This is a genomic window from Novosphingobium sp. BL-52-GroH, assembly GCF_044813085.1.
Taxonomy (GTDB): domain Bacteria; phylum Pseudomonadota; class Alphaproteobacteria; order Sphingomonadales; family Sphingomonadaceae; genus Novosphingobium.
Genome location: NZ_CP171152.1, coordinates 2,190,815 through 2,641,170, shown reverse-complemented (window position 1 = coordinate 2,641,170; position 450,356 = coordinate 2,190,815). Strand labels below are relative to the sequence as shown.

Annotated in this window: 430 protein-coding genes and 4 tRNA genes (2 of these 434 running past the window's edge); 193 read left to right on the top strand and 241 right to left on the bottom strand. The window is 68.2% G+C overall.

All coding sequences use genetic code 11. The features are described 5' to 3' along the window. From ACFFDA_RS25400 to ACFFDA_RS25305, 20 genes are all read right to left on the bottom strand, one after another. On the bottom strand, positions 1-788 hold the beginning of the coding sequence (locus tag ACFFDA_RS25400) for a hypothetical protein (protein WP_404480044.1). The gene continues 1,189 nt to the left of window position 1, outside the view; 788 of the gene's 1,977 nt are visible here — the first part of the coding sequence; it begins with the start codon at positions 786-788; its stop codon lies off the left edge, out of view. Further along, the gene (locus tag ACFFDA_RS25395; RefSeq protein WP_404480043.1) at positions 788-1,243 is read right to left on the bottom strand and encodes a hypothetical protein; all 456 of its coding nucleotides are present in this window, start codon (positions 1,241-1,243) and stop codon (positions 788-790) included. Before ACFFDA_RS25395 ends, ACFFDA_RS25400 begins: the two co-directional genes overlap by 1 nt. Beyond that, a complete protein-coding gene (locus tag ACFFDA_RS25390; RefSeq protein ID WP_404480042.1) occupies positions 1,236-1,763 on the bottom strand; it encodes a hypothetical protein in 528 nt (175 codons plus the stop codon). Before ACFFDA_RS25390 ends, ACFFDA_RS25395 begins: the two co-directional genes overlap by 8 nt. After that, complete coding sequence (locus tag ACFFDA_RS25385; protein WP_404480041.1) at positions 1,756-4,014, bottom strand: hypothetical protein; 2,259 nt, start codon at positions 4,012-4,014, stop codon at positions 1,756-1,758. Before ACFFDA_RS25385 ends, ACFFDA_RS25390 begins: the two co-directional genes overlap by 8 nt. Further along, positions 4,014-4,637 carry a hypothetical protein gene (locus ACFFDA_RS25380; protein ID WP_404480040.1) on the bottom strand — a complete coding sequence of 208 codons (624 nt, stop codon included), beginning with the start codon at positions 4,635-4,637 and terminating at the stop codon, positions 4,014-4,016. Before ACFFDA_RS25380 ends, ACFFDA_RS25385 begins: the two co-directional genes overlap by 1 nt. 19 nt (positions 4,638-4,656) lie before the next feature. After that, on the bottom strand, positions 4,657-4,854 hold the full coding sequence (locus ACFFDA_RS25375) for a hypothetical protein (protein WP_404480039.1): 198 nt from the start codon (positions 4,852-4,854) through the stop codon (positions 4,657-4,659). 106 nt (positions 4,855-4,960) lie between these two features. Beyond that, positions 4,961-5,398, bottom strand: coding sequence for a hypothetical protein (locus tag ACFFDA_RS25370; protein ID WP_404480038.1), 438 nt, complete (start codon positions 5,396-5,398; stop codon positions 4,961-4,963). 56 nt (positions 5,399-5,454) lie between these two features. Further along, positions 5,455-6,372, bottom strand: a complete 918-nt coding sequence (locus tag ACFFDA_RS25365; protein WP_404480037.1) for a phage capsid protein — start codon at positions 6,370-6,372, stop codon at positions 5,455-5,457. A 231-nt stretch (positions 6,373-6,603) separates the two neighbouring features. Next, positions 6,604-7,602 (bottom strand): hypothetical protein, encoded by a 999-nt coding sequence (locus ACFFDA_RS25360; protein WP_404480036.1) that lies wholly within the window; start codon positions 7,600-7,602, stop codon positions 6,604-6,606. Further along, the gene (locus ACFFDA_RS25355) at positions 7,592-7,921 is read right to left on the bottom strand and encodes a hypothetical protein (protein ID WP_404480035.1); all 330 of its coding nucleotides are present in this window, start codon (positions 7,919-7,921) and stop codon (positions 7,592-7,594) included. Before ACFFDA_RS25355 ends, ACFFDA_RS25360 begins: the two co-directional genes overlap by 11 nt. Beyond that, positions 7,922-9,568 (bottom strand): portal protein, encoded by a 1,647-nt coding sequence (locus ACFFDA_RS25350; protein WP_404480034.1) that lies wholly within the window; start codon positions 9,566-9,568, stop codon positions 7,922-7,924. 35 nt (positions 9,569-9,603) lie between these two features. Further along, positions 9,604-10,311 (bottom strand): hypothetical protein, encoded by a 708-nt coding sequence (locus tag ACFFDA_RS25345; protein WP_404480033.1) that lies wholly within the window; start codon positions 10,309-10,311, stop codon positions 9,604-9,606. A 15-nt stretch (positions 10,312-10,326) separates the two neighbouring features. After that, complete coding sequence (locus tag ACFFDA_RS25340; protein WP_404480032.1) at positions 10,327-10,575, bottom strand: hypothetical protein; 249 nt, start codon at positions 10,573-10,575, stop codon at positions 10,327-10,329. Between the two features lie 4 nt (positions 10,576-10,579). Then, positions 10,580-12,121, bottom strand: coding sequence for a hypothetical protein (locus ACFFDA_RS25335; RefSeq protein ID WP_404480031.1), 1,542 nt, complete (start codon positions 12,119-12,121; stop codon positions 10,580-10,582). Continuing rightward, the gene (locus tag ACFFDA_RS25330; protein WP_404480030.1) at positions 12,118-12,678 is read right to left on the bottom strand and encodes a hypothetical protein; all 561 of its coding nucleotides are present in this window, start codon (positions 12,676-12,678) and stop codon (positions 12,118-12,120) included. Before ACFFDA_RS25330 ends, ACFFDA_RS25335 begins: the two co-directional genes overlap by 4 nt. Before the next feature lie 1,376 nt (positions 12,679-14,054). Continuing rightward, positions 14,055-16,061 (bottom strand): hypothetical protein, encoded by a 2,007-nt coding sequence (locus ACFFDA_RS25325; protein ID WP_404480029.1) that lies wholly within the window; start codon positions 16,059-16,061, stop codon positions 14,055-14,057. A gap of 448 nt (positions 16,062-16,509) precedes the next feature. Next, positions 16,510-16,584, bottom strand: a tRNA-Met gene (locus ACFFDA_RS25320). A 171-nt stretch (positions 16,585-16,755) separates the two neighbouring features. Then, the gene (locus ACFFDA_RS25315; protein WP_404482874.1) at positions 16,756-17,874 is read right to left on the bottom strand and encodes a toprim domain-containing protein; all 1,119 of its coding nucleotides are present in this window, start codon (positions 17,872-17,874) and stop codon (positions 16,756-16,758) included. 2 nt (positions 17,875-17,876) lie between these two features. Next, positions 17,877-18,116 carry a hypothetical protein gene (locus tag ACFFDA_RS25310; protein ID WP_404480028.1) on the bottom strand — a complete coding sequence of 80 codons (240 nt, stop codon included), beginning with the start codon at positions 18,114-18,116 and terminating at the stop codon, positions 17,877-17,879. A gap of 139 nt (positions 18,117-18,255) precedes the next feature. Further along, positions 18,256-18,459 (bottom strand): helix-turn-helix transcriptional regulator, encoded by a 204-nt coding sequence (locus ACFFDA_RS25305; RefSeq protein ID WP_404480027.1) that lies wholly within the window; start codon positions 18,457-18,459, stop codon positions 18,256-18,258. Between the two features lie 93 nt (positions 18,460-18,552). Between ACFFDA_RS25305 and ACFFDA_RS25300 the strand changes: the two genes are divergently transcribed. The 22 genes from ACFFDA_RS25300 (at position 18,553) to ACFFDA_RS25195 (ending at position 28,888) form a co-directional block, all read left to right on the top strand. Then, a complete protein-coding gene (locus tag ACFFDA_RS25300; protein WP_404480026.1) occupies positions 18,553-18,930 on the top strand; it encodes a helix-turn-helix transcriptional regulator in 378 nt (125 codons plus the stop codon). A gap of 369 nt (positions 18,931-19,299) precedes the next feature. Continuing rightward, complete coding sequence (locus tag ACFFDA_RS25295; RefSeq protein WP_404480025.1) at positions 19,300-19,668, top strand: hypothetical protein; 369 nt, start codon at positions 19,300-19,302, stop codon at positions 19,666-19,668. After that, positions 19,665-19,964, top strand: a complete 300-nt coding sequence (locus ACFFDA_RS25290; protein WP_404480024.1) for a hypothetical protein — start codon at positions 19,665-19,667, stop codon at positions 19,962-19,964. Before ACFFDA_RS25295 ends, ACFFDA_RS25290 begins: the two co-directional genes overlap by 4 nt. Then, the gene (locus ACFFDA_RS25285; protein ID WP_404480023.1) at positions 19,961-20,296 is read left to right on the top strand and encodes a hypothetical protein; all 336 of its coding nucleotides are present in this window, start codon (positions 19,961-19,963) and stop codon (positions 20,294-20,296) included. The genes ACFFDA_RS25290 and ACFFDA_RS25285 overlap by 4 nt, the downstream gene beginning before the upstream one ends. Beyond that, positions 20,293-20,490: a hypothetical protein gene (locus ACFFDA_RS25280; RefSeq protein WP_404480022.1), complete on the top strand. Its 198-nt coding sequence runs from the start codon at positions 20,293-20,295 to the stop codon at positions 20,488-20,490. The genes ACFFDA_RS25285 and ACFFDA_RS25280 overlap by 4 nt, the downstream gene beginning before the upstream one ends. 310 nt (positions 20,491-20,800) lie before the next feature. Continuing rightward, on the top strand, positions 20,801-21,223 hold the full coding sequence (locus tag ACFFDA_RS25275) for a hypothetical protein (protein WP_404480021.1): 423 nt from the start codon (positions 20,801-20,803) through the stop codon (positions 21,221-21,223). A 128-nt stretch (positions 21,224-21,351) separates the two neighbouring features. Further along, complete coding sequence (locus ACFFDA_RS25270) at positions 21,352-21,588, top strand: DUF2312 domain-containing protein (protein WP_404480020.1); 237 nt, start codon at positions 21,352-21,354, stop codon at positions 21,586-21,588. Then, positions 21,588-22,052 carry a hypothetical protein gene (locus ACFFDA_RS25265; protein ID WP_404480019.1) on the top strand — a complete coding sequence of 155 codons (465 nt, stop codon included), beginning with the start codon at positions 21,588-21,590 and terminating at the stop codon, positions 22,050-22,052. Before ACFFDA_RS25270 ends, ACFFDA_RS25265 begins: the two co-directional genes overlap by 1 nt. Beyond that, a complete protein-coding gene (locus ACFFDA_RS25260) occupies positions 22,052-22,525 on the top strand; it encodes a hypothetical protein (RefSeq protein ID WP_404480018.1) in 474 nt (157 codons plus the stop codon). The genes ACFFDA_RS25265 and ACFFDA_RS25260 overlap by 1 nt, the downstream gene beginning before the upstream one ends. Beyond that, positions 22,518-22,853 carry a hypothetical protein gene (locus tag ACFFDA_RS25255; RefSeq protein ID WP_404480017.1) on the top strand — a complete coding sequence of 112 codons (336 nt, stop codon included), beginning with the start codon at positions 22,518-22,520 and terminating at the stop codon, positions 22,851-22,853. The genes ACFFDA_RS25260 and ACFFDA_RS25255 overlap by 8 nt, the downstream gene beginning before the upstream one ends. Next, positions 22,853-23,950, top strand: coding sequence for a DUF6551 family protein (locus ACFFDA_RS25250; protein ID WP_404480016.1), 1,098 nt, complete (start codon positions 22,853-22,855; stop codon positions 23,948-23,950). Before ACFFDA_RS25255 ends, ACFFDA_RS25250 begins: the two co-directional genes overlap by 1 nt. Beyond that, positions 23,950-24,138 (top strand): hypothetical protein, encoded by a 189-nt coding sequence (locus ACFFDA_RS25245; protein WP_404480015.1) that lies wholly within the window; start codon positions 23,950-23,952, stop codon positions 24,136-24,138. Before ACFFDA_RS25250 ends, ACFFDA_RS25245 begins: the two co-directional genes overlap by 1 nt. Continuing rightward, on the top strand, positions 24,135-24,734 hold the full coding sequence (locus ACFFDA_RS25240; protein ID WP_404480014.1) for a hypothetical protein: 600 nt from the start codon (positions 24,135-24,137) through the stop codon (positions 24,732-24,734). Before ACFFDA_RS25245 ends, ACFFDA_RS25240 begins: the two co-directional genes overlap by 4 nt. Beyond that, complete coding sequence (locus ACFFDA_RS25235) at positions 24,734-24,928, top strand: hypothetical protein (protein WP_404480013.1); 195 nt, start codon at positions 24,734-24,736, stop codon at positions 24,926-24,928. The genes ACFFDA_RS25240 and ACFFDA_RS25235 overlap by 1 nt, the downstream gene beginning before the upstream one ends. Continuing rightward, positions 24,925-25,500, top strand: a complete 576-nt coding sequence (locus ACFFDA_RS25230; RefSeq protein ID WP_404480012.1) for a hypothetical protein — start codon at positions 24,925-24,927, stop codon at positions 25,498-25,500. Before ACFFDA_RS25235 ends, ACFFDA_RS25230 begins: the two co-directional genes overlap by 4 nt. After that, on the top strand, positions 25,497-25,724 hold the full coding sequence (locus ACFFDA_RS25225) for a hypothetical protein (RefSeq protein WP_404480011.1): 228 nt from the start codon (positions 25,497-25,499) through the stop codon (positions 25,722-25,724). The genes ACFFDA_RS25230 and ACFFDA_RS25225 overlap by 4 nt, the downstream gene beginning before the upstream one ends. Further along, the gene (locus tag ACFFDA_RS25220; RefSeq protein ID WP_404480010.1) at positions 25,717-26,166 is read left to right on the top strand and encodes a hypothetical protein; all 450 of its coding nucleotides are present in this window, start codon (positions 25,717-25,719) and stop codon (positions 26,164-26,166) included. Before ACFFDA_RS25225 ends, ACFFDA_RS25220 begins: the two co-directional genes overlap by 8 nt. Then, positions 26,163-26,750, top strand: coding sequence for a hypothetical protein (locus tag ACFFDA_RS25215; RefSeq protein WP_404480009.1), 588 nt, complete (start codon positions 26,163-26,165; stop codon positions 26,748-26,750). Before ACFFDA_RS25220 ends, ACFFDA_RS25215 begins: the two co-directional genes overlap by 4 nt. Next, entirely contained in the window at positions 26,747-26,986 is a 240-nt protein-coding gene (locus ACFFDA_RS25210; protein ID WP_404480008.1) for a hypothetical protein, read from the top strand. Before ACFFDA_RS25215 ends, ACFFDA_RS25210 begins: the two co-directional genes overlap by 4 nt. Before the next feature lie 6 nt (positions 26,987-26,992). Further along, positions 26,993-27,229 (top strand): hypothetical protein, encoded by a 237-nt coding sequence (locus tag ACFFDA_RS25205; protein ID WP_404480007.1) that lies wholly within the window; start codon positions 26,993-26,995, stop codon positions 27,227-27,229. Positions 27,230-27,306: 77 nt separating this feature from the next. Then, the gene (locus tag ACFFDA_RS25200; protein WP_404480006.1) at positions 27,307-27,597 is read left to right on the top strand and encodes a hypothetical protein; all 291 of its coding nucleotides are present in this window, start codon (positions 27,307-27,309) and stop codon (positions 27,595-27,597) included. Position 27,598: 1 nt separating this feature from the next. Further along, on the top strand, positions 27,599-28,888 hold the full coding sequence (locus ACFFDA_RS25195; RefSeq protein ID WP_404480005.1) for a hypothetical protein: 1,290 nt from the start codon (positions 27,599-27,601) through the stop codon (positions 28,886-28,888). A 394-nt stretch (positions 28,889-29,282) separates the two neighbouring features. Here the strand turns inward: ACFFDA_RS25195 and ACFFDA_RS25190 are convergent, their stop codons facing one another. Then, positions 29,283-29,603: an antibiotic biosynthesis monooxygenase family protein gene (locus ACFFDA_RS25190; RefSeq protein ID WP_404480004.1), complete on the bottom strand. Its 321-nt coding sequence runs from the start codon at positions 29,601-29,603 to the stop codon at positions 29,283-29,285. Between the two features lie 193 nt (positions 29,604-29,796). On the opposite strand from ACFFDA_RS25190, the gene aroC reads away from it, so the two are divergent. After that, on the top strand, positions 29,797-30,876 hold the full coding sequence (gene aroC, locus ACFFDA_RS25185; RefSeq protein WP_404480003.1) for a chorismate synthase: 1,080 nt from the start codon (positions 29,797-29,799) through the stop codon (positions 30,874-30,876). 29 nt (positions 30,877-30,905) lie between these two features. Here the strand turns inward: aroC and ACFFDA_RS25180 are convergent, their stop codons facing one another. Continuing rightward, a complete protein-coding gene (locus ACFFDA_RS25180) occupies positions 30,906-31,454 on the bottom strand; it encodes a DUF4274 domain-containing protein (protein WP_404480002.1) in 549 nt (182 codons plus the stop codon). Positions 31,455-31,558: 104 nt separating this feature from the next. Here ACFFDA_RS25180 and ACFFDA_RS25175 point away from each other — a divergent pair, with 104 nt between their 5' ends. The 3 genes from ACFFDA_RS25175 to ahpF all read left to right on the top strand — a co-directional run bounded on the left by ACFFDA_RS25175 (position 31,559) and on the right by ahpF (position 34,569). Further along, a complete protein-coding gene (locus tag ACFFDA_RS25175) occupies positions 31,559-32,023 on the top strand; it encodes a YaiI/YqxD family protein (protein ID WP_404482873.1) in 465 nt (154 codons plus the stop codon). A 191-nt stretch (positions 32,024-32,214) separates the two neighbouring features. After that, positions 32,215-32,781 carry an alkyl hydroperoxide reductase subunit C gene (ahpC, locus tag ACFFDA_RS25170; protein WP_404480001.1) on the top strand — a complete coding sequence of 189 codons (567 nt, stop codon included), beginning with the start codon at positions 32,215-32,217 and terminating at the stop codon, positions 32,779-32,781. Positions 32,782-32,958: 177 nt separating this feature from the next. Beyond that, on the top strand, positions 32,959-34,569 hold the full coding sequence (ahpF, locus tag ACFFDA_RS25165) for an alkyl hydroperoxide reductase subunit F (protein ID WP_404480000.1): 1,611 nt from the start codon (positions 32,959-32,961) through the stop codon (positions 34,567-34,569). A gap of 100 nt (positions 34,570-34,669) precedes the next feature. On the opposite strand, the gene ACFFDA_RS25160 is transcribed toward ahpF, so the two are convergent. The 3 genes from ACFFDA_RS25160 to ACFFDA_RS25150 all read right to left on the bottom strand — a co-directional run bounded on the left by ACFFDA_RS25160 (position 34,670) and on the right by ACFFDA_RS25150 (position 39,853). Further along, a complete protein-coding gene (locus tag ACFFDA_RS25160; RefSeq protein ID WP_404479999.1) occupies positions 34,670-37,825 on the bottom strand; it encodes an autotransporter domain-containing protein in 3,156 nt (1,051 codons plus the stop codon). A gap of 70 nt (positions 37,826-37,895) precedes the next feature. After that, positions 37,896-38,843 (bottom strand): intradiol ring-cleavage dioxygenase, encoded by a 948-nt coding sequence (locus tag ACFFDA_RS25155; RefSeq protein ID WP_404479998.1) that lies wholly within the window; start codon positions 38,841-38,843, stop codon positions 37,896-37,898. A 257-nt stretch (positions 38,844-39,100) separates the two neighbouring features. Continuing rightward, positions 39,101-39,853 (bottom strand): response regulator, encoded by a 753-nt coding sequence (locus ACFFDA_RS25150; RefSeq protein ID WP_404479997.1) that lies wholly within the window; start codon positions 39,851-39,853, stop codon positions 39,101-39,103. Between the two features lie 737 nt (positions 39,854-40,590). On the opposite strand from ACFFDA_RS25150, the gene ACFFDA_RS25145 reads away from it, so the two are divergent. The 3 genes from ACFFDA_RS25145 to ACFFDA_RS25135 all read left to right on the top strand — a co-directional run bounded on the left by ACFFDA_RS25145 (position 40,591) and on the right by ACFFDA_RS25135 (position 44,894). Then, the gene (locus ACFFDA_RS25145) at positions 40,591-42,762 is read left to right on the top strand and encodes an ATP-binding protein (RefSeq protein WP_404479996.1); all 2,172 of its coding nucleotides are present in this window, start codon (positions 40,591-40,593) and stop codon (positions 42,760-42,762) included. A gap of 5 nt (positions 42,763-42,767) precedes the next feature. After that, positions 42,768-43,700, top strand: coding sequence for an autotransporter domain-containing protein (locus tag ACFFDA_RS25140; protein ID WP_404479995.1), 933 nt, complete (start codon positions 42,768-42,770; stop codon positions 43,698-43,700). Positions 43,701-43,886: 186 nt separating this feature from the next. Further along, complete coding sequence (locus ACFFDA_RS25135) at positions 43,887-44,894, top strand: NAD-dependent epimerase/dehydratase family protein (protein ID WP_404479994.1); 1,008 nt, start codon at positions 43,887-43,889, stop codon at positions 44,892-44,894. Between the two features lie 129 nt (positions 44,895-45,023). Here the strand turns inward: ACFFDA_RS25135 and ACFFDA_RS25130 are convergent, their stop codons facing one another. Together ACFFDA_RS25130 and ACFFDA_RS25125 are read right to left on the bottom strand one after the other, a co-directional pair. Next, on the bottom strand, positions 45,024-46,604 hold the full coding sequence (locus ACFFDA_RS25130) for a tannase/feruloyl esterase family alpha/beta hydrolase (protein WP_404479993.1): 1,581 nt from the start codon (positions 46,602-46,604) through the stop codon (positions 45,024-45,026). 196 nt (positions 46,605-46,800) lie between these two features. Continuing rightward, complete coding sequence (locus ACFFDA_RS25125; protein ID WP_404479992.1) at positions 46,801-49,284, bottom strand: TonB-dependent receptor; 2,484 nt, start codon at positions 49,282-49,284, stop codon at positions 46,801-46,803. Between the two features lie 467 nt (positions 49,285-49,751). Here ACFFDA_RS25125 and ACFFDA_RS25120 point away from each other — a divergent pair, with 467 nt between their 5' ends. Genes ACFFDA_RS25120 through ACFFDA_RS25110 form a run of 3 tightly spaced genes read left to right on the top strand, consistent with a single transcriptional unit; the run spans position 49,752 to position 53,418 of the window. Continuing rightward, entirely contained in the window at positions 49,752-51,287 is a 1,536-nt protein-coding gene (locus tag ACFFDA_RS25120) for an aldehyde dehydrogenase family protein (protein WP_404479991.1), read from the top strand. Further along, positions 51,284-52,528 carry an FAD-dependent monooxygenase gene (locus ACFFDA_RS25115; protein WP_404479990.1) on the top strand — a complete coding sequence of 415 codons (1,245 nt, stop codon included), beginning with the start codon at positions 51,284-51,286 and terminating at the stop codon, positions 52,526-52,528. The genes ACFFDA_RS25120 and ACFFDA_RS25115 overlap by 4 nt, the downstream gene beginning before the upstream one ends. Further along, positions 52,525-53,418, top strand: coding sequence for an alpha/beta hydrolase (locus ACFFDA_RS25110; RefSeq protein WP_404479989.1), 894 nt, complete (start codon positions 52,525-52,527; stop codon positions 53,416-53,418). The genes ACFFDA_RS25115 and ACFFDA_RS25110 overlap by 4 nt, the downstream gene beginning before the upstream one ends. A gap of 79 nt (positions 53,419-53,497) precedes the next feature. Here the strand turns inward: ACFFDA_RS25110 and ACFFDA_RS25105 are convergent, their stop codons facing one another. The 3 genes from ACFFDA_RS25105 to ACFFDA_RS25095 are packed head-to-tail and all read right to left on the bottom strand — an operon-like array spanning position 53,498 to position 55,409. Continuing rightward, positions 53,498-54,610 (bottom strand): class I SAM-dependent methyltransferase, encoded by a 1,113-nt coding sequence (locus ACFFDA_RS25105; protein ID WP_404479988.1) that lies wholly within the window; start codon positions 54,608-54,610, stop codon positions 53,498-53,500. 26 nt (positions 54,611-54,636) lie between these two features. Next, positions 54,637-55,062, bottom strand: coding sequence for a heme-binding protein (locus tag ACFFDA_RS25100; RefSeq protein WP_404479987.1), 426 nt, complete (start codon positions 55,060-55,062; stop codon positions 54,637-54,639). Positions 55,063-55,064: 2 nt separating this feature from the next. Continuing rightward, complete coding sequence (locus tag ACFFDA_RS25095; RefSeq protein ID WP_404479986.1) at positions 55,065-55,409, bottom strand: hypothetical protein; 345 nt, start codon at positions 55,407-55,409, stop codon at positions 55,065-55,067. 226 nt (positions 55,410-55,635) lie between these two features. Between ACFFDA_RS25095 and ACFFDA_RS25090 the strand changes: the two genes are divergently transcribed. The 7 genes from ACFFDA_RS25090 to ACFFDA_RS25060 all read left to right on the top strand — a co-directional run bounded on the left by ACFFDA_RS25090 (position 55,636) and on the right by ACFFDA_RS25060 (position 62,554). After that, positions 55,636-57,225: an FAD-binding oxidoreductase gene (locus ACFFDA_RS25090; RefSeq protein ID WP_404479985.1), complete on the top strand. Its 1,590-nt coding sequence runs from the start codon at positions 55,636-55,638 to the stop codon at positions 57,223-57,225. 6 nt (positions 57,226-57,231) lie between these two features. Further along, entirely contained in the window at positions 57,232-58,815 is a 1,584-nt protein-coding gene (locus ACFFDA_RS25085; protein WP_404479984.1) for a GMC family oxidoreductase, read from the top strand. Between the two features lies 1 nt (position 58,816). Then, positions 58,817-59,368: an ureidoglycolate lyase gene (locus ACFFDA_RS25080; protein WP_404479983.1), complete on the top strand. Its 552-nt coding sequence runs from the start codon at positions 58,817-58,819 to the stop codon at positions 59,366-59,368. A 16-nt stretch (positions 59,369-59,384) separates the two neighbouring features. Beyond that, complete coding sequence (locus ACFFDA_RS25075; RefSeq protein ID WP_404479982.1) at positions 59,385-60,242, top strand: alpha/beta hydrolase; 858 nt, start codon at positions 59,385-59,387, stop codon at positions 60,240-60,242. Next, positions 60,239-61,018: a hypothetical protein gene (locus ACFFDA_RS25070; RefSeq protein WP_404479981.1), complete on the top strand. Its 780-nt coding sequence runs from the start codon at positions 60,239-60,241 to the stop codon at positions 61,016-61,018. Before ACFFDA_RS25075 ends, ACFFDA_RS25070 begins: the two co-directional genes overlap by 4 nt. Before the next feature lie 15 nt (positions 61,019-61,033). Then, on the top strand, positions 61,034-61,657 hold the full coding sequence (locus ACFFDA_RS25065; protein ID WP_404479980.1) for a glutathione S-transferase family protein: 624 nt from the start codon (positions 61,034-61,036) through the stop codon (positions 61,655-61,657). Between the two features lie 96 nt (positions 61,658-61,753). Further along, positions 61,754-62,554, top strand: coding sequence for a helix-turn-helix domain-containing protein (locus tag ACFFDA_RS25060; protein ID WP_404479979.1), 801 nt, complete (start codon positions 61,754-61,756; stop codon positions 62,552-62,554). A 94-nt stretch (positions 62,555-62,648) separates the two neighbouring features. Here the strand turns inward: ACFFDA_RS25060 and ACFFDA_RS25055 are convergent, their stop codons facing one another. The 8 genes from ACFFDA_RS25055 to ACFFDA_RS25020 form a co-directional block, all read right to left on the bottom strand. Then, positions 62,649-64,445, bottom strand: a complete 1,797-nt coding sequence (locus ACFFDA_RS25055) for a serine aminopeptidase domain-containing protein (protein ID WP_404479977.1) — start codon at positions 64,443-64,445, stop codon at positions 62,649-62,651. Positions 64,446-64,458: 13 nt separating this feature from the next. Beyond that, positions 64,459-65,874: an MFS transporter gene (locus tag ACFFDA_RS25050; protein ID WP_404479976.1), complete on the bottom strand. Its 1,416-nt coding sequence runs from the start codon at positions 65,872-65,874 to the stop codon at positions 64,459-64,461. Further along, complete coding sequence (locus tag ACFFDA_RS25045; protein ID WP_404479975.1) at positions 65,871-67,532, bottom strand: alpha/beta hydrolase; 1,662 nt, start codon at positions 67,530-67,532, stop codon at positions 65,871-65,873. The genes ACFFDA_RS25050 and ACFFDA_RS25045 overlap by 4 nt, the downstream gene beginning before the upstream one ends. Next, positions 67,529-68,065, bottom strand: coding sequence for a hypothetical protein (locus tag ACFFDA_RS25040; RefSeq protein WP_404479974.1), 537 nt, complete (start codon positions 68,063-68,065; stop codon positions 67,529-67,531). The genes ACFFDA_RS25045 and ACFFDA_RS25040 overlap by 4 nt, the downstream gene beginning before the upstream one ends. A 210-nt stretch (positions 68,066-68,275) precedes the next feature. Then, entirely contained in the window at positions 68,276-69,418 is a 1,143-nt protein-coding gene (locus tag ACFFDA_RS25035; RefSeq protein WP_404479973.1) for a serine hydrolase domain-containing protein, read from the bottom strand. Between the two features lie 5 nt (positions 69,419-69,423). Then, the gene (locus ACFFDA_RS25030; RefSeq protein WP_404479972.1) at positions 69,424-69,729 is read right to left on the bottom strand and encodes a putative quinol monooxygenase; all 306 of its coding nucleotides are present in this window, start codon (positions 69,727-69,729) and stop codon (positions 69,424-69,426) included. Positions 69,730-69,741: 12 nt separating this feature from the next. Next, the gene (locus ACFFDA_RS25025) at positions 69,742-70,431 is read right to left on the bottom strand and encodes a CpcT/CpeT family chromophore lyase (RefSeq protein WP_404479971.1); all 690 of its coding nucleotides are present in this window, start codon (positions 70,429-70,431) and stop codon (positions 69,742-69,744) included. Continuing rightward, positions 70,428-71,378, bottom strand: coding sequence for a formylglycine-generating enzyme family protein (locus tag ACFFDA_RS25020; RefSeq protein WP_404482872.1), 951 nt, complete (start codon positions 71,376-71,378; stop codon positions 70,428-70,430). The genes ACFFDA_RS25025 and ACFFDA_RS25020 overlap by 4 nt, the downstream gene beginning before the upstream one ends. A gap of 193 nt (positions 71,379-71,571) precedes the next feature. On the opposite strand from ACFFDA_RS25020, the gene ACFFDA_RS25015 reads away from it, so the two are divergent. From ACFFDA_RS25015 to ACFFDA_RS24995, 5 genes are all read left to right on the top strand, one after another. Then, entirely contained in the window at positions 71,572-72,735 is a 1,164-nt protein-coding gene (locus ACFFDA_RS25015; RefSeq protein WP_404479970.1) for an acyl-CoA dehydrogenase family protein, read from the top strand. Positions 72,736-72,737: 2 nt separating this feature from the next. After that, complete coding sequence (locus ACFFDA_RS25010) at positions 72,738-73,859, top strand: CaiB/BaiF CoA transferase family protein (protein ID WP_404479969.1); 1,122 nt, start codon at positions 72,738-72,740, stop codon at positions 73,857-73,859. Then, on the top strand, positions 73,856-74,650 hold the full coding sequence (locus ACFFDA_RS25005; RefSeq protein ID WP_404479968.1) for an acyl-CoA dehydrogenase: 795 nt from the start codon (positions 73,856-73,858) through the stop codon (positions 74,648-74,650). The genes ACFFDA_RS25010 and ACFFDA_RS25005 overlap by 4 nt, the downstream gene beginning before the upstream one ends. Further along, positions 74,647-75,525: an HpcH/HpaI aldolase/citrate lyase family protein gene (locus tag ACFFDA_RS25000; protein WP_404479967.1), complete on the top strand. Its 879-nt coding sequence runs from the start codon at positions 74,647-74,649 to the stop codon at positions 75,523-75,525. Before ACFFDA_RS25005 ends, ACFFDA_RS25000 begins: the two co-directional genes overlap by 4 nt. 87 nt (positions 75,526-75,612) lie before the next feature. Then, entirely contained in the window at positions 75,613-77,220 is a 1,608-nt protein-coding gene (locus ACFFDA_RS24995; protein ID WP_404479966.1) for an FAD-binding oxidoreductase, read from the top strand. Positions 77,221-77,258: 38 nt separating this feature from the next. Here the strand turns inward: ACFFDA_RS24995 and ACFFDA_RS24990 are convergent, their stop codons facing one another. Then, positions 77,259-78,560, bottom strand: a complete 1,302-nt coding sequence (locus ACFFDA_RS24990) for an MFS transporter (protein ID WP_404479965.1) — start codon at positions 78,558-78,560, stop codon at positions 77,259-77,261. Between the two features lie 221 nt (positions 78,561-78,781). On the opposite strand from ACFFDA_RS24990, the gene ACFFDA_RS24985 reads away from it, so the two are divergent. Both ACFFDA_RS24985 and ACFFDA_RS24980 read left to right on the top strand, forming a co-directional pair. Next, positions 78,782-79,636, top strand: coding sequence for a helix-turn-helix domain-containing protein (locus ACFFDA_RS24985; RefSeq protein WP_404479964.1), 855 nt, complete (start codon positions 78,782-78,784; stop codon positions 79,634-79,636). Positions 79,637-79,721: 85 nt separating this feature from the next. After that, positions 79,722-80,483, top strand: a complete 762-nt coding sequence (locus ACFFDA_RS24980) for an enoyl-CoA hydratase/isomerase family protein (protein ID WP_404479963.1) — start codon at positions 79,722-79,724, stop codon at positions 80,481-80,483. Between the two features lie 123 nt (positions 80,484-80,606). On the opposite strand, the gene ACFFDA_RS24975 is transcribed toward ACFFDA_RS24980, so the two are convergent. Genes ACFFDA_RS24975 through ACFFDA_RS24965 form a run of 3 tightly spaced genes read right to left on the bottom strand, consistent with a single transcriptional unit; the run spans position 80,607 to position 82,087 of the window. Next, the gene (locus tag ACFFDA_RS24975) at positions 80,607-81,035 is read right to left on the bottom strand and encodes a heme-binding protein (RefSeq protein WP_404479962.1); all 429 of its coding nucleotides are present in this window, start codon (positions 81,033-81,035) and stop codon (positions 80,607-80,609) included. Positions 81,036-81,087: 52 nt separating this feature from the next. Continuing rightward, complete coding sequence (locus ACFFDA_RS24970) at positions 81,088-81,819, bottom strand: hypothetical protein (RefSeq protein ID WP_404479961.1); 732 nt, start codon at positions 81,817-81,819, stop codon at positions 81,088-81,090. Positions 81,820-81,832: 13 nt separating this feature from the next. After that, on the bottom strand, positions 81,833-82,087 hold the full coding sequence (locus ACFFDA_RS24965; RefSeq protein ID WP_404479960.1) for a hypothetical protein: 255 nt from the start codon (positions 82,085-82,087) through the stop codon (positions 81,833-81,835). 203 nt (positions 82,088-82,290) lie between these two features. On the opposite strand from ACFFDA_RS24965, the gene ACFFDA_RS24960 reads away from it, so the two are divergent. From ACFFDA_RS24960 to ACFFDA_RS24950, 3 genes are all read left to right on the top strand, one after another. Next, a complete protein-coding gene (locus tag ACFFDA_RS24960) occupies positions 82,291-82,647 on the top strand; it encodes a hypothetical protein (protein WP_404479959.1) in 357 nt (118 codons plus the stop codon). Continuing rightward, positions 82,644-83,780, top strand: a complete 1,137-nt coding sequence (locus tag ACFFDA_RS24955; protein ID WP_404479958.1) for a class I SAM-dependent methyltransferase — start codon at positions 82,644-82,646, stop codon at positions 83,778-83,780. The genes ACFFDA_RS24960 and ACFFDA_RS24955 overlap by 4 nt, the downstream gene beginning before the upstream one ends. A gap of 122 nt (positions 83,781-83,902) precedes the next feature. Beyond that, the gene (locus tag ACFFDA_RS24950) at positions 83,903-85,204 is read left to right on the top strand and encodes an NtaA/DmoA family FMN-dependent monooxygenase (RefSeq protein WP_404479957.1); all 1,302 of its coding nucleotides are present in this window, start codon (positions 83,903-83,905) and stop codon (positions 85,202-85,204) included. 117 nt (positions 85,205-85,321) lie between these two features. Here the strand turns inward: ACFFDA_RS24950 and ACFFDA_RS24945 are convergent, their stop codons facing one another. From ACFFDA_RS24945 to ACFFDA_RS24930, 4 genes are all read right to left on the bottom strand, one after another. Beyond that, entirely contained in the window at positions 85,322-85,825 is a 504-nt protein-coding gene (locus ACFFDA_RS24945; RefSeq protein ID WP_404479956.1) for a DinB family protein, read from the bottom strand. Beyond that, positions 85,822-87,066, bottom strand: coding sequence for an MFS transporter (locus ACFFDA_RS24940; RefSeq protein ID WP_404479955.1), 1,245 nt, complete (start codon positions 87,064-87,066; stop codon positions 85,822-85,824). Before ACFFDA_RS24940 ends, ACFFDA_RS24945 begins: the two co-directional genes overlap by 4 nt. Then, positions 87,066-88,043, bottom strand: a complete 978-nt coding sequence (locus ACFFDA_RS24935; RefSeq protein WP_404479954.1) for an aldo/keto reductase — start codon at positions 88,041-88,043, stop codon at positions 87,066-87,068. Before ACFFDA_RS24935 ends, ACFFDA_RS24940 begins: the two co-directional genes overlap by 1 nt. A 125-nt stretch (positions 88,044-88,168) precedes the next feature. Further along, positions 88,169-88,675 (bottom strand): cupin domain-containing protein, encoded by a 507-nt coding sequence (locus tag ACFFDA_RS24930; protein ID WP_404479953.1) that lies wholly within the window; start codon positions 88,673-88,675, stop codon positions 88,169-88,171. Between the two features lie 276 nt (positions 88,676-88,951). Here ACFFDA_RS24930 and ACFFDA_RS24925 point away from each other — a divergent pair, with 276 nt between their 5' ends. Continuing rightward, positions 88,952-91,333: a TonB-dependent receptor gene (locus ACFFDA_RS24925; RefSeq protein ID WP_404479952.1), complete on the top strand. Its 2,382-nt coding sequence runs from the start codon at positions 88,952-88,954 to the stop codon at positions 91,331-91,333. Between the two features lie 399 nt (positions 91,334-91,732). Here the strand turns inward: ACFFDA_RS24925 and ACFFDA_RS24920 are convergent, their stop codons facing one another. From ACFFDA_RS24920 to ACFFDA_RS24905, 4 genes are all read right to left on the bottom strand, one after another. Beyond that, on the bottom strand, positions 91,733-93,430 hold the full coding sequence (locus ACFFDA_RS24920; RefSeq protein WP_404479951.1) for a tannase/feruloyl esterase family alpha/beta hydrolase: 1,698 nt from the start codon (positions 93,428-93,430) through the stop codon (positions 91,733-91,735). A 61-nt stretch (positions 93,431-93,491) separates the two neighbouring features. Then, positions 93,492-95,027, bottom strand: coding sequence for a tannase/feruloyl esterase family alpha/beta hydrolase (locus tag ACFFDA_RS24915; protein WP_404479950.1), 1,536 nt, complete (start codon positions 95,025-95,027; stop codon positions 93,492-93,494). After that, entirely contained in the window at positions 95,027-95,611 is a 585-nt protein-coding gene (locus tag ACFFDA_RS24910; protein WP_404479949.1) for a hypothetical protein, read from the bottom strand. Before ACFFDA_RS24910 ends, ACFFDA_RS24915 begins: the two co-directional genes overlap by 1 nt. 175 nt (positions 95,612-95,786) lie before the next feature. Beyond that, entirely contained in the window at positions 95,787-96,704 is a 918-nt protein-coding gene (locus ACFFDA_RS24905; protein WP_404479948.1) for a formylglycine-generating enzyme family protein, read from the bottom strand. 160 nt (positions 96,705-96,864) lie between these two features. Here ACFFDA_RS24905 and ACFFDA_RS24900 point away from each other — a divergent pair, with 160 nt between their 5' ends. The 4 genes from ACFFDA_RS24900 to ACFFDA_RS24885 all read left to right on the top strand — a co-directional run bounded on the left by ACFFDA_RS24900 (position 96,865) and on the right by ACFFDA_RS24885 (position 100,244). Next, positions 96,865-97,836, top strand: a complete 972-nt coding sequence (locus ACFFDA_RS24900) for a formylglycine-generating enzyme family protein (RefSeq protein ID WP_404479947.1) — start codon at positions 96,865-96,867, stop codon at positions 97,834-97,836. 21 nt (positions 97,837-97,857) lie between these two features. Continuing rightward, entirely contained in the window at positions 97,858-98,841 is a 984-nt protein-coding gene (locus ACFFDA_RS24895) for a formylglycine-generating enzyme family protein (protein WP_404479946.1), read from the top strand. A 29-nt stretch (positions 98,842-98,870) separates the two neighbouring features. Next, on the top strand, positions 98,871-99,269 hold the full coding sequence (locus ACFFDA_RS24890) for a c-type cytochrome (RefSeq protein ID WP_404479945.1): 399 nt from the start codon (positions 98,871-98,873) through the stop codon (positions 99,267-99,269). A gap of 75 nt (positions 99,270-99,344) precedes the next feature. Further along, complete coding sequence (locus ACFFDA_RS24885; RefSeq protein ID WP_404479944.1) at positions 99,345-100,244, top strand: hypothetical protein; 900 nt, start codon at positions 99,345-99,347, stop codon at positions 100,242-100,244. Between the two features lie 129 nt (positions 100,245-100,373). Here the strand turns inward: ACFFDA_RS24885 and ACFFDA_RS24880 are convergent, their stop codons facing one another. Genes ACFFDA_RS24880 through leuC form a run of 5 tightly spaced genes read right to left on the bottom strand, consistent with a single transcriptional unit; the run spans position 100,374 to position 105,172 of the window. Beyond that, positions 100,374-101,171, bottom strand: a complete 798-nt coding sequence (locus tag ACFFDA_RS24880; RefSeq protein WP_404479943.1) for an alpha/beta fold hydrolase — start codon at positions 101,169-101,171, stop codon at positions 100,374-100,376. Next, positions 101,168-102,289, bottom strand: a complete 1,122-nt coding sequence (locus ACFFDA_RS24875) for an alcohol dehydrogenase catalytic domain-containing protein (protein ID WP_404479942.1) — start codon at positions 102,287-102,289, stop codon at positions 101,168-101,170. Before ACFFDA_RS24875 ends, ACFFDA_RS24880 begins: the two co-directional genes overlap by 4 nt. Further along, the gene (locus ACFFDA_RS24870) at positions 102,289-103,152 is read right to left on the bottom strand and encodes an oxaloacetate decarboxylase (RefSeq protein ID WP_404479941.1); all 864 of its coding nucleotides are present in this window, start codon (positions 103,150-103,152) and stop codon (positions 102,289-102,291) included. The genes ACFFDA_RS24875 and ACFFDA_RS24870 overlap by 1 nt, the downstream gene beginning before the upstream one ends. Next, positions 103,145-103,786 (bottom strand): 3-isopropylmalate dehydratase small subunit, encoded by a 642-nt coding sequence (gene leuD / locus ACFFDA_RS24865; protein ID WP_404479940.1) that lies wholly within the window; start codon positions 103,784-103,786, stop codon positions 103,145-103,147. The genes ACFFDA_RS24870 and leuD overlap by 8 nt, the downstream gene beginning before the upstream one ends. Before the next feature lie 3 nt (positions 103,787-103,789). Next, complete coding sequence (gene leuC / locus ACFFDA_RS24860; protein ID WP_404479939.1) at positions 103,790-105,172, bottom strand: 3-isopropylmalate dehydratase large subunit; 1,383 nt, start codon at positions 105,170-105,172, stop codon at positions 103,790-103,792. 142 nt (positions 105,173-105,314) lie between these two features. On the opposite strand from leuC, the gene ACFFDA_RS24855 reads away from it, so the two are divergent. The 10 genes from ACFFDA_RS24855 (at position 105,315) to ACFFDA_RS24810 (ending at position 116,291) form a co-directional block, all read left to right on the top strand. Continuing rightward, positions 105,315-106,637: an amidase gene (locus ACFFDA_RS24855; protein WP_404479937.1), complete on the top strand. Its 1,323-nt coding sequence runs from the start codon at positions 105,315-105,317 to the stop codon at positions 106,635-106,637. A gap of 62 nt (positions 106,638-106,699) precedes the next feature. Beyond that, positions 106,700-107,584, top strand: coding sequence for a LysR family transcriptional regulator (locus tag ACFFDA_RS24850; RefSeq protein WP_404479936.1), 885 nt, complete (start codon positions 106,700-106,702; stop codon positions 107,582-107,584). Between the two features lie 298 nt (positions 107,585-107,882). Next, a complete protein-coding gene (locus ACFFDA_RS24845; RefSeq protein WP_404479935.1) occupies positions 107,883-108,896 on the top strand; it encodes an alpha/beta hydrolase in 1,014 nt (337 codons plus the stop codon). A gap of 109 nt (positions 108,897-109,005) precedes the next feature. After that, positions 109,006-109,932 (top strand): hypothetical protein, encoded by a 927-nt coding sequence (locus ACFFDA_RS24840; protein ID WP_404479934.1) that lies wholly within the window; start codon positions 109,006-109,008, stop codon positions 109,930-109,932. Then, positions 109,932-111,308, top strand: a complete 1,377-nt coding sequence (locus tag ACFFDA_RS24835; RefSeq protein ID WP_404479933.1) for an MmgE/PrpD family protein — start codon at positions 109,932-109,934, stop codon at positions 111,306-111,308. Before ACFFDA_RS24840 ends, ACFFDA_RS24835 begins: the two co-directional genes overlap by 1 nt. 5 nt (positions 111,309-111,313) lie before the next feature. Further along, the gene (locus tag ACFFDA_RS24830; RefSeq protein ID WP_404479932.1) at positions 111,314-112,126 is read left to right on the top strand and encodes an alpha/beta fold hydrolase; all 813 of its coding nucleotides are present in this window, start codon (positions 111,314-111,316) and stop codon (positions 112,124-112,126) included. Between the two features lie 263 nt (positions 112,127-112,389). Beyond that, positions 112,390-113,292, top strand: coding sequence for a hypothetical protein (locus ACFFDA_RS24825; RefSeq protein WP_404479931.1), 903 nt, complete (start codon positions 112,390-112,392; stop codon positions 113,290-113,292). Then, positions 113,289-114,122 carry a formylglycine-generating enzyme family protein gene (locus ACFFDA_RS24820; RefSeq protein WP_404479930.1) on the top strand — a complete coding sequence of 278 codons (834 nt, stop codon included), beginning with the start codon at positions 113,289-113,291 and terminating at the stop codon, positions 114,120-114,122. The genes ACFFDA_RS24825 and ACFFDA_RS24820 overlap by 4 nt, the downstream gene beginning before the upstream one ends. Then, entirely contained in the window at positions 114,119-115,483 is a 1,365-nt protein-coding gene (locus ACFFDA_RS24815; protein WP_404479929.1) for a peptide MFS transporter, read from the top strand. The genes ACFFDA_RS24820 and ACFFDA_RS24815 overlap by 4 nt, the downstream gene beginning before the upstream one ends. Next, positions 115,476-116,291 carry a cupin domain-containing protein gene (locus tag ACFFDA_RS24810; protein ID WP_404479928.1) on the top strand — a complete coding sequence of 272 codons (816 nt, stop codon included), beginning with the start codon at positions 115,476-115,478 and terminating at the stop codon, positions 116,289-116,291. The genes ACFFDA_RS24815 and ACFFDA_RS24810 overlap by 8 nt, the downstream gene beginning before the upstream one ends. Before the next feature lie 46 nt (positions 116,292-116,337). Here the strand turns inward: ACFFDA_RS24810 and ACFFDA_RS24805 are convergent, their stop codons facing one another. The 7 genes from ACFFDA_RS24805 to ACFFDA_RS24775 form a co-directional block, all read right to left on the bottom strand. Then, positions 116,338-117,279: an alpha/beta hydrolase gene (locus ACFFDA_RS24805; protein ID WP_404479927.1), complete on the bottom strand. Its 942-nt coding sequence runs from the start codon at positions 117,277-117,279 to the stop codon at positions 116,338-116,340. A gap of 3 nt (positions 117,280-117,282) precedes the next feature. Beyond that, on the bottom strand, positions 117,283-118,746 hold the full coding sequence (locus tag ACFFDA_RS24800; protein ID WP_404479926.1) for a flavin-containing monooxygenase: 1,464 nt from the start codon (positions 118,744-118,746) through the stop codon (positions 117,283-117,285). A 236-nt stretch (positions 118,747-118,982) separates the two neighbouring features. Beyond that, positions 118,983-120,560, bottom strand: coding sequence for an FAD-binding oxidoreductase (locus tag ACFFDA_RS24795; RefSeq protein WP_404479925.1), 1,578 nt, complete (start codon positions 120,558-120,560; stop codon positions 118,983-118,985). Positions 120,561-120,574: 14 nt separating this feature from the next. Then, positions 120,575-121,363: an enoyl-CoA hydratase/isomerase family protein gene (locus tag ACFFDA_RS24790; protein WP_404479924.1), complete on the bottom strand. Its 789-nt coding sequence runs from the start codon at positions 121,361-121,363 to the stop codon at positions 120,575-120,577. A gap of 65 nt (positions 121,364-121,428) precedes the next feature. Next, positions 121,429-122,745 carry a spinster family MFS transporter gene (locus ACFFDA_RS24785; protein ID WP_404479923.1) on the bottom strand — a complete coding sequence of 439 codons (1,317 nt, stop codon included), beginning with the start codon at positions 122,743-122,745 and terminating at the stop codon, positions 121,429-121,431. A 19-nt stretch (positions 122,746-122,764) separates the two neighbouring features. After that, entirely contained in the window at positions 122,765-124,321 is a 1,557-nt protein-coding gene (locus ACFFDA_RS24780) for a class I adenylate-forming enzyme family protein (protein ID WP_404479922.1), read from the bottom strand. A 128-nt stretch (positions 124,322-124,449) separates the two neighbouring features. Then, a complete protein-coding gene (locus ACFFDA_RS24775) occupies positions 124,450-125,313 on the bottom strand; it encodes an amidohydrolase family protein (RefSeq protein ID WP_404479921.1) in 864 nt (287 codons plus the stop codon). Between the two features lie 165 nt (positions 125,314-125,478). On the opposite strand from ACFFDA_RS24775, the gene ACFFDA_RS24770 reads away from it, so the two are divergent. Further along, a complete protein-coding gene (locus tag ACFFDA_RS24770; protein WP_404479920.1) occupies positions 125,479-126,294 on the top strand; it encodes an alpha/beta fold hydrolase in 816 nt (271 codons plus the stop codon). A gap of 32 nt (positions 126,295-126,326) precedes the next feature. On the opposite strand, the gene ACFFDA_RS24765 is transcribed toward ACFFDA_RS24770, so the two are convergent. Together ACFFDA_RS24765 and ACFFDA_RS24760 are read right to left on the bottom strand one after the other, a co-directional pair. Then, positions 126,327-126,842, bottom strand: coding sequence for a DNA-deoxyinosine glycosylase (locus ACFFDA_RS24765; protein WP_404479919.1), 516 nt, complete (start codon positions 126,840-126,842; stop codon positions 126,327-126,329). A 40-nt stretch (positions 126,843-126,882) separates the two neighbouring features. Continuing rightward, positions 126,883-127,788, bottom strand: coding sequence for a LysR family transcriptional regulator (locus ACFFDA_RS24760; RefSeq protein WP_404479918.1), 906 nt, complete (start codon positions 127,786-127,788; stop codon positions 126,883-126,885). A 121-nt stretch (positions 127,789-127,909) separates the two neighbouring features. On the opposite strand from ACFFDA_RS24760, the gene ACFFDA_RS24755 reads away from it, so the two are divergent. Then, on the top strand, positions 127,910-128,827 hold the full coding sequence (locus tag ACFFDA_RS24755) for an alpha/beta fold hydrolase (RefSeq protein ID WP_404479917.1): 918 nt from the start codon (positions 127,910-127,912) through the stop codon (positions 128,825-128,827). A 79-nt stretch (positions 128,828-128,906) separates the two neighbouring features. Here the strand turns inward: ACFFDA_RS24755 and ACFFDA_RS24750 are convergent, their stop codons facing one another. Together ACFFDA_RS24750 and ACFFDA_RS24745 are read right to left on the bottom strand one after the other, a co-directional pair. Continuing rightward, on the bottom strand, positions 128,907-130,070 hold the full coding sequence (locus ACFFDA_RS24750) for an acyltransferase family protein (protein ID WP_404479916.1): 1,164 nt from the start codon (positions 130,068-130,070) through the stop codon (positions 128,907-128,909). A 17-nt stretch (positions 130,071-130,087) separates the two neighbouring features. Further along, positions 130,088-131,185 (bottom strand): glycosyltransferase family 4 protein, encoded by a 1,098-nt coding sequence (locus ACFFDA_RS24745; RefSeq protein WP_404479914.1) that lies wholly within the window; start codon positions 131,183-131,185, stop codon positions 130,088-130,090. Positions 131,186-131,383: 198 nt separating this feature from the next. Here ACFFDA_RS24745 and ACFFDA_RS24740 point away from each other — a divergent pair, with 198 nt between their 5' ends. Both ACFFDA_RS24740 and ACFFDA_RS24735 read left to right on the top strand, forming a co-directional pair. After that, on the top strand, positions 131,384-132,562 hold the full coding sequence (locus ACFFDA_RS24740; RefSeq protein ID WP_404479913.1) for a glycosyltransferase family 4 protein: 1,179 nt from the start codon (positions 131,384-131,386) through the stop codon (positions 132,560-132,562). Beyond that, positions 132,559-133,485, top strand: coding sequence for a glycosyltransferase family 2 protein (locus ACFFDA_RS24735; protein WP_404479912.1), 927 nt, complete (start codon positions 132,559-132,561; stop codon positions 133,483-133,485). Before ACFFDA_RS24740 ends, ACFFDA_RS24735 begins: the two co-directional genes overlap by 4 nt. 88 nt (positions 133,486-133,573) lie before the next feature. Here ACFFDA_RS24735 and ACFFDA_RS24730 read toward each other — a convergent pair whose 3' ends face one another. The 4 genes from ACFFDA_RS24730 to ACFFDA_RS24715 form a co-directional block, all read right to left on the bottom strand. Beyond that, positions 133,574-136,225, bottom strand: a complete 2,652-nt coding sequence (locus ACFFDA_RS24730) for a putative Ig domain-containing protein (protein ID WP_404479911.1) — start codon at positions 136,223-136,225, stop codon at positions 133,574-133,576. A gap of 2 nt (positions 136,226-136,227) precedes the next feature. Then, the gene (locus ACFFDA_RS24725; protein ID WP_404479910.1) at positions 136,228-136,494 is read right to left on the bottom strand and encodes a hypothetical protein; all 267 of its coding nucleotides are present in this window, start codon (positions 136,492-136,494) and stop codon (positions 136,228-136,230) included. A 257-nt stretch (positions 136,495-136,751) separates the two neighbouring features. Beyond that, positions 136,752-137,831: a polysaccharide pyruvyl transferase family protein gene (locus ACFFDA_RS24720; protein WP_404479909.1), complete on the bottom strand. Its 1,080-nt coding sequence runs from the start codon at positions 137,829-137,831 to the stop codon at positions 136,752-136,754. Continuing rightward, entirely contained in the window at positions 137,828-138,694 is an 867-nt protein-coding gene (locus tag ACFFDA_RS24715) for a glycosyltransferase family 2 protein (RefSeq protein WP_404479908.1), read from the bottom strand. Before ACFFDA_RS24715 ends, ACFFDA_RS24720 begins: the two co-directional genes overlap by 4 nt. A gap of 218 nt (positions 138,695-138,912) precedes the next feature. On the opposite strand from ACFFDA_RS24715, the gene ACFFDA_RS24710 reads away from it, so the two are divergent. From ACFFDA_RS24710 to ACFFDA_RS24700, 3 genes are all read left to right on the top strand, one after another. Then, on the top strand, positions 138,913-140,178 hold the full coding sequence (locus ACFFDA_RS24710; RefSeq protein ID WP_404479907.1) for a polysaccharide pyruvyl transferase family protein: 1,266 nt from the start codon (positions 138,913-138,915) through the stop codon (positions 140,176-140,178). Further along, positions 140,175-141,491, top strand: a complete 1,317-nt coding sequence (locus tag ACFFDA_RS24705) for a glycosyltransferase family 4 protein (RefSeq protein ID WP_404479906.1) — start codon at positions 140,175-140,177, stop codon at positions 141,489-141,491. The genes ACFFDA_RS24710 and ACFFDA_RS24705 overlap by 4 nt, the downstream gene beginning before the upstream one ends. Positions 141,492-141,675: 184 nt before the next feature. Beyond that, the gene (locus ACFFDA_RS24700; RefSeq protein WP_404479905.1) at positions 141,676-142,371 is read left to right on the top strand and encodes a sugar transferase; all 696 of its coding nucleotides are present in this window, start codon (positions 141,676-141,678) and stop codon (positions 142,369-142,371) included. A 33-nt stretch (positions 142,372-142,404) separates the two neighbouring features. Here ACFFDA_RS24700 and ACFFDA_RS24695 read toward each other — a convergent pair whose 3' ends face one another. After that, positions 142,405-142,608 (bottom strand): hypothetical protein, encoded by a 204-nt coding sequence (locus ACFFDA_RS24695; protein ID WP_404479904.1) that lies wholly within the window; start codon positions 142,606-142,608, stop codon positions 142,405-142,407. A gap of 203 nt (positions 142,609-142,811) precedes the next feature. Between ACFFDA_RS24695 and ACFFDA_RS24690 the strand changes: the two genes are divergently transcribed. Next, the gene (locus ACFFDA_RS24690; protein WP_404479903.1) at positions 142,812-143,249 is read left to right on the top strand and encodes a hypothetical protein; all 438 of its coding nucleotides are present in this window, start codon (positions 142,812-142,814) and stop codon (positions 143,247-143,249) included. A 56-nt stretch (positions 143,250-143,305) separates the two neighbouring features. Here the strand turns inward: ACFFDA_RS24690 and ACFFDA_RS24685 are convergent, their stop codons facing one another. The 4 genes from ACFFDA_RS24685 to ACFFDA_RS24670 form a co-directional block, all read right to left on the bottom strand. Next, positions 143,306-146,548: an error-prone DNA polymerase gene (locus ACFFDA_RS24685; RefSeq protein WP_404479902.1), complete on the bottom strand. Its 3,243-nt coding sequence runs from the start codon at positions 146,546-146,548 to the stop codon at positions 143,306-143,308. Beyond that, a complete protein-coding gene (locus ACFFDA_RS24680; protein ID WP_404479901.1) occupies positions 146,545-148,095 on the bottom strand; it encodes a Y-family DNA polymerase in 1,551 nt (516 codons plus the stop codon). The genes ACFFDA_RS24685 and ACFFDA_RS24680 overlap by 4 nt, the downstream gene beginning before the upstream one ends. Beyond that, positions 147,977-148,711, bottom strand: a complete 735-nt coding sequence (locus ACFFDA_RS24675; RefSeq protein ID WP_404479900.1) for an ImuA family protein — start codon at positions 148,709-148,711, stop codon at positions 147,977-147,979. Before ACFFDA_RS24675 ends, ACFFDA_RS24680 begins: the two co-directional genes overlap by 119 nt. Before the next feature lie 185 nt (positions 148,712-148,896). After that, a complete protein-coding gene (locus ACFFDA_RS24670) occupies positions 148,897-150,060 on the bottom strand; it encodes a glycosyl transferase (protein WP_404479899.1) in 1,164 nt (387 codons plus the stop codon). Positions 150,061-150,316: 256 nt separating this feature from the next. On the opposite strand from ACFFDA_RS24670, the gene ACFFDA_RS24665 reads away from it, so the two are divergent. Both ACFFDA_RS24665 and ACFFDA_RS24660 read left to right on the top strand, forming a co-directional pair. Continuing rightward, the gene (locus ACFFDA_RS24665) at positions 150,317-150,994 is read left to right on the top strand and encodes a response regulator transcription factor (RefSeq protein WP_404479898.1); all 678 of its coding nucleotides are present in this window, start codon (positions 150,317-150,319) and stop codon (positions 150,992-150,994) included. After that, positions 150,991-152,349, top strand: coding sequence for a sensor histidine kinase (locus ACFFDA_RS24660; RefSeq protein WP_404479897.1), 1,359 nt, complete (start codon positions 150,991-150,993; stop codon positions 152,347-152,349). Before ACFFDA_RS24665 ends, ACFFDA_RS24660 begins: the two co-directional genes overlap by 4 nt. A 54-nt stretch (positions 152,350-152,403) precedes the next feature. On the opposite strand, the gene ACFFDA_RS24655 is transcribed toward ACFFDA_RS24660, so the two are convergent. After that, on the bottom strand, positions 152,404-154,911 hold the full coding sequence (locus tag ACFFDA_RS24655) for a putative bifunctional diguanylate cyclase/phosphodiesterase (RefSeq protein WP_404479896.1): 2,508 nt from the start codon (positions 154,909-154,911) through the stop codon (positions 152,404-152,406). A 297-nt stretch (positions 154,912-155,208) separates the two neighbouring features. Here ACFFDA_RS24655 and ACFFDA_RS24650 point away from each other — a divergent pair, with 297 nt between their 5' ends. Further along, positions 155,209-157,320 (top strand): TonB-dependent siderophore receptor, encoded by a 2,112-nt coding sequence (locus ACFFDA_RS24650; protein ID WP_404479895.1) that lies wholly within the window; start codon positions 155,209-155,211, stop codon positions 157,318-157,320. Positions 157,321-157,529: 209 nt separating this feature from the next. On the opposite strand, the gene ACFFDA_RS24645 is transcribed toward ACFFDA_RS24650, so the two are convergent. Together ACFFDA_RS24645 and ACFFDA_RS24640 are read right to left on the bottom strand one after the other, a co-directional pair. Next, positions 157,530-157,616, bottom strand: a tRNA-Leu gene (locus ACFFDA_RS24645). Positions 157,617-157,710: 94 nt separating this feature from the next. Next, positions 157,711-159,027 carry a DUF3422 domain-containing protein gene (locus ACFFDA_RS24640; RefSeq protein ID WP_404479894.1) on the bottom strand — a complete coding sequence of 439 codons (1,317 nt, stop codon included), beginning with the start codon at positions 159,025-159,027 and terminating at the stop codon, positions 157,711-157,713. 189 nt (positions 159,028-159,216) lie between these two features. Between ACFFDA_RS24640 and ACFFDA_RS24635 the strand changes: the two genes are divergently transcribed. After that, on the top strand, positions 159,217-159,651 hold the full coding sequence (locus ACFFDA_RS24635) for a c-type cytochrome (RefSeq protein WP_404479893.1): 435 nt from the start codon (positions 159,217-159,219) through the stop codon (positions 159,649-159,651). Positions 159,652-159,810: 159 nt separating this feature from the next. Here ACFFDA_RS24635 and ACFFDA_RS24630 read toward each other — a convergent pair whose 3' ends face one another. The 4 genes from ACFFDA_RS24630 to ACFFDA_RS24615 form a co-directional block, all read right to left on the bottom strand. Further along, complete coding sequence (locus ACFFDA_RS24630; RefSeq protein ID WP_404479892.1) at positions 159,811-162,063, bottom strand: TonB-dependent receptor; 2,253 nt, start codon at positions 162,061-162,063, stop codon at positions 159,811-159,813. Positions 162,064-162,295: 232 nt separating this feature from the next. Continuing rightward, positions 162,296-162,814 carry a cytochrome b gene (locus ACFFDA_RS24625; protein ID WP_404479891.1) on the bottom strand — a complete coding sequence of 173 codons (519 nt, stop codon included), beginning with the start codon at positions 162,812-162,814 and terminating at the stop codon, positions 162,296-162,298. A gap of 128 nt (positions 162,815-162,942) precedes the next feature. Beyond that, positions 162,943-164,355, bottom strand: a complete 1,413-nt coding sequence (locus tag ACFFDA_RS24620) for a porin (protein ID WP_404479890.1) — start codon at positions 164,353-164,355, stop codon at positions 162,943-162,945. 125 nt (positions 164,356-164,480) lie between these two features. After that, positions 164,481-165,470 carry a PQQ-dependent catabolism-associated beta-propeller protein gene (locus ACFFDA_RS24615; RefSeq protein WP_404482871.1) on the bottom strand — a complete coding sequence of 330 codons (990 nt, stop codon included), beginning with the start codon at positions 165,468-165,470 and terminating at the stop codon, positions 164,481-164,483. A 191-nt stretch (positions 165,471-165,661) separates the two neighbouring features. Here ACFFDA_RS24615 and pedF point away from each other — a divergent pair, with 191 nt between their 5' ends. From pedF to ACFFDA_RS24590, 5 genes are all read left to right on the top strand, one after another. Next, the gene (pedF, locus tag ACFFDA_RS24610; protein WP_404479889.1) at positions 165,662-166,105 is read left to right on the top strand and encodes a cytochrome c-550 PedF; all 444 of its coding nucleotides are present in this window, start codon (positions 165,662-165,664) and stop codon (positions 166,103-166,105) included. An 8-nt stretch (positions 166,106-166,113) separates the two neighbouring features. Next, complete coding sequence (locus ACFFDA_RS24605) at positions 166,114-166,995, top strand: substrate-binding periplasmic protein (protein WP_404479888.1); 882 nt, start codon at positions 166,114-166,116, stop codon at positions 166,993-166,995. Positions 166,996-167,299: 304 nt separating this feature from the next. After that, positions 167,300-169,072, top strand: coding sequence for a methanol/ethanol family PQQ-dependent dehydrogenase (locus ACFFDA_RS24600; protein WP_404479887.1), 1,773 nt, complete (start codon positions 167,300-167,302; stop codon positions 169,070-169,072). A gap of 94 nt (positions 169,073-169,166) precedes the next feature. Then, positions 169,167-169,826, top strand: coding sequence for a response regulator transcription factor (locus ACFFDA_RS24595; RefSeq protein WP_404479886.1), 660 nt, complete (start codon positions 169,167-169,169; stop codon positions 169,824-169,826). A gap of 69 nt (positions 169,827-169,895) precedes the next feature. Next, positions 169,896-170,327: an acyl-CoA thioesterase gene (locus ACFFDA_RS24590; RefSeq protein WP_404479885.1), complete on the top strand. Its 432-nt coding sequence runs from the start codon at positions 169,896-169,898 to the stop codon at positions 170,325-170,327. Between the two features lie 16 nt (positions 170,328-170,343). Here ACFFDA_RS24590 and ACFFDA_RS24585 read toward each other — a convergent pair whose 3' ends face one another. The 4 genes from ACFFDA_RS24585 to adh all read right to left on the bottom strand — a co-directional run bounded on the left by ACFFDA_RS24585 (position 170,344) and on the right by adh (position 176,215). Further along, positions 170,344-172,524 carry a PAS-domain containing protein gene (locus ACFFDA_RS24585; RefSeq protein WP_404482870.1) on the bottom strand — a complete coding sequence of 727 codons (2,181 nt, stop codon included), beginning with the start codon at positions 172,522-172,524 and terminating at the stop codon, positions 170,344-170,346. A gap of 101 nt (positions 172,525-172,625) precedes the next feature. Then, entirely contained in the window at positions 172,626-173,840 is a 1,215-nt protein-coding gene (locus tag ACFFDA_RS24580) for an FIST N-terminal domain-containing protein (RefSeq protein ID WP_404479884.1), read from the bottom strand. A gap of 88 nt (positions 173,841-173,928) precedes the next feature. After that, on the bottom strand, positions 173,929-174,366 hold the full coding sequence (locus tag ACFFDA_RS24575; RefSeq protein ID WP_404479883.1) for a DUF779 domain-containing protein: 438 nt from the start codon (positions 174,364-174,366) through the stop codon (positions 173,929-173,931). Between the two features lie 328 nt (positions 174,367-174,694). Next, positions 174,695-176,215 carry an aldehyde dehydrogenase gene (adh, locus tag ACFFDA_RS24570; RefSeq protein WP_404479882.1) on the bottom strand — a complete coding sequence of 507 codons (1,521 nt, stop codon included), beginning with the start codon at positions 176,213-176,215 and terminating at the stop codon, positions 174,695-174,697. Between the two features lie 211 nt (positions 176,216-176,426). Between adh and ACFFDA_RS24565 the strand changes: the two genes are divergently transcribed. The 4 genes from ACFFDA_RS24565 to ACFFDA_RS24550 all read left to right on the top strand — a co-directional run bounded on the left by ACFFDA_RS24565 (position 176,427) and on the right by ACFFDA_RS24550 (position 179,763). Next, entirely contained in the window at positions 176,427-177,914 is a 1,488-nt protein-coding gene (locus tag ACFFDA_RS24565; protein WP_404479881.1) for a helicase HerA domain-containing protein, read from the top strand. Between the two features lie 147 nt (positions 177,915-178,061). After that, positions 178,062-179,162 (top strand): acyltransferase family protein, encoded by a 1,101-nt coding sequence (locus ACFFDA_RS24560; RefSeq protein ID WP_404479880.1) that lies wholly within the window; start codon positions 178,062-178,064, stop codon positions 179,160-179,162. 59 nt (positions 179,163-179,221) lie between these two features. After that, entirely contained in the window at positions 179,222-179,560 is a 339-nt protein-coding gene (locus ACFFDA_RS24555) for a DUF4169 family protein (RefSeq protein WP_404479879.1), read from the top strand. After that, entirely contained in the window at positions 179,560-179,763 is a 204-nt protein-coding gene (locus ACFFDA_RS24550) for a hypothetical protein (protein WP_404479878.1), read from the top strand. Before ACFFDA_RS24555 ends, ACFFDA_RS24550 begins: the two co-directional genes overlap by 1 nt. Positions 179,764-179,982: 219 nt before the next feature. Here the strand turns inward: ACFFDA_RS24550 and ACFFDA_RS24545 are convergent, their stop codons facing one another. The 3 genes from ACFFDA_RS24545 to mgtE form a co-directional block, all read right to left on the bottom strand. Further along, the gene (locus ACFFDA_RS24545; protein WP_404479877.1) at positions 179,983-180,555 is read right to left on the bottom strand and encodes an energy transducer TonB; all 573 of its coding nucleotides are present in this window, start codon (positions 180,553-180,555) and stop codon (positions 179,983-179,985) included. A gap of 89 nt (positions 180,556-180,644) precedes the next feature. Continuing rightward, complete coding sequence (locus tag ACFFDA_RS24540; RefSeq protein ID WP_404482869.1) at positions 180,645-181,046, bottom strand: DUF1489 family protein; 402 nt, start codon at positions 181,044-181,046, stop codon at positions 180,645-180,647. Positions 181,047-181,251: 205 nt separating this feature from the next. Continuing rightward, on the bottom strand, positions 181,252-182,685 hold the full coding sequence (mgtE, locus tag ACFFDA_RS24535; RefSeq protein ID WP_404479876.1) for a magnesium transporter: 1,434 nt from the start codon (positions 182,683-182,685) through the stop codon (positions 181,252-181,254). A 315-nt stretch (positions 182,686-183,000) separates the two neighbouring features. On the opposite strand from mgtE, the gene ACFFDA_RS24530 reads away from it, so the two are divergent. From ACFFDA_RS24530 to ACFFDA_RS24520, 3 genes are all read left to right on the top strand, one after another. Next, positions 183,001-183,471 carry a peptidylprolyl isomerase gene (locus ACFFDA_RS24530; RefSeq protein WP_404479875.1) on the top strand — a complete coding sequence of 157 codons (471 nt, stop codon included), beginning with the start codon at positions 183,001-183,003 and terminating at the stop codon, positions 183,469-183,471. A 206-nt stretch (positions 183,472-183,677) separates the two neighbouring features. Beyond that, entirely contained in the window at positions 183,678-184,745 is a 1,068-nt protein-coding gene (locus ACFFDA_RS24525; protein WP_404479874.1) for a L,D-transpeptidase, read from the top strand. A gap of 151 nt (positions 184,746-184,896) precedes the next feature. Continuing rightward, a complete protein-coding gene (locus tag ACFFDA_RS24520; protein WP_404479873.1) occupies positions 184,897-185,376 on the top strand; it encodes a hypothetical protein in 480 nt (159 codons plus the stop codon). Between the two features lie 224 nt (positions 185,377-185,600). Here ACFFDA_RS24520 and nudC read toward each other — a convergent pair whose 3' ends face one another. From nudC to ACFFDA_RS24505, 3 genes are read right to left on the bottom strand one after another with little or no spacing between them, the layout of a single operon-like run. After that, positions 185,601-186,500 (bottom strand): NAD(+) diphosphatase, encoded by a 900-nt coding sequence (nudC, locus tag ACFFDA_RS24515; RefSeq protein WP_404479872.1) that lies wholly within the window; start codon positions 186,498-186,500, stop codon positions 185,601-185,603. A gap of 1 nt (position 186,501) precedes the next feature. Next, a complete protein-coding gene (locus tag ACFFDA_RS24510; RefSeq protein WP_404479871.1) occupies positions 186,502-187,812 on the bottom strand; it encodes a serine hydrolase domain-containing protein in 1,311 nt (436 codons plus the stop codon). After that, positions 187,809-188,906 carry an A/G-specific adenine glycosylase gene (locus tag ACFFDA_RS24505; RefSeq protein WP_404479870.1) on the bottom strand — a complete coding sequence of 366 codons (1,098 nt, stop codon included), beginning with the start codon at positions 188,904-188,906 and terminating at the stop codon, positions 187,809-187,811. Before ACFFDA_RS24505 ends, ACFFDA_RS24510 begins: the two co-directional genes overlap by 4 nt. Positions 188,907-188,935: 29 nt before the next feature. Between ACFFDA_RS24505 and ACFFDA_RS24500 the strand changes: the two genes are divergently transcribed. The 4 genes from ACFFDA_RS24500 (at position 188,936) to ACFFDA_RS24485 (ending at position 194,856) form a co-directional block, all read left to right on the top strand. Continuing rightward, positions 188,936-189,517 (top strand): DUF721 domain-containing protein, encoded by a 582-nt coding sequence (locus tag ACFFDA_RS24500; protein ID WP_404479869.1) that lies wholly within the window; start codon positions 188,936-188,938, stop codon positions 189,515-189,517. Positions 189,518-189,540: 23 nt separating this feature from the next. Continuing rightward, entirely contained in the window at positions 189,541-190,311 is a 771-nt protein-coding gene (locus ACFFDA_RS24495; RefSeq protein WP_404479868.1) for a thioredoxin domain-containing protein, read from the top strand. Positions 190,312-190,638: 327 nt separating this feature from the next. Beyond that, entirely contained in the window at positions 190,639-191,397 is a 759-nt protein-coding gene (locus tag ACFFDA_RS24490) for a thioredoxin domain-containing protein (RefSeq protein WP_404479867.1), read from the top strand. A 21-nt stretch (positions 191,398-191,418) separates the two neighbouring features. Further along, positions 191,419-194,856 (top strand): chromosome segregation SMC family protein, encoded by a 3,438-nt coding sequence (locus tag ACFFDA_RS24485; protein ID WP_404479866.1) that lies wholly within the window; start codon positions 191,419-191,421, stop codon positions 194,854-194,856. 169 nt (positions 194,857-195,025) lie between these two features. Here the strand turns inward: ACFFDA_RS24485 and ubiA are convergent, their stop codons facing one another. Beyond that, on the bottom strand, positions 195,026-195,940 hold the full coding sequence (gene ubiA, locus ACFFDA_RS24480; protein WP_404479865.1) for a 4-hydroxybenzoate octaprenyltransferase: 915 nt from the start codon (positions 195,938-195,940) through the stop codon (positions 195,026-195,028). A gap of 141 nt (positions 195,941-196,081) precedes the next feature. Here ubiA and ACFFDA_RS24475 point away from each other — a divergent pair, with 141 nt between their 5' ends. Beyond that, positions 196,082-196,840: a 16S rRNA (uracil(1498)-N(3))-methyltransferase gene (locus tag ACFFDA_RS24475; protein ID WP_404479864.1), complete on the top strand. Its 759-nt coding sequence runs from the start codon at positions 196,082-196,084 to the stop codon at positions 196,838-196,840. A gap of 57 nt (positions 196,841-196,897) precedes the next feature. Continuing rightward, a complete protein-coding gene (locus ACFFDA_RS24470) occupies positions 196,898-198,286 on the top strand; it encodes a glutamate--cysteine ligase (protein ID WP_404479863.1) in 1,389 nt (462 codons plus the stop codon). Positions 198,287-198,433: 147 nt separating this feature from the next. Here the strand turns inward: ACFFDA_RS24470 and ACFFDA_RS24465 are convergent, their stop codons facing one another. The 5 genes from ACFFDA_RS24465 to ACFFDA_RS24445 form a co-directional block, all read right to left on the bottom strand. Further along, the gene (locus ACFFDA_RS24465) at positions 198,434-199,759 is read right to left on the bottom strand and encodes a methyltransferase family protein (protein ID WP_404479862.1); all 1,326 of its coding nucleotides are present in this window, start codon (positions 199,757-199,759) and stop codon (positions 198,434-198,436) included. Positions 199,760-199,849: 90 nt separating this feature from the next. Further along, positions 199,850-201,223, bottom strand: a complete 1,374-nt coding sequence (locus tag ACFFDA_RS24460; protein WP_404479861.1) for a PQQ-binding-like beta-propeller repeat protein — start codon at positions 201,221-201,223, stop codon at positions 199,850-199,852. A 23-nt stretch (positions 201,224-201,246) separates the two neighbouring features. Next, positions 201,247-202,035, bottom strand: a complete 789-nt coding sequence (locus ACFFDA_RS24455) for a tetratricopeptide repeat protein (protein WP_404479860.1) — start codon at positions 202,033-202,035, stop codon at positions 201,247-201,249. Between the two features lie 122 nt (positions 202,036-202,157). Continuing rightward, positions 202,158-203,285, bottom strand: a complete 1,128-nt coding sequence (locus ACFFDA_RS24450) for a glycosyltransferase (protein ID WP_404479859.1) — start codon at positions 203,283-203,285, stop codon at positions 202,158-202,160. A gap of 2 nt (positions 203,286-203,287) precedes the next feature. Continuing rightward, entirely contained in the window at positions 203,288-204,154 is an 867-nt protein-coding gene (locus ACFFDA_RS24445) for an alpha/beta fold hydrolase (RefSeq protein ID WP_404479858.1), read from the bottom strand. Positions 204,155-204,239: 85 nt separating this feature from the next. Between ACFFDA_RS24445 and ACFFDA_RS24440 the strand changes: the two genes are divergently transcribed. Both ACFFDA_RS24440 and ACFFDA_RS24435 read left to right on the top strand, forming a co-directional pair. Then, on the top strand, positions 204,240-205,625 hold the full coding sequence (locus tag ACFFDA_RS24440) for a protein adenylyltransferase SelO (protein ID WP_404479857.1): 1,386 nt from the start codon (positions 204,240-204,242) through the stop codon (positions 205,623-205,625). A gap of 126 nt (positions 205,626-205,751) precedes the next feature. Continuing rightward, the gene (locus ACFFDA_RS24435) at positions 205,752-207,221 is read left to right on the top strand and encodes a succinylglutamate-semialdehyde dehydrogenase (protein ID WP_404479856.1); all 1,470 of its coding nucleotides are present in this window, start codon (positions 205,752-205,754) and stop codon (positions 207,219-207,221) included. A 58-nt stretch (positions 207,222-207,279) separates the two neighbouring features. Here the strand turns inward: ACFFDA_RS24435 and ACFFDA_RS24430 are convergent, their stop codons facing one another. After that, positions 207,280-208,005 (bottom strand): hypothetical protein, encoded by a 726-nt coding sequence (locus ACFFDA_RS24430; protein WP_404479855.1) that lies wholly within the window; start codon positions 208,003-208,005, stop codon positions 207,280-207,282. A 284-nt stretch (positions 208,006-208,289) separates the two neighbouring features. Next, positions 208,290-208,715: a glycine zipper 2TM domain-containing protein gene (locus ACFFDA_RS24425; RefSeq protein WP_404479854.1), complete on the bottom strand. Its 426-nt coding sequence runs from the start codon at positions 208,713-208,715 to the stop codon at positions 208,290-208,292. Positions 208,716-208,943: 228 nt separating this feature from the next. Here ACFFDA_RS24425 and rarD point away from each other — a divergent pair, with 228 nt between their 5' ends. Further along, positions 208,944-209,843 (top strand): EamA family transporter RarD, encoded by a 900-nt coding sequence (gene rarD, locus ACFFDA_RS24420; protein ID WP_404479853.1) that lies wholly within the window; start codon positions 208,944-208,946, stop codon positions 209,841-209,843. Positions 209,844-209,853: 10 nt separating this feature from the next. Here the strand turns inward: rarD and ACFFDA_RS24415 are convergent, their stop codons facing one another. The 4 genes from ACFFDA_RS24415 to ACFFDA_RS24400 form a co-directional block, all read right to left on the bottom strand. Beyond that, positions 209,854-210,531, bottom strand: coding sequence for an HPP family protein (locus ACFFDA_RS24415; protein WP_404479852.1), 678 nt, complete (start codon positions 210,529-210,531; stop codon positions 209,854-209,856). An 81-nt stretch (positions 210,532-210,612) separates the two neighbouring features. Next, positions 210,613-210,945, bottom strand: a complete 333-nt coding sequence (locus tag ACFFDA_RS24410) for a hypothetical protein (protein WP_404479851.1) — start codon at positions 210,943-210,945, stop codon at positions 210,613-210,615. A gap of 172 nt (positions 210,946-211,117) precedes the next feature. After that, on the bottom strand, positions 211,118-211,696 hold the full coding sequence (locus ACFFDA_RS24405) for a nitroreductase family protein (RefSeq protein ID WP_404479850.1): 579 nt from the start codon (positions 211,694-211,696) through the stop codon (positions 211,118-211,120). Between the two features lie 76 nt (positions 211,697-211,772). Continuing rightward, positions 211,773-212,471 carry a pirin family protein gene (locus ACFFDA_RS24400; RefSeq protein WP_404479849.1) on the bottom strand — a complete coding sequence of 233 codons (699 nt, stop codon included), beginning with the start codon at positions 212,469-212,471 and terminating at the stop codon, positions 211,773-211,775. Between the two features lie 113 nt (positions 212,472-212,584). Between ACFFDA_RS24400 and ACFFDA_RS24395 the strand changes: the two genes are divergently transcribed. Both ACFFDA_RS24395 and ACFFDA_RS24390 read left to right on the top strand, forming a co-directional pair. Beyond that, positions 212,585-213,499, top strand: a complete 915-nt coding sequence (locus ACFFDA_RS24395; RefSeq protein ID WP_404479848.1) for a LysR family transcriptional regulator — start codon at positions 212,585-212,587, stop codon at positions 213,497-213,499. Between the two features lie 31 nt (positions 213,500-213,530). Beyond that, on the top strand, positions 213,531-214,292 hold the full coding sequence (locus ACFFDA_RS24390; RefSeq protein WP_404479847.1) for a YgfZ/GcvT domain-containing protein: 762 nt from the start codon (positions 213,531-213,533) through the stop codon (positions 214,290-214,292). Positions 214,293-214,335: 43 nt separating this feature from the next. Here ACFFDA_RS24390 and ACFFDA_RS24385 read toward each other — a convergent pair whose 3' ends face one another. From ACFFDA_RS24385 to rplU, 4 genes are all read right to left on the bottom strand, one after another. Beyond that, positions 214,336-214,899: a GNAT family N-acetyltransferase gene (locus ACFFDA_RS24385; protein ID WP_404479846.1), complete on the bottom strand. Its 564-nt coding sequence runs from the start codon at positions 214,897-214,899 to the stop codon at positions 214,336-214,338. Positions 214,900-215,069: 170 nt separating this feature from the next. Further along, positions 215,070-215,630, bottom strand: coding sequence for a GNAT family N-acetyltransferase (locus ACFFDA_RS24380; RefSeq protein WP_404479845.1), 561 nt, complete (start codon positions 215,628-215,630; stop codon positions 215,070-215,072). A 221-nt stretch (positions 215,631-215,851) separates the two neighbouring features. After that, a complete protein-coding gene (rpmA, locus tag ACFFDA_RS24375; protein ID WP_404479844.1) occupies positions 215,852-216,124 on the bottom strand; it encodes a 50S ribosomal protein L27 in 273 nt (90 codons plus the stop codon). Between the two features lie 24 nt (positions 216,125-216,148). After that, positions 216,149-216,445, bottom strand: coding sequence for a 50S ribosomal protein L21 (gene rplU, locus ACFFDA_RS24370; RefSeq protein WP_007685436.1), 297 nt, complete (start codon positions 216,443-216,445; stop codon positions 216,149-216,151). 286 nt (positions 216,446-216,731) lie between these two features. Here rplU and ACFFDA_RS24365 point away from each other — a divergent pair, with 286 nt between their 5' ends. Then, positions 216,732-217,259 carry a hypothetical protein gene (locus ACFFDA_RS24365; protein WP_404479843.1) on the top strand — a complete coding sequence of 176 codons (528 nt, stop codon included), beginning with the start codon at positions 216,732-216,734 and terminating at the stop codon, positions 217,257-217,259. A gap of 94 nt (positions 217,260-217,353) precedes the next feature. Here the strand turns inward: ACFFDA_RS24365 and ACFFDA_RS24360 are convergent, their stop codons facing one another. From ACFFDA_RS24360 to coxB, 15 genes are all read right to left on the bottom strand, one after another. Then, complete coding sequence (locus tag ACFFDA_RS24360; RefSeq protein ID WP_404479842.1) at positions 217,354-217,773, bottom strand: hypothetical protein; 420 nt, start codon at positions 217,771-217,773, stop codon at positions 217,354-217,356. Positions 217,774-217,868: 95 nt separating this feature from the next. Beyond that, the gene (locus tag ACFFDA_RS24355) at positions 217,869-218,330 is read right to left on the bottom strand and encodes a molybdenum cofactor biosynthesis protein MoaE (protein ID WP_404479841.1); all 462 of its coding nucleotides are present in this window, start codon (positions 218,328-218,330) and stop codon (positions 217,869-217,871) included. 1 nt (position 218,331) lies between these two features. Beyond that, positions 218,332-218,592 carry a MoaD/ThiS family protein gene (locus tag ACFFDA_RS24350; protein ID WP_404479840.1) on the bottom strand — a complete coding sequence of 87 codons (261 nt, stop codon included), beginning with the start codon at positions 218,590-218,592 and terminating at the stop codon, positions 218,332-218,334. Position 218,593: 1 nt separating this feature from the next. Beyond that, positions 218,594-219,628 (bottom strand): GTP 3',8-cyclase MoaA, encoded by a 1,035-nt coding sequence (gene moaA, locus ACFFDA_RS24345; RefSeq protein WP_404479839.1) that lies wholly within the window; start codon positions 219,626-219,628, stop codon positions 218,594-218,596. Further along, a complete protein-coding gene (locus tag ACFFDA_RS24340; RefSeq protein WP_404479838.1) occupies positions 219,625-219,987 on the bottom strand; it encodes a Rossmann fold domain-containing protein in 363 nt (120 codons plus the stop codon). Before ACFFDA_RS24340 ends, moaA begins: the two co-directional genes overlap by 4 nt. Continuing rightward, the gene (locus tag ACFFDA_RS24335) at positions 219,984-220,355 is read right to left on the bottom strand and encodes a dihydroneopterin aldolase (protein WP_404479837.1); all 372 of its coding nucleotides are present in this window, start codon (positions 220,353-220,355) and stop codon (positions 219,984-219,986) included. The genes ACFFDA_RS24340 and ACFFDA_RS24335 overlap by 4 nt, the downstream gene beginning before the upstream one ends. Positions 220,356-220,507: 152 nt before the next feature. Next, on the bottom strand, positions 220,508-221,413 hold the full coding sequence (locus ACFFDA_RS24330; protein WP_404479836.1) for a class I SAM-dependent methyltransferase: 906 nt from the start codon (positions 221,411-221,413) through the stop codon (positions 220,508-220,510). Beyond that, the gene (gene thrC, locus ACFFDA_RS24325; protein WP_404479835.1) at positions 221,413-222,816 is read right to left on the bottom strand and encodes a threonine synthase; all 1,404 of its coding nucleotides are present in this window, start codon (positions 222,814-222,816) and stop codon (positions 221,413-221,415) included. The genes ACFFDA_RS24330 and thrC overlap by 1 nt, the downstream gene beginning before the upstream one ends. 54 nt (positions 222,817-222,870) lie before the next feature. Next, positions 222,871-223,428 (bottom strand): SURF1 family cytochrome oxidase biogenesis protein, encoded by a 558-nt coding sequence (locus ACFFDA_RS24320; RefSeq protein WP_404479834.1) that lies wholly within the window; start codon positions 223,426-223,428, stop codon positions 222,871-222,873. Positions 223,429-223,511: 83 nt separating this feature from the next. Next, positions 223,512-224,333 carry a cytochrome c oxidase subunit 3 gene (locus tag ACFFDA_RS24315; RefSeq protein ID WP_404482868.1) on the bottom strand — a complete coding sequence of 274 codons (822 nt, stop codon included), beginning with the start codon at positions 224,331-224,333 and terminating at the stop codon, positions 223,512-223,514. An 89-nt stretch (positions 224,334-224,422) separates the two neighbouring features. After that, the gene (locus tag ACFFDA_RS24310) at positions 224,423-225,043 is read right to left on the bottom strand and encodes a cytochrome c oxidase assembly protein (protein ID WP_404479833.1); all 621 of its coding nucleotides are present in this window, start codon (positions 225,041-225,043) and stop codon (positions 224,423-224,425) included. Positions 225,044-225,045: 2 nt separating this feature from the next. Then, entirely contained in the window at positions 225,046-225,171 is a 126-nt protein-coding gene (locus ACFFDA_RS24305; RefSeq protein WP_404479831.1) for a hypothetical protein, read from the bottom strand. Between the two features lie 11 nt (positions 225,172-225,182). Next, complete coding sequence (locus ACFFDA_RS24300; protein ID WP_404479830.1) at positions 225,183-226,109, bottom strand: heme o synthase; 927 nt, start codon at positions 226,107-226,109, stop codon at positions 225,183-225,185. Positions 226,110-226,309: 200 nt separating this feature from the next. Then, the gene (gene ctaD / locus ACFFDA_RS24295; protein ID WP_404479829.1) at positions 226,310-227,998 is read right to left on the bottom strand and encodes a cytochrome c oxidase subunit I; all 1,689 of its coding nucleotides are present in this window, start codon (positions 227,996-227,998) and stop codon (positions 226,310-226,312) included. A gap of 28 nt (positions 227,999-228,026) precedes the next feature. Next, complete coding sequence (gene coxB / locus ACFFDA_RS24290) at positions 228,027-229,109, bottom strand: cytochrome c oxidase subunit II (RefSeq protein ID WP_404479828.1); 1,083 nt, start codon at positions 229,107-229,109, stop codon at positions 228,027-228,029. 205 nt (positions 229,110-229,314) lie between these two features. On the opposite strand from coxB, the gene pyrE reads away from it, so the two are divergent. From pyrE to ruvX, 7 genes are read left to right on the top strand one after another with little or no spacing between them, the layout of a single operon-like run. Beyond that, complete coding sequence (pyrE, locus tag ACFFDA_RS24285) at positions 229,315-229,899, top strand: orotate phosphoribosyltransferase (RefSeq protein WP_404479827.1); 585 nt, start codon at positions 229,315-229,317, stop codon at positions 229,897-229,899. Between the two features lie 4 nt (positions 229,900-229,903). Then, positions 229,904-230,647, top strand: coding sequence for a pyridoxine 5'-phosphate synthase (locus tag ACFFDA_RS24280; protein WP_404479826.1), 744 nt, complete (start codon positions 229,904-229,906; stop codon positions 230,645-230,647). 40 nt (positions 230,648-230,687) lie between these two features. Then, complete coding sequence (gene acpS / locus ACFFDA_RS24275) at positions 230,688-231,110, top strand: holo-ACP synthase (RefSeq protein WP_404479825.1); 423 nt, start codon at positions 230,688-230,690, stop codon at positions 231,108-231,110. 19 nt (positions 231,111-231,129) lie between these two features. Beyond that, entirely contained in the window at positions 231,130-232,089 is a 960-nt protein-coding gene (gene lepB, locus ACFFDA_RS24270) for a signal peptidase I (RefSeq protein WP_404479824.1), read from the top strand. After that, positions 232,089-233,195 (top strand): AI-2E family transporter, encoded by a 1,107-nt coding sequence (locus ACFFDA_RS24265; RefSeq protein ID WP_404479823.1) that lies wholly within the window; start codon positions 232,089-232,091, stop codon positions 233,193-233,195. Before lepB ends, ACFFDA_RS24265 begins: the two co-directional genes overlap by 1 nt. A 4-nt stretch (positions 233,196-233,199) precedes the next feature. Further along, a complete protein-coding gene (locus ACFFDA_RS24260; RefSeq protein WP_404479822.1) occupies positions 233,200-234,330 on the top strand; it encodes a DUF3089 domain-containing protein in 1,131 nt (376 codons plus the stop codon). Further along, entirely contained in the window at positions 234,327-234,794 is a 468-nt protein-coding gene (gene ruvX / locus ACFFDA_RS24255) for a Holliday junction resolvase RuvX (RefSeq protein ID WP_404482867.1), read from the top strand. The genes ACFFDA_RS24260 and ruvX overlap by 4 nt, the downstream gene beginning before the upstream one ends. Before the next feature lie 49 nt (positions 234,795-234,843). Here the strand turns inward: ruvX and ACFFDA_RS24250 are convergent, their stop codons facing one another. From ACFFDA_RS24250 to argH, 7 genes are all read right to left on the bottom strand, one after another. Beyond that, positions 234,844-235,926 (bottom strand): transposase, encoded by a 1,083-nt coding sequence (locus ACFFDA_RS24250; protein ID WP_404479821.1) that lies wholly within the window; start codon positions 235,924-235,926, stop codon positions 234,844-234,846. Next, positions 235,914-236,879, bottom strand: coding sequence for a hypothetical protein (locus ACFFDA_RS24245; RefSeq protein WP_404479820.1), 966 nt, complete (start codon positions 236,877-236,879; stop codon positions 235,914-235,916). The genes ACFFDA_RS24250 and ACFFDA_RS24245 overlap by 13 nt, the downstream gene beginning before the upstream one ends. Before the next feature lie 11 nt (positions 236,880-236,890). Next, positions 236,891-237,082, bottom strand: coding sequence for a hypothetical protein (locus tag ACFFDA_RS24240; RefSeq protein WP_404479819.1), 192 nt, complete (start codon positions 237,080-237,082; stop codon positions 236,891-236,893). 201 nt (positions 237,083-237,283) lie between these two features. After that, the gene (locus tag ACFFDA_RS24235; RefSeq protein ID WP_404479818.1) at positions 237,284-238,072 is read right to left on the bottom strand and encodes an NAD(P)-dependent oxidoreductase; all 789 of its coding nucleotides are present in this window, start codon (positions 238,070-238,072) and stop codon (positions 237,284-237,286) included. 24 nt (positions 238,073-238,096) lie between these two features. Then, complete coding sequence (lysA, locus tag ACFFDA_RS24230) at positions 238,097-239,356, bottom strand: diaminopimelate decarboxylase (protein ID WP_404479817.1); 1,260 nt, start codon at positions 239,354-239,356, stop codon at positions 238,097-238,099. Positions 239,357-239,506: 150 nt separating this feature from the next. Then, positions 239,507-239,773: a hypothetical protein gene (locus tag ACFFDA_RS24225; protein WP_404479816.1), complete on the bottom strand. Its 267-nt coding sequence runs from the start codon at positions 239,771-239,773 to the stop codon at positions 239,507-239,509. 4 nt (positions 239,774-239,777) lie between these two features. Beyond that, positions 239,778-241,151 (bottom strand): argininosuccinate lyase, encoded by a 1,374-nt coding sequence (argH, locus tag ACFFDA_RS24220; protein WP_404482866.1) that lies wholly within the window; start codon positions 241,149-241,151, stop codon positions 239,778-239,780. Positions 241,152-241,185: 34 nt separating this feature from the next. Between argH and ACFFDA_RS24215 the strand changes: the two genes are divergently transcribed. Continuing rightward, positions 241,186-241,788, top strand: a complete 603-nt coding sequence (locus ACFFDA_RS24215; RefSeq protein ID WP_404479815.1) for a TlpA family protein disulfide reductase — start codon at positions 241,186-241,188, stop codon at positions 241,786-241,788. 184 nt (positions 241,789-241,972) lie between these two features. Here ACFFDA_RS24215 and ACFFDA_RS24210 read toward each other — a convergent pair whose 3' ends face one another. From ACFFDA_RS24210 to ACFFDA_RS24185, 6 genes are all read right to left on the bottom strand, one after another. Next, entirely contained in the window at positions 241,973-242,341 is a 369-nt protein-coding gene (locus ACFFDA_RS24210; RefSeq protein ID WP_404479814.1) for a Rap1a/Tai family immunity protein, read from the bottom strand. A 54-nt stretch (positions 242,342-242,395) separates the two neighbouring features. Then, positions 242,396-243,316, bottom strand: coding sequence for a glyoxalase (locus ACFFDA_RS24205; RefSeq protein ID WP_404479813.1), 921 nt, complete (start codon positions 243,314-243,316; stop codon positions 242,396-242,398). A gap of 52 nt (positions 243,317-243,368) precedes the next feature. Continuing rightward, entirely contained in the window at positions 243,369-244,727 is a 1,359-nt protein-coding gene (locus tag ACFFDA_RS24200) for an SRPBCC family protein (RefSeq protein ID WP_404479812.1), read from the bottom strand. 82 nt (positions 244,728-244,809) lie between these two features. Continuing rightward, complete coding sequence (locus tag ACFFDA_RS24195) at positions 244,810-246,057, bottom strand: MFS transporter (RefSeq protein ID WP_404479811.1); 1,248 nt, start codon at positions 246,055-246,057, stop codon at positions 244,810-244,812. Between the two features lie 93 nt (positions 246,058-246,150). Next, positions 246,151-246,564, bottom strand: coding sequence for an EthD domain-containing protein (locus ACFFDA_RS24190; RefSeq protein ID WP_404479810.1), 414 nt, complete (start codon positions 246,562-246,564; stop codon positions 246,151-246,153). 17 nt (positions 246,565-246,581) lie between these two features. Further along, entirely contained in the window at positions 246,582-248,189 is a 1,608-nt protein-coding gene (locus ACFFDA_RS24185; protein ID WP_404479809.1) for a gluconolaconase, read from the bottom strand. 273 nt (positions 248,190-248,462) lie between these two features. Here ACFFDA_RS24185 and ACFFDA_RS24180 point away from each other — a divergent pair, with 273 nt between their 5' ends. Next, complete coding sequence (locus ACFFDA_RS24180) at positions 248,463-249,413, top strand: SDR family NAD(P)-dependent oxidoreductase (RefSeq protein ID WP_404479808.1); 951 nt, start codon at positions 248,463-248,465, stop codon at positions 249,411-249,413. A gap of 78 nt (positions 249,414-249,491) precedes the next feature. Next, on the top strand, positions 249,492-251,336 hold the full coding sequence (locus tag ACFFDA_RS24175) for a flavin-containing monooxygenase (RefSeq protein ID WP_404479807.1): 1,845 nt from the start codon (positions 249,492-249,494) through the stop codon (positions 251,334-251,336). A gap of 41 nt (positions 251,337-251,377) precedes the next feature. Here the strand turns inward: ACFFDA_RS24175 and ACFFDA_RS24170 are convergent, their stop codons facing one another. From ACFFDA_RS24170 to ACFFDA_RS24150, 5 genes are all read right to left on the bottom strand, one after another. Then, entirely contained in the window at positions 251,378-251,650 is a 273-nt protein-coding gene (locus ACFFDA_RS24170; protein ID WP_404479806.1) for a hypothetical protein, read from the bottom strand. 196 nt (positions 251,651-251,846) lie between these two features. Continuing rightward, complete coding sequence (locus tag ACFFDA_RS24165; RefSeq protein ID WP_404479805.1) at positions 251,847-252,614, bottom strand: enoyl-CoA hydratase/isomerase family protein; 768 nt, start codon at positions 252,612-252,614, stop codon at positions 251,847-251,849. Positions 252,615-252,779: 165 nt separating this feature from the next. After that, positions 252,780-254,027, bottom strand: coding sequence for an acetyl-CoA hydrolase/transferase family protein (locus ACFFDA_RS24160; RefSeq protein ID WP_404482865.1), 1,248 nt, complete (start codon positions 254,025-254,027; stop codon positions 252,780-252,782). Position 254,028: 1 nt separating this feature from the next. Continuing rightward, entirely contained in the window at positions 254,029-254,943 is a 915-nt protein-coding gene (locus ACFFDA_RS24155; protein WP_404479804.1) for an HpcH/HpaI aldolase/citrate lyase family protein, read from the bottom strand. A 144-nt stretch (positions 254,944-255,087) separates the two neighbouring features. Next, on the bottom strand, positions 255,088-256,254 hold the full coding sequence (locus ACFFDA_RS24150) for an acyl-CoA dehydrogenase family protein (RefSeq protein WP_404479803.1): 1,167 nt from the start codon (positions 256,252-256,254) through the stop codon (positions 255,088-255,090). Positions 256,255-256,577: 323 nt separating this feature from the next. Between ACFFDA_RS24150 and ACFFDA_RS24145 the strand changes: the two genes are divergently transcribed. From ACFFDA_RS24145 to ACFFDA_RS24135, 3 genes are all read left to right on the top strand, one after another. Further along, positions 256,578-257,765, top strand: a complete 1,188-nt coding sequence (locus ACFFDA_RS24145; protein WP_404479802.1) for a CaiB/BaiF CoA transferase family protein — start codon at positions 256,578-256,580, stop codon at positions 257,763-257,765. Between the two features lie 168 nt (positions 257,766-257,933). Then, entirely contained in the window at positions 257,934-259,724 is a 1,791-nt protein-coding gene (locus ACFFDA_RS24140) for a thiamine pyrophosphate-binding protein (RefSeq protein ID WP_404479801.1), read from the top strand. 146 nt (positions 259,725-259,870) lie between these two features. After that, positions 259,871-261,295 carry an aldehyde dehydrogenase family protein gene (locus ACFFDA_RS24135; protein ID WP_404479800.1) on the top strand — a complete coding sequence of 475 codons (1,425 nt, stop codon included), beginning with the start codon at positions 259,871-259,873 and terminating at the stop codon, positions 261,293-261,295. Between the two features lie 78 nt (positions 261,296-261,373). Here ACFFDA_RS24135 and ACFFDA_RS24130 read toward each other — a convergent pair whose 3' ends face one another. Together ACFFDA_RS24130 and ACFFDA_RS24125 are read right to left on the bottom strand one after the other, a co-directional pair. Further along, positions 261,374-263,029 (bottom strand): NAD+ synthase, encoded by a 1,656-nt coding sequence (locus tag ACFFDA_RS24130; protein WP_404482864.1) that lies wholly within the window; start codon positions 263,027-263,029, stop codon positions 261,374-261,376. 388 nt (positions 263,030-263,417) lie between these two features. Further along, on the bottom strand, positions 263,418-263,588 hold the full coding sequence (locus tag ACFFDA_RS24125) for a hypothetical protein (RefSeq protein WP_404479799.1): 171 nt from the start codon (positions 263,586-263,588) through the stop codon (positions 263,418-263,420). 169 nt (positions 263,589-263,757) lie between these two features. On the opposite strand from ACFFDA_RS24125, the gene ACFFDA_RS24120 reads away from it, so the two are divergent. The 5 genes from ACFFDA_RS24120 to metH all read left to right on the top strand — a co-directional run bounded on the left by ACFFDA_RS24120 (position 263,758) and on the right by metH (position 269,999). Then, the gene (locus ACFFDA_RS24120) at positions 263,758-264,723 is read left to right on the top strand and encodes an ArsR/SmtB family transcription factor (RefSeq protein WP_404479798.1); all 966 of its coding nucleotides are present in this window, start codon (positions 263,758-263,760) and stop codon (positions 264,721-264,723) included. Next, on the top strand, positions 264,723-265,616 hold the full coding sequence (gene metF, locus ACFFDA_RS24115) for a methylenetetrahydrofolate reductase [NAD(P)H] (protein ID WP_404479797.1): 894 nt from the start codon (positions 264,723-264,725) through the stop codon (positions 265,614-265,616). The genes ACFFDA_RS24120 and metF overlap by 1 nt, the downstream gene beginning before the upstream one ends. A gap of 169 nt (positions 265,617-265,785) precedes the next feature. Further along, on the top strand, positions 265,786-266,832 hold the full coding sequence (locus ACFFDA_RS24110) for a homocysteine S-methyltransferase family protein (RefSeq protein WP_404479796.1): 1,047 nt from the start codon (positions 265,786-265,788) through the stop codon (positions 266,830-266,832). 6 nt (positions 266,833-266,838) lie between these two features. After that, complete coding sequence (locus ACFFDA_RS24105; RefSeq protein WP_404479795.1) at positions 266,839-267,375, top strand: GNAT family N-acetyltransferase; 537 nt, start codon at positions 266,839-266,841, stop codon at positions 267,373-267,375. Beyond that, positions 267,372-269,999, top strand: a complete 2,628-nt coding sequence (gene metH / locus ACFFDA_RS24100; protein WP_404479794.1) for a methionine synthase — start codon at positions 267,372-267,374, stop codon at positions 269,997-269,999. The genes ACFFDA_RS24105 and metH overlap by 4 nt, the downstream gene beginning before the upstream one ends. Positions 270,000-270,039: 40 nt before the next feature. Here the strand turns inward: metH and ACFFDA_RS24095 are convergent, their stop codons facing one another. Beyond that, positions 270,040-270,303, bottom strand: coding sequence for a hypothetical protein (locus ACFFDA_RS24095; protein WP_404479793.1), 264 nt, complete (start codon positions 270,301-270,303; stop codon positions 270,040-270,042). Between the two features lie 216 nt (positions 270,304-270,519). Between ACFFDA_RS24095 and recQ the strand changes: the two genes are divergently transcribed. Next, positions 270,520-272,403, top strand: coding sequence for a DNA helicase RecQ (recQ, locus tag ACFFDA_RS24090; protein ID WP_404479792.1), 1,884 nt, complete (start codon positions 270,520-270,522; stop codon positions 272,401-272,403). 75 nt (positions 272,404-272,478) lie between these two features. Here the strand turns inward: recQ and ACFFDA_RS24085 are convergent, their stop codons facing one another. Together ACFFDA_RS24085 and ACFFDA_RS24080 are read right to left on the bottom strand one after the other, a co-directional pair. Then, positions 272,479-272,763, bottom strand: a complete 285-nt coding sequence (locus ACFFDA_RS24085) for a hypothetical protein (RefSeq protein ID WP_404479791.1) — start codon at positions 272,761-272,763, stop codon at positions 272,479-272,481. Between the two features lie 108 nt (positions 272,764-272,871). Further along, the gene (locus ACFFDA_RS24080; RefSeq protein ID WP_404479790.1) at positions 272,872-274,317 is read right to left on the bottom strand and encodes a L,D-transpeptidase family protein; all 1,446 of its coding nucleotides are present in this window, start codon (positions 274,315-274,317) and stop codon (positions 272,872-272,874) included. 280 nt (positions 274,318-274,597) lie between these two features. On the opposite strand from ACFFDA_RS24080, the gene ACFFDA_RS24075 reads away from it, so the two are divergent. Beyond that, a complete protein-coding gene (locus tag ACFFDA_RS24075; RefSeq protein WP_404479789.1) occupies positions 274,598-275,485 on the top strand; it encodes a DMT family transporter in 888 nt (295 codons plus the stop codon). 193 nt (positions 275,486-275,678) lie between these two features. Continuing rightward, on the top strand, positions 275,679-278,351 hold the full coding sequence (gene acnA / locus ACFFDA_RS24070) for an aconitate hydratase AcnA (RefSeq protein ID WP_404479788.1): 2,673 nt from the start codon (positions 275,679-275,681) through the stop codon (positions 278,349-278,351). A gap of 242 nt (positions 278,352-278,593) precedes the next feature. Here acnA and ACFFDA_RS24065 read toward each other — a convergent pair whose 3' ends face one another. The 5 genes from ACFFDA_RS24065 to ACFFDA_RS24045 all read right to left on the bottom strand — a co-directional run bounded on the left by ACFFDA_RS24065 (position 278,594) and on the right by ACFFDA_RS24045 (position 282,995). After that, complete coding sequence (locus tag ACFFDA_RS24065; protein ID WP_404479787.1) at positions 278,594-279,541, bottom strand: PEP-CTERM sorting domain-containing protein; 948 nt, start codon at positions 279,539-279,541, stop codon at positions 278,594-278,596. 254 nt (positions 279,542-279,795) lie between these two features. Further along, positions 279,796-280,824, bottom strand: coding sequence for a Holliday junction branch migration DNA helicase RuvB (gene ruvB / locus ACFFDA_RS24060; protein WP_404479786.1), 1,029 nt, complete (start codon positions 280,822-280,824; stop codon positions 279,796-279,798). Between the two features lie 154 nt (positions 280,825-280,978). Then, positions 280,979-281,587, bottom strand: a complete 609-nt coding sequence (gene ruvA, locus ACFFDA_RS24055) for a Holliday junction branch migration protein RuvA (RefSeq protein WP_404479785.1) — start codon at positions 281,585-281,587, stop codon at positions 280,979-280,981. A 51-nt stretch (positions 281,588-281,638) separates the two neighbouring features. Continuing rightward, entirely contained in the window at positions 281,639-282,115 is a 477-nt protein-coding gene (ruvC, locus tag ACFFDA_RS24050) for a crossover junction endodeoxyribonuclease RuvC (protein WP_404479784.1), read from the bottom strand. A gap of 115 nt (positions 282,116-282,230) precedes the next feature. Beyond that, complete coding sequence (locus ACFFDA_RS24045) at positions 282,231-282,995, bottom strand: YebC/PmpR family DNA-binding transcriptional regulator (protein ID WP_404479783.1); 765 nt, start codon at positions 282,993-282,995, stop codon at positions 282,231-282,233. A gap of 173 nt (positions 282,996-283,168) precedes the next feature. On the opposite strand from ACFFDA_RS24045, the gene ACFFDA_RS24040 reads away from it, so the two are divergent. Continuing rightward, entirely contained in the window at positions 283,169-283,882 is a 714-nt protein-coding gene (locus ACFFDA_RS24040; RefSeq protein ID WP_404479782.1) for a CPBP family intramembrane glutamate endopeptidase, read from the top strand. Positions 283,883-283,965: 83 nt separating this feature from the next. On the opposite strand, the gene ACFFDA_RS24035 is transcribed toward ACFFDA_RS24040, so the two are convergent. Both ACFFDA_RS24035 and ACFFDA_RS24030 read right to left on the bottom strand, forming a co-directional pair. Continuing rightward, complete coding sequence (locus tag ACFFDA_RS24035; protein ID WP_007679276.1) at positions 283,966-284,202, bottom strand: DUF2312 domain-containing protein; 237 nt, start codon at positions 284,200-284,202, stop codon at positions 283,966-283,968. Between the two features lie 158 nt (positions 284,203-284,360). Further along, the gene (locus ACFFDA_RS24030) at positions 284,361-284,672 is read right to left on the bottom strand and encodes a DUF1244 domain-containing protein (protein ID WP_404479781.1); all 312 of its coding nucleotides are present in this window, start codon (positions 284,670-284,672) and stop codon (positions 284,361-284,363) included. Positions 284,673-284,821: 149 nt separating this feature from the next. On the opposite strand from ACFFDA_RS24030, the gene pyk reads away from it, so the two are divergent. Continuing rightward, a complete protein-coding gene (pyk, locus tag ACFFDA_RS24025) occupies positions 284,822-286,255 on the top strand; it encodes a pyruvate kinase (RefSeq protein WP_404482863.1) in 1,434 nt (477 codons plus the stop codon). 60 nt (positions 286,256-286,315) lie between these two features. Here pyk and ACFFDA_RS24020 read toward each other — a convergent pair whose 3' ends face one another. Further along, on the bottom strand, positions 286,316-286,978 hold the full coding sequence (locus tag ACFFDA_RS24020) for a YggS family pyridoxal phosphate-dependent enzyme (RefSeq protein ID WP_404479780.1): 663 nt from the start codon (positions 286,976-286,978) through the stop codon (positions 286,316-286,318). Between ACFFDA_RS24020 and ACFFDA_RS24015 the strand changes: the two genes are divergently transcribed. From ACFFDA_RS24015 to ACFFDA_RS24000, 4 genes are all read left to right on the top strand, one after another. After that, positions 286,977-287,558 (top strand): thiamine phosphate synthase, encoded by a 582-nt coding sequence (locus tag ACFFDA_RS24015; protein WP_404479779.1) that lies wholly within the window; start codon positions 286,977-286,979, stop codon positions 287,556-287,558. The two genes, ACFFDA_RS24020 and ACFFDA_RS24015, sit on opposite strands and share 2 nt — an antisense overlap. A gap of 115 nt (positions 287,559-287,673) precedes the next feature. Further along, positions 287,674-290,061, top strand: a complete 2,388-nt coding sequence (locus tag ACFFDA_RS24010) for a DNA translocase FtsK (RefSeq protein ID WP_404479778.1) — start codon at positions 287,674-287,676, stop codon at positions 290,059-290,061. Then, a complete protein-coding gene (locus tag ACFFDA_RS24005; RefSeq protein ID WP_404479777.1) occupies positions 290,058-290,501 on the top strand; it encodes a hypothetical protein in 444 nt (147 codons plus the stop codon). Before ACFFDA_RS24010 ends, ACFFDA_RS24005 begins: the two co-directional genes overlap by 4 nt. Positions 290,502-290,673: 172 nt before the next feature. Beyond that, on the top strand, positions 290,674-292,434 hold the full coding sequence (locus tag ACFFDA_RS24000) for a cation:proton antiporter (RefSeq protein WP_404479776.1): 1,761 nt from the start codon (positions 290,674-290,676) through the stop codon (positions 292,432-292,434). Between the two features lie 95 nt (positions 292,435-292,529). Here the strand turns inward: ACFFDA_RS24000 and ACFFDA_RS23995 are convergent, their stop codons facing one another. Together ACFFDA_RS23995 and ACFFDA_RS23990 are read right to left on the bottom strand one after the other, a co-directional pair. Then, positions 292,530-292,928: an acyl-CoA thioesterase gene (locus ACFFDA_RS23995; RefSeq protein ID WP_404479775.1), complete on the bottom strand. Its 399-nt coding sequence runs from the start codon at positions 292,926-292,928 to the stop codon at positions 292,530-292,532. Between the two features lie 13 nt (positions 292,929-292,941). Beyond that, entirely contained in the window at positions 292,942-295,023 is a 2,082-nt protein-coding gene (locus ACFFDA_RS23990) for a S9 family peptidase (protein WP_404479774.1), read from the bottom strand. A gap of 330 nt (positions 295,024-295,353) precedes the next feature. Between ACFFDA_RS23990 and ACFFDA_RS23985 the strand changes: the two genes are divergently transcribed. From ACFFDA_RS23985 to ACFFDA_RS23965, 5 genes are all read left to right on the top strand, one after another. Then, positions 295,354-297,174, top strand: a complete 1,821-nt coding sequence (locus ACFFDA_RS23985; protein ID WP_404479773.1) for an aminopeptidase P family protein — start codon at positions 295,354-295,356, stop codon at positions 297,172-297,174. A 1-nt stretch (position 297,175) separates the two neighbouring features. Next, positions 297,176-297,574: a cupin gene (locus ACFFDA_RS23980; protein ID WP_404479772.1), complete on the top strand. Its 399-nt coding sequence runs from the start codon at positions 297,176-297,178 to the stop codon at positions 297,572-297,574. Between the two features lie 291 nt (positions 297,575-297,865). Next, positions 297,866-298,609, top strand: coding sequence for a hypothetical protein (locus ACFFDA_RS23975; RefSeq protein ID WP_404479771.1), 744 nt, complete (start codon positions 297,866-297,868; stop codon positions 298,607-298,609). Positions 298,610-298,638: 29 nt separating this feature from the next. Beyond that, positions 298,639-299,370: a response regulator gene (locus ACFFDA_RS23970; protein ID WP_404479770.1), complete on the top strand. Its 732-nt coding sequence runs from the start codon at positions 298,639-298,641 to the stop codon at positions 299,368-299,370. Positions 299,371-299,465: 95 nt separating this feature from the next. Beyond that, on the top strand, positions 299,466-300,851 hold the full coding sequence (locus ACFFDA_RS23965) for a sensor histidine kinase (RefSeq protein WP_404482862.1): 1,386 nt from the start codon (positions 299,466-299,468) through the stop codon (positions 300,849-300,851). A 19-nt stretch (positions 300,852-300,870) separates the two neighbouring features. Here ACFFDA_RS23965 and ACFFDA_RS23960 read toward each other — a convergent pair whose 3' ends face one another. Both ACFFDA_RS23960 and ACFFDA_RS23955 read right to left on the bottom strand, forming a co-directional pair. Beyond that, a complete protein-coding gene (locus tag ACFFDA_RS23960) occupies positions 300,871-303,507 on the bottom strand; it encodes a M1 family metallopeptidase (protein WP_404479769.1) in 2,637 nt (878 codons plus the stop codon). 101 nt (positions 303,508-303,608) lie between these two features. After that, positions 303,609-305,207 carry a helicase HerA-like domain-containing protein gene (locus ACFFDA_RS23955; protein ID WP_404479768.1) on the bottom strand — a complete coding sequence of 533 codons (1,599 nt, stop codon included), beginning with the start codon at positions 305,205-305,207 and terminating at the stop codon, positions 303,609-303,611. A gap of 164 nt (positions 305,208-305,371) precedes the next feature. Here ACFFDA_RS23955 and pabB point away from each other — a divergent pair, with 164 nt between their 5' ends. The 4 genes from pabB (at position 305,372) to arfB (ending at position 309,715) form a co-directional block, all read left to right on the top strand. Continuing rightward, a complete protein-coding gene (gene pabB / locus ACFFDA_RS23950; RefSeq protein WP_404479767.1) occupies positions 305,372-307,228 on the top strand; it encodes an aminodeoxychorismate synthase component I in 1,857 nt (618 codons plus the stop codon). A 70-nt stretch (positions 307,229-307,298) separates the two neighbouring features. Further along, positions 307,299-308,465 (top strand): pyridoxal phosphate-dependent aminotransferase, encoded by a 1,167-nt coding sequence (locus tag ACFFDA_RS23945; RefSeq protein ID WP_404479766.1) that lies wholly within the window; start codon positions 307,299-307,301, stop codon positions 308,463-308,465. Positions 308,466-308,598: 133 nt separating this feature from the next. Beyond that, positions 308,599-309,315: an RluA family pseudouridine synthase gene (locus tag ACFFDA_RS23940; protein ID WP_404479765.1), complete on the top strand. Its 717-nt coding sequence runs from the start codon at positions 308,599-308,601 to the stop codon at positions 309,313-309,315. Continuing rightward, complete coding sequence (gene arfB, locus ACFFDA_RS23935) at positions 309,308-309,715, top strand: alternative ribosome rescue aminoacyl-tRNA hydrolase ArfB (RefSeq protein ID WP_404479764.1); 408 nt, start codon at positions 309,308-309,310, stop codon at positions 309,713-309,715. The genes ACFFDA_RS23940 and arfB overlap by 8 nt, the downstream gene beginning before the upstream one ends. A gap of 100 nt (positions 309,716-309,815) precedes the next feature. Here arfB and ACFFDA_RS23930 read toward each other — a convergent pair whose 3' ends face one another. From ACFFDA_RS23930 to dksA, 5 genes are all read right to left on the bottom strand, one after another. Then, positions 309,816-310,022 carry a hypothetical protein gene (locus tag ACFFDA_RS23930; protein WP_404479763.1) on the bottom strand — a complete coding sequence of 69 codons (207 nt, stop codon included), beginning with the start codon at positions 310,020-310,022 and terminating at the stop codon, positions 309,816-309,818. A 38-nt stretch (positions 310,023-310,060) separates the two neighbouring features. Beyond that, the gene (locus ACFFDA_RS23925) at positions 310,061-310,450 is read right to left on the bottom strand and encodes a DUF4112 domain-containing protein (RefSeq protein WP_404482861.1); all 390 of its coding nucleotides are present in this window, start codon (positions 310,448-310,450) and stop codon (positions 310,061-310,063) included. 77 nt (positions 310,451-310,527) lie between these two features. Further along, positions 310,528-312,051, bottom strand: coding sequence for an ABC transporter substrate-binding protein (locus ACFFDA_RS23920; protein WP_404482860.1), 1,524 nt, complete (start codon positions 312,049-312,051; stop codon positions 310,528-310,530). Positions 312,052-312,154: 103 nt separating this feature from the next. After that, entirely contained in the window at positions 312,155-312,517 is a 363-nt protein-coding gene (locus ACFFDA_RS23915; RefSeq protein WP_404479762.1) for a PilZ domain-containing protein, read from the bottom strand. Between the two features lie 170 nt (positions 312,518-312,687). Then, on the bottom strand, positions 312,688-313,146 hold the full coding sequence (dksA, locus tag ACFFDA_RS23910) for an RNA polymerase-binding protein DksA (protein ID WP_404479761.1): 459 nt from the start codon (positions 313,144-313,146) through the stop codon (positions 312,688-312,690). 298 nt (positions 313,147-313,444) lie between these two features. Here dksA and ACFFDA_RS23905 point away from each other — a divergent pair, with 298 nt between their 5' ends. Beyond that, positions 313,445-313,783: a hypothetical protein gene (locus ACFFDA_RS23905; protein WP_404482859.1), complete on the top strand. Its 339-nt coding sequence runs from the start codon at positions 313,445-313,447 to the stop codon at positions 313,781-313,783. Between the two features lie 54 nt (positions 313,784-313,837). Here ACFFDA_RS23905 and ACFFDA_RS23900 read toward each other — a convergent pair whose 3' ends face one another. The 5 genes from ACFFDA_RS23900 to ACFFDA_RS23880 are packed head-to-tail and all read right to left on the bottom strand — an operon-like array spanning position 313,838 to position 317,260. Then, a complete protein-coding gene (locus ACFFDA_RS23900; RefSeq protein WP_404479760.1) occupies positions 313,838-314,989 on the bottom strand; it encodes a GNAT family N-acetyltransferase in 1,152 nt (383 codons plus the stop codon). Next, on the bottom strand, positions 314,986-315,780 hold the full coding sequence (locus tag ACFFDA_RS23895; protein WP_404479759.1) for a glycerophosphodiester phosphodiesterase family protein: 795 nt from the start codon (positions 315,778-315,780) through the stop codon (positions 314,986-314,988). Before ACFFDA_RS23895 ends, ACFFDA_RS23900 begins: the two co-directional genes overlap by 4 nt. Beyond that, positions 315,761-316,225: a RidA family protein gene (locus ACFFDA_RS23890; protein WP_404479758.1), complete on the bottom strand. Its 465-nt coding sequence runs from the start codon at positions 316,223-316,225 to the stop codon at positions 315,761-315,763. The genes ACFFDA_RS23895 and ACFFDA_RS23890 overlap by 20 nt, the downstream gene beginning before the upstream one ends. Continuing rightward, positions 316,218-316,877, bottom strand: a complete 660-nt coding sequence (locus ACFFDA_RS23885; RefSeq protein ID WP_404479757.1) for an HAD family hydrolase — start codon at positions 316,875-316,877, stop codon at positions 316,218-316,220. The genes ACFFDA_RS23890 and ACFFDA_RS23885 overlap by 8 nt, the downstream gene beginning before the upstream one ends. Further along, positions 316,874-317,260, bottom strand: coding sequence for a DUF3572 domain-containing protein (locus tag ACFFDA_RS23880; RefSeq protein WP_404479756.1), 387 nt, complete (start codon positions 317,258-317,260; stop codon positions 316,874-316,876). Before ACFFDA_RS23880 ends, ACFFDA_RS23885 begins: the two co-directional genes overlap by 4 nt. Here ACFFDA_RS23880 and ACFFDA_RS23875 point away from each other — a divergent pair. The 3 genes from ACFFDA_RS23875 (at position 317,229) to spt (ending at position 319,334) form a co-directional block, all read left to right on the top strand. Beyond that, a complete protein-coding gene (locus tag ACFFDA_RS23875) occupies positions 317,229-317,591 on the top strand; it encodes a response regulator (protein WP_404479755.1) in 363 nt (120 codons plus the stop codon). The two genes, ACFFDA_RS23880 and ACFFDA_RS23875, sit on opposite strands and share 32 nt — an antisense overlap. A 119-nt stretch (positions 317,592-317,710) precedes the next feature. Continuing rightward, complete coding sequence (locus tag ACFFDA_RS23870) at positions 317,711-317,950, top strand: acyl carrier protein (RefSeq protein WP_404479754.1); 240 nt, start codon at positions 317,711-317,713, stop codon at positions 317,948-317,950. 166 nt (positions 317,951-318,116) lie between these two features. Then, positions 318,117-319,334, top strand: a complete 1,218-nt coding sequence (gene spt, locus ACFFDA_RS23865) for a serine palmitoyltransferase (RefSeq protein WP_404479753.1) — start codon at positions 318,117-318,119, stop codon at positions 319,332-319,334. An 85-nt stretch (positions 319,335-319,419) separates the two neighbouring features. On the opposite strand, the gene ACFFDA_RS23860 is transcribed toward spt, so the two are convergent. The 5 genes from ACFFDA_RS23860 to ACFFDA_RS23840 form a co-directional block, all read right to left on the bottom strand. Then, positions 319,420-319,971 carry an NADPH-dependent FMN reductase gene (locus ACFFDA_RS23860; protein ID WP_404479752.1) on the bottom strand — a complete coding sequence of 184 codons (552 nt, stop codon included), beginning with the start codon at positions 319,969-319,971 and terminating at the stop codon, positions 319,420-319,422. Positions 319,972-320,062: 91 nt separating this feature from the next. Then, positions 320,063-320,371 (bottom strand): usg protein, encoded by a 309-nt coding sequence (locus ACFFDA_RS23855; protein ID WP_404479751.1) that lies wholly within the window; start codon positions 320,369-320,371, stop codon positions 320,063-320,065. 239 nt (positions 320,372-320,610) lie between these two features. Then, the gene (locus ACFFDA_RS23850; protein WP_404479750.1) at positions 320,611-321,612 is read right to left on the bottom strand and encodes an LLM class flavin-dependent oxidoreductase; all 1,002 of its coding nucleotides are present in this window, start codon (positions 321,610-321,612) and stop codon (positions 320,611-320,613) included. Next, the gene (locus ACFFDA_RS23845; RefSeq protein ID WP_404479749.1) at positions 321,609-321,755 is read right to left on the bottom strand and encodes a hypothetical protein; all 147 of its coding nucleotides are present in this window, start codon (positions 321,753-321,755) and stop codon (positions 321,609-321,611) included. The genes ACFFDA_RS23850 and ACFFDA_RS23845 overlap by 4 nt, the downstream gene beginning before the upstream one ends. A gap of 4 nt (positions 321,756-321,759) precedes the next feature. Beyond that, positions 321,760-322,572, bottom strand: a complete 813-nt coding sequence (locus tag ACFFDA_RS23840) for an SDR family NAD(P)-dependent oxidoreductase (RefSeq protein WP_404479748.1) — start codon at positions 322,570-322,572, stop codon at positions 321,760-321,762. A gap of 71 nt (positions 322,573-322,643) precedes the next feature. On the opposite strand from ACFFDA_RS23840, the gene ACFFDA_RS23835 reads away from it, so the two are divergent. Then, positions 322,644-323,099 (top strand): GbsR/MarR family transcriptional regulator, encoded by a 456-nt coding sequence (locus ACFFDA_RS23835; protein ID WP_404479747.1) that lies wholly within the window; start codon positions 322,644-322,646, stop codon positions 323,097-323,099. Between the two features lie 81 nt (positions 323,100-323,180). Here ACFFDA_RS23835 and ACFFDA_RS23830 read toward each other — a convergent pair whose 3' ends face one another. Genes ACFFDA_RS23830 through ACFFDA_RS23815 form a run of 4 tightly spaced genes read right to left on the bottom strand, consistent with a single transcriptional unit; the run spans position 323,181 to position 327,539 of the window. Next, positions 323,181-324,185 carry a DUF2889 domain-containing protein gene (locus ACFFDA_RS23830; RefSeq protein ID WP_404479746.1) on the bottom strand — a complete coding sequence of 335 codons (1,005 nt, stop codon included), beginning with the start codon at positions 324,183-324,185 and terminating at the stop codon, positions 323,181-323,183. Positions 324,186-324,226: 41 nt separating this feature from the next. Then, positions 324,227-325,252: an NADP-dependent oxidoreductase gene (locus tag ACFFDA_RS23825; protein WP_404479745.1), complete on the bottom strand. Its 1,026-nt coding sequence runs from the start codon at positions 325,250-325,252 to the stop codon at positions 324,227-324,229. Positions 325,253-325,254: 2 nt separating this feature from the next. Next, on the bottom strand, positions 325,255-326,055 hold the full coding sequence (locus ACFFDA_RS23820) for an SDR family NAD(P)-dependent oxidoreductase (RefSeq protein WP_404479744.1): 801 nt from the start codon (positions 326,053-326,055) through the stop codon (positions 325,255-325,257). 26 nt (positions 326,056-326,081) lie between these two features. Then, a complete protein-coding gene (locus ACFFDA_RS23815; RefSeq protein ID WP_404479743.1) occupies positions 326,082-327,539 on the bottom strand; it encodes an aldehyde dehydrogenase family protein in 1,458 nt (485 codons plus the stop codon). 210 nt (positions 327,540-327,749) lie between these two features. Between ACFFDA_RS23815 and ACFFDA_RS23810 the strand changes: the two genes are divergently transcribed. Continuing rightward, positions 327,750-329,201 carry an NAD-dependent succinate-semialdehyde dehydrogenase gene (locus tag ACFFDA_RS23810; protein WP_404479742.1) on the top strand — a complete coding sequence of 484 codons (1,452 nt, stop codon included), beginning with the start codon at positions 327,750-327,752 and terminating at the stop codon, positions 329,199-329,201. Between the two features lie 507 nt (positions 329,202-329,708). Here the strand turns inward: ACFFDA_RS23810 and ACFFDA_RS23805 are convergent. The 7 genes from ACFFDA_RS23805 to hisS all read right to left on the bottom strand — a co-directional run bounded on the left by ACFFDA_RS23805 (position 329,709) and on the right by hisS (position 339,196). Further along, positions 329,709-331,595: a M3 family oligoendopeptidase gene (locus tag ACFFDA_RS23805; RefSeq protein ID WP_404479741.1), complete on the bottom strand. Its 1,887-nt coding sequence runs from the start codon at positions 331,593-331,595 to the stop codon at positions 329,709-329,711. Positions 331,596-331,793: 198 nt separating this feature from the next. After that, positions 331,794-333,008: a methionine adenosyltransferase gene (gene metK, locus ACFFDA_RS23800; protein WP_404479740.1), complete on the bottom strand. Its 1,215-nt coding sequence runs from the start codon at positions 333,006-333,008 to the stop codon at positions 331,794-331,796. Between the two features lie 45 nt (positions 333,009-333,053). After that, entirely contained in the window at positions 333,054-334,715 is a 1,662-nt protein-coding gene (gene lnt / locus ACFFDA_RS23795) for an apolipoprotein N-acyltransferase (RefSeq protein WP_404479739.1), read from the bottom strand. A 64-nt stretch (positions 334,716-334,779) separates the two neighbouring features. After that, on the bottom strand, positions 334,780-335,715 hold the full coding sequence (locus ACFFDA_RS23790; RefSeq protein ID WP_404479738.1) for a DUF4167 domain-containing protein: 936 nt from the start codon (positions 335,713-335,715) through the stop codon (positions 334,780-334,782). 236 nt (positions 335,716-335,951) lie between these two features. Next, a complete protein-coding gene (gene prmC, locus ACFFDA_RS23785; RefSeq protein WP_404479737.1) occupies positions 335,952-336,818 on the bottom strand; it encodes a peptide chain release factor N(5)-glutamine methyltransferase in 867 nt (288 codons plus the stop codon). Continuing rightward, the gene (gene prfA, locus ACFFDA_RS23780) at positions 336,811-337,881 is read right to left on the bottom strand and encodes a peptide chain release factor 1 (protein ID WP_404479736.1); all 1,071 of its coding nucleotides are present in this window, start codon (positions 337,879-337,881) and stop codon (positions 336,811-336,813) included. Before prfA ends, prmC begins: the two co-directional genes overlap by 8 nt. 70 nt (positions 337,882-337,951) lie before the next feature. Beyond that, the gene (gene hisS / locus ACFFDA_RS23775) at positions 337,952-339,196 is read right to left on the bottom strand and encodes a histidine--tRNA ligase (RefSeq protein ID WP_404479735.1); all 1,245 of its coding nucleotides are present in this window, start codon (positions 339,194-339,196) and stop codon (positions 337,952-337,954) included. Between the two features lie 104 nt (positions 339,197-339,300). Here hisS and ACFFDA_RS23770 point away from each other — a divergent pair, with 104 nt between their 5' ends. The 4 genes from ACFFDA_RS23770 (at position 339,301) to ACFFDA_RS23755 (ending at position 346,031) form a co-directional block, all read left to right on the top strand. Further along, the gene (locus ACFFDA_RS23770) at positions 339,301-341,241 is read left to right on the top strand and encodes a M61 family metallopeptidase (RefSeq protein WP_404479734.1); all 1,941 of its coding nucleotides are present in this window, start codon (positions 339,301-339,303) and stop codon (positions 341,239-341,241) included. A gap of 112 nt (positions 341,242-341,353) precedes the next feature. Continuing rightward, positions 341,354-341,893 carry an inorganic diphosphatase gene (ppa, locus tag ACFFDA_RS23765; protein ID WP_404479733.1) on the top strand — a complete coding sequence of 180 codons (540 nt, stop codon included), beginning with the start codon at positions 341,354-341,356 and terminating at the stop codon, positions 341,891-341,893. 225 nt (positions 341,894-342,118) lie between these two features. Continuing rightward, on the top strand, positions 342,119-342,970 hold the full coding sequence (locus ACFFDA_RS23760) for a sulfurtransferase (RefSeq protein ID WP_404479732.1): 852 nt from the start codon (positions 342,119-342,121) through the stop codon (positions 342,968-342,970). A gap of 130 nt (positions 342,971-343,100) precedes the next feature. After that, complete coding sequence (locus ACFFDA_RS23755; protein ID WP_404479731.1) at positions 343,101-346,031, top strand: CHAT domain-containing protein; 2,931 nt, start codon at positions 343,101-343,103, stop codon at positions 346,029-346,031. 55 nt (positions 346,032-346,086) lie between these two features. Here ACFFDA_RS23755 and ACFFDA_RS23750 read toward each other — a convergent pair whose 3' ends face one another. The 5 genes from ACFFDA_RS23750 to ACFFDA_RS23730 form a co-directional block, all read right to left on the bottom strand. Beyond that, positions 346,087-346,632, bottom strand: coding sequence for a glutathione peroxidase (locus ACFFDA_RS23750; protein ID WP_404479730.1), 546 nt, complete (start codon positions 346,630-346,632; stop codon positions 346,087-346,089). Positions 346,633-346,695: 63 nt separating this feature from the next. After that, complete coding sequence (locus tag ACFFDA_RS23745) at positions 346,696-347,652, bottom strand: NAD-dependent epimerase/dehydratase family protein (protein ID WP_404479729.1); 957 nt, start codon at positions 347,650-347,652, stop codon at positions 346,696-346,698. Positions 347,653-347,656: 4 nt separating this feature from the next. After that, positions 347,657-348,343: a glutathione S-transferase family protein gene (locus tag ACFFDA_RS23740; RefSeq protein WP_404479728.1), complete on the bottom strand. Its 687-nt coding sequence runs from the start codon at positions 348,341-348,343 to the stop codon at positions 347,657-347,659. A gap of 139 nt (positions 348,344-348,482) precedes the next feature. After that, positions 348,483-349,118, bottom strand: coding sequence for a CoA transferase subunit B (locus ACFFDA_RS23735; RefSeq protein WP_404479727.1), 636 nt, complete (start codon positions 349,116-349,118; stop codon positions 348,483-348,485). Then, on the bottom strand, positions 349,118-349,825 hold the full coding sequence (locus tag ACFFDA_RS23730; RefSeq protein ID WP_404479726.1) for a CoA transferase subunit A: 708 nt from the start codon (positions 349,823-349,825) through the stop codon (positions 349,118-349,120). Before ACFFDA_RS23730 ends, ACFFDA_RS23735 begins: the two co-directional genes overlap by 1 nt. Before the next feature lie 106 nt (positions 349,826-349,931). Between ACFFDA_RS23730 and ACFFDA_RS23725 the strand changes: the two genes are divergently transcribed. The 4 genes from ACFFDA_RS23725 to ACFFDA_RS23710 all read left to right on the top strand — a co-directional run bounded on the left by ACFFDA_RS23725 (position 349,932) and on the right by ACFFDA_RS23710 (position 354,684). Continuing rightward, positions 349,932-350,837 (top strand): LysR family transcriptional regulator, encoded by a 906-nt coding sequence (locus tag ACFFDA_RS23725; protein ID WP_404479725.1) that lies wholly within the window; start codon positions 349,932-349,934, stop codon positions 350,835-350,837. A gap of 175 nt (positions 350,838-351,012) precedes the next feature. Beyond that, on the top strand, positions 351,013-351,795 hold the full coding sequence (locus ACFFDA_RS23720; RefSeq protein ID WP_404479724.1) for a universal stress protein: 783 nt from the start codon (positions 351,013-351,015) through the stop codon (positions 351,793-351,795). Between the two features lie 113 nt (positions 351,796-351,908). Continuing rightward, positions 351,909-352,292: a hypothetical protein gene (locus ACFFDA_RS23715; RefSeq protein ID WP_404479723.1), complete on the top strand. Its 384-nt coding sequence runs from the start codon at positions 351,909-351,911 to the stop codon at positions 352,290-352,292. Between the two features lie 76 nt (positions 352,293-352,368). Continuing rightward, positions 352,369-354,684: a CDC48 family AAA ATPase gene (locus ACFFDA_RS23710; RefSeq protein WP_404479722.1), complete on the top strand. Its 2,316-nt coding sequence runs from the start codon at positions 352,369-352,371 to the stop codon at positions 354,682-354,684. 259 nt (positions 354,685-354,943) lie between these two features. On the opposite strand, the gene ACFFDA_RS23705 is transcribed toward ACFFDA_RS23710, so the two are convergent. From ACFFDA_RS23705 to ACFFDA_RS23690, 4 genes are read right to left on the bottom strand one after another with little or no spacing between them, the layout of a single operon-like run. Beyond that, positions 354,944-355,114: a hypothetical protein gene (locus ACFFDA_RS23705; protein ID WP_404479721.1), complete on the bottom strand. Its 171-nt coding sequence runs from the start codon at positions 355,112-355,114 to the stop codon at positions 354,944-354,946. Between the two features lie 40 nt (positions 355,115-355,154). Continuing rightward, positions 355,155-355,433, bottom strand: coding sequence for a hypothetical protein (locus ACFFDA_RS23700; RefSeq protein WP_404479720.1), 279 nt, complete (start codon positions 355,431-355,433; stop codon positions 355,155-355,157). A gap of 9 nt (positions 355,434-355,442) precedes the next feature. Further along, a complete protein-coding gene (locus tag ACFFDA_RS23695; RefSeq protein WP_404479719.1) occupies positions 355,443-355,748 on the bottom strand; it encodes a hypothetical protein in 306 nt (101 codons plus the stop codon). Continuing rightward, positions 355,748-355,933 (bottom strand): hypothetical protein, encoded by a 186-nt coding sequence (locus ACFFDA_RS23690; protein WP_404479718.1) that lies wholly within the window; start codon positions 355,931-355,933, stop codon positions 355,748-355,750. The genes ACFFDA_RS23695 and ACFFDA_RS23690 overlap by 1 nt, the downstream gene beginning before the upstream one ends. Positions 355,934-356,379: 446 nt before the next feature. Between ACFFDA_RS23690 and infA the strand changes: the two genes are divergently transcribed. The 3 genes from infA (at position 356,380) to ACFFDA_RS23675 (ending at position 357,166) form a co-directional block, all read left to right on the top strand. Continuing rightward, positions 356,380-356,646 (top strand): translation initiation factor IF-1, encoded by a 267-nt coding sequence (infA, locus tag ACFFDA_RS23685; protein WP_007683736.1) that lies wholly within the window; start codon positions 356,380-356,382, stop codon positions 356,644-356,646. 35 nt (positions 356,647-356,681) lie between these two features. Continuing rightward, positions 356,682-356,834 carry a hypothetical protein gene (locus ACFFDA_RS23680; protein WP_404479717.1) on the top strand — a complete coding sequence of 51 codons (153 nt, stop codon included), beginning with the start codon at positions 356,682-356,684 and terminating at the stop codon, positions 356,832-356,834. A 155-nt stretch (positions 356,835-356,989) separates the two neighbouring features. Then, positions 356,990-357,166 (top strand): hypothetical protein, encoded by a 177-nt coding sequence (locus tag ACFFDA_RS23675; RefSeq protein ID WP_404479716.1) that lies wholly within the window; start codon positions 356,990-356,992, stop codon positions 357,164-357,166. 10 nt (positions 357,167-357,176) lie between these two features. On the opposite strand, the gene ACFFDA_RS23670 is transcribed toward ACFFDA_RS23675, so the two are convergent. The 4 genes from ACFFDA_RS23670 to polA all read right to left on the bottom strand — a co-directional run bounded on the left by ACFFDA_RS23670 (position 357,177) and on the right by polA (position 362,126). Next, the gene (locus ACFFDA_RS23670; protein WP_404479715.1) at positions 357,177-357,392 is read right to left on the bottom strand and encodes a hypothetical protein; all 216 of its coding nucleotides are present in this window, start codon (positions 357,390-357,392) and stop codon (positions 357,177-357,179) included. Between the two features lie 66 nt (positions 357,393-357,458). Then, a complete protein-coding gene (locus tag ACFFDA_RS23665) occupies positions 357,459-357,665 on the bottom strand; it encodes a cold-shock protein (protein ID WP_404479714.1) in 207 nt (68 codons plus the stop codon). A 220-nt stretch (positions 357,666-357,885) separates the two neighbouring features. Continuing rightward, on the bottom strand, positions 357,886-359,052 hold the full coding sequence (locus ACFFDA_RS23660; RefSeq protein ID WP_404482858.1) for a mechanosensitive ion channel family protein: 1,167 nt from the start codon (positions 359,050-359,052) through the stop codon (positions 357,886-357,888). A 230-nt stretch (positions 359,053-359,282) separates the two neighbouring features. Then, a complete protein-coding gene (polA, locus tag ACFFDA_RS23655; RefSeq protein ID WP_404479713.1) occupies positions 359,283-362,126 on the bottom strand; it encodes a DNA polymerase I in 2,844 nt (947 codons plus the stop codon). Between the two features lie 216 nt (positions 362,127-362,342). On the opposite strand from polA, the gene ACFFDA_RS23650 reads away from it, so the two are divergent. After that, positions 362,343-362,669: a hypothetical protein gene (locus ACFFDA_RS23650; protein WP_404479712.1), complete on the top strand. Its 327-nt coding sequence runs from the start codon at positions 362,343-362,345 to the stop codon at positions 362,667-362,669. Positions 362,670-362,746: 77 nt separating this feature from the next. On the opposite strand, the gene ACFFDA_RS23645 is transcribed toward ACFFDA_RS23650, so the two are convergent. The 4 genes from ACFFDA_RS23645 to ACFFDA_RS23630 all read right to left on the bottom strand — a co-directional run bounded on the left by ACFFDA_RS23645 (position 362,747) and on the right by ACFFDA_RS23630 (position 367,762). Further along, the gene (locus ACFFDA_RS23645) at positions 362,747-363,805 is read right to left on the bottom strand and encodes a serine hydrolase (protein ID WP_404479711.1); all 1,059 of its coding nucleotides are present in this window, start codon (positions 363,803-363,805) and stop codon (positions 362,747-362,749) included. Between the two features lie 372 nt (positions 363,806-364,177). Then, the gene (gene groL / locus ACFFDA_RS23640) at positions 364,178-365,821 is read right to left on the bottom strand and encodes a chaperonin GroEL (protein WP_404479710.1); all 1,644 of its coding nucleotides are present in this window, start codon (positions 365,819-365,821) and stop codon (positions 364,178-364,180) included. Between the two features lie 46 nt (positions 365,822-365,867). Next, positions 365,868-366,155: a co-chaperone GroES gene (gene groES, locus ACFFDA_RS23635; RefSeq protein ID WP_056768022.1), complete on the bottom strand. Its 288-nt coding sequence runs from the start codon at positions 366,153-366,155 to the stop codon at positions 365,868-365,870. A gap of 182 nt (positions 366,156-366,337) precedes the next feature. Then, complete coding sequence (locus tag ACFFDA_RS23630; RefSeq protein WP_404479709.1) at positions 366,338-367,762, bottom strand: MATE family efflux transporter; 1,425 nt, start codon at positions 367,760-367,762, stop codon at positions 366,338-366,340. 122 nt (positions 367,763-367,884) lie between these two features. On the opposite strand from ACFFDA_RS23630, the gene ACFFDA_RS23625 reads away from it, so the two are divergent. Then, positions 367,885-368,319, top strand: a complete 435-nt coding sequence (locus ACFFDA_RS23625; protein ID WP_404479708.1) for a c-type cytochrome — start codon at positions 367,885-367,887, stop codon at positions 368,317-368,319. Continuing rightward, positions 368,316-368,750 carry a nuclear transport factor 2 family protein gene (locus ACFFDA_RS23620; protein ID WP_404479707.1) on the top strand — a complete coding sequence of 145 codons (435 nt, stop codon included), beginning with the start codon at positions 368,316-368,318 and terminating at the stop codon, positions 368,748-368,750. The genes ACFFDA_RS23625 and ACFFDA_RS23620 overlap by 4 nt, the downstream gene beginning before the upstream one ends. 87 nt (positions 368,751-368,837) lie before the next feature. Here ACFFDA_RS23620 and ACFFDA_RS23615 read toward each other — a convergent pair whose 3' ends face one another. From ACFFDA_RS23615 to ACFFDA_RS23580, 8 genes are all read right to left on the bottom strand, one after another. Then, positions 368,838-369,437: a hypothetical protein gene (locus tag ACFFDA_RS23615; protein WP_404479706.1), complete on the bottom strand. Its 600-nt coding sequence runs from the start codon at positions 369,435-369,437 to the stop codon at positions 368,838-368,840. Positions 369,438-369,615: 178 nt separating this feature from the next. Continuing rightward, the gene (gene rplL, locus ACFFDA_RS23610; RefSeq protein ID WP_404479704.1) at positions 369,616-369,987 is read right to left on the bottom strand and encodes a 50S ribosomal protein L7/L12; all 372 of its coding nucleotides are present in this window, start codon (positions 369,985-369,987) and stop codon (positions 369,616-369,618) included. Positions 369,988-370,072: 85 nt separating this feature from the next. After that, positions 370,073-370,588 carry a 50S ribosomal protein L10 gene (gene rplJ, locus ACFFDA_RS23605; RefSeq protein ID WP_404479703.1) on the bottom strand — a complete coding sequence of 172 codons (516 nt, stop codon included), beginning with the start codon at positions 370,586-370,588 and terminating at the stop codon, positions 370,073-370,075. A 284-nt stretch (positions 370,589-370,872) separates the two neighbouring features. Next, complete coding sequence (locus ACFFDA_RS23600) at positions 370,873-372,051, bottom strand: low temperature requirement protein A (protein ID WP_404479702.1); 1,179 nt, start codon at positions 372,049-372,051, stop codon at positions 370,873-370,875. An 81-nt stretch (positions 372,052-372,132) separates the two neighbouring features. Next, a complete protein-coding gene (locus ACFFDA_RS23595; RefSeq protein ID WP_404479701.1) occupies positions 372,133-372,363 on the bottom strand; it encodes a helix-turn-helix domain-containing protein in 231 nt (76 codons plus the stop codon). Next, positions 372,363-372,887: a DUF2975 domain-containing protein gene (locus tag ACFFDA_RS23590; protein ID WP_404479700.1), complete on the bottom strand. Its 525-nt coding sequence runs from the start codon at positions 372,885-372,887 to the stop codon at positions 372,363-372,365. The genes ACFFDA_RS23595 and ACFFDA_RS23590 overlap by 1 nt, the downstream gene beginning before the upstream one ends. Positions 372,888-372,904: 17 nt before the next feature. After that, on the bottom strand, positions 372,905-373,072 hold the full coding sequence (locus ACFFDA_RS23585; RefSeq protein WP_404479699.1) for a hypothetical protein: 168 nt from the start codon (positions 373,070-373,072) through the stop codon (positions 372,905-372,907). 354 nt (positions 373,073-373,426) lie between these two features. After that, complete coding sequence (locus ACFFDA_RS23580) at positions 373,427-374,494, bottom strand: hypothetical protein (RefSeq protein WP_404479698.1); 1,068 nt, start codon at positions 374,492-374,494, stop codon at positions 373,427-373,429. Positions 374,495-375,018: 524 nt separating this feature from the next. Here ACFFDA_RS23580 and rpoB point away from each other — a divergent pair. Continuing rightward, positions 375,019-379,173, top strand: a complete 4,155-nt coding sequence (gene rpoB / locus ACFFDA_RS23575; protein ID WP_404479697.1) for a DNA-directed RNA polymerase subunit beta — start codon at positions 375,019-375,021, stop codon at positions 379,171-379,173. Positions 379,174-379,252: 79 nt separating this feature from the next. Next, entirely contained in the window at positions 379,253-383,557 is a 4,305-nt protein-coding gene (gene rpoC / locus ACFFDA_RS23570; protein ID WP_404479696.1) for a DNA-directed RNA polymerase subunit beta', read from the top strand. Between the two features lie 207 nt (positions 383,558-383,764). Here the strand turns inward: rpoC and ACFFDA_RS23565 are convergent, their stop codons facing one another. Both ACFFDA_RS23565 and ACFFDA_RS23560 read right to left on the bottom strand, forming a co-directional pair. Then, a complete protein-coding gene (locus tag ACFFDA_RS23565; RefSeq protein WP_404479695.1) occupies positions 383,765-384,979 on the bottom strand; it encodes a M20 family metallopeptidase in 1,215 nt (404 codons plus the stop codon). Positions 384,980-385,048: 69 nt separating this feature from the next. Next, a complete protein-coding gene (locus ACFFDA_RS23560) occupies positions 385,049-386,404 on the bottom strand; it encodes a lipopolysaccharide biosynthesis protein (protein ID WP_404479694.1) in 1,356 nt (451 codons plus the stop codon). 147 nt (positions 386,405-386,551) lie between these two features. Between ACFFDA_RS23560 and ACFFDA_RS23555 the strand changes: the two genes are divergently transcribed. After that, complete coding sequence (locus ACFFDA_RS23555) at positions 386,552-387,310, top strand: sugar phosphate nucleotidyltransferase (RefSeq protein ID WP_404479693.1); 759 nt, start codon at positions 386,552-386,554, stop codon at positions 387,308-387,310. A gap of 83 nt (positions 387,311-387,393) precedes the next feature. Here the strand turns inward: ACFFDA_RS23555 and ACFFDA_RS23550 are convergent, their stop codons facing one another. Both ACFFDA_RS23550 and ACFFDA_RS23545 read right to left on the bottom strand, forming a co-directional pair. Continuing rightward, positions 387,394-387,825: an HIT family protein gene (locus tag ACFFDA_RS23550; protein ID WP_404479692.1), complete on the bottom strand. Its 432-nt coding sequence runs from the start codon at positions 387,823-387,825 to the stop codon at positions 387,394-387,396. Continuing rightward, positions 387,822-388,943: a CDP-alcohol phosphatidyltransferase family protein gene (locus tag ACFFDA_RS23545; RefSeq protein WP_404479691.1), complete on the bottom strand. Its 1,122-nt coding sequence runs from the start codon at positions 388,941-388,943 to the stop codon at positions 387,822-387,824. The genes ACFFDA_RS23550 and ACFFDA_RS23545 overlap by 4 nt, the downstream gene beginning before the upstream one ends. A 170-nt stretch (positions 388,944-389,113) precedes the next feature. Here ACFFDA_RS23545 and ACFFDA_RS23540 point away from each other — a divergent pair, with 170 nt between their 5' ends. Genes ACFFDA_RS23540 through ACFFDA_RS23530 form a run of 3 tightly spaced genes read left to right on the top strand, consistent with a single transcriptional unit; the run spans position 389,114 to position 391,900 of the window. Continuing rightward, complete coding sequence (locus tag ACFFDA_RS23540) at positions 389,114-390,157, top strand: diacylglycerol kinase family protein (protein WP_404479690.1); 1,044 nt, start codon at positions 389,114-389,116, stop codon at positions 390,155-390,157. A gap of 52 nt (positions 390,158-390,209) precedes the next feature. Then, positions 390,210-391,139, top strand: coding sequence for a hypothetical protein (locus tag ACFFDA_RS23535; RefSeq protein WP_404479689.1), 930 nt, complete (start codon positions 390,210-390,212; stop codon positions 391,137-391,139). Further along, positions 391,136-391,900, top strand: coding sequence for an NTP transferase domain-containing protein (locus ACFFDA_RS23530; RefSeq protein WP_404479688.1), 765 nt, complete (start codon positions 391,136-391,138; stop codon positions 391,898-391,900). The genes ACFFDA_RS23535 and ACFFDA_RS23530 overlap by 4 nt, the downstream gene beginning before the upstream one ends. Positions 391,901-391,937: 37 nt before the next feature. Here ACFFDA_RS23530 and ACFFDA_RS23525 read toward each other — a convergent pair whose 3' ends face one another. Next, complete coding sequence (locus ACFFDA_RS23525; protein ID WP_404479687.1) at positions 391,938-392,474, bottom strand: DUF2141 domain-containing protein; 537 nt, start codon at positions 392,472-392,474, stop codon at positions 391,938-391,940. Positions 392,475-392,762: 288 nt separating this feature from the next. Between ACFFDA_RS23525 and rpe the strand changes: the two genes are divergently transcribed. From rpe to ACFFDA_RS23485, 8 genes are all read left to right on the top strand, one after another. After that, a complete protein-coding gene (rpe, locus tag ACFFDA_RS23520) occupies positions 392,763-393,440 on the top strand; it encodes a ribulose-phosphate 3-epimerase (RefSeq protein WP_404479686.1) in 678 nt (225 codons plus the stop codon). A gap of 32 nt (positions 393,441-393,472) precedes the next feature. Then, entirely contained in the window at positions 393,473-395,371 is a 1,899-nt protein-coding gene (locus ACFFDA_RS23515) for a heparinase II/III family protein (RefSeq protein WP_404479685.1), read from the top strand. A gap of 314 nt (positions 395,372-395,685) precedes the next feature. Next, positions 395,686-397,278 carry a bifunctional phosphoribosylaminoimidazolecarboxamide formyltransferase/IMP cyclohydrolase gene (gene purH, locus ACFFDA_RS23510; RefSeq protein ID WP_404479684.1) on the top strand — a complete coding sequence of 531 codons (1,593 nt, stop codon included), beginning with the start codon at positions 395,686-395,688 and terminating at the stop codon, positions 397,276-397,278. 180 nt (positions 397,279-397,458) lie between these two features. Next, entirely contained in the window at positions 397,459-398,058 is a 600-nt protein-coding gene (locus ACFFDA_RS23505) for a hypothetical protein (RefSeq protein ID WP_404479683.1), read from the top strand. A 167-nt stretch (positions 398,059-398,225) separates the two neighbouring features. Next, positions 398,226-398,375, top strand: a complete 150-nt coding sequence (locus ACFFDA_RS23500; protein WP_404479682.1) for a hypothetical protein — start codon at positions 398,226-398,228, stop codon at positions 398,373-398,375. Positions 398,376-398,410: 35 nt separating this feature from the next. Next, positions 398,411-398,872, top strand: a complete 462-nt coding sequence (locus ACFFDA_RS23495; protein ID WP_404482857.1) for a Fur family transcriptional regulator — start codon at positions 398,411-398,413, stop codon at positions 398,870-398,872. A gap of 159 nt (positions 398,873-399,031) precedes the next feature. Next, entirely contained in the window at positions 399,032-400,954 is a 1,923-nt protein-coding gene (dxs, locus tag ACFFDA_RS23490; RefSeq protein ID WP_404479681.1) for a 1-deoxy-D-xylulose-5-phosphate synthase, read from the top strand. Beyond that, positions 400,951-401,274, top strand: coding sequence for a hypothetical protein (locus ACFFDA_RS23485; protein WP_404479680.1), 324 nt, complete (start codon positions 400,951-400,953; stop codon positions 401,272-401,274). The genes dxs and ACFFDA_RS23485 overlap by 4 nt, the downstream gene beginning before the upstream one ends. Before the next feature lie 210 nt (positions 401,275-401,484). Here ACFFDA_RS23485 and ACFFDA_RS23480 read toward each other — a convergent pair whose 3' ends face one another. The 3 genes from ACFFDA_RS23480 to ACFFDA_RS23470 form a co-directional block, all read right to left on the bottom strand. Then, on the bottom strand, positions 401,485-402,726 hold the full coding sequence (locus tag ACFFDA_RS23480) for an amidohydrolase family protein (protein WP_404482856.1): 1,242 nt from the start codon (positions 402,724-402,726) through the stop codon (positions 401,485-401,487). A 59-nt stretch (positions 402,727-402,785) separates the two neighbouring features. Continuing rightward, positions 402,786-404,165: an amidohydrolase gene (locus ACFFDA_RS23475; protein WP_404479679.1), complete on the bottom strand. Its 1,380-nt coding sequence runs from the start codon at positions 404,163-404,165 to the stop codon at positions 402,786-402,788. Between the two features lie 62 nt (positions 404,166-404,227). Next, complete coding sequence (locus ACFFDA_RS23470) at positions 404,228-405,883, bottom strand: peptide MFS transporter (RefSeq protein WP_404479678.1); 1,656 nt, start codon at positions 405,881-405,883, stop codon at positions 404,228-404,230. Positions 405,884-406,190: 307 nt separating this feature from the next. Here ACFFDA_RS23470 and ACFFDA_RS23465 point away from each other — a divergent pair, with 307 nt between their 5' ends. The 4 genes from ACFFDA_RS23465 to ACFFDA_RS23450 all read left to right on the top strand — a co-directional run bounded on the left by ACFFDA_RS23465 (position 406,191) and on the right by ACFFDA_RS23450 (position 407,890). Next, positions 406,191-406,472: an integration host factor subunit beta gene (locus ACFFDA_RS23465; RefSeq protein ID WP_404479677.1), complete on the top strand. Its 282-nt coding sequence runs from the start codon at positions 406,191-406,193 to the stop codon at positions 406,470-406,472. A gap of 138 nt (positions 406,473-406,610) precedes the next feature. Further along, positions 406,611-406,871, top strand: coding sequence for a hypothetical protein (locus tag ACFFDA_RS23460; RefSeq protein WP_404479676.1), 261 nt, complete (start codon positions 406,611-406,613; stop codon positions 406,869-406,871). Positions 406,872-407,008: 137 nt separating this feature from the next. Beyond that, positions 407,009-407,092 (top strand) — tRNA-Leu (locus ACFFDA_RS23455). Positions 407,093-407,278: 186 nt separating this feature from the next. Beyond that, positions 407,279-407,890 (top strand): PilZ domain-containing protein, encoded by a 612-nt coding sequence (locus ACFFDA_RS23450; RefSeq protein WP_404479675.1) that lies wholly within the window; start codon positions 407,279-407,281, stop codon positions 407,888-407,890. Between the two features lie 75 nt (positions 407,891-407,965). Here the strand turns inward: ACFFDA_RS23450 and msrB are convergent, their stop codons facing one another. The 3 genes from msrB to ACFFDA_RS23435 are packed head-to-tail and all read right to left on the bottom strand — an operon-like array spanning position 407,966 to position 410,773. After that, a complete protein-coding gene (msrB, locus tag ACFFDA_RS23445) occupies positions 407,966-408,457 on the bottom strand; it encodes a peptide-methionine (R)-S-oxide reductase MsrB (protein ID WP_404479674.1) in 492 nt (163 codons plus the stop codon). 58 nt (positions 408,458-408,515) lie between these two features. Then, entirely contained in the window at positions 408,516-409,787 is a 1,272-nt protein-coding gene (locus tag ACFFDA_RS23440; protein ID WP_404479673.1) for an ABC transporter permease, read from the bottom strand. Then, entirely contained in the window at positions 409,784-410,773 is a 990-nt protein-coding gene (locus tag ACFFDA_RS23435) for an ABC transporter ATP-binding protein (protein ID WP_404479672.1), read from the bottom strand. Before ACFFDA_RS23435 ends, ACFFDA_RS23440 begins: the two co-directional genes overlap by 4 nt. Before the next feature lie 79 nt (positions 410,774-410,852). Here ACFFDA_RS23435 and queG point away from each other — a divergent pair, with 79 nt between their 5' ends. Next, positions 410,853-411,887, top strand: a complete 1,035-nt coding sequence (gene queG, locus ACFFDA_RS23430; RefSeq protein WP_404479671.1) for a tRNA epoxyqueuosine(34) reductase QueG — start codon at positions 410,853-410,855, stop codon at positions 411,885-411,887. Between the two features lie 42 nt (positions 411,888-411,929). On the opposite strand, the gene ACFFDA_RS23425 is transcribed toward queG, so the two are convergent. The 6 genes from ACFFDA_RS23425 to ACFFDA_RS23400 form a co-directional block, all read right to left on the bottom strand. Further along, entirely contained in the window at positions 411,930-413,156 is a 1,227-nt protein-coding gene (locus ACFFDA_RS23425; RefSeq protein WP_404479670.1) for an NAD(P)/FAD-dependent oxidoreductase, read from the bottom strand. 218 nt (positions 413,157-413,374) lie between these two features. After that, positions 413,375-414,373, bottom strand: coding sequence for an LLM class flavin-dependent oxidoreductase (locus tag ACFFDA_RS23420; RefSeq protein WP_404479669.1), 999 nt, complete (start codon positions 414,371-414,373; stop codon positions 413,375-413,377). Beyond that, positions 414,370-415,272: a tetratricopeptide repeat protein gene (locus ACFFDA_RS23415; protein ID WP_404479668.1), complete on the bottom strand. Its 903-nt coding sequence runs from the start codon at positions 415,270-415,272 to the stop codon at positions 414,370-414,372. The genes ACFFDA_RS23420 and ACFFDA_RS23415 overlap by 4 nt, the downstream gene beginning before the upstream one ends. A gap of 4 nt (positions 415,273-415,276) precedes the next feature. Continuing rightward, positions 415,277-416,044: an alpha/beta hydrolase gene (locus ACFFDA_RS23410; RefSeq protein WP_404479667.1), complete on the bottom strand. Its 768-nt coding sequence runs from the start codon at positions 416,042-416,044 to the stop codon at positions 415,277-415,279. A gap of 143 nt (positions 416,045-416,187) precedes the next feature. Then, complete coding sequence (locus ACFFDA_RS23405) at positions 416,188-417,972, bottom strand: hypothetical protein (protein WP_404479666.1); 1,785 nt, start codon at positions 417,970-417,972, stop codon at positions 416,188-416,190. Continuing rightward, entirely contained in the window at positions 417,969-418,217 is a 249-nt protein-coding gene (locus tag ACFFDA_RS23400; RefSeq protein ID WP_404479665.1) for a hypothetical protein, read from the bottom strand. The genes ACFFDA_RS23405 and ACFFDA_RS23400 overlap by 4 nt, the downstream gene beginning before the upstream one ends. 82 nt (positions 418,218-418,299) lie before the next feature. Here ACFFDA_RS23400 and ACFFDA_RS23395 point away from each other — a divergent pair, with 82 nt between their 5' ends. After that, a complete protein-coding gene (locus ACFFDA_RS23395) occupies positions 418,300-418,752 on the top strand; it encodes a hypothetical protein (protein WP_404479664.1) in 453 nt (150 codons plus the stop codon). A 30-nt stretch (positions 418,753-418,782) separates the two neighbouring features. On the opposite strand, the gene ACFFDA_RS23390 is transcribed toward ACFFDA_RS23395, so the two are convergent. Genes ACFFDA_RS23390 through ACFFDA_RS23380 form a run of 3 tightly spaced genes read right to left on the bottom strand, consistent with a single transcriptional unit; the run spans position 418,783 to position 419,755 of the window. Beyond that, complete coding sequence (locus ACFFDA_RS23390; protein WP_404479663.1) at positions 418,783-418,980, bottom strand: hypothetical protein; 198 nt, start codon at positions 418,978-418,980, stop codon at positions 418,783-418,785. Then, positions 418,977-419,171 (bottom strand): helix-turn-helix transcriptional regulator, encoded by a 195-nt coding sequence (locus ACFFDA_RS23385; protein ID WP_404479662.1) that lies wholly within the window; start codon positions 419,169-419,171, stop codon positions 418,977-418,979. Before ACFFDA_RS23385 ends, ACFFDA_RS23390 begins: the two co-directional genes overlap by 4 nt. Further along, positions 419,168-419,755, bottom strand: a complete 588-nt coding sequence (locus ACFFDA_RS23380) for a hypothetical protein (RefSeq protein ID WP_404479661.1) — start codon at positions 419,753-419,755, stop codon at positions 419,168-419,170. Before ACFFDA_RS23380 ends, ACFFDA_RS23385 begins: the two co-directional genes overlap by 4 nt. A gap of 429 nt (positions 419,756-420,184) precedes the next feature. Here ACFFDA_RS23380 and thrS point away from each other — a divergent pair, with 429 nt between their 5' ends. Beyond that, positions 420,185-422,176 carry a threonine--tRNA ligase gene (gene thrS, locus ACFFDA_RS23375; RefSeq protein ID WP_404479660.1) on the top strand — a complete coding sequence of 664 codons (1,992 nt, stop codon included), beginning with the start codon at positions 420,185-420,187 and terminating at the stop codon, positions 422,174-422,176. 154 nt (positions 422,177-422,330) lie between these two features. Further along, a complete protein-coding gene (locus ACFFDA_RS23370) occupies positions 422,331-423,005 on the top strand; it encodes a spermidine synthase (protein ID WP_404479659.1) in 675 nt (224 codons plus the stop codon). A 36-nt stretch (positions 423,006-423,041) separates the two neighbouring features. On the opposite strand, the gene ACFFDA_RS23365 is transcribed toward ACFFDA_RS23370, so the two are convergent. The 6 genes from ACFFDA_RS23365 to ACFFDA_RS23340 form a co-directional block, all read right to left on the bottom strand. Then, positions 423,042-423,236, bottom strand: a complete 195-nt coding sequence (locus ACFFDA_RS23365; RefSeq protein WP_404479658.1) for a hypothetical protein — start codon at positions 423,234-423,236, stop codon at positions 423,042-423,044. A 35-nt stretch (positions 423,237-423,271) separates the two neighbouring features. Next, positions 423,272-424,159: a bestrophin family protein gene (locus ACFFDA_RS23360; protein ID WP_404479657.1), complete on the bottom strand. Its 888-nt coding sequence runs from the start codon at positions 424,157-424,159 to the stop codon at positions 423,272-423,274. Beyond that, positions 424,156-424,413: a hypothetical protein gene (locus ACFFDA_RS23355; protein WP_404479656.1), complete on the bottom strand. Its 258-nt coding sequence runs from the start codon at positions 424,411-424,413 to the stop codon at positions 424,156-424,158. The genes ACFFDA_RS23360 and ACFFDA_RS23355 overlap by 4 nt, the downstream gene beginning before the upstream one ends. Before the next feature lie 196 nt (positions 424,414-424,609). Beyond that, a complete protein-coding gene (locus ACFFDA_RS23350; protein ID WP_404479655.1) occupies positions 424,610-424,735 on the bottom strand; it encodes a hypothetical protein in 126 nt (41 codons plus the stop codon). 204 nt (positions 424,736-424,939) lie between these two features. Further along, positions 424,940-425,938 (bottom strand): agmatine deiminase family protein, encoded by a 999-nt coding sequence (locus ACFFDA_RS23345; protein ID WP_404479654.1) that lies wholly within the window; start codon positions 425,936-425,938, stop codon positions 424,940-424,942. Beyond that, entirely contained in the window at positions 425,923-427,629 is a 1,707-nt protein-coding gene (locus ACFFDA_RS23340) for a M28 family metallopeptidase (RefSeq protein ID WP_404479653.1), read from the bottom strand. The genes ACFFDA_RS23345 and ACFFDA_RS23340 overlap by 16 nt, the downstream gene beginning before the upstream one ends. Positions 427,630-427,744: 115 nt before the next feature. Here ACFFDA_RS23340 and ACFFDA_RS23335 point away from each other — a divergent pair, with 115 nt between their 5' ends. The 4 genes from ACFFDA_RS23335 (at position 427,745) to ACFFDA_RS23320 (ending at position 432,732) form a co-directional block, all read left to right on the top strand. Next, the gene (locus ACFFDA_RS23335; RefSeq protein WP_404482855.1) at positions 427,745-430,480 is read left to right on the top strand and encodes a bifunctional [glutamine synthetase] adenylyltransferase/[glutamine synthetase]-adenylyl-L-tyrosine phosphorylase; all 2,736 of its coding nucleotides are present in this window, start codon (positions 427,745-427,747) and stop codon (positions 430,478-430,480) included. After that, positions 430,477-430,953: a peroxiredoxin gene (locus ACFFDA_RS23330; RefSeq protein ID WP_404479652.1), complete on the top strand. Its 477-nt coding sequence runs from the start codon at positions 430,477-430,479 to the stop codon at positions 430,951-430,953. Before ACFFDA_RS23335 ends, ACFFDA_RS23330 begins: the two co-directional genes overlap by 4 nt. A gap of 111 nt (positions 430,954-431,064) precedes the next feature. Further along, the gene (locus tag ACFFDA_RS23325) at positions 431,065-431,892 is read left to right on the top strand and encodes a ferritin-like domain-containing protein (protein WP_404479651.1); all 828 of its coding nucleotides are present in this window, start codon (positions 431,065-431,067) and stop codon (positions 431,890-431,892) included. A gap of 132 nt (positions 431,893-432,024) precedes the next feature. Then, positions 432,025-432,732 carry a M23 family metallopeptidase gene (locus ACFFDA_RS23320; RefSeq protein WP_404479650.1) on the top strand — a complete coding sequence of 236 codons (708 nt, stop codon included), beginning with the start codon at positions 432,025-432,027 and terminating at the stop codon, positions 432,730-432,732. Positions 432,733-433,173: 441 nt separating this feature from the next. Here ACFFDA_RS23320 and ACFFDA_RS23315 read toward each other — a convergent pair whose 3' ends face one another. Then, the gene (locus ACFFDA_RS23315; protein WP_404479649.1) at positions 433,174-433,593 is read right to left on the bottom strand and encodes a flagellar basal body protein; all 420 of its coding nucleotides are present in this window, start codon (positions 433,591-433,593) and stop codon (positions 433,174-433,176) included. A 9-nt stretch (positions 433,594-433,602) separates the two neighbouring features. Next, positions 433,603-436,311: a hypothetical protein gene (locus ACFFDA_RS23310; RefSeq protein ID WP_404479648.1), complete on the bottom strand. Its 2,709-nt coding sequence runs from the start codon at positions 436,309-436,311 to the stop codon at positions 433,603-433,605. 104 nt (positions 436,312-436,415) lie between these two features. Here ACFFDA_RS23310 and ACFFDA_RS23305 point away from each other — a divergent pair, with 104 nt between their 5' ends. The 7 genes from ACFFDA_RS23305 to flhA all read left to right on the top strand — a co-directional run bounded on the left by ACFFDA_RS23305 (position 436,416) and on the right by flhA (position 444,351). Further along, the gene (locus ACFFDA_RS23305; protein WP_404482854.1) at positions 436,416-437,444 is read left to right on the top strand and encodes a flagellar motor switch protein FliG; all 1,029 of its coding nucleotides are present in this window, start codon (positions 436,416-436,418) and stop codon (positions 437,442-437,444) included. 153 nt (positions 437,445-437,597) lie between these two features. Further along, positions 437,598-438,308, top strand: a complete 711-nt coding sequence (locus ACFFDA_RS23300; protein WP_404479647.1) for a flagellar biosynthesis protein — start codon at positions 437,598-437,600, stop codon at positions 438,306-438,308. A 127-nt stretch (positions 438,309-438,435) separates the two neighbouring features. After that, positions 438,436-439,752, top strand: coding sequence for a chromate efflux transporter (chrA, locus tag ACFFDA_RS23295; protein WP_404479646.1), 1,317 nt, complete (start codon positions 438,436-438,438; stop codon positions 439,750-439,752). Positions 439,753-439,911: 159 nt separating this feature from the next. Then, positions 439,912-441,456: a flagellar basal-body MS-ring/collar protein FliF gene (fliF, locus tag ACFFDA_RS23290; protein ID WP_404482852.1), complete on the top strand. Its 1,545-nt coding sequence runs from the start codon at positions 439,912-439,914 to the stop codon at positions 441,454-441,456. A gap of 10 nt (positions 441,457-441,466) precedes the next feature. Then, positions 441,467-441,832, top strand: a complete 366-nt coding sequence (gene fliN / locus ACFFDA_RS23285; RefSeq protein WP_404479645.1) for a flagellar motor switch protein FliN — start codon at positions 441,467-441,469, stop codon at positions 441,830-441,832. Beyond that, on the top strand, positions 441,829-442,146 hold the full coding sequence (locus tag ACFFDA_RS23280; RefSeq protein WP_404479644.1) for a helix-turn-helix domain-containing protein: 318 nt from the start codon (positions 441,829-441,831) through the stop codon (positions 442,144-442,146). Before fliN ends, ACFFDA_RS23280 begins: the two co-directional genes overlap by 4 nt. Positions 442,147-442,227: 81 nt before the next feature. Continuing rightward, positions 442,228-444,351, top strand: a complete 2,124-nt coding sequence (flhA, locus tag ACFFDA_RS23275; protein ID WP_404479643.1) for a flagellar biosynthesis protein FlhA — start codon at positions 442,228-442,230, stop codon at positions 444,349-444,351. 76 nt (positions 444,352-444,427) lie between these two features. On the opposite strand, the gene ACFFDA_RS23270 is transcribed toward flhA, so the two are convergent. Beyond that, positions 444,428-445,327, bottom strand: coding sequence for a prephenate dehydratase (locus ACFFDA_RS23270; protein ID WP_404482850.1), 900 nt, complete (start codon positions 445,325-445,327; stop codon positions 444,428-444,430). A 121-nt stretch (positions 445,328-445,448) separates the two neighbouring features. Between ACFFDA_RS23270 and ACFFDA_RS23265 the strand changes: the two genes are divergently transcribed. Continuing rightward, complete coding sequence (locus ACFFDA_RS23265; protein WP_404479642.1) at positions 445,449-446,009, top strand: c-type cytochrome; 561 nt, start codon at positions 445,449-445,451, stop codon at positions 446,007-446,009. Between the two features lie 104 nt (positions 446,010-446,113). On the opposite strand, the gene ACFFDA_RS23260 is transcribed toward ACFFDA_RS23265, so the two are convergent. From ACFFDA_RS23260 to ACFFDA_RS23250, 3 genes are read right to left on the bottom strand one after another with little or no spacing between them, the layout of a single operon-like run. Further along, entirely contained in the window at positions 446,114-446,665 is a 552-nt protein-coding gene (locus ACFFDA_RS23260; protein WP_404479641.1) for an RBBP9/YdeN family alpha/beta hydrolase, read from the bottom strand. A gap of 14 nt (positions 446,666-446,679) precedes the next feature. Continuing rightward, positions 446,680-447,354 carry an RlmE family RNA methyltransferase gene (locus tag ACFFDA_RS23255; protein WP_404479640.1) on the bottom strand — a complete coding sequence of 225 codons (675 nt, stop codon included), beginning with the start codon at positions 447,352-447,354 and terminating at the stop codon, positions 446,680-446,682. Continuing rightward, a complete protein-coding gene (locus ACFFDA_RS23250) occupies positions 447,351-448,706 on the bottom strand; it encodes a Ppx/GppA family phosphatase (protein WP_404479639.1) in 1,356 nt (451 codons plus the stop codon). The genes ACFFDA_RS23255 and ACFFDA_RS23250 overlap by 4 nt, the downstream gene beginning before the upstream one ends. A 155-nt stretch (positions 448,707-448,861) precedes the next feature. Between ACFFDA_RS23250 and ACFFDA_RS23245 the strand changes: the two genes are divergently transcribed. The 3 genes from ACFFDA_RS23245 to ACFFDA_RS23235 form a co-directional block, all read left to right on the top strand. Next, positions 448,862-448,935, top strand: a tRNA-Gln gene (locus ACFFDA_RS23245). 56 nt (positions 448,936-448,991) lie between these two features. Next, positions 448,992-449,375: a TonB-dependent receptor domain-containing protein gene (locus ACFFDA_RS23240; protein WP_404479638.1), complete on the top strand. Its 384-nt coding sequence runs from the start codon at positions 448,992-448,994 to the stop codon at positions 449,373-449,375. Positions 449,376-449,531: 156 nt separating this feature from the next. Next, positions 449,532-450,356 carry the 5' portion of an MFS transporter gene (locus tag ACFFDA_RS23235; RefSeq protein ID WP_404482848.1) on the top strand. The gene runs 426 nt beyond the window's last position, so 825 of the gene's 1,251 nt are visible here — the first part of the coding sequence; its start codon is at positions 449,532-449,534; the stop codon falls past the right edge of the window.

The following is a 450,356-nucleotide window of genomic DNA, read 5'->3' as shown; positions in this document are numbered from 1 at the left end:
GCCTGGTGCTCGACCTGGGCCTGCGCACGGCGAACTTCTACCATCGACCCGTTGCGCAGCTGCTCGATCTGTTGCGGATCGAGCACGCTGCCGAACGTCCCGGCATCGAGCATCGCCAGCGCGGCCGTGGGGTTCGTGTCGTTCAGATGATTGACGAAGGCGACGGTGTAGGTTTGCTCGCCCTGTTGGCGCAGCTTGGCTTTCTGGACTGGCGTCAGCCCCTGCAAGCCGTCGACGTAGCCGTGCCAGTCGGTGATCGCCCCGCCGAGATCCGCCGGCTCTGTGCTGGTCCGGATCCGGTTCGCGTTGATGTCGAGCACGGAACCGGCATCCAGCGTCGTCTTCGCGACGCGCTGAACCTCGGCGAATTCGGCTTCCTGCCCTACCAGGCGCGTGCGCTGCGCGTCGAGCTGCTGCACCGCGCGCCGGCGCACACTGTCTTCCGTGATGCCGGCCAGCATGTTTTCGCGCGCGGCATCGTCCGCTTTCTGGACCAGGTCGACATGCTCGGCGTAGTCGGCCGACGTCGGGTTCGTGCGCAGCTGCCGGACGATCCCGTCCATGTTCTGCTGGTGCAGCGCATTCTTATGCGCGAAATCGCTCGCTTCCTGGTCCGCCCGCTGCGAACGCTGCACCTGGTTGGCGCGGATCTCGCGGCGGTGCATGTCATCGGCGACCTGTCCGACCGTATCTGCCAGTTCGGCGCCATAGGTCCGCGCGCTGGCCATCGGCATCGGCGCGCCCGCCTTTGGCATGACCTGCGCCTCGTATCCGCGTTCCTGTGCCATCAGCTGGCGCCGCCCTGATGTTGGGCGGACGAACCTTGCCCGGCCTGCGCCCAGTCATCCTTCATGCCCGCCACCGAACTGGCGGCGCCCAGCATGCCGGAGGCCAACGAGAAATAGCCCTCGGTCCGCTTCATTTTGGCTTCTGACCGAAGTGCCTTCGCCTTCGTGCCGGCATCGCGGATGATCGTCATCGCGTCGAGCGCAGCATTGGCCTGGCTTTCCGTCAGCGCATCGAGCGCGGATCCGGTACCGCCCATGAAGCCGTTCGAGCTTTGGCCTGCGAGCTGCTCGCCAATCACCTTGCGCGCCTGTTCGCGGATCCGCAGCGACTGCAGCGCGCCGGCGTTCTCCTCCTCGCGCGCCTGGCGCTTCAGCACCTTGGACTGCTGACGGCTCGCAACGAAGCCGCCCACGCCCTTAACGATGTTTGCGCCGATGGACAGGGCTTCAGCCACGCGTCTGTCCCCCGAACCATTCGAACAGCATGTGTGCTTCGCAGTCAGGCCCGTAGCCGTGCATCAGGTGCGCCGGCGTCATGCCCAGCAGCATCGCCCACTTGCACTCCGGTGTGATGCGCTTGGCATCGAGCGCCCAGCGCATGTCGGCCCGGTCGCGCTGCAGGAAGAACGACGTATCGGCAGCGCGGGCAATGAGCTCGATACGGTTGAGCCCGCTATTCCAAATGACGTCCCGCGCCTTGCGGGTGACAGCCAGATGCGCAGTGCCCAGATCGCGGCCGAGCACCGCCCACGCCACCCCGTGCTTGCCGACGTAGTGCTCGCCGATGCCAAGAAGCGCCACAAGGCGCTCGCCCCGCCGCGCGGCCCAGGCAGCCGGCTGAGAGGCCAGCACTTCGGCGGTATCCCAGTTGATGTCATCCGGCTCGGCGCCGAGCACGCGCGCCTGCGATGGCTGGCGCTCGATCTCGAACCAGTCGGCAGGCCGCATCCGGGAAAAGGTGACGGGCTCAGGCATCGTCTTCGTCCACCGTGAGGGCCAGCATTGCCGAATTGATGATCGCCGGCAGCGGATCCGAGGACACGAAGCGCACCCGGCCGTCGCGCGTCATATCGGACGAAACCGTGCCTTGCGTATCGCCGCTGAATAGCGGGATCGGGGCGTCCATTTGCGATGCAGTCGGCCGCTCGAGCACTTCCTCGAGGTCGCCATCGGCGTGATCGCCCACCTTGACCCCAAGTGTCTCGAGCAGATGCATGATCACTTTGCGGACACGCTGTTTCACGCCCTGCGTCGGCCCCTTGCGGGTATAGACGTTGGGGCGCAGCGTCACGGCAAGGGCAGTGTACGCCAGCCCTACGGTCAGAACGTAGTCATCCGTTGGCACCGAGGTTTCTGGCAGGGTGAACGAGCCGTTCGCAGCGACCGTGATCCCGGTGATGACGCCGCCACCGGCGAGGACGGCGATCGGCTGCCCGGCCAGGTGCGTGAAACCGGTGAATGTCGTCTGCCCGCCAGTCGCGGTGAACTGCGTTCCGGCATCGACGAAAAACGCATCGTTCTGCGGATCACCCAGCTCGCGCCATTTGGTCTGGCGCCAGATCTCGCGGCGCGCGACGCCGGCGCGCTGGCGCTCGACCAGTAACCACAATTCATCGGTGCGCCCATCGGCGCCGACAATGACCTGGCCGCATATCGCCCGGGCACCCCCGCCCAGGACGATGCGGGAAAATCCCTTCACCTCGAGCTTGGTGCTCGGGTGCGCGACTACCTGGCCGTCTGCACGCCCGGCATAAAGCACCGCTTGCGGAATTCGCTGCTGCGCCAGCCATGCCAGACCGGACTTCGAGATATGGCGCGCGGCGGCGGTAATGTCCTCGGGGACATACCGGTCCTGGCCGATATCGAAGCCGGCGGCGCGGATCCGGCGGCCGCCGCGCTCGACGAACAGCGTCTGCGTCCCGATCTGCAGCGGCCGCACCGCTTCGCTGCCATAGTAGCTCTGCGGCTCGAGGCTGATGTTGTCGCCGGCGACGGCCTGGGCGGAATTGATCGGACCGATCAGCAATTCCTTGTCGGCGGTGCCGACCAGCAGCTTGCGATCGGCGGCGATCCAGACGGGCGGATTTTCCGTCGACATGGTGCGCCGGAACGCGAGATCCGCCGCCAGCACGCCCGAGCTGGTGTAGCTCTGGAAATTCACACGGCCGCCGCCGTAGTCGCCGACCACGCTGGCGGCGAGCTCGAACAACCGGATATGCAGCTGGCGGCCCTGCCAGACGCCGACCAGCGAGGGCCAACCCTCGACATCCGAGAACAGGCCATGGCTCCACCGGTAGGTGGGCGTGGTGACAACCTGGTCGGGGAGACGGCGCTGGACGTCGGCAGTGCAGGACAGGCCATCTCCGGCAACCGCGGTGATCTTTACCTGCCCGAACCGATCGTGCAGGTAGAGCCAGCGCACGCCGTACGGCCCCTTGTCGTTGATGTCCTTTTTGCCGAGGCCATCCCATTCAGAGCCGGTAGTATGGATCGGCGGGTTCGTACCCGTCTTGTTGCCACCGCCGTTATCGTCGCACTGATAAACCTTGCCGTCCGACCGGACTTTTTCGCCGACCGCAACGCTCTCCATGCCCGCTTCCCACGCCTTGACCGAGGAATAATCCTTGGCCTCGATCTGGAAAAGGCTGCCGACATGACCGGCCTGGAAGATCGCGGCGCTGGCGGTGACAGTGATCCCGGGACCGACTGCGGCGCTTGCAGTCACCGTGGTTGCTTCGACTGTGTTGCGATCCTTGAACGGACCGTTGAGGAAGTCCTGCGCGGCATGCGTGAAGGTGACGGCGCTGGTCCTCAACAGCGATGCCGGACGGTAGCTTCCGTGGTCGATGTAGAGCCGGTCATAGCTCTGAGACGTCGATAGCGCCGGAGCGTCGGCGGCGGCATAGGGGGTAACGACCTCGTAGGCGACACCCCCCGTTTCGATCCGCGCGCCGTTCGTATAGAACCGCGCCTTTTGCTCCCCCCATTCGATTAGGTATTCCTGCGCGATCGAAAACCGAAAGACGCTTAGCCAGGTCGACGTCGGATCCGCATCGCGGATGTATTCGAAGCCGGGACGCTTGACGATTGGCCCTTCGTTCGTCGGCACGAAGTTCTCGCAAGTCGAGAGACCGTACTGATAGTGATCGGTTTCGATGCGCCCGTGCATCATCGGGTCGATCTCGCCGGCAAGGAAGCCGGTCAGGAGCTTGCGCACGTCGACCATCAGTTAATTTCCCAGCCCGGCCGGCCCATGGTCGAATAGCCTCCCGTGCATCGCGCGGTGACCCAGCTGCTCTCTTCCTGCTCGATCGGCGGGTTCTCCATGGCATCGACGCTTTTCGCGTCGCTGGAAGCCTCGCGGATCCGGCGCAGGGTCAGATCGCGATCGAACGCGGATCCGGCAATGCGTTGCCCGCAAGTCAGGGCCAGTTTGCCAGCAAATACCTGCGCTGCGAGCGGGTCCCACTCGGCAATTTCCGGAATATCCATCAGGCATTTCACGTGCAGCGGCGCGCCGTGATTGGTCAGGATGCTACGGCCTTCCTGCTGGTAACCGCTCACTTCGTCGCGGCCGCTGCCGTCGAGCACCGAGATCAGCCGAATGGCGAGGGCCGGAAGTTTGTACGAGAATTCATAGGGCGGCGGCACGGTGATCGCCTCGGCCGCCAAGGCGTGGCGGCGCGTTGCCCAGTTCCAAGAATTTGATCGGATGAACGCCTGGCGCTCGATCGCCCAGATTGATTTCAGGCTGCGCGCGGCATCCTTCTCATCGTCGATCGACAGCAAGCGGGTCTCGCTGCCGATGAACATGAGCGCCAGATTGGCGACGGAAGTCTGGTCTGCCACGGCGGCGCTCCGATCGCGCCTAGAAGACCGGCCACTTCGCCGAGAAGATGGCCGCCTTGATGTTGTCGAGCGCGGTCATGGCCTCGCCCTTGGTCATCTTGTCGGCGTCGATGTTGACGCTGATACGATCGCGGCCGGCCTCGGCGGCGCCGGCGCTGATCACGACGTCGCCGGCTTTCGGCTTGCCGCGCGTAAGAGTGAATTTCGCAGTGAACATCGACCATACCCCTGAAGGGAAAGGAGGGTGGGGAGCGCTGTCGGCGTCGACCTGGCGGCGCTCCCCGAACGGCCCCGAAGAGGGGGCCGCTATCTGCAGGCGGGGATCAGACCCCGCAGAGCTCGATCTTGACGGTGAGCAGCGTGGCCGAGGCGATCGCCGCGACGCCGATCGTCATGAGCATCTCTTCCTCGGCGCCTGGATCGTCGTCGAGCGTCGACGCTTTCGGACCCAGTGCGTTCGGTACGTCGGTGGTGGTGGCCGTCTTCGCGGCGACGTACTTCGAGGTATCGCCCGCGATGCCCACGCTGAGCGTCGAGGTGCCCAGCGAGGTATCGGTGGTGACGGTGATCGACGTGATTTTCTGGCCCTTGGGCTTTTTGCCGAGACGCACGACGTCGCCGATGTTCCAGGTGGTACCCGGCACCTTGCTGAGCAGCATCGAGCGCTTGTGCGCGCCGATCTCGCGGCCATCGGCCTTGCCCGGAGGGACCTTCGTGCCATCGATCACTCCCACCAGCTGCTTGGGATAGAGGTCTGCCATTTTCGTAACTCCCTAAGAGGGACGGGCCGGCGGCGCCGAGGACGCCGCTGGCGGCGTCAGCCCTTCACATTCCGGATGATGCCGCTCATGCCTTCCTGCGTGCGCGAGGCGGCCGCAGTCATGCCGGCGAGCACGCCGGGCATGAACCGCTTCTCCGGGATTTCGCCCACCCGCGAGCGCAGGCGCTGCCAGAAGTTCAGCACCAGCCCGGATTTCACCCAGAAGGGGTTGAGCCGGTACGAGTTGGCATCGGTGGCGAGCGCGGGCACGTTGCCCAGGAGCGGGTTGTCGAGCTCGAGATGCTTGAACCGCCAGCCCAGCAGGCCGGTGATCTTGCCGTTCTCGAACGTGCCGCCGAACGCCTCCTTGAAGTCGGAGCTGGTCGCCGGGATTTCGCCCAGCAGCGCGGTGTTGTCGTCGGCGGTCAGCACCATCCAGCGCTCGGCTTCGTCGGGCACGTAGTTGCGGGTCAGGAAAGCACCGGCGGCGATTAGCTTCGCCGTGTTCATCTTCGTCGCCGCGGCGGCGCCAGTGTCGACGGGGATGTAGTTGTTGGCCGGGAACGGATTGACCACCGTGCCATCCTTGCCGGTGATGCGGTTGCCGTAAAAGCCCTGCAGGATGCGGCGGGTCTTGGAGCGATTGATCACACCCGCGCCGTTCATCACCGCCGTGCCCTTGAGGTCGATCGCGGTCTGCAGCTGGTCGGAATTCTCGATGATCTCGGCATAGTACAGCTCGTTCGGCTTCGGCAGCCAGACGCCGTCGTAGCCCGGCCGCTGCCAGCGCGTATCACCTTCGCGCTCATCGTCTTCCTGCGGCTCGCCGTTGCCGACGATATCCTTGATCTTGATTTTCGACGAACTCGCGTCGTCGGTGATAGTAACGGTTTCCTCGAGCGGCGATGTCTGCAGCTGCAGTTCCATCTCGAGGTTGTTCTTATACTTCAGTTGCTGCGTATTTTCGACGGACATAGCCGTAGCCCTTTATTCGAAACAAAACCGGAGTGTTGCTGCGAAGGGCTTGGGGGCGTTGCCGCCCGGCCTCTCTACCGTTTGAACGCCACGGATCGGCGGTGCTTCCACACAGGGCCCAGGGCGATCGAGGCTTGGCCGGGACTTGATCGTCGCCCGGGACGGCGAACCGTGCCCGGGCTTCGATGAGCGGCGAAAATGAGCGACGCGACTCGCGGTGTCAAGCGGGTTTTAGGCCGCCCGGTCCTGCTGCCTCTGCCATTCTGCCGCCGATTCCTGCAGGCGGTTCCACCGTGCATTCTCCGGCGTGCCGGGGGTCTGCACCTTTTGGCCATACGCCTTGTCGGTGCCGGCCTGCGCCTTCATCGCGTCAAGCTCGCCCTGTGCCTCGCGGCCCGTCACGCCGAAGCGGCCGCGCCCGCCAGTGATGATCGTATCCTCCGCCATGCCCTGGCCGAGCTTGGTGAAGGCATCGAGCGCCTTGGCGACGCCAGCCTCCGGCCCGTTGCTGGCCGCGAGGGCATTGCGGATCGCGACCATGTCCTGCGAGGTGAAGCCCAGCGCGCGCCCGGCCGCATCGATGGCCGCGAGCTTTTCGGTGGACTGCTGGCCTTGCGCGGTAACCCACGCCTGGGCCGCCTTTTTCGCGTCGGCATCGAACTGGGCGACGTCGTCGAGCTGCAGCTGCACGAAATCGGCGACCAGGCCGTTCATGGCGGCCGCCGGGACACCGCGCTCGAGCGCCTTCGGAAGCAGCTTGCCGAGCAAGCTATCGTCGAGCGGGATCGAATTCCCGTCCGCATCCTTCACATCCGGGAGCACATAGCCCTCGATATTTTCCGGGACACCGATCGCCTTGTTGAAGGCGGAGACTTCCTCGGCCGAGGCGCCCTCGCCGGGGACCTTGATCCGGCCGCCATCGCGCAGCGCGCGTTCGGCCTCACGGTAGCTCTTGATCGCGTCGTCGGGCGATTTCCAGCCCTTGGACTTCACGTAGTCGCGGTTCGCCGCCGCTTCACCCTCGGCCTCAGCCGAAAGCGTACCCCACCAGTCAGGATCTGCACCGAGCCCAGCATCGCCGCCACCGGTACCGCCGCCGCCTTCGCCGCCACCCTCACCAGCACCGCCGCCGCCACCGCTGTCCCCGGCTGCCGGAGCGGCTCCGCCGAGCAGATCCGCTGCGCCACCGAAACCACCGCCGCCAGCGCCACCCTCGCTCTCAATACCCATCGTCTATCTCCATGACTTTACGGACGGCGTTTTCGTCCAGGTTAAGAAAATTCTGGATCCGCACGAACACTTCGCGCCGGCCTTCGCGGCGCGCCATCACGAGCGGATCGGTATCAAAAATCGTCGGCTTGTCGGCGTGACAGAACTCGGCCAGGTCGGAGAGCACCAGCTCGCCGCAGCGGCGCATGCCCTCCGGCCCCTCGCCGAAAACCCACCGGTAAAGCCGGCTCTTGGGCACCACGAGCCAGCGGAACAAATCCCGGTAGATCCGCGACACGATAACCCACGCCTCAGAGTGGACGTTTACGACCTGGTCCACTTACGCGGCCTCCGAAAGCTGGTTGGCCTTCGACAGGTTGAGGACGGCCTGCGAACCCTGCTGCAGCTGCTCGGCCTGCAGCATGGCCATCTTCTGCTCTTCCTGTTTCGCCTCGATCGCCGCGACCTCTTCGTCGCTGCGCAGGTAGCTCGGCCGCACACCCATCTCTTTCGCCAGGCCGATGGCGATCGCGCCCGTGTTCACCCGGTTCACGACCTTGGGATCGAACTGGGCTAGGATGGGAAGCGCCTCGACGAAGCGCAGCGTGCTCGACGTGCCTTCCGCGCGCGCCATCTTGGCCAGCATGTTTTCATATTCGACCATCGGCCAGGCGCCAGCCTCGATAACCTCGGCCGGGAATTCCTCGAGCTGCCCGTTGCGGATCGCAAGATCGAGTTCGCGCTGCGACATCGGCCCCTGCTTTTCGGTCGCATATTGGCTGGCGAACGGCCGCACCAGGATCCCCTGTTTCGCCATGACCTCGAGAACCTCAGTCGTCGTCATGCGCGAATTGGGATCGGTCAGGATGCGGTAGAAGTCTTCCAGGAACTCGGTGCGGATGGGTTGGCGCTCCTGCTCGATCATTTCGACAGCGATCGGAATGCCGTTCTCGCCACCGGGCATGCGCGCAACCATCGGGCGGCCCATATCGTCGACCAATCCCGGATTGAGCCCGCTGGCCCGAGTGACAAGCTTGGTCACCCCGGCGTCGTTGTTGAAGAGCAGCGCGGGATCGACTGCCTTGTGCGCGGCTCGCAGCACCGTGTTGCGCATCGCGTTGACGCCGTTGATGGTCGACATCACGTCGATCGCGGGCGAGCGGCCGTAGATCTCGCCGGCGCTGGTGGTATGCCGCGACACCGCGATCGGCATGGTGAAGAACCCGGCGCGGCGGATATAGGTTTTTTCTTCCATCGCCAGATAGCGCGACACGATCGGCATGCGCCGCCAGTCGAGCTTTTCGCGGTCCCAGGCGCGGTTCGGCGCCACGATATGCAGGATCTCGAATTCGGTGTTTTCCTTGCCCGGGGCATTCAGGGCCTCGCGCATCTTGGGCGTGAGTGCGTCCATCCCGAATTCTTGCTCGAGCTGACGTGCAGAGCGCTTGTAGCAACGATGCACCGTGTCCACGAGGCCGGCATAGTCGACATCGATGTAGACCTCCGAGAGATGCAGCGCCCGGTAGCTCATTCCACGCCCGGGCTTGCCGTCGACGAAAACGGGGGACGTTCCGTAGCGGCCGAGCTGGTCCCAGTCTTCGTTCGCCGCGGTGCCGAACCCGGTGCGCGCGGCGTGCCGGATCCCGTACATCCGCCGACTGGCCCGCTCGCACCACAACTGGACGGCCCGGATCGCCATCAGATCATCGTCGAGGAAACGGACGTTGATGTAGTCCTTTTCCTCGGGCGTCGTGATGGCAACGCCGGCGGCCGCAAACCGCTTGTTCGCGGTGATATGCGTGGTGTCGAAGTTGCGCGCGCCCCGCAGCTGGCCTGGCGACGACTTGTTGAAACCGCCGGCGCCGTTGGGGAAGCGCTCGTCGACCTCATGCCACGTGCTTTCCCAAGGACTGCGCAGGCTTTTCAGCCGTTCGTGGTCGCGCAGATCCGCCTTGGCGAGCTCTTCATCCTGGATTTGTTCATTCATCGTGGGTCACTCCCAAGGCGGATTGCGCGTAGGTTTCAGAGCAGGACGTCGCCGGCGAGGTTCCACACCTGGTGGCTACCGATCGTCAGCTGGCCGGCATCGCGCTTGCGATAGGCAGCGAGCTCACCGTCGAGGTAGAGAGCCCAGCCATCGATCACGGCCGGGCCGGTGATCTCCCATCGCTCCACGCCCAGAGCGAGGCCGGCGAAGCCGACGCGCAGGGGGACAGGCACATCGCTTTCGATCGTGAGCGGAGGTACGCCGAGCGCCTCGGTGCCTTCCATGAAGGCCACGACCTCGACCTTGCTGGCGCTGCCGACCAGATCGAGCAGGGAACTGACATCGCCCTTGTCGAGCTCCGGCAGATCCTTGGGCAGCTTGCGGGCCGGTACTTCGTCAGGCTGGCGCTCGAGGGCGGCCGCCAGCTGCTCGGCGGTCTGGGTGTGTTCCGCGCGGGCCTTGGTGGCCTGACCCTTCTGTGCAGCCACCTGCCGCTTGAGACCGGCTACCTCTGCCTGCGCCGTCCGCAGCTCGCCTTCGCGCGCGACGAGATCCGTCTCGAACTTGAGGCGTTCGCTCGACAGCACTTCCATGCGGTCCGCGAGGCCGTTGAGGGCAGCGATCACGGTTTCGCTATCGGTGTTGCCTTCATCCTCGAAAGCAACCCCGAGCCGCAGAAATGCGGCCTTGATCTGGGCATCGGAGCTTTCGCCCCCGCCATTTGTGTCCTGATTATCGGCCATAACCTAAACTCCCTTTCAGCTTCCGGGCACGAATTTGCCCGTAGAACCCAGCGCCGCCTCGGCGCCGGTGGACCCGTTGATGATGTCGGCGGCCGCACCCTTGCGGCGGCGCAGCTCATCCTCGTTTTCGATTTGCATCATGGCATCGTCGCGCGTGGGCGCCCCCAGCGCCGAGGGCGCCTTGCTCTTGCCACCGAGGCCCAGCAGCCCGCCGACGACCCCGCCGACCAAGAATTTCCCGATGCCTTTGAAGATTTTTCCCATAGCTCTAGCTCCCGCTGAAAACGTCGAAATCGCTGTCGTTCACGACAGTGCGGCCCATGTTTCGCGGCCGGCCGCGAATGTCGGAGATCACGTGCTCACCCTCGACCGCCGCGTATTGCTCGCCGTCGCAGACGTGGGTGTAGATCGTGTCCGCCACCTCGAGGTGCCCCCGGGTCTCGGACTTGTTCGAGCCCATCGCGGCATCGCGGTACCGGTAGCCACCGAGATGCCCGCGGATCAGGTGCTTGCACTCGGGATCCACGGCATAGCCGTCATGCTCGGCCTGGGCCTTCCAGATTGCCTCGTTGCGCAACGAGGCCCGGTTCGTCTTGGCCTTGAACGCGCGGTGTCCCAGCGCCTTCTCGAACGAGCGGATCCAGTCGCGCTCGTCATCCTCGTTGTCCTTTGCGCGCCAGGCGGCCGGATCTCCCACAAAGCGGATGCGGTCCGGATCGACGTCGGGGAAGTGCTCGGCCATCATCGCCCGCACCATCTGGCCGAACGCGGTCGGGCCGATCTTGCGCAGCACCTTGCCGTGCTCGAGGAAACTCACGGCTTCGCGCAGCGACCGAAAATGCCCTTCCGCCGTGCGCTGCGTCGCGACGGCCGAAGCGAACAGGCCCTGGTCGAAACCGACGATGAGCATGCGGCGCGGATCGAACTCGATCTTGCGCACGTGGCGCGAGTAATCGAACTGCGGATTGACCGGCTGCCCGTGCTGCATCGGCACGAACTTGTTGTCGAGCATGCGCGCCACGTAGTCCGGCCGATGCTTGTTCAGCGCCGCCTGGATCGCGTAGTAGCCCTTGGGCAGGTTGTGCAGGTTCTCCGCGCCTGGCGAGCGCCCGCCGGGCTGGATGAACACATCCATGAGCGGACGATCGCCCAGGACCTCGATCAACTCGGGATCGAGCAGCTCACCCAGGTTGCGCTCGATCGCCAGCGCATAGATCCAGTTATCCATGTACGGCGCGTTGAGCGACATGATGATTTGCTGGTCGACGACCAGGGCAGGATCGAGGTCGGAGGAGCGGCCGACGCGGCCGGAGAGGAACGCGAGCAGATCCGGCGGCTGCAGATCCGCTTCGTCGATCATCACCGCCACGACTTCCCAGCCACGGCAGGCTTCCTCCACCGACCGATCGCCGATCGCGCGGAATTCTATCTCAAAATCGCAGACATCGTTCGGCTGATTGTGTTCATCAAACCCAAGGATGAGCGTTAACTTGTGAGTGAACGGCGCCTTCCAAGTAAAATGGCCATCCGTTTCAGGATGAATACGGAACCACGAAGGCAAGGTATTCTTTTCGATATTCGGATAGGTCTCGCGGATTACGCCGACGCGCGCTTTGCGGCGGATCACGCCGTTCGCGTCGCGCCGGCCGCCCTGTTTCGTGCCGACGCGGCGCAGAGCGCGCAGCGCGGTCATCGTCTTTGCCGAACCCACCGGACCGATGATAATCTTGAGGAAGGCGCGCGACAGCAGGAACTGGTCCGAGATCGGGCCCGGCGAATTCAGCGTGCGAATGTCGAACTGGGCGCTCAAGCGTCGTCCTCCGGCTTGGCAACGCCGAGGATGTCGCCATCGACGACAACACCGGTCGCCGGTTTGATCTCGCCAATCTGCTCCTGGACGATCACGCCGCGAATGGTCGCATCGACGGCGATCGGTTTCTTGCTGTGGATGAACGGCATGACGCCCTCGGCGCAGCGGATACGCAACGCCTGCGCCTCGGCGTAGGTCATGCGCTCTGTCACCACGTTCGCGGTGCCATCCTTGCGGAAGCTATGGACCTTGGGTTGCTGCGACGCCTCGATTAGCACTTCCGGCGGCGTCGACTGGATTTGCATCATCGTGATCGCCGGGTCCTGGCCGAACCCTAGCAGGTACCGCGCGAAATCCTCCGTCCGCTTGTTTTTCGATCCCTTGGGCCGTCCGCGCCGGCGCTCGCGGGCATGACGGAGCACCGTGAGACGGCCCGCGCCAGCGCCGAGCAGCTCGCGCGCCTCGGCCATCTCCTCCGGCGTGACGGGATCGAGCATCTCGAGCTGGCGCTCTTCCGCCTTGGCAGTCTCGAACAGCGCCTTCGCGCTGTCCATCATGCTCTCAACCTCTTGTTTTCCACCAGTCTCAGTTGACACCGACGCCTCCCGTTCTACCGTGGGCGCGTCGACCTGGTGCCCCCTGGACACCTCCGCCACATCCCCGACCCGCAGCTAATTTGCGGGTTTTGCGCCCGGCGACGCTCCACCCCGACCCGATCGTCCCACCCCAAGCTTCGCGTCCCCCGGCCGCGCCGCGCTCAGGTCCGCGATCACGGAACGCAGGTCCGTTCCAAATCTGGCCACGCTCGTGCGCCGGCATGCTCGGCAGCGACGCCGTCGCGATGGGGGCAAGGGGGGGTGCCGAGGGCCCCGCCGACCCCCCGGGGGCCTCCACCAGGGCGGCGCGCGTAAGCCTGACAGGCAGACGACAAGAGCCGGAAAGCCCTGCAATTGCAGTGCCTTGCGCCCATCGTTCCAACATCATCGTTCCAACATGCGCCCAGCGAGCGCCCGAGATCGGCGGAAATCCGCCATTCTCGCTGCGCCAGGGCGAGCGCGCCTGGTCGACCAGGTCGAGGCCCTCGATCGGCGCGGCCGAGCCGCCGCCGGCGACGCCGAGGCCGAAAGTTTTCGCCGGCCTCCCCCGAATTACGGTGCTGCAGGCCCATTGGCCGAGGTCCGACGAATATCCGACCGATAGAATATTGATAACGCTGAGTTTTCTGCCAGCGAGGCAGTCAGCGGCGACGTTGGTTCCGAACCGGAACTGGGCGGAACCACTTTTGGAACCAATAACCCTTTGTTCTATAACGATATAATTAGTTGGTTCCGGAGTTCCGGAAAATCCCCCTCGCATGTACGCGCGGACGCTCGCATACACACGCCCTCGCACATGTACGCGAGGCTCCGGAGCGGAACTGCGGAACTGCGCAAAAAACGCATAGTTATCAATTGGATGGAAGTTCCGCGCGAGTTCCGGACTGGTTCCGTTTGGAACCGCCCCCCCGGGCCCGTTTTTGCCCCGCGACTGGACATCCAATCTCTTGGACTGCCAACGGGCCGGGGTCAAGGATGAGAGGCTGAGAGGCAGGCGCAGCGCCACGGGCACAGGCTGCAGAGCGGCGACGGGCCGGGGAGAGAGGCGAAGGAAGCGGCCGCTGTTCACGTCGCCTGCGGCGCCGTGGCGGCCGCGCGTCGGCGCCTGGCCGAGCGCTGTCATCCAGGCGCGCAGCGAAGCTCTTTCGGGCCGGGGAAGCGCAGATGATGAGCAATCGCGCACCGCGTCGGCTGCGCCGCCGCTGCGATCGCAAGTAAGTCCGCGATGGCGCGGAGAAGTCATGATCAGCATTCTGTCAATCCCCTGTGGATTACGCAGATTGTGTCCGGTTTATCGGCCATAACTTGAGCGGTCATGCGGGCGCTTGGCACTCGCATCAGCCATGCTCTTTCATCTGCTGCGCGACCCATTCGGCGGCCGTCTCGCGCAGGCTCGCTTTCGGTAGTTCGTCGTCGTCGAACAGCGCCGACAGCGGCACCAGGACCGCACGTGACTTGTAGGAGCCGAAAGACACCTTCTCGCACCCCAGGGCACCCGGGACGCGCGCAAGCGACTGGCGCCACACCCCTGCCTGCCAGACGGTGGTGTCGAACACGCGAGAGAGGCCCTGATGGTTGTTCGCCACTGCCAGGTAGCCCGGATCTTCGCGATCGAACGTCGCGGCGCCCCAACGGGCCGGGGTGACCTTGTTATCCTTCCCCGTGCTCTCCGGCAGGCGCCGTGCGTTGACGAGCTTTAGGCCGATCTGGTGCAGGCGATCATTGGCCTCCTGCGCCTTGTTGCTGGCGATCGCGTCGCCGAACAGCGGCTGCATCGCGAAGTTGAGCGAGCGCTGGATCCACGTCGCGATCTGCTCGCGCTCGTCACCGCCGCGCGACTGCACCAGCGTTGTCATGATGTGCGCTACGCAGGCGTCGTGGTCGGCCGTGGTCTCGGTCACCTCGGCCATCCGCTGCGGGCGGCATTCCTGCAGCCAGGCCTCCATTTCCTCATCAGCCGGCACCGAGTGCACGTCGTCGCTGATGAGGATGTCGGCGCAGGCCAGGAGCGTGCCGAACTGGTCGCATGCGCGCGGACTGTGGCCGAGGCCTGACAGCTTCTCATGAAACTTCTGTTTGGTGGCCGCGAGGCGAGGCCATCCGTCGATCATGCGGCGCATGAGCTTCTGGCCCATCACGCCGAAATCCGTTGTCTGCAAAGCCTCCGGCGGCGGGGTGTCTTCCTTGAGGGGCATCAGCTCGAGGATCGCCAGGCGCGATCTGTCCTGCGGCAACAGCGGCGGGATCAGGATGCTCGAGAACCAGAAGCAGCTCTGCAGCGTGAATTCCACGCCCGAGTGATCGGCACTGCCGCGTGTCGCCGTGTCACCACTCGAGGCGATACGCGCGAGCTCGATGATGGCATCGTTTCCGCGGTTGTCCTTCTCGGCCTCGCGTTCGTCGATCATCACCGGCACCGTCGCGTTGCGCAGGTGCGATCGGATGCCGGCGGCGCTGGTGTTGCTGGTGCGGAACGTGCCGGCGCCCAGCAGCTTGTGCACCAGTTGATCCTTGCCGTTGAGCGTAGACTTGCCAGTGCCGGCGCCGCCGGTGATCCACACGTGCGGGCGCCAGGGCAAGGCTCCGCCGATCATGCTGGCGCCGATCATGCCCAGGCACAACACAGAGTCGAGCAACGACCGCTTCCACTGCCAGGTCTGCAGCAGGTTCAGCAGCGCCTCGCCGACCTCGGCGCCGACCTCCTCGTGCCAGGGCCGGGGCGTGGGTTCAGCCGAGGGATAGACGTAGCGCTCGTACAGGCCGGTATCAGCATAGCGCCAGCCCTTGATGCCGCCCTTGGCGTTGGGGACGCTCACCAGCAGCTTGTCGCCATAGTGGTAGACCAGACCGCCGGCGCCCTTTTCAGGACGATGGGCGCCGCGCCCGCGCATGCGCCCGGCAGGATCGAACACGCCCTTGCGAACAGCCTCGATGATTAATGCCTGGGCAGCGGCGGACTGGTCCATGCCGATGATCTTGGGAGGCTCTACTTCCTCCCATTTCTTGGTTTCTTTATTGTACTCGTTGCGCGGCTTCGACCATTGCGGAAAGTTTGCCTCGAGCCAGTTGAACGAGGGGCCGAATAGTGCCGCGAGGGCATTCTTGCCGTGCCGGTTGCCAGCCTCGAGGCCGGTCAACTGACCATTCCAGTTGAGGTAGTAGCAACTCTGTTTACCCGTCACGTCCTGTTGATTGCCCAGGACCTTGATCGGGCAGTCGGGCGGGAACGGCTTGACGCCGCCATCGCCGTGACGGTCCATTTCAGGGCCCATATCGCCGGCTTGGGCAAACTCCGGCGCCGGCTGCGGATTGTCGAGCGCCGCCTGTATAGCGTTGCTGCTCATGAGTTGGAGCCTTTCAGGCCGCAGTGCGGCTCGATGCAGTCACGGCCGAACCAGTCGGGCACCAGGCCTTCCGGATTGCACCGGCAATAGGCTGTGCCCTGGCGCAGGCATGGAATGGTGATGCGCTCGAGGGGTGTTCCCTCGTACAGTCGTTCCATCCCGCTCGGCGCCGTCGATAAGTTTATGCGCGGCGCCCGGGGCCGGGGTTTGACAGGATCCACCGGAGCGGTGGCGGGGGGTAAGACTGTCACCCGCTCCGGTGGTACCGCCTGTGCCGCAGGGACGACGTGGGCGGCTTTCGAAAGAAGTGCCGTCTCTCCGGCTGTCACGTCCATTATCTCAGACGTTGCAGCTGCAGACCGGCCTGCAGCGGCCCTACTCACCCGCTCCACGCCAGCCCGTTTAAGCCTCGGGGCTGGCGCTTCATCACGCGCTTTCGCATGGATTTTGGTTGCAGGGGCAGGACTCGAACCTGCGACCTTTCGGACATGGACCGAGCGGGCTGCCGCTGCCCTACCCTGCGAGCTTGCAATAATATCGAGCCGGTTGAACAGGCCCGGACCGCCAACGATATCCGGAAAGGCCTTCACCGGGCCCATCGCCGAACTCACCGGCGCCATCGCGGACCGCACAAGCAGGTCCGGGCGCAGCTTGCGGCCCGTCTTGCGGTCAAATCCCCATCGCGTCAGCTGGCTCACGCGGCTCTCCCTTGCTGGCGCCGCAGCGCGATCCACCAGTCGTTGATGTCCTTGTGCTCGGCCGGCGGCCGCACGGTCAGCACCTCGATGCCGCGCGCCTGCTGTTTCGCGATCGAGCGTTCCAGCTTGTCCTGTTCGTCCAGGTTCGGATCATTGTCGGCCACGATGACCAGGCGCTTTGCCGCCGGCGGCAGCAGCACCTCGCCGATGTTGCCCAGGCTGTACGCCGCGATGATCCGCAGGACCGGCCGCATCATGCGAACGACCAGAGCGTCCTCGACGCCTTCCGTGACGTAGATCGCCTCGCCTTCAGGCATGTGGCGCATGGACTTTCCGCTGGATCCCCGGTTGATGGGGATGAAGCCGCCCTTGCATGGGCCCAAGACCTTTTTGGGCTTCACCACCTCGGCCTTGACCCATCCCCGGCGCGGACATTCGTGCAGGAACGTGCGATGCACGCCCACCTGCTCGCCCATGGCGTTGACGATCGTGCCAAGCATCGTCGGCACCTTCACCGACAATTCCTTGCAGTACACCTCGGGGTGGAACTTGAGCGAATTGGGCCACGCGCCCTCGGCATCGGCCTCGAGCGCCGTGCAGACGCCCCGGTTGATCAGATAGAATTCCGCGCCCGTGCCAGCCATGGGCTTGCCCTTCAGGTACAGCGACTTCGCGCCGGCAACCTTGGCCTGGCGCTCTTTTTCGAACTCGGCGTCGCGGATAGCGGCGCGGTCCTGCGCCTCGCGGGCGCGCCGATCGCGCTCTTCAGGGCTCAGCAGCGCCGGCTTACCGGGCTTCCAGTCGTCGACGATGCCCAGGCGGCGCTTGGCCTCCTCGATCGCATCGCGCGGCTCGGCCAGGCAAAGCTTGAGGCGCAGCAGGTCGAGCATGTCGCCCTTTTCCTCGCCCGCCAGCGCGTTACCCATGTCGAACCATTTGCCGATCTTGGGGCCGGACAGGTGGACCCAGGCACTGGCGGAGCGGCCGGTGTCAGCGATGCCGCTGAACATCCACTTGTCTTTGCCCTGGCTATAGGATCCGTTAGGCAACAGCTCCTGGGCCAGCTCGCGGGCCCGGGCGTTGATCCTTTCAGCGATCTCGCCGACGCTGAGCATCGTCACCGCATCTCCCCCGGGGTGGCCAGGGCGTGGACCATCTCGGCCAACGTGCTCAGTTCGATCGACAGCGCCATGGCGTCTTCGACCGACAGGTGGACGATCGCGCCGGCATCGCCGAACAGGCCGACGCGCCATTCCCCGCCCACGCGCATGCCGATCGCGCTCACGCGGCCGCCCGGCGCGCGCGTGGCCTCGAATTCACCCGGCCGCTGGTCGAAGATCGCCGAGGAGTTAACCATCAATTGCAACTGCAAACGGTTGCAGCACAAGGAAAAGGTCCTGATCGACCACATTCATGGTTAACCGGCTTGCCTGTTGATAACTATCACGGCTTATTGGTCGTTCGGCCAATGGCGAGGGGGATTTATGCCGCACAGTTCAGGCCGCTTCGTCGAGAAGGTCGAGGCCGACCTCGCCATCCGTCACACGACGGATCGAAAGCGCAACGCGCATGCCGGGGCGGCGGACACCACGCTCGATGTCGCTGACATATTGCGGGTGCGCGTCGATGGCGCCCGCCAGTTCGGCTTGCGTCATATCGCTGCTTTCCCGCCATTTTTTCAGCGCTTCGCCGTAGCTCAAGACGTCTCGCTCCTTGCCCGCCTCCCGGAATAAGACAATGGGACTTATCGCGTCAATGGACAAGACAACTTTCGCAGTGCACACTAAGTCCGCATGACTTACCTGTTCGCTATGTTTCCGGACAACCGCATCCGCGAGTATCGCAAGAAAGCAGGCCTCTCGCAGGCTGAGCTAGGCGAGCGGGTGGGTTTACATCAAACGCAAATAGGAAATCTCGAGAACGGCGGCCGCAACCTCACGTTCGAATGGGCGCGGCGGATCGCGAAGGCCCTAGAGGTTCGCCTCGCCGATTTGCTTAGCGAGGAAGATAATCCGGACCGCCTCGAACCAGCTGAGCGAGAACTGGTTCACCATTACCGCAAGGCTGATGAGACGCAGAAGCATCTAATTGAGCGCGTGGCGGAACCGGTAGCAGAGTTCAAACCGGCAGAAGAAGTCAAAGCTCTCCGCTCAAGCAAAAAAGTCGCCTAGAAGCGATGAGCTTCGCCGCCGACATGCTTATAGTTGGCGGTTTAGCTGTTATCTGCGGCGCATCTGCAAGCGATAGGATATCAGAGCCATTCAAGGTCGCTGCGATAGTGTCGGCGGTTACCTTTGGCCTATGCTTTCTTGCCTTCCTTGAGGGTAGCATCGCCGTGCGCAACAGCATGGCACTTCTCATCAACTTCGTGATCCCGCCTGGCGTTACCCAGGCATCATTTTTGGCGGGCTATGCAATCGGGAAGGCAGTGAGGCGTAGGCGATCCAGCAACGACGATAATCGCACAGCAAAATAAGACTATTTGACATACTAAGTCAGTTAGACTTACAAGGCCCCCGTTCACACGAACGGAGGCCGCTTTGTCCTTACATTCGATCCTCTCGCCTCAGGCGAGCGCCGACACCACTACGGTCGGCATCCTCTACATCCGACGCCGACTGGGCCAGGATGATTTCAAAGCCCGTCGGCTGACCCAGTACGTCTCGCTGCTGGTGCGCGAGAAGGGTTTCCCGCCGCCGCTGCCCAGCATGACCGGCGGACGTCTTACCGACGACGTCACCATGAAAAGCCAGTGGCTCCGCCACGCGGTCGACGCATGGCTGGGCGATCTCCTCCCCCCCGACAACGCCATGAGCGTCGATCGCGCCGCCATGGCCGACGCCGCCCGCGAAATGGACGAGGCTGCCGGCAACCTCGGCCTGCGCGTGATCGCGGGAGGTCGGGCATGAACCTGCAGCTTTCCGTCGACAATCGCGCCGAGATCTTCGGCGACGCCACCTCGATCGCCGACCTGGCGCAGTTCTCTTTCACCGGTGAAGACAGCCAAAAGCTGGACATCTACCGCGTCGACGAGATCTTGCAGGCCGACTGGAGCGGCGAGATCCGCGACATGGAGATGGAGTACGCCACGGGCGTGACCACCACCTTCAAGGATGGCTCCAGACTCACTGTCGCCGCCTGGGCGGATTGCTGCGATCGCACCGGCTACTGCAGCCACTGCGGGCAGGGAGCGCTGGCAGCATGAAAGCCGTTGTGCGCCGCATGCCGGGATGTACCGATTTCGGCCCCCTAGACGGTATCTCCGCTGAGATCCCGCCGATGTCCGAGATCAGCGGCGTCACCTATTACAGCGCCCAAAGCTGGCAAAACGGCGTCAGCCACTGCGCCAACGGGGGCAAGGCCATCATCTTGTGCATGGCACTTGGTGACACTGGCCTGATGCAAGGGCTAACGGTCGAGGGTGCGCGGCGAATGGCCGCCTCGCTGATGAAGCTCGCCGATAGGCTCGATGCCGAAGCTGCAGGCGAGGTGGCGGCCGCTCTCGACAACATTCGCGCACAGCGGGGCAAGTCGTGATCCGCCGCCCCTCCCGCCGTCTCGCCATCTGGCTGGCCCGCGTCGATGCCGGCCATCCGCGCGCGCTCTCGCAGCTCGACCTGCTGCAATCCGCCCTGGGCGGGGCGATGGGCAGCATCTGCGGCCTCGCGATCGGGCTTATCATCATCCGGCCGCTCCTCGCCCTCGTCGGGTTCGAAGGTGCCTGGCGGTGACGACCTTCGCCCGCCTCTACGCGCTGGCCTTCGCCGCCAGCGTCCTTCTCGGATGGGCGATCGCCCGCATCCACCTCGCCCTGCTGGCGAGCAACTGACCATGTTCGAAGATAGCGTTCCGTCTTCCTGCGCGCCCATTTTTTCGGAGGGTCCTCTCGAGCGGGCGGGACGTGAAGGCCCGGCGGATGGAGCAGCAGTATCCGCCGGGTCGCAATCAAGTCTGGCCCAGGGTGAGCCGGGCCCGTCACAGTTTCCTTTGGGTCGCACCAGGGAAAGCGCGCCGCCGTCAATGTCCCAATCCGGTTCCCCCATGGCCGGGACGGACGGCGCGCCTACTACCCCTCCCGTCGATGCCGCGCATGCCCCCGCGGCGGCGCCGGCGGGAGGGGCCACCTTTGCCGGCGTGCCCGTGCGCGCCATGGAAGACGTGATGGCCGCCCGGCTCGAACAGATCGTGACGTTCGGCCACACGCCCGAGAGGGATCGCGAGATCCCGATCTACCATCACCGCGAATTCACCGCGAACGGCCGGCGCTCGATGATGCGCCAGGTCGAAAAGCAGCTCGCCTCCGCGTCCGAATATGCCGCCTACGGGCACGGCAAGCTCGATGTCACGCGCCGCAAGCTGGTGAAGACCGCCGCCCTCATCCTCGCCGCGATCGACCGCATCGATGCCGAGCTCGAAAACGAGCCGGCCCCCGACGTCGACGAGGACGACCTGCCCGAACTCTGACCATCGCCTGGGAGAGGCACATGGAAAACCGCAATCACCGCGTCCCGGCCGAGGCCTGGATCATAGCCCTGATTATCGTCGCCAGCGCCGCCGGAGCGGCCGCCGCGATCTTCGCCTGAGGAACCGAGATGGCAGAAAATACCGACGCCCGCCTGCGCGGACTTATCGAACGGGTCGAACGCCTCGAGGAGGAGAAAAAGGGCCTCTCGGACGACATCCGCGATGTCATGGGTGAAGCCAAGGCCGTTGGCTACGACGTCAAGATCATGCGCCAGATCCTCCGCCTGCGGAAGATGAAGCCCGACGATCGCCGCGAAATGGAAATGCTCCTGGACACCTACAAGTCCGCGATGGGCATCGACTGATGCGTGACCTGAGCGAACTCACCCACCTGCGGGCGCGCCACCTCGAGCACAGCTTCTACGGCGGCATGAACCACCCAATGATGGAGCGCGTCCACGGGATTTTCCAAGTGCCGATCAAGAGCTCCAAGCGACCGCTGCGCGTCATTGCCAGCGCCGGCGACGCGCCCGGCGGCCACGGTTGGGACCATGTCTCTGTCAGCCTTCCCGGCCGCTGCCCCACATGGGCGGAAATGGACGAGGTGAAGCGCCTTTTCTTCCACCCGCACGAAGTCGCGATGCAGCTGCACCCGGAAGAGAGCGAGCACATCAGCAATCATCCGTACTGCCTGCATATCTGGCGGCCCGTGAATGCCAAGATCCCGATGCCGCCCTCCATTCTGGTCGGCGTCGGTTCGCTCGGCGAGCTGACGAAGCAAAGCAGCGCGGACTTTGTGAACCGCCTCCGCAGCGTGGGAGTGCTCTGATGGCAAGTCACCTTGCAAACCGAGCGGCGCAGATCCGCAGCATCGATCGCGCCAAGGCCGCCTTGAAGGACGGCGATCGCATCGCCTTCACCAGCTGCCCTGGTACAGCTCGGACAGCCACCTTCACCGGATGGGACGGAAACTGGATCTGCTGCAAGACGCGAAACGACATCGCCGCGCGCAGCATCTTTAAACTGAATGGCTTGCCCGTCAGCTTTGCCGACCCGCCTTGGGAGCGATACGACCCCGCCACGGGCAGACCCTTTGGCGATCACGGCACTGCCGCCCAGGCACTCCACTGGGCCCTCAATGTTTACGAGGATCCAAGCGGGGGCCTCGATTTCCTGCAGGAGTGGCAGCAGGGAGGAGCTTGGGAAGAGTGGTTTGAGTTCTACGAATGGCTCGAGCCATGGCCGGCTGAGCGCCCCCGGCGCGGCACCGGCGCGCTAGCAGCGGCCGACATCGATGGCTGACCGCCAGATCCTCCGCCAGCAGCGCAGTTCGCTGATCGCGGCGGCCGCTACCGGCGACGCCGGCGGCGAGCTGCTCCGCTTCCACATGGAGGGCGCCCGCTGCAACTGGCCGTTCGGAGACGAAGAGCCCGTGGCCAAGCTGGCCGAGGCGCTTTTGCGCACCGCCCGGATCGAGAGTGAAATCCTCGAATGCCAGCCAAGCGCGGCCAGCTACCGGTCGGACCTCGGCCAGCTCGCCGCCGCCTGCGCGAAATTCCTCGCGGACCAGAGCGTCGGCATCCCGCTCGATCTCCTCGAGGACATCCACGAAAGCGAGGAACCCTCCTGATGGCAAAGCAGACCACCTCCCACGTCAAGGTCAACCCGCCGCTCGGCCGCATGCTGGTCCTGCAGTTCCTGCCCCCGCAGGAACTCGCCGTGGACGCCACTTACCAGCGCTCCGCCGCCGGCGGCGATAGCCAGGCGTTGATCCGCCGCATCGCGCAACACTGGGACTGGGACTTGTGCCTGCCCCTGGTCGTCGCCCGCCGCCAGGGCGAGGGCGGCGAGGACGCCTATTTCGTGATCGACGGCCAGCACAGGCTGGAGGCTGCGCGCCTGCGCGGCGACATCGCCCAGCTGCCCTGCGCCGTGCGCACTTACGCCAGCGTCGCGGCCGAGGCCGCCAGCTTCGTAAAGCTCAACCAGGAACGCAAGCCGCTCAAGAAGCTGGACCTGTTCAAGGCCGCTGTCGCCAGTGGCGACCGAGAGGCCTGCGCGATCGTCGCCGCCCTGGCCGACGCCGGCCTCGCCCTCGCGCCGCACGGCAATCCCACCGCCTGGAAGCCCGGCATGGTATCGAACGTTGCCGGGATCGAGGTTGCCTGGCGCCGACGCGGCGAACCCGCCACGCGCGCTGCCCTGCAAGCCCTCTCGCAGGCTTTCTCCGGCCAGGTGCTCCAATATGCCGGCACCGTGTTCCCCGGCATCGCTGCGGTCTGCGCCGACGAAATCCATCGCCACGGCCGGTTCACCGAAAAGCGCTTCGAAATCTTCACCAACATGCTCGCCCTGCGCAGCCAGGATAAATGGCGCGAGGACGTGGCGCGCGCCAAGGCGGAGGAACCCAACTTCCAGTTCTCCGCCGCCAGCGAGGAAGCACTGCGCACCGCCTGGTCCCGCGCGATCGGTGAGCCCAAGGGCATCAAGGGCGTCGCCTCAACCCCGCCCCCCCCACCAGCGCCCGCGGCACCGCCCGCCCCAGCGCCTGCCCCAGCGCGTACCCCACCGCCCGCCCCCAGGCCGGTGTCCCGGCCGGGCACCGGCCCTGCGGTATCCATGGCCACCGGCCCGCGCTGGTGCGATCAGTGCGACAGGAAGGTGGACCACCGCGAAGCGGCAGCCTGCCGCGACAAGTTCTGCAAGTCTAGGTCGGCCGCCGCGTAATGCCGGCACCCGTCCCCAAGGATCCGCTGGTGCGCGAAGGCCGCGACGCCGCGATCGATGCTTTCATGCGCGGCACCGAGCCCGCGCGCTGCCCCTACCGCCCGTCGACCAAGCGCGCCCTGTTCTGGAAACACGGCGCCGCGCAGGCCGAGGCCGCCCTCGAGCAACTGATGAGGATCGGAGCATGACCGACGCACAAAACAGCGCCGTGGAGGCGGTGGCGCGCTTCGACGACGCCACTGTAGAGGCTATGGCTAAGGCGCATTGCGATTTCTTCGGCGGAGAGGGCTGGTGGGATACCGGTCTGATCGCAGACACCAAGCCTAAAGCGCTTGAGGCGATGCGCGCCGCCCTCGCCTCCCTGCCCGCCGCGAGAGAGGGGGAGGCGGTGGCGCTTGATACCTTGCGCGATGCCTTCATGACTTCGCAATCCAACGGCCACCCCGATCCATCTGAACGAAGCTACCGGCTGATTTTCAGTTTTTCCAACCTAGGCGCCTTGCAAGCCGCTCATACGGCGATGGTCCATGCCTTCAGAAAGGGTGCACAATGCTCGACTGGTGCCTCCGGTGCTTCCGCCATTGGCGGCGCTGTCACTGCGACGACTGACCCCGCCCCCTCCGATCAGGAGAAACTGTCAGCGTCCCTTGAAAGCGCTCTTCGCATCGAGGCGTGGAATTATATGCGGTCGCTTGGAAAGCCGCAAGATGACGCATTGGCCTATGTTGAGAGCGTCATCTCGCGCGCCCGCCAGACCACCCCCGCCGTATCGGGGGAAGGGTGATGGACCGCGATGACATCATCGAGGCCATGGAAAGCACCGCGCAGTCGCGCAAGCGGACCGAAAGTCTCAAGTCGCCATTCGCCGACAGCGCCGACATGCGCTTGTGGCGCGACCATCTCCTCCGCTTCCTCGAGGAGCTCGACGGCGACATCACCATCAGCGAGGTTGTCGAAGCCCTGGAAGATTACCGGTGACCCCGCACCACGCCTTCCCCGACGTCACCTGGGCGGATCTGCGCGCCGAGCTGCTGCGCGAGATCGCCCACCGGCAGAACACTTTCCCGCGCCTGGTCAGCAAGGGCCAGTTGACGCAGGCCGACGCCGATCGGCAACTGGATCTGTTCGGCGCGCTCCTCGAGGACGTCCGTCGCTTCCAGGCATCGCGTGAGCCGGTCGACCAGGGCAAGCCGGCGATCAATCCCCTGCAGGTCGAACGCCGGGCGAAGTCCACGCTCCACGCCTACACCTGGTCCGAGCGCCGCGCCGCCATCACGCGCGAGCTCTCCTACCGCGAGCAGATCTATCCGCGGTGGATCTCTAAGGGCCAGCTCACCCAGGCCGACGCCGATCGGCAGGTTCGCCGGCTCAAGTGCCTGCGCGCCATCTACGAGCTCGGCCTGGACTGGAAGCCGTCCAACGGCGTGCGCCCCCACTTTTCCGCGATCGAACCGACGCCCCAGGAGCAGGACTCCCGGGACGAATGGCAAGCGATCGAGGCCGACATCGCCGCGCGCGAAGGCGTGGCTCAAGAGGAGATGGCATTGTGACTTTCGACAAAGCGTCGTTCGAGGCCGGCTATCTGATCGCGGTCGCAAACATCATGCACCTGCATGGCGACGAAGTGATCGCCGAAGACGTGCTGCGGGAGGGTGACATCCGCGCGAACGCGGTCCGCCGCCTCGATGTCAACGACTTTGATGCGCGCCCGCTGCGCAAGCTGTTCCGCGAAATGAAGAGAAAGGCGGCCTACGATGCCCTGCGCCATGTGTGACGACACCGGCTACAAGGATCACGGGGGCTTCGCGATGGATCCTTGCCATCACACGCTACCGACGCGTTCAGATCCTATGGAGGCGATCATAGCCGCAGCGCTCACCGCTGCAGGCTTGCAATTCGCCGGTGAGACCGAGAACCCCGCTCGTCTCGACTTCCTCCTTGAGGGCGGGATCTACATCGAGGTGAAGCGCATGCACTCGCCGCGCATAGCGGAGCAGATGAGCCGCGCGCCGAATGTGATCGCCGTGCAGGGCGAAGACGCGGTGCGATGGCTGGCGGCACGGCTCACCGCCCCGACGTCCGAGATCCCCGCCGACGTCGTCGAGCTCGTGTCGGCCGCGCGGGCAGCGCTCTGGTGCAACTGGCCTGGGTTCACCGGTGACGAAAGCGGGATCGATCGCGCCCTGCAGGCCTTCAATGATCGGGTGCCGGCATGAGCGACCCACTGCAGAGCTACGAGAAGTTCGACGGCATCGGCCCCCACGCAGAAACGATCGAGACGCGGGCTAGCATCGGCGAGCGCTTCCTCGAGTGCTATGCGAGCGCGCTGGAAGATCCGCTTTTGAAGGGCTTCGCTCCGGCCGACTGCCCCAGCGAGATTGTGTTCGACTTGGTCGAGCGCCTGCGCCTGGCCAACGACGTGATCGAGACCGCTAAGCGCCTCTCCGACAACATCGCTGAGTTCGGCACGATCACAGATGGAGAATTTGTCGAGGGCCTTGATGCGGCCCTGGACACCTACCGCGCCGGCCGGTCGCCGGCATCACCACAGGAGGTCATGATGGCCGAAACCATACACCCCGCGCCGGAAGGTTTCAGCGCGGAGCAGCTGCAGCAGGATCCGATCCTGCGTTACTTCCACTTCGCCCACCTTCCGGCGAGCCTGCAGGTCACGTCGATCAAGTTCTATGAGCTTGCCTGCTACATGATCGCGGTGCTGCCCCGGAACGCCGAGCGCTCGGTAGCCCTGCGCAAGCTCCTCGAGGCGAAGGACGCGGCCGTCCGCGCGAATGTCCAGTGACGACGCTTCGGAACCACGATGTCGCCGACATGGCACAGCAGGCGGCCGAAGAGATCGAGCGGCTGCGTGCGCAGATCAATCGCCTTGCTCCGCTCGCCGAGGCGTACGAGGCGATCCGCACCATCCTCGGCCTGCTTCCGGGGCAGGCCATCGGATATGGAGAGGATCTCGCGCACCGCCTTCGCAGGCAGGCCGAGGAACTGCGCGCTCAGCCGGTAGCGAAGATCGAGGAGTAATCACTAATGCCGGAAGAATGGTTCGATCTCGCCTACATCAATTTCGACAAGGTCATACTTCACGGCCGGATTACTACCGGACACGATGAATTTCGTGTACGCCGCGAAGCAGAGGTCGAACAGGTTCTCACTGACGAACAGAAGGACGCAGTGCAGGAACTGAAAATAAAGCATAACGACGAACTGAACGCTCTGCTCAGCAGCTTCGTCGACCGCGAGGCTGCCATCGCCGCCTCGAATTGACACCCTACCCGGGGCGGATGCATCATCCGCCCCGATGGGACGCCGGCATCAGGCCGGCTCCCGGGCAGAAAGGCCCCATGATGGCAAACCACATCACCCAACTCGAATTCTTTCAACTCGCCGTCCGCGCGCTGGGCGGATCCCGCTCGGCCGCCGAAGCGATTAGCTGCAGCGAGCGCATGATGACCCGGCTACTGTCCGGCCAGGCCAAGCTGCACGAGGGCTTCCTCGCCGATATCTCGGCCGCGCTACTCAGGCATGCAGAACTCTGCCGCCACCTCGAGCGCCGCCTTTCCCCCGCCTTCGTCTCCAACCTGGTCGATGGCCAGGCGCAGGAAGACGGCCGCCGCAAGCGCCAGGGAGCCTGACATGGCGAAGATCACCATCCCCTGCCTGGTCGGCAAGACGAACAAGGCCGGCGTCACCAGCTGGTACTGGCAGCCGAGCAAGACGCTCGCGGCCGCCGGGTGGCGCCCGGTGTCGCTGGGCAAGAACATGACCGTCGCCATGGCGGCGGCGCAGTCCCGAAACGAGGACGTCGCGAAGTGGAAGGCCGGTGCCATGCGGCCGGGCGGCATCGAGCGCAAGGATCCTGCCGGCACCTTTGGCGCCCTCATCCAGCGCTACCGCCGCGAAGTCGTGAACGGCAAGAAGCCGAACGGGAAGGATCGCCTGGCCGAGAAAACCCGCGAGGCCTACGAGACCGGGCTCAAGCGCCTCGAGATCTGGGCGGGCAAGCATCCTATCGCCTACATCACGCCGGCACGCGTGCAGACCCTGCGCGACGCCAACGCCAAGCCGGTGGACAAGGGCGGCATCGGTCACTCGGCCACCTACAACATGCTCAAGACGCTGCGCCAGGTCATGGCCTTCGCCGAGCGCAGGGACATCATTCCCAAGGGCAGCAACCCGGCCACCAATTTCGAGCTGGGCGCGCCGGCGCCGCGCCGCACGATCTGGGAAGCGGACGACGATGCCGCCTTCACGGCCGCCGCCTACAAGCTGGGCATGCCCAACATGGCGCTCGCCCTCGAGCTCGCCCTCTACACCGCCCAGCGCGAGGGCGACCTCATCAAGATGACCGAGGCGCAGGTGACCGAGCTCAATCTCCATAGCGAAAGCCTGCGCGAGAAGCTCGCCGGGAAAGACGGCAAGGTCATGGGCTGGGTTCTCAGCCAGAAGAAGACGTCGAACGACGACTACAGCGTCGACATGGCGATCCCACTCGAGCCGGAGATCCGCTCGCGCGTGGAAGCCGCGATCCGCACCAACCGCGCGCGCGATCGCGCGGCCGAACCCCAGCGCCTGCTGACCTACGTCCTGGTCGACGACAAGACCGGGCTGCCCTGGGACAAGCGCGGTTTCATCCGCGCCTGGACGAAGATCCTCGAGACGGCCGCCGAGGCGACGAAGCGCCCGCACATGACGGACCTGGTATGGCACGACTTGCGCCGTACCCGGGTCGTCCGCCTGCGCCGGCGCAGCATGCCCAAGGAAATGATCGCCGCGATCACCGGCCACTCGCTGCAGTCGATCAACGCCATGCTCAAGGTCTACGGCCCGATCGACGCCACCATCACCGCCGCCGCGATCGCGGACAGCCTCGATACGCCGGTGAAGGCGAAGCCCGCCGACGATGCCCAGGAGCAGAGCGCGTGACGGAATTTTATCGCATCCAGGTAGGCGGCCGCAGATCGGGCCGAACACACGCGGCTGCCTCAAGGATGTTAAGCAAGTTGGCGGAGCCCACTGAGCATGACCTGAAGCAGTTCATGTCGGATCTCCGCCTGCATGGCATCGCCATCGCAAAGGACGGAAAGCGGATAGATCCTGCCGAATTCCAAGGGGGCCGGGATATCGAGCTTCTGGCCTTTGACGAGTGGCATTCAGACCCTTCCAACAAATCTACAAAATAGAGAACTTGTTGGAACGATTTAGGCGTTGTAACCCGCAGAAACCCGTCAATTACTAGTATTTGTAATCAGGGGGCCACGGGTTCGAATCCTGTAGCCGGCACCATCGCCCCCACCGTTCGGCGAGACCGCACCCGGGCTCAGGCCTGCGTAACCCCGTTCAGTTCGAAGCGATGCACCCGCGGGGAATCGCAGGAATAGAGCGTGTAGCTTTCGTAGTACTCGGCCCGGCCGCGGTGCTGGACGAGGAGATGTTCGGCATGATGCGCCCAGGCCATCGCCGCGTCCTCGTCCTCCCACTCCGACATCGACAGCACTTCGCCGTCGTCGGCGGTGTAGCTGCGGAACAGCAGGAAGCCGGGCTGTCGGTGCGCCAGCGCCTCCATCATGACGGCGTCATGGATATAAGCGTCGGCGTCGATATCGGCGCGCTTGCGGTTGCGGAAGACCACGAGGAACATGGTTCTCCTTTGCTAACGCCGGGCGCCGTCGACAAGGGGGGATGGGTCCATTGCGAGCCCAACGGGCCAGGAAAAGAGATCGATTACACCCATTGCGATGCCAACCGTCCTGAGCTGGGACACAGTCGGGCGCCAGTATCGTCCCAAGCGCTCCACTGGACAAATCGCGCATTTGCCGACAAGGCGCGGAACCATGAGCGTCAACAGCTTCGGCCGCCTTTTCCGTTTCACCACCTGGGGCGAAAGCCACGGGCCCGCGATCGGCGCCGTCGTCGACGGGTGCCCGCCGGGCCTTGCCATCGACGAGGGCGTGATCCAGCCCTTCCTCGACGCGCGCCGCCCGGGGCAGTCGAAGTACACCACGCAGCGCCAGGAACCCGACGCGGTGCGCATCCTCTCGGGCGTGTTCGAGGGCCGGACGACGGGCACCCCGATCAGCCTGATGATCGAGAACGTCGACCAGCGTTCCAAGGACTATTCCGAGGTCGCGCTGGCCTATCGGCCCGGGCATGCCGACTACGCCTACGACGCCAAGTACGGCTTTCGCGACTATCGCGGCGGCGGCCGCTCCTCGGCACGCGAGACGGCGAGCCGGGTGGCCGCGGGCGCGGTGGCGCGCCTCGTCATCCCCGAAGTCAAGATCCTCGCCTATGTCTCCGAGATCGGCGGCGACATGATCGATCCCGGCAAGTTCGACGAGGAGGAGATCGGCAACAACCCCTTCTTCTGCCCCGATGCCGCCGCCGCCGAGCGCTGGGAGGCGATCGTCGACAATGCGCGCAAATCGGGTTCGTCGGTGGGCGCGGTCGTGGAATGCTACGCCAGCGGCGTCCCCGCCGGCTGGGGCGCGCCGCTCTACGGCAAGCTCGACGCCGACCTCGCCGCCGCGATGATGGGCATCAACGCCGTCAAAGGCTTCGAGATCGGCGACGGCTTCGCCGCCGCGCGCCTTACGGGCGAACAGAACGCCGACCCGATGCGGCCTTCGGAAACGGGCCCCGACGGCGCGCCGGAATTCCTTGCGAACCACGCAGGCGGCATCGCCGGCGGCATCTCCACCGGCCAGCCGGTAACGTGCCGCGTCGCCTTCAAGCCGACCTCCTCGATCCTCACCCCGCAACAGACCATCACCCGCGACGGCGAGGCGGCCGAAATGTTCACCAAGGGCCGCCACGACCCGTGCGTCGGCATCCGCGGGGTGCCCGTCGTGGAAGCGATGATGGCGCTGGTGCTGGCCGACCACAAGCTGCTGCACCGCGGGCAGTGCGGGTGAGAGCAGGTCGCTCACCCGCGTAGCCACGCTCACTTCAACGCAAGCAGTGCCCGGAGCCGAGCCAGCAGCGACCTCGTTTCGTCTTGCGGCGCGATCCAGGCATTCGGCATGCCCTCCGTGAAGCGCGAAATATCGACGGCCTCGCCACGCAGTGGAATCGCTACCATAGATGCCGGAACTGGCCAGGGCGCGATTGCCTTCACCATGCCCGGAGGGACCTCCTGCCAGCGAGAAGACGCATCGCCCCACCAAAATCCGGGATGAAAGCGATAGTCTGGAAACGCGCCTTCGCCCCAACGACGGCAGATACCGGCCAGGAACTCGGCTGTCTTCAACTGGGAATACCCCGCCTCCCGCATCGCCTCCAGCGACGGGAAGCGTTCTGCATAGAAATCGGGGTCGCCCAGCAGATACAGTGCGATCGCCGTGCCACGATCGCAATCGGGCTGGTCGAGAAGCCAGTCGAGGATCGTCGTGCCGTTGCCCCAGTTCCAGCTCAGCGCGACCTGATGCCAGGTCTTCGGGCCTTGGCCGGGCAGCCAGGCGCGCAACCGTTCCATCTCGTCATCGTCGTCCATGTCGGCACAATCCGTTTTTTCCGACACGGGTCAATCCGCTCGCTTCGACAAGCGAGCACGGGGGCATTAGAAGGCCTGATGCTTCCCTTATGTGAGTTCCCGTTCTGCGCATCCTGATCGACGCCGACGCCTGCCCGGTGAAAGAGGAGACCTACAAGGTGGCGCTTCGCCACAAGGTCCCGGTGGTGGTGGTCTCCAACAGCCCGATCCGCGTGCCGCAAAGCGCGCTGATAACCCGCAAGGTGGTGAGCGACGCCTTCGACGCCGCCGACGACTGGATCGTCGAGGCGATCGAGACCGACGGGGGCGTCGCCGCCGTGGTCATCACTGCCGACATCCTGCTCGCCGACCGCTGCCTGAAGCTGGGCGCGAGCGTGGTGGCGCCCAACGGCAAGCCGTTCACCACCGCCTCGATCGGCAGCGCCGTCGCCACCCGCGCGATCATGGCGGACTTGCGCGCCGGCGGCGACATCGTCGGCGGACCGCCGCCGTTCGGGAAGCAGGACAGGTCGCGGTTCCTCTCGGCGTTGGACGAGGTGCTGGTGCGGATGCTGCGGGCCGGCCGCTAGGCGCTACGACATTCTTCATTCCCGCGAAGGAGGGGATGGTCGATCGCATCTCATCGACACAGCCGCACAATCCGCCTTGCCGTGATCGCCTCACCCGATGAGGCCAATCGGATCAACGCGCTTAAAATCGTCACACCCCCGGCCTATCTCCGTCTCGTCAGTTTCACCAACCCAACGAGGGAAATACATCCATGGGTATCGTCGGCAGCACCATCAAGCCGTTCACCAACACCGCCTTCCAGCAGGGCAAGGACTTCTTCGACGTCACCGAGGCGGACATCGCCGGCAAGTGGGCCGTGTTCTTCTTCTACCCGGCGGACTTCACCTTCGTGTGCCCGACCGAGCTGGAAGACCTTTCCGAGCAGTACGAAACGCTGCAGGGCCTGGGCGTCGAAGTCTACGGCGTGTCGACCGACACCCACTTCAGCCACAAGGCCTGGCACGACACCTCGGACAAGATCGGCAAGATCAAGTACGCGTTCCTCGGCGACCAGAACCACAAGCTGACCAACAACTTCGGCGTGCTTCGTGAAGAAGCCGGCCTGGCCGACCGCGCGACCTTCGTCGTCGATCCCGACGGCGTGATCCAGCTCGTCGAGATCACCCCCGAGGGCGTGGGCCGCAACGCGGTCGAGCTCGTCCGCAAGATCAAGGCCGCCAAGTACTGGCGCGAGCACCCCGGCCAGGTCTGCCCGGCCAAGTGGGAAGAAGGCGGCGAGACGCTGGCTCCTTCGCTCGACCTCGTCGGCAAGCTCTAAAGACGACCAAATCCTCCCTGTGGCCGCGAGCCACGGGGAGGTGGCAGCCCCGCGAGGGGCTGACGGAGGGGGCGGGCCGCAGGACCGCTTTGCGCACCGCCCCGCCCCCCTCCACCATCCTTTGGATGGTCCCCCTCCCCGCTTCGCTGGGAGGAGTTTAGGAAAAAGGACCCTGACATGCTCGACGCCACCCTGAAGCAACAGCTCTCGCAATATCTCGGCATGCTGCGCGAGCCGATCGAGCTTGTCGCCTCGCTTGGCGACGATGCGAAATCGACCGAGACCCGCGAGCTGCTGACCACCATCGCCTCGCTCTCGGACAAGGTCACCGCCACGTTCGACGGCGACGACAAGCGCCGCCCCAGCTTCATCATCCGCCGCGCGAGCGACGCGAGCGCCTGGGTGCGTTTCGCCGGGCTGCCGCTCGGCCATGAATTCACCTCGCTGGTCCTCGCCCTGCTGTGGGCCGGCGGCCATCCGCCCAAGGTCTCCGACGAGGTGCTGGAACAGGCCCGCGCCATCGAGGGCAGCCACACGTTCGAGATGTACTTCTCGCTCTCGTGCCACAACTGCCCCGACGTGGTGCAGGCGCTGACGCTGATCGGGCTCAACAACCCCCACGCCGACGTCACCCTGATCGAAGGCGGCACGTTCCAGGCCGAAGTCGAGGAGCGCGGCGTCATGGCCGTTCCCGCCGTCTTCCTGAACGGCACGATGTGGGGCTCCGGCAAGATGAGCATCGAGGAGATCCTCGGCAAGCTCGATGTCGGCGCCGACGCCAAGGCCGCCGCCAAGCTGGCGGGCAAGAAGCCCTTCGAGGTGCTCGTCGTCGGCGGTGGTCCCGCAGGCGCCGCAGCCTCGGTCTATACCGCGCGCAAGGGCTTCTCGACCGGCATCGTGGCAGAGCGTTTCGGCGGGCAGGTGCAGGACACCATGGGCATCGAGAACTTCATCTCGGTCCCCTACACCGAAGGTCCCAAGCTGGCCGCCGCGCTGGAGGCGCACGTCGCCGAGTACGACATCGACGTGATGAACCTGCAGCGCGCGGAAAAGCTGATCCCCGCCACCGAAGTCGGCGGCTTCCACGAAGTCGTGTTCGCCAATGGCGCATCGCTCAAGGCGCGCTCGCTGATCCTCACCACCGGCGCCCGCTGGCGGAACCTGGGCGTGCCCGGCGAGGAGCAGTACAAGAACAAGGGCGTGGCCTATTGCCCGCACTGCGACGGCCCGCTGTTCAAGGGCAAGCGCGTGGCGGTGATCGGCGGCGGCAACTCCGGCGTCGAGGCGGCGATCGACCTTGCCAACATCGTCGGCCACGTCACGCTGATCGAGTTCGACAGCAAGCTGCGCGCCGACCAGGTGCTGGTCGACAAGCTGGCCTCGATGAAGAACGTCGACATCCACACCTCCGCCCAGACCACCGAGGTCGAAGGCGATGGCGAGAAGGTCAACGCGCTGGTCTACAAGGACCGTAACACCGGCCAGGAGCACAAGGTCGAGCTGGAAGGCGTGTTCGTCCAGATCGGGCTGGTGCCCAACACCGAATGGCTCAAGGGCTCGGGCCTCGAACTGACGGGCCGCGGCGAGATCGTCATCGACGAGAAGGCCGCCACCAACCTGCCCGGCATCTTCGCGGCGGGCGACGTGACCACGGTGCCCTACAAGCAGATCATCATCGCCATGGGCGAAGGCTCGAAGGCGGCGCTCTCCGCGTTCGACTACCTGATCCGCAACGAGGCGCCTGAGGAAATCGCGCAGGCTGCCCAGAAGGAAACGCAGGCCGCCTGAGCCTTACGCCGGTCAACGAGAGGCGGGCGGGAGTCGGAAGACTCCCGCCCGTCTTGTTATTCGGCATGTCGTCCCGGACTTGATCCGGGACGACGGGTATTCAAAACGCCACGCTCAACGAAGCCCGGATCGACTTGTCGGAGCTGGTGCTGGTCTTTTCCATGCGCGTGGCGATCTTCCAGGTGAAGTCGTAGCCGCCCGCCAGCACGCTGGCCTCGCCGACCCAGGCCCCCTTGAGGCTGTCGCCGACGATGGTGAAGGCCTCGCCCGCATCGTAGCTGTCGCCGCCGTTGAAGTACGCGGTGGTGTTGCCCAGCTTGCCGGTCAGCACTTCGCGCCGCCCGCCCTCGAACGAGAAAGTGAGCGGGCGCCAGTCGGGCGAGATCGCACCCAGTGAGTACGAGGCGGTGACGGTCGGCGTCGCGGTCAAGGCCTTGCTGGTACGACTGGCGACGGAGAGGGCGATGGCGTCGCTGTCGGCGGTCTCGTCGTAGCTGCTCTCCTTCAGCCACATCTGCTCCAGCTCCAGCTTCGGCTTGAGGCTGAAGCGGCGCGACATGTCGAACTTGTAGCTCGCGCCCACGAGCCCCGAGAACAGCCAGCCCTTCCAGCTGCCGTCGGCGTCGTAGGTGAAGTCGGTGTCGTCGATGGTGCCGGTGTAGGTGCGCGTCGAATCGATCGAGATGCGCGAGGCACCCACGCGCGCCCAGGCCATCAGGGGGCCCTTGGCGGTGCGCCAGAAGGCGCCGAAGTCGTGCTGGCCGATGTCGAGGTTTCCGGTGCCGCCGTTGTCCTTCACCGTGCTTTTCAGCCAGGCGTAGGACACGCCGAAGTACCCGAGGTCGGTGTGCCGCTCGAAGCCGGCCGAGAGGCCCCAGCCGCTGGCCTTGTAGCTGGCGGTGCCGGTCGCCTCCTTGCTGGCGCGCCAGTAGACCGGCTCGAGCCAGCCGCCGACGTCGGAAATCTCGAACATCGAGGTGTCCTCGCTGATATGGCGCGCGGCGAGGCGGTCGCCCATCGTCACGGCCTTGAACACGCCGCCCGCGTGATCGGGCAGCAGCGAGGCCGTCTGGGTGCGCAGGGTCGCCGAATCCTCGACCTGAAGCAGGCTGTCGGTCATGTCGTCGTCGTTCTGCGCGGTCGAATAGATCGCGTCCCAGGCGGCGGCCTGCGACTTGGTCAGGCCCAGTTCGTCGGTCGTCTTGCGGGCCAGCGTCAGATAGACGTTGCTGTCGTCGCTGGTGACCGAGCCGTTGTAGAGGAATGGCGTGTCGACCGACGAGGTGAGCGAGCCGTCGATGGTCAGGTCGTCCGAGGTCAGCACGGTGTAGGTGCCTTCCGCCGTGGCGAGGCTGTTCACGGTCGCGCTGACGCTGGCGCCGTTCGCCAGCGTGGCGTGGTTGACCACCAGGGTCGAGCTTTCGTCGCCGTCGACGAAGACGCCGATCGTGCCGGACGAACCGACGGTCAGGGTGTCGAAGGCGACGGTGGTCGCCTCGTCGGGGATCAGCGTGCCGCCGTTGACGGTGACGGCCAGGTTCCCGGCATTGGTGAACTTGCCCGAGTAGGTCGCGGTATCGTTGATGGTGACGGTGCCGGCCTCGCCCGCGAAGTCCATCGTGCCGGAATAGACCGACGTGCCCGACAGGCTGGCAGTGCCGGTGCCGGCGCCGAAGTAGACGTCGCCGGTGTAGGTGGCGTCGTCCGACAGCGACAGGGTGTCGTTGCCGGCGCCGAAGTAGGTGTCGCCCTCGATTTCGCCGGTCGACGAGGTGATCGTGTCGTTGCCCGATCCGGTGAGGATGTCGCCGTAGATCTTGGCGTAGACGGTGGGATCGTCCTCGTCGTTGTCCTCGACGTAGTCGGCGCGGGTCTCGGCGTCGGCGTCGTTGAGGTACTGGGTGATGGTCACGCCGGTGGTGTTGGCCGAGAGGTCGAGCGCGGTACGGCTGTCGGTGCTCGATCCGTTGGCGGTGATGTAGCCGGTGTTGGTGATCGAGGTCAGGGTGCCGGACAGGTCCTGGATGGCCACCGTCGTGCCTTCGCCCGCCGAGCTGAGCGAGGCGGTTATGGTGCCGCTGTTGTAGAGGTTGTTGACCGTGCTGCCCTTGTTGATGAGCAGTGCCGTGGCGGACGTGTCGTAGGAGATCGCCGACAGCGTGCCCGACACGCCGATGCCGTCGGTCAGCGTCACGTTGCCGCCCTGCCCGCCGATGATGACGCCATAGGCATTGGTGTTGCTGTAGTACGAGTTCGCGGTGATCGAGCCCTCGATCGCCAGCGAATACGTACCGACGTTGGCGGCGACCGCGCCGATCGTGGTGTCGGTGGTCCCGCCGATCTGCAGCCCCGCGCCATTGCCGTAGGAAGTGATGACGCCGGTGCCCTCGTCGCTGTCGTCGACGCCGTCGCCGTCGATGTCGTCGGAGTCCGAATCGTCGTCGACCGGAGGCGCGGCGATGTAGATGCCTCCGTCGACACTGCCGGTGACCGAGACCGCCGCGGTGCCCGTGCGCAGCGCCGCGCGCGACAGGACCATCGTGTCGCCGTCCTGGTTGCTATACGAATAGCCCTTGGTCACGCTGCCCTGGATGGTCAGCGCGCCGCTGACGTCGCCGGCCACGCTGATAGCGCTGGCCCCGTAGCCGACCGCCGAGACGTTGCCCTCGACCGTGACGTTGCCGTCCACGGCCTGCGTCGAGATGCCGGTCGCATAGTCGCCGATGACGCTGATCGTGCCGGAGTTGGTGATGTCGCCGGTCCACTTGCCACCGAGCACGATGCCACCCGAGTTCTGGCCTTCGACCGAGATCGCGCCTTCGTTGAGGATCGTGCCCGAAGCGTCGCCCGTCGTGGAGATGGCGGCGCGGTCCGTCGCCGAGGCGATGCCGGTGGTGACGATGGAATCGTCGTCGTCATCGTCGACGCTGTAGTCTTCCAGGACCTTGATGACCGCGTCGTCGCCGACCGTCACGGTGGAGGTGGTGCCCGAAGCGATCGAGATGGCCTTGGCGTTGTCGGCATCGCCCATCTCGATCGTGCCGTTCATCGTCACGGTGGAATCGTTGTCGACGGTGATCGCGGTGCCGCTGTCGAGCGCGATTTCCCCGGCTGCCTTGACGGTGATGGCGCCCGCGGTCGACGTCGACAGCGCGGTGGTGGTGTCGCCCGATATGGTGGTGTCGGCCAGCGCCGGGCCGGAAACGAGGGCGAGCACCAGGGCGCCCAGGCTGGAAGTGGTGTGCAACGATGACATTTTTTGCGTCCCGAAAGGATGTGCGGTTTATCTGGAAGAAGGTCGAAGCGGCCGGGTCAGGGGGCCCGGTTCAGGTTGCGATGCCGATCACCACGGTGCCGGTGTATCCGGCCGACACGCTGCCGCTGAGCGTGGGCGTCATCTGCGCCAACTGGGCCGAGGTATTGTCGCCGAACACGTTGTCCGACGAGAGCGAGATCGCGTTGTAGTTGGCGATGCTGGCGGTGTAGGTGGTGTCGCCGGAGAAGACCGCGGTGTTGGTCGCCGCCGGCATCGCCAGTTGCGAGATCAGCGTCGCGGTACGTCCTGTGCTCGCCGAGGTCAGCCCGCCGGTGAACACCTCGAAATGGATGTGCGGCCAGCGGCCCGAATAGCAGGCGGGGTAGATGGTGGTGAAGGTGACCTTGCCCTCGGCGTCGGTGACCTGAACGCCGCGCAGGTAGCTCTCGGTGGTGACCCCGCTGCTGTAGAGCGAGTAGCGGCCGTAGGCGTCGCAATGCCACACGTAGATCGCCGCGCCGGAAATCGCCGCGCACCCGTTGCTGACGTCGACCAGCTGGAGTTCGATCTCGAGCGGCACGCCCGTCGCCGTGGTGGTCGAGCCGATGAAGCTGGAGCGGATGTCCGAGCGCACGATACCGCTCTGAGTGAGCACGTTCGACGTCGCGCCACTGGCGGTGTTGGTGCCGTCGGCCGGATAGGGCCCGTTGGTCTCGGTGGGATCGGCGATGCAACTGGCGTCGCTCGTCCCGCCCGACGTCGTGGAGGACGAGGTGGACGACGAGCTGGTCGACGAACTCGTGCTGGAGGTCGAGGAGGTCGTGGTGCCGGTTCCCGACGAGGTCGAGGAAGTGCCGCCGTCGTCGCCCCCGCAGGCGGCCAGCGCCGCGGTGGTGCCCGCGCTCGCGAGGAAGGCCAGCGCCCGCCGGCGAGCGAACATTTCGCGGCTTACCGCCCGCAGGTCCTCGGCCAGTCCGTGGCCATGATGGGGCTCCTCCCCACGCTCCCGATTACCCATCTCGTCCTCCTTGCGCCCGACGACGTGCCGGTCCTGTATCGCGAGGACTGTGCGCCGGGGGTTGCCGACGGATTTCAGGTGGATTGCGCGAAGTTTGCGCGTGTTGCGAAATAGCGAAGCGTCACGTCGTCATCCCGGCGCATGCCGGAAACTTCAGGCGACAGGCTCGCGACGGGCGACTGCTGCGATTGCGCCCGGAGGCGACGCGGGCACGACCTTGCCCACGGTCCCGGATCGGGTCCCGGACGACGATGTGCCTACTTCTCGCCGGGCGTCCCGACGGCAGGCACGAAGAGATAGCCTTCGTTGCGCACGGTGCGGATGATGTCGCTGCCGCCCTGTCCTTCGGACAGCTTGCGGCGCAGGCGCGAGAGCTGGACGTCGATGGCCCGGTCGTAGTGGTCCGAATCCTCGCCGCGCGACCAGTCGAGCAACTGGTCGCGGGTCAGCACCCGGCGCGGATGCTCGGCGAAGGCGCGCAGCAGGCGGAACTCGCCGTCGGACAGCGAGATCACCGCGTTGGTCGGATCGAACAACAGCCGCAGGCCCAGGTCCATGCGCCAGCCCGCGAAGTGCAGGCAGTCGCCCGAATCGACTTCCATCGCGCGTGGCCGGGCGATCTCCCCGGCGGCCGGCGGGGCGACCGCGCGGCGGCGCAGCACGGTGCGGATGCGGGCCAGCAGCTCGCGCGGGTTGCAGGGCTTGGCGAGGTAGTCGTCGGCGCCCATTTCCAGCCCGACGATGCGGTCGACGTCGCTGCCCACGGCCGAGAGCATGATGACCGGCGGCGCATCGGCGCCCAGCGCGCGAAGGGCGGTGAGCCCGTCCTCGCGCGGCATCATGACGTCGAGCACGATGAGGTCGAACGCCTCGTTCGCGAGGAGGGCACGCATTTCGAGCGGATCGGCGGCCGTCGCCGTCTCGTAGCCGTGCTTGGCGAGGAACTCACCGATCAGCGAGCGGATGCCCTCGTCATCGTCGACGATGAGGATACGGGTCTGAAGGTCCATTGCATGCGGTTCTAGGATCATTCCTTCCCTATGGATAGAGCATGTTCCCTGAGGATTTCAAAGCCCGATACAGCTTGCGACAGCCCTGAAATGTCCGTGCAAAGCGGTGAAATTCCCGCGCAACCTGCCTCGCCCAGAAAAACGGCCATGGACAGTCGAGCTAGCCACGACACGTATCGGGCAGCCTGTTCCGCGAGCTTGCAAGCGCCCCCCGCGCCCATTCTCGTGGACCGGGAACCGATCGTGTCAACGGCCACCGTCCAGGGCCTCCCCGCCAGGAGGCCCGACGGTGCCGGGATCGTCGTCCGAGCAGGTTCTGTAGTCGCACCCGCCCTGCTCGGCGACGGTCCCGGAACTGCCTCCGGGAATGCCGGCCGCGCAATTTCGGTTAAACCACAAGTATTCGATGGACAAAGTCCGCGAATTGAAACAATTGCGCGCTACTTGCCGCATCGGCGGCGAACAGCCGTCCAGTGGAATGCCCTTGCGGGCAGTCCCGGCGAAAGAAATTCTACCCCGGTCCTTGCCTTTTTCAGGCATGGGCGCGGGATGGTCCGAGGTGACCGTTCCTCCCGTCGACCGTCACGGCCGAAGGGGGGAACGCGGAGCGGGGACAGGAGGGAAGTGTCCCTCTCTCCTGTCCCTGCTCCGCAACTTGCCCGGCCTTACGGCGATTGCCCGCGCCGGCTGCCATGTTCATCTCGAATTTGCCGCCTTCCCGTGGCACAGCATCGGTCATGAACCTTCCCAGCCTTCCGCGCCGGCTCGGCATGCCGCTGGCCATGCAGATGGTCGCCATCCTCGTGTGCGTGCTGCTGGCCGCGCAGGCGGTGACGCTGGCGCTGACCGTGCTGCTGCCGCCGCGCCCGACCGCGCGCTGGAACATGGACGAGGTCGCCGCCGCACTCACCGGCTCCGCCACGCCCGAGCGGCTGGAGCGCAAGGCGATGGGCGGGCCGCCCGACGTGCGCGGACAGGGCTGGCTGGTTTCCGAATCCTCGCGCGATGCGCTGGCCCGGCGCCTCGGCCGCCCCGCGCAGGACGTCGTGCTCGCCTTCTACACCCAGCTTCCCGTCGGCGGCGTCGCCGTCCCCAGCGAAACGCATTCGCCGCTTGCGGTGGAAGTGAAGGGGTCCAGCCGGCTCGCCTCGCTGTTCGTGGAGGAGGCGCAGGCCCAGGCGATCCCCGGCGGACCTCCCGCCGGTGGCGCCCCGGGCCCCGGCGGCATGCCGGGCGGCGGTTTTCCCGGCGGCCGGATGCCGGGCGGCGGGATGCCCGGTGGCGGCGGCATGCCCGGCGGCTCCACCCCGCGCCCGTCCCAGCCCGGTTCGATGCCCGGCTCCTCGATGCCCGGCTCCTCGATGCCCCGGCCGGGTCTCCCCCAGGGCGGCATCGGCGGCGCGGCGAACGGCCAGCCCGGCGGCAACCCGCGCGGCCCGGCGGGCCCGGCGCAAGCTCAACCCGGTGGTACAGGGGCCGGCGGCACGGGGCCCGGCGGAACCGCCACGCAGCCGGGATCGGGCACCGGAACCGCAGCTCGCGGCAATCCCGTAGGGCCCGGCGCCGTCAGCGGGGAATTCGGCCAGGGCGGGATCGGCCGTGGCGGCGCGGGTCCCGGGGGAATGATGGGCCCCGGCATGAACGTCGGCCCTTCCGTCCCGGCGATGACCGCGCCGGTCCAGATCCTGTCCCCGCGCACCGCCGAGCCGGAAATCCCGGCGCGCGGCGCCCCGGTTGCGATCCGCAGCGCCGCCGCGCCGCAACCCGTGGCGAGCGCAGCGCCGCTGTCGCTGCCCGCCGCAGCGGCATCGGCCTCGGTGCCGGCGCCCGCCGCGCCGCGCATCGCCGACGCCGTCCCCCAGGTTACCGCCTCGTCGCAGCCGATCCCGTTCCGCCGGGTGCGCGATTCGCTGTTCGACCTCGCCTCGCCGCCGTTCATCGAGGGCGACTTCGTGGCCGCCGCGCGCCAGCCCGACGGCACCTGGCTGGCGGTCGCGCCCAAGGCCGAGCCGTTCCCCAACGCCTGGCAGAAGCGGGTGATGCTGTGGTTCGCGCTCTCGCTGGCGATCGTCAGCCCGCTCGCCTGGCTGTTCGTGCGCCGCATCGTCCTGCCCCTGCGCGACTTCGCCCAGGCCGCCGAGCAGCTCGGCCGCGACCCTTCGGCGACGATCCTGCCGCTGTCGGGCCCGGCCGAGATCGGCCGCGCTGCCAATGCCTTCAACCAGATGCGCAACCGCCTGCGCGCCTTCGTCGACGACCGCACCGCCATGGTCGGCGCGATCAGCCACGATTTGCGCACCCCCCTCACTCGCCTGCGCTTCCGTATCGAGGACGTGCCCGACGACCAGCGCGAGGGCCTGCTGCGCGAAGTGACCGAGATGGAAGCGATGATCTCGCAAGTCATCGCCTTCATTCGCGACGCCTCCACCCCCGGGCCGCGCGAGCGCATCGACTTCGCCGAGCTGATCGCCGGCAGCGTCGCCGACGCGCAACTGGTGGGCGCCAAGGTGGTGATCGAGCGCAATGCCAATATCCCGGTCGACGTCGACGCGGTCGGCATCCGCCGGCTGCTCGGCAACCTGCTGGAGAACGCGGTTAAGTACGGCGAAAGCGCCAAGGTGCGCGTCTCGCTGAGCGGGGACGAGGCCGTGGCCGAGATCGTCGATGCCGGCCCCGGCATTCCCGAGGACGAGTTCGACCGCGCCTTCGAGCCGTTCTATCGCAGCGAGGCCGCGCGCAAGTCCGGCCGCAAGGGTAGCGGGCTGGGCCTGGCGGTGTGCCGCTCGATCGCCCGCGCCCATGGCGGCGACGTCTCCTTCGCCCATGCCCAGGACGGCTTCGTCGCCCGCGTCGCCGTGCCCGCGGCTTTCGACCCGGCGCTGCGCCCCTCGCTCGGCCGGGCCGCCTGACCTCCATGATCGTCCCCGCAAGGGCGCTCGCCCTGCTGCTCGTGGCCGCACCGCTCCCCGCCTTCGCGCAGGACGGCGAACCCGCGCCATCCGATGCCGTCACCGCCGCCAGCGATGGCGACGCCATCGACGTCGCCACGCCGACGCCGCCCGCCGAACCCCTCTGGACCGTGGCCGTCTCGGGCGGGATCAGTGCCCGCGACGATGGCCCGGACGGCAGCTGGCAATCGCTGAGCCTGAGCCGGCGCATCGGTCGCGGCTACTTGCGCGGCACCCTGATGCGCTATCACGGCACGCTGCTGCAGGCCGACGTGGCGCTGCCCTCGGACTACTACGTGGGCACCGTGGGCGCGGGCGGTAACTTCGACAACTGGGTGGTCGACGGCTGGGCGAGCTACGGCCGCCAGGACTACGGCCGCATCTCCACGACGTCCGGCAGCCGCTCCAGCACCGGCGCCAAGGGCAGCGACTACTACGCGATCGGTGGCGATTTCGGGCGCGTCGTGCCGCTGGGAGGGAACTTCTACCTGACGCCGACCGTCGCCGCCTCCTTCGCCAACGGACGCCTGCTGCGTCCGGCGCCGACCGATTCGGGCCTGACCGACCTCGAGACCGGCGAGCCGACCTGGTCCGCCAATGCCACCATGCGCGTCGACCATGCGTTCGGGCCCTCGGGCATCCACTATGCGGGCCTGTCGATCTCGCGAAACTGGACCAGCAACGGCGTCTCGGCACTGCGCCTGCGCCGGTCGCAGGACGAGAGCGCAGCCTTCAGCCTCGACAGCAAGCACTACGCCGACGGCTGGTTCGAAGCCGGCGCCGCCGCCAGCATGAAGCTGGGCAGCGGCCTCTACCTCGACCTCTTCGCGACCCGCAGCTTCGGGGTCCAGGCCGGCAACGTCACTTCGGCCGGAGCAACGCTGCGCAAGTCTTTCTGACGCGCCGCGAATTATCATCTGGTCCACCTTTTTGCGCTAGGGCTTCGTCCGATTGGATCGGATGACGCCCTAGATGTCTTTTGTTTGCCGCGTTCTGCCAGCCGCCGGCTGTTCCAGCCGGCTCCAGGACGCTCTAGGGCCGCACCCGCAACGAACGTGAAACGCAAGGGCGGCAGGTTGAACGACATGAAGCAAACGACGGTACTGGTGACGGGCGCGGCCGGCTTCATCGGCGCGGCGGTGTCCGAGGCGCTGCTGGCACGCGGCCAGGCGGTGGTGGGGATCGACAGCCTCAACGACTATTACCCGGTCTCGCTGAAGCAGGCGCGGCTGGACCGGCTGGCGGCGAACCACGGCGACCGGTTCGAGTTCCGCCGCCTGGACTTTTCCGATGCCGCCGCGCTGTCCGAAACGCTCGCGCCGTTCCGCTTCGAGACGATCGTGCACCTGGGCGCGCAGGCCGGCGTGCGCTATTCGCTGGAGAACCCGGGCGCCTACGTCGCCTCGAACCTGGCCGGCCACGTCAACATGCTCGAACTGGCCCGCGCTCGCGGCATCGCCCACATGGTCTATGCCAGTTCCAGTTCGGTCTACGGCGGCAATGCCAAGCTGCCCTTCGCCGTGGAAGACCGCGCCGACCACCCCGTCTCGCTCTACGCCGCCACCAAGAAGGCTGACGAACTGATGAGCGAGACATACGCCCACCTGTTCCGCATCCCCTTGACCGGCCTCAGGTTCTTCACCGTCTACGGTCCCTGGGGACGGCCCGACATGGCGATGTGGAAGTTTGCCGAACGCATCCTCACCGACCGCCCGATCGACGTCTACAACCACGGCGAGATGCACCGCGACTTCACCTACGTCGACGACATCGTCGGCGGCGTCCTCGCCTGCCTCGACCGCCCCCCCGCCGACGACGGCGCGGCCAAGGCCGGCGGCAGCGTCAAGCCGCACGCGCTCTACAATATCGGCAACAACCGCTCGGAGCACCTGCTGCGCCTGATCGAAGTGCTGGAGGACGCGCTGGGCCGCAAGGCGACCCGCAACCTGCTGCCGATGCAGCCGGGCGACGTCCCCGCGACTTACGCCGACATCACTGCCCTCACCCGCGACACCGGCTATGCGCCGAGCACGCCCATCGAAACCGGCGTCCCGCGCTTCGCCGACTGGTTCCGCAGCTACACCGGCTTGTGACGGAAGGGGCCTTCGCAACCTCGATTCGTCCTTGCGAGCGCAGCGAAGCATTCGCCGGGCTCGCAAGGACGAGAGTGCGTCTATCGGAAACACCCCACTTTCGCTCGATGCGAACGAAAGTGGAGTACCTCAGCGGCGAAGTTCCTTCGGCGTGAACGGCACGAAGCTGCCCGCCTCGTCGGGAGAGCCCTTCCCCGAGTACCGCGTCGATGCAGGCCAGGGGTAGTAGGGACGACTGAACCCGACCTCTTCCGGCTTGAGCGGCATCAGGTAGATCGGCGTGGGCGACGGCGTCCTGGGGTGATAGCCGATCAGCTTTTCGGGGGCCTGGCCCTGCTCGGCCCATTTCTCCATCGCGTCGATCACGTCGATGGCGTCGGCGCCCGGTCCGCGCCAGCAGTGGAAGGAGCCCGGCACCATGAACAGCCGCGCATAGTCCTTCGCCTTGTCGAGGCCGCCGGCCAGCGTCGCCAGCTTGGCATAGTAGCGGATCATCGGACCGGGCATGACGACGTCGTCCGCCCAGCCCTGGATCAGCAGCAGCTTGCCGCCGCGCCCGGTGAAGTTCGAGATGTCGGGGTTCCACACGCCCAGCAGCGCCTCGGCGTTGCGCACGCGCGGGGGATCGCGGTCCCAGTCGAAATCGGCGATCTTCCAGTCCTTGCCGGGATCGGAGGCGAAGCCGATGCGACGGAACCAGTCGCGCATGAACGCCTCGTAGTGCGGCGGGCCCTGGTCGTTGCCGACGTATTCGCCCTTCCAGCGCAACTCGGTGCCGAACTCGGCCCCTTCCGTCCACTGGCGGCCGGTGCTGTCGCGCGGGCCTTGGTAGATCTTGCGGATCGCGGCGGTCTTCTCGGCGCTCAGGCCCAGCGAGGCGACATCGAAGCGGCAAATGCGCGGGTCGTTGATGACACCGTCGACGAGCCCGTCGATGCCGTCGCAGCTCTTCATCACGGCGGCGGAAAGCAGGTCGATGTCGGCGAAGCTCAGGATTTGCGAGCCGTCGGCGCGGTAGTTCGCGTTCACGCTCCACAGCAATTGCAGGCCTGCGTCCATGCCGCTGGCCGGCGCGTTTGCGATGATGCCGTCGTAGTCCTCGGGAAACTTCTGGAGTTCGGTGAAGGCCTGGCGGCCGCCGGTGGAACAGCCGTTGAAGTAGGCCTTGGCGGGCTTGCCGCCATAGGCGAACGTGGTGATCGCCTTGCCGGCGACGGTGGCGAGGTGCGTCGCGCGCCAGGCGAAGTCGATCAGGGCCTGGGGATTGCCGATGGCCCACTTGGTATCGACCTGGGTGCCCTTGTGGCCCATGTCGGTGACGATGCAGGCATAGCCCTTGCCGACGGCGGCGTTGCAGCCCTCGCCCATGAACACGGTGCCGCACATGCCGCCGCAGCCCTGCTGGAAGAACTTGCCGTTCCAGCCCTGCATCGGCAGGCGCAAGTGGAAGCCGATCTGCGGGGCGATGTAGCCCTCGACGGCGCAGTAGGCGGGAATGCCCGGGCGCGCGGCCGCCACGGTCGCGCTGGTGACTTGCGTGGGGGCGTCGGCAAGGTCGCCGAAATCGGGGAAGAAGCCCGCGTCGTAGTAATCGCGCGCGGCCAGGCCGAGGCAGCCCTTCTGCGTCAGCGAGGTGCGCGGCGGCGCGTCACCCGCGGTCGTCGCCGCAGCGGCCGGCATGGCGAACAGGCTGGCGACCAAGGCCAGCACTATCAATAGCGCGTCCAATGCCCGACGGGGTGCGCTGTCCGGGGAGGGTCTTGATGGGGGCATGCGTGCGGGTCCTCGATGACAGGTCCGGTACGTTCGCGAAGGAACGGCAAAACGGCCATGCGGGACCGTAGCCTCGCATGGCCGCTGGCGGAAGGCGCGGGATGGCTGGGAGCGCCCGCGCCTTCCTTCAGGGTCAGAACTTGTATTCCGCCGTCACCCCGAAGCGCCGCAGGAACGGCAGGGCAGCGTACTGGTAGATGTAGTTCAGGTCGTTGATGTTGCTGCTCAGGCCGACGTTGTCCGGCGTCTTGTTGTTGGTCAGGTTGTCGACATAGGCAGTGACCCGCATGTTGCCGTAGGCGACGCCCAACCGGGCATCGACGCGGTCGAGACCGCCCCACCACACGATGTTCTGGGTGCCGGTGTACTGCTTGGACTGGTGCCGGTAGTTGGCCCCGGCGAACAGCGAGACCTCGTCCGAGACCGGCACGTCGATGTCGCCGCCCAGGCTGACCGTCCACTTCGAGGCGCCGGGGATCTGCAGTCCCTTGAGGCTGTAGGCCGTCCGGTTGCCCTGCGGCGAGGACACCGAGACGACCCGCGACTGGTCGCAGTAGGTCGCCCCGATCGAAACGCAGGTCGCGGCGAACGAGTAGTCGTACGTGCCGCCGTCGAAGCTGGCATCGGCATAGCCCAGCCCGCCGGTGAGCGTGAGCCAGTGCGCCGGACGGACGGTGGCCTCCGCCTCGAAGCCCTTGGAGGTGGCGCCGCCGACATTGGTGGTGATGAGGCCGGCAGTGTCGGCGTAGCTCGACGGACCGTTCTGCTGGATGTCCTTGATCTTGATGTAGTAACCGGCAAGATTGAACTGCAGCATGTTGTTGAGGAACGAGCTCTTGAAGCCGACCTCGTAGGTCATGTTCTTCTCGTTGCCGTAGGCCTGTTCGTCGGAGTGGGTGGCGCGGGCGTTGAAGCCGCCCACCTTCACGCCATTGGCGACGGTGGCGTAGACCATGCGGTCGGCGTCGATCTTGTAGCGGATCGAGCCGCGGCCCGAGAAGTAGTTGAACTCCTTGTGCACCGGGGCGCCGGTCGGATTCAGCGTCGAGACGGCCGGGCGGTAGGTGTAGGTCACGTCGCCGAGCACGTCGTTGATGGTGAAGGCCGAGTTCGACTGGATGGTGTCGAGATCGCGCCGGTCGGACGTGTAGCGCCCGTCGAGCGAGACGGTGAGCCCGGCGAAGGGATCGAACTCGACGCCTGCGAAGCCCGACCAGATAGTCGAGGTGACGCGCCCGATCGTCGCCGCGTCGGACACGCCCACGCCGTCGGTCAGGAACGTGCGGTCGCACACGAAGAGCAGGCAGGTCGTGGCGTTGCCGGTGATCGTGTAGCCGTCGGGGATCGAGCTGCCGTCGATGCCGGCGATCGTTTCCTGGTAGTCACGCAAGTACGCGGCGTAGATGCCCGCGCTGATCCGCACCGGCTTGTCGGCCTTGGACTGGAACCGCACTTCCTGCGCGATATCCATGTCGTTCTGCACGTTGCCGAAGAACACCGGCAGGTTGATGGTCCCGGCGATCGGCGCCTTGCCGGCGAACAGCGGGCTCGCAGAGTTGTTGAACACGTTGTACGTCGCCGCGTCCGCCAGAGTGACGAGACCGAAAGGCAGGCCGTCGCGCCGTCCGACGAAGTCCTGGAAGCGGCTCTGCTTGACGTTGGTGTAGGTGGTCGTCGCCGTCACGTCGCCGAAGCCGGTGTCGATGTTGAGCTTGAAGAAGCTCGACAACATCTTGCGGTGGTTGCCGTAGACCCCGTCGGCCTGGCTTTCGGGCAGGACTTCAAGATCGCGGCCCTGGTACTTGCCGCAGGTGTAGCTCAGGTGCGTGAAGGGCGAAAAGCTGCTGACCATCGAGCCGCAGTTGGGGTCCATGAAGCCCACCGGGTTCATGTCGAACTTGTCGTTCGCGTAGTAGATCCGGCCCGATGCGGTGACCGCGTCGGAGACGTTCCACAGCACGCTGAGCTGGCCGGCACGCTTCTGGAAGCCGCCCTGCTTGAGGCCGTTCTCGCTGTCCTTCCAGCCGCCGTCGTAGTTCTCGATGCCGGCCGAGGCGCGGACCATGAGGACGTCGGGGACGATCGGAATGTTGACGACGCCTTGCGCCTTCCACTGCCCGTCGTTGCCGGCGCCGGCGGTCAGGCGGCCTTCGAACTTGTCGGTGGGGACGGCCGAGATGTAGTTGATCGCACCGGCATAGGCCGAACGACCATAGAGCGAGTTGACCGGGCCCTTGACCACTTCGACGCGGTCCATGTCGAGCAGCATGACGTTGGTGGCCGACGGGTTGTAGAGATAGGCGCCGTCATAGAACGTGGCCACCGTGGGCTCGGTGCCGATCGAGGGCAATCCGCGGATCGAGGGGCGCGTCAGGTATTCGCTGCCGCCGCCGTTGATGATGAGGCCCGGGACCTTGTCGGCGATGTCCTTGAGGTCGCGGATGCCTTCCTTGGCGAGCTGTTCCCCGGTGATGGCCGAGACCGTGAGCGGGACGTCCTGCAGGCGCTCGACGCGGTTGCGGGTGGTGACGACGGTGATTTCGGGCCCCTGCGCCGAAGTGTCCGGTTCCGCCTGCGCCCAGGCAGGCGCTGCGGCGGCAAGCGAAGACCCGACCAACAGACCTGCCAGGCATCTGCGCGCCATCCTTGAAGGATTGTATTCCATGAACCCATTTCCCTTCATACTATGACTTCAATCATTCAATTGATGTTTTGAAGTCATGTCCCTGAACATGTATTTTCAAACCAGATCGACAATACTTTTCCGTCTCGAGAATTAATCTCGAAAATATTATTTCATCGAAATGATGTCTGGATTGTTCCTAAGACATCCAGAACATGGAAGTTTCAAATTTACATTGAGCTATGACTTGAACGCAATTCGAACCGTGATTCGCGTTTAAGGATCGTCCCCGTTGTGGGGATCTCCCTCGGACTTCCTGCAATTCCAAGCTTAAATGCGCGCAACCGCATTGTGGACGATACTCGCGGCGGACGTTCGCATTTCGGTTATCGCCCCACAATGGCCGTCCGACGCCATCGCGCTTCCACTTATTCTGCGGCCCAGAGCATCAAGGGAACGACATGTCTGCCCGATCCAACCTATCGCAACCGGCCCCATCTCAACCCGCACCTTCGCCCGCCGCGCTGCAATTCCTGTCCGCACCGCACCGGCTTCTGATCGGAGACGGCTTTCGCGAAGGGCGCGCCGCACCGATCGCGGTCGAGAACCCTTGCCGGGAGACCACCCTCACCCATGTCGACGCCGCGTCGGCGGATGACGTCGACGATGCCGTGCGGGCGGCCAGGGCCGCGCTCGACGGGCCATGGGGACGCATGAGCGGCGCCGACCGCGCCGCCGTGATGATGCGCTTCGCACAGTTGCTGGAGGACAACGCCCCGCTCATGGCGGAAGTCATGGCGCTGGACGGGGGGCAACCGCTCGACTCGTGCAAGGCGGTCATCACCATGCTCGGCGCTGGGCTCATGCGCTACTATGCCGGCTGGGCGACCAAGATCGCCGGCGAAAGCTTCCTGCCCAGCCCGGGCGGCTCGCGGGCGGCGCTCGACTTCATGGTCTCCACCTTGCGCGAGCCGATCGGCGTGGTCGGCGCCATCGTGCCGTGGAACGCGCCGGCGGGGATGATGGCGCTCAAGCTGGGCCCGGCGCTGGCGGCGGGCTGTACCGTGGTCATGAAGACGGCCGAGCTGGCCCCGCTCACCGGCGAGTTCTTCGCCCGCCTGCTGCTCGAGGCCGGCGCACCTCCCGGGACTTTCAACCTGCTCCACGGGCTGGGCCACGAAACCGGCGCGGCGATCGCCGCCCATCCCGGGATCGACAAGATCACCTTCACCGGCTCCACCGCCGTCGGGCGCCGGATCGTCCAGGCCGCGCTCGGCAATCTCAAGAAAGTGACGCTGGAACTCGGCGGCAAGTCGCCGATCATCGTGTTTCCCGATGCCGACCTCGACCAGCTCGTGCCGGCCAGCGCCATGGCCTGCTTCGTCGGCAGCGGGCAGGCCTGCATGGCCGGCACCCGCCTGTTCATCCACGATGCGGTCTACGACGAAGTGGTCGCCCGGATCGGCACCTTCGCCGACGACCTCGTGCTCGGCGACGCGCTCGCTCCCGGCACCCAGCTCGGCGCGCTGATCTCCGCCCGCCAGCGCGAGCGGGTCGAAGGCTACATCGCGCTCGGCCAGCAGGAAGGCGCACGGATCGCCAATGCGCCGGCCGCATGGTCCGGCCCGGGCCATTTCGTCGCCCCGGTCGTCTTCGCCGAGGCGCGGGCCGACATGCGCATCGCGCAGGAGGAGATCTTCGGCCCGGTCGTCTGCGCCATCCGCTTCACCGACGAGGAGGCGATGCTGCGCGACGTCAACTCGACGAGCTACGGCCTCTCGGGCTCGGTATGGACCCGCGACATCCAGCGCGCCTTGCGCGTGGCGCGCCGGGTGGACAGCGGCCAAGTGGGCATCAACGTCCACGCCGCGGTCAGCCCGGAAACCCCGTTCGGCGGCAATCGCGAATCCGGCTGGGGCCGCGAGTTCGGCCGCGAGGGGCTCGACCCCTACCTCAAGACCAAGGCGATCAGCATCAATCTGGGAGAACGCCGGTGACTTCCACGAAACCCGACCTCAAGCCGACCCCCAAACCTACCCCCAAACCTACCCCCAAACCTACCATCGCCGTGGTCGGCGCCGGGCTCGGCGGCCTGACGGCGGCCATCGCGCTGGCGCAGCGCGGCTTTGCCGTCACCGTCTTCGAACAGGCTGCAAGGCTGGGCGAAGTGGGCGCGGGGCTAACCGTAAGCCGCAGTGCCCAGGCGGTGTTCGAGGAGCTGGGCCTGATGGAGCGGATCAGGGCGACCGCCAGCCTTACCCATTCGATGACCTTCCTGCACTATCGCACCGGCGCCACCCTCGCGGGGAGGCCCGACCTCACCGACGGCCGCTGGAGCGCCGAAAAGCCGGCCGGCGGCATCCACATCCACCGCGCCGACCTGCACGCGCTCCTGGTCCGGCGGCTGCGCGAAGTCGCGCCCGATGCGCTCGTGCTGGGCAAGCGCCTCGCCGGCATGAGCGACACCGGCTCCCCGGTGCAACTGCGCTTCGCGGACGGCGGCGAGGCGCAGGCCGACCTCGTGATCGGCGCCGACGGCGTGCGCTCGGTCGTGCGCGGCCACTTGTGGGGAGAGGAAGCCCCGCGCTTCACCGGGCAGGTCGCCTATCGCTTCATGGTGCCGGGAGCGATCGCCGCGCCCTTCCTCGGCGAGGCCGGGCGCGCCGCCGTGTTTCTCGGCCCGGGCCGGGTGTTCAACCGCTATACCCTGCGCGGCGGCGACCTCGTCAACTGCGTGGGCATCACCCGGAGCGACGGCTGGACGCAGGAGGGCTGGTCGACCCCCGCCGACATCGCGGACCTGGTGGCGCTCTATGAAGGCTGGCATCCCGACGTGACCGGCCTGATGGCCGCCGCGCCGTCCGACCACCTCATCAAGTGGGCACTGTTCGACCGGCCGGAGCTGCCGGGCTGGCGGCGCGGCCGGACCACGCTGCTGGGCGATGCCGCGCATCCGATGCTGCCGTTCCTGGGCCTCGGCGCGGCAATGGCGATCGAGGATTCGATGATCCTCGCCCGTGCGCTCGAAGCCTCGCCCGACGCGGACGGGCTGGACCTCTACGAAGCGATCCGGCGCCCGCGCGTCGCCCGCATCGCCGAGCTGTCGCGCGTGCAGGGCGAACTCTCGCAGGCACGCGATCCCGATACCTACGACCCCGGATCGGCCCCGGCGCAGGACCCCACGATCCAGGCCTACGACCCGGTAACCCTCCCCCTCGAAGCGGAGTTCAGCGCATGAGCCAGGCCCACGATTTCTTCATTCCCGGCCCCAACGGCCCGATCTCCATGCGCACGAAAGGACTGGAAAATGCCCCCCGGCACGTCGTCCTGCTGGTCCACGCCTCCAACATCACCGGGCAACTGGCGTTCGACTTCGGCTATCCGGGCGGCAGCGACTATTCGACGATGGACGCCATCGTCGCCGCCGGCATGGGCGCGGTGACCTTCTCGCTCAGCGGCTACGGCCTGTCGGCGGCGCCCGCGGACCCGCTCGCCTACGACACCGAGGCGGCGATCCGCGACCTCGACGCGGTGGTGGCATGGCTCGGGGACCAGGGCTGGCCGTCCTTCCACCTGCTGGGCTGGTCGTGGGGCGGGCGGATCGCCGGGCACTATGCGGCGCGCCATCCCGAGCAGGTCGCCCGCCTGGTCCTGATGGACCCGGCGCTCGGCGGCAACGCGCCGGTCCTGCCGGTGCCCGGCCCCGAGGACTTGTGGTGGGCCAACCGCACGGCCGACTACCTCAAGCGCCTCGAACCGGAGTACACCGAGCCCGAAGGCCACCGCATCTTCGCCGAAATGGTCGAGAAGGTATCGCCCCGCGCGCCCAACGGCATCCGCATGGAAAATGCGCTGGGGGCGACCGTCGCGGTGGAGCCGGCGCAGATCGCGATGCCGACGCTGCTGCTCTACGGGCATGCCGCCGCCCGCGCGCCCTACATGCGCGGCAAGTACACGCGGCAGGACTTCTTCGAGATGCTGCCTTGCGAGGACAAGCAGTTCGTCATCGTCCCCCGCAGCAGCGACTACGGCCACCTGCAGGGAACCCGCCGCCTGTTCCACCGCGCGATCGTGACGTTCCTCGAACTGGGCGACGTCGAGGTGCCGGCGATCGCCGAAGTGGCCTGAGGGAGGCGGAACCCAAAAAAGAAAGGGGGCGAAGCATCGCCGCTTCGCCCCCTTTCTTTGTGTTCCCTTGCAGGTCGTTTCAGTCCCTGATGGCACCGATGAAGCTGGCCGGCGGCAGGTGGCCCTTGAGGTAAACCGGCTCCTTGCGCCCGGTGAACAGGTTCTCCGCCGGGAACCCGGCATCGATGAGCGCCTCGTTCATGTCGAGGCGGCGAAAGCCTGTGGAGAACGGCTCGTTCGCATTGTCGTTGAACCAGCTGCTCATGACGACCTCGAACGGCGAGGCAGGGGGCGGGTAGCCGCCGTCGTGGATGGTGACCCCGCCCTTCGCCAGTACGCGGTGGCATTCCTTGTACATCGCGCGGATGTGCGGCGCGGGCATCTCGTGGGTCACCAGCAACGAGCAGACGATGTCGAAATAGCCGTCCTCGAAATCCATGGCGGCGGCGTCCTGCTGGCTGAAATGGACCTCGTAGCCCAGCGATTCCGCGCGGCGGTGGGCGTAGCGGACCTGCGGGGCGCCGATGTCGACGCCGTGCACTTCGGCGTCGGGGTAGATGTCCTTCCACGGCAGCGTGGTGAAGCCCGGACCGCAGCCGATATCGAGGATGCGGCGGGGCTTGAGGTCGGGGAAGCGCTCGCTGGCGAAGGCCGCCCCGGTCTGGCCGAGGCCCTCGTTCTGGACGCCGAGGCCGCCGAACGCGAAGACGTAGACGCCGCGGTCGTAGAGCGCGCCGGCGTAGACGTCGTCGGGGCGGATCTCGGTGTGGAAGTTGCCAGGCATGGCGTGGATGTCGACCGCATCGATGTAGCGCGGGATCGCGAGGTCGGGGTTGGTCCTGACGGTGCCCTTGTCGTCCGCGCGGGGGCGGGCGGCCTCGATCATGTCGTCGAGCTGGCGCTCGATGCTTTCGCCCACCTCGTCCCAGATCATTTCCTGCGCGGCGCGGCCGAACAGGTTGGTGCCCCGGAAGTAGAACGTCTCGTTGAGCAGGTCGTAGACCTCGCGCGTGTCCTTGGGTTCGCGCCCGTGCCGGGCCTCGAAGGCGGGGAGCAGCTTCTCGGCGTAGACCTTGCGCGTGCCGGGCCACAGGTCGGTGGTGAAGCGGCGGCGCATGGTGGCGATGAAGGCCTGGCGCGCGAATTCGTCGTGCGAGGCTTCGGGGAGAATTTCGTGGCGATCCTGAAACATGTCCTGGACTCCTGGTAAGCGTGAAATCAGCGCAGGACCTTCAGGCCCACGGCTTCGACGGCGGCGACGATGATTTCCTCGTCGGCTTCGGGTAGCCCGCCCGAGACGCCCGCGGCACCGACGATGTCGTCGTCCTGGTCGAGCACGACGACGGCACCGCCCAGCGGCAGGAACTTGCCGTTCACCGCCCCCTGCAGGCCGGCGACCGCCGCCGCGTTGTCGAACACCTTGGCAAGGTGCAGCGAGGGCCGGTTGAAGCCGAGCGCGGCAGTGCATTTGGCCTGTGCGGTCTCGACGCCGAAGATACCCTGGCGATCGGCCCGCATGGCCAGCCGGATGTGGCCGCCCGCATCGGTCACGACCACCGACATGTTGACCACGCCGCGCTTCTCGCCCTCGGCATAGGCGATCGCGGCGATCTCTGTCGCTACCTTGAGGGGGATCGAGGCCATCGTCACACCGCGGCCTGAAGGGGGTCGTTGGCGCTGTCGCCGTCGCGCTCCTCGACCAGCACGCGCAGCATGCGGTTTAGCATCGCATCGCGGCGGGCCTCGCGCGCGGCCTGACGGTCGCCGTCCAGCTCGAAGCCCTCCACCGCGGCGCGCGTCGCCACCTCGCCATTCTCGGCCAGCGCCTCGTGCGTATCCAGCCGATCGCGCAGGGCCGAGACTTCCGCCATGAGAGACGTCACCATGATGACCACGCGATCGAGATCGGGCGACAGGAACGTCGGTCGCGCCTGTCCCCGCGCCAGCCGGGGCCGGGGCCTTGTCGCCTTGGGGTCTGCCATGTCGGACACGCTCGTCGCTCCTCGTGAAATGCAATGGAACGCAGACTATGCGCCCCCTGCCCGCCGACCAGCGGCGGACGAAGCTGCAACCGAAATGTGGTCGCCCGAAAGCCGCCCCGTTCGGGCACGGCCGGGACCTCACCCGCATTTCGGTTGCCCCCCTGCCGTGAGCTTCCGTCGCCATCCCGCCCGGACCATCCAGACTGGCGAAGCGACAGACAGGACCGGGAACCACATGGCGTCCGCCACGACCGAAAGCATGACCGCCCGACTGGCAAGCATCGTCGGCCCCGAGAACGTGGTCGAGGACCTGGCCGAGCGGACGTTCTATTCGACCGACATCGCCTCGCGCGGGGCCACCGCGCTCGCCGTGGTGCGGCCCGGCTCGACGGACCAGCTCTCGCAGGTCCTGCGCCTGTGCGCCGCGGAGAACCTGGCCGTCGTCCCGCGCGGGGGCGGCTTCTCCTATACCGGCGGCTATACGCCGACGACGCCGGACACGGTCGTCGTCGACATGCGCGGCTTCGACGAGATCGTCGAGATCAACGAGGAGGACATGTACGTCCGCGTCGGCGCCGGCTGCACCTGGCAGGCGCTGTACGAAACGCTCAAGGCGCGGCGCCTTCGCACGCCCTACTTCGGCCCGATGTCGGGCTACCACGCGACGGTGGGCGGCGCGCTGTCGCAGGGCTCGTTCTTCCTCGGCTCGACCGAGCACGGGACGACGGCCGAATCGGTGCTGAGCCTCGAAGTCGTCCTCGCCGATGGCCAGGTGATCCACACCGGGTCGGATGCCGCCAAGGGCCGCACGCCGTTCTATCGCTTCTTCGGCCCGGACCTGACCGGGCTGTTCCTCGCCGATACCGGCGCCATGGGCTTCAAGACCGTCGCCACGCTCAAGCTGATCCAGGCGCCGGCGAGCCAGGCCTACGGCAGCTTCGCCTTCCCCGACGGCCAGGCCACCATCGCCGCGCTGTCCGACATCGCCCGCGCCGGTCTGGCGGGCGAGGCTTATGCCTGGGACCCGCACTTCGTGAAGGTGATGAGCGAGGCGACCACCGGGACGCGCCAGGACCTGCGGTTCCTGTGGGGCGTGTTCCGCGCCAGCGCCGGGCTGGTCGACGGCCTCTCGGCTTGCCTGCGGATCGCGGTCAACGGCAAGAAGGTGTTCCGGCCGGCCACGCACATCGTCCAGGTCATGATGGACGACCTGAGCGCCGCGGGCGCGGCGAACCGCCTCAAGCAGGTCCGCGCCATCGCGATCCGGCATGGTGGCGAGGAACTCGCCCCGTCCGTCCCCAGGGCGACGCGCGGCACGCCGTTCACGCCCTTCAACGTGCCCGAGCGGCGCTCGACGCTGCGCAACCTGCCGGTCAACAGCCTCTATCCCCACAGCCGCGCGCAAGGAGCGCTGCGCGCCATCCGCGCGGTGTTCGAGGAAGAGCGCGAGGCGATGGAGCGGCACGGCGTCACTTCCGGCACCGTGTTCTTCGCGGTGGGCCGCACCGCCCTGTGCATCGAGCCGCTGCTCTACTGGCAGGACGAGGAGCACTACCTGCACAACCGCATCGAACAGCGCAGCGACCTGGAAGCGCTGGCGGACTACGACGAACGCCCCGAAGCGACGCGTTACGTGATGCAGCTTCGCGAGAAGCTCAAGCAGGTGATGAAGGCCAACGGCGCGGTACACGTCCAGATCGGAAAGTCGTACCAGTACCTGCCGGAACTGGAACCGCGCGTCGCCGAACTGGTCCATGCCGTGAAGGCCGCCGTCGATCCCCAGTACCGGGTCAACCCCGGCTCGCTGGGCCTGACGCGGAAGTAGGGGCGCATGGAGACCTTCGACTACATCGTCTGCGGCGCCGGGAGTGCGGGAGCGACGCTGGCCGCCCGGCTCGCCGAGAGCGGCCGGCACCGCGTGCTGCTGCTGGAGGCCGGCGGCCGCGACTGGTCGCCGACGATCCAGATACCGGGCCTGCTCGGCAGCCTGCTGATGGGGACCCGCCGCAACTGGCACTACATGGGCGAGCCCGACCCGACGCTCGGCGGGCGCCGGCTCGACTGGATGGCCGGGCGGGTGACCGGGGGCTCGTCCTCGATCAACGGCATGGTCTACGGGCGCGGCCTCCCGGCCGACTACGAGCGATGGGTCGAGGCCGGCAATCCGGGCTGGGGCTGGGACGACATGCAGCCCTGGTTCCGCCGGATGGAGAGCTGGACCGGCCAGCCCCATCCCCTGCGCGGCGACGATGGTCCCGTGTCGACCCGCCCGTTCGAGGAACGCCACCCGGCCTGCACCGCCGCGATGGAGGCGCTCGTCGCCCATGGCGTGCCTGCGGTCGCCGACTACGGCGTGGGCATCGACGAGGGCGTCGGCCCGACCCAGGCGACCCAGCGCGGCGGCTGGCGCCACAGCACCGCACGCGCCTACCTCGCTCCGGCGCTGCGCAAGGGCGGCGTCACCCTGCGGACCGGAGCGCAGGTATCCCGCCTGATCGTCGCGCAGGGCCGCTGCACGGGCGTGGAATACCGCCATCGCGGACGCCTGGTGCAGGTCGGGGCAGGCCTGGAAGTGATCGTCTCGCTCGGCGCGATCGGATCGCCGGCGCTCCTGCTGCGCTCGGGGATCGGGCCGGCGCGCGACCTCGAAGCGGTCGGCGTGGACGTCGTCCACGACCTGCCCGGCGTCGGCGCCAACCTCAACGAGCACGTCAACGTCAAGGTCTCGGCCGACCTCGCCGTCGCCACCTACAACACCGAGCGCATGGGCCTGGGCAAACTGCGCAACGGCCTGCGCTGGCTGGTCGACCGGAGCGGCCCGGCGGCCAGCCCCGCCAACCACTACCAGGCCTTCGTCAAGACCCGCCCGGGCCTTGCCAGCGCCGACGTGCAGATACAGATCATGGCCTTCGCCTTCCACGACGATCCCGCCGACAACCACGATGGCGTCACCGCCGTGGTCAGCCTCTGCGCGCCCAATGCCCGCGGCAAGGTCTCGCTGGCGAACGCCGACCCTTTCGCCCGGCCGAAGATCGCCATCCCGCTGCTGTCCGACCCGGAGGACCTTGCGGCACTGATCCGCGGCTGCCGCCTCGCCCGTCGCATACTCGAGGACGGCCCCGCCGCCACCTTCGCCGGCCGCATCGCCTACCCCTCGCCGCAGACCGAAAGCGACGAGGACTGGACCGCGTTCATCCGCCGCACGGCCGGGCTCAACTGGCATCCCACCAGCACCTGCCGCATGGGGCCCGGCCCCGACGACGTCGTGGATTCGCAGGTGCGCGTCCACGGCATCGACGGGCTGCGCATATGCGACGCCTCCATCTTCCCCAACGTGACGAGCGGCAACACCAACGCCCCCGTCATCGCCGTGGCCGAGAAGGCGGCGGCGCTCATCCTCGAAAGGGCCGCCTGACATGCGACAGGTCGACATCGTCGTCGAACCGGCGACTCCCGAGGCCGTCGCGCCTTTCGGCCGCTACCTGGGCAGCGGACCCGGCGTCCCCGTCTATGCAAGCTGGCCCGGCGCGCGGATCGAGGGCTCGTTCCCCGTCGAGATCGGCGAAGGCGGCGAGATGCTGCTGTGCACGCTCGATGCCCGCACCTTCCCGGTCCAGTGCCGGCTGATGGAGCGCCATTTCGAGCACACGCAAGTCTTCGTGCCGTTCAACGGCCGGCCCTTCGTGATGGTGCTGGGCCCGGGCGGCGATGGCGCGATGCCCGACCCGGCAACCTTGCGTGCCTTCCTGTTCACCGACGCCGGAATCGTCCTCGACAAAGGCGTCTGGCACGATTTTCCCTACCCCGTCGAGGACGCCACCCGCTTCGCGGTGGTCCTGCGCGAAGAGGCGCACGTCAACCTCGCCTCCGCTCCCGAATACCCGATGGACGCCGACGGGCCCGATCTCCAGCGCCGCGAAATCGCCCCGCGCGCGCAGGTTCACGTCCATCTCTCCACCCCGATCTGAGCGCGAAAGACCAGCCATGATCCAACAAGACTTCTTCATCGACGGCCCCGCCGGCAAGCTCGCCGCCCGGCTCAAGGCCCCCGAAGGCCAGGCGCGCGGCATGGTCGTGCTGGTCCAGGGCGCCAACATCTCGGGACAGTTGGGCTACGACCTCCAGGTACCCGGCCACGTCGGCTACAGCTTCCTCGATGCGCTGGTGGCGCGCGGCTACGCGGCGCTGACCTTCTCGCTGCGCGGGTACTACCGCTCGGAACTCGCCCACGATCCGCTGCTGGTCCAGACCGAGGAGGCCATCGCCGATCTCGAAGCCGTGCTCGGCTGGGTCGCGGCGCAGGGGCACGGACGGCCGCACCTGGTCGGCTGGTCGTGGGGCGGTCGCATCACCGGCCGGTTCGTGGAGCGCAATCCCGGCGCGATCGACCGCCTCGTCCTGCTCGACCCGGCGCTGGGCGGCGGGCAGTTGATCCCCTTCCCCGAGAAGGTGCCCTACTGGCAGAACAGCTACGACTACTTCTACAACCGCCTCGAAGCCGAATTCACCCACGAGGACGTGCGCGTCTCGGTCGCCACGCAAGCCTCGCAGAACGAGCTGGATGCCCCCAACGGCATCCGCGTCGAGAACGAAAACGGCTCGGTCCCCGTCGACCCCGCGCGGATCACCCGGCCGACCCTGATGCTCTACGGCGAGGCTGCCGGGGCGCAGGCCTACATGCACGGCGCCGCCGATCGCGCGCTGTTCTTCGAGCGTATCGCCAACCCCGACAAGGCCCTGGCGATCGTACCGGGCGGCGGCGACTACGCCCACATCCAGAACCCGCGCGCGCAGATCTTCCGCGCCGTCGCCGACTTCCTCGATTGGGGCCAGCACGCATGAACGCACTCGACATCTATCGCCGTACCCTGTGCTCGGCCGAGGACGGCAGCGAGAGCGCCTGGTGGTATCTGGGCACGACCATCGCCACGCCGCAGGACCACCTCGACGTCATCGTCAACCACGTCGAGACGGTCATGGTCTACGGCGCCCGGTCGCTCGACCCGGCCGACCCCGCCGCCGGCTTCCGCGTGCCGTGGTGGGAAATCGGCCTGTTCCGCGACGCCATGACCGGCGAGCTGCCCCAGCGCTGGACCAACCCGCTCACCGGCGCCACCGTCGATGCCGCTCGCCAGTTCGAGGAAGGCCCCTCGGGCTACTCGATCAGGCCTGCGGCGGACGGCGGCATCGAGATGTGCGACGCGGTGCAGGCCTTCGCCCAGCTCAAGTCCTCCAGCCTCGTCGTCACAGACCTCGGCGAAAAGGTGTGCATCACCCAGACCGAACGTAAATTGCGCTCCTTCCCCGATCCCGAGGGCCGCATCCCGGACATCTCCGAGGGCAAAGCGGTCGAATCGAAGACCGTGCTGCAATGGCTGGCGGACAAGGCCGACCTGGAAGGTGATGCCCCTTCGGTGGCGGCGAGCGGTATGTACAGCTTCGAGCTGGCCGCCCCCGCGTGGCTAGGCTTCGGCGACATGCCGGTCCGTTTCGCGGTGCGCGGCCTGATGCACAAGACGCCGATGCAGGACCAGCTCAACCCCAAGGGCTGGGACGACCTGCGCGGACTCTATCCGCAGTATTTCGAGGGCGACCAGATCCGCCCGCGCTGGGCCTGAAGCGAGACCACGGACATGATGACGCTCTACACCGCCGACACCGGCAACGGCCATCGCGCTTCGATCATGCTGGAGGAGGCGGGCCTTCCCTACGACGTCGTCGCGATCGACTTCGCTGCCGGCGAGCATCGTGGCGAGGCGCTGCTGGCGGTCAACCCGATGGGCCAGATCCCCGCCCTCGTCGATCCCGACGGCTTCGGCGGCGAGCCCTTGCACCTGGGCGAATCCGCCGCGATCCTGCGCCATCTCGCGCGCAAGTCCGGCAAGCTGCTGCCCGAGGGCGGCGCCGAGGAATGCGAAGCGGATCGCTGGACCGCGATCCTCGCCGGCGGCCTGCAGTCCGCACCGACGACGATCTTCTTCGCCCGCCTGTCGGGTCTCGGCGACGACGCCGGGATCATCGCCAAGCAGTTCGAGGTGATCGGGCGCTATCTGGCGATCATGGAGGCACGGCTGGCAGCCAGCGCCTATCTCGCCGGCGCGCGGATGACCTACGTGGACATCCTCGGCTTCACGCTGGTCAACGGCTCGCTGCCCCGGTTCGGCGTGGACCTGGGCGCCTATCCCGCGATCCTCGCCTGGCGCGACGGGATCGCGGCGCGTCCGGCCGTGCAGCGCGGCCTTGCCGTCCCCGGCTGACCGATCGGACCCTTCGCCGGGCCCGGATGGATTGCCAGGCCGGCCGCGAGCGGGCAGTCATTGACGAGGAACCCACCCGACATCGGAAGGCAAGACGTGGAACGCACCCAGGAGTTGAAATCATTGAAGCGCGGCCTGCGTGCGGTCGCGCTCATCAACACCATGGGCTCGATCACGATCGCCGAACTGGCACGCCAGTTCCAGGTGCCGCGCACCACCGCCGAACGCGTGCTCATGACCCTGCTGAGCGAAGGCTTCGTCGAGCGCGACCGCACGACCAAGGCCTTCTACCTCACCGCGCAGGTCCATTCGCTGTCGGACGGCTATGCCGAGGAAAACCTGCTGGTGAAGTCGGCCCGGCCGATCCTGTTCGAGACCACGCGCGAAATCGGCTGGCCCTTGTGCCTCGCCCTGCCGCTGGGCGAGTTCATGACGGTCCGCCTGACGACGGATTCGGAAACGACGCTCAACCTCAACCGCCGCTTCATCGGTACCGTGGGCCCGATGGCCATGGTCAGCAGCGGCCTCGCCTTCCTCGGCTTCCTCGACGACCGCCAGCGCACGATCATGATCGAGATGCTCCAGCGCTCCGAAGACCCGCTGCAGGCCGCCGCCAAGGACATGGACCGGATGCGCTACCTGCTCGATAACGTGCGCAGCACCGGCTACAGCTTCGGCCTCGACCTGGGCCGCGAGCGCAGTGTCGCGGTGCCGGTGATGTCGGGCGGGCGCGTGCGCGGTGCGATCTTCATGGCGTTCATGGCGCGGGCCCTGACCAACGAGCAGGTCATCAGCCAGTTCGTCCCCCGCCTCAAGGACATCGCCCGGCGCATCGAAGCCGCCCTCGATGCGACGACGGATCGCGGGGCTGCGGGGCCGGCCGTCCACGACGCCTGATCCAGGGCGTTTTCGCACACCGGCGCGGTGCTACCGCCCGTTTCCCGACGTCCCCGCCTGAGCGGGGACGTCGGGAGTGTCGGGCGAGGCAGTCTCAGGGAAGCGTCCGCGCGATCCAGGCGGCGGCGTCTGCGATCAGCCGGTCCTTGCTCTCGCGGAAGCCATGGCTGCCCTCGGGATAGCGCACCAGCGTCAGCTTGCCACGATAGCCTTTCTGGAAGCGGTCGAGGAACCAGTCCTGCATCAGGGCGTCCTTGCCGCCTGCGAAAGCGATGCCGGGAAGGTCGAACTCGCCGACGCGCTGGCTGTGTACGGTCCGCGCCTTGCTGCCGTAGAGTTCGGAATAGGACACGGCGGTGTTGAGGCCCATGACCTCGTCCAGCCCGCGCCCCTTGGCGATCGCGGCATAGGCCCGCGCGTTGTCGGCCTGATAGACCTTTTCCCCCACGAGACGCTTCTGGAATTCGGCCGCGTCCACCGTCGGCGCGAAGTAGACCATGCCGGCGATGCGCTTGTCGTGGGTGTCGCTCATGTAGTTGGAGATCCAGATGCCGCCGTTGCTGTGCCCGGTCAGGACCACGCGCTTCGCGCCCATCGCCACCGTCGCATCGACCCAGTGCCCGATGTCCTTCTCGACATCGGCCATCGTGCCCGTCTCGATCCCGGTGGCGCCCGAAATGCGCAGCGAGGGAGCGATGGCCTTGTAACCCGCCTGGGCGAAGCGCCAGCCCATCCAGTGGGTCGACGACTGGAGCGTATCGCCGCTGCGGCCATGGATCAGCATGACCACCGGCTTGGCCGGATCGGCGCCGCCTTCCGGTTCGTAGACCATGCCGAACAGCGGCGCGCCGCCGTCGGTCGCGACGTCCGCCGTGGTGATGCGCACTTTCGGACGCACGCCGAGGCCTTCTGCCTTGAGCCAGCCCGCGATGCCATCGGTCACCGCCGCGGGATCGAGCACGCCCGCCATCGCCGCGAACTTCGTGCTCGTGCCGGAAATGCCCGGGACCGCCGAGGCCGGCGTCGTCGGCGCCTTGTCGCCCGCCAGGACGTAGACCGGCACCGGCAGGTCCTTGAGCAGCGCGAGGTTGCGCGCCTGGGCCTCGGGGCTCCAGTATTGTAGCCACGCTTCGGCGGGGGAGACGAAGTTGCCCTGCCGTATCCAGTCGGCCTGGTTGCCCTCGGTGCCGTGGCCCGGCTCGAGGCTCGTCAGATACTTGCCGGTGCCGTCGGCCAGCTCGCGCCGCGCGAGGACGGTCCGCTCGGCATAGCCCTTGCTGTCTCCGAAGGCCGGGAAGCCCTTCACGTCGAGCACCGGGTTGACGAGGATCAGGCCCTTGACCCGCCGTTCGCTGCCGTTGTCGAGCGTCTTGTCCGGCTGGGACTTGAGGTAGTCCGCCGCGACCAGCGCGCCGTAGCCCTGCGCCGCGATAGCGAAGTCCTCGTAGCCGGCGTGTTCCAGGAACGCGAGGGCGCTGGCGATGGCCCACTTGTTGTCGCCGAACGGAACGGTAGGGAAATTGCGCTCCTGCCCGGTGTAGAGGCTGAGCACGGTGTAGCCTTGCGCGGCCAGCTTCTCGGCCGCGAACCGCGTCGCCTGGTCCTTCGCCAGCGGATGGGAGCCGGGGCCGTCGTCCAGCATGACGATCGCCGGGCCGAAGGGGTTGGCGCCGCTCGCGGGCGTGTAGAGCATCGCCGGCGCCAGCGTGCGGCCGCCGCCGGGCGCCTCCTTGATCTTCTCGGGCGGATCGCTTTCGAGCTGGACGACCTCGACCCGCACGTCACGGCCCGGGGTCGTCGCCAGGACAGGCGCTTGGACGGGAGCGGCAGGCGCGGGAACGGGCAGGGCGGCGGCCATCGCCACCCCGAGGAAAAGCCTCGTGGCCTTCATGACGGGTATCCTTCTAGGTTGTCGGCAAGGCGGGGAAGTCTTCCCCGTCGGTGGTCGGTGCCGCGATCGGCGAAAGGAGCGTGGTGGCCTTGAGACTGGTTTCGGTGAGCCGGTAGAACAGGAGCGCGACGATCCCGAGCAGGCTGATGAGCGCCGGGAGGAAGCACATCACCCAATAGATCGCGTCGATCGCCGATTGCGGCTGCGTGACCCCGCTGCCCATCGACTGGACGTAGCCGGCGCTGCCCAGCACCGCGCCGACGACGGCGATGCCGATCGCGCCCGACAGCTTCTCGACCGTGGTGTAGAAGCCGGCGAACAGCCCCTCGCGGCGCAGGCCCGTGCGCAGGTAGTCATATTCCATGGTATCCGGCAGCAGCGACTGGCCCATCAGGATCGCACCGCCGCCCGCCGCGCCGATCACTGCCGCACGCAGGAAGATGAAGGCGACCGGCTGGCCGGGCTCGGCCCATAGCCAGCTCAGGTAGGCCGGCAGTGAAAGCGCCAGCGCGGCGATGTAGGTGTTGCGCTTGGAACCGCTCCAGCGCGACAGCCGCAGCCACAGCGGCTGCGACAGGATCATCGCCAGCGACGAGCACAGGAAATACTGGCCCAGGTACACGTCGGAGACCTTGAGCACGTAAGTGAAGAAGAACGCGAAGACCGACTGCACGCCCAGCGCCATCAGCGTCAGGAACTTGATGACGATCAGGACCAGGAACGGCTTGTTCGAGGCCACCGACTTCACTTGGTAGAGGATCGGGTAATGGGTGCTGTCCGGCTTCGCGGTGAACGGCGCATGGCGCGTGGCGCGAAAGCAGATCCATGCCGAGAGCAGGATCAGCGGCACGAAGACCAGCGCCATCTTGGCATAGGCGTCCGAACCGCCGCCGAGCGCTGCCAGGACCATCGGGCCCAGTACCGAGGCCGCGATCGTCGAGAGCCCCACCGCATAGACGCGGAAGCTCATGATGTAGGACCTCTCGTGGTAGTCGGTCGTCATCTCGGCCGGCATCGACAGGTAGGGAATGTTGAAGACTGTATAAGCGAGCGCATAGAACACCAGCACCGCCCCGACGTAGACGGCGCGCAGGTCGTAGTCGGCGATGTCGGGAACCGAGAACAGCCCCACGACCGACAGTGCCAGCAGGACGCCGCCCGCCAGCAGGTAGGGCCGGCGGCGCCCCATGCGACTGCGCGTGCGGTCGGACAGCCAGCCCATCGTCGGGTCGAGGAAGGCGTCGAGCAGCTTGGAGAAGGCGATCAGCGAAGAGGCCAGCGCCGCCGCGATGCCGACATGGTCGGTGAGGTAGCGCAGCAGCAGCACGTTCGACGCGGTCAGCACGGTGACCGGCCCCAGCGTGCCGAGCCCCCATCCCATGCAGATCCCGCGGGACAGGGGGGCCTTGCGTTCCGTTTCGGACGTCATGCCCCTGCCTCCTCAAAACCACCGGCCATGCTGCCGAGCAGGGCGTCCAGGGTCTCGGCGAAAGCCTCTCCGCCAATGGCGCGGGAGTGGGCGACGAGGTCGATCGGCACGGTGCAGGCGCGCAGCGCCGCCGCCATGTCGTGGCGCAGGGCGGCCAGCGGGAAGTGCGCGTACGTCTCGCGCTGCTTCATCACCTCGACCGTCCAGTCGTGCAGCGCCCGCGCCTCGATCGGCGCCGGGACGCGGCGCAGGGCGACCCTGCGCGTATCGTACCAGGGCCAGTAGACGAGCGAATCGCGCAGGCGCAGCCACAGGCGATACCAGTGAGCGCCGTCGTACTCGATCGGGAGCGGCGGGGCGAAGCGGGCGATCATCTCGCCGCGCTCGCTTGCCGTGGGCAGCAGCGGACCGTCCAGCCGCAAGGTCACGGCGCGCGCCGGCTGGCGCAACGCCATTTCCGCCGCCAGTGCCGCGCCGAGGCCGCGTCCTTCGAGAACCACGCGCTCCACCGCGAAGGCATCGCACAGGCGCCACAGGGCGTCGGCGTAGTCGGCAAGCTCCGCCGCGGCGTCCAGTCCTTCGGACTCGCCGCTACCCGGGATGTCGGGCGCGATGACGAAGCGGTCGGCGGCGAGCGCCGCGATGCGGTCTTCCAGCATGAGGCTCGATCCCGGCGCATCGTGAAGCAGCAGCACTGCCTCGTTCGCGGGGTCGCCGGCGTAGCGGGCCATCTGGGCGCGGGTGCCGTCGGTGATGAACTGGCGCAGGATGCGAGCACCGGCCCTGGCGACCACCGCCGAGGCGGGCGCGGTGCCGTCGCTGCCGAACAGGGCGAAGCTCTCGCCGGTCAGGTCGCGCTTGCGCTCCTGGCTGGTGCCGATCTCGGCGATCCGCTGCCCTTCGCGAAGCGGCGGCAGGCGATCCAGGTGGGGATGGAGCATGTCGGTCTCGGTCGCGGTGAAGACCGCCGGGACGGTGAGCCCCGCCGCCGCCTCGACCGCGTCCTCGCAATAGGAGGTCACCGCCAGGTAGGCCGGCTTGTAGTGGTCCGCCGCCGCGAAGAACATGCCCAGCCAGCGGTGCGTGTTCTCGGGCGTGGCGAGGTCGTATTCGTTGAGGTTTTCAGGGACGCGCGAGCACCACGGGAACCAGATGCTCTGGTCCCGGAACCGCGTCCACGTCGAGGCGTACTGGCCGCCGAGCACGTCGGTCGTCAGCGGCGCGAAATAGGCGCCGCGCAGGGGCTCGACTTCCGCCCGGGTGAAGATCGGCACGCCGTCGAGCACCAGTCCGGTCACCTTCTCCGGGTGGCGGTAGCCCAGTTCGAGAGCGATCGCGGCGCCGCTGTGGGTGCCGAAGACGGGCACCGGCGGCAGCCCCAGCGCCGCCATGGCTTCGGCGATCGCGTTGGCGAGGTCGGCCACTTTCATCTGCGCCAGCGGCAGCGGATCGGACAACCCGAAGCCCGGCGTATCGAAGGCGAAGCAGGTATAGCGATCGCACTGCGCCAGCATGTCGGCCAGGACGAAGCTGCTGTTGGTCGGCGAGGAATGGATGAACAGCGCCGGCGGCCCCTTGCCGACGCGGCGGTAGTGGACCTGCCGCTCCCCGACCTGGAGGAAGCGACGGTGGACGATCTCGTGCGGCGACGGGCTCAACGTGCGCCGTCCCTGGCGGCGTCCGCCTTGTACTGGAAATCGATCGCCACGTAGCCGCACGGGCCCGAGGTTCCGCCCCGGCCGCTGCGCGAGGTCTGGTCCTCGCCCAGCAGCATCGAGCCGGGCGTCATTTCGTAAGTCGTGCCATCGGCAAGCCGGATGGTGGAAGAGCCGCTGACGATGATGAATATCTCCCGATAGGGCGAACGGTGCGGCGGGATGTCCATGCCGGGGTGGCCATAGACGACCACCGCGTTGCTCGGATCGCCGAAGCCGAACTGGGTGAGCGAAACCTTGCCACCGTAATAGACGCCGTCAACGCCCGGAAGCTCGGTCGTCTCGATCTTGGACTCGCCGTCCGCGCCGGTATAGGCGCGGTAGAGCTTCAGCACCTTGCCCGAGCGGGCGAAGTCCGCGCCCAGCGTCGGGCAGGCGGCCGGTGCCGGGGCCGGCCCCTCGCTTGCGGCGGCCCCACAGGCCGAGCCGCCCGCGGCGATCGCCAGAGCCATGGATAGGAAGCAGCGCAAGCCCATGAATCATCCTTTGTTGGGAAGCGCAATTGGGGGGCTTCTCGCAAGGTTGTTCAAGACTGTTGCGCGCCGTGCGACCGAAATTCGGTTGCCTGTCCCCCGCCGCGACGCGACGGCGCGAAAGGGGCCCGTGGTTTGCGGGCCATCCTGTCGGTCAACAATGTTGCAGCGTTGTGAAACCCGAGGTCGCCCACCCCGGGCCGTGGACCGGCTTCAGCCGCCGAGACCTGCGTAGACCGCCTGCCGGACGGCCTCGGGAAAGGGTCCGGCCATTCCGGCGAGCGCGGTGTTGGTGAGCGCCACCACCGAAATGCCCGCCTGCGGATCGACCCAGTAGCTGTTGCCGTAGACCCCGCCCCACGACCAGCTTCCCCCCGCCAGCGCAGAGCCAGTCGCGCCCGGATCGCGCAGGACCGCAACGCCCAGCCCCCATCCGAGGCCAGAGCCCGGCATCCCGACATCGGCCCCGTCCACCGCATCGGTGACGAACCGCCGCGCCATCGCGGGCGAGACGATGCCGCCGCCGTCCCGCGCGATCGCATCGAGGAAGCGCGCATAGTCGCCCGCCGTCCCGACCAGCCCGGTCCCGCCCGAGGCGAAGGCATGCGCATCCCGGGCGCGTTCGGGAGCGAAGCGGATGACGCCCGTGCCCATCGGCACCGTCTGTGCGCTCGCCATGCGTACGGGAGCAGGCGTGCCGTCGGCATAAGGCGTCGCCAGCCGGGTGTCCGGCGCGGCAAGGAAGCCCGTCTGCGCCATGCCGAGCGGCCCGGTGATCCGCCCGGCGACGATCTGTGCGAGGGCTTCGCCGGTCGCCCGTTCGAGGATCAGGCCCAGCAGGTCGATCCCCAGCGAGTAGCGCCACTTCGTCCCCGGGGCCTCGAACAGCGGCTGTTCGGCCAGCCGCCGCATGTTCTCCGCGAGCGTCAGGCCGCTGTCGTCGAGCCCGTCGGAAATCCCGGCGGCATCGTAGCCGGTCCCGGCGGGCTGCCCGAAGGCATAGCCTAGGCCCGAACGATGCGTCATCAGGTCGGCGATCGAGATGGCCGGCACATGTCCCGAGGGCAAAGCCGGCGCGAACCAGGGCAGCCAGCGCGTCACCGGATCGGCAAGGTCGAGCCGCCCTTCCTCGACGAGGCGAAGCGCCGCGACGCAGACGACCGCCTTGGTCAGCGAGGCCAGGCGGAACACGGTGCCGGGCGCCATGGCAAGCCCCTGCTCGCGGTCGGCGAGGCCGGCGGCCAGGACCTGCATCGCTCCGCCGTGCCGCGAGACGCAGACCACGCAGCCGACGATCGCCTGCCGCGCCGTCGCTTCGTCGAGGACCTGCCGCAACGGCGCGGGGTCGAAGTCCATCGAGGTCAGCCTTCGGGGTCGCTGGCGCAGCCCTTGACCGGCCAGACCTTCTGCAGGCTGGGCGGCTCGGCGAAACACTCGATCATCGCTTCGTGGCCGATGCTCTGCTTCAGGTGCCGCTCGTGGCCGCTTTCGTCCGCGAAGCCTTCGATCACCACGTATTCGCAAGGGTCCAGCGCCGAGCGGTAGAAATCATAGACCAGCGTGAAATCCTCGTCGCGCAGGACCTGGGCCCGGCGGCGAGTGATGATCTCCTCCCATTGCTCGATCTTGTCGGGCTTGATCTTCATCGTGCCGATCAGGCGGAACATCGCGTATCTCCGTTATCGTGTGCGGGTGAAGCGGCTGGTCTCCAGGCGCCCGGCCCAGAAGGCACCGTCGACGCCATAGGCCGCTTCCTGGAACGTGAAGCCCGCGCCATCGAACGTCATCTCCATGCCGGTGTAGCGCGAGCGCCCGTCCGGATAGGGGATCACGCAACTCGTGGGCGCGGTGAGGATGCGAAAGCCGGTGGGCTGCCCGCCGATCACGTTCATCTGGCAGCCCCTGCCGAAGTAGGGCAGGTTGGCCGGCGACAGCGCCGCCAGCCGCTCGGGATGCAAGTCCGCGCGCGGGGCGGCGGCGGGGTCCATGATCGGGTAGAACGTCGCCAGGTTGTGGGTCCGGTCCGGCGCGGTGTCGAAGGCGATGATGCGCTGGCGCACGATGCGCCCGTCCGGTCCGCCCTCGCGCACTTCCTGGTAGAGCGTCACGGGAGAGAACTGCGGCGCCTCGACCCGCTTGAACACTGCCCAGGCCTCGATCTCCGGCACTTGTGGCTTCTTCGCGAAGGCACCCGGCCAGCGCCCCCGGTATTCGCCCTGCGCCAACGCCACGAAGGCGGCGAGGCGCGCGTCGAGATCATCTTTCAGCACGACGCCGGCGGCGGTGCGATTGTCCTCGCGCGTCACTTGCGCGCCGGTGGCCGACGCCGTCGCCAGCGCCACGAGCCCTGCGACCAGAACGGCCTTCATCGCAGGTCCTCCACCAGCCGGAAGCCCAGCACCGTGTTGCGCGCGCCCACCAGGTCCGGGTGCTGTGCGGCGACGCGCACGTACTTGGGCGAGTTCGTCCAGGAAGAACCGCGGTCCATGTGCGAGGCGCAGTCGCCCGTGGTCCGCGCGGCGGTGTCGGTCGGCGCACCCTTCTGGTCGGCGTTGAGGCAGTCCTCGGTCCATTCCCAGACGTTGCCGATCATGTCGTAGAGGCCCCAGGGATTGGGTTCGAACGAGGCGACGGGCGCGGTTTCGACGTAGCCGTCGTCGCAGGGGAAGAACTTCTGGGGATCGAGCGTGCCGCCATTGTGCGCTCTCGCCCGCTCGCTGCCCGCGACGCTGGCATAGCGGCAGGCCTCGCTGGCCGGGCGATCGCCCCACCATTGCGCGGTGGTCGTCCCGGCGCGGGCGGCATATTCCCATTCGGTGTTCGACGGCAGGCGAAAATGCCGCCCGGTCTGCGCGCTGAGCCAGCTCGCATAGGCCCGCGCATCGGCCAGGTTGACGCAGACCACGGGATGATCGTCGCCCTGCGCGAAGCCGGGATTGCGCCAGTCGTGCGCCATGTCCGCGTCCCAGCGGTTGGAGGGTCCGTCGGCGAGGAACCCGCAAGGCCCGTCGGGCTTCCACCCGGTAGCCGCGACGAAGCGCGCGAACTGGCCGCGCGTCACTTCGGTGCGGCCGATGGCATAGGCGTGCGCGACGGTCACGAGGCGCGCCGGCTGCTCGCGCGCGGCGTTGAGCGCGGGATAGTGCACCGCGTCGGTTTCCGCCGCCTCGCTGCCGGCGACGAATTGTCCGGCCGCCACGCGCACCATCGCCGGAGCACCGTCGCCTTCGCCATAGCCATGCCCTGCCCCGGGGCCGGTGACGCAGCCTCCCAGCAGGCACAGACCAAGCACCGCAAGAGAACCAGAGAGCCGCATTCCCACCGAACCTTTCCTGACGACGCGGTCATCCTAGACACGGTATCGCCGCCCGGGCGCGTGCCGCAGCCCCTTGCCCCACTATGCGGTTGATACGAGCGCAGCGATGGAATTGTGCGCGCCACTGTGCCTTTGCCTGATGCAAGGCGCATGGACGGAATGATCCGTCATGCCCCAGTACAGGGCCTGAAAGATGATCGAACTCGGAGAACAGAGCTACCCCGAAATCCGCGAATCGGTGCGCCGCCTCTGCGCCGAATTTCCCGGAACCTACTGGCAGGACCTCGACCGCGACCGCCGCTATCCCACCGAATTCGTGCAGACCCTGACTCGCGAGGGGTTCCTTTCGGTGCTGATCCCCGAGGAGTTCGGGGGCTCGGGCCTGGGCCTTGGCGCGGCGACCGCGATCCTCGAGGAAATCCATCGTTCGGGCTGCAACGGCGGCGCCTGCCACGCGCAGATGTACACCATGGGCACCGTCCTCAAGCACGGCTCGGCCGAGCAGAAGGCCCACTACCTGCCCAAGATCGCCAGCGGCGAGATCCGCCTCCAGGCCTTCGGTGTCACCGAGCCCACCAGCGGCACCGACACCACCCGCATCCGCACTTTCGCGCGCAAGGAAGGCGACAAGTACGTCGTCAACGGCCAGAAGATCTGGATCAGCCGCGCCGAGCACAGCGACCTCATGGTGCTGCTGGTGCGCACCACCGCGCGCGAGGACTGCGCCAAGCCTTCGGACGGCATCTCGGTCCTGCTGGTCGACATGAAGAAGGCGCTGGGCAACGGACTGACCATCCGGCCGATCCGCACGATGCTCAACCACGCGACCACCGAGCTGTTCTTCGACGACCTCGAAGTGCCGGCCGAAAACCTCGTCGGCGTCGAGGGCAAGGGCTTCAAGTATATCCTCGACGGGATGAACGCCGAGCGCATCCTGATCGCGTCCGAATGCATCGGCGACGGCCGCTTCTTCATCGACCGCGCCGCCGCCTACGCGACCGAGCGCAGCGTCTTCGGCAAGCCGATCGCCACCAACCAGGCGATCCAGTTCCCGATCGCCCGCGCCCACGTACAGATCACCGCCGCCGCCGAGATGGTCGACAAGGCCGCGCGCCTGTTCGACGAGCACAAGCCCTGCGGCTCGGAAGCGAACATGGCGAAGATGCTCGCCTCCGAGGCGAGCTGGTACGCGGCCGACCAATGCATCCAGACGCATGGCGGCTTCGGTTTCGCCGAGGAATACGACGTCGAGCGCAAGTTCCGCGAGACCCGCCTGTACCAGGTCGCGCCGATCAGCACGAACCTGATCCTCAGCCACGTCGGTACCCACGTCCTCAAGATGCCCAAGAGCTTCTGACGATGGGAGCACTCGACGGCATCCTGGTCGTATCGCTGGAACAGGCCGTGGCGGCGCCGCTGTGCACCGCCCGCCTCGCAGAAGCCGGCGCCCGCGTCATCAAGCTGGAGCGTGCCGAGGGCGACTTCGCGCGCGGCTACGACGACGTCGTGCACGGCGAGAGCGCCTATTTCGTGTGGCTCAACCGCGGCAAGGAATCGCTGCGGATCGACATCAAGCGGCCGGACGATGCCGCCCTGCTGGAGCGCCTGCTGAGCCATGCGGACGTCTTCGTCCAGAACCTCGCTCCCGGCGCCACCGCGCGCGCGGGTTTCGGATCGGCGGACTTGCGCGCCCGCCATCCCCGACTCGTCACTTGCGACATCAGCGGCTACGGCGAGGACGGGCCGGCGGCGCACATGAAGGCCTACGACTTCCTGATCCAGTGCGAGGCGGGCCTCGCCAGCGTCACCGGCACGGCCGACGCCCCGGCGCGGGTGGGCGTGTCGGTCGCCGACATCGCCTGCGGCATGAACGCCCATGCCGGTATCCTGCAGGCGCTGATCGAGCGGGGGACCACGGGCAAGGGCCGCGGCATCGCCGTCTCGCTGTTCGACGGGATGGCGGACTTCATGGCCGTGCCCCTGCTCCATCACGACTATGCCGGCAAATCGCCGCAGCGGGTCGGCCTCGCCCACCCCTCGATCGCGCCCTACGGCGCCTTCGCGGCGGGCGACGGCAGGCAACTGGTGATCTCGGTGCAGAACCAGCGCGAATGGGCGAACTTCTGCACCACCGTGCTTGAGCGTCCCGATCTCGTCGTGGACCCGCGCTTCGCCACCAACAGCTTGCGCTACCGCAATCGCGATGCGCTCGACGGAGAAGTGCGCGCGGTGTTCACGGCGCTCGATTCGGCGGCGCTCATCGCCCGCTTCGAAGCGGCGGGCACTGCCTGGGCGCGGCTGAACGGAGTGGACGGCCTGTCCGCGCACGGCCAGTTGCGCCGGGTGGAAGCGCAGACGCCCACCGGGCCCGTGCTCCTGCCGGCCTCGCCGATCCGCTGGAACGGGGAAGCGCCCGCCGCCCGCCCCGTCCCCGCGCTCGGCCAGCACGACGCCGCCATTCGCGCGGAGTTCGCCGCATGATCGCAAGCGACGTCGCCGCGCATCGCCACGCGCATCTCCTGGCCGCCCTGCTCGACCACGAGACGCCGCCCTGGCGCCCCGGCGAACTGCCGCCGCTCGCTCACTGGCTGCTGTTTCCGTCCGACGCGCGCCAGTCGGCGATCGGGACCGACGGCCATCCCGTCCGCGCCGGGGACGGCCTGCCCCGCCGCATGTGGGCCGGCGGACGGCTGCGCTTCCTCGCGCCGGTCCCGCTCGGCAGCGAAGTCACGCGCGAGACCGAAACGCTGGCGGAAACCGAAAAGGTGGGCCGGTCCGGCCGCATGCGCTTCGTGACGCTGCGCCATCGGATCTGCGTCGATGCGGTCCCGGTGATCGAGGAGGAGCAGGACATCGTCTATCGCGAAGCCGCCGCACCCGGCGCATCGGCGCGTCCGCCCGCGCCCGAAACCCCGGCCGAGCCGCCAGTGATCGCCCGCGCGTTCAAGGCGGACGCGGCTGCGCTGTTCCGCTTCTCCGCCCTCACCTTCAACGCCCATCGCATCCACTACGATCGCGACTATGCCATCGGCGAGGAAGGCTATCCGGCGCTCGTCGTGCACGGCCCCTTCATTGCGACGCTGCTGATGGACCACTACCTGCGGCACAGCCCCGCCGCCCAGATCCGCGGTTTTGCGTTCCGCGCGCAACGGCCGGTGTTCGATACCGACGCGTTCACGCTGGGCCTGACGCTCGACGCCGCCGGTGCCGACCTCGTCGCGATCGATGCGGCCGGCGGCATCGCCATGCAGGCGCGGGTAGACCTGGCATGACCGGCTCCGCACGCCCCGGCTGGCGCTCGCTGCTGTTCGTCAGCGCCGATGATCCCGCGCGCCTGGCGAAAGTGGGCGAGCGCGGCGCCGATGCTGTTATCCTGGACCTCGAGGATGCCGTCGCGCCTGCTCGCAAGGCCGAGGCGCGGGGGGCGCTTCCCGCGCAGATCGCACGGCTCCACGGCGAGGGGCACGCCCTCGTCGTGCGGGTCAACGCCGGCTGGACCGCGCTGGCCGCAGACCTCGAGGCAGCGGTCCGGCCCGGCGTCGCGGCCCTGATGCTCCCCAAGGTGGAGCAGGCCTGGCGAATCGAGGCCCTGGCCGAGATGCTGGGCGAATGGGAGATCGCACGCGGGCTGCCGGCCGGCGCAATCGGCATCATCGCCCTGGTGGAAAGCGCGCCGGGCCTCGCGGCACTGTCCGAAATCGCCCAGGCACCGCGCCTCGTCGGCATCGCGCTGGGCAGCGAGGACCTGTCGCTTTCGCTGGGCGTGGCGCCCGGCACGACGTTCCTAGACCTGCCGGCGCGGCAGATCGCGCTGGCGGCGGGAGCGGCCGGAGTGATGGCGCTTGGCATCCCGCTCTCGATCGCCGAATTCCGCGACATGGAGGCCTATCGCCGGGCCGCCGCGCTCGCCCTCGCCTATGGCACTACCGGGGCGCTGTGCATCCACCCGGCACAAGTCGCCGCGGCCAACGCCGCCTTCGCGCCAGGCGATGCCGAACTGGCCGAGGCGCATGCCATCCTGCAGGCATGGGACGCGGCGGACGGGGCCGCCGTCACCAGCCTCGACGGGCGCATGATCGACTTGCCCGTCGTCCTGCGCGCGCGCCGCCTGCTCGCGCGGGGGATGCGAACCGACGTCACCGATTGACGGGCGGCGGGCCCCGTTCGGGATGAAGCGTGGCGCTCCGCCGGGCACTACGACAGGGACGCAGATCGAAACAGGACGGGACACGCAGTGACACAGGCCGAACCGGGCTCGAACATGGACGACGCGACGCTCGTTCAGGAACTGGCAGCGATCGTCGGCGCAGATCATGTGCGGACCGAAGGCGGGACGCGCCAGTTCTTCGCGACCGACATCTTCACCAGCGGCGTTCCGGTCGATGCCGTCGTGGCGCCGGCCGACGCGGACCAGCTCGCCCGGATCGTGCGCCTGTGCGCCGCGGCGGACCGCCCGCTGGTGCCGCGCGGCGGCGGCTTCTCGTACACCAAGGGGTACGTCCCGGTCCGCCCGGGCAGCGTCTCGGTCGACCTGCGCCGGATGGACGCCATCGTCGAGATCAACGAACAGGACCTCTACGTCGTCGTGGAAGCGGGCTGCACCTGGCGCTCGCTCTACGAAACGCTCAAGGCCAAGGGCCTGCGCACGCCCTATTTCGGACCGATGTCGGGCTACCACGCGACGGTCGGCGGTGCCCTGTCGCAAGGCTCGTTCTTCCTCGGATCGACCCAGTACGGCACCACCTCCGACACGGTGCTCGGCCTCGAAGCGGTGCTCGCCGACGGCACCGTGGTGCGCACCGGATCGGGCGGCGGGACCAACGGCGGATCGCCGTTCTTCCGCCCCTACGGCCCCGACCTCACCGGCCTGTTCCTGCACGACAGCGGCGCGCTGGGCTTCAAGACGCGCGCCGTGCTCAAGCTGATCCCCTTCCCTGCGCACCACCGCTACGCCACGTTCGCGTTCGAGGCGCACGAGGGCGACAAGGCGCTCGCCGCGATGGCGGGGATCGCCCATGCGGGCCTCGCCGCCGAGTGCTACCTGTGGGACCCGGGCTTCGCCGCGAAGATGGCGGTCAACAACAGCCTGGTCGACGACTTGCGCTATTTCACCAATGTGCTGAAGACCGGCAAGGGCGTGTTCGGCGGCCTCAAGGACGGGCTCAGGCTCGCCGCGACAGGCAAGAAGTTCCTCGCCGGCAACCGCTACCTCCTGCACGCGACGTTCGACGACGTCAGCGATGCCGGGGTGCAGGGGCGGCTGGACGAAGCCTTCCGCATCGCCGGGGCGCAGGGCGGGCAGCCGATCGAACCCTCGATCCCCCGGGCCCTGCGGGCCATGCCGTTCAACGACTTCACCGCCCTCGCCTTCGCCGACCAGAGCCAGCGCAACCTGCCGACCCATGGCATCATGCCGCACAGCCGGATCGCCGGTGCGGCGGCGGCGGTGCAGGCCTACTTCGCCGACAACGCCGCGCGGCTGGCGGCGCAGGACGTCACCATCGGCACGATCTACTTCGCGGTCGGCGCGAACGCGATCTGCTGCGAGCCGCTGTTCTACTGGACCGACCACCAGCTCGCCGCCCACGACCGGGCCGCCGAACGCAGCGACCTCGACGCTCTGGCGACGATGCCCGATCGCCCGCCTGCCGGCCGGCTGGTGGCGGAAATGCGTGCGGAACTCGTCGCCCTGTTCACGTCCCACGGGGCCGTGCACTGCCAGATCGGCAAGTCGTACCCCTATCGCGAAACGCGCCGCCCCGAGACCTTCGCGCTGCTCCAGGCGATCAAGGCGGCGATCGATCCGGCGGGCCTGCTCAACCCCGGCGCGCTGGGGCTCTGATCCACGCGGGTCAAAGCGGGACTGCGATCAAGACAAGGTCACGCCCGCGCCGCGCGGGCATGCGGGGCCAGCGCGAAGCGAAGCAGCAGGGCACCGGGAAGCGCGCTGCAGGCCGCCACGATCGCGAGCGCCACGCCGACCTCGCCGGGATCGCCCACGATCCGCTCGAGCGCCAGCGCGACGGCAGGCGGCCCCAGGCCCAGGCCGACGAGATTGCCGGTCAGCAGGTACAGCGCGACCATGCGCCCGCGCAGGGGGCCCGGCGTCACCGCCACGAAGCTCGCCGTCGCTACGCCGAAGCACAACGACATCGACAGGTAGACGAGCGCAAGCCCGGCCTGGGCCGCCAGCGCGGCGGGCGCGAGCGGGGCCAGGATCGCCACCGGCGCCATCAGCGCGGCACCTCCGGCCATGACCTTGAGCGTACCGTTGGCCTGTCCGCCGCCGACCAGCCGCGTCGCCAGCGCACCGCTCAACACGTTGCCGGCCAGCGCGCAGACGAGGATCAGCGATCCCATGCGCAGGCCGACCATCGCCGGCTGCCAGCCGAACTCGCGGATGAACAGCGAAGGCATCCAGCCCGACAGGGCGTTGGAGAACAGGTACAACAGCGCCGAACCGCCGAGCAGCGGCACGAACAGGCGCCATTCGCGCCGGAGCAGGGCCCACAGTCCGGTATCGTCGCCGGCATCCCGCTCCCGGCGGCGAACCGGTTCGGGGAGGCACAGGATCAGCAGCGCCAGCGGCACGCCGCCCAGCCCCGCCATCACCAGCACCGCCTGCCACGGCTGCTTCGCCGCGAGCCAGGCGCCGATCAGCGGGAGCGCCTCGACCCCGTCGCGGGCCAGCGCAACGAGCGCGCCGCCCAGCACCAGCGCCAGCCCCGCCCCCAGCGACACCCCTGCGGTGAAGATCGCCAGCGGCAAGGCACGCCGCTGCGGCGGGAAGCTGTCCGACAGCAGCGAGACGGCCGCCGGCACCAGCGCCGCCTCGCCCACGCCCACGAGCATGCGCGAGACCAGCAGCGGCCCGAAGCTCTCGGCCAGCCCGCCCATCACCGTCGCCAGGGTCCACAGCAGCAGGCCCGCGGCAATGATCCGCATCCGGTTGTACCCGTCCGCCAGCCATCCGAACGGCAGGCCCATGACCGCATAGAACACCCCGAAGGCCGGCCCCTGCAGCAGTCCGATCTGCGAATCGGAGATGTCGAGGTCTCGGCGCAGGTCCTCCACCAGCAGGCTCAGGATCTGTCGATCGACGAAGGACATCGCATAAGCGGCGACGAGGATACCCACCAGCATCCAGCCACGCCGGGCCGACGGATAGTCGTTGGAGTTCAAGATGGCTTCCTTTCGGCCGCTTGGCTGCGGCGCAGCCACCCTACCGGGCCCGCGACGTTTTCCCATCAGATTGCGTAAAACTCATAGCAATGTGCCTTTCGATGCAGTCACGTTGCCGAACGCCCTTTCTGTGTTAGCTTCTCGGTCGACAAAAAGGATGACCGGCCAATTCCGGCGCCAGCAGGATGGAACGGTTTCGAATTCTAGGGAGGCCGTGGAAAATGAAAGCCGATCAGGAGCTGAGGTCCCTCAAGCGGGGGCTCAAGGTTCTCGCGTTGTTGAACCAGACGGAAAACGTATCGATCACCGAACTGGCCCGGCACCTGGACCTGCCGCGGACCACTGCCGAGCGCATCCTGCTCACGCTGGTCGCCGAGGGCTACGTCCAGCGCGTGCCGGACGACAAGCGCTATCGGCTCAGCGCCAAGGTCTGCTCGCTGGCTGGCGGCTTCTCGGAGGACTGCTGGATCGTGCAGACGGCGACGCCGATGCTGTTCCGCGTCACCGAGCACATCGGCTGGCCGCTCGCCATCGCCACGCCCTCGGGCGACCGCATGGTGCTGCGTTCGACCACCGATCCGGCCACCTCGCTCTGGCTCAACCGCCGCCGCGTGGGTGCCGAGATTCCGGTGCTCAACTCGTCGAGCGGGCTGGTCGCCTATGCGTTCAGCACGCCGGTGGAGCAGGAGCTGCTCGGCCAGCTTCTGACCCAGTCGAGCGACCGCTACAACCGCGAGCGTGCCGCCGCGCCGCAGGCGCTGGACCAGCTCATCCAGCCGGTCCGCGACAACGGCTTCGCCTTCCAGCCGCCGCCGAACAACAACCCCGAGCAGTCGATCGCCTTCCCGATCTTCATCGACGGCAAGTATGTCGCCAGCCTGCTGATGATCTACATGACCCGCGCGATGGGCAGCGCGACCGTCATCGACAAGTACGCGCCGCACTTGCGCCTGCTGGCCGACCAGATCGGCCGCGCCGCCGGCGCCCGCGACGATGGCGAGTTCGAGGAAGAGCTGGCATTCCCCGCCTCGTGGATGGCCTCGAACGGCGTGCGGGACCTGCGCCAGGCGAGCTGATCGGCAACACGACCTTACACCTCCCAGCGAGACCCCGGGCCCCCAAGGCCCGGGGTCTTTCCCTTTTCTTCCGGAGACGATACCCGTGACCCGCCCCGCCTACTTCGACGCCTATCCCAACATCGCCCTGTCCCGCACCGAGTCCGGCATCCTCGAGATGCGGCTGCACAGCCATGGCGATTCGTTCCGCTACAGTGCCAGCGCGCGGACGCAGCTTCTCGGCGCGTTCCAGGCCATCGGTGCCGACCGCGCCAACCGGGTCGTCATCCTGACCGGCACCGGCGCCGACTGGTGCGCCGGCTTCGACCGCTCGCCCGAGGTCAGCCCCGACCCCGCGCTGTCGCTGGCGCAGCGGTGGGACATCCAGTTCTGGGAAGGGCGCCGGCTGCTCCAGACGATCCTCGACGTCGACGCACCGATGATCGCGGCGGTCAACGGCCCAGCACTGATCCACACCGAATACCTGCTGACCTGCGACATCGTCCTGGCCTCGGAGACGGCGGCGTTCCAGGACATGCCGCACCTCGACAACGGAGTCAGCCCGACCGACGGCATGCATGTACTGTGGCCGCATGTGCTGGGGCCGGTGCGCGGGCGCTATTTCCTGCTGACCCAGCAGAAGCTGGATGCCGCGCAGGCGCTGGACTACGGCGTGTGCAACGAGGTGCTGCCTGCCGACGCGCTCCTGCCGCGGGCCTATGCGATCGCCGAAAGGCTGGTCGAGCAACCCGAGCATACCTTGCGCTACGCCCGCGTCGGCCTGACCCAGCGGCTCAAGAAGCTGGTGACCGACGAAATGGCGCTCGGCGTCGCGGTCGAAAGTCTCTCGGCGCTAGCCAAGGCCTGAGGCGAACGAAGGGGGCGCACGACCCGCGCCCCCTTGGCTATTCAAGCGGCACCGGCCCACGCCCGTCCCGAAGATCACGCATGGGTCGGTGCCGATCCCGCTTCAAGCGGACGGAATCTAAAGTCAGTCCCGGATCGCCAGCCCCGCCGCGAGGACGGCAGCGGCGATCACCTCGTGGTCGACTTCGGGCAGGCCGCCGGCAAGGCCCGCCCCGCCCACGATCGTCCCCTCGGCATCGACCACGACGACGCCGCCGCCCAGCGGCAGCAGCGCTCCCTCGATCGCCGCGTTGAGGCCGGTCACCACGGCCGGCTTGTCGCCGAACACCGCCGCGGTCTTGATCGACGAGCGGCGGAAGCCCAGCGCCGTGCGCGCCTTTGCGCGGGCGATGTCGACGCCGAAGGGGCCCGCGGCATCGGCACGCTCGGCCGCACGGATGGCGCCCGAGGGGTCGGTGACGACCACCGTGGCGCCGGCCAGCCCCTTGGCGGCGGCACCCTCGAGCGCGGCGAGAATGATGGCGTTGGCCTGGGCCAGGGTGATTTCGCTCATGTAGTCTCCATTTCAGAAAAGCGGATGCAGATAGGCAAGCATGGTTGGGCGCCTAATCGAAAAGGCGGCCGGCTCCACGGATCGGATCGTCGATGCCCAGTAGGCGCAAGGCATCCCACAGCAGGGCCTGCGTCCCGCTGACGACGGGACGGCCGGTCGCCGCCTCGATCGCGGCGATCGCGTCCATCGTCTGGATCGCGGTGCAGGGAATCCACAAGGCATCGGCGTCCGGCAGGCGCTCCATCCCGGCGATGGCGAAAGCGGTTATCTCGTCGGGCAGCATCGAGCCCACCTCGACGATACCCACCGGCGTGGTCAGGAACCCGGCGACGCCGAAGCCCTGCCCGCGCACGTAGTCGGCGACCCAGCCGTTGGTTTCCTGCGAATAGGGCGTCATGATCGCCAGATTGCCGGCGCCCACCGTCCGCAGCGCCGCCATGCAGGTCGCCGCAAGGCTGATGGCCGGGCGGCCGGATGCCTCGGCAAGGTTTGCGATCAGCGCCTGCTCCGCCTCGGCGCCGGCGAACAGGCTGCCGATCGTGCAGGCATAGGCGATGACCCCGGCGCCGGCGAAGGCGAGGTCGCGCGCCATCTCGGGCGCTTCGCGCGCCATCGCGGCATAGCCCTGCGCGGTAGCGGCGGTCATGCGGATGCGCCCGACCGGGAACAGGATTTCCGGCGGCATCCAGCGCGGCCATTCGTGCTCCAGCATGACGCCGGGCGCGGGCTGGATCACCCCGATGCGGCCACGCGCGCCGGGATGTCGTCTTGGGGGCGTGGTCATGGCGCGTTGTCCGTCAATGCAGCCGGTCACCCGGCTCCGGCTGCCCGATCAGATCGCGGGCAAGCTGGGTCAGGATGTAGATCTCCTGGTCCGAGGTCCTTCGGGCATAGCCGCATTTCTCGTAAGTGCGCATCAGCCGGCGCGCCTCGTCCTCGGACACGCAGTTCAGCTTCGCGAATCCCGCGACGTCCACCGGCGCGTTGTCCGCCAGCACCGCCAGCGCACGCAGCCCCACGGCAAGGGATTCCAGACCGCCATTCTTGTTCATCCGAACCCCACATACCAGCATGGCGAAAAAGCATGCCTTGAGGGTTTTCGCATGGAGAAGCGCGAGCCAGCCAGTCCACTATGGCCGGCGCCCGTTATCCGGTTGCCCCCGTCCGGCCTTGTCCTCGCAGCCCCGTCACCGCATATTGGGGATAGCCGTTCCGGGGTGGTGTCCGCCCGCCGCAAGCCGCTATCATCATCACCATGACACAGGACCCTACTTCCGAGCCCTCGCCGCGCATGCGGGTTGCCCGTGGACCCAAGCGTCCCGACTACATGGGCAATCGCGACCTCGACCGCTTCATGATGATGTTCACCGCGCTGATCGGTGAAGTCAGCGCCCTGCGCGATCGGCTCGACACGCACGAACTGCTCGCCGCCGCAGGCCGGGTCGCGACGCCCGAGGCGATCGAGGCCTTCGAGATTCCCGGCGAGGACACCGCCCGCCGCGCCGCCACGCGCGAGGCGATGCTGCGCCGCGTGTTCCGCGTCGCGCTCGAGGAACTGGAACTGGCGCAGCACGAAGAAACAGCCAACTTCGCCGAGGAGTCCGTCGAATGACCCAGCACCGCCACGCCATGCTGCCCGACCAGACCCACGACGAAGCCGCTCGAGAGGCGTATTGCGGCTCGCTGCGCAAGATGTTCACCGAAGTCCTCTGGCCCGGCAGCCGCGAGATCTACGAGGACCTCGCCCGCCCCGCGTTCGAGCGACGCACCGGCCACGCCCCTGCCACCGTGCGCGAAGTGCGCGAGGCGCTGGAGCCCAGCTTCTTCTACCGCACCGCCAACCTGCTCGGCCGCTGCGCACAGGAACTGCTGTGGGACACCGTGGGCGAATCGATCGACCGCCAGTTGCCTGAACTCAACGCCCGCGCGGCGTCGGTCACGAACCCGATCGGCAGCGCGCGCCTGAACCCCGACCTGGCCGCGCCGCGCTACATGGACATGGTCGACATCCACGTCATGCCGGGCAACTTCCACACCGCGCGCAGCGACGACGACGTCTATGCCGCCGCGCTCTACGACCGGGGCGTCCACCACTTCGCCTATGGCGGCATGGGGCCCGAGAACGAGTTCATCGGCCGCGCCATGTCGGGATGGCTCAAGGAGAACTATCCCGACTTCGCGCCGAAGCGCATCCTCGACATGGGCGCCGGGCCCGGCTTTTCGACGCTGCCGTGGAAGCGGCTCTATCCAGACGCCGAAGTCCACGGCATCGACGTCAGCGCGCCGATGGTGCGCTACGCCCACGCCCGCGCCGAGGACATGGGCGTCGCCGTCCACTTCTCGCAGCAGGACGCGGCGCACACCGATTTTCCCGACGGCCATTTCGACCTCGTCACCTCGTGCCTGCTGACGCACGAGAACCCGGTGCCGCAGATCCGCAAGATGTTCGCCGAAAGCCACCGCCTGCTCAGCCCGGGCGGGATGATGTTCATAGACGGCGCGCACCCCCCGGCGGCGGACCACGAGGACGAGTTCTTCACCACCTGGTTCAACTACAACGCCAACGAACCCTTCGCCGTCGGCCTGCGCAAGCTGGACCTGGAAGAAGCCTTCGCCACCGCTGGCTTCCCCGCCGACGCCTACTTCACGTCGGGCGCGCGCGAGGCGGTGTACCTCAAGGGCATGGCCGGCAAGGCCAAGCGCAAGGCGGCCTCCGCAGGCTATCGCGGCACGATCAAGGCCTAGCACGGCCCCCCGGATAACGGGCACCGCCACCGGCTCGCTTGTCCGGCGGCACCCGCCCCGACCATCATCTGCGCCATGGGAAGGCAGCGCCGTTCGCCGCCGCTAAAAACACTGGAGTCGTCATGTTTCACCTAGCCTGGTTCACCAACCCCCGCGCGCACGGCTGGACGGCCAACGGCGCCGACCGCTGGGCCGGCAACGACATCCTTCCCGAACGCTGGCAGACGCTGTCGTTCCTCAAGGACATGGCGCGCCAGCTCGAAGGCGCCTGCTTCGACTTCATCATGATCGAGGACCACGTCGTTCTCACCAACGACAAGCAGAACCTGGAACCGCGCATCGATCCGATGATCGTGATGCCGGTGCTGGCCGAAGCCACGCGCAAGCTGGGCATCATCGGCACCTTCTCCAGCTCGTTCTACCCGCCGTTCCTGCTGGCTCGCCAGATCAACTCGGTCGACCACATCTCGGGCGGGCGCGCGGGCTGGAACGTCGTCACCTCGTCCGAGGACTGGGCGGCGCAGGCGTTCGGCAAGGACAAGCAGCCCCCGCACGACGAGCGCTATGCGATCGCCGACGAAATGCTCGACCTCGTCAAGCAGTTGTGGGACGCCTGGGACCCGAACCCCTGGGAAATGAGCGCCGAGACCGGCCGCTACGTCGATCCCACCAAGTTCCGCGAGTTCACCTTCGAGGGCAAGTACCACAAGTCGCTGGGCCCCCTGAACGTCACCCGTTCGCCGCAGGAGCGCCCGGCGATCTGCCAGGCCGGCTCCTCGCCCGCCGGGCGTGATTTCGCGGCCAAGCACGCCGACGTGATCCTGTGCTCCACGTTCGGGCAGAACAGCGTCCAGGCGCTCAAGGACTTCCGCGACGACGTGCGCGCTCGCGTCGCCAGGCACGGCCGCGATCCCGACGACGTGAAGGTGATGTACCTGATCTCGCCGGTGCTGGGCGATACCGAGGAAGCCGCGCAGCAGCGCTACCAGGAGGTGGTCGGCATGACGCCGGCGATCCTCGCCCAGCGCCTCGGCCGCCTGACGCTGCACACCGACATGGACTGGACCAAGTTCGACCTCGACGCCCCCTTCCCGGACATCGATCCGGCCGGGGTGACGCAAGGGTTCCAGGGCATGATCGCCAGCCTCAAGGCATTCTCGAAGGGCAAGACCCTGCGCGAGACGCTGTCAGAGCAGGAGACCACCTCGCTCAAGCTGATCGGCACGCCCGAGCAGGTCGCCGACCAGATGCAGGCGGCGATCGAGGAGATCGGCGGCGACGGCTTCCTGATGCACGCCCGCCCGCTGACCCGCCGCTACCTCGCCGAAGTGCTCGACGGCCTGGTGCCGATCCTGCAGCGGCGCGGCCTGGTGCGTGGCGAATACACCACCGATACCCTGCGCGGGCATCTCAAGGCGTTCTGACGCCGCAGGAGGAACGTTCGGCCCCGATCCGCAATGGCGGACGGGGCCTTTTCGTATGTGTGCAAAGTGCCGAACCGCCCGGCCTCCCGGATCAGGTCCGGGACGCCGGCCGGATCTTTACTCCCCCAGCATGCCCTGCACCAGCATGTCCAGCGCGGGCGGCTCCGCGCCCAGCAGCGACAGACCAGTGTGCGCCTGCCCACGGTGGTGGGTGTGGTGGTTGAACAAGTGGACCAACGTGCCGCCGCGGGTATCCGACCAGGTCAGCCCCTGCCACGAACCCAGGGTCGAACTGAACGCGAACGGGCCATCGAGCCAGTCGGGCTCGAGGTCGTCCATCCAGGCGACGAACAGCGCGTCGTGCTCCTCGCGCGCGGCGCGCAAGGCGGGGAAGTCCTGCGGGACCGGCACCGCGGGCATGTCGGCCAGCGTCCCGCCGCGCAGCAGGTGCGTCCAGGCCCGGTCGGTCTTGATGAGGTGCTCGAGCGTCAGGTGGACGCTGCCGAAATAGAGGCCGACGTCGCGGCGGCGGCTCTCGTCCGGGATGTCGGCACAGGCGGCATAGAGCCTGCGGTTGGCCCACCGGTTGTAGCGCGCCATGCGGCGCATGTGCTCCTTCATGCCGGTTCGGCGAGCGGCGGCGGCGGTCGCAGGCTGACGATCAGCACGGCCGACAGCGCGAACAGTGCTGCGCCGGCGTAGAGCGCCAGGGTGTAGTTGCCGGTGGCATCGACCGTCCGCCCCGCCAGCAGCGGCCCGAAGCCGCTGCCCACGCCGTAGAGCGTGTAGAGCAGGCCATAGATCTTGCCATAGTGGCGGCGGCCGAAGTACTTCGCGCAGAAGTAGGCGGCGATGTCGTGCTCGGCGCCGCCCGCGAGGCCGACGAGGACGATCGCCGCCCCGCACAGCCACAGGTTGCTGCCCGCCACCGTCAGCAGCAGGCACGAAAGCGCCGGCAGGCCGAACATCAGGAAGGCCACCGAAGGCCCGCGCATCCGGTCGAGCAGGAGGCCGCTGACCAGGCGTCCGAAAGTCACGGCGATGCCGATCAGTCCCGCCAGCCCCGCCGCCGTTCCCGAGGCGATGCCCCGGTCGGTCAGCATCGGCACGCAATGGACGATGACCGAGGCGATCGCCAGCGCCACGATCGAGAAGGAGATGGCCATCTGCCAGAAGCAGCGGGTCTTCAGCGCCTCGCCGAAGCTGTGGCTGCCCGCCAGCGTGTCCGGGAGGAGGACGCCATCGGCCGTGGGTTCCTCCGGCGGTTCGCGGAAGAACAGGAACGTCAGCGGCATGCCGAAGACCAGCGGCAACACCGCCAGCCCGAGGTAGGCACCGCGCCAGCCGTAGTCCGCGACCAGCCAGGACATGTAGGCCGGCAGCACTGCGCCGATGGTCCCGGTGCCGACCAGCGAAAGGCCGAGCGCGAGGCCGCGGCCCGAGACGAACCAGCCGGTGATCGCCCGGCTCCAGGTCATCGTCATGGTGCCAGCGCCCAGCACCGCCAGCAGCGCATAGCCCAGGTAGAACAGCGGCAGCGACGGGGGCAGGAACGACAGGCCGGCGAAAGCCAGCACCAGCGCGGCCTGCGACCACAGCACCACGCGCCGCGCGCCGAAGCGGTCGGCCATGCCGCCTGCCAACACCCCGGCGACGAGCCCGCCGATGGTCAGGAACAGCGGCGCGGCGGTGATCTCCGTGCGGGTCCAGCCCAAGGCCTTGTTGAGCGGATCGACGAGCGCGCCGAAGCTGTAGAAGGCCAGCGGCACCGCGCCCGTCCCCGCCCCGAAGGCCGAGGCGAGCACGACCGGCCAGGCCCGGCGAAACTCCGCGCGGCGGGCCGTTTTCAGGGCCGCCGTCATCAGTGCCCCGCCGGCGCCGCGCCGCCCAGCAGCGCATCGAGTTCGGCGATGTCCGCGGCCGTGGCGGTCCAGTCGGCGGCCCCGGCGTTGGACACCACCTGCTCCACCTTGGTCGCGCCGGCGATGACGCAGCTTACGCTCGGCTGGTACAGGAGTGCACCGATCGCGACGTCGACCATGCTCAGACCCCGCGCCTGCGCGAAGGCGGCCAGCGCCTCGATGATGTCGTAGGTGCGGTCGTCGATGACGCGGCCGGCCATGCGCGTGCCTTCGGGCGCCGGCTTGTCGCGGCGGTACTTGCCGGTGAGCCAGCCGTTGGCGAGCGGGAAATAGGGCAGCAGGCCGACACCGAAGCGCTCGCAGGCGGGGATCAGGTCCTTCTCGGCGCTGCGCTCCAGCAGCGAGTAGTGGTTCTGCGCCGAGATGAAGCGCTCGTGCCCATGCGTTCTGGCGATCCAGTCCGCATCCGCCAGTTCCCAGCCCGAGAAGTGCGAATGGCCGACGTAGCGCACCTTGCCTTCCTGGACGAGTTCGTCGAGCGCGGCGATCGTCTCCTCGACCGGGGTGCGGGCGCACTGCCAGTGCATCTGGTAAAGGTCGATGTAGTCGGTGTTCATGCGGCGCAGGCTGGCCTCGCAGGCCTGGCGGATGTAGCGGCGCGAGCCCCAGGCGATGTCGTGGCGCCCGTCCATGCCGGCGCCCCACTTGGTCGCCAGGACGACCTCGCCCCGGCGGTCCTTGAAGATTTCGCCGAGGAAGGTTTCCGAGCCGCCGTTGCCGTAGAGATCGGCAGTGTCGAAGAAGTTGATCCCGGCATCGAAGGCCGCGTCGCAGACGGCGCGGGTCTGTTCGAGGTCCATCAGGCCATAGGCGGCATTGGCTCCGGCGATGCTGGTGGACGCGCCGCCGAAGTTGTTGCAGCCGAGGCCGACGACGGAAACGGTGAGGCCCGAACGGCCAAGCTGGCGGTACTGCATGTCGGTAACGTCTTTCCCCGGAACATATGAAAATAGGGCAAGGGCTGCCCGGTTGAACGCGAGCCTATATCAGCGCCTCGCGATGCCGACAGGCAATGCACGGTGTGCCCGCTCTGCGGGCGCCGTCACGCCGCGCCCGCCGGCCGCTCGGCCCCCACGATGACCACGGCCATGACCGGCCATTCCTCGCCATGGTTGTGCCAGCGGTGGCGGGTGCCGTTCTGGACCAGCGTGTCCCCCGCGCGCATCTCGACCTCGACGCCATCGTCGAGTTCCAGCCAGATCGTCCCGGAAATGACGATGATGACGTCGGCGCTCGCGCTGGCATGGAAGCCGGCGGCATCGTTGATGTCGGGCCAGGCGTTGGCCGCCGGCGCCGAGGCAGGCGCGCGGTCGGGGCGGCGGCTCGACAGGCTGACCCGCACTCCGCCCGGCGGCGGCCACCAGCCCTGCACCGGCGGCGAGGCCGCATCGCCCATCACCGGCGGGGCATCGGCGCCCCACAGCACCAGCGCGCGCTCGTCGCCCGTCAATCGACTGTCGGACACTACGACAGCTTTGCCTGCACCATCGACGCCGGTGACGATATGGCGGACTCCATCGGTCAGCCTTTCGGGAAAGATGTGGGTCATCGAAGCGATCTCCTGCAGCCGTGCCGCGCACACTCGAGCCGGCGCAGCGGCGATGCGCACATTCAAGACTGCATCCATGCGTTTTGCGCATCACCCCCGGCCGGTTTACCCGATAGATGGGCGATCCTTTGAGTGATCTTGTGACCGGCCGGCGAACGCCAGCATCATCATGGTCGGTCACAGCCGATAGCCAGACCCATCCATAAGACGGCGGGGCTTAACCTTTCCCGGACATCGAACCGCGAGTCCGACGAGAAAGACATCAAGGGGAAAACTATGAGACACGCTTTAGTCACCGCGCTCTATGGTGCCACGGCCCTGGCCGGCATGGCGATGATACCGCAGGCGGCCCACGCTGCCGAGGCACCTGCCGCCGATGCCGATGTTCCCGCCGGTGAGATCACCGTCACCGCGCGCCGTCGCGACGAATCGATCGTCGACGTGCCGCTCGCCATCTCCGTGGTCGGCGAAAAGCAGCTCGACAAGCTGGACATCAACAGCACCGAAAAGCTCGCCAACTTCGTGCCCGGCCTGCAGTTCAGCGACTACACTCCCGGCTATTCGCGCAATGACCGCGGCGGCACCCGTCCGCTGATCTTCCGCGGCCTCAACCTGGGCCAGGGCGGCAGCGTCGTCGCGGCCGGCGGCATGTTCCTCGACGGCGCGGCCGTGGTCGGCAACGAAATCCCGGGCGGCATGGACATCGGCGCGGTCGAAGTCCTGCGCGGCCCGCAGAGCGTCTACTTCGGCCGTTCGACGATGACCGGCGCCGTCTCCTACCGCACCAAGTCGATCAACAACGAATGGTCGGGCGAAGTCGAAGGCAAGATCGGCATGCAGTACCTGCGCAGCGTGCAGGCGAGCATTTCCGGCGCGGTGATCGAGGACGTCCTCAAGGTGCGCCTGACCGGCCTCGCCGAAGGGACCGACGGCTACACCACCAACGACTACGACGGCAGCAAGCTGGGCGACCGTTCGCGCGAATCCGTCTCGCTGACGACGCAGTTCACGCCGACCGACACGCTGTCGTTCAAGGGCTACGCCAACTATTTCCACGACAAGGACGGCGCGTCGGCAACGATCTTCCTGCCCGCCAGCCTCGACAACTGCACCCCGACCGGATCGACCCGCACCAACTTCTGCGGCAAGATCCCCTCGCGCTCGAACTCGATCAACTACATCAAGACCGACATTCCCCAGGCCTTCAAGGACCGCATCTTCGCAAGCAAGCTGGGTGACGGCGAAGGCTTCGACCAGGATGTCGGCCTGCAGCGCAACGCCTGGAACATGCACCTGGTGGGTGACTGGGAGATCAGCGACTACCTCAAGCTGAACTCGATCACCGGCTACCACACCAACGCGACGATCCAGGTCGCGGACGGGATCGGCCAGCCGGTCGAGCAGACCACCAAGTTCCCTTATTCGAACTACTTCTACTCGCTCATCAACAAGTCGCGCGACTTCAGCCAGGAACTGCGCCTGAACTCCAACCCGGACCTGCCGTTCAGCTGGACGGCCGGCGCCAACTACATCAACGCACGCGCACAGATCCAGGCGATCACCGCGTTCCAGTCGCGCACCACGGGCATCATCTCCGGCTCGCCCCAGCAGCTCGGCACCGATTCGACGAAGACCTACGGCTTCTTCGGCGGCGGCTACCTCAAGATGCTGGATGAAAAGCTGACGCTGAGCGCCGAGGCGCGCTACCAGATCGACAAGCGCCGCAACCAGCAGCTCAACACCGTCACCAACGTCCAGACGGTGGACCTGCGCGACACCTTCCGCAGCTTCAACCCGCGCGTGGCGCTGGACTACGACATCGGCCAGGGTCGCAAGATCTACGCGTCCTACGCATCGGGCACCCGTCCGGGCGGCTTCAACGCACTGCTGCTGAGCTACACCGACCCGCTGGTCATCACCGAAATCGGCAACGTCCTGGGCGTCACCGATACCTCCTACAAGGAGGAGAAGCTCAAGATGTGGGAAGTCGGCCTCAAGGGCAGCTTCGCCGGCGGCAAGGGCTACTTCGACATCAACGGCTACTACGGCAAGTTGAGCAACCAGCAGATCGTCTACGGCGCCGTCATCCACCCGCGTCCGGTGACCGATCCCACCGCCACGCAGACCATCACCGCGACCGTCAACGTCGGCAAGACCGAAGTCTACGGCGTCGAGTGGCAGGGCAACTACAACTTCACGCCCAGCATCTCGCTCGCCACGACTTTCGCGTGGAACCACACCAGCCGCAACGACTTCTCCAGCCTCAGCACCCAGCTCCAGTTCGGCACCACCGACCTCGACGGCGTGTCGATGGCCAACTCGCCGGAATTCTCGGGTTCGGCCGTGCTGTCCTACGAGACGCCGCTGGTCGACGACTGGAACTTCTACACCAATGCCGCCTACGTCTATCGCGGCAAGCAGTACGTCGATGCCGCCAACCTGGCGTGGATCGGCGGCCGCAGCCAGGTCGACTGGCGCCTGGGCGTGGGCAACGAGACCCGCACGGTCGAGCTGTTCGTGAACAACGTCCTCAACGACCGCAGCTATACCGCCGGCTCCACCGGGGGCGACTTCGGCTCGTCGCAGACGTACTACGCCTTCTTCGGCGCCGTCGCCCCGCCGCGCCAGATCGGCCTGCGCGTCAACGGCAAGTTCTGATCCCACGACGGGAGCGGTGTAATGCCGCTCCCGCCGATACGAAAGAGGGCCGTCCCGGCATCGGGGCGGCCCTTTCCGTTTGGCCGGGTCGGTGGGGGCACTTTGGACGAGAGGAACGTTGCCCGACGACCTTGCCTGGTACTTAGTGAACCCCCGCAATCGGGCACCCGCCCTCACCCAGAACGTGCTTGGAGCGGGGTGACTTTACGGCGACGTGCTTTCCCGCTCATCGCGTTCCGGGCGACGTACGGGCAACACCTTCCCCTCCCGTATCGCCCTTCCCGAACGCAGAACGCCGCCCCTTTTTCGAGGGGCGGCGTTCTGTCCACCTTCAGTCAAGAACGGTTGTTCTGGCCCTCTCTCCCTTCGCGAAGAGAGGGCCGTTCCGTTTCGGCTGAATTACCGCATCCACTTGCGGGCCTTGGGGTCCCACGGCGCGAAGCTCGAAGCGTCGTCGGGGTTGCCCTTGCCCTTGTAGCGGGACTGGATGGGATAGGGGTAGTTCGGCCGGGAATAGAGATAGTTCTCCGGCACCATGTCCTGGTCGAGCACGATCGGGCCGAGCATGATCGTGATGGTCTTCAGCTTGTGGCCCACCAGCACGTCGGGCGCCTCGCCCTTCTCTACCCATTTCTCGAGCGCATAGAGATAGTTGATGCTCTCTGCGCCGACGTTGCCGGGGATGTGGCTTTCGCCGGGGATCATGAAGGTGCGGAAGAACTTCTGCGTCTCCGCGCGGCTGCCGATCAGGTTCTCGACCGCATCGTAGTAGCTCGAGGTGCCCACCGGATTGACCACTTCGTCGGCCCAGCCGCCGTAGAGGATGAACTTGCCGCCGGCCTTCTGGAACGGGCGGATGTCAGGGTTGGAGCTGTCGTTGAAGACCCAGCTATAGGGGTAGCTGTAACCGTCCTCGGTGCGCGCGATGTAGCGGCCCTTGCTGTTGTCCTGCGCTACGTAGGCCCCGATCCAGCCCAGTTCCGAACCGCGCTGGGTGCCGCCGGCATAGATGGTGTCGAGCGTCGCGACCTGCTTGGGCGTGAGGCAGGTGGCCGCCTTTTCACCCTTGCACAGCAGCGAAGCCGGCTGGAAGGTGCAGCCCTTGCTGTCGGTGATGATGCCGTCCTTGAGGCCGTCGGCCGCGTCGCACCTGGCCATCACCGCGGCGTGGACCATGCGGATCTCGTCCGCGGTCAGCACCGCCTTGCCGTCCTGCCACAGGATCTTGCCGCCCATCGAGTAAGGCTCGTTCGGGTCGACGCCGGGGACCTTGGCCATGGCGACGCCGCCGATGACCCCGTCGAAGTCTTTCGGGAAGCGCTGCACCGCCACGAGCGCCTGGCGACCGCCGGTGGAAGCGCCGATGAAGTAGCTGTGGACCGGCGGTTTGCGGTAATAGGCCTCGGTTATCACCTTGCCGACGATCGCGGCGACGTGGGTGGCGCGGAAACCGAAGTCGATCTCGGCGGGCACGTCGTCGATGGCCCAGACGTTGTCGTAGGTGGTCGAGCGGTGGCCCAGGTCGTGCGCCATGCAGGCGTAGCCACGCTTGTACTGGATCAGGCAGGTGTCGGGCAGCAGCTTGCCGCAGCGGCCGCCGCAGCCGGTCTGCAGGTACTTGCCGTTCCAGTTCTCCAGCGGCATCCACATCGTGAAGCCGACCTGCGGGGCGATGAAGCCGCTGATCTCGCACAGCGAGGGCTCGCCGTCCTTCCCCGGCGTGACGCTGGCGCTGAGCATCTGCGCGGGGGCGTCCTTGATCTTGGTCAGGTCCTTGTAGGACAGCAGCACGCAGCGCGTCGCCGGATCGTCGCCGGTGGGCGGAGCCTTGGGCTGGCCCACGATCGTCTTGAGGATCGGGTCGGCCTTGGTGGCCGGCTCAAGTGTCACGGTGACGGGGCCGGAATTGCCCCCTTCGCCGCCGCTGAGGCCGGGCGCGGCGCTCATCGCCTTGATCGGGGCCTTGATCGGGGCCTTGATCGGGGCCTCAAGCGGGGCCTTGATCGGTTCGGGCGCTGCTTGGGCAGGGGCGCCGGCCAGCGGCAGGAGCGCAAGCGCTCCCCCCGCGATCCAGCCCCACAAGGTGCGGAAACGCATAGTCGTCCTCCTGTTCGAAAAGAGAAGGCCCGGTCGCTGGGAGCGGCCGGGCCTTTGGAATTCAGCGCAAGGGCTTTGGTGTGAAGGGCCGCCAGTTGGCCGCGTCGTTCACGTCGCCCTTGCCGGTGTAACGGACCTGCACCGGATAGGGATAGACCGGGCGGGCGAACTCGACGTTGTCGGGCTTGAGGTACTGGGCATAAGTGACCGGGCCGGCAAAGCGGGCCAGCGTCTTCATCTTCTGCGCCAGCAGCACGTCCGGCGCCTCGCCGCGCTCGACCCAGGCTTCGAGGTAGCTGAGATAGTCGACCGTCTCGGCGCCGCCCGCCGTCGCGGGAATGTGGCTCTCGCCCGGGATCATGAACAGGCGGAAGAAGTCCTGCGTGGCGGCCCGCCCGCCCATCAGGTTCTGGACCGTCTCGTAGTAGGCGACCGGGTTTGCGGGGTACGTCGCCTCGTCGGCCCAGCCCTGGTAGAGGATCAGCTTGCCGCCCTTGGCCTTGAAGGCGCGCAGGTCCGGATTGGTGGCGTCGTTGAATATCCACGCATAGGGATACTTGTAAGGGTTCTTCATCTTCCAGACGTAGCGCCCGGGGCCGCCGTCCTTGCCGATATAGGCGCCGAACCAGGCGATCTCGGAGCCCGGCATCGCGCCGTTGGCATAGACGTGCTCGAGCGCGGCGACCTGCTTGTGCGTCAGGCAGGTCGCGGTCTTCTCGCCCTTGCACAGCAGTTGCGCAGGCTTGAAGCTGCAGCGGCGCGGATCGGAGATGATGCCGTCCTTGGCGTTGTCGTCCATATCGCACTGGGCGATCGCAGTGTCGTGCAGCAGGGTGACGTCGGCGGGGGTGATGATCGGCTTGCCGTCCTCGTGCAGCGACGCGACGTTGCCGTAGAGCGCCGGGCCGACTTCGGGATGGGCCACTCCGGGCGTCCCCATCGCGGGCTCGCCGGCGACGATGCCGTCGAAGTCCTCGGGGAAGTTCTGCGCCGATACGAGGCCCTGGCGACCGCCGGTGGAAGCGCCGAAGTAATAGGAATAGCGCGGTTTCCTGCCGTAGAACGCCTCTGTCACGGCCTTGCCGGTGATGTTGGCGACGTGGGTGGCGCGGAAGCCGAAGTCGATGTCGCCCAGCACGTTGTCGATCGCCCAGAGGTCGTCGTAGAACGTGCCCTTGTGACCGAGGTCGGCAGCCAGGCAGGCGTAGCCGCGCGCGACGACGACCTGGCAGCCGTCGTCGAGGATGTCGCCGCAGCGCCCGCCGCAGCCGCCTTGCGCGAACTTGCCGTTCCAGGTCGCGAGGGGCAGCCACATGCGATAGCCGATGGTCGGCGCGATGCGGCCGTTGACCAGGCACATCGCGGGAAGTTCCGCGCTCGCCTGTTGCGGCACCGCGCTGACGATCAGCGAAGGCGCGTCCTTGGTCAGCGAGAAATCGACGTCCTTGAGCGCCTTGCACGCCGCGAACGGATCACCCGCGGGCGCGCCCGTGCCGATCGGCGAAGGCAGCGGGGCAACCGGCGCGGCCGCCTGCACGGCAAGGGGCTGTGCGGCCAGGACAAGGGCCGCCAAGAATCCGATGAGACGCCCCAGCATCACTTCTTCTCACCCTTGACCGCCGCATCGCGCTCGACCGGCCAGCCGGAGCCCTGGCCCTTGCCGTCCTCTACGTGGGCGATGATCTCGATCTCCCTGATCTTGCCCCCGACGATCCCGAAGCGCTCCGCCTCGTGAACCGTGTAGGTCCCCGCCGGCTTGGTCACGGCCACCTTGTAGTCGGTGTCGCCGGCCTTGGTGGTGGCGTTGGCATCGGCTTCCTTGAGGTCGACGTTGAGCAGGAAGAAGGCGATCACCTCGCCCTTGGCGACATCGGTGTAGAGGCGCACGTCGGTCGTCGATTCGACCATGTTGGTGCGCACGAAGCTCTCGCGTACCTCGTGCTCGCCCTTGGCGTTGGTCAGGCCCTGTTCGGTCCGGCGCACGTCGGGGGTCAGCGGGATCTTCGAGCCGTCGTGCGAGACGAGCGCGTCGATGTAGCTGCGCGCCACGCTTTCGAGGCAGGCGCGGGTCTTCTCCTTGCAGCCGGCCGGAGCCGCATCCCTGGCGAGCACGGGCCCGCCGAGAACCGCGAGCGGCAGCGCGGCCACGATGGCGAGCGAACGATAGTTGAGGTGACGCATGGAAAGTCCCTGTTGTGATCGTTGAATGGCCGGCTGCGGCTTGGGGACGCGCGGGAACGGCTTGGCGACGGAGCCTACGCCCGGCCGGCCGGCCGTCAATCGGCTGGGCCTTGGCGCGAACGACTTCACCAGTATGCGGGTATTCTGCCGGAAAGGCGGCGGCCGATCGCCCGTTTCAGGGCATCTCGCGCATGACCCGGAAGCCCAGGCTGCTGCTGCGCATCTGCGGCGGCAGGCTGAAGCGCGTCGCCGGCCGCAGCGTCGCGACGCTGTTGTGCCACGAACCGCCCCGGATCGAGCGCGACTTGCACTCGGCCTCGGCTTGCGCGCCCCCCGGCACCGGCGCGAAGCAGTCCGCCACCCACTGCCAGGCGTTGCCGAGCATGTCGTGCAGCCCGAAGGGATTGGGCGCGAAGTGGCCGACCGGGCTGGTGAAGGCAAAGCCGTCCGAGCAGGCGAGATTGGCGGTCTTGTCGGCCGGCATGGCAGCGGCGTAGGCCTTGTCCCCGCCATTGACGCGGCCGCAGATCGAGGCGTTCTCGTCGCCCCACCAGCGCGCCGTGCGGGTGCCGCCGCGCGCGGCATATTCCCACTCCGCCTCGGTCAGCAGGCGGTAGTGGGCGCCGCTCTTGCGGCTGAGCCAGTCGGCATAGGCATTGGCATCGGCCCAGTTCACGCAGAGCGCCGGCTCGTCGTCACGCTGCGGCTGGCCGACGTCGGCATAGCTGTTGGCGGCCACCGGACCGTCGCTCCACTTGCCGTCACGGGCGATCACGCAGCCGGTCATCGGGCGGTGGGTCGCCTTGGCGAACGCGGCGAACTCGCCGCGCGTGACGTGATACTTGCCGACCGCGAACGGGTGCGCGAACACCGCTTCGCGGCGCGGCCGCTCCCAGGCAGCGAAGGCCGGAGTGCGCCCTTCGCGCGTGGTCTCGGCCTCGTCCGACCCCAGCGTCGCCGACCCTGCGGGCACCACGACCATGACGGGCGCTGCCCGAAAGTCGCGGAAGCTCTCGCCCGGCTCGTGCTCGCGCGCGGCGGCCGGCGTAGCGGCCAGCGCCAGCACGAGGGTCATGAGGGCAAGGCGTTTCATCGGTGATCCTCCAGGCTGCCCCCTGGCCTTACCGTCGATCCGCTCGCTCGCCGCGCGGTTCGTCCGATCTCACCGCATAGCGGGGATCGACCGGCTGCCATATGGGCACGGCCGCCCAAGCCCTTCAGTCATTCACCGTAGCCCAGATCGCGAGGACTCGATGCGCCGCCCCATTTCATGGCTGATTCCCGGCATGGCCATCGCCATCCTCCCGCTGGCCCCGGTTGCAGCCGGAGAAAGCCCCGCCGCGCCGCGCTTCGCCGATTGCCGTGACTGTCCCGACATGGTGGTGGTCCCGGCCGGATCGGCGACACTGGGATCGACCGCGTCCGAACGCGCGGCCAGCGGCATCGTCCCCCTGTTCGGCGACCGCGAGGGCCCCACCTACCGCGTGACGTTCGCCCACCCTTACGCGATCGGCCGCACCGAAGTGACGCGCGGCCAGTACCGCGCCTTCGTCGAGGCCACCAGGCGACCCGACCCCGCCGGGTGCGGCGTCCACGAGGCCAAGGGCGACACTTGGTCCCCGCAGCCCGGCTACAACTGGCACAACGCCGGCTTCGAGCAGGACGACAGCCACCCCGCCGTCTGCGTCAGCTATGACGACGCGGTCGCCTACACCGTCTGGCTCTCGAAGAAGACCGGCAAGGCCTACCGCCTACCCAGCGATGCCGAATGGGAATACGCCGCGCGCGGCGGCACCACGACGCCGTGGTACTGGGGCGATGCCCCCGAGCCGGGCTGCGCGGCCGCCAACCTGCTCTCCGCCGGGACGCTGTCCCGCCTGGGCTGGCCGAAGAGCCTGGCCGACCGGATGGTGTGCTCCACCGATCGCAGCTTCACGGTGCCGGTGGCATCCTATGCCGCCAACCCCTTCGGCCTCTACGACATGGCCGGCAATGCCTTCGAATGGGCGGCAGACTGCAACAGCAAGGACAACGCCGACGGGCATGCCGACGGCAGCGCCCGCACCGCCCGGGACGCGAGTGTCGATTGCACCCGCCACTACCTCAAGGGCGGCGCCTTCCACACGCCTTTCTGGCTCACCCGCTCCGCGGTGCGCGGCGCGCCGATTCCCGCCGATCTCCACATGTTCGCGGTCGGTTTCCGGGTGGCCCGGGCCATCGACTGACCCCTTTCGAGAAGGATTGAAATGCCCATGTTGTTGCGCAAATCCGCCATGGCCGCGCTGGCCATCGTCGCGCTCCCGGCCGGTGCTCAGGCCGCCGACGGCGCAGCGGGCAAGAAGCCTGGCGAGACGTTCCAGGACTGCCCCGAATGCCAGACGATGGTCGTGATCCCCGCCGGCAGCTTCAAGATGGGATCGACCCCCGAGGAGCGCGCCCGCGAAGGCGTGCCGGCCTCGTTCGGCGACCATGAAGGCCCGGTCCGCGACATCACCATCGCCAAGCCCTTCGCCATGGCGACGACCGAGACGACCCGCGCCCAGTATGCACGCTTCGTGCAGGAAACCAGCCGCCCGATCCCCGCCGAATGCGCCGACTACAACCCGGAGAACGATAGCTGGGCCGGCACGCCGGGCAAAGTCGTGAACTGGCAGAAGCCGGGCTTCGACCAGACCGACGACCATCCCGCCGTCTGCGTGAGCTACGACGACGGGGTCGACTATGCCGCCTGGCTGTCGAAGAAGACCGGGCACGCCTATCGCCTCGCCACCGAAGCCGAGTGGGAATACGCCGCGCGCGGCGGCACCACCACCACGCGCTACTGGGGCGAGGGCGTCGCCGGCATCTGCGGCAAGGCCCGGATCATGACCACCGGCACCTGGGCCAAGATCAACAACTCGGACGGCTGGACGGACGAGCTGATGTGCTCGAACAGCGAAAGCTACACCGTGCCAGTCGGCAGCTACGACGCCAATCCCTTCGGCCTCTACGACATGCTCGGCAACGTGTGGGAATGGGTCGCCGACTGCGCCGCCGAGGACCATGCCAGCCTGCCCGCGGACGGATCGGCCCAGACCGCCGCCAACGGCGGCGACTGCACGCACCGGGTGACCAAGGGCGGCGCCTTCCACAGCCGCGTATGGCTCGCCCGTCCGGCGACCCGCGGCGGCGGCCAGCCGGGCGAGAACCGCCCGGTCGCCTCGGGCATCCGCGTCGTGCGCGACCTGTGACCATCCGTTTCCAGACAGGAATGAAAGACATGAAGCATCTTATCGGCCTGGCAGGGCTGGCCGCCGTCGTCGCCCTGCCCGTACTGCCCGCCCAGGCCCAGGCACAAACAGCGCCGGCACCGGACCCGGTCATGGGCAAGAAGCAGTTCGGCCCGTGCAGCGTGTGCCACACCGTCGACAAGGCCAAGCCCGACGGCGTCGGGCCCAACCTCTTCGCCGTCTACGGCTCGAAGGCCGCGACCCGCCGCGCCAAGTTCGCCTATTCGGCGCCGCTCAAGGCCTCCAACCTGACCTGGGACGATGCCACGCTCGACAAGTGGATCACCGATCCGGCGACCGTGGTGAAGGGCAACAAGATGCACTTCATGGGCCTGCCCCGCAAACCCGCCCGCGCGAACATCATCGCCTATCTCAAGACCGTGAAGTAACGGGGCACGGCAGGCCGGTGGGACGTGAACGTCCCGCTGGTACCGGCCCCATATCCCATCCGTATGGAGACAAGAATGCGCAGACTGGGCAGATTGACGAAGATGGCGATCATCGCCGGCGCATTCCTGGCGGGCAGCCCGGCGTGGTCGGTGGGGGAGACCGGCAAGCCCCAGGATACGCCCGTCATCCTGCACCAGGACGTGCCGCTCTACACGGTCTACGCGTGGGAGCGCTGGGGCAATTTCATCAATGCCCAGGCCGGCAGCGCCACCGAGATCCCCTACGACGCCGCGCGCCTGCAGGTGAAGGTCTATACCTTCCCCACCGGCGAGATCCGCGCGATCCGCTTCGCCAACGGCGTGCGCACGCACCGGCACATCAACAAGACCGACACCATCCTCTATAGTTGGCAGGCGCACCGCGTGCAGTTCGTCGACGACAAGGCCGTCGTGACCGAACCGGGCGATTTCGCGCTCCACCAGAAGGGCGTCTACCACTCGGGCGAGGAAATCCGGCGCGGCGGCGGCATCGACCTCGAGTTCGCGGTCAACATCGATGGCATCCACAACGACCCCACCGGGTTCTGGTCGCTGGCGAAGGACCACCCGATCGAGCCCGCGGCCGCCTGGATGGACGGCGGCAGGTACGTCGAGGCGATCGGCGCGGCGGCTGCCAATGCTCCTGCCAATGCCGCCCGCTACCGCGTCCGCACGGCCAGCCTCGCCAACTACACCGCCCGCGAGACGTACCTCGCCAAGGGCACGATCGTCCCCTCGCGCGACATGGACATGGACCGGCTGATGTTCGTGCTGTCGGGCAAGCTGAAGGTCTCGGTGGACGGCAAGGACTACACGCTCGTCCCCGAGGACGTGGCTCGTGCCGTGCGCGGCAAGCCGTTCACCATGGAGGCCCTGGAGGACACGATGTTCGCGCAGGCTTTCGTGCCGCCGGAAAAGCCCGCGAAGGGGAAGTGAGCGCAGGCTTGGTTCGCCTCGCCGGGGTCGGGTCACGCCGAAGCCGCATCGTTCGCAAAGGCAAAGCCCGTCATCCCCGCGCAGGCGGGAATGACGGGGAAGGGTTCAATCAGACCCACTCACGCTCTTTCACCGCCGGCCCAGCCATTCCTCCATGGCGGCGGCCAGGGCATCGGGAGCGGCTTCCAGCACCGGGCCGGACAGGTCCGGCATCTCGCGCACGGTGGCCAGCGGCAGCAATGCCCCCGCCGCCCGCGACGCCGGGGCGAGGTGCCCCTCCGGATTGAGCACAAGCACCGGGCGCTCCACCAGCGGCAGGCGTGTGTCGCTGTCGTAGGCGAACATCGCCTCGTGGGCCCACCAGCCGTCCGGCCAGGCCTTGAGTTCGTCGACGAAGTTCGCGAAGCCGCGTTCCAGCGTGACGGAGGCGTGGCGGTTGGTGACGAAATAGGCCCAGCGCTCGGCGAATTGGCCGAGCTCCTCGCCCAGCGTGTGACGCGCGGCGAGCTTGGCCTTCCAGAACGCGAAATCGAGCGCCTGGAAATAGGGCACCCCGATGAGCACCAGCCGGTCGACGAGGTCGGGTCGGGCGATGGCCATCTCGGTCGCGACGTAGGCGCCGGTGTGATAGCCCAGAACGACCGCCGGCCCCTCGACCAGCTCCGACAGCGCCGCCAGCGTGGCCTGCGCATAGGCGGCCATGTCGAGCGGCGCGACGGGCGCGTCGGACTCGCCGTACCCGGGGGCGTCGATGGCGATCACCTGCCGGCGACCGGCGAAGGACCGCATCAGCGGCAGGAAGCTCTGCGAGGAATAGGCCGTGGCATGCAGGCAGACCAGCGGGACGGTGCCCGGCACCGGCGCGGTGAACCGCGCGTGCACCTGGCCCTGGGGCCCGTCCACGTAAGTCTTGCGGATCGCGCTCACGGGATCACGACCTGACGGATCGCTTCGCCGGAGTGCAGCTTGTCGAACAGGGCGTTGATCTCGGATAGCGGGCTGACCGAGGTGAGCAGCCGGTCGACCGGCAGGCGACCCGCCCGCCACAGGGCGATGTAGCGCGGAATGTCGCGCGCGGGGATCGCCGATCCCATGTAGCTGCCCATCAGCGTCTTGCCGTCGCCCACCAGCGAGACCGCCGGGATCGACAGCATCTCCGCCGGATTGGGCAGGCCCACGGTGACGATCCGCCCGCCGCGCCGCGCCAGGGCATAGGCATCGGCCAGCACTGCCGCCTTGCCCACGGTCTCGACGACGAGGTCCGGCTTCGTGCCGAGAGCGGCGACGATCGCGTCCTGCCCCTCGGCCGGATGGAGCGCCGCGACCGCGCCCAGTTCGAGCGCCAGCGCGCGCTTCTCGGGCATCGGGTCGATCGCCACCACCGGCTGCGCGCCGCCGGCGATCGCACCCATCAGGGCCGAGAGCCCGACGCCGCCCAGGCCATAGACGGCAACGCTTTCGCCGGCCTTGAGCGCCGCCGTGTTGAGCACCGCGCCCACCCCGGTCAGCACCGCGCAACCGAACAACGCGGCGATCTCGACCGGAATGTCGGAGGGGATCTTCACCGCCGAGCGCCGGTCGATCACCGCATGGCTGGCGAAAGCGGAAGCGCCGAGGTGATGGTGCACGGCATGCCCGCACTCGGACAAGCGGATATCGCCACCGAGCAGCGTGCCGGCACCGTTGGCCGCGGCGCCGTTGGCGCACATGTAGCCCTCGCCCGACATGCAGGCAGGGCAATGCCCGCACAGCGGCAGGAAACTGAGCACCACGCGCTCGCCCGGGGCGAAGTGGGCCTGCGCGCCGGGGCCTGCGGAAACGACCGTGGCGACCGCCTCGTGCCCGATCGCCATCGGCATCGGGCGCGGCCGGTCGCCGTTGATGACGCTGAGGTCGCTGTGGCACAGGCCCGCGGCCTCGATCTTCACCAGCAGTTCGTCGGGACCGGGCGCGTCGAGGTCCGCCTCGGTGACACGCAGCGGAGTCGTGTCGGCGTAGTGGCCCTTGTGGCCGATGCTGTCGAGAATCGTGGCGGTGATCTTCATCAGCCCTGCGCCCACTGCTTCTCGAAGGCCCAGACGTCCTCGAAGCCGATCAGCGAGCAGAACTGCTTGAAGTCGAACAGCGGCATGCCCTCGGGCTCGCCGGTGCCTTCCGCCTTCATCCGGCGCAGCGCGATCTCCGTCGCCGCCGCGCCGATCAGGCTGGTCATCGCCGGGAAGATCGCCAGCGCATAGCCGATGTCCTGCATCTCCGCCGCCGAGCGCATCGGCGTCAGGCCGCCGTTGGACATGTTCGCCATCATCGGTGCCTTCACGTGGTCGCAGGCGAGCCGCATCTCCTCCTCGCTGGTCAGCGCCTCGACGAAGAGGATGTCGGCGCCCGCCTCGCGATAGGCGTCGGCGCGGGCGAGCGCGCCGTCCAGCCCTTCGGACTGGCGCGCGTCGGTACGCGCGATGATGAGCGTGTCACCCTCGCGCCGCGCCGCGCAGGCGACCCTGATCTTGTCGACCATGTCCTGCGTCGAAACCAGCCGCTTGAACGGCGTGTGCCCGCACTTCTTGGGAAATTCCTGGTCCTCCAGCTGGATCGCGGTGACCCCCGCCTCCTCGTAGCCGCGCACCGTGTGGTGGACGTTGAGCAATCCGCCGTAGCCGGTATCGGCATCGGCGATCACCGCCCCGTTCGAGGTCTTCACCAGCGTCGCCATGCGGTCGAGCATCTGCGTGAAGGTCGCGATCCCCGCGTCGGGCAGGCCATAGGCGGACGCCGTCAGCCAGTAGCCGGAACCGTAGACGATCTCGACGCCGACGTGGTTGGCGATGGCCGCGGTTATCATGTCCTGGATACCGGGCGCGACGAAGAACTCGCCGGCCTCGAGCTTGCGGCGGATGATGGGGTCAGCCAATGGTCGTGTCCTCTCGTTCTGCATCCCCGGACCACAGCCAGGGCTGGCTCGATTGCTGTTGCCGCTCGAATGCGGCGATCGCCGGGCCGTGGCTGGCGGCGATGATGTCCACCTCGTCCCAGCCGTTGAGCAGGGCATCGCGCCGGCGCGGTTCGATGGAAAAGGCGATGTCGCTCCCGTCGGCGCGGCGGACGATCCCGGCGACGAGGTCGATCGTCACCGCCCGCCCGGCCCGTGCATCGGCCATCAGCGCCGCATGGTCCGCGGCATCGGCCACGATCGGCAGGATGCCGTTCTTGAAGCAGTTGTTGTAGAAGATCTCGCCGAAGCTGGGCGCGATCACGCAGCGCAGCCCCATGTCGAGCAGCGCCCAGGGCGCGTGCTCGCGGCTCGACCCGCAGCCGAAGTTGATGCCCGTGACGAGCACCGACGCGCCGCGCCACGGCTCCTGCGCCAGCGGGAAGCCCGGCTTCTCGTTGCCTTGCGCATCAAAGCGCCAGTCGTGGAAGCCGTAGCGGTCCAGCCCCTCGCGGTCGGTGATGAGCAGGAAGCGCGCGGGGTAGATGATGTCGGTGTCGATGTCGTCCTGCGGCAGCGGGGCGATCACCGAGGTCAGGGTGACGAACTTGTCCATCGCTCAGCCCTCCAGCGTCCGCACGTCGGCGATATGGCCCGACAGCGCCGCCGCGGCGGCCATCGACGGGCTCATCAGGTGGGTGCGCGCGCCGGCGCCCTGCCGGCCCTCGAAATTGCGGTTGGACGTGGACGCGCAGCGGCTGCCCGGCGTCAGCCGGTCGTCGTTCATCGCCACGCACAGCGAACAGCCCGCGTCGCGCCACTCGAACCCGGCGTCGACGAACAGGCGGTCGAGCCCTTCGGCCTCGGCCTGTCGCTTGACGAGGCCGGAGCCGGGCACCACCAGCGCGGTGACGCCATCGGCCTTGCGCCGGCCCTTGAGGATCGCCGCAGCGGCGCGCAGGTCCTCGATGCGGCTGTTGGTGCAACTGCCGATGAACACCGCGTCCACCGCGACGCTGGACCAGGGCTGCCCCTCGACGAGCCCCATGTAGGCGAGCGCCGCGCGGTCCTTGGCGCCGTTCGCCACGGGCACGGCGGCGTCGATGCCGACGGCCTGGTCCGGGCTGGTCCCCCAGGTCACCATCGGCGCGAGCCTCGAGACGTCGATGTCGACGACCCGGTCGAACACCGCATCGTCGTCGCTGCGCAGGGTGCGCCAGTAGGCGAGCGCCTTGTCCCAGTCCGCGCCCCGCGGTGCGCGGGGGCGGCCCTCGACATAGGCGAACGTCGTCTCGTCGGGCGCGATCAGGCCGGTGCGCGAACCGGCCTCGATGCTCATGTTGCACAAGGTCATGCGGGCTTCCATCGACAGGCCGGCGATCGCCGGGCCGCGATATTCGATGGCATGGCCGACCGCGCCCGCCGCGCCGATCCGGGCGATCAGCGCCAGGACGAGGTCCTTGGCGCCGACATGGGGCTGGAAGGTGCCCGAGGCGTTGACTGCCAGCGTCCTGGCCTTCTTCTGCGGCAAGGTCTGCGTTGCCAGCACGCATTCCGCCTCGCTCGATCCGATGCCGAAGGCGAGCGCGCCGAATGCGCCGTGGGTGGCGGTGTGGCTGTCCCCGCATACCAGCGTGATGCCCGGCAGGGTGAAGCCCTGCTCCGGCCCGACGACGTGGACGATGCCTTGCCGGGCGTCGGAAAGGGGGAAGTAGGTGATACCGTGCCGGGCACAGTTGGCGGCATGGAGGTCGACCTGCGCGCGTGCCTGCGGATCGGCGATGGCCTCGCCACGATTGCGGGTCGGCACGGCATGGTCCGCCAGCGCGAGATGGGCCGCCGGACGGCGCACCGCGCGTCCGGCCTTGGCGAGGCCGGCGAAAGCCTGCGGACTGCTCACCTCGTGCAGCATCTGCCGGTCGATGTAGAGCAGCGCGCCGCCATCATCGAGATCGGCGACGACATGTGCGGCCCAGAGCCGGTCGTACAAGGTCAGCGGCATGGAAGGCGGTGTTTTCCTGTTCCGGTCATCTGCGTCCGACTGCCCCGCCGTGCACGCATCGATCAATGCGTCTTTTTGGGCGGCACCGCCATCCGGTTGCGGAAGCGGTCGGCCATTTTCCCGAGGCGGGCAAGCGGGCAGCATGGCGGCCATGCACGAAAACACCGCCGACGCCCGCACCCTCCTCTCCCGCATCCACGATGGGAAGACCACCGCCCGAACCGTGGTCGACCATTTCCTCGAGCGGATCGACGCGCGAGACGCGGCGGTGGGCGCCTGGGCCCATGTCGATCCCGAACTGGCACGCGCCCGCGCCGATGCGCTCGACAAGGCGCCCTCGCCCCACGCATTCCGAGGCCCGCTCCATGGCCTGCCGGTGGGGATCAAGGACGTGCTGCTCACCCGCGACATGCCGACCCGGTACAACTGCGCGTTCTACAAGGACCGTCACCTGCCGGTGGACGCCGCCGCCGTCGCCCTGCTGCGCCAGGCCGGCGCGGTCATCCTGGGCAAGACCGAGACGGTGGAACTCGCCTCGATCGGCGCGCCGCCACGCACGCGCAACCCCCATGCCCTCCAGCATACTCCGGGCGGATCGTCGAGCGGATCGGCCGCCGCGGTCGCCGACGGGCAAGTGCCGGTCGCGCTCGGCACGCAGACGGGCGGGTCGATCATCCGCCCCGCCTCCTTCTGCGGCGTATGGGCGCTCAAGCCGACCTGGGGCACGGTCAGCACCGAAGGCGCCAAGCCGTTCGCGCCGAGCCTCGATACGATCGGCTGGTTCGCCTGCTCCGCCGCCGACCTGGCGCTGCTGCTCGACGTGTTCGATCCCGCCCCGCAGCCTGCTCCCGAGATCCCCGCGCTTTCAGATGCCCGGATCGGCATCTGGCGCACCCCCGGCTGGCACCGCGCCGAAACCGCGACGCGCGATGCGATGGACGCCGCCATCGCGCACCTGGCCCGTGCCGGCGCCGCGCTGACCGAACTGGACCCCGGCGGTCCGTTCGAGAACCTTGCGGCGGCCCACTGGACCGTCATGCTCAAGGAAGGCCAGCGCGCCTTCCTCGCCGAGTACCGCGAGGCGCCCGGGCGCATCCATCCGCGCATCGCCGAGATGGCCCGGACCGGGGGCGGCTTTTCCGCGGATGACCTGCGTGCGGCCCACGACCTCGCCGCCCAGGCCCGCGCCCGCTTCGACGCCATGGCCACGGGGTACGACGCGATCCTGGCGCCGAGCACCATCGCCGAGGCGCCCCAGGGCCTCGCCGCGACCGGCGACCTGCTGTTCAACGGGCTGTTCACGCTGCTCCACGTCCCTTGCGTCAACATGCCACTGTTCCGCGCCGCGAATGGCCTGCCAGTGGGCCTGACGCTGACCGGCCCGCGGACTGACGACCGCAAGGTCATCGCCATGGCCGAGGCGATCGGCAGGCTGGTCGAGACGGGAAACGATCACCTTGACTAGAAGCTCAACAAATGAGTTGATGTTATAACGATGACGAATTTCTGACCTCGGGGGCATAGATCGTGGAAATCCAGCAGCTCAAGCATCTTCTCGCGGCAGTGGAGACCGGCAACCTCCTCAAGGCCGCCGACAAGAGCTTCATCTCGCAGTCGGGCCTCAGCCGCAGCATCAAGAGCCTGGAGACCAGGCTGGGCGTCCCGTTGCTGATTCGCGGGCCCAAGGGGGTGGAGCCGACCGTCTACGGCCTTTCCGTCCTGCGGCGGGCGCAGATCATCCTCAACGAGGTCGACAAGTCGGTCGACGAGGTCCGCGCGATCAGGCAGGCGCGTGTGGGCGAGGTAAAGCTTGGCATCACCCAGAACTATGCCGGCTATCTGGTTCCCGACCTGCTGAACGACATCCACCGGGAGCGCCCCGGTATCCGCTTCACCATCATGGCCGACGGCTTCGTCGAACTGCTCGAGATGGTGAAGACCGAGGTGATCGATTTCGCCTTCGGCCTGATCGGCCAGATCCACCGCAGCGACGGCATCGTCATCGAACCGCTGCGGGAACACCGCTCGCGCGTGTTCTGCGGCCGGGGACATCCGCTGGCCCAGGGCGGGACCGCGACGCTGCAGGATCTCCATTCCGCGCAATGGGCGATGCTCAACAGCGGAGGCGTCCAGCGCGGCTTCGGCATCTTCTTCGAATCGCGCGGGATGAGCGTGCCCCTGCAGGTCATCAAGACCAACAACATCGACCTCATCCGCCACCTCATCGACGACAGCAATTTGCTGACCGTGCTGCCATCCGAAGTCGTCGACCGCGAAGTGCAGGCCGGGAGCATCGTCCCGCTGGACTGCGAAACGCCCGTCGCCCAGACCCGCGTGGGCCTGTTCTATCGCGACGGCAGCCTGCTCACGCCCCAGGCCGAACTGGTCCTCGATCGGTTCCGCAACCTTTAGAAACCCGGCGGTAGCCGGATTTGCGGCACCGCCCCACACCCCACACCCCACACCCCACACCCCACCCGCCACCCGCCACCCACGGAGTACTGTCGTATGGTGTTCGGGCGGGGTCGATTCCGGTTGCGCCGCAAGCGGACACAGTCCAGCCACCGCGAAAAGAGAAGCCATTCCGATTGCTCACGCCAACTGACCGGAATTGCATTATTATGCGCTGATCTAGCCCGCTAGGACCATGTCTCAACTGGGATCGGTCTGCTTGATGTCTGAGCAAAGGAATGAGAAGGACCGCTCGCGCGTGAAGAGTTCACGGCCACGGCCCGATCTCGTCTCGATGAATAGCTTCGAAGCGGATGCCAGGCGCTATCTTGTCGAGCGTGCGGACTTCACGCCGCTCAAGCTCGACAAGGCGGGGCTCAAAGCCCTGCGCGCCAAGCGCCATGCCAGCGCCGACGCGCTGCCGTCGATCGAGGTTGGCGAGGTCCTCGACGACAGCGTGGCCGGCCGCTACGGCTCGATCGGACTGCGGCGCTACCTGCCGAAGGAACCGGGCGACGGTCCGCAACCGGTCATCATGTTCTTTCACGGCGGCGGCTGGGTGGCCGGCGATCTCGACAGCCATGACAGCATCTGTCGCCGCATGGTCGACCTCACCGGGATGCAGGTGATCGCGGTCGCCTACCGGCTGGCTCCCGAGCATCCCTTCCCCGCCGCCTTCGAGGATGCCATCGACGCCCATCGCATGGTGCTCGAGCGGGCGGAGCGCTGGAACGTCGACACCGCCCGCATCGCTGTCATGGGCGACGGCACCGGCGGATCGCTGGCCGCCGTCGTGAGCATCCATGCGCGCGACATGTGCCATCCGATCCCCTTCGCGCAGGTCCTGTTCTATCCCGTCACCGACATGGCCGCCGAAAGCGGGTCCGTCGCCTCGGTCACCGACGTGCCCATCCCCGCCGCCTCGCTGCGCAAGCTCTACGCCGCCTACATGCCCCCGGGCCTCGAGCGGGCCGACTGGCGGGCCTCGCCGCTGCATGTCGGCAGCGTGGCCGGCCTGCCGCCGACATTCCTCGCGGTAGGCGACCACGATCCGCTGTTCGACGAGGGCGTGGCCTTCGCCAACCGTCTCTACAAGGCGGGCATCACCGTCAGGCTGCGGGCCCTGCCGGGGCAGATCCACGGCTACCTCTCGTTCGGCGCGATCATCGCGGAAGCCTCCCGCTCACTGGTCGCGGCGGCCGATTTCCTGAACGACGAGCGGCTTGGCGACACCGCGGCCGAACAGCTCCTGTGCGAGAATCTAACCGTATAGCAGGTGCATGCAGCCCAGGCGGTTGCCGCCTTGCCGCCCCCTTGTTCAAGTCCGGCCGAGGGCATCGCCCGTCAAGCCCGAACGATCGCAAGGACGCCTGGAGCGCTGCATGACTATCTTGGAAGATACTGAAAACAAGGCCGGGATCTGCCGCGTCACTGCCGGATGGAAGAAGAAGGACCTACCCCTCGAAGTCGTCCGCCGCTACTGGCGCGACGTCCATAGTCCCTCCATCGCGCGCCGCGCGGGGATCTGGGACTATCGCCATTTCCAGTACGACCCGGTCGTCACCGACCTCTTCGCGCCGGTCGAGGGCATCGACTTCGCGGCGCCCGCCGACGAGCAGCTGATGTGGACGTCCGACGTGCGCTACCGCGACGAGGACGCGCTCGCCGCCTTCGGCCAGTCGCCCACCAAGGACATCCTGCCCGGCATCCTGGGCGACATCGACCTGATCGTCGACCAGTCCACCACCTACAAGGCGGTGGGCGCGAATGCCTTCACCTACAAGGACGCGACCGGCCTGGCGACGCCGCAGGGCACGCCGACCCGGCCCACATACCAGTTGTTCTTCCGCCAGAAGGGCGAGGAAGCGCCATTCTTCGCAGTCCTCACCGAACTGGCGAAGGCCTGGGCGCAGGACGCCAATGTCCTGCGCGTGCGTCTCTCGCTGTTCGACGTCCCGGACATGGAAGCCGAGCGCAAGGCCGGCTACCCGGTCAAGACCCATCCGGTCGAGCGCCAGTACCAGGCCTGGATCGACCTCGTGGTCGCCAGTGCCCCCGATGCCCGCGACCTCCTGTCGGCGGTGTCCGGTCTCGGCGATGTGGTCGCCACGCTCCACGCCTATCCGGTCACGACGCTGTGCACCTTCAACTACGCGGGCAAACCAACCCTCGCCGGCCTGCGCGGCTTCCCGGCCTGGGACGCGCTGACCACGCTGGGCGGCTTCCACCAGGCGCAGCCCGCCATCCTCGAATGGATGTACGGCGACGTCGCGAAGGGCGTCACTCTTCACGGCGAGGACGCCGGCTGATGAGCGATTTCCGCAGCGACACGATCTCCGGCCGCCTCGTCACCTGGATGCGCAGCGCCACGACCGAGGGGCTGCCCGAAGTCGTCCGCCACGAGGCCAAGCGCCTGTTCCTCAACCAGCTCAAGGCCAGCGTCGCCGCCACCGACCAGCAGGCGATCGCCCTGCTCCACGACTGGGCGGTGGACGAGGCGCAGGGCGGCACCGGCGCGCACGTCAACTGGCTGGGCACCGCCCTGCCCCCGGCGCTTGCGGCGATGGTCAACGGCGCGCTCTACGAAGTGCTCGACTTCCACGACACCTACATCCCATGCTTCATGCATGCGGTGTCGGGCGTGCTGCCCGCCGTGCTGGCGCAGGCGGAAGCCGGCGGGCATGGGGGACGCGACCTGATCTCCGCACTGGCGATCGGCCTCGAGGTGGAACTGGCCGTCGCGCGCATCCTGATGCCGACCGGCTACTATCGCGGCATGGTGCCCGCCGGTCTCACCGGCGGCGTCGGCGCCGCCGCGGCCTGCGCGGTGCTGGAAGGGCTGAGCGACGCGCAGATGCAGAACGCGCTGGGCATCGCCATGTGCACGCCCGCCGGCATCTACGAATCCGCCGGCAGCCACACCTTGTCCTACATCACCGGCCTCGCCGCACGCTCGGGCCTGCAGGCGGCCGCGCTGGCGAAGCGTGGCTTCACCGCCCCGCCGACCGCCTTCGAGGGCGACCAGGGCATGTTCGCCACGCACAGCGACGAGGACAAGGCCAAGGTCGACGCGATCGTCGACAGCCTCGGCAGCGAATGGCGCATCTTCGGCCAGACCTACAAGGTCGTCCCCACCGAGACGATCACCCACGGCCCGGTCGAATGCGCGCTGGAGATCCTGGGACGCGCCGGTGGCCGTACGGTCGAGCGCATCGACCTTTCGGTGCAGGAGATCGTCGTCAAGATCGTCGAGGGCCGGCGCGAGCGTTTTGGCCGTCCCTCGAGCACACCCCAGGCCACGTTCGACTTGTGCCACTGCGTCGCCGCCGCCTGGCTGCGGGGCAAGTTCACCACCGCCGAAGTGCAGGCCGATTGCTACACCGACGCGGACGTCATCGCCCTGTCCGACAAGGTGATCCTGACCGCCGATCCCGCCCGCCCCACTTTCGAGGGCTGCGCGATGACGGTCACGTTCACCGACGGCAGCACCGAGCATCACAACGTCGACAACTTCCTCGGCACGCCCGGCGCGCGCGTGCCCGACGAGAAGCTGACCGACCTGCTCGAACAGTACGGCGAAGGCTTCCTGCCCGCCGGCCGCGCGCGCGCGATCGCCGACGCCATCTGGGCGCTGGACGATGCCCCGAGCATCGCCCCGCTCGTCGCCCTCATCAACAAGGACTGATCCCGATGCCCACCATCACCATCCCCGGCGGCGAGACGATCTGGTACAAGAAGACCGGTTCCGGCAAGCCCGTGATCCAGATCCACGGCTCCGCCTTCGGCCACCGCAACTTCGCGCGCATGACTCCGCTGATGGCAGAGAACTTCGAGGTCATCGACTTCGACCTGCCCGGCTACGGCGAAAGCACCGGATCGCTGCGCGAGGCCGGCATGAAGGGCATCGCCGACATCGTCCACGAGTTCGTCGTCGCTCTGGGCTACGACAAGGTGAGCCTGCACGGCACCTCGTTCGGGGCGATGATCGGCGTGAACCTCGCCGCCTACCACCCCGAGATCATCGACCGCATTGTCTTTTCCTGCTTCCTGGCCAAGTACGACCTGGCGGCGCGGATGATGCGCAAGACCTGGAAGATCGCCGCCCGCGACAGCGGCATGAAGGCGGTCACCGATCTCACCTCGGTCGCCGGCTTCGCGCGCGGCTACTACGAGCGGCCCGAGGCGCAGGCCCAGTTCGAGGAAATGTACGAGGCCTTCGACGCCACCGACCCGGAAGCCTTCATCAAGGGCACCGAGACGATCGAGAAGACCGACCTTTCGCCCCTGCTGCCGAACATCACCATGCCCGCGCTGCTGCTCGCAGGCGCCGAGGACAACATGACCCCGTTCAACCCGGCGCCCAGCGGCGTGGGTTTCTCGACAATCGAAAAGCTGCTGCCCGACTGCGAGATGAAAGTGCTCGACGACTGCGGCCACTACCTCGTGCTGGAACAGCCCGAGGTAGCGACCCGCCTCGCGACCGAGTTCCTCCTCCGCGCCTGACACCCAAAGCGGCCGTTCCCGACCTCCCGGTCGCTTCGCAAGTGGGAGGTCGGGGTAGGACCGCATCCGCCTGAGGCGCGCGAATTTCTCCACGCGGTCGCACCCCGCATAGCGGGCGATGCCGCATTGGATTTTGCCGACCTCCCGCCGCCGCCGCATCCTGCCCGGACGATCCAGAACTCGAGGGTGCCGATGCGGCCGAAGACACTGTTTTCCTTTGCATGGAATACCAAGGCCGCTGCCGCGGGCGAAAGGCGATGACCATGGCAACGACCCGCCGGGCCCTGCTCGCCATGGGCGCCGTCATGCCGCTCGCGATCGGCGCGCGTGCTGCGGCGCAGGCTCCCGCCCCTGCCTCGCCGTCCCCTGCATCGCCGTCCCCTGCATCGCCGGCCCCCGCATCGCCCGTCGACGTCCCGACCCTGTGGCGCGGTCTTTTCGCCGGGCCCACGGACGCGCTCGCCTGCTGGTGGTCGTCGGGCACGCTCTATGCTCATGTCGACCGGCTGCGCGAGTTTCCGGTGGCGGGGTTGCGCTCGGTCATGCTGTTGCGCACGGGCGTGCAGGCGACCGGCACCGTCGCGGATTTTCGCACGATCGGCTTCTTCACCGATCTCGATACCGGCAGCCCTGCCGACCGCTGGTACAACGTCTTCACCGATCGCGTGCAGGACCTGCCGCCCTTCTTCGTCGAGGGACCCGGCCGCTACGCCATGACACCCACTGCCGACGGCGCCGCGCTGGCGCTGACCGCCGCCCGTACCCGCACCAACCGCGTGCTCGCCACCGCGGAGGCCAGCGGCGACCGGCTCGCGCTGACCCAGATCGAGGGGACGCTGCAGGGCTTCCCCAGCCTCGACGGCACGCTCCCCCCGCTGGACGACCCGGCGGTGACCGAGCGACAGAGCCGGTTCCAGTTCATCGCCCGCCGCGCCGCGGTGGCCGAGGCCGGGAAGGGCAGCGTCGCCGGCACGCGCGGCTTCTTCAGCCACGTCTACGACGCGCTGCCGCCCTGGCTCGGCTTCGGCGATACGCTGGGCAGCGGGCTGTCCAAGGGCCAGATGCTCAAGGCAGCGGCACAGGACCGGGTCGACGAAGGCGCCTGGGCGTACCTGCGCCATCATGTCCCCGATGCCTTCTCCGGCGACCGGCTGGTGCTGCGATGACGGCGCTCGCCTGGCTGGCGATAGCCACTGCGGCACCGGCTGCCGCCCCGCCGCCGAGCATTCAGGATTGCGCGGATTGTCCCGAGATGATCGTGATACCCGCCGGTCCGTTCGCGATGGGTACCAGCGAGGACGACATCCGCCGCTGGGGCGTCGCTCCCACCAACCGCACGGTCGGCTGGCAGATGCCGCAACACCGGGTCACCATCGCCCACCGCTTCGCTCTGGGTGCCACGCCGGTGACCCGCGCCCAGTACGGCCGCTTCGCCCGCGAAGTGGGCGACAAGGTGGCCGGGGTCGGCTGGGAATCGACCGGCCTGCGCCAGACCGACGACGATCCGGTCGTGCGCGTAAGCTGGGACGAGGCCAGCGCCTATGCCGCGTGGCTTTCCCGCCGCACCGGCAAGCGCTATCGCCTGCCGTCCGAAGCGGAATGGGAATATGCCGCCCGGGCCAGCACGACCACCGCCTACTGGTGGGGCGACGACGCCGGCGTCGGCCGCACTGTCTGCGACGACTGCGGCAGCGAATGGGACGGCAAGGGCACCGCGCCCGTGCGCACGTTTCCGGCCAATCCCTTCGGCCTCTACGACATGCTGGGCCAGACCTTCGAGTGGACCCGGGACTGCTGGAACGAGGACTATCGCGGCGCGCCGGCGGACGGCTCGCCTTGGATGACCGGCGACTGCGCCGTCCATCCTTCGCGCGGGGGATCGTGGAACCTCGACGCGCGCATCGCCCGTTCCAGCCAGCGCGCCCGCGACGACCACGACTACCAGGGCAACATGGTGGGCTTTCGCATCGCGCGCGACATGGAGCCGGGCGAATGAGCCGGGACGAGCCGCCGGGCGCACGGTTCTTCGGGCACCCGACCGGCCTCGCCTACCTCGCCTTCACCGAGGCCTGGGAGCGGTTTTCCTTCTCGGGCATGCAGGCCCTGCTGGTGCTCTACATGGTGGCGCAACTGCTCACGCCGGGCCACGTCGAGCACGTCGTGGGCTTCGCCACGACACGCACGGTGCTGGAAACGGTCTATGGCCCCCTGGCGCCCCAGCCGCTGTCCTCGGCCATCTTCGGCCTCTACACCGGGCTCGTGTTCTTCGCGCCGGTCTTCGGCGGATACCTGGGCGACCGCTGGTTCGGCCAGCATGCGATGGTGATGGCAGGCGCGGTGCTGATGGCGCTCGGCCACCTGCTGATGGCGCTCGAAAGCGCGTTCCTCCTTGCCCTGCTGCTGCTGATCCTGGGCGCCGGGTGCCTGAAGGGCAATATCTCCAAGCAGGTCGACGGGCTCTACCGCGACGGGGACCGCCGACGCACCGAGGGGTTCCAGATCTTCTCGATGGCGATCAACACCGGCGTCATCGCCGCCCCGCTGGTCTGCGGCACCCTGGGCGAGCTGTACGGCTGGCACTACGGTTTCGGAGCCGCCGGGATCGGCATGATGATCGGCCTGGGCATCTACATGGCCGGCAAGCGACACCTGCCGCCGGACAACCTGGAGATCGCCCGCACGGCCGGCCCGGTCCTGCCGGCGGATCGCCGGGTGCTGGGCGTGCTGGCGGTGGTGTTCGTGGTGACCTGCTGCTTCCTCGTCGCCGCGGGCCAGCTCGGCAACGCCTATACGCTCTGGCTGCTCGACCATGCCGACCGCCAGATCGGCGGGCTGACGATCCCGGTGACCTGGTTCCAGGCGCTGACCCCGCTGTTCTCCGTCCTCCTGACCCCGCTGGTGGTGCGCCGCTGGCGGACCCTGGCCGACAAGGGACGCGAACCCGGCCTCTTCGCCAAGATGGCGATCGGGCTCGCGATGGCCGGCGCCGGCCTGCTGCTGCTGGCGCCGCTGTCGCACCTGGGACACGTGCCGTGGTGGGCCGTCCTGCCGACCCATGTGCTGGTCTGCCTCGCCTACGTCATGGTCTATCCGGTGGGCCTGGCGCTGTTCTCGCAAGTCGCGCCTGCCGGTGCACGGGCCATGTACATCGGCATCTTCTTCATCACGTCGTTCGTCGCGAGCAATCTCGTCGGCTTCCTCGGCGGGTACTACACCACCATGCCGCAGAGCCTGTTCTGGTCGCTGCACGGCGCCCTGGCGCTGGCCGGAGCCTTGCTCGCCCTTGTCGCCATTCCCGCGTCGCGATCCGTCCTGGACATGCGCCGCCCCCTTCCTGGAGCCCCTGCAGATGCCTGACCATCACCGCGGCAACCCGCCGCCCACCGATGCCCTGTTCGTCCCCGGTTCCGCGGGGGAGCGCGTCCTCGTCCATAGCTGGATGCGCGACGGCCACATGCAGAGCGCGTGGCCCGGCGACGATACCGTGGTGCCGCCCGACGGCACCCCGATCCACGTCAAGATCATCAACTTTCCGATCGGCTCGGTCCGCGAGGTCCATCTCGACACCGGCGCGCGCACGCATCCGCACCTGGGGTACGAGGACGTGCTGTTCTACCAGATCGGCGGCCGCCGCGTGCAGATGTGCGAGGACGAGACCGGCCGGCTCGACCCGGGCGACGTCTCGTTCGAGCCGAACGGCGTCGAACATTCGACCTACCAGTTGATCGCCGGCCTCTTCGTCGAATTCGCGCTGCCCGCGCCGGTGCGGCCTGGCGGGCGCGGTAGCTGGCTGCGCGCCGACCAGGCCCGCGACGTACCCTGCGCGGTCTGGAGCGAGGACGGCACGCTGCGCCTCGCGGACGGTCCCGACGCGTTCTGGGCGCCCGCCGAAGCGCAACGGCACGTCCGCCGGGTGTTCAGCTTCCCGGGCCATGACCTGATCGAGACGGTGCTGCCCGCATCCGGTCGTACCGCCCCGCGGACCGAGATCCACGACACTCTTTTCTACGTCATTTCAGGCTCCGGCTCGATGACCATCGGCGAGAGCGCGTTCGCGGTGCAGGCCGGCGACAGCCTGCGCGCTCCTGCGGGTACTGCCTATTCCATCGCTGCCGGCGACGATGTCACCCTGATCCAGGCCGCCGCCCGCCTCCTGCCGCAATGATGCGGACGCCGCCGCCGGAGCCCCCCGGCTCCGGCGGCGGCGTCCCTTATCCCGCCAGGTCTTTCAGGAAGTCCGCAGCGGCGGCCAGCGTGCGTCCCGCTTCGGAAACGACGCGCCCGACGGTCAGGTAGCCGTGGACCTGCCCGGGGAGATGGCGCAGCGTCACCTCGCCTCCCTCGAAACGGATGCGCCCGGCCAGGGCCAGGCCTTCGTCGCGCAAGGGATCGTGCCCGGCCACGGCCAGGAACGTGGGCGACAAGGCCCCCAGGCCATCGGCCAGCAGAGGCGAGGCGCGCCAGTCGTCGGCCTGCGCCGCGTCGGACAGGTAGTGGCCGGCGAACCAGGCCATCGTCGATGCGGTGATCGGGACGTCGACGACCTCGCGATAGGAGCCGGTGTTCCCCCGCAGGTCCGTCACCGGATAGAACAGCACCTGCCCGGCCGCCGGGGGACGCCCCAGCCCCGGTGCGGCCAGCGCCGCCACCAGCGCGAGGCATCCCCCGGCGCTGTCGCCGGCCAGCACGAGCGCATCGGCCCGGACGTTCAGGCGCCCGGCGTTCTCGACCACCCATCCGTGCGCATCGAGCGCATCCTCGACTGCCGCCGGAAAGGCGTGCTCGGGCGCGAGGCGATAGTCGACCGCGACGAGGGGCCAACCGGTGAGCGCCACCAGGTGGCGGCAGATGCCGTCGTGAGTGTCGAGGTCGCCGATCACCCATCCCCCGCCGTGGAAGAACAGGATCGCCGGCCCCGGTTCGCGCCTGCCGGCCGGGGGCTCGTAGAGGCGCAAGGGAATCGGCCCTCCCCGCCCCTCGATGCACACGTCCTCGACGCTGCCGACGTCGATCGCCGGAAGGTTCACGGTGTCGCGGCCCGATCGGTAGAAGGCCCGCGCCGCATCGACCGACAGCGTCTCGAAGGCGGGCCGCCCGGCTTCGCGGACCAGCGCCAGATAGGCCTCGACGTCCGGATCGTATGCCCCGGCCATGGCTCAGCGCGCCTCGGTGAGTTCGCGATAGGCCTCGCGGTCGAACCTGCGGGTCAGCGCCTGGTAGTCCTGCACCGGTCCCGACCAGTTGTTGACGACGCGCCCGGCGGCGTTCTTGTACCAGCTCGTGCAATTGCCCGCCCAGGCGCTCCCGTCCATCTCGGCCTGGAGGGCTGCGTCATAGCGTTCCATGCTGTCGCGCCCGACCTCCAGCGCGACGTCCTGCTCGAGGACCACCGCGGCCGCCTGCGCGATGTAGGCGAACTGCGCCTCGAACATGGACAGGACGCTGTTGTGCCCCAGATTGGTGTTGGGCCCGTAGATCAGGAAGAAGTTGGGGAACCCGGCGACGGCCATGCCCTTGTAGGCGCGGGCGCCGTCCTGCCATTCGTCGCGCAGCGAAGCACCGGCGCTGCCATGGACGTCGACCGGGCCCTGGAAGCTCTGCGTCTCGAAGCCGGTGCCCCAGATGATGACGTCCATCTCGTGCAGCACGCCGTCGCTTGTCACGATGCCTTCGGGCACGATCCTGTCGATGGCTTCGGTGACCAGGCTCACGTTGTCGCGGCACAGGGCCGGATAGTAGTCGTCGGAGCGCAGGACACGTTTGCAGCCCAGCGGGAAGTCGGGCAGCAACCGCGCGCGCAGGGCCGGGTCGCCGACTTGCGCGACCAGATGGTCGCGGGCCTGCTGCTCCACCTCGCGCGCTTCCTCGCTGCCTTCGCGCATCCGCAGGAACGTGGTCTCGCGCCAGGCGAACAGCTCCGCCTTGTTCTCGTCGAACGCGGTGGGATGCTCGATGAAGCGGGCGAGTTCCTCGGGTGTGTAGGGACGGTCGCCGCGCGGCACGATCCAGTTGGGGCTGCGCTGGAATACGGTCAGGTGCCCGGCCTCCGGCGCGATCGCCGGGATGTACTGGATGGCGCTTGCCGCATTGCCGACGCTGGCCACCCGCTTGTCCGCAAGGTCGAGATCGCGGGGCCACCGCGCGGAGTGGAACTGCTGGCCGGCGAACGTTTCGCGGCCCGCGATTTCGGGAATCTGCGGCCGGTTGAGCTGTCCCCATGCCGCGACGAAGATGCGCGCCCGCACGCTCTGCCCGTCGGCCAGCGCGATCGTCCAGCGCAGTGCATCCGCGTCCCAGCGCGCCGAGACGATCTCCCGCCCATAGGCTATGTGCGGCGCGAGGCCCTGCCGCTCGACCAGCCGCTCGGCATAGCGCAGCAGTTCCGGCTGGCGCGCGTAGAGCCGGCTGACCTCCTTGTGGAGGTCGAAGCTGAAACAATAGAGGTGGGATTCGGTGTCGCAGGCGGCGCCGGGATAGATATTGTCCCGCCAGGTCCCGCCCGGCCCGTCTTCTTTCTCGACGATCAGGAAATCATCGATGCCCTGGCTGCGCAGAACCGCGCCCAGGCCGATGCCTCCCAGGCCTGCCCCGAGGATGACGACTTGATATTCCGTATTCATGACTGGCTCTTACCGAAAGAAGTTGGCCCGAAAGTTGGCAGATCGGGGTGCGGCACGCGGGCAGTCCTGCGCGGCCGAACGAAATCGTCTTTCATCCTGCAATCCTCGCGGGGCGCGGCTTCGGTGACGTGATCGCCTTGCCGCCTGTCCTTGTCCTCGTGCACGGGTGGTCGTGTCTGGAGGTCGCCAAGTCCAACCGATTATGCGCGATAACCGAAACGCGGGTGGGTTTGAGCCTAGCGCGAAAGCGCCTGGGGATTGACGGCCTTGCCGGTCCCCATCAATTCGCGGATGCCGTCCAGCAGCGTCGCCGTCGACGGTTCGAGGCGGTCCCGGTAGCCGTAGAACCCGCCGATCTGGATATGCAGCGCGCCGAGGGCATCGACGGCGGCGACTGCCGCCTGGCGAATGGCGGCGACTGCGGCGCGTGCTTCGGTTCGCTCCTCGACCGGCTCGAACCGCGCCGTGCGCTTGGGCCCGATGGTGTCGCGATGGAGCGCTTCGAGCGCATCGGGCCAGAACAGCATCGGTTCGATCACGAAAGCGTGGTTGCCGATCGTCGTGAACAGCCAGGAGAGGGTGATGCCATGGCGCTCCATCGCGGCGCCATGATCGGCGAACACCGCCGCAAGGGTATCGTACCCGCGCCGCGCCAGCGACAGGGGCAGGACGCAATGCAGCGGCACCCAGCGCTCCCCGCGCGGGCCGGTGACGCCGTTGAGCGGCGGGAACGGCGCGGCGAGCATCGCCTGTGGCACGCTGCCCGGCACCTGCCGCGCACCCACGCCGGCGGCCAGCGCCAGCAACCGGCGCTTGGCGTCGAGCAGCGCCGCCTCGCTGTCGCCCTCCACGAAGAGATGCGCGGAGAACGGCATGTCGTCGAGGAACTTGCGCCCGGCCAGCGCCATGCGGGCCACATGCGCGACCCCGCTGAACGGATTGCCCGCCGCCCGCATGACCTGCCAGGCCGTGCGCAAGTCCTCGCCGATACCGGCGGCGGCAGCGAGGCGCGCGGTCTTCAACCCGTCATCCAGCCCCATCTGCTGCGCCGGCAGTCCCATCCGGGCGGCCTGCGTCATCAGGGCGCACAGGGCATCGATGTCGGGCGTCACGAACGACAGGCCTTGCGCCAGCAAGGGCTTGCGGACGAGGCGCAGGACCACTGCGGTCTTGATCCCCATGGCGCCGGCATCCGCCGTGAACAACCCGGTCAGGTCCGGCCCGAAGTGACGGCAGAAGGGATTGCTGCCGCGCACGCCGAGGCTGCCGGTCCGGATGATCTCGCCCCGGCCGTTCACCACTTCGAGGCCGATCACGCTGTCGACCGCGCTTCCCGCCGTGCCGGAGCCCCAGAAGATCGCATTCTGACTGATGGCGCCGCCGATCGTCGCCTTGCGGCCCGACAGGGTCCCCCAGTACGGCGTGCGCAGGCCGAGCGGATCGAGTGCGCCGTGGAGGCGCTCCCACGTGCAGCCCGCCTCCACCACCACGTACATGTCTTCAGCGTTGATCTCGACGATCCGGTCCATGCCCCTCATGTCGAGCAGCACGGCGCCGGCAGGATCCGGAGAGATGTAGCCGCCGGTGTAGCTCATGCCGCCGCCCCGCACGACGACATGGCCACCATGTGCCGACGCCGCGGCCACCACCGCCGCCACCTGCTCGGCGCTGGCGGGCCTGGCGACGAGAGCCACATCCTCCGAGCGGTAGAAGACGTCCTGGCTCATCAGGGCGCGCAGGTCCGGATCGCGCGACAAGGCGTCCGGATCGAGCTTGCCCGCCAGCGCCTGCACCAGGGCGTCGATATCGACCATGCCCGACTTCGCCCTTACCTCCTGGGCTTCCAGTCCGGCTCGCGCTTCTCGCGGAAGGCGCGATAGCCCTCGCGGCCGTAAGGCTGGTTGCCCATGTAGTCGACGAAGCTCGCCAGTTCGAGTTCGGCCCCCTCCGTCACGCCCAGTTGCGCGCCGTCGATGAAGATGCGCTTGAGCGACGCCAGTGCCGGGCGTGGCTTGTCGGTCATGGTCGCCGCGAAGGCGCGCGCCTCGTCGACCAGGCTGGCGAGGGGCACGGACTTGAGCGCGAGACCGATCGCCACCGCCTCGGGGCCCTTGTACCAGCGCGCGGTCCACAGCACTTCCTTGGCCCGCTGCTCGCCCACCCGCCGCTTGAGCCGCAGCGAGACGCAGGCGGGAACCACGCCGGCGTCGGTATGCACGTCGCCGATCCGGGCCTCGTCGGCGATTATCATGAAGTCGCAGCCCAGCGTCATCTCGAACCCGCCGGCGCGGGCGAAACCGTTCACCGCCGCGATGGTGGGGATTTCCAGCGCCTCGATCCGCGCGATGATCGCGGCGAGGCGGCGCACCGTGCTCTCGAAGTAGGCGATGTCGTCGAAGGCCCGGTCCAGCAGGTCGAGGTCAAGACCGACGCAGAAGCCCTTGCCGGTACCGGTGATGACGAGCGCGCCGAGGTCGGCGTCCTGCTCGATGATGTCGAGCGCGGCTTCAAGGTCTGCGAAGCGGGCCTCGGTCAGCGAATTGAGCAGGTCGGGGGTAGTGAATGTCAGCAGGCCGATACGGTCGGCAACTTCATATGTCAGGCTTGAAAAGGCCACGTCTTGTCTCCCGGAGAATGAATAATGCGGTCCACGTTCGGGCCGCTGCCGACCAACAGGACGCCCTAGGCGTCCATGGCCTCGAGCGTCGCGCGGTACGACTTGCGCGCCAGCCAGAGCAGCAGCATCGACACCAGCGAGGCGATGCCGATCGTCAGCGCCAATGCCAGTCCCACCGCCTTGGGGTCCTGGAACAGCTTCTCGGTGAACAGCGCCACCACCGTCGGGCCAAGGCCGATTCCCGCCAGGTTGAGGCCGAGGAAGTAGATCGACGAGACTTGCGCCCGCATGCGGTTGGGCGTGATCTCCTGGAAAGCCGCCGCCGCGCAACCGTAGGGCATGGCCCCGCCGAAGACGAAGGCGGCGAACAGCACCAGCGACAGCGCCGGGCTGGCTACCAGCGGCGCAGCGATGCCGAACGGCAGGGCGATGGCCGCGGAGAGGATACCAACCAGCAGGTTAGCATCGGTCCGCCCGGCCGCACGCCAGCGACTGGCGATCAGGCCGCCGACGGTGATGCTGGCCGTGCCGATCGTCAGCAGAATGATCCCGAAGATCAGGCCGATCTGCGCGGCGGTATAGCCGAAGTTGCGGATGAAGAAGGTCGCTATCCAGGCCGTGGCGCCGTTCCACATCAGGCCGCCCGCCGCATAGCCGAAGATCAGCAGGGCATATGTCGTGCGCCGGGCGTTCATGTACGCAGCCAGTTCGCCCAGGCTCGGAAAATCGGCCTTGGTCGTCCCCATGCCGCGCCGCGGCGGCTCGCGCAGGGTCGCGACAAGCAGTCCCACGACGAGGCCCGGCGCCGCGACGAGGAGGAACACCGTCTGCCAGGGCTCCATGTGTCCGACCAGCGGCATCTCGACCGCCGGCACCAGGCCGATCAGCGCGCCGCCGGCGATCAGCGCAAGGCCCGCCCCGAGATAGATAGCCCCGGTGTAGACCGACATCGCCTTGGGCAGGTTCTTCTTGCCGAAGTAGTCCGCCAGCATCGAGTAGGCGGCGGGCGACAGCGCCGCCTCGCCAACACCGACGCCCACGCGGGCTGCGAACAACTGGCCGAAGCTGCGAGTCACGCCGCACAGGGCAGTCATCGCGCTCCACACGAAGACGCCCGCGGTGATGATCGTCACGCGCCGATAGCGGTCCGCCAGCCGCGCGATCGGCACCCCCAGGAGGGTGTAGAAGACCGCGAAGGCGAGCCCATGCAGCAGGCTCACCTGCACGTCGCTGATGTGCAGCGACGCTTTGATCGGCTCGACCATCAGCGTCAGGATCTGCCGGTCGACGTAGGAGATGGTGTAGGCCAGGATCAGGATGAAGACGACGTACCAGCCGTAGCGTTCGTCGGGCGTATCCTCAGGGCGTTGCTCGAGGTCCATCGTCGGTCCTTTCTCGGGCTCAGCCCATGTCGCGCAAGTCGCGCTTCAGCACCTTGCCGTTGGCATTGCGAGGGAGCGCCTCCACGATCTGCAGCAGGCGCGGGATCTTGTACGCGGTGACCTTGCCTTCGCAGAAGGCCGCGAGGTCTTCGGGTTCCAGGCTGGCGCCCGGCTTGAGCGCAGCGAAGGCCTTGAGCGTCTCCCCCCAGCGTTCGTCGGGAATGCCCACCACCGACACTTCGGCGATGGCCGGGTGGCGCACCAGCACCTCCTCGATCTCGCGGGGGTAGATGTTGACGCCGCCGGAGATGACCATGTCCTTCTTGCGGTCGACGATGTACAGGAAGCCGTCGGCATCGCGCTTGGCCATGTCGCCCACCGACACCCAGTCGCCCTGGATCGCCGATGCGGTTTCCTCGTCGCGGTGCCAGTAGCCGTTGAAGTGCATGGGCGAGCGGCTGAACAGCTCGCCGATCTCCTCCACGTCGCAGACGCTGCCGTCCTCGCGGCGCACTTCCACCGAGACGTGCGGTATCGGCGTGCCGACACAGCGCGCCTTCGCAAGGTGCCAAGCCGGGCGCATGTTGCACACGAGGCCTGCTTCGGTGGAGGCATATATCTCGTGGAGAATCCCCTCGCCGAACCAGGGGATGATCTTCTCCTTCATCGCCTGGCTGAGGGGGGCGGCGTTGGAAATGATCGTCTTGATCGGAGGCAGCCGATACGGGTCGGTCACGTCCGCCGGCAGTTCGAAGATCATCTGGAAATGGGTCGGCACCATGAAGATGCCGGTCACGCCGCCATTCTTCAGGCGGTCGAGCGTTTCCACCGGATTGTACTTGTCGAGGATCTCGACCGTGCCGCCCCCTGCCAGCGAGGCCGCCGGAAAGCCGAGGCCGCCGCCATGGTTCATCGGCGACATCGCCAGGAACTTGTCGTCGTAGCCGAAGCAGCCGAATTCCGTGGCGGAGATCAGCGCCACCAGCATGCGCGAGCGATGCGACAGCATGACACCCTTGGGCTGGCCGGTGGTGCCGGAGGTGTAGGGAATGGTCCAGACGTCCCATTCCTCGATGCGCGGCAGGCTGTCGGGCACTTGCGCCTCGGCCAGCACGGCCTCGTACTGCGGGCCCAGTTCCACGACCGGGATCGCCGGGTCCAGCCCCGCCTCGCGGATCGCGGCGATGCTGACGTGATCGGCGATGATGAGCTTCGCCCGGCTGTCCGCGATGGCGACGCGCACTTCGGCGGGGGTCATGCGCGGATTGATGGTGGCGACCGCGACGCCCGCATCGGGAAGCCCCGCCACCACCTCGAGGTACTCGATGCAGTTGCGTGCGATCAGCGCGGCAGTGTCTCCGTGCCGCAGACCAAAGCGGGTGATCGCGGCATTGCGCAAGGCCGTGAAGCGATCGACCAGATCGCCGTAGCATAGCGTCCGTTCGCCATGGATCACCGCGACCTTGCCGGGATCGCGGGCGCTGGCGGCGCGGATGGCATTGCCGAAGGTCATCGGTTGAAACCCCGGGGGCAGGGTCGCGGGATTGCCGGGGTAGACACGCAGCGTGCTCGTCATTGGTCGATTTTTCCGTAACGTGAGACCGGAAGCCGCAGCCGCCGTTTCACCAATCGTGAGGGAACCCCGCTTCGGCGGTCCCGGAAAGCCCCGGGCCCGCCGTCAACCGGAGTTCGGGTACAGGTCGCTCAGCGCGGTATCCGGGTGAAGATGCGCAGCGCATTCTCGCGCATCAGCCTGGCATGGGCTTCGGGACGGAAGCCGAGTTCGGCCACTTCGCGCACGGCCCGCTCCGGGTCGATCACCGGGAAGTCAGTCCCGAACAGCACTTTGTGGCTGCCGTAGCTATTGGCGTAATGGACATAGGACTTGGGCCAGTGCTTGGGCGCATAGGCATCGCCCGCGGTGTAGACGTTCTCGTGCTTCCAGCACATCGAGATCATCTCGTCCGTCCACGGGATGCCGATGTGGATGCCGATGATGACCAGTTCGGGGAAGTCGATCGCCACCTGGTCCAGCAGGATCGGCTTGGCCACCGACGGCAGGCGGCGCTCCTTCGAGTAGACCAGGTTGTGCCCGACCTGCATCATGATCGGCACGTCCAGCTCGCAGCATTTGGCGTAGTAGGGGTAGATCTGCGGGGCGTCGGGCGCGATGTTGAACCAGTGGGGATACCAGTGGGCGCCGACGAAGCCATAGTCCCTGACGCCCTTTTCGAGGTCGCGCAGCCCCTGCATGCCGCGGGTCGTGTCGACCCCCGCCAGTCCCGAGAAGCGATCGGGATGCTTGGCGCAGATTTCGGCGATGGCCTCGTAAGGAACCTCGAAGCTGCCCTTCACGTTGAGGTCGCCCGCGCGCACCGCGATCAGCAGCGAACGCTCGATGCCCGCAGCATCCATCTTGCGCAGGTAATCCTCGATCGCGATCCCCGGCCGCAGCGCAGGGTCCATGCGGACCTGCTCCTTGAAGTTCTCGTCGAGCCCCGTCCAGCCCTGCTCCACCGCCTCGGGCGTGAAGATGTTGCAGACGATGTCGATTGTTCCGGTGCTCATGACCTGCCCCATGTCGTGTTCGTTGGCCCGGACGCTACGGCGACGCTCTTGCGCGAGTCAACAAAACATCACAAACAGGATCAAGAAACACATGGATATACTAAACGGTCATAGCGAGCCGTCGTCGCGGCCGCCGGGATCGCCATCCAGCGGGAGGTCGTTTGAATGCCGGACATCAGGAAGGCCTACGTAGATATCGGCGAGGGACAGGTGCACTATCGTCTCCGCCCTGCGTCCGGGGATCACGGGCGCGCCATCCCCGTCGTCTTCCTCCATCAGACCGCCAGCTCCGGCGCAATGTGGGAGAAGGTGATGCACCGCTGGAGCGGCGCCGGGGCGCTTTACGCCATCGACACGCCAGGCTTCGGCGGCAGCTTCGACCCCGCCGGAACGCCGGACATCACGGCTTATGCCGGCTGGATCGTCGAGACGCTGGACGCCCTCGGGATCGACCGGGCCCATCTGGTGGGGCACCACACGGGGGCGGTCGTCGCGCTGCACCTGGCCGCCACCCGACCGGACCGTGCGGAGAGCCTGGCCATGATCGGTCCCGCCGCCCTCACCGCCGAGGAACGCGGCGTTTTCGCCAGCAAGCTCGGCCGCGCCTTCACGCCGGGCCGATCGGGTGCTCACCTGCTGATGAACTGGGAATACCTGCGGGTGGGCGGCGCGGACCAGGACCTGGCCCTGCTGCACCGCGAGATGATCGACATGCTGCGCGCCTGGAAGGCCCGCCCGCATGCCTATTCCGCGGTATGGGCCCTGGATTCGACCCCTCTGCTCCACGCCCTCGCCTGCCCGACCGTGGCGATCGCGGCGCGCGACGACATCCTCTTCCCCTACCTCGATCGACTGGACGCCATCAGGCCGGACATCGCCCGCGTGGTGCTGGAAAAGGGCGCCAATTTCGAGCCCGACCTCGCTCCCGACGCCCTGTGCGCGGCGCTGCTCGCCCACATCGCCACCGTCGAAAGCACATAAGGCCCGCTGCAAGAGGGCTGTCGAACCGGTTTCTACCGCAAGTACGGCTCGATCGCCCGCCATGCCGCCAGTTTTCCCTCCCGCGTCATGCCGGCATGGGCCGCACTGGACGAAGGCAGGTCGACGAGCGCGATGCCGCCGCCGGCCAGCGATGCGAGTTGCCGGCGCCCCCGCTGTGCCGCCGCCCCGCCGTTGAAGCCGATGGCCCGCAAGTGCGGCAGCCGGCCGGCGAAGGCGACGAGATCGCGATGCGTCGCATCGCGGATCGCGCCGTCCAGGCTACCCTGCCGCCGGGCGCTGGCGATGACGTCCCACAGCCCCACCCGGTGCACGCGCAAGCAGGCCAGCCGCTCGGCATAAGCCAACCGAGGCAGGCCCGCCTCGCCGAGCACCTCGCCCATCAGCCACCAGAAGGCATTGGACGGATGCGCGTAGTACTCGCCCGCCATCAGGGAGCGCTCGCCGGGCAGACTGCCCAGCAGCAGGACGCGGGTTTCCCCGTCGACGCTTGCCGGCAGGGCGGTCTTCAGGGGCGGGTCGGGCGCCATATCGGAAGCCTATCGCTTTGTCGCAACCATCATCGAACGGTCATCGGTGCGCGATATCCCAGTAGGGCGGGTCGCCGAAACCCGATCGCAGGCTGTCCACGAGCGCCAGGACCTTGGCCGAAGGGTTGCGGTCGCGCGGATAGACGACGAATATCTCCGCGCTTTCCGGCTCGCATCCCACGTCGAGGACCACCAGGTCGCCCTTTTCCAGCGCATCGGCCACGTAGAACGACGGGAGCAGGCTGATGCCGAGGCCGGCGGTCGTGGCATCGCGCATGACCAGCCCGTTGTTGACCCGCAACACCGCGCGGGGCCGTGCGACGACCCAGCCACCCTTCGCGGCGAAGCGCCAGTCGGATTCGCGGTTGGAATAGAGAACCCCGCGATGGTCGGCGAGGTCGGACACGCGCGCCGGGGCGCCGTTCCGCGCCAGGTAGCCGGGCGACGCGACGAGCAGCCGCCGCGTATGGGCGAGGCGCTTGGCCACCAGCCGGTTGTCCGCGATGGTCCCGACCCGCAGCACCGCGTCGTAGCCGTCCGCTGCCGCATCGACGAAATCGTCGTCGAGGTCGAGCGAGAGGTCGATGTGGGGATGCCGTTGGAGGAAGTGGCTTACCGCCTTGCCGAGATGCAGCATCCCGAAACCCACCGGCGCCGCTATGCGCAAGGGGCCGGAAAGCGTGCCGCGTCGTTCCGAGAGTTCGGCCGCCGCCTCGACCGTTTCGCGCAGGATCGTGCGTGCGCGGGGCAGGAACGTCTCCCCGTCCTCGGTAAGCGAGAGCTTGCGGGTCGTGCGCTGGATCAGGCGCGTGTCCAGTTCGCGTTCCAGTTCCGCCAGCCGCTCGCTGACGACGGACTTGGGGCGACCCATCAGCCGCGCCGCGCCGCTGATCGATCCGGCGTCCACGATCGCCGCGAAGGCCGCCACGGTATCCAGTTTCATCATTGTTCGGATTTTCCGAATTTCAGTTCCATGTATCGGCGTCTATTCGGAACAGTGATACAAAGATATCTCTCTGTCCAGGGAATGCGCCGCCCCGGCGCCTCCCCGACAAGGGAGTTCATCCATGCTTCGTTCGCTTCTGACCGCCGCCGCACTGGCCGTTTCCGTCCCCGCCCCCGCCTTCGCGCAGGTTCCCGCCTTTCCCGCCAGCTTCCAGACCCGCGACATCGCGGCGAACGGCACCACCCTGCATGTCCGCACCGGCGGCTCGGGTCCGGCCGTTATCCTGATCCACGGCTACGGCGAGACCGGCGACATGTGGGCTCCGCTCGCCGCCGAACTTGCCCGCGACCACCAGGTCATCGTTCCCGACCTGCGGGGCATGGGCTTCTCGCAGCGCCCCGAAGGTGGCTACGACAAGAAGACCCAGGGCGAGGACATCGCCCGCCTGCTCGACGCCCTGAAGGTCGGGAAAGTCGACGTCGTCGGTCACGACATCGGCAACATGGTCGCCTATGCCTTCGTCGCCCAGTACCGCGACCGCGTGGGCAAGCTGGTCCTGATGGACGCGCCGTTGCCCGGGGTCGGTCCTTGGGAGGAAATCCTCAAGAATCCGCTGCTCTGGCACTTCCGTTTCGGCGGCCCCGACATGGAACGGCTGGTCGCCGGTCGCGAGCGGATCTATCTGGATCGCTTCTGGAACGAATTCTCGGCCGACCCGAAGAACTTCGACGAAGCCTCGCGCCAGCACTACGCCAGGATCTATGCCCGGCCCGGCGCGATGCACGCAGGCTTCGCCCAGTTCGCCGCCTTCGACCAGGACGCGATCGACAACAAGGTGTTCCTCGCCCAGGGCAAGCTGACGATACCGGTCCTCGCCGTCGGCGGTGAAAAGTCCTTCGGCACGACCATGGCCGCTGTCACCCGCTTCGCCGCCTCAAACGTGTCAGAGGCCGTCATTCCCGGTGCCGGACACTGGCTGATGGAGGAGCAACCCGCAGCTACCGTCAAGGTCGTGACGTCCTTCCTCGACGCCAAATAGCGCCAGGCCACATGGTGCGCGCCCCTTGTGAACGCTCACAGGGGGCGCAGCGCGTTCCCCGGCCTGTCTTCGAGCCGCATCAGGCGCGCAGGCCGGGCAGCGCCAGTGCACTGCGACCGACCTTGCCGAGCACCGAGCGCACGATGCCGTGGAGCGGCGGCTCCAACCAGGCGGCTATGGCGAGCGAGGCGAGCAGCGATCCGGCGAATGCCGCCAGCAACGCCGGCAAAATACCCAACGGCGCCGCCGCCAGCAGAATGGCCCCGCCGACGTGGATATGGACGAGATAGAGCGGATAGGTCGACAGGCCCGCCAGCCGCAACGCTCCCGAAAGCACCTCCACCCGCGCCGCGATCGCGTCCCGGTACAGGAACGAGAGCGCCACGAGAGCCGTCGCCGCCAGCCAGATGGCATAGGGCAACAGCCATTTTACGGCGAGGTCGGAGCGTCCGGCCATTTCCCAGACTGCCGCCTCCCGCACTTGTATGGCCGCCGCCGCCACGCAGGCAATCGCCAGCGCCAGATGCCGCGGGCCAAGCTCGCCGCTGCCGAGGCGGGCGCAGACCATGCCGATCGCGAAGTATACGCCATGCTGCAGCAGCAGGAGTTCGGTGAGGCGTCCGCCCGGCTCCAGCAGGCCGCCCGCCACGGCGAGCCAGTATCCGCAGCTCACGCAGCCGAGCCCCCAGACCAGCCCCCGCATCCCCTGCGCCGACCGGCCCGATGCCAGCAGGACGCAAACCAGGGCGTAGAAGCACAGTTCGATCGGAATCGTCCAGAACTGGCCGATGATCCAGGGGCCCCAGGGCATGAAGGTAACCGTCTTCAGCGCCAGCCAGACGGCCTTGGCGGGCGCCATGCCGAACGCGCTGATCGCCACCGGAAGGGCAAGAAGGGCCGCGATCAGCAGCGCCGGCAGCAGCCGCGCGACACGCCGCCTGGCAAAGCCGCGCGCACTCGCGCCCCTGGCCGAGTAGGCGATCACCGCGCCCGAAACGACGAAGAAGACCTGCACGCCGATCCACCCGCACCAGGTCAGGCGCCAGCCGGGCGGGTCGGCGGTCGACGCGCCCAGAACTTCGTTGAGCGAGCTGCCCTCGATCGCCCAGGCCTTGAAGCCCAGGTGATAGACCACCACCAGCACGGCGGCGAGAAGGCGCACCACATCGAGCCCGTAGACGGGCGCCTTGCGTTGCCGGGAGGGGGCTTGGCCGGGCGTCATTGCTCCCGAACATTCGCCCATTCGGCCTCGCCCACAAATTAATTCGCGGTCATAGCCCGAAATAGCCGCCGGGCCTGCTCGCCCCAGGAAAAGCGCTCGGCACGCGCAAAGCCCTGGGCCCGCAAGGTTTCCGCAAGTCCGGGATCGTCGAGCACGCGCCGCACCGCCGCCAGGATGTCGTCGGTGTCGAGGGGATCGCAATAGAGCGCGGCGCCGCCGCATCTCTCGGTCATCGAGGGAATCGCCGAGGCGACGACCGGGCAGCCCAGGCTCATCGCCTCGATCGGCGGCAGCGGCGAGGCTTCGTAGAGCGAGGGAAACAGCAGGCACGCAGCGCGGCGGTAGTAGCCGGCCAGCGTCTCGATGCAGGGCACCTGCCCGACGAACTCCAGCATGGGCGCCACGTCCGGCGCGACGCGACCGCGAATCGGGGCAAGGATCTCGTTCCCCGCGCCGACGAAAACGGTGCGCACCCCATCCTCGCGGGCGAGGCGCTGCGCGACCGCGACGATCCGCTCGACGTTCTTGCGGCGCGACAGCGAGCCGACGTAGAGCACCATGCGCTCGCGCTCGCAGCACATGTCGCGTTCCACCCGGTCCCGGCTCCAGCCGCCGTTCTGGATCGTGACGATGCGCCCGCCCGAACGGCGGCGCAGGCGCCTGAGCCGCTCTGCTTCCGCGATCGATCCGGTGAAGATCGGTCCGGCCCGCCGCAGCAGCACCGGCAGCAAGGCACGATGGGCCCAGCGATATCGCCGCGAATAGGCCTGCGGGAACGAAAGATGGGATACGTCGTGGATCATGACCGCGACGCGTTGTCCGACCAACGCCGACGCCACCGGGGCCGTGTTGCCCAGGCACAGCAGGCGCCGCCCCGCGACCATGCGGGGCAGCACGAACTGCTCCCAGGCGTGCCCTCGCGCGCCGCCCCTTCGCTCCACCGCTATGTGGCGCAGGCGCAGCGACGAGACGTCCGCCTCCGGTTCACAGGCCAGGGCCATCCCAGCCGGCGCTTCGCCCGCGCCCACCATGCGATCCATTTCGGCGACAAGTTCGCGCGCCACCCGTTGCACGCCAGTGACCGGCTGCATCAGGAAGCGGCCGTTGATCAATATCGCATCGTCGCGCTGCAGCATCCCCCGTCCCCACCTGGCCCGTCCCCCTGGCAGGTCCTGCATGGCGCGGCGGGAGCCGCCAGGGAAGATCGCCCGGCCTCACGAGCAAGGTTAAAACTTGGCAAGCAGGGCAAATGCGTATCGCGTTCGCTGCACCGCAATATTACCCTCGAGATGGTTCCAAAGTGTCTGAACCTGCGGAAAGGCGGCGTTTTAATAATGGCGATGCTGCCGATCTACATCAACGGCAAGTTCTATTCGGGCGGGTTGAACGGCGTCCACCGCGTCGCCGACAGGCTCGTCCGCGAAATCGATGCGCAATTGGGCATGGCCTGCGCAGCACCCGTAACCCTGCTCGTGCCGGGGCGCGATGCAGGCACCTGGCGGCCCGGCCTGCGCAACATCCAGATCCGAGAACTCGACGAGACGCCGTCGCAAGCCTGGGAACAGTGGCGGCTGCCGTCTCTCGCGGCGGACGGCGTGCTGGTCAACCTCGCCAACCTCGCGCCCTTGCGCCATCGCCGCAAGATCACCCTGATCCACGATGCGCAATTCCTGTTCCCGGACAATTCCTACCCGCTGCGCCAGCGTCTCGGCTACCGGCTCCTGGCACCGCACATGGCGCGGTCGAGCGCCACGGTGCTGACCGTGTCCGACTACTCGCGGCGCATGCTCGATGTTATGGGCATTTCCCCGGCAGGGCGAACGCGCGTGCTCTACAACGGAATCGACCACGTTCTCGAAGTCGTGCCGGACGAGAGCATCCTTCCCGAACTGGGACTGGTCCCGCGTGGCTACGCGCTAATGTTCGGCAGCCCGAAGGCCTACAAGAACAACGCTGTGGTCTTCGCTGCCCATGCGCAGGAAACGGGAGCCCGGTGGCCGCTGGTGGTGGTCGGCACGACGCGCGAAGCGCTCGGCGCACAAGGCATCGTCGCTCCCTCGGACGTGGTGTTCGCCGGCACGTGCGACGATGCGCGCCTGCGCGCGCTCTATGCGCAGGCGCGCTGCCTGTTGTGCCCCTCGCGCACCGAAGGGTTCGGGCTCCCGCCGCTCGAGGCCATGCTCTGCGGCACACCCGCCATCGTCGCGCCCGCCGGCGCCCTGCCCGAAGTCTGCCGCGACGCCGCGCTTTATGCCGACGTCGACGATCCGCGTTCCTGGGCCCAGGCCATCGCCGCGCTCGAACCCGGCTCCGCACTGTTCGCACGCAAGGTCAAGGAAGGCCGTGCCCGCGCCCGCCAGTTCACCTGGACGCGGGCCGGCGAGGAATTGCTCGGGGCGATACTGGCGCTCAGCGGACAATCTTCGAAAGGCGAACGCACGGCAAAAAGCGAACGCACGGCGAGAAACGAAAGGTCGGCCAAGACGGAACGGTTCCTGAGGGAAGCGGCATGACGGACCGTTCGCCCCGCGTCTCCGTGATCCTGCCCTGCCACAACGGCGAGGCCTACTTGCGCGAGGCGATCCGATCGATCCTGGACCAGACCTACACCGACTTCGAACTGATCGTCGTCGACGACGGCAGTACCGACGGCTCGCCTGCGATCATGCACGACATGGCCCTGGACGACCGGCGCCTCCGCATCGTCACCCAGGTCAACGGCGGCATCGTCGCCGCGCTCAATACCGCCATGGATCATGCACGGGGCGAATACATCGCGCGCATGGACGCCGACGACTTGTCCTTCCCGGAGCGCCTGGCCTTCCAGGTCTCCTATCTCGACCGGCATCCCGAAGTGGTCATCGTCGGCGGTCACGCGGTGGGAGACCGGCATCCGACCCCGGCCAGCACCCGCACCTGCGGCGGACGACACACCAGGACCGACCTTACCGTGTTCCCGCCGCGCGTCGCGGTCTCGATGCACCCGCTCATCATGATGCGCGCCGCCGCGCTCAGGGCCATGGGCGGCTACCGGCACGACTACCGCCACGCCGAGGACTACGACCTGTTCATCCGCGCCAGCGCCTTCGGCCGGATCGCGAATCCCCCCGTCGACGTGCTGTTCTACCGCCGTCACGAAAGCGCGATCTCGATCGGCAATGTCGAGGAACAGGAGCGTTCCGCCGTGAGGGCGGAACTCGACGCAATCGCCAGAAGCGGGGAAGGCCCGCCACCCGCCCGGATCGTCGAGGCCTATACGCTGCTGCGGGTGTTCCGCCGCTACCGCGCGATCTCGGCCGATCGCGCCCGCGCCATGCGCCTGCCGGTCTTTGCCAGCCTGCTGGCGACCACGCCCCACGCGCTCGCTTCCAACCGCTTCCGCCGCCTGCCGCTGCTGATCGGGGTGGCACTGGTCCGCTCCATGCGGACGACGTGACCTGCGCGCATCGCTCCGGGAACGGGCGTGAGTGCAGTCCCGCAAAAAACCGGCCCCGGCGACACTGGCTCCCGGGACCGGTTCCTGCTCAGCTAGACTGCAATGCCAATGTCGCCGTCACCCACTGCCCGGATGCGGAGAGCGTGAAGACGCCCGGGTCCTCGGTGCCCAAGCCGATCTTCCAGGCCGTCGCGTTGGTCGACTGTCCGCTGGCGCTCGATGCCCGCGTCGCGACCGCCGAATAGCCCGAGGGACCGGCGGAGACGGTGCCGGTCCCGTCCAGCGCCACGGCCGCCACATAGAGGCTCGCCCCGCTCCAGCTCGGCGTGATCGCCGGCGGGTCGGCCGTGGCGGCGGCGCTGCGCAGGTAGCTGCTGATCTCCACCGCTCCGGTCGCACCGGTAACACGCAGCACCCGCGTCACCGCCTGTTGCGAACCCGACAGCGTGATGGCCAGCACCTTGCCCCCCTCGGTGCCGTCCGCCGTGCGGGTGAACACGGCAATGCTATGGGCGTTGGAATTGGTCACGTAGAGAGCTTGCTGCGTCCACGCGCCCGCCGTGGCGTTGTCCCAGGTCACCGTCGGCACCGCGTCGATCGACATGATCGCGACCAGCACGTCGCCGGCCTGGACGGTGTCGGGCAAGGTCACGCTCAGGGCGGTCGCATCGGCGGTGTTCCAGCTCTCGGTCTGGTCGGCCACCGCGATCGCCGCGGCTGCCGCGATCGAGAGCGCGAAGGCCGCATCGGCCGTCGCGCCAAGACTGTCGGTTGCGCGCAGGACGATCCCCGCGGTAGTGCCGGCAGCGGTCGGCGTTCCCGAAATCACGCCGGTCGCGGCATTGAGCGAGAGCCCGTCGGGCAGCGCCGCCGATCCCGGCGCAAGCGCGAAAGTGTAGGGCGCGGTGCCCTTGACCACCCGCGGCGTGTAGCCCGAATAGACGATTCCCTGCTGCCCGGCGACAGCCATGTACTTGAGCGCGAAGGGAATCGCCGCATAAGTCGCCAGCAGGTGATCCGCGCGGATGCCGGCGTGGGCCTCGTTGGGGTGCACTCCGTCCGAGGAATTGGCGGTGAGGACCATACCCCGGCCGGCGTCGGTTTCCGCGTCGGAGAGGAGGAAGGCAGCGTCGCTCGCCACCGTGTCGACCGCGTCGAAGCACGGCAGGCCGTCGTCGGCGACCGGCCCCGAGCGCAGCCACGCGTTCCACGCGTCCCGCGCCGATTCCTGGCTCACGGTGAACGTGGCGTCGGCATAGGCCTCCTGCCAGATGACCATGTCAAAGCCATAGGCGCGGAGCCGGGCGGCCATGTGCCGGGCCTGCGTCTTCATCGCCTCGACCGCGGTGGTCGCGCTCGCGGCATCGCTGACGTTGGTCTTGATGTCGTTGTGACCGTAATCGCCGAAGTAGACGTTGGGCACGCCCGGGGTGAGATAGGCGGCCGAAGGCGTGTCGAAGCCGGCATAGCCCAGTTCCAGCCGGTGTCCCGCGATGCCGATGTTGCGGAACAGCACGCTCGCGGCCGAGCGCTGGTGCAGCGCCGCCGTGATCGTGCGGTTGTTCGCCCCGCCGGTGCCGAAGATGATGCTGTCGCCGCCCGCCAGTAACGAGAGCGTGGCGGGCTCGGTGGTGGCGAACACGGCCTTGAGCGCGGCCTTGATGGCGATGACGTCGCCGTCCGCAGGCGCGGCGGAGTAGACCACGAAGGCGCGCCAGTCGGTGCGCCCGCCATACTCGATCGCCTCGCCGACCTCGCCGCCGGCATTGAGCGTGGCGGCGGCGGCGGCGGGGTAGTCGACCGTCTGCGCATCGCGGTGAACGACCTGTTTCGCAGCGCTCGACACGAGGCCGATCACCGCCAGGTTGTTGACGCCCAAGGCTTGCGCATTCTGGGTCGTGGCGGCGATCGAGGTGCCGGCGACCATCGGCTGCATGGCCAGGTTTCCGGCCGTCCGCGGACTGGTCAGGCCGAACTCGGTGGTGGTCGTGCCGAAGGCCCAGTAACCGCAGGTCGCCGACTGTCCCGGGGTGCGCGCCACCATGAACACCGCGCAGTCGGCGCGCGGGATCGCCACCGTCGCGGGGATGAGCAGCGGGCAGTCGGTGTCGTAGTTGGTGACGGTCGGCCCGCCCTCCCCCAGCCAGAGCCCGGGCTGGGCCGCCGAACTCGGCTGGGTCAGGTGGCGGCCATTCCCGGCCTGGTCGTAGACCACCGCGACGGTGAGCGTGGACGTTCCCTTGAAGGTTTCCGCAGCGGCAGTGTCCAACCCCTGCCCGGAAAAGCCGATGTCCAGTTCGGCCCCGTCGGAAGCGCGACGCACCCGCAGCGCCGGTCCGGCATAGGACGAGACCAGCTTGCCGAGGCCATAGACGCCGGCCAGCGCGGCATTGTCCGGCAAGTAGGTGCCGGGTGTCGGGGTAGGTGTCGGGGTCGGGGTGGGGGCCGGCGTTGCCGTGGCGCCGGTCAGCGTCACCGCATATTCCACGGCGCGGGCGGCACTGCCCGTCCCGACGCTTTCGCGCACCAGCGCGACCTGGCTCGCCCCCGCCGCCAGCGCCGCGGTTGCGCCGATGCCGACACCAGTCAGGGTGAGGTTCGCATGGCTCCCCGATCGCAGCGAGAAGCTGGAGCCGGAGCCCAACACGCGCGACAGCGTGAACTGGGTTCCGCTACCAGAGACGGTACGCGTCCGGTTGTCGATGCCGCCCGAGCGGCCGCCCGATACGAGGCGCCCCATGCTCAACCCTCCCCGACGAGGTCGGATGCGGTGGTGCCGGTGGCGCGCACGAATGCGGCACGAACGGCGACGTAGCTGGCGTCCGGCAGATTGCGATACGTCACGTCGGCGGTGCCGTCGACGCCGCGCAGCACGACGTCGCCGCCAGTGCCTACGTAGATGCCCTTGGGCACGAGCGCGAGCGCCTGGCTGTCGCTCGGCACGATCGCGAAAGGCGCGCGGGAAGGCGCGAAGGCGGCATCGGCATGGGTCTGGAAGGGGTCGGACATCTGGGCAACTCCGGGGGGAAGGAGAATGGCTGAGGACCGGCGGCGACTCGCGCCCGATCTTCGTTCGCCTTATGTTCCATCCGATTCGGTGTAGGAAAGCGATTAGTGGTGGCCTTTCCCGCCGGGGCTGCACAAAGAAACGCTGCGCTTGCATAGGATGGCATGACGTCGATGCGCCTCGTGCTTGCTTCACTGCGTTCACAAGGACGATTGAACGGGAAGTCATCCGCGCCAGGACGGAATGTCGATCCGTCCTACTAGAGATTCCCCGCGGCCTTGCGTGCCATTTCCTGTCGGGATCGCCTCCGTTGATCGCGATCGAATGCCAGCGCCGCGGCCACGCATGCGGCGGCCGAGGCAGGTTCTTCGCGCGGCAGGACGGGGATGGCGAAGCGGTCCGCCGCCACGCGCACTTTGGCGGTTCCGTCCTCGATCGCCAGCGCCGGCGCCTCGGCAAGGATCGCGAAGATCAGCGCGTGAAGCCGGTTGGTCAGCACCAGCGCGGCCTCGCGGTAGAGCGCGATCAGCGCGTCGAGTTCGTAGCCGTCGTGGACCTCCACCCGGCGATCGGGCCAACGGGCGACGAGGCGGGCGGCGGCGGCCTTGTCCATGCCCTCGCGCGGATCGTGGCAGGCGACGACGACCCGAGCATCCGGCAGGATACGCCGCGCCGCGTCGAGCGCCGCGTCGAGGCCGTCGCCTTCGAGCGAACGCCCCTCGCTGCCGTCCACGCACGGGGCGATGACAATCCACCGCCGCGCGCTCCGGCCCGGGGTCACCGCATGGGCACCGGCGGTGGGAAGGAAAACCATGTCGGCGTTCACCGCATGGACCTTGCCGGGCAACAACCGGACCAGATGCCGGGCCGAGGCCTCGTCGCGCAAGTTCACGGTCGCGCAGCACGACAGGATCGCGCGCCACAGTAGCCGCCGCAAGGGCGAGCGGATCGCGCTCACTCCCAGCCCTCGCGTGACGAGGCTTCCACCCCCGGCCCGCGCGCTCGCCACCGCGATCAGCAGGGCCAGCAGCGAGGCGATCGAGACATTGTCGCGCACCAGTTGCCCGCCACCGAAGACGAGCCGGGCACCGAACGCGCGGCGCGCGAAGCCTAGCACCGCCTTGCCGGAAACCAGGACGCCGCCGGCCGCCTCGACCTGCCGCTCTACGGCCTCGGGAAGCGGTGACCAGCGGCGCACGAACCCGCCGCGCCCCCCGGCCAGCGCGAGATTCTGCAGCAGCAGCTTGAGATCGCCGAGGTTGTGCAGGTCGCCGCAGACGAAGACCTCGCGCCGCACCATGGCTGCCTGCGCTCCGGGAGTGGCCGTCAGCGCCGTCACATCTCGAGTATCCGGCGCGGATCGACGCGGCCGCGCAGACAGTCGAGTATGGCCAGCATGTTGCCCAGCAACCTGCCCCGCCGGTCGACCAGGGGCTCCGGCCGCAAGCTGCGCAGCGCGTTAGCCGCGACGTTCTGCCAGATCAGGCGATTGCCGAAGTCGCGCCGCATCGTGCCCTTGCGCTTGAGGTAGACGACGTTCGCCACTTGCGAGTAGCCCAGCCGCCGGCCCGACGTGCGCCCTCCCGTGGTGCCCAGGTGCACTCCGGTCACCGCGCCGGTCGACACCTGACGCCCTCTGCGCCCCAGCCGGCTGGTGAAATCGATGTCCTCTTGCCAGCCGTAGAGCGGCAGGTTCTCGTCGAACCGCATGCCTGCGGCGGCGCTGGCGCGGATCGCCATGTTGCAGCCGTAGAGTTCGTGACGGGTGCGCATCGGCGCCGGCGCGAGGCTGGGCCGTGCCAGCAGCGCCAGTGCTTGCTCGATCGTCAGGCCGCCCTCCCGGACGCCGTCGGCCCGCAGTTCGCCGGTTATCCCGACGATGTCGGGATGCGCCTCGAACAAGGCCTCGACTTGCGCGAGGTAGTCGGGCGCCGGAATGAAGTCGTCGTCGAAGAACACGATGATGTCGGCCACGCCCTCAAGCGCCTCGAGCGCACGGTTGCGCTGCCGGCAAAGGCCCCTCTCCGAGAACAGGATGCGCGGCGCACCGGTGGCACCCTCGACCCCGGCGACGTCGTCCCGCGTCACGGAGACGACCAGAACGCCATCGGCCGGCCGCGTCTGCGCGGCAAGGATCTCGACGGTCCGGCGCACCAGTTGCGCACGGCCCACCGTGGCGATCGCGACGTGAATGCTGGGCAAGCGGCGATATCCTCTTTGAGGCTCAATCGGCTGGACACGCGTTCGCCGACCAACCCATCGAACAGGCCGCAGGATAGTTCGACCAGCACCAAGTATAGTATTAAAATATGGTCATTTGCAGAGAACTCCCTGCGAATATCTTTCCATGTCTGGTAATTACGGTTGCGACGAAACGCATTCGGCCATGCGTGACAAGCGCTCCATGGAGACACCCCAACATGAATGCCTCGGCGATCGCCATTCAAGCGGCGGTCACGTCTCGCGATAGTGCGGGCAAGGCCTGCGCATCGTCCGGTGACCTGAAGCGCGTGGTCCTGTTCAATGTCAAATACAGCCCCAACCTGGGCGATGGCCTCCTGAGCGAATGCCTGGAGCGCGAACTTGCCCGTTCGCTGCCAGGCTGCGAAGTGGTCTCCGTCGACCTCGCCGGCCGCAGCGCCTATCCATCCTCGCACGGCCGCGGCCGGGGGATGGCACTCGCGCTGCTCGACCGCTGCCCTGCCCCGGTGCGGCGGATCGCCGCGCGCACGATGCTGGATGTCCTCCTCGCGGTCCGCCTGCGCCGCCGCTATCGCACGGGACTTTCCGGCGCTCAGGCGGTCGTGCTGGGCGGCGGCAACCTGCTGACCGACGCGGATCTCAACTTCCCGATGAAGATTTCGGCCGCCCTTGCCGAGGCGGCGAGGGCATCGCTGCCCGTGGCGATCTACGCGGTGGGCGTCTCGCCGCGCTGGTCAGATACTGCGGCGAGACTGTTCGCCGACGCCTTCGCCCGCTCGCGCCTGGTCTGGGCATCCGTGCGCGACGAACGCTCGCTGGAGGAGTGGGGAGCGCACTTCGCCGGCAAGTCGCTGCCCCTGGCCGAACTCGTGGTAGACCCCGGCGTGCTCGCCAGCCTGCATTATCCGGCGAAGGCCCGCGCCATCGCCGGCCGCCGGATCGGGTTCTGCGTCACCGACCCGCTGGCCGTGCGCTACCACAGCAATGCCGCCGCGGCCGAGCGGCTCGAGACATGGTATCCCGCCGCACTGCGCTCGCTGGTCGAGCAAGGCTTAGAAGTCGTGCTCTTCACCAACGGGAGCCCGGAAGACCGCGATTACCTGCACGGCCGCTTCGCCGACTGGATTCGCTGCGCCAAGGGCCCGGTCACCCTCGGCCGCTCTTTCGAGACCCCGGGCGATCTCGCCGCCTTCGTCGCGCGATGCGACGCTGTCGTCGGCCACCGCATGCACGCCTGCATCGCCGCCTATTCCTTCGGCGTGCCCGCCGTCGGCCTGCACTGGGACGTGAAGCTCGACAGCTTCTTCGAGCTTGCGGGACGAGGCGCCCACCTGCTCGATCCCGCCACCATCGACGCGGCCGAACTGGGCGCTCGCACCGCCGCCGCGATCGCCGATCCGCTCGACCCGGCACCGCTGATCGCCCGCTCCCGCACGGAAGTCGCAAGGTTTGCGGCGCGCCTGCTGCAAGGCGCCCGCGAATGATCGGCCGCATCGTCCAGATCAACGATCTCAGCGACCCCAGGGGCGGTGCCAGCAAGCTCGCGGTCCAGGCCGCCTGCGACCTCGCCGCGCGCGGTCACGATGTCACGTTCATCACCGGCGATTCCGGCGCAAGCCCTGCTCTTCGCAGTGCCGGGGTGGAGATCGTCGCTCTCGGCCAGCAACGGCTGCTCGCCGGAGGGCGGGCCAGGGCGATGGTGACGGGCCTGTGGAACCGCGCGGCGCATGCCATGGTGCGCGACTGGATCGTCCGGAACGACAGCCCGGCGACCGTCTACCACCTCCACGGCTGGTCGCAGATTCTCTCGCCCGCCGTGTTCGCCGCGCTCGATCCGGTACGCGAGCGGCTGGTCATCTCCGCACACGATTTCTTCCTCGCCTGTCCCAACGGCGCTTTCGCATGGCTGAAATCCGGCGAAGTCTGCCCGCACAGGCCGCTTTCGGCCGCCTGCCTCGCCACGGCGTGCGACCGCGACGGGGGCGCGCAGAAGCTGTGGCGAAGCGCGCGCCAGGCAGTCCAGCGCCGGGCCTATCGGCCGGGTTCGTCGCCGCCGGTGCTCGCCATCCATGCGGGCATGCGCAATTTCCTGACGCGAGCCGGCATCCCTCCACGCTCGATCATCACGTTGCCCAATCCGGTCGAACCGTTCTCGGCGTCGCGTATCGTGGCCGAGCGCAACCGCGAGGTTCTCTTCGTCGGCCGGCTGGAAGAGACCAAGGGTGCCGATCTCGCGGCCGAGGCCGCGGCCCGCGCCGGTGCCGCGCTCACCGTGATCGGCGAAGGCCCCCTGGCCGAGCGTATCCGCCGCATCCACCCCGACGCCCGCCTCCTCGGCCGCCGCAGTCCTGCCGAAATCCGCAGCTTTGCTGCGCGGGCGCGCATGCTGGTCATGCCCAGCCGCTACCCGGAGCCCTTCGGCCTCGTGGCGATCGAGGCGGCCTGGAGCGGCCTTCCGGTGATCCTGGCACACACCGCGCTGCTGAGCGACGACATCGTGGCCTGTGGCGCCGGCTTTGCCGTGGACCCGCGCAACGTCGACGTCTTTGCCACCGCCATGCGCACCATCCTCGAGGACGACGTGGCGACGCAGGCCATGAGCGAGGCCGCCTTCACCGCAACCAGGTCGCTGGCACTGACGCCGGCCGCCTGGATAGACCGCCTGGAAGCCATCCTTTCCCAACGGATCGCAGGAGCGCAATGCTCGCATGCCGCTTGCCTGCCAAGGCTGGCACGGCTCCAGGATGCCGTAGATTTCCTGCCGCAAGATTGCGCCTCGACGACTTCGACAAGCTGAGATCGTCACGTTTTCGGGCACGAATACAGAAGTTAAATTACTGCAAATTACGAATAATTTACATCCAAAATGCACCTTTAAAGGTTAGTTTACCTTTATTCTTGGCGATATGATGCCCTGACCCGCTGATTCTATTTTTGTTCCTTGGGATTTTCGTTCAGGAGCGTTTACATGCAGACTGCCCATGCGCAGATCGACCGGATCGAACCGCGCCTGCATCGCGCTTCTGCCCGTTGCGGTGATCCGGCGGGGGGGGGGTGTTTCAAAACGGCACGACCTCGCCTTGCGCAGCTTCGATATCGCGGCTTCCGCCATGGCACTGGTCCTGTTCCTGCCTCTCCTGGTGGTGATCGCCCTGGCCATCCGCCTTTCGAGCCCGGGCCCGGTGTTCTTCGTTCAGCACCGGGTCGGCAAGGACGGCAGGACCTTCCCGTGCCTCAAATTCCGCTCGATGGTCGTCGATGCGCGCGAACGGTTGGAAGCGCTGCTTGCCCTGTCCGTCGAAGCCCGGGAAGAATGGGCCCGCGACCAGAAGCTGCGCCAGGACCCACGGATCACGCCCATCGGACGCTTGTTGCGCAAGACCAGCCTCGACGAACTGCCCCAACTTCTCAACGTCCTGCTCGGCCACATGAGCGTGGTCGGCCCGCGCCCCATCGTCGAGAGCGAAGTGCAGCGGTACGGTCACCGTTTCAGCGCCTATTGCTCGGTCCGCCCGGGGCTCACCGGCTTATGGCAGGTGAGCGGACGCAACGAAGTCAGCTACGAGACGAGGGTACGTCTCGATGCGTTCTATGCACTTCGCAAGTCGCTGGCCTACGACCTCGCGATCTGCTTGCGGACGATCCCAGCCGTGCTCGCCTCCCGCGGGTGCTACTGAAGTGCGTACGCAGAGCTCCCCCCTGGCCTTGCATCATCCGACGAAAGCGAAGATTCCCGCCCACAGCCCGAGGCTGATCGCTGCCGCCAGCAGCCACCATTTCCACACGATCGGCTTGCTGCCGAGCAGCCGTGCCTCGCCACTGGCCGTCGCGGCCGGAACTGGGCCGTGACGATGGGTGCCGGGATCGGAGTCGCCCTTGGAGGGGACGTCGCTTCCAGGCTCACTAGCAGTCATAATTCGCAGCCTTCGTGATGCGACGCCGAAAAACCGGCGTTGGCGGCAATAAATCGGTTTCCGCGATACCATCATGCCACCAGTCGGTCGAGCCGGACAGGAACTCCGGATGTTTCAATTTCTCGACCTTTCGGACCCGTCTCCCTGCCGTGCCGAACCGGCTTTAAACGTGATCTTCAGGATTTCGGTCGACAAGGCAGTGCATGAGGCCTCTCCTGCTCACGCCCCGGTTGGTCGTCACGGTCGCAAGGCTGGCGATGCTGCCTTGCCTGGCCACCCTTGCCGGGGCGATCCTCGTCGCCGATACGGCACCCGCACCAGCTGCGGCGGCCACGTTCCTGACCGCCATCGTCCTGCTCCAGGCCGCGCCGAAGTTGCGGGCCGCCGACCTGCTGGGCCTGCTGGCGCTTTTCGCGACGATTCTGGAGTGGATGCATGCAGGCCTTTCCGGCGGCATCGATGCTGCTCGCTGGCAGGCCATGATCGCGGTGACGGGCTCCATGGCGCTGCTGCTCAAAGTCCAGCACTTGCGCTCGCTGGCGCGCGAAGACCCTTATGTACCGCTACGCCAGCTCGAACGGCGCAACGTCGTGCTCAACCGGGCCCGGCCACGAGCACCAGGCGCTCGCCGCACCGCCTGAGGAGCGCCCCGGCCCCCTTGCATCTCCATGCCTGGGGAGTGCATGCCCCCTTCCCTTCAATGGAAATCGCGCGAGCGGGGGAGTATCCGCACGTTGCGCGGGTGGCCGCGCGAGGTGGGGCGATCGCGGGAATATTCCGGATGGCGCACCGAATCGCCGGGCATGGGGTCGGGCCGGATCGCCGGCTGCGACAGGCGGGACAATGCCTCGCTGGCATCGGTGACGCGATCGACGATGAGATGGACGACGTCCTGCTTGCTGCGCTGGGCAGTGCCTTCGAGCATCATGAGCCGCGCGGACATCACCGCGCGGCGCTGCTTTTCAAAGTCGCGCGCCCAGAGCAACCCGTTGACCACGCCGGTCTCGTCCTCGATCGTGATGAAGATCGCATTGCCCTTGCCCGGCCGCTGGCGGATCAGCACGACGCCGGCGACGCGCAGTTTCTCGCCGTCGCGCGCAGCGTTGACGGCGGCGCAGGTGCGCGCGCCCTCGCTTTCGAAATGGGGGCGCAGGAACTGCATCGGGTGGCCCTTGAGCGAGAGCCGCTGGGTCTGGTAGTCGGCCACGACTTCCTCGGCCGCCGCCATCGCCGGGAGCGCGGCGTCGGGTTCATCGGCCAGTTCGGGCGCGTCGAACGCGGCGAACAGCGGCAGTTGCGCAGGCGGCACGCGCCTCGCCTCCCAACCCGCCTGCCGCCGCGACTGGCCGAGCGAACCCAGCGCATCGGCATCGGCCAGCAGGTGCAGCGCTCGCGAGGGAAGTTCGGCGCGGCGGGCGGCGTCCTCCAGCCCGGCGATGGGGGCGACCTTACGAGCCTTTTCCAGCTTTTGCGCCCAGTCCTGCTTGAAGCCGCCGATCTGACGCAGGCCCAGGCGCAACACGAGACCGCCCCTGCCATCATCTTCGCCGGCACCTTCCAGCGTGTTGTCCCACACGCTGGCGTTGACGTCGATCGGGCGCACCTCGACGCCGTGCTGGCGCGCGTCGGCCACCAGTTGCGCGGGGGCGTAGAAGCCCATGGGCTGGCTGTTGAGCAACGCGCAAGTGAACGCCGCCGGGTAGTGGCACTTGAGCCACGACGAAACGTAGGCCAGCCATGCGAAGGCCTGGGCGTGGCTTTCGGGAAAGCCGTATTCGCCGAAGCCCTCGATCTGCTTGAAGCAGCCTTCGGCGAAATCGCGCGGGTAGCCGCGCACGACCATGCCGGCGACGAACTTGTCCTGATGCTGGCCGATGGTGCCGTTGCTGCGGAAGGTCGCCATCGAGCGGCGGAGGCGATCGGCCTCGGGCGCGGTGAAGCCGGCGGCGACGATCGCCAGCTTCATCGCCTGCTCCTGGAACAGCGGCACGCCGAGCGTGCGGTGCAGCAGGTCGTACATCTCGCCCTTGGGGCCGGGATAGACGACTGTCTCCTCGCCGGTGCGGCGGCGCAGGTAGGGGTGGACCATGCCGCCCTGAATGGGGCCGGGCCGCACGATCGCGACCTGGATGACGAGGTCATAGAGCTCGCAAGGCTTCATGCGCGGCAGCATCGAGATCTGCGCGCGGCTCTCGACCTGGAAAGTGCCGATGCTGTCGCCCTTCTGCAGCATGATATACGTCGCCTTGTCCTCCCGCGGGACGGTGTCCAGCGTCAGGTCCCTGACGCCGTGATCGCGCAGTAGATCGAAGCTCTTGCGAATCGCCGTCAGCATACCCAGCGCCAGCACGTCGACTTTCATCAGGTGGAGCGATTCGAGATCGTCCTTGTCCCATTCGATGAAGGTCCGGTCTGCCATCGCCCCATTGTGGATCGGCACCGTCTCGTCGAGCCGGCCCTCGCTCAGCACGAAGCCGCCGACGTGCTGCGAGAGGTGGCGCGGGTATTCGAGCAGGCGGCCGACCATGTCGCGCATGCGTTCGAGCTGCGGGTTGGCGGGGTCGAAGCCGGCTTCGGCCAAGCGCTCCTCGGGCAGTTCGTCGCCGCCCCAGCTACCCCAGACGGTGCCGGAGAGCCGCGCGGTGACGTCTTCGCTCAGGCCCAGCACCTTGCCGACTTCGCGGATGGCGCTGCGCTGGCGGTAGCGGATGACGGTGGCGGCGATCCCGGCGCGGTCGCGGCCGTAGCGCTTGTAGATGTACTGCATCACTTCCTCGCGCCGCTCGTGCTCGAAATCGACGTCGATGTCGGGCGGCTCGTCGCGCTCGGTGGAAAGGAAGCGCGAGAACAGCAGCTTTTCCTTCACCGGGTCGATCGGAGTGACGTCCAGGAAGTAGCAGACCAGCGAATTGGCCGCGCTGCCGCGCCCCTGGCACAGGATGGGAGGCTTGAGGCTACGCGCGTGGTGCACGATGTCGTGGACGGTGAGGAAGTAGTAAGCGTAATTCTTGAACCGGATCAGCTCGAACTCCTCCGTCAGGATCTTGTGGTATTCGTGTCCAAGCCCTTGGGGAAACCGCTTGGCCGCCCCTTCCATGACAAGATGTTCCAGCCATTCCTGCGGCTGCCAGCCTTCAGGCACGGGTTCGTGCGGGTATTCGTAGCGCAAGTCCTTGAGCGTGAAGGTAATGCAGCCGAGCAGGTCCTGGGTCGCCGTCAATGCCTCGGGGCAGGCCTGGAACAGGCGGGCCATCTCCTTCGGCGCCTTGAGATGCCGCTCGGCGTTGATGGCGAGGCGGCGGCCGGCGGTCTGGACTTTCAGGCCCTCGCGGATGCAAGTGAGGACGTCCTGCATCGGGCGGTCGTCGGGGCTACCGTAGAGCACGTCGTTGGTGGCGATGAGCGGGACGCCGGTGGCGGCGGCGAGGTCGATGCGCTGCGCCAGGCGGCGCGCGTCGCGGCCGGCGCGCGGCATCGTGGCAGCAAGCCACAGGCGCGGCGTCGCGGCGCGCAAGGTGTCGAGCAAGGGTGCATCGGCGTCCATGGCTATCAGCGCGAGGTCCTGCGCGTGGTCGAGCAGGTCGGGCAGGCACAGCTCGCATTCGCCCTTTCTGGCGCGGAGGTTGCCGAGTGTCAGCAGGCGGGTCAGGCGGCCCCAGCCGTGGCGGGTCATGGGGTAGGCGACCACGTCCGGCGTGCCGTCGGCGAAGACCAGGCGGGCGCCGACGATCAGTTTCAGCCCGCAGGCCTCGCCGCCGATCTCCTTCCAGGCGGTGAAGGCGCGCACCACGCCGGCGACGGTGTTGCGGTCGGCGATGCCGATGCCGGTCATGCCCAGCGCCTGTGCGCGCGCCACCATCTCGGGGCCTGGCGAGGCGCCGCGCAGGAAGCTGAAGTTGGTGGCGGTCACCAGTTCGGCGAAAGCGGGAACCTCGATCACGGGAACTGGCCGTGGAGATACCAGCGCGGCTCGGGCGTCTCGCCGAACAGGCCGTGGCGGAAGATCCAGTAGCGACGCCCTTGCGCGTCCTCGATGCGGTAGTAGTCGCGTGTCTCGCCGGCACCGCCGGGCAAGTGGCCGCCGCGCTTGCGCCACCATTCGGCGCCGATCCGCTCGGGCCCTTCGGCGAGGCAGACGTCGTGCAGCGTGCCCTGCCAGCGGAAGCGCTGGGGCGGGCTGTCGGGGACGCCGGCGATCACTTCGACCGGCTGGGGCGGATCGAGCAGCAGCAGCGGACGCGGCGGGCGATCGCATGTCGCGGGCCATGGCAAGGGACGTGTGTGCTTGGCCGAAACCATGGCCTGCGCGCGTTCGGGCAAATGGCGGTCGCGGGGCACAAGGCGGCTGACGCGGTCTTCGCCGAGGCGCACGCCGAGCCGGTCGATCAGCGCGGCGACGCTGTCGTCCACTTCCTCCTTGCCGCCCTCCAGCACGCGCTGGCGCGAGGGCAGGTGCTCGGCGCCGAGCACCGCGAGGCGGATCGCATCGAAGCCGTAGCCAGGGTCGAGCGGATCGGACAGCGTCTCGATCCGCTCTCTCAGCAGGCGCATGACGGCAGCGGGATCGCGCACCGGCTGGCCGGTCTCGACCGCGAGGCGGGGCTTCGCGTTGTCGCTGCGGTGGAGCACCACGAGGAAGCGACGGCCGCCGAGTTGCCGTTCCTCCAGGATGCGGCCGGCCTGGCCCAGCAGGTCCTCGATCACGTCTAGCGCGTCCTCGGTGCGTGCCAGCGGTTCGGGGAAGCGAGTCTCGAGGCGGATCGGATCGGTGGGCCGCAACGGCGTGATCGGGCTGCCGGCCTCGCCCAGAATGGCGCGCAGGCGCATGACCGCGACTTCGCCGAAGCGCGCCGCGAGGCCCGCCATCGGCCGCGCCGCAAGATCGCCCAGCGTGGCGAGGCCGGCGCGGCGCAGGCCGGCGAGCGCCTTTTCGTCCAGTTCCAGTGCGGCAACCGGCAGGGCGCGCACGTCCGCGCCGCCATGCCGGGCCAGCGCACGGGCGGCGGCGGCGTGGGGGGCGAGCGCGTGGCGCACGGTGTAGCCGACGGCGGTGCGTACGCGGGCAACGAGTTGCGCCTCGCCCCCAGATAGGTGCGCGCAGCCGGTGACGTCGAGCAGCAGGCCGTCGGGCGGGTCGGGCGCGACGAGCGGGGTGAAGGTTATCATCGCTTTCGCCAGCCGGTCCAGTTCGCGCGCGTCGGCCAGGGGATCGTGCGCCATCGTGGCAAGGTCCGGGCAACGGGCGCGGGCATCGGCCAGGGTCATGCCGGCGGCGAGACCCTGGCCGTGCGCCGCCAGGTTGATCGCCGCGAGCCGGAGCGCCTGCCCATCGCGCGCGACCAGGGCGCCGGGAACCTCGGCATCCCCCTCAGGCCGCGCGCGTTCGCACGGCAGCCAGGGAAACCACAGCGCCAGATAGCGGCGCGGCTGTCCCTGCGTCGGCAGGAGGCTCGGTGCGGATGATGGGCTCTTCTCGGAAACCGCCATGTTCTTCGTTCCATTCCAGTCGCCAGGTGAGGCCCCCCGGCCCGCCGCGCCGGCGCTGGAGTTCGACCAGCAGGGCAGGCGGTCCGGGCGCGCGCATCGCCAGCGGGGTGGAGGGGGCGTTGGAGACCGCCCAGCGGGTATGCGCGGCACTGGCGCGCGGCTCGGCGTCGCCGCGCAAGACGACGATCGGCAGGCGCGAGCCTTCCGCCGCGAGGATCAGCCGGCGGCTGGCGACGAGGTCGTATTCGCGCAAAGGCCCCCAGGCTTCGAGGACCACCGCCCCTGGCCCCGGACAGCGCGCCGTATCGAGGCCTGCGCGCAGCAGTGCGGCGTCGCTGGGCGCATCGACGATCACCAGCCGCGCGGGGTCGAGGCCGAGCGACGCCCAGCCCTCGCCGCAGGGCTCCATCCGCATCGTGCGGGCTTTGGCCTTGCGAACGCGCAGGAGCATGATCGGACGCGCGGGGTCGGCCTCGATCGTGGCGAGGGCGAACGCCAGCGCCGAGGCCCAGCCGTCGGCAGCAGCGTGGACTTCATGGAGCTGGCCCTTGGCTAGGCGCGGGAGCGCAGTACGCGTTGGTGGGTCGGTGGTGGGCGGGGCGTGGGACTGGAACATGGAACGCGACTCGAATCAGGAGAATGTGTTCCTATTATGTTCCATATCGAGGAGGTAAGTCCACCGCTTGCTCGGCGGTCATCGCGAGAGGGGATGGCATGCGTATCCCTATCCTCCCCTGTCGCGCAGCAATGGGGAGTATCCGGCGACGGCACTCCCCGGTCGGGCCGGGGACGACGAACCGTTCAGGCCGCGCACTGCCTCGTCTCGGCCAGGCCGGCGTAACGCTCGACCTGGTCCGCCGCTTCGCCGACCGGGTTGCGGCCCTTGAAGCCGGGCGTGCCGTCCAGCGCCCAGGAGATGCCGTCGATGGTGTAGGCCATCCGCTCGCGCTGCCAGGCGGCGTAGGCGGAGTGGCTGGCGAAAGCGCGTTCGATCGCGGCGATGGGGTCGGCTGCGGGGACGATCACCTCGCCGAAGTGCCACATCGCGTAGTCCTCGCTCTCCTGCCAGTCGACGCCCCGGGCATCGACGAACAGGCACGGGCGCGGGTGGACGAGAAATTCGTAGACCTGGCTGCTCACGTCGCCGAGGTAGAGGTCGGCACCCAGAGTGTAGGTCATGTCGTTGCAGCGCACCGAGCCTGTGTCGACCACCACGCGGCCGGGCACCGCCAGTGCCTCCAGCTGCCGACGCCGCCGCGCCGACCAGCGCCGTGCCAGCCGCACATGCGGGGCAACGACGAGGTTGTAGCGCCCGTCGCGCAGGACCGCCTCGACCAGCCGCCGCCCGAACGTCTCGATCGAGGAATGCTTCTTCGAGAAATGCGGGTTGTAGAGGATCGTCGGAAGGCCGTTGTCGAACAGCGGCGCGCGGGGCCGGGGATCGGCGAGAATCGTCGAGAGCTTGATCGGGCCGGTCACCGTGCAGGCTTCCGGTGCGACGAAGCCGCTGGCCACCAGGCGGTCGCGGTCCTTGCGGCCGGCGACGAGGACCTGTTCGAACAGGGTGAAGCGCTTCTCGAAGCCGACCGCACGATCGCCGGCGCCGTGGGGGATGTGCAGCATCGGCGGGCAGTCCGCGCGCAGCTTGCGCAGCATCGTCGAGGTGCGTTCGGCACACAGGATCGTGGAGGCGGCGCACAGGCGGCGCGCCCAGACGGTGAGGCGCAGCGCCTTGTGCATCTTGCTGGGAAGGACGCGCGCCGCGGCCGGCAGGCGCATCACCACCACTGCAGGGACCGCGCCGCCGAGCGCGCGCGCCTGGGCAGCGGCGCGGGCGGCTTCCTCGTCGTTGCACACGAAGAACGTCACCTGCCCCGGATGGCGCCGCTCCAGCTCGCAGGCCACCGGCAGGATATGCGCGAACTGGTGCGCCCCGCCGATGGCGATCACATGAACCCGGGGCACGTGAACCCCGGGCACGTGAACCCGAGACTGTACTGCATCGATGCGACCCGAAGCGGCACGAGAGGACAGGGGCGCCTGTGACGAGGCGTTCTGCGATACTGGCATTGTCCATTCTTGCCGAAACGACATGTCGCGCGGATGGAGCCTTCGTGTACTTTTGTCCATGTTCGTTCCACCGCGACCTCGACGCAGGGCCGGCGGGGGGATAATGCACCGGATCGCGGCAAGGCGCGCACGGGACCGGGTCGACAATCCGATGCAGATACTCCTGGTGGAAGACGATGCCGCGCTGGCGGCGCACATCATGGCCGGCGTGCGCGAGGCCGGGCACGTCGTCGAACACTGCGCGGACGGGCGCGACGCCCTCGTGCGCGCCACTTGCGAGATCTACGACGCGATCATCCTCGACCGCATGCTGCCCACGCTCGACGGGCTCAAGCTGCTGGCCGCCCTGCGCGCCACCGACGACGCCACCCCGGTGCTGATCCTCAGCGCGCTCGGCGACGTCGACGAGCGGGTGCGCGGCCTGCGCGCCGGGGGGGACGACTACATGGCCAAGCCCTTCGCCATGTCCGAACTGCTGGCGCGCCTCGAAACGCTCGCCCGCCGCAATGCCCCGGTGGCCGAGACCGCCAGCCTGCTGCGGATCGCCGACCTCGAGATCGACCTCGCTTCGCACACCGTCACTCGCGCCGGCCGCCGCATCCCCCTCACCCTTCGCGAACTGCGGATCGTCGCCTACCTCGCGCGCAATGCCGGGCGGGTGGTCACCCGCACGATGCTGCTGGAAAACGTGTGGGACTACAACTTCGACCCGCAGACCAACATCATCGACCAGCACATCTCCAAGCTGCGCCACAAGATCGCGGGCGAGGACGGGACGGACCTGATCCATACCGTGCGCGGCGTCGGCTACATGATGCGCGAGCGATGACGCGCCTGCTGCGCAGCCTCTCGTTCCGGCTGGCGCTCAGCTATGCCGGGCTGTTCTGCCTTTCCGTGGCGCTGCTGATGGGCGCGGTCTACTGGCTGCGCGTGGTGGTGCCGATGGACCGCGCGCGCGCGCAGGTGGAGCAGGAGGAGCGCGACTTGCGCGCCCTCTACAGCGCGCGCGGGCCGGACGCGGTGCGCGACGCGCTCGACCGCCGGGCCCAGCACTCCGCCGGGCCCAAGGCGTTCCATGCCCTGCTCGCCCCCGATGGCACCGTCGCCACCGCCAACCTGCCGAGCTGGCCGGTCCGCCCCCCCGGCCACCTGACGGTGATCGAGGCCGACACCTTCGTCGACGGCACCGAGATCGACCACAACGCCCTGGTGAGCGACCAGCGCCTCCCCGATGGCGCGCGGCTGATGGTGGGCCGCGACGTCGAGGACGTGACCGACGATGCCGGGGCGCTGCGCACCGCCGCGATCTGGATCTTCGGCGTGACGGTGGTGCTGGGGCTCGCGGGCGGCTGGCTGATGAGCGTGGCGATCGGGCGGCGCATCGAGGCGGTCACGCTGACCGCGCGGCAGGTCATGGACGGGGACCTGGCCGGCCGCGTCCACGTCACGGGCAGCAACGACGACTTCGACCGGCTGGGCGAGATGCTCAACCTCATGCTCTCGCGCATCCAGAGCCTGTTCCGCGCCGTGCAGAGCGTGTCCGACAATGCCGCCCACGAACTGCGCACACCGCTGGCGAGGCTGGTCGGCCGGCTGGAGGCGCTGGAACAGAGCGCCGGGGACGATCCCGTCTTGCGCGCCGCCGCCGGGGAGGCGATCGGGGAGGCAAACCGGCTCCAGCAGATCCTCGCGGCGCTGATGCGCATTTCCCGGCTCGAGAACGGGCGCCATCCGCTCGCGCTGCAGCGCACCGACGTGATCCAGTTGCTCGACGACCTGGTGGAGTTCTACCAGCCCGAGGCCGAGCGGAGGGGCATCGAACTGGTGATGTCGGCGCGGCGCCCGCTGGTGGCCGACCTCGATCTCGACCTCGTGTTCCAGGCGCTGTCCAACCTCCTCGACAACGCGCTCAAGCACGCCGGGCAAGGCCGCCGCATCGAGCTGGCGGCGGCGCGCGGGCCTGGCGGCCTGCATGTGAGCGTGACCGACGACGGCCCCGGCCTCGAGGCCGGCGACGCCGAGCGCGTGACCGAGCAGTTCTATCGCGGCCGGGGATCGGCGGGCCTTCCCGGCGACGGCCTAGGCCTCAGCATGGTCGCCGCCATTGCCCATGCCCATGGCGCCGTGCTGGAGTTCGGATCGGCGGCGCCGGGGCTGCGGGCCTCGCTGCTGTTTCCAGGCTGATCCGCGCACGGCCGCGCCTAAAGCCTGTCCGGTGCCACATGGACAGAACAGACTCTACGCAGCGAAGGGCTCCGTCAGGGCCGCCGCCAGGGCCTCGATCGGCGCCGGCCGGGCGAACAGGTAGCCCTGGCCGAGCTGGCAGCCCATCTCGGCCAGCCGCACGCGTTGCGCCTGGGTCTCCACCCCCTCGGCCACCACCTGCTTGCGCAGCCCATGGCCCAGGCCGACGATGGCGCGGATGATCTCCTCGCTCTGTCCGTCGTCCTCGAACAGGCCGAGAGTGAAGGAGCGGTCGATCTTGAGCACGTCGAACGGCAGGTGCTTGAGGTGGATCATCGAGGCGTAGCCGGTGCCGAAGTCGTCCAGCGCCACGCTCACCCCCGCATCGTGGAGCAGTCCCAGCGCCTTGGCGGTCTCGTCGATGGTTCGGTCCAGCACCACGTCCTCGGTCACTTCGACGCACAGGCGGCCGGGCGCGACGCCGTGATCGCGCAGCCGCGCCAGCAGGCGCGATGCCGCATGCGAGCCGTCGAGCTGCGCGGCGGTGAGGTTGACCGAAAGCCGCGGCAGCAGGCACGGATGGTCGCGCAATGCCGCCAGCGCCATGTCGAGGACGTGCTCCTGCACCGACAGCCCGGTCTTCCGCTCGTTCAGCATCTCCCCGAAGATCGCCGGCGTCATCACCCCGTGCACCGGATGCTGCCAGCGCAGGAGCGCCTCGTAGGAGCCGGAGACCCCGCTGTGGAGATCGACGATCGGCTGATAATGCAGCGAGAACTCGCCGCGCTCGATGCCCTGGGCAGCCTCCTGGATGAAGATGCGCCGGCTATCGAGCTGGGCGCGCAGCGGCGGCGTGTACTCCTGCAGCCGCCGCCGGCCGAGCTGCTTGGCCTGGTACAGCGCGAGATCGGCGTTCTTGACCAGCACTTCGGGGCTTTGGGCATCCTCGGGGAAGCGCGCCGAGCCGATGCTCAGCGAAAGCGCCCAGGAGCGCCCGGCATGAGTGAGCGTGCAGCCCTGCAGCTCTTCGAGCGCGCGCTGGATGCAGAACTGCTCGCCCTCGCCGCCGGGCAGGAGGATGGCGAACTCGTCGCCGCCGATGCGCGAGACCGCGCCCAGCCCCAGTGCCGCCTCGGCAAGGCCCCGGCCGACGGCCTCCAGCAGCATGTCGCCGCCGTCGTGGCCGAGCCTGTCGTTGATGTCCTTGAGGTGGTCGACATCGATCAGCAGGAGCATGAACGGCGTCCTGGCCGGATCGTCGCACAAGCCCCGCAGCGCCGTCTGGAACGCAGCGCGGTTGCCCAGGCCGGTGAGGAAATCGGTCTGCGCGGCGCGGCGGAAGGTCTCGCTCTCGATCTCGACGAGCTTGCGCGCCTGCTCGGCCACGTCGCGCTGCTTGCCGAGCAGGCGGAAACGGTCAGCACTGGCGAGCGAGAGCGCGACCGATTCGAAGGCGAGCGCGGCGAACGTCGCCATGTCGATCGCATCGTCCTGCACCAGCACTCCGAAGTTGCGGCCCACGCGCAGGGCGAAGACCAGCAGCACCGGCGTCCATCCGGCCAGATAGAACCACACTACGCGGCTGCGCCCGAGAATCGCGATGAGGACCCCGGTGCCCAGGCACAGCGCGCTCAGGACGAAGGCGAGGTTCAGCAGGCGGTCGAGGACGATCGGGCTCGCCATCCAGCCGCCCGAGGCCGCCAGACCCAGCGCCACGTCGAGGCCGGCGACGGACCAGCCGCACCGGGTCAGCCAGCGCGGCAGCACGCCTTCCTCGATCACCGCGAGGAAGAACATGTTGCCCGCCGCGATCAGCCCGGCGACGAGCAGGTAGTCCGCGCTCACCGCAAGCGGCCCGGCGAAACCGGGCACTGCCAGCGCCAGCATGTTGGTCCAGGAGAACCCGTAGGCCAGCGCCAGCGTCGACCACACCAGATACCAGCGCTGGAACACCAGCCGCTGCCCGGTGTAGATCAGCAGGTTGTAGGCGAAGGCGGACAGGATGGCCCCGGCGAAGACGCCCATCAGGCCCAGCCACTTGTGGTCGAGCCGCATGGCGCTGGCCGCGCTCGCCGCCGAAAGCTTGCGCATGAGCGACAGGTTGTCGAGCCTGCGGAAACCCAGGTAGACGGCGCGAACCTGCGCGCCGGCAGGCTCCACCGCGATGCGCAGCATGCCGCCGGGCGCCCACCGCTCGCCGATGGTCCGGGGGGTCAGGGCGACGTGGTGGACCGTGCCGTCGCTTGCCACCACCAGCGTCGCCATGCGGTCGAACCGGGCCTGGTCGACCAGCAGTCGCCAGCCCGCGGGCATCTGCGCAAGCGCGCCCGGATCGCGCAGCTTCAGCCAGACCCATCCGTCGCGATAGGCCGAATAAGGCGGTGGGGCGGTGCAGTCGAACCGCAGCGAGGCGACCGCGGCGGCATCGTCGGGCAGGCTCGCCGGAGCGGTCGCATAGCAGACCTCGGAGCGCAGGCGCACGACCTGGGCCCCAGCCGGAACGGCCCAGCACTGCGCCATCACGACAAGCCAAAGCCCCAAGAGGATCGAACGAAACGGCATCCCGCGCCCCTACACAAGTCGCGACACATAGGTCGGACCTCCCTCCAAATGGTTAACGCAATCGATCTCCCGTCATCCGAGAGACCCCGCCACGCGCGGCATCCGGGCGGTTGCGCATGGCGCATGGGTAAAAACCTGTGGGTCAATTTCTGCCGAGCGGATGGTCGAAAGATAGCTATTGCGAATTATTCGCATTCCCATTAGCGGCGCTGCAACGAGGCTTGTCGAAATGAAGGTCCGGCACCGCCGGCCTGCGAACGGGCAGCCCAGGGAAAACGCGAGACAATGGGGGTCCTCATGAAGTCCAAGATCGTTCTGATGTTCGGCGGCGCACTGGCCGTCTATGCGATGCCCGCCGCTGCGCAGGAGGCCTCGGACGAAAGCGGCCCCCGCGCCGACGATATCGTCGTAACCGGCACCTACATAATGGCCGACAAGATCGACACCGCCACGGGCCTCGGCCTGACGGTTCAGGAAACTCCGCAGTCGGTCAGCATCGTCACCGCCCAGCGCATCCTCGACCAGAACCTCATCAGCATCGCCGATGTCATCCAGAACGGCGTCGGCGTCGTCATCAACGAGGTCGATGACGTCCGCAATAACTTCTACGCCCGCGGTTTCGAGATCAAGAACTACCAGATCGACGGCGTACCGCTCGCCTGGACCCTCGCCGGCGGCAAGGGCGAGACCAACATCGACGTCTCGATCTACGACCGCGTCGAGATCGTGCGCGGCGCCACCGGCCTGCTTAGCGGCGTCGGCGACCCGTCGGCTTCGGTCAACCTGGTTCGCAAGCACGCCGACAAGACGGAGCTGGGCGGCTACGTCAACGCCAGCTACGGCAGCTGGGACACCTGGCGCGCTTCCGCCGACCTGGGCGGTGCGGTCACCTCCGACGGCACATTGCGCTTCCGCGTCGTGGGCCGCTACGAAGAGGGTGACAGCTATATCGACCTCTACCACAACAAGAAGTGGGTGGTGTACGGCACCATCGAGGGCGACATCACCGACAACACCCTGCTGCGCGCGGGGATCAGCCACCAGCGCGGCACGCCCGACGCCCCGGCCTGGGGCGCGCTGCCCTCGTTCTGGTCGGACGGCACGTTCGCCAACTGGTCGCGTCACAAGAGCACGTCCGCGGACTGGAGCTACTGGAACACCACCAACCAGAACATCTACGCATCGCTGCGCCACGAGTTCAGCGACGACTGGAGCATCACGGTCAACTACAACCGCATGCGCAACGCCGAGCAGGCGAAGCTGCTGTACCTGTCCGGCCTGGTCAACGTGAACACCGGCGTCATCGACTCCGCCTATCCGTACAAGGACGAGGGCGAGAGCATCCAGAACAGCTTCGACGGCCAGTTGAAAGGCGTGCTGAAAGTGTTCGGCCGCGATCACGAGATCGTGCTGGGCGCCCTGCGCAGCGTGCAGAACCTCTATACCAACAGCTTCTCGGCCCTGTCCTACCCGGCCGGGCCGGACTTCGTGTCCGATGGCGGCTCGTCCGTGATCGACCCGGGCTTCTCGGCCACGCCCGTCCTTCAGGAAAAGCTGAAGATCACCCAGACCGGATTCTACGGTGCCTTGCGCGCCAACGTCACCGACCAGTTGAAGATCATCGGCGGCGGCCGCATCGCGAGCTGGAAGCAGGCCGGCACCAGCTACGGCGTCGTCAACGACTACGGCGACAAGGGGGTGTTCATCCCTTACTTGGGCGCCCTCTACGACATCGTGCCGGGCGTGCGCGCCTATGCCAGCTATACCAAGATCTTCACGCCCCAGAGCGCGGTCGATCGCAACTTGCGCCAGCTCGATCCGGTCCAGGGCAAGTCGTACGAGGTGGGGATCAAGAGCGCGTTCTTCGACGAGGCGCTGCAGGCTTCGGTCGCGCTGTTCCGCATCGAGCAGGACAATCTTGCCCAGGCCGACGTCATCATCACGCCCCCGGACGGCGGCCTGCCGCAGCAGACCTACGTCGCGGTCGATGGCGCCACGAGCAAGGGCTTCGAGGTCGAGGTGACCGGACAGCCGCTCGAGGGCTGGAACCTGAATTTCGGCTACAGCCAGTTCAAGATGAACGCCAACCCCGACCAGCCGCGCCGGCTGCTCAAGCTGTTCACGACCTACACCGTGGGCGATCTGACGCTGGGCGGCGGCGTGAACTACCGCAGCAAGGCCTATTCCACCGGCGCCAATCCGGTCACCAGTGCCGCCTTCCGCTTCCAGCAGGACGCCTACACGCTGGTCAGCCTGATGGCACGCTACAACGTCAGCGAAAACCTGCAGGTCCAGGGCAACCTCGAGAACCTGTTCGACAAGAAGTACTACAGCCAGATCGGCTTCTACAGCCAGTACCGCTACGGTGCGCCGCGCAACTTCACGGTCAGCGCGAACTACCGCTTCTGATCGCGCGAAACGCCTGAGCGACCGGGGGCCGTGCGAGAGATCGCGCGGCCCCTCGCAATTTGTGCATCTTCGGGCCCGGGGCCTGTCCGCCTCGACAGGACAGGCTTCGATCTTGCCATCCGAATACACGGGCGCAGACGTCGGACGCAGCAAAGCCCGCCAGACGACGGGGTGCCCGAAGGCGAAAATCAGTGCTGTTCAAAACTGCCTGGTGCGGTCGAGAAGACTCGAACTTCCACGGGCTTTCGCCCACAACGACCTCAACGTTGCGCGTCTACCAATTCCGCCACGACCGCATATTTTTCGGGGCTGGATGAACATCCGCCCCTGGCAGGAGCGCGCCATTAGCAAGGGCCTCCCCGGCTGGCAAGCGGCCAGCACCGATTATTTTCACTTCGCTTCACTTTCTTGTCCCGCAAGGCCCATCGACAGCTCCTCGGGCCCCAGAATCCGCCGTTTCATGCAGTGGATCGACAGCCACGCCGCCGCCACGACCACCGGCGCCAAAGCCGCCGCGACGACGTGGACATGGATCTGCGGGACGAGTTCCTCCACGCCTTCGAGCACTTTGGCGACGAGGCCGAGCGCATAATAGCTCACCGCGACGACCGAGAGGCCCTCGACGAGCTGCTGCAGTCGCAACTGCCGCGAAGCGCTGCGCTCCATCGAGACGAGCAGGCGGCCGTTCTGGTTCTCGATTCGGGTGTCGATGCGGGTGCGCAGCAGCGAGAGGACTTGCGCGGTACGCTGCGCCATTTGCTCGGCACGGCGGCGGTGCGCGGCGCAAGTGCGCACCGCCGGCAGGAAACGGCGCTGGGTGAAGTCCGCCAGCGAGAGGCAGCCGGGGACCGGATGGATGTGCAGTTCGGCCAGCCGCTCCTCGACGATGGTGGCATAGGCCGCCGTCGCGCTCATCCGGTAGTCCGCGGCACTTGCCTGGCCGACCAGTTCCATCGACAGGCGGGTGACGTCCTCGAGCAGTTCGTCGTCGGTGACTTCGGGTCGGGCGACGGCACGGTTCATGTCGCCCAGCATCGCCTCGATCCGGTCGAGCGCGCGCCAGCCCTCCCGCGCGACCGGCAGGCCCAGCAGCGCGAGGTTGCGGTAGTTGCCCAGTTCCTGCAGCCGCTGCAACATGCGCGAAAGCGGCTGCGGCGCCATCCGGCAGGCTGCGACGAGGACGACGCCGAAGCCGTCCTCGCGCAGACGGAAGTCGGACCAGATGCGCGCGCGGGCCTCGTCCGGCCCCGCTCCGGCGGCGACGTGGCACGTCACCAGTTCATCGGCGGCGAAACCGAATTCGGGGAGCATTGCCAGGGCCATCGCCTCGTCCTCCACCACCTGCAGGCGGGTGGCGCGAATCACTTTGCCGGGCAGGCTCCCCGCCCAGGCGAGCGCGTCCGCCAGCATCGGGCAGGCCCCCATCGCGCCGGTCACGAACAGGGTGATGGTGCTCGCCTCGCTGTGCCGCTCCCAGGTGAAGGCGAGCCCGGGCGCCAGCGTCCCGTCGAGATGGCGGGGCCGCGTCCCCGGCGCGATGGGCCCTGCGGAAGGCAGCGCGGCCATCGCCGCCAGTTCCTCCTCGCGGTCCCTGGCGTCGAGCAGCCGCACGAACTGCACGATCGAGCAAGGCGCGCGCACTTGCGGCCAGCGGCGCAAGTGCATCTCGCTCACCAGCATGCGGCGTAGCTCGTGCTCGTTCAGCATGCGCCTTCTCCCCTTGGCTAAGGGGCGAGAGTGCGACTCCGGATCGGGGTCCGGCAAGTGGCCCTTGGTACGAGGCCGACCACCTGGATCTGTCACCCGGATCGCGCCCGGATCGACCAAAGTCCAATACCGGCCCCGGCGACCGCATGCGAAAGATTCGGGCAAGACAGCAATCACGGGAGACATGACATGACCATCGGACAGATGCGCGGGCCTCTGGCGATCGGGACGGCGGTGCTGGGACTGGCGGCTCTTGCGGGAGGCCACCAGGGGCCTTCGGCGATGGCCGAGCTGGTCCCGGCCGCGCAGGCCAAGCCCGCCGCGGCACCGGCCCCGCCGCCCGTCTCGTTCGCACGCTGCGCGGTGTGCCACAATACCGCGAAGGGCGCGCCCAACAAGCTGGGGCCCAACCTGTTCGGCACTTATGGCCACAAGATGGGCCAGGGCAGCTTCACCTTCTCGGACGCCGTGAAGAAATCGAACCTGACGCTCGACGATGCCACCCTCGACAAGTGGCTGGAAAACCCCCGCGCCCTGGTGCCGGGCAACCGCATGAGTTTCCCGGGCCTGAAGGACCCCGCCAAGCGCAAGGAAATCATCGCCTACCTCAAGCAGCAGCGCTGAGCCTACCGGAGCAACCCGTTCTCAACGGCCCCCGTCCGTCGCATTCCCTGCGGCGGACGGTTTTTTGCGTCCGGGCGATGCAAGGAAGCACGTTCCCGTGGTCGAACGATTTGCCGTTACCGGCGCGAGGTGCTCCACAAGCAATACGGGACCCCGACTTCAGAACCTCGCCCGCACCGAAACGGTCAACCGTCTGGGCACGCCGGGCGCATAGGCGCGCGGGTTGTCGGCGCCGGGCGCCTCGGCCAGGTCGATCTCGTCGATCTCGGAGAACGTGCCCATCGTCGCGTAGTGCCGGTCGAGGACGTTGCGCAGTTCGGCGGCCAGTTCGATCCCGGGCGCGACCTCGACCCGCCCCATCATGTCCAGCACCGCGTAAGTGGGAGACGGTGGATTGTCGTTGCCCTCGTCGCCCACCAGCCACTGGCCGGAGCGGGCTCGCATCCCGAGGCCCAGCTCCCAACCCGGCCCGGCCCGGCCCGCGTAGAGATTCAGGGCATGACGCGGCACGCCGGGGAGGCGGTCGCCGCGCTCGACGTCGATCAGGCCGCCCTCGTCCGCTTCCGGATTCGAGGGGCTGGAGACGGTGAAGCCATTGCGGAATCTGGCATCTGTGAAAGCGTAGTTCACCGAAAGCCGCCAGCCGTTTCGCTTCCAATCCGCCGATGCCTCGACGCCCTGCCGCCGGCCGGCGCCCAGATTCGCGAAGTAGGCGCGCCCGCGCACTTCCGAGGCGATCATTCGGATGTCGTTCCGGGTGTTCGAGCGCCAGCCGTTGATCCGCCAGGTCAGCGCCCCCTCCTCGCCCGAAATGCCGGCGTGCCAGTTGCGCGCGGTCACGGCCTTGAGCGCCGGATCGGCGATGAAGAAGTTCGCCAGCGTGCACGGCGCGTCCGGATCGGCGCAGGACAGTTCGGCAGGCGTCGGGTTGCGGCTGGTCATCGCGAAGCCGGCGGTCGCGTGGACCTGGTCGGCCAGCGCGTAGTCGAACTCGATCGAGAGGTTGAGCCGGCTGAAACGATGGCTGCCGTCGAGCGCGTCGCCCAACCGGTCGTCGAGGCGCACCGTGTTACGCGACCAGCGTGCACCCGCCTCGACCCTGAGCGCGCGGGTCAGCGGCACTTGCGCGCTGACGAAGAGGGCCAGGTCGCTCATGCGGGTGACGACGTCGACCGGGGTGATGCCGCCATCCTGCGACGTGATCAGCAGGCCGAGCCCGTCGACCGACCGGTCCTTCTCCAGTTGGCCCAGTTCGCTGGTGGCGACGAAGCGCGTGCGGGCGCGCTCCCACGAGCCCCCCAGCGCAAGGCGGCGAGTACCCTTGTCGGTCTCCCGCTTGCCAAGCCACTGCAGCATGGCGCCGCCGCTGCGGGTGCGCTCGCGGCCTCGGTTGAACACGGCGTAGTCGTCGACGGCGGGGTCCACGATGACCGGGGCCCCGTTCGCCAGCAAAGGCTCCTCGAACTCGCCGTCGTCGCCCAGGCACAGGACGCCGGGGGCGTCCTCGCAGGCGCCGAAGTCGGCGAGATCGCCGTTGGCGCTGCGCCGGGTGAGAGTCTGCCAGTGCGTTCGCAGTTCGATGCGTCCCGTATCGCCCGCCGCTATCCACGGGGCGACGACGACACGAGCGAAGCGCGTATGCGTGACGTCGGGAGTGGTGAAGACGGCATTCCAGTCGGCATCGAGCAGTTCGACCGGGGCGACGCCGTTGCCGGTGAGGTCGGTGTCGGCGGCGAGCGCCTGGACCTCGATCCCCCAGGTCCCGGCACCGTGCACGGCTTTGGCGAAAAGGCGCCCGAGCCTCGAGGGCGAGGCCACCCGCCAGCCCTCGTCATGGCGCGCCTCGGCGACGATCAGGGCGTTGTCGGCCTTGTCGCCGATACCCACCGAGACGCTGCCGCCTACACTGGCGACGGTGTCGAGGTCCGCCTGCGCGCGCAGGCCCGGCAGGCTGGTGCCGTCGTGCGTGTGCAGCAGCAGCGCCCCGGCCAGCGCATTGCGGCCCAGCACCGGGTTCGCCTCGTTGATCTGCGCGCCGGCGAGCGCCGCCTCGGGCACCACGTCGAGAAGGACCACGTCGCCGAAGGGCTGGTTGAAACGCACGCCGTCGAGATAGACCGCCAGCCCCTGTTCCGCGCCCTGCAGCGCCGAGGCGGAAAAGCCGCGCCAGGTTATCGCAGCCTGCCAGGGGTTGCCGGTGCTCTCGGCCAGCGTCAGTCCGGACACCGTGCGTTCCAGCGCGCGGGCGAGATCGCGCTTCCCCGCGGCGTCGAGGGCCTTCGGGTCGACGGTGCGCGCTTCGTCGAGGTCGATGCCGCCGCCCGGAGCGGTGACGATGATCGGCGCTTCCTGCGCGCAGAGCGGCGCGGCGGAGGCCAGCAGGCCCGCCACGATACAGGCGGACTTTCGCATCCTGTTCCGGGCGCTGTGGATGGCGCCCTCCCCTGGTCTTGTTTTCATAGCGGGTGCGGGCGTGGGCGATCGTCCCCTGCCCGGCCCCCGTCACCCTGAACGTGTTTCAGGGCGACCCCGGTATGGTGCAGCCACAAACAGATAGGCCCGATGGTGACACCGGCTTCCGGTTGCAACGACGCGATCGGCCCTGAAACAAGTCCAGGGTGACCGGGTATTGTGGACCTGGCTCCTAGAGCATCCGACGCAGCACCGTGTCCCTCAGCAGGAACTGATGGCGCAGCGCCGCCGCGACATGGCCGAGCACCAGCGCCAGCAGCACCCAGCCGCCGATGCCATGGAAGCCGTGGCCGATCTCGTAGAGCATGCTGTCCTTGACCACGGGCAGCTTGGGCCACTGGAACACCCCGAACCACGTCAACGGGTATTTGCCCGCCGACGACATGATCCATCCCGACAGCGGCATCGCGATCATGAACGCGTAGAGCACCGCGTGGACCGCATGGGCCAGCGCGATCTCGCCCCGGCCCATCGAGCCGGGATAGGCGGGCGCCTTCCACGCCATGCGCCAGCCCAGGCGCGCCAGCGACAGCACCAGGACGGTCAACCCGATCGCCTTGTGGACCGGCATCACCGCGACCACGCCCTCCAGTGCATCGTGCAGCAGACCGCTGGCGAGGTTGGCGATGATGAGCGCCGCGATCGTCCAGTGGAGCGCTCGGGCCCCGGCGTTGTACTTGGCATTTCCCATACCGTGCTCCTCGCATGCGCGCGCCATGTCCGGCCGCTTCCATGGATAATCCCGCAGACGCGCCGGGGCTGCATCTTGCGTCTTCCTCGCGAGGATCGGGACAACAGGGTATCATCGTGGCATCCCCCTCAGAAGAACAGGATACCGCCCAGTGCCATGGCATCGCTCGATGCCTCGTTGCCGGAGTGGGCCTTCGCCTTGGAATGGACGTACTCGCCCAGCAGCGTGACCCAACTGGACAAGCCATAGCGGAGCTGGCCGACATAGCTGGAATTGGTGTCGACGAGGTTCGGGTTGGCGATGGCGTCCGCCGCATTGGCATAGTGCAGCGAGCTTTCGCCGTAGCTGCCGCCGACCGCGATCTTGCCGAAGGTCGCCAGCGCCTGCAGATAGAAGCCGTCGCTCTTGCGCGGCTTGCCGAAGCCGTCGGTGTCGTGCAGGTTCAGCACCGTCGTGCCCAGGCCCTTGGCGGTGTAGTAGTAGCCGACCACCGCGATCGGCCCGGCCGTGACCTTGCCGCCGAAGTCGAGGCCCTGCCCGGTGTAGCGCGTGCCGGTGATCTCGTCGTGCCGCTGCGTCACGCCGCCGGCCCAGACCCGCGCGCCGATGCCGCCGAACTTGCCGTCGTAGGCCAGCTTGCCCTGGAAGCCGGGCGAGGAGTTCTCCTGCGCCGGGCCGGTGAGCGAGGACAGCGGCTGGAACACCCCGGCCGAGGCCTGGAAGCCGCCGAGGTTGGGGCTGGTATACGTGATCTGCGGCTGGAAGTCGGTGTAGATGTAGCCCACGCCGATGCGGCCCAGCGTCGTGTTGCTGGGCGCCACGTTGCCGCCCGGAGTGCCGGAAGACAGCAGGGTGATGTCGTTGAGGATCGCTTCGGAGCCGAACAGGCCGATGTCGCGGCCGATCTTGAACGTACCGATGCCGGGCTTGCCGAAAGTAAGGTACGTCTGGCGGAAGTCGATGCCCGCCGTGCCCAGCGCGGTCGGCTGGCCGCCGTTGTTGGCACCCAGCGCCCCGTAGGCCGCCGAGTTGATCCCCGGATACATGCCGAAGAAAGCGCCGATGTCCCAGCCCTCCTGCCTGGTCGTCACCGAAACCGTCAGGTAGCCCGGCAGCAACCCGTTGCGCACGGCGCTCGAATTGCGCGATCCGACGCTGGCGACACCGCCCGTCACTGCCGTCGTCGCCGAGGCACGGTCGGGATTGTCATGGACGTAGAAGCCGTTCACCGAACCGCCGAACTTGATCGTCGCCGGGCCGACCTCAAGGCCGATGCCGCTTTCGGTCATCTTGACCATGCGGCTCGTGTCGAGCGTGTTCTGGGCCTTCTCGGTCGCGGTGGCGGGAGCGGCCGCGGCTGACGCGGCGGCTGCTTCCGCCTGCTCCTGCGCCATCAGCTCGTCGTAGTCCTCGTCGCTCAGGATGCCCTTTTCGTGCAGCCGCTTGAGCAGCGCTTCGCTGGACCCTGCATACGCCGGTGCAATTGTCATGGCGATGACGCCGAGCGCAGCCGAGCCGCGCAGAATGATCCGCGAGATCATGATCCGTCCCCCTCTTTTGGTAAAAGTGTCGTCTATTCCTGCGACTGGGGCGGACAATGCGGCCGGACCGGACGGCGCGATATTGGACTTTGGTTGTTGGCCTTTGGGAGGAGCGCGGGGCGACCTCAGCGCCCCAGCGCCACGCCCCAGGGGCCTTCGCCAGCCGGGATCGTCGCCGTCACCTTGAGGCCGGGGATATCCACCAGCGAAAGGTTGTCGCTCGCCCCGTTGGCCACCAGCGCGCTGGTCCCGCCAGGCAGGATCGCAAGGTGCCAGGGCCGCGCGCCCACCTTGACGTAGCCGCGTATCGTAGCGCTCTCGACGTCCACCACCGCCACCGCGTCGGCCCGTCCGAGCGCCACCACGGCGGTCTTGCCATCCGGCGTGAAGCGGATGCCGCAGGGCATGACCTTGTAGTCCGCCACGCCCGGCGGGGCGAACTTGATGGTCCTTGCGATGGCCCTGCTCGCCACGTCCGCCACGTGGACCACGCCGCCCATCTCCGCGGCGATCCAGACATGCGCGCCGTCGGGCGTGAACTCGACGTGGCGCGGGCGGGTGGCTGTCTCCATTTCCGCGACCACCGCATGCGTGGCGACGTCGATCCAGGCGACGACGTTGCCTTCCTCGCTGGTGACGAGCAGCCACTTGCCATCGGGGCTTTGCGCGATGCCCTCGGGCTCCTCGCCGACCGAGACCTGCCACGCGACGCGCCGGGCGGAAAGATCCACCGCCGTCACCGCCGCATCGTCCTCGTTGGCGACGAACAGCAGCTTGCCATCGTGGGAGGGGAAGAACTGTTCCGGGTCCGCGCCCGAGGGCAGCGTGGCGACCAGCGCGCCGGTGGCGGTGTCGCGCACTTCCACGCCGTTGTCGGCACTGGCGCAGATCAGCAGGTACGTGCCGTCGCGGGTCAGCGCGATGCCTCGCGGGCGCTTGCCCACCGGCCACTGCGCCACGACCTTGCCCCCGGCAAGGTCGACGACGGTGACGGTCGAGGACCGCTCGTTGCTGACGTAGGCGCGGGCGGCGGGGGCGTCCTGCGCGAAGGCGGGACCGGCAAGCAGGGCGAAAGGCGCCACGGTAAGCGCGAGCGACTTCAGGCTTCTCTCCATCATACCTGTGAAGCTAAGCTCGATCATCGCCCGGCGGCAATGGCACCTTGGTCCTGTAGAGACCTCGGTTCTCGAAGCCGTTCCCTTGTACCATGGTCCAACTGGTCCGGCCGGGGCGGCGCGCATATCCCGGGACGAAATTCGGGGGGGAGAAGCCAAGCGAACCCGAAGTCGCAGAGGATGACCTGACCATGACATTTCCGACCGGGCGCGCAGTCCTCGCCGCCGCTGCCGCAATCGCCTCGTTTTCGATCGCCACCAATCTCCACGCCCATGGCGACGTGACGCCGCAGCCTGTGGACACCACCGCCCTGCCCGACATCGCCGGCGGCAACGACGCCTGGACGACCGAGAACCCCTACACCGGCAACGCCAAGGCCATCGAGATCGGCCAGTCCGCCTACGGCCAGAACTGCGCGCGCTGCCACGGGCTGGAGGCGATCTCGGGCGGCATCGCGCCGGACTTGCGCTATCTGGAACTGGGGTCCTCGGGCGACGAGTGGTTCGTCGAGCGCTTCCGCCACGGCTCCAGCCACGACGGCAAGGTCTACATGCCCCCCTTCGGCGACGTGCTGGGCCAGAAGGCCGGCTGGGCGATCAGAGCCTGGCTGGAATCCAAGCACACCGACGAGTGATCCGGGCAGTGGATCGCAGATCTCTCCTCAAGAGCCTCGGCGCGGTCGTGGGCACGCTGGCGCTGCCGGCGGCCCTGCGACCCTCGCCGCTGTGGGCCGCGCCGCTTGAGAAAGTAAAGGCGCTGGGCGTGCTGCGGGTGGGCCTCTACGCCGACAACCGGCCGTGGTCGTGGGATGACGGCGGCAAGGCGGCCGGCATCGACGCCGACCTCGCCCGCACGCTGGCACAAGGCCTGGGGGTGCGCGCCGACATCGCGCTGTTCACTGCCGACGAGGAACTCTCGGACGACTTGCGCAACGTCGTCTGGCGCGGCGGATTGCTGGGCTTCCAGGCCTGCGACGTGATGCTGCACGTTCCCTTCGATCGCCAGATCATGGCTGCCGAGGACGACGTCGCCTTCCTCGCCCCCTACTACCGCGAGAGCTTCGCCGCCGCCTGCGGCGAGGCCGCAGACTGCGAGGCGATGCCGGTGCGCTGGAAAGGCAGGCGCATCGCGGCGGAACTCGATTCGATCCCCGACTTCTACCTGCTCGGCCATGCCGGCGGAGCGCTGGCGAAGGACGTGGTCCACAGCTCCACCGGCTACGCCGCGGTCGCCGCCGTGGGCCGGGGCGAAGCCGATGCGGTCGTCGCCACTTCGGCGCAGATCGAGGCTGCGATACACGACGGCAAGGACGGCTCGATCCGCCGCCGCAAGTCTTTCCTGCCGGCCATGCTCTCGCCGGGCTGGGACATCGGCGTCGCCGTCGGGGAGAACAGCCGCAGCCTCGGCTTCGCCATCGAGGAGCAGATCGCGGCGATGTCCGCCGACGGCCGGCTCGAGGCGATCTTCGCTCGTCACGGCGTCGAATGGCGCCCCGCTCTCGCGGTCCAGCCCTCGACCCCGTGACGACAGGGGGACGGGGATACCCCTGCGACCGGTATCCCCCGAACCCTGGTTTGCGCCAAACCTATCCCCCACGGGAGAAAGAGGATCGGGACTGGGCGGGAGGGGCACGGTCCAGGGTCGTCGATCATGCGGCGAACTCCTCCCTCCACCAATTAACACTGCGTCACTCACCCCGTCCCCATCCTCCCAAGGTGCAATTGTCCGCCCCCCGCCAGCCTCTAGGTTGCCTCCGACGACCGGGAACTTGGGGGCAGCTCCGAGACGAAGACCCCCGGCGCGATCATCGCAAAAACGGAGGGACAGGATGACTCGGCGCTTTTCACATCTCATCGCGGGACTGGCAGCCGCCAGCGGCCTTGCGGCGCTGGCGCCAGCAGCGCCGCTTTCGGCGGCCGACGCTCCCGCGGCCGGCGGCCCCACCAGCGCGGACCTGCTCAAGGACGCCGACACCCCCGGGGACGTGCTGAGCTACGGCCTCGGCCCCTGGCAACAGCGGTTCAGCCCGCTCGACCAGATCAACGCCACCAACGTCGCGAAGATGGTGCCGGCCTTCGCCTCCTCGCTCGGCGGCGAGAAGCAGCGCGGGCAGGAAGCCCAGCCGCTGGTCTACGACGGCGTGATCTACGTCACCGGCTCCTATTCGCGCCTGTTCGCCTTCGACGCGCGCACCGGCGAAAAGAAGTGGCAGTACGACGCGCGCCTCCCCGACGGCATCATGCCCTGCTGCGACGTGGTCAACCGCGGTGCGGCGATCCACGGCGACAAGGTGATCTTCGCCACGCTCGACGCGCATCTGGTGGCCCTCAACCGCAAGACCGGCAAGGTCATCTGGAACAAGAAGACCGCCGACTACCAGGCGGGATACTCCGCCACCGCCGCGCCGCTGATCGTGGGCGACAAGGTCATCACCGGCAACTCGGGCGGCGAATTCGGCATCGTCGGGGCAGTGCAGGCGCGCAACGTCGACACCGGCGAGCTGATCTGGGAACGCCCGGTCATCGAGGGCCACATGGGCACGCTCAACGGCCAGCCCAACGGCATGACCGGCAAGCGGGGTGCCAGTTGGCAGGGCGATCTGTGGAAGACCGGCGGCGGCGCCACCTGGCTGGGCGGCACGTATGATCCGGGCACCAACCTGGTCTACTTCGGCACCGGCAATCCCTCGCCCTGGAACAGCCACCTGCGCCCCGGCGACAACCTCTACACCAGTTCGACGCTCGCCATCGACGCCGACACCGGCGTCATCAGGTGGCACTACCAGACCACCCCGCACGACGGCTGGGACTTCGACGGCGTCAACGAGTTCATCCCCTTCGACGCCACCATCAAGGGCAAGGCGATGAAGCTGGGCGCCAAGGCGGACCGCAACGGCTACTTCTACGTGCTGGACCGGGGGACGGGCAAGTTCGTCTCCGCCAGCCGCTTCGTCATGCAGACCACCTGGGCCGACGGCATCAACGCCAAGACCGGCCGCCCCAACTACATCGAGGCGGGCCGGCCCGGCGCTCCCGAAGGCGCGGGCAAAGGCAAGCCGGTGTTCTCGTCGCCCTCGTTCCTGGGCGGCAAGAACTGGATGCCGATGGCCTATTCCAAGGACACCGAACTGTTCTACGTGCCTTCCAACGACTGGGGCATGGACATCTGGAACGAGCCGATCGCCTACAAGAAGGGCGCGGCCTACCTGGGCGCCGGCTTCACCATCAAGCCCATCGCCGAGGACCACATCGGCGCCTTGCGCGCGATGGACCCCAAGACCGGCAAGATCGTGTGGGAATACAAGAACCCGGCGCCGCTGTGGGGCGGGGTGCTCACCACCCACGGCAACCTGGTCTTCACCGGAACCCCCGAAGGCTACCTCAAGGCCTTCGACGCCAAGACCGGCCAGGAACTGTGGAAGTTCCAGACCGGCTCGGGCGTGGTCGGATCGCCCGTCACCTGGGAACAGGACGGCGAGCAGTACGTCGCGGTCATGTCCGGCTGGGGCGGCGCGGTCCCGCTGTGGGGGGGCGAAGTCGCCAAGACCTTCAAGGAAATCAGCCAGGGCGGCATGCTCTGGGTGTTCAAGCTGCCCAAGTAGCCACCCCTCCCCACGGCGCGCCGGCGTTTCGCTGGCGCGCCACCCCTCCCCGGGTTAGACAGACATGAACGCAATCGCCGTAACGGAAGCCAGCATGGGCCAAACGAGCCAGGATTTCGGTGGACCCGAACGCGTGCTGATCGTCGACGACCATTCGCTGGTACGCGACGGATTGCGCTCCATCTTCGACGATACCTTCCCGGCCTGCACGATCCTCGAGGCGGACAGCCTGGAAGCGGCCCTGCGGGCGCTCGACGAGCAAGGCGACGTCGATCTCGTGCTGCTCGACCTCAACATCCCCGACGTCTCGCACCTCTCCGGCCTCACGGCCTTGCGCGACCGTTTCCCGGCGACGCCGGTGGTGATGGTCTCGGGCGTGACCGACCGTAACGTCGTGCGCGATGCGCTGGCAGCCGGGGCGGCCGGTTTCGTGCCCAAGTCCCTCAAGCGCGCGGCGATCGTCGACGCGTTGCAGCAGGTGCTCTCGGGCGAGATCTACATGCCCGACCTTCCGGGCGACGAAAGCCTCGCCGCCGAGGAAGATCTCATCCGCGCGCGGATCGAGACGCTCACCCCGCAGCAGCGCGTGGTGCTGGGGCATCTGGTGGCGGGCCGATTGAACAAGCAGATCGCCTATGAGCTGGACGTCTCGATGACGACGGTGAAGGCGCATGTCTCGGCGATCCTGCAGAAAATGAACGTGTTCAGCCGGACGCAGGCGGTCATCATGGCCGGCAAGGCGGGAATACGCTGACCGAGACTTCTGCGCCTTCCTGGACAAACCGTTTCCGCCAGCACCCCCGCCCGTGTACCAACCCCGGCCATGAGCCGAGAACCGCTACGCCCGCGCGACGCCTACCGCGCCTTCGTCCCCATGACCACGCGCTGGCACGACAACGACGTCTACGGCCACGTCAACAACGTGGTCTACTACGCCTTCTTCGATACCGCCGTGAACACCTGGCTGATCGAAATGGGCCTGCTCGACGTCACCAACGGCGACCCGATCGGCCTGGTGGTCGAGACCGGCTGCCGCTACGCCGCCTCGGTGCATTTCCCGCAGAAGCTGGAAGTGGGCCTGGCGCTCGCCAAGCTGGGCAGCAGCAGCGTCACCTACCACCTCGGCCTCTTCGTCGAAGGCGCGGACGAACCGGCCGCGGAGGGTCATTTCACCCACGTCTACGTCGGGCGCGACAGTCGGCGCCCGGTGGCCTTGCCCGAAAGCTGGCGCAAGGTGCTGGCGCGGCTGGGGTGATTGGGGCGTTTCCCAGCTACAGTACGTCCATCTGACGCAGGAGGGCGCGCAGTTGCGCCGGTTTCACCGGCTTGTTCAGCAGCGGTAGAGACAATCCGGCAAGCTGTGCCTTGGTCGCGGCACCGCGATCGGCGGTGATGACCATCGCGGGGACTTCCCGTCCCGCCCTTGCCCGAAGCGCGGCGATGGCCTTGTCGCCGGTCAGCTCGTCGTCGAGATGGTAGTCCACGATCAGCAACGCCGGCCCTTGCGCCAGCGCGGCGAGCGCAGAGGCATCGGCAGGGTCGTTGGCGGTGGCGACGTCGAGACCCCAGTTCTCCAGCAGCGCCTCCATGCCCGCGAGGATGCCGGGATCGTTGTCGATCACCAGCACCAGCCCGCCGGTTCCCGCGCGCGGCCCCACCACGGCCGCCTCGGCAGGCGAGGGGACTTCGACCGCAGCCACGCGCGGCAGGCGGATCGAGAACGCCGCCCCCTGCCCCGGCGCGGTGGCGAGGTCGATCCGGTGGCCCAGCATCGTCGTCACCCGGCGCACGATGGCGAGGCCCAGCCCCTTCCCGGGGATCTTCTGTGTCTTGCCGACGCGGCGGAACTCCTCGAAGATCTCGTCGCGGTCGTGCGCGGCTATGCCTGGCCCCGTGTCGCGCACGGTGACGACGACCTCCTCGCCCAGCGCCGAGACCTCCACGGTGACGCTGCCCTGCTCGGTATAGCGGATCGCGTTGGACACGAAGTTCTGCAGCACCCGGCGCAGCAGCCGCGCGTCGGAGCGCACCCACAACTGCGTGTCGGGCACCGTGAAGGCCAGCCCGCCCGCCACCGCCAGCGGCGCGAACTCGACGCGCAGCGCCGAAAGGATCGAGGCCAGCGAAAGGTCGGCGAACTCGGGCTGGATCGCGCCGGCATCGAGCCGCGAAATCTCGAACAGCGCTTCCAGCAGGTCCTCGACCGAATCGAGCGCGGTTGCCGTCTGCGCCACCAGCGAGCGCGGGCGCTCGGGCATCGCGTGGCCATCCATTGCCGAGACGAACAGCCGCGCGGCGTTGAGCGGTTGCAGCAGATCGTGGCTGGCGGCGGCGATGAAGCTGGTCTTTGATCGGTTGGCGGTCTCCGCCTCGTTCTTGGCCTCGACCAACTGGCGGTTGAGGTCGACCAGTTCGGCGGTGCGCTCGGCGACGCGGCGTTCCAGCGTTTCGGCGGTCTCGGTCAGCGAGCGCTCGAACTGTACGTGGTCGGTCACGTCGTCGAAGGTGAAGACCATGCCCCCGTTCTTGAGCGGCACCGAGCGCACAGTGAAGTGGCGCTCTCCCATCACGCAATTGGTGGCGACGCGCGGGCCGCCGCTCTCGCGCCAGTCGAGCGCCTCGGCCCGGTCGAGCCCGCGCTGCTCGATGCACCAGCGCGCCAGGCCCTCATGCGAATCGATCGGCGTGTCGAGGCGCGGGTCCTCGTCGTGCTCGCCCAGCCCGAGGACGGTCAGGACGCCCTCGTTCCAGGCCTGCAACTGGCGCTGCGCATCGAACAGGCACACGCCTTCCGACAGCGTGTCGAGCGTCGCCTGCAGCGCGAGGTTGCGTTCGGCCAGCTCGCGGGCCCGCTGGCGGGCGTCCTCGGCCTTGACCGTGGTGATGTCGGTATAGATGCCTACGGTGCCGCCGTCGCTGGTGCGCAGCTCGTTGATCTGAATCCAGCGCCCGTCGGCCAGCGCCTGGACATGGGCCCCCTGCGCCCGGCGGTGCTGCGCCACGCGGTCCTTGAGCCAGCGTTCGGGAGCGAGGGTGGAACCGATCGTTGCGCCCTCCTGCGCCAGCCGGCTCGCCAGTTCGGCGAACTCGGGCGCATCCTCGCTGATCGCTTCGAAATAGGGGAATATCTTAAGGTAAGCGCGGTTGCACAGGACCAGCCGGTCCTCGCCATCGAACAGCGCGAAGCCGTCGGCCAGCGATTCGATGGCATCGCGCAGCATGACCCTGGCCGCGGTGGCGTCGGCATGGGCCGCGGCCAGTTCGGCATTGGCGGTGTTGAGCCGCTCCAGCGCCACTTCCAGCGCCCCGGTGCGATCGCGCACCATGGCGTCCAGCGAGATCGCCGTCTCGAACATCGAGAACGCCCCGCCCTGCATGTCGGTCGAACGTTCGACCCGGTCGATCAGTGCCGCGTTGATCTTTTCCAACCGGGCGATCCGGCGCTGCAGCATGGCCCGGTCGTCGGCGGCCGGATCGTCGCCGGGAGGGAGGGCCGACGACGATCCTGCTCGCATTTCCGTCCCGACCTGCGCCATGTCCATGTCCCCGGCGCTCAGCGACCGTCCGGAGGAGCGGCCGCCACCTGCTCTCCAGAACGGCCGATCGCAAGGCCGCTAAAGGTCTGGTTCATGTGCGCGGCCAAAAATTGTTCGCCATAAGTGCTGAAGCCCAGCACCTTGTTCTCGACGTAGATATCCGAGACCTCGCGCAGGATCTGGCGGTCCTCGGCGTCGAGGCGGTTGAGCACGCAATCGAACCCGATGATACGGTCGATCGCGCCGACCTTGCGCGACACCGACTGGAACAGTTCGCGCATCCAGCTCAGCCGGTCGACCGGCTCGCCGATGGTGAGCACGACGCCCGTGTCGATCGCGCAGTAGAATGTCAGCGAGCCGTCCGCGTTCGCCGACTGGATCGAGCGGACATGGTACTGTCCCCCGGTGCGCACCATCGGCGGATGCGCGGCGAAGAAATGCACGTCCAGCGCCTCGTCCAAGCCTGCGCCCGGAGCCGGCGCCAGCGGGCTCGCCAGCCGCAGGTATTCCTCGGCGGCGGGGGCGGCGTTGATCTCGAAGACGGTGCGGCTTTCCGGGTCGGCCTCGGTGATGACCATCTTGGCCGGGCCGGGGCGATAGTGATTCGCGCAGAAGACGTGCATCGGCCGGCGGCTGGTCAGCACCGCGATCACCGCCGCGTCGGAGTGGAAGCGCCCTTCGTGCAGCACCGCCGTCTCGCGAAAGGAGAGCCCGTCGCCGCTCGACCCGCCGATCAACTGGACGTCGCCCAGCGCGTGCTGCGCGGTCATCGTCAGCAGTTCCTCGCGGTGGGACAGCCCATCGACGAAGAACAGCGCGACCTGGTGCAGGTCTCCTGCAGCGGCATGGTCGAGCCGCGCGCCTGCGACGAGTTGGCGGATCGCGCCCTGAGCCGCCTCGGGGTCGAAGTTGTCGAGATCGTCGAACCGCAGCGAGGCCATGGAGAAGCTGTCGGCCGGGAAGCCGATGAGCTGCAGGCTGTCGGTGTCGTAGCCCCGGTCGGTCAGCTCGCCGGCACTGGTGCAGCCGATCAGCGGGCCGCCGGGCAGCGCCGCCTTGAGCGCGCAGGCCAGTTCCTCTCGCGGATAGGTGTGCGAGCAGAACAGCAGGGCTCCGGCCAGTTCGACGTCGCCGATCGCCGCCACCAGCTCAGCGACGGCCTCTTGCGGATCGGCCGCGCGCGAAGCGCAGGCCACCAGCGGCCGGTCACTGTCCTGGAGCGTCGCGTTCATTCGCATTCCTCTCGTGCCGGCCGCCTCTTGGATGAAGCGGTCTGCGGCTGCGCGGAGCATAGAGCCCGCGCACGTCAAATAGAAGCACCTAGCAGGGCCGGACGACTCCCTTGCAGAGCGCATCGGGATCGTCGCCGCGAGGCGGTTCGCCCGCCGCTTGGAGGCGGTCGTTCTCGGCATCGGTGAAGATGCGCGAGCGCACGATGAAGCGCACCTCCTCGGGCGCTTCCAGGCTCATGCCCGAGCCGCGCCCGGGCACCACGTCGATGGTGACCTGGGTGTGGCGCCAGTACGCGAACTGCGCGGCGCCGATCCATACCGGGGTATCGCCCACGAGCATGCCCAGCAGCACGTCCTGCCCGCCGACGCGGAACTCCCCTGCGACGAAGCACATCGGCGCGGACCCGTCGCAGCAGCCGCCGGACTGGTGGAACATGAGATCGCCGTGGGCGGCCTTCAGGCGCTCGATCCACTCCTGCGCCAGCGGCGTGGCGAGCACGCGGGGCGGGAGGGTCTCGGGGCTCACGACGCGAAAAGGCGGCGGACGGCCCGAAGGCCATCCGCCGCTTTCAGGTGTCCGGCGCCGTCATGGTGGCGGGGCGCCGGGTCGAGAGCCGGTGGGACGGGGCGGGAAACCTCCGTCGAAACTCCAGATTCGTCACCCTGGACCCGGTTCAGGGTCCATCCCTCGGTTGCCTCCGGAACGTCGTGCCGCCGGCCGCTCTCTCGGTCGACCCGCTGGAGCGGCCGCGCGCGCGGCACGATGGACCCTGAACCGGGTTCAGGGTGACGAGGTGCGTGAAGGCAAGGATGGCGGCTGGACGGCGAAACCACCCGGACTGGCCTTCGGATCATCAGAAGAAGCCGAGCTTCTTCGGGCTGTAGCTCACCAGCAGGTTCTTGGTCTGCTGGTAGTGATCGAGCATCATCTTGTGGTTCTCGCGACCGATGCCCGACTGCTTGTAGCCGCCGAACGCCGCGTGGGCCGGATAGGCGTGGTAGCAGTTGGTCCAGACGCGGCCGGCCTGGATGCCGCGACCGATGCGGTAGGCCCGGGTCCCGTCGCGGGTCCACACGCCGGCCCCAAGGCCGTAGAGCGTGTCGTTGGCGATCTCGAGCGCTTCCTCGTCGGTCGAGAACTTGGTCACGGCGAGGACCGGCCCGAAGATCTCCTCCTGGAACACGCGCATCTTGTTGTGCCCTTCGAGCACGGTCGGCTGGACGTAGTAGCCTTGCGAAAGCTCGCCTTGCTGCGCCACGCGCTCGCCGCCGGTGAGGACCCTGGCGCCTTCGTCGCGGCCGATCTGGATGTAGCTGAGGATCTTCTCGAGCTGGTCGTTTGACGCCTGCGCGCCGATCATCGTCGCGGGGTCGAGCGGGCTGCCCAGCTTGATCGCTTTCACCCGCGCGATCGCCTTCTCCATGAAGGCATCGTAGATCGATTCGTGCACCAGCGCGCGGCTCGGGCAAGTGCAGACCTCGCCCTGGTTGAGCGCGAACATGGTGAAGCCTTCAAGCGCCTTGTCGAGGTAGTCGTCGTCGTGGTCCATCACGTCGGCGAAGAAGATGTTGGGACTCTTGCCGCCCAGCTCCAGCGTGCAGGGAATCAGGTTTTCCGACGCGTACTGCATGATGAGGCGGCCGGTGGTGGTCTCGCCGGTGAAGGCGATCTTGGCGATCCGCTTGTTGGTGGCCAGCGGCTTGCCCGCCTCGATGCCGAAGCCGTTGACGATGTTGAGCACGCCCGGCGGCAGGATGTCGGCCACCAGTTCGGCCAGCACCAGGATCGACATCGGCGTCTGCTCGGCGGGCTTGAGGACCACGCAGTTGCCGGCGGCCAAGGCGGGAGCCAGCTTCCACGCCGCCATCAGGATCGGGAAGTTCCACGGGATGATCTGGCCGACCACGCCCAGCGGCTCGTGGAAGTGATAGGCGATCGTGTCGTGATCGATCTCTGCGATCGAGCCTTCCTGCGCACGCAGGCACGAGGCGAAGTAGCGGAAGTGGTCGATGGCGAGCGGCACGTCGGCGGCTGTCGTCTCGCGGATCGGCTTGCCGTTGTCGATCGTCTCCGCCAGCGCCAGCTTGTCGAGGTTGGCCTCCAGCCGGTCGGCAAGCTTGAGCAGGGTATTGGCGCGCTCGGCCGGCGAGGCCTTGCCCCAGGCGTCCTTGGCGGCATGTGCGGCGTCGAGCGCCAGTTCGATGTCCTCGGCCGTCCCGCGCGCCACCTGGCACACCACCTGGCCGGTCACCGGGGATACATTGTCGAAATACTGCCCTTTGACGGGGGCCACCCAATCGCCGCCGATGAAGTTGTCGAACCTGTCGCGGATGAGCGCCTCGCCCGCGAATTTGCCCAAGGCCTGTTCCAGCATCCCAGTAACTCCCGAATTTGTCGCCGGCCAATGTGGGCCTGTGGGAGCGGGGAGCCAATTGTACCTTGGGACGATGAAGCCCCGTCGCCCCGGATTCGATCGCCGTCCCGGATCAGGTCCGGGATGACGAGCCGGAGGGCACCACGTACAGGGGGATAACACTCCGCCCCCACCTTGCGCCCGCCCTCCCCTGTTTGGCAGGAGCACGCCCGTGAGCGCGAACATCGTGATCGGCCAGACGCCGCAAGGCCAGCCGATCGAGATCGACATCAAGGAACTCCTAGCGACCCGCCTGCTGGTGCAGGGCAATTCCGGGTCCGGAAAGTCGCACCTGCTGCGCCGGATCCTCGAAGAGAGCGCCAGCATCGTCCAGCAGGTGGTGATCGACCCCGAAGGCGACTTCGTCAGCCTCGCCGAGCAGTTCGGCCACGTCGTCATCGACGGTTCCGCCTATGGCGAGGCCGAGATCGCCCGGCTCGCCGCACGCATCCGCCAGCACCGCGCCTCGGTGGTCCTGGCGCTCGACGAGCTGGAAATCGACCAGCAGATGAAGTGCGCCGCGCAGTTCCTGAACGCGCTGTTCGATGCCCCGCGCGAGCAGTGGTATCCCGCGCTGGTGGTGGTCGACGAGGCACAGATGTTCGCCCCTGCCGCCGCCGGCGAAGTCTCCGAGGAAGCCCGCCGCGTCAGCCTGGCGGCGATGACCAACCTCATGTGCCGCGGCCGCAAGCGCGGCCTCGCCGGGATCATCGCCACCCAGCGCCTCGCCAAGCTCGCCAAGAACGTCGCGGCCGAGGCCAGCAACTTCCTGATGGGCCGCACCTTCCTCGACATCGACATGATCCGCGCCGCCGACCTGCTCGGCATGGAGCGGCGCCAGGCCGAGGCGATCCGCGACCTCGCGCGCGGCCAGTTCCTCGGCCTCGGCCCGGCCATCGCGCGCCGTCCGGTGTCGGTGAACGTCGGCACCGTGCGCACCGGCGCCAAGTCCGTCACCCCCGGCCTCGCCCCGCTGCCCACCGCGACCACCGAGGAACTGCGCGAGCTGCTCCACGAGAACCTCCACGTCGAGCCCGACCGCCCCGAATTCCACCGCCCCGCGCCCAAGACCGAGGACGCCGAGACGCTGGCGCAACGTATCGCCGCCAACGAGGTGCTCGAACCGAGCAGCGCACAGGCCCGCGAGCGGGAACGCGAACGCCAGCGCGCCGAACCGGACGGCGAGGAAAGTCGCGCCGCAATGGTCGAGATCATGAATGCGATGGCGCAGGAGGACGATTGCACCTTCCAGTCCTCCACCACGCTGTTCCAGGACTTCTCGATCCGCTGCCGCATGAAGGGCATCTCGGTCCGCGGCCTCGACGCGACGATGTTCCGCCGCGGCTTCGCGGCCGCACTGGCCGGGATCGTGGACCCCGACGCCGAGCGCTGGGTGGACCTCATCAACTTGTCCAAGCACGTCCCCGACGACGCCCTGGCGACGTTCTACGTCATCGCCCGCGCCGCGATCGACGGCAAGCCCTGCCCCGACGACATGGATCTCGCGCGCATCTACGGCACCAGCAGCCCCCGTCGCGTCCAGCGCCTGCTCGACTACCTGGAGAAGGACGGGCTGATCGTGGTCCGCACCGATTTCTCCGGCAAACGCTCGGTAGGCCTGCCCGACCTCGGCGTCACCACGGCCCCGATGGACGCCTGACGCCGCCGTCGCCGCGGGCTGCTGCGGGAGACGACAATGCGCCGATCTCATGCGGCGCCTGCACAGAAACGTGCAAAATGGACCATTAAGAACGCCGGCCGGGCCCGGCCGGTGCTACCTTCCGCAGGACCACAAGCGGGGGTTACCTTGGAAAACAGACTAGTCGGACTCGACGCCTGGCGGGCCGTCCTCCTGTTCTACGGGATACTCGTCCACGCCTCGGTCCTGATCCGGACGCTGCCGGGCGATCCGATGCTCTTCAACGTCATCCAGTCCACCTCGCGCATGGCACGGATGCAGGGGTTCTTCGTGATCGCGGGATTCCTGGCCGCCCGGTCCATCGGCAAGCGCGGCCGGTCGGAATGGCTGGGCTCGCGCATGGCACAACTGCTGATCCCGCTCGCGGTGGTCTGGCTCACCTTTCAGCGGCTGACCGACTGGGTCAACACCGGCAATCCCTTCGCCTCGGTGACGATGATCGGCCACCTCTGGTTCCTCGTCACCCTCGCCGGGTTCAGCCTGCTTACGGTCGTCGCGCAGGGGCCCGCGATGCGCGCGCCGATCGACCGCGCCTCCCGGGCGATCGACGGCGCGCCCCACGGCCTGGTGATCGCCGGGCTCATCGCGATCGTCTTCATGGCCACGCTGATGACCCAGGCCACCTACATGCTGGTCCCGCCGATCGGCATGAAGGAAGGCGCCTACGCCAACCTCCATCCATTCGTGCGTACCTACATGATGGTGGTGTTCTATGCCCTCGGCCACCTGCTCGCGCAGTGCGACTTCCTCGGCCGGCTGCGCGCCGCGCCGCTGTTCGTCACCGCCGGACTGGCCATGCTGGTCTACGTTCTGCTCTACGATGCGGACACGTACGTCGCCCAGGACCTGCCGAACGTCCCGCATTTCGCCAGCAAGCTGATCCTTCATCTTGCCTTCGCGGTGGCCGGAACCTGCTTCTCGCTCGCGGTCTTCGTCCACGCCCGTTCGATCAGGCGGATCCCCCGCTATGCAATGTCGCTGTCGCGGGCATCCTATACGGTCTACCTGGTCCACTTGTTCTACGTGACCGCGGCCTTCCGCATCCTGGTGCCGTTCACCGACGACCATTACCTGCTCTTCGCCGAAATCGTGTTCGTGGCTACGGTGCTTTCGATCGTAACCCACCAGGTCATCAGTGCCTCGCCGCTGCTCAGGATGCTGTTCAACGGCAAGCTGCCACCCCGCAAGCCGCGACGGTCCTATGCCTGATGCCCGTTCCGGCGAGAGGCCGCTTCCCCGCGGCACGGAAGCGCTGTAATCACGCAGGCATGGCAGAGATCATCAATTTGAGGATGGCCCGCAAGACGCGTGCGCGCACGGCGGACAAGGCACAGGCGGAGCAAAACCGCGCGAAACACGGCCGGACCAAAGGCGAGCGCCTTGTCACGGCAGCCGAAGTCGCCCGCATCGACCGCGTCTTGGACGGAGCCCGCCGCGAGCGCGACGGCGCCAATGCCGCTTGCGAGAACGGTGACGCCCCTCCCGAGAACGGTGACCGCGCTCGCCAGGAAGCCGACGCGACGCGCAAGGGTGACACGAGCGCTTCCGGGAGCATCGAGGCCGGTCTCACAAGCGCTGGGCCCCCTTGCGGGACCGGTGGGAACTGATGCGCTCCACTTACCAGGAAGCCACCGTGCGCCTCTACCATCTCGACGGCGGGACCGAGGGTGGGGCCGCGCACACCCTGTTCTATGGCCCCCTGTCCGAAGCCATGGCCATCGCCGCGCGGCAGGCCGAGGACGTGCAGGATGGCCTGTTTCTCGCCACCGACAACGACGTGGTCGCCTACCTGGACTTGCTCGAAGGCTAGGCTTGGACAAATTCCGATGCTTGCCAAAACGCGACCAAGCAGGGCTTTTGTCCGAGCCGACTTCCTCTTTCTCTGGAGGAAGTCCCCGCGGCACCGGGCCAACACCATCCGTCATCCCTGCCAAGACGGGAATCCCGCTGCCTGCGCTCACGTCGGGAAGGAGCGTCGTCCCGCATTCTCGAGGGCGACCGAGTGGTGGCGAAGTCGGTATGCCCGTTCTTACGGCCGGGGTTCGAACTTCATGCTCATGGTCTGGATCAAGCGATAGGCGATGGGCTTGCCGTCGGCGTCGGTGGCGGGGCGGGCCTTGCGGCCCTGCGGGTAGGGAACGCAAGGGTCGGAGGCGGGGCCGCTCGCGCGGGGTCCTTCGAGGAGGGTGCAACCCTGGATCACCCCATCGACGTCGACGTCGACCGCGACCGACACCACCGACGGCACGCCGGGAAGCCTGAAGTCGGCATCGGGCGAGCGGCGCCACACGATCCGCTGTTCTTTGTAAGTGGCGACCCTGGCGCCAGTGCCGTCGCGGGCGGGCCTGAACTTTCCGCGCACCTTGAGCAGCGCGCAGCCGGTGGCGTCGAGCGTGGCCGAGCCACTCGACAGGCGCACCCGGCAATCCTTCACCTCGCCCTTTTCATCGATCAGCAGCACCGTTTCCGTGGCACCGGCAGACCCGGTCTGCACCTCGCTGCTCGGATAGTCGGCGGAAGTGATCCACGTTCCCGGATCGCCGATCGGTTCCGCCGCGGTGGCGCTCGCCACGGCGGCCATCAGGAGAATGTCCATCATCATCAGCGCTTCCCACCCTTGCGTGGAAAACGATACCGCATCGACATTTCAATTTGTCGACACCTCGGCGAAATCCTGGGAAAAAGCGATGCCTACACCAGCCCCAACTTCATCAGTTCGCGCGCCAGCCGGGGCGGCATCGCGTCGCCGGCGCTTTCGCCCTCTTCGAGGTCGCGGGGGGTGTCCTCGTCCTTGAGATAGCGCCAGCCCTGGTGCGCGCGCTTGGGCTTGGTCACCACGGGGATCAGTTTCGGTTCCAGGCGGATGTGCCAGCGGCCGTCCGATTCGCGCTGCTCGAAGCCCAGTATCGTCGAGCGGCCGATCAGCGCGTGCTCGAAGATCCAGTAGAGCGAGCCACCGATCATCTCCGCGTGCCGGGTGGGCAGGTAGCGCGTGGTCATCAGCGCCTCCCCGCCCGCGTGGCTTTCGAGCCATTCGCGCAAGGAGGCAACGCTTGTCGCGGAGAAGGCGATCTTGGTCATGTGCAGCGGCATGGCGCCAAGATAGGCATGCCGGCGGCGATAGGAAAGATCGTCATCCCGGCGAATGCGGCGCCGTCGTCGCCCCGGGCCCGAGCCGTGCCCCCGGGACAAGGGCCCTCCGACCTTGCGCCCGGCCGCCACGTCGCAGTCGCCCATCGCAAGCTGTTGCCTCAACAGTAGCTTATGGTCCCGGATCAAGTCCGGGACGACGTTCAGTTCAGGCCAGGCCGGTCAGCACCGCGAGGCCGAGGAACGTGAAGAAGCCCATGGTATCCGTCGCCGTGGTCACGAACACGGCCGAGGACACCGCCGGATCGACGTTGAACCGCTCCAGCGTCACCGGCACGAGGATGCCCGCCAGCCCTGCGACGAGGTTGTTGATGACCATGGCCGAGGCGATCACCGCGCCCAGCAGCGGGTTCTGGAACAGCAGCGCCGTGCCGACGCCGATCAGCGCGCCCAGCGCCGTCCCGTTGGCCAGGGCGATGCGGAATTCGCGCCAGATCATCCGCACCGTGTTCGAATCGGTCAACTGGTTGGTGGCGATCGCGCGCACCACCACCGCCAGGGTCTGGGTGCCGGCGTTGCCGCCCATGCCCGAGACGATCGGCATCAGCACCGCCAGCAACGCGAAGCGGGCGATGGCGCCCTGGAACAGCCCGACCACCGAGGAGGCGATCATCGCCGTGCCCAGGTTCACCACCAGCCACGTCAGGCGGGCGCGCACGGTGAGCAGGATCGGCTCGTTGATGTCGCCATCGCCGGCGCCCGAGAGCAGCAGGGCGTCCTCGCCCGCTTCCTCGGAAATGATGTGGACGATGTCGTCGACGGTGATCTGGCCGATCAGCCGGCCCGAGGTATCGACCACCGCCGCCGAGATCAGCGCGTACTTCTGGAAGCGCAGCGCGACTTCCTCCTGGTCCATTTCGGCCGGGATCAGCGTCTGGTCGCGTGCCATGACGTCGTAGAGCGGGATGTTGCGCGGGCAGCGCAGGATCCACGAGAGCGCGCAGGTTCCAACCGGGCGATGCATCGGGTCGACGCAGAACACTTCCCAGAACTCGGTCGGCAGGTCGGGATGTTCGCGCAAATAGTCGATGAGGTCGCCCACGGTCATCGTATCGGGCACCGCGACATGGTCGCGGCTCATCATGCGGCCGGCGGATTCCTCGGGGAAGGCCAGCGCCGTCTCGATGGCGGCGCGGTCTTCCGGCTCCATCTCGGCGAGGACCGCCTGCTGGTCGGCCTCGTCGAGGTCCTCGAGCATGGCGACGGCGTCGTCGGTATCGAGGTCCCCGGCGATGTCGGCGACGACGTCGGCGGGCAGCGCCTCCATCAGGGTCTCGCGGACCCAGTCGTTCATCTCCGCGATGACTTCCGAACCCATCAGGTCGCGGATCGAGCGGGCCAGCGTCAGGCGCTCGCGCTCGTCGACCAGCTCGAAAAGGTCGGCGATGTCGGCGGGGTGCAACGGTTCGACGAGGTCGTAGACGCGGTCGGAGTCCTCGTCGTCGAGGGCCTCCTTCACGTTGCGCACGAACTCGGGCTTGAGGCGGTTGTCCTCGTCGAGCGATTCGGATTCGGGCACCTCGACGGTTGCCGTCTCTTCCGCCTCGCCGGGCAGTTCGTCCTTGAGGTCCGCTTCGCTCATGAGCGCCGGTCTACGCGGCTATTTCGCAATTGCAACAGGGCTGGAAGACGGTTTCTTCATCGTCGTCCAGGGCTCGGTCCGGGACCGTGGGGAACTCTTGACGCAGCGACCCCGCGGCAAGGCGCCCTGACGCAAGCGATCGCCTCAAGGGCGGCCGACGGTCCCGGGTCGAGCCCGGGACGACGATGGCCGTGCACCTGCGGTGACGATGGCCGTGCACCTGCGGCGTGACATTGCCGCGCCGCGCTCTATATCGGGCGCCAAGCCGACCGGCGCGCCAACGACCTGGGGCACCGGCAGAAGGAGACAGGCACAATGGCTGACGAATTTCTCACTCTCACGCTCGACACCGGCAACGGCGAAGGCGGCGACGTCAAGATCAAGCTGCGTTCGGACCTGGCCCCCGGCCACGTCGAGCGCATCAAGGAGCTGACCAACGAGGGCTTCTACGACGGCGTGAAGTTCCACCGCGTGATCCCCGGCTTCATGGCGCAGGGCGGCTGCCCCGACGGCACCGGCATGGGCGGTTCCAAGAAGCCGGACCTGCAGGCCGAGTTCAGCGCCGAGCCGCACGTCCGCGGCGTCGCTTCGATGGCGCGCACCAGCTACCCGCACTCGGCCAACAGCCAGTTCTTCATCGTGTTCGACAACGCCACCTTCCTCGACAAGCAGTACACCGTCTGGGGCCAGGTCGTCGAAGGCATGGAATTCGTCGACGCGCTCCCCAAGGGCGAGCCGCCGCGCGAGCCCGGCAAGATCGTCAAGGCGACCATCAGCGAAGGCTGAACGGTTCTCCGATGGATGCTGGAGGGCGGTCCGAAAGGGCCGCCCTTTTTCGTTGGGCGGGTGCCGGTTCCGTCGGTGCGGGCAGTCGGGACAGGGCAGCCATCCTTCCCGGGAAGTCCGGAGCGGCGAGGCTGTCACCCGTCAGCCGGAGCCTTACGTGCGCCGGGGCGTTGATAGGGCAACAGAACATAAACGACGGGTGCCTATTGAAACGCTTCCTTCCCCTTTGCCTTCCCGCGCTTCTCCTCACTGCGGCCTGTGGTTCGCGCGACGACCAGCCTTCGCCCGCAGCTTCCAAGGCGGCCGGCGGCGAGACCCTGGCCTTTGCCGATGCGCCGGGCGGGGGGGAAACAGAATCCGCCGACAGCCTGGTCATGCAGGCGCAAGTGACGCTCGACCGGCTCGGCTTCTCGCCCGGGGTGATCGACGGCAAGGACGGGCAATCCTACAAGCTGGCGCTCGGAGCGTTCCAGGAAGCGCGTGGGCTGCCTGCGACCGGGCAACTCGATCCGGCGACGCAGCAGGCGCTGTTCCAGGGGAACGGCACAGCGGCCACGCGTCTCGTCGTGATCCCCACGGCTTTCGCGCGCGGCCCGTTCGTCCGCGACCTGCCCACGAAAACCTCCGAGCAGGCCCGCTTCGGGCTTCTGGGCTATCGCTCGATGACCGAGGCGCTGGCGGAGCGGTTCCACACGACGCCGGCCACGCTGGTCGCGCTGAACGGGCCGAGCACCGCACTGGGCGCCTGGCGCACCGTGCGGGTGCCGGCGATCGCCAACGTCCCCCTCGCCATGATCGAGGGCGACGAGCGCGGCTGGGCGGACACCCTCCAGCGCCTGGGCGTGGCGGCCGCGCAGCCCGAGGCCGAACGGATCGTCGTCGACAAGTCCCAGGGCACGCTGCGCGTCTACGACAAGCAGGACAAGCTGGTCGCCCAGTTCCCGGTGACGACGGGCAGCGCGCATGACCCGCTCCCGCTGGGCCGGTGGAAGATCAAGGGCGAATCGCGCAATCCGGACTACCAGTACAACCCCGATTTGTTCTGGGATGCCGCGCCCGGCGACAAGGCCAAGCGCCTCGCTCCCGGACCGAACGGCCCGGTCGGCGTGGTGTGGATCGACTTGTCCAAGGACCACTACGGCATCCACGGCACGCCCGAGCCGCAGGCGATCGGCCGCACCGAAAGCCACGGCTGCGTGCGCCTGACCAACTGGGACGCCGCGCGCCTCGCGCAGATGGTCCATGCCGGGACCGAGGTGGTGTTCGAGGCCTGACGCGAGGGGCAAGTAGCGGAGCCGCACGGATGGCCCCAAAAGGATGGGGCGAGTCCCGGGCGGGACGGATCGAACGCCCGCGCCTTGCCGTGCGCGCGCGCCGAACCTAGGCCCTGTACCAGCGTAAAGGTTCAAGGAGCAGGGACCGATCATGAAACTTCATCTTGCCATCCTGGCGGGCGTGAGCGCCCTGACCGCCACCGCGCCTGCGGCCGCGAAAGTCACCGCCGAAGCCAATGTCGCGCGGGCCGAAGGGGACTGGGGCGGCGAACTCGCCGTCGGGGTCCCGGTCATCGAGGACGGCGGTTTCTCGATCACGCCGTCGGTCGGCGCGTTCTTCCACAAGCGCGACCACGACGGCTACTACAAGGACAGTTCGCAGTGCTTCCGCAGCTCGGACGACGAGCAGGTCTCGGACGGCAAGTGCGACAATTCCGGCACCAAGATCTTCGGCAAGGTCGAGGCGATGTACCGCCTGCCGATGGCCTTTTCCCTCGGCGTCGGCGCACGCCTGATCGGCGACGACCTGCGCGCCTACGGCACCGCCGCGATGCCGCTCGCGCCGTTCATCGACGGCAAGGTGAACGTCGGCGACCATTATCTTGCTGCGGGCGTGCAGGCGCGGTTCTGACGGGACGGCCTGCCACGGCAAGGATCAGCACGGCTATCCAATCCGGTCGTGCGGAAATGGCGCCTTTCCGCACCTCCAAGCTTCGCGCACTTCAAACACGCCGCGCTCCGAGGTCACGGAAAATCACCATTCTAGCGGCGTGGCCGGACCGCCCGACTCTATCCGTCCCAAGGCGATCGGCAAATTCCTGTTCGAGCGGCAGGAACGGCTCTCCCTAAAGACGACTACCGATCCACCCACCAGCGCAGCAGGGTGTGCGCCACCGCGTGGCTCGGCGGGGCACCGAAAGCGCGGCCTATTTCGCCGTCCGCGATGGCGTCGAGCGCGTCGACCACTTCTTCGCGGGTGAACCAGCGGGCGTCCTCCAGTTCGGTGGCGTCGATGGTGATGGCGCCGTCGTCGGCGAAGGCATGGCAGCCGATCATCAGCGAGGACGGGAACGGCCATGGCTGGCTGGCGACGTAGACGACGTCGCGCACGCGCACGCCCGCTTCCTCGAACGTCTCGCGGGCGACGGCCTCCTCGATCGTCTCACCGGGCTCGACGAAGCCGGCCAGCGCCGAGTAGCGTCCCGCCGGAAAGCGCGGCTGCCGGCCGAGCAGCAGCTTGCCATCGTGTTCGACGGTCATGATCGTGACCGGATCGACGCGCGGGAAGTGCTCGGTGCCGCAGGCCGTGCAGGTACGCTGCCAGCCGCCCTTGGCGAGCACCGTGCCACCGCCGCACGCCGCGCAGAAACGGTGGCGCGCATGCCAGCCGACGAGCGCGCGGGCACCGCCATACGCCGCGAGTTCGCCGGGCTCGAGCACCGTCATCGCGTTCCAGCTCGCCGGACCGGCATGGGGGCCGCCCTGGGGGCTGGCGGGCGGCACTTCGGCGAAGCAGCCCCGCCCGGCGTCGTCGAGGCCGAGGAAGACCAGTTCCCCGTCGGGCGACGCATCGGCCAGACTGCCCCAGTCGAGCCCCCCGTTCGGGGTCAGCACCGGGTCGAGCCCGTCGAGGCGCAGCAGTCTGGCGCGCACGGTCATCAGGCCGGCGATGGCATCGGCATCGCCGCGGATGTGATCGGCGCGGTCGATGGGCGATCCGGCGAAAGCTATGGGCGTAGAGGCAGTGCGCAGCACGTCAGCGGGTCTCCAGGAGGGCAAGGACGTCGGCCTTGAGCGCCACCTGGAATTCGGGCAGCAGGTCGAGCGCGTCGGGGGGCATGAACTGGACGAATATCTGCGAACGCAGGGCATGGACCATGTCGACCATGCCGACGGTGCCCGCCGCACCCGACCAGCCGTAGATCCCGGCCTCCGCGCCCATGCCCACCCGGCCGCCGGCGCCGAAGCCGGACGGGCCGCCGGCACCCACCGGCATCGCGACGCCGGGCGGGAGCAGGTCGGACGTGCCGGTACGCACCGCGGCTTCGCCGATCACACGGACGCCGTCGATCGTGCCGAACTGGGCGAGCAGGCGCAGGAAGCGGTCATAGTCGCGCGGGGAACTGACGAGGCCCGCCCCGCCGAACGGGAAGGCCGGCCGGTCGAGGTAGATCGAGGTCGCGCCCTCGTCGATCGGGGCGAGGACCTGGCCCAGCGCGACGTAGTTGCTGGTCAGCCGGTGCGCCTCGGCGGCAGGCACCTGGAACCAGGTGCTGGTCATGCCTGCGGGCGCAAAGATGGTTTCGTGCAGATACTGGTCGAACGGCCTGCCGGTCACGACCTCGATCACCCGGCCCATGAGGTCCAGGCCCATCGAGTAGCTCCAGCGGGTGCCGGGATCGGCGACCAGCGGCACCCGCGCGAGGCGGTCGGCGAAATGGTCGAGGCCCCTGACCGGTGTACCCCAGTCGAGCCCGGGCGCGACGAGGCGGCTGATCTGGCCGGGAACGAGGCCCCTGTCCTGCATCAGCGCCTTGATCGGCCCGGTCTGGACGATGGTATAGCCCAGTCCCGACGTATGCGTCATCAACTGCCGCATGGTGATCGGCCGGGGCGCGGGGTGAAGCGCGGTGACCGAGCCGTCGTAGCTGTCCTGCACCGCCATGTGCTGGAAGCCCGGCAGTATCTCGTGGACCGGCTGGTCGAGGCCGAGGCGTCCCTCGCCGATCAGGTTCATTGCCGCCATCGCCGTCACCGGCTTGGTCATCGAATAGATGCGGAACAGGCTGTCGGGCGTGACCGGATCGGCATCGGTGAATCCCTCGCTGCCGCGCGCCACGAATTCCGGCTCGCGCCCGGGCAGGCCGAGGGAAGCGACCATGCCGGGAAACTTGCCCGGGCCGACCCAGCGCTCGACCACCGCGCGCACGTTCGGCAGCAGTTCGGGCTGCGCCGCCGCCCGGGCCAGGCGCGGCATGAGCGCGGCCCCGAGGCCCGCTGCCGCCGCCATGCGCAGGAGCGCGCGGCGGTCCATCGCCGCCTCCAGGCCGGCCTTGTCGCGGATCATGCGTCCTCCCTCTCGGTCGCGAGGGCAAGACTGGCGGCCTTGGCGAAGAGCGTGGGCAGGCCCGCATCTTCGAGGCGGTCGAGCGGCCACCATTCGCCGGCGCTGCCCTCCAGCGCCTCGAACCGCTCGCCGACATAGACGGCGAGGCTCAGTTCCAGCGCGAAGTGGGTGAAGACGTGGGCGACCCGGCCCGCGTTTTCCCACGGCCCGTGGAGAGGGCCTTCGCCGGAGCCGTCGGCGCGCGCGGCCCAGCCGTCGTCGGGGAGCGCGCGCATACCGCCCAGCATGCCCTTATCGGCGCGGCGCACCAGCCAGACTTGCGCTTCGCCGCCATGATCGCGCTCGATCCAGAAGGCCCGGCCCCGGCGCACCGCCTTGGCCTTCTTGGGAGCCTTGACCGGCAGGCGCTCCGGCTCGCCGCTGGCCCGGCCGGCGCAGTCACGCGACAGCGGGCATAGCAGGCAGCGCGGCGCCCGGGGCGTGCAGACGGTGGCGCCAAGGTCCATCATGGCCTGCGCGAAGTCACCGGCGCGCAAGTCGGGCGTGATCGCGTCGGCAGCGATGCGGATCGCGGGCCGAGCGCCGGGAAGCGGCTCCTCGATCTCGAACAGGCGAGCGACGACCCGCTCGACATTGGCATCGACCACCACCGCGCGGCGCCCGAAGGCGATCGCGGCGACGGCGGCGGCGGTATAGGCCCCCAGGCCCGGCAAGACGCGCAAGGCCTCCTCGGTATCGGGGAACTGGCCGCCCGCTGCCGTCACTTCACGGGCGCAGGCGAGCAGGTTGCGGGCCCGCGCGTAGTAGCCAAGGCCCGCCCAGGCGGCCATCACGTCCCCCTCCGGCGCGGTGGCGAGCGCCTCGACGGTGGGCCAGCGGGTGGTGAAGGTTGCGAAGTAGGCCTTCACCGCGCCTACCGTGGTCTGCTGCAGCATGACCTCGGACAGCCAGACACGGTAGGGATCGGGCGCGGGCGAGCCGGGACGTGCGCGCCAGGGCAGGTCGCGGGCATGGGCGTCGTACCAGGCAAGCAGGTCCTGCGCGACGCGAGCTGGGGGGGGCGCGTTTCCTGCGGTATCCGAACTGGCGTCCATGCGCCCGCTATGGCATTGGAACGTCGGCAATGGAACGAGATAGCGACAAGCAGCCGGACAAAACGGCCCTGAAAAAGGCCGGTGCCGCGGCCAAGACGGCCAAGGCCGGCGCCGGGCCCAAGCGCTACGAGCGTCCGCGCGGCAGCGGCGTGCGCCAGATTTCCGAGCTGATGCCCGAAGTGGGACGCACCGCTTTTCGCCGTTTCGGCTTCATCCAGTCGAGCGTGGTGTCGCGCTGGCCCGAGATCGTCGGCGCCCGCCATGCCCGCGTCTGCTCGCCGGAATCGATCCGCTTCCCACCCGGCGAAAAGAGCGAGGGCATTCTCCAACTCGTCGTCGTGGCGGCCCATGCGCCGATGATCCAGCACGTCATCCCCGAGATCGTCGACCGGGTGAACCGCTTCTTCGGCTACAACGCCGTCGCGCGCGTGAAAATCCGGCAAGGCGAGGTTAAGGCACCGCCTGCCACGCAACCCCGCGCTGCGCCGCCTTCGCTCAAGCCGGTGCCGTTCGAACTCGGGGAATCGCTGCGCGACATCGGCGACCCGGAACTTCGCGCGGTGCTTGAATCGCTGGCGCGCAGCATCGACGCCAAGGACGGCCAGGACTAACACCGATCGCAGGAAGACAAGTGATGCGTGCCCCCAGGATGAATGCCGTTCTGCGCCTGACCCTGCTTGCCACCGGGATCGCCGCCGCGCTCGCGGCCGGCGCGACCCCGAGCCTCGCGGCGACGGCCCCGAAGAAGGCCGCCGCTCCCTCCGGCGGCGCGAGCGCCAACTGGGCCGGCCAGATCGCCGTCACCGCCGACGGCAGCCATCGCTTCGGCAACCCCGACGCGCCGGTCAAGCTCAACGAATACGTCAGCTACACGTGTCCGCACTGCGCCCATTTCCACAAGGAATCGGACCCCGTCCTGCGCCTGACGGTGGTACCCAAGGGCCAGGTCTCGGTGACGGTAACCAATTTCCTGCGCAATCCGATCGACCTGACGATCGCCATGCTCACCAACTGCGGCGATCCCAAGCGCTTCTTCGTGCGCCACAACGCCTTCTTCGCCACGCAGGACGTGTGGATGGCGAAGATCGAGAAGATCACCCGCGACCAGCAGGCACGCTGGTATCAGGGCGAACTGACCGACCGGATGCGCGCCATTTCCGGCGACCTGGGCTTCTACGACAAGATGGAAAGCTGGGGCATCGGCCGCGCGCAAGTCGACGTGTGCCTCGCTAACAAGCCGATGCTCGACAAGCTGCGCGCGCAACAGGCGGAAGTCGAAAAGCTGGGCTTCCAGGGAACTCCCAGCTTCACCCTCAACGGCGATGTGCTGGACGCCAACGACTGGGCCTCCGTCTCCAAGGCCATCACCGCCAAGCTCGCCGAACAACGCGCGGGCAATATCTGAAGGTTGCGGGGGGTGGGCGCATGCCTGTCACCCTGCACCCTGTCGCCTGAACTCGTTTCAGGGTCCATCGGGCCGTTGCGACCGGGCGATCGGCCATCATCGGCACGGTCGGCTTGCCGCGTCAAAGCACCGGACTTGTGGTGAAATGGACCCTGAAACAAGTTCAGGTGACGGTGGGACACCTGACAACGACGAAGGTTTGGTCCCCCGGGGCTTCCCCGCCCCCGCCAACTGTGGAAGACCCGGCGCAAAGCCGGTCCACCGCACTTTTTCCCGGCCCGCCCATGGGCTAGCCCTCTCCCACATGCCTACAAGGATTCGCCCTCGATGATCCGCAACCGTTTCCGCCTGATCGCTCTCGGCCTCGTAGCCGCCCCGCTCGCGCTGGGCCTCGCCGCCTGCGGCAAGAAGGACGAGACCGCCTCCCCCACTTCGGGCGAGCCCATCGCCAAGATCGCCGCGCCCGCCGGCAAGAGCTGGGCCGATACCGTCGAGAAGACGGCCGACGGCGGTTATCGCATCGGCAACCCGGAAGCGCCGATCAAGCTGATCGAATACGGCGCCCTCAGCTGCTCGCACTGCGCCGAGTTCGCCAAGGAGAGCTTCACCAAGCTGCGCGACGACTACGTCGCCAGCGGCCGGGTGAGCTACGAGCTGCGCTACTTCATGCTCAACGTCTTCGACGTGCCCGCCTCGCTGCTGGCCACCTGCGGCTCGACCGAGGCGGTGATCCCGCTCAGCGAGCAGTTCTGGGCCTGGCAGCCCACCATGTTCCAGAACATGCAGAACGCCGACAAGGCCAAGCTCACCGCCCTCGAATCGCTGCCCAAGGAAAAGCAGATCGGCGCCGTCGCCGAAGTCTCCGGCATGACCGAGTTCTTCGCCTCGCGCGGGATCGCACGCGACCAGGCCAATGCCTGCCTCGCCGATACCGCCAAGGCCAAGACGTTGGCCGACCAGACCCAGAAGGGCACAGACGAGTTCAATATCTCGGGCACGCCGACGTTCATCATCAACGGCAACAACGTCGGCTCGATGGCGTGGAAGGAACTCGAGGCCAAGCTCCAGCAGGCCGGCGCCCGCTGATGCAGCAGGGCTGATTCGCAGATGCGCATCCACCGGCTCAAGCTCAGCGGATTCAAGAGCTTCGTCGAGCCGGCCGAACTTCGGATCGAGCCGGGGCTGACGGGCGTCGTCGGCCCCAACGGCTGTGGCAAGTCCAACCTCCTCGAGGCGATCCGCTGGGTCATGGGCGAAAGCTCGCCCAAGTCGATGCGCGGCGGCGGCATGGAAGACGTGATCTTCGCCGGCACCGACAAGCGCCCGCCGCGCGCTTTCGCCGAAGTCGTCCTCAAGGCCGAGACCGCCGCCCGCGCCGACGGTTCGCGCGACGATCTCGAAGTTGTGCGCCGGATCGAGCGCGGCGCCGGCAGCGCCTACCGAGTCAACGGCCGCGACGTGCGGGCCAAGGACGTGGCGCTGATCTTCGCCGATGCCGCCACCGGCGCGCACAGCCCCGCCCTCGTCAGCCAGGGCCGCATCGCCGCCGTCATCGCCGCCAAACCGGCCGAGCGCCGCGCGATGCTCGAGGAAGCGGCCGGGATCGCCGGGCTCCACGTCCGCCGCAAGGACGCCGAACAGCGCCTGCGTGCCACCGAGACGAACCTCGCGCGCCTCGACGACATCATGGCGAGCCTCGACAAGCAGGTCGGCACCCTGCGCCGCCAGGCCAAGGCCGCCGAACGCTACAAGGCGCTGACCGACCAGATCCGCCTCGCCGAAGCGCGCCTCGTCTTCGCCCGCTGGCGCGATGCCGCCGCCGCCGCCGAAGCCGCGCGCAAGGAAGCCCTCGCCGCCGAGCAGCGGGTCGGGGTGGCGCAGGCGCTCGCCGCCGAAGCGCAGAGCCAGCAGGCCAGCGCCGCCCAGGCCCTGGCCGAAGCCCGCGACGAACTCGCCGACCGCCGGGACGATGCCAACGCGCAAGGGCACCGCATGGCGACGCTGACCAGCCAGCTGGAAGCCGCCGAACAGCGCGTGGCCGACCTCGACCGCCAGCGCATCCGCCTGGAGGAGGACCGTCACGACGCCGACCGCCTCACCCGCGACGCCGCCGAAGCCCTCGCCCGGCTGGAGCGCGAACTCGCAGAGGGGGAGAAGCAGCTCGCTGCCGACGAGGCACAGCGCCCGCGCCATGCCAATGCCCTCGACGGCGCCGAGCAGACGTCGCGCGCGGCCGAACTCGAACTGGCGCAGGCGACCGCGCGGCAGGCGGGCGTCGAGGCGGAATGGCGGATCGCCGAGGCCGAAGTGACCCAGGCGCGCACCCGGCAGGTCCGCGTCGAACAGGACGTCGCCCGGATCGAGGCCCAGATCGCCGCGCTCGCCGATGCCGCCGACCTCGACACCGCGATCGCCGCCGCCCGCGAGAAGGCGCAAGGTGCCGCCGCTGCGCTGGGCAAGGCACGCGAAGGCCTCGACGACATGCAGGCCCGCAAGGTCGCCTTGCAGGCCGAACGCGACACCGCCGCCTCGGCGCTCGCCGGCGCCCGCGCCGACCTTACCGGCATCGAGCGCGAGCATGCCGCCCTCGTCCGCGACCGCGAGGCGCGGGCCAAGGGCGCCAAGGCAGCGCACGGCCTCCCCGTCGCCATCGACGCGCTGCGTGCCGCGCCCGGCTACGAACGCGCGCTCGCCGCCGTGCTGGGCCGCGACGCCAAGGCACCGCTCGGCGCGGTGGCAGGCGCAGACGGGCGGTTCTGGACCGGCGCCGACGCCCCCCCGCCGGTCGCCGAGAGCCTTGCCGCTCACGTCCTCCAGTGCCCGCCCGAACTCGCGGCACGGCTCGCGCTGGTCCACGTCGTCGAGGCCGACGATGCGCGCGCGCTGAACCCCGGCGAATGGCTGGTGACGCGCGGCGGCGTGCTGCGGCGCTGGGACGGCTTCGTCGCGCGCGGTGAAGGCGCGGCGGAAGCAGCGCGGCTGGAGGCCGAAAACCGCTTCGCCGAGCTGGATGCCAAGCTGCCTCCCTTGCGCGCTGCGGTGACCTCGGCGGAGGCACGGCAGAGCACTGTCCAGCAGGACCTCGCGGCGCTGTCCTCGCAACTCATCGCGGCCGAGCGCGCCATCGCCGCTGCCGCCGATGCCGAGCGCGGCGCCCTGCGCGCCGTCGACCAGGCCGAGGACGCGCAAAACCGCCAGCGCGCCCGCCGAGCCGAACTCGACGCCGCCGTCGCCGACCTTGCCGGCCAGCGTACCGCCGCCGCCTCGGAGGTCTCCGGCGCGCAAGACAAGCTTTCCGCCCTGCCCGACCCCGCGACCGGCCGCGCCGAACTCGAAGCCGCGCGCACCCGCAATGCCGGGGCCCGCAGCGCGCTGCAGGGCGCGATGGCGGCGCTTGCGAGCCACGACCAGGCCCTCGCCGTGGCGCGCGAGCGCACGACCGCCCAACGCAGCGATATTCGCGGCTGGCAGGCCCGCTCGGGCGATGCCGCCAACCGCCTCGCGCAGATGGCCGGCCGGCTCGAGGAGATCGAGACCGAACGCGCGATCGTCGCCGCCAAACCCGCCTCGCTGATGGCCCAGATCGAGCAGGGCGAGGCCGTGCGCACCCGCCTCGCTGCCGAACTCGCCGAAGCCGAAGCCACTGTCGCCGCCTGCACCGACGCCGCCAGGAAGGCCGACGCCGCGCTCGCCGCCGCGCAGGAGACTCTCGCCGCCGCGCGCGAGGGCCGCGCCGGCGCCGTCGCCCGCGCCGAAAACGAGGACGCCCGCCGCGTCGAGACCACCCGCGTCTCGGGCGAGCGCTTCCAATGCCCGCCCCCGGTCCTGCCCGAACGCTTCGCCTTCGCCTCGGCCGAAGTGGGCACGGCCGAAAGCGAGACGGCGACGATGGACCGCCTCGTCGCCGAGCGCGAGCGGATCGGGCCGGTCAACCTCGTCGCCGCCGACGAACTCGCCGAAGCCGAGGCGAGCCTTGGCACCAGCGCCACCGAGAAGGCGGAGCTGACCGAGGCGGTCAACCGCCTGCGCGGCTCGATCGGCAATCTCAACCGCGAGGGCCGCGAGCGCCTGCGTGCCGCCTTCGAAGCTGTGGACGGCCATTTCCGCCGCCTGTTCCAGCAGTTGTTCCAGGGCGGCCAGGCCCACCTCGCGCTCGTCGATTCGGACGACCCGCTGGAAGCCGGCCTCGAAATCTACGCCCAGCCGCCGGGCAAGCGGCTGCAGTCGCTCACCCTTCTCTCGGGCGGCGAGCAGGCGCTGACCGCGGTGGCGCTGATCTTCGGCCTGTTCCTCACCAACCCGGCACCGATCTGCGTCCTCGACGAGGTCGATGCCCCGCTCGACGACGCCAACATCGAACGCTTCTGCGACCTCCTCGAAGCGATGACGCGCGAGACCGACACCCGCTACCTCGTCGTCACCCACAACGCCGTGACGATGAGCCGCATGCACCGCCTGTTCGGCGTGACGATGGTGGAAAAGGGCATCTCCCGCCTCGTCAGCGTGGACCTCGGCGGCGCGGAGGAGCTGCTGGCGGCGGTCTAGGCTGGCACGAGCGGTGGCGCGGCCCCGCGCTGAACGGGGGGCTCGCCGCGGGCTGGAACCTTTCGCCCACGTCGAATGCCCCCGGAGCCGGCGGTTCTATTTCTTCGCCTGGGACGGGATCGAATTCGAACTGGTCGGCTACGTCTGATCGCCGGGCGCGCCGGGAGAACTACACGACCCCGGCGTTGCCCACTACCCAACAGGCCAGCGCCAGCACCAGCCCGGCATCACGGTTGGAGCGGAAGCGGGCAAGGGCGTTGTCGCCGTCGTCGGGGTCGAGCGTCATCACCTGGAAGCTGAGGTGCAGAGCCATCGGCAGCAGCGCGACCAGCGCGACCCAGTCGGGCCGCATCGCCCAGAACGCCAGCCCCCAGCACGCCAGCGCCACTGCGTAGAACAGCCCGACGCCGGCACGCACGTGTGCGCCCATCCGCAGGGCCGACGAGCGGATGCCGACCAGCGCGTCGTCCTCACGGTCCTGCAAGGCGTAGATCGTGTCATAGCCGATGCACCAGGCGATCGAGCCGGCATAGAGCGCAGCGAGCGCCTCGAGGTGGTCGCCGCGAATCTCGACCCAGCCGACCAGCGCCCCCCAGGTGAAGACCATGCCCAGCCACGCCTGGGGCCACCAGGTGATTCGCTTCATGAAGGGATAGCCTGCCACCAGCGCGATGCTGCCCAGCGCCACCAACTGGGCTTCCCAGCGCAATTGCAGCAGGACCACCAGGCCTACCCCGCAGAGCACGAGCAGCCAGACCCAGGCGGCGGTCTTGCTCACCCGTCCGCTCGCCACCGGGCGCAGCGCGGTGCGCGCGACGCGGCGGTCGAGGTCGGCATCGACGATGTCGTTGTAGACGCAGCCCGCCCCGCGCATCGCGATCGAGCCGGCCAGCATCCACGCGACCAGGCCCCAGCGCGCCTCGCCGCCGGCCAGCATCACTCCCCATGCGCAGGGCCAGAACAGCAGCCACCAGCCGATCGGCCGGTCCATCCGCGCCAGCATGGCGAAATCGCGCAGGCGCGGCGGCAGCAGGGATACGAGGCCGCGATGCTGGCTGTCGGGAACGAGCGAAGGTTGGGTCACGCGGGAATGGATAGTCCCTCGCGCGGCCCATGTCATGCGCGAACGTGCCTGGTGAACACTTCGCCGTGGTAACGCGCGAGTTGCATCGCCGTTGGGAAGCGACGACAAGGGCAGCCCACCGTCAAGGATCACCTGCCTCCCATGCCCGCAACCCCCGCCTGGCCGCCCCGTTCGGCGCCGCGCCTGTTCGTTCCCGGTCCGCTCGCGCAGGGCGGGGAGATCGCGCTCGAAGGGTCGCAGGCGCATTATCTCGGCAAGGTCATGCGGGTGACGGTGGGCGACGCGGTGATCGCCTGCGACGATGAGACCGGCGAATGGGCGTGCGAGGTCGTCTCCGTCGGCAAGCGCGACGTCGTTCTGCTCGCCCGCGAGCGGCTGCGCGAGCGCGAAGCCGTGCCCGATTTCGTGCTCTGCGCCGCGCTGCTCAAGAAGCCCAACTTCGACCTCGTGCTCGAAAAGGCGACCGAGTTGGGCGTCGACGCGATCCGGCCCGTCGTCACCCGGCGCTGCGTGGCCGACAAGCTCAACCCCGAGCGCGCCGCCACGATCGTCGCCGAGGCCGCCGAACAGTGCGCCCGCACTGCCCTGCCGCGAATCGAACCCGTCGCCAAGCTGGAAGCCCTGTTGCGCGACTGGCCGGCGGACCGCGCCCTGTTCTTCGCCGACGAGCAGGGCGGTGCGCCCGCCGCCGCCGCCTTCGCCGCGCACGATGGACCGGCCGCGCTGCTGGTCGGCCCCGAAGGCGGCTTCGACGAGGAGGAGCGCGCGCTGGTCCGCGCCCACCCCAGCGCCCGCGCGATCACGTTGGGGCCGCGCATCCTGAGGGCCGAAACCGCCTGCATTTCCGCCGTTGCACTGTGGATGGCGACCTGCGGGGACTGGTCATCTTCGCAATCTTAGACCGAGCGGTACAAAAAGTTCTAGCGTCCGTCCTCACTGCGCACTAATTCCGCGCCCATGAGCACCCGTGAGGTATCGGATCGCGAAGATCCGATGGTCGAAAGCCTGGATCAACTGGCCGCGCCGATGGCAGCGGGCGAAAAGCCGCGCGAGGCGTGGCGGATCGGGACCGAGCACGAAAAGTTCGTCTACGACACCGCCGACCACCATGCGCCGTCCTACGACGAGCCCGGCGGCATCCGCGACCTGCTGGGCGAACTCACCCAGTTCGGATGGGAGCCGATCGTCGAAGGCGGAAACGTCATCGCGCTCAAGGGCGCGGACGGCAACGTCAGCCTCGAACCTGCCGGCCAGCTCGAACTCTCGGGCGCGCCGCTCGAAAACCTGCACCAGACCTGCGCCGAGACCGAGCGCCACCTTACCCAGGTCAAGGCCATCGGCGAGCGCATCGGCAAGGCCTACCTCGGCCTCGGCATGTGGCCGGACAAGACCCGCGCCGAACTGCCGATCATGCCCAAGGGCCGCTACGAGATCATGCTGCGGCACATGCCGCGTGTGGGCTCGCTAGGCCTCGACATGATGCTGCGCACCTGCACCATCCAGGTCAATCTCGACTATTCGAGCGAGGCCGACATGGTGAAGAAGTTCCGCACCTCGCTGGCGCTGCAACCGCTGGCGACGGCGCTCTTCGCCAATTCTCCGTTCACCGAGGGCAAGCCCAATGGCTACCTCTCGTACCGTAGCCATATCTGGTCGGACACCGATCCGCAGCGCACCGGCATGCTGCCCTTCGTGTTCGAGGACGGCTTCGGCTACGAGCGCTACGTCGACTACATGCTCGACGTGCCGATGTATTTCGTGTTCCGCGACGGCAAGTACATCGACGCCTCCGGCCTCTCGTTCCGCGACTTCCTCAAGGGCGAACTGTCGGTACTGCCGGGTGAACTGCCGCGCCTGAGCGACTGGACCGACCACCTCTCCACCGCCTTCCCCGAAGTGCGCCTCAAGTCGTTCCTCGAGATGCGCGGCGCCGATGGCGGGCCCTCGGGCCGCATCTGCGCGCTGCCGGCGCTGTGGGTGGGCCTGCTCTACGACCAGGGCGCGCTCGACGCGGCGTGGGATCTGGTCAAGGACTGGGACATGGAAGGGCGCGAATTGCTGCGCTCCTCGGCGCCCAGGCTGGGTCTCGATTCGCCGATCCCCACGTCTGGCGGAAAGACGGGCGGCACCTTGCGTGACATCGCGGCGCAGGTCGTCGAGATTTCGCGCTCGGGATTGGCTTCACGCGCGCGGCTCAATGCCGGCGGCGACAACGAGACCGGCTATCTGGAACCGCTCGCCGAGATCGTCGCTTCGGGCAAAGTGCCGGCGCAGAAGCTGCTCGACCTGTACAATGGCGAGTGGGGCGGGGATCTGTCGAAGATCTACGCGTTGAAGACCTTCTGAAAGCCCCGTCATCCCGGACTTGATCCGCGATCGTAGGTACTCTTGAGGCCATAGCTCGCGGTGGTCCACTGCGGCGTGGCGCCTAGCCTGCAGGTGGGCGCGGCCTTGCCAACCATCCCGGATCAAGTCCGGGATGAAGGGGGCTCTTCACTTCTCGCCGTTCGGCAGCAGCGCCAGCATCCGGCCGAACGTGCGCGTAATCAGCGCGTTCTCGCCCATCCAGGCGTGATACGCGCGATACTTGGCGTCCTCCGCCAGCAGATGCGCTTCCTCGGTGCGGGCGCGCCAGTAATAGATGCCGCTCACCACGCCCAGCAGGACGGTGTTGCGCAGCGCGTCGGTCCACGAGCCGTTGGTGACGAGGAACGGCAGCGTCGAGGTCCACCAGAACAGGTTCTTCGACAGGTAGGCCGGGTGCCGGGTGAAACGATAAGGCCCATTCGTCAGCACGCCGCGATAGGTGAGATTGGAGAACCGCAGGCCGAAAGCGAAGGTCGCCCAGGCATAGATCGCGGTGAGCACGACCATCATCGCCGCCCAGGCCCAGAGCAGCCAGTTGTGCCCGGCGAGCCAGTAGGCCCAGCCTCCGGTGTTGACCTCGTAGCCCAGCACGTCGGCACGGCCCATGGTGCCCCAGACGAAGGGCGGGTAGCACATCAGCGCCGCGACCCAGCCGGCGAGCAGCGGGTTGCCGCTGCGGATGTGCGCGTCGAGCGGTCGGAAGGTGAACAGGTAGCCGACAGTGCCGATCTGCACGTCGATCAGGAACAGCCCCTCGATCAGCATGGAGCCGAGGTCGACCGGGTTGCGGGCGATGGCGCCGAAATCGGCCTGGACCACGTTGGCGAAGCCACCCGGCAGGATCGAGATCATGAAGGCCCCGAAGAAGCCCTTGATCGCCCAGGCGCGCCAGTGCTTCTTCACTTCGTCCACCCGCCAGGCCTCGCGCCCGCACAGCAGTGCGCCGAAGTGCCAGGACGCGTCGCGCGGGTCGATCATCACGCGGTCGAGCCACAGGACGTAGGGGATCGAGAGTGCGAAAAGCGGCACCACCGCGGCGCCGAGCACCTGCATGGCGAAGAGGTACTGCCCGTCCCAGTACCAGCGGCACACGCAGTAGAAGAAGCCGATCGCCGCCCAGGTCACCCACAGGCCGACGATCTTGGTGATCGAGATGTCGAGCGTTTCGGCAAGCGGGCGGCGCCGCGACCAGTCGATGCCGGTGGAGGGGCGGCGGTGGACCTTGTCCACCAGCACCGCCCACGCGGTCATCGCCGCGCCGGTGAACAACAGCGTGGCGACCGAGGCGTAAGGTCCGCTCAGCGGCGCGCGGGGGCCGGGAAGCGCGAGGGCCTCGGCGATGGCGGCCCAGTTGCGGCAGACCAGCAGCCACGCCAGCAGCGCTACGAGGCCGGCGAGGCCGACGCCGGCGGAAACGTCACTGGTGGGCCTGGCGGTCGCGGCGGTGTTCATGGCCCATCGCCTAGCCGCAATTGGTTAAAGGGCCGCAAACTCTGAAGCCCTCCGCCATCCCCCCAGCCCCGGCTCGACCCGGGTGGCCTTTCAACGATACGCCGTGATGCGCCCCGAATCGTCGAGGATGTACAGCGTCTGGTTGGCCACGACCGGCGCCAGCGACACCGGGCCGCCCAGCTCGGCGAAGGGCGTCAGAGTGCCGCTCGCCGGGTCCACGCTGGCGAGCACGCCGCGCGAGTTGGCGACCCACAGCTTGTTGCCGGCGAGCACCGGGCCGACCCAGAAGATCGGGTTCTTGCGCTTCTTGACGTTCTTGTAGCGACCCAGCTCGGTCAGCCAGCGGACCTTGCCGGTGGTGCGGGCGATGGCCAGTATCTCGGCGTGGTCGTCGAGCGTGAAGACCCAGTCGCCCGCCACGGCCGGGGTCGAGATCCCGGCGAGGTTGAGTTCCCAGATACGCTGCCCGGTGACCAGTTCGTAGGCGGCCATGCGGCCGCCCTGGCCCAACGCATAGACCCGGCCGCGATCGATGATCGGGTCGGCGTCGACGTCGGTGAGGCTGCCCACTTCGGTCGAGATCGACGTGCGCGACAGCGCGTCGGACCACAGCTGGCGGCCGTTCTCGTAGCGGTAGGCGACGAGTTCGCCCGACGAGAAGCCGGCGATCACGGTGCCCTGCCCGGCGGCGGGCGAGGCCACGCCGAACACGCCGGACTGCGTCACCGAGGCCGATTCGTTCCAGACCGAAGTGCCGTCAGCGGCGTTGAGCGCGATGATCTGGTTGTCCTGCGTCATCACGAAGACCGAGTTGAAGCCGATCGTCGGCGAACCGCGCAGCGGGCCGGCGGGCTTCTTGGTCCAGACCTGGGCGCCGTCCGCCGCATTGAGCGCGGCGACTTCGCCAAGGCCGGTGGTGATGTAGACCCGGTCGGCGTCGAAGCTGACGCCGCCGCCGAAGACCGAGTTCTGGTTGTTGCCCTCGACCGAGAAGCTCTTGGTCCACAGCTTCGCGCCGCTCTGCGCGTCGAAGGCGTGGACGGTGCCTTCGGTGTCCATGACGAAGAGCTTGCCGCCGCCGATCACGGGCGCGGCGGCGAGGCGCCTGCGGTTGGAGGATCCGGCGATCTGCACGGTCCACGCCTTGGTCGGGTTATCGGCCAGGGCAAGGTGGCCATAGGCCTTGTTCGGGGTGCCGCCGCCCTGGGCCCAGGTCGCGTTGACTTCGGCCGGGGGCAGGATCACCGAGACCGCGCCGAGCGTCGGGTCGGTCTTGGCGCCGCTCTCGATGCGCGAGAGGATCGGCACGCGGTCACCCACGGTCGGGGTCTTGGCAGGGCCCTTGCCGCCACCGAAGACCTTGCAGCCCGAAAGGCCCATGACCAGGGCGAGGGCGATCAGCGGCACCACCTTGCGGGCGGGCAGGACTCCGTTCGACCGTGCTTTGGAACCGGCTGCGTTCATGCGAATATCCTCACCAGGCATGCTCATTCTCCGGCATCCGTTGCATCCGCCGCCTTCGCGGCCGGCTTGCCAAGGGGCTCGCCCTTCTCGTCGACGACATCGTCGACCGCATCGACGCCCAGCACCGCGGCGAGCTGGCGGGCGCGGCTGCGCAGGCCGTCCTCGATCGTCTCGTCCTTGGCGATGGCGGCGAACAACGGACCGGCCTGGTCCTGCTTGTTCTGCTTGAGGTAGGCCATGCCCACCAGTTCGCCGGCGACGCCGAACCACGCATTGCCCGGCACCGCGAGCGGCTTGAGGCGATCGACCACGTCCTGCGGTTTCATCGCGTCGAAATCAGCCGCGACGCCGCGCACGTTGGCAAGGTCGCGCAGCGGCTGCGGTGCCTTGCCGTCATCGGCGACCTGCCGGAACAGCTTGAGCGCATCGGCCTTGCGGTCCTGCCGCAGCGCGATGCCGGCCAGCAGCAGGCGCGCGGACGTGACGTTGGCGTCCGAACCGCCGGCAGCGGCGATCGGCGCGAGCTTCGCCTTGGCGGCATCGAGGTTTTCCGCCTGGAGACTGTCGAGCGCCTGGACGTAGGCCTCGGCCTGCTCCTCGCGCGCCTTGGTCTGGCGGTGGTCCCAGTAGATCCAGCCGGCGAAGGCCAGCAGCGCGATGACGATGCCCGCGAGCAGGAGCTTGCCGTAGCGGCTCATGAAGCCTTCGAGCTGGTCCTGGCGCACGGCTTCGTCGACCTCGCGCAGGAAGACCTCGCGCTGGGCGGCGTCACGGACGCTGGCGGGGGTGTTGGTGTCGGGAGGCAGGGCCAAGATCGGGCGCTTTCTGCGGAAAAATCGGGATGGTTGCGGGGCTGTTTAGCGAATGGGCAGGGCTTTTCAACGGGGATGTCGGTGCATGTCCCGGCGTGAAGCGCCGCTGAACGGGGATTCGCTCAAGGAAATCGAGTGAGCCCCATAGCCTCGCCATAGACGGCGGCATAGGCGCTAATCATCGTGTTTTCATCATATTGCGCTTGTGCACGGGCCCGATTGGCCGCGCCCACGGTGGCACGAAGGGCGGGGTTGCCCGCCAGTTCGGCCATCGCCCAGCCCAGCGCGGCCTCGTCGCCCGGCGGAGTGACGTAGCTGCGGTTTTCCACCGATACCATCTCGGCAACGTCGCCCACGGCCGGCGAGGCGACCGCCAGGCCCGCCGCCATCGCCTCCACGAGGGAGATGGGGAACTGCTCGCTGTCGGAGGACAGCGCGAACAGGTCGAACAGGCCCACCGCGCGCGAGGGATCGGGGACGAAGCCGGGCAGGTGGACGCGTGCGGCGACGCCGCTGGCACGCGCCTGCGCCTCGATGACGGCGCGCTCGGGCCCCTCCCCCAGGATGACGAGATGCCACTCGGGCGGCAGTGCGGCGAAGGCGCGTACCAGCCGGGGCAGGTTCTTGACCGCGCGCAGCCCTGCGAGCGTGCCCACCCACCTGTCGCCCGAGGCCTTGGCGAGGCGCGGAATCGAATCGGCGGGCGGCGGGTCGCGATAGGCGGCGACGGGGATGCCGTTGATGATGAGGCGGACCCGGCGGCGGGGCTGCTTCCAGGCACCGAGCGCGATCGCCTCGAGCCGGCGCGAGGGCACCACCAGCGCCGCGGCCCGGGCCAGCGCCACGCGGCGGTACAGGTTGCGCGAGCGCTTGAGGCCGCCTGCCTCGTCCTCGTTGAAGCCGTCCTCGTGGTGGACCAGCGGCGGCAGGTGCAGCAGGCCGGCGTAGAGCCGGTGGGCGAGGACTGCGTCCATCGCCCCCCAATTGTAGGTGAGGACGAGGTCGAAGCCCTTCATGGCCCGGGCGAGGCACAGCAGCCGCAGCGGCGTGGGGCGACCCTGCAGGCTCGGAAAATCCTCGGGAAAGCGCACGTCGAGCGCGGGATCGAGCGCCACTTTCGCACCATGCGCGCCGGGCTGGGCGGAGACGACGCTGTGCTCGATCCCCGATCCGAAGACGTTCATCAGCCGCGCCGCGCGCAGTTCCTTGCCGCCGGCCGAGAAGCTCGAATGGAGGTGCAGGACGCGCAAGGTCAGGAGACGCGCGCCAGCAGCCGTTCGATCGCGGCGACCGATTCCGGTTCGTCGAGCGTCGGCGCGTGGCCGACGTCGGCGAGTGTGACCGCCTCGGCCGAGGGAATGCGGCGCACCATCTCGTCCAGCGTCGTCGCGGACAGGAGATCGGAGAGCGCCCCGCGCAACACCAGCACCGGCGTCCCCGCCAGCGCCTCCCAGGCCGGCCACAGGTCCGGCTGGTCGTCGACGTCGATCGCCAGCAGCGGCTCGGCGATCTTCATGTCGTAGTCGAACACGATGCGGCCGTTGTTCGCCACGGTCATCAGGCGCTTGGCCTTGCCGATCCAGAAGTCCAGCGGCTGGCCGGGATGCGCAGCCCCTTGCGCGTCCTCCAGACCGCGCGCGGCATGGACCCAGGTGGGGTACGTGCGGCCCTGCCCGACGTAGTCCTTGATCCGGCCCAGCCCGACCGGCTCGAGCCAGGGGCCGACGTCGTTGATGACCACGCCGGCGATCCTGCCGGGGATCGCCGTGGCAAGGCCCATCGTCATCAGCCCGCCCAACGAGGTGCCGATCGCCACGAAGCGGTCGATCCCCTGCTCGTCGAGCAGCGCCAGCACGTCCTCGCAATATTGCATCGGCGTGTAAGTGGCGGAATCGCGCGCATACTCGCTGTCTCCGCGGCCGCGCAGATCCGGACAGATCACCCGGCGGCCCTCGGCGAGGCGCGGGGCCAGCACGTCGAAGTCGCGCGCGTTGCGGGTCAGGCCATGGAGACACAGCACCGGGAGGCGCTCCCCCTGTCCCTCGGGGCCCGGATAGTCGCGGAAATGCAGCTTGAGTCCGTCGCGGCTCGCCCAGAAGCGATCTTCGAAAACCTTCATGCCCGAGCGGCTACCCTCTAAACGCGTAAGAACAAAGAAATCAGCCGCGCTTGATCGGCGGACACCCGGCCCCCACTATCGCCTGATGAACAGCGAACCGCAAGCCGATGCCTACCGTCCCGACCCGCGCATCGAGGCCATTGCCGACTGGATCGGCGATCCGGTCCGCCCCGCCGACTTCCCGCGCCACATCACCCGGTGGCGCAACGACCGCTGGGCCGCACCGGTCGGCCTCGCGCCCCTCGACGATGCGCAGTGGACCGCGCATTTCGGCCGTTTCGAACCACTCCCGGGCAACCTGCCGCAGCCGCTCGCGCTGCGCTATCACGGTCACCAGTTCCGCCACTACAACCCGGACCTGGGCGACGGGCGCGGTTTTCTTTTCGCGCAACTCCGCGATTCGGGGGGGCGCCTGCTCGATCTGGGCACCAAGGGCTCGGGCCGGACGCCGTGGAGCCGCGACGGCGACGGGCGGCTGACGCTGAAAGGCGCGGTGCGCGAAATCCTCGCCACCGAGATGCTCGAGACGCTGGGCGTCAACACCAGCAAGACCTTCTCCGTGATCGAGACCGGCGAGGCCCTGCATCGCGGCGACGAGCCCTCGCCCACCCGCTCGGCGGTGATGGTGCGCCTCTCGCACGGGCACATCCGCATCGGCACGTTCCAGCGGCTCTATGCGCTGGGGGAAACCGACCACATGGCGGCACTCGTCGCCTATTGCCTGGAAAACTACCCCGGTGCCCTGCCGCCCGAAGATGCGCCGGGACGCGACGAGCCGGCGGTGATCCTGCTCCACCAGGTCGTCGAGCGCATGGCCGATCTCGCCGCCTCGTGGATGGTCGCAGGCTTCGTCCACGGCGTGCTCAATACCGACAACATCAACATCTCGGGCGAGAGCTTCGACTATGGCCCGTGGCGCTGGCTGCCGCGCTGGGACGCGAAGTTCACTGCCGCCTACTTCGACCATTCCGGGCTCTATGCCTTCGGCCGCCAGCCCGAGGCGGTGCTGTGGAACTGCAGCCAGCTTGCCGCCGCGCTGCGGGTGCTGACCGAGACCGCGCCGCTGGTCGCCGCGCTGGACCGCTTCGGACCGCTGTACCAGGCCGCGATGTGCCGCCGCTTCGCCTGGCGCCTCGGCGTCGAATCGCAAGGGAGGAAAGTGGATACGGCGCTGATCCAGGCGGCGGAGAGCGCGATGGTCGCCAGCGGCAGGGCGCCCGAGCAGTTCTTCTTCGACCACCGCGCCGGACGCGCGGCCGGTGACGACGACTTCGGCACGATCCTCAAGGGCTATCGCCCTGCCGACGATGTCGAGGATGCCCTGTGGCGCGAAGATGCACCGCCGGGCGTGCTGATCGACGAGGTCGAGCGCATCTGGGCAGCCATCGACGAGCGCGACGACTGGAGCGAACTCGAGGCCAAGGTGGAGGCGGTTCGCCGGCTGGGCGAGCAGTTGGGCGCGATATCCTGAAAGCCCGGCCCACTCCCCTCTTCCGAAGAGGAGAGGGATTAAGTGAAACGTTAGCACCCCGGTAGGAATACCTGTGGCATGGAGGAAAAATCTCGACCTCTCACAGTTAACGGATCATCAGCCGCGATGGACGGTGCAGTCACCAGCCGAGCAACAGCAGCCAGCATCCGGGGACCCGACGGAAACGTGAGCAAAGTCGAAGTGATTTCCTACGAGCCCGCCACCGGCGCGGAAGTCTGGCGCGGGCCGGTGGCCGACGTCGACGATACCGTCGCGCGGGCGCGCCGCGCCTGGCCCGCCTGGGCCGCGCAGCCGCTGTCCACCCGCATGGAACTGCTGCGCCGCTTCGCCAACGAGGTGCGCAAGGACGCCGAAAAGCTCGCCACCACCATCGCCCGCGAAGTCGGCAAGCCCTTGTGGGAGGCCCGCGCCGAAGTCGACAGCGTAATCGGCAAGGTCGAAGTCTCGATTCGCGCCTATGCCGAGCGGACCAGCCAGCGAAAGCTCGATTCCGCGCTGCAGGGCACGATGGCGGTGCGCCACAAGCCGCATGGCGTGTTGGTGGTGCTGGGCCCGTTCAACTACCCGGCGCACTTGCCCAACGCGCATATCGTACCCGCCCTGATCGCCGGCAACGCAGTGATCTTCAAACCAAGCGAGCGCGCGCCCGCGACCGGCGAAATGCTCGCGCGGTGCTTCCACCGGGCCGGCATCTCGGCGGCAGTGATGCAGTTCGCACCCGGCGGCCCCGCCCAGGGAGCGGCCTTCGTCGCCCACGAGGGTGTGGACGGGGTCCTGTTCACCGGCTCGGCCAACACCGGCATCGCCATCAACCGCCGCCTCGCGACCCGGCCGGACAAGCTGGTGGCGCTGGAGATGGGCGGCAACAATCCGATGGTCGTATGGGACACCCCCAAGCTGACCGACGCCGCCGCGCTGGTGGTCCAGTCCGCCTTCGCCACCACCGGCCAGCGCTGCACCGCGGCGCGCCGGCTGATCGTGCGCGACACGATGTACGATGCGGTGATGTCCGAGGTGAAAACGCTCGCCGACCGGGTGATCTTCGGCGCGCCGTTCGACGAGCCCGCGCCGTTCATGGGCCCGGTGATCGACAACGCCGCCGCCGACGGGCTGACCGAGAGCTTCCTCTATCTGCTCAGCCACGGCGGCAGGGCGATCAAGCACCTCGTGCGCCCGGACGACAAGTTGCCCTTCCTCAGCCCCGCGATCATCGACGTGACGGCGATGAAGGAGCGCCCCGACGTCGAGTTGTTCGGCCCGATCCTGCAGGTGATCCGCGTTTCCGACTTCGACGAGGCGATCGCCGAGGCCAACGCCACCCGCTTCGGGCTCGCCGCCTCGCTGGTGGGCGGCACTCCCCAGGAGTACAATCGCTTCTGGGCCAACGTGCGCGCCGGGATCGTCAACTGGAACCGCCCGACCATCGGCCCCAGCCACGCCGCGCCGATGGGCGGCATCGGCCTGTCGGGCAACCACCGCCCGACCGGGTATTACGCGGCGGACTACTGCGCCTATCCGGTGGCCTCGGGCGAGATGGAGCAGCCGCGCGCAGTGATCGGCGTGGGCCTGCGGTAGAACCTCCGTCGTCCCGGTCCCGGATCAGGTCCGGGACCACGATGCGCTGCGGCAGACCTTATTTCCCGCTGGTCACGAGGTCCACTTCGGTCAGCCCGCTGTCGAGCTTGCGCGCGTAGACCACGTAGGCCTTGCCGCCCTTGCGGCCGCCCAGCACATGATCGCTGCCGTCCAGCTTGTGTTCCGCGCCGTAACCGGCCGCGGCAGCCTTGGTGTAGTAGAAGCTGACGACGTCGTCGACGCTCACCGGCGTCGCGAAGTTGACGACGCGCAGGGCGCAGCCGTTGCCGTCGATACCGGCCGCTTCCTGGACCGCGCCGCGCGGATAGACGGGGATTTCGGCGGGCAGCTTGGCCGCCCAGGTGTTGGAATACTGGACCTTGGCCGAGCAATCGGCACTGGCGGCCTTCGATTCGGCCGCCACCTGGGCCGCCGTCGCCGCGCTCTGCGCCAGTGCATTGGCGCCGCCCGGCGCAGGAGCAGGCGCCGCCTTGAGCGTACCGCCGACGAGTTGCGCGGCCTGCTTCTTGGCCGCCGCGATCGCCTCGGGCGTACGGTCCTGCGGGGGGATGGTGATCTGACCGCCGTTCGGGGCCACCGCCGCGCCCTGCTCGCCCGACATCTCGGGATCGACCATGATCTGGTCGCCCAGCGCCCCGCTGAGCGCGGGGTCGGTCTCGCTCGCGGTGGGCTTCTTGTCGCCCGAGTTGCAGCCGGCGAGCAGCAGGGTTGCGGTCGCCATCAGCACGGGGCCGATCACGGCGAGACGGGCGGAAGTCTTCATCGTCGCGTTCCTTCGAGCGGCCCCATCGACCATGTCGTGCGGGCCCTATCCTGAATGTCTTAGGAAAACGCGAAAAGGCGCCGAAGCGCCAGCGGCAGGAGTCCCCGCGTCCCATTTCGGGAAGGTCGGGATTCGCCCGGTAAACGGACATGCAAACGGGCATGGCAAGGGCGCCCGCGCGAACGCGGACGCCCTTCCGCCCGGGCACATAGAGGAGCCGGGCGGTTCCCCCTCGCGTCGCCGTTCGCTCGGGGAAACCTTATCTTCTGGGGAGCGGGGCGCCTTTAGCGGCAGCGCGACCCGCCGCGATCGACTTCGCGGCCGAGCAGGGCGCCGGCGGCCGCGCCGAGGACCGTGCCGGTGGCCCGATCGCCGCGGGTGTCGATGCCGCGACCCAGCAGGGCGCCCGCGGCGCCGCCGAGCAGCAGGCCGGTGGTGCCGCCCGACTTGCGGCAGTAATCGCGCCCGCGGCGATAGTCGCCCCGGCGATCGTAGCGGTCGTACCGATCGCGGCGCTCGTAGCGGTCGCGGTTGCCATAGCCACGGCGGTAGTCGTCGCGCGAGTAGCGTTCGCGGCCATAGTCGGAGGCCTGTTCGCCAGGAGCGATGAAGGTCGTGGTGTGGGTCGCGACCGCGGCCGTTGCCGGCAGCGCGGTGGCCAGGCTGGCGGTTGCGGCGATGATGGCCGAAGCCTTGAAGAATGCGTTCATCTCAACTCTCCTCGGTGGTGAGGCGAACCGGCCATCTGACTCGATCCGCTGTATGCATTCATCTTTAGGCGGTTTATTCTGAATGAATCGCAACGCGGCTGTCAGAATTCGATTTTGCGACGAAGCGAAGGCGCGCCGGCGATGGAGCGAGCGATTGCTCCCCTATCGGCAGGCTCCTAAGGGCTCCCTCCAGGCGGTCGTCACCGGCCCGCGTGCAAGAGAGAGCCGATGTCAAAGCCGATTCCCCGCCCCTCCCGGATCATCGCCGGCCTGCCACAGGCGCTGGGCGCCTATGCGGTGTGGTGCCTGTTCCCACTCTATTTCGCGCTGCTGCACGAAGTCGCGCCGTTCGAGGTGGTGGTCTGGCGGCTGCTGTTCACGCTGCCGTTCTGCCTCGCGGCGATCCTCGTCCTGCGACAGGGTCCGGCCCTGCGCGCCGCCCTGACCACACCACGCATCCTGGCCGCCCTGGCGCTGAGCGGTCTGCTGATCGGCACCAACTGGCTGGCCTACGTGATCGCGGTCATGGACGGGCACGTCCTCGCGGCGAGCCTGGGCTACTACATCAACCCGCTGGTCAACGTGCTGGCGGGCACCATCTTCCTGCACGAGAAGCTGACCCGGCGGCAGTGGATCGCGGTGGCGCTTGCCGCCATCGGCGTGGGGCTGCTGGCGCAGGGCGCGCTGGAAACGCTGGGTATCTCGATGCTGATGGCGTTCAGCTTCGCCGCCTATGGCCTCGTGCGCAAGCTGACGCCGGTGGACGCGCTGCCGGGGCTGACGGTCGAGACGATCGTGCTGCTGCTGCCGGGGCTCGGCCTGCTCGCCTGGCAGCTTGGGACGCCTCAGGGGCTGGTCATGGGCAAGTCGCTTCGGATCGACCTGCTGCTCGCCTGCGCCGGGCCGCTGACCGCGGTGCCGCTGATGCTGTTCGCCAGCGCCGCGCGCCAGCTCGATTTCGCCGTGCTGGGCTTCATCCAGTTCGTCACGCCGACGGGGCTGTTCTTCCTGAGCATCTTCGTGTTCGGCGAGCCGCTGCGGCCGATCCAGCTCGTGTGCTTCCTGTTCATCTGGACCGCGATTGCGGTGTTCTGCTGGGATATCCTCTCGCGCCGGAAGCCCGCCTGAAGCGCGCGAATCACGGCCGGGAGGACGATTCCTTGCCGCGCCGCAGCAGGGCCTGGACGAAAGCGTCGAGGTCGTCGACGTCGACGTCGAGCACTTCGTTCCAGTCGGCCAGCACCGCGGCGATGTCCTCGCGCGTGTAGGCGGGCTGCGCGACATGCGGGACGCGGGGTGGCCGGTGAGGCCAGGGGTGTCCGGTCAGGTTGTTGTAGAACCAGCCCACCACGCACAGCAACAGGACGTTGGCGGCGATCGGCGCCATCCAGGTCCAGTCCCACGGCACCTTGCCGGTAGCGCCCAGCGCGCAGAGCAGCGCACAGGCCCCGCCGGGCGGATGGAGGCAGCGCGCCAGCGACATGACCGCGATCGCCACGCCGACCGCCACGCTCCCCGCCAGCCACGGGTCGCCAAGCAGATGCCCGGCGGCAAGGCCGACGAGGCCTGAGAGCAGGTCGCCCCCGATCACCGACCACGGCTGCGCCAGCGGGCTCGCGGGGACACAGAAGACCAGCACCGCCGAGGCACCCAGCGGCGCCACCAGGAACGGCAGCGCGTCGCTGCGTCCGCCCGGCACGAGGCCGAGGGCCAGCCACGTCGCGATCCCGGCGAAGGCGATGCCCACCACCGCGCCTGCTGCGCCGCGCGCCCATCCCAGGTGCCCCATGGCGCGGACACGCCAGCTCGTCTGCATTTTTCCAGGCTCCCGTGCCGTGAACGGACGAGCCCTATGGCCGATCGGACGGCCGGTGACGAGAAAGGGGGACGACGGGGCTTAAAACTTCAGCTTCGCGCCGACCATCACCCGATTGCTCGCCGCGCCGGGCATGGCATGCTGCTCGACATGGACGTCGATGCTGGCATTCTCGCCGAGCCCCAGCTCCGCGCGCGGCAGGCCTTCGGCGACGACGTAGGTGTCCGGCAGCGGCCGCACGCGGTTCTTCTCGGGATCGGGAGCGCAGACTACGATCTCGCCGGAGCGACCGGCCGGGCAGCGCGGCTTCACGGCCCGCAGGTCGATGCCCTGCTCGCGGCGGGGGAGCTGCGCGAGATCGAAGGCGGAGGCCTCGATCACAGGCGGCGCAGGCGGAATATCGGCGAAGGGCATGGCGGCCTCGCAGCGGGAGGAACTGCGAGAAGGCCATGCAATAAAGGCGATTTCGTGACCCGCCATCCCCGCGAACGCACGAAAAAGCCCGGCCCTCCCGCATGGGAGGACCGGGCCTGCAGGCGCCTGCAGCGCTTGAGGGGGGGAGTGCGGCAGGCGACCTGAACTCAGATCAGGCGAACTTGCCGGCCTTGGCGATCTCGGCCAGCGGCTTGCGATCGCTGGCGACTTCGCGGCCCTGGAGGAAATCGGGCAGCGAAGCCTTGTCGCCCTGCTTGCCGATCACGAAGGCGGCTTCGAGGCGATGGTCGTCCGGGATGCCCAGCGCAGCTTCCGCCTCGCCGAACTTCAGGCCGGTCATGCCATGGGTGTGGTAGCCCAGCGCCTGCGCCTGGAGCGCCGCCAGAACCCAGGCCGCACCGGCATCGAAGCTGTGGCTGTGGTTGTCCGAATCGCCCTTGCTCGAACGCATGAGCTTGTCCGAAACCACGAACACGAGCGCCGAGGCTTCCTTGGCCCAGCCCTGGTTGAAGTCGATGAGCTGCGACAGGAACAGATCCCAGTTCGCATCGCCCTTCTTCGCGTAGAGGAAAGTCCAGGGCTGCGCGTTGAAGGCAGAGGGCGCCCAGCCGGCCGCCTCGAAGATCGCGTCGAGATCGTCCTGGGAGATTTCGCTGCCGTCGAAGGCGCGGGGGCTCCAGCGATCGACGATGAGCTTCTCGATCTTGGGGTTGGCAATGCGTCCGGTCATCGAAACTGTCCTTATCTGCTCAAGGTTTGGAAAATGGGTGCGCAAGCAGGCGGGCGAATCGCCCGCCTGCCCTATGTCAGGCCGCGTCGACGAGAACCAGTTCGGCATCCTCAAGTGCCGTGACCGAAATGGCATCGAGCCCGGTTATGGCCACGCCGTCGCGGGCATTGGCCTCCACATCGCCGACCCGGATGCGGCCGGTGGCGGGAACCAGGTAGGCGTGACGGCCCGGCGCGGTCTGATACGTCACCGTATCGCCGGCCTTGACGGTGGCGCCCAGAACGCGGGCCTCGGCATTGATCGGCAGCGCGTCCTCGTCGCCGGCCATGCCGCTCGCCAGGGTGACGAAGCGGCCGTTGCGGTCGCCCTTGGGGAACGGACGCGCGCCCCAGCCGGGCTGCTCGCCGCGGCGGTCGGGGATGATCCAGATCTGGAACAGCGTCGTATCCTCGTCCTCGAGATTGAATTCGGAGTGCTGCACCCCGGTGCCCGCGCTCATCACCTGCACGTCGCCGGCGCCGGTGCGGCCGGTGTTGCCCATGCTGTCACGATGCGTGATCGCGCCAGTGCGCACGTAAGTGATGATCTCCATGTCGCGGTGCGGATGGGGCGGAAAGCCCGACTTGGCGGCGATGGTATCGTCGTTCCACACCCGCAGGCGGCCCCAGTTGGTGCGCGCCGGGTCGTGGTAGTCGGCGAAGGAGAAGTGGTGATGCGCATCGAGCCAGCCGTGGTTGGCGGCGCCGAGGCTGTCGAACGGGCGGAGTTCGATCATGGTGGGTACTCCGTGATAGGTTGCGGTCGCAGTGACCGGTTGCCCCCTAACTAAGCCTTGCGCGCCAATCGCATAATTGCGATAAAATCAACCGAGATATTCGGAAAACTTGAATGGTCGATCTCGTTGCGCCCAGCCTCGATCACTTGCGCTGCTTCCTCGCCGTTGTCGAGGAGGGCAGCTTCAATGCCGCTGCCCGCAAGCTCGGGCGTGCCATTTCGGTGGTCAGCTACGCCATCGCGCAACTGGAGGCGCACCTCGACGTGCGCCTGTTCGATCGCGAAGGTTCGCGCCGCCCGACCCTGACCGACGAAGGCCGCGCGCTCCTGTCCGAAGCCCACGCCATCTCGGACGACGTCGACGCGCTGCTCGCCAAAGTCCGCAGCCTGCGCCAGGGGCTGGAGGCGGAGCTGTCGCTGGCGGTCGACGTGATGGTGCCCGGCCCTGTGCTGGCCCGCCTATTGCGCGACTTCCAGGCCCGCTTTCCCAGCGTGCCCCTGCGCCTTCACGTCGAAGCGCTCGGCGCGGTGGCCGCGCTGGTGCTCGAGGGACGCGCGACGCTCGGCATCGCCGGCCCCGATATCCTCGACCTGCCGGAGACCGAGCGCGAGACGATCGGCTCGGTGGAACTCGTCGCCGTCGCCGCGCCGGACCATCCGCTCGCCAGGACCGGCCGCATCGCGCCGGGCGAGGCGCGCAAGCACCTCCAGCTCGTCCTCACCGACCGTTCGCCGCTGACCGAGGGGCGCGACTTCTCGGTGTTCAGCCCGCGCTCGTGGCGGCTGGCGGACCTGGGCGCCAAGCATGCGCTGCTCAAGGAGGGAATCGGCTGGGGCTCGATGCCGCGCCACGTCGTGAAGGGGGATCTCGAATCGGGCGCGCTGGTGGAACTGCACCTGCCCGAGCGACCGGTGATCGACTATGCGCTGGTCGCGCTGTGGCGCAAGGACGCCCCGCCGGGCCCCGCCGCCGTCTGGGTTCTGGACGAGTTGCGCGAACGACTGGCGATCTGTCCTTCGGGCTCTTGAGCGAACCGACGATCTGCCCCACTTAGGGCGCATGACCGCAACCCGCCTGTTCGACCGCGCCCTGATCCGGCTTTCCCCCCGCCCCGATTCGACGGAAAGCGTGGTCGATTTCCTCCAGGGCCTCGTCACTGCCGACGTCGCCAAGGCGCTGCCGGTCTGGGCCGGGCTGCTGACGCCGCAGGGCAAGGCCTTGTTCGACTTCATCGTCTGGCCCGCCGGCCAAGGCCTGCTGCTCGACTGCGAGGCCGAAGTGGCCGACGCACTGGTCAAGCGCCTGTCGATGTACCGCCTGCGCAAGGCGATCGACATCGCCCGCGACGACCATCTCGCCGTGCACTGGCGGCCTCACGTCGGCGACGGCGCCGCTCCCGACCCGCGCCTTCACGCCCTGGGCGAACGCTGGATCGCCGCCGTCGACGCGACCGATCCGGAAGAGGCCGAGCCCGGCGCCGACGCCGCCTGGCGAGCCTATCGCCTGGCGCAGGGCGTGACCGAAGGCCGCGCCGAACTGGGCGATGGCGAGACGCTCTGGCTGGAATGCAACGCGATCGAACTGAACGGCGTGAGCTTCACCAAGGGCTGCTACGTCGGGCAGGAAAACACCGCACGGATGAACTGGCGCGCCAAGGTCAACCGCCGGCTCGTCGTCGTGCCGCTCGCTCGCTCGGACGAGAAGCGCCGCCGCGCCGCCTATCCGGAGCTGGGCCTCGCGGTCGACCACCTGCGGGTGGAAGACATCACGCCGGACCTGATGCCGCACTGGCTCACCGCGGATACCTCGTACCAGGCCTGATCCGGGACGCTGCGACCCCGGCCTCCGCCGGGGTCGCAGACGGTCAGGCCGCGGTGGACTGGCTCATCGTGTCCATCCTCGGACTGGCGCGCCGTTCGAGGTCCGCCACGTAGAGACGCACCGCATATTCCATCGCCCGCGTCACGCTGTAGCGCGAGCGCACTTTGCCGGTATCGCGAAACCCCGCGCTTTCGAGCACGCAGTGCGTCGCCGGGCTGTCGGAGAAGTGGCTGGCGACGAGGCGGCCGTGGCCGAGTGCCCTCGCGTGGCTGACCACCGCACGCAGCGCCTCGCCCGCGAAGCCGCGGCCGCGGTGCGCCCTGGCGATCCAGTAGCCGACCTCGACCTCGCCATCGCCGTGTTCCCGGCCCAGACCGATACCGCCGACGAGCTGCGGCCCGCCCGGCGCCCGCAGGTACATGAAGAAATGGGGCAGGCGCGGATCGCGCGGCCGATCGAGAAAGGCGCGCACCTCCCCGGCCGTCCGCGGCAACGGTGCCACCCCGACATTGCGTTGAATATCTTCCTCCCGGAGCACCTCGACGAGATCGTCAAGGTCTTCCGGCCAGGCGGGCCTCAGGAACAGTCTCTCCGTGCGGATGAACATTACGTGGTTCTCCGTCGTGTTGTTTGGCAATCATGCACACAAGCCGCGACCAATGCACGAAGTTTGCTGCACGCTGATCGTTGGAAGCGACCAAATTTCTGACATCCTTGGATTAACGATGGATGTCAGCCCCCCTACGGCATGTTGCGTAGGAGCGAATCAGCACCGAATCACGCCGCGCGTCGGCGGTTCATGGCATCGTCGCCGTCGCAATCCCCGTCCGATTCGAACCGCACCTCGTACTCGCGCGAAGGGCTGGCGAAGCCGCGGCCCTGGCTGAAGCGCTCGGCCACACGGCCGGTCCGGCGGAAGCCGACCTTCTCGAGGACTCGGCCCGAAGCCGCGTTATCGACGAAGTGGTGGGCGACGACGCGGTGGTGCCCCAGCGCATGGGCCAGCCCCAGCACGGCACGGGCTGCCTCGGTGGCATAGCCCTGTCCCCATTCGCCGCGTGCGATCCAGTAGCCCAGGTTGACCTCGCCATCGAGCAGCGAGATCCCGCAGCCGCCGATCAGGCGCGCGCCATCCGGTCCCGGCAAGGTCACCAGGAAGCGTGGCAGCAGATGGTCCTGCGGCTTGGCGACGAAGGCCTGCGCATCCTGCGCGCCATAGGGCCAGGGGACATGGGCGAGATTGCGCACGACCGTCTCGTCGGCGATCGTCGCCAGGAGGTCCTGCCAGTCCTCCGCCCAGCCCGGACGCAGGAACAGCCTTTCGCTGCGAATGAACATCGTCGTCTCTCCATCCGCCCCGCCGGCCGCTTAGCGGATCGGCGTGACAATGCGATTACGCAAGATTGCGTCATGATGGCCCCTTGCGGCGGCCACGGTGCATCGAGGGAGAAACGGAAAAAGGGAGACGGGCTTGTGGCCCTCTCCCTCGTTCTGCCGCGCCTGTCTAAAGGCGCGGCGGGGGCCATCCCGTCAGGATGGCCCTATGCAAGACCATCCGATTATTCGGCGGCTTCCGCGAGCTGCGCGTCGACCGACACGTACTTGCGGCCCTGCTTGCCGTCGTGGAAGCGCACGCGGCCTTCGGCCAGTGCGAACAGGGTGTGGTCCTTGCCGATGCCGACGTTCACGCCGGGGTATACGCGGGTGCCGCGCTGGCGGATGATGATGTTGCCGCCGATCACTTCCTGACCGCCGAACTTCTTCACGCCGAGACGGCGGCCAGCGGAGTCGCGACCGTTACGCGACGAACCGCCTGCTTTCTTATGTGCCATTTCTGGTTACTCCGAAAATCTGGGTCAGCCGACGGACACGATGCGCAGCAGGGTGAGCTGCTGGCGGTGGCCGTTCTTGCGACGGTAGTTGTGACGGCGGCGCTTCTTGAACACCACGACCTTCTCGCTCTTGGCCTGCGCGATGATCTCGGCAGCGACCGTGAGGTTCGCGATGTCCGCGACCTCGCCGTCCTTGCCGGCCAGAAGAATGTCACCCAGGGTGATCTTGTCACCGGCTTCACCAGCCAGCTTCTCGACCGCGATCTTGTCTCCGGCGGCAACCCGGTATTGCTTGCCGCCCGTGCGCACAACTGCGAACATGGTGCCCTTACCTAATATCAAAGTGCCCGAAACGAGCCGAAACTGAACATGTCCCGGCCGCTCTGATCCCGGGGGATCGTGAGCCTTTCGGGCGACGTGCCGACCGCCCCGCTTGGCGCGGGGTGCCGGAAAGAGAGGGTGCCGTTAGGGGATGCACCGATTCGTGTCAACCGGATTGCAGTGGAGCCCTTCGGCCCGGCTTGCCCCCACGCCTGCGACGCCCGCTCCCGCGCCTGCGACCACGAAAGCCCCTCCCGCTGGCGAACCAGCATGCTATGGCATCCCCATGACCCGCGCGAAAGCCCGTTTCCTTGCCCTGCTGCTTCCTTTCGGCATGGCTGCCTGTTCCACCTCCGGTGCCTACCCCTCGCTCGCCCAGCGCGATGTCGAGCGAATCAGCGGCTCCGCCTCACCCGCGCAAGGGGATGCGTCTCCCGGCGTTCCCGCCCTGCCCCCGGCCAGCGCCGATCTCGTCACCCGGCTCCAGGGGCTGGTGAAGGTCGCCCAGGCGGCGGACCGCCAGTTCCAGTCCAGCCGTGCCGCCACCGAACGCACGGTCGCGGCGGCGGGCGGTGTCGGCACCGATTCGTGGAGTTCAGCAAGCGTCGCGCTGGCGAAGCTCGAATCGAGCCGCTCCAGCGGCATGGGCGCCCTCGCCGACCTCGACGTCCTCTACGCCGACGCCCGCGACAAGGCGCCGCTCGAGGAATCGCCCAGCGTCACCGCGATCGCGGCCGCGCGTTCCGAGGTCGCCGCTCTGCTCGATGCGCAGGACGCAGTGATCGCCGGCCTCTCCGCCCGCCTCAAGGGCTGAGCGGGCATAGGAAAAGTCCCACCCCCTCGCGAGGGTGGGACTCTCCGAACGTCCTGCAGGTTCCGCCCGAAAGCCCCCCGGCCCGGGCGGGCCGTCAGGTGAAGGCGACGATGATCGCGACCGCCAGACCCCAGCCCAGGATCAGCACGGGAAGCGTGAGCACCTGGACGGCCGCTTGATTGGCCGTGAGCCTTCCGCTCAGAGTATCGATGCCGCGTGTGGCGAACTGGCCCCAGCTCAGCGGGGCGGTATCGTTGTCGGGCTTCATTCGCGTCCAGTAACCCGCCAGCCCGAAGGCGATCAGGACGAAGCCGACGAAGATGACCGTCGGGATCGCCAGCTCCGGGTTCATGAACACCGAGGCCATGACGCCGATGAACGCAAGATAGAGACCCACCGTGGCGACGTAGAGCGCGGTCGGCAGTCCGAAGTTGCGATCGACCCTGGTCCGTACCGGCATGGCGGTGACGACGGCGCGGGCCTCGAGTTCCTGCTGGGTAAGATGCTGGGACATGACGCTGATCTCCTTGGGTGATCAGCCTTTGCGCCGGTTGCGCGCGCGATTCGTTGATCCGCGTCAAATCAGGCGAATTTGCCTACGGTCCCGGGTCAAGTCCGGGACGATGGTTGCGCCCAGCGGGCGATGTCCGCGAAGTCCTGCGCGCGCGGTTCGATCCAGCGCCACTCCCCGGCGAGCTTCTCGCGCTTCCAGAACCACGATTCGCTCTTGAGGTGGTCCATCGCGAAATCGGCGGCGGCGAAGGCGTCGCGGCGGTGGCGGGCAGCGGCGGCGACGAGGACGATCGGATCGGCAGGCTCCATCACGCCGCTGCGGTGGATCACCAGCAGGCCGTCGAGCACCCAGCGCGCCCGCACGCGCGTGGCGAGGTCCTGCATCGCCGGCAGCGTCAGTGGATCGTAGTGCCGAAGCTCCAGCGCCTCCACTCCGCCTCCTTCGCGCACTTGCCCGAGGAAGCTGACCACGCCGCCCGCCTGCGGGTGCGCGGCGGTGAAGGCGCGCAGCTCCCCGGCCGGGTCGAAGGCCTGCGTCAGCAGGCGGACGTCGGACATCTCAGCCGCCCGAGACAGGGGGTAGGAAGGCGATCTCGTCGCCGTCCGCCACCACGAGCCCACGCTTGTCGGCGACCAGCGCGCCGTTGAGCGCGACTTTCACCTTCTCGCCATCGACGGCGGCGGCCAGCTCGGCGGAATGCCGGTCGCCCAGCCAGCCCAGCACGCCGGTCCAGTCCAGCGGCGCGCTGGCCGCCAGGTCCTCGAACGGCAGCCCCGCCAGCTCCTCGAGCCGGCCCAGGAACACCAGTCTCGCCTTCATGTCAGCCACCCGTCATCGACATGTGGCGCGGCAGCGCCGGAGCCGCCCCGCGGGTGTCGATGGCGAAGTTGTGGCGCGCGGGCTTGATGCGCATCGCCAGGTCGAGCGCTTCGGTCAGTGCCGCCTGCGGATCGGCCGAGCGCAAGGCGGCGCGCAAGTCGACCTGCTCGTGGCCGCCGAGGCAGGCGTAGAGCTGGCCGGTGGCGGTGACGCGGATGCGGTTGCAGCCCTCGCAGAAATTGTTGGTCAACGGGGTGATGAGGCCCAGCCGCCCGCCCGTTTCGGCCCCCGTCGATCCGATCACGTCCCAGTAGCGCGCCGGCCCGCCGGTGCGGTGGCCGCTGGGCGTCAGGGTCCAGCGCCGCGCGAGGTCCTCCTGCACCGCGACGAGCGGCAGGTAGTGGTCGATGCGATCTTCCTCGACCTCGCCGAGCGGCATGACCTCGATCAGCGTCGCCTCGAAACCCTGGCCGTGGGCCCAGGCTACGAGGTCGGCTATCTCGTGCTCGTTCACGCCCTTGAGCGCGACGGTGTTGAGCTTGACCTTGAGGCCCGCCGCCCTGGCCGCCGCCAGCCCTTCGAGCACTTGCGGCAGCGAATCGCGATGGGTGAGCCGCGCGAAGCCCGCGCGGTCGAGCGTGTCGAGCGAGACGTTGATGCGCCTCACCCCCGCCGCGTAAAGCGGCTCGGCGAACTCGGAAAGGCGAGTGCCGTTGGTGGTGAGGGTCAGTTCCTCGAGATGACCGTTGCCGTCGTCCGCGCCGATCCGGCGGCCCAGCGCCTGAACCAGTTCGATCATGTCGCGCCGCACCAGCGGCTCGCCGCCGGTCAGGCGGATCCTGGTGATGCCCCGCGCGATGAAGCCGAGCGCGAGGTCATGCATCTCGTCGAGGGTCAACACGTCCTTCCTGGGCAGGAAGGTCATGCGCTCGGGCATGCAGTAGGCACAGCGCAAGTCGCAACGGTCGGTGACCGACAGGCGCAGATACGTGATCCGGCGCTGGAACTGGTCGACGAGAGGCGCGGGCGTGCTCATGTGCAGGGATATAGCACTCCGCTTGCCCCGGTTCCATCCAGTGGCAGCAATTGCCCGGTGACCCCTCCGGCACCCCCCAGCCAGCGCGAGGCGGCGGCGATCGCCTCGGCCTCGTCGCTTTCCACCGCATTGATCCGCGACGGCGCGAAACGGCGGGCGAGGCCCTGCACGGCGGCAAGGCGCCAGGTGCGATGGTCGTGGCCGGCCGGAAGGAATACCAGCGTCAGCGGGTCGGCGCCGGCGAGCAGCGTCGCCTCGATCGATGGCAGCAGGCGGGCATGGAAATCGGCCGCCGCCTCGAGCGCATCTCCGGAAAGTGGCCCGAGGTGCAGCAGTTCGCTCGCCGCCCCGCCCGTCACCGGCGTTCCCGCGAAAGGGTCATGCCGATCTGCTCGTTCGCCTCGCTGAGCGCGAGCTTGACGATCTTGACCTTGACGGCCTCGACCCGCTCGTCCTGCAGGAACAGGGTCTCGCAGACGTGGTCGGCCACGGCCTCGATGAGCTTGAAGTGGACCCCTGCCGGCAGCGCCTCGGAAGCGGCGAACTTGAGGTCCATGTAGTTCTTGCTCGCCGCCAGCGGCGTGTCGGGGGCATAGTGGTCCGCAGGCTTGAGCCGCACCGAAATGGTGAAGCGCAGCGGCTGCGGCTTGCCGGTCTCCTCCGAGTAGATGCCGGTGAGGACATCCTGCTCGAAGTCGGCAATTTCAAGGGTCAGCGAATCGGCCATGGGTGTGCCCTTTAGAGTAAGATCGATCCGTCGTCCCGGACTTGATCCGGGATCGTGGGCGGCTCTTCAGGCGCGCCTCATCGGCTGGGCGTTTCAACCGAAAGCTCCGCCTCGAGGGCTGCCCACGGTCCCGGATCAAGTCCGGGACGACGTTATTGCGGGTTCGACCAGCGCGCGAAGATCGCGGTGGGCAGCAGGCGGCCCTCTCGCCCCTCGGCGCCGTCCTCGCGCACGGCTAGGTCGCCGTGCTCGATGGTGCCGGGAAGGTCGGCGAAGAGTTCGTCCATCAGCCCCGCCAGCGCCAGCGACGACATGCGCACGGCATAGACGGTGAGGAACAGGAAGCGGCTCTGGGCATCCAGAAGGCGGCGGCAGTCGGCCAGCAGCGCGGGAAGGTTCTCCTCCAGCCGCCAGGTCTCTCCGGTGGGACCGCGCCCGAACTTGGGGGGATCGAGGATGATGCCGTCGTAGCGCTTGCCGCGCCGGACCTCGCGCGCGGTGAACTTGGCGGCGTCGTCGATCATCCAGCGCACGGGCCGCGATTCGAGCCCCGCCAGCGCGGCGTTCTCGCGCGCCTGGGCGACGGACTTCTTGGACGCGTCGACGTGGGTGACGGGACCATGCGCGGAGAGCGCCAGGGTGCCGACGCCGGTGTAGCCGAACAGGTTGAGCGTGGAGGCATCCTCGCGCCCCGCCAGCATCCCGCGCATCCAGTCCCATACCGGAGCCATGTCCGGGAAGAAGCCGAGGTGGCGGAACGGCGTGCACTGTGCGGTATAGCGCACTTCGTTCCACGCCAGCGACCAGCCGTCGCGCGGCACGGTCTTCTCGAACTGCCAGCGACCGCCGCCGTCCTCGTCGGAACCGGGGACGAACTCGCCGTGAGCGTCCCACTCGCCGTCGTTCACGCGCGGGCTCCACATCGCCTGCGGCTCGGGACGCACGAAGCGGTAGGGGCCGTAGCGCTCCAGCTTGCGACCGTTCCCCGAATCGACGAGGCCATAGTCCGCCCAGCCCTCGCCCGCGAGGATCAGCGGCTGGGGAGCTAGCCTTGCCATCAGACTTTCGGGCTGGCGTGCTGCGCCACGAAGTCGACCACCGCCTCGAACGTGCCAGGCAGCGTCTCGCACTTCTCCTCGCGTTCGAACAGATCGCCCACGCGCGCGGGCAGGCCCGGGCGATGGCCGGTGGCGCGCTCGACGGCTTCGGGGAACTTGGCCGGGTGCGCCGTCGCCAGCGTCACCACCGGAATGCCCGCGTCGATGCCCGCACCGCGCGCTACAAAGAGGCCGCAGGCGGTGTGCGGGTCGATCAGTTCGCCGCAGCTTTCCCAGGCCCAGCGGATGGTCGAGGCCATCTCGTCGGCGTCGGTGCTGGCCGACTGGAACAGCGCGGCGGCGCCTTCCCGCTGGGCGTTGGTGAGCTGCATCGCCCTGGTCGCCTCGAAGCCGGCCATCTGCTCGGCCAGCGCCTTGCCGTCGCGGCCGCCGAGGTCGAACAGCAGGCGCTCGAAGTTGGACGAGACCTGGATGTCCATCGACGGCGCGGCGGTCGGCGTCACCGTGCCTTGCGAGTAGTCACCGTTGGCGAGCGCACGGTGGAGGATGTCGTTGACATTGGTGGCGACGATCAGCTTCTCGATCGGCAGGCCCATCTGCGCGGCGACGTAGCCGGCGAAGACATCCCCGAAGTTGCCTGTCGGCACCGAGAAGGCGACCTTGCGGTGCGGCGCGCCCAGTTGCAGCCCGGCCGCGAAGTAATAGACCACCTGCGCCATCAGGCGCGCCCAGTTGATCGAATTCACCGCGCCGATGGCGAAGCGGTCGGTCATGCCCTGATCGTTGAACACGCGCTTCACGATCGCCTGGGCGTCGTCGAAATTGGCGTGCTCCAGCGCGATGTTGTGGACGTTGGGCGCCAGCACCGTGGTCATCTGCCGACGCTGCACGTCGGACACGCGGCCCTTGGGGTGCAGCATGAAGATGTCGACCTTGGCGCGGCCCGCCACCGCGTCGATCGCCGCCGAGCCGGTATCGCCCGAGGTCGCGCCGACGATCGTGAGGTTGCGGTCGGACCGGCCGAGGAACTCCTCGAACAGCAGCCCCAGCAGTTGCAGCGCCACGTCCTTGAACGCCAGCGTCGGGCCGTGGAACAGCTCCAGCACCCAATGCTGTTCGTCGAGCTGCCGGAGCGGGGTGACGGCGTTGTGCGCGAAGCGGCCGTAGGCTTGGCGGGTCAGTTCGAGCAGGCGCTCTTCGGACAGGCTTCCCGCGACGAACGGGGCCATGACTTTGGCCGCCAGCTCAGCATAGGGCAGGCCGGCCATCGCGGCGATCTCGTCCGCCGAGAAGCGGGGCCATTCGCGCGGCACGTAGAGGCCGCCGTCCGATGCGAGGCCGGCGAGCGTCGCGCCTTCGAAGTCGAGCGCCGGTGCGCTGCCGCGGGTGCTGATGTAGTCCATGGGAAAGCGCGGTTAGCGATGGCGCGGGACAAATGCAATCGAGGACACCCCTTTCTACATGCGCCGACGCAGGGCGATGCCGTAGATCACCAGCGCCGTGCCTGCGAAGAGGAACCACTGGACCGCGTAGGAGAAGTGATTGTTGGGCAGTTCGGCCGGATCGGGCATCGCATTGGCTTCCAGCCCTTCGAGCGGCGGGTCGGCCACCAGCCGCGGGCCGGGCGCAATGATGCCGGTCACGGCGCCGCCCTTCCAGTTCGGCGTGACGAGGGGTTGCAGCGACCAGCCCAGCACAACGCGCGCCGACCCTCCGCCGGGGAGCATGCACTGCACGGTCTGGGCGACACCGGATTGTCCCGAAGCATTGCGCCCGGCGATGCTGCTGCGCGCGCCGGTGGTGGCGCATTCGAGGCGGGCGCGGCGGTAGAGCAGGTCTTCACCGACGCCCGCGCTCGTCCATTCGACCGGCACGGGATTGCCCTTTGCCGCCGCGTAGTGCGCGAGCAGCGCTTCTTTCTGGTGCAACCGGCGCAGTTGCCAGAACCCCAGCGCGACCATGAGGCCGACGGCGGCGAGGACGACGATGGTGGCGAGGACGGGGATGCGGCGCATCGGGGTTCCAGCGCTTGGAGGATGTGAAAAGGGCAGCCGAAGCGGTCTTCGGCTGCCCTTGTCGCAACGTTCGGGATGGTCGATCAGTGCGTCGGGTAGCCCCAGCCACCCCAGATGTAGACGGCCACGAAGAGGAACAGCCACACCACGTCGACGAAGTGCCAGTACCAGGCTGCGGCCTCGAAGCCGAAGTGCTGGCGCGGCGTGAAGTCGCCCTTGTAGGCGCGCACGAGGCACACGACCAGCATGATGGTGCCGACGATGACGTGGAAGCCATGGAACCCGGTCGCCATGTAGAAGGCCGAACCGTAGGTGTTGCCGCCGAAGCCGAACGGCGCGTGCAGGTACTCGTAGCCCTGGATGAACGAGAACAGCACGCCCAGCAGCACCGTGGCCCACAGGCCCTTCTTGAGGCCGTCGCGGTCACCGTGGATCAGCGCGTGGTGCGCCCAGGTGACGGTGGTGCCCGAACACAGCAGGATCAAGGTGTTGAGCAAAGGCAGCGCGAAGGGGTCCATGACCGCTTCGATGGCCTTGGGCGGCCACTGCCCGGCGACCGTCTCGGCCAGTTCCGAGGGGAACAGCGAGAAGTCGAAGAAAGCCCAGAACCAGCCGACGAAGAACATCACTTCCGAAGCGATGAACAGGATCATGCCGTAGCGCTGGTGCAGTTGCACGACCGGCGTGTGATCGCCCGCATGGGCTTCGTGGATGATCTTGGAGAACCACATGAACATCGAGGCGAGCAGGATCGCCATGCCGGCCCAGGGCACGAACTTGCCGCCGGGCATGTCGTGCATGAACAGGACCATGCCGGAAGTGAACGTGAAGGCGCCCACGGTGGTCGCCAGCGGCGCGATGTCCGGCGGAAGGATATGGTAATCGTGGTTCTTCGTGCCTGCCATGGTGCCTTCGTCCCCGTTCATCCAATCTGTATGCCGTTTTGCGCCCACGCTTTGAGCGGATTATCGCGCAAACGGTTCCCGTGCCGGCCTTAACCGGCCGGCCCGGTTCGGTCCAGTGTCTTTGCATCGACCGCGGAGTTGTCCTTGGTCGACGTGACGTGGAATGTGTAGCTCAAGGTGATCTGCTGGACGTCCTTGTTGTCAGGATCGTCGAGAATCGCCGGGTCGATGTAATAGAGCACCGGCATGCGGACTTCCTCGCCGGGCTTCAGCGTCTGTTCGGTGAAGCAGAAGCACTGGATCTTGTTGAAGTAGCGCGCTGCCTGCTCGGGTTCGACATTGAAGCTGGCGGTGCCGGTCACGGTCTTGTCCGAGGTGTTCTTGGCCCAGAACAGCGCCATGTCGCGCACCCCGATCGAGACGGTGTCGGTGTGCTGCAGCGGCTTGAACTGCCAGGGCATTCCGCGCTCGACGTTGGCGTCGAAGCGGATCGAGATCGTGTGGCCGCTGTCCTTGATCGTGGCGGCCTCGGCCTCGTCGGCGCGACGGGTGGTGCCGCCAAAGCCGGTCGCCTCGCAGAACATTCGGTAGAGCGGCACCGAGGCGTAGCCCAGCCCCAGCATCGCGAGCGCGGCCGACAGCGCCGTGAGCCCGACCTTGCGGTTGCGGGCCCGGCGCCCCGGCTGGAGTTCGGCCGCCGTCGTCACCATCGTCAGCTCATCTTGGCGATCGAGATGAAGAAGATCAGCACGACGAACGCCGCGAGCCCGAGGGCCAGCACGCGGTTGCGGCTGCGGCGGATCTGCTCGACGGTCTGTGGCTGGCGGGGTTCGGGCATCGAGATTCCGATCAGAAAGCGATGAAGCGGTCGGCGACGAGGGCCGCGAACAGCGCGAAGAGGTAGAGCACCGAGTAGGCGAAGAGCTGCTTTTCCGGCTTCATCGCATCGTCGGGGCCGGTCCGCTCGCGCAGGCCTACGCGGACGGATAGCGCCAGGAAAACGGTCGAGAGCACCAGCGCCGAGACGCCGTAGATCGCACCGGCATGCTCCTTGCCCGGCAGCCACCAGGGCAGTGCGCTGAGCGGCAGCAGCAGGACGGCATAGGCGAGGATCTGGCGACGGGTCGAACGCTCGCCCTTGACCACCGGCATCATCGGGATGCCGACCTTGGCGTATTCGGTCTTCACGAAGAGCGCCAGCGCCCAGAAATGCGGCGGGGTCCAGAAGAAGATGATCGCGAACAGCACCACCGGCATCGCCGAGACCTGGCCCGTCGCCGCGACCCAGCCGATCAGCGGCGGGAAGGCCCCGGCGCCGCCACCGATGACGATGTTCTGCGGAGTGCGCGGCTTGAGCCAGATCGTATAGACGACCGCGTAGTAGACGATCGAGATCGCCAGGATCGCCGCCGCCAGCCAGCTGATCGCAAAGCCCATCAGGAAGACCGAGGCGGCGCAGAGCACGCCCGCGAAGTCGCGCGCGGTGGTGCGGTCCAGCCGGCCCTGCGGGAGCGGGCGCTGCGCGGTGCGCTTCATGCCGGCGTCGAGGTCGGCCTCCCACCACTGGTTGAGCGCGGCGGCGCCGCCTGCGCCCATGGCGATGCACAGGATCGCGGTGAAGCCGAGGACGGGGTGGATCGGCTCGGGCGCGGCGAGCAGACCGCACAGGCCGGTGAAGATCACCAGGCTCATCACACGCGGCTTGGTCAGCGCGAAGAGGTCGCGCCAGTCGGCCGGCATGGGCGTAGCGGTGGGAGAGGGACTCGTCGGGATCATGGTGGTGCCCTTACACCCGAGGGGGCCGAGAGGCGAGGCCCGACGCGAAACGTCGTCCCGGGCTCGCCGCGGGACCGTGGGCCGTGTCCAGAAGGGGCTCCGCGTCGGAGCCGCCCCGATGGAGAGCGGCCCCGATCGAGAGCGATCGCCTGAAGACTGTCCCGCGGTCCCGGATCAGATCCGGGACGATGCTAGTTTCATCAGTGGTGGACGGTATCGCCGATGACGGGAAGCGTCTCGAACTGGTGGAACGGCGGCGGGCTGGTGAGCGTCCACTCAAGCGTGGTCGCGCCTTCGCCCCAGTAGTTGTCTTGCGCCTTCTTGCCGGCGGCATAGGCGTAGATGATGTTGATGAACCACACCACCAGGCTGGTCGCCATCACCATGTAGCCGATCGTGGCGATATGGTTCCAGTACTCGTAGGCCTCGGCGTAGTCCGGGTAGCGCCGCGGCATGCCCTGGAGACCCAGGAAGTGCATCGGGAAGAAGATCATGTTCACGCCGATGAAGAAGATCACGAAGTGGACATGGGCCAGGAATTCCGAGTGCATCTTGCCGCTCATCTTCGGGAACCAGTAGTAGAACCCGGCGAAGAGCGCGGTCACCGCACCCAGCGACAGCACGTAGTGGAAGTGCGCCACGACGTAGTAGGTGTCGTGCATCACGTCGTCGACGCCGCCGTTCGCCAGCACGACGCCGGTGACGCCGCCCACGGTGAACAGGAAGATGAAGCCGATCGCCCAGACCATCGGCGACTTGAACTCCACCGAGCCGCCCCACATCGTCGCGATCCACGAGAAGATCTTGATGCCGGTGGGCACCGCGATGACCATGGTGGCGGCGGTGAAGTACATCTTGGTGTTCACCGAAAGGCCGGTGGCATACATGTGGTGCGCCCACACGATGAAGCCGACCACGCCGATGGCGACCATCGCGTAGGCCATGCCGAGGTAGCCGAACACCGGCTTCTTCGAGAAGGTCGAGACGATCTGCGAGATGATGCCGAAGCCCGGCAGGATCATGATGTAGACTTCGGGGTGGCCGAAGAACCAGAACAGGTGCTGGTACAGGATCGGATCGCCACCGCCCGAGGGGTCGAAGAAGGTGGTGCCGAAGTTGCGGTCGGTCAGCAGCATGGTGATCGCGGCGGCGAGGACCGGCAGCGAGAGCAGCAGCAGGAAGGCGGTGACGAGCATCGACCACACGAACAGCGGCATCTTGTGCAGGGTCATGCCCGGCGCGCGCATGTTGAGAATGGTGGTGATGAAGTTGATCGCGCCCATGATCGAGCCGGCGCCGGCAAGGTGCAGCGAGAAGATGCCGAAGTCGACCGCCGGCCCGGGCGAGCCACTGGTCGAGAGCGGGGCGTAGACCGTCCAGCCGGTGCCGGCGCCGTTGCCGGTGCCGCCCGGCACGAAGGCCGAGCACAGCAGCGACAGGAAGCCCGCGACCGTCAGCCAGAACGAGATGTTGTTCATGCGCGGGAAGGCCATGTCCGGCGCGCCGATCATCAGCGGCACGAACCAGTTGCCGAAACCGCCGATCATGGCCGGCATGACCATGAAGAACACCATGATGAGGCCGTGCGCGGTGATGAGCACGTTCCAGGTGTGCAGCGTGGTGTTGAAGTCCGGGTTCACCGCGCCGAACCAGCGGGCGAAGGTATCGAGGTACTGGATGCCCGGGTGGGCAAGCTCGACGCGCATCATGCCCGAGAAGGCGCCACCGACGATCCCCGCGATGATCGCGAAGATCAGGTACATCGTGCCGATGTCCTTGTGGTTGGTGGACATGAACCAGCGGGCGAAGAACGCCGGCTTGTGGTCATGCGCGTGGTCATGTCCGTGCCCGTCGCCGTGGGCCTGGAAGTGGTCAGCGGTGGTTGCCATGGTCTGGACCCTGTCCTGGAATTTTGTGTTATTCGGCTTCGGCGGTCGCATCGGCGGCCGGCGCTGCTTCGGAAGCGTCGGCTGCCGGGGCGGCGGGTGCCGCGGCGGCTGCCGGCTTCTTCTTGCCGGTGTCGATGGTGCCGCCGGCGTGGGTCAGGACCCAGGCGTTGTACTTGTCGCGCGGCAGGGCCTCGACCGCGATCGGCATGTAGCCGTGCTTGGCCCCGCACAGTTCGGAGCACTGGCCGTAATAGACGCCCGGCTTCTCGACCACGAGGACCTTCTCGTTGATGCGGCCGGGCACGGCGTCGAGCTTGAACCACAGCGAGGGGACCGCGAACGAGTGGATCACGTCGGCCGCGGTGATCTGCAGGCGAATCGGTTCACCCACGGGCACGACCATGCGGTTGTCCACCTCGAGGTGCGAGGGGCCGTCCCAGGGCTTGGAACCGACTTCGCGCACGCCGTTGTTGATGGTCGGCTGGCCGGGGATGTTGAGCATGTTCGAGATGACCTCGAAGTCGCCGTTATCCGGGTAGCCGTAGGTCCAGAACCACTGGTTGCCGGTGACCTTGATGGTCAGCGCGCCTTCGGGGGCGGGCTTGTACTGCTTGGCGATGAGGTCGATCGAGGGGACCGCGATGCCGATCAGGATCAGGACCGGCACCAGCGTCCACACCACTTCGAGCAGGGTGTTGTGGCTGGTCTTCGAGGCGACCGGGTTGCGGCGGCGGTTGAAGCGCACCGCGATGAGCGCCAGCAGGATCAGCACCAGCACGCAGATCGCGGTGATGATCGGCATCAGGATGATGTCGTGGATCCACTCGCCATATTCGCCGGTCTTGGAGAACTGGGTCTGCAGGCCGAGGGCGCCGTCGATCGGCATGCCGATGCCTTCGACCGGCTTCATCGGGACGTAGCTCCCGGCGCCGGAGGCCAGCGCGGCCCCTTCGGCGGCGCCGGTGGCGATGGGGGAAGGTGCGGCCGGCGCGGAAGAAGCGGCCGCGCCCTGCGCAAAAGCGGGAACACTGGCGGCCAGGAAGGCAGCGACGGACAGCCCGAGGCCCCCGATTCCCTGCCTCAGGCCATGAATAGTTTTGCCGAATGTCATGGTTTTTTGCGCTTCCACTTCCTTCGAACGCGCAGCCGGTTCTACCCGTCTTGCGCGCACCCCTGTTATGGAGGCTGTCGCCCCCTTTGACCGGGCGTATACGCGCGCTTGCCGCGTGTCTCAAGCGCCTCTAGGGGAAATTTTGACGCAAGGCGCACCGAACAGCGCCAGATCACCGTAAATCGCACCAGAGGTATCGTCCCTAATGCTCGAAGAAGAGGTCCTAGCCGAGTTCCGTGCCAGCAAGGCATTGCTGGAAGGGCACTTCCTGCTCTCCTCCGGCCGCCACAGCGCGCACTATCTGCAATGCGCGCGAGTACTGATGAATCCCGACCGCGCCGCGCGCCTTGCAGTGGCCATCGCCGCCAAGCTGCCACACGATATCCGCAAGCAGATCGACAAGGTCGTCTCGCCCGCGATGGGCGGCGTCATCATCGGCCAGGAGATGGGCCGGGCGCTGCAGGTGGACGCAATGTTCGTCGAACGGCCCACCGGCACGTTCGAGCTGCGCCGCGGCTTCGCGCTGGAGCCGGGCGACAAGGTGCTGATGGTCGAGGACGTGGTGACCACGGGCCTGTCCAGCCGCGAGGCGATTAAGGCCATCGAGGAAGCCGGCGGCAAGGTCATCGCCGCGGTCTCGCTGGTCGACCGTTCGGCCGGATCGGTGGACCTGGGCGTGCCGTTCTTCCCGCTCGTGGCGCTGAACTTCCCGACTTACGCGCCCGACGAACTGCCGCCCGAACTGGCCGCGCGTCCCGCCGTCAAGCCCGGCAGCCGGGCGCAGGCGTAATGGCGTGAGCAGCGTTCACAACCCGGCCCGGCTGAGACTCGGCGTCAACATCGACCACGTCGCGACGATCCGCAACGCGCGCGGCGGCGAGCATCCCGACCCGGCACGCGCCGCCCAGATCGTGGCGCAGGCGGGCGGCGACGGCATCACCGTGCACTTGCGGGAGGATCGCCGCCACATCCGCGACGAGGACCTGTTCCGCGTCGCGGAGGCGACCGGGTTGCCGATCAACCTCGAGATGGCCGCGACCGACGAGATGCTGGAAATCGCCCTGCGGCATGGTCCCCACGCCGCCTGCATCGTGCCCGAGCGGCGCGAGGAGCGCACGACCGAGGGCGGCCTCGACGCTGCCGGCCAGCACAACCGGCTGGCACCGATCGTCTCGCGCCTGACCGAGGCCGGCATCCGCGTCAGCCTGTTCATCGCCCCCGAGCCGCGCCAGATCGAGGCGGCGATGAAGCTGGGCGCGCCGGTGGTGGAGTTCCACACCGGCGAATATGCCCACGCCACCGGCGAGCAGGTCCAGCACGAGCTGCGCCGCATCGCCGACATGGCCGCGCTCGCCGCCAAGAACGGCATCGAGCCGCACGCCGGGCACGGGCTCACCTACGAGAACGTCCAGCCGATCGCGGCGATTCCGCAACTGGCGGAACTCAACATCGGACACTACCTCATCGGCGAGGCGATCTTCTGCGGGCTGGAAGCCAGCGTGAAGCGGATGCGCATGCTGATGGACGAGGTGCGGTGATGGCGATGGCACGGGCCCGCCCCGAAACGGGGAAGATGGCATGATAATCGGCCTGGGCTCGGACTTGTGCAACATCGAGCGAATCCAGAATTCGCTCGACCGCTTCGGCGACCGCTTCCTCAACCGTGTCTTCACCGAGGTGGAGCGGGCCAAGGCGGCACGCCGGCCCCACACGGTCGCGGGAACGCTGGCCAAGCGCTTCGCCGCCAAGGAGGCTTTCTCCAAGGCGGTCGGAACCGGCTTCAAGGCCGGCGTGTTCATGAAGGACATCGGCGTCGTCAACGCCCGCTCCGGAGCGCCCACGCTGGCACTGACCGGCGGGGCCAGGGCGCGGTTCGATTCTCTGATTCCCGAGGGACACGAAGGCATCGTTCACCTGACGCTCACCGACGACCATCCATGGGCACAGGCCTTCGTCATCATCGAAGCGCGCCCGCTTGCCCCAGCGCCCGCCAGCGCCTGAAGCCGAGTTTCAGCCCCGCATGACCGACCATACCGCCCCAGCGGCCCCGCATTCCTTCTCGCCCGGGCCTTCCTCGTCGGGGCCCTCCTCTTCCGGGAATGCTCAACCGGCGCGTCCCGCCACCAACTGGGCGCAGGAACTGCGCGGCCTCGTGCTGATGCTGCTCGGCGTGCTGGCGTTCCACTCGTTCATCGCCAAGCCGTTCTACATCCCGTCGATCTCGATGATGCCGGGGCTGCTGGTGGGCGACCGGCTGGTGGTGTCCAAGTATCCCTACGGCTGGAACTGGTCGTCGCTCAGCTTCCACCTGCTGCCGCGCTCGACCTGGCGGATTCTGGGCCAGACCCCGCAATATGGCGACATCGTCATCGTCGTGCCGCGCAACCGCAAGGCCGACCTCATCAAGCGCGTGGTCGCCCTGCCCGGAGACCGCATCGCGGTGATCGACGGCCGCATCCGCCTCAACGGCAAGTTCATCCCGCGCGAGATCGAGCCGCCGGTGCAGATCGCCGCCGACGATTCGCTGACGTGCGAGGGCCAAGAACCCGGCCACTGCTACGACGGCTTCGACCAGTACCGCACCCGCCTGCCCTCGGGCCGCGAGGTCTACGAATTGCCGACCTACCGGGAAACCCTGCCCAACGGCGCGAGTTACCAGGTGATCGACTATATCGATCAGGACCTCGACAACTATGGGGAGATCACGGTGCCCGAAGGCCACGTCTTCCTGATGGGCGACGATCGCGACCGTTCCGCTGACAGCCGCGCGCCGTTCTACGTGAACGCGCGGGGCGAGGGCGACGGCGGCCTCGGCGGCCCCGTGCCGCTCTCCGACATCGGCGGGCGGGCGGAGTTCATCACCTTCTCGCTCGACGGCACCCAGAGCTGGAACCCGCTGACGTGGTGGAGTGCGATGCGTGACGGCCGCGCCTTCACCAGCCTGAGGCCGCGCATCGATCCCGCCCAGGCTTCCCGCTGATGGCCACCGGTGCCGGGGAGGGCGAGCAGCCCGAAGAAGCCCTCCCCCGTCGCGCCGGGCCGACCGACATCGCCGATCCGCTGATCCGGCACGAGGCGCGCAAGGCCTTCGTATGGATCGGCATGGCCGCGCTCTTCGCACTGGGCGTGTTCCTGTCGCAATCGCTGCTGGTGATCTTCGGCGGCGTGGTGCTGGCCACCCTGATCGACGGCGGCGCCCGGGTCGTCGGCCGGGTACTGCCCATTCCCCGAGGCTGGCGTGTGGCGCTCGTGCTGCTCACGTCGCTGCTGTTCGTGTTCTGGCTCGGCAAGTTCGCCGGCAGCCAGATCACCCAGCAGGCGGCGGAGCTTCCCGACACCATAGAGAGCCAGTTCCACCGCGCCCTCGCCTGGCTCCAGCGCCACGGCATGGAAGTGCGCGTGCGCGACGTGCGCTCGATCGCGCAGGAAGCCATGGGTGGCATAAGCCAGGTGACGGCGGCGCTGGGGGGACTGTTCGGCGCAGTGACCACGCTGTTCCTGATCCTGGTGCTCGGCATCTACATGGCCATGGAGCCACGCCTCTATCGCCGCGGCGTCGGCTGGATGCTGCCTGTCGATCGTCGCGAACATTTCGAGGCGACCTCCCAGGTCATGGGCCGCGCGCTGCGCCGCCTGCTGCTCGGCCGGGTCATCGGCATGACCGTAGAGGGCATATTCACGTGGTTCATGCTGCAGTTCTACGGTGTGCCGATGGCGGCGCTGCTGGGCCTCATCACTGGCCTGCTCGCCTTCCTTCCCAACATCGGCGCGCCGATCTCGGGCGCGATCATGATCCTCGTGGGTTTTTCGGTCAGCGCCCAGATGGGGCTCTACACGGTCTTCGTCTACGTCCTCATCCACCTGATCGACGGCTATCTCATCGCGCCCTACATCGCCCGCAAGACGGTGGACCTGCCGCCCGCGCTGGTCTTGGCGGCGCAGCTCGTCATGGGCGTGCTGTTCGGCCTGCTCGGTCTCGCCCTCGCCGATCCGCTGGTGGCGATGATAAAGATCTGGCTCGAACGCGAAGCCGCGCGCAACGGTGGCCAGCCTGCCGCCGACGTCGAGAAGCTGGAGAACGCCTGAGGTCATGGCGCGCAAGTTCCTGTACCTGATCGCCGGCGTCACCGTCGCGCTGCTGCTGCTGATGGTGGCGCTGCGGGTGTGGTCGGACGACCTCACCGAGATGGCCTTCGTGCCCGGCGTCTCGTTCTCCTCCCAGCAGGCACTGCCGCCCGAATCGTGGGAGAACCCGGCGATGTGGGTGGCCCGGCCCGGCATGAAGGACGACCCGGCGCTGTGGCTGCCGCCCGGCGTGACGGCCCCTGCCCGCAAGCTGCCGGTCGCGGTGTTCTTCGTCCACCCGACCAGCTACATCGCCCGCGACGCGTGGAACGCCGCCCTCGACGACGCCACCAGCCGCGACCGCGCCGCGCTTTTCGTGCAGGGCATGGCGAGCCCGTTCAACGGGGCCGAGGCGCTGTGGGCGCCGCGCTACCGTCAGGCCGCCGTCGGCGCCTTCCTCACCGCCAGACCCGAGGCCGGGCAGGCGATCGATCTCGCCTATCGGGACGTGCTCGCCGCTTTCGAGATCTTCGTCCGCCACCTGCCCCCCGGTCGGCCGATCGCGCTCGCCGGGCACAGCCAGGGCGCCTTCCTGCTGCGCCGCCTGCTGCGTGACCGCGTCGCCGGAACCCCGCTGGCCGGGCGCCTGGTCGGTGCCTGGGTGATCGGCTGGCCCGTCTCGCTGGTCCACGACCTGCCTCGGATGGGCGTACCGGCATGCCAGCGGGCGGACCAGGCCGGCTGCGTGGTGAGCTGGCTCTCGGTGGCCGATCCGGCCGACACCGCGATGCTGGTCGCGGCCTATGGCCGGCGCACCGGGCTCGACGGACAGTCGGTCGCGGGCACCCCGTTTCTGTGCACCAACCCCCTCACCGGCACGCCGGACGCCGGCGCGGATGCCGGCGCCAACCTGGGCACCCTGGTTCCCGACCTTGCCGCGCGCGGCGGCACGCTGGCGCCCAAGGTCGTCCCGGCCGCCTGCGGGCCCGACCATTTCCTGCACATCGGGGAACCGCCCAAGCTCGACTTCGGGCCCTACGTGCTTCCCGGAAACAACTACCACCTCTATGACGTGACCCTGTTCTGGGCCAACCTGAGGGCCGATTTCGAAAGGCGGGTCGCCGCGTGGCAGACAAGACAACAGACGGCCCCCTGATTACCACCGGCGCCCTCGCCTTCCGCGACGCCTTGCCGGACAAGGGCGGGCTGCTGGGCCTCGATCTCGGCACCCAGACCATCGGCACTGCCTTCGGCGACGCGGGCTGGCGCATCGCCTCACCCGGAAAGACCATCCGGCGCGGCAAGTTCGGTGCCGACAAGGCGCTGATGGAAGGCCTGATCCGCGAACGCGCGATCAGAGGCATCGTCATCGGCCTGCCGCTCAACATGGACGGCTCCGAAGGCCCGCGCGCGCAATCGAGCCGCGCCTATGCCCGCAACCTCTCGGTGATCGGCCTGCCGATCCTGCTGTGGGACGAACGCTGGTCCACTACCGGCGCCGAGCGCGGGCTGATCGACCAGGACATGAGCCGCGCCAAGCGCGCGACCCGCATCGATTCGGCGGCTGCTGCGGTGATCCTGCAAGGCGCGATCGACGCGTTGGCAGGCGGCATGTTCTGATCGCCGTTCCGCAACGGCGGGGGCGCGATCTCGATCGAAACCTTCCTCGTCATCGGGACCTCGACCAAGGCCGGGGAAAGCAATCCAGCCGGTCTTCGCGGCCCGGGGCTGCTTCACCGTGCTTGCCATGACGATTCGAGGGGCAGTTTCGCCTTCTACGATGGCCAGGCCATAGGGTCGGCCCTGCTCCACCGACACCCGGGCGCACTTCCGCCGACGTCTCCCCGCACGCCTGCAGCAAGGCCCGCCGCCGCGCGGCCATGGCGCTGACCACGCGGCTGCCGCAGGCTTCGGCCTCGGCCCAGACGGCGTCCTGCGCCGCGCGCCCGGGCGCCGCGCCGGCCAGCGCCCGCCATGCCGCCAGCCGCATGCGGTCGCTGGGATGATGGCGGCCGAAGCGGGTGGCGAGATCCCTGGCCTCTTCCCCGCCCAGTCCCACCGCGATCTGCAGGAAGGCCTCGCTCGGCCCGTGCCCGAGCACGCGCGAGACGGACCCTTGCGCCAGATCGAACAGGTAGTGGTCCATCCACCCTTGCGCGGGATGCTCGTGCGTCAGGGTAAGCGAGGCCGACACCGATGCCGGCGGGTGCAGGACGTGGACGTCGCGGTGCGCGCGGTAGTGGTGGATATGTCCCGGCTCCAGCCGCGCACGGCCGAGCGGCTGGAGGTCGACGGGCTCGCCGCGCCAGCCGGACACCGCCGCATAATCGTACTCGTAGTCCTCGGTCTCGTATCCCGGGCCGAAATAGCCCAGCACGAGGAAGTCGAAGTTGTGATCGTGCGCCAGGCCATAGTTGAACGCTTCCGGCCCGCTGGCGCGCAGGGCGTGGTCCCCGGTCGACGGCCAGATGCAGGCACTGAGCGCGAAATTGCCGCGCCCCGGCGCTGCCAGGACGATGCGGTTGGTCTCGCCGACATCGATCGCCGCCAGCGTGGCGGGCCTCCGCCCGGCGAGCAGGTCGATGAACATGTCGCCCAGCAAGTCGCGGTCGTTGGCCAGTCGCCGCAGCCAGTTGGCGGCGTGGGCGAGGCTTTCCTCCTCCGCCGGATCGAAGCCCCAGACCGCAAGCGCCTCGCAGGCCTCCTCCAGCGTCGCCGAGGTCGGGTCCCGGTTGTCGATCAACCTCGCCATGGCGCCGCTTCCCGCAAGTCGGGCCGCGATACCAGCAGCGTCGCGAGTTGGTCCGCCGCCTGCGCCTGCAGCGTATCCCCGTCGTCCGAGGCCAGGTGCGCGAGCAGTTCCACTCCCGCGAGCGCATCGAGCCCGATCACTTCGCGCAAGGCCTGCCAGCGCAGCGCGTCGCTGCCGCCGCCCAGCGCGAGACCCGCGATCTGCGGCACCGCGTCGATCCGCTCCATCGCCGCGAGCAGGGCGACGACCAGCTCGCCCCGGCTGTCCTCCTTGCGCGCGCTGGCCTGATGCAGCAGCGTCCCGTCGGCGAGGTCGAATTCGCGCACCGGCTCGTGCTCGTCGAGCTGGCGTTCGAGCCGCAGCACGACCATCGCGCCGTCCACCGCGTGGATGTCGAACGCCTGCCGCGACCCATGGTGACGGTACACGCCGCCCGCCTCGACGGCGATCCTTTCGGTTCGCAACCCGCCCCGGTCATCGCGCGAGACGAGATCGGCCAGCCCCGACCCGGCCAGGACACGCTTCCAGGTTTCCACCGGGCGGAACCGCGCCGTGCGCGGGCGCGGCAGGGAGGCGAGGGCATGGCCATCGTAGGCCGCCAATGCCAGCGTCGCGTGTCCGGACCGGGCGAGGACCAGCATCGGCACGGCGTCGCGGCTGCCATGGCGAAGCGGCAACTGGCCGAGCGGATATCCATCGATCGCCGCAAGGCCCGCCGCGACGAGGCTGTCGGCAAAGGCGCGCGCGCGTGGGCCCGACGGTTCGAACAGGAGCGCCAGCGCCTTGCACCGCTCCAGCGGCCCGCCGGCACCGAAGCGCTTCATCGCCGCCAGCACGGGCGCCACCCCGGGCTCCGCGCGCCATGCCGCAAGGGCCTTTGCCAGGGCATTCTGGCCATGTTCCCAGTCGATGTCGTCCTGGCGAAGGTTCGCCAGCGGTCCGCGCAGTTCCATGGGGCCGCGCGTCAGCCCTCGCGATGGAAGGGCTGGAGGCAGGACATCAGCTCTGCCTGATTGTCGTCGTTGGCGTCGATCCGCGCGCGGTCGCGCCGGCTGCCGAAAATGCCGGTGGGCATGTCGAGGTCGGGCAGCAGGGCACGGTCGATGCGCACGACCCCGTGCCACCTTGTCGCCGCATCCGGACGTGAAACTGACATGCCTGAAGTCCCCATCGAGAAATCCCTGCCGCAACCACGTCGATGTGCTGAATTAAAAAGCTGTCATCGACAACGAATGAAGCGATGTATTTTATTTTTCGATAAATCGTTGCAGATCAGCAACAAGAGGTATGTGGTTTATCGTGCCGCAATGGCGCCAGGCAATATCGACGCGTGCCGCAGGGCCCGAAGGTTAATCCTTCAGGCAGGCGCCTTCAAGACGACTGTCAGGCTGTTCGTCGTCCCGGCCACCGGCGCATGGCCGATATCCACCCGCACCGCGTCGGCTCTCGCCCTGTCGAGCACGGCCGGCGCGACTCGCAGGTCGTGGGCGACGACGTCGGCAGTGCCCAGAAGCCGCGCCTCGCGCAGCGTCAGGTCGTCGGGGTCGTCGCTGCGCAAGGTGATCTCGACGACGCCCGCCTCTCCCCTGCGAGGATCGGCCAGCCACGCCTCGACGCGCCCGGCGCTGCCATCGGCCAGGGGGTCGAGCGGCCCGCCGCCGGCCAGCGCCGCATCGAGCGCCCGCCGCCGCTCGCCGGCCTCGGGAAAGCGCGCCCGCAAGGCCGCGCGCCCCGTGCCGAGCGCCGTAGCGAGCGTGCCCAGCGACTGCGGGAGCAGGGCTTCGAGCCGCAGCCGCACCTGCTTGGCGAGGCCCGCCGAGGCGCCGCCGGTGCCGATCGCCACCAGGACCGGCGAACGATCGAGGATCGAAGGGACGGTAAAGTCGCATAGCGCCGGCCGGTCGGTCGCATTGACCAGCATGCCGGCGTCGCGCGCGCGCCTCGCGTCGGCCTCGGCCCGTGCGTCGTCCTCATGCGCCACGAAGGCGAGGCGAGCGCCGCCCGCGATGCCCTCGTGCAGGTCGGTGACGACCAGGCCGCCCGCCCGCTCGACCAGCCGGCGCTTGGCCTGCGCCGCCTCGCCCTCGCCCAGCACGACGACCGGCCGACCGGCAATGCGATGGAACAGGGGGAGCGTTTCGATCATGGGGCAGGGCTTAACAGCGCCGCATCAATCGAGCCAGTCCGGCACCTGCTCGGCGGCGAGGATCGCGGCGGGTTCGATGCGGTTGGCGACGATCGCCCACTTGTCGCCGTCGACCATGACCTCGGGCACCAGCGGGCGGCTGTTGTAGGTATTGGCCATCGTCGCGCCATAGGCGCCGGCGGTGCGGAAGATCGCGAGGTCGCCGGCCTTCACCGCGTCGATCTCGCGGCCCATGGCGAACGTGTCGGAGCTTTCGCAGATGGGGCCGACGATGTTGGCCACCATGCTCTCGCCCGAGGGCGTCACGGCCGCGAAATCGTGCCAGGCGTCGTACATCGCCGGTCGCGCGAGGTCGTTCATCGCCGCATCGACGACGATCCAAGGGCTCCCGGTGCCCTGCTTGACGCGGACCACTTCGGTGACGAGCACGCCCGAGTTGCCGGTGATGACGCGGCCCGGCTCGAACATCAGGGTGACGCCCCAGCCCTGCGCGACGTCGCTCACCATCCGGCCGTAGTCGGCGGGAGTCGGCAATTCGTCGCCGGCCTTGTAGGGCACGCCCAGGCCGCCGCCGAGGTCCATGTGGGTGACGGCGTAGCCCTGGACGCGCAGCGCATTCATCAGCGCGCCCATCTTGAGGAAGGCCTGGCGAGAGGGTTCGAGGTCGCTGATCTGGCTGCCGATGTGCACGGCAAGGCCGCGCATCTCGAGCCCCGGCAAAGCGGACAGGCGCGCGTAGATCCCCGACGCGCGGTCGTAGGCGACGCCGAACTTGTTCTCCGCCTTGCCGGTCGAGATCTTGGCGTGGGTGCGCGCATCGACGTCCGGGTTCACACGCAGGGTGCAGGTCGCCTTCGCCTTGAGGGCCACGGCGATCTCGGACAGCTCGACGCCCTCCTCCTCGCTTTCGAGGTTGAACTGGCCGATCCCCGCGCGCACGGCGGCGGCCAGCTCGGCGCGGGTCTTGCCCACGCCCGAGAACACCACGTCCTGCGGCTTCATCCCGGCCGCCAGCGCGCGGTTCATCTCGCCTTCGGAGACGACGTCGGCGCCGTAGCCCTCCTTCGCCAGCAGGCGCAGCACCGCCAGGTTGGGGTTGGACTTCACCGCGAAGGCGATGTGCACGCTGGGCAGCGCCGACAGCGCCTCGCGGAAGACCCTGGCGTGGCGCGAGAGCGTGGCGCGCGAATAGACGTAGACCGGGGTGCCGACCTCGCGCGCGATCGTGGCGAGCGGCACCTGTTCGGCGTGAAGTTCGCCGTCAATGTTGGCAAAATGATCCATGATGTCCTGTCGGGTATTAGAGCATGGTTCGGTCAGACCGGCCCTGCCTTGTCCGTTCGTATCGAGGTCCGTTCGTGTCGCGGGAAGTCGAGACACGCCGACACCCATGCCCGGGTGCATCGACGGCGTTCGACACGAACGGACGGCGCATTACTTGCCGGGTGCGGTCGGCGTCGTCGATTCCGGCGGCGGCAGATCGAACGGATCGTCCTCGCGCTGCTCGGACTTGGTGCGCAGCTCGACGCTGCGCTCGGGAATAGCCTGCGTCGGCAGTTTGAGCAGTTCCGCCGCCGCCGGCTTGTCAGCCCGGCCATAAGGCGCAGGCGGCAGTTGCTGGCCCGGTTTGAGCGCGAGGGCCGAGCGCTGCCCGCAGGCGGCGAGCGCCAGGACCATCAGGATAACCGCTACCTTGCGCATCGAACTACTCCAGACCCAGTGCGGCACGGGCATCCGCGACGCGCAGGCGTACCTGCTCGGGCGCGGTGCCGCCATGCGATTTGCGCGCGGCGACCGACGCCTCGACCGAGAGCGCCTTGAATACGCGTTCGTCGATGCGGCTGTCGATGGCCTTGAGGTCTTCGAGCGGCAAAGTGTCGAGCGCGATGCCCCGGCTCTCGGCCAGCTTGACCGCCGCGCCGGTGATGTGGTGCGCCTCGCGGAAGGGAATGTCGCCTTCGCGCACCAGCCAGTCGGCGAGGTCGGTGGCGGTGGCGAAGCCCAGTTCGGCGGCGGCGCGCATGCGATCGGTGCGGAACGTCGTCTCCGCGACCATCCCGGTCATCGCCGCGATCGACAGGGCGAGCAGGCCTGCGGCCTCGAACACCGGCGGCTTGTCGTCCTGCATGTCCTTGGAATAGGCGAGCGGCAGGCCCTTCATCGTCATCATCAGCGCCACCAGGCAGCCCGAGATGCGCCCGGCATGGCCGCGCACCAGCTCGGCGGCGTCCGGGTTCTTCTTCTGCGGCATGATCGAGCTGCCGGTCGACAGCGCATCGGGCAGCGTCACGAAGCCGAACGGCTGGCTCGCCCAGATGATGAACTCCTCGGCCAGGCGCGAGAGGTGCAGCGCGCACTGGCTGGCCGCCATCAGGTAGTCGAGCGCGAAGTCGCGATCGGACACCGAATCGAGGCTGTTGTCGGTCGGCCCCTCGAAGCCCAGCGCCTGCGCGGTCATCTCGCGGTCGATCGGAAAGCCCGTGCCGGCGAGCGCGGCGGCGCCCAGCGGGCTCCGGTTCATCCGCTTCCTCGCATCGGCGAAGCGCGAACGGTCGCGGCCGATCATCTCGTAGTAGGCCATCAGGTGGTGGCCCAGCGTGACCGGCTGCGCGGTCTGCAGGTGGGTGAAGCCGGGCATGATCGACGCGGCATGTTCGCCGGCGCGGGTGACGAGGGCGACTTGCAGCGCTTCCAGCCCGGCCTGGGCCTGGTCCATCGCGTCGCGCACCCACAGGCGGAAGTCGGTCGCCACCTGGTCGTTGCGCGAGCGGGCGGTGTGGAGGCGCCCGGCAACCGGCCCGATCAGCTGCGCGAGGCGCGATTCGGTCGTCATGTGGATGTCTTCGAGGTCCCAGTCCTCGGGGACGCCGTCAGCCTCGTACTCGGCCGCTACGGCGTCGAGACCGTCGCGAATCGTCACCGCGTCCTCGCCCGAAACGATGCCGCAGGCGCCCAGCATCGCGACGTGCGCCTTGCTCGCCGCGATGTCCTGACGCCACAATGCCTTGTCGAAGGGAATCGAGGCGTTTATCTCGCGCATGATTGCCGACGGTCCCTGCGCGAACCGTCCGCCCCACATCTTGTTGCCCGACTGGGCATTGGAGCCAACCGCCGTGCTGTCTTCCCGTTCGCTCAAGTCGCTCGTCCTGTGTTCGCTGGCCGGGGCATCCGCCCTCGTGGTCGCCGGCTGCGATAGTAAAGGCACGAAGGACACGCAACCGCAGGCTTCACAAGCTTCGGAACAGGCCGGTCCGGCACAGCCTCCCGAAAAGGCCGACAAGCTCGACCGCTCGCACAAGGGCGAGCCGATGCCGACCGTCAGCCTGGTCGACAATACCGGCGAAAGCCTGGACTTGGCCTCGTTCAAGGGCAAGCCGCTGCTCATCAACCTGTGGGCTACGTGGTGTGCGCCGTGCATCGCGGAAATGCCCACGCTCAACAAGCTGATCGCCCGCGAGGACGAACTGGGCGTGACGATCCTGCCGATCTCGCAGGACATGGGCCAGACCGACAAGGTCGTGGAGATCCTGCGCCGCCGCGAGCTGGAGCAGATCCAGCCCTGGGTCGACGAACAGGGCGACCTTGGCTTCCAGTACGGCGGCAACCTGCCGGTGACGGTGCTGTTCGACGCCAAGGGCAAGGAAGTGTGGCGCTACACCGGCGGCAACGACTGGACCTCGCCCGCCGCGCTCAAGCTGATCGCGGAAGCGAAGTAACCGAGCCCTGGTTCGGCGGCTTCCTGGTTGCTGATCGGAACCTGTCGTTTCCGATCGTCCCGGTCGCGCCACCTCGCCCGGCCGGCGATCAGTCAGGCGTTCAACCGGATGACCGGCGCCATCGTCATCGGCTTCGGACCGGCGCTGGTCAGGGTGAAGCCGTCCTGACGGGTGTGCTCGCGCGCTACTTCTTCTTGCCGCAGGGCCATTGCCGGCGCGTCGCCGCGAAGACCAGTTCGGACGCGCTTGCGCTCCGGTCCTGCGGATTGTCGCGCAAGTAGGCGACCGTCGCGCTCCTGAGCTGGGCGATCGTCACGTCGGCCGGAATGCAGCTCCTGAGCTTGTTGGTCCGGCGGATGGTGTTGAACGCATCGATGGTGCCGGTGATGTAGGCGATGCATTCGTAAGTGTTCTCGACATAGGCCTTGCTCTCGCGCTGCGCCGTGCAGACTGCGTAGAGTTCCTCGCCGGTGTAGAAACTGGCGCCGGCGGCCACGGGAACCAGCCCCAGCGGGACCACCGCGGCCAGGCAGGCCAACTTTCTGGATATCATTCTCGGGTCTCCAAGGCGCGCCGGGAGTCTCGTGGCAAATTCGCCGCCCGTCAATCAGCGCGACGCGCCCGCCGCCCGGCCGAGCTTCGAGCCGACCGGCGGATAGCCCGGCGGAGACGCTTGCGTGAACCAGATCAGGCGCCCCTGCGCCGCGTCCGGATGGATGGCGAAGCGGTCCCCGGTCTGGATCAGCGGCTGGCCTTTGGAGCGCAGGCAGGCGGCCGCCGCCGCCGCGTCGCGCACCTTGAAGACCAGATGGCAGATCCCCTTCACCGCGCGCGCATGATCGGCGACGGGCGAGCCTTCCGCGCCCTCCAGCGCCTCGATCACCGTATCACCCATCGCGAAGGCGGCGCAGCGCGCCCCGGGCAGGTGGCGGGTGGATATCTCGGGCCATTCGAGCTTTTCCGCGAACAGCGCGCGGGCCTGGCTGAGCGAAGGGGTACTGACCCCGATCGCCTGCAGCCCCTCGATCCCCAGCGGGTTCCCACCGGGCCGCGAGGCCGGCGTCCAGTCGCGATCGCCTCGCGGGTCGCCGGGCATGTCCTGCGCCACGATCTCCAGCCGCATGCCCAGCGCCTGTCCCCTGGGCACGAGGAAGTAGTGCGCCTCCATGCCGGGATCGTAGTGCCGCTTGAAGCCCCGGCTCGCGAACCAGGCATCGGCGGCGGCCAGGTCGGTCGTCTTGAGCGCCAGCCCGATCCAGCGCATCGGCGCGGCGGAGCGGCGCAGCATGTCGCCCAGCGGATTGCCCTCCCGCGCGCCGCGACCGGCCGGAGCGATCGGGATGAGCATGGTATCGCCCATCATCATCAGCGATTCCTCGCGATCGAGGCCCAGCGCCTCGGTTTCGGGCGTCACGAGGATTTCGTAGACGGTCTCGGCACCGAACACGTCGCGGAAAAAGGCATCGCACGCGGGGCGCGAAGCGTTGTCGGCCAGGGACCAGCTCACATGGACGAGGGGGAACTGCACGGCCGGACCTTTCGTTGATCGCCGTTCCGGGACGACGCCTCGACCAGCCCGTTCAATACGTCCTGGGCGCCCCCGTCCCCATGAACTTGGCCAGGTTCATGTGCAGCGAGGCGACCGAGCGCTCCATGTAGGGGTTGGGCTGCGCACCTCGGAAACCGACGTTCTTCATGCCCTGCTGCACCGCCGCCATGTTGGCGAAATCCTGCTGCAGCACCGGCGGCCAGTCGGCCGGCTCGGTGTACTCCCATTCGGTCCGGGGGGCCTCACCTTCCGGGTACAGCTCGTAGACCGCCGCCTCGAAGATGCACTTGTCCGGATCGCCCTTGTAGGGCCGCGCCTGGTAGCACAGCATGTTGTTGACGGCGTGGCCGATCTGGAAGTTCGGGAATATCTGCCAGGCAGTGCCGGCCTGCGCGGTGTGCTGCGGATCGACCTGCGCCCAGACGACGCCCCGCGCCTCGTCCTCCTTGCGCGCGGTGCCGATCCAGTAAGCGGAGACTTCGGCGGGCGGCGTGCCTTCGGGCAGTTCGTCCTTGAGGCGGTTGGCCACCGCCACCAGCGTCGTGGTGGTGTTGGTGTTGGCATTGGCCCAGGTGAAGTTCTGCATGTCCGCCGTGGTCAGGCGCGGGTCCTCGCCGGCCCCGAGGCGCAGCTTGCCGGAATCCTCCTCCTGGCCCTTGGGCGCTTCGTAGCCGATGTTGGAATGCAGGCCCTGGTTGCGCGACCAGCCTCGGAACTGGCCGAACTCCATGAATTCCGGGTGCGTGGTGGAAACGTGGTAGGTCTCGCAGAAAGCCTCCATCGCGACTTTCCAGTTGCACTCGAACACCACCCACTTGCGCCAGCGCGGGCGCATCTTTTCGAGCCCGTAGGGATCGAGCATCGAGGCCGCCGGGTGCAGGTATTCGGCAAGCGGCCCCGCTTCGGGATCGAGGTTGATCCAGATCCATCCGCCCCAGGTCTCGACCTTCACCTTGCCGAGATCGGCGAGGCCGTCGCACAAGTGGCCCTGCCAGTCGGCCTGGTGTTCGACATAGGTGTTCCGGCCGTCGAGGCCGAACGTCCAGCCGTGGTAGCCGCAGATGAAGTTCGGCCGCGAGGCATGGGCGTTACGCATGCCCGCCGGCGTGTCGACCAGCTTGCGGCCTCGGTGCGGGCAGACATTGTGGAACGCGCGGATCTCGTCGGCCGAGGCCCGCACCACGATGACCGAATCGTCGAGAATGTCGAAGGTGATGTAGGCGCCGACCTGCTCGATGTCCTCCAGCCGCCCGGCCTGGAGCCAGACCTTGCGCCACAGCCTGTCGCGCTCGGCGCGGGCGTACTCGGGGGAAGTGTAGGCCTCGGGGGGCACGTTGACCGGGGCAACCAGCTCTTCCGGCGCCTGCACGATCTTGCCGATTTCACCCATGCGATCCTCGTTTTCTCTTGTACCGATTTGCGGCAGTTATCTCATTATCGGCATGCCAGGGCAAATCGCCGGAGCGGTTCCGTCATTGCCCCGCATAGGCCGCCTTGCCTCGCGGCAGGGTTCCGATCGCCAGGCTGCTCGCCGCCATGAAGCCGAGCGCCAGCCACAGGAAGCCCGCGTAGCTCCCGGTCCGGTCGTAGACCTGGGCCGCCGCGAGCGGTCCGGTCGCAGTGCCGATCGACAGCGCCGCCAGCAGCCCGCCATAAAGCCCGCCGAAGTTGCGCAGGCCGAAATGGCGGGTGAGCAGGTAGACGACGACGTCGATCTCGGCGCCCAGCGTGAGCCCGATCAGGGCCGAGGCCGTGGCCATCGCCAGGAACGACCCGTCGCCCAGCAGCAGCAGCAGGCAGCCCAGCACCGGCAGCATGAACACCGCCGCGCCGACCAGCGAGGCGGGCAGGCGATCGAGCAGCATTCCCGTCCCCAGCCGCCCGGCGAGCGAGAACCAGCCGATGAACGAGGCGATGCCCGCCGCCGCCATCGGGCTCGCCCCAGCGTCGCCCAGGATCGCGGTGAAGTGGACGACCAGCGCGATGATGGTGAAGGTGAACAGCAGGCTGGCCACGAACAGGCGGTGGTAGACGGTGGAAGCCAGCCCTTCGCGCAAGGTCGCGCCTGGCAGGTCGGCGGGCTTCGCGCCCAGGTCCTCGACCTGCTGGCGGCGGCCCGTGTCGTACCGGCCGTGGAAGAACAGGAAGATCACCGGGAACGCCACGGCCAGCCACACCGCCGCCTGCACCGGGAAGGCCGCGCGCCAGCCCAGCGCGCCGATCAGTGCGGTCGCCATCGGCGGGAACACCCCCGCCGCGATCGAGGCGCCGCACAGCGTCACCGCAAAGGCCATCCCGCGCGAGACCGTGAAGCGCGAGGCCACCGCGCTGGTCCATACCGAAGCCTGCACCGGCAGCGCCGCCAGCGCGATCAGGCCCCAGAGCAGATACCAGTTCAGCAGCGAGCCGTCGGTGCTCCCCAAGGCTGCGAAGGCAAGACCCAGCAGGACCAGCCCGACCACCCCGAACCGGCGCGGGCCGAACCTGTCGACGGCAAGGCCGATGAACACTCCGCCCACCGCCTGCACCAGGGTCGCGATGGTCAGGCCGAACGTGACTTCGGTGCGGCTCCAGCCGAACTGGGCGGCCACGGGTCCGTAGAACGGGCCGATGCCGTAGATGTGGATTACGCTGGTGGCATAGCCAAGCCCGGCCGCCACCGGCAGCAGCGGCCGGGCGCGCCATTCGTCGCGGGCGGTCGGGAGTGCGGGCGCGTGCATGCCTACTCCCTCGTCCCGGACGTGATCCGGGATCGCAGCGTGCTCCCGAGGCGAGAGCTTGCGGTGGGCCACGGCCTGCCCGGGACGACGACGTCATTCCCCATGGCGCAGTTCCACGCGCGTCGCCTCGCCACCCGGGCCCATCGGCGAATCGTACTCGATGCAGGTGGCGACCGGGTTGGCGTGGCTCGCGAACAGCTTGTCCTCGTCGGCGCGGGTCATAGGCTGGCGCTCGGGCGAGGCGATGATCGCCTGCGAACGCTCGAAGTCCTCGCGGCTGTTCCACCAGATTTCCATGATGCAGTCGTAGCCGCTGTCGTGGACCTGTCCGGTGATCGGGTTCCTTTCCGGCACGAGGTAGCGCCGTACGTAGCGCACCGCGTTCGGGATCGCGGGCGCCGCGCCCATCTTCCTGGCAAGCTGGGAGTGCTGGTTTTCGTAGTAGTCCATGAACTGGTCCATGGTCATGTCCGGGCGCTTCCTGAAGAAGCAGATCTGCTTGAGCATCGCGGGTGGCTCCCGGGTCAGAGGCGGCGCAGGGCGAGCACGCTGCCCTCGGCGTCGGCGGAGAGGTAGACGGTGCCGTCCGGCGCCACGGCGATGCCGTTGAACGTGTTCATCGGCCCGCACATGTCGCCCACCCCGCCAAGCTGCGTCGGTTGCAGGCCGCCGGGTCCACCGATCGGCATGTCGCTGGCGAGAATCTCGCGCGCGCCGCCGGCGAGGTCGCTGGCGACCACGGCATTGGCGCCGGGATCGGCGACGTAGAGCGTGCCAGAGGCGATGGCGATGCCCTCGGGCCGGGCGAGGCCGTCGAGCACCACGTCCTTGCGCGCGCCGGCCAGGCGGACCACGCGGCCCGCTCCGCTCTCGGCCACGAAGACGCTGCCGTCGCCCGCCACCGCCACGCCCGTGGGGCGGTCGAGCCCACCGGCCAGTTCCACCACGTTGCCGCCCTCCTGCGCGAAGACCTTGCCGGTCCCGAACTCGGCGAAGACCGCGCCGCCGCCGGGGCCGATGGCCACGCCCATGAGCCGGTCGTAGCCACTCGCCAGCACTTCGCTCTCGCCCGCCGCCGGCCGCCAGCGCGCGACGTCGCCGTTGGCGGTGGTGACGATCCACTCGTCGACGCCGTCCGACGCCCCGCTGGCCGCCACGTCACGGATCCAGCCGGGAAAGCCGGGAGAGAACAGCATGCCCGCCAGTTGCAGGTGCTCGCCGGGGCGCAGCAGGTACGAGAACCCGCCATCGGCCACGAGGACGTGCCCGGCGGCATTCACCGCAAGGCCCAGCGGCCACTGCAGCCCCTTGTCGACCAGCGACCGGGTCTGCCCCGGCGCGGTGATCTCGGTGATCGAGCCGTTGATGTGCGACACGAACGTGCGGCCGCCGACGAAAGCGACGTTGTCCAGGCCTGGCCCGATGTCCGCCAGCACCGACTTCGCACCGGTGCGCGGGTCGATCCTGAGCACCTGCCCGGAATGGACCTGGGTGGAAACGATATAGCCGTCCGGGTGGAACTTGACCGAATCCGGCACGCCGAGGTCCTTCGCCACGACCTCGGGCTCGCCGCCGTCGAGGCCGATGCGCCAGATTTCGTTGGCACCCTGCGCGGGGAAGTAGAGCTTGCCGTCGGGGCCGACCTCGAAGGCGTTCACCATCGGCACGCCCTCGTAGATCACGCGGGCGGCGCCGCCCTCGCGGTCCAGTTCGAGGATACGCCCTCCCATCCGCAGTTCGCCCGCGATCAGCCGGCCCTGGTGCCAGGTGATCGGGTTGGCGACGGGGATGTCGCCATGGATCACGCGATACGCACCCTTGGGCGTCATCATCGAGACGCGCCCCTCGGTGATCTCGGTGCAGTAGAGGTTGCCCGCCTCGTCGAACGCCAGGTCGTCCGGCCCGACGATCCCGCCGCCATTGGGGCTGATGGTCTCGATCGCGCCGCTGTCGACGTCGACGGCGCTGACCTTGCTACCCGCGACTTGCGCCACGTAGATGCGCCCGTCGGCGCCGGTGCGGATGCCGTTGGCATTGGTGAGACGGCTGGCGGGCGTCATGCGATGCAGCGCCCAGCCTTCGCCCGGGGTGGCGGCGATGGCGTTGGCGTTCCGGCCGGCGGCTTCCAGCATGTATACATCCCTCTCCCCGGCGCAGGCCGAGTCTTTCGCCGACTGGTATAGGCAGGCGCGGGCCCGCGCAACGCGATGCGGCCTCGCTGCGGGCACCTTGCGTGCGGCATCGCCCCGGCGACGGGCCCGTCGTTGCAAAGGAGGAATGTGTGCGGATACTCGTGCAGCAGACCGATAACCAGATCGATTGATCCGGCGGAGGAGAGGCAGGCCGGCGCAACGGCGCCGCTTCCACCTTGCCAGCGATCAGCCGAACGAGAGGACCTTGCCGCCATGCCTGCACCCCAACTGCGTTTCGACGGCCGTGTCGCGGTGATAACCGGCGGTGGCCGGGGACTGGGTCGCGCTTATGCGCTGCTGCTTGCCGAGCGGGGCTGCAAAGTGGTGGTCAACGACCTGGGCGGCGCGATCCGCGGCGATGGTCCGGATACAACGGTGGCGCAGGAGGTGGTCGACGAGATCGTCGCGGCCGGCGGCGAGGCGATCGCCAATGCCGATACCGTCGCCACGCCCGAAGGCGGCCGCGCCATCGTCCAGGCCGCGCTCGATGCCTGGGGCCGCATCGACGTGCTGATCCACAACGCCGGCAACGTGCGCTACGGCTCGATCCGCGACATTCCCTACGAGGACTTCCGCAGCGTCGTCGACGTGCACCTGATGGGCGCGTTCCATGTCGTCCAGGCGGCATTCGCGCCGATGTCCGAGGCCGGCTACGGCCGCATCGTGCTGACCAGCTCGGTCGGCGGCATCTACGGCAACGAGAACTGCGTGAACTACGGCATGTCGAAAGCCGGCATGCTGGGCCTGAACAACATCGCCGCACTGGAAGGCGAGGCCTTCGGCATCAAGTGCAACACCATCCTGCCCGGCGCCGTCACCCGCATGGCGGAGGGCCTCGACATCTCGCAATACCCGCCGATGGGACCCGAACTGGTCGCACCCGTGGTCGGCTGGCTGGCGCACGAGAGCTGCCCGGTCACGGGCGAGATGATCGCCTCGATGGCCGGCCGCATCTCCCGCGCCTTCGTCGCCGAGACGCGCGGCATCTACCGCCCGCAATGGTCGATCGAGGACGTGGCCGAGGCCAGCGAAGGGTTCCACGACAAGGGTCCGGCAAACCCCCAGCTTCTCGACTTCGGCCTGCACGGCCACGTCGACCACATCGGATACAGCTTCGCCATGGCGCGTTCCGAGGGCTTAATAGGCAACACTGTTGACAACTAAAATGCGCGAAGCCACATCGCAGGCACAGCGGGGCGCCTTCGCGAAGAGTCGCCCGCACGACAATGAAGTGGGACCGGAATGATCTGCCAGAAAACCAACGTGCCCGCGCCCGAGGAACTCGACATCCCCGCGCTCAAGGCCAAGTATCTCGCCGAGCGCGACAAGCGCCTGCGCCGCGAGGCCGGCGAGCAGTACGTGCGCCCCACCGGCGATTTCTCCGACAACTATGCCCACGACCCCTTCACCCCGGTGGCCGAGCGCGCGCCCATCGTCGAGGATCTCGACGTGGCGATCCTGGGCGCGGGCTTCTCGGGCATCCTGGCGGGCTATCACCTGCACCGGCAAGGCGTCTCGAACGTGCGCAACATCGATCACGCGGGCGGCTTCGGGGGCGTGTGGTACTGGAACCGCTACCCCGGCGTGCAGTGCGACAACGACGCCTACTGCTACCTGCCGCTGCTGGAGGAAACCGGCTACATGCCGAGCAAGAAGTTCTCGGACGGCTGGGAAATCCAGGCCTACTGCGAGAAGATGGCGACCGACTTCGACCTCGTCGACAAGGCCCTGTTCCATACCCTGGTCGAAAGCATCACCTGGGACGAGACGATCAAGCGCTGGCACGTGAAGACCAGCCGCGGCGACGACCTGCGGGCGCGCTTCGTGGTCATGGCGGGCGGCGTGATGAACATGCCCAAGCTGCCCGGCATTCCCGGTATCCACGACTTCAAGGGCAAGATGTTCCACACCAGCCGCTGGGAGCACGACTACACCGGCGGTTCGTGGACCGCGCCCGAACTGGACAAGCTGAAGGACAAGCGCGTCGCCATCGTCGGTACCGGGGCCACGTCGGTGCAGGCGGTGCCGTACCTGGGCAAGTACGCCAAGCAGCTCTACGTCCTGCAGCGCACCCCGTCGAACATCGACGAGCGGCCCAACCCGCCGACCGACCCCGACTGGGCCGCATCGCTCAAGCCCGGCTGGCAGCAGGAGCGCATGGCGAACTTCCACCGCGGTGCCCAGCAGTTCTTCCTGCCCGGCGAGCCCGACCAGATCTGCGACATCTGGACCGAGATCAGCCGCAACCTCAACATCGACCTGGAAGCGGACGGGTTCCCCGAACTGGGCATCGAGGAAATCATGGCCCGCCGCGAAGTGGTGGACTTCCAGGTGATGGAACGCCTGCGCCGCCGCGTCGACGATCTCGTCGCGGACAAGGCGACCGCGGAAGTCCTCAAGCCGTGGTTCCGCTTCATGTGCAAGCGGCCGCTGTCGAACAACGATTATTACCCGACCTTCAACCAGCCCAACGTCAAGGTGATCGACGTCTCGCCGACACAGGGCGTGGAGCGGATGACTGAGAAGGGCTTCGTCGCCGACGGCGTGGAATACGAAGTCGACCTGATGATCTTCGCCTCGGGCTTCGAGGTGACCAGCGACCTCAAGCGCCGCTGGGGCATCGACACCGTCGAGGGCGAGAACGGCCTGTCGATCTACGAGCACTGGAGCAACGGCCCCAGCACCCTGCACGGCGTCACCACCGACCGGTTCCCCGGCATGTTCTACATGGGCTACATCCAGGGCGCGACCAACTCCAGCACCACCGAGCAGTTCGGCCGCCAGGCCGAGCACATCGCCTTCATGATCGGCGAGACCGTGCGCCGCGGCGCGGACAAGTTCACCGCCACTGCCGAAGGCGTCGCCGGCTACGTGGCGCACTGCCGCGCGAACGAAGTCGACATGTCGGAGTTCCAGCAAGGCTGCACGCCCAGCTACTTCAACAACGAAGGCGACAAGGAACTGAAGTGGGCCCTGTTCAAGGGCTACCTGCCTGGCTGGGACGCCTGGCGCGACATGCTGGCCGACTGGCGGCGGTCGCCGGACCTGCCCGGCGTGGCGTTCGAGACGCGGGAGACCGTGAGCTAGGCTCGACTATCCTACCGGCACCGGGAGGACTTGCGCGGCCGCTAGTTCCCGAAGCCCTCGCGCTGGATGGCGGTGAGGTTTTCGGAGAACGCGGGCGACAGTTTCCGCTCGATCTTGCGGCAGCGATCGGCGTGTTCGATCAGCGCCCTGGCGATGTCGCGCAGGATGTCGGTATCCAGGTCCTCCGCGCCGGAAAGGCGGCCGCGCAAGGCCGCCTCGTCGAGGCCGAGGATGCGGGCCGTCACCCGCTGTCCGCCCAGCGCCTCGACGGCCTGGGTGAAGAGGGCGAGCTGAACCATCGAATCTTGCGGCATCGTGTCGGGCTTCCTGTCGAAGGTCGGGACTGACGAAGCCGGGCGCTCCGAACGGTTGGCGCATAGGACCCGGCACGGGGTAGCCGTCAAGTCATCGCGCGCAAGCATCACCGGTTGCAAGCGGTGCTGACGTTGTCCGCTTGTGGCGGAAGCGGCTTGTGGCGGAAGCGGCACCGGCGCTCGAACAGAGCGAGCCCTATCGCCCCCGCCACTCCGGCTTGCGCTTCTCGGCGAAGGCCCGCGGGCCTTCCTGCGCGTCGTGGGACTGGTAGGCGTGCTCGTGCGCCGCGCGGGCCGCCGCCAGCGCGGCACTGCGGCCCATCTCGGTGGAGAGCATCACCGTCTCGCGCGCCGCCTTGACCGACAGCGGCGCCCCTTCCAGCACCTCGCGCGCGAGTTCGATCGCCGCGTCCAGCACCGCGCCCGGCTCGGCCAGGCGGTTGACGAGGCCGATCTCGTAGGCGCGCTGCGCATCGATCGGCTTTCCGGTCAGCACGATCTCCATGAAGATGCGCTGGGGGATCATGTGGATCAAAGGCGCCGCCCAGGGGCTGCCGCGACCGACCCTGACCTCGGTGATCGCGAACTTCGCATGGGTGGCGGCGACGCACAAGTCGCAGGCCTGCGCGATCATCCAGCCGCCCGCGAAGGCGACGCCATTGACCGCCGCGATCGTCGGCTTGGACAGCTCGACGGTGTCGTAGGGCAGCGCGTACATGGCGCGCGGGGGCACCGCCATGCCGGTCTCGACCATCTCCTTGAGATCGCCCCCGGCGCAGAACGCCTTGTCGCCGCTGCCGGTGAGGATGGCGATGCGCAAGGCGTCGTCTGCCTCGAACCGTGCCCACGCGGCGCGAAGGCCCTCGCGTACCTCGCGGGTGAGGGCATTGCGCTGTTCGGGACGGTCGATGGTGATGACGGCGATGCCATCCGGGCGGGCATCGAAGCGGACGGCTGGGGTCATGGCTCGGTCCTTTGTGCGGTGCACGCGGAGGCACGGAGATGCGGAAAAAGGGAGAAGCAACGTCCCGCGCGATTTCGGTGTCGGGCCTCCCCTTCGCGCCTCGGCGGCTTCGCGTGGGACGATCTTTCCTTGTCCGCGCCTCCGCGCCGCCGCGTGAACATCATCCTAGAACCCCCGCCGCGCGATCTCGAAGGCCGCGCGGTCGAGGTCTTCGCGGAAAGCCGGATGCGCCACGGCGACCAGGCGGCGGGCCCGTTCGGCCAGGGTCTGGCCCTTGAGGCGCGCGGCGCCGTATTCGGTTACCACCACATCGACTTCGCTGCGCGCGCTGGTGACCGGGCCAGACAAGGCAGGCACGATCTTGCTGATCGTCCCGCCCTTGGCCGTCGCCGCCAGCACCATCAGCGAAGCGCCGCCCGGCGACCGGGCCCCGGCGCGCACGAAGTCCACCTGCCCGCCGGTCCCGCCCAGGTATGCCGCGCCCGACTGTTCGGCGTTGACCTGCCCGGTAAGGTCCACTTCCAGCGCGGAATTGATCGTGACCAGCCGCGAAAGGCGGCCCAGCACTCCCGAGTCGTGCGTGTAGCTGGTCGGCGTCATGCGGATCGCGGGGTTGCGATGCGCCCAGTCGTAGAGGCGCCGGGTGCCGATCAGCGCGCCGTTGATCGAGATGCCCCGGTCGATCTCCTTGCGCGCATTGGTGAGCACGCCCGCCTCGGCGAGATCCACCAGCCCGTCGCCCAGCATGCCGGAATGGACGCCGAGGTCGCGGCGGTCGTGCAGCAGGCGCAGGATCGCGTCGGGCACCGCCCCCACGCCGGTCTGGATCACCGAGCCATCGCCGATGAACTCGGCGCACAGGCGGGCGATCGCCTCGTCGGTAGGGCCGATCTTCGCGGGCGCGACCTCGACGGGAGGACGCGAGACTGTCACCGCCACGTCGATGGCGCTGGCGGGAATGGTCTCCCCCGGGACGTAGGGAACCTGGTCGTTGACCTCGGCAATGACGACGCGCGCCTTGTCGACCGCGGCGCGCACGTAGTCGGAGATCAGCCCGCAGGAATGGTTGCCCTGCGCGTCCGGAGGGCTGACCTGGATCATCGCCACGTCGCAGGGCATCACGCCGGCGGCGATCAGCGGCGCGACCTGGCTGACGTGGACCGGGATCACGTCGAGCAGACTGGCCCTGGTCATCGCCCGCAGCGCCCCGATCGCGCCCATCGACGACAGGCGGAAGGCGCCGGCCGTCTCGGGCGTGAAGAGACCGGAGAAGCTGGTGGCGATGAAGGCCTTGAGGTCGCCGATGGCGGGGCCCTGCGCGATCAGCGCCTCGACCAGCGTGGTCGGCTCGCCACAGGCCTGGCCCAGGACGATGTGGTCGCCGGGGCGCAAGGTCTGGGTGAGGTCGATCACGTTAGCCGACGTGCAAATCATGACGCCCACGCTTTCCCGCCTGCCGCAGCAGCCGCTCGGCGCGGGCGAGGTAGGGGCGGTCGAGCATGCCGCCTTTCCACCCGATCGCGCCGACGCCGGGGTTGGCGGCGAAGACGTCGACCACTTCCTGCGCCTCGGCGATCTCCGCCTCGGTGGGGGTGAAGGCCGCGTTGATGACCGGGACTTGCGCCGGGTGGATGGCCATCATGCCGCGATAGCCGTCGCGGCGGACCTTCTCGGCCCGCTCGCGCAGGGCGTCGAGGTCCTTGAAGTCGGCGCTGATGGTCTCGATGGCGGTGACGCCGGCGGTCGCCGCGCCCAGCACGGTAAGGCTGCGGGCCAGTTCGTAAGTGAAGGAATAGGAGCCATCGGCATTGCGGTTGGACGAAGCCCCGATCGAATCGGCGAGGTCCTCCGCCCCCCAGGTCAGCGCGACGACGCGCGGGGCGCCCTTGTAGTCGCCGGTGTGGAACATGGCCTCGGCGGTCTCGGTGACGAGCACGATGACCGGGGTGGAGCCTTCCTCGATCCCGTTCGCCACTTCCAGCGCGGACAGGCAGTGGTCCAGCCTTTCCACGTCGGCGCGGCCATAGACCTTGGGCAGCATGATGCCGCCCGGGTGCGCGGGCATGACGGCGGCAAGGTCGTGGAGGGTGTGCGGGCCGTCCAGCGGGTTGACGCGGACCCACAGCCGGTGGCGCTGCGCGGGGTTGGCCTTGATGAAGTCATGCACCAGCGGGCGCGCGGCGGCCTTGGCGTCGGGGGCGACGGCGTCCTCGAGGTCGATCAGGACGATGTCGGCCTCGCCGTCCATTGCCTTGGTCATCTTCTTCTCGCTGTCGCCGGGAGCGAACAGCCACGAGCGAGCGGTGGCGGGCTGGTGGGTCGTGGGCATGATCTCTCCAAATTCGTCGTCCCGGACTGGATCCGGGACCGCTGGCCGTGAACGGCCCACCTCGCGCCGGGACGCCCTGCCGAGGGTTCGCATCTAAAGACAGCCACCGGTCCCGAATCAAGTCCGGGACGACGATGCCATCGCTCAATAGCTCTTGGGCAGTTCCAAAACCCTCTCGGCGATGTAGTTCATGATCTGGTGCGGGCTCACCGGGGCGATGCGCGGGATCATCACTTCGCGGAAGTAGCGCTCGACGTGGTATTCCTGCGCATAGCCCATGCCGCCCATCGACATGACCGCCGTCTGGCAGGCCTCGAACCCGGCTTCGGCGGCGAGGTACTTGGCGGAGTTCGCCTCCACCCCGCAGTCGAGCCCCTGGTCGAACATCGTCGCCGCCTTGAATACCATGAGGCTGGCCGCCTCGACCTGCATCCACGCCTTGGCCAGCGGATGCTGGATGCCCTGGTTCTGGCCGATCGGCCGCCCGAACACGACGCGTTCCTGCGCGTATTTCGACGCCTTCCTGATCGCGATCCGGCCCAGCCCGGTCGCCTCCGCCCCCAGCAGCACGCGCTCGGGGTTGAGGCCCTGCAGGAGGATCTTGAAGCCCTGGCCCTCGGCCCCGATGCGGTCTTCCTCGGGGATGAACAGGTCGGTGATGAACAGCATGTTCGAACCGACGGCATGGCGGCCCATCTTGGGGATCAACTGATGCTCGATATGGGCGCGGTCGAGGCGGGTGTAGAACAGCGTCAGCCCCTCGGTCTTCTTCCTGACCTGGTCCAGCGGGGTGGTGCGCGCGATCAGCAGCATGCGGTCGGCGACGTGGGCGTTGGTGATCCAGATCTTCTCGCCGTTGACCCGGTAGCCGCCCGGCACCTTCTCCGCGCGGGTCTTGAGGCTGGTGGTGTCGAGGCCGGTGTTGGGCTCGGTCACCGCGAAGCACATCTTCTCGGCGCCGGACAGGATCGGCGGGATCATCCGCTGCTGCTGTTCCTCGGTGCCGAACAGGGCGACCGGCTCCAGCCCGAACACGGGGCCGTGGATCGCCGAGGCCGCCGTCATGCCGCCGCCGCTTTCGGCCACCGCCTGCATCATCACCGCCGCCTCGGTGATGCCCAGGCCGGCACCGCCCACCGATTCGGGCATGGCGATGCCCAGCCAGCCAGCCTGCGCCATCGACAAGTGGAAGTCGGTCGGAAATTCGCCACTGCGATCCTTTTCCAGCCAGTACTCGTCGGGGAACTGCGAGCAGTGCTTCAGGACCGCCTCGCGGATATCCTGCTGATCCTGGTTGAGTGTGAAATCCACCTGGTTTCGGCCCTTCTTCCCGGTTCCCGTCCTGTCCGGACGCTGGGCGAGAGCTAGCAGCACCGAGCCGCCGAGACAATGACGTTGTTCCTATATCGGTTCATTGAACGAAAATACGCATGGATTTGATTGCGAGGTTCGGGTAGGACTGCTTCCACAACGAAGGAATGCCGCGAGGCCGATCCCCCTTCCTCGTCATTCCCGCGCAGGCGGGAACCCATCTCCCGACGGTGCGAATCGAAACGGCATCAGATGGCCCCCCGGCCTCCCGGGGGATGACGGACAGAGAGGCTGAGGCACCGGCGGCAGGAGTGGAGAGCGGCATGGCCGAAGCGGCACACGAGACGACGGATGGCCCCCTCGCCGGCATCCGGGTCGTCGATCTCACCAGCGTGGTCTTCGGGCCCTACGCCACGCAGATCATGGCCGACATGGGCGCCGAGGTGTTCAAGGTCGAGCCTCCTGCCGGCGACAACACCCGCTGGATCACCACCGGTCCGGTGCCCGGCATGGGCGGCATCTACGTCAACGTGAACCGCGGCAAGCGCGGGCTGATGCTGGACCTGCGGCAGGAGCAGGACCGCGCCACGCTGCGCGCGCTGATCGCCACCGCCGACGTCTTCATCCACTCGATGCGCGGCAGCGCGATCGCCAAGCTGGGCTTCGACTACGAGGCGGTCCGCGCGATCAGGCCCGACATCGTATACACCAACTGCTACGGCTATTCGCGGCGCGGGCCGGAGGGCGACAAGCCCGCCTACGACGACACCATCCAGGCCGAATGCGGCATCCCCCACGTCCAGGGCCTGATGAACGGCGAGCCCGGCTACGTCGCCACGATCATGGCCGACAAGGTCGCCGGTCTCCACGCGCTCTACGCGACGATGATGGCGCTGTTCCACCGCGAGCGGACGGGAGAGGGACAAGAGGTCGAAGTCACCATGTTCGAGGCGATGTCCTCGTTCATGCTGGTCGAGCATGCCAATGGCGCGATGTTCACGCCGCCGACGACGCCGGCGCACTACCACCGCGCCGTCGAGCCCAACCGGCGGCCCTACAGGACGCAGGACGGCCACGTCGCCGCGCTGGTCTACAACGACAAGCACTGGGACGCCTTCATGGCCGCCGTCGATCCGCCCTGGGCCAGCGAGGAGTTCTCGACCCTGGAGAAACGCGCCCGGCAGATCGGCCGCGTCTACGGCTTGCTGGCGGAGACCTTCCTCACCCGCACCACGCGCGAATGGCTCGACACGCTGCAGGCGCTGCACATCCCCTGCGCGCCGCTGCGCTCCACCGACGAGCTGTTCGACAACGCGCATCTGAACGCCATCGGCTTCTTCGAGGACGTCGAGACCGCGCAGGGCCCGGTCCGCTTTCCCGGCGTGCCGACGTGGTTCTCGGCCACGCCCGGCAAAGTGCGCGGCCCCGCGCCGATGCTCGGCCAGCACAACGAAGCGGTGCTGGCCGAACTCGCGAGCGTCGCCCCAGCGATAGTCGGTGATTCGGAGTGAACAGGACTGTTGATTTCAACTGACAGCATCGAAAAGCTTGGGCTAACCACCTGTTCAAGCCCGACGCTGCCAGAACGATCGGGGAAGAGTGAACGGCCGCGATGCGTCGGACCCGGTCTCCCCTCGAAGAACTAGCGGCAACAACGGATCGGAAGAAAGGCAACCACGATGTACGACGACCAGCCCCAAGTGGATACACGGGCGCCGGAAGCCCCGGCGAAGGCCTCCAAGGGCACGCCGGTATTCAAGCGCATGCTCGACCTGTTCGAGGCCGAGGGCATCAAGACGCTGTTCGGCATTCCCGATCCCAACTTCGTCCACCTCTTCCTCGAAGCCGAGACCCGTGGCTGGACCGTCGTGTCGCCGCACCATGAAGCGTCCGCCGGCCACATGGCCGCTGCCGCCGCGCGCATCACCGGCAAGCCGGCCGTCTGCATCGGCACCCTGGGCCCGGGCATGGCGAACATGATGCCCGCCATCCAGTGCGCCAAGGTCGAGAACGATCCCGTCATCTTCATCGGCGGCCAGCGCGCCCGCATCACCGAGCGCCGCGTGCGCCGGGGCCGCATCCAGTTCGTGCGGCAGGAGCCGATGATCGAGGATTCGGTGAAGTTCTCCAGCTCGATCGAATATGCCGACCAGACCGACGAGATCGTCCGCGAGGCGATCCGCGTCGCGATGTCCGGCACCCCGGGGCCGGCCTATATCGAATTCCCCTCGCACGTCATCCTCGAGGAACTCGACCTGCCGCCGGTGCTGCCGCCGCACCGCTATCGCCTGACCAACCAGGGCGCCGACGGCGATCGCATCGCCGAAGCGGCCGAGATCATCCGCAACGCCAAGAACCCGGTGCTGCTGGTCGGCCATGGCGTCTACACCGCCAAGGCGGGCGCGGCGGTCAAGGAACTGGCCGACCTCATCCAGTGCCCGGTCGTCCAGACCTCGGGCGGCACCTCGTTCATCCCGGGGCTGGAGGACCGCACGTTCCCCTACGGCTTCTCGGAAGCCTCGATCGATGCCGTGGTCGAAAGCGACGTCTGCATCGCGCTCGCCACCGAACTGGGCGAGCCGAGCCATTACGGCCGCTGGCGCCACTGGGTCGACAACGAGGCCAACCGCAAGTGGATCTACGTCCAGCAGGACCCCACCGCGATCGGCGTCAACCGTCCGATCGACGTGCCGCTGGTCGGTGACGTGCGCGCGGTCGTCCCGCAGCTCGTCCGCGCGCTCAAGGACAGCCCCCGCAAGGCTTCGGCCTCGCTGTCGGAATACATCCAGCGCGATGCCCAGCAGCTCGAGGAACTGGCCGAGGACGCCGCCTCCAAGCCCGACGGCTCGACCTCCAAGATGCACACCAGCCAGTTCGTCACCGAGGCGACCAAGGCCTTCCCCAAGGACGGCATCCTGATCCGCGACGGCGGCGCCACGGTGATCTTCCAGTGGACTTACTCGCAGGCCAAGCCGCGCGACGTCATCTGGAACCAGAACTACGGCCACATCGGCACCGGCCTGCCTTATGCGACGGGCGCGATGCTCGCCGACCAGGCACAGACGGGCACGGTGCGTCCGGGACTGCTGATTACCTCGGACTCCTCGTTCCTGTTCCACGTCGGCGAACTCGAGGTCGCGGTGCGCCGCAACCTGCCGCTCGTCTGCATCGTCGGCGTCGACTTCCAGTGGGGCCTCGAAGTGGGCGTCTACAAGCGCACCTTCGGCCACGGCACCAAGGAAACCGGCGTGCACTGGTCCGACAAGGTCCGCTTCGACAAGATCGCGGAAGGCTTCGGCGCCGCCGGCGAATATGTCGAGAAGGCTGCCGACATCGGCCCGGCCATCGCCCGCGCCTTCGAGCGCGGCGGCTGCACCGTGATCCACGTGCCGATCGACCCGGCCGCGAACTCGGAGGAAATGCCGAACTACAACGAGTTCCGCACCTGGTACGCCGAAGGTACGCAGTAACGTAAAGATCCTTCCCTTCGGGCGAGGGGGACCATGCGAAGCATGGTGGAGGGGTACTCTCGGCTTACGGACCGTCTCGTAATGCGAGGGTGCATCTCCACCACCCGGTCCCCTTTCCCGCCCGCGGGGAGGATGGGAGAGAGCACATGCGCAACTACACGCAGTTCTACATCGACGGCCAATGGGTCGCCCCCGTCACGCCCAGGACCACCGAAGTCGTCAACCCGGCCACCGAGGCCGTGTCCGGCACCATCTCGCTCGGCAGCCCGGCCGACGTCGACAAGGCCGTCGCCGCCGCCCGCCGCGCCTTCGCCAGCTACGGCGATGCCAGCGTCGCCGAACGGCTCGACCTGCTCGAGGCGATCCAGGCCGAATATCTCAGGCGCGAGGCCGAACTGGGCGCGGCGATCACCGAGGAAATGGGCGCGCCCGCTTCGCTCGCCAACGGCTTCCACACCCTGCTCGGCAAGGGCCACCTGGCCACCGCGATCGACGTGCTGCGCACCTTCAAGTTCGAGGAACAGCGCGGCGTGACCCTGATCCGCAAGGAGCCGATCGGCGTCTGCGGGCTCATCACCCCGTGGAACTGGCCGATGAACCAGACCTGCGTGAAAGTCTTCCCCGCCCTCGCCGCGGGCTGCACGATGATCCTCAAGCCCCCGCAACTGGCGCCCTATTCGGCCCAGATCCTCGCCGAGATCCTCCACGATGCCGGGGTCCCGGCAGGCGTGTTCAACATGATCCAGGGCCAGGGCTCGGTGATCGGCGCGGCGCTCTCGAAGCACGAGGACGTCGACATGATCTCGTTCACCGGCTCGGAGCCCGTAGGCGTGCAGATCCAGAAGGACGCCGCCGACACCGTCAAGCGCGTCGGCCTGGAACTGGGCGGCAAGTCGGCATGGATCGTCCTCGACGACGCCTCGCTGGCGGCCCACGTCGCCGGGGCGACGGCGGGCATGATGGGCAATTCCGGCCAGACCTGCTCGGCCGGCTCGCGCCTGCTGGTGCCGTCCGCGCGCCTCGACGAAGTGCGCAAGGTCGCCGCCGAGGCCGCCGATGGCGTCACCGTGGGCGATCCCACCGGCAACTTCGCGATGGGCCCGGTCGTCTCCAGGAGCCAGTACGACATCATCCAGGACTACATCGGCAAGGGCCTGGCCGAAGGCGCCGAGCTGATCGCCGGTGGCCTTGGCCGTCCCGAAGGCCTCGACAAGGGCTGGTACGTCCGCCCGACGGTCTTCATCGGCACCAACGACATGGTCATCTCCCGCGAGGAGATCTTCGGCCCGGTCCTCGTCATCATCGGCTACGACGACATCGACGACGCCGTTGCGATCGCCAACGATTCGAACTTCGGCCTCGGCGGCTACGTCTCGGGCGAGGACCTCGACACCTGCCGCGCCGTCTCGCGCCGCCTGCGCACCGGAGCGATCTGGGTCAACGGCGGATTCGACTTCCACGCCCCGTTCGGCGGCTACAAGCGCTCCGGCAACGGGCGCGAGTGGGGGGAACTCGGCTTGCACGAATACCTGGAAGTGAAGTCGATCGTCGGCTGGGCCGCCCCGGCCTGAAAACCGCCTCGTTCGCATCGATCCCTTCGCCCCCGCCTGCGCGGGGATGACGGGGTCGTTCGACCTCGGCGTCTCCCCTCACCCGCTCCGGAAGGCGTGGGTGATCGGGTAGCGGCGGTCGCGGCCGAAGTTGCGGGCGGTCAGCTTGACGCCGGGGGACGCCTGGCGGCGCTTGTATTCGGCCAGGTGCAGCAGCCGTTCGACGTCCCGCACGGCGGCCCGCTCGAAGCCTTCGTTGACCAGTTGCTCGACACTCTTGTCGTGCTCGACGAGGCCGATGAGGATCGGGTCCAGCACATCGTAAGGCGGCAGGCTGTCGCTGTCGCGCTGGTCGTCGCGCAGTTCGGCGGTCGGCGCGCGGGTCAGGGTGTTCTGCGGGATCACCGCCCGGGCGGGCCCCAGGCCGATGCGCGGGACATGACCGTTGCGCCAGCGCGCGAGCGCGAAGACGGTCATCTTGTAGGCATCCTTGAGCGGATTGTAGCCGCCCGCCATGTCGCCGTAGATGGTGGCGTAGCCGACGCTCATCTCGCTCTTGTTGCCCGTGGTCATGAGCATCGGGCCGAACTTGTTCGACAGCGCCATCAGCGCCGCGCCGCGAATGCGCGACTGCAGGTTCTCCTCGGCGACGTCGCGGGCGCGGCCCTCGAACGCCTCGCCGAGCATCGAATCGAAGCCGTCGACGGCCGTGCCGATCGGCATCTCGCTATAGCGGATGCCCAGCGCGCGAGCACAGGCGGCGGCGTCCTCGAGGCTTTCGGCGCTGGTGAAGCGCGAGGGCATCATCACCCCCCAGACCCGTTCCGGCCCCAGCGCATCGACCGCGATGGCCGCGCAAGTGGCGGAATCGACGCCGCCCGACAGGCCCAGCACCACGCCGGGAAAGCCGTTGCGGTTCACGTAGTCGCGCAAGGCCAGGACCATGGCGCAGTAGATGTCCTCGGGATGCACCGCGAGGCTCTCCACCGTACCGCGATCGCAGCGCCAGCCCTTCGCGGTCTTGGTCCAGTTGGTCTGGACGACCTGCTCCTCCCAGTCGCGCAGTTGGACCGCGAGGCCGCCGTCGCCGTTGACCACGAAGCTGGCGCCGTCGAAGACCAGCTCGTCCTGGCCGCCCACGCGGTTGAGGTAGGCCAGCGGCAGGCCGGTATCGACCGCGCGGCGCTTGGCCACGCCCTCGATGCGCAGGGCGTCCTTGTTGATCTCGTAGGGGCTGCCGTTGATGCAGATGAACATCTCGGCGCCGAAGTCGGCCAGGTGGCGGCAGACTTCGGGCCGCCAGATGTCCTCGCAGATGGGTACGCCGATCATCGTGCCGCGCAGGATCACCGGCTCGGGCAGCGGGCCGGGCTGGAACAGGCGCATCTCGTCGAAAGTGCCGTAATTGGGCAGCTCGTGCTTGAGACGGACGGCGGCGACCTTGCCCTGGTCGAGCAGGGCCACCCCGTTGTGCAGCGCGCCATCGAGCACGAAGGCCGAGCCGACCAGCATCGCCGGACCGTCGCCCGCGCTGGCCTCGGCCAGCTTCTGCAGCTCGGCGGCGGCCTTCTCGATCAGCGAGGGCTTGAGGATCAGGTCCTCGGGCGGGTAGCCGATCAGGTGCAGTTCGGGGAAGACGATGAGATCGCTGCCCCGCGCCTGTTCGCGCGCCGCGAGGACGCCCGCGGCATTGCCGGCGATGTCCCCCACCGACTGGTTGAGCTGCGCGAGAGTGATCTTCAGCGTATCGGGCATGGCGCGGTTGATGCCCGGCACCATCGGGCAGTGCAAACGAAAATCCGCCCTTTGCCGGCAGGTCCGGGCAAGATGCCGCCCCGGGGTTGCTTCCCCCCAGGCCACGCCGGTGTCGCACTGGCGAAGGAGCAAGAAGGGGATGCGATACACCCCTCGTCCCGGACTTGATCCGGGATCGCGGGCAATCCACGAGGAGACGGCTCGCGCTCAAACGCCCCAGCGCAGGCAAGAGGCAAGGCCCCGACGCCGGATACAAAAAACCCTCCCGGCTGGGAGGGCTTCTGTCCGTCGCGAAACGGACTTTCCGTCGGTTCCCGCGAGGGTTCCTAAAGCGGAAAGCGGTGGAGGCAGGCGTGCCGCAAGGACAGGCGCCGAGCCTCCAAGCCGATTACAGCGCCTCGGACGCAGCCTCGGTCGGCACGTCGGTGGCATCACCGGTCATCAGTTCTTCCGGCGTGGTCTCAACCGACTCGGTTGCCTCGGGAGCCGGTTCACCGCCGCAAGCAGCGAGCGACAGAGCGGCGACCGACGCGAACGCGGCGAAAGCAATTTTCTTCATGCGAATCCCCTTGCATTGTTTGGCCCACAGGCCAACGCTTGCAGGACAAGCCTGCAGCGCCATTCTTTAGACGAGACGATGGTGCAACGCAAATAGGAATGACAAGGGCGGAAATCCGCTGATTTCCTAGGGCTTGCGAACATATAAAGATATCTTTATATGACCCGCCATGCGGATCGACCCTCTCCTTCGCGCTCTGTCCGAGCCGACGCGCCTGCGCATCATGCGCCTGCTCGCGCATATGGAGCTGGCGGTCGGCGAACTGGCGCAAGTCCTCGGCCAGAGCCAGCCGCGGGTCTCGCGTCATATCCGCATCCTGTGCGATGCCGGCCTTGCCGAGCGCCGCAAGGAAGGTAGCTGGGTGTTCCTGCGCAGCGCGGTGAGCGAGCATGGCGCGCTGTCCGTGGGCAGTGCGACGGCACAGCTTCTGGCCGTGGCCGAGCGCGACGACACGCAGTTCTCCGCGCGCTGCTTCGAGGATCGCCGCCACCTCGCCGCGATCCGCGCCGGGCGCGAGGCGAGCGCGCAGGCCTACTTCGCGCGGCATGCGGTCGAATGGGACACGCTGCGCCGCCTCCACGGCGCCGACGAGCCGGTCGAGACGGCGCTGCTCGGCGCGCTGGGCGGCGAGCCGCTGGGCGCCCTGCTCGATGTCGGAACCGGCACCGGCCGCATGGCCGAGCTGCTGGCGACCCGCGCCGGCCGTGTGACCGCGCTCGACAAGAGCCCGGAAATGCTGCGCATCGCCCGCGCCCGCCTGCAGTCGCTGCCGGCGGGCAAGGTCGATCTGGTCCAGGGCGACTTCCTGGGCCTGCCGTTCGCCGCCGATACCTTCGACACCGTGCTGTTCCACCAGGTGCTCCACTATGCGCAGGACCCCGGCGCGGTGCTGGCCGAAGCCGCGCGCGTGCTGCGCCGCGGCGGGCGCATCGCCGTGGTCGACCTCGCCGCGCACGAGCGCGAGGAACTGCGCGAAGTCCACGCCCATGCGCGCCTCGGCTTTTCCGACGAGCAGATGCACGCGCTGCTGACCGCCGCCGGGTTCGCACCTTCCATCCCGGTCGCCCTTCCCGGCGACCCGCTCACCGTCAAAATCTGGACGGCGCACCGCGCCGCTAATCGAGAGACCGTCTGATGACCGCTGCCCACCGACCGGCCGAGACCCCGCTTTTCGCGGGACTGCCGGGCGACATTTCCGTCTCCTTCGAATTCTTCCCGCCCAAGTCGGAGAAGATGGAGGAGCAGCTGTGGGACGCGATCACCCAGCTCGCCCCGCTCGACCCCAGTTTCGTCTCGGTGACCTACGGCGCCGGCGGCTCCACGCGCGAACGCACGCATTCGACCGTCTCGCGCATCGTGCGCGAGACGGCGCTGGTCCCGGCCGCGCACCTCACTTGCGTCGCGGCGAGCAAGGACGAGATCGCCGAGGTCGCCGACCAGTACTGGGACGCCGGCGTGCGCCACATCGTCGCCCTGCGCGGCGATCCGCCGCCGGCCGACGGCGGCCGCTTCACCCCCCACCCCGAGGGCTACGCCAGCGCCGCCGCGCTGGTCGAGGGGCTGAAAGCACGCCACGATTTCGAAATCTCGGTCGCCGCCTACCCCGAGGTGCACCCCGAGGCGGTGAGCGCCGAGGCCGACCTCGACAACCTCAAGCGCAAGCTCGATGCCGGCGCGACGCGGGCGATCACGCAGTTCTTCTTCTCGACCGACGCCTACTTCCGATTCCTGGACAAGGTGCTGGCGGCGGGCATCACCGCGCCGATCCTGCCCGGCATCATGCCGGTGACCAGCTTTGCGGCGATCCGCCGGATGAGCGGCAACACCCTGGTGCCCGACTGGCTGGAGACGATGTTCGCCGGCCTCGACGAGCGCCCCGGCCCGCGCGCGCTGGTCGCCGCCGTCGCCGCCGCCGACTTGTGCAAGCGCCTCTACGAAGGCGGCGTGCGCGATTTCCACTTCTACACCCTGAACCGGGCCGAGCAGGCTTACGCGATCTGCCAGCTTCTGGGTTTGCGGCCGAAGTGAATATGCACGACCCCGCCTCCTCTCCCACCGTCATCCTGAACTCGTTTCAGGATCCATCGTGCCCCGCGGCACGGAAGGTGGAGGGCCGGAAATGGACCCTGGACCAAGTTCAGGGTGACGGTGGTGGTGACGACAAGGTTATGGGCCTACGCGGCCAGGAGTCTGTACAATGAACGCCAGAGAATCCTTCCTCGCCGAGGCGGCCAAGCGCATCCTCATCACCGATGGCGCCTTCGGCACCGAGATCCAGAACTGGAAGCTCTCGGAGGCCGACTACGCCGGCGATCTCGGCCTCAGCCACGACCAGAAGGGCAACAACGACATCCTCGCGCTGACCAAGCCCGAGGTGCCCGAGGCGATCCACCGCGCCTACTTCGAGGCCGGCGCCGACATCGCCGAGACCAACACCTTCTCGGCCAACCGCATCAGCCAGGCCGACTACGGCGCCGAGCATCTGGTGCGCGAGATCAACGTCGAATCCGCCAGGCTCGCCCGCCGCCTCGCCGACGAGTTCGAGGCCAGGGATGGCCGCCCGCGCTTCGTCGCCGGCGCGATCGGCCCGACCAACAAGACGCTCTCGCTCAGCCCCGACGTCAACGATCCCGGCTACCGCGAGATCGACTGGGACACCCTGGTCGACGTCTACAAGGAACAGGCCGCCGCCCTCGTCGAAGGCGGCGCCGACTTCATCCTGATCGAGACGGTGTTCGACACCCTCAACGCCAAGGCCGGCATCATGGCGGTGCGCCAGCTCGAGCACGAACTGGGCCGCGAAGTGCCGATCATGCTGTCGATGACGCTGACGGACCTGTCGGGCCGCAACCTGTCGGGCCACACCGTCGAGGCGTTCTGGCACGCGGTCCGCCATGCCAGGCCGCTGACCATCGGCCTCAACTGCTCGTTCGGCGCGACGCAGCTACGCCCCCACGTCAAGACGCTGGCCGAGCACGCCGACACCCTCATCATGATCTACCCCAACGCCGGGCTGCCCAACGAACTGGGCGAGTACGACGAAATGCCCGACACCACCGCCGGCTTCGTCGGCGAATGGGCAGTCGCGGGGCAGGTCAACGTGCTGGGCGGCTGCTGCGGCTCGACCCCCGCGCACATCAGGGCGATCGCCGACAAGGTGGCCGCCATGGCCCCGCGCGCGCTCCCCGAACTGGCGCCGGTAACCCGCCTCGCCGGTCTCGAACCGTTCATCCTGCCGGCCTGAACGCGCATGCCGGGCATCCCCATCTGGCGCATCCGCCCGGCCGGTCCGGACGATGCCGACGCGCTCGCGCTGGTGGGTGCGGCGACGTTCCTCGAGGCCTTCGCCGGGCTGATCGACGGCGCCGGCCTCGTCGGGCATTGCCGCGACCAGCATTCGGCGCAGGCCTACCGCGCCTATCTCGCCAAGGGCGCGAAAGCCTGGCTGGCCGAGATCGAGCCCGGCGGCGCGCCGGTGGGCTATGCACTGTCCTGCGCGCCCGAACTCGAACTGGCGCAGCCCGGTGACGTCGAACTCAAGCGCATCTACCTGCTCTCGCGCTTCCAGGGCTCGACGATCGCGGGCGCCCTGATGCAGGCGGTGATGGCCGAGGCGCAAGGCGCCACGCGCCTGCTGCTGGGGGTCAAGGACGACAACCACCGCGCCCTCTCCTTCTATGCCAAGCACGGCTTCGAGACGATCGGCACCCGCCGTTTCGACGTGGGCGGCAAGACCTACGACGACTTCGTGCTCGCACGACCTCTGATTCAACGAGAAGAACCATGACTTCGACTGCATCCTCCGGCGCCCGTTTCGTCAACATCGGCGAGCGCACCAACGTCACCGGCTCGGCGAAGTTCAAGAAGCTGGTCATGGCCGGCGACTACCCCGCCGCCGTCGAAGTCGCGCGCCAGCAGGTCGAGAACGGCGCGCAGGTGATCGACGTCAACATGGACGAGGGCCTGCTCGACGCGGTCGAGGCGATGACCACCTACCTCAAGCTGATCGCCGCCGAGCCCGACATCGCCCGCGTGCCGGTGATGATCGACAGCTCGAAGTGGGACGTCATCGAGGCCGGCCTCAAGTGCGTCTCGGGCAAGCCGATCGTCAACTCGATCTCGATGAAGGAAGGCGAGGCGCCGTTCCTCGAGGCCGCGCGCAAGTGCATGGACTATGGCGCCGCCGTGGTCGTCATGGCCTTCGACGAGACCGGCCAGGCCGACACCAAGGAGCGCAAGATCGAGATCTGCAAGCGCGCCTACGCGCTGCTCACCGGCATCGGTTTCCCGCCCGAGGACATCATCTTCGACCCCAACGTCTTCGCCGTCGCCACCGGCATCGAGGAGCACGACCGCTATGGGCTCGACTTCATCGAGGCGGTCGCCGAAATCCGCAAGGCCTGCCCGCACGTCCACTTCTCGGGCGGGTTGTCGAACCTCTCGTTCAGCTTCCGCGGCAACGAGATCGTGCGCCGGGCGATGCACTCGGTGTTCCTCTACCACGCGATCCCGGTCGGGCTCGACATGGCGATCGTCAACGCCGGCCAGCTCGACGTCTACGACCAGATCGACCCGGTGCTGCGCGACGCGTGCGAGGACGTGATCCTGATGCGCCGCCCGGGCGTGGGCGAGGACGGCAAGACCGCCACCGAGCGCCTGATCGACCTCGCCGAAAGCTACAAGGGCAAGGACGTCGTCGCCGAGAAGGCGGCCGAGGAATGGCGCGGCTGGGACGTCACCCGGCGACTGGAGCATGCTCTGGTGCGCGGCATCGACGCCTATGTCGTCGAGGATACCGAGGAAGCGCGCGCCGCCATCGCCGCTGCCGGCGGCCGCCCGATCGAAGTCATCGAAGGCCCGCTGATGGGCGGCATGAACGTGGTCGGCGACCTGTTCGGCTCGGGCAAGATGTTCCTGCCGCAGGTCGTCAAGTCCGCGCGCGTGATGAAGAAGGCGGTCGCCCACCTGATCCCCTTCATCGAGGCGGAGAAGGCCGAGGGCGCCAAGGCCAAGGGCCGCATCATCATGGCGACGGTCAAGGGCGACGTCCACGACATCGGCAAGAACATCGTCGGCGTGGTCCTGCAGTGCAACGGCTACGAGGTGATCGACCTGGGCGTCATGGTGCCGTGGAGCAAGATCCTCGAACAGGCCGCCGAGCACGATGCCGACATCATCGGCCTGTCGGGCCTCATCACCCCCTCGCTCGACGAGATGGTGACGGTGGCCGAGGAGATGCAGCGCGCCGAGATGAGCATCCCGCTGCTGATCGGCGGCGCGACGACCTCCAAGGTCCACACCGCGCTGCGCATCGACCCGGCCTACGCCGGCCCGGTGATCCACGTCCTCGACGCCAGCCGCGCGGTGGGCGTGGCCTCCCAGCTCCTGTCGGACACCCAGGCCGAGGGCTTCAAGTCGCAGGTCTCGATCGACTACGAGAAGGTCCGCGAGGCGCGGGCGAACAAGGGGCAGAGCGACCTGCTCCCGCTCGCCGATGCGCGCGCCAACGCCTTCCCCGCCGACTTCGCGCTCAAGGCCTCCGCGCCTGTCGAGCCCGGTCTCCACGTCTTCGAGGAATGGGACCTTGCCGACCTTGCCGAAACTTTCGACTGGACCCCGTTCTTCCGAGCCTGGGAACTGGCCGGAAACTATCCCAAGATCCTCGAGGACGAGGTCGTCGGCGAAAGCGCGACGAGCCTCTTCGCCGATGCCCAGGCGATGCTCAGGAAGATCATCGACGAGAAGTGGCTGACCGCCCGCGGCGTCTGCGCCTTCTGGCCCGCCCGCCGCGACGGCGACGACGTGCTGCTGGACGACGGCACCCGCATCCCCATGCTGCGCCAGCAGGTCAAGAAATCGCGCGGGCGCGCCAACTTCTGCCTCGCCGACTTCATCGATACGCAGGACGACTGGCTGGGCGGCTTCGCGGTGGGCATCCACGGCATCGAACCGCATCTCGCCCGCTTCCAGGCCGCGCACGACGACTATTCGGACATCCTGCTCAAGGCCCTCGCCGACCGCTTCGCCGAAGCTTTCGCCGAACGCCTCCACGCCCACGTCCGCACCAGGCTGTGGGGTTATGCGCCCGACGAGCAGTTCACCAACGAGGCGCTCATCCGCGAGGAATACCGCGGCATCCGCCCCGCGCCCGGCTACCCGGCCTGCCCGGACCACTCGCTCAAGCCGATCCTGTTCGACCTGCTCAAGGCATCGGACAATGCCGGGATCGTCCTCACCGAAAGCCAGGCGATGCTGCCCACCGCCGCGGTATCGGGCTTCTACTTCGCCCACCCGGAGAGCCAGTATTTCGGCGTCGCCCGCATCGGCCCCGACCAGGTGGAGGACTACGCCGCCCGTCGCGGCGTGGACCTGCCCACTGCCGAACGCTGGCTGCGCCCGAACCTGGACTGAACGTCATCGTCGTCCCGGGCCACCCCCGGGACGACGCCGATCATTGTGCCCGGCCGGCCCGCCACAAGGCGCGCTGCTCGCGGTACGCATCGGCGACGCCGTTCCCCGCGGCCCCCGCGAGCACGCCGAGCGCGGCATCGAGGCCGTGCTGCGCGAGTTCCGCGATGGCCGGCGCCGTATCCTGGCCCAGTTCCCGCGCCAGGATCTTGAGGACATGCGCCTGTTCGGAAAATTCCATGTCGTTCAGCCAGCACCAGCGGCTTTCGCCGCGCCCGACGAAGGCATCCTTCGTATAGAGTCCCATTGCGTTCCTTCCCGATCCTGCGCAACGATTTGCACGCAAGGCCGGGGTATCATCCAAGGAGCCAAGCGCGGCTTAAGCCGGCCTGGGGACTTGCCCGGGGACACGCTGCAAGCCTGCGTTGACGGGCGCGAAAACGCGCGACTTTTCCATTAAAATGCCGGAAACTCGACCGCCGAAGGTTCCCCTACCCCGTCCGGGTCTGCCATAGTGCCCGGCGTGAACGACGACGACTGGCCTTTCGAGACGACCTTCTACGGCGAACCCGACGCCGACATGATGGACCCCTATGCCCCCGAAGTGGACTGGTCCCCGGCCGTGCCGCCCAGCGGCGAGGCGGTATCCAAGGCGCTGCACGACGTCTTCGGCTTCTCCGGCTTCCGCGGGGTGCAGGACCAGGTCGTCGACCGCGTGCTCCACGGCCATTCCACGCTCGCCATCATGCCCACCGGCGCCGGCAAGTCGCTGACCTACCAGTTGCCGGCCGTGCTGCTCCAGGGGACCTGCGTGGTCGTCTCGCCGCTGATCGCTCTGATGCACGACCAGTTGCGCTCGGCCCGCGCCAACGGCATCCGCGCCGCGACCCTCACCAGCGCCGACAACGATCGCGGGGCAACGCTCGACGCCTTCCGCGCCGGCGAGCTGGACTTGCTCTACATCGCGCCGGAACGCGCCAGCCAGCCGCATTTCCGCGAACTGCTGATGAACGCGCGGGTCGGCCTCTTCGCCATCGACGAGGCGCACTGCGTTTCCGAATGGGGCCACGATTTCCGGCCCGACTACCGCCTGCTGCGCCCGCTGCTCGACGCCTTCCCCAACGTCCCGCGCCTGGCGCTGACGGCGACGGCGGACAACCACACCCGCAAGGACATCCTCGCCCAGCTCGGCATTCCCGACGACGGCCTGATCGTCGCCGGGTTCGACCGGCCGAACATCCGCTACACCATCCGCCCGCGCGACAACGCGGGCCGCCAGCTCAAGGCCGTGGTCGACGAGAACCCCGGCCCCGGCATCATCTACGCGCCGACCCGCGCGCGGGTGGAGCAACTCGCGGAAAGCCTGGCCTCCGCCACCGGCCGCCGCGTGCTGCCCTACCACGCGGGCCTGCCGCCCGAAGTGCGGGCGCGCAACCAGGCGGCCTTCGTGGCGTCGGAAGACATGGTCATGGTCGCCACCGTCGCCTTCGGCATGGGCATCGACAAGCCCGACGTGCGCTTCGTCGCCCATGCCGGCATCCCCAAGTCGATCGAGGGCTACTACCAGGAAACCGGCCGCGCCGGGCGCGACGGCGACCCTTCGGTGGCGGTGATGTTCTGGGGCGCGGACGATTTCGCGCGCGCCCGCCAGCGCTTGTCCGAGATCGAGCCGCACCGCCTGCAGAGCGAACGCCAGCGCCTCGATTCGCTGGCCGGCCTCGTCGAGACCGCCGCCTGCCGCCGCGCCGTGCTGCTGCGCCACTTCGGCGAGCATCCGGCCGAGACTTGCGGCAACTGCGACAACTGCATCGACCCGGTCGGCGTGGTGGACGTGACGGACCTTGCGCGCAAGCTGCTCTCGGCCGTCTACCGCACCGGCCAGACTTACGGGCTGGGCCATCTGGAAAAAGTCCTGACCGGCATCTCGGACGATCGCGTGCTCCAGCGCGGGCACGACCAGCTTTCGGTCTTCGGCATCCTCACCGAGGACGAAAAGCCGCTGCTCAAGGCGCTGGCCCGCGCCCTCCAGGCCCGCGGCAGCCTGACCGCGACGGAGCACGGCGGCCTGGCGCTGGGCGGCGATTCGCGCGCCATCCTCAAGGGCGAGGCATCGGTCGCGATCGTCATTCCGCCCAAGCCCGTCCGCGCGCGCCGCACGAAAGGCGGCGGAGACAATGCCGCGAACCCGATCGACGATCCGCTGTTCGAGGCGCTGCGCAACCTGCGCCGCGATCTGGCGAAGGAAGCGGGCGTGCCGCCTTACGTCATCTTCCACGATTCCACGTTACGCGAGATGGCAGCTACGCGGCCGGCCTCGCTGGCGGAACTCGGCTCGATCGGCGGCGTCGGCACGCGCAAGCTGGAAGCCTACGGCGAGGCGTTCCTGGACGCGATACGGCAGAACTAGGGTCAGTCCGCTTGAAATGACGGGGGCGCGACGGACACGTCCCTTGCGATATCCTCCCGATGCCGGGGGGATGCGCTACGCGCCTTTATCGGCGAAGCGCACCGGCACCGCCAGCAGGAACGGCAGTTCGGGCGAGGCGATGCGCGATTCCGCGCCGTTTTCGTGGATCAGCACCACGCGCCCCACGCCCGGCGTCGCCACCACGGCGCTGACCGTATCGACCCATTCATGCAACAGCGCGCGAATGCGGGCGAGGGCCTGCGCCTCGCGGGTGGTGGTGCCCGAGGCCTCGAGTTCGGCTTCCAGATCGGCGATGCGCGCGGTCGCCTCGTCGATGCGGTCGGCGTTCGGGTCGGTCATCGCGGGTATGCTCCTTGCCTGCGTTGCGCTCGACTTGGCCCGCAGGCCCGCGCATCGCAAGAGGAGCGGGCCCGCAATCGCCGCCGCGTTACCGCTTGACCGGGACCCTTACAGCGGATTGTCGAGCTTGATGATTTCCTCGTCGCTGGTGCGCTGGGTGGTCTTGAGTTCGCGCGCGGCCTTGAAGCTGGCCAGCACCGGGGCATCGCGCTCGTAGATGTCGGCGAAGGGCTTGAGTTCCCCGTCGATCGAGCGGGCGAACGTGAAGTACGTGAGGTAGACCGGGAAGGTCCGCGTCATCGGCACTTTCTTGTACACCCCGGCGCGCGAGAGTTCCGCCGCTTCGGCCGCGGGCATCTGGGCCCCCAGGATCGCCATGGTCATGCCCAGCTCCACCGCGCGCTCGGTGCGGATGCAGCCGTGGCTGAAGGCGCGCACCTCCGAATTGAAGTACGACTTGGAGGGCGTGTCGTGCAGGTAGATCGCGTGGGGATTGGGCATGTCGATCTTCATCAGCCCCAGCGCGTTGCTGGGCCCCGGCTGCTGGACGACGGTTATCATGCCGTTCTCGGCCTTGTAGCCCTTGTAGTTGTTGGCGGCCGCCCAGCGCGGATTGGCCATGACCTTGGCGCCCAGCCCCTCGCCCTTGACGATCGACTGGGGCACCGTCCACGTCGGGTTGAAGACGACGGCACTGACCGTCTCGGCCAGTTGCGGCGTCGCGGTGCGGCCCGGCTTGCCGACGACCGTCTTGTAGGTGCGCAGGATCTTGTTCTTGACCACCAGGCGTAGCTGGAACTCGGGCACGTTGGTCATCAGGTAGACGGTGCCGAGATCCCGCGCGAGCCAGCGCCAGCGGTCCATGTTCGCCTGGATCAGCGCGCGCCGCGGCTTGTTCGCCATCGGCGTGGCGTTCAGTTCCGCCTTGAGCGCGGCGTAGTCCGGGTTGGTCGGCGCGAGCTTGTCGATGACGCCGGCGATGTTGTGTTCGGACAGGGCCTGGGCCATGACTTCGCTGGTGGGCATGGCGTCCTGGTCGGGATCGACCGCGAACCACTGCACACGCGCGGTCATCGGCGTGCGGCCATCGCGCAAGTCTTCGATCAGCCAGCCGAAGACGCGGCTTGCCAGGGCGTCGAGGGCATCGCCCTCACCCGCCGCGATCGCCGCCTTGAGCGCCGAGGGCTGGTAGTCGGCCGGCAGCAGGCCTTCCTTGCCGATGTACTCGATCGTCTTGAGCAGGGCCTGGGCATCCGCCAGCGTCCACGGCATGACCGGCTCGGCGATCACGAATTCCTGGACCACCGGCGCGGAGATCGTCGGTACGCCGGTCGGCGTCGTGCCGGTTACCGGAGGCGCGGTCGTGCCGGTGCGGACGGGCGGCAGCGGCGTGGGCGTCGACGTGCGCGCAGGTGCCGGGGTGGGCACGCTCTTGGGAAGCAGGTCCTCGGGCATTTCGGTCTTGATCTTCTGGGCCTGCGCGGTCTGCGCACCCAACGAGAGGATCGTGAGCGCCGAGACGACGCCGGGACCGAACCGCTTGAAACTCACCATATTTCCTTGAAACCTGCCCGACTGGATGCCCTGGGCCCTTGTGGAAGCCCGTAGAGAAAGACGCACGGCGCGCCCCGAAAGTTGCAGAGCCGCACCGTCCCGATGTGGCCTTTTACGCCGTTCTCTTCAAGGATGCGACCTGTCGCGAAGATGAATTGCCTGCGCACAACCTTGCGCGGCGCGGGAGCCTGCATGCGAAAAGGATGCGCACGGCCCCAGGCCACCTCCTTGGGACACCATGCGGGACAGGCCCGCACGATCGCGCTAAGAGCCCGCGATCATGAACGCCCGCCCCGCCTCCACCCTGCTCCCCGTCCTGTCCGTCGTCGCCGGGATCGCCGCGTTCAGCGTCATGGATGCGGCGATGAAGGCGGCCTCGCTGGCCGTCGGGGTCGGCACCGCGCTGCTGCTGCGCAACCTGCTGGGCACGGCGATGACGCTGCCGCTGTGGCTCGCCGCCGGCCGCCCGCTCCCCAGCCGCCAGGTGGCGGCAGTGCATTTCCAGCGTTCGGCGATCACCGCGGTCATGGCGGCGCTGTTCTTCCACGGCCTCGTGCGCATCCCGATGGCCGAGGGCATGGCGATCTCGTTCTTCGCGCCGATCATCGCGCTCTACTTCGCCGCGCTGCTGCTGGGCGAGACGATCCGGCCACGCGCGATCGTCGCCGCGGTGCTCGGCCTCGTCGGCATGGTGGTGATCGGTGCCGACCGTTTCGGCGCGGGCGAATACGGACCCGAAGCGATCGAGGGGACGATCGCCATCCTCTGCTCTGCGGTGTTTTACGCGCTCAATCTCGTGCTGCAGCGCAAGCAGGCCATGCTGGCCGGCCCCGTCGAGATCGCGCTGTTCCAGAACCTGAACGTCGCGCTGATCTTCCTCGTCGCCGCGCCGTTCTACTGGACCGTGCCCGACGCCACCTCGCTCGCCTGGGCGGCCGTGGGCGCGGTGCTGGCGACCGCCGCGCTGCTGTTCCTGTCCTGGGGCTATGCCCGCGCCGAGGCGCAAGTGCTGGTGCCGGTGGAGTACACCGGGTTCCTGTGGGCCGCCCTGATGGGCTGGCTGGTGTTCGGCGAAAGCCTCGGCGCCGGCGTGGTCGCCGGAGCGGCGCTGATCGTGCTGGGATGCTGGATCGGCACGCGAGGGACACAAAACGAAACATTGGCCTAGAAGCGCCGGGTGGGGGAGCGGGCCGGTGCGGCTTCTTCGGCCTTACTGACCAAGAGTCCAGTCCCGCCCCCCTTGACCTTCGCCCCCTTAGCGCGCATCGGCGGGCCGACGAATCCGCTTGTCGCACTGCAGCACGGTTCAGGAGCGCCGGGAGGCAGCGGGCAGGCTTCACACGAAGGGAAAAACGCCCACTATGACCCAGGTCGGACAGGACACGCTCGGGACCCGCAGCACCATGACAGTCGGCGGCAAGGACGTCGCCTACTACTCGCTCAAGAAGGCCTCCGAGAAGATCGGCGACATCAGCCGCCTGCCTTTCTCGATGAAGGTCCTCCTCGAGAACCTCCTCCGCTTCGAAGACGGCGGCTTCACCGTTTCCACCGACGACATCAAGGCGATCGTCGACTGGCAGCAGGACCCCAAGACCGGCGAGGAAATCCAGTACCGCCCCGCGCGCGTGCTGCTGCAGGACTTCACGGGCGTGCCTTGCGTGGTCGACCTGGCCGCCATGCGCGACGCCATCGCCAAGCTCGGCGGCGACACCAGCAAGATCAACCCGCTGGTCCCCGTCAACCTGGTGATCGACCACTCGGTCATGGTCGACGAGTTCGGCCACCCCAAGGCCGCCGAGCAGAACGTCGAGATCGAGTACCAGCGCAACATGGAGCGCTACGACTTCCTCAAGTGGGGCTCCAAGTCGCTCGACAACTTCTACGCCGTTCCCCCGGGCACCGGCATCTGCCACCAGGTCAACCTGGAGAACATCGCCAAGACCGTGTGGTCCTCGACCGACCAGAACGGTGAGCTGGTCGCCTATCCCGACACCTGCGTCGGCACCGACAGCCACACCACCATGGTCAACGGCCTGGGCGTGCTGGGCTGGGGCGTGGGCGGCATCGAAGCCGAAGCGGCGATGCTCGGCCAGCCGGTCTCCATGCTCATCCCCGAAGTCGTCGGCTTCAAGCTGGTGGGCGAGCTGCAGGAAGGCGTCACCGCCACCGACCTGGTGCTCACCTGCACCTCGATGCTGCGCAAGCACGGCGTCGTCGGCCGCTTCGTCGAATACTTCGGCCCGGGCCTCGCCTCGCTGTCGCTGGCCGACCGCGCGACGCTCGCCAACATGGCGCCCGAATACGGCGCGACCTGCGGCTTCTTCGGCATCGACGACAAGACGCTGGACTACCTGCGCCTGACCGGCCGCGAGGAGGAGCAGATCGCCCTCGTCGAAGCCTATGCCAAGGAGCAGGGCTTCTGGATCGAGCCCGGCGCCGCCGACCCGATCTTCACTTCGACGCTCGAGCTGGACATGGCCACCGTCGTGCCTTCGCTCGCCGGCCCCAAGCGCCCGCAGGACTGGGTTTCGCTCCCCGAAGTGGACGACGTGTTCAACGCCGACATGGCCGCCACCTACAAGAAGACCCCCGCCCGCGTCGCCGTGGACGGCAAGGACTTCGACATCGGTGACGGCGACGTCATGATCGCGGCGATCACGAGCTGCACCAACACCTCGAACCCGGGCGTGCTGGTCGCCGCCGGCCTCGTCGCCAAGAAGGCCGACGAGCTGGGCCTCAAGCCCAAGCCCTGGGTCAAGACCTCGCTCGCTCCCGGTTCGCAGGTCGTCACCGACTACCTCAACCGCGCCGGCCTGCAGTCGCACCTCGACAACATCGGCTTCAACCTCGTCGGCTACGGCTGCACCACCTGCATCGGCAACTCGGGTCCGCTCGCCGAACCGATCAGCAAGGCGATCAACGAGAACGGCCTCGTCGCCGCCGCGGTGATCTCGGGCAACCGCAACTTCGAAGGCCGCGTCTCGCCCGACGTGCGCGCCAACTTCCTGGCCTCGCCCCCGCTGGTCGTCGCCTACGCCCTGAAGGGCACCGTGGTGGAGGACTTCACCACCACCCCGATCGGCAAGAGCAACGCCGGCGTCGACGTGTTCCTCAAGGACATCTGGCCGACCAACCTCGAAGTCGCCGAAACCATGGCCGGCTGCATGGACCGCGCCATGTTCCAGGCCCGCTACGCCGACGTCTACAAGGGCGACGAGCACTGGCAGGCGATCAACGTCGTCGGTTCGGACACCTACTCGTGGCGCGCCGGGTCGACCTACGTCGCCAACCCGCCGTACTTCGAGGGCCTGGAGATGACCCCCGCGCCGATCTCGGACATCATCGAGGCCAAGCCGCTCCTGATCCTGGGCGATTCGATCACCACCGACCACATCTCGCCGGCCGGCTCGATCAAGGCCGACAGCCCGGCGGGCAAGTGGCTGATGGAGCACCAGGTCGCCAAGGCGGACTTCAACTCCTACGGCGCGCGCCGTGGCCACCACGACGTGATGATGCGCGGCACTTTCGCCAACATCCGCATCCGCAACGAAATGGTCCCCGGCATCGAGGGCGGCATGAGCCGCTACGGCACCGAGCCCATGCCGGTCTACGACGCCGCCATGAAGCACAAGGCCGACGGCACGCCCCTGATCGTCATCGGCGGCAAGGAATACGGCACCGGCTCGTCGCGTGACTGGGCCGCCAAGGGCACCAACCTGCTCGGCGTGCGCGTCGTCATCGTCGAGAGCTTCGAGCGCATCCACCGCTCGAACCTGGTCGGCATGGGCGTGCTGCCGTTGCAGTTCAAGGACGGCGACACCCGCACCTCGCTGGCGCTGGACGGCGACTGCAGCTTCACCATCAAGGGCGTCGCCAGCCTGAAGCCGCAGCAGGACGTCGAGGTCGAAGTGACCAAGGCCGACGGCTCGACCTTCACTTTCACCGCGCTGTGCCGCATCGATACCGCCAACGAGGTCGAGTACTTCATGAACGGCGGCATCCTGCAGTACGTGCTGCGCAAGCTGGCCGCCTGATCGCCTCAGGCGCCGACAGGCCTTAGGGAAAACCCCGTCCGGTGCGAACCGGGCGGGGTTTTTCTTTGTCCCGCGCGCAGTCGGGAGGGGTCGGGCCGCAGATCCTCGAGGCGAGACCTAGCGACGGGCCACCGCAATGCAGGCCCCGCGGCGACGGATTCCACGCAAGAAAAAGGCGACGCCGCCACGTCGCCCTCCCACATCGGGCGCTGCCGAGGCAGCGCCCGCCCCATGTGTGGCTGTCAGGCCGCCTTGGCGCGCGCCAGGCGGCGGCGGCCGACGACCGCGGCGGCGGCCGCGCCGAACAGGATCAGCATCGGCGGCGCCGGAACGTCGGTGCCGCCCGAGCTGGTCGAGGTCGAGGACCCGCCCGAGGTCGAGGAACTGGTCGAGGACGAGGTGGACGTCGAGCTGGACGAAGACGTCGAGGTGCTGGAGCTGGTCGACGTGGACGAACTGGTCGACGAGCTGGTGCTGGTCGACACGTTGCCCGAGGTGGTCGAGACGTTGCCCGAGGTCGTCGAGGTCGAGGACACGTTGCCCGAGGTGCTCGAGATGTTGCCCGAGCTGGTCGTCGTCGACGAGACGTTGCCGGACGTCGTCGACGTGGAGACGTTGCCCGAGGTGGACGTGGTCGAGGACACGTTGCCGGACGTCGACGAGGTCGACACGTTGCCGGACGTCGACGTCGAGGTGGAGACGTTGCCCGAAGTGCTGGTCGTCGAGCTGACGTTGCCGTTCGAGGTCGAACCCCCGGTCGTGGTCGAGGTGATGACGACGTTGCCGCCGCCGCTGCTGCCACCGCCGCCGCCGAAGAAGCCACCGAAGAACCCGCCGCCAAAGCCGCCGATCGAACCGCCGCCGATGACCACCGGCGCGGCGCTGCCGCCTCCGGCGTAAGGCGGCGCGGGCGGGATGTACGGCGGGGGCATCGGCACCATCGCCATCTGCGGCTGCTCGCAGCAGGTCCGCTTGATGATCTTGCGCACGCGCTTGGTGGTGCGCGGCTGGTCCTTGCGCACGATGCGCTGGGCCGGGCGCTTCGCCGGCACCGCCGTCTTCGCCATCTTGACCTTGCGGTACTCGGTCTTCGCCGACTGCGTCTCCGCCACGTGGACGGCACCGCCACCGATGATCGCGCAGCCTGCCGCGCAGGCAGACAGTTTCGCAAGGGCCATCCGAACGGACATAGTGCGTTTGCTCTCTTTGTTTCCCGTGAGGTCGCCGGTGATGTCCTGGACGGACACCTGGCGACCCCTCTGCCAGAAACAACGCAGAGTCCGGTTAACGGGACAACGGCGTTAACCGCTATTCCGACGTCCCAACCCGGGAAAAGTGGTTAATTTATTCCCTCCACCCCCAGGTCGTGCCGAAATGGGACTGTCGGTTCGGCCGCATGTAAACTTCCCCGACGGTTTTGCCCGTCGATTCAAGCGGGTGGGCCTCATCCCTCCGAATCGAAAAGTCCGTTCTGGGGGGCCTGCGGCGGGGTCATTCCGAGGTGCCGCCAGCCGCGGTCGTTGAGGCAGCGCCCCCGCGCGGTGCGCGCCACGAGACCGAGCTGGATGAGGTAGGGCTCGATCACTTCCTCGATCGTGTCTCGCGGTTCGGAGAGGCCGGCGGCGAGCGTTTCCACCCCCACCGGACCGCCCTTGTAGATGTCGGCGATCATTCGCAGGTAGCGGCGATCCTGCGAATCGAGGCCGATCGAATCGACTTCCAGCCGGGTCAGCGAATCGTCGGCGATGGCGCGGGTGATGACGTCCGATCCCGCGACATGCGCGAAATCGCGGACCCGGCGCATCAGCCGTCCGGCCACGCGCGGGGTGCCGCGCGCGCGCCGGGCGATCTCGGTCGCCCCGCCCTTGTCCATGCCGATGCCGAGCAGCCCGGCGCCGCGGGTGACGACTTTCTCCAGTTCCTCGACCGAGTAGAACTGTAGCCGCACGGGAATGCCGAAACGGTCGCGCAGCGGCGTCTGCAGCAGGCCCTGGCGCGTCGTCGCACCGATCAGCGTGAACGGCGGCAGGTCGATCCGCACCGAGCGCGCCGAGGGTCCTTCACCGATGATGAGGTCGAGCGCACGGTCCTCCATCGCCGGGTAGAGCACTTCCTCGACCACGGGATTGAGGCGGTGGATCTCGTCGATGAACAGGACGTCGCCCTGTTCGAGATTGGTCAGCAGCGCCGCGAGGTCGCCCGCCTTGGCGATCACCGGGCCGCTGGTGGCCCGGAAACCCACGCCCAGCTCGCGCGCGACGATCTGCGCCAGCGTCGTCTTGCCCAGCCCCGGCGGCCCGAAGAACAGCACGTGATCCATCGCCTCGCGCCGCGACCTGGCGCTCTCGATGAAGACCGAAAGGTTGTCCTTGGCGCCCGCCTGGCCGACGAACTCGGCAAGGGTCTTGGGCCGCAGCGCGGCGTCGGCGTCCTCGGGCTGGCGGATCGGGGTGAGGATGGGGTTATCGGTCATTGGAAACGACAGGCTTTCACGGAAGCATTCCAGGCACCGCCCCGATCGAGGCAGTCATCTATCGCAAGATCGTCGTATAGCATCCACCGCACGAATCCCGCAGCGAGCAAAATGCCAGTGAGCAGGAGGATAGGCCATGATCTGCCCGAGGACTTCACGCGGGTCCCGCCGCGCGTTTCAGCGCCACCCGCACGAGGTCGTTGAGCCCGGCATCCTCGCCCAGTTCCTCCACCGCCTTGCCCACCGCGGTGGCGGCAACGGCAGGCTTGAAGCCGAGGTTCTGCAACGCCGAGACCGCGTCCGCGCTGGAGGAACCGGCGGGGACCGCCGCGATGCCGGGCATTCCCGGCGCCACCGGCAGGCCGCCGGCCTTGTCCTTCAGTTCGTTGACGATGCGGCTGGCGAGCTTGGGGCCGACGCCGTTGGCGCGCGCGACCATGGCGCTGTCGCCGCCGGCGCAGGCGCGCTGGAGTTCCTCGGTGGTCAGCGCCGAGAGGATCGCCAGCGCCACTTTCGAGCCTACGCCCTGGATCGCGGTGAGCAGGCGGAACCAGTTGCGCTCCGCTCCGCTGGCGAAGCCGATCAGGCGCTGGTCGGTCTCGGAGACCTGCATCTCGGTATGGACCACCACGCGGTCGCCCCGGATGCCGAGGTGCCCCAGGGTGCGGGCCGAACAGTGGACCAGGTAACCGACGCCACCGACGTCGATGATGGCCCAGTCTGGGCCGGTGTCGTCGAGCAGACCTGTAAGCTTGGCGATCATGGTTTGTTCTATGGCAGGAAGCGAATCGCCGCGCCAGTCCCTATCCGCATCCTACCTGTGGCTGCCCAGCATGTTGGCGTGGGTTATCGCCACGGCCAGCGCGTCGGCAGCGTCCTCGCCCGCCAATTTCACGCCGGGGAGCAGGACCTTGAGCATCGCCTGGATCTGCTTCTTGTCGGCGCCGCCGGTGCCGACAAGCGCCTTCTTGATGACCTTGGTCGAGTATTCCGACACCGGCATCCCCGCCCGCGCCAGGCTCAGCATCGCGACGCCGCGGGCCTGGCCCAGCTTGAGCGTCGACTGCGGGTTCACGTTGACGAAGACTTCCTCCACCGCGCCCGCATCGGGCCGGTGGTGGAGGATCACGTCGGTGAGGCCCGCGTCGAGTTCGACCAGCCGTTCGGCCATGCCCGCCTTGGCGTCGGTGCGGATCTGGCCGTTGGCGACGTGGGACAGGCGGCTGCCGCTCTTGGCGACCACGCCCCAGCCGGTGCAGGTGAGGCCGGGATCGATGCCGATGATAATCACGCCGCGTCCCTCTGCGGGGGAGGGGGACCGCCAATGCCGTCGGGAGTGGAGGGGTACGCGCGCATCGCGAGAGGTCTCGTTCGGCGCATGGTCCCCAACCCCGCGTCGGGAAGGATCAGGATAGCGTTTCCATCACTTCGTCGGAAATCTCGTAGTTGCCCCAGACGGTCTGGACGTCGTCGTCTTCCTCGAGAGTGTCGACCAGCTTCATCAGCGTGCCCACCGTGTCGGCATCGACGTCGACGGTGAGGTTGGGCTTCCAGGCCAGCTTCACGCCTTCGGCCTCGCCGAGGACCTTTTCGAGTTCGCGCGCGACTTCGTGGAGCGCATCGACCGAGACCCAGATCTGGTGGCTGCCCGGATTCTCGTCGCCGTCGCCCATGTCGCTCTGGACGTCGTCGGCACCGGCCTCGATCGCGGCCTCGAGGACCTTGTCCTCGTCACCCACGGTGCCGGGGTACTCGATCAGGCCGAGGCGCTCGAAGCCGTGGCTCACCGCGCCGCTCGCGCCCAGGTTGCCGCCGTTCTTGGCAAACGCGGTGCGCACGTTGGTGGCGGTGCGGTTGCGGTTGTCGGTCAAGGCCTCGACGATGATCGCGATGCCGCCGGGGCCGTAGCCCTCGTAGCGGATTTCCTCGTAGTTCTCGGCGTCGCCCTTGCTTGCCTTGTCGATCGCGCGCTGGATGTTGTCCTTTGGCATCGACTGCGCCTTGGCGGCGTTGACCGCTGCGCGCAGGCGCGGGTTCATGTCCGGATCTGGCATGCCCATCTTGGCCGCAACGGTGATTTCGCGGCTCAGCTTGCTGAACTGCGCAGAGCGCTTCTTGTCCTGTGCACCCTTGCGATGCATGATGTTCTTGAATTTGGAATGGCCTGCCATGGGTCCGCTCGCTGCCTGCCCGCCGGCTGCCTTACGGGGTAAGGCGTGGCGGGTCCGATGAATGAAGTGGCGCGGCCCTTACAACAGGGCGGCACCCGAGGGCAACTGCCGCTCTCCTCCCGCCGCGCAAGGGCGACAACGAATTGGCAAGCAAAGCGCGGCTAACGAAGGCCATGGCGACGCAAATCGATACTCCCGCTCCGGCCGTGCCGATCCTGCACGAACTGGCGGCGTTCCTGAAACGCCCGGCGGTGCTGGCACCCTGGGGGCTGCGGCACCGTAATGCCTGGAGCGCGCTGGGCCTGCTCGGCGCGCTCCACGTGGGCGGGCTGCTGCTGGTGATCCTGCCGCTGATAAGCCTGTGGCAGAGCCGCTTCGCCCTGCCCCTGCCCGATGCCTTCGGCAAGCTGCCGGGCGGATGGCTGCTGCCGATCACGGTGATCGCCGCGCCGCTCCTGGAGGAGACGATCTTTCGCGGCTGGCAGACGGGGCGGCCGCGCGCACTGTGGCTGCTGGGGTGCTTCGCGGCATTCGTCGCGCTGGTGCTCGTGGCCCGGGCGCTCGCCCCGCTCGTCCTCGCGGGACTGCTGGTGGCGATCGTGGTCGCGGCGGCGGGCGGCTGGTGGTGGCTGCGACGCGACGAGGCACCGGCGGCGTACCGGGCGGCCTATCCTGCGGTGTTCTGGGTGGTGGCGGTGCTGTTCGCCGGGGTGCACCTGACGAACTACCCGACGACCTCGCTGCTGTCCCTGCCGATGGTCCTGCCGCAGCTCTGGGCGGCGGTGCTGCTGGGATTCACCCGGCAGCGGATCGGGCTGCCCGCCTCGATCCTGCAGCATGCCCTCGCCAATGCCGCCAGCATGGCGCTGGTGATGGCGGGCGGCTGAAATCCTTGCTGTTTGGCAGGCGCTGGCGGAGGGATAGCCGCCCCCTCCCCGTCGACTGCGTCGACAGGGAGGAATCAAGGGCTTCAGTCGATGCCCAGGGCCGACTTGTAGGTGTCGAGCAGCATGTCCATCTCGCGGCGGTCGTCGGGCTTCATCTTACGGATGCGGACGATCTGGCGCATGATCTTGACGTCGTAGCCGACCGCCTTGGCCTCGTTGTAGACGTCGCGGATGTCGTCCGAGATGCCCTTCTTTTCCTCTTCGAGGCGCTCGACGCGCTCGATCAGCAGGCGCAGGCGATCGTCGGTGGTTTCGGCCATTGGGGTAGGTGCTCCGGTGATAGGCGTGAATCAGTTGGCGGGCTGATAGCGAGGCCGGGGGATTCGGGCAAAGCACCGGCCTGTGGAAATCATGTGGAGCGTTTGCGCCGCCGTCGTCCCGGACCTGATCCGGGGGGCGGGGCGTACCCTCGGGGACGTCAATGCCCCGGCGCGTTCTTCTTCACGCTCTCTTCCATGCGCGCGATCTGCTCGGGAGTCGCCTCGGACTGGTACTGCGCCTTCCATTCGTCGAAAGGCATGCCGTGGATCGCCGCCCGCGCTTGCGCCCGGTCGCCTGCGAAGCCGGCATCGCGAATCCAGTCGGCCAGGCAGTTGCGGCAGAAGCCGGCAAGGCCCATCAGGTCGATGTTCTGGGCATCGTGGCGGTGCTGCAAGTGGCGCACCAGCCGGCGGAACGCAGCGGCGGCAACCTCGTCGTCGAGCGCGTCAATCGGATCACTATCGTTCATACTGGGCCAATCGTCCTTGGTTTGTAATGCCGCCTTTGCCATATGACCCCCCGTTCCCGAAAGAGGCAGACAGCATCTTGGCCCATACCGCACCAGGCACCACCCCTACCGCCACCGTCCCCTATCGCCGCTCGCCGCACCATCGCGGCATCAAGCGCCAGCGCAAGGTGAAGATACTGGCGACGCTCGGCCCCGCCAGCCGCGACAGGGAGACGATCGCCAAACTGCTCAAGGCCGGCGCCGACGCGTTCCGCGTCAACATGAGCCACGGCGACCACGACACCCACCGTGAAACGATCGCCAACATCCGCGCGGTGGAGAAGGATCTCGGCCGCCCCGTCGCCATCCTGTGCGACCTGCAGGGCCCCAAGCTGCGCGTCGGCACGTTCGAGGGCGGCAAGGCCTTCATCCGCCACAGCGCCCACTTCACGCTCGACCGGGACCCTGCACCGGGCAACGACGAACGCGTCTGCCTGCCCCATCCGGAACTGTTCGGCATCCTCAGGAAGGGCCAGCGCCTGCTGATCGACGACGGCAAGCTGCGCCTCGTCGTCATCCGCGCGGAGCCCGATGCGATCCTGTGCAGCGCCGAGGTCGGCGGGCCGATCTCCGACCGCAAGGGTGTCAACATCCCCGACGCCATCGTCCCCGTCCCGGCGCTGACCGACAAGGACCGCCGCGACCTCGCCTTCGCGGTGGAACAGGGCGCCGACTGGATCGGCCTCTCGTTCGTCCAGCGTCCCGAGGACGTCGCCGAGGCGCGCCGCCTGTCGGGCGGTCACGGTGCGATCATGGCCAAGATCGAGAAGCCGGCGGCGGTCGACAGCCTCGACGAGATCATCGAGCTGTCGGACGGCATCATGGTCGCGCGCGGCGATCTCGGGGTCGAACTGCTGCCCGAGGAAGTGCCCCCGATCCAGAAGCACATCATCGAGAAGACCCGCGCCCAGGGCAAGCCGGTGGTGGTGGCGACGCAGATGCTGGAATCGATGATTACCAGCCCCTCGCCCACCCGCGCCGAAGTGTCCGACGTCGCCAACGCGGTCTACGACGGCGCCGACGCGGTGATGCTCTCGGCCGAGACGGCGGCGGGCCAGTGGCCGGTCGAGGCGGTGACGATCATGGACCGCATCGCCAGCAAGGTCGAAAGCGACCCCACCTACCGCCAGCGCATCCACATCGCCCAGACCCCGCCCGACGCCACCAGCGCCGACGCGCTCTCCGAGGCCTGCGCGCAGATCGCCGACACGCTGACGATCGAGGGCATCATCGTCTTCACCGGCTCGGGCATCTCGGCCCGCCGCGTCGCGCGCGAGCGTCCGGCGGCACCGATGCTGGTGCTGACCCCCTCGCAGAAGACCGCGCGACGCCTCGCCCTGCTGTGGGGCACGCACTGCGTCACCACCCGCGACATCGGCAGCTTCGAGGAGATGATCGCGAAGGGCAAGCGCATGGCCCTGCGCCACGGCTTCGGCGCCGCCGGCTCGCGGCTGGTGACACTGGCGGGCGTGCCGTTCGGGGTGCCGGGTTCCACCAACCTGCTGCACATCGTGACGCTGACGGGGAACGAGCTGGATACGTAAAACGGCGCCGTCATCCCGGACCCGATCCGGGATGACGGGGGCCTTCTGCGAAGCGGCGCCTTAACCCCGCGCGCCGAACAGCGCGCTGCCGACGCGCACGTGCGTCGCGCCCAGCAGGACGGCGGTTTCGAAGTCCTCGCTCATGCCCATGCTGAGCTGCGCCAGCCCGTTGTCGGCGGCGAGCTTGGCCAGCAGGGCGAAGAACGGCGCCGCCTCGATCCCGGCGGGGGGCACGCACATCAGGCCGACGACGGGAATCCCCGCCTCGCGCGCCGAGGCCAGCAGCGCCGGCACTTCGGCGATCGGGCAGCCGCCCTTCTGCTCTTCGGCGCCGATGTTGACCTGCACGAAGCAGGGCACGCGGCGCCCCGCCTTGTCCATCGCCTTGCCGAGCGCCGTCACCAGCGAAGGCCGGTCGAGCCCGTGGATGCAGTCGAACAGCGCGACCGCGTCCTCCGCCTTGTTCGACTGGAGCTGGCCGACGAGGTGCAGTTCCACGTCGGGGAAAGCCTCGCGCAGGGCAGGCCACTTGTCCTGCGCTTCCTGCACGCGGTTCTCGCCGAACACACGCTGGCCGGCGGCGAGCAGCGGCGTGATCACCTCGGCGGGGTGGGTCTTGGAAATGGCCACGAGCCGGACCGCCTGGGGCTCGCGCCCGGCGATGCGGGCGGAGGCGGCGATGCGGGCGCGGACGGCTTCGAGGGGAGATGCTGGCTGATCCATGGCGCGCTGCTATAGCGTCCCGGTGAAGATCCGCCAGCCGTCCGTTCCCCTGCTGTGGCTCGTCAGCGATGCTCGCAACGATGCGCGGATCGAGCGCGCGCTGGCGCGCCTGCCGCGCGGCTCCGGGCTGGTATTCCGCCACTATCACCTGCCCCGGCACGAGCGCCGGGCGCGGTTCGAGGCATGCGCGCGGGTGGCCCGGCGGTTCGGACATGTCGTGGTGCTGTCGGGCGATGCGCGGGCGGCGCGGGACTGGCGCGCGCACGGAGCCTATGGCTCGCCGGAGCGGCTGGCGAGAGGCCCCGACGTGCTGCGGCTGGCGACGGTGCACTCTCTGCGCGAGCTGGCGCGGGCGCATCGGGCGCGGGCGGATGCGGTTCTGATATCGCCGGCCTTCGCCACCGCCTCGCATCCCGGCGGCCGCGCGCTGGGGTCGGTGCGGTGGAAGCTGCTGGCGGCGCGGGCGCAAGTGCCGGCGATCGCGCTGGGCGGGATGACCGCGCGGCGGGCGCGGGCTTTGGGCGCGGCGCGGTGGGCCGCGATCGGGGCGCTCTCCCACGCATCGTCGTCGCGGACCTGATCCGGGAGGACGGAGTGCGCGCAGCGGCCTCCACAGCCGCGTTCCCGATCCATTCTTGACGCGGAGTCCCCCTCCGCCGCATAATCGGGGCCGAACCCCCAAGGGAATTTCTACAATGGCTACTCGGCCCATCGCGCCCGGTCGGCGAATCGCCAAGCCGGACTGGCGCGCCGTCCTGAAGCGCTCGCTGCGCCGCGCCGGCGAGCTGTCGGGCGCTCTCGCGCTGTTCGCCGCGATGGTGTTCCTGGCGCTGGCGCTGGTGAGCTACCACCAGACCGACCCGTCGACCTCCACCGCGGCGGGCGGCGACGTGCAGAACTGGATGGGCCCGACCGGCGCCTGGACCGCCGAGCGCGCGCTGTTCCTGTTCGGCCCGGTCTCGGCGCTGCTGGTGCCCATGCTCTACGTCTTCGGCCGCAAGTTGTGGCTGCTGGTGGAGGAGGACGATGGCGAGATCGAGCATTCCGACCAGCGCTGGTGGATGCCGTTCGGCGTCCTGGCGCTGGCGATGCTGCTGATCTCGACCGTGCTGTCGCTGTGGTTCACCAAGCCGGGCGGCACCCTGCCCGCTTCCAGCGGCGGCATCCTGGGCCTGCTGGGCGCCAAGGGCATCGCCGCCATTGCCGGGCTCGCCCCCGAAATCGCCCGGAACTGGATCAAGCTCGCCCTCGCGCTGGTGTGCCTGGGCGCGGGGGTCATGCTTGCCGGCCGCGTCTTCGCGCTCGACTGGGTGCGCCTGCTGACGCTGCCGGGCCGCATCGGCCGCCTGCCACGCGGCCTCCCCGCGCCCGAGGACGCACCCTCGCGCCCGGCCCGCGAACCGAAGGACACCGCCCGCGCCGAGGCCGCCCCGCGCGTCGCCGAAATGCCGTCCGCGCCCGCGCCGGCTTCGGACAAGCCGCGCAAGGCGCCCGAGATCGCCGACCCCAAGGTCTCCGCCACCCCGGCGCAAGTCGGCTTCGGCAATCGCCAGAAGGACCTGTTCGACAAGTACGAGCTGCCGAGCCTCGACCTGCTCGAGGACCCCAAGCCCAATTCGCAGCCCAAGATCGACAAGCTCAGCCTGGAGCGCAACGCGCGCCTGCTCGAAACCGTGCTCGACGATTTCAACGTCAAGGGCGAGATCACCGCCGTGCGCACCGGCCCGGTCGTCACCATGTACGAACTGGAGCCCGCCCCCGGCATCAAGGCCAGCCGGGTGATCGGCCTGGCCGACGACATCGCCCGCAACATGAGCGCGATCTCGGCGCGCGTCTCCTCGATACCGGGGCGCACGGTCATGGGCATCGAACTGCCCAACGCCGACCGCCAGATGGTCTCGTTCAAGGAAATGGTCGCCTCCGAGGCTTTCGCCAGCCACAAGGGCATGCTGCCGATCATCCTGGGCAAGGACATCGCCGGCGAGCCGGTGGTGGCCGATCTCGCGACGATGCCTCACCTGCTGGTCGCGGGTACGACCGGCTCGGGCAAGTCCGTGGGGCTCAACGCGATCCTGCTGTCGCTGCTCTATCGCCTGACGCCCGCGCAGTGCCGCCTGATCCTCGTCGATCCCAAGGTCCTCGAACTCAAGAGCTACGACGACATCCCGCACTTGCTCTCGCCGGTGGTGACCGAGCCGCCCAAGGCGATCCGCGCGCTCAAGTGGGCGGTCGAGGAGATGGAGCGGCGCTATCGCATGATGAGCGAAATCTCCGTGCGCAACCTCGCCAGCTTCAACGAGAAGGTGCGTACCGCCGCCGCCAAGGGCAAGCCGCTGGGCCGCCGCATCCAGATCGGCTTCGATCCCGATACCGGCGAGGAACTCTACGAGGATCGCCAGCTCGACTACGAGGCGCTGCCGCAGATCGTGCTGATCGTCGACGAGCTGGCCGACCTCATGGTGACCGTCGGCAAGGAGATCGAAGTGCTGATCCAGCGCCTGTCGCAAAAGAGCCGCGCGGCGGGCATCCACCTCATCATGGCGACGCAGCGTCCCTCGGTCGACGTCATCACCGGCGTCATCAAGGCCAACCTGCCGACCCGCGTGTCCTTCGCCGTCACCAGCCGCATCGACAGCCGCACGATCCTGGGCGAACAGGGTGCCGAACAGCTGCTGGGCAAGGGCGACATGCTCTACAAGCCCAGCTCCGACCCGATCAAGCGCGTCCACGGCCCCTTCGTCTCGGACGAGGAAGTCGAGGAAGTGGCGACCCACTGGCGCGGCCAGGGCAAGCCGGACTACGTCGATGCCGTCACCGAGGAGCCCGAGGAAGGCAGCTTCGGCTTCGACGACCTCGACGCGACGGCGTCCGACGCGCCGGACGAGCGCAAGTACCGCCAGGTCTGCCACCTCGTGTTCGAAAACCAGAAGGTCTCGGTCTCGTGGCTGCAGCGCCAGATGGGGGTGGGCTACAACACCGCCGCCAAGTGGGTGGAGCGCATGGAGAACGACGGCTTCGTCGGCCCCGCCAACCACGTCGGCCGGCGCGACATCTACCGCGACGAGAACGGCAACCCGCTGTGACGTCCGCGACGGTCAAATGGGCGGCGGCGCTGTGCGCCTGTGCCGCCACGCCGGTCGTCGCCGATACGGCGACGCCCGATACGGCCATCGCGGCGGGGAACTGGGTCAAGGTGTTTTCGCTCGACGTCGAGCGCGCGCTGGGCCGCAGCACCCGCATCGACACCACCAGCGTCGTCGCCGGCGGGATCGGCCGCACGTTCCGCGAGGCGCAGGTCATGCTCAACGCCAGCGGGCGCTATGCGCGCGGCAGCACTGCCTTCCTGGCGCGCAGCGTCGATTGCCGCGGCAGCCGCGTGGTGACGACGCAGTGGCGCGTCATCGGCCCGACCGGCACCGTGCTGGGCACCTCGACGGGCGTGGGCACGGTCGGCCGCGTGGAGTGGGATTCGGAAGACGGCAAAGTGCTGCGCTACGTCTGCCGGGGCATCCTGCCGCGTTGATCGCGGCGCAGTGGTCCATGGCGAGGTTTCGCCTCGAGTTTTTGCCCATGGTCCCGGATCAGGCCCGGGGCGACGGATCGCGGCCGGCGCCCAATGGATGGTTGGTCTGCGCGGCTCGGCCCTCTAAGGTGGCCGGGCGCCAATCGCCGAAACGTATCTCCGAAGGGTCTTGATGGAAGAACATGCACAGGATTTCCTGCTGCGGGACGGGTTCCTGCTGCTGGGCACGGCACTTATCTTCGTGCTGGTGTTCCGGCGGCTGGGGCTGGGCGCGACGCTGGGGTTCCTCCTGTCGGGCGCCGTGCTGGGGCCCTATGTCCTCGACCTGATCGGTGATCCCGAGAGCAAGCTGGGCATCGCCGAGCTGGGCATCACCCTGCTGCTGTTCATCGTCGGCCTCGAACTGGCGCCCGCGCGGCTGTGGCGGATGCGGCACGAGATCTTCGGGCTCGGCCTGCTGCAGGTGACGCTGTGCGGGCTGGCGGTGACGGGCGTGATCTACCTTTTCACTGGCTTCAGCCTCCAGGCCTCGCTGGCGCTGGGCCTGCCGCTGGGCCTGTCGTCGACCGCGCAGGTCCTGCCGATGCTGCAGAGCGCCGGGCGGCTGCATACCCCGTTCGGCGAGCGCTCCTTCGCGATCCTGCTGTTCCAGGACCTCTCGATCATCCCGCTCATCACGATCATCGCGGCGATGAACCGCAACCCCGCCCTGCCCGCCGGCCCTCCGGGCTGGGTGCTGGGGCTGGAGACGGTGGCCGCGATCGCCGGGCTGATCCTCGCCGGCCGCTTCGCCATCCGCCCGCTGTTCCGCCTGATCGGCAACCTGGGCGAGCGCGAGATGTTCGTCTTCGCCGCGCTGTTCACGGTGATCGCCAGCGCCGCGCTGATGCAGGCGCTAGGGCTCTCTACCGCACTGGGCGCCTTCATCGCCGGCGTCATGCTGGCCGACAGCCCCTATCGCCACGAACTGGAAGCCGACGTCGAGCCGTTCCGCTCGATCCTGCTGGGCCTGTTCTTCATGTCGGTGGGCATGATGCTCGACCTGTCGGCCATCGCCGAGCGGCCGCTGTTCGTGATCGCGATGGCGCTGACGCTGATCGCGGTGAAGTCCTCGATCATCTTCGGGCTGGGCCTGGCCTTCCGCATGGAGTGGCGCAGCGCCCTGGCGCTCGGCCTGCTGCTGAGCCAGGGCGGCGAATTCGCCTTCGTCCTCTTCGCGCAGGCCAGCAACGCCATGCTGGTGGACGGCGGCGCCACCAGCCTGTTCAGCGCCATCGTCACGCTGTCGATGGTCACCACCCCGTTCCTGATGATGGCCACCCGCCGCATCCGCGAACGTCCCGCGAGCACCGAACGGCGCGAGGAGCCGCAGGACGACGGCGCCAACGCGCTCGTCGTCGGCTACGGCCGCTTCGGCCAGACGGTCGCCCAGATGCTGATCGCCGCCGACATCGAAGTGACGCTGATCGACACCGACATCGAGATGATCGACGTCGCCAGCGGCTTCGGCGCCAAGGTCTACTTCGGCGACGGCACCCGCATCGACCTGCTGCGCCAGGCCGGAGCCGCCGAAGCCGAGCTGATCGTCTTCTGCATCGACGGCGACCAGTTGAGCGAGGCCTTCGTCCACGCCGTCCACCGGGCCTTCCCGCGCGCGGAAATCCACGCCCGCGTGTACGACCGCCGCGCGCTGCTGCGCCTCAAGGACGCGCCGGTCAGGTCGATGGCGCGCGAGGTGATGGAATCGGCAGTGGTCCTGGCACGGCGCGCGCTGGAAGGGCTCGGCGTCTCGCTGGAGGACATCAAGCGCGCCGAGGACACCTACCGCGTGCGCGACCGCGAGCGGCTCTCGGCACAGTCGGAGTCGGGGGACCTGCGCACCGGCCGCGACCATATCCTGACGCAGCCGACCCGCGAGCCGCGAGGAAATTGACGCGACAGGTTCGCGCGACCAACGCAGGCAGCGCAGCGGGATGGATGGACCCTGAGACAAGTTCGGGATGACGGGATTGCCAAGTGTTCATTCCCTCACCCCATGAACGGCGCGGCGACGTCGGCCGGCACGCGCATCAGGCGGCCAGAGGCGATGTCGATCATCGCCCAGGTGGTCCTGGCCGAGACGATGACCTTTCCGGCGGCATTGCGGAAATCCACCCGCCGGTCGAAGCGGGCGCCACTGGGGCCTTCGGGGATGAAGGTCTCGCCCGTCACGCTCTCGCCCTCGGCGATGTTGCCGCGGTAGTCGATCTCGTGGCGCGTCACGAGCCAGGCGTATTTCGCCTGATGCTCGGCCGGGGCGACGGCCGCCCAGTGCGCGCCCGCCATGGCTTCCATCCACTGCACCCAGACCGCGTTGTTGACGTGGCCCATGACGTCGATGTCATGGGCCTGCGCCGTGAAGACCAGGGTGAAGTGCCGGGTCGCCATCAGCCCTGCCCGCTCACCCCTCGACGCCGAGCTGCCACAGGATGAAGGCGAATTCCTCGGCGGTCTCCTTCAGGCTTTCGAACCGACCGGACTTGCCGCCGTGGCCGGCGCCCATGTTGGTCTTGAGGATCAGCTCGTTGCCGTCGGTCTTCACCTCGCGCAGCTTGGCGACCCACTTGGCGGGCTCCCAGTAAGTCACGCGCGGGTCGTTGAGGCCGGCGGTGACCATCAGCGGGGGATAGGCCTGCGCCTTGACCTGGTCGTAGGGGCTGTAGCTCAGGATCAGGTCGAAGGCCGCCTTGTCCTCGATCGGGTTGCCCCATTCGGGCCATTCGCCGGGCGTCAGCGGCAGGCTGTCGTCGAGCATGGTGTGGAGCACGTCGACGAAGGGAACGTGCGCCACCACCGCGCCGAACAGCTCGGGGTCGGAGTTGATGACCGCCCCCATCAGCTCGCCGCCGGCCGAACCGCCCGAGATGCTGATCTGGCCCGCGGTGGTGAAGCCGCGCTCGATCAGGCCCTTCGCCACGTCGACGAAGTCGTTGAAGGTATTGGTGCGCCGCTCCAGCTTGCCGGCCTTGTACCAGGCGCGGCCCATGTCGTCGCCGCCCCGGATATGGGCGATGGCATAGGCGAAGCCGCGATCGACGAGGCTGAGGCGCGTGGTCGAGAAGCCGGGGTCGATGCTGATGCCGTAGGCACCGTAGCCGTAGAGGTGCAGCGGGCCCGCCCCCCCGACGGTTTCCGCCCGGTCCTTGCGATAGACGATCGAGACGGGGATGGCGGTGCCGTCGCGCGCGGCGATCTCCAGCCGCTCCGTCGCATAGAGCGAGGCGTCGTAGCCCGAGGGGATTTCCTGGACCTTGAGCGTTTCGAGCGTGCGCGCGGCCACGTCATAGTCGAGCACCGAGGACGGCGCGACCATCGATTCGTAAGTGAGCCGCAGCGTCGTCACATGCCATTCGGGGTTGTTCGAAAGGCCGGCCGAATAGCTCGCCTCGGGGAAGGCGATCGGCTCGATGCGGGTGGGATCGTCGTAGTAGCGCACCTGGATCTGGTCGAGCCCGGCAAGGCGGCCCTCGATCACGTAGAAGTCGCGGAACAGGTCGGCGCCCAGCAGGTAGAATTCGTCCGAACCCTCGATCAGCGTGGTCCATTCGCCCGGGTTGGCGAGCGGCGCGGTGGCGAGGCGGAAGTTCTCGTGGGTGTCGTTGGTGTGGATGTAGAGCACGTCCTCGCGCTCGTCGACGTCGTACTCGACGCCCTTGGCGCGGGGCTTGACGAGGATCTGCTCGCCCAGCGGGTCGGCGGCGAGGACCATGCGGCATTCGCTGGTCTCGTGGTCGCTGGTGCCGATCAGCAGCCACTTCTCGTTCGCGGTCAGCGAGGAGCCGACGCGGAAGCCCTCGTCGTCCTCGTGGTAGAGTTCGACGTCGCTCTCGATCAGCTGGCCCAGCCAGTGCAGGCGGGCATTGTCGGTGCGCCACTGCTCGTTGGCGAGCGAGTAGACCAGGCCGGTGTCGTTCGCGACCCAGACGAGCCCGGACAGGGTGCCGGGGATCTCGTCGTCCAGCAGTTCGCCGGTTTCGAGGTTCTTGATCCGCGCGGTGAAGCGTTCCGAGCCGTTGTCGTCGATCGCATAGGCCAGCAGCTTGCCGTTGGCGCTTGTCGAGATCGCGCCCAGGCGGAAGTATTCCTTGCCCTCGGCCAGCGCCACTTCGTCGAGGATCAGCTCGTCCGGCCCGCCGGCGACGGGCTTGCGCCACCACTTCTTGTATTCGGCGCCGTCCTCGAACTCGATCCAGTAGAGCCAGTCGCCGTCCTTCTGGGGAACCGAGGTGTCGGCTTCCTTGATGCGGCCGCGCATTTCGGTGAACAGCGCTTCGATCCGCCCCTGGTGCGGCGCCATGCGCGCCTCGAACCAGGCGTTCTCGGCCTCGAGGTGGGCGAGGACTTCCTTGTCGGTCACTTCGGGATAGCCGGCATCGCGCAGCCAGGCGTAGTCGTCGGTCACGGTCACGCCGTGGTGGGTGATCGAATGCGGCTTCTTTGCCGCCAGCGGGGGACCGATGAGGGTCTGGGTGAGATCTGCCATGGCGTGCATTTAGGGTCTGCGCGGGAAGAGGTGAAGGCGGCGTTTGAAAAATGCTTCGCGCGGATACGCGCAGAAGAAAGGGCAGGCAGGGTTCACTAAGGCGCGAAGACGCCACGAGGTCGCGCAGCGCCGCAGGCCTTGTTCCGATCCGGCGCTACCCCATTCGCAAGGTCGGGACGCGAAAGGCGGCCTTGCGCCTTCTGCATGACGAAGTCCCATGTTCCTCTCCGCGCCTCCGCGCGAAACCGGCAACCGCCCCGCCCCGGCTTTCCCTCGAGCCGCACAACCACTATGTTCCCCCCATACTTCCAAAACGCCGGATGCCCGCATATGCTGATGAACACCCACGAAGCCCGCCTCGACGCCTTGCGCAAGGAACTGAAGGCGCGCGGCCTCGATGGCTTCGTGATCCCGATCTCCGACGAGCACATGAGCGAATACGTCGGGGGCTATGCCCAGCGGCTCGAATGGCTGACCGGCTTCGGTGGCTCGGCCGGCACTGCCGTGGTGCTGACCGACCCCACGCTCATCCCCGCGGCGGCGATGTTCGTCGACGGGCGCTATACCCTCCAGGTGCGCGACCAGGTCGACGGGCGGCTCTACGCCTACGAAGGCGTGCCGCAGACCACCATCGCCGCGTGGCTCGGCACCCATGCCCCGGCCGGTGCGAAGATCGGCTACGATGCCTGGCTGCACGGGTCGACGTGGGCGCAGGGCGTCGAGAAGGCGCTTGCCGCGAAGGGCGGCGCGCTCGTCGCGGTCGCGGGCAATCCGGTCGACGCCGTGTGGCAGGACCGCCCGGCCCCCTCGCCCGCCCCGGCGCTCGTCCATCCCGATCGCTTCACCGGCCAGTCGAGCGAGGCCAAGCGCGCCGCCGTCTCCGAGTGGCTGGCGAGCCGGAACCTCGACGCGGTGGTCATCACCGCGCTCGATTCGATCGCCTGGCTGCTCAACATCCGCGGCACCGACGTGGAGCGCACCCCGGTCGCGCTGTCCTACGTGATCGCGCGGAGCAACGGCACCGCCGACTTGTTCATCGCCCCCGAAAAAGTGACCGACGAACTGCGCCGGCACCTCGGCAACGCGGTGAGCATACGCCCGCGCGACGCCTTCGTCGCCGGCCTGCGCGACCTGGCCGGCAAGCGCGTGGCCGTCGATCCCGAGCGCGCGGTCAGCGCGATCTTCACCGAACTGCGCAATGCCCACACCACGGTGGTCGAGGAGCGCGATCCCACGGTCCTGCCCAAGGCCGTCAAGAACCCGGTCGAGCAGCAGGGCCAGCGCGACGCCCAGGCACGCGACGGCGCGGCGGTCTCGCGCTTCCTCCACTGGCTCGCGGTCGAGGCGCCGAAGGGCGAGGTCACCGAGATGTCCGCGGCCGACCGCCTGCAGGCCTGCCGCCAGGATTGCGGCGACTTGCGCGACCTCTCGTTCGACACGATCTCGGGCGCTGGGCCCAACGGCGCCATCGTCCACTACCGCGTCTCGGAGGAGACCAACCGCACGTTGCAGCCCAATTCGGTCTACCTCGTGGATTCGGGCGGCCAGTATCCGGACGGCACCACCGACATCACCCGCACCGTCTGGGTCGGCCCCGATGCGCCCGGCCCGGAAGTGAAGGACCGCTTCACCCGCGTCCTCAAGGGCCACATCGCCATCGCCATGGCCGTGTTCCCCAAGGGCACCGCCGGCAGCCAGCTCGACGTGCTGGCGCGCTTCGCGCTGTGGCAGGCCGGGCTCGACTACGCGCACGGCACCGGCCACGGCGTCGGCAGCTTCCTGTCGGTCCACGAAGGCCCCCAGCGCATCGCCAAGTCGGCAGGCGGGCAGGCCGGAACCGACCAGGCGCTGCTCCCGGGCATGATCGTCTCCAACGAGCCGGGCTACTACAAGACCGGCGAATACGGCATCCGCATCGAGAACCTCGTCCTCGTGGAGCCGCGTTCGATCGACGGCTCCGACGGCGAGTACTTCGGTTTCGAGACGCTCACCCACGTGCCGATCGAGCGCCACCTGGTGGACATGGCGCTGCTGACGAAAGCCGAGATCGCCTGGTGGAACGCCTATCATGCCCGCGTCCTGCAGATCGTCGGCCCGCAGCTGGAAGGTCCCGCAAAGGCCTGGCTCGAAGCCCAGTGCGCGTCGTTGTGACATGACCCTGGCCCGCGATCTCCGGACGTTCCCGATCCACCTCGGCCTCGGCGGCAGGGCCTCGGCCCAGCCCGCCTTCACCGGCATGGAATGGTACGAGGCCTATGCGCAGCGCGCCGCGGCGGACGGGGTCGAGGGCCGGCTGGTCTCGATGTACGACTTCACTTCGGACTGGGAGGTGTGGGAAATGCACCCCGCCGGCGACGAGGTGGTGGTCTGCCTCTCGGGCGAGATCACGCTGATCCAGGAACTTCCCGACGGGGCGCTGCACTCCGAGACGCTGGGTGCGGGCCAGTACCTCGTCAACCCGGCCGGGACGTGGCACACCGCCAACGTCCCCGTCGCGGCCAGCGCACTGTTCGTGACCGCCGGGATCGGGACGGAGCATCGGGCGCGCTGAAGGCCCCTCCACCGCCTTCCCATCGCGTGCCGCCAGAGGGGTGCGCCAGAGGGGTGCGCCAGAGGGGGGCACCAGAGGGGGGCACCAGCCCCCAGGGCTGACGGAGTGGCCCGAAACCCCACATGAACGCGCTTTCCCCGATGTGACAATTGGCGACAATAATCGCCGCTTCCGGCACAACTGCGCGACAACAAGCCCCTAGAAGCGTTGTCAGAGAGCCGCGGGGCAGTTCTTTCCCCTCCTTTTACCCGCCTTGCGGTTCTCAGCCATTTTCGGGACACGAGAAACGCCATGATGACCACGATGAAGAAACTGACGCTCGGCCTTTCGGCCGCCGCGCTCGCCATCGGCGGAGTCGCCTGCGCACAGGCCCCCGCCACCCCGCCCCACGACCGCCCCGGCCATGACCGGCCCAGGATCGACGCCAACGGCGACGGCACCGTCACCCGCGCCGAGGCCCAGGCCGCCGCGACCGCGATGTTCGCCCGGCTCGACGTCGACAAGGACGGCAAGCTCGACCAGGCCGATCGCGACCTCGGCCGCCAGCAGATGCGCGACAGGATGTTCGCGCGGCTCGACGCCAATGGCGACGGCTCGATCTCCAAGGCCGAGTTCTCCGCCGAAAAGGGCCCGGACGCGCGCGGCCCCGGCATGGACGGCCCTCCGCCTCCGGGGGGACCGGGCGAGGATGCCCCCCCGCCGCCGCCCCCGGGCCAGGATGGCCCCGACAAGGCCGGACATGGCCCCGACGGTCGCGGCGATCACGACAGGCATGGCGGTCGCGGCGGGCACGGCTTCGGCAGGGGCGGTCACGGCGGCATGATGGCGATGGCCCGCGATGCCGACGCGAACAAGGACGGCGCCATCAGCCAGGCCGAATTCATGGCCGCCGCGATGAAGCGCTTCGACGCCGAGGACACCAACCACGACGGCCAGGTCACCAAGGCCGAGCGCGAGGCCGCCCACGCGGCGAAGAAGGCCCGGTGGGACGCCCGCAAGGCCGACAAGAAAGCTGACAAGAAGCCGTCGAACTGACACTAGGGCGCGGTGAGCAAGGATTTTCGATGAACGACACCGCGCCCCCCAAGCTGCTTCTCGTCGACGATGAAGCGGCGCTGCGCGAGCCCCTGGGCGAGTATCTCTCGCGGCAGGGGTTCGCCGTCGTGCAAAGCTCCAGCGCGGCCGAGGCCCGCTCGCGCCTGCGCGACGCCAGGTTCGATCTCGTCCTGCTCGACATCATGATGCCGGGCGAGGACGGCCTGTCGCTGTGCCGCCACCTCGTCGAGACGCAGGACCTGCCGGTGATCTTCCTCACTGCGCGTGGCGAGGCGACCGACCGTATCGTCGGGCTGGAAATCGGCGCCGACGACTACGTCGTAAAGCCCTTCGAGCCGCGCGAGCTGGTCGCCCGCATCCGCAGCGTGCTGCGCCGCGCCTCGCGCAATGCGCCCGCCACCGTCGAGAACGAGGCCTTCGAGTTCGAGGGCTGGCGGCTCGATCCGCTCAAGCGCCGCCTGATCGACCCCGAAGGCGCGATCGTCGCGATCTCCTCGGTCGAGTTCCGGCTGCTCATGGCCTTCCTCGAACATCCCCGCCAGGTGCTCAACCGCGACCGCCTGCTCGACATGGTGCAGGGCCGCGAGGCGCACCTGTTCGACCGCGCGGTCGACAACCAGGTCAGCCGCCTGCGCCGCAAGGTCGAGGTCGACAGCCGCAACCCGCAGATGATCCAGACGGTGTGGGGCGGGGGCTACATGCTCGCCACCGACGTGCGCCGCGTCCTGCTCGACGACTGATGCGGCTCCCCCAATTGCCCCTGGCCCAACTGCCCCTGGCCCAATCGACCCTGGCCCGATTGCCCCTGCCCCGGCCCAAGAGCCTGATGGGCCAGATGCTGCTCGCCGTCGCGGCGGCGCTGCTGCTGGTGCAGGGCATCGGCGCGATCCTCGTCTACCGCGCCCAGCGCGAGAGCTACGAGGTCGGCATGGTCAACGCCGCGGCGTTTCGCCTGATCGCAGAGACGCGCGGCCCCGGCGCGCTGGGCCGCATCGCCCGGCCGGGTCGCGGACCTTTCGCCGGACCGCCCCTGCGCGGCTTCCCGCTCGCCTTCAGCGCCGCATCGCCCGTCGGCCCGCGCGAGGTCCGCGACGCCAGGGCCGAGGAGCGGCTCGAACACATCCTCGCCGACCAGGAGTTCCCCGCCTCGGAAATCGTCGTCGTGCACCGGACGGTGCGGACCGACCCGGTTGCCCGACGCAACGTGCTGAGGCGCGCGGCCGAGCACAATTCCGACCGCCTGGCAGTGGCCGAGAAGCTGAACGACCATCTCCTCGTCGTCGGCATCAGGCAGCCTGCGAAGGACGGCTGGACGATCGCGCGGGTGCGCTCGCCGCGCGCGGTCAACCTGCTGCTGCAACCGCTGCTGGTGCAGACCCTCATCATCTACCTCGTGCTGGTGGGCGCGGTGGCGCTGATCCTGCGCCGGATCACCCGGCCGCTGGCCGCCCTGACCCGCCGGGTCGAGCAGTTCGCGGTGGCACCCGGCTCGGTCGGCCAGCTTGCGCCCAGCGGGCCCGAGGACATGCAGCGCCTGATCGTGGCGCACAACGCGATGGAAGCGCGCATCGTCGCCATGCTCGACGAGAAGGACGTGATGCTCGGCGCCATCGGCCACGATCTCAAGACCCCGCTCTCGGCCCTGCGGGTGCGCATCGAATCGGTCGAGAACGACGTCGAGCGCGGCCGCATGGCGAGCACCATCGAGGACATCGTGCGCACGCTCGACGACATCCTCTCCCTGGCCCGCGTGGGCCGCCCGAGCGACCCGCGCGAGCGCACCGAGCTGTCCGCCCTGGTCGCCTCGGTGGTCGAGGAATACGAGGACATGGGCGATCCGGTCGAGCTGGGCGACACCCAGCGCCTGGTCCTCGAACTGCGCTCGACCTGGCTGCGCCGCGCGATGCGCAACCTGATCGACAATGCCCTGCGCTACGGCACGCGGGCGCGGGTGACGCTCGCGCGCGAAGGCGGCCGCGCGGTGATCCGCGTCGAGGACGACGGCCCCGGCATTCCCGACGACATGATCGAGGGCATGATGAACGCCTTCGTGCGCGGCGATCCCTCGCGCAACTCGACCACCGGCGGCGCGGGCCTGGGTCTCGCCCTCGCCCGCGCGATCGCCGACCAGCATGGCGGCGCGCTGGTGCTGGCGAACCGGCTGTCGGCCGCGGGAACGGTCGAGGGACTGACCGCCCGCCTCGAAATCCCCCTCGGCTGAATACGGCGTCGCGGGCGCCTTAGCGCAGCGCCACGAATTCCGCGTCGATCTGCGTGCCCATCATGTCGTCGAGCAGGCCGCAGTTGCGCACCCGTTCGACCGCGCGGTCCAGTTCCAGCGCGCCGGCGGTCCCGGCCAGCCTGCCACCGAAGTCGCGCCCGATCCGCGTCGCCCAGGCCACCGAGCAGAACCGGCCCAGCGCTTGCGGCAGGCGCATGGCGAAGGAACCGTCGGCCAGCAGCGCATCGGCGTGCGCCAGCGCCCAGCCATAGCCGTATTCGCGGGTGCTGCTGCGCGACATCACGCCGTCGAGGACATCGCGCTTCTCGTTTTCGCGCAGGCGCGGGTCCTGCAGCGCGAGCAGCCAGGCGGCGACCTCCGGATTGCCGAAGCGCGCCGCCGCACCCAGCGCCGCCGGACGGAACACCGGGTCCTGCGAGGCCAGCGCCTGGTCGACCAGCTTGCGGACGGCGGCGCCGTCGCGCTCGAACAGGAAGATGTCGAGCGCATGGTCCAGCCAGGCGGGATCGAGCGCCGCCCGGTCGCCGGCGACGTAGGCGGTCGCCGCCGCGCCCAGCTTGCGGCGAATGTCCTTGCCGCCGCCGGTGCCGACCAGCGCGTTGACGATCTGCACCCGCCGCTGCATCCGCGCCGCGGGCTCCCGGGCATAGACGCCCGCGCGCGGATCGAAGCCGTAGGCCCGCAGCAACGGCAGGTAGAGCTTCTCGCGAAACAGCCGGAAGCCGCGTCGCCCCGATGCACCGACGATGTTCTCGCGCACCAGCCGCGCGAGCGCCTTGTCGGGCGCATCGGCGGCGTGCGGGTCCGGATGGCGGATAAGCTTGTGGGCCAGCCGCGCCATCTCGCCGATCGTGCCGCGCCCGCCGCGGATCGAAGCCCAGAGCGAATCGACCAGCGCCAGCGCCTCGCCGCCCGGCAGCCCGTCGGCGCCGGCGATGAGGTCCTGCCAGTGCCGGGCGGTCAGTTCGAAGCGGTAGTACCCGGTGCCACCCGCGTTCGGGAACACCGGCCCATCGCCCTCGATCACGAAAGCCTGGGTATGCTGGTCCATGATGAAGCACTTGCGCACGGCGCCGCGCCGCAGGCACAGCGGGATGGTCCAGTGCGCCTCGGGCGGGGCGACGCCGGCGGTGGTATACCGGAGCTGCGTCACCGCCACCCGGTCGCCGCTCTGCCGCATGGCGAGCAGCGGCACGCCCTGCTGCTCGACGAAGCTGCGCATCGCCGGGACCAGCTTCGCATCGCCCGCCACTTGCGCCAGCGCGGCGAAGAAATCGTCGCTCGTGGCACTGCCGAAGCGATGGGCGGCAATGTGGCGGCGCACGCCTTCGCGGAACCTGTCCTCGCCCAGCCACGCGGCGATCATGCCGACGACGTGACCGCCCTTTCCGTAAGTGATCGCATCGAAGGCCGAATCGACCTGGCTGCTGCGCGTGATCGGCTGGCGGACCGGCCGTCCGGCAAGCAGCGCGTCGGTCTCCATCGCCTCGTACCCGGCGCCGAGCGCGTCGCCGGCGATGCCCAGGTCCGGCCGCCAGGCGTCGCCGATGCGGTAGCCGATCCAGTTGGCGAAGCTCTCGTTGAGCCAGAGATCGTCCCACCAGGCGGGGGTCACCAGGTCGCCGAACCACTGGTGCCCGATCTCGTGCGCGACGACCGTGCCGAAGCTGCGCTGCTGCACCACCGGCGCCTGTGCGTCCATCACCAGCAGGTCGTCGCGATAGAGCGCGGCTCCGGCGTTCTCCATGCCGCCGGGGAGCACCGGCGCGGTCACCTGGTCGAGCTTGGGGAAGGGGAACGGTTCGCCGAAGTAGTCCTCCAGAAGTTCGGTGATCCGCTGCGACCCCTCCAGCGCGAACCGGAGCTGCGCGGCGTTCGGCTGCGTCGAGGCGATCCGGACCGGCAGCGGCGCGGTGCGTGCGCCGCGCGGCGGCATGTCCCCGGCCTGCATGGCGAAAGGCCCGACCATCATCGCGACGAGGTAGGTCGGCAGCGGCGCGGTCGGCGCGAAGCGGTGCACGGCCAGGCCGTCCGTCCTGGCCGGGACGCCCTGCTCGGGCCCGTTGCCGATCGCCACGAGGCCCGGCGGCGTGCGCAGGGTCACCGCGAAAGGCGTCTTGAAACCGGGCTCGTCGAAGCAGGGAAAGGCCGCCCGCGCGTCGATCGACTGGAACTGGGTCCAGCCATACCAGGCGCCCTCGACTTCGAGCCGGAACATGCCCGTGGGGCCTTCGGCAAAGGGGGCGTCGTAGTCGAACGCCAGGGTGACGGGGCCGGCGGGCAGGTCCTGCGCGAAGGAAAGCCGCGCGACGCCGCTGGCATCGACCTCATGCCAGCGCCCGGCGACGATGCGCCCGCCCGCCGTGGCCACCACGCGCGAGACGGTGAGCCCGCGCCCGTGCAGGTAGATCGCGGAGGACCGGCCGGCGAGCGTGACGTCGATTTCGACATGGCCGGAAAAGCGCGGTTTCGCCGGGTCGACGGTGAGGTCGAGCCGGTACGCGGTGGGAACGGCCGCATCGCCCAGCCGGCCGAGGGGAATCTCCTGCGCGTAACCGGGCGAGCAGAGCGATGCGGCAAGGAACAGCAGCCCGGCGATCCGTCGGCCCGGACCCGATCCGGGCCATCGGGCCATCCTCGAGGCGATGGCTGTCGGCCAGGCGTCCCGGCGCGAGGTCGCGCCCGAAGACCGTACACGGCCCCGGACCATGTCCGGGACGACGCATGCCTGCCGGTTCAGCGCATCAGCCCGCCGATGAGATTGCGCGCGAAGCGGCCGAGGCCGGGGAAGCCGATCGCCCGGCCCAGCGCGTCGCCCACGGTCCCCGCCGCCGCGCTGGCCGCCGAGGCCTTGGGGCTGGCGCGGCTCTTCTTGCCCTGCATCGTCTGCGCCAGGATCGAGCCGGCACTGGCGGCCGCGGCCCCGGCGGCGGCCTTGGCGACCTTGCCGCCGATGCCGTCCCACAGGCCGGGGCTCTTGCGCGCCTGCCTGGCGACTTCCTCGGTGCCCTTTTCCGCGACTTCCTGCGCCGTGGCGGCGGCGTCAGCGGCCTTGGCGGCGAGCACTTCCTCCGCGCTCTCGCGGTCGACGCGGGTGTCGTACTTGCCTTCGACCGGGCTGATCGACTGGACGATGGCCCGCTCCTTGGGCGTCACCGGCCCCAGCCGCGAGCGCGGCGGGGCGATCATGGTGCGCTGCACGATCCCCGGCGAACCGTCGTCGGCGAGCGTCGAGACCAGCGCCTCGCCCACCTTCAGCTCGGTGATCGCGGTTTCCACGTCGAGTTCGGGGTTGATGCGGAAGGTATCCGCCGCCGCCTTGATCGCCTTCTTGTCGCGCGGGGTGAAGGCACGCAGCGCGTGCTGGACGCGGTTGCCGAGCTGGCCTGCGATCTGTTCGGGGATGTCGATCGGGTTCTGGCTAATGAAATAGACGCCCACGCCCTTGGAACGGACCAGCCGCACCACCTGCTCGACCTTGTCCTGCAGCGCCTTGGGCGCATCGTCGAACAGCAGGTGCGCCTCGTCGAAGAAGAACACCAGCATGGGCTTTTCGGGGTCGCCGACTTCGGGCAGCACTTCGAACAGCTCGGACAGCAGCCACAGCAGGAACGTGGCGTAGAGCTTGGGGCTGCGCATCAGCTTGTCGGCGGCGAGCACGTTGATGTAGCCGCGGCCCTGCTCGTCGCAGCGGATGAAGTCGGCGATCTCCAGCGCCGGCTCGCCGAAGAACTGCGCCGCGCCCTGGCTGTCGAGCGAGAGGAGCTGGCGCTGGATGGTGCCGACGCTGGCCTTGGTGACGTTGCCGTACTTGGCCGAAAGCTCGGACGCATGTTCGGCGGTGTAGGCCAGCATCGCCTGCAGGTCCTCGAGGTCGAGCAGCAGCAGGCCCTGCTCGTCGGCGAAGCGGAAGACGATGTTGAGCACGCCTTCCTGGGTGTCGTTGAGGTCCATCAGCCGCGCCAGCAGCAGCGGGCCCATCTCGGAGATGGTGGTGCGCACCGGATGGCCCTGCTCGCCGTAGATGTCCCAGAACACCGCCGGATTGTCGGAGTAGGCATAGTCCGAAATGCCCAGTTCCCTGGCCCGCGCCTCGAGGATCGCGGCGTTCTTGAACTGCGGGCTGCCGGCCATCGAAATGCCCGAAAGGTCGCCCTTCACGTCGGCGAGGAACACCGGCACCCCGGCGGCCGAGAACTGTTCGGCGATGGTCTGGAGCGTCACGGTCTTGCCGGTGCCGGTCGCCCCGGCGATCAGCCCGTGGCGGTTGGCGCGGCCGAGGCGCAGGACCTGCCGTTCGCCGTCGCCGCCGAGTCCCAGGAATATCTCGCTCATCGGGCGTCTCCAAGCCTGTTGCAGCCATCGGTGTAGCGCGATCGCCCTTGATGGCAACACACCCCTTCCGTCCCGAGGCGGCGCAGCGACATGCCGGCCCGCGCGGCGTTTGCGGCCATGCGGCTTTGCCACTCGGCCGCTCTCCCGCTAAGGCCGCGCCAGAGATGCCAGAACCCTTCGTTCTCCTAGATGACGCCCGCATCCAGGGCGCCGCCGATGCCCGGCTCTACCGCGCGCCCCGCGAAACCGTCGTGGCGATGCGGGCGGACGAAGTCGCGGGCGCGCTGGAACGCATCGAGGCGCTGTCGGCCGCCGGCCTCCACCTGGCGGGCTACATCGCCTACGAAGCCGGCCTCGCGCTGGAGCCGCGCCTCGCCGGCCTGCTCCCACCGCGCACCGGCGCATCGGGCCCGCTGCTCTGGTTCGGAGCGTTCGAGGGCTACGAGACGCTTCCCGCCGCCCGGGTGGCGGACTGGCTGGCCGAGGCCGCCGGTCAAGGTCCAGGGCTCGGTTTCGAACAGGGCGCGCCCGCCATCGGCCCGCTCGAACCGCAAGTCGATTTCGGCGAATACCGCCGCGCCTTCGATACGCTCCACGCCGCGATCGAGGCTGGGGACATCTACCAGGCGAACCTGACCTTCCCGCTTGCCGGGCCCTGGCGCGGCGATCCGCTGGCCCTCTACGCGGCGCTGCGCCCGCGCGCCGGGGCCGGGCATGGCGGCGTGGTGCACGACGGCACGCACTGGCACCTCAGCTTCTCGCCCGAGCTGTTCTTCGCCAGCCGCGGAACCGCGATCCGCGTCAAGCCGATGAAGGGCACCCGCCCCCGCGGCCGCGATGCCCGGGAAGACGCCGCCTTGCGCGCCGATCTCGCGGCCAGCCCCAAGGACCTCGCGGAAAACCTGATGATCCTCGACCTCATGCGCAACGACCTGGCGCGCGTGGCGCGGGCGGGCAGCGTGCGGGTGGACGCTCCCTTCACGGTCGAGACCTACCCCACGGTCCACCAGATGGTCTCCACGGTCGAGGCGCAGATGCTCCCCGGCAAGGGCGCGATCGACGTGCTGCGGGCGCTGTTTCCCTGCGGCTCGATCACCGGCGCGCCCAAGATCCGGGCGATGGAACTCATCGCCGCCGTGGAGAACTGGCCCCGCGGGCCCTATTGCGGGTCGATCGGGCATGTCGAACCCTCTGGCGATGCGGCGTTCAATGTGGCAATCCGCACCCTGCGCCTCACGCCGGACCGGAGTGGCGGCGCAAGCGGCGGGCGCGCGGTCATGGGAGTGGGATCGGCGATCGTCGCGGATTCGCAAGCACTTCCCGAGTGGCGGGAGTGCCTGGTCAAAGGGGGTTTCGTGCGAGAGTCGGAGATTCGAACTGCCGGAGGGGCACCCTCGCCCGCCGGCTTCGATCTGATCGAGACGATGTGCTTCACGCCGGAAGACGGCATCGCACTCCTCGAACTCCACTTGCAGCGGATCGGTGCGAGCGCGGCGACGCTGGGCTTCGGGTTCGATCGCCATGCGGTGCGCAACGCCATCCAGGCCCTTTGCTTCGACGCGGAGAAACCCGCGAAACTGCGGCTGGTAGTGGGGCGCAGCGGTGCCTACGCGCTCGAACTGGGCGAACTGCCGCCGGTTCTCTCCGATCCCGCCACCGTCGCCGTGCTGCGCCTGCCGGTCGACAGCGGCGACTGGCGGCTGGCGCACAAGACCAGCGACCGCGGCTTCTACGACAAGGGCCTCGCCCTCGCCCGCCAGGCCGGCGCCGACGAGGCGATCCTGCTGCGCGACGACGGGCTCGTCACCGAGGGCTGCTACACCAACCTCTTCGTCGAACGGGACGGCGCGCTGCTGACCCCGCCGGCGCACCTCGGCCTGCTGCCCGGCGTGCTGCGCCGCTCGCTGCTGGACGCCGGGCGCGCGGTGGAAGCCGACCTGACGCTGGACGACCTCGCCGGCGGCTTCCTGATCGGCAACGCCCTGCGCGGCCTGATGCCGGCCCGCCTGCTGACACAATGACCTCGTCCCGGGTCGAGCCCGGGACGACGGGCTTTCCATTCCGCGCGATCCTGCGCTAGACAGCCGCGCGATGCATATCTCCACCGCCCTATCCCGCATCGCTCCGTCGCAGACGACGGCGATGACCGACCGTGCCACGCAGCTGCGCGAGGCCGGTCGCGACGTGATCTCGCTGTCCGTGGGCGAGCCCGACTTCGCCACGCCGCCGCACGTGCTCGACGCCGCCAAGGCCGCTCTCGACGCGGGCGAGACGAAGTACACCCCGGTCGGCGGCACTTCGCGGCTCAAGCAGGCCGCCGCGCTGCACTTCGCGCGCGACCTCGGGATCGAGGTGCCGACGTCGCAGGTCACCGTCAGCGCCGGCGGCAAGCAGGCGATCTTCCACGCCATGCTCGCGACCATCAGCGAGGGCGACGAAGTCATCGTCCCCGCGCCCTGGTGGGTCAGCTACCCCGAGATCGTGCGCTTCGCCGGGGGCAAGGTGGTGCCGCTGCACACCCACGCGCAGCACAACTTCCGGTTCACCCCCGCCGACCTCGAGGCGCAGATCGGCCCGCGCACGCTCTGGCTGCTGCTCAACAGCCCCGGCAACCCGACCGGCGCCTGCCTTCCCGCCGAAACCCTGCTCGGCATCGGCGAAGTGCTGCGCCATCATCCGCGCGTGATGGTCCTCTCCGACGACATCTACGCGCCGATCAACTACACCGGAGCGCGCCATGCCACCCTGGCCAACCTGTGCCCGGACCTCGCCGACCGCATCCTGACGATCTCGGGCGTCTCCAAGAGCCATGCCATGACCGGCTTCCGCATCGGCGTCGCCGCCGGGCCGGAATGGCTCATCCAGGCGATGGAGCGGCTGCAGTCGCACTCCTCGGGCAATCCCGCCTCGATCAGCCAGGCCGCCGCCGTCGCCGCCTTCACGGGCCCGCAGGACTTCCTGGCCGACTGGTGCGAGCGCTTCCGCACCCGGCGCGACCTCGTCGTCGCGGCGATCAACGCGATCCCCGGCCTGTCGACGCCGATTCCCGACGGGGCCTTCTATTGCATGGTCGATGCCACGCCGCTGATGGGACGCTTCGGCGACGACGCCGCGCTGGCGCTGCACTTGCTGGACCATGGTGTCGCGATCGTCCCCGCCTCGGCCTTCGGCGGGCGCGACGGGTTCCGGATCAGCTTCGCGGCGGACGAGGCGAAGCTGGTCGAGGCCTGCAGGCGGATTGCGACGGCGGTAGCCTGAACGTGCCCGCGTCCCGGACTTGGTCCGGGGCGCATGGCAGGTCTTTAGGCACAGACTCACGGCGAGGCATCGCCTAAAGGATTGCCAGCGGTCCCGGCTCAAGTCCGGGACGACGAACTTGGATACGGACATCATGGAACTGGAAATCCTCTTCGAGGACGGCGAAGCGCTGGTCATCGACAAGCCCGGCGGCCTCCCGCTGGATCGCCCGCGCGCCGGCGGGCCGAGCCTCGAGGACCGGCTCGACGAACTCAAGCTCGGCTTCCAGCGCGAGCCCTTCCCCGTGCACCGGCTGGACCGCGACACCTCCGGCTGCCTGTTGCTGGCGCGCAACCCCAAGGCGCTCAAGCGCTTCTCCGCGGCCTTCGAGGAGCGGGTGGTGGACAAGCGCTACCTCGGCATCCTGGCGGGCGAGATCGAAGGCGAAGGCGGCACCATCGAACTCGCGCTCTCCAAGGTCAGCACCGTCAAGGACGGCTGGCGCATGATCCCGGCGCGCAAGGGCAAGCCGGCCGTCACGCACTGGCGCAAGCTGGAGGTCCGGGATGGCCTCACCCTGGTCGAATTCCGTCCCGAGACGGGCCGTACCCACCAGATCCGCGTCCACGCCGCCTCGGGCCTCGGCGTCGCGCTGCTGGGCGACCCGGTCTACGGCAAGCAAGGCGGTCCGGGGGGCAACGTCCGCCGCACGATGCTCCACGCCGCCGGCCTCACCGTGCCACGCGGCGAAAAGGCGGCGATCGTCGCCAACAGCCCCATGCCCGCGGACTTCAGGGCGCTGGGCTTCGACACCCCGGACGCACCGGGCCCAGACTCACCGGGCCCCGAAGCAGAAGCGACAGATGAATGACATCGTCGATCGCGCGCAGGCGCTGGCCACCGAAAGCTTCATAGCCTCGACCGGCCCCGGCGGGCAGAACGTCAACAAGGTGGCGACGGCGTGCCAGCTCCGGCTGGACTGCTACGCCCTGCGACTGACGCCGCCGGTCTTCGCGCGGCTCAGGGAACTGGCCGGCAGCCGCATGACCCTGCGTGGCGAACTGGTGCTCACCGCCCGCCGTTTCCGCACCCAGGAAGCCAACCGCGCCGACGCCCGCGAGCGCATGGCCGAACTTCTGCTCGAAGCGCAGAAGCTGCCGGAAAAGCGCGCCAAGAGCCGGCTCAACCGGATCGGCAAGGAACAGCGGATCAAGGGCAAGAAACTGCGCGGCACGGTCAAGGCCGGCCGCGGCAAGGTGAGTTTCGACTAAAGGCCGCGCGTGGAGTGGACGTCTATAGGTTCCAGCGAAAGGACGTCACACCGACCCACGAGACGAGGACGAAGCGAGCGTCAGTTTGTCCGGAGCGCGATCACGGGGCCTGTCGCGCCACTTTCGGCGGGGCCGGTTGCAGCGCCTCGGCCGGCGGCCTTCGCTCGTCCAGCATCGCGGCCGCCTCGTCCAGCGCGCGCGCCTCGCCCATGGTGACGCCGCCCGGGCCGGGCGCGGTGTCCGGCTTCGAGCAGGCGCCCAGTGACAGGACCAGGGCAAATCCAAGGGCGGAGCCAATCGTTCTCATGTCCCACCGATAGCCCGCCACGCCGCCGGACGAAAGCGTCAGCCTTCGATCACCCGCGTATGCGGATGGTGCTTGTCGAGATGCTTGCGGATGATCTTGAGATTGCGGCTGTTCGAGCGGAACACGAAGTCGAACAGGTCGCCGGCGACCGGGATCGCGCCGACCATCGTGTCGAAGCCGACATTGGCGGTCATGCGCGCCAGTTGCCATTTCGACATGCCCAGGTTGCGCGCCTCCCACACCAGGTAGAGGCCCAGGGCAGCACCGACGATGTCGCCCGCCACCGGCACGAGGCCGACGATCGCGTCGAGGCCGATCTTTCGGTTGATGCCCGGCACCGTGAGCGCCCGTTCGAGCACGCGTTCCAGCGCCTCCACGCGGCGGCGGATCGCGACGGGATCGTTGCCCAGCGGCAGGTCCAGTTCCATGCGCCGGGCGGTGTGGGGTCCTGTGACCAATGCCTTGCCTCTCGTCGACCGCGGCCAAGCAAAGCGGCCGCAAGACTCTACTTGGGGAGCCAGGAGAGCGGCATCAAGGGATGCCAGCCCCACGCGTTCGTCGCGAAGCCGTCGACGCTGCCGCGCACCAGCGACCAGCGGATCGGCGTGCCGAAGGGAATGAACACGTTGGTGGCGGTGAGTTCTGCTTCCGCCTCGGTCAGCAGCGCGGCCCGCTCGGCCGGGCTCGGCGCGATGGCGGCCTCGGCGACGCGCGCATCGGCCTCGGGCGAACACAGGCCGCGCCGGGCCCGGCACGAGAGGCGGTTGAGGAACCAGGCCGCGCGCGGATAGCGGGCGACGTCGTCGACCAGCGCAAGGTCCGCGCCGTCCGCGTTCGCGGCTTTCTCCAGCCGCACGCCGATGGTCGCGAAATCGGCCAGGAGACGGTCGAACAGCAACCGCGAGCCGCCGCCCTCGGGCAGCCAGACATGCAAGGCGACGGGCGTGCCGGGCGCCCCGCCCCCCTGCCCCGCAAGCCAGCCGCGCACCCGAGCCGCCGCCACCGCGCGCCGGTCCTCGAGCGACTGCTCGCCCCAGCGCTCGCCGATGGTGCCGAGGTCGCCATCGAGGCTGGGCGTCACGATCCGGGTCGTCGGCGACCAGCCGCCGACGCCGAACGGGGCGATCAGCGCGGGGCGGTCGATGGCCATGGCCAGGGCCTCGCGGTTGGCGGGGTCGGCCAGGAAGCCCTTGTCGCGCATCACCTGCAGGCCGAACAGGCCGATCACCGGGTCGAGCTGGATGGTGCCGCGCAGGATGCCGACCGAGCGGGTCAGCATGAAGTCCTGGATCTGTCCGCCGAGCACGAGGTCGACCTGGCCTTCGTTGAACGCCTCGATCGCGGCGGGCCCGGGCAGGGCGTGGAGCTGTACCTTGCGAGTGCGCTGCGCCCAGTTCTCGATGATGGGCAACCCGAGGCGCGAGGGTTCGATGCGGGTGAGCGCGGCGACCTTGCCGCTGCGCGTCACCGTCATCGGCCCGGCCCCCCGGCCGTCATGGTCGAGACCCAGTTCGGGCTGGGCGAGCAGTTGCAGCAGATAGGGCATCGGCCGGTTCAGCCGGATCTCGATCACCCGGCCGGCCATGGCCCGCACTTCGTCGATGCCGCCGAGGTCGAGCGCGAGCGGCGTGTCGGCAAGGTCCTTGAGCGTGGCCCGGATCGCCTTGCGCGCCGAATCGGCAGTCAGCGGGTCGCCGTCCGGCCAGTTCCCCTCGCGCAGGCGGAAGATGTAGCTCTGGCCGTCGTCGGTGACGATCCAGCGGTCGGCGAGCGCGGGGATCACCCGTCCGGCTTCGTCGAAGGCGACCAGACCTTCGGCCGTCGCGGCGCGCACCAGTTGCCCGGCGGGCGCGAGGCGGGTGCCTTCCTCGAACGGATCGCCGGCATTGCCCACCACCGCCACGTCGATCGCCGAATTGTCGTAGGAACTGCACGAAGCAAGCGTCAGGCCGGCCAGCAGGACCACGAGCCGGAACGCCGCGACCGGGCTCCGCTTTGCCGAAACGGCCTCTGGGCGCTTGGAGAGCATCAGGACCGCGTAGTCCATTTCGTCCGCCCCGCAAATGGAGGCCGGGAAAATTCCCCGACGCGGCCTGCTTCGGGCCGGGGGCCGCCTTGGGCCGGAGCCGGGGTCAGATCTTGCGCAGGACGGCGGCGGCGGAACCGCGCGCCTGGTGGCGCATGTAGTCGGGCGCCGGGTCCTCGCCCTTGCCGACCGGGGCGCGGGCGAGGCGCGGGTCGATGTCCTCGGCGAAGGCGACGCCGAAGCGGCTGTCCTGGACCCAGGCGACCGAGCCGGCGATCCAGCCGATGTTGCGGATGTTCACCTGAACGACGGTGCCGCGCACCACGCGCACCATGCCTTCGCCCATCATGCCGCCGGCCGACAGGTTGCGGACCTTGATGCGGAATTCGCCATCCAGCCCGTCCACGCGCAAGTCCGCCATGAGGAACAGGCTGTCGCGCGCGATATGCCGATTTTCACCTTCGTTCATGCGCTCCGTCCGGCGTTCGAACCTGCACGTTCCTTGCGGCCACGTCGCTGTGACGGGCCCACGCAAAATACCGCGCCTGAGCCTCGATTCCTAGCGGACAATGGCAAACAAAGGCTTAATGGCCCGGCCCCGGGAACCGCAAGGGCGCCCCGGCCGGGCCAGACGCGCGATCAGTCGTCGCGCGAGACCTTTTCGCGGCGCTCGTGGGCTTCCTGCGCCTCGACCGTCATCGTCGCGATGGGGCGTGCCTCGAGGCGGCCGAGCCCGATCGGCTCGCCGGTGACCTCGCAGTAACCATACTCGCCTTCCTCGATCCGGCGCAGGGCGGAATCGATCTTGGCGATCAGCTTGCGCTGGCGATCGCGGGTGCGCAGTTCGATACCCCAGTCGGTTTCGCTCGAGGCGCGGTCGTTGAGGTCTGCATCGCGGATCGGGCCATCCTGCAGCTGCTGCAGGGTGCCTGCCGATGCGTCGAGGATCGAACGCTTCCAAGCCATCAGCAGCTTGCGGAAGTAATCCTGTTGTCCGTCGCTCATGTAGGTTTCGTCGGCGGCGGGGGTGTAAGCGCCGCCTATCGCGCGCTTTGCCTTTGCCAGGACATCGATTTCGTCAATTAGGGCCGTTGCCATCCAGAGAAACTCCGCAGGTGTCTCCTCGGACCGCCAACGCCCTGCAGTCCCGGGTTTTTCCCGGTAACCCAACAACGATCCGTGGTTGGGGCCGCCTATAGTTGCCTGCAAATCCAGGCACAAGCGGATATGACCCATCGTCCACAAAATTCTTAATGAAGTGCCGGAGTGGTACAGGGTCGACGCCCCCAAAGGAGACTCGCGCAGCGGGCGTTAACTATATCTTCGGGCGAATCATCGAAATTTGGCTCATCGATTGCAGGGCATTGCATCGAACGAACGAATCATGGGGCTACCGATGGAAGCTGTCTGGATTAAGCAAAACACCGCGGCGCCGCTCGCCGTCGTCGACTTCGCCGCCGGGGACCTGCTGGTCGCCCAGGCCCTGGCCGCCGCGGCCCAGGGCGACAGCGAGGGCTACTTCGACCTCGGCGTCGCCTTCTCGACCGGCAGCCACGGCGTGGCCTGCGACCTGATCGAGGCGCACAAGTGGTTCAACCTCGCCGCGGTCGCCGGCCACGAGGAAGCGGCCGCCTGCCGCGCCGAGGTTTCCGACGACATGACCGCCCGCGAAATCGCCGAAGCCCAACGCCGCGCGCGCCAGTGGCTGGCCGCATCGTCGCGCAAGGCGGCCTGAAGACGCACGATCACGAAGTCTTGGGTTCGGGACCATTCGGGTTTCGAGCGAGGATCAGTCCTTCCGGAACGGCGTCCTGCCGCCCAGTGCGAGCTGGTCCTGCGCGATCCCCGCGCGTTCCTGCTCGAGATAGTCGGCGATCGCGGCGCGCAGGCCTTCGTGGACGATGTAGTGCGCCGATACCGTGCGCACCGGCTCGTAGCCCCGCGCCAGCTTGTGGCCGCCCTGTGCGCCCGCCTCCACGCGCGACAGGCCCAGCGCGATGGCGGCGTCGATCGCCTGGTAGTAGCACAGCTCGAAGTGCAGGAACGGCTTGTCCACCCGCGCCCCCCAGTAGCGGCCGTAGAGCGCCTGCTCGCCGATGAAGTTGAGCGCGCCGGCGATCGGCTCGCCGCCCTCGAACGCCAGCACCATCAGGATCTTGTCCGCCATCGTCTCGCCCAGCAGGCTGAACGCCGCACGGGTGAGGTAGGGCCGGCCCCACTTGCGCGCGCCGGTGTCCTGGTAGAAATCCCAGAAGGCGTCCCAGTGCGCCTCTTCGATCGCATCGCCGGTGAGCACGCGGATCTCCACGCCCTCCTGGGCCTTCGCGCGTTCCTTGCGCAAGTCCTTGCGCTTGCGCGACGACAGCGCGCCGAGGAAGTCCTCGAAGCTGGCGTAGCCGCGGTTCTCCCAGTGGAACTGGATGTCCTCGCGCATCAGCCAGCCGGCGGCCTCGAACAGCGGCACCTGGCCCGGCTCGATGAACGTCGCGTGGGCCGAGGACAGCCCGTTCTCGCGGCACAGCGTTTCCGCCGCGCGCAGCAGCGGCAGGGCGAGTTCCGGGTGCGGGGTCAGCAGGCGCGGGCCGGTCGCCGGGGTGAAGGGCACCGCGATCTGCAGCTTGGGATAGTACGATCCGCCGGCCCGGTGCCAGGCGTCGGCCCAGGCATGGTCGAAGACGTATTCGCCCTGGGAATGGTCCTTGAGATAGGCCGGCAAGGCCGCGGCCAGGGTGCCGTCGGGTCCGTCGATCACGATCGGCACCGGCGTCCAGCCGCTGCGGCCACCGACGCTGCGCGAACGCTCCATCGCGGTCAGGAAGGCGTGGGAGACGAAGGGGTTGGCCCCGTCCGTCAGCGCGTCCCACTCGCCCGCCGGCAGTTGGCCGACCGCGCCCAGGAGCCTTGCCGTGAAGCTCCCCCCGGTGTCGCGGTGGTCGCTCACGCCTGCGCCTCGCTCCTTGCGAGGGAGTCCTGGGTGCCGCCGGTCTCGAAGATCGCGGCGTCGGCATAAGCCTCGGCGCGGTCGTCGTGCTCGGCATCGCGCACCGTCCACGTCGCGATCGGCAGGCCGCGGCGCCGCTGGCCGGCGGCGAAGCGGCTCGGCAGGTCGCGCACGTCGTAGGCGAGGAAATCGGGCCGCGCATGCCACAGCGCCAGGCGGCGGCGCAGCTTGCCCGGCAGCGCCCGGTCCTCCCCTTCCGAGACGACGAGCCCGCGCACGGTATGGGGCGAATGGCGGGCATACCAGTGCGCCACCCGCGGGTCGAAGCTCATCACCGCATGATCGCCGACATAGCCCTCGAGCACCCGGCGCACCGCCAGGCACAGCGCGGCGATGCGGGCGTGGCGGTCCGACTTGACCTCGATCAGCACCGGCACTTGACCGGCGACCTGGGCGAGGACCTGGCGCAGGGTGGGGATGGTGTCGCTCGTTCCCGCCAGCGCGATCGAGCCGAGCTGCGCGGCGCTGCGGCGCGCCACGGGGCCGACCTCGGCGGTCAGCCGGTCGAGCGTGTCGTCGTGGAAGACCACCGGCTGCCCGTCGCCGGAGCGCTGCACGTCCAGCTCGATGCCGTGTCCTTGCGCGATGGCCTTCGCGAAGGCCGCGCGCGAGTTCTCGGGGATCGCTGCGCCATGCAGTCCGCGATGGGCAAAGTCCTGCGCGCCGATCCACGCGACCTTGCGCGGATCGGGTGCAGGCGATGCCCAGCGATCAAGCAGGGCGAACGGCAACGATGGCGTCCACTTCGACAGCGGCGCCCAGCGGCAGGACCGGCACGCCGACGGCGCTGCGGGCATGCTTGCCGGCCTCGCCGAACACCGCGACCATCAGTTCCGAAGCGCCGTTGGCGACCTTGGGCTGGTCGGTGAAGGTGCCGGCCGAATTGATGAACACGCCCAGCTTGACGATCCGCTCCACCCGGTCGAGCGAGCCGAGCGCCGCCTTGAGCTGCGCCAGGATCATCACCGCGCAGGCCTGCGCCGCCTCGGTCCCGGCTTCGAGCGAGACGTCCTCGCCCAGGCGGCCCGTCACGAGCTGGCCCTCGACGAAGGGCAGTTGCCCGGAGACGTGGGCGATCCCGCCCGCGACGACGACCGGCACGTAGGCCGCGACGGGCGCGGCGGCTGCGGGCAGGGTCAGGCCGAGTTCGGCCAGGCGGGCGTCGATGTCACTCATGGGGTTGCAGGTCCTTTTCTTCGCAGGTCAGGCTGTCGATCAGCCAGGGCAGAGCGCTGCCCCAGTCGTCGATGCGCGCATGCGCATGGCCGAGCTGGAGAGCGCACTTGATGTTGGGAGCGATCTGGGGCTCGCCGCAAAGGTGCAGGCGGCGCACCGTGGGCGCGACTTCGAAGACCGAGCCGTGGTGCTGCGACAGGTCGTCGATGAAGACCGCGCGGGAAGGCCTGTATTCGTCGAGGATCGCCTGGAGCGCCGGGCCCTTGGGACCCTGGTTGGTGAACACCCGCAGCGGCATGCCGTGGCCGGCGAGCTGCGCCTCGCGCGCCTCGCGGCGGAAGTCGAGCAGGTTGGTGAGCACGACCACCTCGGCATGTTCGCGGATCGCGGCGATGGCGTCGACCGCGCCCTCGATCGGGGTCTGGCGGTGCATCTGGCCGTCGAAGAATTTGTTGAGCAGCGCCCACATCTCCGCCTGTTCGAGCGGCGCATCGCTGCCCACGCGGCGCATCGACTTGTAGAACTCGCCGCCGGCGAGGTCGAACGAGACGCCTTCCTCCTCGGCCAGCCAGTCGCGGAAGTGCTTTATCATGTGCAGCAGCACTTCGTCGCAGTCGGTGATGAGCAGGGGCCTGCCGGTGTGCACGCTCATGCGCCCAGCCTTTCGCGCGCGGCCACCAGCGCCTGCGGGGCGATGCCCAGCGCATCGGCGGCGCCCAGCAGGTCGGGCTCGTGCTGGCACAGGAACTCGAGCACCGCCGCCAGCGTCGCCGGCTCGCCCAGCGAGGCGCGCAGGTCCTCGGGCGTCAGGCCGGTCAGCGACAGAAACCGTTCGGCACGGTCCTGCTCGCCCAGCACCCAGCCGAGCGCGTTGAGCGCCAGCGACTGCGGGTCGGATGGGGATGGCTGGTCTCGAAGAATTGTCAGTCTCGCTCTCGTGCAATAGACGGGATATCGAACCTTGGCAGGGTCTGTTCCCTCCAGATGGTCATCAGGGCGTCGAATGGCAAAGCGAATCCTCGTTGTCGAGGACAACGATCTCAACCGGAAGCTCTTTTGCGACGTGCTCCGTAGCCAGGGCTACGCCGTCGAGCCGGTCGGCGACGGCCTCGACGCCCTGGAACGCGCCCGCCAGTTCGTGCCCAACCTCGTCATCATGGACATCCAGCTTCCCAACGTCTCGGGGCTGGACCTGATCGAGGCGGCGAAGAAGGACCCGGTCCTGCGCGCGATCCCGATCCTGGCGGTGACCGCCTACGCCGGCAAGGGCGACGAGGAACGCATCCGCGAGGCCGGGGCCGAAGGATATCTCGCCAAGCCGGTGTCGATCGGGCCGTTCATGCAGGCCGTACGGGCACTGCTGTGATCCGCCCCCCTCCCCCGGGGGGAAGGATTCCGCTACACCCCGCTTGACATGATACACCCGCGCCGCTTTTGCGCCGCAATTCGCGGCCAGAGAGCCGCCGACCCTTTCGGAGAATACCCATGGACCGCGAAGAGACCTCGGCCCGCATCGCCGCGCTGATCGAGCCCTTCAACAAGAAGGGCGTCGCCATCGCCGATGCCACCCGCTTCACCGACGACCTGGAATTCGACAGCCTGACGGTGATGGACTTCGTCGCCGCCATCGAGGACGAGTTCGACATCATCATTTCGATGAACGCCCAGGCCGAGATCGAGAACTACGGCCAGCTCGTCGACGCCGTGGTCAAGCTCAAGGGTTGAGGGCCCGTTTGGGAAATGCGCCAAAGCGCATTTCCAGCGCGGCACCGGCCCGCTCCCTTACCCGGCCACCCATCAGGGTACACTCGGCAGGTGGTCGGGTGAAGGAGCGGGCCGGTGCCGCAAAATCCGCCTGCGGCGGATTTTCAGACACTCAGGAATACTACCGATGACCGAATCCACCACCACCGACCTGTTCAGCAAGTTCGACCCGCTGATCCAGATGCGCACCGACCTGCTCTCCACCGGCGTGACCGATCCGTTCAGCATGGTGATGGAGAAGGTGATCTCTCCCACCGTCGCCCTGTGCAACGGGCGCGAGACGATCCTGCTGGGCACCTACAACTACATGGGCATGACCTTCGACCCCGACGTGATCGCGGCGGGCAAGCAGGCGCTCGACGATTTCGGGGCCGGCACCACCGGCAGCCGCGTGCTCAACGGCACCTACGCCGGGCACAAGGCGGTGGAAGAGGCGCTTTGCGAGTTCTACGCCATGGACCACGCCATGGTGTTCTCGACCGGCTACCAGGCGAACCTGGGCATCATTTCCACCATCGCCGGCAAAGGCGACTACATCGTCCTCGACATCGACAGCCACGCCTCGATCTGGGACGGCTGCAAGATGGGCGACGCCGAAGTCGTGCCGTTCAAGCACAACGACATCGACGCGATGGAAAAGCGCCTCAAGCGCATTCCCGAAGGCGCGGGCAAGCTGGTGATCCTCGAAGGCGTCTATTCGATGATGGGCGACATCGCCCCGCTCAAGGAGATGATCGCCGTCGCCAGGAAGTACGGCGCGATGGTGCTGGTCGACGAGGCGCACTCGATGGGCTTCATCGGCCCCAACGGGCGCGGCGTGGCGGAGGACCAGGGCTGCCTCGACGACGTGGACTTCGTGATCGGCACGTTCTCCAAGTCGGTCGGCACCGTCGGCGGCTTCTGCGTCTCGAACCACCCAAAGTTCGAGATCATGCGGCTGGTCTGCCGGCCCTACGTGTTCACCGCCAGCCTGCCGCCCAGCGTGGTCGCCACCGCCGCGACCTCGATCCGCAAGCTCATGCACGCCGGCGACAAGCGCGCGCACTTGTGGGAAAACTCGCGCACGCTGCACAAGGGCCTCAAGGACGCCGGCTTCCAGCTCGGCACCGACAGCCCCCAGAGCGCGATCATCTCGGTCATCATGCCCGACCTCGAGCGCGGCGCCGGGATGTGGGAAGCACTGCTGCACGAGGGCCTCTACGTGAACCTCGCCAGGCCGCCGGCAACCCCTGCGAACATGACCCTGCTGCGCTGCTCGCTCTGCGCCGAGCATTCGGCGGAACAGGTCCAGCAGATCATCGGCATGTTCACCCGCGCCGGCAAGGCCGTGGGAATCCTGGGCTGAGGGAAGCCCGATCCTCCCTGTCGCGAAGCGATGGGGAGGGGGACCGTCCGCAAGGCGGGTGGTGGAGGGGCAGGAGACCCCTCCTTCAGCCCTTGTGGGTTTCGACCAGCTTGAGGAACGCCTCCAGCCAGCCGTCGAGGAACGCGGCCGAAGCCTCGCCCACGGTGCCGTCGGGGTTCAGCAACCCCTCCTTCCACTGCAGGAACGCCTCGGGCGCACCCAAGGTCGGCATGTCGAGGTAGGCCAGCACGTTGCGCAAGTGCTGCTGCGCCAGCGCGGTGCCGATCGCGCCCACCGAAACCCCGATCACCCCCGCGGGCTTGCCCGCCCAGGCGCTCTGCCCATAGGGCCGCGAGGCGTGGTCGATCGCGTTCTTGAGCACGCCCGGGATCGAACGGTTGTACTCCGCCGTCACGAACAGCACCCCGTCCGATCCCGCGACGAGCGCCTTCAGCGCCTTGACGCTCGCGGCCTGGTCGCCATCGTCGTCCTGGTCGTAGAGCGGCAGGGTACCGATCTCGGCGAACGTGAAGGTGTGGCCGTCCGCCGCCGGAAGCCGGGTCAGCGCTCCGGCGAGCTGGCGATTGAAGGAATCGGCACGAAGGCTGCCGACGACGACGGCGATCTTGAGCGGCATGGCGGGCTCCTTTGGGAAACGGGCATCGATCGCCACCGGGCATCGGCGCGCGCGATGTCAGGGGAAAGACTCCTCTCCCCCGCCGGTTCCCTCAGTGGATCGAGATGATCCCGTCCACCGCGCGCCATTCCTGGGGGCCGATCAGGTGCCGGTGGGCGATGCGCACCGAATGCAGCGGTCCCTCGATCTCGCGCGTCCAGTAATCGAGGAAGTCGCGCAGTACCGGAAAGCGCGGGGCGACGTCGTACTGCTGGAACGCGAAAAGCTGTAGCAGCCGGGGATGGTCGGGCAGGAAGTAATGCACCTCGATCGTGGTCAGGCCGTAGCCTTCGAGCTGCCTGATGAAGTCCGGGGATGCATGGAATCCCTGGATCAGCGATGCTTCCTGTCGACCAGCCATAAGCCTCCTTCCGACGCCGCGGCCGGATAGGCGGATGGGGCAACCTGCCCCATGTTGCGGCGCAGCACGACGAGGATGCCACATCGCCGGTGGCAGTCAAGTGGCTGCGACGCCGGGAAGAATCCCCATGCTCCGGTTCAGGACAGCCGGGGATCGACGACCGTGCGCACCGCGGTTCCCGGCCCCCACATCGCGGCGATCGCCGCCGCCACGCCGCCCAGACCGATGCGGCGCGCGTTTCAGGCCGCGATCTCTTCGCGCAGCGCCGGCATCGTCGCCGCCAGCAGCTCGAGGCTCCTCCAGCCCTCCTGCGGCGACAGGCCGCCGAGCAGGGGCTGGAAGCCGATGTTGCCGCCGTCCGTCTCGCGCACCTTGTCGATGAGCATCTGCGGGGTCCAGGCGGCGAACAGGCCGGCCTGGCGCAGCACGGCGGGGTCGGTCAGGCCCTTGAACGGCGAGTTGGAGCCCTCGCCTTCCGCCTCCGCCCACTTGGCATACTCGGTGATGACGTGGACCGCATGCGGGGCGATGGCCTCCCAGCCCCGGTCGGGGTCCTCGCACAAGTGGATCGCCATCGGCATGCCGGGACGCGGACGGAAATAAGTGCGCGGACGGTTCCCCAGCCGTTCGCATTCCGCGAGATAGAGGTCGACGAGGTCGCCCTTCATCGGTCCGAAGCCGACCCCGAACTTCGCGGCGCGCTTCGCGGAAGCGGGCACCCCGCCGCCGACGAGGATGATGTCCTCGGGCTCCTGCACCGGCAGCGGGCGCACGAAGATCGGGCGGCCGTCGTGCTCGAAGCGCTCGCCCTTGAGCGCGCGCAGGATGATTTCGAGCCCTTCGTCCATCAGCCGCGCGCGGTCCTTGAGCGCCTTGCGGAACATCGCGAACTCGTAGGGCACGTAGCCGGCCCCGAAGATCACCCCGAGCCGCCCGTTCGACATGTTGTCGACCACCGCGATCTGCTCGGCCAGTTCCAGCGGGTCGTGCAGCGGCAGGATCACCGCGCCGAGCAGGAAGCGGACGCGCTTCGTCACCGCCGCCATGCCGCCGGCGAGCGCGAAGGGCTGCGGCAGGTAGCCGTCGTCCGAGCCGTGATGCTGCATCAGGCCGATCTGGTCGGCCCCGATGTCGTCGACGAAAGCGGCCATCTCGATGGCGGCGCGGTACAGTTCGGGCGTCGGCGTCGCCCATGCGGGAGAGCGCATGTCGAACGAGACGGAGACCTTGAAGTCCTTCATGCCCGGCCTTCCCGTGTCGCATGGGCGAATATCGCGTAGGACGGGTCGTCCCTGTCGTGCCGCGCCTGGTCATACTGCTTCATCGGCGTGATCTGCTCGGTGATCGCCTGCCTGTCGGCGCGTTGCTCGAAGGTATCGGCCATCGGATCATCCTTTCGCGCTGTAGGCGGCCGAGATCGACGCGATCCTGCGGATGCGCTCGCGGCGCTGCGCGGCGGAGGAAGCGGACATCCCCGCCTCGTCGTCGGCCTCGCCCCAGTTGCACACCGGGCCGAAGGGCAGCCGCTCGAGGCCCAGCCGGGCGACGTCGCCGGCATCGGCGAGGCCGTCCGGGATCGCCATGCCGCGTGCTTCCATCAGCCCGCGATGGGCGGGGGTGTCGGTGCGGCCCAGGACCAGGCTGAGGACGTCGACCCCGTGCGGCTCCAGTTCCGCCCAGAGCGCCTCGCCCAGCACGAGGCCGAACGCCTTGGTCGCCGCGTAGACGCCGATGCCCGGCAGGCCGCCGTAGCAGGCGCCCGATCCGACCAGCATCAGCCCGCCGCGCCTGCGGTCCCGCATCGGCGCCGCGAAGGCGTGGACGGCGCGCATCACCGTCATCACGTTGCGCATGGCGAGGGCGTCCCAGTCGGCCAGGTCGTTGTCGAGGAACAGCGCGCCGTTGGGATCGGAGCCGGCGTTGAGGATCAGCAGGCCGACTTCGCGCCCGCCCGCGGCCGCCAGCAATCGCTGCGCAGCATCGTCCCGCGCGAGGTCGATCGAGGCGGTCACGCATTCGACGTCGTTCGCCGCCCGCAACTCCTGCGCCAGCGCATCCAGCGGCCCTTCGCGGCGCGCGACGAGGATGAGGTTCAGGCCCTTGCCGGCGAGATGGCGCGCGAACGCGGCGCCGGTGCCTTCCGACGCCCCGGCGATCAGTGCCCAGGGGCCGTAGCGGCTCTTGAATTGCAGGTCGTCCATGCTGCCCACTCTCCCCATGCCGCCACGCTTTTGCGCTGGCATCGCTTCATCAAATTCACTAAATCCAGAATATGCCGAATATCAAGCTGTCACAGCAGGACGAAGCCTTCCTTGACGCCATGGCGATGTTGATGGCCCCCTGGGGCTGGGCCCGGCCGGTGGGGCGCATCTACGCCTACCTCCTCCTGCGCGAGGAACCGGCCAGCCTGGACGAGATCGCCGCCGACCTCGGCATGAGCAAGAGCAACGCCAGCGTCGCCGCCCGCACGCTGGAGCACTGCGGCAATGCCCGGCGCCAGGGCGAACCGGGAAGCCGGCGCATCTACTATTCGGTGCCGACGGATTTCAGCGGCCCCTTCGTCGCCAAGGCCGAGTTGCTGGAGCGCCAGGTGCGCATGTTCTCCGCGCAGCAGGACCGCGACGTTCCCGCGGCGGTAGCCGCCCGGTTCGCGCACCTGTCCGGCTTCTACACCGCCATGCGCGAGGCGATCGAGAGCGCGATTGACGCCCGGCCACCCACAAGATGATACCGATGGGTGGCCGGGTGGGGGAGCGGGCCGGTGCCGCAGAATGGGCAGCGCCCATTCTCAAACGGTCTCTGAAGGCGCCTACCCGGCGATCGCGGCCGCCAGTTCGGGCACGTCGGCAAGGGCGCGCAGGGCATCGTTGAGGTGGGTGCAGCCCTCCGGCCCGCGCAGCTGCGCCAGGACCTCCTCGCGGATCTCGCCAAGGTTTCGACCGACGAGGCGCTGCGTGTTGAGGACCGCGCCGGGGCACTCGGAGAAGGGCAGGATGCGCGCTTCCGGCTCGATCGAGAGCACTTCGAGCGTGGCCGCGTCCGCCGTCGCGCGCAGCAGGTATTCATGGATGGCGACGCGGCCGCCCGCGAGCCTGGCGGCACTGTCCTGGAAGGCGGAATCGATGCGGATCACCCCGCTGGCGGCGTCGCGCGTCACGTCGATGCGGCGGGCACGGCGGAAGCCGGCGCCTTCGTGGTCCGACAGCGCGTGCCAGCCCTGCAGGTCGAGCGGATTGCGCACGTCGCCCGCGTCGGCGCTGGCGATCTCGTCGCTGGGCACGCCGCCGGGCCGCACGCCGCTGTTGCCTTCCTGCAAGCCCCAGCACACGTTGACGCGCGGGCCCATGAGCCTCTCGGGCTGCTCCTCGCCGAGCCGTTCGCGCAGGCGCTCGGCCCAGTCGGGATACCACTGCGACCACGCGAAGGCGCTGACCAGCGCGGTGCCGGAAAGGTCGTCGAGCACGAGGTAGAGCGGGTGCGCCAGGTCCGGCATGACCTCGCGCAGCAATGCCCGCAAGTGGCCGCCCGCGCGGGCGCCGACCAGCCGCCCGATCCCGGCCGGAGCCGGATCGGCGGCGATCGCGGTGATGGTCTTGTCCTCGCTCATGCGCACCTCGAAGCGCGCTGCGGCCAGGGTCAGGCCCTCCTCCCCCGCCGCCGGCGTCCACAAGTCGCGCGCGGCGCCGACGAAGAGGCGCTCGCCCTCGATGCCGTCGGGCCAGGAAACGTCGATGCTGGTCGTGCGCCGCACCGAGCCGGCCACGCGCACGGGCGCGGGATTGGCGGTCGTGCGGGGCGGGGGAGGCAGGGTCATGGTATCCATGCGATTCACGCTGAACCTTGCCGCGTGGCCAATCAAGCCTCCGGTGCGACCCGTACCAGCAACTTGCCGAGGTGGTCATGGCCCGAGAACACGCTGGAGAAGGCCCCTGGCGCCGCCTCGAGCCCGTCGACCACCGACTCGGCGAGGCGAATCCGGCCCTCCTTCATCCACCCGGCGATGGCGGCGAGACCCTTTTGCCCCGCGAAGATGCCGGCGAATCCCCTGATCTCGAGCGCCTTGGCCATGATCTGGCGATAGAAGCCGGGCAGGCGATCGGGCCCCGGCCCTTCCATGCCCATGCCGTAGTAGGCGATGAACCCGCACATCGGCATGCGCGCGCCGCGCTTGAGATGCGCCAGCACGGCCAGCGTGACATCGCCCCCGACGTTGTCGAGATAGACCTCGGCGCCTGCGGGCAGCGCCGCTCCGAGCTGGTCGGCGAAGTCGGGCGCCCTGTAGTCGGCCACCGCGTCGAACCCGAGGTCGAGCAGCGCCGCGCACTTGGCCGCCCCCCCGGCAATGCCCACCGCACGGCCGCCCAGGACCTTGACGATCTGCCCGGCGATCGAGCCGACCGCCCCGCCCGCGGCGGAAATCACCACCGTCTCGCCGGCCTTGACCCGCCCGACGTTGACGATGCCTTCGTAGGCGGTCTGCCCCGGCCCGCCCAGCGCGCCGAGCGCGGTGGAGACCGGCGCCAGCGCCGCGTCGACCTTGCGCGGGGGGCCGCGATAGTCGCTGCGGTCCGGCGCGGCGACGCTGTATTCCTGCCAGCCGCTGCGCCCCTCGACCACGTCGCCGGGTGCATAGTCGGGATGGCGGGAGGCGGCGACCTGGCAGACCGTGGGCCCCACCATCACCGCGCCCGGCTCCATCCGGCTCGCGCCCGAGAGCAGCCTCTCGTCGAGCGAGAAGCGGATCAGCGGGTCCACCGCCAGGTAGAGCGTGCGAAGCAGAAGTTCGCCCTCCCCCGCCTCGGGGACGGCGACCTCCTCGATGCGGAAGTCGGACGGCTGGGGATTGCCGCGCGGATAGGAGGCAAGGACCACCCGTTTCACGGTCAGCCTCCCGTCTTGCGGCCGGCGCTGAGGCCGCCGTCGACCGGCAGGTTCACGCCGGTGATGTTGGATGCCAGGTCCGAGGCGAGGAATAGCGCGGCCGAGGCCGTGTCGCGCGGGTCGATCGGCTTGCCCAGCGGATGCGCCTTGCCCATGCCTTCGAGGATGCGGGCCCGGTGCTCGCCGTCCGGGTCCATGCCCGCGTAATGGGTGAGCATCCCCGCCGGGCACACCGCATTGACGCGGATGCCCTTGTCGGCGACCTCGATCGCCAGGGCCCGCGTGAGCTGGACCACCGCGCCCTTGGTGGCGCCATAGAGCACGCCGCCGTAGCCCATCAGCCCCGCGACCGAGGCGGTGGAGACGATCGCGCCGCTGCTCCCCTGCTTCTCGAACTGCCGGATCGCCGCCTGGCAGCCATAGACGACGCCGTTGACGTTCACGTCCTCGACCCGCTTGATCTCCTCGGGCGAACACTCGACGAGGGAGCGCAGGCCCTTGCCGGGGACCGGGGCGATGGTGATGCCGGCGTTGTTGTAGATCACGTCGAGCCGGCCGAAGGCTTCGACCGCCGCCGCCACCGCCGCCTCGACGCTGGCCGGGTCGACGACGTCGCAGAAGACCGCGATCGCCTCGCCGCCCGCCGCCCCGGCGAGAGCCGCGGTGTCCCGGGCACCGGCACGGTCGATGTCGGCGGCGACGACTTTCGCGCCATGCTCGCAGAACAGCAGCACCGCGGCCCGCCCCACGCCCGACCCCGCGCCGGTGACGAGCGCGACCTTGCCCTGAACCAGTCCCTGCATCTGCGTCCTCTCCCTGTCGTTCCGCATCACCCGCCGATGGTCAGTGTCGTGACCATCTGGAACTCGCGCAGGCCGTCGATGCCCCGCTCGCGGCCGAGGCCGCTCATCTTGATGCCGCCGCCGCTGGCGTAGCTCGACATGACCGCGCCATTGACGTTGACCGCGCCGCTGCGGATCTTGAGCCCGACCTCGAGCGCCTTGACCCTGTCCGCCCCGTGCACCCAGCCGGAAAGGCCGAAGCGCGAATCGTTGGCCATCTCCACCGCGTGATCGAGATCGCGGTAACCGATGACGCCGACCACCGGCCCGAAGATCTCCTCCTGCGCGGCGGGGTTCGAATTGTCGGGCAGGTCGAGCACGGTCGGTTCCCAGTAGAAGCCCTGATCCAGCCCCTCCGGCCGCTTGCCGCCGCACACCACGCGGCCCCCGGCCTCGACCGCCGCCCGGGTGAAATGCGCGCAGCGGTCGCGCTGGGCGGCGCTTATGACCGGGCCGAGTTGCGTCGCCGGATCGCCGGCCGGCCCGATCCTCACGGTCGCCAGCAACGCCGCCATGCCTTCGAGCACTTCGGCCTTGCGCTCCTGCGGCACGAACACCCGCGTGCCCAGTACGCAGCCCTGCCCCGCGTGCGAGGTGCACACCGACAACGCCGCCGACGCCGCCCGGCCGACCGCGTCGGGCAGGTAGATCTGGGCCGACTTGCCACCCAGTTCCAGCACCAGCCGCTTGAGGGTGGGCGCGGCCTGCGCCGCCACGCTGGCGCCGACCGCGCACGATCCGGTGAACGAGACCATGTCGACGCGCGGATCGGTGGTCATCGCAAGGCCGCCGGCCAGACCCGGCTCGACGATCACGTTCATCACGCCGGGGGGCAGCCCCGCCTCCACGGCCGCCTCGGCGAAGATCATCGAGGATAGCGGGGTCAGCGGGTTGGGCCGCAGGATCACCGTGTCGCCGGCCATCAGCGCGGGAACGACCTTCCAGAACGCGGTGTAAAACGGCACGTTGTAGGCCGAGATCGCCGAGACCACGCCCAGCGGCGACCAGCGCTTGAGGCTCTGCACGGCGAAGTGCGGGTTGACCCGCTCATGCATCGGCAGCGGATTCGCCTCCTGCTCCGGCAGGCGCAGGAACAAGTCGACGATCTCGTCGGTCATGCGCAGCGGGGCGTGGACCTGTGCCCCCATCACCGTCGACGAGACCGGGCACCCCGCCTCCTTCACCGCGCATGCGCTCAGCCAGTCCGCCCGCTTGCGCATGGCTTCGCCGAAGCGGGTCATCGCCGCGGCGCGCGCCTTCATCGTCAGGCCCGACCACGCCCCGGAATCGAAGGCCCGCCGCGCCGCGCCGATCGCCGCGTCCGCCTGTGCCGCCGAAACGCCGGTCACTTGCGCGACGACCGATTCGTCGGACGGATCGAGCACGTCGAATCGCGCGCCTTCGCCCTTCACGAAGGCGCCGTCGATGTAGCCCGCACATTCCAAGCCCGACTCTCCCGATATATTCACATTGGTGAATTATTATTCGTGAATTAGGCTAACCGACTATCGGTCGAGCGTCAATCATCCGACCTCGCGCTTATGCGAGGAGCCTTGCGTGCCTTGCCACGGCTAGGGGTCGTGCCTATCCAAAGTCCGAACGCGCGGGCGTCCGGTCGAGACGCCCCACCCGGCACACACGAGGAACCGCACGAAATGGCCTACACCGACTTCCTGAAGCAGCAGTGCTACATCGACGGCCAGTGGGTGGATGCCGATTCCGGCGCGACGTTCGAGGTTACCGATCCCGGTTCGGGCGCGGTGCTGGGCACGGTTCCCAAGATGGGCGCCGACGAAACCGCCCGCGCGATCGACGCGGCCGAAGCCGCGCTCCCCGCCTGGCGTGCCAAGACCGCGGGCGAGCGCTCGAAGCTGATGCGCAAGCTGTTCGAACTGATGCTGCAGCACCAGGACGACCTGGGCGAACTGCTCACCCGCGAACAGGGCAAGCCGCTGGCCGAAGGGCGCGGCGAGATCGCCTATGGCGCCAGCTTCATCGAATGGTTCGCCGAAGAGGGCAAGCGCGCCTACGGCGACGTCATCCCCGGCCACGCGCCCGACCGCCGCATCGTCGTCATCAAGCAGGGCGTCGGCGTCGTCGCCGCGATCACGCCCTGGAACTTCCCCAACGCGATGATAACCCGCAAGCTCGGCCCGGCGCTGGCGGCGGGCTGCACCATCGTCATCAAGCCGGCTTCGGCCACGCCCTATTCGGCCCTGGCGATCGCCCGGCTGTGCGAGATGGCGGGCATTCCCAAGGGCGTCGTCAACGTCGTGACCGGCAGCGCCGGCCAGATCGGCTCGGCGCTGACGTCCAGCCCCAAGGTCGCCAAGCTGACCTTCACCGGCTCGACCGAGATCGGCCGCGACCTGCTGCGCGAATGCGCCGAGACGATCAAGAAGTGCTCCATGGAGCTGGGCGGCAACGCGCCGTTCCTGGTGTTCGACGATGCCGACGTCGACGCCGCCATCGAAGGCGCGATGATCTCCAAGTTCCGCAACGGCGGCCAGACCTGCGTGTGCACCAACAGGTTCTACGTCCAGGACGGCGTCTACGACGAGTTCGTCACCAAGCTCGCCGCGCGCGTCAACGCCATGACCGTCGGCTACGGCCTCGATGCCGGCACCGACGTCGGCCCGCTGATCGACGAGAAGGCGGTCGAGAAGGTCGAGGAGCACCTCAAGGACGCGGTCGACGGCGGCGCCAAGGTCCTCGCCGGCGGCCAGCGCAACGCGCGCGGCGGCAGCTTCTTCAACCCCACCGTGATCGCCGGGGTGAAGCCCGACATGAAGCTCGCGCGCGAGGAGACTTTCGGCCCGCTCGCCGGCGTGATCCGCTTCACCGAGGAAGCCGAGGCGATCCGCATGGCCAACGACACCGAGTTCGGCCTCGCCAGCTACTTCTACGCCAGCGACCTGTCGCGCGTGTGGCGCGTGGCCGAAGGGCTGGAAGCGGGCATGGTGGGCATCAACACCGGCCTCATCTCCACCGAAGTGGCACCCTTCGGCGGCGTCAAGCAGTCGGGCCTTGGCCGCGAGGGTTCGCACTACGGGCTCGATGACTACATGGAGGTGAAGTACCTCTGCATGGGCATCAAGCCGGCCTGAGCCCGAGCCATCCGACGGTCCCGGCATGCGCCGGGATCGCGGCTGCCGGCGGGGTCATTGACATTTGTAACCATTTAGGTTACATCCCCTTCCATCCTGGGTGGGCGCCGTACACGTCCGCTCCGGTGTATCGGGTCGGCGTCGTGGGCCGGGACACGGGGTGCAGCCGTGATCGCGCACGCCACGCGTCCAGCAAGGCCCGGACCGTCTTCTAGGCTCTGGAGCCGCTCCCTTTCATCGGAGCGGTGTACCGGAAGTCCCATGACCGCCAACGATGCGAGCCCTAACGTCGGTCATACGAGACGGCTCCGATGGAATGCAGGTCGCGCCGGGCTGTCTCCAGTCGCTACCCGGCCATTCGCACGAGATGACGGAAAACCCGCGTCCCGACGAGGACGCTCCCGACGCCGGCCCGATGTTTCGTGCAGCGTTGTTTCCCCCGGCGTTACCCCGCATTCGCCAGCGGGCGACGAGCCATGTCCGGTTGCTCTCCCACCCGGGAGGGGATCACCCCAGCAGCGTCTCGATCTGGTCCATCGTCGCGCTGAAGTCGGCGACGAGCCCGCGATACGGATCGGGTCCGGTCATATCCAGGCCCGAAGCCTTGATGATGTCCACCGGATCGGCCGAGCCGCCGGCCCGCAGCACGTCGAGGTAGCGTTCCGCTTCCGCCTTGCCGCCCTTCAGGATCGAGTGCGCGAACCACGTCCCCGCCGCGATCGACGTGGCGTACTTGTAGACGTAGAACTGGCTGTAGAAGTGGGGAATGTAGGCCCACTCGATCGCATAGGGCGCGTCGATCACGAAGTCCGGGCCGTGGTAGCGCTTGAGCAGCTCGAGGTAGACCCGCGTCAGGCTCTCGCCCGAAAGGCCCTCGCCGGCCTCGGCCATCTCGTGCATCTTCAGTTCGAACTCGGCGAACATGGCCTGGCGGAAGAACGTGCCGCGCATCCCCTCCAGCCGCATGCCGAGGTAGTAGATCTTCTCCTCGGCGGTCTTCGCCCGGGCCAGCATGTACTCGGCCAGCAGCACCTCGTTGCAGGTCGAGGCGATCTCGGCGGTGAAGATCGGGTAGTCCGACAGTTCGAAGGGCTGCGCCGAACTCGCCAGCAGCGTGTGCATGGCATGGCCCCATTCGTGCGCGTAGGTGGACAGCCCCTCGTAGTTCTCGGCCAGGTTGAGCAGCAGGTAGGGGTGCACGCCATAGGCGGCCCCGTTCATGTAGGCGCCGGGGCGCTTGCCGGGGCGGGGCAGCGGGTCCATCCACTTCGCCGCCGTCGCCTCGCCCAGCCGCCTGACGTAGTCCGGCCCGAGCGGGGCCACCGCCTTGAGCGTGATGGTGCGCATGTCGGCCAGGGTGAACTTGCGCTCCAGGCTGACCAGCGGCGGATAGATGTCGTAGTAGTGGATGTCCGGCAGCTTGAGCATCCGGCGGCGCAACTGGAACGAGCGGTGCAACTGCGGCAGGCCGGCATCGGTCTCGGCGATGAGCGTGCGGTAGACGCCCTCGGGCAAGTTGTCCGCCGCGAGCGCCGCCGCCAGCGAACTGGGATAGCTGCGGGTGCGCGCCTCGAAGACGTCGCCCTTGAGCTTGGCCGCCATCGCCGCGCCCAGCGAACTTTCGAAGGTGCCCAACTCGCCGAAGAAGGCGTCCATCACCTTCTTGCGGTCGTCGCGGTCGGGCGCGTCGCGGGTGAACGTGTAGCCCTGCGCATCGAGGCGCTGGGTGCGTCCGTCCGAGAGCGTGACGGTGGGCCAGGGGATGTCCGAGCTGAACAACTGCCCGCGGATGGTGTCGGGGCCCGACAGCGGCGAGGACACGGCGGCGAGGATCTGCTCGCCCCGGGCATCGAGCGTGTGCGCGGCGAGGCGCAGGGTCTTGCGCAGCGAATAGGCGAAGCGGCGACGCAGCGTGGCGTCCGCGGCGATGTAGCTCTCGACCTTGTCCCTGCCCAGCTCGAGCACTTCGGGGCTGGTCCAGGCGGTCGCCTCGCCAAACGCGGCGTAGAGGTCCTCGACCTGGGCATTGCGCTCCTGGTTGACCGCGACCCGCACGTCCTCGTCCGCCCGCAGCGAGGCGTAGACGTAGACGCGCATGAGCTTGAGCGTGACCGCCGAGATGTCCTCCAGCGCCCTGGCCATGGCCCCCGCACCCTGGCCCAGCGTGCCCTTGTAGGCGGAGAGGCGCGGCAGCGCGGCGACCACCTCCTTGCGGGCGGCATCCCAGGCCGGGAGGTCGGGGTAGAGGTCGCCGAGGTCCCAGGCGGCGGCGCCGGACTCGGCGGCGTGGGCGGCGGAGCCGGCCAGCAGCGCCGAGGCGAGCGGAGGCAGGGCCGAGGTCAGGGGAAGCGCGGCAGCCAGGCCCAGTGCACCGCGACGGTCGGTTTCGATCATGGATGTGTCCCTTGCAGCTGCGCCCGGAGCGTGGGCACGGTGATGATCGGAAGCTATCGCCTGGATCGTCGCTGGCAAGGTGGTTCGATTGCGATCGTCATCCCGGCGCGGGCCGGGACGACGAAGCCCCCGTCATCCCGAACTTGATCCGGGACGGTGGTGTACTCTCGAGGCGAGGGAGCCCTCGCCCGCTCCCGTTCAGGCCAGCGCGGCCTTCAGGGCATCGACGAGGTCGGTGCGCTCCCAGGGGAACAGGTCGCCCTCAGGCTCGCGGCCGAAGTGGCCGTAGGCGGCGGTGACGCCGTAGATCGGCTTGTTGAGGCCAAGGCCGATACGGATGCCGCGCGGGGTCAGGCCGCCGAGCGTATCGGCCGCGACCTTGGTGATCGCCGCCTCGAGGTCGGCGTCGCTGGCGCTGCCGGTGCCGTGGGTGTCGACGTAGAGCGAGAGCGGGCTCGACACGCCGATCGCGTAGGACACCTGGATGGTGCAGCGCGTCGCCAGACCCGCCGCGACCACGTTCTTGGCAAGGTAGCGCGTCACGTAGGCGGCCGAGCGGTCGACCTTGGTGGGGTCCTTGCCCGAGAACGCGCCGCCGCCGTGGGGAGCGGCGCCGCCGTAGGTGTCGACGATGATCTTGCGGCCGGTGAGGCCGGCGTCGCCGTCGGGGCCACCGATCTCGAACGAGCCGGTCGGGTTGATGTGGAACACCGTCTCGGGCGTGACGAAGCCTTCGGGCAGCAGTTCGGTCACGACCTTGCGGACGTAGGCCTTCAGCTCGGCTTCCTTTTCGCCCGCGTCGTAGCCCGGCTGGTGCTGGGTCGATACGACCACGGCGGTCGCGGCGACCGGCACGCCGTTCTCGAAGCGCAGGGTGACCTGGCTCTTGGCGTCGGGCTCGAGGAACGGTGCCGCGCCCGAGTGGCGATCGTCCGCCAGGCGGTGCAGGATCTTGTGGCTGTAGTACAGCGTGGCCGGCATCAGGTCGGGCGTCTCGTCGCAGGCGTAGCCGAACATGATGCCCTGGTCGCCGGCGCCTTCGTCCTTGTTGCCGGCCGCATCGACGCCCTGCGCGATGTGGGCGGACTGGCCGTGCAGGCGGTTGATGAACTCGAAGGTCTCCCAGTGGAAGCCGTCCTGCGCATAGCCGATCTTCTTGACGACCGCGCGGACGGTCTTCTCGATCTCGGCAAGCGCGCCGTCGGCCCACTGCCCGTTCTCGTAGACGCCCTTGCAGCGGATTTCACCGGCGAGGACGACGAGCTGGGTGGTGGTCAGGGTCTCGCAGGCGACGCGCGCCTCGGGGTCCTTTGACAGGAAGAGATCCACGATGGCGTCGGAAATCTGGTCGGAGACCTTGTCCGGGTGGCCTTCGGAAACGCTCTCGGACGTGAAGACGTAGTTGCTGCGCATGAGAAACCCTGGGATATAAAGGAAGCTTTATGTGACCGGAGGGGTCTAGCCCCGCCGACGGCTCAGTGCAACCACGCAAAGGCTTGCAAAAAACAGCAGCGCGGCGAGCGCCAGCGGCAGCAGGTTGCCGTAGCGGGCGAACGGCGTCGCCTCGTGGGCCGGCGGAATCAGTCCGTCGAGGCGCCCGGCCTGGTGGCGTGGGACGAAGGCGCGCACCACGCCGTCGGCATCGATCACCGCGCTGATCCCGGTGGTGGTGGAGCGCAGCACCGGCAGCCCCTCCTCGATCGCCCGCAACCGCGCCTGAGCGAGGTGCTGCGGCGGCCCCCAGGCGCCGAACCAGCCGTCGTTCGAAGGATTGAAGATGTAGTCCGGCCGGTTATGCCGATCGACGACCTGGCCGCTGAACACGATCTCGTAGCAGATCTGGATACCGGCCTTGCCATAGCCCCCGAAATCGAGAGTCCGCGGCCCCGGGCCCGGCCGGAAATCGAGAGTTCCGGCCACCAGGCGGCTCGCGCCCAGCGGCTCGAGCAGCCAGCGCAGCGGCAGGTATTCGCCGAAGGGCACGAGGTGCGCCTTGGAATAGCCGGCGAGGATGTTGCCGTCGCCATCGACCGCGGTGACCGAGTTGCGCGCCGCGACGGCATCGCCGTTCTCGACAACGAGATCGACGGCCCCGGTCAGCAGCAGGCCATAGGGACCCACCACCCGCCCGATGCGCCGGCGCGAGATGCCGGGATCGCCGGCATAATTGTAGATGCGATAGACGTAGGACGGGTAACCATCGCGCAGGAAGTCGGCGAGGCCCGATTCGGGCCAGAACACCACGCGCCGGTCTCCCGCGCCGCGCGGCAGCGAGAGCATGGCGAGCTTGCGGAAACTGGGTTCGAACTGGCGCGGGTCGTCGATCACTTCCTGGCGCAGGTCGGGCTGGACGAGGGTATAGGCGATCGCACCCTCGCCCGCCTGCGGCCCCGGCGCGGCCATCACCAGCGCGAGCCCGGCAGCGACTGCGACGACCGGCACGGACCAGAGCAGGCGCCCGGCCGCCGTGCGCGGGGCCCCGCCGCGCACGCACAAGCCGGGAATGCCGGCCAGCAGCGCCAGCACGCCGGACAGGCCGTAAGTCCCTATCCAGGGCGCCAGCAACGCCAGGCCACGCCCTTCGAAAGGTCCCAGCAGCGCCACTCCCAGCGGGTTCCAGGCGAAGCCGGTGAACAGCCAGGCGCGCAGCCATTCGGTGACGATCCAGGCTGCGGCGAAGGCCAGGACCAGCCCTCCGAAGGCGATGGCCCCACCCTTGCGGTCGGGACGCAGGACCAGCCACGCGGCCAGGACGGTGAAGGCGGGGAACAGGGCGAGGTAGAGCGCGAGGAGGACCACCGCGATCATGCCCAGCCACGCAGGCATCTGCGCCTGGTAGGTGAAGGCCGTCGCGATCCAGTCGTTGCCGAGAGTGAAGTGGCCGAGCCCGAAGCACCAGCCCAGCGCGAAGACCTGGCGGCCGCTGCGAGCATGGGTCACCAGTTCGAGCAGCCAGGCCACGCCGATCAACGTCAGGGGCCACAGGGCGAGGGGTTGGAAGCCGCAGGCGGCGATCGCACCGGCCACGAGCGCGGCAAGGGCGCGCAGGAGCGGGCGTGGTGGCGCCAGGGCAAGGCGCGGATAATGAAGGAAGGGCGAAGCGCGCCGGTCGGACTGCATCGTCCAGGGCTTGTAAGCCCGGCCCGGCGCGACGCAAGACAAGTTGCGCCGCGCCGGGAAGAGTTCAGCCGTTCACGGCTTCCGGGGTCGCACCGGCACCGTCGGCCGCAGGCTTGCGAGCGCGGCGGCGGCGAGGCTTTTCCTCGGCGGCGGGCTCGGCAGAGGCGTCGGCCGGGGCTTCCACCGGGGCTTCGGCGGACTGTTCGACCGACGGGGCCGCCGGCTTGGGAGCCGACTTGCGAGCCGGCTTGCTCGAAATGGCGGGCGGCAGCACGGCGGCATCGAAGTTGCCCTGGGCGTCTTCGGGAGCAGCCTGCGCCGAAGCGGCAGCCTGGCCTTCGCCATCATCCTCGCCATCGCGCGGACGGCGCGGCTTGCGCTGCTTCAGGCCGCGGCCGGGGCCCCGGTTGTCGCGCACGAAGGGGTTCTCCGGCGGCTCGTACATCGAGGGCTGGGCTTCCACCACCGCTTCCGGAGCGGCCTCTACCGCCGCGGCGGGTTCCTCGGCCGCAGCCTCGAAACGGGGCTCGCGTTCGGCCCGCTGCTCGGAACGCTGTTCGCGATCCTGGCGGGGTTCGCGATCCTGGCGGGGCTCGCGATCCTGGCGGGGAGCACCGTCCTGGCGCGGAGCACGGTCCTGGTGCTGCGCCGGCATCGTCGGGGTCTCGCCATAGGGGTCGTAGTCCGACACGCCGTAGTCGTCGTACTCCGACGGCCGGTCGTCCCGGCGCGGCTGGCGCGATTCGTCCTGGCGCTGCTTCTGGTCGGCGATGACCCGGAAATAGTGGTCGGCGAACTGGAGGTTGTACTCCTCCGTCACGCGATCACCGTTCAGGTGGGCATCGTGGGCCAGCTTCCGGTACTTCTCGAGCATCTGGGGCGCGTTGCCGCGCGCCCGGCTGTCGATCCGGTTGGTCTGCTGGCCACCGCCCTGCTGACGATTGTTGTTACCGCGGCCACGCCTGCGGTTATTGTTGTTGTTACCGCGATTGTTATTCAAGGATGATTTTCCTCAAAACCCCTGGCATACGCCCGAGCCTCACGGGCCGGTATGCCGAATGTCGTATGATCCCGGCTGGCCCCCCGGCTGCCGCGAGTTCCACATCTGCGTTGCCGTGGCGATGAAACCGCGACCACTTGCACATGCTGGAGGCGATCCGGGTATGGGAAAACATCGTCCATAAGCCGGTTCGCATCGATCTCTATGCATTCTGCCTGCGAATTCCAAGCGAAAACTTACGCGCCTCGTACGTTTGTCCCCGAAAACGCGATGACCCGAGCGCGTCCGGCAAGGTCGCGGTGGAGCCGGGCAAACAGCCCGCAGGCGGCGCCGATCGCGGCGACGGCTTCGGCCTGCTCGTGGCCGATCTCGACCAGCGCGACACCGCCCGGCGCCAGCAGGCCGGGCAGTTGGGGCACCAGCACGCGGTAGTCGTCCAGCCCCTGCGGCCCGGCGAAGAGCGCCTCCGCCGGCTCGAAGCCGCGCACCGAGGTGTCGAGCGCGGCGTCCTCCTCGACGTAGGGCGGGTTGGCGAGGACGAGGTCGAAGCGACCGAACCCGTCGCTCCAACCCGGCGCGTGCCAGTCGGCGACGGTCATCCGGGTCCGCTCGCCAAGGCCCAGCGCCTCGGCATTCGCCTGGGCGACGGACAGCGCGGCAGGCGAGCGGTCGATGCCCAGCCCTTGCGCTGCGGGCAGGTTGGCCAGGGTCGCCAGCAGCAGCGCCCCGGAGCCGGTGCCGCAGTCGAGCACGGTGCGCGCATCGGGCCGGGCCGCCAGCGCCGCCTCGACCAGCGTTTCCGAATCGCCGCGCGGGATGAGGACTTCGGGGCCGACGCGGAAGGGCAGGCCGTAGAACTCCTGGTGCCCGGTGATGTAGGCCACCGGCTCATGGCCGGCGCGGCGCTCCACCAGGGCTGCGAAGCGCGCGGGTGCCGGATCGCGCATGTGCATCAGCAGCAGCCGCGAACGGTCGACGCCCAGCGCATGGGCCATAAGGACTTCGGCGTCGAGCCGCGCGGTGTCGCTGGTGGCGGCGAGACGCTCGGCGGCCTCGCGGATGGCCTGGGCGGCCGTGGCGGCTGCCTCGGGACTGTCACCCATCCATCGACGCCAGGCGCTTGGCCTCGTCCTCGGCGATGAGGGCATCGACCAGTTCGGCCAGCCCCGGCCCCTCGAGGATTTCGGGCAGGCGGTGAAGCGTCAGGTTGATGCGGTGGTCGGTCACCCGGCCTTGCGGGAAGTTGTAGGTGCGGATGCGCTCCGAGCGGTCGCCCGAGCCGACCATCGCCTTGCGCGCCTCGGCCTCGGCCCCTTGCGCCTCGTCGCGCATCTTCTCGTAAAGGCGCGCGCGCAGGACCTGCATGGCCTTGGCCTTGTTCTTGTGCTGCGAGCGTTCGTCCTGGCAGATCACCACGAGGCCCGAGGGCAGATGGGTGATGCGCACTGCAGAATCGGTGGTGTTGACGTGCTGGCCGCCCGCTCCCGACGCACGGTAGATGTCGATCTTGAGGTCCTTGTCGTCGATCTGGACGTCGACCTCGGTGGGCTCGGGCAGGACGGCGACGGTCGCCGCCGACGTGTGGATGCGCCCGCCCGATTCGGTCACCGGCACGCGCTGGACGCGGTGGACGCCGCTTTCGAACTTGAGCTTGGCGAAGACCCCGGTGCCGCTGACGTTGGCGACGACTTCCTTGAAGCCGCCGACGTCGCTGGCGTTGGCGCTGACCATCTCGACCCGCCAGCCCTGCTCCGCGGCATACTTCTCGTACATGCGATAGAGGTCGGCGGCGAACAGCGCGGCCTCGTCGCCGCCGGTGCCGGCGCGGATTTCGAGCATCGCCGGGCGCACGTCGGCGGCATCGCGCGGGAGCATGGAGATGGCGAGGCGGCGCTCGGCCTGCGGAAGCGCGGCCTTGAGGCGCAGCACTTCCTCGGCGGCGAGGGCGCGCATCTCGGGGTCGGGATCTTCGAGCGCCTGGAGCGATTCGAGTTCGGCGCGCATGGCGACGATATCGGCGGACACCCGCGCCACCGGCTCCAGCTCGGCATAGTCGCGACTGGCGGCGACGAAGGCGTCGCTTTCCAGCGTGCCCGAAGCGAGACGCGCTTCGAGTTCGGCGAAACGGGCGCCGATCTGCGCGAGGCGGGCGTCGGAAATGCTCATGAACCCATCCTCGGGCCGGGCCATCGCGATGCTCCGGCCCCAGATTCGCGCGTCATGGGAAAGTCCCCGATCACGGCTGGATCGACACCATCACCTGCTCCACCGCCAGGCGTGCAGGCGTGGTATCGCCAGCGCGCAAGTTGGCGACGGGCACGCCGTCCTTGATTCCGAACGAGACAAGCACCTTGGCCCCCGACTTCACCGCCTTGTCGAAGCGCTTTCGGGGGCTGCCGGTGGCGATCATCTCGGCGTCGATGCCCTGGTGGCGCAGCGCGGTGATGGCCTTGAGCGCGAAAGGCAGCGCCGCGTCGTCCTCGACCGCGAGGATCGCGGTGAGCGTGGGTTCGGCGGCGCCGCCGGCATCGGCGACCAGCATCGCCAGCCGCTCGATCCCCGCCGCCCAGCCGACCGCCGGGGTCTCGGGACCGCCCAGCGCGACCATCAGCCCGTCGTAGCGGCCGCCGCCGAGGACGGTGCCCTGCGCGCCAAGCCGGTCGGTCACGAATTCGAAGGCGGTGTGGCGATAGTAGTCGAGCCCGCGCACGAGGGCCGGGGCGCGCACGAAGTCCACCGAGGCCGCTTCGAGGCCCTGGGTCACCGCAGCGAAGAAGTCCTGCGCCTCAGCCGAGAGGAAATCGTCGATCCTGGGCGCGTCGGCGGTGAAGGGCTTGTCGCGCGGGTCCTTGGAATCGAGGATGCGCAAGGGATTGCGCTCCAGCCGGTCCTGCGAATCCTCGCTCAATGCTTGCCTGTGGTCGCGGAAATACTCGACCAGCGCGGCGCGCCAGGCGTCGCGGCTGGCGCCGTCGCCCAGGGTGTTGAGCTGCAGCGTCACGCCTTCGGAAATGCCGAGTTCCTTGAGCAACTGGTCGGCCATCACCAGCAGTTCGACGTCGGCCATCGGCTCGGCCGCGCCGATCACTTCGGCGTCGATCTGGTGGAACTGGCGGTAGCGGCCCTTCTGCGGACGCTCGTAGCGGAACAGCGGGCCGTGGGTCGCGACCTTGAGCGGCGCGAACTGCTTCCAGCCGTCGGTCAGGTAGGCGCGGGCGATGCCGGCGGTGAACTCGGGCCGCAGAGTCAGCGAATCGCCGCCGCGGTCCTCGAACGAGTACATCTCCTTGGAAACCACATCGGTCGTCTCGCCCAGCGAGCGCGAGAATACGGCGGTCTTCTCGAAGACCGGCATCTCCGCGCGGCGGAAGCGATAGAGCCGGCGCACGCGCTCGAAGGTCTCGACGACGTGGGCGAAGGCCTCGGCCTCGGCGCCGAAGATGTCCTGGGTTCCGCGAATGGCTTGAGGAGTGGTGTTCATGACGCGCGCGCTTAGCCGACACGCGCCCGTGGGGGAAGTGGTGCCGCCGAAATGACGGCATTGGACGGTTGCCAAATGAGCCGGGAGGCGCAAAGATTCGGGTAATGACCAAAAGATTTGCGATTACCACGCTCCTCGCCTCCCTGCTCCTCTCCACTTCGGCGATGGCCCAGGACAAGACCCGCACGACCCCCATGGCCCCCCCGCTGCCGCCGGAAATCCCGGCCGCCCGCGACGTGCCTTATGCCGGCACGGTCTCGCTCAGGATCGACGCCAGCGACGTGGAGCGCGGCGTCTACCGGGTGGTGCAAACGTTCCCCGTGGCCGCCGGCACGAAAGGACTGACGCTGCTCCAGCCCGGCTGGCTGCCCGGCAACCACTCCGAAACCGGACCTTATGCCCTGCTCGCGGACATCCACTTCTTCGCCGATGGCAAGGAGATCGCCTGGGTCCGCGATACCGTGGCGGTCAATGCCTTCCACCTCGCGCTGCCCGAAGGGACGCAGGAAGTCACCGCCCGGTTCGTCCACACCTCTCCGCTCCAGACCAGCGAGGGGCGCGTCACGATGACGCAGGAAATGCTCAACCTGCAGTGGGAGAAGATGAGCCTCTACCCGGCCGGCTACTACACGCGCGGGATCACCGTGAAGCCGACCGTGACGTTCCCGCGAGGCTGGACCGTCTACACCGCGCTCGATGGCAAGGCGCAACAGGGCGACACCCTGAGCTGGGCCGCGATCGACTACGAGCGCCTCGTCGATTCGCCGATCTTCGCAGGTATCCACGCCCGGCGCTGGGACCTTGGCCAGGGCGTTTCGATGGACGTCGTCGCGGACGCGCCGGACCTGCTGGCGATCAAGCCGGAGAACCTCCAGACCTACCGCAAGCTCGTCACCGAGGCGCTGGCGACGTTCGGCGCGCGGCACTTCGACCACTACGACTTCCTGCTGGCCCTGAGCGACCGCCTCGGCGGCATCGGCCTCGAGCATCATCGCTCGAGCGAAAACCAGATGGAGCCCAAGACCTGGATCCACTGGGACGACATGGACTGGGACCGCAACGTGATCCCGCACGAGTTCGTGCATAGCTGGAACGGCAAGTTCCGCCGCCCGGCCGACTTGTGGACGCCCGACTACCAGCAGCCGATGCAGAACACGCTGATGTGGCTCTACGAAGGGCAGACGCAGTTCTGGGGCAATGTCCTGGCCGCGCGCTCGGGCGTGCAGACGCGCGAGACGATCGTGGGCACGTTCGCGAACGCGGCGGCCAAGTACGCCGAGGGAACCCCCGGCCGCGGCTGGCGCTCGGTGGAGGACACGGTCAACGCGCCCCAGCTCAACCGCCGCAAACCGCTCCCCTACGCATCGCTCACCCGGGGCGAGGACTATTACGTCGAAGGCGCGCTGGTGTGGTTGGAAGCGGACCAGATCATCCGCCAGGGCACGCGCGGCGCCAAGGGCCTCGACGATTTCGCCAGGGCCTTCTTCGGCACGCACGACGGCGACTGGGGTGAGCTAACTTACGATTTCGACGAGATCGTGCGGACCCTGGACGGCGTCTATCCCTACGACTGGGCCAGCTTCCTGCGCACCCGGATCTACGGGACCGGCCAGCCCGCTCCGCTCAAGGGAATCGAGATGGCCGGCTACAAGCTGGTCTGGAAGGACAAGCCCAACAGCTACGACAAGGGCGTGTCCGATTCGCGCAAATCGCTCGACCTCACGTATTCGCTGGGCATCACGCTGAACAAGGACGGCGAGGTCACCGCGACCCTGTGGGACGGACCGGCCTACAACGCAGGCATCGTCAACACGGTGAAGGTCGTCGCCGTCAACGGACAGGCCTATGGCGAGGACGTGATGAAGGATGCGGTAACCGCCGCCAAGACCGGCAAAGCGCCGATCGCGCTGCTGGTCCGCCGCGACGACCGCTACCAGACCATCGCCATCGACTACCATGGGGGCCTGCGCTACCCATGGCTGGAAAGCACCACGCCGGGCAAGGCCAATGCGTTCGACCGCCTTCTCACGGCCCGTCGGAACTAACGTCCGTTCATCCCAATAGCCTGTTGCAGTGCAATAGTTGCAACGCTAAGCCCGCGCGCATCGTGATCCAACCGGCGCGACTTCCACAGCGCCAGTTCAAGTAAGGACCATTATGCGCATCGACATGATCCCCGTTGGCGACAATCCGCCCGAAAGCCTCAACGTCGTGATCGAGGTCCCGGTCGGCGGCGAGCCGGTCAAGTACGAGTTCGACAAGGCCTCGGGCGCTCTTTTCGTGGATCGCATCCTGCACACGCCGATGCGCTACCCTGCGAACTACGGCTTCGTGCCGCACACCCTCTCGCCCGACGGCGATCCGCTCGATGCGCTCGTCGTGGCGCGTTCGCCCTTCATCCCGGGCTGCGTGGTGAAAGTGCGTCCGATCGCCGTGCTCAACCTCGAGGACGAGCATGGCGGCGACGAGAAGCTGCTGTGCGTGCCCGTCAATTCGACCTTCCCCTACTATTCGCACGTCAACGAGAAGGAAGACCTGCCCGACATCGTCTACCAGCAGGTCGAGCACTTCTTCACCCACTACAAGGACCTGGAGAAGGAAAAGTGGGTTCGCGTCGGCACCTGGGGCAATGCCGCAGATGCACGCCGCATCGTGATGGAAGCCATCGAGCGCTACGAGGCCGCGAAGACGGCCTGATCTTCGGATCGACGATTTCCACTCCCCATGTGGACGGGGGTCGACGGCGCAAGCCGTCGGCCCCTTTGTCGTTTCTGGGAGCGGCATGGCCGCCCGACCCCGAGGCCGGTGTTCTCCCGCAGTGCCGGACGGCAAAAGCATCGCGATCCCCGTTCTGGATCATCGACAGCACCCCTCGCCCCGCCTATCTAGGAAGTGTCCACTAATTCACAGTTCAAGGTGCCAATGGTCTACGAAACGCTGATCGACGTCGACGCGCTCAGGGCACTGGTGGCCTCGGGTGGCGACCTCCTCCTGCTCGATTGCGAATTCGAACTGGGCATGCCCGACAAGGGACCCGCGATCTACGCGCAGGGCCATATCCCCGGCGCGCGCCATGCCCATCTCGACGACGACCTCGCCTCCCCGCCCGACGGCAGCAATGGCCGCCATCCGCTTCCCGCCCCCGTGGCCCTTGCGGCATGGCTGCGCGCGCAAGGGTTGCGACGCGGCCAGCAGGTCGTCGCCTACGACAGCAGCGGCGGGGCCTGGGCGGCGCGGGCGTGGTGGCTGCTGCGCTGGCTCGGCCATGGCCCGGTCGCGGTGCTCGACGGCGGCAAGCCTGCCTGGGTCGCCGCCGGCCTGCCGCTCGAAAGCGGCGCGCCCCTGCCCGCCGTCTCGGGCGACTTCGAAGCCGGCGAACCGCTGGTGCCCGCCCCTGTATCCGCCGCCGAAGTCCTCGCCAACATCGAGGCCGGCACCGCGCAAGTGCTCGACGCGCGCGATCCCTCGCGTTTCGCCGGAGACCCCAATCCGATGGACCCGGTCGCCGGGCACATCCCCGGTGCCCGCAACCGCTTCTTCCGCGACAACCTGGGGCCCGACGGCCGCTTCCGGGACGCGACCGGCCTCGCTGCCGATTTCTCCGCATTGCTGGGGGGGGCTCCGGCGATCCTCCAGTGCGGCTCGGGTGTCACCGCCTGCCACAATGCCCTGGCGATGGCGGTGGCGGGGCTGCCCGCCGGGAGGCTCTACCCGGGGTCGTGGAGCGAATGGATCGCCGATCCCGCGCGCCCGGTCGCCACTGGCCCGGCCTGACGAAACCGGCGCAGGTCCCCCATCATTACAGAACTTGTGAGTTGTAATGGCGGGGAAATCGGCTTCTTCTCGACCGGCCGGAGCGGTCATTGGAGGCCGCCCGCGTTCACCTGAGGGGGTGGGGACTGGGATGCGCAAGCTGCTGTGCGCGATCGTACTGGCCAATGCCGCATGCGGGACGGCACTCGCCGCGCCCAGCTCCACCGGGCCGTCACGCACCGCCGCCACGCAGGCAGACCTGCGCGACTTGCGTGGCTACGATACCCGGGGCGACCCGGAAGCGGCGCTGCGCCACATCGACGCCGTGCTCGCCCAGGCCACCCCCGACCGCGGCATCGACCCGGTCGACCTGCTCTATGCCCAGGCCGTGCGCGCCCGGGCGCTCTCATCGCTCGACCGCACCGAGGAAGCGCTGGCGCTGTTCCGGCAGGTCGATGCCGGTCTCGATGCCCGCAAGGCCGAGCCCAGCGCCGATCGCGCCGGTCTGCTGCTCCACATCGGCGCGGAACTGGGCTCGCTGGGCAAGCTGGACGAGGCGGAAAACTACACCCGGCGGGCCCTGGACCTCGCCGCCCGCGTCGCCGGCAGGCAGAGCCCGGAATATGCCGAGGCACTCTACGGCCTCGGCCTCATCGACTACCAGCGCGGCCGGCAACTCGAGGCGATCCCCCCGATCGCCGAGGCGCTCGCCATCGCCCGGGCCCACGCGCTCGCCACCGGGGAAAACCTCGACGGGCCGGCCGAATACGGCATCAGCCTCGCCGCCCTGCAGCTCTACGTCTCGGATGCCGACACCGCGATCGTCTCCGCCCGCGAGGCGGTCGCCTGGGCCGAGGCGCACTTGCCGGAGAACCACCGCGTGCGCGTCGCCGCCACCCAGCAGCTCGGCGCCATCCTGTCCGAAGCGGGGCAGTACGCGCAGGCGATCCCGATCCTGCGCGCGACGCTGGACAAGCGCCGCGCGATCCTGCCAGCCGATAGCCCGCAAGTGGCGATGTCGCTCCACGCGCTCGGCTATGCACTGGACAATGCCGGGATGCGCGCCGAGGCCGGGCCGCTCTACGACCGGGCCGTGGCGATCTTCGAGGCCAATCCCGATCGCATCCAGGCCAACGGCCTGGCCACGATGATCGGCCAGCAGGCCCGCATGGCGCAGTGGGAGGGGGACGAGGACAGGGCGGTGACCCTGCGCGAAAAGGCGCTTGCGGCGGCGCGGCGCTATTCCTCCTCGCCCGAGGACCAGGTCGTGCTTTCCGCCGAGTCCAACCTCGCCGCCGGGCTCGTCGCCGCCGGGCGCAAGGCCGAGGCGCTGCCGCTTCTCGCCCACGCCCGCGACGGTTTCGCCAAAGGCACCAGCCCCACCAACAAGCGCCGCATCGCTGCCACCGCCCTCGCCGCCCGGATCGCGGCGGACGAGGGCCGGCCGGCCGAAGCGCTGGCGCTGCTGGGTGGCGGCCTCGCCCCACTGCGCGCCCGCCTGCTCGACCGCGCCACCGCCCGTCGCGACGTGTTGGCCATGGCGCAGGAATTTCGCGGTGCCTTCATGCAACTGAGCCGCATCGCCGCGCTCGGCAACGATCAGGCTGCCGCCTTCGACGCCCTGCAGATGGCGAACCTGGGCGACCTGCAAGGCGCCTTCTCCTCGCTGGCGGTGCTCCAGGACGACTACGGCACCGAGGCCCGCGCCGCGATCCGCACCTACCTCTCGCTCGCCGCGCGCGGTCGCCAGTTACGCAAGTCGCTCGACCAGGCGATGATCGCCGGCAACGATGCCGCGACGCGCCAGCTCGACGCGCAGGTTTCCACGGTCGACGCCCAGTTGCGCGATGCCGATGCCCGGGTCGCCGTGCTGGTCCCCGGATATCAGGCGCTCACCGCCGTCGAGCCGGCGCGGCTTGCCGATGCCCGCGCGCGGCTCAAGCCCGGGCAGGGCCTGCTGCTGGTGGGGGCCGACGATGCCGGCATCGTCACCCAGCTCGTCACCCGCGATGCCGTGGTGACCGGCGAATCGCCCGTCGCGGCACGGCAGCTGATGCAGCTGCAACAGCGCCTGCGCGCCTCGGTCGAGGCCGGGCTGCTGGACGAAAGCCATGCCGGCTTCGACCGCCAGGCCGCATTCGAACTCTACGCGCTGATCTTTCCCGAACCCATCCGCAAGATCCTCGGGCCCGTGCGCGAACTGGAGATCCTGGCCCCGGGAAGCCTTTCCACGGTGCCTTTCTCCGCGCTCGTCAGCCGCGCTCCCAAGGGCGACGACGCAGATCCGCAAGCGCTGCGCAAGACCCGCTGGCTGGTGCGCGACCACGCAGTCAGCGTCATGATAAGCGCCGAGCCCCTGCCCCGCCGCGCGGCCTCGGCAGGCCGGGCGATGACGTTCGCCGGGATCGGCGCGCCCCTGCTGGGTCCACCTGCGGTGCTGGCGTTGCGCTCGGCGCCGCGCATCCAGGCCGGAGACGTCGGCGTGGCTTCGCTCGCCCAGCTTGCCAGCCTGCCCGACGCCGCGCGCGAACTGCGCGACATGGCGCGCCGCTTCGGCGGGAAAAGCCAGCTCCTGATCGGCCCGCAGGCAACCGAAACCGCCGTCAAGCAGGCCCCGCTCGAGCAGGCGCGGGTGATCGCGTTTGCCACCCACGGTCTCGTCGGCGGCGCGTTGCGCGGGGTCGTGGAACCGGCGCTGGTGATGACCCCGCCGCGCGAACCGTCCCTGCTCGACGACGGTTTGCTGACGGCTTCGGAAGTGGCCCAACTGCGCCTCGACGCGGACTGGGTGATCCTCTCCGCCTGCGACACCAGCGCCGGCGACAGCGAGAACGCGCCCACTTATTCGGGACTCGCGCGCGCGTTCATCTCGGCGGGATCGCGGGCGCTGCTGCTCTCGCACTGGCCGGTGCGCGACGACGTCGCCAGCCGCCTGACCCTGCGCACGCTGGAAGGCGCCCGCGCCGGCCTGTCGCGGCCCGAGGCGCTGCGCCGGGCCCAGCTTGAGGTCCTGCGCGACGCCGAAGTACCCGGCGGCGCCCACCCTGCAAGCTGGGCGCCGTTCGTGCTGGTGGGGGATTGAGGACAGGGGCGTCGTCCCGGGCCTGGTCCCGGGACGAGGGTTCAGGCCGCTCTCGTCACTTCGCCAGTTCGGCCTCGATCGCACCGACCAGTTCCGGGTCCTTCGGCGCCGTGCCGGGAGCGAAACGTCCGACCACCGAGCCGTCGCGCGCGATCAGGAACTTCTCGAAGTTCCACAGCACTTCGGGGTCCTCGTTCGGCGTCATGCCGTAGCCGCGGAACTTTTCCTTCATGCCGGCGACATCGCCCTGCTTGGTCGGCACGGCCTCGGTCAGGGCGGCATAGAGCGGCTGCTTGGCCTCGCCGGTGACGTCGGCCTTGGCGAAGAGCGGGAACGAGACGCCGTAGTTGATCGAGCAGAACTCGGCGATTTCCTCGTGCGTGCCGGGCTCCTGCGCGCCGAAGTCGTTGGCCGGGAAACCGAGCACTTCGAAGCCCTTGTCCTTGTACTCCTTGTAGAGCGCCTCAAGGCCTTCGTACTGGGGCGTCAACCCGCACTTGGAGGCCACGTTGACCACCAGCAGGACGTTGCCGGCGTGATCGGCCAGGCTGTCGGGGGCGCCGTCGATACGCTGCAGGGGAATGGAGGCGACGTCGGTCATTGAAGATACTCCCATGGAATTGCGAGAAGGTTATGGGGTCGCCACAAGGCCGCCGCAAGACAATCAGGACGAGCTTGTCAGGACGGGGGATAGCCAATCGGGATCATGCGTGAACGGCATCTCGCCGCCTTCGCGCAGCGCCGTGAGGATCGCCGCGAAATCGGTGTGTGCCCGCCAGCCGAGCAGGCGCTGCGCCTTGGCCGGATCGTAGATGCGCTCGATCCGCTCGGGCAGCACCCAGCCAGCGCGGGCATAAAGCGCCGCGGCATCGGGAAAGCGCCGCGCGATCACCGCGCGCGCATCCGTGGCCAGCTCGACCGCGTCCTCGCGCGCGAAAGGCGGCGGCGCGGACAACACGAACGTCTCGCAACCCTCGATCCGCTCAAGCGCGGCCAGATGCGCCAGCGCCGCGTCGGCCACCGTCAGGCGGCGACCCAGGAATTCGTTCGCCTTCAAGTTGGGGCCGCAGGGCACGGCATGGGTGTCGTCGTCCTCGGGAAAGAAGCGCCCGGTGCGCAGGACTGCCACCGCCATGCCGCTTTCGCGCGAGACCAGCCGGCACAAGTCCTCGCCCGCGCGCTTGGTCACGCCATAGACGTTGCGCGGGGCCACGGGGCCGAAGCTTTCGTCCATCCACCATGCGCCCGCGCGCCCGGCCCCGGCACGCACGTCGTCGCGCACCATCAGCGAGGTGGTCGAGGTGAACACGAAGCGCGGATGGCCGGCCTCGACGGCGGCCTCCAGCAGGTTGAGCGTGCCGGTCACGTTGACGTCGACGAAGGCCTGCCGCGGGAAACGGGCAATGTCGGGCTTGTGGAGCGCGCCGGAATGGATCACCGCCTCGATCCCGTGATGGGCGACCGCCTGGAACGCGAGGGCGCGGTCGGCCACCGAACCGACGATGGTGGTCGCTGCGCCCGGCGTCACGTCGAGCCCGGTCACCTCGTGCCCGCGCTCCGCCAGCAAGGGCGCCAGATGCCTGCCGAGCCAGCCCGAGGAGCCCGTCAGCAGCACCCGCATGGGGTCAGCCCCCGATGCGGTAGTCGGCGATGATCTCGCCCGCTTCCGCCAGTTCCGCCTCGTGGCTTTCCTCGCGCCACTCCTCGGCCAGCGCCTCTTCCTCCCACTGGCGCATGGCCGGGTGGGCGAGCATCGCATCGACCCAGACCCGGCCGCGCCCGACGTCCAGCCCATAGGTACGGATGCGGAAGGCGACCGGCGCGTAGAAGGCGTCGAGCACGGTGAACCCGGTGCCCGCCAGCCAGGGGCCACCGAAGCGCGACAGGCCTTCCTCGAATATCTCGCTCACCCGGAAGATCTCGCGCACCAACTGGCCGCTCATCGGACGGGGTCGCACGCGCACCCCGACGTTCATCGTGCAGAAGTTGCGCAGGGCCGGGAAGCCGGCGTGCATCTCGCATACCGCGCTCTGGGCGAAGGCGCGGGCCTCGCCGTCCGCGGGCCAGACGCCGGGATGCCGGTCGGCAAGATAGAGCGCGATACCCAGCGAATCCCAGACCGTTCGCTCGCCGTCGATCAGCGCCGGCACCTGCCCGGTAGGCGAGAAGCTGCGGAACGCATCGTAGTTCACCGGCATGGTGAAGGGTTCCAGCTCATCCTCGAACGGGATGCCGAGCGCCTTCATCAGGACCCAGGGGCGCAGCGACCAGCTCGAATAGTTCCGGTTCGCGGTAATCAGCGTGTAGGTCATGGACAGTACCCTCTCTGCGCAGAGTGGGAGGGGAGATAGCGGGAACCCGGCGCGATTGCGACCCCTGCCGATAGGTCATGCGGACGGCGGGAGAGGACGGAGGAAGGCCCAAGCCCTCCCCCGCGCTCTCCCGCGAGCGTCAGCTCACGTAATGCGCGGTCGTCTTCGCGGCGATCTCCTCGGCGGTGACGCCGGGAGCCAGTTCGACCAGCTTGAACGGGCTGTCGTGGTCGGGGCGCTGGAACACCGCGAGGTCGGTGACGATCATGTCCACCACGTTGCGACCTGTGAGCGGCAGGGTGCACGAGGGGATGAACTTGGGATCGCCGTTCTTGGAGGTGTGCTCCATCACCACGATGATCTTCTTGACGCCGGCGACGAGGTCCATCGCCCCGCCCATGCCCTTTATCATCTTGCCCGGGATCATCCAGTTGGCGATGTCGCCGTTCTCGGCCACTTCCATCGCGCCCAACACGGTCAGGTCGATGTGGCCGCCACGGATCATGCCGAAGCTGGTGGCGCTGTCGAAATAAGCCGACTGCGGCAGTTCGCTGATCGTCTGCTTGCCGGCGTTGATGAGGTCGGGATCGGCTTCGTCAGCATAGGGGAACGGGCCGATGCCGAGCATCCCGTTCTCGCTCTGCAAAGTAACGGTGATACCCTCGGGCACCGAGTTGGCGACGAGCGTCGGAATGCCAATGCCCAGGTTCACGTAGAACCCGTCCTGCAGTTCCTTCGCCGCGCGCGCGGCCATTTCATTGCGGGTCCAGGCCATTACGCGCTCTCCCTTTCGCGGGTGGTCAGGAATTCGATCTTCTTGTCGTAGGGCGCGCCCACGACGATGCGCTGGACGAAGACGCCGGGCAGGTGGATCGCGTCGGGATCGAGGCTGCCGGTGGGGACGATCTCCTCCACTTCCACGATGCAGACCTTGCCGCAAGTGGCGGCGGGCACGTTGAAGTTGCGCGCGGTCTTGCGGAACACGACGTTGCCGGTCTCGTCCGCCTTCCAGGCCTTCACCAGCGAGAGGTCGGCGAAGATGCCTTCCTCCAGGATGTAGTCCTCGCCGCGGAAGGTCTTCACTTCCTTGCCCTCGGCGACCTGGGTGCCCACGCCCGTCTTGGTGTAGAAGCCCGGGATGCCGGCGCCGCCCGCGCGCATGCGTTCGGCCAGCGTGCCCTGGGGGCAGAACTCCACCTCCAGTTCGCCGGCGAGGTACTGGCGCTCGAATTCCTTGTTCTCGCCCACGTAGGACGAGATCATCTTCTTCACCTGCTTGGTGCGCAGCAGCTTGCCGATGCCTTCGTTGTCGATGCCGGCGTTGTTCGAGGCGAAGGTCAGGTCCTTTGCGCCCGAATCGCGGACGGCGTCGAGCAAGCGCTCTGGAATGCCGCAAAGGCCGAAGCCGCCGCTGGCGATCAGCAGGCCGTCCTTCAGCACCCCGTCCAGCGCGGCGGCCGCGCTGGGGTAGATCTTTTTCATGGGCAAATCCTCTTCCGATTGCCGCACGAGGCTAGTCGGGCTCTATCATTACGAATAGCGATTATTTTTTATCAATTCCTATAACCATTGGCTATCAAATGACGCCATGAAGCGCATCGCCCTGTTCCATCTCGAAACCCTGATGTGGATCGACCGCCTGGGCACTTTTGCCGCCGCCGCGCAGCGCCTCCACACCACCCAGCCCGCCATTTCCGCCCGCGTGCGCGAGATCGAGGAGCAGCTCGGCGTCGCCCTGTTCCAGCGCGAGGGGCGGCGCATGGTGCTGTCCGCGCGCGGACGGCGGCTGGTCCAGGCGAGCGAGCCGCTCTACCACGGGCTCGAACAGGTGCTGCTGGAAGCGAGCGACTTCGCGGGGGCCACTGCCGCCGTGCGCATCGGCTCGGGCGAGATCGCGGCGGCGAGCTGCCTGCCGGCCTTCATCCAGGCGATCGAGCGCGACCGGCCTGGCGTCGCCATGGAAATCGAGATCGACCTCACCGCCCCGCTGCTGGCGCAGTTGCTGGCCGGCACGCGCGACATCGTGTTCCTTGCCGGGCCCGTCGCCAGCCCGGGTATGCGTACCGCGCCGATCGGCTCGGTGGAGCTGGTCTGGGCGGCCGGCGCCCAGGTGACCGCGGCGGGCGGCTTCGCGCGCCCCTTGCCGGTCTGGTCGCTGCCCGACCACTCGCCGCTCCATGCCGTCACCCACGAGGCGCTGGAGACACACGGCATCACGCCCCGCGCGCTGCACACCTGCAACAACGTGCGCACTCTGATCGAGATCGTCGCCAGCGGCCAGGGTGCCGCCGTCCTGCCCGAGACGATGGTGCGCGCCGCCCTCGCCGCCGGAACCCTCCACGAAGTCCTGCCCCGGCCGCGCCAGAACGTCCATTTCGAGGCCGCGATCCGCACACGCGAGCGCGATCCGGTCATCCTCGACCTCTTCGCCCGGGCCTCGCGCCTGACGATCGATCCCGCGAAGGGAGGCAAGACGCCGTCGTCCCCGACCTGATCCGGGACGACGGCTGGCGACCATTACCGCATGTGTCTGGTGCAACCGCGCGACTTGCCGCTCGTTTCACCTCACATACCCCCGCCCGGCGACCTTTTCGCGCGCCCTTGATCCTGGTCATGGAACCGGCGCGACCGGGGGTTAGGCTCAAGGCCGCCAAAGAGGGAGACCAATCATGCGCTCGATACTCGTGAACGCCGACCGCAAGCCCGCAACCGAAGCCCGCATCGCCACCGCGGCCGAGATCGCCCGACGAGCCGACGGCCACGTCACCGTCATCGTCGACACCCCCGTCTCGCGCTATATCGCCATGGACCCGATGGGCGGCAGCTACGTGCTGTCCGATGCCCTCGACAAGGCACGCGAAGACGACGATGCCGTCGCCACCCTGGCCGAACAGTTGCTGGCTCGCAGCGGCGTGGCGTTCGACGTGGTGCGCTGCGACGACGAGCCGGTCACCGCGCTCGCCCACGCCGCCCGCCTCGCCGACCTCATCGTCGTCTCGCGCTCGAGCGGGCTCGCGGGAGACCTCGCGCTCACTTCGCGCACGCCGATCCTGGCACTCGCGGACGCCACGCCGCTCGCCCTGCCGATCCGCCGCGCCTGCATTGCCTGGGACGGCGGCGAGCAGGCGGCGGCAGCCCTGCGCGGCTCGGTGCCGCTGCTGACATCCTGCGAATCGGTCAAGCTCGTCTCGGTGATCGAGAAGCGGGGCGGCTTCCCTGCCACGGACGCGCTGCGCTATCTCGCGCGGCACGGTGTCAGCGCCGAGTTCGAGGAACACGAACGCCGCGACTCGACTCACCAGACTCTGGCCATCGCAGTGGCACAGGCCCGCGCGGACCTCCTCGTCATGGGCGCCTATGGCAAGAGCCGCGTGCGCGAGTTCCTGTTTGGCGGCGTCACTGCGCACTTCCTCGACGAAGAGGGCGCGCCGACCCTGCTGCTGGCCCACTGATCAACGGCACAGCGACACGACAAACCGGCGCAGTATCCCGATCGGATACTGCGCCGGTTTTTCGGGTAAAGCTAAGGACAACAAGCAAATATCGCGACGCAGCAGGCAAACGTTTGCGCGTCTCGATTGAACCGACTCGCGGGCCCGAACCGGCCGCGCAACCTGAATATTCGTTCATTATCATACAAGGCGGAAAACTTGACGATTTCAACTCGTTTCCGTTGTTCGTGCAGCATTACGCAACCTTGATTGTAGTTTTTGCAACAAACCAGCATCACTTCGCATTTGCACAAAACGGCGTTCTGGGTCATACAGAATGTGCCTTTCAGGCATCCTCTCCCAAAACTTCCACGGCCCGGTCGGCAACGATCGGGCCTTTTTTTGTCCCGATTCCACTCCCCGTTTCCGAACCGTGCCGCCGCCGTTTCGCATCGCCCGGAATGGGAACCGCCGCCGCCCGCATGGGTTGGTTTGAAATCGGTGCCGGCGATACCTAGCTTTCGATCTCGCCGCCCGATCCGCTCCGCACGCCATGCGGACATCCGGGACGGGGGATCGAAGAAGGGAAGCGCGATGGCGGATACGGACACCAGGACAGACGAGCGCACGGTCAAGCTGCAGGTCGCAGCTGCCCGTCAGGAAGAGAGCGGCCAGGGCATCGCCCGCCTCTCGCGCGCAGCGCTGTCGGAAATCGGAGCGCTCGAAGGCGACGTGCTGGAAATCACCGGCAAGGCCGTCACCGTGGCGCGCGCCGTGCTTGCCTACGACGAGGATGAGAGCCTCCAGGTGATCCGCCTCGACGGATTACAGCGCGGCAATGCCGAAGTCGGCTCGGGCGACAACGTGGTCGTGCGCAAGGCCGAATCGCGCCCGGCGCAGCGCGTCGTTTTTGCGCCCGCGCAGAAGGACATGCGCCTGCAGGGGCCGTCGGTGGCGCTCAAGCGGAACTTTTTCGGTCGGCCGATGGTCCAGGGCGATCTTGTCGCCACCACTGGCCAGCAGCAGGTCGCGGACATTCCGCCGCAGCTCCGCCGCATGTTCAACGCGCCTGCCTATGCGCTGACGCAAATCCGCCTAAATGTCATCTCCACGACTCCACGCGGTATCGTCCACATCGACGAGAACACCGAAGTCGAGCTGCGCGAGACCTTCGAGGAGGCCCACGATGCACGCGGCGACGTCAACTACGACGACGTCGGCGGCATGGGCGAGACCATCCGCCAGTTGCGCGAGATGGTCGAACTGCCGTTGCGCTACCCGGAACTGTTCACCCGCCTCGGCGTCGCCCCGCCCAAGGGCGTGCTGCTGCACGGCCCGCCAGGAACCGGCAAGACGCGCCTGGCGCAGGCCGTCGCCAACGAGAGCGAGGCCAGCTTCTTCTCGATAAACGGCCCCGAGATCATGGGCTCGGGCTATGGCGAGAGCGAGAAGCGCTTGCGCGAGATCTTCGAGGAGGCGACCAAGTCGGCGCCCGCGATCGTCTTCATCGACGAGATCGATTCGATCGCTCCCAAGCGCGACCAGGTCCACGGCGAGGCGGAAAAGCGTCTCGTCGCCCAGCTCCTCACCTTGATGGACGGCCTCAACAGCCGTGCCCACGTCGTGGTCATTGCCGCCACCAACCGGCCCGACGCGATCGACGAGGCCCTGCGCCGGCCCGGCCGCTTCGACCGCGAAATCGTCATCGGCGTGCCCGACGAAAGCGGCCGCCGCGAGATCCTGGGCATCCACACCCGCGGCATGCCGCTGGGCGAGCGTGTGGATCTCTCGGAACTGGCGCGCACGACCCACGGCTTCGTCGGGGCCGACCTCGCCGCACTCGCCCGCGAAGCGGCGATCGAGGCGGTGCGCCGGATCATGCCCAAGCTCGACCTCGAGGCACGCACGATCCCCAACGACGTGCTCGAAAGCCTGCAGGTGATCCGCGAGGACTTCCTGGCCGCCCTCAAGCGCGTCCAGCCCTCGGCGATGCGCGAAGTGATGGTACAGGTGCCGAACATCGGCTGGTCCGACATCGGCGGGCTCGACACCGCGCAGCTCAAGCTCAAGGAAGGCGTCGAGCTGCCGCTGAAGAACCCCGAAGCTTTTCACAAGCTGGGCATCCGCCCGGCCAAGGGCTTCCTGCTCTACGGACCTCCGGGCACCGGCAAGACCCTGCTCGCCAAGGCCGTCGCCAAGGAAGCCGAGGCGAACTTCATCTCGATCAAGTCGTCGGACCTCCTGTCCAAGTGGTACGGGGAGAGCGAGCAGCAGATCGCCCGCCTCTTCGCCAGAGCCCGGCAGGTCGCGCCTTGCGTTATCTTCATCGACGAGATCGACAGCCTCGTTCCCGCCCGTGGAATGGGTGGCGGCGGCGGTGAGCCGCAGGTCACCTCGCGCGTGGTCAACACGATTCTGGCCGAGATGGACGGGATGGAAGAACTGCAGTCGGTCGTGCTGATCGGCGCGACCAACCGCCCGGCGCTCGTCGATCCGGCGCTGCTGCGCCCCGGCCGCTTCGACGAACTGGTCTACGTCGGCACTCCCGACGCGCCGGGACGTGAGCATATCCTGGGCATCCACACCGCGAAGATGCCGCTGGCCGAAGACGTCTCGCTGGCCTCGATCGCCGAGCGCACCGAGCGCTTCACCGGCGCCGACCTGGAAGACGTGGTCCGCCGCGCTGGCCTCGTCGCCATCCGCAAGCGCGGGGCGACGGTCGAGCAGGTCACCGCCGAGGACTTCGAGGATGCCCTCGAGGACAGCCGCGCCACGGTGACCGAGGAGATGGAATCCGAGTACGAGCGCATGAAGGGCGAGTTGAAGAAGCGCGCCATGGAAGTGACGCCGATCGGCTTTATCGCCCCGGGCATGGTCGCCCCCACCCGCGAGCGCAAGCACGGGGACTGACCGGGACGGTTCCGTGCTAGACAAGGAAAGGCCCGGCCGGTGACGGTCGGGCCTTTTCGTTGGAGGTGCACGGGCCCTTTGAAGTGGGACGACGTGACGTTGACCCACTTCTCGTCATTGCGAACGTAGCGAAGCAGGGGTCGAAACGACGATTTAAGCCAAAGTGACCGTGCCGTGTCTGTCGTGCCATCCACGGCACCCCTCTCGCCCCCGTCCGTGTCGCACAAAGCCGAGGCCGGCACGGAAAGCGGGGCCTGCCTCACTCGGGCCCGGACGGTTCCTGCGCCTGCCGGCGGACGTCGTCGCCCCGTTCCCGGTCGCGCGCGGCGTAGTGGCGACGTATTTTTCGTTGGCGGCTGTTATGCCGCAGGTAGAAGATGCCACCGGCCGCCATCAGCACCAGCATCGACATCAGCGAATAGGCGATCATCAGCCGTATCGTCATCGGCAGTGCCTGCCGGACGATGGCTTCAAGCGCCGACCCCGGCACGCCTTGCGGCGAGGTCCTGTTCGACCTGGCGCAAGCCGTCGGCCGAGCCGGTCGCGAGGTCCAGGGGGCGCCCGCCCAGCTTGTCGCTGGCGAGATTGAGATAGGCGATCGCTTCGTCCTTGCCCAGAGTCTCGAGCGCCAGCTTGGTCACCCGGCCCTGGCGGCCTGCTGCATCCGGAGCGAGCTTTGGCCTGTCGGAGCGGCGGAAGTGGTTGCGCCGGGGTTTGGTCTCCGGGCCGTCGTCGTCAGTGCCTGTCATGCCGTGTCCTCAGGATGGGAAGGGGGAATAGGCCATTGCCGCCGAGCGACGGATCTGCAGGCTCACCTGCAACTGGCCCAACGAAGAACGCATGGCGGTCGCCAAGGGCGTGTCCGTGAAGCCGGATCGAGGATGCTGGAGGAAATCGCGCGCCGCCTGCGGGCCGCCGAGCAGCAGGAACGCCAGTCGCGATACTTCGTCGCGCCTTCGGCAGCGATCCGAGGTTCTCGGGCAGGCCTCCCATTGTCGGCCGCTGGAGGCAGGCGCGCCGCGCCGGGTGCGAAGCAGCGCTTCACCCGCATCGGCGAAGCGCATCACGCCGCGCCCGGACTATGGACATGGCGATAAGGCGTCACACCCATCTCGCGGCGCAGGCGGCTGATGCGGCGCTCGTAATGGGTGACGAGGTCGAAACGGGAGGGCGCCGGTGCCTCGTCCCGATTTGCCGTGTAGCGCATAAGCGCGAGTTGATGGTGGTAGAGAAGCTGGTTGAGGTCCATGATGGCTCTCCAAATTGCGGGAGCCCGGTGGGTCTCTCAGTCGCCGATGTGCAAAAACGTCTCGGCAATGCGGCACGTATACGCGATTTCCGACTTGCTGGCTAGTGACTGTCCGCTTGCGGCGGAAAGCGGCACCGGCCCACACCCCCACCCGACCACCCATAGGGTACTATCGTAGGGTGGGTGTATGGGCGGTTGCCGTTTGAGCAGCGGAGACTTTGGGTCGCTCTTGCCCCATGGACGTTTCTTGCGAGGCGGCGCGCGAGGAAGTTGCAATTTTCCGCACCATCCCCTATATGGCGTGTGCTGCGTCGCCTGCGACGGGACAATTGTGCAGCCGCCTCGCGCGGTCTTGCCTCCCTTTTCTAGCTGCTTGGCTTCCAAGGCTTGCCGTTTGCAACCGCACGGTCGGCAGGAAGCAACGCATTTTTTCGGAACTGAAGACTTTGGCCAAGGAAGAACTGCTGACGATGGAAGGCTACATCGAGGAAATCCTCCCCGATGGGCGCTTTGCCGTACTGCTCGACAATGAACACAAGATCATCGCCTACACCGCCGGCAAGATGCGCAAGTTCCGCATCCGTTCGGTCGTGGGTGACCGCGTGCACGTCGAAATGACGCCCTACGATCTTACCAAGGGTCGTATCGTCTTCCGCGAACGCACGCCCGGCCAGGCCGGTCCCGGACAACGACGCGGCAATTTCAGACGATAGACAGAAGCGGCCAAAGGCCGCGATTACAGGAATATATGCATACCTACATCACGGGCGGAAACAGCCGCTCCAAGACCAAAACCTTCATTCACCGGACCTCCGGCCTTCCCGCTTCGATGCGGGACACCGCGCCGGGACTGCTTACCAGGGAAGACCTTCGTCACCTGGTTGCCGAGATGGTGGACTGAAAGGTCGTCAAGAGGATCTACCCCTTTCCCGTGCTGCCGCGCCTTTGGCCGGCCCGGGAAAGGGCCTCCAACGCTTCCCCCGAGGGGGCGTTCCCGCACACAAAGGAGCCTTCGCCATCGATCTCAACCAGATCTATGCCGCGCACCAGACGGTGATGTTCCAGGCCGCGCAGACGCGCGACGAGGAACACCGCGCTGATCTGATGGATCAGGCCGTTACCATGGCGCTGCGCATCGAGCGCAACCGCCTCAAGCTCGGCACGGCGCTCGCCTGTGCCTGGAGCCTGTCGGACCGCTCGCTGCGGCCCGAATCCACGCCTATCTTCAGTTAGGCGTCTTTCTTCAGTTCGAGATTTCCTCGGAGGGCTCGGACCCTTCGACGCGGGCGGCCTCGCGGGCGCTGCGCGCCTCTTCGGTCTGCCTGATGCGCTCCGACATGGCACGCCATGCGGCTTCCGAACGCAATTCGCGGTCTCGGACGTTGTCGAGCAACGCATTCGACGCGGCCGCGGCCGCCTCCAGCGCGCGGCCGTCGCAGAATTCACGGCTGAATGTCATGCTTGAACTCCTGACGAGGTACTGGATACCGGGGACGAGCGACGCCCGCCCCCGGAAAGTCCCGCGTCAGGCCGTGCGCAGGTTGACGGCCGAAGCCTTGCCGTTGCGGCCCACTTCGACTTCGTAGGAAACGCGCTGGTCCTTTTCCAGGGTGCGCATGCCGGCGTTCTGGACGGCCGAAATGTGCACGAAGCTGTCCTGGCCGCCGTCTTCCGGAGAAATGAAGCCAAAGCCCTTGTCGGTGTTGAAGAATTTCACGACGCCTGTAGGCATATTTGTTTCCTTTCAAGAAACGGTAGTTCCGGCGCGCAAATGTCGCGCCGGTCGTGCGTCAAGTCGTCTAGTGAAAGGAAATCGTCGCAAGAAGGAGGAATTGCTGGAATTCTATTCCGGCGCAAAGTCCCAATATTGCCGAAAACCGTCGCAAAATTCGACGTCAGCGGCCCATCTTGTAGCACGACTGGCGAATTAACCCCAGCTTTAAATCCTACGCTCAGGACAACAGGCCGCGGCTCGCCTCTTGGCCGCTGCCGTTGGTCGCGGTTCCGGCCCCGGACATCGCCTCGACCATCGAAGACGTGGCCGACAGTTCCATCGGGGCCACCTGCAACTGCCGCCGGCGGGCCAATGCCTCGGGCATTTCGCGGCGTATCCAGTCCATCATCGATTCGCGGATTTCGGCTCGCAGGTCAAACAGGACCGGGCCGTCGCGCGCGCTCATCAGCAGGCGGACCTCGAGCGTCGCATCGCAGCAGTCGGTCACTTGCAGGATCTGGGCGCGTTTGTCCCACAGGCGATGGGCGGTGATCTGGCGCGTGTATTCCTCGCGGATCGGGCCGATGTCGACGGCATGGTCGAGGTAGAGGAACACCGTGCCGAGCAATTGCGAGGTGGTCTTGGTCCAGTTCTGGAAGGTATCCTCGAGGAAGCGGTTGGACGGCACCACCAACCGCCGGTCGTCCCACAGCCGCACGACGACGTAAGTGGTGCGGATGTCCTCGATGCGGCCCCATTCGCCGTCGAGGATGATGACGTCGTCGATGCTGATCGGCTCGGTCATCGCCATCTGGAAACCGGCGATGAGCGCCTTGAGCGCCGGTTGCGCGGCGGCGCCAACCGCCAGTGCGGCGACGCCGGCCGAGGCCATGAGCGTCACCCCCACCTCGCGTACCCCCGGGATCGAGGCCAGCATGCCGGAAATCGTGAGGAACACGATCAGGAACGTGCCGATGCGCGCGAAGATCGACAGGCGGGTGCGTCGGCGGCGGGCATTGCGGTTGTCCTCCACCGTGATGTCGGCACGTACGATCATCGCCTCGACGAAGGCACGTAGCACCGCGATGGCCACCCAGCCGGTCAGCAGCGGCATGATGAAGCCTGCGAAGCGCGACCAGATCGCTTCCAGCGCGGGCGTCTCGCGCGCGGCGAAGACGATCCCGAAGGCGACGAAGGCCCATCGCGTCGGCCGCATCAGACGGTTGACGACGATGTCGTCCGCATCGCTGGTACTGGCGTGGGCGATGCGGTTGAGCACGCGGAACAGCACGGTATGGAGCGCCAGGGCGATCACCATGCCCAGCATTGCCGCCAAGATCGCGAGCACCGGCGGTTCGGCCCAGTCGGGAAGACCCGTAACGTAGCGTTCGATGAAGTCGATCATACCCACGCAACGATGCTGCAGTGCAGCAGGTTCCGGCCCCGGCACGGGCTGTCGCAAGGATGGAGCAGCGCGGCGAAACACCGGGGCCGTCCCGTACCTGATCCGGGACGTGGAGAAGGCCACCCCCTCGTCGCGTCAGTCGCCCCTGCTGTGGCCCATCGCAAGCCTTCGCCTCTAGAGTACTCCGCGGGGTCCAAAGTGGAGCCCGTGACCCCGCGCCGAGCCTCCCCTCAGTGCGCTGCGCCCCAGCTTGCTCCGGAGCCGATCTCCACGCCCAGCGGCACGTCGAGGCTGACCGCCGGCGTCGCTGCCTCGGCCATCACCCGCTCGATCACCGGCGAGGCGGCCGCAACGTCGCCTTCGGGCAATTCGAACACCAGTTCGTCGTGCACCTGCAGCAGCATGCGCACATGGCCGAGGCCTGCTTCGGCCAGCGCCGGCCCCATGCGGACCATCGCGCGCTTGATGATGTCGGCGCTGGTGCCCTGGATCGGGGCGTTGATCGCGGCGCGCTCGGAGCCCTGGCGCTCGGCCTGGTTCTTCGAATTGACGCGTGGGAACCAGGTCTTGCGGCCGAACAGCGTCTCGGAATAGCCGATGGCGCGCACCGATTCGAGCGTCTCGTGGATATAGCGCTGGATGCCCGGGAAACGCTCGAAGTAGCGGTCGATCATCGCCTGCGCCTCGTCCGAAGTAGTGCCCAGCCGCCCGGCGAGGCCCCAGCGCGAGATACCGTAGAGGATCGCGAAGTTGATCGTCTTGGCGCGCCCGCGGGTATCGCGGTCGACCGTACCGAACATCTCCATAGCCGTGCGCGAGTGGATGTCCTCGCCGTTCGCGAACGCTTCCTTGAGGCTGGGCACGTCGGCCATGTGCGCGGCGAGGCGCAGCTCGATCTGCGAATAGTCGGCCGAGAGCAGGACGTTGCCCGGTTCGGCGACGAAGCAGTCGCGGATCTGGCGGCCGATCTCGGTGCGGATCGGGATGTTCTGGAGGTTCGGGTCGGTGGACGACAGGCGCCCGGTCTGCGCGCCGACCAGCGAGTAGCTGGTGTGCACTCGCTGCGTCGCCGGATTGATCGCCGCCTGCAACGCCTCGGTGTAAGTGGAGCGCAGCTTGGAAAGCTGGCGCCATTCGAGCACCTTTGTCGCCACTTCCGCGCCTTGCGCGGCCAGGCCTTCGAGGATCGACTGGTCGGTCGAATACTGGCCGCTCTTGCCTTTCTTTCCGCCCTTGTAGCCGAGCTTGTCGAACAGGATGTCGCCCAGCTGCTTGGGGCTGCCGATGGTGAACGTCTGGCCGACCTTCTCGAAAATTTCCGCCTCCAGCCCACCGATCGCCTCGGCGAACTGGGTGGAGAGGCCCGCCAGCTTCTCGCGATCGACGCGGATGCCGTGGCGCTCCATCTGCGCAACGACCGGGATGAGCGGGCGGTCGACGCGCTCGTAAATGCGCGTGCCGCTCTCGTAGGAAAGGCGCGGCTTGAGGTGGCTGTGCAGGCGCCAGGTGACGTCCGCATCCTCGGCGGCGTACTGCGTGGCGCGATCCAGCGGGACCTCGCCGAAGGGGATCGCCTTCTTGCCGGTGCCGCAGATGTCCTTGAAGGTCAGCGTAGTGTGAGACAGGTGCCGCTGCGACAGCTCGTCCATGCCGTGCCCGCCGCCGATCCCGTCGAGCGAGCGGCCGGCATCGAGGCAGAAGCTGACGATCATCGTATCGTCCACCGGCGAGACATGGATGCCGTGGCGCGCCAGCACGTTGAGGTCGTACTTGATGTTCTGGCCGACCTTGAGCACCGCGTCGCTTTCCAGCAGCGGCTTGAGGCGGGCGATGGCGACCTCCAGCGGCACCTGTTCGGGCTTTTCGGCGAACATGTCTGTGCCGCCGTGGCCGAGCGGGATGTAGCAGGCCTGGTTCGGCCCCACCGCGAGGCTGATGCCGGCAAGATCCGCGCGCATGGCATCGAGCGCCGAGGTCTCGGTATCGATGGCGACGAGGCGCACGGCGGCGGCGCGGGCGATCCATTCGTCGAGCTGCGCCTCGGTGGTGACGCATTCGTACAAGTTGCGGTCGATCGCGGGCCATTCCGGCAGGGCCTGGCGCGAGGCTCCCGTGTCCGCCCCGGAAGCGGCGGCGGCGGCTGCCTTCGCCGGATTGAGCTGCGTCGCCCGCTCCGGGCTACCCGAGCCGAGGTCGAGGCGCTTGAGCAGGCTCGTGAACCCGTGGCGGCCGAGGAACGCGGCAAGCGGCTCGGGCGGGATGGCGTCGAGCTTGAACGCGTCGAGCGGCATCGGCAGCGCGCAGTCTTCCTTGAGCGTCACCAGCACCTTGGACAGCCGCGCCTGGTCAGCGTGCTCGATCAGGCGCTCCTGCAGCTTGGACTTCTTCATGTCGGGCGCTGCGGCGAGCGCGGATTCGAGATCGCCGTAATCCTGGATCAGCTTGGTCGCGGTCTTGGGCCCGACGCCGAAGACGCCCGGCACGTTGTCGACCGAATCGCCCATCAGCGCCAGCACGTCGCCCACCTTCTCGGGGGGCACGCCGAACTTCTCGAGCACTTCGGGAATGTCGATCCGCTGGTTCTTCATGGTATCGAGCATGTCGACGCAGCCCCCGCCGATCCCGCACTTGCCGACGAGCTGCATCAGGTCCTTGTCGGAGGACACGATCGTCACATCCCAGCCGATCGCGGTGGCGGCGCGTGCGTAGGAGGCGATGAGATCGTCCGCCTCGTAGCCGAGTTCCTCGATGCAGGGCAGGGAGAAGGCGCGCGTGGCGTCGCGGATCAGCGGGAACTGGGGGACCAGGTCCTCGGGCGGCGGCGGGCGGTTGGCCTTGTACTGGTCGTAGATGTCGTTGCGGAACGACTTGCTCGACGCATCGAGGATCACCGCCAAGTGGGTGGGGCCATCGGCCTTGTTGAGGTCCTCGGCCAGCTTCCACAGCATCGTCGTGTAGCCGTAGACCGCGCCCACGGGCGTCCCTTCCGGGTTGGTGAGCGGCGGCAGGCGGTGATAGGCGCGGAAGATGTAGGCCGAGCCATCGACGAGATAGAGGTGCTGCTTGGAATCCATGACCGACCCCTAGCAGCGCCGGGACGCGGCGTCAGCAGGACAGTCGCCGAGACATTCATTTGCCCCATGCAGGAACCGAGGATGTTCGCAGGAGTTTTGGCCGGGCGCTTGAAACGCCGCGCGCCGCCTTCTACCCACGGCGAGAGCCCGGAGAATGAGGCTCACGCGGCGTTTTCGCCGAAGGGGTAACTCGCAGTTAAGAGGGATACAGACACTATGCGCAAGATCGTTTTCGCCGCCGCCGCCGCGGTTTCCGCCCTGTCGCTGGGCGCATGCTCGGAAAAGACCCAGGACGCCACCGAGGCCGCCGCGTCCTCTGCAGGTGACGACCTTTCCGCCACCGCCACCGACGTGGGCGATGCGCTCGGCAACGCCGGTGCCAAGGCCTCCGATGCGGCCGACGACACCGCCGACGCCGCCAAGGATGCAGTCAAGAGCGCCGAGAAGACCATCGACGACACCGCCGCCGATGCCGACAAGGCCGCCAACGACGTCGCCAAGGAACTGGACGAGCACACCGACGGCGATCCGAAGACCAACTGATCTTCGCGGGTCCTAGATAAGGAAAAGGGGGCTTCACGGCCCCCTTTTTTGTAAGCGTCGTCCCGAACGAAAGGGGTTCAGCGCAGCGCCGCGCGCCGCACCGGAGTTTCGCTGAGGTAGCCGTTGTAGATCGTGCGGGCGATGCTGGCGATTCGCGCCTCGCGGCCCGGGCGGCCGCCCTGCCCGGTCACGTAGATGGCGACCGCGAAGACGTGGCCGTCAGGGGTCTGGATGATCCCGACGTCGCTGGAGGTGTTGTTGAGCGAGCCGGTCTTGTGCGAAACGCTGGCGCCTTCGGGAAGGCCGGCCGGAATGCGCCGCTTGCCGGTGACGCAGCGGCTCATCGCGCCAAGGATGACGCCGCGGCTGGACGGGCTCAGCCACTTGCCCTGGTAGATGCCCGAGAGCAGTCGGACCATCGCGTAAGGCGTCGCGCTGTCGCGGGTATCGACGACACGGGCCGGATCGATGGCACCGTCGTCGCGCACCAGCGTGGCGATGTCGCGGTCGATGTGCCAGTCGTCGATTCCGGCGCGCTCGACCCAGGCGTTGACCGCCTTGGGGCCGCCAACGACCTTGAGCAGGGCATCGGTGGCGTAATTGTTGGAGCGCGTGATCATCAGTTCGATCAGGCGCGAGGCGGGCATGTACTCGCCGGCGCGGACCGGCGCGACGGCACTGGAGAACGGCGCCGAGCCGACCGGGACCATCAGCGGAAACTCGCTGGTGAGGCTCCACTTGCCCTTGTCGACGCCGTCGAGGAAGGTCGCGGCGATGGCGATCTTGCTGGTGCTGGCCATCGGGAAGCGCTGGTTGCCGAGGACGTCGACCATGCGGCCGCTGGTGAGGTCCATCGCAGCGACGCCGATGCGGCCCTGCGAGGCGTTGGCGACGGCGGCGAGCTGCTGGCCGAACGGCGAGGAATACGTGCGCGGACCGCGATCGTCGGTGCCGAACAGGCTGTCGAAGCTGTTCTGCACTTCGACCACCTGGTCGGTGGCCTTGCTGAGTGGCAGGATCTGCTCGGCGCGCGCGCCATGCGGCACGAATGCCGTCACAGCGGTCATCACCGCCAGTGCGAAGAAGCGCCCCGTGCCGGCACGGCACCGCGCAAGAAGTTGGCCTGCCCCGGTCATGCAGCCCCTACCCTAAAGTCGTCCATGTTCCCAAACGGTTAACGGAACCACGATAAAGCGCCACTGTCTAGCGACGAAATGCAGTAATTGTGCGGCAATTACCCGAATGCGCACATTCCTTTCACGCAGATGAACGAATCTGGCATCTGACATCGTCGTCCCGGCGAGGAGTGGGACTGTGGGCAAGGCCGCGCGGAAATCGTTTTGGACGCGACGTCGCCATGGCGCATCGCAAGCTGTCGCCTCGAGAGTACCCCACGGTCCCGCATCAAGCCCGGGACGACGATGTGGAGTTCAGGGGCACAAACGAAGGGGCCGGAAGGATTTCTCCTTCCGGCCCCAGCATTCGCTCGCGCAAAGGCTATGTGCTTCTTAGAAGCCCATGTCGCCCATGCCGCCCATGCCGCCACCCATCGGGGGCATCGCGGGCTTGTCCTCGGGGCGCTCGACGATCGCCGCTTCCGTGGTGATGAGCAGGCCGGCAACCGAAGCTGCGTCCTGCAGCGCGGTGCGCACGACCTTGGTGGGGTCGATCACGCCGGCGGCCTTCAGGTTCTCGTACACGTCGGTCGAGGCGTTGAAGCCGATGTTCTCGTCGGTGCCGTCGAGCAGCTTGCCGGCGACAACCGCGCCGTCGCTGCCGGCGTTCTCGGCGATCTGCTTCACAGGCGCGGTGATCGCCTTGCGAATGATGTCGATACCGCGGGTCTGGTCTTCGTTGGCGCCGGTCAGGCCGTCGAGAGCGCGCGTTGCGTACAGCAGAGCCGTACCGCCGCCGGGGACGATGCCTTCTTCAACTGCGGCGCGGGTCGCGTGGAGGGCGTCGTCGACGCGGTCCTTGCGCTCCTTGACTTCGACTTCCGAAGCGCCGCCGACCTTGATGACGGCAACGCCGCCGGCCAGCTTCGCAAGGCGCTCCTGGAGCTTTTCGCGGTCGTAGTCCGAAGTGGTGACTTCGATCTGCGAACGGATCTGCTCGACGCGAGCCTTGATCTCGTCATGCGAACCGGCACCGTCGACGATGGTGGTATTGTCCTTGTCGATGGTGACCTTCTTGGCTTCGCCAAGCATGCCGAGCGTGACGCTCTCGAGCTTGATGCCGAGGTCTTCCGAGATCATCTCGCCAGCGGTCAGCGTGGCGATGTCGCCCAGCATGGCCTTGCGACGATCGCCGAAGCCCGGAGCCTTGACGGCTGCGATCTTCAGGCCGCCACGCAGCTTGTTGACGACGAGCGTGGCCAGAGCCTCGCCCTCGATGTCCTCGGCGATGATGAGGAGCGGACGGCCCGACTGCACCACGGCTTCCAGGATCGGAAGCAGTGCCTGGAGCGACGACAGCTTCTTCTCGTGGATGAGGATGTAGGGGTTCTCGAGCTCGACGGTCATCTTCTCGGGGTTGGTCACGAAGTACGGCGACAGGTAGCCGCGATCGAACTGCATGCCTTCGACGACGTCGAGTTCGAATTCGAGACCCTTGGCCTCCTCGACGGTGATGACGCCTTCCTTGCCGACCTTTTCCATGGCTTCGGCGATCTTCTCGCCGACTTCCACGTCACCGTTGGCGGAGATGATGCCGACCTGGGCGATTTCGGCCGAGCCGGCGACCGGGGTCGAACGCGCCTTGAGGTTCTCGACGACCTTGAGGACGGCGAGGTCGATGCCGCGCTTGAGGTCCATCGGGTTGATGCCGGCGGCAACCGACTTCATGCCTTCGCGAACGATCGCCTGGGCGAGGACGGTCGCGGTGGTGGTGCCGTCGCCGGCCTTGTCGTTGGCCTTCGAGGCCACTTCGCGCAGCATCTGCGCGCCCATGTTCTCGAACTTGTCCTTGAGTTCGATTTCCTTGGCGACGGTGACGCCGTCCTTGGTGATGCGCGGGGCGCCGAAGCTCTTGTCGATGACGACGTTGCGGCCCTTGGGCCCCAGGGTCACCTTGACGGCGTTGGCGAGGATGTCGACACCGGCGAGAATGCGCTCGCGAGCGTCACGCGAAAAGCGTACTTCCTTGGCTGCCATTTTAGAATTCCTTCAAAAAATCAGAGAGATGAAGTCGGAAAAAATCTTAGGCGATAACGCCCAGGATGTCCGATTCCTTCATGATCAGCAGGTCTTCGCCGCTGACCTTGACCTCGGTGCCCGACCACTTGCCGAACAGGACGCGGTCGCCGACGGTGACGTCGAGCGGCGTGATGGTGCCGTTTTCAGCGCGGGCGCCGGTGCCGACGGCGACGATTTCGCCCTCAGCCGGCTTTTCCTTGGCGCTGTCGGGAATGATGATGCCACCGGCCGTCTTTTCCTCGGCCTCGACGCGGCGCACGAGAACACGGTCGTGCAGCGGGCGGAAAGTCATTGGGTTATCTCCCTAAATCCAACGAACAGGTAATTGGGGTTGGCACTCTACACTCGGGAGTGCCAACGGCCGGGATATGGTCCGGCCTAGGGGAAGCGTCAAGCACCGTGTGGCAGAAAAATTTGGCCGGTGGTGCGCTTCGCGACAAAGTGGTGTCTCGCGAGGATGACCGGGCGCTGTGACTAGGCGATGACGGCGTGCACAACGGGAGCGGATACCGCCGCCCGCGGCGACTCGGGCACGAGGGCGAACCGATCGCGCCAATGCCAGCGCGCCAGCAACAAGGCTGCCGCCACGGTCAGCCCCACCGCGAGACCTATCCATACGCCTACGCCGCGCAAGGGCGTGAACAGGCCGAGCGCCACGGACGTTGCGAAGCCCGCCAGCCAGTAGCCGACGATGGCGATCACGGCCGGCACGCGGGTATCCTGCACGCCGCGCAGGACGCCGGCGGCGATGGCCTGGAGGCCGTCGGTCAACTGGAACACGGCGGCGATGAAGAGGTACTGCATCGCCAGCGTCACCAGCGCCGCATTGGCGGACCTCGATACGTCGACGTAGGCCGAAAGGATCGCGCGCGGGAACAGCAGCATCGCCAGCGCCGAGACGCACACGAAGACCATGCCGATCAGGATCGCGGCCCAGCCGGCGCGGCCGATCGCGGCCTTATCGCCGGCGCCGAAGTGGTAGCCGACCCGGATCGTGGCGGCCTGACCGATACCGAAGGGCACCTGGAAGGCGAAGGCGGCAACCTGCAGCGCCACGGTATGCGCGGCCAGTTCCGCCTCGCCCACCCGGCCCATCAGGAAGGCAGCGCCGCTGAACAGGCCGCCCTCGGCGATGAGAGTCGCCGAGATCGGCAGGCCAAGCGAAAGCATCTGGCGCAGGCGCTGCCATTCCGGCCGCCACCAGCGCCCGAAGACGTGGAAGCGGCGCAGCTTGCGGTCGCTGCGGATCGCCAGGACATAGGCGAACACGGTGACCACGGCGGTAATCGCGCTTGCCATCGCCGAGCCGGCAAGGCCGAACGCGGGCGCGCCGAGATTGCCGAAGACGAGCACGTAGTTGCCGAAAGCGTTGACCAGGATCGCCAGCGCGGTGATCGCGGTCGCGAAGACCGGGCGGCCGAGTGCGGAGACGAACGTGCGCAACACGTTGGCCACCGCCATCGGCAGCAGCGCCAGCGACAGCACGCGGATGAAGTGCCCGGAGATGGCCGCGACGTGCGGGTCCTGGCCCGTCGCCAGCATGATCCGCTCGCCCTGGAAGCAGACGATGATGGCGAGCAGGCCCAGCAGTACCGCAAGCCACAGCGCCATGCGCGCCGAGCGGCGCACTTCGCGCACGGAATTGCGGCGGCGCCCGATCTCCGCCGCGATCAGCGGGGCGACCGCGCCGGTCACGCCGTTCATCCCCATCATCAGCACCGCGACGATGGCGACCGCCAGGCTGGAGGCCGCGAGCGATTCCTGTCCCAGCCGCGCCACGAAGATCACGTCGACGGCGAAGACCGCCATCTGCAGCATGTTGGCCAGCGCCAGCGGCCCCGCAAGCCGCAAGGTGGCGCCCAGTTCGGCGCGGAACGGATGTTCGTGGCTCTCCCTCATTTGTGGCGGGCGATAGGGCCTTGGAGCCGGGCAGGAAAGTGATTCCTGAAGGAGGCGATCGCCGGGCCGCTTCCCACGGCCGGCCGGCTATATTACGCAGCCAGGGCAAGGAGACGCGCTCGATGACGATGACACGCAAGGCCATGGCTTTGGCGATCCCCCTGTCCATATTATTGGCAGCGTGTGGCGGCAGCGCCCCGGAAGACGATGCCACCAAGCCCGGCGCATCGCCAAGCCCGCTCCCGAATACGCAGTCCGCCATGGTCGATCCGGCACCACCGGCCTTTGCAGTGTGCCGTTCGTGCCATTCGACCCAGCCGGGACAGAATGGGATCGGCCCCACGCTTGCCGGCATCGTCGGCTCGAAGGCCGGCACGGTTCCGGGTTATGCCTTCAGTCCGGCGCTCAAGGCTTCCGGGATCACCTGGGATCGCGCGAGCCTGGATACCTGGTTGCAGGGACCGATGAAGATGGTGCCGGGGACCAGGATGGTCATTCCCGTTGGCGACCCTGCGCGGCGCAAAGCGATCCTCGACTATCTGGAGACGTTGAAGTGACGCCCGGCGAAGTCCACGCGCTGGCGGAAATCCACCAGCTCCTGTCCCGGTGCACACAGGCAGGCGACGCCCGCAAGCCCGATGCCTATGCCGAATGCTTCACCATGGATGGCGTACTCGAACTGCGGCACGAGACAATTTCCGGCCGCGAGGCAATCCGCTCATGGATCGGAGCACCCTCGGTGATCCCCCCTCCCGGCGACGGCACACCGGGATTCGTCAGCCATCATCTAACGACCTGCAACGTGGAATTTTCAAACCCGGATTCGGCCTTCGGCCGCACCTACTGGCTTGTCACCAGCGCCACCGGCCTCGACCATAACGGCTTCTACCTCGATCGCCTGGTTCGGGAGGAAGGCGAATGGCGGATCGCCCTGCGCCGCCCCCGGACCTTGTGGATGAGCCCGACAAGCCTGCTTCACGCATCGTGAAGACATGAAAAGGGCCTTGCGCGCTCCCGCACGCAAGGCCCTGCCACGCAGGCATCCAGGGGACAGGAGGATGCCTGGGGGAAACCGTCAGACCTTGCGGCCGGAGCCTTCGGCCTGTTCTGCCGGAACCTCCACCTTGGCCGGGATCGCCTGGGTATCACGCCTCGCCGCGCCCTGGGCAGCGTCGCAACCGTCGGAAGCAGCCTGCGTCATCTTCGGCTGCGCCCCCGAACCGTCGGAGCTGTAGGAAATCGAGCGCGTGCAGCCGTTCGCGTCGGTGGATGACGAATAGTAGGTCATGTGCACGCCTTCCGGAACCCCACCGGCGACGGTGAGGCCGGGTCCGCCATCGGTGGTGGCGACCGCATGCTGCTGCATGCTGGCGGTCTGCTGCTGGATGAGCGCGGCCCGCTGCATCATCGCATTCATCTGCGCGTCCATCATCGCGGAAATCCGCTCCATCCCCGCGAAGGGATCGACCATCATAGACAGGGTCGCCGGCGCACGAGCGTCGGCAGGGACGATCTCCACGCGGGGCGCGACATCGCCGGTATATTCGACGTGAACAACCGAACCGTCGGGCGCATCCAGCTTCATGGTGTGCAGCCCGGCAGTTGCGGCCTCGGCAACCCCAGCGCCCAGCAGAGCAACCGCAGCGGCGCCGAAAAAGTATTTCTTCGAAGGCATTCGCATTGGGATCATCCTCCTTCGTGACTCGACCCTTTGCGAGGAGAATGCTGCCCTTGCGAAGCTGAACCGGAGATTACGGGAATCTCGTCCCGACGCTGCTCCGCCGAAACGAAAAGGGCGGCCCCTTGCGGAGCCGCCCTTTCCTGTCTCGTCCGATCGAAATCGGAAACGAAGATTACTTGAGCTCGACGGTGCCGCCGGCTGCTTCGATCTTCGCCTTGATGTCTTCGGCTTCAGCCTTGGTCGCGCCTTCCTTGACGGCCTTGGGAGCCGCTTCGACGAGCGCCTTGGCTTCAGCGAGGCCCAGGCCGGTGATGGCGCGGACTTCCTTGATGACCTGGATCTTCTTGCCACCGTCGCCGGTGAGGATCACGTCGAATTCGGTCTTCTCTTCAGCAGCGGCCGGAGCGTCGCCCGCGGGGGCGGCAACGGCAACGGCAGCAGCGGCGCTGACGCCCCATGCTTCTTCGAGGGCCTTGGCGAGGTCGGCAGCTTCGAGGACGGTGAGCTGCGACAGTTCTTCAACAAGCTTGGCGATGTCGGCCATGATATTCACTCCTGATCTGTGGTCCCGTCACCGCCTCATGCGGCAACGGGATAAATCGTTAGAAACGTTCCGCTGGGCTTGACGCTCAGGCGGCTTCCTTCTCGGCGTACGCGGCGAAGACGCGGGCCAGCTTGGCCGCCGGAGCGGTCGAGAGCTGGGCGATCTTGGTCGCGGGAGCCTGAACGAGGCCGATGAGCTTGGCGCGCAGTTCGTCGAGCGAGGGCATCGAGGCGAGCGCCTTGACACCTTCGGGGGTCAGAACCTGCGAACCCATCGCGCCGCCGACGATCTCGATCTTGTCGGTCGTCTTGGCGAATTCGACGACGGCCTTGGCGGCTGCAACGGGGTCCACCGAAGAGGAGATACCCGTGGGGCCGGTCAGGAAGTCGCCGAGACCGACATAGTCGGTGTCCGCGATGGCAAGCTTGGCAAGACGGTTCTTCGCAACCTTGTAGTCCGCACCAACGTCACGCATCTTTCCGCGCAGGGCGGTGGACTGGGCCACCGTCATGCCGAGGTTGCGGGTGATGACCACCGCGCCGGCCTCGGAGAAGACCGCGTTGAGCTGGGCGACCGATTCGGCTTTCTGCGAACGATCCATGCCTTACTCCTTCACAATGGCTGCGAAAGGAGACCTCCCGCAGCCGGCTACGTAGTCCGACGTGCTCTTGCGAGCGCGCCGGGCGATTCCGTTCGAAGGGGAAGGAGTATCGTGCCTGAGCACGAAGATGGCACCATGCTCGAAGGAGCGAGGGGCCGTAAATTCTCTGTCCCCGCCTAGGCTGCAAATTAAGGGGGGAACCCCCAGCAACTGTCTCGGACGGCTGAACGACGGGAATCATCCCGCCGGTCGGAGCGGGCCAATGGCGGAAACGTGTGCCGGAGTCAAGCTTGGCGGCACTGCACCCGGCTGCGCGCCACGACCGCAGCGATCGTCAGCAGCGCCGTCGCCGGCAACGCCAGGTCTCCCAGCGTCGCCGCTCCCAGCACCGCCGCTGCAAAGAGCAGCAGGCCATGCCGCCACGGTCCGGTCAGCACCAGCCGGTCGCGCACGAACCACAGGCCGATCATGTAGAGCGCCAGCGACCCCGCGACGGTCAGGTTCCCTGCCAGTGGCGGCGCAGGGGGACCGCCGTGCCCTCCCGCCCCTGCCAGTCCGTCGATCACCACGGCGAAGCCGGCACCCGTCGCGGCGCCGCCGGCGTAGATCAGGGCATGGGCATAGCCCCAGCGAAAGGCGCTGGAGAACACCTGCTGGTCGACCGGCCCTTCCTGCGAGAAGTAGAGCCACCACATCGCGAACGTGATCGCCAGCGCCGAGAACGCCAGCAGCACCAGTTGGCCGACATGCGCCGCGGCCCCATCGGTATAAGTGAAGGCATTGGCGCTCGCCAGCAGCACTTCGCCTAGCACGATGATGACGAGCAACCCGTGCCGCTCGGCTACGTGGTGCAGGTGCCAGGGCGTCGTCCCGCGCCGCTCGGCCACCAGCGGCACCGACAGTTCGAGCAGCGCGCCCAGCCCGAACAGCGCCATCGCCGCCCCGGTGCTCTCGGGCCGCAGCCATTGCAGCGTCACGTTCCAATAGAGCTGCACCACCGAGATGCCGATCGCGTAAGTCAGCGCCGTGCGCCGATGGCGGGGATCGGCGCGCGCGGCGATCAGCCAGAACGCCACCATCCCCAGCCGCATCACCGCATAGCCCACGATCACCAGCGACAGGTCGAGCCCTTCGAACAGCCGCGGAATGCCGCCGGCGATGACCAGCGCCCCGGCCATGATAGCGCACGTAATGAGGCGATAGAGCGGTCCGTCGCTGTCGTAGGCCGAGGCGAACCAGGTGAAGTTGACCCAGGCCCACCACGTCGCGAAGAAGGCCATCGCGAACGTCGCCACGCCCATCGCGGCATGACCGCCCGCGACGGCATGGTGCAGCCCTTCGGCGGCGGAAGCCACGGCGATGACGATGACGAGGTCGAACAGCAGTTCCAGCGGGGTAGAGACGCGGTGCGCCTCGTGCGGATCGCGCGCGCCGAACGGCCGCCAGCTACGTGTCTTGGTCATGTCCTGCCGGGTCCCCACTGGTAGGTGATGGGCATAGGAGGAGCGGCGGGCCGAGGGCAAGGGGCGCAGGCGCGATCCGGCCTACGACCCCGACGGCCCCTCGTACCCCAGCAGGTCGCCCGGCTGGCAGCCCAGTTCGCGGCAGATCGCCTCCAGCGTGGAGAAACGGATCGCCTTCGCCTTGCCGGTCTTGAGGATCGACAGGTTGGCGAGTGTGATGCCGATCCGCTCGGCCAGTTCGGTCAGGGTCATGCGACGTTCGTGGAGCAGGTCGTCGAGCCGGACGACGATGTTCGCGCCTTCCTCGCCCATCAGACGGTGCCTTCCAGTTCGGCCCGCATTTCCGCCCCCTGGCGGAACACCCTCGCGAGGATGAACAGCACGATCGCCAGCAGGACCCCGCTGGGCGACAGGCCGATGCCGATGTCGACGTCGCCGCCCGCCTTCACGATGCTCGCGATCCAGGCGCCGATCAGGCCGGCGGGAACCGAGATCGCCTCGACCCCCAGCGTCAGCCAGCCCATCGCCGCCAGGCGCGCGGCGTTGACCGGGTTGAACGGATCGCCCTTGCCGACGGAATCGATGATGCGCAGAAGGTGGCGCAGGAACAGGAACGCGCAGCCCGCCATCGCCGCCACCAGCAGCATGATCGCGCCGATGCCGAAGAACCCGCTCGCGGTCAGCCCCTGCGCCATCGAGACCTCCGCGAGAATGTCGAGGCGCCCGAAGACCATGACTGGCGCCAGCATCAGGAACAGCAGCCCGATCAGCGCGACAATGGCCATCGAGAACAGCACCGCCCCGCGCGCGACGACCAGCAGCGGATCGCTGGTCAACGACTGTATCCGCCCGCTCACATCAGCACCGGGGCGAGCGCCACGACCAGGACCGCGCCCGCCACCGGCGCCTTCGCCTGGAACGAAGGTACGCGGATGGGTGTGGCTGGCACCAGAACGGCGACGGCCGCAACCATCGCAAACGCGGCAAGTAGCGGGCGCGCGGCCCGGATCGACCTTGTCATTGCATGTTCTCCGATATGCGTGATATCGAAATTCAATAAACTCCGGCCTACTTATTGTCAAACAATAATATCGAAAAACGATATGACAGCCTTTTCGACCATCGGTAGGGGAGCCTTGCCAGCCCGCGCCGTCCCTTCCCGAATCCTGTGATGATATCCCCCTCACCCGCGCGAACGCGGCATACCGCTTCTTCCTTCCAGCGCGCCGCAATCGGCAACGGGACCCACGCCTTGGCGGGCGCGACGAATGCAAGGAGGGATGCAGCAGGGAGGTTGGCCCGCACTGCCCACGAAAAAAGGGGCGGCTCCCGCGCAGGAGCCGCCCCTCGGGTGCCGGGCGTGACAGCCGGCAGGTCAGGCGTCGACGAGGTCGGGCTTTGCCGGGGCAGTGCCCCCGTTGGTCGCCTGCGTCGATGGCCTGTAGGTCCGGAAATCGAACCCGCTCGCCGGAGCGACATTCGCTTCCTCGTGCTCCCGATGCTGGAGCTGGATGCGGGCACGGCGCATGCGGGCCTTGCGGGCGGTGAACGGGTTGTCCTCGTCCGGCGCGGCCTCGACCATGCGGTCGAGCAAGTCGCGGCGCTCGTCGGCACTTCGCGGCAGTGGTGTCGCCGCCAGAACCGCGGTGGCGGAGCCTGCTGCGTGCGATGCATGAGCGGGCGGCGCCACCGGCTCCATCACAGCGGGTGCCGGAGCGACAGGCTCGGCAACGCTCGCGGGTGGCAGGACTTCAGGCGCGTAATCGACTTCCTCGTAGACTGGATCGCTGCGACGGCGGCGCATCGCGGCAACGCCAAGGCCGGCGATGCCAAGCGCGGCGAGCAAGCCGGCGATACCGGCGAGCGGCAGGTCGCCCTCTTCGCTGGCGGGACCGGCGACCGCTGCGGGCGCTGCCGGCGGCGTGTCGGCGCGCATGGGAGCGGGAGCAGCCGGCGGCACCGCGCCTTCGGCCAGCGCACCATCAGAGGCCGTTCCGCGGACCCGCGCCGTCGGAACGATCGGAGCGGTTTCCGCAACCGGCCGTGGCTCGCTGCTGGCGGCGGCGCGCGAAGCGGTTCGGCTGGCTGCCGGGGCAACCCTTTCAGCCGATGCCACCGGCGGCGGCGCATCCGGCGCATCCACCGGAGTGGTGACGGCGCCATACGACTGCGGCGCCGTGCCAGCGGTCGTGGCGCTCGTGCCGGACGATTCGGCAGGAGCGGTGGATTCGGGCGGCAGCGTCAGGATCGGGGTGGTCGGCGTCGTTGTCGGGCTCTGCGAGGGCACGGCAGCAGCCACTTCCTGTGGGACCGAAACTGGCGGCGCCGCGATGGGCGCGGAAGTCTGGACCTCCTGGGCAGCCGCAGGGATGGCGGAAAGCGCGAGGACGGCGGCGATCGCCGTCAGTGCGCGGGGCGAGCGGGGGGTGCGATCGTTCTTCATGCAACCAGCAATGCGCCAGACGCAAGGATGGAGCCCGCAATCGCCGCAATACAGGACAAGATGAAGTGCTTGGCGCGACGAACCGTTACTTCGCCGGCCGCACCACCGTTTCTTGCATTTACGCCAGATGAACGCGTCCCGAAGCGTTCATTTGTGGTTCACGGGCCGGACGTCGCCTTCCCGTCTCCATGACTTCGAGCGCCGATTAGCAGTTGCCCAGACCGCGACCGGGTTTGACACGTCGCCAATGCAATCCTATATGACGCGCTCGCTCGATCGCTTCGAGCAAGACGGGTCCATGCGCGGGGACACGTCCGGGAAGGAAGCGGTTCGGGACTCATCCGACGTGTAAGGCTGCCGGCCGCAGGACCATCCCACCCCCGGGAATCCGCGTGCCGGGCGGCCTTTTCGCGTTTCGGATGGCCTGCCTCACGGCCGGCCTATCGTTCTCGCGACGACGAAATTTTCCGGCCCGGTTCCGTTGCGAATCGGTCCCTTAAGAAGCGAAGAGGCAAGACCAGCTCATGGCCACCAAGCCCATCGACACCGCAGCGCGATCGCCCAAGAAGCGTATCCGCAAGATCTTCGGCGACATCCACGAAGTCGTCCAGATGCCCAACCTGATCGAGGTCCAGCGCGAGAGCTACGAGCAGTTCCTGCGCTCGGACCCGGCGACGGGCTACGTCTCGGGCCTCGAAAAGACCCTGCGCTCGGTCTTCCCGATCCGCGACTTCGCGGGCACCAGCGAGCTGGACTTCGTCCACTACGAGCTGGAAGACCCCAAGTACGACGTGACCGAGTGCCGCCAGCGCGGCATCACCTACGCCGCGCCGATGAAGGTCACGCTGCGCCTGATCGTGTTCGAGGTGGACGCCGAGACCGAGACCCGCTCGGTCCTCGATATCAAGGAGCAGGACGTCTACATGGGCGACATGCCCCTGATGACGGAAAACGGCACCTTCTTCATCAACGGCACCGAGCGCGTCATCGTGTCGCAGATGCACCGTTCGCCGGGCGTCCTGTTCGACCATGACCGCGGCAAGACCCACGCTTCGGGCAAGTTCCTGTTCGCCGCGCGCGTCATTCCGTACCGCGGTTCGTGGCTCGACTTCGAGTTCGACGCCAAGGACATCGTCAACGTCCGCATCGACCGCAAGCGCAAGCTGCCGGTCACGGCGCTGCTCTACGGTCTCGGCCTCGATTCCGAAGCGATCCTCGACCACTTCTACCAGACCGTGACGTGGAAGCGTGGCGACGGCGGCTGGCGGCTGCCCTACAGCCCCGAAGCCTGGCGCGGCGCCAAGCCCGCGTTCGACATCGTCGATGCACAGTCGGGCGAAATCGTCTTCGCCAACGGCACCAAGATCTCCCCGCGCGCTGCCAACAAGGCGCAGAAGGACGGCCTGGAAGAACTGCTGATCCCGACCGAGGAAATCTTCGGCCGCTATTCGGCCGTCGACCTGATCGACGAATCGACGGGCCGCATCTACATCGAGGCCGGCGACGAAGTCAGCCCCGAGAACCTCGAAGCGCTCGACCACGCCGGCATCGACCAGATCGCCCTGCTCGACATCGACGAGGTCAACACGGGCCCCTGGATCCGCAACACCCTCAAGGTCGACAAGGCCGAGAACCGCGAGATGGGCCTCGAGGCCATCTACAAGGTCATGCGCCCGGGCGAGCCGCCGACGAAGGAAACCGCCGAAGCCCTCTTCGACGGCCTGTTCTTCGACGCCGACCGCTACGACCTCTCGGCCGTGGGTCGCGTCAAGCTGAACATGCGCCTGGGCCTCGACGCCGAGGACACCGTCACCACCCTGCGCACCGAGGACATCCTCGCGGTCGTCAAGGAACTCGTCGGCCTCAAGGACGGCAAGGGCGAGATCGACGACATCGACAACCTCGGCAACCGCCGCGTGCGTTCGGTGGGCGAGCTGCTCGAGAACCAGTACCGCGTCGGCCTGCTGCGCATGGAGCGCGCCGTGAAGGAGCGCATGTCCTCGGTCGACGTGTCGACGGTGATGCCGAACGACCTCATCAACGCCAAGCCCGCCGTGGCCGCCGTTCGCGAGTTCTTCGGTTCCTCGCAGCTCTCGCAGTTCATGGACCAGACCAACCCGCTGTCGGAAGTCACCCACAAGCGCCGTGTTTCGGCCTTGGGCCCGGGCGGTCTGACCCGTGAGCGCGCCGGCTTCGAAGTCCGCGACGTTCACCCGACCCACTACGGCCGCATCTGCCCGATCGAAACGCCGGAAGGCCCGAACATCGGTCTGATCAACTCGCTGTCGACTTTCGCCCGCGTCAACAAGTACGGCTTCATCGAGACGCCGTACCGCAAGGTGATCGACGGCAAGGTGACCGGCCAGGTCGTCTATCTCTCCGCCATGGAAGAGCAGAAGCACACGGTGGCGCAGGCTTCGGCCGGCACCAACGAGGACGGCTCGTTCGCGGAAGAACTCGTCTCGGCCCGCCAGAACGGCGAATTCGTGATGAGCCCGCGCGATCAGGTCACGCTGATGGACGTTTCGCCCAAGCAGCTCGTTTCGGTCGCCGCATCGCTCATTCCGTTCCTGGAAAACGATGACGCCAACCGCGCACTCATGGGCTCGAACATGCAGCGCCAGGCGGTTCCGCTGGTCCAGGCCGACGCTCCCTTCGTGGGCACCGGCATGGAAGAAACCGTGGCGCGCGACTCGGGCGCCGCGATCTCGGCCAGCCGTGCCGGCGTGGTCGACCAGGTCGACGCGACCCGTATCGTCATCCGCGCCTCGGGCGATATCGAGGCCGGCAAGTCCGGCGTCGACATCTACCGCCTGCAGAAGTTCGAGCGTTCGAACCAGTCGACCTGCATCAACCAGCGTCCGCTGGTGAAGGTGGGCGACATCATCCAGAAGGGCGATATCCTCGCCGACGGTCCCTCGACCGAGCTGGGTGAACTGGCGCTGGGCCGCAACAGCCTCGTCGCGTTCATGCCGTGGAACGGCTACAACTACGAGGACTCCATCCTGATCTCCGAGCGGATCGTGAAGGACGACGTGTTCACGTCGATCCACATCGACGAGTTCGAAGTGATGGCCCGCGACACCAAGCTGGGCCCCGAGGACATCACCCGCGACATCCCGAACGTCGGCGAGGAAGCCCTGCGCAACCTCGACGAGGCGGGCATCGTCTACGTCGGTGCCGAAGTGCACCCGGGCGACATCCTGGTCGGCAAGATCACCCCCAAGGGTGAATCGCCGATGACCCCGGAAGAGAAGCTGCTGCGCGCGATCTTCGGCGAAAAGGCCAGCGACGTGCGCGACACCTCGCTGCGTCTGCCGCCGGGCGTTTCCGGCACTATCGTCGACGTCCGCGTCTTCAACCGTCACGGCATCGAGATCGACGACCGTACCCGCGCGATCCAGAACGAGGAAATCGAGCGCCTCGCCAAGGACCGCGAGGACGAGCGCGCGATCCTCAACCGCGCCACGTACAACCGCCTGCGGGACATGCTGATCGGCCAGACCGCCGCATCGGCGCCCAAGAGCGTCAAGAAGGGCGTGGAGATCACCGACGAGGTGCTCGCCGAGGCCGAGCGTCACGAGTGGTGGAAGTTCGCCGTCGCGGACGATCACATGCAGTCGCAGCTGGAAGCCGTGAAGGCCCAGTACGACGCCACCGTGAAGGCGATCCAGGAGAAGTTCGAGGATCGCAAGGAGAAGCTGGAGCGCGGCGACGAGCTGGCTCCGGGCGTGCTCAAGATGGTCAAGGTCTTCGTCGCGGTGAAGCGCAAGCTGCAGCCGGGCGACAAGATGGCCGGCCGTCACGGCAACAAGGGCGTCATCTCGCGCATCCTGCCCGTCGAGGACATGCCGTTCCTCGAGGACGGTACGCCGGTCGACCTGGTGCTGAACCCGCTGGGCGTGCCTTCGCGCATGAACGTCGGCCAGATCTTCGAGACCCACCTGGGCTGGGCCGCGCGCGGTCTGGGCCAGCAGGTCAAGCAGGCCCTGGAAGACTGGCGCCACGCCAACCCGAACCCGGAGGCCGCCGCGCCGCCGGAAGCGGTGCGCGAGCGTCTGATGACGATCTACGGCGAGCACTACGCCGAGGACATCGCCAGCCGCGACACCGAATCGCTGCTGGAACTGGCGAACAACGTCGTGAAGGGCGTCCCCATGGGCACCCCGGTGTTCGACGGCGCGGTGGAAGCCGACGTCGCCGCGATGCTGGAGCTGGCAGGGCTGCACAAGTCCGGCCAGTCGCACCTCTACGACGGCCGCACGGGCGACAAGTTCGACCGCAAGGTGACCGTGGGCATCATCTACATGCTCAAGCTGCACCACCTTGTGGACGACAAGATCCACGCCCGTTCGATCGGTCCGTACTCGCTCGTCACCCAGCAGCCGCTGGGCGGCAAGGCGCAGTTCGGCGGCCAGCGCTTCGGCGAGATGGAGGTCTGGGCGCTCCAGGCCTACGGCGCGGCGTATACCCTGCAGGAAATGCTGACGGTGAAGTCGGACGACGTGGTCGGCCGCACCAAGGTCTACGAAGCGATCGTCAAGGGCGACGACACCTTCGAGGCCGGCATTCCCGAGAGCTTCAACGTTCTCGTCAAGGAAATGCGCTCGCTGGGCCTCAACGTCGAACTCTCGTCGATCGACACCGACGAAGACGGCGTGGCGATCGCGGCGGAGTAAGGGGGACCGGGCGGAGCCTTCGGGCTTCGCCCCCCCCTCCCCCGCGCCCAGAGAAATTCACCCCCAGAGGGACTGAACTATGAACGACCTGTCCAAATTCACGAACCAGATGGCGAAGCCCGAGACGTTCGACCAGATCCAGATCGGTCTGGCGAGCCCCGAGCGCATCCGCTCCTGGTCCTTCGGCGAGATCAAGAAGCCGGAAACCATCAACTACCGCACCTTCAAGCCCGAGCGCGACGGCCTGTTCTGCGCGCGCATCTTCGGTCCCGTGAAGGACTACGAGTGCCTGTGCGGCAAGTACAAGCGCATGAAGTACAAGGGCGTCGTGTGCGAAAAGTGCGGCGTCGAAGTCACCGTGACCAAGGTGCGCCGCGAGCGCATGGGCCACATCGAGCTGGCCGCCCCGGTCGCGCACATCTGGTTCCTCAAGTCGCTGCCTTCGCGCATCGGCCTGCTGCTCGACATGCAGCTCAAGCTGCTTGAGCGCGTCCTCTACTTCGAGAGCTACATCGTCACCGAGCCGGGCCTGACCCCGCTCGAGAAGTACCAGATGCTCACCGAAGACGAGATGCTCGACGCCCAGGACGAGTATGGCGAAGACGCCTTCTCGGCCGGCATCGGCGCAGAGGCCGTCAAGCACATGCTGATGAACCTCGACCTCGAGCAGGAGCGTGCCGACCTTCTCCAGGAGCTTGAGACGACGAAGTCGGAACTCAAGCCCAAGAAGATCATCAAGCGCCTCAAGGTCGTGGAATCGTTCATCGATTCGGGCAACCGTCCCGAGTGGATGATCCTCGACGTCGTGCCGGTCATCCCGCCCGAGCTGCGCCCGCTGGTGCCGCTGGACGGTGGCCGCTTCGCGACCTCGGACCTCAACGACCTCTATCGCCGCGTCATCAACCGCAACAACCGTCTGAAGCGCCTGATCGAGCTGCGCGCGCCTGACATCATCGTGCGCAACGAAAAGCGCATGCTGCAGGAAGCGGTCGACGCGCTGTTCGACAACGGGCGCCGCGGCCGCGTCATCACGGGTGCCAACAAGCGTCCGCTCAAGTCGCTGTCCGACATGCTCAAGGGCAAGCAGGGCCGCTTCCGCCAGAACCTTCTGGGCAAGCGCGTCGACTACTCGGGCCGTTCGGTCATCGTGACCGGGCCGGAACTCAAGCTGCACCAGTGCGGCCTGCCCAAGAAGATGGCGCTCGAGCTGTTCAAGCCTTTCATCTACGCCCGCCTCGATGCCAAGGGTCTGTCCATGACCCTGAAGCAGGCCAAGAAGTGGGTCGAGAAGGAGCGCAAGGAAGTCTGGGACATCCTCGACGAAGTCATTCGCGAGCACCCGGTCATGCTGAACCGCGCGCCCACGCTTCACCGCCTCGGCATCCAGGCCTTCGAGCCCGTGCTGATCGAGGGCAAGGCGATCCAGCTCCACCCGCTCGTCTGCTCGGCCTTCAACGCCGACTTCGACGGTGACCAGATGGCCGTCCACGTGCCGCTTTCGCTGGAAGCCCAGCTCGAAGCGCGCGTGCTGATGATGTCGACCAACAACATCCTCTCGCCCGCCAACGGCAAGCCGATCATCGTGCCTTCGCAGGACATGGTGCTGGGCCTGTACTACCTGTCGCTCGACCGCGACGGCGAGCCGGGCGAGGGCATGAAGTTCTCGGACATGGCCGAAGTGCACCAGGCGCTCCACGTCGCCGCCGTCACGCTCCACTCGAAGATCGAGGCGCGCGTGCCGCAGACCGACGAGAACGGCAACCAGTACATGGCGCGGTTCCACACCACGCCGGGCCGCATGCTGCTGGCCGAGTGCCTGCCGCGCTCGCACAAGGTGCCCTTCGACGTCGTCAACCGCCTTCTCACCAAGAAGGAAATCGGTGACGTCATCGACCAGGTCTACCGTCACACCGGCCAGAAGGACACGGTGCTGTTCGCCGACGCGATCATGTCGCTGGGCTTCCGCCACGCGTTCAAGGCCGGCATCTCGTTCGGCAAGGACGACATGATCATCCCGGACAGCAAGGTCGCCCTCGTCGCCGAGACCAAGGAACTGGTCGCGGACTACGAGCAGCAGTACCAGGACGGCCTGATTACCCAGCAGGAGAAGTACAACAAGGTGATCGACGCCTGGAGCCGCTGCGGCGACCAGGTGGCGAACGCCATGATGGACGAGATCAAGGCCCAGCCGATCGATCCCGAGACGGGCCGCATGGCCCAGATCAACTCGATCTACATGATGAGCCACTCGGGCGCGCGTGGTTCGCCGGCGCAGATGAAGCAGCTCGCCGGTATGCGCGGCCTCATGGCCAAGCCGTCGGGTGAGATCATCGAGACCCCGATCATCTCGAACTTCAAGGAAGGCCTGACCGTCCTTGAGTACTTCAACTCGACCCACGGTGCCCGTAAGGGCCTGGCGGACACGGCGCTCAAGACGGCGAACTCGGGTTACCTGACCCGCCGCCTCGTCGACGTTTCGCAGGACTGCGTGGTCGTCATCGACGACTGCGGCACCGAGCGCGCGCTGGAAATGCGTTCGATCGTTCAGGGCGGTTCCACCATCGCCTCGCTTGCCGAGCGCATCCTGGGCCGGACCCTGGCCGAGGACATCGTCGACAAGGAAGGCAACGTCATCGCCTCGACCGGGCAGCTGCTCGACGAGCCGGCCGTTGCCGCGATCGAAGCCACCGGCCTGCAGGCCGCGCGCATCCGTTCGCCGCTGGTCTGCGAAGCGACCCAGGGCGTCTGCGGCAAGTGCTACGGGCGTGACCTCGCCCGTGGTACCCCGGTGAACATCGGTGAAGCCGTCGGCGTCATCGCGGCGCAGTCGATCGGTGAGCCGGGTACGCAGCTGACCATGCGTACCTTCCACATCGGCGGTGCGGCGCAGCTCAACGAGACCTCGCACCTCGAGGCGGTCAGCGCGGGCCATGTCGAATACCGCGACATCCCGACGATCGTCGACAAGCGCAACCGTCTCCTGTCGCTGGCCCGCAACGGCGAGATCGTGCTGTTCGACAACGAAGGCCGCGAGCGCGCTATCCACCGCGTGCCTTACGGTACGGTGCTGCTGCACACGAACGGCGCGAAGGTCGAGCAGGGCGAACGCCTGGCCGAGTGGGATCCGTTCACGCTGCCTATCATCACCGAGACCTCGGGCATCGTGAAGTACCAGGACCTGATCGACACCCGCACGCTGACCGAGCACGTCGACGATGCGACCGGCATGACCAGCCGCGTCGTGACGGAAGACCGTTCGTCCAGCCGCGCCAAGAAGAAGGAAGACCTGCGTCCGCGCATCACCCTTCTCGACGACGCGAGCGGGGAATCGGCGCGCTACATGCTCGCTCCGGGCACCACCCTGTCGGTCGAGGACGGCCAGCGGATCGAAGCGGGCGACATCGTCGCGCGTGCCAGCCGCGAAGCCGCCAAGACCCGCGACATCACCGGTGGTCTGCCGCGCGTCGCCGAACTGTTCGAAGCCCGCAAGCCGAAGGACAACGCGGTCATCGCCAAGGTCTCGGGCCGCGTCGAATTCGTTCGCGACTACAAGGCCAAGCGCAAGATCGCGATCATCCCCGAGGAGGGTGAACCCGTCGAGTACCTGATCCCCAAGTCCAAGGTCGTGGACGTTCAGGAAGGTGACTGGGTCAAGAAGGGCGACAACCTGGTTTCGGGCTCGCCCGACCCGCACGACATCCTGGAAGTCCTCGGCGTGGAAGCGCTGGCGGAATACCTGGTTGCGGAAATCCAGGAAGTCTACCGACTGCAGGGCGTGAAGATCAACGACAAGCACATCGAGGTGATCGTTCGCCAGATGCTGCAGAAGGTCGAGATCACCGACGGCGGCGACACCACGCTGCTGGCGGCCGAGCAGGTCGACTACGAGGAAATGGCCGAGTACAACGCCAAGCTGAACCCCGGCCAGAAGCCGGCCGAAGGCAAGCCGGTGCTGCTGGGCATCACCAAGGCCTCGCTGCAGACGCGCTCGTTCATCTCGGCGGCTTCGTTCCAGGAGACCACCCGCGTGCTCACGCAGGCGGCCGTGGAAGGCAAGACCGACTCGCTGATCGGCCTCAAGGAGAACGTCATCGTCGGCCGCCTGATCCCGGCGGGCACCGGCGCCGGCATGAACCGCGTCCGCGTGGCGGCCACCAGCCGCGACGCCGCCCTGCGCGCGGCCACCCGCCGCATGCAGGAGGCCCTCATCCTCGCCAACACGGCCGAGGAAGAGCACAAGGCGGAACTGGCCCGCGACGTGCGCGACGACCTGGGTGACAGCCCGCTGGCGGCCGTCGAGGGCGAGACCCACGGCACCGACGCCGATGCGGGTGACTACCTCATCAAGGGTGACGACCAGACCGAGGGCGGCGACGAGGCATAAGCCTCTCTCCTCCCGCCTGATCGGCAAACGAAAAGCCCCGCCGGAGCGTTCCGGCGGGGCTTTTTCTATGCTCGCCGGCCCGGGGAGGGGAACCATGCGAAGCATGGTGGAGGGCCTCGGGCCGGCTCACGCGACCGCCCGGGCAGGAAACGGATCGGCTTCACGACGAGATGCCGCGCCTGTGGCAAGGCCGCTGACGCTATCAGGTCATGCCCATCCGCTCGCCAGGAACCGCTTCGCAAGGCCCGCCAGGAACGCCGCTCCGCGTGGCATGACCGTCTCGTCGACCATCATCTTCGTCGAGTGGATGCCACAGCACTGTCGCCAGTCGTCGCCTTCGTGGCTGACGCCGAGGAAGAACATTGCCCCGGGCACTTTCTCCAGCACGTAGGCGAAATCCTCCGCCCCCATGATCGGATCGACGAGGCGAAGGAACGCGCCCTCGCCCAGCATCTCGCGCGCCACCGTTTCGCCGAAGTCCACCGCGCCCGGATCGCACAGCGTCACCGGGAAGCCTTCGAGAATGTCGACCTCGGCCGCAAGTCCGTGCGCCCCGGCGATCCCGGCGGCGAGGAGCGGGATCTCGTCCTTGAGCCGCGCGCGGTTGGCGGCCGAGAGCGTGCGCATGGTGCCCGTGAGCGTGGCGCTGTCGGGAATGACGTTGTGAGCGGTGCCGGCCTCGATCCTGGCGATGGTGACGACTACGGGATCGAACACGCTGAAGCGGCGCGCCACCATGGTCTGCAGGGCGCCGACGATCTCGCAGGCGATCGGCACCGGGTCGAGCGTGTCGTGCGGCATCGAGGCATGGCCGCCGCGCCCGGTGACGGTGATCCGCAACTGGTCCGCCGCCGCCAGCAGCGGCCCCGCGCGCCCGCCGATCAGCCCGTGCGGGGCATTGGGCATGACGTGGAGAGCGAAAGCGGCGTCGGGCAGCGGGCGGTCGAAACCCTCGCCCCCCAGCAGGCCGTCGTCGAGCATGAAGCGGGCCCCGTGGTAGCCTTCCTCGCCCGGCTGGAACATGAAGCGCACTTCGCCGGCCAGGGTTTCCACCTGCCCCGCAAGGACCTGCGCAGCGCCCGCCAGCATGGCGACGTGGGCATCGTGGCCGCAGGCGTGCATCACGCCCGGCACCGTCGAGGCAAAGTCCAGCCCGGTTTCCTCGGGCATCGGCAAGGCATCCATATCGCCGCGCAGGAGGACGCTGCGCCCGGGCCCCGCACCACCCTTCAGCGTCGCGACGAGACCCGTCGTCGAGGGGCCCTCCGCCCATTCCAGGGGCAGGTGATCGAGCGCGGCGCGGATCTTGTCGCGCGTCCTGGGAGTAATCAGGCCGATCTCGGGTTCGGCATGAACCGCGCGACGCAGGGCGACGATGCGGTCGGAAATGGCAGCGGCTTCGGCAACGAGGGATTCAGGCATCGGGCCATGATACGCCGCCGGGCCCTCATGTCGAGCCCGTCGCGGTTCCCGTCCGGGCCCGGAGTCGGGTCAGCCCAGCGGTTCGTCGTCGATGCCGACCGCGATCTGGCCGGCCTCGACCTTTTCCAGGGTGCGCCAGGCCATCACGCCCATGGCGACGTAGGACACAGCCCCCGCCAGCGCCACGGCCCAGGCCGCACCGCTCGGGCCGATCGGGATGAACTGCCAGAGCCCGAAGCCGAGCGCCACGACCGCGATCAGCCGCGCCACCAGCGACAGCCGGGCTCGCCCGGTCGCATGCAGCACGGGCTCGAAGGCCACGCTGGCAAGGTCGAAACTGGCGGCGATGGCCAAAGGCACCAGGATGCCCGCGCCGCTTTCGAAGGCCTCGCCACCGATCATCGCCAGCAGTTGCTCGCCCGCGAAGATCGCGATGAGGACGACCACGACGCCGGCCAGGCCTGCGATGAGGCTGGTCTGCAACGCCAGCTTGCGGAACTCGGCCGCCTTGGAGGCGACTCGCACGCGAGCGACCTCGGCATAGACCGAGCGGGTGAGCAGGGTCGAAAGCTTGCTCAGCGCCTGCGAAAGCTGCGAGGCGAGGCGGTAGAGGCCCGCCGCACGGGTACCCACCCAGCCGCCGACGACCAGCAGCGGCCCGTTCTTCATGGCCGCATCGATGGTCGATCCCGCATAGGTAATCAGGAAGAAGCGCGTGACGCCCGGATTTTCCTCGAGCGCCATGCGCCACTTGCTGAAGTTGGAAACCCGCACCGCCTGTGGGCACAGCCGCCGCGCCATGATCCAGTAGAGGATGGCCTCTAGGATATCGATCGCCGCCCAGGCCGCCAGGAACCGTCCGACGCTGGGGCCGGTCGCCCAGATGACAAGCGCGGCGACAAGTCGGCCGCTGGGGACGATGGCCTCGACGTAGACCGCCATGTCGAAGCGGTTGAGCGCGCGCACGATGCCGGTCGGCGCGGAGACGAGCGCCCAGAGCGAACCGCAGCAGAACCAGAAGGCGACGTCGACATAGCCGGGGTTCAGTTCCAGGATATGCGCGAAGCCGTAGATCATGATCGCCGCCAGCACGCAGCCGATCGTGGCGCCGACCGCGTCGAGCATGCCGCACAGCATGCCGAGGCGACCGAACTTGTCCCAGTCCTTGTTGTGCAGGTGCTCGGTGCCGTAGCGCACGACGACGCGCCAGGTCTGGAACCCCGCGAGAGAGGTCAGCGCCTGCGCGGTGCCGAAGATCAGCGAGAAGTGGCCGAAGTCCTTGAGACCGAGCGTGCGGGTCAGGATCGCCAGATAGGCAAGGCCGCAGATTGCGCCGAATCCCTTGCCGCCGAGCAGCCAGGCCGTGTTCTGGAGTATCCGCCCTAATGGAGAGGCGCTCTCCTGGCGGTCGCGTTTGGCGGGCATCGGGGTGCATTTGGACGACAGGGCTGTCACTTGCAAGGGATCACTCGTAGTTGGGATGGATCAGGTGCCAGCTCCCGCCAGAGCTTTGCCTTTTGCGCCGCAATCGCTAGATGGCGCCGCTCCCCCAAAGCAGGTTGAACCTGAACCATGATAGAACACGCCATCCTTCTCAGCGCCGGCCAAGGCTCGCGCCTGCTCCCGCTCACCGCAGAGCGGCCCAAGTGCCTGATCGACTTTTCGGGCCGCTCGCTGATCGAGTGGCAGATCGAGATGCTCGCCCGCGCCGGGGTCAAGCGCATCGACGTGGTCACCGGATTCATGACCGACATGCTGGAGGAACACCTCGCCTCCATCCGCGACCCGCGGGTGGAAATCGCGATCCGTTTCAATCCCTTCTTCAAGGTGGCGGACAACCTCGGCTCGTGCTGGATCGCGCGCGACGCCATGCGGGACGACTTCCTGATCCTCAACGGCGACACGCTGGTTTCCGAGGACATCGTACGCCGGGTCCAGCAAGGCGCTCAGGGTCCCGATGGCCGCCCCTGGCCGGTGACGGTGACCGTCGACGTCAAGGCCGACGGCTACGACAGCGACGACATGAAAGTCGAGCGCGAAGCCGACGGCCGCCTCGTCCACATCGGCAAGACGCTCACCGCGGCGCAGTCGAACGCCGAGTCGATCGGTTTCCTTGCCTTCCGCGGCGAGGGTGTGGACCTGTTCCGCGAGACCGTCCGCAAGGCGATGCGCACGCCAGAGGGCGTACAGCACTGGTATCTCAAGGTGATCGATTCGATCGCACCCACCGGCAAGGTCGGCACCGTCTCGATCGAGGGACTGGACTGGGCCGAAGTCGACTTCCTCAACGACATCGAGATCGCGACCAGGCTGACCGACACCTGGGCGTGACGATCCCATCGGCGCAAGATCGTCGTCCCGGACTTGAGCAGGGACCGTAAGCGGGTCCCGGGTCGCGCCCGGGACGACGATGGTCAGCCCGCGAAATAGCCTTTGAGCCACGCTACGAGCGCATCGAGGTCTTCACCCTCCAGTGCTACCGCATGGCCGAGGTCCGGCACTTTGGGCCAGCCGCAGTCGACGAACTCGCGGCCCTGCCATTCGCGCGCGCCTTCGTAGCGGGGGATGACGTGGAAGTGGACGTGGGGGTCCACCATCATCAGCATCAGGTAGTTGAGCCGGGAATAGGCTACCGCCTCGCCCAGCGCCGCCTCGATCGCGGTGGTGACGATCTTCAGCTCGGCATGGGCCTCGGACGGAAGGTCGCCGAATGCGGTCGCCTCGCTCCTGGCCGCCAGGACCAGCGAACCCAGCGTCGGCTGCGCGGGCCGGGCCAGCACCACCCAGTGCGCGAACTCGGCGACCAGGCTCGCAGGCCAGCCGAACTTCTCGATCGTCGCGTTCATGCAGTCAGGCCCTCCGACAGCCAGGACGTGATCGTACCGCCCCTGGCCAGCACGATCCAGGCCTGGACCAGCCGCACCGCGTGGACGAGGCACGACAGGACCGTCCACCAGGCCACCGCGACGAGCCCGAGGTCCGGCCGGGCGAACACCATCGCCACGAACAGGATCACCATGTTGGGGTTGCGCCGGGCGGTGACGAGGCGGAACCGGCTGTCGAACGGCCGCCAGACGTGGATGTGCATGCCGGCCTGGCGGATGAACACGCCCTCGATCAGCCGCTGGACGAGGTAGCCGCCCTGTATCGCGCCCTGCACCCACCAGAACGTCGCGGGATCGTAGGCCAGGCCCCAGAAGCCGAGGCCGGTCGCCCAGAACCACCACCAGAACGGCGGATGGACGAGGTCCATGCCGTGGTCGAACACGTTGCCCCAGGCCGAGGAGGTGATCGTGCAGCGCGCCAGCTTGCCGTCCACGGTGTCGAGCACCATGAACACCAGGCCGGTCGCCATTCCGGCCCAGTAGTGCCCGTAGGCGAACAGCACCGTGGCGACCACGCAAAACGCCGCGCCGACGGTCGTCACCATGTTGGGCGTGATGCCGAGCTTCGCGCAGATCCGTGTCAGTGCCAGCGCCCATTCGGGCCAGAGGTATTTGGTCAGGAGGTCGGTCACGCCCTTGTAGGCGCCGAAGTAGCTGGCCCGCTCGATCGGCCGCACCGTCGCCGGCGTCAGCGGCATCAGGAACGGCGTCTCGCGCTTGCGCAACTGCTTGTTCTCGATCGTCGGGCCGGCCTCGAAGGCGATCACCTCGAGGCCGGAGGTGTCGGCCAGCGGCCGGCCCTCGGCCATGGCCTGCGCGACTCGTGCGGTCTGGCCCCCATCGGCGGCATGGGCAAGCGCCGGAATCCCGCCGAGTGTGAGGACGACACCGGGCCGGTCGGTGATGTTGGCAAACCACGCCGGGTCCCAGGCATGGGCCGCATTGGACAGGATCGCCGGCCCGGCCGGTGCCGCCGCCACGGGATCGAGGCCTGCCGCCCGGGCGATGCGCTCCACCCGCCGGGCTATCGTCAGCCCCCAGAGCTTCACGGGATTTTCGCCGATCGTTGCGACCGGCATTGCCTTTGTTTCCTGCACCATGACCGCAGCCCGTAATCGGTAGTGGACGGAGTGGCAATCGCGACGCCGCGCGTTGCGGGGCGGCAACATCTGCCATCGAACTGTAACTTTAATGTGTCATAGCATGTTTTCTAATGATTTTGCGGGCGGGCGACACTACATAGGCGTCCGTGCACGGAAGCATTTACGAATTCGAGACGCTGCCGATCTTCGGTGAGCTTGGCCGCCGCGATGGCGCCCGCACGGTGCGACCTGCCCGGCGTGGCCGCGCCGTGCCGCTCGTCGGCATCGTGCGCAATCCGCGCAGCCATCGCAACAAGGGCCTTGCGCCCGAGATGGCGGATTGCTCCAACATCCTGACGCAGACGCCCCGCACGCGCGAGGAACTTCATTACACGCTCGCCGAATTCGCGCGCCGCGGGATCGACTACCTCGTAGTCGACGGCGGCGACGGCACCGTGCGCGACGTGCTGTCCTGCGGCGCCGACATCTTCGGCGACGACTGGCCGACCTTCATCCTCCTGCCCAAGGGCAAGACCAACGCGCTGGCGGTAGACCTCGGCCTGCCAAACCGCTGGTCGCTGGCCGAGGCCCTCGCCGCCGCCCAGCGTCGCGGTACGCTGGCCCGCCGGCCGCTGCGCCTTTCGCCCAAGGACGGCACCGGACGCTGCGTCCAGGGCTTCGTGCTGGGCACCGGCATCTTCGCGCTCGCCACCGAAGCGGGCCAGGAAGCCCACCGCCGCGGCGCCTTCAACAGCTTTGCCGTGGGTCTCTCGATCCTGGCCGCCATCGTCGGCGCCCTGTTCGGCCGCACCGGCAACATCTGGCGTGCCTCCACGCCGACCCGCATCGTCGACCGCCATAGCGGCCGCCACCTGCCTTACGACGGGCGCGGCCGCGCCGACGAGCGCTTCCTCACGTTCGCCACCACGTTCGAGCGCTTCCCGCTCGGCGCGCGGCCATTCGGGCGCAACCCGGCACCGGGCCTCAAGCTGGCGGTGATCGATTCGCCGGTACGCTGGATCGTCGCGCTGCTGCCGGCGATCATGTTCGGCCTCCAGGGCAAGTTCCTGACCCGCAACGGCGCCAAGCGCTTCAGCGCGAACGACATCGACCTCGACATCGGCGGTTCCTTCATCCTCGATGGAGAAGCTTTCCCGGCCGGGCGCTACGTGCTCGACGAAGGGCCGCAGATCAACTTCGTGGTGCCCTGAGCCACGCCCTGAAGGCTTGTAATTGCCGCAAGCCTGCCCGATGCACGCCGACATGAGCGACGAATTCCCCGACGACAGGCTCGATGACCGCATCGCGGGCGCGCTCGCACGTCCCGTTGTGCCGCCCGTGCGCGCTTTCGCACAGCGGCTCGCGCACGAAGAAGGCGCGCTCGGCGTGCTGTTCTACGGTTCCAACTTGCGCACCGGTTCGCTGGAGGGCGTGCTCGACTTCTACGTGCTGCTGCCCGGCCCGCAGGTCGAACGCATCTGGCCGCGCGTCAGCTACCACGAATGGGTACACGAAGGCGTGCCGCTGCGCGCCAAGGTGGCGACGATGGCGCTGGAGACCTTCCGCGCCGCCGCCGCCGGGGAACGGCTGGACACCACGATCTGGGCCCGTTTCGTCCAGCCCAGCGCTCTCGCCTGGCAGCGCGACGCCGCCGCCGGCACGCTGATCGCCGATGCCGTGGCGGGGGCCGCCCGCACCGCCGCCCGCCTCGCCATCGCGCTCGGCCCCGACGCGGGCACGCCGGAGGACTACTGGCGGGCGCTGTTCCGGGCCACGTATGCTGCGGAATTCCGCGTCGAGAAGGCAGGCCGCGAGGATTCGATCCTGGCCGCCAACCGCGCCCATTTCGATGGCCTCCTGCCGCTGGCGCTGGCTGCCGGGAACATTGCGTTCTCCCGCAGTGGCGACGGTGCGATCCGGCCGGGGATCGACGAGCGCGAACGCGGGCGGACGCTGGGATGGTGGAAGCGCCGCCAGAGGCTGGGCAAGCCCTACAATGTCCTGCGCCTGCTCAAGGCCTCCACCACGTTCGAAGGCGCGGCGCGCTATGCCGCCTGGAAGATCGAGCGGCACACCGGCGTGCCGGTGGCGATGACCCCGTGGCGCGAGCGGCATCCGGTGCTCAGTGCGCCCGGCGTGCTGTGGCAGGTCTGGCGCGGCCGCAAGGCGCTGGCCAAGCGGGCGCAGGCATGAAGGCGCGCCCGGCCGCCCTCGTCCTCGCCGGCTCGCGCCCAGGCGCGCCGGACCCGGTCGCCGCGGCCGAGGGTGTCTCGCACAAGTCGCTGGTCGAGATCGCCGGCTGGCCGATGCTGGCGCATGTCGTCGCGGCGCTGAACGATGCGGGGATCGAACGGATCGCGGTCTCGGCCAGCGACCCCGAGGTACGCGACCTCGCCATCCGGCTCGGCTGCGAGGTCCTGGCGACCGGCGCGGGCCCCAGTGCAAGTGTCGCCATCGGCCTGGAGGCGCTGGGAGCGCCGCTCCTGGTCACCACCAGCGACCATGCCCTGCTGCAGGGCCGATGGGTGCGCGATTTCCTGGCCGATACCCCCGACGGTAGCGACGTCGCGATCCTGCTGGCACGCCGCGATACGATCGAGGCGGCCATGCCCGGCAGCCGGCGCACCTACCTGCGCTTCGCCGACGGGCACTGGTCCGGCTGCAACCTGTTCCTGCTCGCCACCGAACATGCCGGCCTTGCCATCGATACCTGGAAGATGGTCGAGGCGGACCGCAAGCGCCCCTGGCGGATTGCCGCGCGCCTGGGCCTGGGCATGCTGGCCGGCTACGCGCTGGGCCGCCTGACGCTGGCCGGGGCGATCGCGAAACTGGGCACGAAGATCGGCATCCACGCCAGCCTCGTGGCCGCGCGCGACGGTCTTGCTGCGGTGGACGTGGACAAGCCCTCCGACCTCGTGGATGCCCGCAAGATCATCGAGGGGCGCGCACGGTAGTCCCCGGCCTGACCCCGGGACGACGCTCCGGGCTTCGCTACATGTACTTCATCTGGATGCGGATCGACTTGACCCCGCCGCCTACCGGCACGCCCACCTTGGTATAGCTCGGCTTGCCCAGGTTGAAGATGTTGATCGAAGGGTTGTTCGACATAGCGCCGCCGTCGGTGCGGATGTCGGTTTCGCCGTTGCCGTTGACGTCGTGGCGGACGGCCACGCCGTAAGTGCCCGAGGACGGAACCGGCACACAGAAAGTCATGGTGCCCGCCCGCGCCGGCACCTCGATCCGCGAGAGCCATTTGCCCTTCTGCAGCCATTCCCCCGACGTCGCGCGGTAGGACTGGACGCGCAGCGTGCCGGACGATGCCTTGACGCCGTCCACGGTCACCAGCAGCGCCGGCCCCTTCTCGCTCGAGCAGCGGCCCATCTCGTTGCGGATCTCGTTGCGGTAGTCGTCCCGGCGCTCGGCCAGCGCAGGCACCGGCGCGGCCAGTCCGGCGGCTGCGAGGAGGGCCAGGACGGCGGACGTTCGATGGGGCATTGCGATCGATCCCCTGGGATTGGTCGTGGTCATTTCGCTTCCATGTAATGAGCTTGCGGGCATCAGGCTACAGGCGTTCAACCCGGCGGGGGGAGGACATGCAATGAACCCGTTTCATGCCGCCCGGATGCCGGAAGCGCCGTGAATGCTTACTGAATTTTCCGTTTCGCCCCCGGAAAGCCACGCCCGGCCGAAACCGTCCGCGCCGCCCCGAGGACCACCTTGACGCAATATCGCGTGTGGAAAACGGCCCTCCCAGCGCTTGTCGCCCCAAGATCTAGTGGCGTATTCGCATACCAGAGGAGCTATCGTTACTTCGCCATGACAATACCCCTGATTTCCCCTTCGATCCTGTCTGCCGACTTCGCGCGGCTCGGCGAGGAAGTGCGCGCCATCGACGAGGCCGGTGCCGACTGGATCCACGTCGACGTGATGGACGGCCACTTCGTGCCCAACATCACCATCGGCCCGGCCGTGGTGAAGGCCCTGCGCCCGCACAGCGCCAAGGTGTTCGACGTCCACCTGATGATCTCTCCGGTCGACGCCTACCTCGAAGCCTTCGCGGATGCCGGCGCGGACTACATCACCGTCCACCCCGAAGCCGGCCCCCATGTCCACCGCACGGTGCAGACGATCCGGAACCTGGGCAAGAAGGCGGGCATCTCGCTGAACCCGGCGACCCCGGCCAAAATGCTGGACTACCTGATCGACGACATCGACCTGGTCCTCATCATGAGCGTCAACCCCGGCTTCGGAGGCCAGAGCTTCATCTCCAGCCAGCTTCGCAAGATCGAGGCGGTGCGCAAGATGATCGACAAGTCGGGCCGCGAGATCCGGCTCGAGGTCGACGGCGGGGTCGATGCCAAGACCGCGCCGCTGTGCGTGGCGGCCGGCGCCGACGTGCTGGTCGCGGGATCGGCCACTTTCCGCGGGGGTCCCTCGCAATATGCCGCCAACATCCGGACGCTCAAGGGCCTGGCGCCCGCGGACCCGGTATAGAAGTGGGCGTCGACACCCGCCCGCAACCTGCGATGCGGAACCCGGACCCGTCCCGGGCGATTCCCCTGTCGCAAGTGGCCGAGGAGGGTGTGGTGGACGACAGCGCGAATGAACCCGAAGGCGCGCCCAGACCCGCGGCGCCCGGGCATCATGGCCCGGTGCACCACGCCGAAGTGATCGAGCCGGGCCACATCGAACCCGGCCGGGCCCTCGCGCTGGTCGATTTCTCGCCGCCTGCCGCCAGCGTCGGCGAAAAGCTGATCCGCATGGCCTATCGCATGGGCGTGCCGGGATCGATGCTGTCTGCCCCGATGGGCAAGAAGACGCGCACACGGCTGCTGGCGACGGTCAACAACACCCTGCCCGGCAGCCGCGCCGCGGGCACCGCGATCCGGGCTGGCCACTTCCTCGTCCACGGTGCCAAGACCCCGGTTGCCCAGGTCGACTATGCCGGCGCCCAGCGGGTCACGCCGCCGCTGGAAAAGGTGGTGCATTCCTTTTCCTGGTTGACGGACCTGGAAGCCTGCGCCCCTCGCGAACAAGGCGCGCCAGTGGCTGAGCGCATCCTCACCGCCTGGCTGCAGGCCAATCCCAAGCCACCCGGAAAGCCCGGCAAGGGCCCGGCCTGGAGCGTGGGCAATACCGGCGCGCGCCTGGCCAACTGGATCGCCCACGCCCCGCTGATCCTTTCGGGCGACAAGGCGCTGCGCCTCCGCACGCTGGCGCACATCACCGCGACGGCCCGCTGGCTCGACCGCCATGTCGGCCACGCCGAGGATGCCCTCGCCGAAGTCGCCGGCTGGGTCGGCATCGTCTGCGCTGGACTGCTGCTTCCCGACGGCCGCCCGCGCCGCCTCTACGGCGAGGCCGGGCTGATAAAGGCATTGGGCGAGCTGATGGGCGACGATGGCGGCGTCCTGGCGCGCAGCCCGCTGGCGCAGATGGAAGCGATCGCGCTGCTGGTGCGGCTGCGCAACTGCTACCACGCCACGCGTCGCGATACTCCGCCGTCCGTGGAACGCGTCGTCGAACTGCTGGTGCCGCCGCTTCTGGCCCTCACCCACGGCGATGGCGGGCTCGGGTCCTGGCAGGGCGGCTGGGCCGTATCGGCCGACGACGTCGAAGGCCTGGTCCGGGCCAGCGGCGTGCGCACCCGCCCGCTGCGTGACGTGCGCCAGTGGGGCTACCAGCGCGTCGTCGCGCAGAAGTCGATCCTGCAGTTCGACGCGGCCCCGCCGCCGATGCCGGCCCATGCCCGCTTCGGCTGCGCCTCGACGCTCGCCTTCGAGCTTTCCCACGGACTCCATCGTCTCGTCGTCAACTGCGGCGGCGCGGCGAGTGGTGGCGGTCTCGTGCCGATCCGGCTCGAACAGGGCCTGCGCGCGACGGCTGCGCACTCGACGCTCACGCTCGACGATGCCAATTCCACCGCGGTCCTGATCGGCGGCATGATCGGCTCCGGGGTCACCGAGATCGCCATCGATCGCAAGACCTTGCCCCAGGATAACGGTTCCGCCGCGACCCGGCTCGACGGCAGCCACAACGGCTATGCGACCCGCTATGGCCTAACCCACCAGCGTATCCTGCTGCTGCGCGACGACGGCACCGAACTGCGCGGCGAAGACCTGCTGCTGCCGTCCGGACGCAAGGGCAAGCGCGGCAAGGTAGGCTTCGCCATTCGCTTCCATCTCGGCCCCGAAGTCGACGTCAATCTCACCGCCGATGGCCAGGGCGCCGGCCTGTCGCTGCCGGACGGCAGCTATTGGCAGTTCCGCTCGGGCGGCGGAGCCGAAGGCGGCGAGGTGACGGTCGAGGATTCGTTGTGGGTCGACGGTCAGGGCCGCCCACAGGCGACGCAACAACTCGTCATCCAGGGCATGGTCTCGCGCGGCGGCGGCACCTTCGGGTGGCTGCTCAAGAAGATGAACTGACGGGGAACCGGTTGCGGCACTCCCATTGAATTTCGCGACCCCGGCGCTATCGAGTTGAGGGTCGTGGAAGCAAAACAGGCCGTGATGCTCAGGATCGTCAATCGGCTTCGATTAGGAATCGCCTCCTTTTCGCAGCACGATTTGGGTTATCCAATGCTGCGCTTGATCCATAAGCCCGCTCGCGCCACCTGCGCTGTTAACGCTATTTCCCCGCCGCGCCGAAACGAGCCCGTGCCGACCCTTGCCCTTGCCCCCCCGTGCCCGGGAGCCTAAAGGCCCGCGCAAAGCCCGTTTCGCCAAGGAAAGCCCGCCTAATGACCGATTCCGTCCAGATTCGCCGCGCCCTGCTATCGGTGTCCGACAAGACCGGCCTTGCCGAACTCGGCCAGGTGCTGAGCGCGCGGGGCGTCGAGTTGGTCTCAACCGGCGGAACCGCCAAGGCCCTGCGCGAGGCCGGGCTCGTGGTGAAGGACATTTCCGAGATCACCGGCTTCCCCGAGATGATGGACGGCCGCGTCAAGACGCTGCACCCGATGGTCCACGGCGGCCTCCTCGCCGTGCGCGACAATCCCGAGCATGCCGCCGCCATGGCCGAGCACGCGATCGGCGCGATCGACCTCGTGGTCGTCAATCTCTATCCCTTCGAGGCAACCGTCGCCAAGGGCGCGGACCGCGACGAAGTGATCGAGAATATCGACATCGGCGGCCCCTCGATGGTTCGCTCGGCCGCCAAGAACCACGCCTTCGTCACCATCGTGACCGACCCTGCGGACTACGCCGCCCTCATTGCCGAGCTGGAGGCGACCGACGGCGCCACCACCCTGCCCTTCCGCAAGCTGCTGGCCGCGCGCGCCTTCGCGCAGACCGCCGCCTACGATTCGATGATCAGCCAGTGGTTCGCCACCGTCGACCAGGGCCTCGAATTCCCCGAGATGATCAGCGTCAACGGCCGACTGAACACCACGCTGCGCTACGGTGAGAACCCGCACCAGAAGGCCGCTCTCTACACGCCGGTCGGCCCGTACACGCCGGGCCTGGCCCAGGCCGAGCAGGTCCAGGGCAAGGAGCTGTCCTACAACAACTACAACGACGCGGACGCCGCCTTCGAACTGGCTGCCGAATTCAAGGGCCAGAAGCCGGCCGTCGTCATCGTCAAGCACGCCAACCCTTGCGGCGTCGCCCAGGGCGACAGCCTGCTCGAAGCCTGGCAGGGCGCGCTCGCCTGTGACGACGTCTCCGCCTTCGGCGGCATCGTCGCGGTCAACACGCTGCTCGACGGGCCGACCGCCGAGGCGATCTGCCAGATCTTCACCGAAGTCGTCGTTGCCCCCGATGCCGACGAGGAAGCCCGCGCCTTCTTCGCCAGGAAGAAGAACCTGCGCCTGCTGCTGACCGGCGAACTGCCCGACCCGCGCCGCGCCGGCCTCACCGTCAAGCCGATCACCGGCGGGCTACTGGTCCAGGGCCGCGATGCCGGGGCGATTAGCCTCGACGATCTCAAGGTTGTCACCGAGCGCGCGCCCACAGACCGCGAGCTGGCCGACTGCCTGTTCGCCTGGACCGTCGCGCGTCACGTCAAGTCGAACGCCATCGTCTATGCCAAGGACGGCGTCACCGCCGGCATCGGCGCGGGCCAGATGAACCGTCGCGATTCGTCGCGCATCGCCGCAATGAAGGCGGCGGAAGCGGCCGAGAAGTTCGGCTGGGACGCCTCGCGCACGGTCGGCTCGGCGGTGGCCTCCGACGCCTTCTTCCCCTTCGCCGACGGTCTCCTGGCCGCGGCCGAGGCGGGCGCCACCGCGGTCATCCAGCCGGGCGGCTCGATCCGCGACGACGAAGTGATCGCCGCAGCCAACGAGGCCGGCCTGGCGATGGTCTTCACCGGCATGCGCCACTTCAAGCACTGAGGGGCCTCTTGACCCGCGACTTCGTCATTGCGAGCGTGGCGCAGCAATCCAGCCGGAGTAACGGCGCCAGGGATCGCCGCGCCGCCTCAGGCCACGCAATGACGGCCGCGTGGATGGTCGCACCCTAGCGGCATCCACGGCGGCGCTGCCCGCACGGCGCGGAAAAGGAGACGAGCGACCATGTGGGTGATCTGGTTCGGCCCCGTGGTTGTCGTCTTCTTCCTTGCCGGCATGACGGTCGCCGCGGTCCTGCTGCGGCTCGGCAAGCTGCGCTCTCCCCGCAGCGCCCTCGCGGCAGTCGCCCTGCCTTTCGGATGCGCGACCCTGCCCGTCCTCGCGCTCGCCCTGCTGTCGCTGGCGGCTTCGCTCTTCGCACCCGACGACGGCGCCCTCCATGCCGAGCTGTTCGGCGCAGGCCCCGTTCCCGCGCGCGACAGGATGCTGTTCGACGCCTTCGGTGACGGCCCGACTCGCGAAGTGCTGCTGCGCCTCGACCCCACGCCCGCCGAACGGGCGCGGATCATGGCCCTGCCCGGGTTCGCCCACGCCACCATGACCGCCGACTCCTTCGCCTTGCGCGGCATCCGGCACGGCCTCGACGGCTGGTGGATGCGCCCGACGAGGCCCGGGATAACCCGCCGCGCACCGGGCACCGACTGTCCTTCCCCGGCGATCTACGAAGCCGACGGTTTCAACGGCTGGCGCCAGTTCCGCATCGCGTTGTGCGCTGCGGATCGCGGCGATGCACCGGCGCTGTTTGTTGCAGCTTATGGTCGGTGACGGCTAAAGTTTCAGCGCTTCACCGCATGAGGTCAACGGTTCGTCGAAGAATGAACTCGCTTCGTCCAACGTTCACTGGACGGAAAGACACTTTTGACCATTGGGGCCCCACGCAATTCCCGACCGGGCACAGGCCCGTCACCCGCTGAAATTTTCGAAAGACCGTCATGGGACTCTTCAAGGCCGACTTCTACCGCTTCTTCGCGCTCGGCTTCGCCGGCGGGGCGCTGCTGGTGCTCGGCGTGATGGGGCTGGGCGGGCATTCGCCGCTGGCCGATGACTTCGCGCCCGCCGCGCAGGCCGCCGAAACGCACTGATTGCGCGGGACCGAACGAAGTCCCATATGGGCTTCATGTCCGCGCATCACGACCACCACGAACATTCCGGCGCCAACCTCGTAAACGAGGCGCGCAACGCGCTCGTCGAAGCGGGCGAGCAGTGGACCGAGATGCGCGCCGACGTCTTCTCGGCGCTGGCCGACCGCGAGCGCCCTGCCTCCGCGTACGACCTGGCGGAAAGCGTATCGGGCCTGCGCGGCAAGCGCGTCGCACCCAACAGCGTCTACCGTATCCTCGACCTGTTCGTGCGCACCAACCTCGCACGCCGGGTGGAAAGCGCCAACGCCTATGTCGCCAACAGCCACCCCGGCTGCCAGCACGACTGCATCTTCCTGATCTGCGACAGCTGCGGACAGGCGGTCCACATCGACGACGACAAGCTGACCGGCGCCCTCGTCGCCGCCGCACGCAGCGCCGGATTCGCGCAAGTCCGCCCGGTGGTCGAACTGCGTGGCATCTGCTCCGACTGTAGCTGAGCCATCGGTTCGCAGCCGGTCGGCACGAAAGCAATCGGACGAACGGCAGCAACGATCGACACGGCAATGCCTTTGCTCGTGCAATTCGTCGTCAATAGAGGCCTATATTACAAACGCCGTCAATCGACACACACGCCGCAAAGGTGTAGGGCCCGGGCAATGAACGCCACTCCGGCCACTCCTTTGCTCGACACTGTTTCGACTCCCGAAGACCTGCGCAGGCTCAAGCCCGCGCAACTGCGCCAGCTCGCCGACGAACTGCGAACCGAGATGATCTCGGCCGTGGGACAGACCGGCGGCCACCTGGGCTCCGGCCTCGGCGTGGTCGAACTGACCGTCGCCATCCACTACGTGTTCGACACGCCGGCCGACCGCCTGATCTGGGACGTCGGCCACCAGGCCTATCCGCACAAGATCCTGACCGGCCGGCGCGACCGAATCCGCACCCTGCGCCAGGGCGGCGGCCTGTCGGGCTTCACAAAGCGGTCCGAGAGCGAATACGATCCGTTCGGCACGGCGCACAGCTCCACCTCGATCTCTGCAGCGCTCGGCTTTGCGATCGCCAACAAGATCAAGGCCCAGCCCGGCCGCGGCATCGCCGTGATCGGCGACGGCGCGATGAGCGCCGGCATGGCCTACGAGGCGATGAACAACGCCCGCGAGGCCGGCAACCGCCTCGTCGTCGTGCTCAACGACAACGACATGTCGATCGCGCCGCCTGTGGGTGGCCTTTCGGCCTACCTCGCGCGGCTGGTGTCCTCCGGACAGTTCCTCGGCCTGCGCGAACTGGCGCGCAAGTTCGCGCGCAAGCTGCCCCGCCCGCTGCATCTCGCCGCCAAGAAGACCGACGAATTCGCCCGCGGCATGGCGATGGGCGGCACCCTGTTCGAGGAACTGGGCTTCTACTACGTCGGCCCGATCGACGGCCACGACCTCGAAGCGCTGGTGCCGGTGCTGGAAAACGTGCGCGACGCCGGCGAAGGTCCCATCCTCGTCCATGTCGTCACCAAGAAGGGCAAGGGCTACGGCCCGGCCGAGGAAGCCGCCGACAAGTATCACGGCGTCCAGAAGTTCAACGTGGTCACCGGCGAGCAGGCCAAGGCCCCCGCCGGCCCGCCCAGCTACACCGGCGTTTTCGCCAAGGCGCTCACCGTCGAGGCGACACGCGACCCGACGATCTGCGCGATCACCGCGGCGATGCCCTCAGGCACCGGACTCGACAAGTTCGCAGCGCAGTTCCCCGAACGCAGCTTCGACGTCGGCATCGCCGAACAACATGCCGTGACGTTCGCCGCCGGCCTCGCCGCGCAGGGGATGCGCCCGTTCTGCGCGATCTACTCCACCTTCCTGCAGCGTGCGTTCGACCAGGTCGTCCACGACGTCGCGATCCAGAACCTGCCGGTGCGCTTCGCCATCGACCGCGCCGGCCTCGTCGGGGCCGACGGTGCGACTCACGCTGGATCGTTCGACGTGACCTACCTCGCCACCCTGCCCAACATGGTCGTCATGGCGGCGGCGGACGAAGTGGAACTGGTCCACATGGTCCACACCGCCGCGTGCTACGACGCCGGCCCCATCGCCTTCCGCTATCCGCGCGGCAACGGCATCGGCCTGGAACTGCCCGCCCAGCCGCAAGTGCTGGAGATCGGCAAGGGCCGGATCGTGCGCGAAGGCTCGAAAGTCGCCATCCTCTCGCTCGGCACGCGCCTGGGCGAAGCGCTCAAGGCCGCCGACCTGCTCGACGCCAAGGGCCTGCCCACCACCGTCGCCGACTTGCGCTTCGCCAAACCGCTCGACACCGACCTGATCCGCCGCCTGATGCTCAGCCACGACGTCGTCGTGACGGTGGAGGAAGGCTCGATCGGCGGCCTGGGCGCCCACGTCCTCACCATGGCAAGCGACGAGGGCCTGACCGACGCCGGCCTCAAGATCCGCACCATGCGCCTGCCCGACGTGTTCCAGGACCACGACAAGCCCGAGGCGCAGTACGATGAAGCCGGCCTCAACGCGCCGCAGATCGTCGATACCGTGCTCAAGGCCCTGCGCCACAACAGCGCCGGGGTAAACGAGGCGCGGGCTTGATCGCGGCGGCAGCGATGCTGCTGCTGGCGCAAGCTCCGGAAGCGGCTGCAACGCCGGCCAGGGTCGCATTCGACCATGCCGCGCGATGCCGCGTCCATACCCAGATGCTGCCTGCCGTGTTCACCGAGAATCCGGCAAGGCAGCGTTGGGGACGGATCGTCTACGACTACTGGTCGAAACGAAGCGACCTTTTGGCTCAGGACGCCGGCATCAAGCCGGAGCAGCGCGAAATCAGCTACCTGCTGATCCCCATCACCGCCGACATGGACTTCATCAATACCTGTATCGACGAGGCCATGAAGGATGGCCTGAAGCCCTGAAGCAGCGGGGACGTCCTGGAGCCGTCGCCCCTAGTCCCGTTGACGTCGTCATTGCGCGTGCAGTCGCCTGGCGAGGTGCCTATCCCTTCGCCCTTCCCGGCTTGGCCCGGAGACCGCTGGCCGGCCGCACCCACCTTTCGGCGAGACGGCAATAAGCTGAGACCAGCCCTACGCCTCTCCATCGCTTGGCGACAGGGAGGACTGGCGCTCCTACCAGACGTAGGCCTTGGGCAGATAGGTCTCGTCCAGATCGTTGTACCGCGTGCGCAGGCGGCTCTGGTGGTTGCTCAGCGGCTGTTTCACGCCGTCGATCCACACCTCCACCGGCGCCGAGGAAAGCTCCAGCGGATCGCCGTCCCACACCACAACGTCGCCCACCGCGCCCGGGGCCAGCACCCCCGCTTTCCCGCCGAACCCGCTGATCTCCGCCGGCACGGAAGTGATCGCGGCGAAAGCCTCGCCCCACGAAAGGCCGGTGGCACCGGGGACTTTCGTGAGCGCGACGAGGTTGCCCGCCTGCTGCGGCGCATAGCGCGGCTGGTCCATGCCGGCGAACATGCCGATAGCGACCTTGACGCCCGCCTGCTTCAACCGCCCGACGTTCGACATCGTCGCCGCCAGCGTCTCGAAGCTGGCCGGCAGGTCGCGCATGGGCATGGTTATCACCGGGACCTTGGCGGCGGCGATTTCGGACGCAACGAGCCATCCCTCGGTGGCGCCGACCAGCACGAGGTCGAGCCTGGGGAACTCGGCCTTGAGCGCCAGCACGCTGCGGATGTCGGCAGCGCGCTCGACGCCCACGTAGAGCGGCTGGGTGCCGTCGATCACTTTGGCGAGCGCCAGCGCATCGGCCCGGGTAAGCAGCACGTCGCCCTGCCGCTGTCCGCCCGGCGCCAGTGCCGAAGCCTCGCGCGCCTCGCGCAGGGCATTGCGCAAGGCCGTATGCGCGGCGACGCGACTACCGCCGGCCAGACGTGCGCCGGCCTCGCCCAATTCGACGTACTGGAACGCGCGCGGGCGCATCACCAGCGCGGCATCGGCGCCCAGGTCGATCACCGCGCCTTGCCCGGCGAATATCGACTGGCCGTTGAACGCAGTGACGCTGGCGCGCGTGACCCCGCCCTCCCGGCTGACGGCAATATGCTCGCTCGACGGATTGAGCGCGGGGCTCACGTCGAGCGCGGCATTGAACGGGGACTTGTCGGCGGAACTGTCGTTGCTGGTGTCGACCGCCTCGACGTCCCACAGACCAAGGTCGGTGACGGCGGAGAACAGCCCCGGCGTCACCCACTTGCCGGTGCCGTCGATGCTCTGGACACCGGCCGGCACGGCAACCCCGGCACCGGCGGCCACCACCTTGCCGGCACGCACGACGACGGTGCCGTGCTCGATCGGTGCGCCGCCGTCTCCGGTGGCCACGGTCGCGTTGGTGATCGCGAAGTCCTGCGCCATGGCAGGCAGGGGAACAGGGAGCGGAGCGGCCGCGAGCAGGGCGGCGAGCAGGGCGCGCTTCACTTCACGTCTCCTTCACCGGGCTGGCCAAGTTCGAAATCGCTCACCGGCTTTCGCCTGGGATCGTCGGCGTCGTAGAGCAGCGCCCCGTCGACCCAGACTTTCTCCGGCCGCGAGTAGACCGAGAGCGGATTGCCGTTCCACAGCACGACGTCGGCCATCTTGCCGGTCTCCAGGCTTCCGGTCTTCGCACCGATGCCCATGGCCTTGGCGGCGTTGTAGGTGAACCAGCCGACCACTTGTGCATCCGGGATGTCGACGCCGATGCGCCTGCCCGAAGCCTGCGCGCGGGCGGCGGCCTGGTTGAGGCGCTGGATGCCGTTCTCGTCGTCGGAGTGGATGACCACGCAGGCGCCCGCCTTGGCGAGCAGTGCGGCGTTTTCGGGAATGCCGTCATAGGCTTCCATCTTGAAGCCATACCAGTCGGCCCAGACGGCGGCGCAGACGTCGGCCGCCTTGAGCAGGTCACCGATCTTGTAGGCCTCTACCGCATGGTGGAAGGCCGTGACCTTGTAACCCATCTCCTTGGCCATATCGAGGACCTGCGCCATCTCGTCGGCGCGGTAGCAGTGGTTCTGGACGAGGATCTCGCCCTTGAGGACGCCCTCCAGCGTGTCCTTGCCGAGGTCGCGCTCGGCATGGTCGCCCTCCATGTACTGCTTCGCGTCGATCCACGCCTGGCGATCGACCGAGAAGTTGCCCATGCGGGTGGAAGGCTTCTGGTTGCGCTCGCCATAGACGCGCTTGGGGTTCTCGCCGCAAGCCATCTTGAGCGAATAGGGCGCACCGGGGAACTTCATGCCCTGCACGGTGCGGCTGGGTACGTTCTTGAGCGTGACCGAACGCCCGCCGATGAGGTTGCCCGAGCCCGGCAGGATCTGCAGCGAAGTCACCCCGCCATTGACCAGCGCGCGACTGAAGCCCGGGTCCTGCGGCCAGACCGAATGCTCGGCCCAGACGTCGGGCGTGGTGGGGCTGGTCATCTCGTTGCCGTCGGACAGCGCGTCGACCGAGGGGCTGGGATAGACGCCCAGGTGCGAGTGGATGTCGATCACGCCGGGCGTCACGAACTTGCCCGTGCCTTCGATGCGGTCATAGCCGGACGGAATGGCGAGGTCGGCGCCGCCCACGGCGACCACCTTGCCGTTCTCGAACAGCACGGTGCCATTGTCGATTCGGCCGCCGCGCCCGTCGTAGACGGTAGCACCGACCAGCGCGGTCGGGCGGCCGGGGTAGGCCTTGTAGGTGGAGGCGTAGGGCGTGCCCGCCTTGGCGTCCTTGTCCTTCTTCTTCGCGTCGGCGGCCTGGGGCCCCAGCGAAAGCGCCGCTCCCAGTGCCAGCAGCGACGTCCAGCGCCGCATCGCGGTCGATACCTTCATGACCGTTTCCCCTGTTCGATCGCCCGCCCCGGGCGACCCCGGGGCAAGGCCCTGTCGGAATGTCAGTGCGGCCTGGTACCCGGATGGAAGCCGGCTTCCTGCGCGTCGAGGCCGAGCCCCGCCTCGCCCGCAAGGTCGTGGTCGCCGGCACGGTCGCCCAGGGTGCCCAAATGCATCCAGCGCTTCACCAATGGCGAGAGCGCCAGAACGACGACCGCCACGCCCACCGTGATCCAGCCGATCTTGTTGTAGATCCCCAGCGTCAGCGCCTTGTCCATCGTGCCGCTTTCGCCGCCGGTGGCCTCGCCGATCTTGCCCGCGACGAAGTTGCCCACCGCGGTCATGTAGAACCAGGCGCCCATGATGAAGCTACCGAGGTGGACCGGCGAAAGCCGGGTCATCGCCGAAAGGCCGACGGGCGACAGGCACAGCTCGCCGGTGGTGTGCAGCGCGTAGATCAGGAACACGAACAGCACCGAGGTCATTACCGCCGGATCGCCGGTGCCAGCCCCCCACACGAAGACGAGGAAGCCCAGGCCAACCTGCACCAGCGCGAGGCCGAACTTGGCGGGGGCGGAAGGCTCCCAGCCCTTCTTCCCGAGGTACTGCCACAGCGCGGCGAACATCGGCCCGAACAGCACGATGTAGATCGGGTTGATCGACTGGAAGAGGCTGGTCGGCACCCCGCCGCGATCGACGAACTTGTCGGTATAGAGGCTCAGCGAACCGCCGGCCTGCTCGAACAGGCCCCAGAAGATAGGGTTGAGGCCGATCAGGAACAGGATCGCGAACATCCGCTCGCGCGGTTCCTTGGGCAGCTTGAACGCCTCGTAGAGAGTGTAGCCGAGCATCGCCACGCCCGAGACGATCAGCAGGTTCTGGATGACGTTCACGTACTGGATCAGGAACCAGATCACCACGACGGCGGCCGCGCCGGTACCGTAGAGGCTCAGTTCGCCGTTCCTGGTGAGCGGCTTGGGCGGCTCCCCCCGGCCACGCAGGGCGGGCTTGCCGACCACGAAGATGATGAGGCCCAGCACCATGCCGATGCCGGCGAGTCCGAAGCCCCACGACCAGCCGATCGTCTCGCCGAGGTAGCCCACCAGGATCGTGCCCAGCGCCGCGCCGGTGTTCACGCCCATGTAGAAGATCGTGTAGGCCGCGTCGCGCCGGGTGTCGGTCATCTTGTAGAGCTGGCCGACGATGACCGAGATGTTGGCCTTGAGGAAACCCGAGCCGACGATGATGAGCGCCAGTGCGAACCAGAACACGTTGATTGCCGGATCCGCCTGCTTCACGGCCGGATCGGCGACGCCCTGCATGCCTTCGTAGGCCATGAACAGGTGGCCGAGCGCCAGCACGATGCCGCCGAACAGCACCGCCTTGCGCTGTCCCAGCCAACCGTCGGCCAGGTAGCCGCCCAGCACCGGGGTGATGTAGACGAGGCTGGTATAGGCCCCGTAGATCAGGTTCGAGGGTCCGTCCGAGAACAGCCAGAACTTGGTCAGGTACAGGATCAGCAGGGCGCGCATGCCGTAATAGGAGAAGCGCTCCCACATCTCGGCGTAGAACAGCACGAAGAGGCCGCGCGGATGCCCGACGAACTCCTCGCTCTTGCGAGTGGCGATGAAGCCGCCGATCGCGAGGACGGCGAAGAGGAACACCGCGCCGATCGCCGCGATCCAGTCCCCCTCGTTCCAGAGTGCGATGTCCTTCATGTCGTCCCTGCCCTTGCCTGACCATCGGCGCCGCCTGGTGGCGCGCCTTGTTATGCGACCCGCGCCCGTGCCTCTCGCAAAGCCCGGACGAAAGGGCGGAGGTTAGCGGGCAATTTGCCGCTGTAAATGGGCAGCCGGTCGACGTGGGCGCGCACGAGGCGTGCGAAACTGCGTCATTTTGCACACGCAACACAGCCCATTGCGCGAAGCGGCCGGCAATGGCATTTTCCCGGCAGGCGGTGGACAGCCCGCGCGTAATTTTATGTTCCGGCACGGTTTGTCGATTTTTTTGGGGGGAAATGGCGCGATGATAAGGTCCGAGTTGCTGCAAGTGCTGGCCAGGGACAATCCGGAGTTGCGCACCGAAGATGTGGAGCGCGCCCTCGACACGTTCTTCGACGAGATCGGTCAGCGCCTTGCCGACGGCGGCCGGGTCGAACTGCGCGGTTTCGGGGCCTTCTCCACCCGCCACCGGGAAGGCCGCAAGGGCCGCAACCCGCGCACCGGCGAAAGCGTGGAAGTGCCGGAGAAGCGCGTACCCTACTTCAAGCCCGGCAAGGAAATGCGCGCCCGCCTCAACGTGGAATGACCGGCCGGTAGCCGCCGCTGGCCGTGGGGGCTCGGCCGGTAGCGGAAGCCTTGCACTTATCCTGCTTTTTCAGCCTTTCGGTGCGAGCGGGACATGGTATTGAACCGGACTCGGCATACAGCAAAAAAAGGAGGCCGTATGAAACTCAGGAATACTCTTCTCTCCCTCACCGCGACCGCAATGCTCGTCGCTCCCGTCGCGGCCCAGGCCGGCACGACGGCGGCAGCCTCGACCGGCAAGATCGCCAGCCTCGCAGGCATGGGCGAACGCAAGTCGGCCGGCGTGAAGGCTCGGAACAAGGCGGACGCGGGCGTCGTCGTCCTCGCCGTGGCCGCGCTTGGCGCGGGCACCTATGGCGTGGTCAATGCGGTCGAAGACAACAAGTCGAACGGCTCCTGACCCGGGCCCCTCGCGGGCAGTGAACGAGACCACGGCGGCCGGCTCCCGGTTACCGTGGTCTTTTTCATTGCCAGACGCCGGATTGCACTGCGGAACGCGGGCCGCTAGAGGGCAAAAACCACGGTTTCTCTAGGTATGCGGGCGTGGCGGAATGGTAGACGCTGCGGACTTAAAATCCGCTTGGGATTCCAGTGCGGGTTCGAGTCCCGCCGCCCGCACCACATGCCGAAATCTGAGTATTCGTATCTTTATTTGCAGCATTGTCGCTACGCAAACGATTGCGTTTAGAAATGAGTAACTTGCGAAACAGTATCATTTACTAGGTATCCGCTCGTGCATCGCCGCACGGACTTCCCGGGGTCGCCCTATCGAACCCGGGCGCGCGTACCTAGGGGGTATCGTTCGCCATGTCTTTCCGGGAGAGCCTGTCCCTCGGCGCCGCCCCGACGCCTGCCAACCAGCGCGCCGCACCGCGCTTCGCGCTTCTGTTGCGCGCGGCCAAGCTGGTTGCGCCCAGGGGCGCGGAATACTTGTGCATCGTGCGCGACGTTTCGGAAACCGGCGCGAAGCTGCGCCTGTTCCATTCGCTGGCGGGCGTCGGGCACCTCGCGCTCGAAAGCGCGACCGGTACGCGCATCGGCCTCGATCTCGTCTGGGAACACGGTGGTGAGGCGGGCTTCCGCTTCGTGCACCCGATCGACGTGCAGCGCTTCATCGCGGAGGCCGGCCCATATCCCAAGCGACCCATCAGGATTGCGGTGAACCATCCCGCGCGGATCGTCGTCGCGGGCGAGACCATCCCCGCGAAACTGAACAACCTTTCGCGCCAGGGCGCCAACCTCGAGACCGACCACCACCTCGCGATCGGACAGCGGCTGCGTCTCGAGGCGCAGGACCTGCCGACCTTCGAGGCGACCGTGTGCTGGCGCCGCCATCCTGCCTATGGCCTTGTCTTCGCCCAGATCATGAGCCTGGAGGAGCTGGCCTTGCGTACCTTCCGCATGCAGCCCGCCGCCTGACGCCCGCCTGGAGGCGGCTTTGCGATCCGAGCGCATCGCATCAGGCGCTCCGATCCTACGTATAGAGAAGTCGCTCTAAGCGGGCCGGAACTGCATCGCCGCGCCGTTCATGCAGTAGCGCTTGCCGGTCGGCGGCGGACCGTCGTCGAAGACGTGGCCGAGATGGCCGCCGCAGCGGGCGCAATGCACTTCGGTCCGGCCGATGCCCAGCTCGAAGTCCCCCGAGGTGCCGACGGCGCCCGGCAACGGCTTCCAGAAGCTGGGCCAGCCGGTACCGCTGTCGAACTTGGTCCTGGACGAAAAGAGAGGATTGCCGTCGGCCGCGCAGACGAAGGTTCCGGCACGGTGCTCACGATCGAGCGGGGACGAATAGGACCGCTCGGTGCCTTGTCGGCGCAGGATACGGTACTGCTCGGGAGTGAGGCGGCGGCGCCATTCCTCGTCCGTGAAGTGGACGGGATAGACTTTCGCCTCGGCATCGTCGCCGCCGCAGGCCGCCAGCACCGGCAGCGCCGCCCCGGCGCCGAGCCAGGCCAGGGCTTCCCGGCGGGTCTTCGATCCAGCCATATCACGCACGTCCTCTCGAATCGCCCCGCGATCCCATGTGGCGATCCGCCGACGCGATTCAATCGCGGACGACAACCTTGCCCGGCAAAGTCGAGGCGAACGGCCAGGCCAGGCGCCACTTGCGCCGCGCACCGCCGCCCTGGGAGCCCGATTTCATCACCCGCCTGCGGAACAGGCGCGAGCCTATGCGCACCAGCAGGAACAGCCACGCACCCTGCCACACCAGCGCCGCCACATGCGGCCAGAGCGCCGGGTCCTGCGCCGCCCGGGCCAGCATCGCGAAAGGCGAGCTGAACGGGAGCACCGCCGCGAGGATCTCGACCGCACTACCCGGCTGCGTCATCGCGTAAGTGGCGAAGAAGAACAGCACGAGCTGCATCATCGTCACCGGCATGGACAGCGTCTGCACCTCGCGCACTGTGTTCGCCAGCGAGCCGATCGACAGGAACACCGAGCCCAGCAGCAGGTAGGCCATCGAGAAATAGAGAATGCCCAGCGTCATCAGCAAGGGCCAGCCAACGGCCGGGCCCGGAAGCGCCGGCATCGCCGACGCCGCGACGAAGTAGATCGCGCCGCCGACGCCGGCCCAGACCGCGATCCCGACCAGCGAGACGCCGAGCATGGCGAAGAGCTTGCCGAAGAACACTGCTTCCATCGGGATCGCGGCGGCCAGGACTTCGATGATCTTGTTGCCCTTCTCCTCGACGAGATTGGACAGGACCATGCCCGCCAGCATCATCGTGAGCAGGAACAGCAGCGTCTGCGCGGCCTGGGCGGTCCTGAGGCGGCTCTTGCGCTCGCTGACCCGGCTGGTCGCGGTGGTTTCCAGTCTGACCTGGGGCCAGGGACGCAGCGCGCCTTCCTTGGCCTGCGCGGCGATCATCGCGATGTCGCCGCCCCAGGCCTCGATTTGGTCCCGCGGCCCGGTCAGCACCGGCGCGGAAGGGGAGCCGGACAGGATCGCGGCGATGTTCGCCTGCTTGCCCGCCAGCGCCGCCGCCGGATCGGCCGTCTCGCCGGGGCCGAGGCGCTGCACGACGGCGAGGCCGGGAAGGTCCTGGCCCAGCCGGTCCGCCAGCACGTCGCGCGCGTGGACCATGGCGTCGGCATCGGGACCGGCCATGACCACACCCACTTCAGGCCGGTCGCCGGACTGGTCGACGCTATTACCCACGCTGCCGGCAAGGGCCCCCACGATCAGCGGGAACAGCGGGCCCAGCAGGAAGAAGAAGAACGTACGCGAGAACAGAATCGCCGTGAAATCGCGCCGTGCCACGACCCAGGCGGCGGCCATCGTCGACAGGCGGCCGGAATGCGGATCGGGGATCATCGGCTCGCCTCCTCCGGTTTTTCCTCTTCGAGCGCGCGCGCCGCCGCTTCTCCTGCGATGGCGACGAAGGCGTCATGCAGCCCCGCCCGTTCGATCGAGAGCGAGAGGATACCGGCCTCGCCTTCGATCAGGGCGCGCAGCAGCGGTTCGATGCCGGTGGACGGCAGCGCAAAGTGCCAGAACTGGCCTTCGTGATGCGCATCCGCCGGCAGGGCTGCCCGCCAGGGCCCGTGCAGCGCGCGGGTTTCGAGACGTACCTGGGGCGCGATCCGATCCCGCGCGAGGTCGACCGGGCCCGCGAAAGGCACTTTGCCCCCGGCGATGATCGCCACTTCGTCGCAAAGGCGCTCGGCATGGGCGATGACGTGGGTGGAGAAGATGACCGTCGTGCCGTCCTCGGCAAGGCCGCGCATCATGGTTTCCAGCTTGCCCTGGTTGAGCGCGTCGAGGCCCGAGAAAGGCTCGTCGAAGATCACCAGCCGGGGCCGGTGCACCAGTGTGCCGAGGATCTGCACCTGCTGCGCCATGCCTTTGGAGAGCTGGCGAATCTGGCGCCCCGCTGCATAGCCCAGGCCATGGCGTTCGAGCAGTTCGTGGGCGCGGCGGCGCCCTTCCTTGAGCGGCAGTCCGCGCAACGCGCCCAGGAACGCGATCGCCTCGGTCGCCTTCATCGACGGGTAGAGGCCTCGCTCCTCGGGCAGGTAGCCGATGGCGTGGGCCACTTGGTGCGGGCGCTCGGCACCCAGGATGCGGCGGTAACCCGAATCGGGATCGATGATGCCCAACAGCATGCGCAGGGTGGTGGTCTTGCCGGCGCCGTTGGGCCCCAGGATTCCGTAGACCGAACCTGCCGGGACCTGGAGGTCCACGCCATCGACGGCGGTGAAGCCGTCGAAGCGCTTGACCAGCGCCCGTGCCTCGATCGCCAGTGTCCCGTCATGCCGCGCATTGCCGGTCAACCTCGGATCTCCTACTTGCGCATCCATGACGTCCCCCGGCTCCGATAGCAGCGTAGACGATAGTGCCGCCCTGGTTAAGGGCGAGCTAAGGGCGTTTGCCACGGAAATGGAGGCGGAAGCGCGCGCATTGGGCTTCTGTGCCTTCGGAATCGCCTCGGCCGCGGGGGACGGCGATCGCGCCGCCCGCCTCGATGCGTGGCTCGCGGCGGGGATGCACGGGACGATGGCGTGGATGGAGGAGCGAGCCCACCACCGCCGCAGTCCGCAGGGCATGTGGCCCGAGGCGCGCAGCGTCGTCGCACTGGGCATGAGCTATGCGCCGGCCGCCGATCCGCTGCGGCTGGCAGGCGAATCCCAAGTGGGTCGGATTTCGACATATGCCCAAGGCGCCGACTACCACGACGTCGTGAAGAAGGCGCTCAAGCACCTCGCTCGCTGGGTCGTCGCCAAAGGCGCCGCGCGCGGTCTGGGGGAAGTCGGCGTCAAGGTCTTCACCGACACCGCGCCGGTGATGGAGAAGCCGCTCGCCGCCGCGGCCGGGCTGGGCTGGCAGGGCAAGCACACCAATGTCGTCAGCCGCGAGCATGGGTCGTGGCTGTTCCTCGGCGAAATCTACACCACGCTGGAGTTCGAACCGGCGGTGCCCGGGCGTGACAACTGCGGGTCGTGTCGCGCCTGCCAGGACGCGTGCCCGACCGATGCTTTTCCTGCGCCCTACCGCCTCGATGCGCGGCGCTGCGTCAGCTATCTCACCATCGAGCACAAGGGGCCGGTGCCCGAGGACCTGCGCGAAGGGCTGGGCAACCGCATCTACGGCTGCGACGACTGTCTTGCGGTCTGCCCCTGGAACAAGTTCGCGGCCACGGCGCACACCATGAAGGCATTCCTGCCCCGCGCCGAATTGACCGCCCCGGAACTGGCTGACCTGCTCTCCCTGGACGACGCGGGATTTCGCGCACTGTTCTCGGGGAGTCCGATCAAGCGGATCGGGCGCAATCGGTTCGTGCGCAACTGCCTTTACGCGGCGGGGAACAGCGGCCGGACGGCCCTGCTCGGGCAGGTGGAGGCGCTGCTGGGCGATGAGGACCCGGTCGTGGCCGAGGCCGCGGCATGGGCCAAGGGGCGGCTCGTCAGGGAATAGCAAACGGGGCCCACGAAGGCGGGGCCCCGTTTCGTCTTGCCGCTAGAGCAGTTCCTTCAGCAACGTCCCGGCATCTGCCAGCGCCGCCACATCAGGCGTGGCGCCGGCTTCCACCAGCTTGCGGCCCTGCACGTAATCCTTGACGGCGTTGACGCAGTCCAGCGCCACCACGCGGCCTTCCTTGAGGTAGACTACCGAGAAGCTGCGGCCATCGACATCGCCGCGGACCACGGTCTTGTCGAAGCCCACGTTGATGCCGGCGGTCTGGAGGCGCAGGTCATACTGGTTCGACCAGAACCACGGGAACGCCTTGTAGGGCTTCTCGTCGCCGCAGATCGCCTTGGCAACGCAGGTTGCCATGTCGTTGGCGTTCTGCACCGATTCGACGCGCATCACGGTGCCGCCGGCATAGTCGCAGGCGAAGGCCGCGCAGTCCCCGATCGCGTAAACGTCGGGCAGCGAGGTGCGGCAGAACTCGTCCACGTCTACGCCGTTGGCACCGCTGGCGCCCGCGACGATCAGCGGGGCGACGGCCGGCACGATGCCGATGCCCACGATCACGGCTTCGGCCGGGATGATCTCCCCGTCGGCCAGCTTGACGCCGGTCACCCGATGGCCATCACCCTCCAGGCAATCGACCGCCACGCCGGTGCGCAAGTCGACGCCGTGGTCACGGTGCTCCTGCTGGTAGAACGCGGACAGTTCCTCTCCCGCCACCCGCGCCAGCACGCGCGGCAGCGCTTCGAGCAGCGTCACGTTGAGCTTGAGCTTGGACAGCACCGCCGCCGCCTCGAGCCCGATGTAGCCGCCGCCGATGACGACGATGTTGGTCGTGCCCGCGTCGATCTCGGCCATCAGCGTGTCGCAGTCCTCGCGGGTGCGCACGGCGTGGACGCCGGCAAGCTCGGCCCCGCCGCACGAGAGGCGCCGCGGATCGCCGCCGGTCGCCCAGACCAGCTTGCCGTAGCCGAGGCTCGCCCCGTTGGAGAGCGTCAGTTCCTTCGCCTTGGCATCGACCTTGGTGACTTCGGTGCCGAGCCGGAAGGTGACCTCCTTCTCGGCCCAGAACGTCGGGGGGCGGATGTAGAGGCGGTCGAAGGTCTTCTCGCGTGCGAAATATTCCTTCGAGAGCGGCGGGCGCTCGTAAGGATACTCCGGCTCGCGGCCGATGACGGTGATGGTTCCGGTGAACCCATTCTGGCGAAGGGCGATAGCGCACTGCGCTCCGCCATGCCCCGCTCCCACGATGACGACGTCTGCTGTTTCCATGGGCCGGTGAGTTCCCGCAATTTAACCGCGCGGTCAATGCCTCTCGCAACAGGAAGTTGCGAAAGTCGTCGTCGTCCCGGACTTGATGCGGGACCATGGGTACTCTCGAGGCGACAGTTTGCGGTGGGCCTTTGCAGCGCGGTGGCATGACGCAAGGTCGGCGTGGCCTTGTCCGCGGTCCCGGGTCGGGCCCGGAACCACGGTTTAGCGGATCGCGTTCATGTCAGAGCCGGGGCCTGACCCAGAGCTTCCATCGTCAGTTCGAGCGAGCGAATCTGCGCCGCCGGATCGTATGTCGCAATACTGACGATCAGTTCGTCCGCCTGGGTGCGCGCGACGAATTCCTCGATGCCGGCCCGCACCGTCTGCGGATTGCCCACAGCGCTGACCGAGCGCACCTGCTCCAGCATCGCCCGCGCCGAACCCGGCAATGTTTCGCGATAGCCGCGCACGGGGGGCAGCAACCGCCCCGGATTGCCGGTACGCAGCGCCACGAAGCTCTGGTCGGTGGACGAGGCAAGGTAGGCCGCCTCCTCGTCGGTATCGGCGGCGACCACATTGATGGCGGCCATGAAATGAGGGCGGTCGAGCGTCTCGGAGGGCTGGAAGCGCTCGCGGTAGACTTTCGCCGCCTCGTCCAGTGCCGCCGGGGCGAAGTGCGAAGCGAACGCGTATGGCAGCCCGAGCATCGCGGCGAGCTGGGCACCGAACAGGCTGGAGCCCAGCAGCCACATCTCCACATCCGCGCCCGCCGCCTGCGGGGAGGGCACCCCGCCCGCCGCCTGGCCGGCAAAGCGCGCCTGCAGTTCGACCACGTCATTGGGGAAGCGCTCGGCGGCCCCGTGGATATCCTTGCGCAATGCCTGGGCCAGGCGCCCGTCGGCACCCGGTGCCCGGCCGAGGCCGAGGTCGACGCGGCCCGGGAACAGCGCGGCGAGCGTGCCGAACTGCTCTGCGATCACGTAGGGCGTGTGGTTGGGCAGCATGATGCCCCCCGAGCCGATGCGGATCGTGCTGGTGGCATTGCCCAGGTGGGCGAGGACCACCGACGTCGCTCCGCCCGCGATCCCGTCCATGCCGTGGTGCTCGGCCACCCAGTAGCGCTTGTACCCGGCGCGTTCGGCGGCCCGGGCGGTGGCGACGGAAATGTCGAGCGCCTGGCCGACGGTGCCGCCTTCACGGACGGAAACGAGATCGAGGACGGAAAGCGGAATCATGGCGTGGCTTTCGCTGTTGCTCCCTGCTCGGAGCCGAGCTGGGAAAGGTACTGCTTGGCGGTGACGGCTGCATCGCTGTCGGGACCGGCCGCGAGGACCGAGTTCCAACTGCGCCGCGCCGCCGTCTCGTTGCCCGAAAGCATGGCGATGACGCCGGCTTCGAGGCCGATCTCGGGGTCCTGCGGGGCTAGGGTGGCGGCCTTCTCGATCTGCGCCTGTGCCTGCGGGAGATTATTTTCGCGGCGCGACAGGGTGGCCGAAAGCAGCCAGGCCTGTGCATTGTCGGGCTGCACCGCGCGTGCCTCGGCAAGCGCGGTCGCGGCCTCGCCGGGCTGCTTGACCGCCACCAGCGCGCGGGCGCGGTCGACCGCGATGGAGCCGGTGAGATCGGCATCGGCAACGATCTTGGCATCGGTCGCGGCAGGAGCCAGCAACCCCAGCGCCTGCCCCGGCTGCCCGGCTGCGAGCGCCGCATTACCCGCCATCGCACCGAGGCGGGCGCGGCTGGCGTGGTCGGTCGGGTCGGCGGCATCGCGCGCGTTGACGAAAGCGGTGCGCGCCTCGTCCCAACGGTTCAGGTCGCTCAGCGCGACGCCCAGGCACAGGCCCGCGCGCACCCGCTCGCGCCCGAGCGCGTCGTCGAGCGCGCTGCGGGCGAGTTCGGCGGACTTCTCCGGGTTGGCCGCGACCGCGCTCATGCAGCCGGTACTGGCGGAGCTTGCGCGCGCGGCGGGAAGTACGACGTTCTGCGCCTCGCGGGCCCGCTTGGCAGCCTCGGCATCCTTCTTCTCGATGATCTCGAGCGGCAGGGACGAGGCGTAAGGACTGCCGTTGCTGGGCAGGGCGGACGCCGGGCCGACCTGGGCCATGAGGGGAAGCAGGAGAGGCAGCAGGGACATGGGATCAGGACTCCGAGGGAACCTGCGTCGCGCGGGGCAGGACGAGTTCGGCAACCGTGCGCAAGAGCAACTGGATGTCGGCATCGCGCGAGAGGCGGTGGTCGCCGTCCTTGATGAGCGTCACCTGCACATCGGCTGAACGCAATCGCTCGGCCAGTTGCAGGGAGATGTCGAACGGCACGTCCGGGTCGCGCTGTCCGTGCAGCAGCCGGACGGGGGCATCGATCGCGATCGGGCCTTCCAGCAGGAGGTTGGCCTGGCCGTCCGCCCAGAACCCGGGGTGCGTGGGGGTCGGCTCGGGGCCGTAGGGATTGTCCTCGAAGATCGTCTCGCCATCGGCCAGGAGGGACTTGTCCATCTGCGGAATGCCCCAGTCGGTGAAGTCCGGTGCGGGCGCGATGCCGACGAGGCCTGCCAGCCGGTCACCCAGCGCAAGGCCGGCAAGCAACATGACCCAGCCGCCCATCGACGAGCCGACCAGCACGACCTTCTCGTCGGTTTCCAGCGCGGCGACCAGCGCGAGGACTTCCTGGGTCCAGCGCGTGAGCGTGCCGTCGCCGAAATAGCCGGGACTCTCGCCACAACCGGAATAGTCGAACAGGAGGCACGGCAAGCCGCTGGCGCGGGCCATCTCGAACAGGGCACTGGCCTTGGAGCCGGCCATGTCGGACATGTATCCGGGCAGGAAGACGATCACCGGGCCGGTCCCCGGCGTGAAGCGATAGGCGATGGAGCGACCGTCGGAGAGGTCGAGGAAGCGGGTCGATGTCATCACCCGTTAGTGGGAACCCGAGGCCGCGAGGGCAAGCGCCAAAGGGGAAAGACTTGCTTGGGAGCGGGCAAGTCAGGCCACCGGCCACCCAGCCGCCGAGCCCGAGGCAGGCGCCAACCCCGGTCTATGCCCTGGGCCCTGATCTATGCCTTGGGCTTTTTCGCAGGCGCCGGTGGCGCGGCCCCCTCGAGCAAGTCCGCGAAGTCCCCGACGGGACTGGCCGATGGAATCGCCGCCATCGCCTGCGCCAGCTTGCCCGGATCGACGGCCCCCGGAGAGCCGGTCAGCATCTCGAACACCGGCGCCGACGCCAGCCCCCTGAACCCGGCGCCATAGCGCGCGTGGAGCCCGGCCAGCGCGTCCTCGCGTCCCAGCATCGCTTGCGAGATCGCATGCCGCAGCACTTTGGCCTGCCCCACCGGATCGAGCACGCGAGCGCGCGGCAGTCCGGCCGCCGAGACGTCGGCATAGCGCGACCACTCGCGCCGCTGCCACAGGATCTCCGCCTGCAGCGCCCCGGCATCCGGCATGTCCTGCAGCACCGCGAGAGCCTCGTCGACCCGGCCGACCTGGGTGAGCGCGGCGGCCTCGACTCGCTTGCGCGCCGCCAGCATCGCGTCCGGCAAGCCCGGATCGTCGGTTTCGCGCAAGGTCCGCAGCGCACGCTCGGGACGGCCGGCCAGGATGTAGAGGCTCGCCACTCGCGCCGAGAGCGGCCCGCGCGCGAGGTCGCCGGCGCGCTGCATGAGCTGGTAGGAGAGCAGGTCCGCCGCGCGTTCGTAGAGCCCGGCCTGCTGCAACCGCTCGGCAAGGCGGCTGGCCATGAGGTCGCCTTCGGCGCCTGCGGGTGCGAGATCGCGGTAGTCCCAGTAGAGCCCGGCCGCCCGGTCGAGCGGCAGCTTGCGCGCCGGATCGAGCGCCGCCGACAGCTTGGCACGGAGCGAAGGCAGGAAGTCCGCGCCCTGCCGCGCCGGGTCGTGGTAGCGGGCCAGCGCGGCCCCGGCGGACAGCGCGCCGGGCAAGTCGCCGCCGGTGTCGGCAAGGCGGTAGTCGAGGCGCAGCGCCCGTTCCTCGATCGCATCGCCGCGCCAGGTATAGCGGATCTGGTCGAGTTGCCGGCGGGCCGCTTCGGGGCGGATGGCATTGCGGGCGACCTCGCCCTCCAGGGCGCTCAGGCGCGCGTCCATGCGCTGCTGCGCCGTGCCCGACTGCGCTACGCGGGCGAAGCGCAGCCGCGCATTGTCGCCATGGCCGAGCGCCAGTTCCGCCCGTCCGCGCAGGAGATTGGCGGCCGGGTCCCGGTCGGGTAGCCACGACAGCCAGTGCAGGGCCTTCTCCGGCGCGCCGCCTTCCACCCCGGCGAGCGCGGCGGCGAGGACGAAGGGCGCGGGGCGGGGCTTGTCCAGCGCCGGGGCGGCACAGGCGAGCTGCTGGAGCGCCTGTTCGGCCAGCTGCGCGCCGGCCAGCGCGCGCATGCGCCACAGGCAGGCCTCGGGATTGGCACGCAGGCCCGGCATGTCGAGCGCCGCCAGCGCTTCCTCGGGACGGCGGAGCTGCGCCAGCGCCGCCCCGCGGGCAAGGCGGTAGGCGTCGACCATGCCGAGGTCGGAATCATCCTGTACCATGACGTCGAGGACGCCCAGCGCCTCGGGCCCGCGCTCGGCCGCGATCAGGCTGCGGGCATAGTCCCAGCGCGCCGCCTGCCGCTCCTGCGGGGACACCGTGGCCAGACGCTCCCAGGCCTCGCGCTCGGGGATCGCGGCCCAGGCCGACGCGCCGGCCAGCGGGGGGCGCTGGGCCAGTTCGGCGGCGAAGCCCGGCAGCCGGGGCGCATAGACCGGAGCGGCGGGCGGCGGCGTGGTCGTCGCCAGGAGGACCACCGCGCCCGGGACGAGCACCCCGCAGGCCAACAGGCGCGCCAGCCTCACAGCGAGCCCGCCTCGGTGAACCCGGCCAGCACGAACAACGCGCCTCCGATCGCGCAACCGACGAGGAACAGCGCCAGCGCCCCGGCGACCCATAGCAGGCTTCCCCCCTCCCGCTTGTGCGCAGCCGCCGCCGAGGCGGCGGGCATCTGCTCCCGCGGTTCGTCCGTGCGGCGGCGCGCAGGCGTGGACGGTACGGGTCCGGAAGAAACGACCCGCACTTTCGCCGGACGCCGATCGCTGCTCATCTGCAAGGAACTCCAAGTTTCATCCTATTATAGAACGACTGCCCGGCTTGCGGACCGGGCGGGGCTGCTACCGGAGTCCTCGATGCCCTTTCCCGTTTCCTGCCGTCGCTTCCGTGGTCCCGCGCTGGCCCGTGGTCCTGCACTGGCCATGCTGCTGGCGGCGGCGGTCCCGCTGCACGCGGCGAACACCGATCCGCGCAAGGCCGCCGAGACCCCGCCCCCCGACCCGACGTTCCTTGCGCTCGAGCCCATCGATGCGCCGATCGTCGATGGCGGGCGGGTGGACGGGGTGCTCCACGTTACCATCGTCGTCCAGGCGAAGACTGCCGAGGACGCCGCTGCGCTGGCCAAGCGCATGCCCGAATTGCGCGCGGCTGCACTGCCGGCGGCGATCGAGTTCGCTCGCCTGCGCGCCTCCCGCTTCGCGCCGGTGGACGTGACCCGCCTCGCCGCGACGATCGGACCACCGGTCCGGCAGGTCGACCGCGCGATCGACAAAGTGCTGATCCTGAAAGTTTCCGCGACGGAGAGTTGACGGGTCGGAAGCGGCTCGGCGGGCGGCCGGTCAGTAGAGCGTGGGGCCCAGGACCCACAGGACGAGCCTGCCTTCCGCCGGGAAATCGCTCAGGCTCGAGCGCGCGTCCGCCTCGTTCTGCGCCTGCCCCTGCGACAGGCCGAGCGCGAGTGCCAAGGCCACCGCGATCGCGACGGCCACGCCGACTTGCGCTCCCTTGCTGCGCCGTTCGGGCCCGGACGCCATCATTCCCCCCTCTGGAAAATATCCTCGATCGCCATACCAAAGACGTCGGCGATGCGAAAGGCGAGCGGCAAGGAGGGATCGTAGCGCCCGGTTTCTATCGCGTTGACGCTCTGGCGCGAGACTTCGAGGCGCCCGGCGAGGTCCTGCTGGCTCCAGCCGCGCTCGGCGCGCAGCACCTTGAGGCGGTTCTTCACGCCCCCCTCCAGCGGTTCACGAACGTGCCGAGGCCCAGGCCGATCGCCCAGACGGGCACCGCCGCCCAGCCTGGCACGTGCGGGACCAGCCCGAACGTCTCGAGGAAGCCCCAGACCGTCGCCACGCCCAGCAGCAGCCCGGTGGCCGAGAGCGCCGCGTTGACGACGCACTTGCGCAAGTATTCGTCCTGCTCCTCCACCAGGTAGCGCCTCATGGCCCAGAGCAGGTAGAGGATCGGCAGCGCCGGCAGGATGGCCAGCACCCACAGCAGCGGCCCCTGCGCGTGCAGCGTTCTGCTCCCGACCACCGCCACCGACAGCAGCAGCACATAGGCGAACGACCAGATCAGTCCGCGCCGGTTGTAGCGCCGCGTCGCAGGCGAGAACGCACCGCACTCGGCCTGCGCGCGTTCGCTGGCCCGCACGAAGGGGATCAGCAGCAGCATCGGCGGTATCATGACCAGCATCGAGGGGATCGACGGCAGATCAAGGAAGCGCGCACCGAGGCCGGTCCCGAACATCCCGACGAAGAAGGCGGCACCCCATAGCCACACCGGGCGCCGCGAGACGACTTCGCTGGCCATTGGTCAAACTCCCCTGATTCGATGTAAAGGAAAGTTGTCATTCCAACGCGATCTAGTCAAGTGACATTGACATTATGGACAGCGTAGTTGTCATCGAGCCTTGGTCGCCGCGAGAGAGGTCGCCCGACCGAGGCCGACGATGCGAATGCAAGGGACGCACGCGAGGGGATGACTTCGCGCCGCACAATCGCTACATCGCCCGCCATGACGCACGCGCGCACCACCACTACCACCACTACCCGGCCAGCCCGGGCACGGTCGGTCGCGGTCTGAATTCGCGCGCCACCGTCGCCCGGGGTTTCGGGCGAGACGGCGTCACTCTCCCGAAACGAAGCCATTTAGCCGACGCCGCCGCTTCACCCGCGCGCCTGCCTGTGCCATGGCGCGCACAAAGCCGGTCTGCGCCGGTAACGAGAGACGAGTCCCGCGATGTCCCAGATGTTCAAGATCAGCCTGCCCGACGGTTCGGTCCGCGAAATGCCGGAGGGGTCCACCCCGGCGGACGTCGCCGCCGCGATCGGGCCGGGCCTCGCCAAGGCCGCCCTCGCCGCTCGCATCGACGGCGAACTGGTCGACCTGAGCCTGCCCTTCACGGGTGACGCGCAACTGGCCCTCGTCACCAGCCGCGACGAGGCGGAAGCGCTCGACCTCGCCCGCCACGACTTTGCGCACGTGCTCGCCGAAGCGGTGCAGGCGCTGTTCCCCGGCACGCAGATCACCTTCGGCCCTTCGACGGACGACGGCTTCTACTATGACTTCGCGCCCAAGGATCGTCCGTTCACCGACGACGACCTGCCCGCGATCGAGGCGGAGATGCGCCGCATCATCGCCGCCGACAAGCCGCTGCGCCGCGAGGTCTGGGACCGCGAGACGCTCATCAGCCGCTGGAAGCAGCAGGGAGAGAGCTTCAAGGCCGAATGGGCCGCCGAACTCCCCGGCGACGAGCCGCTGACGGTCTACTGGTCGGGCGAGGACTGGCTCGACATGTGCCGCGGCCCCCACCTGCCTTCGACCGGCAAGCTGGACCCGGCCGCCTTCAAGCTGACGCGCGTGTCGGGCGCCTACTGGCGCGGCGACCAGAAGAACGCGATGCTCAGCCGTATCTACGGAACCGGCTGGCTCAACAAGAAGCAGCTTTCCGCCCACCTGACGCGCCTCGAGGAAGCCGCCAAGCGCGACCACCGCAAGCTCGGCAACGAGATGGACCTGTTCCACCTCCAGGCCGAAGCGCACGGTTCGGTGTTCTGGCACCCCAAGGGCTACCTCATCTGGCGCGAGCTGGAAGCCTACATGCGCCGCGCCATCGACGGCGCCGGCTATCGCGAGGTCAAGACCCCCCAGGTCATGGACGCGCGCCAGTGGGAGCAGTCCGGCCACTGGGGCAAGTACCGCGAGAACATGTTCGTCATCCCCGACGAGGTCCCCAACGTCGAGGACGAAGGCCCGATCGTCTCAGATGATGCCGAGTGGATGGCCCTCAAGCCGATGAACTGCCCGGCGCACGTCCTGATCTTCCGCCAGGGCATCAAGTCCTACCGCGAACTGCCGATGCGCCTGTACGAAAACGGCTGCTGCCACCGCAACGAGCCCCACGGCGCGCTGCACGGGCTGATGCGCGTACGCCAGTTCACCCAGGACGACGCGCATATCTTCTGCCGCGAGGACCAGATCGTCAGCGAAGTACAGGACTTCTGCGAACTGGCAGACCGAGTCTACAAGCACTTCGGGTTCACTTATTCGATCAAGCTCGCGCTCCGCCCCGAAAAGCGTTTCGGCAGCGAAGAGATGTGGGACCTGGCCGAAGCCGAACTCCGCGCCGCCGTCGTCAAGGCCGGCCTTGCCACCGAAGAGTTCGGTTGGGAGGAACTGCCGGGCGAAGGCGCCTTCTACGCACCCAAGCTGGAATGGCACCTGACCGACGCGATCGGCCGAACGTGGCAGGTCGGCACGATCCAGTCGGACCGCGTGCTGCCCGAGCGCCTCGACGCCAGCTACATCGGCGAGGACGGCGAAAAACACCGCCCGGTCATGCTCCACCGCGCGATCTTCGGTTCGTACGAGCGTTTCATCGGCATCCTGATCGAGCACTTCGCCGGCAAGCTTCCGGTGTGGCTCGCACCCGTCCAGGCGGTGGTGGCGACGATCGTGTCGGACGCCGACGCCTATGCGGGTGAAGTCGCCGCCAAGCTCAAGGCCGCCGGCGTGCGCGTCGAGACCGACGTGCGCAACGAGAAGATCAACTACAAGGTGCGCGAGCACTCCTTGAAGAAAGTGCCGCACCTCCTCGTCGTCGGCAAGCGCGAGGCCGAGGAAGGGACCGTCGCCCTGCGCACGCTCGGCGCCGAGCACCAGAAGGTGATGTCCCTCGACGAGGCGATCGCCCTGCTCAAGCGCGAAGCCACGGCGCCGGATCTGCTTTGACCCACTTCCTTTCCGCCCACGTCATGCTGAACTCGTTTCAGCATCCATCGTGCCCTATCTCCAGGTCTGGAAAGGCGGCAAGATGGCCTCTGAACCAAGTTCGGGGTGACGGTGGCGCAGGGGCACAAGCCATGATGACGAAGGAGCCCACCCCATGATCCAGCGCGAACTCGTCGATACCGCTTGGATTCCCGATGGCGGGAAGCTCGAACTGTTCCGGCACGACAAGGACTTCATGATCGTGCTGGGCCACAACGAGCTGATGAGCAGCCGCAAGTGGGGCTCGGAAGAGGCCCTGGCGACGATGGCCTACGACCGGATCCGGAATAGCAAGCGCCCGCACATCCTGATCGGCGGCTACGGCATGGGCTTCACCTTGCGCGCCGCGCTCAGGGTACTGCCGGCCAATGCCCTCGTCACCGTGGTCGAACTGGTGCCCGAGATCATCCAATGGGCCCGCGGGCCCATGGCGCACCTGACGGGCAACCATCTCGAAGACCCGCGCGTGACGCTGGTGATGGGCGACGTCGCCCACGTCATCGCCGAAGGCCACGGCGACTACGACGCGATCCTGCTCGATGTCGACAATGGCCCCGATGGCCTGGTGCGCGAGGACAACAACGTCATCTACTCCAAACTCGGCCTGCGCGCCGCCAAGCGCGCGCTGACGCCCGACGGAGTGCTGGCGATCTGGTCCGCCGGCGCCGATCCCGTCTTCGCGCGGAGGCTTGAGAAGGCCGGCCTTGCGGTCGACGAGGTCAAGGTCCATGCCCGCAGCAACGGCAAGGGCGCCAAGCACGTAATCTGGTTTTCGTCCAAGAGCGAATAAGGCGCGGGACGGGTGCCGGACGCCGCTGCGCGGCCGTTACCCTTCGATCTTCTTCGCGCCCCCGCGCCGCGCCGCCGCCACGACGACGCTCGTGCTCAGCAATATCCCCGAGACCAGCAACCCCAGCGCGACCAGTCCCACCGGGCTCAAATCCGACCGCGCCTCCATGCTGAAGACCTTGCCGAAGCGTATGGCGGCAGAGGCGGTCTGGCGATCTTTCGAAAGGCGCATGAACTGGTACTTCCGCTGGGGATATCACGCCCGCCTTACCACAGCACCCCGTGCTTGTCCGGCCCAAGCGGTTCCGGCGCCGGTTCGCCGATCGACTGCAGCAGGTCGATCTCGATCGTGCGGCACATCGCATTGAGCGGCAGGTCGTGGATGTCGTTGGCGAAGGGATCGACCAGGTCGTCGCCGATGGTCAGCACCGCCAGGAACATCAGGCCGGCGATCGTCGAGCCGAGCGGCGTCGCGAACTGCAGCGTCTCGACCAGGCCGATGGGGAGCAGGACGCAGAACAAGTGCGTGAACAGCATCGGCAGGAAGCGATACTGGAACGGCAGCGGCGTGTTCTTGAGCCGCTCCATGCCGCCTTGCGCATTGGCGATGTCGACCAGCACGGCTTCCATCTGCGCCTGCTGGATGGTGTCGATCCAGCCGTTGCGGCGGGCCTCGTCGATGCGGCGGCCGGTGCCATCGAGGATGCCGTTGGCGACGTTGGTGCGGCTCAGGGCCAGGTCGGCCTCATGCTGCGGCAGCAGCCGGATCACTTCCTCGTCCGGCGGCAGGCGGCGCAACTGGCAGCGCAGCGCGTTGACGTAGGCGATCTGGCGCAGGACGATCCGCCGCTTGTAGTCCGATGCTTCGGGATCGGGCATGAAGTTGCGCGCCGAGCGCGCGATGTTGCGGCTGGCGTTTATCATCAGCCCCCACAGCCCGCGCCCTTCCCACCAGCGCTGGTAGGCCGAATTGCTGCGGAAGCCCAGGAACAGGCCGAGCACAGTGCCGAACAACGTCACTGGCAGTTCCGGCGCCGAGAACGGCAGGACATAGTAGGTGATGGTGACGATCACGTCCCAGACGAACAGGACGGTGAGCGGCTTCCAGATTTCCCGGACGATCCGGGCGGGACTGGGTATCTTGCTGACGATCATTGCGGAAGTGCGGACTCCGGCTGGGGATGCTGCGCCAGGGTGGTGATGCGCTTTTCCTGCGCGGCATCCCTGGGCTTCTCGGTCGAACGGGCCATCGCGATGGAGGTTCCGGTCGCGGGGCGGATCGAAAACCAGTTCACCCGGTCCGCGGCTACCAGGAAGGCGAGCACGCCGCAGCCGAAGAGCAGCAGCAGCAGGTTACCCACAAGCGATTCGCGAAGCCGGGCACGCTCCGCAGCGTTCATGTTGCGCATGGTAGAACTCCAAAATCAGGTTCGCCCTTAAGCTGGGGTAACCGGATTTCGATTGCATCAGCGGTTTGCAACGAAACTTTGCTGCAATGCAATATCTCGGTGTGCGGTGCAACATTGTAGACAAGACGCAGCCATGCCGCGGTCCGCGACATTGAAACGGAAGGGGAAAATCGGAGCCCGACGTACGGGCACGCGATCAGAGCGGCAGCGAAGTGCGCGCGAGGATCAGCGCCAGGGCGCAACCGCCCACCATGATCGGACGCAGCAGCCCGATGGCCGGCAGATGCAGCGGAGCATGGGCAAGGGCGACGATACGAACCATGGCCGCGATGATGCCTCGCGGGTGGTTTCCAAAGCGTTAAGAAACGGAACTTTGCTGCACCTCGTCCCGGATTTGCATGGCACCGAGGGGATTCTTGAGACGCAAGCCCGCCATGGGCCACTGCCGCGCTGCGCCTTGCACGAAGCACGGCGCAGCCTTGCCAGCGGTCCCGGATCAAGTCCGGGACGACGTATGCCGCATATGTTACGCGATCGAAGGCATCTGCTGGCTGGAGCAGTGGAACGAGCCGCCGCCGGCCAGCACGGCGTCGGCCATGACGCCGCATGTATCGCGATCGGGGAACAGCGCGGCGATGGCGGCGACGCCCTCCTCGTCGTGCGCGCTGCCGTAGATCGGCACCACCACCAGCTTGGAGGTGACCGCGAAGTTCATGTAGCTCGCCGGCTCGATCCGGCCGCCTTCGCTCTCCACCCGTCCCGGCGAGGGAACTTGCGCCACTGTCACGCCCATAGCCTCGGCACGGGCCTTGGCATCCGCGTAGATCGCGGCGTTGGGATCATCCGCGCCGGTGGCACGCGGCAGCGCCAACACGTTGGGAGCGACGAAACGGGCGAGGTTATCGACGTGGCCGTCGGTGTGGTCGTTGATGAGGCCTTCGCCCAGCCATAGCACCCGGTCGTAGCCGAGGTCGCGCTGCAGGCGCATCTCCAGCTCGGCTTGCGTGAGGTGCGGGTTGCGGTTGGGGTTGAGCAGGCACTGGCCGGTGGTCGCGACCAGTCCGGTGCCGTCGCCGTCGAGCGCGCCACCTTCCAGAATCCAGTCGGCCAGCTCGACCTCGAGCCCGGCGTCGCGCGCCAGTTCCTCGCCGATTTCCTGGTCGCCGTCCATCAGGTACTTGCCGCCCCAGCCGTTGAAACCGAAGCGCATCGCCTTGCGATGGCCATGCGCATCCATCACCACCAGCGGCCCGGTGTCGCGCAACCACACGTCGCCGTAGCGACGGGTTTCGAGCGTGACCTTGTCCGAGACGAGTTCGAGCGCGCGGGCCCGGTTCGCCTCGTCGCGCACGATCAGGCGCACTTCCTGGCCGCTGTCGGCGACGGCGCTGGCGAAAGCGGCCATCTGCTCCTGCGCCCGCTCGAGGAATCCCGGCCACTCTTCGGCGTCATGCGGGAAGCCGATCCAGATCCAGTCCTGCGGGTGCCATTCGGGAGGGAGCGAGAACGTCACTTGGGTTTGCATCCTTTGCTGGCCGACGCGCAGGCCTTGTCGCGAATTGCGCGGAATTCGTCGGTGGGGCGCCAGTTGGGCCACATCGTCCCGTCCGCCAGCTCGCGGCCGAGGTCGTAGTAGAGCGCGGCATCCTGGGCGATGCCCGACCAGTCCCAAGCATCCGAATATTCGTCGGCCGGGGCATGGTAGCGGTTGTCGGTATAGTCCTGGGCCGCCTTCTCGCCCGCGGCGACGCCGCCCGTGACGAGGTCGTTGCTGCGCTCGATGTTGAACATCGGCACGCCGCGCTTGGCGAGGCTGAAGTGGTCCGAGCGATAGTAGCCGCCGCGCTCCGGGTGATCCTCGGGCACGTCGCCCAGGCCCCTGGCGGCCAGCGCCTTGTGGTAGAGATCACCCAGCTCGGACTTGTCACCGCCGGTCATGGTGTAGGACTTCGAGGGGCCAACCGGCAGCAGCGCATCCATGTTCACCCCGCCGACGGTATGGTCGAGCGGGTAGATCGGATTGGCGCCGTAGTATTCCGAACCGAGCAGGCCCGATTCCTCCAGCGTCAGTGCCACGAAGACCTGGCTGCGCGCGGCGGGCCCGGTCTCGGCGTTCATCTTGGCGAGCGCGGTGAGCAGTGCGACGCCGTCGGCATTGTCGACCGCGCCGTTGCAGATGTCGTCGCCGGTCTTGTCGGGCGTGCAGCGGCCCAGGTGGTCCCAATGGGCAGAGTAGAGCACGACCTCGTCCGGCCGGGTCTTCCCCGGGAGAATGCCGACGACGTTGTTCGAGGCAGCGCGACGGATCGTGTTGTCGAACCCGAAGCTGACCTTGAGGCCCAGCGGCACCGCCTTGAAGCCCTTCTTCTGCGCGGCGGCGGTGAGACCTGCGAGGTCCTTCCCGGCGGCTTTCAGGATCGCCTCGGCGACGGGCTTCTGCACCCAGCCGTTGGCGACCGTCTGGTCCATGCCGTCATTGGCCTTCTGGACGTAGTACTGCGCGCCGGTCCAGCTGGAGTTGACGACCTTCCAGCCGTAGGCGGCGGGGAAGGTATCGTGGACGATCAGCGCAGCGGTGGCACCCTGGCGCGCCGCTTCCTCGAACTTGTAGGTCCAGCGGCCGTAGTAGGTCATGCGCCGGCCCTTGAAGAGGCCGCTTTCGCCTTCGTCCGCATAGTCGGGGTCGTTGACGAGGATGACCGCGGTCTTGCCCTTCATGTCGAGCCCGGCGTAGTCGTTCCAGCCCAGTTCGGGCGCGTTGATGCCGTAGCCGACGAAGACCAGCTCGCTGTCCCTGACCTCGCTCTTGGGCGCCACCCGGTAGCTGGCTGCGACGTATTCGTCGCCAAACCTGAAGGACAGTTTCGAGCCGGAAATCGTCAGCGGAGTATAGTGATCGCCGGTGATCTCGACCGTCGGCACCGGCTGCAGCCACTGTCCCTTGTTGCCCGGTTGCAGGCCTGCCGCCTTGAACTGCTCGACAATGTAGTCGAGCACCTTGGGCTCGATCGCCGTGCTCGGCGCGCGACCTTCCAGATCGTCGGCGGAGAGGCGCTTGGTGATCGCCTGCATCAGCGGCACCGGCACGTCGGGCGTGGCGCCTGCGTTCGGCGGGGGCGGCAGAGCGGTGCCTTTGGGCAGGGCGTCGTCCTGGCCGGAAACGGCGGTGCAGACACCAAGCGCCATGGCGGCGGCGAGCGACAGGATAGGTTTCATGGGGGGACCTCGCGCTGGAACGCGGGCACAGGTGCCAGAGCCGGGCGGCTGGCACAACCTCTTCGGCCCTACCAACGACCTTGCCTCGGTGCACCGGCGCGGGCAGGACAGCGCCATGAGTGCCGACTGGACCAGTGCCATCGCCCGCGCCCGGGCCCACGCGCCCTACCTCGCGGGCCTGCTCGACCGCCAGCCGGCGCTGGCAGAACTGCTCGCCGCCGGCGACGGCGCGGGGGCCCTCGCCTTCGCGCGCGCTGCGGGAAAGACCGCCGGCGACACGCCTTCCGCCCTGCGCCGCGAGAAGCACGCGCTGGCCCTGGCCATTGCCATTGGCGACCTTGCCGGCGCGTTCCCGCTGCTCGACGTCACCGCCGCGCTCTCCGCCTTCGCCGATCGCGCACTCGATGCCGCCATCGTCGAGGGCATTCGCCGCCGGGCGCCCGATTTCGACCCGGCACAGGCGTCCACCGGGTTCCTCGCCCTCGCGCTCGGCAAGCACGGCGCCGGGGAACTCAACTACAGTTCCGACATCGACCCGATCCTGCTGTTCGACCCCGTCCTGCTCCCTCGCCGAGAGCGCGACGAACCCGGCGAGGCGGCGCAGCGCGTCGCCCGCACCGTGGTCGAAACCCTCTCGCGCGTCGACCACGAGGGCTACGTCTTCCGCGTCGACCTGCGCCTGCGTCCGGCGTCCGAAGTCAGCCCGCTGGCAATCTCGGTCGATGCGGCGCTGACCCATTACGAATCCTCTGCCCTCACCTGGGAGCGCGCCGCCTTCATCCGCGCCCGCGCCTGCGCCGGCGACATCGCGGCGGGCGAGGCCTTCCTCGCCGCGATCCGACCCTTCGTGTGGCGCCGCAGCCTCGACTTCGGCGCCATCGCCGAGATCGGCCGCCTCACCGCGCAGATCAGGGCCAGCACGTACACCAGAACCGGCGGCAACAAAGTCGTCGGCCCCGGCTTCGACCTCAAGAAGGGGCGCGGCGGCATCCGCGAGGTGGAGTTCTATGCCCAGACCCACCAGTTGATCCACGGCGGCCGCCACCCCGGCCTGCGCCTGCGCGGCACCCGTGCCACGCTCGACGCCCTCGCCGCCGCCGGCCTCGTCCCGGCCGAGGAAGCGCAATTGCTGGGCGAAAGCTACGACCGCCTGCGCACCGTCGAGCACCGCCTGCAGATGATCCAGGACCAGCAGACCCACAGCCTGCCCAGGACCGACGAGGCGATCGAGGCTGTCGCCCGGCTCGACGGGCTTCCGGGAGGCCAAGCGCTGCTCGACGAACTGACCGCGATCACGGAGGCGGTCGGCGCCCGCTACGACGCGCTCATCATGGCCAATGCCACGCGTGGCGGGGTCCAGGTCGCAGTGCCCGACCAGACCTCGCTCACCGAGGAACTCGAAGCGCTGGGCTTCGCCGATCCCGCCGCGCTGTCCGAACGGATCGGTGGCTGGCTGGGCGGCAAGGTTCGGGCGCTGCGTTCCGACGCCGCGCGCAATGCCTTCGGAGCGATCCGCCGCGACCTCCTCGCCGCCTTCGCCGCCGCCCCCGATCCCGAGCGCGCCCTGGCCCGATGGGAGGAACTGCTGGGCAATCTGCCGAGCGCGATCAACTTGTTCAACCTGCTCGAAGCGCGCCCCGCGCTGATCGAGCAACTGGCGCGCATCCTCGGCCTCGCCCCGCCGCTGGCCGATGCGCTGGCGCGGCGCGCGGACCTGCTCGACCCGCTGATCGACGCCACCGCCTTCGCCCTGCCCGGCACCGTCGAGGAACTGGTCGCACAGCTATTCCACTTCGAGCCTGGCGACGACTACGAACGCAAGCTCGACGCTGTGCGCCGCAAGGTCGGCGAGATGCGCTTCAAGCTGGGCGTCCAGTTGATCGAGGGCGTCAACGATCCGATCGACATCGGCCATGCCCTCGCCCGTACGGCGGAGGCCGCGCTGGTCGTGCTGACCGATGCGGCGGTGGAGGAGTTCCGCGCCTCCCACGGCAAGGTCCCCGACAGCGAGATGCTGGTTCTGGGGCTCGGCCGCATGGGCGGCGGGGTGCTGACCCACGCCTCCGACCTCGACCTGATCTATCTGTTCAGCGGTGATTTCCGTACCGAATCGGACGGGCGCCGGCCCTTGGGCGCGACGCATTACTACAACCGCCTGTCGCAGCGGGCGATCTCTGCGCTGTCGGTGGCGACGGCACAGGGCGCCCTGTTCGAAGTCGACACCCGCCTGCGCCCCTCGGGCGAGCAGGGCCCGCCCGCCGCCAGCCTCGAGAGCTTCGAACGCTACCAGCGCGAACAGGCCTGGACCTGGGAACACATGGCGCTGTGCCGGGCGCGTCCGCTCTACGGCTCGACCAAGGGGCGCGCTGCATTGGCCACGATCGTGCACGCCGTGCTGACCGAACCGCGCGAAGTCGAGAAACTGCGCGCCGACGTGCTCGAGATGCGCACCAAGATGGCCCAGCACAAGCCCGCCAAGGGCCCGCTCGACGTCAAGCTGGCGCGCGGCGGACTGGTCGATCTCGAGTTCATCGTCCACTTCGTGCAACTGCGCGAGCGGGGTCCCGGTCTCGACCCGGACCTCGGCGAGGCGGTGCGCGCGCTCGTCATCGCCGGGCTGGTGCCCGAGCCGCTGGTCGCGGCGCACGATGCGCTCACCCGCCTGCTCGTCGCCGGGCGCCTGCTTGCTCCCGATGCGCAAGTGCCGGGCGCCGCCGCCTGCATGGCGCTCGTGCGCGCATGTGGCTATGAGGACTGGGAAACGCTCGAACGAGGGCTGGCCGAGGCACGCGCGCATGTCGCCGCCGCCTGGCACGAGGCCTTCGGCGAAACACTGGAGACAGACTCATGACGACCACTCGCCCCCACGTCGGCGACGCCTTCCCCGACATCGCCCTGGAAACGCCCGAGGGCGGCAGCGTCAAGGTATCCGACTTCGCGGGCCGCAAGCTGGTCGTGTTCTTCTATCCCAAGGACGCGACGCCCGGCTGCACCACCGAGAACATCGACTTCTCCGCCCTAGCCCCCGAGTTCGAGGCCGCCGGCACCTCGCTGCTGGGCGTGAGCAAGGATTCGGCGAAAAAGCACCAGAACTTCATCGCCAAGCACAATCTCACGGCCCCGCTCGCCACCGACGCCGAGGAAAACGGCCTGTCCGACGCGCTCGGCATCTGGACCGAGAAGGTGAACTACGGCCGCACCTACATGGGCATGGTGCGCACGACCTACCTGATCGGCGCGGACGGCAAGATCGCTCAGGTATGGGACAAGGTGAAGGTCAAGGACCACGCGGCCAAGGTGCTGGAAGCGGCGCAGGCATTGTAGGCGCGAGGGGATCGCAGGTCTCCACGTAACCATTCGCGCAGCGCCTTCCCGCCGCCCGGCCCGGGAAGGTCCCGCTTCTTCGGCCTCACCATCTGCTCGAACGAGAAACGCATGCCCCACCCCTCCCTCGCCACCGCCATCCACGCCGCGCTGTGCACGCGCGATCCGCGGGCCAAGGCGATGGCCGCGCGCAAGGTCGCGCGCGACTGGCGGTTGGGCCGGCTCGCTTTCGTGTTCGACGCAAACATGCCCGACACCCCCGGCCGCCCCGACGCGCCCGAACTGCTGATGCCCGGCAAGATGCCCAAGCGCGGCAAAGCCGGCACCGAACGCGGCCGAATCGCCCTGTGGCACGCGCTGGCGCATATCGAGTTCGTGGCCATCGACCTCGCACTCGACATGGCGGGGCGATTCGGGGGCGAAATGGGCCCCGCCTTCGTCACCGATTTCCTGCACGTCGCGGCGGACGAGGCGATGCACTTCGCGCTGCTAGACCGGCACTTGCGCACGCTGGGCAGCCACTACGGCGCCTTGCCCGCCCACGACGGCCTGTGGGGCGCCGCCAGCGAAACGCGCCATGACGTCGGCGCCCGCCTGGCAGTGGTGCCGATGGTGCTCGAAGCGCGCGGCCTCGACGTCACTCCTACCGCGATCCTGCGGGTGCGCGCCGCGGGCGACGAACGCGGCGCGCGCATCCTCGAACGAATCCTCGACGACGAGATTCGCCACGTCCGTTTCGGCGCAAGTCATTTCGCCGACGTCGCCGAACGGTTGGCCGAGGACCCCGGAGACCTCTGGAAATCCTTGGTTTTGCGTTACTTTGGCGGGAGGCTGCGCGCACCGTTCAACGACTCGGCGCGCCTTGCTGCCGGTTTGTCGCGGGAACTGTATACCGGGCTTGCCGAGGCGGAACCTAACGGCATAAGTCATTTCTCGTGAGACGGCGGGGGGTTCCGACCATCTCCAAAACCTAGGTGCTGCGACTTCCGCAGGAAGTTCGCAGTGCTCAAAATAACGTCGCGTCTCTTGGCGAAGGCCGGGCGGACAGCGGCGGAAAGCAAGGTATTGCGAGTGGTCGTAACGAATTTCTTCGCCAAGTTCCGCGCAGTGACTGGTCTTCTCGTCGCTGCCGGCCTCACCGTCGCCGCCCATCCGGCGATGGCGAACAGCGCCGCTGCTTCCGCCGACATTTCCGCTCCGCTGCGCGCGGCACAGAGCGCCAACCAGTCGGTCACGGGTGGCGAGGACGAACAGTTCCGCCAGCTCTTCAGCTCGTGGCAGAACTTCGAGGAAACCGGCCTCGCCGCCGCCAAGCCCAAGCCCGCCGTCACCGGCAGCTTCGCCTCGGTCGCCATTCCCTCGCGCAACCCCCTCGCCCAGGAGCGCATGACCAGCACCTTCGGCATGCGCGAACACCCCATTCTCGGCGGCCGCCGCGCCCACAAGGGTGTCGATCTCGCCGCCCCCACCGGCACCCCGGTCTACGCCACCGCCGACGGCACCGTCAGCCGCGCCTCGTGGTTCAGCGGCTATGGCCTCTACATCGCGCTGGAACACGGCGGCGACATGCAGACCCGCTACGGCCACATGTCGCGCCTCAACGTTGCCGAGGGTCAGCGCGTCCACAAGGGCGACGTGATCGGTTTCGTCGGCAGCACCGGCAACTCGACCGGCCCGCACCTCCACTACGAAGTGCGCGTGGCCGGCGATGCGGTGAACCCCATTCCCTACATGCAGACCGGCATCGCCGCTGCGGACGGCAACGCCAAGGGCGGCTGATCGTCCTACACCAGTTGAGAGGAGGAAGAGGCGGTCCCCAGGGCCGCCTTTTCTTTTTGGCGATTCGTGGCCGGCCAAAAATGGGCGGCCCGTCACGAGGCAGGGCCGCCCGAAGTCGGGGAGAAGCGGTTCGCACCTGGGGTCCGCCATGCGGCGGGGGGAGGTGCGGGACCGGCAAGGCAAATCCTGCCACCCGGGCTGGCCGGCGACATTGATCGGGGTCAAAACGGCGGTTTTTTGGAGCCGGCGGCGGCGGGGGAATCAACTTTACATTGAATCGTCATCGCAACCCCGGCGAAGACCGGAAGGAAGCGACCCACGAAACGTCATCCTGCTTTGCGGCTTCGCATCGCCCTTCAGGTCGAAGGAATGACGACGGGGGTTTCGCTCAAGCGAGATCACGGGCTCGCGACACGCCCTTTCGCGCCCTCAAACCCGCCGCTACCCCTTGCCGACCGCCGCCTTGATGAGGCCGATCTGCTTGCGATAGAGGCTGGTCATCGCCGCATAGTCCGACTGCACCTGGCCAAGCGCGAGGAGCTGGTCTTCCAGCGTCACGTTGTTGCCGTCGGGCTTGGTCTCGCTGGTCTGCGTGTCGAGCACGACGCGCCCGCCGCCTTGCGGAGCGTGGGCACCTAGCGCCGCCATGCCGTTCGACAGCTCGACCCGCGGCCGCGCCACCTGCGGGGTGCCGCCGGCGCTATCGACCAGCGCGGAGAAGTCCGGCGCCTCGACCGTGCGCGCCTTGTAGCCGGCGGTCTCGGAGTTGGCGATGTTCTCGGAGATGATGCGCTGGTGCTCGGCCATAGCCTTCATCGCGCGGCCCATGCCGTCGAAGATCGGGGGAAGCGAGGAAGTCATGGGCGTTCCTTATGAACCGGTCAGCCGCGACAGCGCGGCCTGGTAATTGGCGAGCTGTGCCTTCTGGTAGGCGCTGCCGCCGCCGGTGGAGATGGTCCCGTCGGTCAGCGCCGCCTTGCTCGAATCCCAGTAGAGCGAGCGGTAGGCCGACTGCGTCATCGACACCGCCGACTTGATCTTGGCCAGCGCGGTGGCGGCGGTCTTGGCGTCGAGCAGGGTCAGGCCGTCGCTCAGGCCCAGGTTGTAGCGCCCGCCCGGCGTCACTTTCGCGGCGTCCTTGTCGGCCACCTTGGGCGGCACCAGCCGCACCGGGTCGAGGCCCAGCTTGGCCAGCGCGTCGCGTCCGTCCGCCCCGGCGACCAGTTCGAGCGTGTGGCCCGACTTCACTTCGATCTTGAGGCTGGCCGCACCGTCGGTGAAAGGCGTGGTGATCGTCGCATCGATGCCGGTGATCTTGCGAATTTTTTGGGCTAGCGAGATCATCGTCTCGCCGTCCTCGATGGTGACGGTGCGCGCGGTCTCCCCGTCGACGGCGATCTTGAAGGTGTCCCCCACCCGCAGCGCCGTTTCGTCCACCAGGTCGCCGGAGGTCTGCTGGTTGAGCAGCCCGCGTTGCAGGCCCAGCGCCCCCAGCGCGGTCGCCCCGCCGGCGACGGCGGTGAGCCGCACCGGCTCCACCGAGGACGACAGGCGCCCCCATTGCGACACCGTCTGCACCGAGCCGCTGGCCGGATCGATGCGCGCCACGAAGCCATCGACCTTGCCACGCTTCTCGCCGCTGAGCGTCCCCGCCGTGCGCCCGCCGACGTAGAGCGCGCCGTTGAGATAGGCGACGCTGTCCGCCTGATCGCTTTCGGCAGTGCCGATGTAGCTGGTGGAGGCCAGCGTCAGGTCGGCGTCGACCAGCGAGACGAACGCGTCCATGCCGCCGCTCGTGGCATTGACCTGCGGACCGTTCAGCGCCGCACTGGTCGCGCCGATCACTGCGATCTGGCCGTTGTCCGAAACCGCGATGGCGCGCGCCGAGGCGGTGCCCAGCGCCACCGAGCCGAGATCCTGGGTCAAGGCCCCCGCGCCGATCCGGCGCAGCGCGGCGACGCCGCTTTCGTTGGTGAGCGCCAGCAGGTTGCCGTCGTTGTCGATGGCGAGCGCCGAGATCGAATCCGACCCACCGCTGTCGATCGTGCGCCGCTCGGCCAGCTTGCCCGAAGCGTCGAGCCGGACGATCACCGCATCGCCGCCGCTGGTGGATGCGCGACCCGCGACGTAGATCGAACCGTCGGTGCCCACCGTCACGGCGCTGGCGGTCTCGTCGCCGACCTGGCGGATCGCGGTGCTCGACAACTCCTCGCCCTTGGCGCTGAAGCGGGTGACGACGAGGTCTGTCTGGTTGTCGTCGCTGCCGTTGAAGGCGCCACTAACGGTCCCGGCAACGACGATCTCGCCGTTGGGCGCGATGGCGACCGCTGCGCCTTTCGCGCTACCCGCTGCGCCCAGGCTGCGCTGCCACACGACCTGGCCTTCGCTGTCGACCTTGGTGAGGAACAGGTCGTCCGCCCCGTCGCTCAATTGCCCACCGAGGTCGCCGTCGGTGGTGCCGACGATGTAGCTGTAGCCTTGCGCGTCGGTGACGATACCGTTGGCGGCGCTGTCGGCGAAGACGGTGGGGTCGCTTGGCGTCTCGTCATCGTCGCTCTTGACCGCGGCAGCCTTGGCGCGGGCCGTGGCGGCGGTGTCGACACCGTTGATCCGGTTGAGCTTCTCCCAGGTGAGCGAGCCCTCTAGGTCCTCGATGCGATAGACGTCGGCCGAAGTGGGCGCAGACGGGCCGGTCACGCCACTGGCGACCATCAGCGCGTCACCGGCGTCGACCTGGTCGATCGAGACTTTCTCGATTCCCGAGGGATTGAAGACAAGGCCCCATTTGCCGTCGTTCTTCTCGACCGTGAAGTTCGATTTCCACTGCGAGGTCGGATTGCCGTCGGCGTCGACCACCGGGTTGCCCTGCGCATCGAGGGCAGGGCGCGCGGCGATCGCAGCATTGATCGCGGCCGCCACCGAATCGAGCGTGGGGGGCTGGCTCGTCTGGGCCAGATCGACGTCGACCACTTCGCTCATCGAGCCTTTCGTCAGCGTCACCTGCAGGATTTCGCTGCCGGAAAGGCCCTCGATCGGTGCCGCGCGAGTCTTGGAAACGCCTGCGCCGGCCATCGCGTCGCTCGAATAGCGCGAGGTCACGCCCAGGGTACGGGTGCTGCTGCTGGTGCTGCCGAAAGCCAGGGTCAGGAGGTCTGTGTCGGCTGTGCCGAGCCAGGATTGCAGGTCGCTCAGACCTTTGGCGAAGGTCTTCTGCAAGGAGGCGCGCTCGGTATCGCCTATCGTCTTGGAGGTTGCGGCCTCGGCAATAATCCGAAGGTTTTCCAGTGCTTTGTAGGCAGTGAAGGCGGTCTCGACGTCGGGCAGGTCGTCGAGCGAGCTGTCGGTGTTCGCCTCGATGATGGTGGCAAGGCGCTTGATCGCGGCAACTTGCGCGCTGGTGCTGCCGGTTTCCTCCGAAGTGGACCAAGGCGGCGTGGTGGCAGGCATCGTGAAGGCCTTCTTCGCAGCGATCACGGCGGGGCTCTCGGTCGCGGCGGCGCTGGACAAATAGGAGGAGTAGGCTGTGGTTCCGCCCAGGACCGACAGGCCTATCAACCCGTTGTTCAGACTTATCGTCAATTGTGCCTCCTGGCCCGGTTGCGCGGGGGTTCCTCCTATAAATAGAAGGAACTCTCCGGGATCGGATGAAATCGGACAATTTTCGAAGGGTCTCGCAGGTGAACATGATGACCGCGGTGGGCGAACCACCGGAGCTCAAGAAGTACTCGGGGCTGCAGCGGGCGGCCGCGCTGCTGCTGGCACTGGGTCAGGAGCACGGCATCCCGATCTGGCAGCAGCTTGGCGACGACGAGATCAAGGAGCTTTCGGGCAGCATCTCGACGCTCGGCCGGGTGCCCGCGGTGGTAGTGGAATACCTGCTCGCGCAATTCTCCAGCGAGGTCTCCTCGATTACTACGCTGCACGGCTCCTACGAGACGACCGAACGGCTGCTCGAAGGGGTGCTGGCGCCCGAACGCGTCAAGGACATCATGGACGACATTCGCGGCCCCTCCGGGCGGACGATGTGGGACAAGCTGTCGAACGTGAGCGAGGGCGTGCTGGCCGGCTACCTCAAGAGCGAGCACCCCCAGACCGTGGCGGTGATCCTCCAGAAGCTCAAGCCCGACCATGCCGCCCGCGTCCTGGCCTCGCTGCCGCGCGATTTCGGCACCGAAGTGGTGATGCGCATGCTCAAGACCGAGACGGTGCAGAAGGACGTGATCGTCCAGGTCGAGCAGACGCTCAAGAGCGAGTTCATGACCAACCTGTCGCGCAGCGCCCGCCGCGACCCGCACGAGACCATGGCCGAGCTGTTCAACGCGCTGGACCGCTCGACCGAGGAAGCCATGCTCGGCGCGCTCGACGAGCGCGCGCCCGAGGCGGCCGAGCGCATTCGCGGCCTCATGTTCACCTTCGAGGACCTGGGCAACCTGCTGCCGAGCGCCATCCAGGTCATCGTGCGCAACTGCAACAAGCGCGAACTCGCGCTGGCGCTCAAGGGCGCGCCGGAGGGCATGAAGCAGCTCTTCTTCGGTGCCATGACCGAGCGCGCCGCCAAGCTCATGCGCGACGACATGACCTCGATGGGCCCGGTCCGCGCACGCGAATGCGAGGCGGCGCAGGGCAACCTGGTGACGCTGGCGAAGGACCTGGGCGAACGCGGCGAAATCATGCTCGCCGACCCCAAAAGCGACGACGCGATGATCTATTGAAGGCAGCGTTCGAGATGGACCATTCCGAACAACCGCTGCGCCCCCCTTGTTCCGTTCGGGTCGAGCGCAGTCGAGACACGCGGGCGCCGTGCGAGATGTCTCGACTGCGCTCGACACGAACGGAAGGGCAGTTCGGGATGATTGGGGGTGGCCATGGATAATTCCGCGACGATACAACCTTTCGGCTTCGACCGCGTATTCCACCTGGTCGACGCCCCTTTGGCCGACCTCGCTCCGGAAGGCGGCCTCGTGCTGCCGGCCGAGGACGTGGCCAAGGACCTGAGCGAGAAGCTGGCCGAACTGGAAGCGCGGATCGAGCGCCTCCACGCCGACCACCGCGCCGAACTCGCCCGTGCGCGCGCCGACGGCTTCGAGGCCGGCGTCACCCAGGCGCGCACCGAGCGTGCCGAGGCCCTGCTCGCGGCGACCGACGCCCTCCATGCCGGTCTCGACGACATCGAGGCCCGCTTCGACGCGGTCGGCCAAGGCATGGTGGCGGATGCCGGCACCGTCGCCCTCCACGCGGCCGAACTGCTGGCCGGGCATGCCGTCGATTCCGCGCCGGCCCGGGCCATCGACGAGGCGCTGGGCCGTGCCCTCGACCAGGTGGCGCAAGGCACCGCCCTCGTCGTGCGCGCCAACCCGGCCCTGCGCGGGGAGATTGCCAGGATGGTCGAGGCTCGCACGGCGAAGGCCGGCCGCGTGCTGGCGATCACGGTGGTCGAGGATGCAGGCATTGCCGAAGGCGATGCGCGGATCGAATGGAAGGCCGGTGGCCTCAATGTCGATGCGGGAGAACGCCGCGCGGCGGTGATGGCGGAACTGGCCGGAGTCCTCTCCTCGTCCGCACGCGAGAACCAGTAACCCGCCCTCTTGTCTGGCCCGTGTTCCTGTGGCAGCACGGAGGTCACGGGATCAGGCGACCTCCCGTCCAGGCGTTCCCCGCCCAAGCGTTGCGCATATGGCGGCGCCTGGCGTCGCGGGGGAACGCATGACCACACCACCATTCCGGGAAATGACGCAGGTTTTCGGGCGCATCGGCCTACTGAGCTTCGGCGGCCCCGCGGGGCAGATCGCTCTCATGCACAAGGAACTGGTCGACGACCGGCACTGGATCGGCGAGGAGCGCTTTCTGCAGGCGCTGAACTTCTGCCACCTGCTCCCCGGCCCCGAAGCGCAGCAACTGGCGACCTATATCGGATGGCGGCTGCATGGCGTGCGCGGTGGCCTCGTCGGCGGGGGGCTGTTCGTGCTGCCGGGCGCGCTGGTGATGCTGGGCCTGTCGATCCTCTATGTCCACGCCGCGCAACTGGGATGGTTCGCAGCGCTGTTCGTGGGAATCAAGGCCGCGGTGCTGGCGCTGGTCGCCCAGGCGCTGCTGCGTATCGGCGCACGGGCACTCAACAGCCCGTTCAAGTACCTGCTGACCGGCCTTTCGTTCATCGCCCTGTTCTTCTTCGACCTGCCGTTTCCGCTGGTGGTGCTGGGCGCCGGCGCCATCGGCATCGTCGTCGCGGCACTGGCGCCGCACTGGCTGCGGCTCAAGCCCCCGGTATCGGGCGAGGCGGGCGCGACCGGGACCAGGCTCCTGGGCCTGACCTTGCGGACGGTGGCGGCGTGGCTGGCCGTCTGGGCCCTGCCGCTGGCGGTGGTGGCGCTGTGCCTGGGCCCCGACCACGTCCTGTTCGAGATCGGCGCCTTCTTCTCCAAGCTCGGGGTCGTCACCTTCGGCGGCGCCTATGCCGTCCTTGCCTACATGGCGCAGGAGGCGGTGCAGTCGCATCACTGGCTGAACGCGGGCGAAATGGCGGACGGCCTGGGCCTTGCCGAAACGACGCCGGGCCCGCTGGTCATGGTGACGCAGTTCGTCGGGTTCCTCGGTGCCTATCGCGCGCCGGCGCCGTTCTCGCCGATGGTCGCAGGCGTGCTGGGAGCAGCGATCACGACATGGACGACGTTCGCGCCCAGCTTCCTGGGCATCTTCGCATTCGCGCCGTGGATCGAGCGGCTCGAACATGCCCGCAGGCTCCAGGGCGGGCTGGCTGCGCTGACCGCCGCCGTCGTGGGAGTGATCGCCAACCTTGCGATCTGGTTCGCCCTGCATGTGCTGTTCGCCCGGGTCGAGGCGGTCCGGCACGGACCCGTCACCTTGCAGGTACCCGACTGGCGCAGCCTCGACCCGCTGGCGCTGGGGCTGGCCGTACTCGCCTTCGTGCTGCTGTTTCGAACCCGCGTCGGCGTGCTCGGAACGCTATGCCTGTGCGGCGGCGCGGCGGTCGTGGTGCGCGCCCTGCTGCCGCTGGCCTGACGGGGCCCTTTTCCGACACATTTTTCCAGCCCCCGGCAAGTCTTGCCTAGTCTCATCCTATAATACCCCTGGCGACGCCCGGGAGCGACGCCGTTGACCTAGAGGCCGGGCTTGGACGCGTTGCGCAATTTCATCGGGCAGATCGGCACGCGCCGGGCGATGGCCATGGGCGCGGTCGCGCTCGCGCTGTTGCTTGCGCTGGGGTGGATGGCCCTGCGCACGCCGCAAAGCGCGATGGGCTACCTCTATACCGACCTCGAGCCGGGCGCTGCCGCGACGATCACCGAAAAGCTCAAGGGCCAGGGCGTGCCGTTCCAGCTCTCGGCGGACGGCTCGGCGATCATGGCGCCGGTCGACAAGCTGCCCGAACTGCGCATGGCGATGGCTTCCGAGCAACTCGGCGGCAAGATCGGCTACGACGTGCTCGACGAGGAGGAGCCCTTCGGCATTTCCTCTTCGCGCGCCAAGCTGAACGAGACGCGCGCGATCGAAGGCGAACTGGTCCGCTCGATCGAGAGCCTCGACCGGGTCAGCCGCGCGCGCGTCCACGTCGTCATGCCCGAGCGCGCGATGTTCGAGACCGAACCGCGCAAGGCCACCGCTTCCGTTACCGTGAAGACCAACGGCCGCCTGCCCGCAGAAGCGGTGCAGGCGATCCGCTACCTCGTGGCCTCCGCCGTGCCCGACCTGTCGCCCGAAGCAGTCTCGGTTGTCGACCAGACCGGCGCGCTGCTGGCCCGGGCGGGCGATGGCGGGCAAGGCGGGGCGAGCGACCTCGAGGACCGCCAGAACGCCGTCGAGGCACGGCTGCGCGACCAGATCGAGACGATGGTGGAGCCAATCGTCGGGCACGGCAAAGTCCGCGCCGAAGTCTCCGCCCTGCTCGAACGCGACCAGGTGCGCGAGGAATCCGAGACTTTCGACCCCGACGCGCAGGTCATCCAGCGCCAGGTCACGGTCGAATCCAACAACCAGAGCAACGAGAACGCCCCTGGCGCGCAAGGCACCAGCGTGGCGACGCAGTTGCCCGACAACGAGACGGCCCCGGCCGGTGCGGGCGGCGACACTCGCCGCTCGGCGCAGAACGAGACGTCCGAGGACGTCACCTACCAGAACAGCCGCACCCAGAAGGTCGCCACCCGCACCCCCGGCCAGGTCAAGCGGCTGACGGTGGCGGTGATGGTCGATGGTGGCGAGAAGGGCCTGCCCGCGCCGCAGATCGAACGGCTGCAGCGCCTCGTCGAGAACGCGGTCGGCTACGATGCCCAGCGCGGCGACAGCGTGGTGGTGGAGAACATGCCCTTCGCCGCGCCCGGCGACCTCGACGGGATGGACGGCGGGCTGCCCTTCGGGCTGACCGTGGACCGCATCCTCGACGTGCTGAAGATCCTGCTGGTCGGCGGAATCGTCCTGTTCGCCATCCGCATGCTGCGCCGCCCCAACGCCCCCGCGCTGCTGCCGCCTCCGGGCGATCCGGCGATCGACGAAGACCGCCGTGACCAGGTCGGCAGCGCGGTTTCCTATGCCCAGCTCGAATCCGCCGACGAACTTGCCGGCGAGGCAGGCGGCCTGCTCGACCAGGAAGTCGCGCTGGCCCACGTCGACGGGCGGGTGAAGCTCTCCGCACTGCGGCGCATCGGCGAGACGATCTCGGCCAATCCGGCCGAATCCGCCTCCGTAATCCGCCAGTGGATGAACACGTGAAAGGTATCCGATGAGCGACGAGACCGAGCCACGGCAGCTCGCCCCCGCGCACCTGCCGGTGGAAGCGGCAATGAGCGACGGCGGCGGCGAGACCGCCCCTCCGCTGCCACCGCGCCCTTCCAAGCCGCCCACGCCCGACGACCTGCAGGCCGTGTTCGACGTGCCGGTGAAGGTCCAGGCGGTGCTCGGCCGCTCGCGCATGGATATCGGCGACCTGCTGCGCCTCAAGCCCGGCATGGTGGTGGAACTGGACCGCCGGGTCGGCGAGCCAGTCGACATCTTCGTCAACAACCGCCTCATCGCGCGCGGCGAAGTGGTGCTGATCGACAGCACGCTGGGGATCACGCTCACCGAAATCGTCCGCAAGGAAGGATGATGGGGCAAAGCGATTCAGGGCGCGACTTCGGCGGCGTGTTCGACGGTGCCTTCGAGAGCGACGGACAGGGGAGCGCGGCGGTGGTGACGGCCGCGGTTTCAAGGCTGGTCGGACAGGCCATCGCCGATGTCGAGCGCGAACTGATCCTCCAGACCTTGCGCCACTGCCGCGGAAACCGCAGCGCGGCGGCGGTGATGCTGGGCATTTCCGTGCGCACCATGCGCAACAAGCTGCGCTCGTTCCTGGCCGACGGAATGGCGGTGCCGCCCTCGCTCGGCGGCGCGGCCATGCACCACGCGCGGGTCGGAGCCTAGACCGTGTACGACCACGCTTCGACACGAACGGGAGCGGAGGGCACTGTTCTTCTGCCTCGCTCGCGCGGCGCCCACTAGCCCATGGCCTCCACCCCCAGCCCCTCCGCCAGGGACCTGATCTCCGGCCACCTCGCGCCGATGCTCGTCCGGCTCGGCCCGGGGCGCGACCTCGCGCTGGCGCTGGGCGTGGGGGGCATCATCGCGATGCTCATCCTGCCGATGCCGGGCTGGCTGCTCGACATGGGACTGGCGCTGTCGATCACCGCCTCGGTGCTGATCCTGATGACGGCGCTGTTCATCGAAAAGCCGCTCCAGCTATCCAGCTTCCCGACGATCCTTCTGATCGTGACGATGCTGCGGCTCGGCCTCAACCTTGCCTCGACGCGGCTGATCCTGGGGCACGGGCACGAAGGGCACACGGCAGCGGGCGGCGTGATCGCGGCCTTCGGCGAGTTCCTGATGGGCGGCGAGACGGTCATCGGCCTGACCATCTTCGCGATCCTGGTGGTCATCAACTTCGTGGTCATCACCAAGGGCGCGGGGCGCATCGCCGAAGTCGCGGCGCGCTTTAGCCTGGATGCCATGCCCGGCAAGCAGATGGCGATCGACGCCGACCTCAACGCCGGCACCATCACCGAAGTCCAGGCCCGAGAGCGCCGCGCCGAGATCGAGGCCGAAAGCGGCTTCTACGGCGCCATGGACGGCGCCTCCAAGTTCGTGAAGGGCGATGCCGTCGCGGCGCTGCTCATCACCGCGATCAACATCGTCGTCGGCCTGATCGTGGGCGTGGCGATCCATGGGGTGCCGTTCGGGCAGGCGTTCACCACCTACACCATCCTCACCGTGGGCGACGGCCTCGTCAGCCAGATCCCGGCACTGATCGTCTCGACGGCGGCGGGCCTGCTGGTCTCGAAGGGCGGCGTCGTCGGCAAGACCGGCGCGGCGCTGGGCGACCAGTTGGGCCGATATCCCAAGGCCTTCGGCATCGCCGGCGCGCTGATGGGCATTCTCGCGCTCGTACCCGGCCTGCCGTTCCTGCCTTTCGCCACGTTCGGCGCCGCCTGCGGATGGCTGGCCTGGACGATGACCAGGAAGGCCGAAGGACAGGCCGCCGCCGCGCGCGTCGAAAAGGCCGCCGAACAGGCCCGCCAGAACGCCGCGCAGGCCGAGGAACCGATCGCCCGCACCCTGGCCATCGACGCGCTGCGCATCGAGCTGGGATACGGCCTGCTCCCGCTCATCAACGACGCCAGCGCCGAGCCGCGCCTCGACGACCAGGTCCGCGCGCTGCGCCGGCAGATGGCGATCGACTACGGCTTCGTCCTGCCCGCCGTCCGCATCCTCGACAACATGGCGTTGCAGGCCAACGAATACGTCGTCTTCGTCAAGGAGACGGAGATCGCGCGCGGCGAGCTTCGCATCGGCAAACTGCTGGTCATCAACGCCGGCGGCGGCGACACCGGCCTGCGCGGCGAAGCGGCCCTGGAGCCGGTGTTCAAGCTGCCGGCCCTGTGGATCGAGCGCGAGATGCGGCAAGAGGCGGGCTTCCGGGGCCTTACCGTGGTCGATTGCGGCACCGTGGTCACCACCCACCTGACCGAGATCGTCAAGGACAACATCGCCGATCTTCTCTCCTACACCGAGACGCAGAAGCTGCTGGACGAGGTGCACAAGGAGTCCGCCAAGCTGATCGCGGACATCGTGCCCTCGCGCATCTCGATCTCGGGCGTGCAGCGGGTCTTGCAGAATCTGCTTGGCGAGGGCGTGTCCATCCGCGACATGCCCACCATACTCGAAGGCATCGCGGAGGCCTGCGCCGTGACCGCCAACCTGACGCAAGTGACCGAACATGTCCGCGCCCGTCTGGCCCGGCAGATCTCGGCCCAACACGCCTTCGAGGGGACGATCCCGATCGTCGCGCTGGGTCTCGCCTGGGACGAGGCCTTCGCCGAGGCGATCATCGGCCAGGGTGACGACCGGCACCTGGCGATGGCGCCCTCGCAGTTGCAGGCCTTCATCGCCGCCGTGCGCGAGACTTACGACCGCCTGGCCGCGCAGGGCGAGATTCCATGCCTCCTGACCAGTCCGGCGCTGCGCCCCTTCGTGCGCTCGATCATCGAGCGGGTGCGCCCGGCGACGGTGGTGCTCTCGCAGAACGAAATCCACCCCCGCGCCCGCCTGCGCAGCCTCGGCGCGATCGGCTGATGGCGCGGCGGGGTCCCCCGTCGCGCAGCATTGGGAATGCCCACCGCCGACGCAGTCGCTGGTGGGGGGCGCTACCTCACCCCCGCGCGCGCGCCTGACGGTAAGTGCCCAGCGGGCGCACGTACTTGCAGTGGAACGCCAGTTCCTGCAGCGCCGCATCGACGCGCGGGTCGCCAGGAGCGCCCTCGATGTCGGCATAGAAGGTCGTCGCGGCGAAACTGGCGCCGATCTGGTAGCTCTCCAGCTTGGTCATGTTGACGCCATTGGTCGCAAAGCCACCCAGCGCCTTGTAGAGCGCGGCGGCGATGTTCTTCACCTCGAAGATGAACGTCGTCATCGCCGGCTGGCCCTGGAGATCGAAGGGATCGAGCGGCTCGCGCGCCAGCACCACGAAGCGCGTGGTGTTGTCCGCCGCGTCCTCGACGTTCTGCTCGATCACGTCGAGGCCATAAAGCTCGGCGGCCAGCGCCGGCGCGATGGCGCAACTGGCAGGGTCGCCCGCCTCGCGCACGAGCGCGGCAGCGCCCGCGGTATCGGCATAGGCCATCGGCACGATCCCGCGTGCACGCAGGTAATGGCGCGACTGGCCGAGCGCCTGCGGATGGCTGTAGGCCGCCGCGAACGGTCCCGTGGCACCCGGCAGCGCCATCAGCGCGTGGTGGATCGACATGAAATGCTCGCCCACGATCGACAGCCCGCTCTCGGGCAGCAGGAAGTGAATGTCGGCCACGCGCCCGTGCTGCGAGTTCTCGATCGGGATGATCGCGCGGGTCGCCCGGCCTTCCTTGACCGCATCGAGCGCATCCTCGAACGAGAAGCACGGCAGCGGCAGGCAGGCCCCGTCGTATTCGAGCGCGGCGCGGTGGCCGTTGCAGCCGGGTGCGCCCTGCAAGGCCACGGCCCGGTAAGGGTTGGCAAGGGCGGCGGCTTCCATTTCGCCGACAAGGGCGATCGCGGGCTGGGGATAGGCGTTCATGACCTGCGCGCGATTAGGCGGCAATCGCGATATCCGCAATGGCTCTTGCGCTGGATCAAGGCGGCCATTAGAGCCCCAAGCCAACAGGATGAGCTTAATTAAGCCGCAGGGGCATGCACGAATGGACGATCGTTTCAATACTATCGCCGGTTGGACTCTATTCTCAGGCATCGTTGGCCTGGGTCTAAGCATCGCCAGCGGCATGTACTTCCAGGCCGACAAGCATCATGCGCCCGATGTTGCGGGCTATCCCGTGGAAGGCGTCGCGGAGAAGGGCGAGGGCGCGGCCGACGTTCCGATCGCCACGCTGCTCGCCAGCGCCGACGTGGCCAAGGGGCAGGCGACGTTCGCCAAGTGCACCTCGTGCCATACGATCAATTCGGGCGGCGCCAACGGCATCGGCCCGAACCTGCACGGTGTCGTCGGCGAGGCCATCGGCCAGGGCGTCGGCGGTTTCGCCTTCTCCGATGCGCTCAAGAGCAAGGGCGGCAACTGGTCGTTCGACGCGCTCAACGACTGGCTCAAGAGCCCCAAGGCCTATGCGCCGGGCACCAAGATGACCTTCGCCGGCCTCTCCAAGCCGGAAGACCGCGCCAACGTCATCGCCTACCTCAACACGCAGGGCTCCAACCTGCCGCTGCCCGCCGCCGGCGCGGCTCCTGCCGAGGCGGCTGCCAAGTAACGCATCGATTCCGGCACTGCCGGTGGAAAACGGTCCCCTAGCGCCGCCGAGTCGCTAGGGGGCCGTTTTCGTCTTTGGCGCGCGTGCGCATGACCGACCCGCGCCTAGCCGACCGGCGAGTCAACGAGACCGGCTTCGAAACCGCGCAGATGCTCGCGTCCCCACGGCCAGTCGCCAAGTCCGCTGGCAGCGTTGACGTGTCCGAGCGGCCCGGCGTCGACCAGCGAACTGCCCCACTGCTCGGCGCGAGAGCGCGCGTGTCCCATCGAGCCGTAGGGATCGTCGGCGCTGGCCACGACCAGGCTCGGAAAGCGCAGGGGCCGTTCCGGCGGATCCGCGAAGTCCCGCGCTTCGGCGGGAAAGGCGGGGCCGTGGGGATCGGGTATCGCGACGAGGAAAGCCCCCGCCACTCGCAGCCGCGAGCGAGCGCTCCAGTGCGCCACCAGCAGGCAGGCCAGACTGTGCGCGACGAGCAGCGGGGGCTCGGTCGCCCCCTCGACGGCGACGTCCAGCGCGGCGCACCAGGCATCGAGGCGCGGGTGGTCCCAGCTGTCGGGCGCGAAGCGCCGCATCTGCGGGTCTCCGCGCTCCCACAGCGATTGCCAGTGGTCGGGACCGGATCCGCCGATGCCCGGAAGGACTATGCGTTCCCTCACCTTACCCTCATGTTTCAGGCCTCGCCCGTGCAGCCCTTGAATCCCTTGGCGATCACGTACCATTCGGAGGAGTCCTTGCGGCTCGCCGGCGGCTTGGCGTGCTTGACGCTGGTGAAGTGCTTCTTGAGCAGCGCCAGCAGTTCGGTGTCGGTGCCTCCCGCAAGAACCTTGGCGACGAAAGTACCGCCCGGCGCCATCGACTGGATCGCAAAATCCACCGCCGTCTCGACCAGCCCCATGGTCCGCAGGTGATCGGTCTGCTTGTGGCCCACGGTGTTGGCCGCCATGTCCGAGAGTACGAGGTCGGGCGGCCCGTCGAGCGCGCCTTCGAGCGCCGCAGGGGCCTCGTCGGCCATGAAGTCCATCTCGAAGATGGTGACGCCCTCGATCGGGTCGGTGGGCAGCAGGTCGATGCCCACGACCTTGGCCTTGGGCGCCTTGAGCCGGAGCACCTGGCTCCAGCCGCCCGGCGCGATGCCGAGGTCGACCGCGCGGGTGACGCCCTTGAACAGGTCGAACTTCTCGTCCAGCTCGATCAGCTTGTAGGCCGCACGGCTGCGGTAGCCGTCCGCCTTGGCCTTCTTGACGTAAGGGTCGTTGATCTGGCGGGTCAGCCAGCGTGCGGAACTGGTCGTGCGCTTCTTGGCGGTGCGCAGGCGCTCGCCGGGATCTTTGCCGGAACGGCTCATCGTGCACCTACTGCATTGCGCACGGCATCGCGCACGCCGGGTGCGCGGGAATGGCCGTGGGCGGGACTATGGGAAGCTATGAGGCTGCGCAGGATACCCTCGCGAATGCCCCTGTCGGCAACGCCCAGGCGGCCGGCCGGCCACAAATCGAGAATCGCCTCGAGGATGGCGCAACCGGCCACCACGAGGTCGGCCCGCTCGCGCCCGATGCAGGCCACCTCGCGCCGCTCGTCGAGGGACATCGACGACAGGCGCGTGCTGATGTCGCGCATCGATTCGGCCGGCACGATCAGGCCGTCGACCATGCGCCGGTCGTACTGCGGCAATTCGAGATGCAGGCTTGCGAGCGTGGTGACGGTGCCGCTGGTACCGAGCAGGCGCAGCGGCCCGTCCTGGCTGGCGCTCTCGCGCGCCGCGCCGACGCGCTTGGAGAAGGCCGCGAAGCTTTCGGCCACGAGGCTGTGCATGTGGCGGTAGCGCTCCACGCGCTCCTCGTAGGTCGTGCCCTCGGGCCCGCAGCTTTCGGTCAGCGAGACGACGCCCCAGGGCACGCTCTGCCAGTCGAGGATGCGCGGCACGGTGCCCGTGCTCTCGATCAGCACCAGTTCGGTGGAGCCGCCGCCGATGTCGAAGATCATCGCCGGGCCGAAGCCATCCTCGAGCAGGACGTGGCACCCCAGCACCGCGAGGCGCGCTTCCTCGCGCGCGCTGATGATGTCGAGCTGGATGCCGGTTTCGTGGCGCACCCGCTCGATGAATTCGGGGCCGTTGACCGCTCGCCGGCACGCCTCGGTCGCCACCGATCGGGCGAGGTAGACGTTGCGGCGCATCAGCTTGTCGGCGCAGACCCGCAGCGCCGAAAGCGTACGTTCCATCGCCGCGTCGGACAGCCGGCCCGACTGCGCGATCCCCTCTCCCAGTCGCACCACGCGACTGAAGGCGTCGATCACGGTGAAATTCTCGCCCGAGGGACGCGCGATCAGCAGGCGGCAGTTGTTGGTGCCAAGGTCGATCGCCGCATAAGCCTGCCGCGGATGCGAAGGCGCCGACGGCACGGCCGGGGTGGCAGTAGGCGGGGTGGAAGCCGGCGCGATCTTTCCTGCCGGCGGGGCGATTTTCTCGACAGACCGCTGGTCAGCCTTCGGCGTGGCCGGGGCCCCGGGTTGCTGTTCTGCGCGCGGCGCTTCGCCTGCCTCGGCGCCTCGCGCGCCTTTCGGGCGCGCCTTCGCCTTGGCTGTGCCGGCGGTCTTGGGGCCGACTGGCGAACCCGCCTTGCCCCTGCGACCCTTTCGCCGCCGTCCCGGGCGGCCCGACACTTCGACTTTCGCTGCCGGCGGATCTTGCTCCGCCATGATATCAGATCTCGTTCAATAACATCCCGCCGGTTCGGCGGACACCTGACGCTGATGCTAACGCCCTGCGGGCAAAGGCACAAGGGCCGCACATTTTTACCATCACCAAGGTGCTTGACCCGAATCGCAACTGCCTCTAGTGGGGCGCCCTCCGGTGCCCCGTCGTCTAATGGTAAGACTACGGATTCTGATTCCGTCTATCGAGGTTCGAATCCTCGCGGGGCATCCAACTTCCTTCAAATCGATGGACTGCCGCACGCCGAAACGGGTGCAGGTTCCGTATGCGTGGACGAGCCGCCCAGCACGATCGGCGGCCCGTCGACTACTTACGTGAGCGTCGGCAGGGCAAAGGTGCGCGGCATCGAGGCGACCATCGACCTGCCGCTGACGCGCACGCTGCGCCTCAACGCCACCGGAACGCTGGCCGATTCGGAACAGCTCACCGGCACCAGCGCCGGGCAGGCCCTGGACGACATTCCCCGGCAGCAAGCCAGCGCCTCACCCGACTGGAAGCCCGCAGACCGCTTCAGCGCCTCCGTGCGCGCCGTCTATCGCGGCGAGGATGCCGTGACCGAGGCACAGAGCAGCGGCGACAAACATCGTCGCCTCGTCGTACGCACATTGGACGGGGGCGGATGGTTCACGCTGTCGTTGGCCGCGGGGTTCTGAAGACTTGCTCGATCCTCCCTGTCCCAAAGCGACAGGGAGGATCGGCGGCGACGACACCTCTCGCCATTCTCCCCCGGTGCCGTTAGGGAAGCGCTCGAAATAGAGGCGTAGGAAGGGCGATACGTGGGGCAAACGGGAACGGCACAAGCCGGCGGGATGAACGTCTATCGCCAGCACAGCCGCGTGCTGACCGCCAGCCTCGTCGGCACCGCCGTCGAGTTCTACGATTTCTACATCTACGCGACCGCAGCCGCGCTGGTGTTCGGGCCGCTGTTCTTCCCCTCCGATTCCGCGACCGTGCAGCATCTGGCGGCCTATGCCAGCTTCGCCATCGCCTTCATCGCCCGGCCCGTCGGCGCCACCCTGTTCGGCCACTTCGGCGACCGGGTCGGCCGCAAGTCGACGCTGGTTGCCTCGCTGCTGCTGATGGGCGGCGCCACCGTGCTGATCGGGGTGCTGCCGACGTACCAGTCGGTCGGCTGGGTCGCCCCGGTGCTGCTGTGCCTGATGCGCTTCTCGCAGGGCCTGGGCCTGGGCGGGGAATGGGGCGGCGCCGCGCTGCTGGCGGTCGAGAACGCGCCCAAGGGTTACGAGGCGCGCTTCGGCATGTTCCCGCAATTGGGCGCGCCGGTGGGCTTCTTCGCGGCAAACGGCCTGTTCCTCGTCATCAGCGCGACACTGAGCGAGGAGGACTTTGCGAGCTGGGGATGGCGCATCCCGTTCCTGCTCAGTTCGGTGCTGGTCGGGCTGGGCCTGTGGATACGCTTCCGACTGAGCGAAAGCCCGGTCTTCAGGGCGGAGGAAGACCAGCACCGCGCGATCCCCATCGTCGAGCTGTTCCGCACCCACATGCGCGAAACCGTCGCCGGCACCTTCGCGGTGATCGCCTGCTTCGCGCTCTACTATCTCGCGACGACCTTCGCACTGGGCTACGGTACCGGCACCCTGGGCTATGAGCGGCAGACGTTCCTGGGCGTCCAG

Bases quoted from the DNA above. Each gene is read 5' to 3' on its own strand.
- ACFFDA_RS25390 (WP_404480042.1), bottom strand. From the start codon at position 1,763: ATGCCTGAGCCCGTCACCTTTTCCCGGATGCGGCCTGCCGACTGGTTC.
- ACFFDA_RS25385 (WP_404480041.1), bottom strand. From the start codon at position 4,014: ATGGTCGACGTGCGCAAGCTCCTGACCGGCTTCCTTGCCGGCGAGATC.
- ACFFDA_RS25375 (WP_404480039.1), bottom strand. From the start codon at position 4,854: ATGTTCACTGCGAAATTCACTCTTACGCGCGGCAAGCCGAAAGCCGGC.
- ACFFDA_RS25370 (WP_404480038.1), bottom strand. From the start codon at position 5,398: ATGGCAGACCTCTATCCCAAGCAGCTGGTGGGAGTGATCGATGGCACG.
- ACFFDA_RS25365 (WP_404480037.1), bottom strand. From the start codon at position 6,372: ATGTCCGTCGAAAATACGCAGCAACTGAAGTATAAGAACAACCTCGAG.
- ACFFDA_RS25360 (WP_404480036.1), bottom strand. From the start codon at position 7,602: ATGGGTATTGAGAGCGAGGGTGGCGCTGGCGGCGGTGGTTTCGGTGGC.
- ACFFDA_RS25350 (WP_404480034.1), bottom strand. From the start codon at position 9,568: ATGAATGAACAAATCCAGGATGAAGAGCTCGCCAAGGCGGATCTGCGC.
- ACFFDA_RS25345 (WP_404480033.1), bottom strand. From the start codon at position 10,311: ATGGCCGATAATCAGGACACAAATGGCGGGGGCGAAAGCTCCGATGCC.
- ACFFDA_RS25340 (WP_404480032.1), bottom strand. From the start codon at position 10,575: ATGGGAAAAATCTTCAAAGGCATCGGGAAATTCTTGGTCGGCGGGGTC.
- ACFFDA_RS25330 (WP_404480030.1), bottom strand. From the start codon at position 12,678: ATGATGGACAGCGCGAAGGCGCTGTTCGAGACTGCCAAGGCGGAAGAG.
- ACFFDA_RS25325 (WP_404480029.1), bottom strand. From the start codon at position 16,061: ATGAGCAGCAACGCTATACAGGCGGCGCTCGACAATCCGCAGCCGGCG.
- ACFFDA_RS25315 (WP_404482874.1), bottom strand. From the start codon at position 17,874: ATGCTCAGCGTCGGCGAGATCGCTGAAAGGATCAACGCCCGGGCCCGC.
- ACFFDA_RS25310 (WP_404480028.1), bottom strand. From the start codon at position 18,116: ATGGTTAACTCCTCGGCGATCTTCGACCAGCGGCCGGGTGAATTCGAG.
- ACFFDA_RS25300 (WP_404480026.1), top strand. From the start codon at position 18,553: ATGACTTACCTGTTCGCTATGTTTCCGGACAACCGCATCCGCGAGTAT.
- ACFFDA_RS25290 (WP_404480024.1), top strand. From the start codon at position 19,665: ATGAACCTGCAGCTTTCCGTCGACAATCGCGCCGAGATCTTCGGCGAC.
- ACFFDA_RS25285 (WP_404480023.1), top strand. From the start codon at position 19,961: ATGAAAGCCGTTGTGCGCCGCATGCCGGGATGTACCGATTTCGGCCCC.
- ACFFDA_RS25275 (WP_404480021.1), top strand. From the start codon at position 20,801: ATGGCCGGGACGGACGGCGCGCCTACTACCCCTCCCGTCGATGCCGCG.
- ACFFDA_RS25270 (WP_404480020.1), top strand. From the start codon at position 21,352: ATGGCAGAAAATACCGACGCCCGCCTGCGCGGACTTATCGAACGGGTC.
- ACFFDA_RS25265 (WP_404480019.1), top strand. From the start codon at position 21,588: ATGCGTGACCTGAGCGAACTCACCCACCTGCGGGCGCGCCACCTCGAG.
- ACFFDA_RS25260 (WP_404480018.1), top strand. From the start codon at position 22,052: ATGGCAAGTCACCTTGCAAACCGAGCGGCGCAGATCCGCAGCATCGAT.
- ACFFDA_RS25255 (WP_404480017.1), top strand. From the start codon at position 22,518: ATGGCTGACCGCCAGATCCTCCGCCAGCAGCGCAGTTCGCTGATCGCG.
- ACFFDA_RS25250 (WP_404480016.1), top strand. From the start codon at position 22,853: ATGGCAAAGCAGACCACCTCCCACGTCAAGGTCAACCCGCCGCTCGGC.
- ACFFDA_RS25245 (WP_404480015.1), top strand. From the start codon at position 23,950: ATGCCGGCACCCGTCCCCAAGGATCCGCTGGTGCGCGAAGGCCGCGAC.
- ACFFDA_RS25240 (WP_404480014.1), top strand. From the start codon at position 24,135: ATGACCGACGCACAAAACAGCGCCGTGGAGGCGGTGGCGCGCTTCGAC.
- ACFFDA_RS25235 (WP_404480013.1), top strand. From the start codon at position 24,734: ATGGACCGCGATGACATCATCGAGGCCATGGAAAGCACCGCGCAGTCG.
- ACFFDA_RS25220 (WP_404480010.1), top strand. From the start codon at position 25,717: ATGTGTGACGACACCGGCTACAAGGATCACGGGGGCTTCGCGATGGAT.
- ACFFDA_RS25215 (WP_404480009.1), top strand. From the start codon at position 26,163: ATGAGCGACCCACTGCAGAGCTACGAGAAGTTCGACGGCATCGGCCCC.
- ACFFDA_RS25205 (WP_404480007.1), top strand. From the start codon at position 26,993: ATGCCGGAAGAATGGTTCGATCTCGCCTACATCAATTTCGACAAGGTC.
- ACFFDA_RS25200 (WP_404480006.1), top strand. From the start codon at position 27,307: ATGATGGCAAACCACATCACCCAACTCGAATTCTTTCAACTCGCCGTC.
- ACFFDA_RS25195 (WP_404480005.1), top strand. From the start codon at position 27,599: ATGGCGAAGATCACCATCCCCTGCCTGGTCGGCAAGACGAACAAGGCC.
- ACFFDA_RS25190 (WP_404480004.1), bottom strand. From the start codon at position 29,603: ATGTTCCTCGTGGTCTTCCGCAACCGCAAGCGCGCCGATATCGACGCC.
- aroC (WP_404480003.1), top strand. From the start codon at position 29,797: ATGAGCGTCAACAGCTTCGGCCGCCTTTTCCGTTTCACCACCTGGGGC.
- ACFFDA_RS25180 (WP_404480002.1), bottom strand. From the start codon at position 31,454: ATGGACGACGATGACGAGATGGAACGGTTGCGCGCCTGGCTGCCCGGC.
- ahpC (WP_404480001.1), top strand. From the start codon at position 32,215: ATGGGTATCGTCGGCAGCACCATCAAGCCGTTCACCAACACCGCCTTC.
- ahpF (WP_404480000.1), top strand. From the start codon at position 32,959: ATGCTCGACGCCACCCTGAAGCAACAGCTCTCGCAATATCTCGGCATG.
- ACFFDA_RS25160 (WP_404479999.1), bottom strand. From the start codon at position 37,825: ATGTCATCGTTGCACACCACTTCCAGCCTGGGCGCCCTGGTGCTCGCC.
- ACFFDA_RS25155 (WP_404479998.1), bottom strand. From the start codon at position 38,843: ATGGGTAATCGGGAGCGTGGGGAGGAGCCCCATCATGGCCACGGACTG.
- ACFFDA_RS25150 (WP_404479997.1), bottom strand. From the start codon at position 39,853: ATGGACCTTCAGACCCGTATCCTCATCGTCGACGATGACGAGGGCATC.
- ACFFDA_RS25145 (WP_404479996.1), top strand. From the start codon at position 40,591: ATGAACCTTCCCAGCCTTCCGCGCCGGCTCGGCATGCCGCTGGCCATG.
- ACFFDA_RS25140 (WP_404479995.1), top strand. From the start codon at position 42,768: ATGATCGTCCCCGCAAGGGCGCTCGCCCTGCTGCTCGTGGCCGCACCG.
- ACFFDA_RS25135 (WP_404479994.1), top strand. From the start codon at position 43,887: ATGAAGCAAACGACGGTACTGGTGACGGGCGCGGCCGGCTTCATCGGC.
- ACFFDA_RS25120 (WP_404479991.1), top strand. From the start codon at position 49,752: ATGTCTGCCCGATCCAACCTATCGCAACCGGCCCCATCTCAACCCGCA.
- ACFFDA_RS25110 (WP_404479989.1), top strand. From the start codon at position 52,525: ATGAGCCAGGCCCACGATTTCTTCATTCCCGGCCCCAACGGCCCGATC.
- ACFFDA_RS25105 (WP_404479988.1), bottom strand. From the start codon at position 54,610: ATGTTTCAGGATCGCCACGAAATTCTCCCCGAAGCCTCGCACGACGAA.
- ACFFDA_RS25100 (WP_404479987.1), bottom strand. From the start codon at position 55,062: ATGGCCTCGATCCCCCTCAAGGTAGCGACAGAGATCGCCGCGATCGCC.
- ACFFDA_RS25090 (WP_404479985.1), top strand. From the start codon at position 55,636: ATGGCGTCCGCCACGACCGAAAGCATGACCGCCCGACTGGCAAGCATC.
- ACFFDA_RS25085 (WP_404479984.1), top strand. From the start codon at position 57,232: ATGGAGACCTTCGACTACATCGTCTGCGGCGCCGGGAGTGCGGGAGCG.
- ACFFDA_RS25080 (WP_404479983.1), top strand. From the start codon at position 58,817: ATGCGACAGGTCGACATCGTCGTCGAACCGGCGACTCCCGAGGCCGTC.
- ACFFDA_RS25075 (WP_404479982.1), top strand. From the start codon at position 59,385: ATGATCCAACAAGACTTCTTCATCGACGGCCCCGCCGGCAAGCTCGCC.
- ACFFDA_RS25070 (WP_404479981.1), top strand. From the start codon at position 60,239: ATGAACGCACTCGACATCTATCGCCGTACCCTGTGCTCGGCCGAGGAC.
- ACFFDA_RS25065 (WP_404479980.1), top strand. From the start codon at position 61,034: ATGATGACGCTCTACACCGCCGACACCGGCAACGGCCATCGCGCTTCG.
- ACFFDA_RS25055 (WP_404479977.1), bottom strand. From the start codon at position 64,445: ATGAAGGCCACGAGGCTTTTCCTCGGGGTGGCGATGGCCGCCGCCCTG.
- ACFFDA_RS25050 (WP_404479976.1), bottom strand. From the start codon at position 65,874: ATGACGTCCGAAACGGAACGCAAGGCCCCCCTGTCCCGCGGGATCTGC.
- ACFFDA_RS25040 (WP_404479974.1), bottom strand. From the start codon at position 68,065: ATGGGCTTGCGCTGCTTCCTATCCATGGCTCTGGCGATCGCCGCGGGC.
- ACFFDA_RS25035 (WP_404479973.1), bottom strand. From the start codon at position 69,418: ATGGACTTCGACCCCGCGCCGTTGCGGCAGGTCCTCGACGAAGCGACG.
- ACFFDA_RS25030 (WP_404479972.1), bottom strand. From the start codon at position 69,729: ATGTTCCGCCTGATCGGCACGATGAAGATCAAGCCCGACAAGATCGAG.
- ACFFDA_RS25025 (WP_404479971.1), bottom strand. From the start codon at position 70,431: ATGAAGGCCGTTCTGGTCGCAGGGCTCGTGGCGCTGGCGACGGCGTCG.
- ACFFDA_RS25020 (WP_404482872.1), bottom strand. From the start codon at position 71,378: ATGCGGCTCTCTGGTTCTCTTGCGGTGCTTGGTCTGTGCCTGCTGGGA.
- ACFFDA_RS25015 (WP_404479970.1), top strand. From the start codon at position 71,572: ATGATCGAACTCGGAGAACAGAGCTACCCCGAAATCCGCGAATCGGTG.
- ACFFDA_RS25010 (WP_404479969.1), top strand. From the start codon at position 72,738: ATGGGAGCACTCGACGGCATCCTGGTCGTATCGCTGGAACAGGCCGTG.
- ACFFDA_RS25005 (WP_404479968.1), top strand. From the start codon at position 73,856: ATGATCGCAAGCGACGTCGCCGCGCATCGCCACGCGCATCTCCTGGCC.
- ACFFDA_RS25000 (WP_404479967.1), top strand. From the start codon at position 74,647: ATGACCGGCTCCGCACGCCCCGGCTGGCGCTCGCTGCTGTTCGTCAGC.
- ACFFDA_RS24985 (WP_404479964.1), top strand. From the start codon at position 78,782: ATGAAAGCCGATCAGGAGCTGAGGTCCCTCAAGCGGGGGCTCAAGGTT.
- ACFFDA_RS24975 (WP_404479962.1), bottom strand. From the start codon at position 81,035: ATGAGCGAAATCACCCTGGCCCAGGCCAACGCCATCATTCTCGCCGCG.
- ACFFDA_RS24970 (WP_404479961.1), bottom strand. From the start codon at position 81,819: ATGACCACGCCCCCAAGACGACATCCCGGCGCGCGTGGCCGCATCGGG.
- ACFFDA_RS24965 (WP_404479960.1), bottom strand. From the start codon at position 82,087: ATGAACAAGAATGGCGGTCTGGAATCCCTTGCCGTGGGGCTGCGTGCG.
- ACFFDA_RS24960 (WP_404479959.1), top strand. From the start codon at position 82,291: ATGACACAGGACCCTACTTCCGAGCCCTCGCCGCGCATGCGGGTTGCC.
- ACFFDA_RS24955 (WP_404479958.1), top strand. From the start codon at position 82,644: ATGACCCAGCACCGCCACGCCATGCTGCCCGACCAGACCCACGACGAA.
- ACFFDA_RS24950 (WP_404479957.1), top strand. From the start codon at position 83,903: ATGTTTCACCTAGCCTGGTTCACCAACCCCCGCGCGCACGGCTGGACG.
- ACFFDA_RS24945 (WP_404479956.1), bottom strand. From the start codon at position 85,825: ATGAAGGAGCACATGCGCCGCATGGCGCGCTACAACCGGTGGGCCAAC.
- ACFFDA_RS24940 (WP_404479955.1), bottom strand. From the start codon at position 87,066: ATGACGGCGGCCCTGAAAACGGCCCGCCGCGCGGAGTTTCGCCGGGCC.
- ACFFDA_RS24935 (WP_404479954.1), bottom strand. From the start codon at position 88,043: ATGCAGTACCGCCAGCTTGGCCGTTCGGGCCTCACCGTTTCCGTCGTC.
- ACFFDA_RS24930 (WP_404479953.1), bottom strand. From the start codon at position 88,675: ATGACCCACATCTTTCCCGAAAGGCTGACCGATGGAGTCCGCCATATC.
- ACFFDA_RS24925 (WP_404479952.1), top strand. From the start codon at position 88,952: ATGAGACACGCTTTAGTCACCGCGCTCTATGGTGCCACGGCCCTGGCC.
- ACFFDA_RS24920 (WP_404479951.1), bottom strand. From the start codon at position 93,430: ATGCGTTTCCGCACCTTGTGGGGCTGGATCGCGGGGGGAGCGCTTGCG.
- ACFFDA_RS24915 (WP_404479950.1), bottom strand. From the start codon at position 95,027: ATGCTGGGGCGTCTCATCGGATTCTTGGCGGCCCTTGTCCTGGCCGCA.
- ACFFDA_RS24910 (WP_404479949.1), bottom strand. From the start codon at position 95,611: ATGCGTCACCTCAACTATCGTTCGCTCGCCATCGTGGCCGCGCTGCCG.
- ACFFDA_RS24905 (WP_404479948.1), bottom strand. From the start codon at position 96,704: ATGAAACGCCTTGCCCTCATGACCCTCGTGCTGGCGCTGGCCGCTACG.
- ACFFDA_RS24900 (WP_404479947.1), top strand. From the start codon at position 96,865: ATGCGCCGCCCCATTTCATGGCTGATTCCCGGCATGGCCATCGCCATC.
- ACFFDA_RS24895 (WP_404479946.1), top strand. From the start codon at position 97,858: ATGCCCATGTTGTTGCGCAAATCCGCCATGGCCGCGCTGGCCATCGTC.
- ACFFDA_RS24890 (WP_404479945.1), top strand. From the start codon at position 98,871: ATGAAGCATCTTATCGGCCTGGCAGGGCTGGCCGCCGTCGTCGCCCTG.
- ACFFDA_RS24885 (WP_404479944.1), top strand. From the start codon at position 99,345: ATGCGCAGACTGGGCAGATTGACGAAGATGGCGATCATCGCCGGCGCA.
- ACFFDA_RS24875 (WP_404479942.1), bottom strand. From the start codon at position 102,289: ATGAAGATCACCGCCACGATTCTCGACAGCATCGGCCACAAGGGCCAC.
- leuD (WP_404479940.1), bottom strand. From the start codon at position 103,786: ATGGACAAGTTCGTCACCCTGACCTCGGTGATCGCCCCGCTGCCGCAG.
- leuC (WP_404479939.1), bottom strand. From the start codon at position 105,172: ATGCCGCTGACCTTGTACGACCGGCTCTGGGCCGCACATGTCGTCGCC.
- ACFFDA_RS24855 (WP_404479937.1), top strand. From the start codon at position 105,315: ATGGCGGCCATGCACGAAAACACCGCCGACGCCCGCACCCTCCTCTCC.
- ACFFDA_RS24840 (WP_404479934.1), top strand. From the start codon at position 109,006: ATGACTATCTTGGAAGATACTGAAAACAAGGCCGGGATCTGCCGCGTC.
- ACFFDA_RS24835 (WP_404479933.1), top strand. From the start codon at position 109,932: ATGAGCGATTTCCGCAGCGACACGATCTCCGGCCGCCTCGTCACCTGG.
- ACFFDA_RS24830 (WP_404479932.1), top strand. From the start codon at position 111,314: ATGCCCACCATCACCATCCCCGGCGGCGAGACGATCTGGTACAAGAAG.
- ACFFDA_RS24825 (WP_404479931.1), top strand. From the start codon at position 112,390: ATGGCAACGACCCGCCGGGCCCTGCTCGCCATGGGCGCCGTCATGCCG.
- ACFFDA_RS24820 (WP_404479930.1), top strand. From the start codon at position 113,289: ATGACGGCGCTCGCCTGGCTGGCGATAGCCACTGCGGCACCGGCTGCC.
- ACFFDA_RS24815 (WP_404479929.1), top strand. From the start codon at position 114,119: ATGAGCCGGGACGAGCCGCCGGGCGCACGGTTCTTCGGGCACCCGACC.
- ACFFDA_RS24810 (WP_404479928.1), top strand. From the start codon at position 115,476: ATGCCTGACCATCACCGCGGCAACCCGCCGCCCACCGATGCCCTGTTC.
- ACFFDA_RS24805 (WP_404479927.1), bottom strand. From the start codon at position 117,279: ATGGCCGGGGCATACGATCCGGACGTCGAGGCCTATCTGGCGCTGGTC.
- ACFFDA_RS24800 (WP_404479926.1), bottom strand. From the start codon at position 118,746: ATGAATACGGAATATCAAGTCGTCATCCTCGGGGCAGGCCTGGGAGGC.
- ACFFDA_RS24795 (WP_404479925.1), bottom strand. From the start codon at position 120,560: ATGGTCGATATCGACGCCCTGGTGCAGGCGCTGGCGGGCAAGCTCGAT.
- ACFFDA_RS24785 (WP_404479923.1), bottom strand. From the start codon at position 122,745: ATGGACCTCGAGCAACGCCCTGAGGATACGCCCGACGAACGCTACGGC.
- ACFFDA_RS24780 (WP_404479922.1), bottom strand. From the start codon at position 124,321: ATGACGAGCACGCTGCGTGTCTACCCCGGCAATCCCGCGACCCTGCCC.
- ACFFDA_RS24775 (WP_404479921.1), bottom strand. From the start codon at position 125,313: ATGAGCACCGGAACAATCGACATCGTCTGCAACATCTTCACGCCCGAG.
- ACFFDA_RS24770 (WP_404479920.1), top strand. From the start codon at position 125,479: ATGCCGGACATCAGGAAGGCCTACGTAGATATCGGCGAGGGACAGGTG.
- ACFFDA_RS24765 (WP_404479919.1), bottom strand. From the start codon at position 126,842: ATGGCGCCCGACCCGCCCCTGAAGACCGCCCTGCCGGCAAGCGTCGAC.
- ACFFDA_RS24760 (WP_404479918.1), bottom strand. From the start codon at position 127,788: ATGATGAAACTGGATACCGTGGCGGCCTTCGCGGCGATCGTGGACGCC.
- ACFFDA_RS24755 (WP_404479917.1), top strand. From the start codon at position 127,910: ATGCTTCGTTCGCTTCTGACCGCCGCCGCACTGGCCGTTTCCGTCCCC.
- ACFFDA_RS24750 (WP_404479916.1), bottom strand. From the start codon at position 130,070: ATGGGCGAATGTTCGGGAGCAATGACGCCCGGCCAAGCCCCCTCCCGG.
- ACFFDA_RS24745 (WP_404479914.1), bottom strand. From the start codon at position 131,185: ATGCTGCAGCGCGACGATGCGATATTGATCAACGGCCGCTTCCTGATG.
- ACFFDA_RS24740 (WP_404479913.1), top strand. From the start codon at position 131,384: ATGGCGATGCTGCCGATCTACATCAACGGCAAGTTCTATTCGGGCGGG.
- ACFFDA_RS24735 (WP_404479912.1), top strand. From the start codon at position 132,559: ATGACGGACCGTTCGCCCCGCGTCTCCGTGATCCTGCCCTGCCACAAC.
- ACFFDA_RS24730 (WP_404479911.1), bottom strand. From the start codon at position 136,225: ATGGGGCGCCTCGTATCGGGCGGCCGCTCGGGCGGCATCGACAACCGG.
- ACFFDA_RS24725 (WP_404479910.1), bottom strand. From the start codon at position 136,494: ATGTCCGACCCCTTCCAGACCCATGCCGATGCCGCCTTCGCGCCTTCC.
- ACFFDA_RS24710 (WP_404479907.1), top strand. From the start codon at position 138,913: ATGAATGCCTCGGCGATCGCCATTCAAGCGGCGGTCACGTCTCGCGAT.
- ACFFDA_RS24705 (WP_404479906.1), top strand. From the start codon at position 140,175: ATGATCGGCCGCATCGTCCAGATCAACGATCTCAGCGACCCCAGGGGC.
- ACFFDA_RS24700 (WP_404479905.1), top strand. From the start codon at position 141,676: ATGCGCAGATCGACCGGATCGAACCGCGCCTGCATCGCGCTTCTGCCC.
- ACFFDA_RS24695 (WP_404479904.1), bottom strand. From the start codon at position 142,608: ATGACTGCTAGTGAGCCTGGAAGCGACGTCCCCTCCAAGGGCGACTCC.
- ACFFDA_RS24690 (WP_404479903.1), top strand. From the start codon at position 142,812: ATGAGGCCTCTCCTGCTCACGCCCCGGTTGGTCGTCACGGTCGCAAGG.
- ACFFDA_RS24680 (WP_404479901.1), bottom strand. From the start codon at position 148,095: ATGGCGGTTTCCGAGAAGAGCCCATCATCCGCACCGAGCCTCCTGCCG.
- ACFFDA_RS24675 (WP_404479900.1), bottom strand. From the start codon at position 148,711: ATGTTCCAGTCCCACGCCCCGCCCACCACCGACCCACCAACGCGTACT.
- ACFFDA_RS24665 (WP_404479898.1), top strand. From the start codon at position 150,317: ATGCAGATACTCCTGGTGGAAGACGATGCCGCGCTGGCGGCGCACATC.
- ACFFDA_RS24660 (WP_404479897.1), top strand. From the start codon at position 150,991: ATGACGCGCCTGCTGCGCAGCCTCTCGTTCCGGCTGGCGCTCAGCTAT.
- ACFFDA_RS24655 (WP_404479896.1), bottom strand. From the start codon at position 154,911: ATGCCGTTTCGTTCGATCCTCTTGGGGCTTTGGCTTGTCGTGATGGCG.
- ACFFDA_RS24650 (WP_404479895.1), top strand. From the start codon at position 155,209: ATGAAGTCCAAGATCGTTCTGATGTTCGGCGGCGCACTGGCCGTCTAT.
- ACFFDA_RS24640 (WP_404479894.1), bottom strand. From the start codon at position 159,027: ATGCTGAACGAGCACGAGCTACGCCGCATGCTGGTGAGCGAGATGCAC.
- ACFFDA_RS24635 (WP_404479893.1), top strand. From the start codon at position 159,217: ATGACCATCGGACAGATGCGCGGGCCTCTGGCGATCGGGACGGCGGTG.
- ACFFDA_RS24630 (WP_404479892.1), bottom strand. From the start codon at position 162,063: ATGCGAAAGTCCGCCTGTATCGTGGCGGGCCTGCTGGCCTCCGCCGCG.
- ACFFDA_RS24625 (WP_404479891.1), bottom strand. From the start codon at position 162,814: ATGGGAAATGCCAAGTACAACGCCGGGGCCCGAGCGCTCCACTGGACG.
- ACFFDA_RS24620 (WP_404479890.1), bottom strand. From the start codon at position 164,355: ATGATCTCGCGGATCATTCTGCGCGGCTCGGCTGCGCTCGGCGTCATC.
- ACFFDA_RS24615 (WP_404482871.1), bottom strand. From the start codon at position 165,470: ATGGAGAGAAGCCTGAAGTCGCTCGCGCTTACCGTGGCGCCTTTCGCC.
- pedF (WP_404479889.1), top strand. From the start codon at position 165,662: ATGACATTTCCGACCGGGCGCGCAGTCCTCGCCGCCGCTGCCGCAATC.
- ACFFDA_RS24600 (WP_404479887.1), top strand. From the start codon at position 167,300: ATGACTCGGCGCTTTTCACATCTCATCGCGGGACTGGCAGCCGCCAGC.
- ACFFDA_RS24595 (WP_404479886.1), top strand. From the start codon at position 169,167: ATGGGCCAAACGAGCCAGGATTTCGGTGGACCCGAACGCGTGCTGATC.
- ACFFDA_RS24590 (WP_404479885.1), top strand. From the start codon at position 169,896: ATGAGCCGAGAACCGCTACGCCCGCGCGACGCCTACCGCGCCTTCGTC.
- ACFFDA_RS24585 (WP_404482870.1), bottom strand. From the start codon at position 172,524: ATGCTGCAGCGCCGGATCGCCCGGTTGGAAAAGATCAACGCGGCACTG.
- ACFFDA_RS24580 (WP_404479884.1), bottom strand. From the start codon at position 173,840: ATGAACGCGACGCTCCAGGACAGTGACCGGCCGCTGGTGGCCTGCGCT.
- adh (WP_404479882.1), bottom strand. From the start codon at position 176,215: ATGCTGGAACAGGCCTTGGGCAAATTCGCGGGCGAGGCGCTCATCCGC.
- ACFFDA_RS24555 (WP_404479879.1), top strand. From the start codon at position 179,222: ATGGCAGAGATCATCAATTTGAGGATGGCCCGCAAGACGCGTGCGCGC.
- ACFFDA_RS24550 (WP_404479878.1), top strand. From the start codon at position 179,560: ATGCGCTCCACTTACCAGGAAGCCACCGTGCGCCTCTACCATCTCGAC.
- ACFFDA_RS24545 (WP_404479877.1), bottom strand. From the start codon at position 180,555: ATGATGATGGACATTCTCCTGATGGCCGCCGTGGCGAGCGCCACCGCG.
- ACFFDA_RS24540 (WP_404482869.1), bottom strand. From the start codon at position 181,046: ATGCCGCTGCACATGACCAAGATCGCCTTCTCCGCGACAAGCGTTGCC.
- mgtE (WP_404479876.1), bottom strand. From the start codon at position 182,685: ATGAGCGAAGCGGACCTCAAGGACGAACTGCCCGGCGAGGCGGAAGAG.
- ACFFDA_RS24530 (WP_404479875.1), top strand. From the start codon at position 183,001: ATGGCTGACGAATTTCTCACTCTCACGCTCGACACCGGCAACGGCGAA.
- ACFFDA_RS24520 (WP_404479873.1), top strand. From the start codon at position 184,897: ATGAAACTTCATCTTGCCATCCTGGCGGGCGTGAGCGCCCTGACCGCC.
- ACFFDA_RS24510 (WP_404479871.1), bottom strand. From the start codon at position 187,812: ATGATCCGCGACAAGGCCGGCCTGGAGGCGGCGATGGACCGCCGCGCG.
- ACFFDA_RS24505 (WP_404479870.1), bottom strand. From the start codon at position 188,906: ATGGACGCCAGTTCGGATACCGCAGGAAACGCGCCCCCCCCAGCTCGC.
- ACFFDA_RS24500 (WP_404479869.1), top strand. From the start codon at position 188,936: ATGGAACGAGATAGCGACAAGCAGCCGGACAAAACGGCCCTGAAAAAG.
- ACFFDA_RS24495 (WP_404479868.1), top strand. From the start codon at position 189,541: ATGCGTGCCCCCAGGATGAATGCCGTTCTGCGCCTGACCCTGCTTGCC.
- ACFFDA_RS24490 (WP_404479867.1), top strand. From the start codon at position 190,639: ATGATCCGCAACCGTTTCCGCCTGATCGCTCTCGGCCTCGTAGCCGCC.
- ACFFDA_RS24485 (WP_404479866.1), top strand. From the start codon at position 191,419: ATGCGCATCCACCGGCTCAAGCTCAGCGGATTCAAGAGCTTCGTCGAG.
- ACFFDA_RS24475 (WP_404479864.1), top strand. From the start codon at position 196,082: ATGCCCGCAACCCCCGCCTGGCCGCCCCGTTCGGCGCCGCGCCTGTTC.
- ACFFDA_RS24470 (WP_404479863.1), top strand. From the start codon at position 196,898: ATGAGCACCCGTGAGGTATCGGATCGCGAAGATCCGATGGTCGAAAGC.
- ACFFDA_RS24465 (WP_404479862.1), bottom strand. From the start codon at position 199,759: ATGAACACCGCCGCGACCGCCAGGCCCACCAGTGACGTTTCCGCCGGC.
- ACFFDA_RS24460 (WP_404479861.1), bottom strand. From the start codon at position 201,223: ATGAACGCAGCCGGTTCCAAAGCACGGTCGAACGGAGTCCTGCCCGCC.
- ACFFDA_RS24445 (WP_404479858.1), bottom strand. From the start codon at position 204,154: ATGAAGGTTTTCGAAGATCGCTTCTGGGCGAGCCGCGACGGACTCAAG.
- ACFFDA_RS24440 (WP_404479857.1), top strand. From the start codon at position 204,240: ATGAACAGCGAACCGCAAGCCGATGCCTACCGTCCCGACCCGCGCATC.
- ACFFDA_RS24435 (WP_404479856.1), top strand. From the start codon at position 205,752: ATGGACGGTGCAGTCACCAGCCGAGCAACAGCAGCCAGCATCCGGGGA.
- ACFFDA_RS24430 (WP_404479855.1), bottom strand. From the start codon at position 208,005: ATGAAGACTTCCGCCCGTCTCGCCGTGATCGGCCCCGTGCTGATGGCG.
- ACFFDA_RS24425 (WP_404479854.1), bottom strand. From the start codon at position 208,715: ATGAACGCATTCTTCAAGGCTTCGGCCATCATCGCCGCAACCGCCAGC.
- rarD (WP_404479853.1), top strand. From the start codon at position 208,944: ATGTCAAAGCCGATTCCCCGCCCCTCCCGGATCATCGCCGGCCTGCCA.
- ACFFDA_RS24415 (WP_404479852.1), bottom strand. From the start codon at position 210,531: ATGCAGACGAGCTGGCGTGTCCGCGCCATGGGGCACCTGGGATGGGCG.
- ACFFDA_RS24410 (WP_404479851.1), bottom strand. From the start codon at position 210,945: ATGCCCTTCGCCGATATTCCGCCTGCGCCGCCTGTGATCGAGGCCTCC.
- ACFFDA_RS24405 (WP_404479850.1), bottom strand. From the start codon at position 211,696: ATGACCGGACGCATTGCCAACCCCAAGATCGAGAAGCTCATCGTCGAT.
- ACFFDA_RS24400 (WP_404479849.1), bottom strand. From the start codon at position 212,471: ATGATCGAACTCCGCCCGTTCGACAGCCTCGGCGCCGCCAACCACGGC.
- ACFFDA_RS24395 (WP_404479848.1), top strand. From the start codon at position 212,585: ATGGTCGATCTCGTTGCGCCCAGCCTCGATCACTTGCGCTGCTTCCTC.
- ACFFDA_RS24390 (WP_404479847.1), top strand. From the start codon at position 213,531: ATGACCGCAACCCGCCTGTTCGACCGCGCCCTGATCCGGCTTTCCCCC.
- ACFFDA_RS24385 (WP_404479846.1), bottom strand. From the start codon at position 214,899: ATGTTCATCCGCACGGAGAGACTGTTCCTGAGGCCCGCCTGGCCGGAA.
- ACFFDA_RS24380 (WP_404479845.1), bottom strand. From the start codon at position 215,630: ATGTTCATTCGCAGCGAAAGGCTGTTCCTGCGTCCGGGCTGGGCGGAG.
- rpmA (WP_404479844.1), bottom strand. From the start codon at position 216,124: ATGGCACATAAGAAAGCAGGCGGTTCGTCGCGTAACGGTCGCGACTCC.
- rplU (WP_007685436.1), bottom strand. From the start codon at position 216,445: ATGTTCGCAGTTGTGCGCACGGGCGGCAAGCAATACCGGGTTGCCGCC.
- ACFFDA_RS24365 (WP_404479843.1), top strand. From the start codon at position 216,732: ATGACCCGCGCGAAAGCCCGTTTCCTTGCCCTGCTGCTTCCTTTCGGC.
- ACFFDA_RS24360 (WP_404479842.1), bottom strand. From the start codon at position 217,773: ATGTCCCAGCATCTTACCCAGCAGGAACTCGAGGCCCGCGCCGTCGTC.
- ACFFDA_RS24355 (WP_404479841.1), bottom strand. From the start codon at position 218,330: ATGTCCGACGTCCGCCTGCTGACGCAGGCCTTCGACCCGGCCGGGGAG.
- ACFFDA_RS24350 (WP_404479840.1), bottom strand. From the start codon at position 218,592: ATGAAGGCGAGACTGGTGTTCCTGGGCCGGCTCGAGGAGCTGGCGGGG.
- moaA (WP_404479839.1), bottom strand. From the start codon at position 219,628: ATGAGCACGCCCGCGCCTCTCGTCGACCAGTTCCAGCGCCGGATCACG.
- ACFFDA_RS24335 (WP_404479837.1), bottom strand. From the start codon at position 220,355: ATGGCCGATTCGCTGACCCTTGAAATTGCCGACTTCGAGCAGGATGTC.
- ACFFDA_RS24330 (WP_404479836.1), bottom strand. From the start codon at position 221,413: ATGGCAAGGCTAGCTCCCCAGCCGCTGATCCTCGCGGGCGAGGGCTGG.
- thrC (WP_404479835.1), bottom strand. From the start codon at position 222,816: ATGGACTACATCAGCACCCGCGGCAGCGCACCGGCGCTCGACTTCGAA.
- ACFFDA_RS24320 (WP_404479834.1), bottom strand. From the start codon at position 223,428: ATGCGCCGCATCCCCGTCCTCGCCACCATCGTCGTCCTCGCCGCCGTC.
- ACFFDA_RS24315 (WP_404482868.1), bottom strand. From the start codon at position 224,333: ATGGCAGGCACGAAGAACCACGATTACCATATCCTTCCGCCGGACATC.
- ACFFDA_RS24310 (WP_404479833.1), bottom strand. From the start codon at position 225,043: ATGGTGACGACGGCGGCCGAACTCCAGCCGGGGCGCCGGGCCCGCAAC.
- ACFFDA_RS24305 (WP_404479831.1), bottom strand. From the start codon at position 225,171: ATGCCCGAACCCCGCCAGCCACAGACCGTCGAGCAGATCCGCCGCAGC.
- ACFFDA_RS24300 (WP_404479830.1), bottom strand. From the start codon at position 226,109: ATGATCCCGACGAGTCCCTCTCCCACCGCTACGCCCATGCCGGCCGAC.
- ctaD (WP_404479829.1), bottom strand. From the start codon at position 227,998: ATGGCAACCACCGCTGACCACTTCCAGGCCCACGGCGACGGGCACGGA.
- coxB (WP_404479828.1), bottom strand. From the start codon at position 229,109: ATGACATTCGGCAAAACTATTCATGGCCTGAGGCAGGGAATCGGGGGC.
- pyrE (WP_404479827.1), top strand. From the start codon at position 229,315: ATGCTCGAAGAAGAGGTCCTAGCCGAGTTCCGTGCCAGCAAGGCATTG.
- acpS (WP_404479825.1), top strand. From the start codon at position 230,688: ATGATAATCGGCCTGGGCTCGGACTTGTGCAACATCGAGCGAATCCAG.
- lepB (WP_404479824.1), top strand. From the start codon at position 231,130: ATGACCGACCATACCGCCCCAGCGGCCCCGCATTCCTTCTCGCCCGGG.
- ACFFDA_RS24265 (WP_404479823.1), top strand. From the start codon at position 232,089: ATGGCCACCGGTGCCGGGGAGGGCGAGCAGCCCGAAGAAGCCCTCCCC.
- ACFFDA_RS24260 (WP_404479822.1), top strand. From the start codon at position 233,200: ATGGCGCGCAAGTTCCTGTACCTGATCGCCGGCGTCACCGTCGCGCTG.
- ACFFDA_RS24250 (WP_404479821.1), bottom strand. From the start codon at position 235,926: ATGGCGAGGTTGATCGACAACCGGGACCCGACCTCGGCGACGCTGGAG.
- ACFFDA_RS24245 (WP_404479820.1), bottom strand. From the start codon at position 236,879: ATGGAACTGCGCGGACCGCTGGCGAACCTTCGCCAGGACGACATCGAC.
- ACFFDA_RS24240 (WP_404479819.1), bottom strand. From the start codon at position 237,082: ATGTCAGTTTCACGTCCGGATGCGGCGACAAGGTGGCACGGGGTCGTG.
- ACFFDA_RS24235 (WP_404479818.1), bottom strand. From the start codon at position 238,072: ATGATCGAAACGCTCCCCCTGTTCCATCGCATTGCCGGTCGGCCGGTC.
- lysA (WP_404479817.1), bottom strand. From the start codon at position 239,356: ATGGATCATTTTGCCAACATTGACGGCGAACTTCACGCCGAACAGGTG.
- ACFFDA_RS24225 (WP_404479816.1), bottom strand. From the start codon at position 239,773: ATGCGCAAGGTAGCGGTTATCCTGATGGTCCTGGCGCTCGCCGCCTGC.
- argH (WP_404482866.1), bottom strand. From the start codon at position 241,151: ATGTGGGGCGGACGGTTCGCGCAGGGACCGTCGGCAATCATGCGCGAG.
- ACFFDA_RS24210 (WP_404479814.1), bottom strand. From the start codon at position 242,341: ATGATATCCAGAAAGTTGGCCTGCCTGGCCGCGGTGGTCCCGCTGGGG.
- ACFFDA_RS24200 (WP_404479812.1), bottom strand. From the start codon at position 244,727: ATGGGTGAAATCGGCAAGATCGTGCAGGCGCCGGAAGAGCTGGTTGCC.
- ACFFDA_RS24195 (WP_404479811.1), bottom strand. From the start codon at position 246,057: ATGCACGCGCCCGCACTCCCGACCGCCCGCGACGAATGGCGCGCCCGG.
- ACFFDA_RS24190 (WP_404479810.1), bottom strand. From the start codon at position 246,564: ATGCTCAAGCAGATCTGCTTCTTCAGGAAGCGCCCGGACATGACCATG.
- ACFFDA_RS24185 (WP_404479809.1), bottom strand. From the start codon at position 248,189: ATGCTGGAAGCCGCCGGCCGGAACGCCAACGCCATCGCCGCCACCCCG.
- ACFFDA_RS24180 (WP_404479808.1), top strand. From the start codon at position 248,463: ATGCCTGCACCCCAACTGCGTTTCGACGGCCGTGTCGCGGTGATAACC.
- ACFFDA_RS24175 (WP_404479807.1), top strand. From the start codon at position 249,492: ATGATCTGCCAGAAAACCAACGTGCCCGCGCCCGAGGAACTCGACATC.
- ACFFDA_RS24170 (WP_404479806.1), bottom strand. From the start codon at position 251,650: ATGCCGCAAGATTCGATGGTTCAGCTCGCCCTCTTCACCCAGGCCGTC.
- ACFFDA_RS24165 (WP_404479805.1), bottom strand. From the start codon at position 252,614: ATGACCCCAGCCGTCCGCTTCGATGCCCGCCCGGATGGCATCGCCGTC.
- ACFFDA_RS24155 (WP_404479804.1), bottom strand. From the start codon at position 254,943: ATGCCCACGACCCACCAGCCCGCCACCGCTCGCTCGTGGCTGTTCGCT.
- ACFFDA_RS24145 (WP_404479802.1), top strand. From the start codon at position 256,578: ATGGCCGAAGCGGCACACGAGACGACGGATGGCCCCCTCGCCGGCATC.
- ACFFDA_RS24140 (WP_404479801.1), top strand. From the start codon at position 257,934: ATGTACGACGACCAGCCCCAAGTGGATACACGGGCGCCGGAAGCCCCG.
- ACFFDA_RS24135 (WP_404479800.1), top strand. From the start codon at position 259,871: ATGCGCAACTACACGCAGTTCTACATCGACGGCCAATGGGTCGCCCCC.
- ACFFDA_RS24130 (WP_404482864.1), bottom strand. From the start codon at position 263,029: ATGCCCGATACGCTGAAGATCACTCTCGCGCAGCTCAACCAGTCGGTG.
- ACFFDA_RS24125 (WP_404479799.1), bottom strand. From the start codon at position 263,588: ATGAAGAAAATTGCTTTCGCCGCGTTCGCGTCGGTCGCCGCTCTGTCG.
- ACFFDA_RS24120 (WP_404479798.1), top strand. From the start codon at position 263,758: ATGCGGATCGACCCTCTCCTTCGCGCTCTGTCCGAGCCGACGCGCCTG.
- metF (WP_404479797.1), top strand. From the start codon at position 264,723: ATGACCGCTGCCCACCGACCGGCCGAGACCCCGCTTTTCGCGGGACTG.
- ACFFDA_RS24110 (WP_404479796.1), top strand. From the start codon at position 265,786: ATGAACGCCAGAGAATCCTTCCTCGCCGAGGCGGCCAAGCGCATCCTC.
- ACFFDA_RS24105 (WP_404479795.1), top strand. From the start codon at position 266,839: ATGCCGGGCATCCCCATCTGGCGCATCCGCCCGGCCGGTCCGGACGAT.
- metH (WP_404479794.1), top strand. From the start codon at position 267,372: ATGACTTCGACTGCATCCTCCGGCGCCCGTTTCGTCAACATCGGCGAG.
- ACFFDA_RS24095 (WP_404479793.1), bottom strand. From the start codon at position 270,303: ATGGGACTCTATACGAAGGATGCCTTCGTCGGGCGCGGCGAAAGCCGC.
- ACFFDA_RS24085 (WP_404479791.1), bottom strand. From the start codon at position 272,763: ATGACCGACCCGAACGCCGACCGCATCGACGAGGCGACCGCGCGCATC.
- ACFFDA_RS24080 (WP_404479790.1), bottom strand. From the start codon at position 274,317: ATGGTGAGTTTCAAGCGGTTCGGTCCCGGCGTCGTCTCGGCGCTCACG.
- ACFFDA_RS24075 (WP_404479789.1), top strand. From the start codon at position 274,598: ATGAACGCCCGCCCCGCCTCCACCCTGCTCCCCGTCCTGTCCGTCGTC.
- acnA (WP_404479788.1), top strand. From the start codon at position 275,679: ATGACCCAGGTCGGACAGGACACGCTCGGGACCCGCAGCACCATGACA.
- ACFFDA_RS24065 (WP_404479787.1), bottom strand. From the start codon at position 279,541: ATGTCCGTTCGGATGGCCCTTGCGAAACTGTCTGCCTGCGCGGCAGGC.
- ruvB (WP_404479786.1), bottom strand. From the start codon at position 280,824: ATGACCGATAACCCCATCCTCACCCCGATCCGCCAGCCCGAGGACGCC.
- ruvA (WP_404479785.1), bottom strand. From the start codon at position 281,587: ATGATCGCCAAGCTTACAGGTCTGCTCGACGACACCGGCCCAGACTGG.
- ACFFDA_RS24045 (WP_404479783.1), bottom strand. From the start codon at position 282,995: ATGGCAGGCCATTCCAAATTCAAGAACATCATGCATCGCAAGGGTGCA.
- ACFFDA_RS24040 (WP_404479782.1), top strand. From the start codon at position 283,169: ATGGCGACGCAAATCGATACTCCCGCTCCGGCCGTGCCGATCCTGCAC.
- ACFFDA_RS24035 (WP_007679276.1), bottom strand. From the start codon at position 284,202: ATGGCCGAAACCACCGACGATCGCCTGCGCCTGCTGATCGAGCGCGTC.
- ACFFDA_RS24030 (WP_404479781.1), bottom strand. From the start codon at position 284,672: ATGAACGATAGTGATCCGATTGACGCGCTCGACGACGAGGTTGCCGCC.
- ACFFDA_RS24015 (WP_404479779.1), top strand. From the start codon at position 286,977: ATGGCGCGCTGCTATAGCGTCCCGGTGAAGATCCGCCAGCCGTCCGTT.
- ACFFDA_RS24020 (WP_404479780.1), bottom strand. From the start codon at position 286,978: ATGGATCAGCCAGCATCTCCCCTCGAAGCCGTCCGCGCCCGCATCGCC.
- ACFFDA_RS24010 (WP_404479778.1), top strand. From the start codon at position 287,674: ATGGCTACTCGGCCCATCGCGCCCGGTCGGCGAATCGCCAAGCCGGAC.
- ACFFDA_RS24000 (WP_404479776.1), top strand. From the start codon at position 290,674: ATGGAAGAACATGCACAGGATTTCCTGCTGCGGGACGGGTTCCTGCTG.
- ACFFDA_RS23995 (WP_404479775.1), bottom strand. From the start codon at position 292,928: ATGGCGACCCGGCACTTCACCCTGGTCTTCACGGCGCAGGCCCATGAC.
- ACFFDA_RS23990 (WP_404479774.1), bottom strand. From the start codon at position 295,023: ATGGCAGATCTCACCCAGACCCTCATCGGTCCCCCGCTGGCGGCAAAG.
- ACFFDA_RS23985 (WP_404479773.1), top strand. From the start codon at position 295,354: ATGCTGATGAACACCCACGAAGCCCGCCTCGACGCCTTGCGCAAGGAA.
- ACFFDA_RS23980 (WP_404479772.1), top strand. From the start codon at position 297,176: ATGACCCTGGCCCGCGATCTCCGGACGTTCCCGATCCACCTCGGCCTC.
- ACFFDA_RS23975 (WP_404479771.1), top strand. From the start codon at position 297,866: ATGATGACCACGATGAAGAAACTGACGCTCGGCCTTTCGGCCGCCGCG.
- ACFFDA_RS23970 (WP_404479770.1), top strand. From the start codon at position 298,639: ATGAACGACACCGCGCCCCCCAAGCTGCTTCTCGTCGACGATGAAGCG.
- ACFFDA_RS23965 (WP_404482862.1), top strand. From the start codon at position 299,466: ATGCTGCTCGCCGTCGCGGCGGCGCTGCTGCTGGTGCAGGGCATCGGC.
- ACFFDA_RS23960 (WP_404479769.1), bottom strand. From the start codon at position 303,507: ATGGCCCGATGGCCCGGATCGGGTCCGGGCCGACGGATCGCCGGGCTG.
- ACFFDA_RS23955 (WP_404479768.1), bottom strand. From the start codon at position 305,207: ATGAGCGAGATATTCCTGGGACTCGGCGGCGACGGCGAACGGCAGGTC.
- pabB (WP_404479767.1), top strand. From the start codon at position 305,372: ATGCCAGAACCCTTCGTTCTCCTAGATGACGCCCGCATCCAGGGCGCC.
- ACFFDA_RS23945 (WP_404479766.1), top strand. From the start codon at position 307,299: ATGCATATCTCCACCGCCCTATCCCGCATCGCTCCGTCGCAGACGACG.
- ACFFDA_RS23940 (WP_404479765.1), top strand. From the start codon at position 308,599: ATGGAACTGGAAATCCTCTTCGAGGACGGCGAAGCGCTGGTCATCGAC.
- arfB (WP_404479764.1), top strand. From the start codon at position 309,308: ATGAATGACATCGTCGATCGCGCGCAGGCGCTGGCCACCGAAAGCTTC.
- ACFFDA_RS23930 (WP_404479763.1), bottom strand. From the start codon at position 310,022: ATGAGAACGATTGGCTCCGCCCTTGGATTTGCCCTGGTCCTGTCACTG.
- ACFFDA_RS23925 (WP_404482861.1), bottom strand. From the start codon at position 310,450: ATGGAACTGGACCTGCCGCTGGGCAACGATCCCGTCGCGATCCGCCGC.
- ACFFDA_RS23920 (WP_404482860.1), bottom strand. From the start codon at position 312,051: ATGCTCTCCAAGCGCCCAGAGGCCGTTTCGGCAAAGCGGAGCCCGGTC.
- ACFFDA_RS23915 (WP_404479762.1), bottom strand. From the start codon at position 312,517: ATGAACGAAGGTGAAAATCGGCATATCGCGCGCGACAGCCTGTTCCTC.
- dksA (WP_404479761.1), bottom strand. From the start codon at position 313,146: ATGGCAACGGCCCTAATTGACGAAATCGATGTCCTGGCAAAGGCAAAG.
- ACFFDA_RS23905 (WP_404482859.1), top strand. From the start codon at position 313,445: ATGGAAGCTGTCTGGATTAAGCAAAACACCGCGGCGCCGCTCGCCGTC.
- ACFFDA_RS23890 (WP_404479758.1), bottom strand. From the start codon at position 316,225: ATGAGTGACATCGACGCCCGCCTGGCCGAACTCGGCCTGACCCTGCCC.
- ACFFDA_RS23885 (WP_404479757.1), bottom strand. From the start codon at position 316,877: ATGAGCGTGCACACCGGCAGGCCCCTGCTCATCACCGACTGCGACGAA.
- ACFFDA_RS23875 (WP_404479755.1), top strand. From the start codon at position 317,229: ATGGCAAAGCGAATCCTCGTTGTCGAGGACAACGATCTCAACCGGAAG.
- ACFFDA_RS23870 (WP_404479754.1), top strand. From the start codon at position 317,711: ATGGACCGCGAAGAGACCTCGGCCCGCATCGCCGCGCTGATCGAGCCC.
- spt (WP_404479753.1), top strand. From the start codon at position 318,117: ATGACCGAATCCACCACCACCGACCTGTTCAGCAAGTTCGACCCGCTG.
- ACFFDA_RS23860 (WP_404479752.1), bottom strand. From the start codon at position 319,971: ATGCCGCTCAAGATCGCCGTCGTCGTCGGCAGCCTTCGTGCCGATTCC.
- ACFFDA_RS23855 (WP_404479751.1), bottom strand. From the start codon at position 320,371: ATGGCTGGTCGACAGGAAGCATCGCTGATCCAGGGATTCCATGCATCC.
- ACFFDA_RS23850 (WP_404479750.1), bottom strand. From the start codon at position 321,612: ATGAAGGACTTCAAGGTCTCCGTCTCGTTCGACATGCGCTCTCCCGCA.
- ACFFDA_RS23845 (WP_404479749.1), bottom strand. From the start codon at position 321,755: ATGGCCGATACCTTCGAGCAACGCGCCGACAGGCAGGCGATCACCGAG.
- ACFFDA_RS23840 (WP_404479748.1), bottom strand. From the start codon at position 322,572: ATGGACGACCTGCAATTCAAGAGCCGCTACGGCCCCTGGGCACTGATC.
- ACFFDA_RS23835 (WP_404479747.1), top strand. From the start codon at position 322,644: ATGCCGAATATCAAGCTGTCACAGCAGGACGAAGCCTTCCTTGACGCC.
- ACFFDA_RS23830 (WP_404479746.1), bottom strand. From the start codon at position 324,185: ATGACCCTGCCTCCCCCGCCCCGCACGACCGCCAATCCCGCGCCCGTG.
- ACFFDA_RS23820 (WP_404479744.1), bottom strand. From the start codon at position 326,055: ATGCAGGGACTGGTTCAGGGCAAGGTCGCGCTCGTCACCGGCGCGGGG.
- ACFFDA_RS23810 (WP_404479742.1), top strand. From the start codon at position 327,750: ATGGCCTACACCGACTTCCTGAAGCAGCAGTGCTACATCGACGGCCAG.
- ACFFDA_RS23805 (WP_404479741.1), bottom strand. From the start codon at position 331,595: ATGATCGAAACCGACCGTCGCGGTGCACTGGGCCTGGCTGCCGCGCTT.
- metK (WP_404479740.1), bottom strand. From the start codon at position 333,008: ATGCGCAGCAACTACGTCTTCACGTCCGAGAGCGTTTCCGAAGGCCAC.
- lnt (WP_404479739.1), bottom strand. From the start codon at position 334,715: ATGCAGTCCGACCGGCGCGCTTCGCCCTTCCTTCATTATCCGCGCCTT.
- prmC (WP_404479737.1), bottom strand. From the start codon at position 336,818: ATGGGTGACAGTCCCGAGGCAGCCGCCACGGCCGCCCAGGCCATCCGC.
- prfA (WP_404479736.1), bottom strand. From the start codon at position 337,881: ATGAGCATTTCCGACGCCCGCCTCGCGCAGATCGGCGCCCGTTTCGCC.
- hisS (WP_404479735.1), bottom strand. From the start codon at position 339,196: ATGAACACCACTCCTCAAGCCATTCGCGGAACCCAGGACATCTTCGGC.
- ACFFDA_RS23770 (WP_404479734.1), top strand. From the start codon at position 339,301: ATGACCAAAAGATTTGCGATTACCACGCTCCTCGCCTCCCTGCTCCTC.
- ppa (WP_404479733.1), top strand. From the start codon at position 341,354: ATGCGCATCGACATGATCCCCGTTGGCGACAATCCGCCCGAAAGCCTC.
- ACFFDA_RS23760 (WP_404479732.1), top strand. From the start codon at position 342,119: ATGGTCTACGAAACGCTGATCGACGTCGACGCGCTCAGGGCACTGGTG.
- ACFFDA_RS23755 (WP_404479731.1), top strand. From the start codon at position 343,101: ATGCGCAAGCTGCTGTGCGCGATCGTACTGGCCAATGCCGCATGCGGG.
- ACFFDA_RS23750 (WP_404479730.1), bottom strand. From the start codon at position 346,632: ATGACCGACGTCGCCTCCATTCCCCTGCAGCGTATCGACGGCGCCCCC.
- ACFFDA_RS23745 (WP_404479729.1), bottom strand. From the start codon at position 347,652: ATGCGGGTGCTGCTGACGGGCTCCTCGGGCTGGCTCGGCAGGCATCTG.
- ACFFDA_RS23740 (WP_404479728.1), bottom strand. From the start codon at position 348,343: ATGACCTACACGCTGATTACCGCGAACCGGAACTATTCGAGCTGGTCG.
- ACFFDA_RS23735 (WP_404479727.1), bottom strand. From the start codon at position 349,118: ATGGCCTGGACCCGCAATGAAATGGCCGCGCGCGCGGCGAAGGAACTG.
- ACFFDA_RS23730 (WP_404479726.1), bottom strand. From the start codon at position 349,825: ATGAAAAAGATCTACCCCAGCGCGGCCGCCGCGCTGGACGGGGTGCTG.
- ACFFDA_RS23725 (WP_404479725.1), top strand. From the start codon at position 349,932: ATGAAGCGCATCGCCCTGTTCCATCTCGAAACCCTGATGTGGATCGAC.
- ACFFDA_RS23720 (WP_404479724.1), top strand. From the start codon at position 351,013: ATGCGCTCGATACTCGTGAACGCCGACCGCAAGCCCGCAACCGAAGCC.
- ACFFDA_RS23710 (WP_404479722.1), top strand. From the start codon at position 352,369: ATGGCGGATACGGACACCAGGACAGACGAGCGCACGGTCAAGCTGCAG.
- ACFFDA_RS23705 (WP_404479721.1), bottom strand. From the start codon at position 355,114: ATGATCGCCTATTCGCTGATGTCGATGCTGGTGCTGATGGCGGCCGGT.
- ACFFDA_RS23700 (WP_404479720.1), bottom strand. From the start codon at position 355,433: ATGACAGGCACTGACGACGACGGCCCGGAGACCAAACCCCGGCGCAAC.
- ACFFDA_RS23695 (WP_404479719.1), bottom strand. From the start codon at position 355,748: ATGCGCTTCGCCGATGCGGGTGAAGCGCTGCTTCGCACCCGGCGCGGC.
- ACFFDA_RS23690 (WP_404479718.1), bottom strand. From the start codon at position 355,933: ATGGACCTCAACCAGCTTCTCTACCACCATCAACTCGCGCTTATGCGC.
- ACFFDA_RS23680 (WP_404479717.1), top strand. From the start codon at position 356,682: ATGCATACCTACATCACGGGCGGAAACAGCCGCTCCAAGACCAAAACC.
- ACFFDA_RS23675 (WP_404479716.1), top strand. From the start codon at position 356,990: ATGTTCCAGGCCGCGCAGACGCGCGACGAGGAACACCGCGCTGATCTG.
- ACFFDA_RS23670 (WP_404479715.1), bottom strand. From the start codon at position 357,392: ATGACATTCAGCCGTGAATTCTGCGACGGCCGCGCGCTGGAGGCGGCC.
- ACFFDA_RS23665 (WP_404479714.1), bottom strand. From the start codon at position 357,665: ATGCCTACAGGCGTCGTGAAATTCTTCAACACCGACAAGGGCTTTGGC.
- ACFFDA_RS23660 (WP_404482858.1), bottom strand. From the start codon at position 359,052: ATGATCGACTTCATCGAACGCTACGTTACGGGTCTTCCCGACTGGGCC.
- polA (WP_404479713.1), bottom strand. From the start codon at position 362,126: ATGGATTCCAAGCAGCACCTCTATCTCGTCGATGGCTCGGCCTACATC.
- ACFFDA_RS23650 (WP_404479712.1), top strand. From the start codon at position 362,343: ATGCGCAAGATCGTTTTCGCCGCCGCCGCCGCGGTTTCCGCCCTGTCG.
- ACFFDA_RS23645 (WP_404479711.1), bottom strand. From the start codon at position 363,805: ATGACCGGGGCAGGCCAACTTCTTGCGCGGTGCCGTGCCGGCACGGGG.
- groL (WP_404479710.1), bottom strand. From the start codon at position 365,821: ATGGCAGCCAAGGAAGTACGCTTTTCGCGTGACGCTCGCGAGCGCATT.
- groES (WP_056768022.1), bottom strand. From the start codon at position 366,155: ATGACTTTCCGCCCGCTGCACGACCGTGTTCTCGTGCGCCGCGTCGAG.
- ACFFDA_RS23630 (WP_404479709.1), bottom strand. From the start codon at position 367,762: ATGAGGGAGAGCCACGAACATCCGTTCCGCGCCGAACTGGGCGCCACC.
- ACFFDA_RS23625 (WP_404479708.1), top strand. From the start codon at position 367,885: ATGACGATGACACGCAAGGCCATGGCTTTGGCGATCCCCCTGTCCATA.
- ACFFDA_RS23615 (WP_404479706.1), bottom strand. From the start codon at position 369,437: ATGCCTTCGAAGAAATACTTTTTCGGCGCCGCTGCGGTTGCTCTGCTG.
- rplL (WP_404479704.1), bottom strand. From the start codon at position 369,987: ATGGCCGACATCGCCAAGCTTGTTGAAGAACTGTCGCAGCTCACCGTC.
- rplJ (WP_404479703.1), bottom strand. From the start codon at position 370,588: ATGGATCGTTCGCAGAAAGCCGAATCGGTCGCCCAGCTCAACGCGGTC.
- ACFFDA_RS23600 (WP_404479702.1), bottom strand. From the start codon at position 372,051: ATGACCAAGACACGTAGCTGGCGGCCGTTCGGCGCGCGCGATCCGCAC.
- ACFFDA_RS23595 (WP_404479701.1), bottom strand. From the start codon at position 372,363: ATGGGCGAGGAAGGCGCGAACATCGTCGTCCGGCTCGACGACCTGCTC.
- ACFFDA_RS23585 (WP_404479699.1), bottom strand. From the start codon at position 373,072: ATGACAAGGTCGATCCGGGCCGCGCGCCCGCTACTTGCCGCGTTTGCG.
- ACFFDA_RS23580 (WP_404479698.1), bottom strand. From the start codon at position 374,494: ATGAAGAACGATCGCACCCCCCGCTCGCCCCGCGCACTGACGGCGATC.
- rpoB (WP_404479697.1), top strand. From the start codon at position 375,019: ATGGCCACCAAGCCCATCGACACCGCAGCGCGATCGCCCAAGAAGCGT.
- rpoC (WP_404479696.1), top strand. From the start codon at position 379,253: ATGAACGACCTGTCCAAATTCACGAACCAGATGGCGAAGCCCGAGACG.
- ACFFDA_RS23565 (WP_404479695.1), bottom strand. From the start codon at position 384,979: ATGCCTGAATCCCTCGTTGCCGAAGCCGCTGCCATTTCCGACCGCATC.
- ACFFDA_RS23560 (WP_404479694.1), bottom strand. From the start codon at position 386,404: ATGCCCGCCAAACGCGACCGCCAGGAGAGCGCCTCTCCATTAGGGCGG.
- ACFFDA_RS23555 (WP_404479693.1), top strand. From the start codon at position 386,552: ATGATAGAACACGCCATCCTTCTCAGCGCCGGCCAAGGCTCGCGCCTG.
- ACFFDA_RS23550 (WP_404479692.1), bottom strand. From the start codon at position 387,825: ATGAACGCGACGATCGAGAAGTTCGGCTGGCCTGCGAGCCTGGTCGCC.
- ACFFDA_RS23545 (WP_404479691.1), bottom strand. From the start codon at position 388,943: ATGCCGGTCGCAACGATCGGCGAAAATCCCGTGAAGCTCTGGGGGCTG.
- ACFFDA_RS23535 (WP_404479689.1), top strand. From the start codon at position 390,210: ATGAGCGACGAATTCCCCGACGACAGGCTCGATGACCGCATCGCGGGC.
- ACFFDA_RS23530 (WP_404479688.1), top strand. From the start codon at position 391,136: ATGAAGGCGCGCCCGGCCGCCCTCGTCCTCGCCGGCTCGCGCCCAGGC.
- ACFFDA_RS23525 (WP_404479687.1), bottom strand. From the start codon at position 392,474: ATGACCACGACCAATCCCAGGGGATCGATCGCAATGCCCCATCGAACG.
- rpe (WP_404479686.1), top strand. From the start codon at position 392,763: ATGACAATACCCCTGATTTCCCCTTCGATCCTGTCTGCCGACTTCGCG.
- ACFFDA_RS23515 (WP_404479685.1), top strand. From the start codon at position 393,473: ATGCGGAACCCGGACCCGTCCCGGGCGATTCCCCTGTCGCAAGTGGCC.
- purH (WP_404479684.1), top strand. From the start codon at position 395,686: ATGACCGATTCCGTCCAGATTCGCCGCGCCCTGCTATCGGTGTCCGAC.
- ACFFDA_RS23505 (WP_404479683.1), top strand. From the start codon at position 397,459: ATGTGGGTGATCTGGTTCGGCCCCGTGGTTGTCGTCTTCTTCCTTGCC.
- ACFFDA_RS23500 (WP_404479682.1), top strand. From the start codon at position 398,226: ATGGGACTCTTCAAGGCCGACTTCTACCGCTTCTTCGCGCTCGGCTTC.
- ACFFDA_RS23495 (WP_404482857.1), top strand. From the start codon at position 398,411: ATGTCCGCGCATCACGACCACCACGAACATTCCGGCGCCAACCTCGTA.
- dxs (WP_404479681.1), top strand. From the start codon at position 399,032: ATGAACGCCACTCCGGCCACTCCTTTGCTCGACACTGTTTCGACTCCC.
- ACFFDA_RS23480 (WP_404482856.1), bottom strand. From the start codon at position 402,726: ATGGCGCAGGACTTCGCGATCACCAACGCGACCGTGGCCACCGGAGAC.
- ACFFDA_RS23475 (WP_404479679.1), bottom strand. From the start codon at position 404,165: ATGAAGGTATCGACCGCGATGCGGCGCTGGACGTCGCTGCTGGCACTG.
- ACFFDA_RS23470 (WP_404479678.1), bottom strand. From the start codon at position 405,883: ATGAAGGACATCGCACTCTGGAACGAGGGGGACTGGATCGCGGCGATC.
- ACFFDA_RS23465 (WP_404479677.1), top strand. From the start codon at position 406,191: ATGATAAGGTCCGAGTTGCTGCAAGTGCTGGCCAGGGACAATCCGGAG.
- ACFFDA_RS23460 (WP_404479676.1), top strand. From the start codon at position 406,611: ATGAAACTCAGGAATACTCTTCTCTCCCTCACCGCGACCGCAATGCTC.
- ACFFDA_RS23450 (WP_404479675.1), top strand. From the start codon at position 407,279: ATGTCTTTCCGGGAGAGCCTGTCCCTCGGCGCCGCCCCGACGCCTGCC.
- msrB (WP_404479674.1), bottom strand. From the start codon at position 408,457: ATGGCTGGATCGAAGACCCGCCGGGAAGCCCTGGCCTGGCTCGGCGCC.
- ACFFDA_RS23440 (WP_404479673.1), bottom strand. From the start codon at position 409,787: ATGATCCCCGATCCGCATTCCGGCCGCCTGTCGACGATGGCCGCCGCC.
- ACFFDA_RS23435 (WP_404479672.1), bottom strand. From the start codon at position 410,773: ATGGATGCGCAAGTAGGAGATCCGAGGTTGACCGGCAATGCGCGGCAT.
- queG (WP_404479671.1), top strand. From the start codon at position 410,853: ATGGAGGCGGAAGCGCGCGCATTGGGCTTCTGTGCCTTCGGAATCGCC.
- ACFFDA_RS23425 (WP_404479670.1), bottom strand. From the start codon at position 413,156: ATGGAAACAGCAGACGTCGTCATCGTGGGAGCGGGGCATGGCGGAGCG.
- ACFFDA_RS23420 (WP_404479669.1), bottom strand. From the start codon at position 414,373: ATGATTCCGCTTTCCGTCCTCGATCTCGTTTCCGTCCGTGAAGGCGGC.
- ACFFDA_RS23415 (WP_404479668.1), bottom strand. From the start codon at position 415,272: ATGTCCCTGCTGCCTCTCCTGCTTCCCCTCATGGCCCAGGTCGGCCCG.
- ACFFDA_RS23410 (WP_404479667.1), bottom strand. From the start codon at position 416,044: ATGACATCGACCCGCTTCCTCGACCTCTCCGACGGTCGCTCCATCGCC.
- ACFFDA_RS23400 (WP_404479665.1), bottom strand. From the start codon at position 418,217: ATGAGCAGCGATCGGCGTCCGGCGAAAGTGCGGGTCGTTTCTTCCGGA.
- ACFFDA_RS23395 (WP_404479664.1), top strand. From the start codon at position 418,300: ATGCCCTTTCCCGTTTCCTGCCGTCGCTTCCGTGGTCCCGCGCTGGCC.
- ACFFDA_RS23390 (WP_404479663.1), bottom strand. From the start codon at position 418,980: ATGATGGCGTCCGGGCCCGAACGGCGCAGCAAGGGAGCGCAAGTCGGC.
- ACFFDA_RS23380 (WP_404479661.1), bottom strand. From the start codon at position 419,755: ATGGCCAGCGAAGTCGTCTCGCGGCGCCCGGTGTGGCTATGGGGTGCC.
- thrS (WP_404479660.1), top strand. From the start codon at position 420,185: ATGTCCCAGATGTTCAAGATCAGCCTGCCCGACGGTTCGGTCCGCGAA.
- ACFFDA_RS23370 (WP_404479659.1), top strand. From the start codon at position 422,331: ATGATCCAGCGCGAACTCGTCGATACCGCTTGGATTCCCGATGGCGGG.
- ACFFDA_RS23365 (WP_404479658.1), bottom strand. From the start codon at position 423,236: ATGCGCCTTTCGAAAGATCGCCAGACCGCCTCTGCCGCCATACGCTTC.
- ACFFDA_RS23360 (WP_404479657.1), bottom strand. From the start codon at position 424,159: ATGATCGTCAGCAAGATACCCAGTCCCGCCCGGATCGTCCGGGAAATC.
- ACFFDA_RS23355 (WP_404479656.1), bottom strand. From the start codon at position 424,413: ATGCGCAACATGAACGCTGCGGAGCGTGCCCGGCTTCGCGAATCGCTT.
- ACFFDA_RS23350 (WP_404479655.1), bottom strand. From the start codon at position 424,735: ATGGTTCGTATCGTCGCCCTTGCCCATGCTCCGCTGCATCTGCCGGCC.
- ACFFDA_RS23345 (WP_404479654.1), bottom strand. From the start codon at position 425,938: ATGCAAACCCAAGTGACGTTCTCGCTCCCTCCCGAATGGCACCCGCAG.
- ACFFDA_RS23340 (WP_404479653.1), bottom strand. From the start codon at position 427,629: ATGAAACCTATCCTGTCGCTCGCCGCCGCCATGGCGCTTGGTGTCTGC.
- ACFFDA_RS23335 (WP_404482855.1), top strand. From the start codon at position 427,745: ATGAGTGCCGACTGGACCAGTGCCATCGCCCGCGCCCGGGCCCACGCG.
- ACFFDA_RS23330 (WP_404479652.1), top strand. From the start codon at position 430,477: ATGACGACCACTCGCCCCCACGTCGGCGACGCCTTCCCCGACATCGCC.
- ACFFDA_RS23325 (WP_404479651.1), top strand. From the start codon at position 431,065: ATGCCCCACCCCTCCCTCGCCACCGCCATCCACGCCGCGCTGTGCACG.
- ACFFDA_RS23315 (WP_404479649.1), bottom strand. From the start codon at position 433,593: ATGACTTCCTCGCTTCCCCCGATCTTCGACGGCATGGGCCGCGCGATG.
- ACFFDA_RS23305 (WP_404482854.1), top strand. From the start codon at position 436,416: ATGATGACCGCGGTGGGCGAACCACCGGAGCTCAAGAAGTACTCGGGG.
- ACFFDA_RS23300 (WP_404479647.1), top strand. From the start codon at position 437,598: ATGGATAATTCCGCGACGATACAACCTTTCGGCTTCGACCGCGTATTC.
- chrA (WP_404479646.1), top strand. From the start codon at position 438,436: ATGACCACACCACCATTCCGGGAAATGACGCAGGTTTTCGGGCGCATC.
- fliF (WP_404482852.1), top strand. From the start codon at position 439,912: ATGGCCATGGGCGCGGTCGCGCTCGCGCTGTTGCTTGCGCTGGGGTGG.
- fliN (WP_404479645.1), top strand. From the start codon at position 441,467: ATGAGCGACGAGACCGAGCCACGGCAGCTCGCCCCCGCGCACCTGCCG.
- ACFFDA_RS23280 (WP_404479644.1), top strand. From the start codon at position 441,829: ATGATGGGGCAAAGCGATTCAGGGCGCGACTTCGGCGGCGTGTTCGAC.
- flhA (WP_404479643.1), top strand. From the start codon at position 442,228: ATGGCCTCCACCCCCAGCCCCTCCGCCAGGGACCTGATCTCCGGCCAC.
- ACFFDA_RS23270 (WP_404482850.1), bottom strand. From the start codon at position 445,327: ATGAACGCCTATCCCCAGCCCGCGATCGCCCTTGTCGGCGAAATGGAA.
- ACFFDA_RS23265 (WP_404479642.1), top strand. From the start codon at position 445,449: ATGGACGATCGTTTCAATACTATCGCCGGTTGGACTCTATTCTCAGGC.
- ACFFDA_RS23255 (WP_404479640.1), bottom strand. From the start codon at position 447,354: ATGAGCCGTTCCGGCAAAGATCCCGGCGAGCGCCTGCGCACCGCCAAG.
- ACFFDA_RS23250 (WP_404479639.1), bottom strand. From the start codon at position 448,706: ATGGCGGAGCAAGATCCGCCGGCAGCGAAAGTCGAAGTGTCGGGCCGC.